The sequence below is a fragment of the Ruegeria sp. YTSC003 genome, assembly GCF_059609785.1.
On sequence record NZ_JBXWMK010000002.1, the window covers coordinates 113,006 to 568,187 of the forward strand.

Annotated in this window: 443 protein-coding genes, 7 tRNA genes, 1 other RNA gene and 3 pseudogenes (2 of these 454 cut by a window edge); 225 read left to right on the forward strand and 229 right to left on the reverse strand. The window is 56.8% G+C overall.

The window, feature by feature from the left end; genetic code table 11:
- Together AC2FFH_RS04270 and AC2FFH_RS04275 are read left to right on the forward strand one after the other, a co-directional pair.
- Positions 1-239: the 3' end of a cysteine desulfurase gene (locus tag AC2FFH_RS04270; protein ID WP_496764836.1), read on the forward strand. 982 nt of this gene lie to the left of the window's left edge; the window shows 239 of its 1,221 coding nt (coding positions 983-1,221); the start codon falls outside the window, past its left edge; it ends in the stop codon at positions 237-239.
- A 66-nt stretch (positions 240-305) separates the two neighbouring features.
- Positions 306-382 (forward strand) — tRNA-Arg (locus AC2FFH_RS04275).
- A 111-nt stretch (positions 383-493) separates the two neighbouring features.
- Here AC2FFH_RS04275 and AC2FFH_RS04280 read toward each other — a convergent pair.
- On the reverse strand, positions 494-1,588 hold the full coding sequence (locus AC2FFH_RS04280) for an NAD(P)/FAD-dependent oxidoreductase (RefSeq protein WP_496764838.1): 1,095 nt from the start codon (positions 1,586-1,588) through the stop codon (positions 494-496).
- 74 nt (positions 1,589-1,662) lie between these two features.
- On the opposite strand from AC2FFH_RS04280, the gene AC2FFH_RS04285 reads away from it, so the two are divergent.
- Positions 1,663-1,998 (forward strand): winged helix-turn-helix transcriptional regulator, encoded by a 336-nt coding sequence (locus AC2FFH_RS04285; protein WP_058271907.1) that lies wholly within the window; start codon positions 1,663-1,665, stop codon positions 1,996-1,998.
- A 159-nt stretch (positions 1,999-2,157) separates the two neighbouring features.
- Here the strand turns inward: AC2FFH_RS04285 and AC2FFH_RS04290 are convergent, their stop codons facing one another.
- Together AC2FFH_RS04290 and mepK are read right to left on the reverse strand one after the other, a co-directional pair.
- On the reverse strand, positions 2,158-2,304 hold the full coding sequence (locus AC2FFH_RS04290; protein ID WP_496764840.1) for a hypothetical protein: 147 nt from the start codon (positions 2,302-2,304) through the stop codon (positions 2,158-2,160).
- A gap of 315 nt (positions 2,305-2,619) precedes the next feature.
- On the reverse strand, positions 2,620-3,189 hold the full coding sequence (mepK, locus tag AC2FFH_RS04295; RefSeq protein WP_058271601.1) for a peptidoglycan L,D-endopeptidase MepK: 570 nt from the start codon (positions 3,187-3,189) through the stop codon (positions 2,620-2,622).
- A gap of 354 nt (positions 3,190-3,543) precedes the next feature.
- Between mepK and AC2FFH_RS04300 the strand changes: the two genes are divergently transcribed.
- Genes AC2FFH_RS04300 through AC2FFH_RS04315 form a run of 4 tightly spaced genes read left to right on the forward strand, consistent with a single transcriptional unit; the run spans position 3,544 to position 7,784 of the window.
- Positions 3,544-5,148 (forward strand): L,D-transpeptidase family protein, encoded by a 1,605-nt coding sequence (locus tag AC2FFH_RS04300; RefSeq protein WP_496764842.1) that lies wholly within the window; start codon positions 3,544-3,546, stop codon positions 5,146-5,148.
- A 36-nt stretch (positions 5,149-5,184) separates the two neighbouring features.
- On the forward strand, positions 5,185-6,276 hold the full coding sequence (gene lpxD, locus AC2FFH_RS04305) for a UDP-3-O-(3-hydroxymyristoyl)glucosamine N-acyltransferase (protein WP_496843818.1): 1,092 nt from the start codon (positions 5,185-5,187) through the stop codon (positions 6,274-6,276).
- Between the two features lie 32 nt (positions 6,277-6,308).
- Entirely contained in the window at positions 6,309-6,566 is a 258-nt protein-coding gene (locus AC2FFH_RS04310; RefSeq protein WP_058271604.1) for an acyl carrier protein, read from the forward strand.
- Between the two features lie 9 nt (positions 6,567-6,575).
- Positions 6,576-7,784 (forward strand): beta-ketoacyl-[acyl-carrier-protein] synthase family protein, encoded by a 1,209-nt coding sequence (locus tag AC2FFH_RS04315; protein ID WP_496738575.1) that lies wholly within the window; start codon positions 6,576-6,578, stop codon positions 7,782-7,784.
- A gap of 63 nt (positions 7,785-7,847) precedes the next feature.
- On the opposite strand, the gene AC2FFH_RS04320 is transcribed toward AC2FFH_RS04315, so the two are convergent.
- Positions 7,848-8,456 (reverse strand): invasion associated locus B family protein, encoded by a 609-nt coding sequence (locus AC2FFH_RS04320; protein ID WP_496843820.1) that lies wholly within the window; start codon positions 8,454-8,456, stop codon positions 7,848-7,850.
- 430 nt (positions 8,457-8,886) lie between these two features.
- On the opposite strand from AC2FFH_RS04320, the gene AC2FFH_RS04325 reads away from it, so the two are divergent.
- On the forward strand, positions 8,887-10,428 hold the full coding sequence (locus tag AC2FFH_RS04325; protein WP_496738577.1) for a helicase HerA-like domain-containing protein: 1,542 nt from the start codon (positions 8,887-8,889) through the stop codon (positions 10,426-10,428).
- Between the two features lie 41 nt (positions 10,429-10,469).
- Here the strand turns inward: AC2FFH_RS04325 and AC2FFH_RS04330 are convergent, their stop codons facing one another.
- The 4 genes from AC2FFH_RS04330 to AC2FFH_RS04345 form a co-directional block, all read right to left on the reverse strand.
- Positions 10,470-10,721: a hypothetical protein gene (locus AC2FFH_RS04330; protein WP_496722924.1), complete on the reverse strand. Its 252-nt coding sequence runs from the start codon at positions 10,719-10,721 to the stop codon at positions 10,470-10,472.
- Positions 10,722-10,908: 187 nt separating this feature from the next.
- Positions 10,909-12,222, reverse strand: a complete 1,314-nt coding sequence (locus AC2FFH_RS04335) for a branched-chain amino acid ABC transporter permease (RefSeq protein ID WP_496843823.1) — start codon at positions 12,220-12,222, stop codon at positions 10,909-10,911.
- Positions 12,219-13,229, reverse strand: a complete 1,011-nt coding sequence (locus AC2FFH_RS04340) for a branched-chain amino acid ABC transporter permease (protein WP_496722920.1) — start codon at positions 13,227-13,229, stop codon at positions 12,219-12,221. The genes AC2FFH_RS04335 and AC2FFH_RS04340 overlap by 4 nt, the downstream gene beginning before the upstream one ends.
- Positions 13,230-13,465: 236 nt before the next feature.
- Complete coding sequence (locus tag AC2FFH_RS04345; protein WP_496843825.1) at positions 13,466-13,837, reverse strand: hypothetical protein; 372 nt, start codon at positions 13,835-13,837, stop codon at positions 13,466-13,468.
- A gap of 537 nt (positions 13,838-14,374) precedes the next feature.
- Between AC2FFH_RS04345 and AC2FFH_RS04350 the strand changes: the two genes are divergently transcribed.
- Positions 14,375-14,725, forward strand: coding sequence for a hypothetical protein (locus AC2FFH_RS04350; protein ID WP_496776882.1), 351 nt, complete (start codon positions 14,375-14,377; stop codon positions 14,723-14,725).
- 185 nt (positions 14,726-14,910) lie between these two features.
- Here AC2FFH_RS04350 and AC2FFH_RS04355 read toward each other — a convergent pair whose 3' ends face one another.
- The 4 genes from AC2FFH_RS04355 to AC2FFH_RS04370 all read right to left on the reverse strand — a co-directional run bounded on the left by AC2FFH_RS04355 (position 14,911) and on the right by AC2FFH_RS04370 (position 18,282).
- A complete protein-coding gene (locus AC2FFH_RS04355) occupies positions 14,911-15,153 on the reverse strand; it encodes a hypothetical protein (RefSeq protein ID WP_496764850.1) in 243 nt (80 codons plus the stop codon).
- A gap of 215 nt (positions 15,154-15,368) precedes the next feature.
- Positions 15,369-16,082: an ABC transporter ATP-binding protein gene (locus tag AC2FFH_RS04360; protein WP_496722912.1), complete on the reverse strand. Its 714-nt coding sequence runs from the start codon at positions 16,080-16,082 to the stop codon at positions 15,369-15,371.
- A gap of 99 nt (positions 16,083-16,181) precedes the next feature.
- Positions 16,182-16,970 (reverse strand): ABC transporter ATP-binding protein, encoded by a 789-nt coding sequence (locus tag AC2FFH_RS04365; protein WP_496764853.1) that lies wholly within the window; start codon positions 16,968-16,970, stop codon positions 16,182-16,184.
- 130 nt (positions 16,971-17,100) lie between these two features.
- Positions 17,101-18,282 (reverse strand): ABC transporter substrate-binding protein, encoded by a 1,182-nt coding sequence (locus AC2FFH_RS04370; RefSeq protein WP_108858629.1) that lies wholly within the window; start codon positions 18,280-18,282, stop codon positions 17,101-17,103.
- A 153-nt stretch (positions 18,283-18,435) separates the two neighbouring features.
- Here AC2FFH_RS04370 and AC2FFH_RS04375 point away from each other — a divergent pair, with 153 nt between their 5' ends.
- Entirely contained in the window at positions 18,436-19,530 is a 1,095-nt protein-coding gene (locus AC2FFH_RS04375) for a PQQ-dependent sugar dehydrogenase (RefSeq protein WP_496738583.1), read from the forward strand.
- A 7-nt stretch (positions 19,531-19,537) separates the two neighbouring features.
- Here the strand turns inward: AC2FFH_RS04375 and AC2FFH_RS04380 are convergent, their stop codons facing one another.
- Positions 19,538-20,542, reverse strand: a complete 1,005-nt coding sequence (locus tag AC2FFH_RS04380) for a GlxA family transcriptional regulator (RefSeq protein ID WP_496738584.1) — start codon at positions 20,540-20,542, stop codon at positions 19,538-19,540.
- A gap of 169 nt (positions 20,543-20,711) precedes the next feature.
- Between AC2FFH_RS04380 and AC2FFH_RS04385 the strand changes: the two genes are divergently transcribed.
- Positions 20,712-22,082 (forward strand): class II 3-deoxy-7-phosphoheptulonate synthase, encoded by a 1,371-nt coding sequence (locus AC2FFH_RS04385; RefSeq protein WP_496738585.1) that lies wholly within the window; start codon positions 20,712-20,714, stop codon positions 22,080-22,082.
- Positions 22,083-22,142: 60 nt separating this feature from the next.
- On the opposite strand, the gene AC2FFH_RS04390 is transcribed toward AC2FFH_RS04385, so the two are convergent.
- Positions 22,143-22,763 (reverse strand): PAS domain-containing protein, encoded by a 621-nt coding sequence (locus AC2FFH_RS04390; RefSeq protein WP_496764856.1) that lies wholly within the window; start codon positions 22,761-22,763, stop codon positions 22,143-22,145.
- Between the two features lie 299 nt (positions 22,764-23,062).
- On the opposite strand from AC2FFH_RS04390, the gene AC2FFH_RS04395 reads away from it, so the two are divergent.
- The 12 genes from AC2FFH_RS04395 (at position 23,063) to AC2FFH_RS04450 (ending at position 34,827) form a co-directional block, all read left to right on the forward strand.
- Positions 23,063-23,953, forward strand: a complete 891-nt coding sequence (locus tag AC2FFH_RS04395; RefSeq protein WP_496843830.1) for a YicC/YloC family endoribonuclease — start codon at positions 23,063-23,065, stop codon at positions 23,951-23,953.
- A 16-nt stretch (positions 23,954-23,969) separates the two neighbouring features.
- Complete coding sequence (gene gmk / locus AC2FFH_RS04400) at positions 23,970-24,611, forward strand: guanylate kinase (protein ID WP_058271617.1); 642 nt, start codon at positions 23,970-23,972, stop codon at positions 24,609-24,611.
- A complete protein-coding gene (locus AC2FFH_RS04405) occupies positions 24,608-25,132 on the forward strand; it encodes a gamma carbonic anhydrase family protein (RefSeq protein WP_496722896.1) in 525 nt (174 codons plus the stop codon). The genes gmk and AC2FFH_RS04405 overlap by 4 nt, the downstream gene beginning before the upstream one ends.
- A 31-nt stretch (positions 25,133-25,163) precedes the next feature.
- Positions 25,164-26,210 carry an ATP-binding protein gene (locus AC2FFH_RS04410; protein WP_496764860.1) on the forward strand — a complete coding sequence of 349 codons (1,047 nt, stop codon included), beginning with the start codon at positions 25,164-25,166 and terminating at the stop codon, positions 26,208-26,210.
- 192 nt (positions 26,211-26,402) lie between these two features.
- Entirely contained in the window at positions 26,403-27,443 is a 1,041-nt protein-coding gene (locus tag AC2FFH_RS04415; protein WP_496722892.1) for a substrate-binding domain-containing protein, read from the forward strand.
- 82 nt (positions 27,444-27,525) lie between these two features.
- A complete protein-coding gene (gene pstC / locus AC2FFH_RS04420) occupies positions 27,526-28,998 on the forward strand; it encodes a phosphate ABC transporter permease subunit PstC (RefSeq protein WP_496764863.1) in 1,473 nt (490 codons plus the stop codon).
- Positions 28,995-30,356, forward strand: coding sequence for a phosphate ABC transporter permease PstA (gene pstA / locus AC2FFH_RS04425; protein ID WP_496843833.1), 1,362 nt, complete (start codon positions 28,995-28,997; stop codon positions 30,354-30,356). The genes pstC and pstA overlap by 4 nt, the downstream gene beginning before the upstream one ends.
- 11 nt (positions 30,357-30,367) lie before the next feature.
- The gene (gene pstB, locus AC2FFH_RS04430) at positions 30,368-31,165 is read left to right on the forward strand and encodes a phosphate ABC transporter ATP-binding protein PstB (protein ID WP_058271912.1); all 798 of its coding nucleotides are present in this window, start codon (positions 30,368-30,370) and stop codon (positions 31,163-31,165) included.
- A 16-nt stretch (positions 31,166-31,181) separates the two neighbouring features.
- Complete coding sequence (gene phoU / locus AC2FFH_RS04435; RefSeq protein WP_496764868.1) at positions 31,182-31,883, forward strand: phosphate signaling complex protein PhoU; 702 nt, start codon at positions 31,182-31,184, stop codon at positions 31,881-31,883.
- Positions 31,884-31,895: 12 nt separating this feature from the next.
- On the forward strand, positions 31,896-32,585 hold the full coding sequence (phoB, locus tag AC2FFH_RS04440) for a phosphate regulon transcriptional regulator PhoB (RefSeq protein ID WP_058277939.1): 690 nt from the start codon (positions 31,896-31,898) through the stop codon (positions 32,583-32,585).
- A 125-nt stretch (positions 32,586-32,710) separates the two neighbouring features.
- Complete coding sequence (locus AC2FFH_RS04445; protein WP_496843835.1) at positions 32,711-33,940, forward strand: acyl-CoA dehydrogenase; 1,230 nt, start codon at positions 32,711-32,713, stop codon at positions 33,938-33,940.
- Between the two features lie 119 nt (positions 33,941-34,059).
- On the forward strand, positions 34,060-34,827 hold the full coding sequence (locus AC2FFH_RS04450) for an SDR family oxidoreductase (RefSeq protein ID WP_496843837.1): 768 nt from the start codon (positions 34,060-34,062) through the stop codon (positions 34,825-34,827).
- On the opposite strand, the gene AC2FFH_RS04455 is transcribed toward AC2FFH_RS04450, so the two are convergent.
- Positions 34,824-35,693, reverse strand: coding sequence for an acyl-CoA thioesterase (locus AC2FFH_RS04455; RefSeq protein ID WP_496733232.1), 870 nt, complete (start codon positions 35,691-35,693; stop codon positions 34,824-34,826). The two genes, AC2FFH_RS04450 and AC2FFH_RS04455, sit on opposite strands and share 4 nt — an antisense overlap.
- A gap of 49 nt (positions 35,694-35,742) precedes the next feature.
- Positions 35,743-36,972: a serine hydrolase domain-containing protein gene (locus AC2FFH_RS04460; protein ID WP_496764880.1), complete on the reverse strand. Its 1,230-nt coding sequence runs from the start codon at positions 36,970-36,972 to the stop codon at positions 35,743-35,745.
- Between the two features lie 196 nt (positions 36,973-37,168).
- On the opposite strand from AC2FFH_RS04460, the gene AC2FFH_RS04465 reads away from it, so the two are divergent.
- Positions 37,169-37,777, forward strand: coding sequence for a 2-hydroxychromene-2-carboxylate isomerase (locus AC2FFH_RS04465; RefSeq protein WP_496764883.1), 609 nt, complete (start codon positions 37,169-37,171; stop codon positions 37,775-37,777).
- Positions 37,778-37,785: 8 nt separating this feature from the next.
- Here the strand turns inward: AC2FFH_RS04465 and AC2FFH_RS04470 are convergent, their stop codons facing one another.
- Both AC2FFH_RS04470 and AC2FFH_RS04475 read right to left on the reverse strand, forming a co-directional pair.
- Positions 37,786-38,811: a phosphotransferase family protein gene (locus AC2FFH_RS04470; protein ID WP_496764885.1), complete on the reverse strand. Its 1,026-nt coding sequence runs from the start codon at positions 38,809-38,811 to the stop codon at positions 37,786-37,788.
- Between the two features lie 23 nt (positions 38,812-38,834).
- Positions 38,835-39,653: an SDR family oxidoreductase gene (locus AC2FFH_RS04475; protein WP_496843840.1), complete on the reverse strand. Its 819-nt coding sequence runs from the start codon at positions 39,651-39,653 to the stop codon at positions 38,835-38,837.
- A 134-nt stretch (positions 39,654-39,787) separates the two neighbouring features.
- On the opposite strand from AC2FFH_RS04475, the gene AC2FFH_RS04480 reads away from it, so the two are divergent.
- From AC2FFH_RS04480 to AC2FFH_RS04490, 3 genes are all read left to right on the forward strand, one after another.
- Positions 39,788-40,789, forward strand: a complete 1,002-nt coding sequence (locus AC2FFH_RS04480; protein WP_496764890.1) for an NADPH:quinone oxidoreductase family protein — start codon at positions 39,788-39,790, stop codon at positions 40,787-40,789.
- Between the two features lie 126 nt (positions 40,790-40,915).
- Positions 40,916-41,365, forward strand: coding sequence for a type II 3-dehydroquinate dehydratase (gene aroQ, locus AC2FFH_RS04485; RefSeq protein ID WP_282168319.1), 450 nt, complete (start codon positions 40,916-40,918; stop codon positions 41,363-41,365).
- On the forward strand, positions 41,362-42,117 hold the full coding sequence (locus AC2FFH_RS04490) for a helix-turn-helix transcriptional regulator (RefSeq protein ID WP_058271634.1): 756 nt from the start codon (positions 41,362-41,364) through the stop codon (positions 42,115-42,117). The genes aroQ (AC2FFH_RS04485) and AC2FFH_RS04490 overlap by 4 nt, the downstream gene beginning before the upstream one ends.
- A gap of 372 nt (positions 42,118-42,489) precedes the next feature.
- On the opposite strand, the gene tsf is transcribed toward AC2FFH_RS04490, so the two are convergent.
- The 5 genes from tsf to AC2FFH_RS04515 all read right to left on the reverse strand — a co-directional run bounded on the left by tsf (position 42,490) and on the right by AC2FFH_RS04515 (position 46,289).
- Positions 42,490-43,365 carry a translation elongation factor Ts gene (tsf, locus tag AC2FFH_RS04495; RefSeq protein WP_109311494.1) on the reverse strand — a complete coding sequence of 292 codons (876 nt, stop codon included), beginning with the start codon at positions 43,363-43,365 and terminating at the stop codon, positions 42,490-42,492.
- A gap of 76 nt (positions 43,366-43,441) precedes the next feature.
- Positions 43,442-44,245 (reverse strand): 30S ribosomal protein S2, encoded by an 804-nt coding sequence (gene rpsB, locus AC2FFH_RS04500; RefSeq protein WP_058271914.1) that lies wholly within the window; start codon positions 44,243-44,245, stop codon positions 43,442-43,444.
- A 166-nt stretch (positions 44,246-44,411) separates the two neighbouring features.
- Positions 44,412-45,248: a lyso-ornithine lipid O-acyltransferase gene (olsA, locus tag AC2FFH_RS04505; protein WP_496843843.1), complete on the reverse strand. Its 837-nt coding sequence runs from the start codon at positions 45,246-45,248 to the stop codon at positions 44,412-44,414.
- A gap of 4 nt (positions 45,249-45,252) precedes the next feature.
- Complete coding sequence (olsB, locus tag AC2FFH_RS04510; RefSeq protein ID WP_496843845.1) at positions 45,253-46,008, reverse strand: L-ornithine N(alpha)-acyltransferase; 756 nt, start codon at positions 46,006-46,008, stop codon at positions 45,253-45,255.
- A 98-nt stretch (positions 46,009-46,106) separates the two neighbouring features.
- Entirely contained in the window at positions 46,107-46,289 is a 183-nt protein-coding gene (locus AC2FFH_RS04515) for a DUF3553 domain-containing protein (protein WP_496843847.1), read from the reverse strand.
- A gap of 44 nt (positions 46,290-46,333) precedes the next feature.
- On the opposite strand from AC2FFH_RS04515, the gene AC2FFH_RS04520 reads away from it, so the two are divergent.
- Positions 46,334-46,930 (forward strand): histidine phosphotransferase family protein, encoded by a 597-nt coding sequence (locus AC2FFH_RS04520; RefSeq protein ID WP_496722860.1) that lies wholly within the window; start codon positions 46,334-46,336, stop codon positions 46,928-46,930.
- On the opposite strand, the gene AC2FFH_RS04525 is transcribed toward AC2FFH_RS04520, so the two are convergent.
- The 10 genes from AC2FFH_RS04525 to AC2FFH_RS04570 all read right to left on the reverse strand — a co-directional run bounded on the left by AC2FFH_RS04525 (position 46,927) and on the right by AC2FFH_RS04570 (position 54,869).
- Positions 46,927-48,189: a glutamate-5-semialdehyde dehydrogenase gene (locus AC2FFH_RS04525; RefSeq protein ID WP_496764900.1), complete on the reverse strand. Its 1,263-nt coding sequence runs from the start codon at positions 48,187-48,189 to the stop codon at positions 46,927-46,929. The genes AC2FFH_RS04520 and AC2FFH_RS04525 overlap by 4 nt on opposite strands.
- A gap of 44 nt (positions 48,190-48,233) precedes the next feature.
- Positions 48,234-49,340, reverse strand: a complete 1,107-nt coding sequence (gene proB / locus AC2FFH_RS04530; protein WP_496764902.1) for a glutamate 5-kinase — start codon at positions 49,338-49,340, stop codon at positions 48,234-48,236.
- A complete protein-coding gene (obgE, locus tag AC2FFH_RS04535) occupies positions 49,328-50,362 on the reverse strand; it encodes a GTPase ObgE (protein WP_108858609.1) in 1,035 nt (344 codons plus the stop codon). The genes proB and obgE overlap by 13 nt, the downstream gene beginning before the upstream one ends.
- Positions 50,363-50,399: 37 nt before the next feature.
- Positions 50,400-50,936: a GNAT family N-acetyltransferase gene (locus AC2FFH_RS04540; RefSeq protein WP_058277925.1), complete on the reverse strand. Its 537-nt coding sequence runs from the start codon at positions 50,934-50,936 to the stop codon at positions 50,400-50,402.
- On the reverse strand, positions 50,933-51,541 hold the full coding sequence (locus AC2FFH_RS04545; RefSeq protein ID WP_496722849.1) for a LysE family translocator: 609 nt from the start codon (positions 51,539-51,541) through the stop codon (positions 50,933-50,935). The genes AC2FFH_RS04540 and AC2FFH_RS04545 overlap by 4 nt, the downstream gene beginning before the upstream one ends.
- Positions 51,538-52,038, reverse strand: a complete 501-nt coding sequence (locus AC2FFH_RS04550; protein ID WP_496764904.1) for a GNAT family N-acetyltransferase — start codon at positions 52,036-52,038, stop codon at positions 51,538-51,540. The genes AC2FFH_RS04545 and AC2FFH_RS04550 overlap by 4 nt, the downstream gene beginning before the upstream one ends.
- A gap of 84 nt (positions 52,039-52,122) precedes the next feature.
- Positions 52,123-52,392, reverse strand: a complete 270-nt coding sequence (gene rpmA / locus AC2FFH_RS04555; RefSeq protein WP_496843851.1) for a 50S ribosomal protein L27 — start codon at positions 52,390-52,392, stop codon at positions 52,123-52,125.
- 11 nt (positions 52,393-52,403) lie between these two features.
- Entirely contained in the window at positions 52,404-53,018 is a 615-nt protein-coding gene (locus AC2FFH_RS04560) for a 50S ribosomal protein L21 (RefSeq protein WP_496843853.1), read from the reverse strand.
- Positions 53,019-53,226: 208 nt separating this feature from the next.
- A complete protein-coding gene (locus AC2FFH_RS04565; RefSeq protein ID WP_496764907.1) occupies positions 53,227-54,027 on the reverse strand; it encodes a DUF2059 domain-containing protein in 801 nt (266 codons plus the stop codon).
- Positions 54,027-54,869 (reverse strand): DUF2059 domain-containing protein, encoded by an 843-nt coding sequence (locus AC2FFH_RS04570; RefSeq protein WP_496764909.1) that lies wholly within the window; start codon positions 54,867-54,869, stop codon positions 54,027-54,029. The genes AC2FFH_RS04565 and AC2FFH_RS04570 overlap by 1 nt, the downstream gene beginning before the upstream one ends.
- A gap of 123 nt (positions 54,870-54,992) precedes the next feature.
- Between AC2FFH_RS04570 and AC2FFH_RS04575 the strand changes: the two genes are divergently transcribed.
- Positions 54,993-55,082 (forward strand) — tRNA-Ser (locus AC2FFH_RS04575).
- Between the two features lie 727 nt (positions 55,083-55,809).
- On the opposite strand, the gene AC2FFH_RS04580 is transcribed toward AC2FFH_RS04575, so the two are convergent.
- Positions 55,810-56,376 carry a TetR/AcrR family transcriptional regulator gene (locus AC2FFH_RS04580; RefSeq protein ID WP_496764914.1) on the reverse strand — a complete coding sequence of 189 codons (567 nt, stop codon included), beginning with the start codon at positions 56,374-56,376 and terminating at the stop codon, positions 55,810-55,812.
- A gap of 174 nt (positions 56,377-56,550) precedes the next feature.
- Between AC2FFH_RS04580 and AC2FFH_RS04585 the strand changes: the two genes are divergently transcribed.
- The 3 genes from AC2FFH_RS04585 to AC2FFH_RS04595 all read left to right on the forward strand — a co-directional run bounded on the left by AC2FFH_RS04585 (position 56,551) and on the right by AC2FFH_RS04595 (position 60,457).
- Positions 56,551-57,852, forward strand: coding sequence for a purine-cytosine permease family protein (locus AC2FFH_RS04585; RefSeq protein ID WP_496843856.1), 1,302 nt, complete (start codon positions 56,551-56,553; stop codon positions 57,850-57,852).
- Positions 57,853-57,916: 64 nt separating this feature from the next.
- Positions 57,917-59,377: a beta-Ala-His dipeptidase gene (gene pepD, locus AC2FFH_RS04590; protein ID WP_496764922.1), complete on the forward strand. Its 1,461-nt coding sequence runs from the start codon at positions 57,917-57,919 to the stop codon at positions 59,375-59,377.
- Positions 59,378-59,389: 12 nt separating this feature from the next.
- Complete coding sequence (locus AC2FFH_RS04595) at positions 59,390-60,457, forward strand: 2,5-dihydroxypyridine 5,6-dioxygenase NicX family protein (RefSeq protein ID WP_496764927.1); 1,068 nt, start codon at positions 59,390-59,392, stop codon at positions 60,455-60,457.
- Between the two features lie 192 nt (positions 60,458-60,649).
- Here the strand turns inward: AC2FFH_RS04595 and AC2FFH_RS04600 are convergent, their stop codons facing one another.
- Positions 60,650-61,036, reverse strand: a complete 387-nt coding sequence (locus AC2FFH_RS04600; protein WP_496764930.1) for a hypothetical protein — start codon at positions 61,034-61,036, stop codon at positions 60,650-60,652.
- 236 nt (positions 61,037-61,272) lie between these two features.
- Here AC2FFH_RS04600 and AC2FFH_RS04605 point away from each other — a divergent pair, with 236 nt between their 5' ends.
- The 15 genes from AC2FFH_RS04605 (at position 61,273) to AC2FFH_RS04675 (ending at position 79,267) form a co-directional block, all read left to right on the forward strand.
- Positions 61,273-62,511, forward strand: coding sequence for a hydroxymethylglutaryl-CoA reductase (locus tag AC2FFH_RS04605; protein ID WP_496843859.1), 1,239 nt, complete (start codon positions 61,273-61,275; stop codon positions 62,509-62,511).
- Positions 62,508-63,419 carry a UbiA family prenyltransferase gene (locus AC2FFH_RS04610; protein WP_496843861.1) on the forward strand — a complete coding sequence of 304 codons (912 nt, stop codon included), beginning with the start codon at positions 62,508-62,510 and terminating at the stop codon, positions 63,417-63,419. Before AC2FFH_RS04605 ends, AC2FFH_RS04610 begins: the two co-directional genes overlap by 4 nt.
- Positions 63,416-65,872: a PEP/pyruvate-binding domain-containing protein gene (locus AC2FFH_RS04615; protein ID WP_496843863.1), complete on the forward strand. Its 2,457-nt coding sequence runs from the start codon at positions 63,416-63,418 to the stop codon at positions 65,870-65,872. The genes AC2FFH_RS04610 and AC2FFH_RS04615 overlap by 4 nt, the downstream gene beginning before the upstream one ends.
- Complete coding sequence (locus AC2FFH_RS04620; RefSeq protein ID WP_496764943.1) at positions 65,865-66,965, forward strand: BtaA family protein; 1,101 nt, start codon at positions 65,865-65,867, stop codon at positions 66,963-66,965. Before AC2FFH_RS04615 ends, AC2FFH_RS04620 begins: the two co-directional genes overlap by 8 nt.
- Entirely contained in the window at positions 66,962-68,293 is a 1,332-nt protein-coding gene (locus AC2FFH_RS04625) for a hypothetical protein (protein ID WP_496764946.1), read from the forward strand. The genes AC2FFH_RS04620 and AC2FFH_RS04625 overlap by 4 nt, the downstream gene beginning before the upstream one ends.
- Positions 68,290-69,135: a hypothetical protein gene (locus tag AC2FFH_RS04630; protein WP_496764952.1), complete on the forward strand. Its 846-nt coding sequence runs from the start codon at positions 68,290-68,292 to the stop codon at positions 69,133-69,135. Before AC2FFH_RS04625 ends, AC2FFH_RS04630 begins: the two co-directional genes overlap by 4 nt.
- Entirely contained in the window at positions 69,128-70,549 is a 1,422-nt protein-coding gene (locus AC2FFH_RS04635) for an AMP-binding protein (protein ID WP_496764956.1), read from the forward strand. Before AC2FFH_RS04630 ends, AC2FFH_RS04635 begins: the two co-directional genes overlap by 8 nt.
- A 345-nt stretch (positions 70,550-70,894) precedes the next feature.
- Positions 70,895-71,389: a hypothetical protein gene (locus AC2FFH_RS04640; protein ID WP_496722821.1), complete on the forward strand. Its 495-nt coding sequence runs from the start codon at positions 70,895-70,897 to the stop codon at positions 71,387-71,389.
- Between the two features lie 183 nt (positions 71,390-71,572).
- On the forward strand, positions 71,573-72,601 hold the full coding sequence (locus AC2FFH_RS04645) for an alcohol dehydrogenase catalytic domain-containing protein (RefSeq protein ID WP_496843867.1): 1,029 nt from the start codon (positions 71,573-71,575) through the stop codon (positions 72,599-72,601).
- Positions 72,602-72,676: 75 nt separating this feature from the next.
- The gene (locus tag AC2FFH_RS04650) at positions 72,677-73,552 is read left to right on the forward strand and encodes a branched-chain amino acid ABC transporter permease (RefSeq protein ID WP_170557355.1); all 876 of its coding nucleotides are present in this window, start codon (positions 72,677-72,679) and stop codon (positions 73,550-73,552) included.
- A gap of 3 nt (positions 73,553-73,555) precedes the next feature.
- Entirely contained in the window at positions 73,556-74,653 is a 1,098-nt protein-coding gene (locus AC2FFH_RS04655) for a branched-chain amino acid ABC transporter permease (protein ID WP_496764964.1), read from the forward strand.
- Complete coding sequence (locus tag AC2FFH_RS04660; protein ID WP_496843869.1) at positions 74,650-75,414, forward strand: ABC transporter ATP-binding protein; 765 nt, start codon at positions 74,650-74,652, stop codon at positions 75,412-75,414. Before AC2FFH_RS04655 ends, AC2FFH_RS04660 begins: the two co-directional genes overlap by 4 nt.
- Entirely contained in the window at positions 75,411-76,184 is a 774-nt protein-coding gene (locus tag AC2FFH_RS04665) for an ABC transporter ATP-binding protein (protein WP_496739971.1), read from the forward strand. Before AC2FFH_RS04660 ends, AC2FFH_RS04665 begins: the two co-directional genes overlap by 4 nt.
- A 5-nt stretch (positions 76,185-76,189) precedes the next feature.
- Positions 76,190-78,076: an AMP-dependent synthetase/ligase gene (locus AC2FFH_RS04670; RefSeq protein ID WP_496843871.1), complete on the forward strand. Its 1,887-nt coding sequence runs from the start codon at positions 76,190-76,192 to the stop codon at positions 78,074-78,076.
- Between the two features lie 30 nt (positions 78,077-78,106).
- A complete protein-coding gene (locus AC2FFH_RS04675; RefSeq protein ID WP_496722807.1) occupies positions 78,107-79,267 on the forward strand; it encodes an ABC transporter substrate-binding protein in 1,161 nt (386 codons plus the stop codon).
- 71 nt (positions 79,268-79,338) lie between these two features.
- On the opposite strand, the gene rpsI is transcribed toward AC2FFH_RS04675, so the two are convergent.
- Both rpsI and rplM read right to left on the reverse strand, forming a co-directional pair.
- On the reverse strand, positions 79,339-79,824 hold the full coding sequence (gene rpsI / locus AC2FFH_RS04680; RefSeq protein WP_058271904.1) for a 30S ribosomal protein S9: 486 nt from the start codon (positions 79,822-79,824) through the stop codon (positions 79,339-79,341).
- Positions 79,825-79,829: 5 nt separating this feature from the next.
- Positions 79,830-80,288, reverse strand: coding sequence for a 50S ribosomal protein L13 (gene rplM / locus AC2FFH_RS04685; RefSeq protein WP_496722805.1), 459 nt, complete (start codon positions 80,286-80,288; stop codon positions 79,830-79,832).
- A 237-nt stretch (positions 80,289-80,525) separates the two neighbouring features.
- On the opposite strand from rplM, the gene AC2FFH_RS04690 reads away from it, so the two are divergent.
- A complete protein-coding gene (locus AC2FFH_RS04690) occupies positions 80,526-80,888 on the forward strand; it encodes a nuclear transport factor 2 family protein (RefSeq protein WP_496843873.1) in 363 nt (120 codons plus the stop codon).
- A 4-nt stretch (positions 80,889-80,892) separates the two neighbouring features.
- Here AC2FFH_RS04690 and AC2FFH_RS04695 read toward each other — a convergent pair whose 3' ends face one another.
- Entirely contained in the window at positions 80,893-82,296 is a 1,404-nt protein-coding gene (locus AC2FFH_RS04695; protein ID WP_496843874.1) for an aminotransferase-like domain-containing protein, read from the reverse strand.
- Between the two features lie 99 nt (positions 82,297-82,395).
- Here AC2FFH_RS04695 and AC2FFH_RS04700 point away from each other — a divergent pair, with 99 nt between their 5' ends.
- Entirely contained in the window at positions 82,396-82,623 is a 228-nt protein-coding gene (locus AC2FFH_RS04700) for a DUF1127 domain-containing protein (protein ID WP_108858650.1), read from the forward strand.
- A gap of 58 nt (positions 82,624-82,681) precedes the next feature.
- Here the strand turns inward: AC2FFH_RS04700 and AC2FFH_RS04705 are convergent, their stop codons facing one another.
- Complete coding sequence (locus AC2FFH_RS04705) at positions 82,682-83,125, reverse strand: PaaI family thioesterase (RefSeq protein ID WP_282118460.1); 444 nt, start codon at positions 83,123-83,125, stop codon at positions 82,682-82,684.
- A 58-nt stretch (positions 83,126-83,183) separates the two neighbouring features.
- Here AC2FFH_RS04705 and AC2FFH_RS04710 point away from each other — a divergent pair, with 58 nt between their 5' ends.
- The 4 genes from AC2FFH_RS04710 (at position 83,184) to gluQRS (ending at position 87,119) form a co-directional block, all read left to right on the forward strand.
- On the forward strand, positions 83,184-83,969 hold the full coding sequence (locus AC2FFH_RS04710) for an enoyl-CoA hydratase (RefSeq protein ID WP_282168336.1): 786 nt from the start codon (positions 83,184-83,186) through the stop codon (positions 83,967-83,969).
- Between the two features lie 264 nt (positions 83,970-84,233).
- On the forward strand, positions 84,234-85,574 hold the full coding sequence (gene trmFO, locus AC2FFH_RS04715; protein WP_496843875.1) for a methylenetetrahydrofolate--tRNA-(uracil(54)-C(5))-methyltransferase (FADH(2)-oxidizing) TrmFO: 1,341 nt from the start codon (positions 84,234-84,236) through the stop codon (positions 85,572-85,574).
- A gap of 37 nt (positions 85,575-85,611) precedes the next feature.
- Entirely contained in the window at positions 85,612-86,226 is a 615-nt protein-coding gene (locus tag AC2FFH_RS04720; protein ID WP_496764974.1) for a class I SAM-dependent DNA methyltransferase, read from the forward strand.
- Positions 86,223-87,119 carry a tRNA glutamyl-Q(34) synthetase GluQRS gene (gene gluQRS, locus AC2FFH_RS04725; protein ID WP_496764977.1) on the forward strand — a complete coding sequence of 299 codons (897 nt, stop codon included), beginning with the start codon at positions 86,223-86,225 and terminating at the stop codon, positions 87,117-87,119. The genes AC2FFH_RS04720 and gluQRS overlap by 4 nt, the downstream gene beginning before the upstream one ends.
- 5 nt (positions 87,120-87,124) lie before the next feature.
- Here gluQRS and hisI read toward each other — a convergent pair whose 3' ends face one another.
- Positions 87,125-87,514 (reverse strand): phosphoribosyl-AMP cyclohydrolase, encoded by a 390-nt coding sequence (gene hisI, locus AC2FFH_RS04730; RefSeq protein WP_496695431.1) that lies wholly within the window; start codon positions 87,512-87,514, stop codon positions 87,125-87,127.
- Between the two features lie 48 nt (positions 87,515-87,562).
- On the opposite strand from hisI, the gene AC2FFH_RS04735 reads away from it, so the two are divergent.
- Entirely contained in the window at positions 87,563-88,015 is a 453-nt protein-coding gene (locus tag AC2FFH_RS04735; RefSeq protein WP_496843876.1) for an iron-sulfur cluster assembly scaffold protein, read from the forward strand.
- Between the two features lie 59 nt (positions 88,016-88,074).
- Positions 88,075-88,713 carry a MarC family protein gene (locus AC2FFH_RS04740; RefSeq protein WP_058271582.1) on the forward strand — a complete coding sequence of 213 codons (639 nt, stop codon included), beginning with the start codon at positions 88,075-88,077 and terminating at the stop codon, positions 88,711-88,713.
- A 185-nt stretch (positions 88,714-88,898) separates the two neighbouring features.
- Here AC2FFH_RS04740 and AC2FFH_RS04745 read toward each other — a convergent pair whose 3' ends face one another.
- From AC2FFH_RS04745 to sciP, 5 genes are all read right to left on the reverse strand, one after another.
- On the reverse strand, positions 88,899-89,021 hold the full coding sequence (locus tag AC2FFH_RS04745) for a hypothetical protein (RefSeq protein WP_496720389.1): 123 nt from the start codon (positions 89,019-89,021) through the stop codon (positions 88,899-88,901).
- A 111-nt stretch (positions 89,022-89,132) separates the two neighbouring features.
- On the reverse strand, positions 89,133-91,223 hold the full coding sequence (recG, locus tag AC2FFH_RS04750) for an ATP-dependent DNA helicase RecG (protein WP_496844041.1): 2,091 nt from the start codon (positions 91,221-91,223) through the stop codon (positions 89,133-89,135).
- The gene (ligA, locus tag AC2FFH_RS04755) at positions 91,220-93,346 is read right to left on the reverse strand and encodes an NAD-dependent DNA ligase LigA (protein WP_496764982.1); all 2,127 of its coding nucleotides are present in this window, start codon (positions 93,344-93,346) and stop codon (positions 91,220-91,222) included. Before ligA ends, recG begins: the two co-directional genes overlap by 4 nt.
- A gap of 124 nt (positions 93,347-93,470) precedes the next feature.
- Positions 93,471-94,187, reverse strand: a complete 717-nt coding sequence (gene ctrA / locus AC2FFH_RS04760) for a response regulator transcription factor CtrA (protein ID WP_496733195.1) — start codon at positions 94,185-94,187, stop codon at positions 93,471-93,473.
- A gap of 97 nt (positions 94,188-94,284) precedes the next feature.
- Positions 94,285-94,563 carry a CtrA inhibitor SciP gene (gene sciP / locus AC2FFH_RS04765; protein ID WP_496722773.1) on the reverse strand — a complete coding sequence of 93 codons (279 nt, stop codon included), beginning with the start codon at positions 94,561-94,563 and terminating at the stop codon, positions 94,285-94,287.
- A gap of 129 nt (positions 94,564-94,692) precedes the next feature.
- Here sciP and mnmA point away from each other — a divergent pair, with 129 nt between their 5' ends.
- The gene (gene mnmA / locus AC2FFH_RS04770; protein WP_496764986.1) at positions 94,693-95,838 is read left to right on the forward strand and encodes a tRNA 2-thiouridine(34) synthase MnmA; all 1,146 of its coding nucleotides are present in this window, start codon (positions 94,693-94,695) and stop codon (positions 95,836-95,838) included.
- A 10-nt stretch (positions 95,839-95,848) separates the two neighbouring features.
- On the opposite strand, the gene AC2FFH_RS04775 is transcribed toward mnmA, so the two are convergent.
- From AC2FFH_RS04775 to AC2FFH_RS04860, 18 genes are all read right to left on the reverse strand, one after another.
- Positions 95,849-96,424, reverse strand: a complete 576-nt coding sequence (locus tag AC2FFH_RS04775; RefSeq protein ID WP_496704259.1) for a hypothetical protein — start codon at positions 96,422-96,424, stop codon at positions 95,849-95,851.
- Positions 96,417-97,583, reverse strand: coding sequence for a lipid-A-disaccharide synthase (gene lpxB, locus AC2FFH_RS04780; protein WP_496843878.1), 1,167 nt, complete (start codon positions 97,581-97,583; stop codon positions 96,417-96,419). The genes AC2FFH_RS04775 and lpxB overlap by 8 nt, the downstream gene beginning before the upstream one ends.
- Positions 97,583-98,377 (reverse strand): LpxI family protein, encoded by a 795-nt coding sequence (locus tag AC2FFH_RS04785; RefSeq protein ID WP_496843879.1) that lies wholly within the window; start codon positions 98,375-98,377, stop codon positions 97,583-97,585. Before AC2FFH_RS04785 ends, lpxB begins: the two co-directional genes overlap by 1 nt.
- 3 nt (positions 98,378-98,380) lie before the next feature.
- Positions 98,381-99,166: an acyl-ACP--UDP-N-acetylglucosamine O-acyltransferase gene (gene lpxA / locus AC2FFH_RS04790; RefSeq protein WP_496776783.1), complete on the reverse strand. Its 786-nt coding sequence runs from the start codon at positions 99,164-99,166 to the stop codon at positions 98,381-98,383.
- Complete coding sequence (fabZ, locus tag AC2FFH_RS04795; protein ID WP_496843880.1) at positions 99,163-99,636, reverse strand: 3-hydroxyacyl-ACP dehydratase FabZ; 474 nt, start codon at positions 99,634-99,636, stop codon at positions 99,163-99,165. Before fabZ ends, lpxA begins: the two co-directional genes overlap by 4 nt.
- A gap of 72 nt (positions 99,637-99,708) precedes the next feature.
- Positions 99,709-100,293: an OmpH/Skp family outer membrane protein gene (locus AC2FFH_RS04800; RefSeq protein WP_496843881.1), complete on the reverse strand. Its 585-nt coding sequence runs from the start codon at positions 100,291-100,293 to the stop codon at positions 99,709-99,711.
- Positions 100,294-100,300: 7 nt separating this feature from the next.
- Positions 100,301-102,661, reverse strand: coding sequence for an outer membrane protein assembly factor BamA (gene bamA, locus AC2FFH_RS04805; RefSeq protein ID WP_496765001.1), 2,361 nt, complete (start codon positions 102,659-102,661; stop codon positions 100,301-100,303).
- Positions 102,662-102,784: 123 nt separating this feature from the next.
- Positions 102,785-102,913, reverse strand: a complete 129-nt coding sequence (locus AC2FFH_RS04810; protein ID WP_282151161.1) for a hypothetical protein — start codon at positions 102,911-102,913, stop codon at positions 102,785-102,787.
- 90 nt (positions 102,914-103,003) lie between these two features.
- Positions 103,004-104,356, reverse strand: coding sequence for an RIP metalloprotease RseP (gene rseP, locus AC2FFH_RS04815; RefSeq protein ID WP_496843882.1), 1,353 nt, complete (start codon positions 104,354-104,356; stop codon positions 103,004-103,006).
- Positions 104,357-104,360: 4 nt separating this feature from the next.
- Entirely contained in the window at positions 104,361-105,533 is a 1,173-nt protein-coding gene (gene dxr, locus AC2FFH_RS04820; RefSeq protein ID WP_496765008.1) for a 1-deoxy-D-xylulose-5-phosphate reductoisomerase, read from the reverse strand.
- Positions 105,533-106,315 (reverse strand): phosphatidate cytidylyltransferase, encoded by a 783-nt coding sequence (locus AC2FFH_RS04825; protein WP_496765012.1) that lies wholly within the window; start codon positions 106,313-106,315, stop codon positions 105,533-105,535. The genes dxr and AC2FFH_RS04825 overlap by 1 nt, the downstream gene beginning before the upstream one ends.
- Entirely contained in the window at positions 106,312-107,043 is a 732-nt protein-coding gene (gene uppS / locus AC2FFH_RS04830; protein ID WP_496722744.1) for a polyprenyl diphosphate synthase, read from the reverse strand. The genes AC2FFH_RS04825 and uppS overlap by 4 nt, the downstream gene beginning before the upstream one ends.
- Positions 107,044-107,051: 8 nt before the next feature.
- Positions 107,052-107,615 carry a ribosome recycling factor gene (gene frr, locus AC2FFH_RS04835; protein ID WP_496722742.1) on the reverse strand — a complete coding sequence of 188 codons (564 nt, stop codon included), beginning with the start codon at positions 107,613-107,615 and terminating at the stop codon, positions 107,052-107,054.
- 185 nt (positions 107,616-107,800) lie between these two features.
- Entirely contained in the window at positions 107,801-108,796 is a 996-nt protein-coding gene (gene acuI / locus AC2FFH_RS04840) for an acryloyl-CoA reductase (RefSeq protein WP_496765015.1), read from the reverse strand.
- A 59-nt stretch (positions 108,797-108,855) separates the two neighbouring features.
- Positions 108,856-109,959, reverse strand: coding sequence for a dimethylsulfoniopropionate demethylase (locus AC2FFH_RS04845; RefSeq protein ID WP_496843883.1), 1,104 nt, complete (start codon positions 109,957-109,959; stop codon positions 108,856-108,858).
- Entirely contained in the window at positions 109,960-110,466 is a 507-nt protein-coding gene (locus tag AC2FFH_RS04850) for a DinB family protein (protein ID WP_496843884.1), read from the reverse strand.
- Positions 110,466-111,170, reverse strand: a complete 705-nt coding sequence (locus AC2FFH_RS04855; protein ID WP_058271563.1) for a DUF1326 domain-containing protein — start codon at positions 111,168-111,170, stop codon at positions 110,466-110,468. The genes AC2FFH_RS04850 and AC2FFH_RS04855 overlap by 1 nt, the downstream gene beginning before the upstream one ends.
- 4 nt (positions 111,171-111,174) lie before the next feature.
- Complete coding sequence (locus AC2FFH_RS04860) at positions 111,175-111,966, reverse strand: DUF2182 domain-containing protein (RefSeq protein ID WP_496733180.1); 792 nt, start codon at positions 111,964-111,966, stop codon at positions 111,175-111,177.
- Positions 111,967-112,052: 86 nt separating this feature from the next.
- Here AC2FFH_RS04860 and AC2FFH_RS04865 point away from each other — a divergent pair, with 86 nt between their 5' ends.
- From AC2FFH_RS04865 to AC2FFH_RS04895, 7 genes are all read left to right on the forward strand, one after another.
- Positions 112,053-112,784, forward strand: a complete 732-nt coding sequence (locus AC2FFH_RS04865) for a FadR/GntR family transcriptional regulator (protein ID WP_496843885.1) — start codon at positions 112,053-112,055, stop codon at positions 112,782-112,784.
- 10 nt (positions 112,785-112,794) lie between these two features.
- Positions 112,795-113,157, forward strand: a complete 363-nt coding sequence (locus AC2FFH_RS04870) for a DUF4345 family protein (protein WP_496843886.1) — start codon at positions 112,795-112,797, stop codon at positions 113,155-113,157.
- Positions 113,158-113,193: 36 nt separating this feature from the next.
- Positions 113,194-113,539, forward strand: a transfer-messenger RNA (tmRNA) gene (gene ssrA, locus AC2FFH_RS04875).
- Positions 113,540-113,638: 99 nt separating this feature from the next.
- Positions 113,639-114,070: an ester cyclase gene (locus tag AC2FFH_RS04880; protein ID WP_496760508.1), complete on the forward strand. Its 432-nt coding sequence runs from the start codon at positions 113,639-113,641 to the stop codon at positions 114,068-114,070.
- A gap of 126 nt (positions 114,071-114,196) precedes the next feature.
- Positions 114,197-115,012: a chromate resistance protein ChrB domain-containing protein gene (locus AC2FFH_RS04885; RefSeq protein WP_496722726.1), complete on the forward strand. Its 816-nt coding sequence runs from the start codon at positions 114,197-114,199 to the stop codon at positions 115,010-115,012.
- A complete protein-coding gene (gene chrA / locus AC2FFH_RS04890; protein ID WP_496843887.1) occupies positions 115,009-116,262 on the forward strand; it encodes a chromate efflux transporter in 1,254 nt (417 codons plus the stop codon). The genes AC2FFH_RS04885 and chrA overlap by 4 nt, the downstream gene beginning before the upstream one ends.
- A 76-nt stretch (positions 116,263-116,338) precedes the next feature.
- The gene (locus AC2FFH_RS04895; protein WP_496765043.1) at positions 116,339-116,800 is read left to right on the forward strand and encodes an SspB family protein; all 462 of its coding nucleotides are present in this window, start codon (positions 116,339-116,341) and stop codon (positions 116,798-116,800) included.
- Positions 116,801-116,833: 33 nt separating this feature from the next.
- On the opposite strand, the gene AC2FFH_RS04900 is transcribed toward AC2FFH_RS04895, so the two are convergent.
- Positions 116,834-117,397: a hypothetical protein gene (locus AC2FFH_RS04900; RefSeq protein WP_496765046.1), complete on the reverse strand. Its 564-nt coding sequence runs from the start codon at positions 117,395-117,397 to the stop codon at positions 116,834-116,836.
- Between the two features lie 207 nt (positions 117,398-117,604).
- Here AC2FFH_RS04900 and fumC point away from each other — a divergent pair, with 207 nt between their 5' ends.
- The 5 genes from fumC to AC2FFH_RS04925 all read left to right on the forward strand — a co-directional run bounded on the left by fumC (position 117,605) and on the right by AC2FFH_RS04925 (position 120,572).
- On the forward strand, positions 117,605-118,996 hold the full coding sequence (gene fumC, locus AC2FFH_RS04905) for a class II fumarate hydratase (protein ID WP_109311562.1): 1,392 nt from the start codon (positions 117,605-117,607) through the stop codon (positions 118,994-118,996).
- The gene (gene aroQ, locus AC2FFH_RS04910; RefSeq protein ID WP_496765048.1) at positions 118,993-119,517 is read left to right on the forward strand and encodes a gamma subclass chorismate mutase AroQ; all 525 of its coding nucleotides are present in this window, start codon (positions 118,993-118,995) and stop codon (positions 119,515-119,517) included. The genes fumC and aroQ (AC2FFH_RS04910) overlap by 4 nt, the downstream gene beginning before the upstream one ends.
- The gene (locus tag AC2FFH_RS04915; protein ID WP_496765050.1) at positions 119,514-119,690 is read left to right on the forward strand and encodes a DUF4169 family protein; all 177 of its coding nucleotides are present in this window, start codon (positions 119,514-119,516) and stop codon (positions 119,688-119,690) included. The genes aroQ (AC2FFH_RS04910) and AC2FFH_RS04915 overlap by 4 nt, the downstream gene beginning before the upstream one ends.
- Positions 119,687-119,905, forward strand: coding sequence for a ribbon-helix-helix domain-containing protein (locus tag AC2FFH_RS04920; protein WP_496739939.1), 219 nt, complete (start codon positions 119,687-119,689; stop codon positions 119,903-119,905). Before AC2FFH_RS04915 ends, AC2FFH_RS04920 begins: the two co-directional genes overlap by 4 nt.
- Positions 119,906-119,969: 64 nt before the next feature.
- Positions 119,970-120,572 carry a DNA-3-methyladenine glycosylase I gene (locus tag AC2FFH_RS04925; protein ID WP_496765052.1) on the forward strand — a complete coding sequence of 201 codons (603 nt, stop codon included), beginning with the start codon at positions 119,970-119,972 and terminating at the stop codon, positions 120,570-120,572.
- Positions 120,573-120,575: 3 nt separating this feature from the next.
- On the opposite strand, the gene AC2FFH_RS04930 is transcribed toward AC2FFH_RS04925, so the two are convergent.
- The 4 genes from AC2FFH_RS04930 to AC2FFH_RS04945 all read right to left on the reverse strand — a co-directional run bounded on the left by AC2FFH_RS04930 (position 120,576) and on the right by AC2FFH_RS04945 (position 124,906).
- Complete coding sequence (locus AC2FFH_RS04930) at positions 120,576-121,457, reverse strand: fructose bisphosphate aldolase (protein WP_496843889.1); 882 nt, start codon at positions 121,455-121,457, stop codon at positions 120,576-120,578.
- Positions 121,458-121,529: 72 nt separating this feature from the next.
- Positions 121,530-122,879, reverse strand: coding sequence for a cytochrome P450 (locus AC2FFH_RS04935; RefSeq protein ID WP_496843890.1), 1,350 nt, complete (start codon positions 122,877-122,879; stop codon positions 121,530-121,532).
- Complete coding sequence (locus AC2FFH_RS04940; RefSeq protein WP_496765065.1) at positions 122,876-124,090, reverse strand: hypothetical protein; 1,215 nt, start codon at positions 124,088-124,090, stop codon at positions 122,876-122,878. Before AC2FFH_RS04940 ends, AC2FFH_RS04935 begins: the two co-directional genes overlap by 4 nt.
- 63 nt (positions 124,091-124,153) lie before the next feature.
- Positions 124,154-124,906: a cytochrome c biogenesis CcdA family protein gene (locus AC2FFH_RS04945; RefSeq protein WP_058271899.1), complete on the reverse strand. Its 753-nt coding sequence runs from the start codon at positions 124,904-124,906 to the stop codon at positions 124,154-124,156.
- Between the two features lie 105 nt (positions 124,907-125,011).
- On the opposite strand from AC2FFH_RS04945, the gene AC2FFH_RS04950 reads away from it, so the two are divergent.
- Positions 125,012-125,245: a sulfurtransferase TusA family protein gene (locus AC2FFH_RS04950; RefSeq protein WP_058271547.1), complete on the forward strand. Its 234-nt coding sequence runs from the start codon at positions 125,012-125,014 to the stop codon at positions 125,243-125,245.
- A 46-nt stretch (positions 125,246-125,291) separates the two neighbouring features.
- Here the strand turns inward: AC2FFH_RS04950 and AC2FFH_RS04955 are convergent, their stop codons facing one another.
- From AC2FFH_RS04955 to purC, 7 genes are all read right to left on the reverse strand, one after another.
- Positions 125,292-128,180: an Rne/Rng family ribonuclease gene (locus tag AC2FFH_RS04955; RefSeq protein WP_496843891.1), complete on the reverse strand. Its 2,889-nt coding sequence runs from the start codon at positions 128,178-128,180 to the stop codon at positions 125,292-125,294.
- 509 nt (positions 128,181-128,689) lie between these two features.
- The gene (locus tag AC2FFH_RS04960) at positions 128,690-130,024 is read right to left on the reverse strand and encodes a sigma-54-dependent transcriptional regulator (protein WP_496722971.1); all 1,335 of its coding nucleotides are present in this window, start codon (positions 130,022-130,024) and stop codon (positions 128,690-128,692) included.
- 12 nt (positions 130,025-130,036) lie between these two features.
- Positions 130,037-131,815 carry a sensor histidine kinase gene (locus AC2FFH_RS04965; protein WP_496739934.1) on the reverse strand — a complete coding sequence of 593 codons (1,779 nt, stop codon included), beginning with the start codon at positions 131,813-131,815 and terminating at the stop codon, positions 130,037-130,039.
- Positions 131,816-131,851: 36 nt separating this feature from the next.
- Positions 131,852-132,520 carry a phosphoribosylformylglycinamidine synthase subunit PurQ gene (gene purQ / locus AC2FFH_RS04970; RefSeq protein ID WP_496722696.1) on the reverse strand — a complete coding sequence of 223 codons (669 nt, stop codon included), beginning with the start codon at positions 132,518-132,520 and terminating at the stop codon, positions 131,852-131,854.
- Between the two features lie 23 nt (positions 132,521-132,543).
- On the reverse strand, positions 132,544-132,774 hold the full coding sequence (gene purS / locus AC2FFH_RS04975) for a phosphoribosylformylglycinamidine synthase subunit PurS (RefSeq protein ID WP_109311572.1): 231 nt from the start codon (positions 132,772-132,774) through the stop codon (positions 132,544-132,546).
- A gap of 118 nt (positions 132,775-132,892) precedes the next feature.
- Positions 132,893-133,561 (reverse strand): MarC family protein, encoded by a 669-nt coding sequence (locus tag AC2FFH_RS04980; protein ID WP_496722693.1) that lies wholly within the window; start codon positions 133,559-133,561, stop codon positions 132,893-132,895.
- A gap of 138 nt (positions 133,562-133,699) precedes the next feature.
- Positions 133,700-134,455: a phosphoribosylaminoimidazolesuccinocarboxamide synthase gene (purC, locus tag AC2FFH_RS04985; protein WP_058271542.1), complete on the reverse strand. Its 756-nt coding sequence runs from the start codon at positions 134,453-134,455 to the stop codon at positions 133,700-133,702.
- A 187-nt stretch (positions 134,456-134,642) separates the two neighbouring features.
- Here purC and AC2FFH_RS04990 point away from each other — a divergent pair, with 187 nt between their 5' ends.
- Positions 134,643-134,960, forward strand: a complete 318-nt coding sequence (locus tag AC2FFH_RS04990; protein ID WP_496765068.1) for a DUF1476 domain-containing protein — start codon at positions 134,643-134,645, stop codon at positions 134,958-134,960.
- Positions 134,961-135,077: 117 nt separating this feature from the next.
- Positions 135,078-136,094 carry a betaine--homocysteine S-methyltransferase gene (gene bmt / locus AC2FFH_RS04995; protein WP_496843894.1) on the forward strand — a complete coding sequence of 339 codons (1,017 nt, stop codon included), beginning with the start codon at positions 135,078-135,080 and terminating at the stop codon, positions 136,092-136,094.
- Between the two features lie 5 nt (positions 136,095-136,099).
- On the opposite strand, the gene AC2FFH_RS05000 is transcribed toward bmt, so the two are convergent.
- The 10 genes from AC2FFH_RS05000 to AC2FFH_RS05045 form a co-directional block, all read right to left on the reverse strand.
- Positions 136,100-136,876 carry an enoyl-CoA hydratase-related protein gene (locus AC2FFH_RS05000; protein ID WP_496776743.1) on the reverse strand — a complete coding sequence of 259 codons (777 nt, stop codon included), beginning with the start codon at positions 136,874-136,876 and terminating at the stop codon, positions 136,100-136,102.
- Positions 136,877-136,951: 75 nt separating this feature from the next.
- On the reverse strand, positions 136,952-137,407 hold the full coding sequence (locus tag AC2FFH_RS05005) for a cytochrome c-type biogenesis protein (RefSeq protein WP_058271538.1): 456 nt from the start codon (positions 137,405-137,407) through the stop codon (positions 136,952-136,954).
- Complete coding sequence (locus tag AC2FFH_RS05010) at positions 137,404-139,368, reverse strand: heme lyase CcmF/NrfE family subunit (protein WP_496844042.1); 1,965 nt, start codon at positions 139,366-139,368, stop codon at positions 137,404-137,406. The genes AC2FFH_RS05005 and AC2FFH_RS05010 overlap by 4 nt, the downstream gene beginning before the upstream one ends.
- Before the next feature lie 74 nt (positions 139,369-139,442).
- Entirely contained in the window at positions 139,443-140,021 is a 579-nt protein-coding gene (locus AC2FFH_RS05015) for a holin family protein (protein ID WP_496765075.1), read from the reverse strand.
- Positions 140,012-140,623, reverse strand: a complete 612-nt coding sequence (locus AC2FFH_RS05020; RefSeq protein ID WP_496843896.1) for a holin-associated N-acetylmuramidase — start codon at positions 140,621-140,623, stop codon at positions 140,012-140,014. The genes AC2FFH_RS05015 and AC2FFH_RS05020 overlap by 10 nt, the downstream gene beginning before the upstream one ends.
- A 123-nt stretch (positions 140,624-140,746) precedes the next feature.
- Positions 140,747-141,193, reverse strand: a complete 447-nt coding sequence (ccmE, locus tag AC2FFH_RS05025) for a cytochrome c maturation protein CcmE (protein ID WP_108858699.1) — start codon at positions 141,191-141,193, stop codon at positions 140,747-140,749.
- Between the two features lie 7 nt (positions 141,194-141,200).
- Entirely contained in the window at positions 141,201-142,229 is a 1,029-nt protein-coding gene (argC, locus tag AC2FFH_RS05030; protein WP_496843898.1) for an N-acetyl-gamma-glutamyl-phosphate reductase, read from the reverse strand.
- 94 nt (positions 142,230-142,323) lie between these two features.
- Positions 142,324-143,133: a glutamate racemase gene (gene murI / locus AC2FFH_RS05035; RefSeq protein WP_496843899.1), complete on the reverse strand. Its 810-nt coding sequence runs from the start codon at positions 143,131-143,133 to the stop codon at positions 142,324-142,326.
- Positions 143,134-143,141: 8 nt separating this feature from the next.
- On the reverse strand, positions 143,142-144,020 hold the full coding sequence (locus tag AC2FFH_RS05040; protein WP_496765084.1) for a lysophospholipid acyltransferase family protein: 879 nt from the start codon (positions 144,018-144,020) through the stop codon (positions 143,142-143,144).
- A gap of 80 nt (positions 144,021-144,100) precedes the next feature.
- Positions 144,101-147,520 (reverse strand): indolepyruvate ferredoxin oxidoreductase family protein, encoded by a 3,420-nt coding sequence (locus AC2FFH_RS05045; protein WP_496843900.1) that lies wholly within the window; start codon positions 147,518-147,520, stop codon positions 144,101-144,103.
- A gap of 171 nt (positions 147,521-147,691) precedes the next feature.
- Here AC2FFH_RS05045 and AC2FFH_RS05050 point away from each other — a divergent pair, with 171 nt between their 5' ends.
- The 6 genes from AC2FFH_RS05050 to grxD all read left to right on the forward strand — a co-directional run bounded on the left by AC2FFH_RS05050 (position 147,692) and on the right by grxD (position 154,715).
- On the forward strand, positions 147,692-148,597 hold the full coding sequence (locus AC2FFH_RS05050) for a LysR family transcriptional regulator (protein ID WP_058271530.1): 906 nt from the start codon (positions 147,692-147,694) through the stop codon (positions 148,595-148,597).
- 277 nt (positions 148,598-148,874) lie between these two features.
- Positions 148,875-151,121: a mechanosensitive ion channel family protein gene (locus AC2FFH_RS05055; protein ID WP_496843901.1), complete on the forward strand. Its 2,247-nt coding sequence runs from the start codon at positions 148,875-148,877 to the stop codon at positions 151,119-151,121.
- 189 nt (positions 151,122-151,310) lie between these two features.
- The gene (gene purL, locus AC2FFH_RS05060) at positions 151,311-153,470 is read left to right on the forward strand and encodes a phosphoribosylformylglycinamidine synthase subunit PurL (protein WP_496781338.1); all 2,160 of its coding nucleotides are present in this window, start codon (positions 151,311-151,313) and stop codon (positions 153,468-153,470) included.
- 136 nt (positions 153,471-153,606) lie between these two features.
- A complete protein-coding gene (locus AC2FFH_RS05065) occupies positions 153,607-153,843 on the forward strand; it encodes a BolA/IbaG family iron-sulfur metabolism protein (RefSeq protein ID WP_170412908.1) in 237 nt (78 codons plus the stop codon).
- Positions 153,844-154,075: 232 nt separating this feature from the next.
- A complete protein-coding gene (locus AC2FFH_RS05070; RefSeq protein ID WP_496776729.1) occupies positions 154,076-154,366 on the forward strand; it encodes a hypothetical protein in 291 nt (96 codons plus the stop codon).
- A complete protein-coding gene (gene grxD / locus AC2FFH_RS05075; RefSeq protein WP_496765098.1) occupies positions 154,353-154,715 on the forward strand; it encodes a Grx4 family monothiol glutaredoxin in 363 nt (120 codons plus the stop codon). The genes AC2FFH_RS05070 and grxD overlap by 14 nt, the downstream gene beginning before the upstream one ends.
- On the opposite strand, the gene AC2FFH_RS05080 is transcribed toward grxD, so the two are convergent.
- Genes AC2FFH_RS05080 through AC2FFH_RS05090 form a run of 3 tightly spaced genes read right to left on the reverse strand, consistent with a single transcriptional unit; the run spans position 154,716 to position 156,255 of the window.
- Positions 154,716-155,066: an MliC family protein gene (locus AC2FFH_RS05080; RefSeq protein ID WP_496843902.1), complete on the reverse strand. Its 351-nt coding sequence runs from the start codon at positions 155,064-155,066 to the stop codon at positions 154,716-154,718. It lies immediately after the preceding gene.
- Entirely contained in the window at positions 155,063-155,458 is a 396-nt protein-coding gene (locus tag AC2FFH_RS05085) for a cell division protein ZapA (RefSeq protein ID WP_496739919.1), read from the reverse strand. The genes AC2FFH_RS05080 and AC2FFH_RS05085 overlap by 4 nt, the downstream gene beginning before the upstream one ends.
- On the reverse strand, positions 155,458-156,255 hold the full coding sequence (locus AC2FFH_RS05090; protein WP_496765102.1) for a hypothetical protein: 798 nt from the start codon (positions 156,253-156,255) through the stop codon (positions 155,458-155,460). The genes AC2FFH_RS05085 and AC2FFH_RS05090 overlap by 1 nt, the downstream gene beginning before the upstream one ends.
- 234 nt (positions 156,256-156,489) lie before the next feature.
- On the opposite strand from AC2FFH_RS05090, the gene tkt reads away from it, so the two are divergent.
- Entirely contained in the window at positions 156,490-158,514 is a 2,025-nt protein-coding gene (tkt, locus tag AC2FFH_RS05095; RefSeq protein WP_496765105.1) for a transketolase, read from the forward strand.
- Between the two features lie 51 nt (positions 158,515-158,565).
- On the opposite strand, the gene AC2FFH_RS05100 is transcribed toward tkt, so the two are convergent.
- Positions 158,566-158,919, reverse strand: coding sequence for a hypothetical protein (locus AC2FFH_RS05100; protein ID WP_496843903.1), 354 nt, complete (start codon positions 158,917-158,919; stop codon positions 158,566-158,568).
- Positions 158,920-158,994: 75 nt separating this feature from the next.
- Positions 158,995-159,966, reverse strand: coding sequence for a DUF808 domain-containing protein (locus AC2FFH_RS05105; RefSeq protein WP_496739915.1), 972 nt, complete (start codon positions 159,964-159,966; stop codon positions 158,995-158,997).
- Between the two features lie 181 nt (positions 159,967-160,147).
- Here AC2FFH_RS05105 and gap (AC2FFH_RS05110) point away from each other — a divergent pair, with 181 nt between their 5' ends.
- The 3 genes from gap (AC2FFH_RS05110) (at position 160,148) to gap (AC2FFH_RS05120) (ending at position 162,451) form a co-directional block, all read left to right on the forward strand.
- Positions 160,148-161,149, forward strand: coding sequence for a type I glyceraldehyde-3-phosphate dehydrogenase (gene gap, locus AC2FFH_RS05110; protein WP_496722660.1), 1,002 nt, complete (start codon positions 160,148-160,150; stop codon positions 161,147-161,149).
- 71 nt (positions 161,150-161,220) lie between these two features.
- Positions 161,221-161,364 carry a hypothetical protein gene (locus AC2FFH_RS05115; RefSeq protein ID WP_282151119.1) on the forward strand — a complete coding sequence of 48 codons (144 nt, stop codon included), beginning with the start codon at positions 161,221-161,223 and terminating at the stop codon, positions 161,362-161,364.
- 82 nt (positions 161,365-161,446) lie between these two features.
- A complete protein-coding gene (gene gap, locus AC2FFH_RS05120) occupies positions 161,447-162,451 on the forward strand; it encodes a type I glyceraldehyde-3-phosphate dehydrogenase (protein WP_496843904.1) in 1,005 nt (334 codons plus the stop codon).
- On the opposite strand, the gene coaD is transcribed toward gap (AC2FFH_RS05120), so the two are convergent.
- From coaD to AC2FFH_RS05135, 3 genes are all read right to left on the reverse strand, one after another.
- Positions 162,443-162,934: a pantetheine-phosphate adenylyltransferase gene (coaD, locus tag AC2FFH_RS05125; RefSeq protein ID WP_170412872.1), complete on the reverse strand. Its 492-nt coding sequence runs from the start codon at positions 162,932-162,934 to the stop codon at positions 162,443-162,445. The two genes, gap (AC2FFH_RS05120) and coaD, sit on opposite strands and share 9 nt — an antisense overlap.
- Before the next feature lie 85 nt (positions 162,935-163,019).
- Complete coding sequence (locus tag AC2FFH_RS05130; RefSeq protein WP_058271514.1) at positions 163,020-163,457, reverse strand: CBS domain-containing protein; 438 nt, start codon at positions 163,455-163,457, stop codon at positions 163,020-163,022.
- A 60-nt stretch (positions 163,458-163,517) separates the two neighbouring features.
- Positions 163,518-164,420 (reverse strand): LysR family transcriptional regulator, encoded by a 903-nt coding sequence (locus AC2FFH_RS05135; RefSeq protein WP_496765141.1) that lies wholly within the window; start codon positions 164,418-164,420, stop codon positions 163,518-163,520.
- 104 nt (positions 164,421-164,524) lie between these two features.
- Here AC2FFH_RS05135 and AC2FFH_RS05140 point away from each other — a divergent pair, with 104 nt between their 5' ends.
- Entirely contained in the window at positions 164,525-166,024 is a 1,500-nt protein-coding gene (locus AC2FFH_RS05140; protein ID WP_108858716.1) for a CoA-acylating methylmalonate-semialdehyde dehydrogenase, read from the forward strand.
- A 405-nt stretch (positions 166,025-166,429) separates the two neighbouring features.
- Positions 166,430-167,029 carry a L,D-transpeptidase gene (locus tag AC2FFH_RS05145; RefSeq protein WP_496765147.1) on the forward strand — a complete coding sequence of 200 codons (600 nt, stop codon included), beginning with the start codon at positions 166,430-166,432 and terminating at the stop codon, positions 167,027-167,029.
- A 53-nt stretch (positions 167,030-167,082) separates the two neighbouring features.
- On the opposite strand, the gene AC2FFH_RS05150 is transcribed toward AC2FFH_RS05145, so the two are convergent.
- Positions 167,083-167,559 carry a fasciclin domain-containing protein gene (locus AC2FFH_RS05150; RefSeq protein WP_496722649.1) on the reverse strand — a complete coding sequence of 159 codons (477 nt, stop codon included), beginning with the start codon at positions 167,557-167,559 and terminating at the stop codon, positions 167,083-167,085.
- 72 nt (positions 167,560-167,631) lie between these two features.
- Complete coding sequence (locus AC2FFH_RS05155) at positions 167,632-168,483, reverse strand: class I SAM-dependent methyltransferase (protein ID WP_496843905.1); 852 nt, start codon at positions 168,481-168,483, stop codon at positions 167,632-167,634.
- Positions 168,484-168,624: 141 nt separating this feature from the next.
- On the opposite strand from AC2FFH_RS05155, the gene AC2FFH_RS05160 reads away from it, so the two are divergent.
- From AC2FFH_RS05160 to AC2FFH_RS05180, 5 genes are all read left to right on the forward strand, one after another.
- Positions 168,625-169,740, forward strand: coding sequence for a carboxylate-amine ligase (locus AC2FFH_RS05160; protein ID WP_496843906.1), 1,116 nt, complete (start codon positions 168,625-168,627; stop codon positions 169,738-169,740).
- 117 nt (positions 169,741-169,857) lie between these two features.
- Positions 169,858-171,000 carry an acyl-CoA dehydrogenase family protein gene (locus AC2FFH_RS05165; protein WP_496765158.1) on the forward strand — a complete coding sequence of 381 codons (1,143 nt, stop codon included), beginning with the start codon at positions 169,858-169,860 and terminating at the stop codon, positions 170,998-171,000.
- A 7-nt stretch (positions 171,001-171,007) separates the two neighbouring features.
- The gene (locus AC2FFH_RS05170; RefSeq protein ID WP_496843907.1) at positions 171,008-172,048 is read left to right on the forward strand and encodes an enoyl-CoA hydratase/isomerase family protein; all 1,041 of its coding nucleotides are present in this window, start codon (positions 171,008-171,010) and stop codon (positions 172,046-172,048) included.
- Between the two features lie 3 nt (positions 172,049-172,051).
- Positions 172,052-172,924: a 3-hydroxyisobutyrate dehydrogenase gene (gene mmsB / locus AC2FFH_RS05175; protein ID WP_496765163.1), complete on the forward strand. Its 873-nt coding sequence runs from the start codon at positions 172,052-172,054 to the stop codon at positions 172,922-172,924.
- A gap of 97 nt (positions 172,925-173,021) precedes the next feature.
- Positions 173,022-173,354 carry a hypothetical protein gene (locus AC2FFH_RS05180; RefSeq protein ID WP_058271892.1) on the forward strand — a complete coding sequence of 111 codons (333 nt, stop codon included), beginning with the start codon at positions 173,022-173,024 and terminating at the stop codon, positions 173,352-173,354.
- 9 nt (positions 173,355-173,363) lie between these two features.
- On the opposite strand, the gene uvrA is transcribed toward AC2FFH_RS05180, so the two are convergent.
- The 3 genes from uvrA to AC2FFH_RS05195 form a co-directional block, all read right to left on the reverse strand.
- The gene (gene uvrA / locus AC2FFH_RS05185; protein WP_496843908.1) at positions 173,364-176,222 is read right to left on the reverse strand and encodes an excinuclease ABC subunit UvrA; all 2,859 of its coding nucleotides are present in this window, start codon (positions 176,220-176,222) and stop codon (positions 173,364-173,366) included.
- A gap of 176 nt (positions 176,223-176,398) precedes the next feature.
- Positions 176,399-176,475: transfer RNA gene (locus tag AC2FFH_RS05190), tRNA-Asp, on the reverse strand.
- A gap of 46 nt (positions 176,476-176,521) precedes the next feature.
- A tRNA-Asp gene (locus AC2FFH_RS05195) sits at positions 176,522-176,598 on the reverse strand.
- Positions 176,599-176,809: 211 nt separating this feature from the next.
- Between AC2FFH_RS05195 and AC2FFH_RS05200 the strand changes: the two genes are divergently transcribed.
- Both AC2FFH_RS05200 and AC2FFH_RS05205 read left to right on the forward strand, forming a co-directional pair.
- Positions 176,810-176,884: transfer RNA gene (locus AC2FFH_RS05200), tRNA-Val, on the forward strand.
- A 127-nt stretch (positions 176,885-177,011) separates the two neighbouring features.
- The gene (locus AC2FFH_RS05205; RefSeq protein WP_496843909.1) at positions 177,012-178,598 is read left to right on the forward strand and encodes an APC family permease; all 1,587 of its coding nucleotides are present in this window, start codon (positions 177,012-177,014) and stop codon (positions 178,596-178,598) included.
- 52 nt (positions 178,599-178,650) lie between these two features.
- On the opposite strand, the gene lon is transcribed toward AC2FFH_RS05205, so the two are convergent.
- Positions 178,651-181,059 carry an endopeptidase La gene (lon, locus tag AC2FFH_RS05210; protein ID WP_496776706.1) on the reverse strand — a complete coding sequence of 803 codons (2,409 nt, stop codon included), beginning with the start codon at positions 181,057-181,059 and terminating at the stop codon, positions 178,651-178,653.
- Positions 181,060-181,397: 338 nt separating this feature from the next.
- Between lon and AC2FFH_RS05215 the strand changes: the two genes are divergently transcribed.
- Positions 181,398-182,570: a sugar-transfer associated ATP-grasp domain-containing protein gene (locus tag AC2FFH_RS05215; RefSeq protein ID WP_496765170.1), complete on the forward strand. Its 1,173-nt coding sequence runs from the start codon at positions 181,398-181,400 to the stop codon at positions 182,568-182,570.
- 46 nt (positions 182,571-182,616) lie between these two features.
- On the opposite strand, the gene tgt is transcribed toward AC2FFH_RS05215, so the two are convergent.
- Together tgt and AC2FFH_RS05225 are read right to left on the reverse strand one after the other, a co-directional pair.
- Positions 182,617-183,747, reverse strand: coding sequence for a tRNA guanosine(34) transglycosylase Tgt (gene tgt / locus AC2FFH_RS05220; RefSeq protein WP_496843910.1), 1,131 nt, complete (start codon positions 183,745-183,747; stop codon positions 182,617-182,619).
- Positions 183,748-183,811: 64 nt separating this feature from the next.
- Positions 183,812-184,723: a nucleoside hydrolase gene (locus AC2FFH_RS05225; protein ID WP_496765174.1), complete on the reverse strand. Its 912-nt coding sequence runs from the start codon at positions 184,721-184,723 to the stop codon at positions 183,812-183,814.
- Between the two features lie 177 nt (positions 184,724-184,900).
- Here AC2FFH_RS05225 and AC2FFH_RS05230 point away from each other — a divergent pair, with 177 nt between their 5' ends.
- The 3 genes from AC2FFH_RS05230 (at position 184,901) to AC2FFH_RS05240 (ending at position 186,530) form a co-directional block, all read left to right on the forward strand.
- Entirely contained in the window at positions 184,901-185,791 is an 891-nt protein-coding gene (locus AC2FFH_RS05230; protein ID WP_282151106.1) for an SPFH domain-containing protein, read from the forward strand.
- Positions 185,791-186,069, forward strand: coding sequence for an NfeD family protein (locus AC2FFH_RS05235; protein ID WP_108858729.1), 279 nt, complete (start codon positions 185,791-185,793; stop codon positions 186,067-186,069). The genes AC2FFH_RS05230 and AC2FFH_RS05235 overlap by 1 nt, the downstream gene beginning before the upstream one ends.
- Positions 186,070-186,167: 98 nt before the next feature.
- Complete coding sequence (locus tag AC2FFH_RS05240) at positions 186,168-186,530, forward strand: SUF system Fe-S cluster assembly protein (RefSeq protein WP_058271500.1); 363 nt, start codon at positions 186,168-186,170, stop codon at positions 186,528-186,530.
- 98 nt (positions 186,531-186,628) lie between these two features.
- On the opposite strand, the gene AC2FFH_RS05245 is transcribed toward AC2FFH_RS05240, so the two are convergent.
- Positions 186,629-186,970, reverse strand: coding sequence for a hypothetical protein (locus tag AC2FFH_RS05245; protein ID WP_496776699.1), 342 nt, complete (start codon positions 186,968-186,970; stop codon positions 186,629-186,631).
- A gap of 193 nt (positions 186,971-187,163) precedes the next feature.
- On the opposite strand from AC2FFH_RS05245, the gene AC2FFH_RS05250 reads away from it, so the two are divergent.
- The gene (locus AC2FFH_RS05250; RefSeq protein WP_496843911.1) at positions 187,164-187,529 is read left to right on the forward strand and encodes a HesB/IscA family protein; all 366 of its coding nucleotides are present in this window, start codon (positions 187,164-187,166) and stop codon (positions 187,527-187,529) included.
- On the opposite strand, the gene AC2FFH_RS05255 is transcribed toward AC2FFH_RS05250, so the two are convergent.
- Positions 187,526-188,437 carry an isopenicillin N synthase family dioxygenase gene (locus AC2FFH_RS05255; RefSeq protein WP_496776697.1) on the reverse strand — a complete coding sequence of 304 codons (912 nt, stop codon included), beginning with the start codon at positions 188,435-188,437 and terminating at the stop codon, positions 187,526-187,528. The two genes, AC2FFH_RS05250 and AC2FFH_RS05255, sit on opposite strands and share 4 nt — an antisense overlap.
- 121 nt (positions 188,438-188,558) lie before the next feature.
- Between AC2FFH_RS05255 and tpiA the strand changes: the two genes are divergently transcribed.
- Entirely contained in the window at positions 188,559-189,308 is a 750-nt protein-coding gene (gene tpiA / locus AC2FFH_RS05260; protein WP_496776694.1) for a triose-phosphate isomerase, read from the forward strand.
- Between the two features lie 2 nt (positions 189,309-189,310).
- On the opposite strand, the gene AC2FFH_RS05265 is transcribed toward tpiA, so the two are convergent.
- From AC2FFH_RS05265 to AC2FFH_RS05290, 6 genes are all read right to left on the reverse strand, one after another.
- Positions 189,311-189,622 carry a DMT family transporter gene (locus tag AC2FFH_RS05265; protein WP_496843912.1) on the reverse strand — a complete coding sequence of 104 codons (312 nt, stop codon included), beginning with the start codon at positions 189,620-189,622 and terminating at the stop codon, positions 189,311-189,313.
- Positions 189,623-189,952: 330 nt separating this feature from the next.
- Positions 189,953-191,329: a TRAP transporter large permease gene (locus AC2FFH_RS05270; protein WP_496843913.1), complete on the reverse strand. Its 1,377-nt coding sequence runs from the start codon at positions 191,327-191,329 to the stop codon at positions 189,953-189,955.
- Positions 191,329-192,006, reverse strand: a complete 678-nt coding sequence (locus AC2FFH_RS05275) for a TRAP transporter small permease (protein WP_058271493.1) — start codon at positions 192,004-192,006, stop codon at positions 191,329-191,331. Before AC2FFH_RS05275 ends, AC2FFH_RS05270 begins: the two co-directional genes overlap by 1 nt.
- A 115-nt stretch (positions 192,007-192,121) precedes the next feature.
- The gene (locus tag AC2FFH_RS05280; RefSeq protein ID WP_496843914.1) at positions 192,122-193,123 is read right to left on the reverse strand and encodes a DctP family TRAP transporter solute-binding subunit; all 1,002 of its coding nucleotides are present in this window, start codon (positions 193,121-193,123) and stop codon (positions 192,122-192,124) included.
- Positions 193,124-193,494: 371 nt separating this feature from the next.
- Positions 193,495-194,724 carry a sigma-54-dependent transcriptional regulator gene (locus tag AC2FFH_RS05285; protein ID WP_496776690.1) on the reverse strand — a complete coding sequence of 410 codons (1,230 nt, stop codon included), beginning with the start codon at positions 194,722-194,724 and terminating at the stop codon, positions 193,495-193,497.
- Positions 194,721-196,454 (reverse strand): sensor histidine kinase, encoded by a 1,734-nt coding sequence (locus AC2FFH_RS05290; RefSeq protein ID WP_496843915.1) that lies wholly within the window; start codon positions 196,452-196,454, stop codon positions 194,721-194,723. The genes AC2FFH_RS05285 and AC2FFH_RS05290 overlap by 4 nt, the downstream gene beginning before the upstream one ends.
- Before the next feature lie 47 nt (positions 196,455-196,501).
- Between AC2FFH_RS05290 and AC2FFH_RS05295 the strand changes: the two genes are divergently transcribed.
- Positions 196,502-197,683: a cytochrome P450 gene (locus tag AC2FFH_RS05295; protein WP_496844043.1), complete on the forward strand. Its 1,182-nt coding sequence runs from the start codon at positions 196,502-196,504 to the stop codon at positions 197,681-197,683.
- Here the strand turns inward: AC2FFH_RS05295 and AC2FFH_RS05300 are convergent.
- Positions 197,680-198,159, reverse strand: a complete 480-nt coding sequence (locus AC2FFH_RS05300) for an Lrp/AsnC family transcriptional regulator (RefSeq protein WP_058271489.1) — start codon at positions 198,157-198,159, stop codon at positions 197,680-197,682. The genes AC2FFH_RS05295 and AC2FFH_RS05300 overlap by 4 nt on opposite strands.
- A gap of 143 nt (positions 198,160-198,302) precedes the next feature.
- On the opposite strand from AC2FFH_RS05300, the gene cobA reads away from it, so the two are divergent.
- The 7 genes from cobA to infC all read left to right on the forward strand — a co-directional run bounded on the left by cobA (position 198,303) and on the right by infC (position 203,932).
- Complete coding sequence (cobA, locus tag AC2FFH_RS05305) at positions 198,303-199,079, forward strand: uroporphyrinogen-III C-methyltransferase (protein WP_496843916.1); 777 nt, start codon at positions 198,303-198,305, stop codon at positions 199,077-199,079.
- Positions 199,079-199,393 carry a DUF2849 domain-containing protein gene (locus AC2FFH_RS05310; RefSeq protein ID WP_170557547.1) on the forward strand — a complete coding sequence of 105 codons (315 nt, stop codon included), beginning with the start codon at positions 199,079-199,081 and terminating at the stop codon, positions 199,391-199,393. Before cobA ends, AC2FFH_RS05310 begins: the two co-directional genes overlap by 1 nt.
- 68 nt (positions 199,394-199,461) lie before the next feature.
- The gene (locus AC2FFH_RS05315) at positions 199,462-201,126 is read left to right on the forward strand and encodes a nitrite/sulfite reductase (RefSeq protein WP_496843917.1); all 1,665 of its coding nucleotides are present in this window, start codon (positions 199,462-199,464) and stop codon (positions 201,124-201,126) included.
- The gene (locus tag AC2FFH_RS05320; RefSeq protein ID WP_496843918.1) at positions 201,116-201,877 is read left to right on the forward strand and encodes a phosphoadenylyl-sulfate reductase; all 762 of its coding nucleotides are present in this window, start codon (positions 201,116-201,118) and stop codon (positions 201,875-201,877) included. Before AC2FFH_RS05315 ends, AC2FFH_RS05320 begins: the two co-directional genes overlap by 11 nt.
- Positions 201,874-202,281, forward strand: a complete 408-nt coding sequence (locus AC2FFH_RS05325; RefSeq protein WP_496739885.1) for a DUF934 domain-containing protein — start codon at positions 201,874-201,876, stop codon at positions 202,279-202,281. Before AC2FFH_RS05320 ends, AC2FFH_RS05325 begins: the two co-directional genes overlap by 4 nt.
- Positions 202,282-202,388: 107 nt before the next feature.
- Entirely contained in the window at positions 202,389-203,222 is an 834-nt protein-coding gene (locus AC2FFH_RS05330) for a ferredoxin--NADP reductase (RefSeq protein ID WP_113789088.1), read from the forward strand.
- 128 nt (positions 203,223-203,350) lie between these two features.
- A complete protein-coding gene (gene infC / locus AC2FFH_RS05335) occupies positions 203,351-203,932 on the forward strand; it encodes a translation initiation factor IF-3 (RefSeq protein ID WP_186437359.1) in 582 nt (193 codons plus the stop codon).
- An 88-nt stretch (positions 203,933-204,020) separates the two neighbouring features.
- On the opposite strand, the gene AC2FFH_RS05340 is transcribed toward infC, so the two are convergent.
- Both AC2FFH_RS05340 and AC2FFH_RS05345 read right to left on the reverse strand, forming a co-directional pair.
- Positions 204,021-205,343: an aspartate aminotransferase family protein gene (locus AC2FFH_RS05340; protein ID WP_496843919.1), complete on the reverse strand. Its 1,323-nt coding sequence runs from the start codon at positions 205,341-205,343 to the stop codon at positions 204,021-204,023.
- Entirely contained in the window at positions 205,340-206,110 is a 771-nt protein-coding gene (locus tag AC2FFH_RS05345; protein ID WP_496843920.1) for a beta-keto acid cleavage family enzyme, read from the reverse strand. The genes AC2FFH_RS05340 and AC2FFH_RS05345 overlap by 4 nt, the downstream gene beginning before the upstream one ends.
- 89 nt (positions 206,111-206,199) lie before the next feature.
- Here AC2FFH_RS05345 and AC2FFH_RS05350 point away from each other — a divergent pair, with 89 nt between their 5' ends.
- Positions 206,200-207,099, forward strand: coding sequence for a MurR/RpiR family transcriptional regulator (locus AC2FFH_RS05350; protein WP_496722597.1), 900 nt, complete (start codon positions 206,200-206,202; stop codon positions 207,097-207,099).
- A gap of 47 nt (positions 207,100-207,146) precedes the next feature.
- Here the strand turns inward: AC2FFH_RS05350 and AC2FFH_RS05355 are convergent, their stop codons facing one another.
- From AC2FFH_RS05355 to AC2FFH_RS05375, 5 genes are all read right to left on the reverse strand, one after another.
- Complete coding sequence (locus AC2FFH_RS05355; protein WP_496740001.1) at positions 207,147-207,938, reverse strand: FAD binding domain-containing protein; 792 nt, start codon at positions 207,936-207,938, stop codon at positions 207,147-207,149.
- 94 nt (positions 207,939-208,032) lie between these two features.
- Positions 208,033-210,393 carry a xanthine dehydrogenase family protein molybdopterin-binding subunit gene (locus AC2FFH_RS05360; RefSeq protein ID WP_496738600.1) on the reverse strand — a complete coding sequence of 787 codons (2,361 nt, stop codon included), beginning with the start codon at positions 210,391-210,393 and terminating at the stop codon, positions 208,033-208,035.
- A 79-nt stretch (positions 210,394-210,472) separates the two neighbouring features.
- Positions 210,473-210,958, reverse strand: a complete 486-nt coding sequence (locus tag AC2FFH_RS05365; protein ID WP_109311614.1) for a (2Fe-2S)-binding protein — start codon at positions 210,956-210,958, stop codon at positions 210,473-210,475.
- Between the two features lie 151 nt (positions 210,959-211,109).
- The gene (locus AC2FFH_RS05370) at positions 211,110-212,111 is read right to left on the reverse strand and encodes a molybdopterin-binding protein (protein ID WP_496765207.1); all 1,002 of its coding nucleotides are present in this window, start codon (positions 212,109-212,111) and stop codon (positions 211,110-211,112) included.
- Complete coding sequence (locus AC2FFH_RS05375; RefSeq protein ID WP_496765211.1) at positions 212,108-213,076, reverse strand: XdhC family protein; 969 nt, start codon at positions 213,074-213,076, stop codon at positions 212,108-212,110. Before AC2FFH_RS05375 ends, AC2FFH_RS05370 begins: the two co-directional genes overlap by 4 nt.
- Before the next feature lie 241 nt (positions 213,077-213,317).
- On the opposite strand from AC2FFH_RS05375, the gene AC2FFH_RS05380 reads away from it, so the two are divergent.
- On the forward strand, positions 213,318-213,818 hold the full coding sequence (locus AC2FFH_RS05380; protein WP_254452874.1) for a hypothetical protein: 501 nt from the start codon (positions 213,318-213,320) through the stop codon (positions 213,816-213,818).
- A gap of 3 nt (positions 213,819-213,821) precedes the next feature.
- Here AC2FFH_RS05380 and AC2FFH_RS05385 read toward each other — a convergent pair whose 3' ends face one another.
- Positions 213,822-215,078: a vWA domain-containing protein gene (locus AC2FFH_RS05385; RefSeq protein WP_496704294.1), complete on the reverse strand. Its 1,257-nt coding sequence runs from the start codon at positions 215,076-215,078 to the stop codon at positions 213,822-213,824.
- The gene (locus AC2FFH_RS05390; protein WP_496722580.1) at positions 215,078-215,986 is read right to left on the reverse strand and encodes an AAA family ATPase; all 909 of its coding nucleotides are present in this window, start codon (positions 215,984-215,986) and stop codon (positions 215,078-215,080) included. Before AC2FFH_RS05390 ends, AC2FFH_RS05385 begins: the two co-directional genes overlap by 1 nt.
- Before the next feature lie 154 nt (positions 215,987-216,140).
- Here AC2FFH_RS05390 and pyrC point away from each other — a divergent pair, with 154 nt between their 5' ends.
- Positions 216,141-217,178 carry a dihydroorotase gene (gene pyrC / locus AC2FFH_RS05395; protein ID WP_496776663.1) on the forward strand — a complete coding sequence of 346 codons (1,038 nt, stop codon included), beginning with the start codon at positions 216,141-216,143 and terminating at the stop codon, positions 217,176-217,178.
- On the opposite strand, the gene AC2FFH_RS05400 is transcribed toward pyrC, so the two are convergent.
- On the reverse strand, positions 217,175-218,470 hold the full coding sequence (locus AC2FFH_RS05400; protein ID WP_496843921.1) for an MmgE/PrpD family protein: 1,296 nt from the start codon (positions 218,468-218,470) through the stop codon (positions 217,175-217,177). The genes pyrC and AC2FFH_RS05400 overlap by 4 nt on opposite strands.
- Positions 218,471-218,507: 37 nt before the next feature.
- Positions 218,508-218,954: a type II toxin-antitoxin system RatA family toxin gene (locus tag AC2FFH_RS05405; protein ID WP_496765222.1), complete on the reverse strand. Its 447-nt coding sequence runs from the start codon at positions 218,952-218,954 to the stop codon at positions 218,508-218,510.
- Between the two features lie 71 nt (positions 218,955-219,025).
- Between AC2FFH_RS05405 and hpt the strand changes: the two genes are divergently transcribed.
- Both hpt and AC2FFH_RS05415 read left to right on the forward strand, forming a co-directional pair.
- On the forward strand, positions 219,026-219,568 hold the full coding sequence (gene hpt / locus AC2FFH_RS05410; RefSeq protein WP_058271886.1) for a hypoxanthine phosphoribosyltransferase: 543 nt from the start codon (positions 219,026-219,028) through the stop codon (positions 219,566-219,568).
- A gap of 131 nt (positions 219,569-219,699) precedes the next feature.
- Positions 219,700-220,059 carry a hypothetical protein gene (locus AC2FFH_RS05415; RefSeq protein WP_496765225.1) on the forward strand — a complete coding sequence of 120 codons (360 nt, stop codon included), beginning with the start codon at positions 219,700-219,702 and terminating at the stop codon, positions 220,057-220,059.
- A 4-nt stretch (positions 220,060-220,063) separates the two neighbouring features.
- Here the strand turns inward: AC2FFH_RS05415 and AC2FFH_RS05420 are convergent, their stop codons facing one another.
- Both AC2FFH_RS05420 and lipA read right to left on the reverse strand, forming a co-directional pair.
- Positions 220,064-221,206 (reverse strand): amidohydrolase, encoded by a 1,143-nt coding sequence (locus AC2FFH_RS05420; protein WP_496765230.1) that lies wholly within the window; start codon positions 221,204-221,206, stop codon positions 220,064-220,066.
- A complete protein-coding gene (gene lipA, locus AC2FFH_RS05425) occupies positions 221,203-222,153 on the reverse strand; it encodes a lipoyl synthase (RefSeq protein ID WP_496722568.1) in 951 nt (316 codons plus the stop codon). The genes AC2FFH_RS05420 and lipA overlap by 4 nt, the downstream gene beginning before the upstream one ends.
- A gap of 263 nt (positions 222,154-222,416) precedes the next feature.
- Between lipA and AC2FFH_RS05430 the strand changes: the two genes are divergently transcribed.
- Positions 222,417-222,965: a peroxiredoxin gene (locus tag AC2FFH_RS05430; RefSeq protein WP_496843922.1), complete on the forward strand. Its 549-nt coding sequence runs from the start codon at positions 222,417-222,419 to the stop codon at positions 222,963-222,965.
- Positions 222,966-223,012: 47 nt separating this feature from the next.
- Here AC2FFH_RS05430 and AC2FFH_RS05435 read toward each other — a convergent pair whose 3' ends face one another.
- Both AC2FFH_RS05435 and AC2FFH_RS05440 read right to left on the reverse strand, forming a co-directional pair.
- Positions 223,013-223,936, reverse strand: a complete 924-nt coding sequence (locus AC2FFH_RS05435; protein ID WP_496843923.1) for a hydrogen peroxide-inducible genes activator — start codon at positions 223,934-223,936, stop codon at positions 223,013-223,015.
- 52 nt (positions 223,937-223,988) lie between these two features.
- A complete protein-coding gene (locus AC2FFH_RS05440; RefSeq protein ID WP_496844044.1) occupies positions 223,989-225,098 on the reverse strand; it encodes a DUF6456 domain-containing protein in 1,110 nt (369 codons plus the stop codon).
- Positions 225,099-225,350: 252 nt separating this feature from the next.
- Between AC2FFH_RS05440 and AC2FFH_RS05445 the strand changes: the two genes are divergently transcribed.
- The gene (locus AC2FFH_RS05445) at positions 225,351-225,638 is read left to right on the forward strand and encodes a DUF6477 family protein (RefSeq protein WP_255415448.1); all 288 of its coding nucleotides are present in this window, start codon (positions 225,351-225,353) and stop codon (positions 225,636-225,638) included.
- On the opposite strand, the gene AC2FFH_RS05450 is transcribed toward AC2FFH_RS05445, so the two are convergent.
- The gene (locus tag AC2FFH_RS05450; RefSeq protein WP_496722559.1) at positions 225,639-227,183 is read right to left on the reverse strand and encodes a trimethylamine methyltransferase family protein; all 1,545 of its coding nucleotides are present in this window, start codon (positions 227,181-227,183) and stop codon (positions 225,639-225,641) included. It abuts the gene before it with no gap.
- 133 nt (positions 227,184-227,316) lie between these two features.
- A complete protein-coding gene (locus AC2FFH_RS05455; protein ID WP_496843924.1) occupies positions 227,317-227,790 on the reverse strand; it encodes a GNAT family N-acetyltransferase in 474 nt (157 codons plus the stop codon).
- 58 nt (positions 227,791-227,848) lie between these two features.
- Here AC2FFH_RS05455 and guaA point away from each other — a divergent pair, with 58 nt between their 5' ends.
- From guaA to AC2FFH_RS05500, 9 genes are all read left to right on the forward strand, one after another.
- Positions 227,849-229,408, forward strand: a complete 1,560-nt coding sequence (gene guaA / locus AC2FFH_RS05460; RefSeq protein WP_496843925.1) for a glutamine-hydrolyzing GMP synthase — start codon at positions 227,849-227,851, stop codon at positions 229,406-229,408.
- Positions 229,409-229,505: 97 nt separating this feature from the next.
- Positions 229,506-230,411 carry a DMT family transporter gene (locus AC2FFH_RS05465; protein WP_496765248.1) on the forward strand — a complete coding sequence of 302 codons (906 nt, stop codon included), beginning with the start codon at positions 229,506-229,508 and terminating at the stop codon, positions 230,409-230,411.
- 121 nt (positions 230,412-230,532) lie between these two features.
- On the forward strand, positions 230,533-231,660 hold the full coding sequence (locus AC2FFH_RS05470; RefSeq protein WP_282151079.1) for an OmpP1/FadL family transporter: 1,128 nt from the start codon (positions 230,533-230,535) through the stop codon (positions 231,658-231,660).
- A gap of 101 nt (positions 231,661-231,761) precedes the next feature.
- Positions 231,762-232,658 carry a DMT family transporter gene (locus AC2FFH_RS05475; protein ID WP_496844046.1) on the forward strand — a complete coding sequence of 299 codons (897 nt, stop codon included), beginning with the start codon at positions 231,762-231,764 and terminating at the stop codon, positions 232,656-232,658.
- 49 nt (positions 232,659-232,707) lie between these two features.
- Positions 232,708-233,580 (forward strand): ATPase, encoded by an 873-nt coding sequence (locus tag AC2FFH_RS05480; protein WP_496843926.1) that lies wholly within the window; start codon positions 232,708-232,710, stop codon positions 233,578-233,580.
- Between the two features lie 39 nt (positions 233,581-233,619).
- Positions 233,620-234,537, forward strand: coding sequence for a homoserine O-acetyltransferase MetA (gene metA, locus AC2FFH_RS05485; RefSeq protein ID WP_496843927.1), 918 nt, complete (start codon positions 233,620-233,622; stop codon positions 234,535-234,537).
- The gene (locus AC2FFH_RS05490) at positions 234,527-235,480 is read left to right on the forward strand and encodes an alpha/beta fold hydrolase (protein WP_496843928.1); all 954 of its coding nucleotides are present in this window, start codon (positions 234,527-234,529) and stop codon (positions 235,478-235,480) included. The genes metA and AC2FFH_RS05490 overlap by 11 nt, the downstream gene beginning before the upstream one ends.
- A 109-nt stretch (positions 235,481-235,589) precedes the next feature.
- Positions 235,590-236,399, forward strand: a complete 810-nt coding sequence (ppk2, locus tag AC2FFH_RS05495; RefSeq protein WP_496765257.1) for a polyphosphate kinase 2 — start codon at positions 235,590-235,592, stop codon at positions 236,397-236,399.
- A 103-nt stretch (positions 236,400-236,502) separates the two neighbouring features.
- Positions 236,503-237,117: a TetR/AcrR family transcriptional regulator gene (locus AC2FFH_RS05500; protein ID WP_058271885.1), complete on the forward strand. Its 615-nt coding sequence runs from the start codon at positions 236,503-236,505 to the stop codon at positions 237,115-237,117.
- An 8-nt stretch (positions 237,118-237,125) separates the two neighbouring features.
- Here AC2FFH_RS05500 and AC2FFH_RS05505 read toward each other — a convergent pair whose 3' ends face one another.
- The 3 genes from AC2FFH_RS05505 to AC2FFH_RS05515 form a co-directional block, all read right to left on the reverse strand.
- Complete coding sequence (locus AC2FFH_RS05505; protein WP_496765259.1) at positions 237,126-238,184, reverse strand: adenylate/guanylate cyclase domain-containing protein; 1,059 nt, start codon at positions 238,182-238,184, stop codon at positions 237,126-237,128.
- Positions 238,181-238,549, reverse strand: coding sequence for a group I truncated hemoglobin (locus AC2FFH_RS05510; RefSeq protein WP_496720189.1), 369 nt, complete (start codon positions 238,547-238,549; stop codon positions 238,181-238,183). The genes AC2FFH_RS05505 and AC2FFH_RS05510 overlap by 4 nt, the downstream gene beginning before the upstream one ends.
- A gap of 127 nt (positions 238,550-238,676) precedes the next feature.
- On the reverse strand, positions 238,677-239,519 hold the full coding sequence (locus tag AC2FFH_RS05515) for a glycosyltransferase family 25 protein (RefSeq protein ID WP_496765262.1): 843 nt from the start codon (positions 239,517-239,519) through the stop codon (positions 238,677-238,679).
- A gap of 150 nt (positions 239,520-239,669) precedes the next feature.
- On the opposite strand from AC2FFH_RS05515, the gene speB reads away from it, so the two are divergent.
- Positions 239,670-240,644: an agmatinase gene (gene speB, locus AC2FFH_RS05520; RefSeq protein ID WP_496765264.1), complete on the forward strand. Its 975-nt coding sequence runs from the start codon at positions 239,670-239,672 to the stop codon at positions 240,642-240,644.
- A 21-nt stretch (positions 240,645-240,665) separates the two neighbouring features.
- On the opposite strand, the gene AC2FFH_RS05525 is transcribed toward speB, so the two are convergent.
- The 7 genes from AC2FFH_RS05525 to AC2FFH_RS05555 all read right to left on the reverse strand — a co-directional run bounded on the left by AC2FFH_RS05525 (position 240,666) and on the right by AC2FFH_RS05555 (position 248,899).
- Complete coding sequence (locus tag AC2FFH_RS05525) at positions 240,666-241,886, reverse strand: aminopeptidase P family protein (RefSeq protein WP_496765266.1); 1,221 nt, start codon at positions 241,884-241,886, stop codon at positions 240,666-240,668.
- Positions 241,887-242,047: 161 nt separating this feature from the next.
- A complete protein-coding gene (locus AC2FFH_RS05530) occupies positions 242,048-243,259 on the reverse strand; it encodes an ABC transporter permease (protein WP_108858770.1) in 1,212 nt (403 codons plus the stop codon).
- A 5-nt stretch (positions 243,260-243,264) separates the two neighbouring features.
- Positions 243,265-244,536 (reverse strand): ABC transporter permease, encoded by a 1,272-nt coding sequence (locus tag AC2FFH_RS05535; RefSeq protein ID WP_282118587.1) that lies wholly within the window; start codon positions 244,534-244,536, stop codon positions 243,265-243,267.
- 69 nt (positions 244,537-244,605) lie between these two features.
- Positions 244,606-245,697 carry an extracellular solute-binding protein gene (locus AC2FFH_RS05540; protein WP_496843929.1) on the reverse strand — a complete coding sequence of 364 codons (1,092 nt, stop codon included), beginning with the start codon at positions 245,695-245,697 and terminating at the stop codon, positions 244,606-244,608.
- A gap of 111 nt (positions 245,698-245,808) precedes the next feature.
- A complete protein-coding gene (locus AC2FFH_RS05545) occupies positions 245,809-246,900 on the reverse strand; it encodes an ABC transporter ATP-binding protein (RefSeq protein ID WP_496738623.1) in 1,092 nt (363 codons plus the stop codon).
- A 149-nt stretch (positions 246,901-247,049) separates the two neighbouring features.
- A complete protein-coding gene (locus AC2FFH_RS05550) occupies positions 247,050-247,757 on the reverse strand; it encodes a maleate cis-trans isomerase family protein (protein ID WP_496843930.1) in 708 nt (235 codons plus the stop codon).
- A complete protein-coding gene (locus AC2FFH_RS05555) occupies positions 247,754-248,899 on the reverse strand; it encodes a M24 family metallopeptidase (protein WP_496843931.1) in 1,146 nt (381 codons plus the stop codon). Before AC2FFH_RS05555 ends, AC2FFH_RS05550 begins: the two co-directional genes overlap by 4 nt.
- A gap of 195 nt (positions 248,900-249,094) precedes the next feature.
- Here AC2FFH_RS05555 and AC2FFH_RS05560 point away from each other — a divergent pair, with 195 nt between their 5' ends.
- Together AC2FFH_RS05560 and argE are read left to right on the forward strand one after the other, a co-directional pair.
- Complete coding sequence (locus AC2FFH_RS05560; protein WP_496843932.1) at positions 249,095-250,279, forward strand: M24 family metallopeptidase; 1,185 nt, start codon at positions 249,095-249,097, stop codon at positions 250,277-250,279.
- A 14-nt stretch (positions 250,280-250,293) separates the two neighbouring features.
- Positions 250,294-251,433 (forward strand): acetylornithine deacetylase, encoded by a 1,140-nt coding sequence (gene argE, locus AC2FFH_RS05565; RefSeq protein ID WP_496765276.1) that lies wholly within the window; start codon positions 250,294-250,296, stop codon positions 251,431-251,433.
- On the opposite strand, the gene AC2FFH_RS05570 is transcribed toward argE, so the two are convergent.
- Genes AC2FFH_RS05570 through AC2FFH_RS05595 form a run of 6 tightly spaced genes read right to left on the reverse strand, consistent with a single transcriptional unit; the run spans position 251,430 to position 257,128 of the window.
- Positions 251,430-252,296: an urea carboxylase-associated family protein gene (locus tag AC2FFH_RS05570; RefSeq protein WP_496843933.1), complete on the reverse strand. Its 867-nt coding sequence runs from the start codon at positions 252,294-252,296 to the stop codon at positions 251,430-251,432. The genes argE and AC2FFH_RS05570 overlap by 4 nt on opposite strands.
- 43 nt (positions 252,297-252,339) lie before the next feature.
- Entirely contained in the window at positions 252,340-253,818 is a 1,479-nt protein-coding gene (locus AC2FFH_RS05575) for an aldehyde dehydrogenase (RefSeq protein ID WP_496843935.1), read from the reverse strand.
- A gap of 8 nt (positions 253,819-253,826) precedes the next feature.
- Positions 253,827-254,861: an LLM class flavin-dependent oxidoreductase gene (locus AC2FFH_RS05580; RefSeq protein WP_496776600.1), complete on the reverse strand. Its 1,035-nt coding sequence runs from the start codon at positions 254,859-254,861 to the stop codon at positions 253,827-253,829.
- Positions 254,861-255,781, reverse strand: a complete 921-nt coding sequence (locus AC2FFH_RS05585; protein WP_496843936.1) for a flavin reductase family protein — start codon at positions 255,779-255,781, stop codon at positions 254,861-254,863. The genes AC2FFH_RS05580 and AC2FFH_RS05585 overlap by 1 nt, the downstream gene beginning before the upstream one ends.
- Complete coding sequence (locus AC2FFH_RS05590) at positions 255,778-256,557, reverse strand: alpha/beta fold hydrolase (RefSeq protein WP_496722514.1); 780 nt, start codon at positions 256,555-256,557, stop codon at positions 255,778-255,780. Before AC2FFH_RS05590 ends, AC2FFH_RS05585 begins: the two co-directional genes overlap by 4 nt.
- Entirely contained in the window at positions 256,529-257,128 is a 600-nt protein-coding gene (locus AC2FFH_RS05595) for an amino acid synthesis family protein (protein ID WP_109311679.1), read from the reverse strand. Before AC2FFH_RS05595 ends, AC2FFH_RS05590 begins: the two co-directional genes overlap by 29 nt.
- 107 nt (positions 257,129-257,235) lie before the next feature.
- Between AC2FFH_RS05595 and AC2FFH_RS05600 the strand changes: the two genes are divergently transcribed.
- From AC2FFH_RS05600 to AC2FFH_RS05620, 5 genes are all read left to right on the forward strand, one after another.
- Positions 257,236-258,099, forward strand: a complete 864-nt coding sequence (locus AC2FFH_RS05600; protein WP_496843937.1) for a LysR family transcriptional regulator — start codon at positions 257,236-257,238, stop codon at positions 258,097-258,099.
- Between the two features lie 77 nt (positions 258,100-258,176).
- Positions 258,177-259,427: a sarcosine oxidase subunit beta family protein gene (locus AC2FFH_RS05605; protein WP_496722509.1), complete on the forward strand. Its 1,251-nt coding sequence runs from the start codon at positions 258,177-258,179 to the stop codon at positions 259,425-259,427.
- A 13-nt stretch (positions 259,428-259,440) separates the two neighbouring features.
- Complete coding sequence (locus tag AC2FFH_RS05610) at positions 259,441-259,728, forward strand: sarcosine oxidase subunit delta (RefSeq protein ID WP_496776588.1); 288 nt, start codon at positions 259,441-259,443, stop codon at positions 259,726-259,728.
- Positions 259,725-262,670: a sarcosine oxidase subunit alpha family protein gene (locus AC2FFH_RS05615; protein WP_496843939.1), complete on the forward strand. Its 2,946-nt coding sequence runs from the start codon at positions 259,725-259,727 to the stop codon at positions 262,668-262,670. Before AC2FFH_RS05610 ends, AC2FFH_RS05615 begins: the two co-directional genes overlap by 4 nt.
- On the forward strand, positions 262,663-263,223 hold the full coding sequence (locus AC2FFH_RS05620) for a sarcosine oxidase subunit gamma (protein ID WP_496738636.1): 561 nt from the start codon (positions 262,663-262,665) through the stop codon (positions 263,221-263,223). The genes AC2FFH_RS05615 and AC2FFH_RS05620 overlap by 8 nt, the downstream gene beginning before the upstream one ends.
- A gap of 7 nt (positions 263,224-263,230) precedes the next feature.
- On the opposite strand, the gene AC2FFH_RS05625 is transcribed toward AC2FFH_RS05620, so the two are convergent.
- Genes AC2FFH_RS05625 through AC2FFH_RS05635 form a run of 3 tightly spaced genes read right to left on the reverse strand, consistent with a single transcriptional unit; the run spans position 263,231 to position 264,878 of the window.
- On the reverse strand, positions 263,231-264,235 hold the full coding sequence (locus tag AC2FFH_RS05625) for a GlxA family transcriptional regulator (RefSeq protein WP_496843940.1): 1,005 nt from the start codon (positions 264,233-264,235) through the stop codon (positions 263,231-263,233).
- Positions 264,236-264,278: 43 nt separating this feature from the next.
- Positions 264,279-264,533: a hypothetical protein gene (locus AC2FFH_RS05630; RefSeq protein ID WP_496843941.1), complete on the reverse strand. Its 255-nt coding sequence runs from the start codon at positions 264,531-264,533 to the stop codon at positions 264,279-264,281.
- A gap of 3 nt (positions 264,534-264,536) precedes the next feature.
- On the reverse strand, positions 264,537-264,878 hold the full coding sequence (locus tag AC2FFH_RS05635) for a hypothetical protein (RefSeq protein ID WP_496843943.1): 342 nt from the start codon (positions 264,876-264,878) through the stop codon (positions 264,537-264,539).
- A 94-nt stretch (positions 264,879-264,972) separates the two neighbouring features.
- Here AC2FFH_RS05635 and AC2FFH_RS05640 point away from each other — a divergent pair, with 94 nt between their 5' ends.
- Positions 264,973-265,863 (forward strand): LysR family transcriptional regulator, encoded by an 891-nt coding sequence (locus AC2FFH_RS05640; protein WP_496843944.1) that lies wholly within the window; start codon positions 264,973-264,975, stop codon positions 265,861-265,863.
- 129 nt (positions 265,864-265,992) lie between these two features.
- On the opposite strand, the gene AC2FFH_RS05645 is transcribed toward AC2FFH_RS05640, so the two are convergent.
- The gene (locus AC2FFH_RS05645; RefSeq protein WP_496844047.1) at positions 265,993-266,703 is read right to left on the reverse strand and encodes a GntR family transcriptional regulator; all 711 of its coding nucleotides are present in this window, start codon (positions 266,701-266,703) and stop codon (positions 265,993-265,995) included.
- Between the two features lie 106 nt (positions 266,704-266,809).
- Between AC2FFH_RS05645 and AC2FFH_RS05650 the strand changes: the two are divergent.
- Positions 266,810-267,812, forward strand: a pseudogene (locus AC2FFH_RS05650) (AbrB family transcriptional regulator).
- A gap of 46 nt (positions 267,813-267,858) precedes the next feature.
- On the opposite strand, the gene AC2FFH_RS05655 reads toward AC2FFH_RS05650, so the two are convergent.
- From AC2FFH_RS05655 to pyrH, 9 genes are all read right to left on the reverse strand, one after another.
- A tRNA-Ser gene (locus tag AC2FFH_RS05655) sits at positions 267,859-267,948 on the reverse strand.
- A gap of 90 nt (positions 267,949-268,038) precedes the next feature.
- Entirely contained in the window at positions 268,039-270,468 is a 2,430-nt protein-coding gene (locus AC2FFH_RS05660) for a DUF3772 domain-containing protein (protein WP_496766552.1), read from the reverse strand.
- Positions 270,468-271,502, reverse strand: coding sequence for a cysteine synthase A (locus tag AC2FFH_RS05665; RefSeq protein ID WP_496766554.1), 1,035 nt, complete (start codon positions 271,500-271,502; stop codon positions 270,468-270,470). The genes AC2FFH_RS05660 and AC2FFH_RS05665 overlap by 1 nt, the downstream gene beginning before the upstream one ends.
- Before the next feature lie 69 nt (positions 271,503-271,571).
- A complete protein-coding gene (locus AC2FFH_RS05670) occupies positions 271,572-272,687 on the reverse strand; it encodes an NUDIX domain-containing protein (protein WP_496843945.1) in 1,116 nt (371 codons plus the stop codon).
- A gap of 32 nt (positions 272,688-272,719) precedes the next feature.
- Positions 272,720-273,160, reverse strand: coding sequence for a TrgA family protein (locus AC2FFH_RS05675; RefSeq protein ID WP_496722483.1), 441 nt, complete (start codon positions 273,158-273,160; stop codon positions 272,720-272,722).
- Positions 273,161-273,176: 16 nt separating this feature from the next.
- Positions 273,177-274,385 carry a class I SAM-dependent methyltransferase gene (locus AC2FFH_RS05680; RefSeq protein WP_496781381.1) on the reverse strand — a complete coding sequence of 403 codons (1,209 nt, stop codon included), beginning with the start codon at positions 274,383-274,385 and terminating at the stop codon, positions 273,177-273,179.
- 69 nt (positions 274,386-274,454) lie between these two features.
- Entirely contained in the window at positions 274,455-275,879 is a 1,425-nt protein-coding gene (locus tag AC2FFH_RS05685) for a cryptochrome/photolyase family protein (protein ID WP_496843946.1), read from the reverse strand.
- A 54-nt stretch (positions 275,880-275,933) separates the two neighbouring features.
- The gene (locus AC2FFH_RS05690) at positions 275,934-277,160 is read right to left on the reverse strand and encodes an aminotransferase class V-fold PLP-dependent enzyme (RefSeq protein ID WP_496843947.1); all 1,227 of its coding nucleotides are present in this window, start codon (positions 277,158-277,160) and stop codon (positions 275,934-275,936) included.
- 251 nt (positions 277,161-277,411) lie between these two features.
- On the reverse strand, positions 277,412-278,164 hold the full coding sequence (gene pyrH, locus AC2FFH_RS05695) for a UMP kinase (protein ID WP_058273777.1): 753 nt from the start codon (positions 278,162-278,164) through the stop codon (positions 277,412-277,414).
- Between the two features lie 97 nt (positions 278,165-278,261).
- Between pyrH and miaA the strand changes: the two genes are divergently transcribed.
- The 5 genes from miaA (at position 278,262) to AC2FFH_RS05720 (ending at position 285,988) form a co-directional block, all read left to right on the forward strand.
- Positions 278,262-279,155 (forward strand): tRNA (adenosine(37)-N6)-dimethylallyltransferase MiaA, encoded by an 894-nt coding sequence (gene miaA / locus AC2FFH_RS05700; RefSeq protein ID WP_496843948.1) that lies wholly within the window; start codon positions 278,262-278,264, stop codon positions 279,153-279,155.
- Positions 279,156-279,481: 326 nt separating this feature from the next.
- Positions 279,482-281,152: an ABC transporter substrate-binding protein gene (locus tag AC2FFH_RS05705; RefSeq protein ID WP_496843949.1), complete on the forward strand. Its 1,671-nt coding sequence runs from the start codon at positions 279,482-279,484 to the stop codon at positions 281,150-281,152.
- A 135-nt stretch (positions 281,153-281,287) separates the two neighbouring features.
- The gene (locus tag AC2FFH_RS05710; RefSeq protein ID WP_496704324.1) at positions 281,288-282,334 is read left to right on the forward strand and encodes an ABC transporter permease; all 1,047 of its coding nucleotides are present in this window, start codon (positions 281,288-281,290) and stop codon (positions 282,332-282,334) included.
- Between the two features lie 12 nt (positions 282,335-282,346).
- A complete protein-coding gene (locus AC2FFH_RS05715; protein WP_496722469.1) occupies positions 282,347-283,810 on the forward strand; it encodes an ABC transporter permease in 1,464 nt (487 codons plus the stop codon).
- Positions 283,811-283,900: 90 nt separating this feature from the next.
- The gene (locus tag AC2FFH_RS05720; protein ID WP_496766567.1) at positions 283,901-285,988 is read left to right on the forward strand and encodes a dipeptide ABC transporter ATP-binding protein; all 2,088 of its coding nucleotides are present in this window, start codon (positions 283,901-283,903) and stop codon (positions 285,986-285,988) included.
- Between the two features lie 62 nt (positions 285,989-286,050).
- On the opposite strand, the gene AC2FFH_RS05725 is transcribed toward AC2FFH_RS05720, so the two are convergent.
- Entirely contained in the window at positions 286,051-286,632 is a 582-nt protein-coding gene (locus AC2FFH_RS05725; RefSeq protein WP_496766570.1) for a lytic transglycosylase domain-containing protein, read from the reverse strand.
- A 207-nt stretch (positions 286,633-286,839) separates the two neighbouring features.
- On the opposite strand from AC2FFH_RS05725, the gene ssb reads away from it, so the two are divergent.
- Positions 286,840-287,340 carry a single-stranded DNA-binding protein gene (gene ssb / locus AC2FFH_RS05730; protein WP_496766572.1) on the forward strand — a complete coding sequence of 167 codons (501 nt, stop codon included), beginning with the start codon at positions 286,840-286,842 and terminating at the stop codon, positions 287,338-287,340.
- A gap of 18 nt (positions 287,341-287,358) precedes the next feature.
- On the forward strand, positions 287,359-288,429 hold the full coding sequence (locus AC2FFH_RS05735) for a site-2 protease family protein (protein WP_496766574.1): 1,071 nt from the start codon (positions 287,359-287,361) through the stop codon (positions 288,427-288,429).
- On the opposite strand, the gene aroB is transcribed toward AC2FFH_RS05735, so the two are convergent.
- Positions 288,430-289,542, reverse strand: a complete 1,113-nt coding sequence (gene aroB, locus AC2FFH_RS05740) for a 3-dehydroquinate synthase (protein WP_496766579.1) — start codon at positions 289,540-289,542, stop codon at positions 288,430-288,432.
- Positions 289,543-290,130: a shikimate kinase gene (locus AC2FFH_RS05745; RefSeq protein WP_058277741.1), complete on the reverse strand. Its 588-nt coding sequence runs from the start codon at positions 290,128-290,130 to the stop codon at positions 289,543-289,545.
- 79 nt (positions 290,131-290,209) lie between these two features.
- On the opposite strand from AC2FFH_RS05745, the gene AC2FFH_RS05750 reads away from it, so the two are divergent.
- The 9 genes from AC2FFH_RS05750 (at position 290,210) to AC2FFH_RS05790 (ending at position 301,877) form a co-directional block, all read left to right on the forward strand.
- Positions 290,210-290,359, forward strand: a complete 150-nt coding sequence (locus tag AC2FFH_RS05750; protein WP_496766581.1) for a hypothetical protein — start codon at positions 290,210-290,212, stop codon at positions 290,357-290,359.
- The gene (locus AC2FFH_RS05755; RefSeq protein WP_496843950.1) at positions 290,349-291,872 is read left to right on the forward strand and encodes a hypothetical protein; all 1,524 of its coding nucleotides are present in this window, start codon (positions 290,349-290,351) and stop codon (positions 291,870-291,872) included. Before AC2FFH_RS05750 ends, AC2FFH_RS05755 begins: the two co-directional genes overlap by 11 nt.
- A gap of 2 nt (positions 291,873-291,874) precedes the next feature.
- Positions 291,875-292,828: a site-specific tyrosine recombinase XerD gene (locus AC2FFH_RS05760; RefSeq protein WP_496766586.1), complete on the forward strand. Its 954-nt coding sequence runs from the start codon at positions 291,875-291,877 to the stop codon at positions 292,826-292,828.
- Positions 292,829-292,891: 63 nt separating this feature from the next.
- Positions 292,892-294,202: an HlyC/CorC family transporter gene (locus AC2FFH_RS05765; RefSeq protein WP_496843951.1), complete on the forward strand. Its 1,311-nt coding sequence runs from the start codon at positions 292,892-292,894 to the stop codon at positions 294,200-294,202.
- A 203-nt stretch (positions 294,203-294,405) separates the two neighbouring features.
- Positions 294,406-296,823: a GcvT family protein gene (locus AC2FFH_RS05770; protein ID WP_496766589.1), complete on the forward strand. Its 2,418-nt coding sequence runs from the start codon at positions 294,406-294,408 to the stop codon at positions 296,821-296,823.
- Positions 296,824-296,854: 31 nt separating this feature from the next.
- On the forward strand, positions 296,855-297,454 hold the full coding sequence (locus AC2FFH_RS05775; RefSeq protein ID WP_496766593.1) for a nucleotidyltransferase family protein: 600 nt from the start codon (positions 296,855-296,857) through the stop codon (positions 297,452-297,454).
- Between the two features lie 755 nt (positions 297,455-298,209).
- Positions 298,210-299,652 carry a Do family serine endopeptidase gene (locus AC2FFH_RS05780; protein WP_496843952.1) on the forward strand — a complete coding sequence of 481 codons (1,443 nt, stop codon included), beginning with the start codon at positions 298,210-298,212 and terminating at the stop codon, positions 299,650-299,652.
- 181 nt (positions 299,653-299,833) lie between these two features.
- Positions 299,834-300,514 (forward strand): response regulator transcription factor, encoded by a 681-nt coding sequence (locus tag AC2FFH_RS05785; RefSeq protein ID WP_058273791.1) that lies wholly within the window; start codon positions 299,834-299,836, stop codon positions 300,512-300,514.
- 49 nt (positions 300,515-300,563) lie between these two features.
- A complete protein-coding gene (locus tag AC2FFH_RS05790) occupies positions 300,564-301,877 on the forward strand; it encodes a sensor histidine kinase (protein ID WP_496766597.1) in 1,314 nt (437 codons plus the stop codon).
- Here the strand turns inward: AC2FFH_RS05790 and AC2FFH_RS05795 are convergent.
- Genes AC2FFH_RS05795 through AC2FFH_RS05805 form a run of 3 tightly spaced genes read right to left on the reverse strand, consistent with a single transcriptional unit; the run spans position 301,874 to position 304,365 of the window.
- Positions 301,874-302,341: a CYTH domain-containing protein gene (locus AC2FFH_RS05795; protein ID WP_496843953.1), complete on the reverse strand. Its 468-nt coding sequence runs from the start codon at positions 302,339-302,341 to the stop codon at positions 301,874-301,876. The two genes, AC2FFH_RS05790 and AC2FFH_RS05795, sit on opposite strands and share 4 nt — an antisense overlap.
- Positions 302,338-303,093, reverse strand: coding sequence for a ParA family protein (locus tag AC2FFH_RS05800; protein ID WP_496843954.1), 756 nt, complete (start codon positions 303,091-303,093; stop codon positions 302,338-302,340). Before AC2FFH_RS05800 ends, AC2FFH_RS05795 begins: the two co-directional genes overlap by 4 nt.
- A 3-nt stretch (positions 303,094-303,096) precedes the next feature.
- On the reverse strand, positions 303,097-304,365 hold the full coding sequence (locus AC2FFH_RS05805; protein WP_496843955.1) for a CHAD domain-containing protein: 1,269 nt from the start codon (positions 304,363-304,365) through the stop codon (positions 303,097-303,099).
- 408 nt (positions 304,366-304,773) lie between these two features.
- On the opposite strand from AC2FFH_RS05805, the gene AC2FFH_RS05810 reads away from it, so the two are divergent.
- Positions 304,774-305,121: a TfoX/Sxy family protein gene (locus AC2FFH_RS05810; protein ID WP_496843956.1), complete on the forward strand. Its 348-nt coding sequence runs from the start codon at positions 304,774-304,776 to the stop codon at positions 305,119-305,121.
- A gap of 57 nt (positions 305,122-305,178) precedes the next feature.
- On the opposite strand, the gene ndk is transcribed toward AC2FFH_RS05810, so the two are convergent.
- Both ndk and AC2FFH_RS05820 read right to left on the reverse strand, forming a co-directional pair.
- Positions 305,179-305,601, reverse strand: coding sequence for a nucleoside-diphosphate kinase (gene ndk, locus AC2FFH_RS05815; RefSeq protein ID WP_496722426.1), 423 nt, complete (start codon positions 305,599-305,601; stop codon positions 305,179-305,181).
- A 114-nt stretch (positions 305,602-305,715) separates the two neighbouring features.
- On the reverse strand, positions 305,716-306,918 hold the full coding sequence (locus tag AC2FFH_RS05820; protein ID WP_496766611.1) for a multidrug effflux MFS transporter: 1,203 nt from the start codon (positions 306,916-306,918) through the stop codon (positions 305,716-305,718).
- Positions 306,919-307,026: 108 nt separating this feature from the next.
- Between AC2FFH_RS05820 and AC2FFH_RS05825 the strand changes: the two genes are divergently transcribed.
- From AC2FFH_RS05825 to AC2FFH_RS05860, 8 genes are all read left to right on the forward strand, one after another.
- The gene (locus tag AC2FFH_RS05825) at positions 307,027-308,877 is read left to right on the forward strand and encodes an ABC-F family ATP-binding cassette domain-containing protein (protein WP_496766615.1); all 1,851 of its coding nucleotides are present in this window, start codon (positions 307,027-307,029) and stop codon (positions 308,875-308,877) included.
- Entirely contained in the window at positions 308,874-309,266 is a 393-nt protein-coding gene (locus tag AC2FFH_RS05830; protein WP_496766617.1) for an ACT domain-containing protein, read from the forward strand. Before AC2FFH_RS05825 ends, AC2FFH_RS05830 begins: the two co-directional genes overlap by 4 nt.
- Entirely contained in the window at positions 309,263-309,886 is a 624-nt protein-coding gene (locus AC2FFH_RS05835) for a MarC family protein (RefSeq protein ID WP_058273801.1), read from the forward strand. Before AC2FFH_RS05830 ends, AC2FFH_RS05835 begins: the two co-directional genes overlap by 4 nt.
- 39 nt (positions 309,887-309,925) lie before the next feature.
- Complete coding sequence (locus tag AC2FFH_RS05840) at positions 309,926-310,507, forward strand: retropepsin-like aspartic protease family protein (RefSeq protein WP_058273802.1); 582 nt, start codon at positions 309,926-309,928, stop codon at positions 310,505-310,507.
- A 60-nt stretch (positions 310,508-310,567) separates the two neighbouring features.
- Entirely contained in the window at positions 310,568-311,188 is a 621-nt protein-coding gene (locus tag AC2FFH_RS05845; protein ID WP_496720082.1) for an ImuA family protein, read from the forward strand.
- A gap of 62 nt (positions 311,189-311,250) precedes the next feature.
- Positions 311,251-312,465 (forward strand): MFS transporter, encoded by a 1,215-nt coding sequence (locus AC2FFH_RS05850; protein WP_496843958.1) that lies wholly within the window; start codon positions 311,251-311,253, stop codon positions 312,463-312,465.
- Complete coding sequence (locus AC2FFH_RS05855) at positions 312,462-313,058, forward strand: YceI family protein (RefSeq protein ID WP_496843959.1); 597 nt, start codon at positions 312,462-312,464, stop codon at positions 313,056-313,058. Before AC2FFH_RS05850 ends, AC2FFH_RS05855 begins: the two co-directional genes overlap by 4 nt.
- 80 nt (positions 313,059-313,138) lie before the next feature.
- Positions 313,139-314,362, forward strand: coding sequence for an MFS transporter (locus tag AC2FFH_RS05860; protein ID WP_496722411.1), 1,224 nt, complete (start codon positions 313,139-313,141; stop codon positions 314,360-314,362).
- A gap of 32 nt (positions 314,363-314,394) precedes the next feature.
- Here AC2FFH_RS05860 and AC2FFH_RS05865 read toward each other — a convergent pair whose 3' ends face one another.
- Together AC2FFH_RS05865 and AC2FFH_RS05870 are read right to left on the reverse strand one after the other, a co-directional pair.
- The gene (locus tag AC2FFH_RS05865) at positions 314,395-316,065 is read right to left on the reverse strand and encodes a flotillin family protein (protein WP_496843960.1); all 1,671 of its coding nucleotides are present in this window, start codon (positions 316,063-316,065) and stop codon (positions 314,395-314,397) included.
- A 34-nt stretch (positions 316,066-316,099) separates the two neighbouring features.
- Entirely contained in the window at positions 316,100-316,855 is a 756-nt protein-coding gene (locus tag AC2FFH_RS05870) for an OB-fold-containig protein (RefSeq protein WP_496766629.1), read from the reverse strand.
- A 216-nt stretch (positions 316,856-317,071) separates the two neighbouring features.
- Here AC2FFH_RS05870 and metG point away from each other — a divergent pair, with 216 nt between their 5' ends.
- The 3 genes from metG to AC2FFH_RS05885 all read left to right on the forward strand — a co-directional run bounded on the left by metG (position 317,072) and on the right by AC2FFH_RS05885 (position 323,401).
- Complete coding sequence (gene metG, locus AC2FFH_RS05875) at positions 317,072-318,817, forward strand: methionine--tRNA ligase (protein WP_496776532.1); 1,746 nt, start codon at positions 317,072-317,074, stop codon at positions 318,815-318,817.
- A gap of 276 nt (positions 318,818-319,093) precedes the next feature.
- Complete coding sequence (locus tag AC2FFH_RS05880; protein ID WP_496722403.1) at positions 319,094-320,260, forward strand: efflux RND transporter periplasmic adaptor subunit; 1,167 nt, start codon at positions 319,094-319,096, stop codon at positions 320,258-320,260.
- A gap of 3 nt (positions 320,261-320,263) precedes the next feature.
- A complete protein-coding gene (locus tag AC2FFH_RS05885; protein ID WP_496843961.1) occupies positions 320,264-323,401 on the forward strand; it encodes an efflux RND transporter permease subunit in 3,138 nt (1,045 codons plus the stop codon).
- Between the two features lie 47 nt (positions 323,402-323,448).
- Here AC2FFH_RS05885 and glpD read toward each other — a convergent pair whose 3' ends face one another.
- Positions 323,449-325,041, reverse strand: coding sequence for a glycerol-3-phosphate dehydrogenase (gene glpD, locus AC2FFH_RS05890; RefSeq protein ID WP_496776530.1), 1,593 nt, complete (start codon positions 325,039-325,041; stop codon positions 323,449-323,451).
- A 193-nt stretch (positions 325,042-325,234) separates the two neighbouring features.
- On the opposite strand from glpD, the gene AC2FFH_RS05895 reads away from it, so the two are divergent.
- The 6 genes from AC2FFH_RS05895 to AC2FFH_RS05920 all read left to right on the forward strand — a co-directional run bounded on the left by AC2FFH_RS05895 (position 325,235) and on the right by AC2FFH_RS05920 (position 329,984).
- Positions 325,235-325,996, forward strand: a complete 762-nt coding sequence (locus AC2FFH_RS05895; protein ID WP_496776528.1) for a DeoR/GlpR family DNA-binding transcription regulator — start codon at positions 325,235-325,237, stop codon at positions 325,994-325,996.
- 115 nt (positions 325,997-326,111) lie between these two features.
- Complete coding sequence (locus AC2FFH_RS05900) at positions 326,112-326,267, forward strand: DUF5993 family protein (protein WP_496766643.1); 156 nt, start codon at positions 326,112-326,114, stop codon at positions 326,265-326,267.
- Positions 326,268-326,276: 9 nt separating this feature from the next.
- Complete coding sequence (locus AC2FFH_RS05905) at positions 326,277-326,846, forward strand: disulfide bond formation protein B (RefSeq protein ID WP_496766646.1); 570 nt, start codon at positions 326,277-326,279, stop codon at positions 326,844-326,846.
- Between the two features lie 34 nt (positions 326,847-326,880).
- Complete coding sequence (locus AC2FFH_RS05910) at positions 326,881-327,243, forward strand: DUF3302 domain-containing protein (RefSeq protein ID WP_113788976.1); 363 nt, start codon at positions 326,881-326,883, stop codon at positions 327,241-327,243.
- A gap of 21 nt (positions 327,244-327,264) precedes the next feature.
- On the forward strand, positions 327,265-328,410 hold the full coding sequence (locus AC2FFH_RS05915; RefSeq protein ID WP_058273814.1) for an HlyD family secretion protein: 1,146 nt from the start codon (positions 327,265-327,267) through the stop codon (positions 328,408-328,410).
- A gap of 11 nt (positions 328,411-328,421) precedes the next feature.
- Positions 328,422-329,984: an efflux transporter outer membrane subunit gene (locus AC2FFH_RS05920; RefSeq protein WP_496843962.1), complete on the forward strand. Its 1,563-nt coding sequence runs from the start codon at positions 328,422-328,424 to the stop codon at positions 329,982-329,984.
- Positions 329,985-329,987: 3 nt separating this feature from the next.
- Here AC2FFH_RS05920 and mprF read toward each other — a convergent pair whose 3' ends face one another.
- Together mprF and AC2FFH_RS05930 are read right to left on the reverse strand one after the other, a co-directional pair.
- Entirely contained in the window at positions 329,988-332,597 is a 2,610-nt protein-coding gene (gene mprF, locus AC2FFH_RS05925) for a bifunctional lysylphosphatidylglycerol flippase/synthetase MprF (protein WP_496843963.1), read from the reverse strand.
- A gap of 98 nt (positions 332,598-332,695) precedes the next feature.
- The gene (locus tag AC2FFH_RS05930; protein ID WP_496722388.1) at positions 332,696-333,124 is read right to left on the reverse strand and encodes an Lrp/AsnC family transcriptional regulator; all 429 of its coding nucleotides are present in this window, start codon (positions 333,122-333,124) and stop codon (positions 332,696-332,698) included.
- 86 nt (positions 333,125-333,210) lie between these two features.
- Here AC2FFH_RS05930 and rocF point away from each other — a divergent pair, with 86 nt between their 5' ends.
- From rocF to ocd, 3 genes are read left to right on the forward strand one after another with little or no spacing between them, the layout of a single operon-like run.
- Complete coding sequence (gene rocF, locus AC2FFH_RS05935; protein ID WP_496766650.1) at positions 333,211-334,131, forward strand: arginase; 921 nt, start codon at positions 333,211-333,213, stop codon at positions 334,129-334,131.
- Positions 334,131-335,051 carry a citrulline utilization hydrolase CtlX gene (gene ctlX, locus AC2FFH_RS05940; protein WP_170557771.1) on the forward strand — a complete coding sequence of 307 codons (921 nt, stop codon included), beginning with the start codon at positions 334,131-334,133 and terminating at the stop codon, positions 335,049-335,051. The genes rocF and ctlX overlap by 1 nt, the downstream gene beginning before the upstream one ends.
- A 6-nt stretch (positions 335,052-335,057) precedes the next feature.
- A complete protein-coding gene (gene ocd / locus AC2FFH_RS05945; protein ID WP_496766652.1) occupies positions 335,058-336,101 on the forward strand; it encodes an ornithine cyclodeaminase in 1,044 nt (347 codons plus the stop codon).
- A 52-nt stretch (positions 336,102-336,153) separates the two neighbouring features.
- Here ocd and AC2FFH_RS05950 read toward each other — a convergent pair whose 3' ends face one another.
- The 3 genes from AC2FFH_RS05950 to dctP all read right to left on the reverse strand — a co-directional run bounded on the left by AC2FFH_RS05950 (position 336,154) and on the right by dctP (position 339,268).
- Entirely contained in the window at positions 336,154-337,557 is a 1,404-nt protein-coding gene (locus AC2FFH_RS05950; RefSeq protein ID WP_058273820.1) for a TRAP transporter large permease, read from the reverse strand.
- Positions 337,558-337,560: 3 nt separating this feature from the next.
- Positions 337,561-338,190, reverse strand: a complete 630-nt coding sequence (locus AC2FFH_RS05955; protein ID WP_170557777.1) for a TRAP transporter small permease — start codon at positions 338,188-338,190, stop codon at positions 337,561-337,563.
- Positions 338,191-338,251: 61 nt separating this feature from the next.
- Entirely contained in the window at positions 338,252-339,268 is a 1,017-nt protein-coding gene (gene dctP / locus AC2FFH_RS05960; protein ID WP_496766656.1) for a TRAP transporter substrate-binding protein DctP, read from the reverse strand.
- A gap of 427 nt (positions 339,269-339,695) precedes the next feature.
- Between dctP and acs the strand changes: the two genes are divergently transcribed.
- The 8 genes from acs (at position 339,696) to AC2FFH_RS06000 (ending at position 349,091) form a co-directional block, all read left to right on the forward strand.
- Positions 339,696-341,660 (forward strand): acetate--CoA ligase, encoded by a 1,965-nt coding sequence (gene acs, locus AC2FFH_RS05965; RefSeq protein ID WP_496843964.1) that lies wholly within the window; start codon positions 339,696-339,698, stop codon positions 341,658-341,660.
- A 7-nt stretch (positions 341,661-341,667) separates the two neighbouring features.
- Positions 341,668-342,351 (forward strand): adenylate kinase, encoded by a 684-nt coding sequence (locus tag AC2FFH_RS05970; RefSeq protein WP_496844048.1) that lies wholly within the window; start codon positions 341,668-341,670, stop codon positions 342,349-342,351.
- A gap of 185 nt (positions 342,352-342,536) precedes the next feature.
- The gene (locus AC2FFH_RS05975) at positions 342,537-342,821 is read left to right on the forward strand and encodes a DUF4212 domain-containing protein (RefSeq protein WP_496722375.1); all 285 of its coding nucleotides are present in this window, start codon (positions 342,537-342,539) and stop codon (positions 342,819-342,821) included.
- Positions 342,822-342,826: 5 nt separating this feature from the next.
- Positions 342,827-344,611: a sodium:solute symporter family protein gene (locus AC2FFH_RS05980; protein WP_058273825.1), complete on the forward strand. Its 1,785-nt coding sequence runs from the start codon at positions 342,827-342,829 to the stop codon at positions 344,609-344,611.
- Between the two features lie 109 nt (positions 344,612-344,720).
- Entirely contained in the window at positions 344,721-346,544 is a 1,824-nt protein-coding gene (locus AC2FFH_RS05985; RefSeq protein ID WP_496766662.1) for a DUF294 nucleotidyltransferase-like domain-containing protein, read from the forward strand.
- Positions 346,545-346,568: 24 nt separating this feature from the next.
- On the forward strand, positions 346,569-347,087 hold the full coding sequence (locus AC2FFH_RS05990) for a hypothetical protein (protein WP_496766664.1): 519 nt from the start codon (positions 346,569-346,571) through the stop codon (positions 347,085-347,087).
- 1 nt (position 347,088) lies between these two features.
- Complete coding sequence (locus AC2FFH_RS05995; RefSeq protein ID WP_496843966.1) at positions 347,089-348,501, forward strand: 3'-5' exonuclease; 1,413 nt, start codon at positions 347,089-347,091, stop codon at positions 348,499-348,501.
- Positions 348,502-348,590: 89 nt separating this feature from the next.
- Entirely contained in the window at positions 348,591-349,091 is a 501-nt protein-coding gene (locus tag AC2FFH_RS06000) for a flavin reductase family protein (protein ID WP_496766669.1), read from the forward strand.
- Between the two features lie 3 nt (positions 349,092-349,094).
- Here the strand turns inward: AC2FFH_RS06000 and AC2FFH_RS06005 are convergent, their stop codons facing one another.
- From AC2FFH_RS06005 to AC2FFH_RS06015, 3 genes are read right to left on the reverse strand one after another with little or no spacing between them, the layout of a single operon-like run.
- The gene (locus AC2FFH_RS06005; protein ID WP_496766671.1) at positions 349,095-349,574 is read right to left on the reverse strand and encodes a DUF6505 family protein; all 480 of its coding nucleotides are present in this window, start codon (positions 349,572-349,574) and stop codon (positions 349,095-349,097) included.
- The gene (locus tag AC2FFH_RS06010; protein ID WP_496766673.1) at positions 349,574-350,269 is read right to left on the reverse strand and encodes a biotin/lipoate--protein ligase family protein; all 696 of its coding nucleotides are present in this window, start codon (positions 350,267-350,269) and stop codon (positions 349,574-349,576) included. Before AC2FFH_RS06010 ends, AC2FFH_RS06005 begins: the two co-directional genes overlap by 1 nt.
- A complete protein-coding gene (locus tag AC2FFH_RS06015; protein WP_496766675.1) occupies positions 350,266-351,327 on the reverse strand; it encodes an Mrp/NBP35 family ATP-binding protein in 1,062 nt (353 codons plus the stop codon). The genes AC2FFH_RS06010 and AC2FFH_RS06015 overlap by 4 nt, the downstream gene beginning before the upstream one ends.
- Positions 351,328-351,459: 132 nt before the next feature.
- Here AC2FFH_RS06015 and AC2FFH_RS06020 point away from each other — a divergent pair, with 132 nt between their 5' ends.
- A complete protein-coding gene (locus AC2FFH_RS06020) occupies positions 351,460-352,188 on the forward strand; it encodes a c-type cytochrome (protein ID WP_496766677.1) in 729 nt (242 codons plus the stop codon).
- Here the strand turns inward: AC2FFH_RS06020 and AC2FFH_RS06025 are convergent.
- Positions 352,182-354,134, reverse strand: coding sequence for a 4Fe-4S binding protein (locus tag AC2FFH_RS06025; RefSeq protein WP_496843968.1), 1,953 nt, complete (start codon positions 354,132-354,134; stop codon positions 352,182-352,184). The two genes, AC2FFH_RS06020 and AC2FFH_RS06025, sit on opposite strands and share 7 nt — an antisense overlap.
- 263 nt (positions 354,135-354,397) lie before the next feature.
- Here AC2FFH_RS06025 and AC2FFH_RS06030 point away from each other — a divergent pair, with 263 nt between their 5' ends.
- From AC2FFH_RS06030 to AC2FFH_RS06080, 11 genes are all read left to right on the forward strand, one after another.
- On the forward strand, positions 354,398-354,952 hold the full coding sequence (locus AC2FFH_RS06030; RefSeq protein WP_496843969.1) for a DUF3305 domain-containing protein: 555 nt from the start codon (positions 354,398-354,400) through the stop codon (positions 354,950-354,952).
- Complete coding sequence (locus tag AC2FFH_RS06035; RefSeq protein WP_496843971.1) at positions 354,949-355,533, forward strand: DUF3306 domain-containing protein; 585 nt, start codon at positions 354,949-354,951, stop codon at positions 355,531-355,533. The genes AC2FFH_RS06030 and AC2FFH_RS06035 overlap by 4 nt, the downstream gene beginning before the upstream one ends.
- Before the next feature lie 4 nt (positions 355,534-355,537).
- The gene (locus AC2FFH_RS06040) at positions 355,538-356,149 is read left to right on the forward strand and encodes a TorD/DmsD family molecular chaperone (protein WP_496766684.1); all 612 of its coding nucleotides are present in this window, start codon (positions 355,538-355,540) and stop codon (positions 356,147-356,149) included.
- Positions 356,150-356,210: 61 nt separating this feature from the next.
- The gene (locus tag AC2FFH_RS06045) at positions 356,211-356,399 is read left to right on the forward strand and encodes a ubiquinol-cytochrome c reductase iron-sulfur subunit N-terminal domain-containing protein (protein ID WP_058273834.1); all 189 of its coding nucleotides are present in this window, start codon (positions 356,211-356,213) and stop codon (positions 356,397-356,399) included.
- Between the two features lie 128 nt (positions 356,400-356,527).
- Entirely contained in the window at positions 356,528-359,422 is a 2,895-nt protein-coding gene (locus AC2FFH_RS06050; protein WP_496843972.1) for a formate dehydrogenase subunit alpha, read from the forward strand.
- 11 nt (positions 359,423-359,433) lie between these two features.
- A complete protein-coding gene (gene fdh3B / locus AC2FFH_RS06055; protein ID WP_058273836.1) occupies positions 359,434-360,027 on the forward strand; it encodes a formate dehydrogenase FDH3 subunit beta in 594 nt (197 codons plus the stop codon).
- A 111-nt stretch (positions 360,028-360,138) separates the two neighbouring features.
- Positions 360,139-360,489, forward strand: coding sequence for a putative quinol monooxygenase (locus AC2FFH_RS06060; RefSeq protein ID WP_496733019.1), 351 nt, complete (start codon positions 360,139-360,141; stop codon positions 360,487-360,489).
- Between the two features lie 27 nt (positions 360,490-360,516).
- Positions 360,517-361,716: a formate dehydrogenase subunit gamma gene (locus AC2FFH_RS06065; RefSeq protein ID WP_496766688.1), complete on the forward strand. Its 1,200-nt coding sequence runs from the start codon at positions 360,517-360,519 to the stop codon at positions 361,714-361,716.
- Positions 361,717-362,979 (forward strand): c-type cytochrome, encoded by a 1,263-nt coding sequence (locus AC2FFH_RS06070; RefSeq protein ID WP_496843973.1) that lies wholly within the window; start codon positions 361,717-361,719, stop codon positions 362,977-362,979. It begins immediately after the preceding gene.
- A gap of 14 nt (positions 362,980-362,993) precedes the next feature.
- Positions 362,994-363,119: a hypothetical protein gene (locus tag AC2FFH_RS06075; RefSeq protein WP_496722340.1), complete on the forward strand. Its 126-nt coding sequence runs from the start codon at positions 362,994-362,996 to the stop codon at positions 363,117-363,119.
- Positions 363,120-363,992: a substrate-binding domain-containing protein gene (locus AC2FFH_RS06080; protein WP_496766693.1), complete on the forward strand. Its 873-nt coding sequence runs from the start codon at positions 363,120-363,122 to the stop codon at positions 363,990-363,992.
- Between the two features lie 4 nt (positions 363,993-363,996).
- On the opposite strand, the gene AC2FFH_RS06085 is transcribed toward AC2FFH_RS06080, so the two are convergent.
- The 9 genes from AC2FFH_RS06085 to AC2FFH_RS06125 form a co-directional block, all read right to left on the reverse strand.
- A complete protein-coding gene (locus AC2FFH_RS06085) occupies positions 363,997-364,812 on the reverse strand; it encodes an ABC transporter substrate-binding protein (RefSeq protein WP_496766695.1) in 816 nt (271 codons plus the stop codon).
- Positions 364,813-364,832: 20 nt separating this feature from the next.
- A complete protein-coding gene (locus AC2FFH_RS06090) occupies positions 364,833-365,567 on the reverse strand; it encodes an ATP-binding cassette domain-containing protein (protein WP_496766697.1) in 735 nt (244 codons plus the stop codon).
- The gene (locus AC2FFH_RS06095) at positions 365,560-366,273 is read right to left on the reverse strand and encodes an ABC transporter permease (protein ID WP_496766699.1); all 714 of its coding nucleotides are present in this window, start codon (positions 366,271-366,273) and stop codon (positions 365,560-365,562) included. Before AC2FFH_RS06095 ends, AC2FFH_RS06090 begins: the two co-directional genes overlap by 8 nt.
- Positions 366,274-366,426: 153 nt before the next feature.
- A complete protein-coding gene (locus AC2FFH_RS06100; RefSeq protein WP_058274243.1) occupies positions 366,427-367,416 on the reverse strand; it encodes an ABC transporter substrate-binding protein in 990 nt (329 codons plus the stop codon).
- Positions 367,417-367,472: 56 nt separating this feature from the next.
- On the reverse strand, positions 367,473-368,318 hold the full coding sequence (locus AC2FFH_RS06105; protein WP_496766702.1) for an ABC transporter permease: 846 nt from the start codon (positions 368,316-368,318) through the stop codon (positions 367,473-367,475).
- Positions 368,315-369,247 carry an ABC transporter permease gene (locus tag AC2FFH_RS06110; RefSeq protein WP_496766705.1) on the reverse strand — a complete coding sequence of 311 codons (933 nt, stop codon included), beginning with the start codon at positions 369,245-369,247 and terminating at the stop codon, positions 368,315-368,317. Before AC2FFH_RS06110 ends, AC2FFH_RS06105 begins: the two co-directional genes overlap by 4 nt.
- On the reverse strand, positions 369,240-370,034 hold the full coding sequence (locus AC2FFH_RS06115; RefSeq protein ID WP_496843974.1) for an ABC transporter ATP-binding protein: 795 nt from the start codon (positions 370,032-370,034) through the stop codon (positions 369,240-369,242). The genes AC2FFH_RS06110 and AC2FFH_RS06115 overlap by 8 nt, the downstream gene beginning before the upstream one ends.
- Before the next feature lie 55 nt (positions 370,035-370,089).
- Entirely contained in the window at positions 370,090-371,544 is a 1,455-nt protein-coding gene (gene hydA, locus AC2FFH_RS06120) for a dihydropyrimidinase (protein ID WP_496722325.1), read from the reverse strand.
- 75 nt (positions 371,545-371,619) lie between these two features.
- Positions 371,620-372,870 carry a Zn-dependent hydrolase gene (locus AC2FFH_RS06125; RefSeq protein ID WP_496843975.1) on the reverse strand — a complete coding sequence of 417 codons (1,251 nt, stop codon included), beginning with the start codon at positions 372,868-372,870 and terminating at the stop codon, positions 371,620-371,622.
- 171 nt (positions 372,871-373,041) lie between these two features.
- Here AC2FFH_RS06125 and AC2FFH_RS06130 point away from each other — a divergent pair, with 171 nt between their 5' ends.
- Positions 373,042-373,650, forward strand: a complete 609-nt coding sequence (locus tag AC2FFH_RS06130) for a TetR family transcriptional regulator C-terminal domain-containing protein (RefSeq protein WP_496738714.1) — start codon at positions 373,042-373,044, stop codon at positions 373,648-373,650.
- Between the two features lie 30 nt (positions 373,651-373,680).
- On the opposite strand, the gene AC2FFH_RS06135 is transcribed toward AC2FFH_RS06130, so the two are convergent.
- The 3 genes from AC2FFH_RS06135 to AC2FFH_RS06145 all read right to left on the reverse strand — a co-directional run bounded on the left by AC2FFH_RS06135 (position 373,681) and on the right by AC2FFH_RS06145 (position 376,935).
- Entirely contained in the window at positions 373,681-375,138 is a 1,458-nt protein-coding gene (locus AC2FFH_RS06135) for an NAD-dependent succinate-semialdehyde dehydrogenase (protein ID WP_496843976.1), read from the reverse strand.
- Positions 375,139-375,214: 76 nt separating this feature from the next.
- Positions 375,215-376,159: a LysR substrate-binding domain-containing protein gene (locus AC2FFH_RS06140; RefSeq protein WP_496843977.1), complete on the reverse strand. Its 945-nt coding sequence runs from the start codon at positions 376,157-376,159 to the stop codon at positions 375,215-375,217.
- 2 nt (positions 376,160-376,161) lie between these two features.
- Entirely contained in the window at positions 376,162-376,935 is a 774-nt protein-coding gene (locus AC2FFH_RS06145) for an aspartate dehydrogenase (protein WP_496766719.1), read from the reverse strand.
- Positions 376,936-377,080: 145 nt separating this feature from the next.
- On the opposite strand from AC2FFH_RS06145, the gene AC2FFH_RS06150 reads away from it, so the two are divergent.
- From AC2FFH_RS06150 to AC2FFH_RS06170, 5 genes are all read left to right on the forward strand, one after another.
- Positions 377,081-378,034, forward strand: a complete 954-nt coding sequence (locus tag AC2FFH_RS06150; RefSeq protein WP_496843978.1) for a dihydrodipicolinate synthase family protein — start codon at positions 377,081-377,083, stop codon at positions 378,032-378,034.
- 95 nt (positions 378,035-378,129) lie between these two features.
- Entirely contained in the window at positions 378,130-378,672 is a 543-nt protein-coding gene (locus tag AC2FFH_RS06155; protein ID WP_058273852.1) for a 3-hydroxyanthranilate 3,4-dioxygenase, read from the forward strand.
- A gap of 24 nt (positions 378,673-378,696) precedes the next feature.
- A complete protein-coding gene (locus tag AC2FFH_RS06160; RefSeq protein WP_496738719.1) occupies positions 378,697-379,671 on the forward strand; it encodes a TRAP transporter substrate-binding protein in 975 nt (324 codons plus the stop codon).
- A gap of 63 nt (positions 379,672-379,734) precedes the next feature.
- Positions 379,735-380,268: a TRAP transporter small permease gene (locus AC2FFH_RS06165; RefSeq protein ID WP_496738720.1), complete on the forward strand. Its 534-nt coding sequence runs from the start codon at positions 379,735-379,737 to the stop codon at positions 380,266-380,268.
- Positions 380,265-381,524 (forward strand): TRAP transporter large permease, encoded by a 1,260-nt coding sequence (locus AC2FFH_RS06170; protein ID WP_496843979.1) that lies wholly within the window; start codon positions 380,265-380,267, stop codon positions 381,522-381,524. Before AC2FFH_RS06165 ends, AC2FFH_RS06170 begins: the two co-directional genes overlap by 4 nt.
- Before the next feature lie 131 nt (positions 381,525-381,655).
- Here the strand turns inward: AC2FFH_RS06170 and preA are convergent, their stop codons facing one another.
- The 4 genes from preA to AC2FFH_RS06190 form a co-directional block, all read right to left on the reverse strand.
- Positions 381,656-382,960, reverse strand: a complete 1,305-nt coding sequence (gene preA, locus AC2FFH_RS06175; RefSeq protein ID WP_496766730.1) for an NAD-dependent dihydropyrimidine dehydrogenase subunit PreA — start codon at positions 382,958-382,960, stop codon at positions 381,656-381,658.
- 18 nt (positions 382,961-382,978) lie between these two features.
- Complete coding sequence (locus tag AC2FFH_RS06180; RefSeq protein ID WP_496766732.1) at positions 382,979-383,815, reverse strand: methyltransferase domain-containing protein; 837 nt, start codon at positions 383,813-383,815, stop codon at positions 382,979-382,981.
- Positions 383,816-383,861: 46 nt separating this feature from the next.
- Complete coding sequence (locus tag AC2FFH_RS06185) at positions 383,862-385,196, reverse strand: NAD(P)-dependent oxidoreductase (RefSeq protein ID WP_496766734.1); 1,335 nt, start codon at positions 385,194-385,196, stop codon at positions 383,862-383,864.
- Positions 385,197-385,355: 159 nt separating this feature from the next.
- Positions 385,356-385,988 (reverse strand): cupin domain-containing protein, encoded by a 633-nt coding sequence (locus AC2FFH_RS06190; protein WP_496719995.1) that lies wholly within the window; start codon positions 385,986-385,988, stop codon positions 385,356-385,358.
- Positions 385,989-386,155: 167 nt separating this feature from the next.
- Here AC2FFH_RS06190 and AC2FFH_RS06195 point away from each other — a divergent pair, with 167 nt between their 5' ends.
- The 3 genes from AC2FFH_RS06195 (at position 386,156) to AC2FFH_RS06205 (ending at position 389,230) form a co-directional block, all read left to right on the forward strand.
- A complete protein-coding gene (locus AC2FFH_RS06195) occupies positions 386,156-387,151 on the forward strand; it encodes a GT-B fold glycosyltransferase domain-containing protein (protein WP_496766736.1) in 996 nt (331 codons plus the stop codon).
- A gap of 72 nt (positions 387,152-387,223) precedes the next feature.
- Positions 387,224-388,516, forward strand: coding sequence for an O-acetylhomoserine aminocarboxypropyltransferase/cysteine synthase family protein (locus tag AC2FFH_RS06200; RefSeq protein ID WP_496776453.1), 1,293 nt, complete (start codon positions 387,224-387,226; stop codon positions 388,514-388,516).
- 3 nt (positions 388,517-388,519) lie between these two features.
- Complete coding sequence (locus AC2FFH_RS06205; protein ID WP_496843980.1) at positions 388,520-389,230, forward strand: GNAT family N-acetyltransferase; 711 nt, start codon at positions 388,520-388,522, stop codon at positions 389,228-389,230.
- Between the two features lie 2 nt (positions 389,231-389,232).
- Here AC2FFH_RS06205 and AC2FFH_RS06210 read toward each other — a convergent pair whose 3' ends face one another.
- Complete coding sequence (locus AC2FFH_RS06210) at positions 389,233-389,928, reverse strand: SIMPL domain-containing protein (RefSeq protein ID WP_496766740.1); 696 nt, start codon at positions 389,926-389,928, stop codon at positions 389,233-389,235.
- A gap of 164 nt (positions 389,929-390,092) precedes the next feature.
- On the opposite strand from AC2FFH_RS06210, the gene AC2FFH_RS06215 reads away from it, so the two are divergent.
- The gene (locus tag AC2FFH_RS06215) at positions 390,093-392,249 is read left to right on the forward strand and encodes a hypothetical protein (RefSeq protein ID WP_496843981.1); all 2,157 of its coding nucleotides are present in this window, start codon (positions 390,093-390,095) and stop codon (positions 392,247-392,249) included.
- 66 nt (positions 392,250-392,315) lie between these two features.
- On the opposite strand, the gene hppD is transcribed toward AC2FFH_RS06215, so the two are convergent.
- Positions 392,316-393,413 (reverse strand): 4-hydroxyphenylpyruvate dioxygenase, encoded by a 1,098-nt coding sequence (gene hppD / locus AC2FFH_RS06220; protein WP_496766746.1) that lies wholly within the window; start codon positions 393,411-393,413, stop codon positions 392,316-392,318.
- 146 nt (positions 393,414-393,559) lie between these two features.
- On the opposite strand from hppD, the gene AC2FFH_RS06225 reads away from it, so the two are divergent.
- Both AC2FFH_RS06225 and AC2FFH_RS06230 read left to right on the forward strand, forming a co-directional pair.
- Positions 393,560-394,015, forward strand: a complete 456-nt coding sequence (locus AC2FFH_RS06225) for an Lrp/AsnC family transcriptional regulator (RefSeq protein ID WP_496844049.1) — start codon at positions 393,560-393,562, stop codon at positions 394,013-394,015.
- A gap of 19 nt (positions 394,016-394,034) precedes the next feature.
- Entirely contained in the window at positions 394,035-395,915 is a 1,881-nt protein-coding gene (locus AC2FFH_RS06230; RefSeq protein ID WP_496722288.1) for a monovalent cation:proton antiporter-2 (CPA2) family protein, read from the forward strand.
- A gap of 28 nt (positions 395,916-395,943) precedes the next feature.
- Here AC2FFH_RS06230 and cobT read toward each other — a convergent pair whose 3' ends face one another.
- Positions 395,944-396,957 (reverse strand): nicotinate-nucleotide--dimethylbenzimidazole phosphoribosyltransferase, encoded by a 1,014-nt coding sequence (gene cobT / locus AC2FFH_RS06235; RefSeq protein ID WP_496843982.1) that lies wholly within the window; start codon positions 396,955-396,957, stop codon positions 395,944-395,946.
- Between the two features lie 79 nt (positions 396,958-397,036).
- On the opposite strand from cobT, the gene cobS reads away from it, so the two are divergent.
- Positions 397,037-397,801 (forward strand): adenosylcobinamide-GDP ribazoletransferase, encoded by a 765-nt coding sequence (gene cobS, locus AC2FFH_RS06240; RefSeq protein WP_496766752.1) that lies wholly within the window; start codon positions 397,037-397,039, stop codon positions 397,799-397,801.
- On the opposite strand, the gene AC2FFH_RS06245 is transcribed toward cobS, so the two are convergent.
- The 6 genes from AC2FFH_RS06245 to AC2FFH_RS06270 form a co-directional block, all read right to left on the reverse strand.
- Positions 397,798-398,565: a potassium channel family protein gene (locus AC2FFH_RS06245; RefSeq protein ID WP_058277667.1), complete on the reverse strand. Its 768-nt coding sequence runs from the start codon at positions 398,563-398,565 to the stop codon at positions 397,798-397,800. The genes cobS and AC2FFH_RS06245 overlap by 4 nt on opposite strands.
- A 116-nt stretch (positions 398,566-398,681) precedes the next feature.
- Positions 398,682-399,200 (reverse strand): CarD family transcriptional regulator, encoded by a 519-nt coding sequence (locus tag AC2FFH_RS06250; RefSeq protein WP_496766754.1) that lies wholly within the window; start codon positions 399,198-399,200, stop codon positions 398,682-398,684.
- Positions 399,201-399,485: 285 nt separating this feature from the next.
- On the reverse strand, positions 399,486-399,824 hold the full coding sequence (fdxA, locus tag AC2FFH_RS06255) for a ferredoxin FdxA (protein WP_058273871.1): 339 nt from the start codon (positions 399,822-399,824) through the stop codon (positions 399,486-399,488).
- Between the two features lie 66 nt (positions 399,825-399,890).
- Positions 399,891-400,256: an RNA-binding S4 domain-containing protein gene (locus AC2FFH_RS06260; RefSeq protein ID WP_496738733.1), complete on the reverse strand. Its 366-nt coding sequence runs from the start codon at positions 400,254-400,256 to the stop codon at positions 399,891-399,893.
- Positions 400,257-400,262: 6 nt separating this feature from the next.
- Positions 400,263-403,094, reverse strand: coding sequence for a helicase-related protein (locus AC2FFH_RS06265; RefSeq protein ID WP_496766756.1), 2,832 nt, complete (start codon positions 403,092-403,094; stop codon positions 400,263-400,265).
- Positions 403,095-403,116: 22 nt separating this feature from the next.
- Positions 403,117-403,686, reverse strand: coding sequence for a tetratricopeptide repeat protein (locus AC2FFH_RS06270; protein ID WP_496766758.1), 570 nt, complete (start codon positions 403,684-403,686; stop codon positions 403,117-403,119).
- 69 nt (positions 403,687-403,755) lie between these two features.
- Here AC2FFH_RS06270 and AC2FFH_RS06275 point away from each other — a divergent pair, with 69 nt between their 5' ends.
- From AC2FFH_RS06275 to AC2FFH_RS06285, 3 genes are all read left to right on the forward strand, one after another.
- Positions 403,756-404,046: an SCP2 sterol-binding domain-containing protein gene (locus AC2FFH_RS06275; protein WP_496738736.1), complete on the forward strand. Its 291-nt coding sequence runs from the start codon at positions 403,756-403,758 to the stop codon at positions 404,044-404,046.
- Positions 404,046-405,029: an alpha/beta fold hydrolase gene (locus AC2FFH_RS06280; protein ID WP_496843983.1), complete on the forward strand. Its 984-nt coding sequence runs from the start codon at positions 404,046-404,048 to the stop codon at positions 405,027-405,029. Before AC2FFH_RS06275 ends, AC2FFH_RS06280 begins: the two co-directional genes overlap by 1 nt.
- 68 nt (positions 405,030-405,097) lie before the next feature.
- A complete protein-coding gene (locus tag AC2FFH_RS06285; RefSeq protein ID WP_496843984.1) occupies positions 405,098-406,918 on the forward strand; it encodes a M3 family oligoendopeptidase in 1,821 nt (606 codons plus the stop codon).
- On the opposite strand, the gene AC2FFH_RS06290 is transcribed toward AC2FFH_RS06285, so the two are convergent.
- Genes AC2FFH_RS06290 through AC2FFH_RS06300 form a run of 3 tightly spaced genes read right to left on the reverse strand, consistent with a single transcriptional unit; the run spans position 406,919 to position 409,122 of the window.
- The gene (locus AC2FFH_RS06290) at positions 406,919-407,806 is read right to left on the reverse strand and encodes a DMT family transporter (RefSeq protein WP_496843985.1); all 888 of its coding nucleotides are present in this window, start codon (positions 407,804-407,806) and stop codon (positions 406,919-406,921) included.
- A 13-nt stretch (positions 407,807-407,819) separates the two neighbouring features.
- Positions 407,820-408,089 (reverse strand): DksA/TraR family C4-type zinc finger protein, encoded by a 270-nt coding sequence (locus AC2FFH_RS06295; protein ID WP_472723549.1) that lies wholly within the window; start codon positions 408,087-408,089, stop codon positions 407,820-407,822.
- Positions 408,090-408,147: 58 nt separating this feature from the next.
- Complete coding sequence (locus AC2FFH_RS06300) at positions 408,148-409,122, reverse strand: Gfo/Idh/MocA family protein (protein ID WP_496843986.1); 975 nt, start codon at positions 409,120-409,122, stop codon at positions 408,148-408,150.
- 263 nt (positions 409,123-409,385) lie between these two features.
- Between AC2FFH_RS06300 and AC2FFH_RS06305 the strand changes: the two are divergent.
- From AC2FFH_RS06305 to AC2FFH_RS06315, 3 genes and pseudogenes are all read left to right on the forward strand, one after another.
- Positions 409,386-409,865, forward strand: a pseudogene (locus AC2FFH_RS06305) (fasciclin domain-containing protein); the annotation flags it as partial.
- A gap of 53 nt (positions 409,866-409,918) precedes the next feature.
- A pseudogene (locus tag AC2FFH_RS06310) lies at positions 409,919-410,032 on the forward strand (calcium-binding protein); the annotation flags it as partial.
- Between the two features lie 18 nt (positions 410,033-410,050).
- Positions 410,051-410,416, forward strand: a complete 366-nt coding sequence (locus AC2FFH_RS06315; protein WP_496843987.1) for a M10 family metallopeptidase C-terminal domain-containing protein — start codon at positions 410,051-410,053, stop codon at positions 410,414-410,416.
- A gap of 41 nt (positions 410,417-410,457) precedes the next feature.
- On the opposite strand, the gene rpoH is transcribed toward AC2FFH_RS06315, so the two are convergent.
- Both rpoH and AC2FFH_RS06325 read right to left on the reverse strand, forming a co-directional pair.
- Positions 410,458-411,354: an RNA polymerase sigma factor RpoH gene (rpoH, locus tag AC2FFH_RS06320; RefSeq protein ID WP_058273882.1), complete on the reverse strand. Its 897-nt coding sequence runs from the start codon at positions 411,352-411,354 to the stop codon at positions 410,458-410,460.
- A 146-nt stretch (positions 411,355-411,500) separates the two neighbouring features.
- Positions 411,501-412,535: an RluA family pseudouridine synthase gene (locus AC2FFH_RS06325; protein WP_496766777.1), complete on the reverse strand. Its 1,035-nt coding sequence runs from the start codon at positions 412,533-412,535 to the stop codon at positions 411,501-411,503.
- On the opposite strand from AC2FFH_RS06325, the gene AC2FFH_RS06330 reads away from it, so the two are divergent.
- Entirely contained in the window at positions 412,534-412,839 is a 306-nt protein-coding gene (locus tag AC2FFH_RS06330) for a DUF6476 family protein (RefSeq protein WP_496738744.1), read from the forward strand. The genes AC2FFH_RS06325 and AC2FFH_RS06330 overlap by 2 nt on opposite strands.
- 3 nt (positions 412,840-412,842) lie before the next feature.
- Here AC2FFH_RS06330 and AC2FFH_RS06335 read toward each other — a convergent pair whose 3' ends face one another.
- From AC2FFH_RS06335 to AC2FFH_RS06365, 7 genes are all read right to left on the reverse strand, one after another.
- Positions 412,843-413,826: a hypothetical protein gene (locus AC2FFH_RS06335; protein ID WP_496766780.1), complete on the reverse strand. Its 984-nt coding sequence runs from the start codon at positions 413,824-413,826 to the stop codon at positions 412,843-412,845.
- 31 nt (positions 413,827-413,857) lie between these two features.
- On the reverse strand, positions 413,858-414,856 hold the full coding sequence (locus AC2FFH_RS06340; RefSeq protein WP_496843989.1) for a glycosyltransferase family 2 protein: 999 nt from the start codon (positions 414,854-414,856) through the stop codon (positions 413,858-413,860).
- A gap of 108 nt (positions 414,857-414,964) precedes the next feature.
- Positions 414,965-416,980, reverse strand: coding sequence for a hypothetical protein (locus tag AC2FFH_RS06345; RefSeq protein WP_496843990.1), 2,016 nt, complete (start codon positions 416,978-416,980; stop codon positions 414,965-414,967).
- Positions 416,977-417,921: a hypothetical protein gene (locus AC2FFH_RS06350; protein ID WP_496695087.1), complete on the reverse strand. Its 945-nt coding sequence runs from the start codon at positions 417,919-417,921 to the stop codon at positions 416,977-416,979. Before AC2FFH_RS06350 ends, AC2FFH_RS06345 begins: the two co-directional genes overlap by 4 nt.
- Positions 417,922-417,926: 5 nt before the next feature.
- Positions 417,927-418,910 carry a glycosyltransferase family 2 protein gene (locus AC2FFH_RS06355; RefSeq protein WP_496766785.1) on the reverse strand — a complete coding sequence of 328 codons (984 nt, stop codon included), beginning with the start codon at positions 418,908-418,910 and terminating at the stop codon, positions 417,927-417,929.
- A 392-nt stretch (positions 418,911-419,302) separates the two neighbouring features.
- Entirely contained in the window at positions 419,303-419,725 is a 423-nt protein-coding gene (locus tag AC2FFH_RS06360) for a hypothetical protein (RefSeq protein ID WP_496776414.1), read from the reverse strand.
- A 503-nt stretch (positions 419,726-420,228) separates the two neighbouring features.
- Positions 420,229-421,170: a response regulator gene (locus tag AC2FFH_RS06365; protein WP_496722243.1), complete on the reverse strand. Its 942-nt coding sequence runs from the start codon at positions 421,168-421,170 to the stop codon at positions 420,229-420,231.
- 557 nt (positions 421,171-421,727) lie between these two features.
- Between AC2FFH_RS06365 and AC2FFH_RS06370 the strand changes: the two genes are divergently transcribed.
- The gene (locus AC2FFH_RS06370) at positions 421,728-422,468 is read left to right on the forward strand and encodes an acyl-homoserine-lactone synthase (protein ID WP_496738750.1); all 741 of its coding nucleotides are present in this window, start codon (positions 421,728-421,730) and stop codon (positions 422,466-422,468) included.
- A gap of 444 nt (positions 422,469-422,912) precedes the next feature.
- Positions 422,913-424,004: a response regulator gene (locus tag AC2FFH_RS06375; RefSeq protein WP_496766788.1), complete on the forward strand. Its 1,092-nt coding sequence runs from the start codon at positions 422,913-422,915 to the stop codon at positions 424,002-424,004.
- Positions 424,005-424,070: 66 nt separating this feature from the next.
- Here the strand turns inward: AC2FFH_RS06375 and AC2FFH_RS06380 are convergent, their stop codons facing one another.
- Positions 424,071-425,321, reverse strand: a complete 1,251-nt coding sequence (locus AC2FFH_RS06380; RefSeq protein ID WP_496843991.1) for a cytochrome P450 — start codon at positions 425,319-425,321, stop codon at positions 424,071-424,073.
- Positions 425,322-425,704: 383 nt separating this feature from the next.
- On the opposite strand from AC2FFH_RS06380, the gene AC2FFH_RS06385 reads away from it, so the two are divergent.
- A complete protein-coding gene (locus AC2FFH_RS06385) occupies positions 425,705-427,138 on the forward strand; it encodes a sensor histidine kinase (protein WP_496843992.1) in 1,434 nt (477 codons plus the stop codon).
- Between the two features lie 485 nt (positions 427,139-427,623).
- On the opposite strand, the gene AC2FFH_RS06390 is transcribed toward AC2FFH_RS06385, so the two are convergent.
- Positions 427,624-427,785, reverse strand: a complete 162-nt coding sequence (locus tag AC2FFH_RS06390) for a hypothetical protein (RefSeq protein ID WP_496843993.1) — start codon at positions 427,783-427,785, stop codon at positions 427,624-427,626.
- Positions 427,786-428,007: 222 nt separating this feature from the next.
- Positions 428,008-428,094: transfer RNA gene (locus AC2FFH_RS06395), tRNA-Leu, on the reverse strand.
- Between the two features lie 144 nt (positions 428,095-428,238).
- Here AC2FFH_RS06395 and AC2FFH_RS06400 point away from each other — a divergent pair.
- On the forward strand, positions 428,239-428,898 hold the full coding sequence (locus AC2FFH_RS06400; protein ID WP_496843994.1) for a DsbA family oxidoreductase: 660 nt from the start codon (positions 428,239-428,241) through the stop codon (positions 428,896-428,898).
- Positions 428,899-428,937: 39 nt separating this feature from the next.
- Positions 428,938-429,594, forward strand: a complete 657-nt coding sequence (gene lipB, locus AC2FFH_RS06405) for a lipoyl(octanoyl) transferase LipB (RefSeq protein ID WP_496843995.1) — start codon at positions 428,938-428,940, stop codon at positions 429,592-429,594.
- 298 nt (positions 429,595-429,892) lie between these two features.
- Here lipB and AC2FFH_RS06410 read toward each other — a convergent pair whose 3' ends face one another.
- Positions 429,893-430,840, reverse strand: coding sequence for a cation diffusion facilitator family transporter (locus AC2FFH_RS06410; RefSeq protein WP_496766792.1), 948 nt, complete (start codon positions 430,838-430,840; stop codon positions 429,893-429,895).
- 84 nt (positions 430,841-430,924) lie between these two features.
- On the opposite strand from AC2FFH_RS06410, the gene AC2FFH_RS06415 reads away from it, so the two are divergent.
- A complete protein-coding gene (locus AC2FFH_RS06415; protein ID WP_496738757.1) occupies positions 430,925-431,350 on the forward strand; it encodes a MerR family transcriptional regulator in 426 nt (141 codons plus the stop codon).
- Positions 431,351-431,361: 11 nt separating this feature from the next.
- Here the strand turns inward: AC2FFH_RS06415 and AC2FFH_RS06420 are convergent, their stop codons facing one another.
- Complete coding sequence (locus AC2FFH_RS06420) at positions 431,362-431,781, reverse strand: HIT family protein (RefSeq protein ID WP_496843997.1); 420 nt, start codon at positions 431,779-431,781, stop codon at positions 431,362-431,364.
- 289 nt (positions 431,782-432,070) lie between these two features.
- Here AC2FFH_RS06420 and ctaD point away from each other — a divergent pair, with 289 nt between their 5' ends.
- The 4 genes from ctaD to AC2FFH_RS06440 all read left to right on the forward strand — a co-directional run bounded on the left by ctaD (position 432,071) and on the right by AC2FFH_RS06440 (position 436,165).
- The gene (gene ctaD, locus AC2FFH_RS06425; RefSeq protein WP_496722223.1) at positions 432,071-433,744 is read left to right on the forward strand and encodes a cytochrome c oxidase subunit I; all 1,674 of its coding nucleotides are present in this window, start codon (positions 432,071-432,073) and stop codon (positions 433,742-433,744) included.
- A gap of 148 nt (positions 433,745-433,892) precedes the next feature.
- On the forward strand, positions 433,893-434,921 hold the full coding sequence (locus AC2FFH_RS06430; RefSeq protein ID WP_496766793.1) for a bestrophin family protein: 1,029 nt from the start codon (positions 433,893-433,895) through the stop codon (positions 434,919-434,921).
- 105 nt (positions 434,922-435,026) lie between these two features.
- On the forward strand, positions 435,027-435,626 hold the full coding sequence (locus tag AC2FFH_RS06435) for a 2-hydroxychromene-2-carboxylate isomerase (RefSeq protein ID WP_282118722.1): 600 nt from the start codon (positions 435,027-435,029) through the stop codon (positions 435,624-435,626).
- A gap of 44 nt (positions 435,627-435,670) precedes the next feature.
- Complete coding sequence (locus tag AC2FFH_RS06440; protein WP_496776895.1) at positions 435,671-436,165, forward strand: DUF2244 domain-containing protein; 495 nt, start codon at positions 435,671-435,673, stop codon at positions 436,163-436,165.
- A 21-nt stretch (positions 436,166-436,186) separates the two neighbouring features.
- On the opposite strand, the gene AC2FFH_RS06445 is transcribed toward AC2FFH_RS06440, so the two are convergent.
- A complete protein-coding gene (locus tag AC2FFH_RS06445; RefSeq protein ID WP_496776400.1) occupies positions 436,187-436,672 on the reverse strand; it encodes a GatB/YqeY domain-containing protein in 486 nt (161 codons plus the stop codon).
- A gap of 183 nt (positions 436,673-436,855) precedes the next feature.
- On the opposite strand from AC2FFH_RS06445, the gene carA reads away from it, so the two are divergent.
- Positions 436,856-438,022 carry a glutamine-hydrolyzing carbamoyl-phosphate synthase small subunit gene (gene carA, locus AC2FFH_RS06450; RefSeq protein ID WP_496776398.1) on the forward strand — a complete coding sequence of 389 codons (1,167 nt, stop codon included), beginning with the start codon at positions 436,856-436,858 and terminating at the stop codon, positions 438,020-438,022.
- An 80-nt stretch (positions 438,023-438,102) separates the two neighbouring features.
- Positions 438,103-439,971 carry a glycosyltransferase gene (locus tag AC2FFH_RS06455; RefSeq protein ID WP_496843998.1) on the forward strand — a complete coding sequence of 623 codons (1,869 nt, stop codon included), beginning with the start codon at positions 438,103-438,105 and terminating at the stop codon, positions 439,969-439,971.
- A 3-nt stretch (positions 439,972-439,974) separates the two neighbouring features.
- On the opposite strand, the gene AC2FFH_RS06460 is transcribed toward AC2FFH_RS06455, so the two are convergent.
- Positions 439,975-440,622, reverse strand: a complete 648-nt coding sequence (locus AC2FFH_RS06460) for a GntR family transcriptional regulator (RefSeq protein ID WP_058273905.1) — start codon at positions 440,620-440,622, stop codon at positions 439,975-439,977.
- 100 nt (positions 440,623-440,722) lie between these two features.
- Between AC2FFH_RS06460 and AC2FFH_RS06465 the strand changes: the two genes are divergently transcribed.
- The 3 genes from AC2FFH_RS06465 to AC2FFH_RS06475 all read left to right on the forward strand — a co-directional run bounded on the left by AC2FFH_RS06465 (position 440,723) and on the right by AC2FFH_RS06475 (position 442,975).
- Complete coding sequence (locus AC2FFH_RS06465) at positions 440,723-441,367, forward strand: pyrimidine 5'-nucleotidase (protein ID WP_496843999.1); 645 nt, start codon at positions 440,723-440,725, stop codon at positions 441,365-441,367.
- Positions 441,368-441,453: 86 nt separating this feature from the next.
- Positions 441,454-441,702 carry a hypothetical protein gene (locus AC2FFH_RS06470; RefSeq protein WP_282168549.1) on the forward strand — a complete coding sequence of 83 codons (249 nt, stop codon included), beginning with the start codon at positions 441,454-441,456 and terminating at the stop codon, positions 441,700-441,702.
- Between the two features lie 76 nt (positions 441,703-441,778).
- Positions 441,779-442,975, forward strand: coding sequence for a UbiH/UbiF family hydroxylase (locus tag AC2FFH_RS06475; RefSeq protein ID WP_496776390.1), 1,197 nt, complete (start codon positions 441,779-441,781; stop codon positions 442,973-442,975).
- A gap of 13 nt (positions 442,976-442,988) precedes the next feature.
- Here AC2FFH_RS06475 and AC2FFH_RS06480 read toward each other — a convergent pair whose 3' ends face one another.
- Positions 442,989-444,116 (reverse strand): aminotransferase class V-fold PLP-dependent enzyme, encoded by a 1,128-nt coding sequence (locus AC2FFH_RS06480; protein ID WP_496776386.1) that lies wholly within the window; start codon positions 444,114-444,116, stop codon positions 442,989-442,991.
- Between the two features lie 230 nt (positions 444,117-444,346).
- Here AC2FFH_RS06480 and hutC point away from each other — a divergent pair, with 230 nt between their 5' ends.
- Entirely contained in the window at positions 444,347-445,048 is a 702-nt protein-coding gene (gene hutC / locus AC2FFH_RS06485) for a histidine utilization transcriptional repressor HutC (RefSeq protein WP_496722205.1), read from the forward strand.
- A gap of 6 nt (positions 445,049-445,054) precedes the next feature.
- Here hutC and AC2FFH_RS06490 read toward each other — a convergent pair whose 3' ends face one another.
- Together AC2FFH_RS06490 and AC2FFH_RS06495 are read right to left on the reverse strand one after the other, a co-directional pair.
- Complete coding sequence (locus tag AC2FFH_RS06490) at positions 445,055-445,513, reverse strand: Lrp/AsnC family transcriptional regulator (RefSeq protein ID WP_496844000.1); 459 nt, start codon at positions 445,511-445,513, stop codon at positions 445,055-445,057.
- The gene (locus AC2FFH_RS06495) at positions 445,510-445,965 is read right to left on the reverse strand and encodes an Lrp/AsnC family transcriptional regulator (protein WP_496766801.1); all 456 of its coding nucleotides are present in this window, start codon (positions 445,963-445,965) and stop codon (positions 445,510-445,512) included. Before AC2FFH_RS06495 ends, AC2FFH_RS06490 begins: the two co-directional genes overlap by 4 nt.
- A 132-nt stretch (positions 445,966-446,097) precedes the next feature.
- Here AC2FFH_RS06495 and ilvC point away from each other — a divergent pair, with 132 nt between their 5' ends.
- On the forward strand, positions 446,098-447,120 hold the full coding sequence (gene ilvC, locus AC2FFH_RS06500; RefSeq protein WP_058273912.1) for a ketol-acid reductoisomerase: 1,023 nt from the start codon (positions 446,098-446,100) through the stop codon (positions 447,118-447,120).
- A gap of 73 nt (positions 447,121-447,193) precedes the next feature.
- Positions 447,194-448,096, forward strand: a complete 903-nt coding sequence (locus AC2FFH_RS06505; RefSeq protein WP_496766802.1) for a DMT family transporter — start codon at positions 447,194-447,196, stop codon at positions 448,094-448,096.
- On the opposite strand, the gene glmM is transcribed toward AC2FFH_RS06505, so the two are convergent.
- The 6 genes from glmM to AC2FFH_RS06535 form a co-directional block, all read right to left on the reverse strand.
- On the reverse strand, positions 448,093-449,436 hold the full coding sequence (glmM, locus tag AC2FFH_RS06510; protein WP_496766803.1) for a phosphoglucosamine mutase: 1,344 nt from the start codon (positions 449,434-449,436) through the stop codon (positions 448,093-448,095). The two genes, AC2FFH_RS06505 and glmM, sit on opposite strands and share 4 nt — an antisense overlap.
- 34 nt (positions 449,437-449,470) lie before the next feature.
- Entirely contained in the window at positions 449,471-450,469 is a 999-nt protein-coding gene (gene folP, locus AC2FFH_RS06515) for a dihydropteroate synthase (RefSeq protein WP_496844001.1), read from the reverse strand.
- Positions 450,466-451,386, reverse strand: a complete 921-nt coding sequence (locus AC2FFH_RS06520) for a dihydroneopterin aldolase (protein ID WP_496844002.1) — start codon at positions 451,384-451,386, stop codon at positions 450,466-450,468. Before AC2FFH_RS06520 ends, folP begins: the two co-directional genes overlap by 4 nt.
- Positions 451,387-451,489: 103 nt before the next feature.
- A complete protein-coding gene (locus AC2FFH_RS06525; protein ID WP_496844004.1) occupies positions 451,490-452,860 on the reverse strand; it encodes a multicopper oxidase family protein in 1,371 nt (456 codons plus the stop codon).
- Positions 452,861-452,933: 73 nt separating this feature from the next.
- Positions 452,934-453,575: a cell wall hydrolase gene (locus tag AC2FFH_RS06530; RefSeq protein ID WP_496844005.1), complete on the reverse strand. Its 642-nt coding sequence runs from the start codon at positions 453,573-453,575 to the stop codon at positions 452,934-452,936.
- A 186-nt stretch (positions 453,576-453,761) separates the two neighbouring features.
- Positions 453,762-455,182 carry the 3' portion of a putative PEP-binding protein gene (locus tag AC2FFH_RS06535; protein ID WP_496844006.1) on the reverse strand. It continues 1,141 nt past the right edge of the window, so the window shows 1,421 of its 2,562 coding nt (coding positions 1,142-2,562); its start codon lies beyond the right edge, outside the window — the gene reads right to left on this strand; the stop codon is at positions 453,762-453,764.

Below are 455,182 nucleotides of genomic sequence, written 5' to 3' on the forward strand. Positions count from 1 at the left end.
CGGACAAGGCCGCGATCTTCAGCTTTACGATGGACGGGGCCGGGCACGCACATGATGTCTCGACCATTCTGGACAAGAAAGGCGTGGCTGTTCGTGCCGGGCACCACTGCGCTGGTCCGCTCATGGATTTCTACGGTGTCACGGCGACTTGCCGCGCAAGCTTTGGTCTGTACAACACCACGGACGAGGTCGACATACTGATCGACGCGCTGGAATTGGCACATGATTTGTTTGCGTGAAACCTGGCCGATCCGGAAAGATTTGCAGTTGCACCCGGATCGGAACAAGGTTAGCTAACGGCCAAGGCACCTGTAGCTCAGCTGGATAGAGCGCTGCCCTCCGAAGGCAGAGGCCAGAGGTTCGAATCCTCTCAGGTGCGCCATTACTATTAATGGCTTACGGCTAGCTGGGTGATGATTTTGCCCTCTTAAGCCCGCTTTCGCTTCGGCATTCAATTGATCGGGCCGTGAAATGCACCAGCTCAGAACTGCCGCTATCGTGAAAGACCGAATGCCTTGCGATACTTTGGGATAAAAAGCTCTTTTCCCTTCATCTTGCGGGTGATCCAATCGCCAACCGTCGCAAAGAGCCAACTATTGCCGACATGAGGTCCCAGCGGAACGAGGATTGGTGCCTTCTTCCAAGGCGCATAGGGCTTTTGATCTTCGACCGCCTGTCCCTTCAACACCTGTTTCAATGTCTTGATCAACCATGGGTTTTGTCTGGTGATCGCGACAATCGTCATACCGTCACCAATGTCGGCGATGTCGCCCGCGATGAAGACATTCGGAAAACCCGACGGGCGCATCCATTTGTCGGTCTTGACCCGACCGGATGGTAGAGCATTCACGCCAGGCAAAGTCTGAATCAAGGTCGAATTTGGTTTTGATCCGACGACCGGAAACACCAGATCAGCCGAGACAACCCGGCCATCGGTCAGTTTCACTGATCCCGCGTAAGGCATATCCATACGCTGTAGATCCTCGGCCCTTTGACCAAGCACGACAGATACACCGGCGCGTTCAAGTTTGCGTTTGATCTGGTTGCCAAACTTAGCGGGATACATCGGGAAAAGGGTGTCGTCCGACGAAATCAAAGTGATGTCCTTGTCCGGTCGTGCCGCAGCAATTTCCCCCGCCAGTTCTGTGCCAACAGCACCAGCCCCGACGATTGCCACCGATTTCGCGGCTGCCAATTGCGCGCTGACATCCGCGCTGGCCCGACGAAAATCATCGATGCTGTCGCCCGATGGTTTGAACGGTGCCGCATAGGACGAACCTGTGGCCACGACGATGAAATCAGCGGGATGGACATTGCCATCTTCCAGGGTCACTTCGGTTTGAGACACCGATACAGCGCGGCCACGCACGACCCGCCCGGTCTTTAGCAGGCGATCATACGGCAGAACGATCTGATCCAGCAAAGCAGGATCCAAGAGCGCCCGGATTGTTGCCGGCGGCTGCACAAAAGCTTCGCGTTGCTCAATCAGTGTGACATCGGCATGCGCATCCAATTCTTTGGCAACTTCAAAGCCGACATATCCGCCACCAACAATCACTACCTTCTTCTTGCTCATCCCAATCCTCATTGCATTTGGGTGTTCCGGGCAGTAGTTAGAAATACGTTATCAAAACGACAAGTACGGTCATTTAGGATACTGTCATGACAACTCTCGAATCGAAAGAGAATTGCCTTATCGAGCCGTTGATCGAAGCGATTTCGGGTAAGTGGAAACTTTTGATTGTCTATTGGCTGGCGCAGGAAACCTCGCGGTTCAATCAGCTTCAGCGAAACCTTGGCAGCATAACGCACCGGACACTGACCCGCCAGCTAAGTGAGTTGCAAGAAGCGGGCTTTGTTTCACGCAAAGACTTCAAAACCATCCCGCCCCATGTGGAATACAGCCTGACGCCTTTAGGGCAAAGTTTGATACCGCTGCTGCAGGCGATGCATGACTGGGCGGCGAGCAACGCGGACCTGCTGCGCGATCCGAAATGATGGCACTGCAGTAAGCTGAGCCGCAATAGCGGGCGTACTGCCATTCGTCACAAATAGGTCGAGAAAGTGCGCTGAGGCAGCGGCATCCAGAAACCCACAAGCGCTGGCGCCCTTCCGCGGAACGAAGCCGCGCGTGCACCCCAATACCAGACGGGGCAGTTATACCAGAACCAAAAGCAGATAGGCGGCAAGGGCCACTACAATGGAAAACAAAACCACCGGCGGCGGTTTATCAGTATCCTTGAGTTCTTGCTGAAACGAACCAGCGTAGTACGCAAGATAAAGCGCGGCAACCAGCAGGAACAAAGCTATGACTTTGGTGACAATCGAAATCTTTAATCTTTCCTCTAACGCCGCAATATGACTCCTTTCTCGAAAAAAATCTCTTCATAAAGTCGCGATATTTTTCATCATGTTATGAACTTGTCGGTGAGACACGAATGGTGGCTCACCAAAGAAGGATGTTTCCAAGTTCGTGAAAATACTTTTTTGGCCGCCAATTCCGGACTTGTAAGCGCGGCAATTGGCAATCCCGTATCCGGGCAAAACATGTGCGCAGGTCGTCCAAAAAACAAAGAGCGCCCAAGGGCGCTCGTCGTTGAGAAACAGTTTGGGTGTCTTTTAGCCGCCCCAGCTGCGAACCTCGCCGCAATCCATATGGACGAAGTTCGAGCGGTGGTACTTGCCAACACCACCAGCGCGGCAAGACATGGCTGCTTTGGCCATCTGGGACACAGAACGAGACGAAAGGCGCAAGTCAGCAGCCTGACCTTTCATGTGCAGCGAGTTCTTGGCCACACGGCGCGAACGAGACCGCAGCATTGCATTGGTTTGGGGGGAGCGGTAGCCGGACAAAAGAGTGTAGGGCTCATTCACGTCCAGAAGATTGTGAGAGGCTGCCATGATATCGATGGTGCGCAGATCCATAGACTTGGCCTGGTCAGTGCGCCAGTCGCGCATGAAGTGGTTCACTTCTTTGACGGCGTCCTTGATGTATTTGCCGTCGACCCAATAGATCATATCGATCCGTTCGCCCGTGCGGCCCGAATACATTCGGATACGACGGATATCGCCGCCACCGCGCAAAAAACCTGCTGCATTGGAATAAGTCGGTGCTGCTACAACTGCTGTTGCAGCGAATGCGCCCAATAGGGCACGCCGGGTCAAACCCGATGTACTGCTCGTGGTCATTTCGTTTCGTCCCGTACTGTTCCTGCCTGCACACGATGTTACGCGCGCGATCTTAATTTTTTCCCATCCCAGATGCGGGATTTATGACACAGTCCGAAAAGCCAGCCAAGAAATCTTTCACATTCATCTTTTCAAGGGGGAATTTTCGGCGAATTTTTGCGCAGGTGATGCAAATCGGTATACTATTGAGGCAATTAGGCGTTCGCGCAACATAGCCGATGCAAACGCGCATCAGGCTCGGATGGATGCTTTGGATTGATGTATTTGTGAATGGACAAAACGTCCAGCTGAAAACCATATTCGTTCGGAACGCGCCTCAGAACGCGCAAAGTATTGAATAATCAAGGTCATCCCATGCGAGCACTTTTTCAGTTGCCTAAAAATCTTATCTTCGCCGCTTGCATTACGGCGTCAGCCTCTGTGGCAAGTGCCCAGTCGGCACCCGGAACGGCATTTCAAATGGCTGTTGCCGAGTTTGCGCCTGCAGGTTCGGGCCTGGCAGAGTTCTATCGTACCAACGCGTTTGCGCCAATCTGGGTCGGAGACACGCCCGAGCACGAGGCGCGTAGGGCGCGGTTGATCAAGGCTTTGTCGACTACGAACTTGCATGGTTTGCCAGAAGGGGCTTATGACGTTCAGTCGATTGTTTCAAAGATGCAGGACGCCAGATCGCTGCGGGACTTGGGTGCGGTTGAAATTGAACTGAGCAAGGCGTTTGTCAGCTACGCAAGTGATCTGTTTTCGGGCACATTGCGTCCTGCGCAGATCGACGATGGGCTGGTCCGCAAGGTGTCGCGTCGGTCAGTCAATGACCATTTGCAGGGCCTGCTGACTGCGGAAGGTGACGGGTATTTCGATCAACTCGCGCCGCAGTCCACCCAGTACCGCGCATTGATGAAACAGAAAATCGCGCTGGAAGCTTTGGTCAACCAAGGCGGTTGGGGTGCCGGTGTGCCCGTGGGTAAGTTGGAGTATGGCGATACCGGACCTAATGTAGTTAAGCTGCGTAACCGTCTGATCACAATGGGGTATCTAAGTCCGACCGCAAGCCCCGAATTCGATGAGGCAATGCTGGGTGCTGTCAAAGACTTCCAGCAGGCGCACGGTCTGGCCACCGATGGTGTCGCCGGAGAGGGCACGATCACCGAACTTAACCGCACGGCGTCGGAGCGTTTGAAGGCCGTGTATGTTGCACTGGAACGAGAACGCTGGTTGCCGCGGGAACGGGGTGAGCGGCACATTCTGGTCAACCAAGCCGACTTTTCGGCCAAGATCGTGGACGATGGCCGGGTTACCTTTGAAACCCGCGCCGTGATCGGCAAGAACGTGCATGACCGTCGTAGCCCGGAGTTTTCGGACGAGATGGAGCATATGGTCATCAACCCCAGTTGGTATGTACCGCGCTCGATCATCACCAAGGAATATCTGCCAAAATTGCAGTCAAATCCAAACGCCGTAGGTCACATCCAGATCACAGATCGCAGCGGTCGTCTGGTTAATCGGGGCGCGGTTGATTTCTCCCAGTTCAACACCAGAAACTTCCCGTTTGCTATGCGTCAACCCCCGAGCAAAAGCAACGCGCTTGGGTTGGTGAAGTTCATGTTCCCCAATAAGTACAACATCTATCTGCATGATACGCCTCAGAAATCTCTGTTTGCACGTGAGACGCGGGCGTTCTCGCACGGGTGTATCCGTTTGGCGCAACCTTTTGAGTTTGCCTATGCGCTTTTGGCCAAGCAGGAAGAGGACCCAAAGTCGTTTTTCCACCGTATATTGGCGTCCGGCAAGGAAACGACTGTCCCGCTGGAACAGCATGTTCCGGTTCACCTGATCTATCGCACCGCCTATGTCGGTCCGAAAGGTGAGGTTCAGTACCGCCGCGATGTCTATGACCGGGACCGAAAAATCTGGGACGCTCTGCAGAAAGCAGGGGTAGCCCTGCCGGACGTTCAGGGGTAATCACCGGGGGCAGGTCCTTAATTCGGGAAGCCCGTCATGCAGTACACTATTCAGCAAATCGCCGAAGCCTTGGGCGCGGACTGTCAGGGTGATCTTGGCCTTGTTATAGCGCGCGCCGCAGAACCGATCGATGCCGGGCCGTCTGACCTGGCAATGGCGATGTCGCCGAAATACGCGGACGCGCTTAGCACGGGTGCCGCCCGCGCCGCGGTTTTGTGGGAAGGTGCGGATTGGCAGGCTCTGGGGCTGGAGGCCGCGATTTTTGTGCCGCGTCCACGCATGGCGATGGCGGGTATCACGGCAATGCTGGATCGCGGGCAAGGAGTTCAGCCGGGCATTCACCCCTCTGCCGTAATCGACCCAACGGCGGAGATAGGCGAGGGTGCCTCGATTGGTCCTTTGGCGGTTGTTGGTGCCGGTGCGCGTATCGGTAAGAATGCGGTCATCGGTCCGCATTGCGTGATCGGTCTGGATGCCGTTTTGGGCGACGACGCATTTCTGCGCGAGATGGTGAGTATCGGAGCAAGGGCTCAGATCGGTGATCGTTTCATTGCGCAACCCGGCGCTAGGATCGGCAGTGACGGTTTCAGCTTTGTGACGCCCGAGGTGTCAGGCGTGGAAAACGCCCGCAAATCCATGGGCGATCAGGGTGAAGCCCGGGCGCAAAGCTGGCTCCGTATTCATTCTTTGGGTGCCGTTGAGATCGGCGATGATGTCGAAGTCGGTGCGAATTGCACCATTGACAATGGAACCATCAGGAACACCCGCATCGGCGATGGCTCAAAGCTCGATAACCAGGTTCATATTGGTCACAACACACGTGTTGGGCAGGATTGCCTGTTATGCGGACAATCCGGTGTGTCCGGATCGGTTGAAATTGGAAACAACGTTGTTTTGGGCGGACAGACCGGAGTGTCGGACAATATCTTTATCGGCGATGGTGTGATTGCAGGCGGGGGCACAAAAATCCTGTCCAACGTTCCCAAAGGGCGTGTGGTTATGGGCTATCCGGCCGTCAAAATGGAAACGCATACAGACATTTACAAAGCACAGCGCCGGCTGCCGCGATTGGCGCGTGACGTTGAGGCGCTGAAAAAGGCTGTTTCCAAACAGCCTCCGAGCGATTAAATCAACCACAACATGATAATTAGAGGATCGACATGAGCATCAGCGACCGCGTCATCGCAATCATTGCAGAGCAGGCCGTGCTGGAGCCGTCGGATGTGACACCCGAAAGCACGCTCGAAGATCTGGGTATCGACAGCCTTGGGCTGGTCGAGAGCATATTCGCCATCGAGGAAGAGTTCGATATCTCAATTCCGTTCAATGCCAACGAACCGAGCGCCAGCGACTTTGACATCTCGAACGTCGCGGCCATCATCACCGGCATCCAAAAGCTGGTGTCGGAAAAGGTCTGACATAATCCTATGAAACGCGTCGTTATCACCGGGGCCGGTACAATCAATTCACTGGGCCATTCGGTGCCTGATACGTTGGAGGCTATGCGCGAAGGGCGCTGCGGTATCTCTGCGCTTGAATTTAGGGATGTTGAAAGGCTTGCCATTCAGATTGGCGGTCAGGTCCGCGGGTTCGAGGCCGAGGGGCGGTTTAACCGCCAGCAAATGACCCTTTATGACCGGTTCACACAATTTACTCTGACAGCGGCCAAAGAAGCGATTGATCAATCCGGGATCGAATTCCACGGCGACCTCGCGGCCCGCTCCGGCGTTGTGTTGGGAACCGCTGGCGGCGGCGTTTCGACCTGGGATGACAACTACCGTTCCGTTTACGAGGATGGCAAAAACCGGGTGCACCCGTTTGTCGTTCCCAAGCTGATGAACAATGCGGCGGCCAGCCACGTCTCGATGGAGCATAATCTCAAAGGGCCAAGTTTTACGGTGTCGACGGCCTGTGCCTCGTCCAACCACGCAATGGCGCTGGCATTCCAGATGGTACGCAGCGGTGCCGCTCCAGCGATGCTGACCGGTGGGTCAGAGTCGATGTTGTGTTTTGGTGGTGTCAAAGCCTGGGAAGGGCTGCGCGTCATGTCCAAAGACGCCTGCCGCCCGTTCAGCGCGAATCGCAATGGCATGGTGCAGGGCGAAGGCGCAGGTGTCTTCGTGTTCGAAGAATTCGAGCACGCCCGCGCCCGTGGGGCTAATATCCTGTGTGAGGTCGTGGGTTTTGCGATGTCGTCAGATGCGTCGGACATTGTCATGCCCAGCAAGCAGGGCGCCGCACGCGCCATGTCGGGCGCGCTTGCGGATGCAGGGTTAAGCGCGGACAGCGTCGGATATATCAACGCACATGGGACCGGAACCGCGGCCAATGACAAGACAGAATGCGCGGCCGTGGCCGGTGTCTTTGGCCCTCATGCGGACGAGCTGATGATTTCTTCGACCAAGTCGATGCACGGCCACCTTATCGGTGGCACCGGCGCGGTCGAACTGCTGGCCTGTATCATGGCGCTGCGGGATGGCGTGATCGCTCCGACCATCGGCTATGAAGAGCCGGACCCCGAATGCGCGCTGGATGTTGTGCCAAACGAAGCCCGCGAGGCGAAAGTAGACGTGGCACTTAGCAACGCCTTTGCTTTTGGCGGGCTGAATGCCGTTATTGCCCTGAAACGCATTTAACTTCTGATTTCAAACAAAGATGCCGCCGGTAAATCCCGACGGCGTCTTTAGTTTAGTGAAACCTCAGTTCTGTAGAACTTTCAATCCTTCAAAACCTGCGGTGAATCCTGACAGCGATAATTCCAGTTGCAGTAGTTGGTTTGGTGCGAGAACCGACACAAGCGACAAGGTCGCTTTGGATCCGACCTTCATTGCGTTCACGTCGCCCTCAGTAAAGCCCATCTGCGCGACGCAACCAACTGGGTTACAGTGGTGGTAGTCGTAGCGCTTGCCCGGAGCACCATCGATTGAAAGCGCTAGCTGCGCCTGTAGCATCGTTTCCAGCGGGACAACCACAGTTGCTCCGGCAACCGCAGCCACGCCTTCGGGCAGTTTTTCCAGAGTGATTTCCGCGATCGGCTGGCCTTGCTCGCCTGTCAGGATCTGACGCATCACGCAGGGGTCTTCATCGCTATCGGTATTGATGCACAGGATCGCCCAGTCGCCCTTTTCTTCCTTAACGTATTGTTCGCCGACGCGCGGGCCGGTTTCACCCAGGTCCAGATCACTGCCGACCTCTGTTTGCGAGGTCTGGGGCTGTTGTTCGGTTTCCTGCGTCGTTTCCTGTGCGTACGCGGCTCCGCACCACAAAGCAGTGGTCACCAGGCTGATGGATAGGGTGTTCTTAATCATGATTGCCTCGGTCTTATGTTGGATTTTTTATTCGTCTATCACCCTTGCCAGACCCTGTCAGGGGCTAAGGTGGGTCAAATCAACATGTGAACGGTTTTTCGCCGGGTTATCGGAAATCCAGCGCGACGACAAAAAGAACAAAGGGAGCCGGTGGAGCGGCTCCCTTTATATAATTTTCTCCCCGTCGGACTGGCCGACTTATTTATGCGCAGACGTTACGAAAGGTGGGGGCATCGGTCAACTGAAAACCTGAAATTTTAATGTAACGGCCATGATTTGTGAAAAAAACCGCGCCCGAAGGCGCGGTCAGTCGACAGGGAGGAAATATGCCGCCCCGTAACCTTAGCCACAAGGCAGCAATTAGACTTTCGCAGTTAAAGGTTAACTTTGTATGCTGGCCGTAGATCGGTGGAAATAAGGCCTTACATTCATGGACCAAAACATATTCTTGGGCGGCGGTGGCAACGACTACGGCCAACCGCAGTCGCTGACGCTGAAATATGCCAACCGCCACGGCATGATCGCGGGGGCGACGGGAACAGGTAAAACGGTGACACTGCAAATTCTGGCCGAGGGGTTTTCCCAGGCCGGTGTTCCGGTTTTCCTGTCTGACGTCAAAGGGGACCTGTCCGGTCTGGCCAAGGCGGGCAGCGAAGGTCACAAGCTTCACAAAGCGTTTCAGGATCGCGCCCAGCGGATAGGCTTTACCGATTACGCGTATGGCGCGTGTCCGGTCACGTTCTGGGATCTGTTCGGGCAACAGGGACATCCCGTTCGTACAACAGTAACCGAGATGGGACCTCTTCTGCTGTCGCGCCTGATGGATCTGAGCGAAGCACAAGAGGGCATTCTGAACATCGCGTTCCGGGTGGCAGACGAAGAGGGCTTACCGCTATTAGACCTCAAAGACCTTCAGTCCTTGCTGGTCTGGATTGGGGAAAATAGGGCTCAGTTGTCTTTGCGCTATGGCAATGTCTCAACCGCTTCGATCGGGGCTATTCAACGCCGCCTGCTGGTGCTGGAAAACCAAGGCGGCACCAAACTGTTTGGTGAACCCGCATTGGAACTGGCCGATCTGATGCGCGTGGATGAGAACGGGCAGGGCGTCGTGAACATCCTTGCTGCCGACAAGCTGATGGGGTCACCGCGTCTGTACGCAACATTCCTGCTGTGGTTGCTAAGCGAGCTGTTCGAAGAACTGCCGGAAGTTGGCGACCCGGACAAACCCAAACTGGTGTTCTTCTTCGACGAAGCGCATCTGCTGTTCGATGATGCGCCCAAGGTTCTGGTGGACAAGGTCGAACAGGTCGCCCGCCTCATTCGCTCCAAGGGGGTGGGTGTCTATTTCATCTCGCAGAATCCGGCGGACGTTCCAGAAGACATTCTTGGCCAGCTGGGCAACCGGGTGCAGCATGCCTTGCGCGCATTCACGGCGCGGGATCGCAAGAACCTGCGACTTGCAGCAGAAACCTATCGTGAAAACCCAGCCTTCGACACCGAAGAGGCGATCCGTGAGGTTGGTGTCGGTGAGGCCGTGACCTCGATGTTGCAGAAAAAAGGCGTGCCAGGGATCGTAGAACGCACTCTGATCCGCCCGCCGGGAACGCAACTGGGGCCAATCACCAAGGCCGAGCGGAAGGCGCTGATGGATGCGTCAGCGATGAAAGTGAAATACGGGCAGTTGAAGGACCGGAAATCTGCCTTTGAAATCCTTCAGTCCCGCGCAGATGCAGCAGCGCAAGCAGCGGCCGAGGCCGAGGAACAGTTGGAAACGCAATCCACGGCCGAGCGTGAATTTGCGACAGCAAGACGCTATTCCGGCAGCCGGGTTGGGCGGTCATCCTCTCGCGTGATGCGTAAGAAAGACACATTCGCAACCGCTATGAGTGAGGCTGTGATCAAGGAACTGAAAGGAACAACCGGACGTCGCATTGTACGCGGCATTCTTGGCGGTTTGTTCAAGGCCAGATAAGGGTAGTGCCGGGCAGGAACCTTCTACCCGGCGCACGTATTTTACTTCAGACGGCGCTGGCCTTCTTGCTTGCAATAGGCGTCCGCTTCGGAGACCGACATTTTGGTGGCCGGGAAGTTGGTCGCTCGATCCCAGATCACACGGTCTGGACGATATAGTTGGCACGTAACTTCACCCTTAGGCGTCTGCACTTTTACCGGGGCCGTTTCCAACTCTTCCGGCGACGGGATACATCCAGCCAGCATGGCGAGCAGCGGGACGGTAAGGGCTATTTTAGTGAAGGAAGTATTCATGTGCACTCTTTTTAAACTCGTAGGTTTCCCGAATGATCGCGGGCCAAGCATCAATTTAGCGTAAATACTGGCCAAAAAGAGGGCTGGATCAAGGCGGTACTGGGATTCGTCTAATCCGTATACCGTATAAAATCAAGAAACCGCACCAGTCAGTTGGCGCGGTCTCAAGAATTGATGGAATGTGATCTTACTTTTCCGGAATCAATCCCCTTGGACTGAACCTGAGAACAATCAGCAGGACAAGGCCCATGGTGAACAGACGCATATGCGCGGCACTGTCGATCAAATGAGACTTAAGCGCGCTGCCATCCGGCATGCTCGAAGTGATCAGGTTCATGAACCACAATCCCATCGGCTCGACCTGAACCCAAAGGAACCAGATCAGGAATGCGCCTAATACAGCACCGAAATTGTTGCCCGAACCGCCCACAATGACCATCACCCAGACAAGGAACGTAAACCGTAGCGGATTGTATGTGCCCGGCGTAAGTTGCCCGTCCAGAGTTGTCATCATCGCACCGGCGATGCCACAGATGGCCGAGCCGAGCACGAAGATCTGTAGGTGGCGGCGGGTAACATCCTTGCCCATTGCCTCTGCCGCGACCTCATTGTCGCGGATGGCGCGCATCATGCGGCCCCACGGGCTTTTCAACGCCATTTGCGCCATCCACAGCAGGACAAGCAGAACGATCATGAACAGCAGCGAATAGCCCAGTTTGACCGACAGGGTCGACGCGATGACCGGATCCAACCCGAGCCAGTCAGCGCGGGCGACAAAGCTGGGATCGTTCTGCAATTCGACCTCGTAACCAACCACAGGGGCAGGGCGCGGGATGCCGTAGACGTTCTTTACACCTCGGGCCAGCCAATCCTCGTTCTTCATGATGGCAATGATGATCTCGGCAATGCCCAGTGTCGCGATCGCCAGATAGTCAGAGCGAAGGCCCAGCGCCGTCTTTCCGATCAGCCACGCCGCACCAGCGGCCAGCAAACCGCCCGCAGGCCAGGCCACAAGGACCGGCAGGTTCAAACCGCCAAGGTTGCCGGCAACTGCGGGTTCGATTGCCTCGACCCCCACAACGCTTGGATCAAATATTGCGCGGTAGACAAAGAACCCAACAAGGAGAATGGCAATAATCGTCAAGGTTTGGGCACGCCCCTTGGGCATCCGGGTCGCCACCAGCACAGCCGCCACAACGGTTGCTGCGCCTAAAAGCAACGCCAGAAGAATGCCATAACCACCCGAGGACCATGCGCCGGGGGTCGGCGGGGTCGATATCAAAACAACAGCCAGTCCACCCAGTGCGACAAAACCCATGACGCCGACGTTAAAGAGGCCGGCAAACCCCCATTGCAGGTTTACCCCAATCGCCATGATGGCCGAGATCAACCCCATGTTCAGGATCAGGATTGCGGCGTTCCAGCTTTGTGTGAAACCGGTCAGCAGGATCAGACCGCCAACGACAATGAAAAGCAGCGTGTTTTTGACGGACTCGGTCATACCGCTTTCCCCTTAAACAGGCCGGTAGGCTTGAACAGAAGCACGATCAGCAAGATGGCAAAGCTGACGGCGAATTTGTAATCAGTGGACAGGAATTGCACCAATCCCGAAGGCGCCAGACTTTCTGGCGCAACGTAAGTCAGTACCTTTTTCCATGCATAGGTAACAGTGACCTCTGAGAACGCGATGATGAACCCGCCCGCGATGGCGCCCAGCGGGTTGCCAAGGCCGCCGACAATGGCCGAAGCGAAGATCGGCAGCAGAAGTTGGAAATAGACAAAAGGCTTAAAGCTCTTGTCCAAACCATAAAGAACACCAGCGGTGGTCGCCAATGCTGCCACGATGATCCAGGTGATCATCACAACACGCTCGGGGTTAATACCTGAAAGCAGCGCCAGATCCTCGTTATCGGAATAGGCCCGCATCGATTTTCCCGTGCGGGTCTTGTTGAGGAACCAGAACAGCAGCGCCACCGCGATAACGGCAACTACCAGAGTGATGCCCTGAGAGGTCTTGATCGCAAGCCCCTCACGCAGTCCGGTCATCGCCTTGAAATCACGGGCGGATATGATGAACCGCGCGCCGTCCGAAAACCTTTGGTCATCCGGACCGATGATAAAGCGAACAAGCCCGTTCATGATGAACATGACACCCATCGAGACGATCACAAGGATCACCGGCTTGGCCTTTTGTTCCCGGTAGAACCGATAGACCAACCGATCGGTTATCAAAACAAGTACGATACAGCCCAGGATCGCAAAGGGCAGGGCCAGCAGCGCGGTGGGTAGCGGGCCAAAACTCACGCCGGCGGCTTGCAGGCCCCAGGTAACCAGCACGGCAATCATCGCACCAAAGGCCATCGTGTCGCCATGGGCAAAATTCGAAAACCGCAGGATGCCGTAGATAAGCGTGACCCCTAGCGCGCCAAGCGCCAATTGGCTGCCGTAAGCAACCGCAGGCACGATGACAAAGTTTGCCAGCGCGACTAACGCATTCAATAAGTCCATTTGATCGTCTCGTTCTTTCGGGTGCGGCTTTATGGCATGCGTTTTGCCATTTGCACAATCATTCCCACGTCTTTTCCGGCGTTAATTTGGGAAATTTTCAACCCGAAAGCGACAAAATCGGCATTGCTCCGATTGCTGATGACAGCGGCGTTCTCTTTGTGCGTGTTCAGGCGGGGCTGACCCGCCAGAACGGTTGTGGTTTGGGACCCCAACGGGGCGTATTGGACCTGGTGTCGTCAGCTGACCGTGCAGGTTCCACGCCCGTTTCGGCTGTTGGCTCCCGTTGCCCGGATCGCGAGCGTACCGCTTTCGTCGATAGTGTAACCGACGCTGCCGCCATTGGTGATTTGCAGAAATTCATAAGAACCAAGCCCTTTGAAAACATGCAGCTCGGCAATATCGCCATCGACGCTCAAGGTTCCTTTGGATGCGCCCTCAACACGTTTCAGCATGATTTTCTTGGGCGCTGTGGCAGGGGAACATTTGCCGGACTTGCAAATCTCTTCAATCTGACACTCGTAAACAAACTCAGCTCCCGGTGTATTCTGCGTTGTGGCCTGCGCGACAGCGGGCAGCAACAAGGCAGCAAGAGCGGCCAGATATTTCATATAAGCTCTCCTAAAAGGTGTTGGCCGACAAATCGGTCCATGTGTTGGTAAACCGGCCATCGAAGGGCGCGATTTCTGGGCCTCACTAGGTGGGAAAAATGGCGAGAATTAATCCTTCTGGGGACAGATTTCTGAATGCTGAAATTTCCAGAAGTCTGAGGCCACAGAAATTATACATTGAAAACTCAGGATATAATTCGATGAAGATTGGTTTCCTGACCGTTCCAGCGTAAAATCCGCCTTATTTTGGACAGATTTACCGACCGTCGCTGTAACGTTGTGCAAATCCTTGCGTACCGACATTGAAACAACCAGATTCGGGGATGCTGTCAGTAACCAGCAAATTATGGCGTCCGACGTTACGAACAGTATCACGCAACCTCAAGATGAAGTGATCCGCTTGGGACAACGCTTTGATCTCGGTGGGATATCCCTAGCTTTCCAGAACGGCTCGCCGGGAAATGCGAAGCCCAACTTACGGAATACGGATCACGTCATGGCGCAGACCCAGCGGCTCCGGGAACAGAAAGGCAAGACATGAAAAACGCGGCGATTTTGTTTTTAAGTTTGGTAGCGCCCGGTGTTGCGGCGGCTCAGAACGATCCTCTGAACGGTGAGGATTTTGTGGTGAACTGCGTCTCGGACAGCACGGGCAACGCGGTGACGCTGGCGCGGTCAGGGGCCACGGACAAAGGGTTCATTGTAACCGATGACGTCAAAGGTGAAGCCGTCATCATCGGCGGGCTGAACTCGCTGACGTTTTTGCACATTAAGGATAAAGATGTGATTACCTTTGTCGTCGACTTCGAGAATCTTGACTACGACATGTCGATCAGGGGCCCGCATGCCGCGCAGGACTTTGGGTCCTGTGGTGATCCGATAGGGTAAATGAGGTTTGATATCTGGCCAGTGAAAACGGGGTCGGGAATAGAAAACCCTGTTTTCCCGGCACAGCAATTTCAATGAAAGTTGGCGATGCTAATCCAACACGTCGAAACTTGGATAGTCGGCCTAGGCGGTTGCGGGAACAAAGACGAAGCTGAAGAGCGCCACATGGGCGTTGAGGTAGGCCACTAGTATTCTTCTCCGCAATGGCCATGGGTTACCAAAACGTCGACCATCCAACCTCTGGTTTGCGTGGTGATTGTAATGTCGGTGGGTTGGCCTTTGTGCAATTTGACTTGCATGTGCGCGATTTCGCTATCCTCAACACTGCTTGCGAAAACAGTGTTTTCTGTGGAAAGCTCTGGATCGATACTAAATTCTCCCATAGGGAACTTGCTGTCTTTTTCTGGAGAAACGGCAAAGGTATTCACCAGGCTCCCGATGGACGAGATTTCCAAGTTAAATCCGTCTCCAAGACATTCGACGGCCTCACAATCGTTGGAAATACAGTGTGCCCGAACTTCACACATCTTCATTCTACAATGCGACAGAGGAACACTTTCGGCGTAAGTCGCTTGCGGTAAAGCGAACCCAACAATGACCGAGGCAAGCAAGTAACACAGTCTTTGTTCAATAAACACCGTCGTTACCCCCCCAAGAAACTCTTCCGCACCTCCGGATCAGCCAACAGTTCCTTGCCCGTTCCAGTATAGGCATTCCGCCCCTGAACAAGCACATACCCCTTGTCCGCGATCTCCAGAGCCTGACGAGCATTCTGCTCCACCATCAGGATCGGCAGACCGGTCCGCGAAACTTCGATGATCCGGTCGAACAGCTCATCCATCACGATCGGCGAAACACCAGCGGTCGGCTCGTCCAACATCAGAACTTTGGGCTGAGTCATAAGCGCTCGGCCTACAGCGACCTGCTGACGTTGACCGCCCGACAGCTCTCCGGCCGCTTGATTTCGCTTGTCGCGCAGGATGGGGAAGAGGTCGTAGACCTGTTCCATGGTTTGGCTGATGTCGTCGCGACGGATGAAAGCGCCCATCTCAAGGTTTTCTTCAACCGTCATCGAGGTGAAGATGTTTGAGGTTTGCGGCACAAACCCCATCCCGCGGATAACGCGGTCCTGCGGAGTGAGGTTGGTGATGTCTTCACCGTCCAGCCGGACAGATCCCGACCGGACATCCAGCATTCCAAAAACGGCCTTCATCGCAGTAGACTTACCTGCGCCATTGGGGCCAACGATCACCGCGATCTGACCTTTGTCCACAGCGATGGTGCACTCATGCAAGATGTCCGGCCCCTTGCCATAACCACCGGTCATGGTGTCACCGATCAGAAACGGCTCAGACATTCACAGGATCCTTCTTCATCTGGCCTTCAAATATCCCGGGGGTTTCGGGGCAGCGACCCCATTTGCGCAAACTGTGTGCACTCACTCTCATCACATCGCTCATGCCCCGGCCTCTAGTTTGTCTTTGTTCTTCAGGCCAGTGCCCAGATAGGCCTCGATCACGTGCTCATTGGCTTTGATCTCGTCCAGTGTACCCTCGGCCAGGACTTTCCCCTCGGCCATACAGATGACCGGGTCGCAAATCTTGCCGATAAAATCCATGTCGTGTTCGATAACGACAAAAGTATAACCGCGTTCTTTGTTCAAACGCAGGATGGTGTCGGCGATGGTCATCAGCAGGGTGCGGTTCACGCCCGCGCCGACCTCGTCCAGAAACACGATCTTGGCGTCGACCATCATGGTGCGGCCGAGTTCCAGCAGCTTCTTTTGCCCGCCAGAGACCTGACCTGCCTTGTGGTCGGCCAGGTGCTCAATGGTCAGAAACTCCAGAACCTCATCCGCTTTAGCCATTAGGGCACGTTCTTCGTCGGCGATGCGCTTGCGACTGAACCAGGTGTTCCACAGCGATTCACCCGATTGGGCGCCGGGCACCATCATCAGATTCTCGCGGCAGGACATCGAAGAGAATTCATGCGCGATCTGAAAGGTGCGCAGCAAACCCTTGTGAAACAGGTCATGCGGGGGAAGGCCGGTAATTTCTTCGCCGTCCATGTACACCCTGCCGCTGGTCGGTGGCAGAACGCCCGCGATCACGTTGAAAAGGGTGGTCTTTCCCGCCCCGTTTGGCCCGATCAGGCCTGTGATCGAACCTTTTTGGATTTCCAGCGACGCCCCATCCACCGCGTGAAACCCGCCGAAATGCTTGTGCACGTCCTCGACGACGATCATCTATTCCCCTAGCCACCCTTGTCGGTGTTTCTGCTTCCTCGACCTCAAAAGGTGAGGTTCGGCCTTTTTTCATTGAAACAGCCCGGACACAAGGCCCGGGCTGCTTGATTTTATGACGTTTAAGACCGGTTCAACGGAAGTTGACGGTCTTGTTTTCGCCGTCGGTTACTTCGATCTCGCGATAAGAACCCGCGCTTTCACCGGGGCCGATCAGCTCAACACCCGACGCGCCGACATAGTCGATGTCCTGACCAGCGGCGAGAAGCTCCAGACCTTTGGCCAGTTCACCCGGATAGATCTTCTCACCCGGGGCGTTGGCGACATCCAAGATCTTGGCACCGTATTCAGCCGGGTTAGTGGAACCTGCCGCCTGCATGGCCAGCATGAACAGCGCGGCAGCGTCATAGGATTCAGGCGAATAGGGCGACGAACCGTCAAAGCCTGCGGCTTCGGCCATGGCAAAGTACTTTTCAGCACCTTCACCGCCCGAACCGGCGATCTGACCGAACGAGCCGTTCAGGTCGGGACCGACGTTGGAAGGCAGCGAGTCACCGATCATGCCGCCCGGCAGACCGAATGTGTCAAAGGCACCGCTGTCCAGCGAGGACTGGATGATGCCCAGACCGCCCTGGTCCAGATAGCCTGCGACAACCAGAATGTCGCCACCAGCCGACGCCAGCGCACCAACTTCAGCCGAGTAGTCAGCCTTGCCGTCTTCGTGCGCGGCAACGATGGTCACTTCACCGCCGGCTGCTTCGAACGAGGATTGGATCGCGTCTGCCAGACCCTTGCCGTAGTCGTTGTTGGTATAGGTCAGGGCGATCGAGTTGATGCCGCGATCCTTCAGGATGTCAGCCATCACTTCGCCTTCACGTGCATCCGACGGGGCGGTGCGGAAGAATAGACCATTGTCTTCCATGGTCGACAGACCCGGTGATGTCGCCGACGGCGAGATCATGACCATGCCGTTCGGGATCGCAACGTTTTGCAGGATCGCACCGGTCACCCCCGAGCAGTCGCCGCCGACAATACCAGCAACGCCGTCCGCGATCATACGTTCGCCGTTCGAGGTCGCCAGACCGTTGTCGATACAACCGGTGTCAGCGCGCGACGCGGTGACCTTTGAGCCGTCCAGCAGTTTGCCGGATTCGGTGACTTCGGCCATCGCCATTTCAGCGCCGGAACCCATTGCAGGTGCAAGCGATTCAATCGGGCCGGTAAAGCCGAAGAGGACGCCCAAAGTGACGTCTTCGGCCAGTGCCGGACCAGCCAGCAGAGCGGATGCTGCGGTTGCAGTAAGCAGCTTTTTCATATGGTTACTCCCTTATTGGAACGTATTCGTTCTGGGCAAGACCCTAGGCAAGCTGTCTGGAAAAGAAAAGTCCTAACGCAAATGTGTTTTTGCCAAGAATAAACCTATTTGTTTTGATGAGTTTGTCACGTTTTACCAAAGTTGGAGATTCTCATGCTTAGGGCTGCCGCGATTCTGGTCCTGTCGGTTTTTGCCGGCCCCATCAGCGCCGATACCCTTCAAACCTCAGCCGGGACGGTTCAGGTCACGGCGATGGTCACCGGGCTGGATGCACCTTGGGCGATCGGCTTATTGCCCGGAGGCGGAACATTGGTGACCGAACGGGACGGCGATCTTTTGTTTGTCTCGGAAGGCGAGGTCAAACGCATTGCCGGGGTGCCCAAGGTGGCTGCGAACGGGCAGGGCGGGCTGCTCGATATCACCGTGGCACGGGATTTTCCGCAGACCCGCGAGGTGTTTCTCACCTTCTCCAAACCCCAAAGTGGCGGGGCGGGAACCGCGGTGGCCGTGGCGCGCCTGTCGGAAAACGGGAGCCGCTTGAACAACGTACGGATCATTTTCGAAGCAGTTCCGGGCGGTTCGACTGGCCGACATTTCGGTTCGCGCGTGGTCGAGGCGCAGGACGGAACGCTGTTTGTTACGATTGGGGATCGCGGCGACCGTCCGTCAGCGCAAGACAGGTCAAACCACATGGGCACCGTTATTCGCATCAATCGCGATGGCACGGTACCTGCCGACAACCCTTTTGTCGGACAGGCTGGAATTCGCCCTGAGATTTGGTCATTTGGTCATCGCAACCCGCAGGGCGCTGGGTTGGACAGGCAAGGTCGCTTGTGGATTTCAGAGCATGGTGCGAAGGGCGGGGATGAAGTGAACCTGATCCAACCGGGGCGGAATTTCGGCTGGCCGGTGATCTCCTACGGCGTTCACTATTCGGGCCAAAAAATCGGAGAGGGGACCTCGAAACCCGGGATGGAACAGCCGGAACACTATTGGGATCCGTCCATCGCACCGTCCGGTTTGCTGGTCTATTCCGGCAAGCTTTGGCCAGAGTGGCGGGGCGATATCTTTGTCGGGTCGCTCAAGTTTGACTACATCTCGCGCCTTGAAGGAACACCGCTGCGCGAGGTCGAACAGATCAAAGGGCCGGAAACCGAGCGCGTTCGCGATATCGTCGAAGCCCCGGATGGGGCAATCTGGTTTATTTCGGTGGGACAGGGAGCCATCTATCGCATGACCCCCGGATAGGCGTAGATCAGACGGACAACCGCCCGCTTTGCGCACCACGTTCACGATAAGGCGTGGTGTTGTAATGGGCCCGGTAGCATTTTGAGAAATGGCTGGGCGAGGCAAAGCCGCAAGCCAAAGCCACGTTGATCACACTCATGTCCGTCTGCATCAGCAGGTTGCGTGCTTTGTGCAGGCGCAATTCCATGTAGTAGCGTTTGGGTGAGCGGCTGAGATAGCGGCGGAAAAGGCGTTCCAGTTGTCGGGTGGACATGCCCACGTCTTTTGCCAGAATCGATGGCGAGATCGGCTCTTCGATATTCTTTTCCATCATCAGGATAACCTGGCTTAGCTTGGGGTGTCGTACACCAATCCGGGTCGGGGTCGACAGGCGCTGTGTATCCTGATCGGTACGGATCGAGGAATAGATCATCTGGTCCGCCACGGCGTTCGCCAGATCCTCACCATAATCATCGGCAATGATCTTGAGCATCAGGTCGATTGAGGACGTGCCGCCCGCAGTCGTCATCCGGTTTCCGTCGATCTGAAACACTGATTTGGTCAGTTCAACTTCGTCGAACTCTTCGATAAAGCTGTCCGAGTTTTCCCAGTGGATCGTTGCGCGTTTACCGTCCAGCAATCCGGCCTTGGCCAACGTAAAGGCTGCTGTGCACAGACCGCCGATGCGCAAACCGCGCCGCGCTTCGCGGCGGACCCAGTTCAGCACTTTCTTTGTTGTCGCCAGTTGCACGTCGACGCCGCCGCAGATCAAGACCACGTCATCGCGTTGCAGTTCGACCAAGTCGGTTTCAACGTTAAAGGTAGTCCCGGCAGAACAGCTGACCGTATCACCACCTTCACCGGCCAGGGCCCACGTGTAGAGTTCTTTGTCTGCCATACGGTTGGCAATCCGCAGGCTGTCCAACGCCGAGGCAAAAGACAGCAGGGAAAACTTGTCCAAAAGGACAAACACGAAATGCCGAGGATTGGCCTCAGCGCCTTCCACTGTGACAACTTGGCGTTGCTCTTGCATGGCTTGGTGTCCTTGATTCGGCGCGTTGTTACGTCGCGTCCGGCGTCGTTGTTGCCAGCCACCATGATCAAAGCTTGTTTCCGACGTCAAGAGGCGCAAAAGGGATATGGTCAGTCTTCAATGCATTTTGTATAGAGACGACCTGACTACTTCAGCGGAGATCAAAGCTATGACCGAATGGCAAAAAACGAACTGGCGCAACAAGCCCCGGGTTCAGATGCCAGACTATATCGATGCGGCCGCGCTGGCCAAAGTCGAGGCTCAGCTTTCTCAGTATCCCCCGCTGGTCTTTGCTGGCGAAGCACGGCGTCTCAAACAACATCTGGGTGCCGCCGGTCGCGGCGAGGCTTTCCTGTTACAGGGCGGGGATTGTGCTGAAAGCTTTGAACAATTCAGCGCGGATGCAATTCGTGACACCTTTAAGGTGATGCTGCAGATGGCGATGGTACTGACCTATGGTGCCAAGGTGCCCGTGGTCAAAGTGGGCCGTATGGCGGGCCAGTTTGCCAAGCCGCGCAGTGCGCCGACCGAGGTTCTGGACGGTGTTGAGTTGCCCAGCTACCGCGGTGACATCATCAACGAGCTGGCTTTCACGCCCGAAGCCCGCATCCCGAATCCCAGCAAGATGCTGCAGGCCTACACGCAGGCTGCCGCTACCTTGAACCTGTTGCGTGCATTCTCGACCGGCGGATTCGCCGATATGAGCATGGTGCATTCGTGGACATTGGGCTTCACGGATGAACAGGATGTACAGAAATACTCGGAAATTGCTGACCGTATCCAAGACACGATCGACTTCATGGATGCCGCCGGGATCACAGCGGACACTACGCATGAGTTCTCAACCGTGGAGTTTTACACCAGCCACGAAAGCTTGCTGCTGGAATACGAAGAGGCTCTGACCCGTCTCGATTCTACTTCCGGCAACTGGTTGGCAGGGTCCGGTCACATGATCTGGATCGGCGACCGTACGCGTCAGCCAGACGGTGCGCATGTGGAATTCTGCAGCGGGGTACTGAACCCGATTGGTCTAAAATGCGGCCCGACCACGACAGCCGAGGACCTCAAGGTTCTTATGGCCAAGCTGAACCCGGAAAACGAAGAGGGTCGCCTGACCCTGATCGCACGGTTTGGCGCAGGCAAGGCAGGCGAGCACCTGCCGCGCCTGGTCAAGGCGGTTAAGGAAGAGGGCGCCAAGGTCACCTGGGTTTGCGACCCGATGCATGGCAACACGATCAAGTCGGCAACCGGGTACAAAACCCGTCCGTTCGACTCGGTCCTGCGTGAGGTACGCGACTTCTTTGGCGTCCATCAGGCCGAAGGCACGGTTCCTGGTGGTGTGCATTTTGAGATGACCGGTCTGGACGTCACAGAATGCACCGGCGGCGTGCGCGCGGTGACCGAAGAGGACCTGTCAGATCGTTACCACACAGCGTGCGACCCACGCCTGAACGCATCGCAGTCCTTGGAACTGGCATTCCTGGTCGCAGAAGAGCTGACCAACCTGCGCCGCGACCGCAAGAACCGCGCAGCCAGTTAAGGTTATAGACAATAATCGGAAAAGGCGGGCTGGATGGGCCCGCCTTTTTTTGTTTGTGACTTAGTCATCGCGCGACACAACCAGCCTCAGATGTGAACCGGGACGGTCAAATTTTTGCTGATCTTCTGCGAATCCGGTCTGGACCGTTTGCGACGGTTGTTTGGGAACCTGCACATCCGACACCGGGCGCAAATTGGTTTCTGAGATTGTGAATCGTCGGGGTGTTGCACCTATAGCGCCGTCGCTGACCATTACGCCCAGAATGCGGCTGACATCACCTAAATCGCTTTTCAGCGGTAACAGAAGCATGCGGGCCTGTAACTGCACACGCCCCAACCGACCTGATGATTCCAGGGTCAGATTGGCGATAGCTGGTTGTGCGAATACCTGTTCCGACACGGTCTTGATCTGGTCCCGCGCGCCGGGCTCAAAGAAGGAAGTCAGCGGCATACCACGCACTTCCATCCCGGCCAGCTGGTTCAAATGCCTCCCGGCCAGACGGAATCGGGTAAGTCCGGGGGCGATGCGTTCCAGAACGAAAGTGTATTCCAAAATGTTCTCAAGCCCGCGCGGGTCGATTTGCGACCGCATGGGAACCCCATCACCTGTCAGAAGCGCCGTCCAATACGCCTCGGCCTGGCGGATAGGCGAAAGGCTGCGCCCGCTGTCAAAACGATCCATAGAGACGATCTTTCCAAAACTTGACCCGAAACCGTTCCCGAAAAAGGTTTTCATCATTATCACCCTGGCGCCTATCGACCGTCATTTTCCTAAAATGCGAAGTACCGGGGACCTCTATCCGAGGCCAGTGTCCGCAGCTGTAAGACTGACGCAGGTTGATTCAATTTTGGAGCAAATCTTTAACGAATGGTTAACGACTGACGGGCAAAGGCAGAGTCAGCAAACTCTTGCCCTGTGCGCGCAGTTCGCATTAGGTGCGCCCAGCAAACTGAAAACAGGCAGCTATGGAAAGGGCAGGCATGATTGAATCCATGACGGGTTTCGCCTCGGGCAAAGGGGCGTTTGGCCCGCATAGCTGGACGTGGGAGTTACGCAGCGTGAACGGCAAGGGGCTGGACATGCGTCTGCGCGTGCCGGACTGGTTGACCGGGCTTGAGGCTGCGTTGCGCGCCGCGATGTCGAAAAAACTAAGCCGGGGCAATGTGACATTGTCTTTGCGCCTCAGCCGAGATGAGACGCAGGCGGACCTGGTCCTGAACGAGACTGCCATGAGTGCCGTTCTTGAGGCTGTGGCGCGAACGCAGGAAATGGCCATTGCGCGGGACGTGACCCTTAGGCCCTCGACGGCCGCTGATCTGATCTCGCTCAAGGGTATGTTGGATGCGGGCAGTGATGGGGATGACCCGGGCCCATTGGTTGGCCAACTGACGGCAGAATTCAGTGGCCTATTGGGCGAATTCATAGAAATGCGCCAGTCCGAGGGTCGGGCGCTGGCAACAGTTCTGGAAGATCAACTTGGGCAGGTGGCTTCATTGACGGTCCAAGCGGCTGAGCTGGCAGAGCAACGCAAGGACAAGATGGCCGAGGCGCTGCGGGATAATCTGGCGCGGGTAATGGACAACGCGCAGGGGGCTGATCCGGACCGCGTCGCTCAGGAATTGGCGTTGATCGCCGTCAAGGCGGACATCACCGAAGAGATTGATCGCTTGAAGGCGCATGTCGTGGCGGCGCGGGATCTGCTGGCGCAGGACGCGGCGGTCGGGCGCAAGCTGGATTTCCTAATGCAGGAATTCAACCGTGAGGCAAATACTCTGTGCTCAAAGGCGCAAAGCGCGGAATTGACAGCGGTCGGCCTTGAGTTGAAGGCCGTAATAGATCAGATGCGTGAGCAAGTGCAGAACGTAGAATAACCACAGGAGCGCCCAAATGGCGGATCGACGCGGCCTATTAATCATTCTGTCCTCGCCTTCGGGGGCCGGTAAATCGACCCTGGCGAAACGGCTGATGCAGTGGGATTCCGAGCTTGAGTTCTCGGTCTCGGCCACCACCCGCGCACCACGCCCGGGTGAGGAAGACGGGCGCGAGTATTACTTCCTGAGTGAAGATGCGTTCCGGCAGCAGGTGTCCGAGGGACAAATGCTGGAACACGCGCACGTGTTCGGTAATTTCTACGGCTCACCGGCGGGTCCGGTACGCGAGTCCATTAACAGCGGCAAAGACGTTCTGTTTGACGTGGACTGGCAAGGCGAGGTGCAAATCCGCAATTCGGATCTGGGCAAGCACGCTTTGTCGATCTTTATCCTGCCGCCGTCTATCCCCGAGCTGCGCCGCAGGCTGGAAAGCCGCGGTCAGGACAGTGAAGACGTGATCGCCAAGCGGATGTTGAAAAGCTGGGATGAGATTAGCCACTGGGGCTATTATGACTATGTTCTGATCAATGACGATCTGGATGCCACCGAAGAGAAGCTGAAAACCATCGTCAGCGCCGAACGCATGCGCCGCATCCAGCAGCCCAGCCTGCAGAACCATGTCCGCACGTTGCAAAACGAATTTGAGGGCTTGGCATGACCATTTACGCTTTGGGTGACCACGCGCCGCAAATCCACGAAGACACCTGGGTTGCGCCGGACGCCAACCTGATTGGGAAAGTCGTTCTGGAGCAGGGTGCCTCGGTCTGGTTCGGCTGCACCATCCGCGCCGACCACGAAGAGATCCGCGTGGGCGAGGGCAGCAACGTCCAGGAAAACTGCGTCATGCATATCGACGCCGGGTATCCGCTGACCATTGGTAAGAACTGCACCATCGGACACAAGGTCATGCTGCATGGCTGCACGATCGGGGAAAACACACTGATCGGAATGGGCGCGATTGTCTTGAACGGCGCAAAGATCGGGAAAAACTGTCTTATCGGTGCCGGCGCACTGATTACCGAAGGCAAGGAAATACCCGATAACTCTCTGGTTATGGGGTCACCGGGCAAAGTTGTGCGGGAACTGGATGCGGCGGCAGCGCAAAAAATCACCTTCAGCGCGCTTCACTATCAGCAGAATATGCGCGCGTTTCGCAAAACTTTGAAACCTGTGTCTTAGGTTGATTCCAAACGCATCAAGAGTGACGGAAATGCCAAACGACCTGCTTGCTGAAATTGTGTCGGCCATTCCGATGCCCACGCTTATGGTTGATCAGACCGAGCGCATCATAGCGGCAAACACCGAAGCCAGAACTATGCTGGGTCAGAACATCGAAGGCCGCCATTTCGCAACGATCCTTCGGCAGCCACAAGTCATCGACGCGATGGAGCAGAGCCTGCGCAGTAAAGGCCCAGCCAAAACGCGCCATTTGTCCAATGATGGTGCCCAGGACACCACTTTCGAAGTGCAATGCCGTTACATGAAGGGTGTGGGCGCGGTGGAGGGTGGTGCCGTGATGGTCGTTTTCCAGGACGTCACGCATCTGGAACAGGCCGGACAAATGAGGCGCGATTTTGTGGCGAATGTCAGCCACGAACTGCGCACGCCTCTGACTGCTCTGATGGGCTTCATAGAAACATTGCGTGGTCCAGCGCGAGATGATGCAGCCGCCCGTGAGCGGTTTCTGCAGATCATGACCGACGAAGCCAATCGAATGAACCGGCTGGTCGGCGATCTGCTATCCCTGAACCGGGTCGAGAGCGAAGAGCGGGTTCGCCCCAGGGAGCAGCTTGATCTGACAGGTCTGTTGCAATCAACGCTTACAACGCTGCGTCCCCTTGCTGAGGCCGCAAAAGTGGACCTGACACTGGATGCGTCATCAGGGCCAATCTCGGTGACCGGAGACAGCGACCAATTGCGTCAGGTGTTCACGAACCTGATCGAGAATGCCATCAAATATGGCGGTAGCGGCGGTAGTGTTGATGTGCGCATTCAGTCATCTGAGCGCGACACCGCCATGCGCGGCCCTGCGGTTCGGGTACAGATCGCAGACAAAGGCCCAGGGATTGATGCCGTGCATCTGCCGCGCCTGACCGAGCGATTCTATCGCGCCGACAGTCACAGATCCCGCGAGCTGGGCGGTACGGGGCTGGGCCTTGCGATTGTAAAACATATTGTAAACCGCCACAGGGGGCGGCTACGGGTCGAAAGCGATCTGGGAAAAGGCTCTGTATTTACAGTGATTTTGCCGCGCTGATTTTCGGCCAATGACGCAGGTTCATTTCAGACGCGCGCTGTGTTCCGTACTGTCCTGTTAAGAAAACTTAAGAAAATCGTTACGTGTCATAAAACCGTTACGTACTTGTCACAAAAGGCTTACGCACGGCTTTTAGGAGTTCGCGCAGATCATCATGGGGTGATCACAATTTATCTTTTCAGGGAGACTGAAATGTCCTTTGTAAAACTGTCGGCTTCGGCGCTTACCATTGCTGCTGTATCGGCCACCGCGGCCGCCGCTCGTGATCAGGTTCAGGTTGCGGGTTCTTCAACCGTGCTGCCATACGCCTCGATCGTAGCAGAAGCCTTCGGTGAGAATTTTGACTTCCCGACACCGGTTGTTGAATCGGGTGGTTCCTCGGCAGGTCTGAAGCGTTTCTGTGAAGGTGTTGGCGAAAACACCATCGACGTTGCGAACGCATCGCGCCAGATCCGTGAAAAAGAAATCAAAGCCTGTGCTGAAAACGGCGTTACTGACATCATCGAAGTTCAGATCGGTTATGACGGCATCGTTTTCGCATCCGACATCAACGGCAACTCTTTCGAGTTCACGCCGGAAGACTGGTACAAAGCTTTGTCCGCTCAGATCGTCGTTGACGGTGAACTGGTCGACAACCCCAACAAAACCTGGGCCGACGTAAACCCTGCATTCCCGGCACAGCCGATCGCAGCCTTCATCCCGGGCACCAAGCACGGCACTCGTGAAGTGTTCGAAGACAAAGTGATCCTGGCTGGTTGTGAGCATCTGGGCGACTTTGACGTCTACAAAGCGGCCAATGGCGACGACAAGAAAGCCGCCGAGAAAGCCTGTATCGCTCTGCGTACCGATGGCGTTTCGGTCGACATCGACGGTGACTACACCGAAACTCTGGCCCGTATCGACAGCAACAAAGACGGCATCGGCGTCTTTGGTCTGGCGTTCTACGAGAACAACACCGACAAGCTGCAAGTCGCAACCATGTCTGACGTTGTTCCTTCGACCGAGTCGATCGCAACCGGCGAATACCCGGTTTCGCGCCCGCTGTTCTTCTACGTGAAGAAAGCGCATATCGGCGTGATCCCCGGCCTGAAAGAATATGCTGAGTTCTTTGTCGCTGACGAGATCGCAGGTCCCGACGGTCCGCTGGCAGAATACGGCCTGGTATCCGACCCTGAGCTGGTCAAGGTACAGGAAGCTGTTGCCAACGAAACCGTCCTGGGCGGCGGTTCCTAATCACTCTTACGAACGGAACCGGGGCGGTTTTTCTCGCCCCGGTTCTTTTTGACTCCATCTCTGCCATCCCCACGGAGTTCTCATGGCGTTATCCTGGCTGTTGCTTATCCTGCTTGCGCTGGCAGTGATCGGATTTTTTGCGGGTCGGTCCCGCGCTCTGGCAAGTGCGGGTGGTAACGTCCGCGATTTGCATTCTTTACCGTCTTACTACGGTTACAACGTTGCGCTGACGGCTCTGGTTCCTGCAGTTGGGGTGCTGATCGTCTGGCTCCTTGCCCAACCGATGATCGTGAACAGCACGGTATCCGAGCTTATTCCCGATCATGCAGTGCCCGAAGGGTCGGATCGCGGCCTGATCATGAGCGAAGTGCGCCGTGTCGCCTACGGCTTGGACGGCGCTGTTGCCAGCGGTGCGATGACCGAAACTCAAGCCCGGAACGGCAATGCGGATATCGAAGCGCTGACGAAAACGCTGAAAGACGCAGGCCAGGTTCTTACTCAGGACATCACACAGCCGATTTTGGTTGCAGCACAAAAGTTCCGCAGCATGACGTCCACAGGGACAGTTGCCATGCAAGTCGTAGTGCTGGCGATGGCACTACTTGGGGCCGCCTTTGCCTATGTGCGTACGCACAAGGAGTTTCGGGCGCGCAACGTGGTAGAGCAGGGGGTTCTGGCCCTTCTATTGCTGGCCGCGTCAATCGCGATCCTGACAACCATCGGCATTGTTCTGTCGATGCTGTTTGAGACGATGAACTTCTTCCAGCTGCATTCGTGGAAGGACTTCTTCTTCGGCAGCACGTGGGCACCGAACTTCCGCGGAGGCAGTGAGCTGTCGATCCTACCGCTGTTGTGGGGCACGCTGTACATCTCCGTGATCGCGCTGCTTGTGGCGGTTCCGATTGGCCTGTTTGCCGCGATCTATCTGTCTGAATATGCTTCGGGCGTGACGCGGTCCATCGCGAAACCGCTGCTGGAAATCCTCGCAGGTATTCCGACCATTGTTTACGGCCTGTTTGCCTTGCTAACTGTGGGTCCTGCGCTGGTGTCGATGTTTGGTGACGGTGGCGCGTTGGGAGTGGGCTGGATGGCCAGTTCGAACGCGGTTCTGACCGCTGGGCTGGTTATGGGGATCATGCTGATCCCGTTTGTCTCATCTCTGTCGGATGACATCATCAACGCGGTGCCGCAATCCATGCGTGACGGCTCGCTGGGTTTGGGAGCGACGCATTCGGAAACCGTGCGCAATGTGATTCTACCGGCAGCGCTGCCGGGCATTGTCGGCGCGATCCTTCTGGCCGCAAGCCGCGCCATTGGCGAAACGATGATTGTTGTGATGGCCGCCGGAGCGATCGCCAAATTCTCGGGCAACCCGTTCGAAGCGATGACAACCATCACCACGCGGATTGTCAGCCAGCTGACAGGCGATACCGATTTTGCCAGCCCCGAAACGCTGGTGGCCTTTGCGCTGGGTCTGACCCTGTTCATCATCACACTGGGGCTGAACATCTTTGCCCTCTACATCGTACGCAAATACCGGGAGCAGTACGAATGACCGATATTTCCCAAATGCCTGACGCTGCTCCGACCACGAAGCCCAAGGGCGGCTCGCTGTTCGAAAAGGACGCGCGCACCAAGCGGCGCAACGCAGCCGAAAGCCGGTTCAAAATGTATGGCATCGCCGCCATTGGGATCGGATTGCTGATGCTGATTGTGCTGGTGACCAATATTGTCACCGCTGGCACCGGTGCCTTTCGGCAAAGCTTTCTTGAACTGAATGTCGAATTGAAGGCCGACAAGCTGGACAAGAAGGGTAACCGGAACATCGAGGATATCAAGAAGGTTTCGACCTTTGGCTATGCCCCTCTGATCGCGTCTGCGCTGGAAAGCGAAGTCGAAAAGCTGAGCATCCAGACAGACCTGAAACCCAAGGAGATGGGCAAGATCCTGTCCAAGGCCGCGCAAGCCGAGTTGCGGAACTATGTGATCGCCAACCCCGATGAGATCGGCAAAACGGTCAGCTTCCGCTTTTTGGTCAACAGCCGTGTCGATGGCTACATGAAAGGTCGCGTGACCCGCGATTCGATTGCCAACGACAAGAGTATCTCGGTCGAACAGTTGGATTTCGTGGATCAACTGCGCGATGCAGGTGTGCTGTACAAAGCCTTCAACCCGGATTTCATTTTGGGTGCAGATGCGTCAGACCAGCGGCCCGAAGCGGCCGGGATCGGTGTCTCTATGCTGGGTTCATTGTTCATGATGTTGGTCGTCCTGGCGCTGGCCTTGCCCATCGGTGTAGCGGCTTCGATTTATCTTGAGGAATTTGCGCCACAGAACCGGTTGACCGATATCATCGAGGTCAACATCTCGAACCTGGCCGCTGTTCCGTCGATCGTGTTCGGTATTCTGGGTCTGGCTGTGTTCATCAACTACATGCACCTGCCGACGTCAGCCCCGTTGGTGGGTGGTCTGGTGCTGACACTGATGACGCTGCCGACGATCATCATCTCGACCCGCGCGTCGCTGAAAGCTGTACCGCCGTCGATCCGTGATGCGGCGCTTGGGGTAGGGGCCTCGAAAATGCAGGCGGTGTTCCACCATGTCCTGCCGCTGGCTGCACCCGGCATTCTGACCGGTACCATCATTGGTCTGGCGCAGGCACTGGGGGAAACCGCACCGTTGTTGCTGATCGGGATGGTAGGCTTTATCGCCTCAAATCCGCCCGATGGCATTGTCGCGGGCTTCCTGTCACCAAACTCGGCCATGCCGGCGCAGATCTATGAATGGTCCAAGCGCGCCGACCCGGCCTTTTATGAACGTGCATGGGGGGGCATCATCATCCTGTTGATCTTCCTCGTTACAATGAACACCATTGCGGTACTTCTGCGCCGCCGCTTTGAACGCCGCTGGTAAATGGGGCTATTATGAATGATATGACACGAGTGGAGAGAACCGTGGACTCCAAAGCCATCAAGATCGCCGCCAACAACGTTCAGGTCTACTACGGCGACACGCACGCCATCAAAGACGTGGACGTCCAGATCGAGGACAAGACCGTAACGGCCTTTATCGGCCCATCGGGCTGCGGCAAGTCCACTTTTCTGCGCTGCCTCAACCGGATGAACGACACCATCGACATTTGCCGGGTCGAGGGCGATATCCTGCTGGACGGCGAAGATATCTATGACAAGCGTGTCGACCCGGTGCAGTTGCGTGCCAAGGTCGGAATGGTGTTTCAGAAACCCAACCCGTTCCCCAAGTCGATCTATGACAACGTGGCCTATGGCCCGCGCATCCATGGTCTTGCAAAGAACAAATCGGAACTGGATGATATCGTTGAGAAATCTCTGCGTCGTGCTGCGATATGGGATGAGGTCAAGGACCGCTTGGACGCCCCCGGTACAGGCCTGTCCGGTGGTCAGCAACAGCGCCTGTGCATTGCCCGTGCCGTGGCAACGGAACCTGAGGTTTTGCTGATGGACGAGCCATGCTCGGCGTTGGACCCGATTGCCACTGCGCAAGTCGAGGAACTGATTGACGAACTGCGGTCGCGCTATTCGGTGGTGATCGTGACCCACTCAATGCAACAGGCTGCGCGGGTGAGCCAGAAAACGGCGTTCTTCCATTTGGGCAACCTCGTGGAATTCGGCGAAACCGGCCAGATCTTTACCAACCCCGAAGACCCCCGCACGGAAAGCTACATCACCGGCCGTATCGGCTGAGGACAGGTATTTGAACATGACCGAACAACATATTGCATCCGCATTCGACCGCGACCTTGAAGCGGTTCAGGCCCATATCATGAAGATGGGCGGTCTGGTCGAGGCCGCGATCATGAACGCCGCGCGCTCGCTTGAAACCCGGGATGTCGAATTGGCCCAACAGGTGCGTCAGGGCGACAAAGCCATTGATGCGCTTGAGGATCTGATCAACGAAGAAACCGCGCGGGTGATCGCGCTGCGGGCACCCACAGCGAGCGACCTGCGTCTGGTTCTGTCTGTTCTGAAGGTCTCGGCCAACCTGGAACGCATTGGCGACTATTCCAAAAACATCGCCAAACGCACCACGGTTCTGGTCGACGCCGGTGAGATCAACGGCAGTGCCGCCGCCCTGCGCCGTATGGCGCGCGAGGTTGAGCGGATGCTGCGCGACGCGTTGGACGCCTATATTCAACGTGACGCCGAATTGGCCGCTGACGTGATCCAGCGGGATGAAGAAGTAGACCAGATGTACAATGGCCTGTTCCGCGAGTTCCTGACCTTCATGGCCGAAGATGCACGCAATATCTCATCGTGCATGCACCTGCATTTCATTGCCAAGAACATCGAACGGATGGGTGATCACGTAACAGCCATCGCAGAACAGGTGGTCTATCTGGTGACTGGGGAACGGCCATCGGAAGCACGTCCCAAAGCTGATACCACCTCGCAAACCGCCTAGGAGGCAACGATTATGTCCGCTGATCAGCCTACGGTACTGGTTGTTGAGGATGAACTGGCCCAGCGTGAAGTGCTGGCTTACAACCTCGAAGCAGAAGGGTTTCGTGTATCCAAGGCGGCCAATGGTGACGAGGCGTTGCTACTGGTTGATGAAGACAATCCGGACATCATCGTTTTGGACTGGATGATGCCCAACCTCAGCGGGATCGAAGTGTGCCGCCGCCTTAAAACGCGCCCGGATACACGATCGATCCCCATCATCATGCTTTCCGCCCGGTCGGAAGAGGTCGACAAGGTGCGTGGTCTGGAAACCGGGGCGGATGACTATGTGGTCAAGCCGTATTCGGTTGTCGAGCTTATGGCGCGCGTGCGCACACAGTTGCGCCGTGTTCGCCCGGCGACGGTCGGTATCAAGCTTGAATTTGCGGATATCATTCTGGATTCCGAGACACACAAGGTCAGCCGAAACAGCAAGCCGCTGAAACTGGGCCCGACCGAGTTTCGTCTGCTGAGCACGTTCATGGAAAAACCGGGTCGTGTCTGGAGCCGCGAACAGTTGCTGGACCGGGTCTGGGGGCGCGATATCTACGTCGATACCAGAACGGTCGATGTTCACATCGGCCGCTTGCGCAAGGCGCTGACGCAGCATGGCGGTGAAGATCCTGTGCGTACGGTCCGCGGCGCAGGGTATGCGCTGGGGTAAAAACACGGGGCAGGGCGCACTGCCCTGTTCTATGCGGTTTACTCATGGTTCGTTGCGAATCTGTAGCTGTTATTTGCGGTTACGGCAGGGTATTTTGCGACAAAGCCGACTAGCGGAGAACCAAAATGAACGCCCCGAACACCAAACCGACTTTGCGCGCCAAAGATGCACCTGACATGGGGGCGTTCTCGTGGGACGATCCATTTCGTCTGGCGGATCAGCTAACAGAAGATGAGCGCATGATCGCCGCGAGTGCGCAGGCATATTGTCAGGAAAAGCTGCAACCACGGGTTCTGGAAGCCTTCCAGAACGAGGAAACGGACCCGGAAATCTTCCGCGAAATGGGTGAAATGGGCCTTTTGGGCACCACGATCCCCGAAGAATACGGCGGTCTTGGTAGCGGCTATGTGTCTTACGGTCTGGTCGCGCGCGAGGTTGAGCGTGTGGATTCTGGCTATCGCTCGATGATGTCGGTACAAAGCTCATTGGTGATGTACCCGATCTATGCCTATGGCAGCGAAGAACAGCGCCGGAAGTACCTTCCGAAACTGGCCAGCGGCGAATGGATCGGTTGCTTTGGTCTGACAGAACCTGATGCCGGCTCGGACCCGGCGGGCATGAAAACCCGCGCGGAAAAGATCGACGGTGGTTATCGGCTGACCGGCAGCAAAATGTGGATCTCGAATTCACCCATCGCAGACGTCTTTGTGGTGTGGGCTAAGTCCGATGCTCATGACGGCAAGATCCGTGGCTTTGTTTTGGACAAGGGTCTCAAAGGTTTGAGCGCGCCCAAAATTCAGAACAAGATGAGCCTGCGGGCATCGATTACGGGTGAGATCGTTCTAGACGGCGTCGAAGTGGACGAGGGCGCCTTGCTGCCGTATGTTCAGGGCCTGAAGGGTCCGTTTGGCTGTCTGAACCGTGCGCGCTACGGGATCAGCTGGGGCGTCATGGGCGCCGCTGAAAGCTGTTGGCACGGTGCGCGTCAGTATGGTCTGGACCGCAAACAGTTCAACAAGCCGCTTGCGCAGACGCAGCTGTTCCAACGCAAACTGGCGGACATGCAAACCGAGATCGCTTTGGGCCTGCAAGCCAGCCTGCGCGTTGGCCGCTTGATGGATCAGGCCGAAGCAGCGCCCGAGATGATTTCGATCGTTAAGCGCAACAACTGCGGCAAGGCGTTGGAGATCGCGCGGAATGCCCGCGACATGCACGGTGGCAATGGCATCTCACTGGAATTCCAGGTTATCCGCCACATGGTCAATCTGGAAACTGTGAACACCTATGAGGGCACGCACGACGTTCATGCGTTGATTTTGGGGCGGGCACAGACCGGACTTCAGGCCTTCTACTAGGATATTCTAAATACCGCATAATCGGTATTATGGTAAAAAATAGCATTGGCAATTTCCGGTTTTCCCAAAATTGCCAATGCCTTACGATGCCTTTCAAAACGTCCAATTCGGAGCCCCTGATGAACTTGAATGGCAAGACTGTGGTGGTCACCGGTGCAGCCAACGGTATCGGTAAAGGTCTGGCAACCCGGTTCGCGCGCGAAGGTGCAACGGTCGTATGCGCAGACATAGACACCGAAGCTGCGCGTTCTGTGGCCACGGAAATCAATGGACACGCGGTAACATGCGATGTTTCAGACGAAGCCAGTATCAAAGCGTTGATTGATCACGTCGAAGATAAGATTGGCCCGATTGATCTGTTCTGTGCAAATGCTGGTATCCTGACCCTTGGTGGTCTGGACGTTCCGGATGAAGACTGGGAGCGGATCTGGAAAATCAACGTCATGTCTCATGTCTGGACCGCGCGTCACCTCGTTCCGCATATGATCGCGCGCGGCGGTGGCTACATCATGACAACGGCCTCGGCTGCAGGACTTTTGAACCAGCCTGGCGCTGCACCGTACGGCGTTTCTAAACACGCCGCCGTGGGCTTTGCCGAATGGCTGTCGCTGACATACAGCCATAAAGGCCTGCGCGTTTCGGTTCTATGTCCGCAAGCAGTTCAGTCCGAAATGACACGCGGCTTTGAGGATTCGGTAGCGTCTATCGACGGTATGCTAGAGCCTGAAGACGTGGCCCAGGCCTGTGTCGAAGCCATTGAGTCGGAACAGTTTCTGGTGCTACCGCATTCGAAAGTGTTGGACTACATTCGGCACAAATCCAGTGATTACGACAGCTGGCTTAGGGGCATGAACAAGTTAAATCAACAGTTTACGGACGATGATTAAAGTTTCTTCTGGGCTTTTCGCATCAGGCCTTCCTGCGTGACCGACGCAACCAAAGTGCCGTCTTGTGCATAAATCGACCCTCGGTTGAAGTTGCGCCCTCGCCCACTCCATGGCGAATCCATCGAATACAGATGCCAGTTTTCAAAATGGATCGGCGCGTGGAACCACATGGCGTGATCCAGGCTGGCCCCATTGACCTGCCCCGTAAACCAGCTGAGGCCATGCGGTCGCATACCTGATCCCATCAGATACATGTCAGACGCGTAAGTCAGCAGCAATTGCTGAGTGGCAGAATCCGCCCCCACTGCACCGGGCATGCGGAACCAGACCTGATTTCGATCGTCCGATATTTCAGGGTGGAACGGATCAAGATGGCTGGCCTCACGGACCTCGATTGGCCGTTCGCGTGTCAGCTCACCACGCATGTGTTTGGGTACCAAATCCACGTATTTCTTGCGCAGTTCAGTGCGCGACGGATAACTTTCCGGGTCCTCCATCTGGGGCATCTCATGGTGATGATCCCAGCCTTCATCCTCAATGTGGAACGAGGCCGATACGTTCAAAATCTGTTTGCCATGCTGGATCGCGACCACGCGCCGTGTGGTAAATGAACCTCCATCCCGGGCTCTATCAACTTGATAAATAACAGGAATAGATGGATCGCCCGGGCGAATAAAATACGCATGCAGCGAATGGCACAGCCGATCATCCACAGTACGATACGCCGCCGCCAGAGCCTGCGACACCACCTGCCCGCCAAAGATACGCGTCGGAGTCTCGCCGCCTGACCCGGTGCCTCGGAACAGGTCAACTTCGAGCCTCTCGAGGTTCAAAAGGTCAAGAAGGACACGTTCTGCTTCGGTCATTGGCGACTCTCCGGTTGGCTATGAAAAAGGCGTATCAGCGCCATCCGGGTCAATCAACCAACGCGCCCATTACCAGCGCCTTTAGCTCGGATCGGGACGGGTAAGAACTGGACGGCGACAATTGGGTGAAGAATACGGCCGACAGATCGTTGCTGCGGTCAATCCAGAAGAATGTCGAAGCCATACCGCCCCAACTAAAATCACCTAATGACCCAGGTGTTCGGGTTCTGCCAGGGTTGATGATGACAGACCCGGCCAGACCAAATCCCATGCCTTCCATCGGTTGCTCGGCAAAGCTTTGCGGGCCCATCGAGGCGATATCGCCTGGCAAGTGGTTTTGCAGCATGAAGTCGACTGTCTTTGGACCCAGCAAGCGGTGGCCGTTGCCCTGCCCCCGGTTTCGCATCATCTCGGTGAATTTGACGTAGTCGTCGATCGTGCTGACCAGACCGCCACCGCCCGAAAAGGTCGTCGCCTTTTCAAATGGGGATGCGCCTGCCTCGTCTGTCAATCGCAGGGTGTCGTCGCCGGTCTCAGCTGAATTCAGCGCCATCGCGTCCCCGGCCAGCGGCGTATAGAGAGACGCGAACCGATCCCCTGCCCCTTTGGGCACAGAAAATCCGGTCTCGGCCATCTCAAGGGGCTCAAAGATCTCTTGCGCGAAGAACTGATCCAAGGTTTTGCCGGACACAACCTCGACCAAGCGGCCCAACACATCAGTGGAAACTGAATATTCCCAACGGGTTCCGGGCTGGAACGCCAATGGCAGCTGTGCCAGTGCGCCGATCCTGTCCTTCAAAAGCCCTTGATTGGGGCTAAAAATCAGCTTCTGTGCATCCATCGCTGCCGGGAGAACACCGGGATTGAACGGATAACTGAATCCGCTTGTGTGGGTCAGTAGCTGATGCAGTGTCGGGGATGGTGCATCTTCGGTTTGATCCAGCCTCTCCGCCCCAGGAACAAGAGCCTGAACGGAAGCAAATTCAGGCAGAAATTCAGAAAGTTGCGCGTCGAGGTGGAACAACCCACGCTCGGCCAGCATCATCACCGCGACCGAGGTGATGGGTTTCGTCATAGAATAGATCCGCACAAGCGTATCGCGCTGAAACGGTAGGTCCTTTTCAACATTTCTAAGGCCACAGGCGTGAAAAAACCCCTCGGACCCGTGGTGGGTCAATAGTAATGAACTGCCCGCGTATTTGCGCTCATCGACATATCGCTGCATCCAGTCCCGTATGCGGTTCAGGCGGGCGGGATCAAGGGTGGTCTGGCTGCGCATGGGTTTCTCGAACCTCCTCGGCGGTTTGATTGATCTTGACCGGTGACGCACTGAATTAATAGAGGAATTCCTGATTTCCCACATCGTGACCAACGGCCAGTGCGCGCCAGCCTTCCCGCCTGTACACTAGACGCGTTATAGATTCGTCTGGTGGTTCAGAGTTCATTTCACAGATCGTCGTATCGGAGTTTAGACAATGACGCAGACCATAGATTTCATTTTCGATTTTTGCAGCCCAAACGCATTTCTGGCCCATAAGGTTTTGCCCGAACTGGCGAAACGAAATGGCATGCAGGTAAGCTATGTGCCCGTGTTACTGCCGACGATATTCAAGGCGACACATAATCAGAACCCGTTCGAGGCATTTTCGGAAAACCGCCAGAAAACAGCCTATCTGACCCATGATCTTCATCGCTTTGCCCGCAGACGCGGATTAAGTTTTCATATGAGCCCGCATTTCCCGGTGAACACCAAGTTTGCCATGCGTGGTGCTGTATTTGCCTCCGGTAAATCTTGGGAATCCAAATATATAGACGCGATATATGATGCGATCTGGGTACATGGCCAGAAAGTCGATGAACTGGGTGTGCTGATGGATATCATGCACGAAAACAAACTTCCCGCGCGCAAAATCCGCGAGGCCATGACGGGTGCCGAAATAAAACAGCGGCTCAAAGAACAATCCAAGGCCGCCGTAAAACGAGGCGTATTTGGAGTGCCCACAATGTTTGTGGGTACCGAGATGTTTTTTGGCAAGAACAGCCTTGGCAATCTGAGGCTAGAGCTTTCCAAGTCGCCGGACTGACGGCCGAACTACGAATTCAGGGCTTCAAGCCCGTGTTTTGCAAACACCGGAACATAAGCCCCAAATACCTGCGCGCGTTTGGGATCAGACGCGTTGCCGTCCAATGCGCGCTTGTACACACCCTGCAGAATTCCGGCCATTCGGAAGAAATTGAACGCTAGGTAGAACCCGAAATTTTCAATCCCAGGTAAGCCGCGACGTTGGCAATATCGCCCGATAAACTCTTGATCTGACAGTATTCCCAGGGCTTGACGGTCGACGCCTGCCAACCCGCGACCCTCGTTTCCGGGGGGCAGTTGCCACTGCATGATAACCGCTGCCAGATCTGCGTAAGGGTGCCCGATCGTCGACAGCTCCCAATCCAGAACGCCAATGCAGCGGCAACCGTTTTGTTCGAACATCAGATTGTCGATGCGGTAATCACCATGCACCAACGTTCGCTGCCCGTCATCCTCCGGAATGGCCCCCTCAAGCGCGGAGATAAGCGCGTCCATTTCGGGGATGGTCGTTGTCTCGGATGCGCGATACTGCTTGGTCCAACGGGCAATTTGGCGCTCAAAGTAGTTGCCCGGCGGGCCATAATCGGACAGGCCTACCGCGTCCACATCGACGTCATGCAGATCGGCCAGCACGCGGTTCATTTCGTCGAATACACCACTGCGAGTTGCGTTGTCGTCCTCATCCACCGTCGGCTCAAGGAATACACGTCCCTGCAAGCGTTCCATTACATAAAACGCCGAACCGATGACGTCGTCATCCTCGCAAAGCAGCATCATCTGAGGGACCGGAACCGCGCTGTCGGCCAGTGCGCTTTGAACGCGAAACTCGCGTTCCACAGCATGGGCTGATTTCAGCAAGACGCCTGGCGGTTTACGGCGCAGCACGTAAGTCTTGGACGGTGTGCGCAATTCGAAAGTTGGGTTGGATTGTCCAATGGCGAACTTCGTCGCTTTCAGCGGCCCCATGTAACCGTCCAAATTTGCGCTGAGATAGGTGTCTAGCGCCGTCAGGTCGAGTTGTGATTTATCCCGCATTTCCAATAACTATTCCCCCGGCCCTATAGTGCTTCGGCGAAGAGATTACCGGCGGTCACCACGTTTAGGCCCCCAGAAACTGGGATGACGGCTCCGGTCACATAGCTGCCGCCGCGCCCGCATAGGAACAACATACACCCGGCGATATCTTCGTCGCGACCCACACGGCCCAGCGGTACTGTCTTGCCAACCTTTTCGCGCGTACCCTCGTCTGCCGTCGCAAAGGCTGTCATCCGTGATACAAATGGTCCCGGTGCAAGCGCGTTAACAGTGACGTGATAGGGCGACAATTCCTTGGCTAAAATCTTGGTCAGGTGCAGCACCGCGGCTTTGGATGCAGAATAGCTGTAAGCACCGTCGCCCATCGGTACCTCACCCATTACTGATCCAACGTTGACGACGCGCGCCGGATCGTCGGGTGTTCCGGACTTCATCAGCATCGGCAACAGGCGCTGCGTCAGTTCGAACAGACCAGCGACGTTGACGGAATTGACCTTTTCCCACGCGTGATGGGGAAACTGTCCCAGCGGTGAACCCCAAGAGATGCCCGCATTATTCATCAGGATATCAAGGGTATCCGTGCGATTCTTGACCTCATCGACCATGGCCACAACGCCGTCTTCCGTTCCAACTTCTCCGCTGAAACCTTCGGCGCTTCCGGGCGCGTCCAGAGCATTCAGCTCGGCCGCGACGGTTTCACAGGCTTCCCCTTTGCGCGACGCGATCAGTACGCGTGCCCCTGCCCTTACAAGCGATTCCGCAGCCATCCGGCCAATGCCGGTGGCACCACCTGTCACCAGTGCGGTTTTTCCCTGCAGCGAAAATAGGGTTTCAGGGGTCATGGTCTGCTCCTCGGTTTTGAATTGGGGCACAGGTGGCGATTTTCGGCGAGATTTGCACCCTGCGGAATTCTTGACAACATTCACCGCTGCGCCAAAGGTCCTCTCAACCGAATAACAAGGACAAGATAGTCATTATGCAAGCGTTACTCAGCGTCGCGCCGGGCGGACCGGATACTTTGGAACTTACGACCCTGCCCGACCCGGTGCCAGGAAAGGGAGATTTGCTGGTCGGGGTCAAGGCTGCTGGCGTCAATTTCCCCGATACGTTGATGATCCAAGACCTGTATCAGATTAAGCCACCAAGACCATTTGCCCCCGGGGGGGAAATCGCAGGTGAGGTATTGGGCGTTGGAGAAGGCGTGAACGGGTTCGAAGTTGGGGACAGGGTTCTGGCGCTGACCGGATATGGCGGTTTTGCAACGCAATTGACGGTCAAGGCGGCTACAGCCGTGAAATTCCCCACATCGATGCCATTCGATGACGCGGCTTGTTTCATTTTCACCTACGGCACGTCCTACCACGCGCTGAAAGACCGTGCCGCATTGCAGCCTGGTGAAACCCTTTTGGTGCTGGGTGCCGCAGGTGGTGTCGGTAGCGCGGCCGTTGAACTGGGCAAGGCGATGGGCGCGCGTGTCATAGCGGCCGTATCTTCTCAGGAAAAGGCGGATTTTTGCCGTCAAATCGGCGCGGACGACACAATCGTATATTCCCGCCAGATGGATCGTAATGCGCAAAAGGCATTCTCCGGTGAAATCAAGGCTATAGCGGGCGCAAATGGCGTGGATGTCGTCTATGATGCCGTTGGTGGGGATTATGCCGAACCAGCGCTGCGCAGCATGGCGTGGAATGGCCGGTTCCTTGTTGTCGGGTTTCCGGCCGGTATTCCCAAAGTCCCACTCAATCTACCATTGTTGAAGGGCTGCCAGGTCGTTGGCGTGTTCTGGGGGGCTTCGGTCTATCGTGATCCCAAGAGCCATGCCGAAAATGTCAGCGAGTTGTTCGACTTATACGCCAATTCACAGATAAAGCCGCAAATCAGTCGGCGGTTTCCTTTAGCGGATGCAAGCGAGGCACTGAAATTATTGAACGACCGCACCGTTCTTGGAAAAGTTGTGGTAACGATGCCAGAATCCTGACTGGTTTTCGACGCTTGGTTCAAGATCAGATGGTGTTAGATGCGCGACACTCGCCTGATGAGTGCGCAGGCTGGTGGACATCCATACCTAATCACGTTTATCAACCAGTAATGGGACGGAGAATGAATGCATAAAGTTCTGATTTTGAACGGTCCGAACCTGAACTTGCTGGGCACACGACAACCCGAGGTTTATGGCCGTACAACGCTGAAAATGGTCGAAGAAACCTGTGTAAGCCACGGCGCGTCTATCGGGTTGGACGTATCACACCTGCAATCCAATCACGAAGGTGTGCTGATCGACGCGATCCACGCGGCCAAAGGCAATCAGGACGGGATCGTTCTGAACGCCGGCGCGTATACACACACCTCGGTCGCTTTGATGGATGCGATCGCTTCGGTAGACCTGCCGGTTGTTGAGGTTCACCTGTCGAACATACACGCACGTGAACCCTTCCGGCACAAATCCTATGTGGCGCCGGTTGCGCTGGGACAGATCTGCGGCTTTGGGCTGCAGAGCTATGTGATGGCGTTGGATGCGCTGTCGGCGCATTTGCAAAACGAGGGGTCCGTATGAAGCTGGGCGAGTATCTGAATTTCCTCAGCTACGTCAAAACGCTGGAAGAGCTTTGGGACGCTCATTGCCGCCAGATGGCAATTTTCGGTTTCGACCGTCTGCTATACGGCTATACGCGCTACAGGACCGAAACGTCTTTGGGAGACCCCGAAGACTTCACCATCCTTACAAACCACGGCAAAGAGTACATTGATGGTTTCGTTCGCGATGGGCTGTACTTTCATGCACCCATGCTGAAATGGGCGCTGCACAATGAAGGCGCGGCCAGTTGGAGAATGATTCAGGATATGAATTCCGACGGCACGATGACCGCCCAGGAACGCCAAGTATACGAGTTCAATCGGTCAAAAGGCGTTGTGGCGGGATACACTATCAGTTTCACCTCGGTTTCGATGCGGTCGAAGGGTGCGATCTCTCTTTCGGCTGGTGGGGCCACTAGTCAGGATGAGGTCGATGCAATCTGGGCGGAACATGGCGATGACATTTTGTTGATGAACAATGTCGCGCATCTGAAGATACTTACCCTGCCCTACAACACCCCCAATCGCGCTCTGACGAAGCGTCAGCGCGAGGCGCTGGAATGGGTTGGCGATGGGAAGACGACACAGGACATTGCGCTTTTGATGGGGCTGACGTCGGCGACCGTTGAGAAGCATTTGAGGCTTGCCCGTGAGTCGTTGTCAGTCGAAACAACGGCGCAAGCCGTGCTCAAAGCATCCCTGCAAAATCAGATGTTCATCATGGAAGCATGATGTGTTTTTTTTGACGCTAAATTGCGTCAATTTACGTAGGGTAAGGAAAACATGACTTCCCGAATCTGAGCCCCAGTTGCAAAGTGATATTGTTCCGTGAGTGGTGGCTTTAGCCTGGGAACGTTTTGATCGGATCTTTGCAATACCAAAGCTCTCCGGTCGCTCTGACATAAAGGCGTCTATTTGTCCGCGTCTCTTAGTCGGAATTTTGGGGGGCCTCGACCATCCCCATCTGCGGGGCCCCTCAATCCTTCCAATAGTAGTGTTTGATCTGTTGTTCCTAACGCCGGAAGGCGCAAAAAACCGACTACTGGAAAGTAGCCGGTTTTAATTCTGTTCAGGTTGAGGCCCCTTTCAGGGCCTCTGCCAGAATTAGCCCTGTACGGCTTTGGCAACTTCAGCTGCGAAGTCTTCTTTTTCGACCACGATGCCTTCGCCAACTTCCAGACGGACGAAACCAGTGATGGTTGCGCCTGCTTCTTTGGCAGCGGCTTCGACGGTCAGGTCAGGGTTCACAACGAACGACTGGTTCAGCAAAGTTGATTCCGCTACGAATTTCTTCATACGGCCAACGATCATTTTTTCGATCACCTGCTCCGGTTTGCCGGATTCGCGGGCGATGTCCATCTGAACCTGCTTTTCTTTTTCGACAACAGCCGGGTCCATGTCCGCTTCAGACAGGGCCGCCGGGTTCACAGCTGCGATGTGCATCGCAATCTGTTTGCCGATCACTTCGTCACCACCGGACAGAGCAACCAGTACACCGATTTTGCCCATGCCGTTGGTGGCTGCGTTGTGAACGTAGGACACAACAGAGTCGCCTGACAGTTTCGCCATGCGGCGAACTGACATGTTCTCACCAATGGTGGCAATCTTGTCGGTCAAGGTGTCAGCAACGTTCTTGCCGCCCAGATCAGCGGCCAACAGAGCTTCGACATTGTCGACGCCTTCTGCCGCGTAAGCAATCTTGCCAACCATTTCCTGAAACTCGGCGTTCTTTGCGACGAAGTCGGTTTCCGAGTTCACTTCGACAGCAACACCGTTGCCACCGTTGACGTGAACTGCAACCAGACCTTCTGCTGCGGTACGGCCGGATTTCTTGGCCGCTTTGGCAAGACCCTTGGTGCGCAGCCAATCAACGGCTTCGTCCATGTTGCCGCCGGTTTCGGTCAGCGCTTTTTTTGCGTCCATCATGCCTGCGCCGGTCGAGTCGCGCAGTTCTTTTACCATTGCTGCTGTGATTGCCATCTTTTGGCTCTCCTCAATTCAAACGGAATTGGGGCAGGTCTACCCTGCCCCATATGTCATTTACGTGACGGGCAGCTTACGCTTCGGCTTTGGCTTCCGGCGTGGCTTCTTCTGCAACGGGTGCTTCTTCCGCAACGACTTCTTCAACCGGTGCTTCTTCGAATGCGCCCAGGTCAACGCCTGCAGCACCCATCTGAGCGGTCATACCGTCCAGAGCGGCACGAGCAACCAGATCGCAATACAGAGAGATTGCGCGCGCTGCGTCGTCGTTGCCGGGGATGATGTAATCCACGCCATCGGGCGAGCAGTTGGTATCGACAATTGCCACAACCGGGATACCCAGCTTGTTGGCTTCGGCGATGGCCAGGGCTTCTTTTTTGACGTCGATGACGAACAGCAGATCGGGAACGCCGCCCATTTCGCGGATACCGCCCAGCGATGCCTGCAGTTTGCCCTGGTCACGTTCCATGCCCAGACGCTCTTTCTTGGTCAGGCCTTCGGCGCCCGATTCCATGGCTTCGTCAATCTGGTTCAGACGATTGATCGACTGAGAAACGGTTTTCCAGTTGGTCAGCGTGCCGCCTAGCCAGCGGTGGTTCATGTAGTACTGAGCCGACTTTTCAGCGGCTTCTGCGATCGGCTGAGCTGCCTGACGCTTGGTACCAACGAACAGAACGCGGCCACCTTTTGCAACGGTGTCACGAACGGCCTGCAGAGCCTGGTCCAACATTGGAACGGTCTGGGTCAGGTCCATGATGTGGATGCCATTGCGCGAGCCGTAGATAAACGGGCCCATGCGGGGATTCCAACGCTGTGTCTGGTGACCAAAGTGAACGCCAGCTTCCAGCAGCTGACGCATGGTGAACTCGGGAAGAGCCATGCTATTTTCCTTTTCCGGTTTACGCCTGGGCGGGGGTGAAAGAAGCGGATGCTCCAACCGGCGGGCCAGATAAGGATGTCTCCCTCAAATAGCCCAAACCCCGCCTGCGGGTTTTAATGGCGCGCGTATACGGTAGGAATTCGTCGTGTGCAAGTGCCAAATGGCCTTATTTTTCAAGCCGCGCAATTGCATGCGCGTGGCGCACGGCCTCTTCGCAATGTGCGGCCAACGCCTTGCGGTCGGCAAAATCGCTGACTTTGGCTGGAACGTGGTAAATCAATTCCACCGTCCCCTGCCGACGCGCGCCCAAGGTCTTGAGAAGATGCGGGGCAAAATCCATATCGCCCCACCAGCCATAGAACCTGTCAGGCTGCCCTTTTGGCGCGTGAAAGACCACGGAAACAGGCTGAACATACATGAAGTCCCGCAATTCATCCGAGAAGAACGCGGCGAAAAGCGTTGTTTTAAAGGGTAAAACACGAAGACCATCGGTTGAGGTGCCCTCGGGGAAAAACAACAACTTATGCCCGACTTTCAAGCGCTCTTCAAAGATCAGAGTCTGTTCGCGGGCCTTTTTGCGATCTCGTTCGACAAACACCGTTCCCGTGGCGCGGGCTAGCCAGCCGATACCCGGCCATTTGGCCACTTCGGCCTTAGACACGAAGCACACCCGTTTGCGTGCGTTCAACGCAAAAATATCGAGCCATGATGTGTGGTTCGCGACCACAGCGCCGCGTTCGCGCATCAATTCGCCGGAACTGCGAAAGCCGATGCCAAGAAGCCGGAGCGCATTGCGACAGACAAACTGCGCGATAAACGGGGTGATCGGACGCCGTAACCCAAACAGCGGGCGCTCGATCAGGCGAACGGTCAACAAAACGAGCAGCCCGCCAAAGACCAGCAGTGCCAGCGGAAGGCCGCGCAGGATCACCAAAACCCAGCCCAGAATTCCCAATTCAATCGGGTCTGGCGCGTCGTCACTGTCCCAAAGCGGATCGTTCACTGGATCAGGCTCCGCCGTAGATACGCCGCTGGCGCTCGTTCATGCGCGCCGTGTCGAGGATCAGGCAAACATCTGTTGTGTTGAACGCGTGGTCGATAAACGCCCCCTCGCCTACAAAGCCACCCAACCGTAGGTACGCCTTGATCAGCGCGGGAACCTGTACCATCGCCCCACGGCGATCCAGCGCATCCGGCGCGACAAGGTCCATGCTCTGAAACACATCGGGTTGCGCCCTGACCCGCAGGTCCGGCGGGGCCAGATGATTGTGGTGCAACATCGACAAAGGCTGGGCCAGCTCCTGTACTTTGATGCCGTGGAAGCTGGCGACCCCGAACAGCACCTCAATCTCGCGCTCGGCCACATAGCCCGCCAGACCATTCCATAGGTGGTACATCGCCGTTCCGCCCCGATAGTCCGGGTGAAGGCAGGAACGTCCAAGCTCCAACAATTTGCGGCCGCTTTGTTTCAGCACGGTCAGGTCGTATTCATCCTCGGAATAAAACTGCCCTAATTCGATGGCTCGTTCACCCGGTAACAGCCTGTAAACGCCCACAACTTCGCCAGTGGTGTCATCATAGGCCAGCATGTGATCAAAATAAGGATCGAACTGGTCCTGCTCTAACCCTGCCTCGTGGTCCACCATCTTGCCGCCGCCGCCCAATTCGCGGACGAACACGTCATATCTCAGCCTCTGGGCTGCGCGCAGTTCGGCCTCGGATTCGGCAAGTTTAACGGTGAAAGAAGGGCCTGCATCCGACATCGGGTATTCCGCTTTTGTTTGCGCGCTGATACCGCAGTTTTTGGTCAAATGGCAACCGGCGCGGTGGTGGCCCATCGTTAACCATTCTTAAACCAGTTTCACGGATCAAAGACGGGCGTCAGGGCGATGCGGGTTCCGTCAATCACCACTTTTCCCTGTTCTTGGAAATTCACGGTGATCTTGCCCCCAATGTTGGACTGCACCTGTCCGCCACCCCAGTCGGGGAAATCGGGGTGGCGGACATACATGCCCGGTGCAAGTATGGCATTGAGGTCTGTCATGGTCGGGCTCCGGTCCGGCGGCAGATACAACAGGAGAGGTACGCATGGGCGACACCAACGTCAATCTGGCCGAACTGATCGGGTCGCGAATTTGTCACGATCTGATCAGCCCCATTGGCGCAATAAACAACGGGCTGGAACTGCTTGAGATGGTCGGAACCATGCAGGGGCCCGAGATGGAGCTGATCTCCGGCAGCGTCGGAAGTGCCGGAGCAAAGATTAGGTTCTTTCGCGTCGCCTTTGGGTCGGCCAGCGATCAACCGTTGGGTCGGGCCGAGGTCACAGAGCTTTTGAAAGACGTCGAAAGCGTTGGTCGTGTGCGTGTCAACTGGCACGTGACCGATGCCATGCCCCGCAATCAGGTCAAGCTCGCCTTTCTGGCCCTGATGTGTTGCGAAAGCGCGATGCCGATGGGGGGCGATGTCACTGTGGCAAACAACGGTGGCAGTTGGACAGTGGTCGGTGTCGCGGACAAGCTGAATATTGACGCCGATCTTTGGAAGAACCTGCCCAAAGGCCAATTTGCCAACAAGGTGACGCCAGCGCAGGTGCAATTCGCGCTACTTCCGCAAACGGCCGCGTCCATGGGGCGGCGGGTCGCGGCGGAAACCACCTCAACCCGCGTCGCTATCCGGTTTTAAGACCTGACGGTCCCGTTTCCGCGGACAAGGTATTTGAAGCTCGTCAGCTGAGCGGCCCCGACCGGGCCGCGCGCATGCATTTTGCCAGTTGCGATTCCGATCTCGGCCCCCATTCCAAACTCGCCACCATCGGCAAACTGGGTTGAGGCATTGTGCATCAGGATCGCACTGTCGAGCCGCTCAAAGAACCGGGCAGCGGCATCAGCATCCTCGGTCATGATGCAATCGGTGTGGTTCGAACCGAACTGGCGGATATGCGCGATTGCCTGATCAATATCAGCCACCGGCTTGGCTGCGATGATGCTGTCGAGGAATTCCTTGCCCCAGTCGTCGCCCGTGGCCGCTTTGGTGCCGTCGAGGGCCAACGCGCCTTCGGCATGGATTTCGACGCCCGCCGCAAGCAAGGCGGAAATGATATCCCGGCCGAGTGTTTCAGCCACATCCTGATGGATCAGCAAGCACTCGGCAGCACCACAAATCCCAGTGCGCCGGGTTTTGGCGTTCAGCACGACGTCCAGCGTTTTTTGGGGGTCTGCAGCCTTGTCGACATAGATGTGCACGATACCTTCCAAGTGCGCAAAGACGGGCACGCGTGCTTCGCGCTGAACTAACCCAACCAGACCTTTTCCGCCGCGCGGAACGATGACGTCCACACAATCGGTCATGGTCAGCAGCTCTTGCACTGCGGCGCGGTCTCGCGTGGGCACAAGTTGAATGGCGTCTTCTGGCAGGTTTGCAGCCTTTAGCCCTTGGACCAGACAGGCGTGAATGGCGGTTGAGGAATGGAAACTTTCCGAGCCGCCGCGCAGGATCACTGCATTGCCGGACTTCAGGCACAGTGCGCCTGCATCCGCCGTCACATTCGGACGGCTTTCGTAAATCACTCCGATAACGCCCAGAGGCGTGCGAACACGCTGGATGTTCAGGCCCGAGGCCATGTCCCATTCGGTCAGAACCTCGCCTACGGGGTCTGCCTGATCCGCGACCGTGCGCAGGCCATCAACCATGCCCTGAATGCGCGCATCATCCAGCATCAGCCGGTCCATCATCGCCGGGCTCAGGCCCTTTTCACGCCCAAACTCCAGGTCTTTCTTGTTGGCCTCAATGATATTTGCGCGGTTGGCCCAAACAGCGTCAGCTGCAGCAATTAGGGCAGCATGTTTACGCTCGGCGCTAGCAAAGGCCAAATCGGCCGAGGCCGCTTTGGCGCGTTTTCCAAGATCGGCCATCAGGGCGGGAATGTTGTCGAAATCCTTCATCTCAGGTGCCTTTCGGTCGGTCTTTGCGTTTTAACATCGCGCCGTTACAGCGCCAAATCATCTCGGTGGATCAGGACGGCGCGGCCCGGATAGCCCAACGTCTCTTCGATTTCCGAGGACTTTCGTCCCTTGATCGCATCTGCCTCTTGCGCAGTGTATCGGCTGAGCCCCTGTGCCAGCCGTCGTGCCTGCGGGTCCATAATCGCAACTGGGTCACCGCGCCCAAAGTCGCCTGTGACTTCAACAATTCCAGCGGGCAACAGGCTTTTACCATTGCCCAACGCCCTTGCCGCGCCTGCATCGACCACGATTTCACCACGCGGTTTCATGGCCGAGATCCAGCGCTTGCGCGCGGCATGCGGGTCCAGCGTCGCTGTAAACCAAGTGCAATTGGCGCCATCTTCAAGCGATTTCAGCGGGTTCAAAGTCGAACCTTCGGTGATCGCCATATCACAACCGGCAGCAGTTGCCATCTTGCCGGCCAGCAGCTTGGTCTTCATTCCGCCTTTGGACAGGCCGGAACCAGCATCGCCTGCCATTTCCTCGATCTCGGGCGTGATGGCCTCAATCACATCGAAACGCTTGGCGTTTCCGTCTTCACTCGGGTTCCCGGTGTAGAATCCGTCAACATCCGACAACAGGATCAATTGATCGGCCCCAACCGTCACGGCGATCTGCGCCGCCAACCGGTCATTGTCGCCGTAGCGGATCTCATCCGTAGCCACCGTATCGTTTTCGTTGACGATCGGAACCACGCCTAAACTCAGCAGCGTTTCCAGCGTCGCGCGAGAGTTCAGATACCGCCGCCGGTCCTCGCTGTCTTCCAGCGTCACCAAAACCTGCGCAGTTGTGATTGTGTGCGGCGTCAAAGCCTCTTCATAGGCCCGCGCCAGTCGAATTTGGCCAACAGCAGCGGCGGCTTGGGATTGTTCCAACGGCAAATCCGCCATGGGCAGGCCCAAAACTCCGCGCCCCAACGCAATCGATCCGGATGAGACCAAAATGACGTCAGTTCCCTGCCCTTTGAGCCAGGCCACGTCTTGGGCCAGCGAGTGCAACCAACCCGACCTCAGCAATCCGGTATCACGGTCCACCAGCAAGGCAGAGCCGATTTTGACCACCAATCGGCGTGCTGCGGTCAGGGTTGCCAAGACTTGGTCTCCTCAACGGGTTTTTGCCGCAGGCGGTTTTCGTCGATCTGGGCACGCAAGGCGCGCAACACTTCGGTCACGCCCAGATGCGCGACACCAGACATGGTCATCACAGGGCCACCAACAGCCTCTTCCAGCTCAGCCCTTTGCAGCGCCTGTTCCTCTTCGTCCAGCGCATCGACCTTGTTCAGAACTGTGATCCTGGGCTTTTCAGCCAGTTCACCGCCGTAAGCTTCGAGTTCATGAATGATGGTGCGGTAATCCTCGGCGACGGTTTCCGAGGTGCCATCGACCAGATGCAGCAGAACGGCACAACGTTCCACGTGACCAAGGAACCGGTCACCGATCCCGCGCCCCTCATGGGCGCCTTCGATCAGGCCGGGAATATCCGCGACGACAAATTCCACATTGTCGACACCGACAACACCAAGATTGGGATGCAGGGTCGTGAACGGATAGTCAGCAATCTTGGGCCGCGCGTTCGATGTGGCCGCCAGAAAGGTCGATTTACCGGCATTGGGCATGCCCAACAAACCGACATCCGCGATAAGTTTCAGCCGCAGCCAGATCGTGCGGTCGATCCCCGCCTGCCCCGGGTTAGCCCGGCGCGGAGCCTGATTGGTTGCCGATTTGAAATGCAGGTTACCAAAGCCGCCATTGCCGCCCTTGGCCAGCAGAACACGCTGCCCAACCTCTGTCAGGTCGCAGATGACGGTCTCTTCGTCCTCGTCAAGTATCTCGGTTCCAACCGGCACGCGCAGGATGATTTCGTCACCATCCTTGCCCGTGCGCTGCTGACCACGACCGGGTTGACCGTTCTTGGCAAAGAAATGCTGCTGATAGCGGAAGTCGATCAGGGTGTTCAGCCCATCCACAACTTCGGCCCAGACCGAACCGCCTTTACCGCCGTCACCGCCATCGGGACCGCCGTATTCAATGTACTTTTCACGCCGAAAACTGACGCACCCGCCACCGCCGGCCCCTGACCGGATGTAGACCTTTGCAAGATCGAGAAATTTCATGTGTGTCCCCTACTGCAAAGGCCCCATCGGCCACAAGTCAGAGTTTTTTACTATATGTCCAGGTGGGCACATTCGCATCGCGCGCCACCGAGTAACTTTCGGCGTCACCCAGATACTGGAACCCACAATGGGTCAGAACCCGGGCCGAGGCAGGATTGTCCTGAAACACGCTGGCAAACAAATTCGAATTTTCAAGCGGGTTAGCTTTCACCAACATCTCGACGGCCAGTGAGGCTACGCCTGTATTCCAGTAAACAGGTGCCACCCAATAGCCAACTTCGGACTGATTGCGATCCAGCCGTGTAAGCGAAATCAGACCAATCAGTTCCGGCCCACCATCTTTGGTGGCGTCCATCGCCCAGACGTCCTCATCCCGGTCTTCAGCCATCGAACGCGTCACAAACGCCTCGACCGACCCCGGTGGCAGCGGATGCGGGATCGACGTAGTCATACGTGCCACGCGCTCATCGCCTGCATAATGCTCGATGAGACCCATATCCGACCGGCGCAATGGGCGCAGATCGAACCGCTCGGTTTCGAGGACCGGCTGGTTTATTATTGTCTCGAGTTTCATGAGTGCGTTCCTCCTCCGAACAACACAAAAAATACGGACGCAACAGTGAGACTCGCTAACGTCCACATCAGATATTTTTCCACGGGCCGACCTTCAACCACGTGGGCAATTCTATCTCCGGCAAATGTCCAGATCGGGTGTAAAACCATCTGGCAAAGCAATAAACAGAGAGCGATCGTGAACGTCGCGTTAAAGCTGGGCGTGCCAACCGCAACGAACCCGGTAAATCCGGCTATGATCATGGCCCAAGCCTTCGGGTTAAGGGGATGAACGATCAGCCCCGCCCAAAAACCGGGCACGTCTCCCACAGTTTCACTGCGCGAAAGACGCAGATTGGCGATCTTCCAGGCCAACCAGCAGATATACGCCGCCGAGGCGTATTTCAGGACCGTAAAGACAATCGGTGCCTGATCTGCGAGTTGCAACAGACCAAAACCAACGGGCCAGATGATCAGCTGTTTGCCCAGGATCACACCGGCCACAAACGGCAGAGCCGCCCGAAACCCATAGCGTGCACCTGTACCCAGCAGGACCATATTGGCGGGACCGGGCGTTCCGACCTGAGAGGCTGCGAAGATTAGGAAACTGGTGGTTGCAACGGTCATTGCATCGCCTCCCAGCCCGCACGACGCAGCAGAACGTCCTGAATTATCACATCTTCGTTGGTCGACTGCACCGTCGCACGATGCTGGCCATTTGGTTTGAACCCAAGTTTGGAGAGAACCGCCTTGGACCGTTCGTTGCCGACATGATAACCCGAGGTCAGTTTCTGCTGATCAGCCGCAAAGAACCTCGAAATCATCGCGCGGGAGGCTTCGGTCACATAACCTTGCCCCCAGAACGCTTTGGCAACCCAATACCCCAGTTGTGATCCGGTCGAGATGCAGCCGATAAGGTTCTCTTCCCGAGTAATGGCAAAGGCATCATGCTCGGCAGCCATCTCGTCCACAAATTCGGTCGAATGCGCGTTCTCATAGGGGTGCGGTACAACCGTCAACCAGAGCACCACGTCCAGATCGTTCAGAAGAGTGACAAGACGCGACGAATCCTCACGCCGAAACCGACGTAATACAAGACGCTCTGTTTTTATCACTTCGGTCATGGGACCGCTCCTGAAAACGAGAAAGGGGACCGGCACTTTCTGCCGGTCCCCCATGAAATTTTCTTAAACCTTCTGGGTTTCGGCTTACTCTGCGGCCTCCGCCACTGGCAGGACCGAAATAAAGGTGCGGTTTTTCAGTCCCTTGTGGAACTTCACGGCGCCATCCACAGTTGCAAAGATGGTGTGATCTTTGCCCATGCCTACGCCTTCGCCCGGCCAGAACTTTGTGCCGCGCTGACGCACGATGATGTTGCCTGAAATGGCGGCCTGGCCACCAAACAGTTTTACGCCAAGGCGGCGACCAGCTGAGTCGCGACCGTTACGGGAGGAACCGCCAGCTTTTTTATGTGCCATTCTGTCTCTCCTTAGCCTTTAGCCAGATCTTTGGCCTGCTCAACCCATTCGGGTTTCACTTTGACCGTTTCGATAGCAGCAATCTGCTCGTCCGACAAGGCGGCCAGAGCGGCAAAGCTCTCGATACCGGCCTCATTCAGCTTCTTGGCAGCGGCAGGGCCGACACCGTTCAGCTTGGTCAGATCGTCAGCAGCAGCAGCGGCAGGTGCCTCTGCTTTGGCTTCAGCTTTCTTGGCAGGCTTTTTCGCCGCCGGAGCAGCTTCGCCTGCCGGAGCCGAACCGGTTGCAACTTTGATGCCCGACTTGTCAGCGCCCGACGACAGGATGTCGGTGATTTTGACCAGAGTCAGCTTCTGACGGTGGCCAACGGTACGCTTCGAGCTGTGCTTACGACGGCGCTTAACGAACTTGATGACCTTGTCACCTTTGATTTGTTCGATCACTTCGGCCTGAACGCCGGCACCATCGACGAACGGTGCACCAACAACCGGAGCGTCGCCGCCCAGCATCAGAACATCGTTGAATTGAACTGTTTCACCTGCGTCGGCAGCCAATTTTTCAACGCGGAGGATATCGCCCGCCTGAACTTTGTACTGCTTGCCGCCAGTCTTGAGGACCGCAAACATGCGTCTTTCCTTTGTCTAATCGCGTTCTATGGTCCCCGAACGGGCGTTTTTGGCTTTCGCCACCTCGAACAGCGCGCCCTTTTCGGGCTGTGTGACGACCCGTGGGACAAAGCCCTGGGGTCAATAATAACGACACCCGGCGCGGAAAACCGGCCGGGATGCGCGCTTATCCATAGATTGGTCGGCAAAGTCAACATCAAATGCGCGGTCAGAGATCTGATGCGGTAAGCGCCCGTGAGACGGCCTGACCCAGTTGAAAATAGATCTGGTCATACATCTTATCGAAACCGCCGAAAAAGGCTTCGTTTACGGCGCGTCCGGTCTCAGTTCTGGAAAAAGCAATATTCTCGCGCATCTGAGCCTCATCAAGCGGTTGATAGGCCACCAGAAGGAAGGAATACAACCAGATGCGGTTTTCTTCGGCAAGACTGTCCTTGTCCGACAAGAGCTGCGCCAGAATATCTTCCGAGCTGGTTCCGTTATCCGCGCTGAGACCGCGAAAAAAGTTGTAATCCGAACTAAGCGAGCTTTGTACGTTTTTTTCGATCAGGTCGTTGACTTCAATGTACTCGCCGATCAGGTCATAGAGCTGAGTGCCGCCTGCCCCGTTCAGATAGTTTTCGCGCGCCATGTCCTTGATGGTTTCATCTGCGAAAGCCTTTCTGGCCGAGTTTTCCAGTGTGATAACGGTTTGCCCGACATCACTTTCAAAGAACAGGATCGCGCGATCTATCTGGCTGGCTGTCAGGCTGGTCTCGAAGGTACCAGAGATCTGCTCCTGCATCCACTCCGGATCATAAATCTGGTCCACCTGATCATCGAAGAGCGGCCCGCCTTCACCACCCAGAAAAGTGTCGTTCAGGCCTTTCGCCTGAGCCAACCCTTCGTCACGCAGGATATCGACGACCTGTTCCATTTGAAGCGCCTGCATGAGGCGTTCAACCCGCTCGGACGCCGCCAGCGGCATGGCTGACAGCAACACAGCGAAACAAGCAGCGATCAGGCGCATCAGATATCCTGTGCCGGGTGAAGTTCCGCCATCCGCGCGGCCAGATCTTCAAACTTCATGGCCATGATTTCGTATTGGATGGCATTCAGCAGCTCATAGACTTCTTGCATCAAAGGCTGCTCCAAAGCCTCAGCATAGGCGACAACCTCAGAATCCGAGAAGTCCTGATAGGTATAGGCTGCCCCGGCAAGTGCGGACAGCTGCAAAGCCTGACGCATGCCGGTCTCATTGCGCTTCATCATCTGACGCAGCTCATCCGCGCCCAGTTGCAAGTCGATCACCCCCGAGGCGCTGGCAGCAAGCAAAAAGCGCACCTGAATTTCCTGCAGCGCACGCAATGCCGTCCCGCTGGAATCAATTGCATTGTTCATGCGTTTCAGATTTTCGACCCGTTTCGATCCATCCTTGATCAGGTCCGAGACGATTTTCTGCCCTTCAAGTTGCTTGGCATCGTCATCTTCAACCATGTGCGATGCATTCTCGGACTCGACCAGCCGTTGCCCAAGGTCGGATGCATAGAACTCGACCGCATGGGTTAGCGCCTCATCGCTCAGCGTTTGTTCCAGAATAGACACGGCTGTTTCGCGCATGTCCTCGGTATCAAAGACCTCTTCGGTCAGGCGTGTCCAGTCGGACCCAAACCCATCAGGATCGATCCCCAACATTTGCGGGGCTGAGGCCGAGGCCAGAGCGATGCTTTCAAGTGCAACGTCGAACCCGGTTGTTGTCAAAAAGGCTTCGATCCGATCCCGTCCGACAGCAAATGCTTGCTGCGACCCGGAAATCACGAACAGAACGGCGGCGAATAGCGGTAGGATAGTTTGGCGTAAAGGATATGTCATACCTATGAGCCTAGGGGAAATACCGCGTCAAGCAACGGAAAATCCCGCCTTTGTCATTTTCAGGAATTTTCTGCTTGCACCCCCGCGCGTTCCTCACTAAATCCCCCCCTCACAGACCCCCGCGGAGAGGTGCCGGAGTGGTCGAACGGGGCGGTCTCGAAAACCGTTGTGGGTGCAAGCCCACCCAGGGTTCGAATCCCTGTCTCTCCGCCACTACCTATCAAAAATAAAAGATATTCCCAGGCTTTCTGCTCCCACGAGGGACGCCGTTAAACCACTTTGCGCTGCCGCAACATGTCATACTATGACAACATTTCGGGTTTCGTTTGCACCAACTATGCCATTTCTTGGGTTCAAATCTTGGCGCGAGAGCATCGGTAGTCGCCATGGGGCACCGCAGACCTCGATGGCCGCAAAGGCAGCGCAGATTCCAAACATCCGCACATGCCGAATGGGTTCTTTCCTTATTATTTGATGGGATAGCCAACTCCGCGCGCCCACTCTTGAACCCTAACGCGCAAATCGACCGTGCCAGTAATGATGTCGTCGAACCCACTACGGAAGATCTTTGTTGTTATTTGTTCGAGCGAAAGCCCTGTGTCCGTCTCAAATGTATCCGCCCATACGAACCTTCCGTCTACAATGTTGCGGTTGAGAACTCCGTCGAAGTCCCAGGCGACACTGGTGTTTGGATCACTTGCAATACTCGATCTAATCATACTGTCAGGTTAAGTAAGGACTTTTGGGAACACCAGCCGTAGTGAGCGACTGTACTCTTGTAAACCCGTACCAAGGGCTAAGTACCCTCCGCGCATTTTGTTGTTATCATTTTACACTGCTGGATGCTGCGATGGGGCCCTCCATCCGGACCGGCTCGTCTGCATTCAAATCACCTTGGCGTTGCAACCTGCTTAAGTTCCGCCGAACTCGACTTAACGCGTTACTGCTGTGCGAGGCTGTGTTTCAGCATTTCAATTCGTTCAGGGTCCAAAGCACCGAGACGAAGCCATTCATATGACAATGACACATAGAGCGCTCCCATGCGCTGGCTGAACCACAGAAAGAAATCTGCGTCGGGGAGGTCTCCGTCTGCCACAGCCCGTTGAAACAGCTCTAGTTCGATTTCTGTAATGCGTACAATTTCGGGTGTCTGCCAGCCAATCGCCTCAGTGCCGCCAGGCTGACTGAGGTCCAGTAATACAAGCCGCGCTATGCCAGGGCGTTGAACCAACAAATCGACCTGACGACCTTGAATGAAGTTCAGCGCTTGCATTGCGCCAAGTGATTCGTCCACGTTGTCGTAACACAGAAGAATTTGGCCTAAGCCTCGGCGCGTCACTGCTTCGAGTATCGCCTGCATACTCGAAAAATGGGCGTAAAGAGAAGGTGGTTTGATCCCCAACTCTTTGGCGATCAAGGCATGCTGCAGTCGCTGGGGGCCCACCTCGGCACACAGGCGTTCAACAACATCAAGTATATGATCTTTGGAGTTTTTCTTCTGAATCATAATCAACTTTTCGTCTGCTTCTTTTGAATATCCGATTTAAACGGGTCGCGCCTGTGGGCAGAGCGCTTCGCCACGGTACCTAATTTCGTTAGGATACGTAACCTAATTATGTTAGGCTAATGGAATTAGGGGATAGAGCCACGCGTAAGAAGCCGGGCCAACAGGGAGGGACAGATGTCAAATTCGGATATTCAGCTTGAGGTGTCGCGCCTCGAAAAACTCACCGAAGATTACACCCGCGAACCGGTTCCGGCGGACGTGAATACACGCGGCATCCAGATCGCAGTTATCCAATGTGCAATCGGGATCACGCTTCCGGTGCTGGCCTACAGCTCTTGGCTGGCTCAAGATAATGGACTGGGCAGCGCCAACTTTGCCTTCTGGGTTGGCAGCTGGATTGTCGCGATCATTTCGATCTTTTCGGGAATCGTCGGTGCACGTTCGCGCCTGTCGACCTACATGATCCTGCAATTCTCGTTTGGTCAGACCGGCGCAAAGCTGGTGAACCTGTTGATGGCTCTGATCCTGTTGGGCTGGTACGCGGTGACCTGCGAAGAGTTCGGCGTGGCGATTTCGCAAGCCCTCAAGACAATGCTCAACATCGACTTCAACGTAAAAATCGCGACCTTTATTGGTTCGGTTTTGATGACGATCACAACGATCTTCGGCTTTCAGATGATCGAGAAATTCTCGCGTTTCTCGGTACCGTTGCTTGCGGCGTTCATGATCTACGTCGCGTTCCAAGCCACCGGCGATGCCGACAGCGCGCTGGACTGGACCCGCACGGCAACAACCGAGAGTGAGATTTCGTTGATCTCGACCGTGATCGGCCTGTTTGTGATTGCAGCTGTGCTGATGCCAGATTTCACGCGCTACTGCCCTAACGACAGGGAAAGTCTGATTGCATCAGCTGTGGGACTTGGTTTCACTTTCCCGATGGTTGCCCTGATGGCAGCTATCCCTGCAGTTCGCACTGGTGAATCAGACCTGATCCTGATTATGGCTGGAATGGGTGTGGTCTTTGCTGCCCTGTTCGTTCTGGTTTTCGCCACTTGGTCGACAAACATCACCAACCTCTATTCCTCGACCCTCACCCTTTCGACATTCGCAACCAAGACCCCAAGCTGGAAGATCACTGTCTTCGGCGCGATCATCGCAACCTTTGCCGCCGTGGGCGGGTTCGCCAGTTATTTCTCGGACTTCCTGCTGTTTATCGGGGTTTGCGTGACACCGCTGGTCGGCGTCTATGCCGTCGACTTCTTCCTGGTGAATGACCGGGACTATGACCTGAACAAACTGGAAAGCACTCCGGCTATCGGTTGGCCAGCATTGATCGCGTGGGCCGCAGGCTCGGTACTCGGCTACGTCACGCAAAATGGTTATCTGACGCTGACCGGCCTGTCCGCCATCGATGCGTTGGTCGCCACAGCAGTGCTGTACTTCGTATTGGCGAAGGCTCTGCGCAAAACAGGTTAACCCTCCCCGACTGCCCGTGCGCGGCTGCTGCGCCTCGCGCGGGCCTTTTCAAGGAGCAATGACAATGCCCACGTCCCTTTCAGGGCTGATGCCCTACGCCGTCTGGCGGCACTTCGAAGGCCTCAGCCAGATCCCGCGCGGATCAGGTAAGGAAGAGCGGGCAGTCGCTTTTGTCCGCGGATTTGGTCTGGCGTTGGATCTGGATACCCGTGTCGATGCCACTGGCAACGTCATCATCCGCAAACCCGCGACGCGTGGGATGGAAGATCGCCCAGCGGTCGCCCTCCAATGCCATCTGGACATGGTGCAGGAGCAGGAAGAAGGGCGTGGTTTCGACTTTGACCGCGATCCCATTGAACTGGTGGTGGACGGCGACTGGCTGACCGCTCGGGGTACGACATTAGGGGCGGACAACGGTATCGGCGTCGCCCTGACAATGGCCGTTCTGACCTCGTCCCAGATGGCGCATCCGGCGATTGAGGCTTTGTTCACCGTCGACGAAGAGGTCGGCATGAGCGGAGCCGAGGCGGTGACGGCCGACCAGTTGACTGCGCCCTATCTGATCAATCTGGATATGGAGAGCGATCACGAGTTGACCATTGGGTGCGCCGGTGCCGTCGATATCCTGGCCGAGGGCCGATATGATCAGCAGCCGCTGAATGGTGACGCGCATCTCTATGAGATTCAGGTGCGGGGTGGCCTCGGCGGACATTCCGGCCTCGACATCCATCTGGGTCGCATGAACGCCATCAAGGTTCTGGCAGAGGCACTGGTTCGACTTAACGCAGCCGTGCCCTTGACGGTCACGTGGTTCGGCGGCGAAGGCGTGGCCAACGTCATCCCGCGCCGTGCCAAGGCCCATTTTGCGGTTACCCCAGGCAGTGAGACTGCGTTGCAGGAGGCTATTCACGGCTTGCCGGATCTTGTGGCACCGTTCGTGCCTCGCGAACCCGATGCCCGCATTCGGTGCAACCGGGTACATGAGACTGCCGAGCGCGGCTTTACCCCTGCGTTCCAGGCCGAGTTTCTGGCTGCAATTGGCCGGGTGAACAGCGGCGTCCATTCGATGAGCGACGACGTGCCCGATCTGGTCGAGACCTCCAACAACCTGTCTATCGCCGTCGCGGAAAAAGGCCGGTTTCAGGTCACCTGCCTCGCCCGTAGCTGCGTCGAAGCCCACAAACCAAAGGTCATTGAACAGGTGAAAGACAGCGTCGGTGGAACCGGGGCGCAAATCTGGACGGCCAATGACGCGCCGGGATGGGAACCCCAGGCCGATAGCGCGCTGTTGCATTTCATGTCGGACGCCTACCACTCCCAGCAAGGCGAGAAGCCCGGAGTGATCGCAATTCATGCCGGGTTGGAAACCGGCATTCTGTCTCAGACCTTCCCGGCCACCGAAATGATCTCGTACGGGCCAAACATTCAGGGCGCTCATTCCACCGATGAACGAGTGCAGATCAACTCGGTCCAGAAAGTCTGGGCAGTTCTGCAAAAAACGCTCGCCACACTCCCTTCAGCATAAGGAACTCTAACCATGACTCCGAACCTGCCCAAGCAATATCTGGTCGTTGCGCGCCGTATCATTCAGGAGATGTTTGCTGCCAAGCCCGGAGAGACCGTGGCCCTGACCGAGGACGACGGCACCGACCCGCTGATCACGCAAGCCTTTTATCAGGCGGCGGCCGAGGTGGATGCCAAGCCGCTGATCATGAAGTTCCGGCGGGCGAACAACAACGGCGAGGCAGGAATGCCGGACTGGCCCGCCGGAGCCATGGAAGCCGCCCTTAGTCACGCCGACATCTGGATCGAAAACAACGAGGCGTTCACGCTCTACTCCTCAATGTGGGAACGCGTGATGGAGGCCAACGACAACCTGCGTTACAATGTGCTGGCGGGCAGTTCCATCGACAGTCTTGAGCGGGTGTTCTGCCACTATGACATCACCCGCATGGGCCAAGTGATCGACAAGATCGTAGCGCTTGCGGCCAAGGCCAAGACCGTGTGCGTCACCAGCGAAAGCGGCACGGACGTGTCCTTTGAAATGGACCCCAACAACGTGATCGATGCTGATAGCGGAGATTTCTCGCAGAAGAAATTCGGCACTGCACCTGGGTATGTGAACCTCGTTCCCAAAACCGGCACGATGGAAGGCCGTATCGTGTTTGACATGATTATGCATGCTGACCTGTCGAAAGGCGGCAAAGTTGAGTTCACCATGCAAGACGGCAACATCCTCGATTACGGCGGCCAACACGGGAACCTGTTGCGCGATTATGTCGAAGGCTTCGACGAAGAAAACATGCGCAGGATCAGCCATATGATGATCGGGCTCTGCACTGGCGTGCGCGAGCTGAGTTGGGAAATCGTCGAGGACGAACGCATCTGGGGTGGTGTCGACTTCGGCTTCGGCCACACCTCTCCGATGGACATGCCCCCGCATGGCCAACCCGCCAGTTCTCATTTTGACGGTATTTCAACCAAGGCAACCGTTTGGCTGGACGATCTGAAAATTATGGAAAATGGGGTGATCGTGCACCCGGACATCAAGGAAGATGCCGAACAATTGCTGCATGACTACGACCGAAAAACCGCGAGCGCGTAACGGTCGTCGCCCCCATCCTCGTCAGCAAGACTGGCGAGGATGGCATACTTACTGTTTTAGCGGATTTGCTTTAGGGTCAAAAATATCTTCCTTCGGTGCCACCCCAAAACGCGGGTTTGGACACCGAGCGCGGTATTATCGCCGGGAGCGTCGAACAGACAGCCCGCTTGGACAACCCGAACGCTTCCGCACTCAGATTGCATTGGCTTCTCTGACCGTAAGTTGCCGTTCTGCTCCCAGAAACCAAGATTCTCCGGAAACGATCATACGGTTACCAGGCTCAAGATGATCAAAATCGAAATTGGAATCTGGACCAAGATTGGGGATTGAAATAACCGCCTGATACATGTTCCCGGCATTGTCGCGAACGGTAACTGTACTCCCATCCTTTTCAGGCTTAACCGAAACGATTTCTACTTCAACCTCGTTGAGTTCCACCTCGTCGTTGGCGGATGCTCGCGTCCCCGGCTGACAGGCTGTAACACTTAGAAGAACGAAAAATGTAACAATGGCTTTCATCAGTTTTTGCATGATGTTTTGTGATCTTCTGATTAGAGGCTTGAAGGCGATGCGTTTCATCTGACCCGTTGGCGTTTTGGCTGATCTATTGCGTAGACACGCTTATCGAGCAGAAAGTAGTATCAACCGCAACATATACGAGACCCTTTCGGATCAAATACTTGATAAAGGAAAATTTGGCTGGTTTTTAGTCGATCTATTAGTAACTTGCATACCGATCAGATTGTGGTTGTAATCGCTTTTTGCTGAAAATCTATTGGAGTGCACTCTTGATAATTCCGTTTCATGTTCGGGAAATGCTTCAACGCATCAGGGCACGATTTGACGCTGATCAGATACCGAAACAGATGGCTCCAAATGATGCCGAGTTTTCAACACTGCGCCCGTCCCGCAAGCCTACCAAAGAGATGGTCGTGCGCTTTTGGGAGCAGTTGAAACCCACAGCCAGCGACGAGGATCAAGCGCAAATCGCTGATCCGGAAACGGTAGAAGATGCCGAAACCTATGGCACCAATATTGAGAACTTCATCGGGACGGTTAAGCTTCCTGTCGGGGTCATTGGACCTTTACGTTTGAACGGAATGAACGCAAACGGCGATTTTCATATCCCCCTTGCAACAACCGAGGCGGCGCTGGTCGCGTCTTATGCCCGGGGCGCTTATGCCGCCACCCGATCGGGCGGCGTCAGTACAGCTGTTTTGTACGAAGGTGTTCTGCGGACACCAGCGTTTGTATTCGAGAGCCTTCTCAAGGCCGGGCAATTTGTGGATTGGGTTGTGACAAATGTCGACATGCTCAAATCTGCGGCCGAAGCGACGACCCGTCATGGCAAGCTTGTATCGCTGGAGCCGTTCATTGATACAAACGTCGTTTTTTTGATTTGCCGCTACACCACAGGTGATGCAGCGGGTCAGAATATGGTGACCATCGCCACCGACGCCTTGTGCCACGCAATCGCGGATAGCTGCCCTGTCGCGATTGAGAACTGGTATGTCGAAGGCAATTTTTCGGGCGATAAAAAGGCTTCGGCGCTGGGGCTGGTAACGGGGCGCGGGCGTAAGGTCAGCGCCTCGGTCACGCTTCCGGCTGAGGTTGTCAAAAAGACGCTTGGAACGACGGTCGAAGCGATGCTTGACTATGGCCGTGTCGCCAATCTGGGGGCGCTTTTGTCCGGCCAATTTGGGGCGCAGGCGCACTATGCCAACGGGCTGGCGGCATTCTACATTGCAACCGGACAGGACGCGGCCTGCGTTGCCGAAAGCGCGATGGGAATCACGCGAATGGAACCAAGGGGCGACGATCTTTTCTGTTCGGTTACACTTCCGAACATCTTGGTTGGCTCGGTCGGCGGGGGCACTGGATTGCCCAGCCAGGCAGCAGCGCTGAACATACTCGGCCTACGGGGCAGCGGGTGTGGCACAGCTTTGGCTGAAGTGGCCGCGGCCACGTGCCTATGTGGTGAAATCTCCATCGTCGCCGCGATTGCTGCGGGCCATTTCACCCGCGCCCATGAAAGTCTGGCCCGCCACAGATGAGCATTCAGAACCGATTCTGGATTTATCAATCCGAGCGTTTTCCACTGAAGAAAACCGTCCCTCTGTTGCTGGTGTTTTCCTCGGCCAGTATCTGCGTGTCCGCCCGTCTCGCAGACCGCCCCCTGCCCGAATGGCCCGCCTTTGCCGCCGGCTTTGTGTTGGCCATGGCGTTGTTCTTCCAGATGCGGGTCTGTGACGAGTTTAAGGACGCTGAAGACGACCGGCGCTACCGGCCCGAAAGGCCGATCCCACGCGGATTAGTCTCAACCGGTGAAGTTCTAAGCCTGGGTTTACTGACCATTCCACTGGCATTTGCGGCTGCCTGGTTCTGGTACCCGTCGGTTTTGTGGCTGTTGGGCGCGGTTTGGATCTGGCTCGCGGCGATGACGGTCGAATTCGGTGTCCCGGCCTGGCTGAAGGCGCGGCCGGTTTTGTACCTGCTAAGCCATATGGCGATCATGCCCTTGATTGATCTGTTGCTGACCGGCCTCGAATGGCTGCCGGCAGGCGGGGCGGCGCCCTCTCTGTGGCTGTTCCTGGCGTTGTCTTTTGTGAATGGCTGCGTCCTTGAGATCGGGCGCAAACTGTGGGCTCCTGAAAACGAGATTACCGGTGTCGACACCTATTCCGCCCTATGGGGTCCGCGTCGGGCGGGGCGTATCTGGATCGGCTGCGTTCTGCTGTCCTTCGCGCTTCTTGTCGGCACGGGCAGCGTCACGGGCGTTGGCTGGCCAAGCGCCCTTATCGGCGCGCTGGCGCTGGTTCCCTGCGGGGCTGCCGCATTCCGCTATAGTCAGTCACCAACTGAGAAAGCACAGAACAGGATGGACACTGTTTCCGGCCTGTGGGTTTTCTTCTGCTATGCCACGGCTGGTTTCCTGCCCTTCTTGTTCGGAGCCCCTGTATGACTTCCATCGTCGCCCAAACGGATGCCAACGATGTCTCGGTTGTCGGAGGCAAAGCGGCGGCACTGTCACATCTGACGCAGCACGGTTTTTCCCCGCCCGAGTTCTTTGTCATCACCAAAGACGCATTTCGCATGGGGCAATCCGGGCCCATCGCGAAAAAGGGCCTGCGATCGGCAGTGACTGCCGCGCTTAAAACGCTCGGGCCCGGGCCTTACGCGGTGCGCAGCTCTGGCCGGTCCGAAGATGGCGTGGATCACAGTCACGCGGGACAGTTCGAGTCTGTCCTGAACGTTCCTGGCAAGAGTGTGATCGCAGCGGCCAAGCAGGTGTGGCAATCCGGTTTCTCGGCAACGGTCGAAACCTACCGGGCGGTCAAATCCGGCGGCCAAGCCGAGGCTCCTGCGATCATCGTACAATGCATGGTCGATGCAAAGACGGCCGGTGTCGCCTTTTCCGCCGATCCGGTCAGTGGTCGGCGCAATGTGGTCGTGATCTCGGCCATTGAAGGCCTTGCAGACCAGCTTGTGTCAGGTGAAGCGGACGGTGAGGGCTGGATCATCGGTGCGGATGGCACACCGGAAAGCGCACCAAACACCCCAACACATTTGAACGTGAACGAGGCGCAATCCATCGCGGCCCTTGCCCAAAAGGCCGAAGCTCTGTTCGGATCACCTCAGGACATCGAATGGGCCATTGATGCGCAAGGGCTACATATTTTGCAGGCACGACCGATTACCACGGCCTTACGTCCTGAGCCGCTCGAAGACCAGACACTTACTATTTTCGACAACTCCAATATCGTAGAAAGCTATCCGGGCATCGTCAGCCCGCTGACCTATTCTTTTGCTCTGCATGTTTATTCTCAGGTGTATCGCGCTTTCGTCAGGTTGCTGGGCGTTTCCCGGCACACGGTTGCCCGGAACCCAACTGTTTTTGACAATTTGCTGGGGCGCGTGGATGGGCGTGCCTATTACAATCTGATCAACTGGTATCGCGCGCTGGCGCTGTTGCCAGGGTTTTCGATGAACCGCGACTATATGGAAACGATGATGGGCGTTTCTGAACCGATGCCGCGTGAGGTCACGGATGCTCTTGCTCCGCCCCCCACCACTGGTTGGACCAGGGTCGTGGAATACGCGAAACTCGCCAAGGTTGCGGGCGGTCTGATCTGGCAGGCTGTCCGGCTGCCGCAGACCCGGCGCAATTTTTATCATAGGCTGAACGACATATTGCTGGCGGGGCTCGATGTGAACACGTCCAACGCGACCGAACTGGCGGCCGAGTACAGGCGCATCGAAAGCACCTTGCTGGATCGTTGGGACGCCCCGCTGATCAACGATTTTCTATGCATGATTGCCTTTGGCGGCTCGCGCAACCTGCTACAAAAGTGGCTGGGCGAGGACGGGTTGACCCTGCACAATGACCTCATGATCGGGCAAGGCGATATCGTTTCAGCGGAACCCGCTCAGCGCATTGCCCAAATGGGAAAGTTGGTTAGGCAGGCAGGTCTTGCCGCAACTTTGAAAGCCAATGCAGAGCTGTCAGTTTTGTCCGGGCACCGGCAAATCGAAGCCGAGGTTGATGCGTATCTTGAGAAATTCGGCGACCGGTGCACCGAAGAGCTCAAGCTGGAAAGCGTTCCGCTGCGCGACGACCCAACCAGCCTTTTGCTGGCGATTGCAGCCAGCGCCGAGCGTCCGCCGTCTGGGCGTCAGGAAGGCGCTGAACCGGACTGGCAAGCTCTGTTTCCAGCAACCCCCCTCAAACGGCAGTCGGCCAAATGGATTCTTGGCTGGACCAAGGCGCGTGTGCGCGACCGCGAAAACCTGCGTTTTGAACGCACGCGAATCTTTGGTTATGCACGACGTGTGTTTTTGGGCATCGGCCGGGAATTCGCCGCCCACGATCTGCTTTCATCACCAAAGGATGTTTTTTTCCTGACAACACATGAGGTTCTCGGAGCAGTCGAAGGCTATAGCCTGTCACCTGATCTGAAAGGCATCGTTGCGCGGCGCAAACAAGAGGATGAAGCCTCATCCCGACGCCCCGACCCGCCGGAACGCATCGAAATCCGTGGTCCCGCCATCGCGCCTATCTGGTCCGACAACGCGGAACTCGAGGTGGACACGGCACGGGCGAAGCACGGCACGGGCTGTTCCGCAGGACAGATCAAAGCGCGTGCGCGTGTGATCCGTGATCCACGCACCGAGGCCCTGGACCCCGGAGATATACTGGTGGCGCGCCACACCGACCCGGGCTGGATCGCCGTATTCTCAAACGCATCGGCAATCGTCGTCGAGCGGGGATCTCTGTTGTCACATTCGGCCATTGTGGCGCGTGAACTTGGTATCCCCTGCGTGGTTGGCCTGAAAGGCGCCACGCACTGGATCGAAGATGGCGAGATGATCTCGGTCGACGGGGCAAGCGGCGCGGTGGAGCGGTGCGATGGGTAGCAGTGAGATTGAGGATAAAGCGGATTTCGACTATGTCCGCTATGCCCAACTGTGGGAGGACGCAGATGTCCTGACTTCTGCACTAGGCGATTGTGCGGGCAAAACATTGGTGTCCATCTGCTCGGCCGGAGACAATGCGCTGGCTATGCTGACACTCGATCCCGTGCGCGTCGTGGTTCTGGACCTGTCACCGGCACAGATCGCCTGCCTCAAGCTCAGAATCGCGGCCTATCAGCGGCTGACTCATTCCGAATTCATCGAACTTACTGGCTCGCGCCCAAGTACCCGACGGGGTACATTGCTGGGCCGGGTTTTGGACGCCACAGATACCGACACACGCGCCTTCTGGGAGGCTCTGACTCCGGAGGTCAAAAAACACGGCATTGGGGGCGTCGGCAAATTTGAACGCTATTTTCGCATTTTTCGGACCCGGCTTTTACCGCTGGTGCATTCACGCCGAACCATCGACGAAGTGTTCACTCCACGCAGTCCAGAAGCACGACAAACTTTTTTCGACGCGCGGTTCAACACATTCCGTTGGCGTCTTTTGCTGAACATCTTCTTTTCTCGCTTCGTCATGGGGCGCATGGGCCGGGACAGCGCATTTTTCGATCATGTCGAAGGCAGCCCGGCGCAACATGTCGCCCGCCGCATCCGTCATGCGGGGGTCGCCACCGATCCTTCGCAAAATCCCTATCTGCATTGGATTCTCAAGGGCGACCACGGTGACGCGCTGCCGATGGCGTGGCGCCCCGAGCATTACGAGACAATCCGATCCCGATTGGATCGTCTCGACATCCGCCTCGGGTCGCTCGAGGCATTTGTATCGACCGGTGAAAAAGCCAGCGGGTTCAACCTGTCGGATATCTTCGAATACATGTCGCCTGAAAGCTTCCCGCAAGTCTACGGCTCTATCCTGACCGCCGCAGAGCCACACGCCCGACTGGTCTATTGGAACATGATGGCACCCCGGCGGGTTCCGCCGGAATACAGAAGCCAGATAGGCACACTGACCGACATCGAAACCCAGCAGAAAGCCCGTGACATGGCATTCTTCTATTCGGATTTCGTCGTTGAAGAGGTGCAGCCGTGACGGTTCCTGGGCAGGTTCTGCTGGCGGCGGGGTCCGTATTGGCTCTAGTCGGAGTAATGATGGTCATCCGAAGTCTGGCCAACACGGCGGGTTTGAGCGCCGAAGTGCAGCGCAAGCTGATGCATGTCAGCACGGGCCTCTTTGCGTTGCTGTTGCCCTGGCTCTTTCCTGATCGCTGGCCGGTTTACATGCTGATCGCAGCCACAATGCTGGTGATGCTTGTGCTGCGCCTGCCGCGTTTTTCATCGGGTCTTGGCGCGACCCTACATGGGGTTGAACGCACATCCTACGGTGACTTTCTACTCGCCTTGTCCGTTGGACTTTGCTTTTTGCTGGCGGGCGAAAACATACTGTTCTACTTGCTGCCAATTGCAGTTCTGACACTCGCGGATGCTGCCGCAGCGCTTGCCGGGACCGCGTATGGAACCAAACGCTACGTGGTGGAAGATGGCGACAAGAGCCTAGAAGGGTCAGTGGTGTTTTTTGTCGTAACGCTATTGGTTGCGATCATCTGCTTCTTATTCTTGTCGAAACTCCCGCCATCTAACGTCATGATGTTGTGTCTTATGGTTGCGGCCTTTGGCACATTGGTCGAGGCGCAAAGTTGGCGGGGTTTTGATAACTTGTTCCTGCCGCTTGGCTTGCTAATTTTTCTGAACGGCCACTATCACAGCTCTTTGGCAGAGCTCGCCCTGTTGGCCGCCATGTTCTTTGCCGCCCTTGCCAGTTTCGGCGTGGTGGGAACCAAGCTGGGCCTGACCAAGCATACGACCCGAGTGTATGTTGTCGCGGTTTTTTTGCTGCTTGCGGCCGCTAAACTGCAGAACACAGTACTGCCGATTATGGTTCTTGCCGCACATGGCTGGGCGCGCACCGCTTCTCCTTGTGACAGTAAGTACCCCGATCTGGATATCGTAGCCGCATTAGGGTTTTTGGGATTCGGGTGGCTTGCGGCAGGAAATGCAACGGGATGGGATGCGATTTCTTTTTTTGGGCTCAGTGCGATGGGGTTGGCTATGGGGCTCACTGCTGTGGCGCTGTGTGCCAATCCTATTGCGATACCGTTTGCTGCGGCTTTCCTGTTCATAATTAGGACTTGGGCTGTTTCCCAGAATTCTGAACAGTCGAACTGGGCTGAGCCGCTGACGGCTCTGACCCTGCTCTCACTGCTGTGCACAGTCGCGGTTCCATTGGCCCGGCCACACTGGTTCGAAAAAGACCGGGTTCTTAGGTTGACGCTGTTGGCCCTCGCCCTGCCCTTGCTCTACTATGTTTGGGTCGTTGCTGGATCGCTTGGAGCGGGGTTCTTTGCCGGAGTTGTTTCATGACCAAAGAGACGATCAAAACCGCTGATGCAAAGCTGACCGTGTATCTGAACGGCCCAAACTGGGACGGCGTTCCCACCGCAACCTTCGGTGATTTTTCCTGCAAAACCCCCGAGGCCGGAGCCGAGATCCTGCACAAGGGGATACGGCGAGTCAGAGACGCGGGCCTCGACCGGATCATCGGGCCGATGTCCGGCGATACCTGGCACAGCTACCGGTTTGTCTCGGGCAGCGACGGGTCTGCTTCGTTCCTGATGGAACCCACCAACAAACCTCATGAGCCCAAGGTGTTCCGGTCGGCCGGATTTAAAGAGATCAGCCGGTACTTCTCGGCCCGAGTGCCGCTGCAGGCCGCCGCCCGGTCGGCACCGCCGGAAACCGAAGGGTTCGTGGTGGAAGAGTGGGATGGAACAGATCCCGAGGCCCTGTTCCGCCAGGTATTCGAACTTTCAACCCGGGCATTCTCAAACAACGCATTCTATAAGCCGATATCTGAGGCGGACTTCCTGGCCATGTATATGCCGGTTGTGCCAATGATGAAGCGCGAGCTGATCCTGTTTGCGCGCCGCCGCGACGGGTCATTGGCCGGGTTTCTGTTCGGCATTCCCAACTATGCCGAAGGCCCCGATCCGACATCCGCAATCCTTAAGACCTATGCAAGTCTCGAACCCGGCGCCGGGCGGCATCTGGCACACAGGTTCCACAAGACGGCATTCAGCATGGGGTACGACACAGCCATTCATGCGCTGATCCATGATGACAATAACTCGGCCGACCGCAGTGCCGCGGAAGGTGCAACGATTTTCCGGCGATATTCCCTGCTTGGGCGGAAGCTGAATGGCTGACCTGCTCGCCCATTTCTCGGCTGCGGTTGAACGGTTTCCGGACAGGACCGCAATAGTGGACGGCAAGGGCCGCCAGATAAGTTTTCAAACACTGCACATGCGGGTTCAGCACTTGGCAGGTAGGTGGCAGGACAAGGGTATCCAACCAGGTGATCGCGTGCTTTTGGCCATGCCTGTCGATGCGGACCTGTATGCAAGTCTGGCCGCCCTATGGTCCCTTGGCGCCACCGTAGTCTTGCCGGAACCGGCCATGGGGTTGGCCGGTCTGCGCCACGCCGCCCGGACCACGAATCCAAAAGCGTTCTGTGCAGCGGGCGCGTATTCTTTGCTGAAGTTTCTGTTTCCAAACCTTTGGTCCCTACCTCTGCTGAAGCCGGGGGAAAGTCGCTGCGATCCGGTGGTCCACAAAGTTCAACCGGAGGATATCGCCCTTATTTCTTTTACCTCCGGGACGACGGGCCAGCCGAAAGCCATTCCCCGCTCGCATGCGTTTTTGATGGCGCAACACGATGCCATCGCACCCCTCCTTAACAGCGATCAAGTCGAGCGCGATCTGGTGGCCTTTCCGGTGTTCACACTGATCAATCTGGCGGCTGGGCGCACAAGTGTTCTCCCGAACTGGAAGTTGAGCAAGCTGGACCGCTTGTCGCCGGAACAGTTGGACAGCTGGATCCATGTGCAGCAAATCACCCGAACCCTCATCCCGCCGTCACTTTGTGAAAAACTTGCTCAATCCGGCGACACCGGTGCGTTGCGCACGGTGTTCACGGGCGGTGGCCCGGTGTTCCCGGACCTGGTGGAGACGTTGAGAACCCGGCACAAGCTTTCGGTTATTTGCGTCTACGGATCGACCGAGGCTGAACCGATTGCCCATCTCGACGCCAGGGACATCTCGGAGGAGGATTACCGTCGGATGTCCGGTGGCGATGGGCTTCTCGTCGGATATCCAGTGCCTGAGATCAAGCTCCGTATTTGCGACAATGAAATTCAGGTCGCAGGGGCACATGTGAACAACGGTTATCTTGATCCGGCCCAATCAGTGGAAAACAAAATTAAAGAAGGCGGCGTCGTTTGGCACCGAACCGGTGACGCTGGCACGTTGGACGAGCACGGTCGATTGTGGTTATGGGGACGGATGGGGTCCGAAATTGAAGTGCACTCGGGTTCATTATTTCCCTTCGCAATCGAAGTCGCGGCAAGGCAATGGCCAGGTGTAGAACACTGCGCACTTGTGAATACGAAAGCAGGCCCGGCGCTTTGCATTCAAGGGTTCCCTGCTCAAGTTGAGGCTTGGAGTAGTTGTGCGCTTAGTTTTGGTGTTCCCAAGGTGATTTCAATTGACAAAATCCCCATGGACAAGCGTCACGCCTCCAAGGTCGATCGCGCGAAACTTGAACGCTTCTTGGGTTCTTAACGAAAAATGGGCCGAAACCGCACCGTTTTCAGTTGGCTTGAATTTCAGACCTGAGTGTCCGCGCCTGTACAGCGAGAAATTGGGCTTCGCTAGCGCGGTGAACGGCAGCTTCGCGGCCTTTGTGCAGAATGTGTCTGCTTCCGGCCCAATTCCGCCTCGGATTTTAGCGAATAATCAAGCTCACCTGCTGTGCTGTCCGCATGACGGCGTGTTATTGCCACCTGGTTCCATCAGATCGGCGCAGGCTGGCTCAAACCCCCGAATTGAAATGAATTTCTGGGAATTCCCCTTTGATCACCGATAATTTACCCTCATCTAAGCGGCACATATTTCAAGGAGAACCCCATGTCGCGTACTCTCATATTAGCTGTTATCGTCGCCGGACTTGGCGCCGGAGCTTACTATTATCTCAATCAACCCGAACCCACACCTGCCGAACAACTGCAATCGGCGGCCCAAGAAGCCGGTGAGGCTGTGAACGATGCCGTAGAAGCCGCGACCGAGCAGGCGAGCGAAGCCGCATCTTCCATTGCAGACCAAGCCAACGAAGCGGCCGAGCAAGCCGGACAAGCAGCTACTGATCTGGCCAACCAGGCCGGAGATCAGGTCGCCGCTTTGGCCAATCAGGGGCAAGATCTGCTGAATTCCTGGATCGAAGAAGGTACGCTTTCCGTCCAGAATTTTGACTATGACGCCATGGTGACTTCGGTTCAGGACAGCCAGTTGTCGCAGGACCTCAAAACAAAGGCTCTGGGTATCCTGGATGAAATCAAAGCATCCCCTCAGTTGATTGCCCAGAAGATCGAAGAGCTCCGTGTGCTTTTGACCGGACAACAATAATTTCCAAGGGCCGTTCGGAATTGAGCGGCCCTTATTCCATACGGCGCGCACGCTCCCGCAACGTCAGACGCAACTCTGATTGACGTCCCAACACCCGTTTGATTGGCTGCCCCTAAATCCAACGCAACACCATTGGCAACAGACCCGTTCTGTGCGGTGTCCGCACAGGAGATAGGAAACAAAATGACCACCCTGCCCCCAAACATGTTCGCTGTCATTCAAACCCATGACGGTTATTCCGGATCGGCCACCGGTCCGTTTATCGAAGATGCCGCCGATTGGCTGGCCGAGGCCGAGCTTCCTGTGCCCCAACCCGGCCCCGGTCAGGTCCTGATTAAATTGCGGGCATCGTCGGTGAACCCGTCCGACATCCACTTTATCAAAGGCGAATACGGGCAGCCGCGTGTAAAAGGCACGCCCGCCGGGTTCGAAGGCTGTGGCGACGTGGTGGCCACCGGCGCCGGTGCCGAAGCATTGCAGGATCAACGGGTTGCCTTTGTGGCGGCTGGTTCCGGGGCGTGGGCGGAGTATGTCGTGACGCAGGCGTTGATGTGCATCCCACTGCGACCCGATATCTCGGACGAAGATGGTTCCGCCCAGGTCATCAATCCCATGACTGCGATGGCCATGGTGGACATCGCGCGGGGTGCGGGCGATGCTTTTGTCGTTTCGGCGGCCACCAGCCAGTTGGGCAAACTCATGTGCTCATTGGGGCGCGATTTGGAACTGAAACCCATCGCAATCGTGCGTCGGGCCGAGGCAGTTGAATCCTTGAAGGAACTTGGCGCTCATGAGGTCTTGGTCACGTCCGACCCGGACATGATACAGAAATTCGCAGCGCTCAGCATGGAACTAAAACCACGTGTCTTTTTGGATGCCGTGACGGATCAGGTTTCCGAGCAGATTTTTTGTTCGATGCCCAACGGTGCACGGTGGGTCATCTACGGCAAGCTCAGCCCCGAATTGCCAAAACTGACACAGACCGGTCAGTTGATCTTTATGGGCAAGCGGATCGAGGGGTTCTGGTTGACCAAGTGGATGACGTCAACGCCTCCGGCGGACCAGATGAGAGTTGTTGGAGAAGTACAGGCCCGGTTTGCTGACGGACGCTGGAAAACGGATGTTTCTGAACGGCTTGGCTTGCGCGATGTGGTGGCAAATCTGGCCAATGCTCTGAAAAAGAGTGACGGGAAGGTGATTATCACGCCATAGTAGAACAAAGCCCCGGACGAAGGAGGATGTCCGGGGCGTAAGGAACGCCGGACATACCGGCATGGGAGGACAGACTTGGATAACGCGCAGCTGCTGATCAGCGGGCTGGCGAATGGCTGTGTCTACGGCCTTATCGCTCTTGGCTTTGTTCTGATTTACAAGGCCACTGAGGCGGTGAATTTCGCGCAAGGCGATTTCATGATGCTGGGCGCCTTTGTGACAATCGGGCTTACGAATACCGAATATATGGGCCTGCCTTTCTGGTTGGCTCTTCCGATTTCGCTGGGGATCATGGGCGCGTTAGGTTACTTGGTAGATCGCCTGATCATTCGCCGTTTGTTTGGGGAAAGCCAAACAGCTGTCGTCATTCTGACCATCGCTTTAGGGTTCGTAATCCGGTTTGTGGCCGGGCTGATCTGGGGGCACGAGCCGCAGACACTTCAAAACCCATTGGCAGGCAAAGAAGTTCGGTTTGGAGGGCTGGTGCTGGGGATGGAGGACGTCGCCGTTATTGTCGTTACCATCCTTTTGACCTGGGGTCTGTATGTTTTCTTCAGCCGGACCAAATTGGGCCTGGCGATGCAAGGCGCGTCACAAAACCAGTTGGCAGCATATTACATGGGCATCCCGGTAAAGCGCGTTCAGGGTTTCATCTGGGCTTTGGCTGGGGTTGTCGCGGGGATTGCAGGGATCTTGTTCGCGGCCAAAGGCTCGGTTGATCCAACCACAGGTTTGCTTGGCATCAAGGCCTTTGCCGCAGCCGTTATTGGTGGTTTCGGCAGCCTGCCCGGTGCCCTCGCAGGCGGGCTGATCGTTGGGGTAATTGAACCCTTTGCCAGCCGTTACATCGCAGCAGGATACAGTCAGATCGCGCCTTATGCGCTGCTCTTGGCAGTGTTGATTTTCCGCCCCAACGGGCTGTTCAGTCAGGTTCGGGTCAAGAAGGTTTAAGTCATGCGGATTGTGTTCAAAACCAACTATATGCAGGATATCCGACCTTGGAAGGACACCTATCAGCTGTGCCTGTATATGATCTTACTGACAGCCGTCGCAGCCGCGCCGTGGTGGCTGGATGATTTCTATCTAGGCGAGCTGACAAACGTGCTGATATGGGCCATAGCGGGACTCGGTCTGATGATCTTAACAGGTCACACCGGTCAGGTCAGTCTGGGTCACGCAGCTTTTCTGGCCTTTGGGTGCTACGCCAATGTCATCCTTTTGGAAGCGGGCGTACCATTTCTGATCGCCTTTCCGTTGGCTGGCATCCTAACCGGATTGGTTGGCGTGACCGTAGCAATCCCGGCCCTGCGGCTGCATGGCATTTACCTTGCGATCTTCACCATGGCCCTGTCCATCCTGATGGATGACGTCATTGTTCTGGCCGAGCCGATCACAGGCGGGGTCGCGGGTAAATATCTGGGCGGTGTCGAAATATTCGGGTTTCTGGTCGACCGCTGGGGCACTCCGGTTCAGTTCTTCTGGCTGGTCCTCAGTGTGGCGGTGTTGGTCACACTTGGCTACATCAACCTGTTGCGGGCTCCTTTAGGACGCAGCTTTATCGCTGTGCGCGACTCAGAGGTATCGGCGCAGGCAATGGGCGTGGATATTGCCAGGACCAAGATGATCTCATTCGCGTTGTCCTGCGCTGTCAGCGGATGGGCAGGCGCGTTGATGGGCATGTTCTCGGGCGCATTCAACAATGAGACATTCAGCGTCCTGATTTCAATCCAGTTGCTGATGATGATCGTGATCGGCGGTCTGGGGTCCATCCACGGCGCGTTTCTTGGCGCCATTGTGATAGGGTTCCTGCCTCAGTTCTTATCTATCTCCAAGGAATACGTGGGTGCCCTTTTCGGTGGCAATACCGTCGCCATTCCGGGGCTGGAATTCGGCATCTTCGGAATGATCCTGATCGCCTTCATCCTTTTTGAACCGATGGGTCTGTACGGGCGCTGGCTGAAAATCCGGACGTGGTTCGAACTGTTCCCGTTTTATCGGAAAGACATGTTCAAACGTCAAAAATCCTATCTCAAGACGGAGCGCCTGAGATGAGCTTGCTTGAGTTCGAAAACGTCACTCTGAAATTCGGTGGACTGACGGCTGTCAACGATCTGTCTTTCGAGGTCGAAGAAGGTGAGGTTTTTGCCATCGTCGGACCAAATGGCGCAGGAAAATCCACCGTCTTCAATCTGATCTCGCGTTTCTACGACCCTTTTGCCGGGTCGATCCGGTATAACGGTCACGACTTGCTTAAGGCCAAACCGTCCGGCGTGGCCGCATATGGTGTGGCGCGGACATTTCAAAACATCGAACTCTTCGAGCATGCGACGGTCCTGCAGAACCTCCTTGTCGGACGACACCGTCACCGCAAAACCAACATGCTGTCCGAGGTGTTGTTTCTGCCCTCCGCGCGGCGGCAGGAATTGGAGAACCGCGAAAAAGTAGAGGAGATCATCGACTTCCTCGACCTGCAGGCATTCCGCGACAAGATGATCTCTGGCCTGCCCTATGGCGTGCGAAAGGTTGTCGAGGTGGCACGTGCTCTGGCCACCGATCCAAAGCTGCTTTTGCTGGACGAACCAGCCTCGGGTCTCTCGGTCGAAGAAACAACCGACATGCGCTGGTGGATCGATGATATCCGGCGGCAGATGGGGATCACGGTTTTGATGGTCGAGCATGACATGGGACTGGTATCTGGCGTCTCAGACCGCGTTCTTGCAATGGCAGACGGCGCGAAACTGGCGCTGGGAACACCTGCCGAGGTTCAATCGCATCCCGCCGTGGTCGAGGCTTACCTGGGGAAAGCCTCATGAACACTCCGATACTGACAATCCGCAACGTCGAGAGCTTCTATGGCCCGATCATGGCGATCCGAGGGGTTTCTCTGGATGTGCACCCCGGCCAAATCGTTTCGATCCTTGGTGCAAATGGCGCGGGAAAGACCACGTTGATGAAAACCGTTTCGGGCGTGATGGACCCGGAAAAGGGTAAAATCACATTCGACGGTGACGAAATTCAGGGGTCCGAGCCGCACAAGGTCGTCCAAAAAGGTATCGTTCACGTGCCCGAAGGTCGCGAGGTTTTTCCGCTGCTGACGGTCGATGAAAACCTAAGCCTTGGAGCCTATACCCTCAAGGACAAGGGCCAGATCGACCACGATCGCGATTTGGTGTTTTCGTATTTCCCGATCCTCAAGGAACGTCGCAACCAAGAGGCGGGAACGTTATCTGGCGGGCAGCAACAGATGCTGGCAATCGGCCGTGGCTTGATGGCCAACCCTAAAATCATGCTGTTGGATGAACCGTCGCTGGGTCTGTCACCGTTGTTGGTACAGGAAATCTTTGGAATCCTGGGGCGTCTGAACGATGAACAGAACATGACCATGATGCTGGTCGAACAGAATGCTAACGCCGCCTTGGAGCTGGCCCATCATGGCTATGTGATGGAGGTCGGGCGCATCGTCATGGATGGCGCCGCAGACGTTTTGATGCAATCCGAGGACATCCAGAACTTCTATCTGGGCGTGCAGGAGGAAGGCGCACGCGAAAACCGCCGCTGGAAACGAAAAAAGACGTGGAGGTGAAACAGATGAACATCAGCACCCTGCCCCCTCAGATCACGGTCAACGGCGTTCGCCTGAACGCAACCCCCGGCCAACGCCCGGTTTGTGTCGACGGAAGCACCACGATTTGCGAACTGTTTCGGAACCGCTGCGCCGAGCTTGGCGATCGCACAGCGCACCGTGAAAAGGACCTTGGCATCTGGAAGTCGTATTCCTGGGCGGACTATTGGCAGCATGCCAAGTGGATTGGGCTTGCACTGCGCAAATTGGGACTGCAACGGGGCGAGGTTGTATCGATCCTGTCAGAGGACCGCAAGGAATGGGCCTGGTTCGACATGGGCATTCAGGCCGTTGGTGGCATCGCGTCTGGTGTCTACACCACCGACTCGGCCAACCAGCTAAAATACCTGATTAATGACAGCGACAGCCGCTTTCTGATCGTCGAGAATGAAGAGCAACTGGACAAATTTCTGCAGGTCGAAGACGAGGTTCCCGGCCTTCTGAATGTCATCATTCTGGACGATGAGGGGCTGCACGATCTGGACCATGCGCGCTGCATGATGATCGACGCGTTATATACTTTGGGTCAGCAGGCCGAGGCTGAAGAACCCGATCGCTTTGAGGCCGAGATAGCTCTGGCATCACCGCAGGACACTGCACTTCTGATTTACACCTCGGGCACCACAGGAATGCCGAAAGGCGCGATGCTGAGCCACGAGAACATCTTGGCCGCGATTGAATGCGGGGCCCATGCGCTGCCCGCGCTCGAGTCTGACGAACAGCTTTGCTTTCTGCCGCTGTGCCATATTCTTGAGCGGGACGTATCAATCTATTTCCCACTGGCTGCAAAATGCGTCGTTAACTTTGCCGAAAGCCCCGAGACGGTGTTTGCCAACCTGCAAGAAATCTCACCGTCGACGTTCACGGCCGTTCCACGGGTTTGGGAAAAGATCTATTCGTATGTTCAGATCATGACGCAGGACGCAACGCCCACTGGCCGCGCAGCCTTTGGCATGGCGCTGAAGGCTGGGTTCAAGCGCGCGGAATACATATTGGCTGGAAAACCCGTCCCTGCTGGCGTTGCTGCACAGTTCTGGGTGTGGGACAGGCTGGTTCTGCGTAATTTGCGCCGTATGTTGGGGATGGACAAGATGCGGCGTGGCGGTTCGGGCGCGGCCCCGATTTCGACGGATCTGTTAAAGTGGTACTGGGCCATTGGCGTACCGTTGGTCGAAGGGTTCGGGATGACCGAAACCTCGGGCTTGGCGACGCTAAACACAATCGAAAACAACAAGGTCGGAACCATCGGACGCGCGGTTCCCGGAAATGACATCCGGATATCCGACGACGGTGAGATTCAGCTAAAGGGCCTCAACATTTTTCAGGGTTATTGGCGCAATAACGCAAAAACGGCCGAAACTTTCACTGCCGACGGATGGCTGCGAACTGGCGACCTCGGGCATATTGATGAGGATGGCTACGTCACCATCTCAGGCCGAATGAAAGACATCATCATCACTGCTGGCGGCAAGAATATCACCCCGGCCGAGATCGAAAGCCGGTTGAAGTTCAGCCACTACATCTCGGACGCGGTGATAATCGGTGACAAGCGAAAGTTCCTGACCGCGCTGATCATGATTGATCAGGAAAACGTCGAAAAATTTGCGCAGGATCGGAAAATCCCCTTTTCAAATTTTGCATCCCTCTGTGCGGCCCCTGATATCAAAGATCAGATTCAGGGGGAAATCGACGCGGTGAATAAGGATTTTGCACGGGTCGAGCAGATCAAGGATTTTCGCCTGATTGATGTACTTCTGACCGCAGATGACGATGAACTGACCGCAACAATGAAGCTGAAACGCAGTTTTGTCGAAAAGAAACACGGCCATCTTATTGAAGACATGTACAGTTAATCAAAGAGATAACCTAAAGGGAGGAGAAAGATGAAGAATGTGATCATGCGGCTGGCGGCGGCCACCGCCTTGACGGCTTCGGCGACCCTTGCCAATGCACAGACCCAGGGTGTCACGGATGATGAGATTATCATCGGGTCGGTCAATGACCTGAGCGGTATCTTCGCAGCCGTCGGTGTTCCGGCGACCAAGGGTGCAAATGTGGTGTTTGACCGCGTGAACGCTAATGGTGGCATACACGGGCGGACGATCCGCTATGTTGTTGAGGACAATGGGTATCAGATGCCGCGTGCGATGCAGGGCTATAACAAGCTGCTGAACCGCGACAAGGTGTTCGCAATGCTGCAGTCGCTGGGAACGCCGATGAATGTCGCGGGGTTCAAGCTGTTGGATCCAAAAGGTATTCCCAATGTTGCCCCTTTGTCTGCTGCACGGCAGATGTTGCAGGAGCCGATGGACAACAAGTTCACGGCCTTTTCCACATATTTTGACCAAAGCCGTGTCGGTGTGAAATATCTCGCTGAGCAGTTTGGTGGTCAGTCTGTGTGTTCGATGTATCTGCCAACCGATTTTGGTGAGGAGATCGTCGAAGGCACCAAGGCCGGTGCCGAAGAAGCCGGGATCGCTTTCGTCGCTGAGACCACGCACAAACCCGATGAAACGGATTTCGTGGGCTCACTCAGCAAGTTAAAAGAAGAAGGCTGCGATATCGTAACGATCGCTCTGGGCGTACGACAGGCTATCACAGTTGTCGGCACGGCCAAAAAGATGGGCCTTGCAGATATGAAGTTCCTTGGCACCTCGGCCAGCTTCCTGACCGTCGTCGCGCAAGTGCCGGGCGGTGTGACCGACGGTTTTTATGCCGCCGCATCCTGGCAGGATCTGTGGTCCCGCGCGGAAGATCCCGCCCCTGCCGCCTTTATCGAGGAATATAAAGCGGCAACCGGTGAAGATCCCGTCGGGTTCGCAATGCTGGGATATTCTGCTGCTGAAACGATGGTCAAAGCGCTTGAGGCTGCTGGCCCCGATCTGACTCATGAAAGCTTTATCGCGGCCATGGAAACGCTGGACTATCAGGATGAACTGGTTGGAAACCACATGACATTTGGACCTGATGACCATCAGGGGGCCGACTCAGTGTACGTGAGCGTTGTCGAGGATGGCGCCTGGAAGATGGTGTACGAAGAATAACCGTACACGCATCCCAAACGAAAAAGGGCTCGCAACTGCGAGCCCTTTGAATTTGTGCACTCGGCAGCGAATTAACGCTTCGAGAACTGGAACGAACGACGCGCTTTGCGCTTACCGTATTTCTTACGTTCCACAACGCGGCTGTCGCGGGTCAGGAAGCCAGCAGCTTTCAGAGCACCACGCAGCGACGGATCGTACAGTTGCAGCGCTTTCGAGATGCCGTGCTTGACCGCACCGGCCTGACCGGTCAGGCCACCGCCTTTGACGGTTGCGACAACGTCGAATTCACCTTCAACACCGGCAACCTGGAACGGCTGGCGCAGGATCAGCTGCAGAACGGGACGCGCAAAATACTTGTCCTGGTCCTTGCCGTTCACGGTGACCTTGCCGGAACCCGGCTTGATCCAAACGCGGGCAACAGCGTCTTTACGCTTGCCGGTGGCATAAGAACGACCCAGCTCGTCACGTACGGGTTCACGCACGATGACTTCTTCGGCCACAACCTCAACGCCTGCAACGGCGCTCAGCTCTTCGAGAGTATTGATCTGATCAGCCATGGTCATTAGCTCCGGGTGTTTTTCTTGTTCATGGATGCAACATCCAGAACTTCGGGCGCTTGCGCCTCATGGGGATGCTCGGCACCGGCATAAACGCGCAGATTGGTCATCTGCTGACGTGCCAGACGGTTGCCCGGCAGCATGCGCTTGACCGCTTGGGTCACGACGCGCTCGGGGTGCTTGCCTTCAAGGATCTGCTGCTTGGTGCGCGACTTGATGCCGCCTGGGTGGCCAGTGTGCCAGTAGAAGTTTTCTTCGCGCTTCTTGCCGGTCATCTGGATTTTGTCAGCGTTGATCACGATGACATTGTCGCCCATGTCCATGTTCGGGGTGAACGACGCTTTGTGCTTGCCACGCAGGCGCATGGCGACGATCGAGGCAAGACGGCCCAGAACAACGCCCTCGGCGTCGATCAGGATCCATTTCTTGTCGATGTCTGCAGGTGTTGCAGAAAAGGTTTTCATGGCAGGATAGTCCTGTTTGATGTGAAAGACCGCCCACATACGGAGCGGCCCGAATTCGATGTTGGGTATTTAGATGCAGGCGTAATGCGCGTCAAGAACGCTGAAACTTATTTTAATAAGCAATTACAGTATGTTATAAAATAGGTATTATTTTACCCCACAACTCAACATATAAACCGCAATACATGATTGAACGTTAATTAACCCGACAAGATCCAGAAAGGGAGATATTGCGCAATGAACTGGCAGCAGACCGCAAACGACTATGGGGCAGCATGGAAAGAACCTAACCGGGCGAAACGGCTTGAGATATTGGCTGGGTGCTTTGCTGAAGATGGCATCTATGTCGATCCCATGGCCGAGGTCAAAGGCCGCTCAAACCTATGCGATCATATCGGAGAGGTGGCGCAAAGCACGGGCGGAATGCTTGAGTTGACCAGCAAGGCCAATGGCCACAACGATGTCATTCACTTCACATGGCGTCTGGTTGGCCCGGACGGCAGTGTAGTTGTCGCCGGCCACGATTTTGCGCATTTGGATGATGAGGGAAAGATCTCACATCTGGCCGGGTTTTTCGGCGACCCCGAACCAACGAGCTGAGTCTTTAAACGCTGATCTGTTCCGGCGGATTATCTAAAAGTGCACGCAGGCGCTGCATTGCGGCCTCGAACCGCTCCAATGACACGTGCCCATTCATCGCAATGCGAACGGCGTTGGGGGCACGCCCGTCCCGCAGCGCGAACTCGTCTGCGGATCTAAGTTGAATACCTTCCCGCTCGGCTGCTCGGCTGAATGCGGCGGCACGCCAACCCGACGGCAAGTTCAGCCAGACAAATGGCACGTCCGGCGCCCAGTTCAGATCAAAGCCGCCAAGCGCATTGACCGTCACCCGGACATAATCGCCCATCCGGGCGCGGACGTCCCTCGCGATCTGCCGTGTCCGTGGATCAGACAACAACAGCCGGGTCAGCTCTGCAAGCGGTTGTGCCAAACCGAAATAGCCGTATTCGGCTGAACGCCGAAGATCGACGCTGCGTTCGCGCGGAGCGATGGCGAACCCAACGCGCAGGGCTGGCGTCAGGATCTTTGAGATCGACGAGACATGCCAACCTCGTTCAGGCGCCAATGCACGATAGCTGGGCTCGCGGGCATCCCCCATCCGATAACAATCGTCTTCAATGATCTGCAAATCATGGCGGCGGGCGACTTCCACAACCTCTTTTCGACGCTCCAGCGGCGTATGTGTACCGGTTGGGTTTTGCACCTCGGGCGAGACGCAAACCGCTTGCGCCTGGGTCTGACGCAAAATGTGATCCATAGCCTGAGGGTCAACGCCCCACTTGTCCATCTTCACGCCGACAACCTCGGCTCGCATCAACTCACCTGCCCGACGGAAACCGGCATATGACAGATCTTCAACCAGAACGACCGGCTTGGGGCCGCGCAGGATCGTCTGAAACACAAGGCAAAGACCATTTTGCCCACCATGCGTCAGAACCACATCATCATGGGTCACTGCGCCAAGCGGCAGATCTGAGAGCCATTCAACGACCGCCTGCCGCATGGGTTGGTACGCATCGCGCGTCGGGTAATTCATCAGCAAACGCGGATCGGCTTGGGACACTTTCTTAAGACATTCCCTGATCAATGCCACCTGCCCCACGTCCGGTAATCTGGGGCTGAACAGGCTGACATCGGCGTTGTACTTGTCGTCGCGCAGGTGAAGTTGTCTTGCCCACACATCGTCCAGCAAAGGTGATTTTGGAGGGGCGACAAATGTACCACGTCCAACCTCGGCTTGTAGCAAGCCTTCTTCCGTCAGAATCGTATATGCCCGGGCAACCGTGCCGGGCGTTATTTGTAACCGATACGCAAGCTCCCGGACTGGAGGCAGTTTAGATCCTACCTCCAGCGCTTTGTTCTCAATCGCTTTTCGTATTGTGTCGGCGACCAGTGTGTACTTGGGACCTTTGGATTTTGGTAACGCCTCTGGCCAAATTGTATCCATTACAATTCTTCCTTTGCTTTTGACACAATCCTGAATGTATCACACACATGTACCGAACATTAGTACTTTGTGTCAATACAATTTGAAAGGATACCCAAGATGACACGCCATATGCACAACCCCGCCCTCATGCTGCTGAACGATAGCCCTCGGCTGCCGATGATCGCCGCGCTGGCCGTGCGGTTTGCGGCGACTGTCACACAGTGGGAACGACAGCGCCGCAGCAGGGTCAACCTGTCAAAGCTGGATGATCGCATGCTTAAAGATGTCGGCCTGACCCGCCCCGCGGCCGACCGCGAGATCAAACGCTATTTCTGGCAGTATTAATTATCCCCAGTCCCTATAGGGACCTCTTCCTAGGCCGGGTTTCATACCCGGCCCTTTTTTATCCAAACGCCGATGCTGCAGACCCCGCAGGTGGCAATGAGTAGGTCATCGTAGCCCGCGCAACGGGTTTGTCTGAGCCTTCCGAGAACATCAGAACATCGCCTACCGCAAGCGTTTTGCCCAGTTTTAGCAAGCTGCAGCGCGCGATCATATCGTTGGCCCCATCGGGTTTGCGCATGAAATCCATCGAACACCCCGTCGTCACCGCCAGCGACTGACGTCCTTTCAATGCAAGGATCATTGCATAGACGCTGACATCGGCCAGACCGAACATCGACGGGCCTGAAACTGTCCCCCCTGGCCGCAGATGCCTGTCCCCGACCTTCAGCCGCATGGTGATTGAGTTTTCATCCAGGCTGTCGATGACAAAGTCCTTCTCGACCTGTGGAAAAACCTCGACCAGATAATCTGACAGTTGTTCGCGGTTCAAAACCAACGACATACTTCCCCTCCTCGAATTGCCACCCTAGAGTTGGCCCGACATCAGATCGGAGAGCAAGATGGGAATTCTGGAACGTAACGACATGAATGGCGTTGCCCGGTTGAAAATGAACGCGCCAGAGCGCTTGAATGCCCTGAGCGAAGAGATGCTGGCAGCACTTCAGGCTGAATTCGACGCCTTAAGCAACGACTCGAGTATTCGCGCTGTGATCCTGTCCGGCGAAGGCAAGGCGTTTTGCGCAGGTCACGATCTGAAACAGATGACTGCGGGACGTCAGAGCGAGGATGGGGGAAAAGCCTACTTCCAGGACTTGTTCGCGCAGTGCGCCAAAATGATGCTGTCGATTCAATCTCTGCCCCAACCCGTGATCGCGCAAGTCCACGGCATCGCCACGGCCGCCGGCTGCCAACTGGTGGCCACTTGTGATCTTGCGATTGCAGCCGAAGGCACGCGCTTTGGTGTAAACGGGGTCAATATCGGGTTGTTTTGCTCGACCCCTATGGTGGCCCTCAGCCGGAATATCCCCCGGAAACAGGCATTTGAGATGTTGACGACAGGCGCGTTCATCTCCGCAGAACGCGCGACAGAGCTGGGCCTGGTCAATCGCGCAGTACCCGAAATGTTGTTGGAACATGAAACGATGGCGCTGGCCGAACAACTGGCGGACAAGCTTGGATCAGCGGTCAAAGTGGGCAAACAGGCCTATTACAAGCAATTGGATATGCCGATCGAACAGGCCTACGCCTATACCGGCGAGGTGATGGCACAGAATATGATGCATCGGGATACCGAAGAAGGAATATCTGCATTTATCGAAAAAAGACCGCCAAATTGGGAACAATAACGAGATTATTTAAGGAAATTTTCGCGACTGTTCGCAATTTAGTCCTTTTCAAAAGGGCCACACTGTGGCAAAGCTGAGACATGGCTTAGGCCCAAATACGCTTTTGGGTCGCTGTAGGCGGAAGGTCCCTCCAAGCTGGTTTCTCTCACCGGCGCTGACATTCCCGCTGCGGCGACCCCAAGTACCCTCCTTAAATTACTAGCTAATCAACGCGAAACTTGGCGTGTGTTGCGTTGCGCGATGCTGTGCCCTATGTGGCACCTCATGACACAGAAATTGCATATAGTTGGCGGCGGCATGGCGGGGTCCGAGGCGGCCTGGCAAGCAGCGGAAATGGGCGTGGATGTTGTAATCCACGAAATGCGGCCCAAAGTGGGCACTTTTGCGCACCAGACCGGTAATCTGGCCGAGATGGTGTGCTCGAACTCCTTCCGCTCGGATGACGACGAACAAAATGCCGTCGGTCTGCTGCATTGGGAAATGCGCGAAGCCAACGGCATCATCATGGGCACCGCCGATACGCATCGCCTGCCCGCCGGTGGCGCATTGGCCGTGGATCGTGATCCGTTTGCTGAAGCAGTGACCGCCAAGCTGCAGGCCCATCCGCGGGTGGAAGTGACAGGCGAAGAAGTCACCGCCCTGCCCGACGACGGCCACTGGATCATTGCGACGGGTCCGTTGACGTCCTCGTCGCTGGGCGAGTCGATCAGGGCCCAGACAGGTGCCGAGGCTCTGGCGTTCTTCGACGCGATCGCGCCCATTGTCTATGCCGACAGCATCGACATGAGCCAGGCGTGGATGCAGTCCCGTTATGACAAGGGCGAAACCGAAGAGGAGCGGACGGCCTATCTGAACTGTCCCATGGACCGCGATCAGTATGAGGCGTTCATCGACGCCCTGTTGGCGGCGGACAAAACAGAATTCCACGAAGGTGAAACTGCCGGGTATTTTGACGGCTGCCTGCCCATCGAGGTTATGGCGGAACGGGGCCGCGAAACGCTGCGCCACGGTCCCATGAAGCCAGTCGGCCTGACCAACCCGCATCAGCCTGACGTCAAACCTCATGCCGTTGTGCAACTGCGCCGAGACAACGCGCTGGGCACTTTGTTCAACATCGTCGGTTTTCAGACCAAGATGAAATACGGCGCTCAGACCGAAGTGTTTCGCATGATCCCGGGGCTTGAGAACGCCAGTTTCGCGCGCCTGGGCGGGATTCATCGCAACACGTTCATCAACTCTCCGACATTGCTGGACGCGCAGATGCGGCTGAAATCAAAACCGAATATTCGGTTTGCCGGCCAGATCACCGGCGTCGAGGGTTATGTGGAAAGCGCTGCAGTGGGCTTGTTGGCTGGGCGGCTGGCTGCTGCCGAGATCCTGGGGCGTTCCCTGCCCGAGATCCCGCAGGACAGTGCCATGGGCGCGTTGATACACCACATTACCGGCGGGGCCGAAGCCAAGACCTTTCAACCCATGAACGTCAACTTTGGTCTGTTTCGCCCGGTTGATGGCCTCAAAGGCGGTCGCCGGGGCCGTAAGGACCGGTACAAGGCCTACACCGACCGGGCCAAGACGGAATGGACCGACTGGTTGGCGCATTGCTGACTGGACGCATTGCACCCTACCGGCCTAACATACGGGTATGAGCGACAAATACCTCAAAGACGCCTACGGGCTTGATACGCCCGAGGCGACCCGTACGCATTATCAGAAATGGGCCTCGTCATACGACGCCGAAGTTGGAGCACATGGCTACGCCACGCCTGGTCGCGTGGCCGAGGCGCTTTGGTCCCAGATGCCCGAACCGCAGACGCCTGTTCTGGATTACGGTTGTGGCACGGGTCTGTCCGGCAAGGCCCTGCATGATACGGGATTTCAGGTAATCGATGGTGTGGATCCCACGCCCAAGATGCTTGAAGGGGCGGCCGCTAAGGAGGTTTACAGAAACCTCACGACGTTTGAGATCACCGATCCGGAACCGCTGGAGCAAGATGCCTATAAGGCAATCACCGCGATTGGCGTGATCGGAACCGGTGCCGCCCCGCCAGAGACATTCGACCTGTTGATGAAGGCGCTACCCAAAGGTGGCTTGCTGGCCTTTTCCTTCAACGATCACACGCTTGACGATCCGTCCTTCACCACCCGTTTGAACGATTGGCTGGACATGGGCGCTGCGCGGTTGTTGTTTCGGGAATACGGGCCGCACCTTCCCGGTATGGACCTTAAATCTGACGTATATGTTGTTGAGAAGACGTGACATTCATTACCAGATTTGCCCCATCTCCTACTGGGCCGCTTCATCTTGGCCATGCCTATTCTGCACTTCTTGCCAGTGATATGGCCGCCGCTGCAGGCGGTCAATTTTTATTGCGGATCGAAGACATCGACCGCTCCCGCTGCCGGGCAAATTGGGAAGAGCAGATTTATGACGATCTGACTTGGCTAGGATTGACCTGGCCAGAACCCGTGATGCAGCAATCGTCTCGTGTGTCGACCTACGAAGACGCTCTGAGGGCATTGTGGTCGCGGGGCTTGCTGTACCCGTGCACGTGCAATCGTCGGGACATTGCCGCAGCCGCCGGGGCACCACAGGAAGGTATACCTCTTCATGGGCCGGATGGGATCATTTATCCGGGCACGTGCAGGGATGTGTCAGATCGAACGGGGCCGATCCCGCACGAAACGCCCCTTCGATTGGACATTAAAATGGCTGCGCGTGTGGTTCCAGATCTGTTTAGGATCGCCACTCAACCATCTGCCCAAAAGCCGTTCTTCGAAGAAAATGGCGTGGGACCAAACGGGGAATCGGGCACAGTCGCTTTCACGGCCGATGAGTTACGAGACACAATCGGAGACGTGGTATTGTCCCGGCGCGATATGAGAACATCCTACCATCTATCCGTCGTTCTGGATGATGCGGAACAAGGCGTGTCCCACGTCGTACGCGGTCAGGACCTATTCGAGGCGACGCGTATCCATGTTCTGTTGCAGGCCCTGCTAGGCTTGCCGACACCTGTCTATCACCATCATAAGCTGATCCGAGATGACTTGGGCAAACGTTTGGCCAAACGTGACGATGCTCGCGCCATTTCCAAATACCGCGCCGAAGGCGTTTCCGCGAAACAGATACGGGCAATGGTCGGGCTTTAATTGACCTATTCCATTGGGCCCATAAGTTCGACTTCTGCATCATCCCGAACAGCAGTGTAGAAACAAGTGCGCCGGTTGGTGTGGCAGGCCGCGCCTGTCTGTCGCACCAAAACAAGCAGGCAGTCGCGGTCACAATCAACGCGAAAATCGACCAACTCTTGCATGTGGCCTGAGGTTTCTCCCTTGATCCAGAACGATTGACGCGACCGCGACCAATACGTTACGCGGCGCGTTTCCAGTGTTTTTTCAATCGCTTCGGCGTTCATCCACGCCATCATTAATACCTCGCCCGAGGCCTCATCTTGTGCGATGGCTGGAATCAGACCAGCGTCGTTGTACGTCAGGCTGGACGGATCGAAGGTGACGGTCTCAGACATTGTAAAAACCTTTTGCATCCCGTTGGATGCTCACTATGTATGGGGAACACGCAACGAGGGAAAGCCATGTCTGGCGAGAACGACCTGATAAAGCTCTATTCCGGGCGCATTCTGGCCCTGGCTGCGGATATTCCGCATCTGGAACGGCTGGAAAACCCAGATGCAACCGTAAAGAAACGTTCGCCTTTGTGTGGGTCTACCGTAACCGTGGACGTCAAGGTTGAGGACGGCCGCGTTTCCGGATTCGGTCAGGACGTTAAGGCCTGCGCCTTGGGTCAGGCCTCGGCCTCGGTCGTTGGATCCGCTGTAATTGGCACCACGCGCGCGCAAATCGAAACCGCGCGGGATCAGCTGTCGGCTATGTTGAAGAAAGACGGCCCTGCTCCGGACGCACCGTTTGACGGGCTGGAAGTTCTCATGCCTGCGCGTGATTATAAGAACCGTCACGCTTCGATCCTGCTGGCGTTGGATGCCACTGCTGAAGCTATGGAACAAGCCGAACAGGCCAACTGCGCCTGAAGATGGTAATTCAATTCAAACCCATCTAACCTCCGCCATAGTTTTGGGGAGAATTTGGTTTGAATAGTTTGCTGGAGCATTTTGTTACCCTGTGGGTCGTTATTGATCCGATTGGAACAATTCCCGTTTTTATCGCCGTTACAGCCGGGCTTGGGGCTGCGGCGCGCCGCAAAACTGCCCTGTTGGCCGCGCTCATCAGTGCCGGAGTTTTGCTGTTCTTCCTTGTATTTGGGCAATTGCTGATCGAGGCGCTGGATATCGGGTTGAACTCGTTCCAAGTGGCCGGAGGGATCATCCTGTTTCTGTTTGCCCTGACGATGATCTTTGGCGAAAGCAAGCAAGAGGTTGAACAACGCGCAGCGGAAGACGATCAGGAAGACAAATTCCACAAGCCCAACCCTGCGATCTTTCCGTTGGCGGTACCTTCATTGGCGTCACCGGGTGCAATGCTGGCCGTTGTTATCCTGACCGACAACAACCGGTTCAGCGTGGCGGATCAAGGTATCACGGCAATGGTTATGTTATCCGTTGTGGCCATCGCCTTCGTTTTGATGCTGCTGGCCGAGCCGATCATTCGACTGATTGGCCATTCAGGTGCCGCCATTATCAGCCGCATCATGGGAATGATCCTGGCGTCGGTTGCCGTGAATTCGGTACTGTCTGCGATGCTGGAAATCTTCAAAACCGGACAGCTATAAAAAAACCGCCGCACCTTCCGGGCGGAAAGGGCGGCGGTAGGCAATGCGTGTCTCATGTGGGATCCGTATTTCCGCGCAGGGCCGAGGCATGGCCCTTTCAAGGGAATTGGGACAGGCAGGTCACCCTTGACTGAAATGGGGACGACAGCACGGTGTTTTCGGCACGAGATCGCAGGCAGAAAGGGTCAGAACGTTCCGGGAAGGTGAAGGGCAACCACCAGCATCACCACCAATGACACCGCACCTGCCGCATCCTGCAATAGCGTGGAATGCGAACGGCTTATGGCGGTCTTGATCTGGGTCAGCATGGTCTCACCTCCGGTCTTGTTTTAATCCTTTGTTGACCTTTTGTTCTCATATTTTACCGAGTCGGTAAAGAACTTTTTGAGAACATTTGTGAACTTTACGGAACGATATTGCTAACCCACTGAAATTAAACGGATTGCCTGATCCTGTTTCATGAGCCACAGCAGAACACGGACAGCTTGCCCGCGTTCGGTGGTCAAGTTCGGGTCTTTGGACAACAGGTTTCGTGCATCCGTCTGCGCAACAGCCATCAATCCGGCCTGACGCTCCAGATCAGCGATCCGGAACTTTGGTAGCCCGGATTGAGCCGTGCCAATCAGATCCCCTGCGCCGCGCATCTGCAAATCGGTCTCGGATATCCGGAATCCGTCTTCCGTCTCTCGCAAAACCTCCAGCCGCTTCCGCCCGCCCTCGCTTAGCGGTGGTTGATACATGAGCAAGCAGGTCGAATCCGCCTCGCCCCGTCCAACGCGGCCACGCAGCTGGTGTAACTGCGCCAAACCGAATATTTCGGCCCGTTCGATTACCATGATCGAGGCGTTGGGTACATTCACTCCGACCTCGATCACAGTCGTTGCGACCAGAACCTTTGTGTGCCCTTTCTGAAACGCAGCCATCGCGGCGTCCTTTTCGGCAGCGGGCATTTGGCCATGGACCAGCCCGACTGTGCCTTCGCCCAGCACCGCCCGCAGCCGTTTGAACCGCTCTTCGGCAGCTGTCAGGTCCGAGACCTCGGATTCGTCGACCAGCGGACAGACCCAATAGCACTGACGTCCTTCATCGATGGCCCGACGTAAATGCGCTACGACGTCATCCATACGCTCGGTACTAATAATCGCCGTTTTGATCGGTTTCCGTCCTGGTGGCTTTTCATCCAGAACAGAGACGTCCATGTCCCCGTATTGCGCAAGCGCCAAACTGCGGGGGATCGGGGTGGCGGTCATCACCAGAACATCCGCGCCCTGCCCTTTTTCCGACAACTCCATCCGTTGCCGCACCCCGAACCGGTGCTGTTCATCCACAATGGCCAGTCGCAGGGCATGAAATTCAACATCGCTCTGAAACACTGCATGGGTGCCGACAAGGATGTGAATGTTACCCTGTTTCAGAGCGGCCAGCTTTGCACGCCGTTCAGCGCCCTTGTCCCGCCCAGTCAGGATTTCCAGAACCACCCCGGCTTCTTCGGCAAGCGGGCGCAGGCCTTCCAGATGCTGCCTAGCGAGGATCTCGGTCGGGGCCATCATAACACCCTGCCCACCAGCCTCGACCGCGACCAGAAGTGCCATGAAGGCGACCAGAGTTTTCCCTGCACCCACATCGCCTTGCAGCAATCGGTTCATCCGCGAGTCTGAGCCCATGTCGGCAGTTATTTCCTTGATCGCACGTGTCTGGGCCCCGGTTGGTTTGTAAGGCAGATTAGCAAGAACTTTGGCCTGCAGAGCACCAGTGCCGACGCTCACGATGCCCCGAGCCTTACGCTCGCGCTGTCGCGCCAGAGCCAGCGTCACCTGATGGGCAAACAGTTCGTCATAGGCAAGGCGTTCCCGGGCTGGCGCGTGCGCGGCCACGTCATCCGCCCCCTGTGGGTTATGCGCCGCGGATACAGCCGTCGCCCAATCAGCCCAGCCCTGTTTTGACACTTGCGCAGGGTCAATCCACTCAGCCAGCTGTGGCGCGCGGGCCAATGCGCTACGTGCCGCCTTGTACGCCGTTTTTTGGGTGATGCCCTGTGTCAGGTGATAGACCGGTTCAAATTCTGCTATGTCATCCGCGCTTTCCACGGGCAGCATGTGATCTGGATGGACCATCTGCGCCATGCCGTCGAACAGTTCGAGCTTGCCAGAGATCACACGACGACTGCCTTGCGGCAAAACTTTATTCAAATAATCTCCACGTGCGTGGAAAAAGACCAACTGAAACTCGATCTGCGTGTCTTCGACGTGAACGCGGTAAGCCCCGCCCTTGTTTCGCGACGGCCTGTGGGTGCCGACCGTGACTTCAACCGTCAATGTCGTTGGCAGATCAGCCCCCTGGATTGTATCGCGCCGCCTGCGATCAACGACAGCATACGGTAAGCCGAACAGCACATCGCACGGCGACTCGATCCCCGCCTGCACCATTGTCTGCGCAGTCTTGGGGCCAACGCCCTCCAGCGTCTCCAGCCCGGCGAACAGGGGAAACAGGATCTCAGGACGGCCACTCATGCGGTACCGATCAGGTGCAGCCATTCATCTTCGTCCAGCGTCTCGATCCCAAGCTCTGCTGCTTTCTTGGCTTTTGAACCAGCACCAGGGCCGGCCACCAGCAAATCGGTCTTCTTGCTGACCGAACCAGAGACCTTGGCCCCCAGTGCCTCGGCCCGGGCCTTGGCTTCGGCGCGGGTCATCTTTTCAAGTGACCCTGTAAAGACAACCGTCTTGCCAGCCACCGGACTGCCCGATGTGTCGGGTCGTTTGGCGTCCTGCACGTCCAATTGCTCGACCAAAGCGTCGATGCTGGCGCGTTCTGCGTCCTGAGCAAATGCAGAAACCAACGCGCGCGCCATGACGTCACCTACGCCATCAATACCCAAAAGCTCGTCCCACTCAAGACCTTCGAAATCAGCGGCTGCGGTGACGGCGCGTTCAAATTCTGGCCAGGAGCCATAGTGGTTCGCGATCAGGTTCGATGCGGCCTCTCCGACATGTCGAATGCCCAATGCAAAAAGAAGGCGTCCGAATGGGATTTGGCGTTTTTCATCAATTGCAGCCCAAAGGTTCCCGGCACTTTGGGCACCCCAACCCTTACGGTTGGCGAGCTTGTTGAGATTGGCCGCATCTCTGGTCTGCAGTGTAAAGATGTCCACCGGAGTTTTAATTGGCAAGTCCGGGTCATCGTAGAACATTTCAATCTGCTTGGCGCCCAGCCCTTCGATATCGAACGCTTTCCGAGATACGAAATGTTTCAATTTTTCAACAGCCTGCGCCGGGCAAATAATCCCACCGGTGCAACGTCTAACGGCATCGCCTTCTTCCCGAACCGCATCACTGCCGCATTCCGGACAGGTTGTGGGAAAATCATAAGGTTGCGCGCCATCTGGACGTTTCGAAATATCGACATCCGCCACTTTTGGGATCACGTCGCCCGCGCGATAAACCTGCACCCAGTCGCCGACCCTAATATCTTTCCCATCACGGATCGTACCGCCCTTTGCATCGCGACCGGCGACATAATCCTCGTTATGCAGCGTGGCATTGGACACTACGACGCCACCAACAGTTACCGGGTGCAGCCGGGCAACCGGGCTGAGCGCACCCGTGCGACCCACTTGAATGTCGATGGCCTCTAGCCTTGTCCATGCAAGTTCAGCGGGAAACTTATGCGCAATGGCCCATCTTGGGGTCGTGGACCTGAACCCCAACCGGGCCTGCAGCGCCAAGTCGTTCACCTTGTAGACAACGCCGTCGATGTCATAGCCAAGAGTGGCGCGTTGGGCTTCGATTCTGCGGTAATGTCCGATCAACTGATCTGTTGTTTCGCACAATGCTGTCAGTGGGTTGGTTGAGAAACCGAATTCCGCCAACCGTTCGATGGCACCCATTTGTGTATCGGCCAAAGGGGCCGACAACTCACCCCAGGCATAAGCGAAAAACCGCAGCGGACGGGATCGTGTGATTTTCGCGTCAAGCTGCCTCAACGACCCTGCGGCAGCGTTTCGTGGATTTGAAAATACCTTTTCGCCCAACTCCGTCTGTCGCGAGTTCAGCTTATCGAAGTCTTCATGCGACATGTAAACTTCACCGCGTACTTCCAGAACATCCGGAGCGTTTTGGACGCTGTGCGGAATGTCCGAGATCGTCCGCGCGTTCGAAGTCACGTTTTCACCAATCTCGCCGTCGCCTCGGGTTGCCGCCTGCACGAGCTTCCCCTGTTCATATCTTAGCGATAGGGACAGACCGTCAATCTTGGGTTCAGCAGTAAAACCCAGCTCGGCCGTGTCGCTCAATCCCAGATATTTGCGGATTGACCTGTCAAAATCAGCAACGTCCTCATCGTTGAACGCATTGCCCAACGACATCATTCTGACGGCATGTACGAGTTTTGAAAATCCCTCCGCCGGTCTTGCGCCCACTTGATCTGTGGGGCTGTCGGACCGCTTCAACTCCGGAAAACGCGCCTCGATGTCCGCGTTTCGCCGCTTTAGCGCATCGTAGTCCGCATCCGAGATCTCGGGGGCGTCCTCGGCGTGATACAGCGTGTTGGCCCGCGCAATCAATTCCGCGAGCCGCGCCAGCTCGGCACGTGCTTGATCTTCAGTCAGCTCTGTTACCGCAATTGAGTCGCTCATGGCCTCGCCCTGTCACATAGTCTTTGAACCCAGTGATAGGGCGAGGCCATGGCTAGGTCCAGATGTGCTGTACCATGAGTGAGGGGGTCGCCCTGGACCAACGGCGACCGGATTTCATTTTAGGTCAGGCTCCAACAGCGATCCGACGTTCGTCTAAACTGTTGCTTTGCGGATCGCGCAGCACATAGCCCCTGCCCCAAACAGTTTCGATATAGTTTTCGCCGCCGGTCGCATTGCTGAGTTTCTTGCGAAGTTTGCAGATAAAAACGTCGATAATTTTCAATTCGGGCTCGTCCATACCTCCATAGAGATGGTTCAGGAACATCTCTTTGGTCAGCGTTGTACCCTTCCGCAGGCTCAGCAATTCCAGCATCTGGTATTCCTTGCCGGTCAGATGAACGGCTTTGCCTTCGACCTCAACCGTTTTGGCGTCCAGATTTACCGCGACGCGGCCCGTATGAATGACAGATTGCGAGTGCCCTTTGGACCGCCGAATGATCGCGTGAATACGAGCGACCAGTTCCTCGCGGTGGAACGGTTTGGTCATATAGTCGTCGGCGCCAAAGCCGAAACCTTTGATCTTGCTTTCGGTATCGTCAGCGCCCGACAGGATCAAGATGGGGGTTTCAACACGCGCGATGCGCAGCTGTCTCAGCACTTCGTGCCCGTTCATGTCAGGCAGATTCAGATCCAGAAGGATCAGGTCATAGTCGTACAACTTGGCAAGATCGATGCCTTCCTCGCCCAGGTCCGTCGCATAAACGTTTAGATTGGCATGCGTCAGCATCAATTCGATGCTTTTCGATGTGGTCGGATCATCCTCGACAAGAAGTATACGCATTTACTGCTCCAATTTAGTCAACTTACCAATTTCATAATGAGCCTGATCAAAAATGGTTAATCTGACGTTACCGTTGAATCATTTATTCACATTCATCTTAAAGTTGTCGATATTTTTTTAAGGCCGTGACTTTCAAAGCGTCTGTTCCGTGCTCAGCGACTGCAGAAACCCAGGAATTGAACTCTTCATCGCTAAGCCCATACCGCTTCTTGGCGTCTGACAACGAAATCAGCCCGTAAAGAACGCCGCGCACCACAACCACCTTGCGCGATGCGACCCATCTGGTCGTCTCTGCAGGTGGTAGATCGCTACGCGATAAAACCGTTCCATCCGGCAGGGTTACGGACCTTGGCCCTTCGACTTTGTGCAAATACATCTCTTGACCCTTTTTCAGCTGCGACAAAGCTGCCAACAGCCTACTTAATGTCGCGTGAAACCGCCCCTTGAGAGTGTGTAGAATTTTCCTATATTCTGCCGGTCTTTCTTAACCCGTACTGGAATCGTCATGGCCCTCGATACCGAGACACCGCTGAACTCGCTTGGCTTTGCCAAACCCCCGTCGGAAACGCGGGTGGTTGTTGCCATGTCCGGTGGTGTGGACAGCTCTGTCGTCGCTGCTTATCTGGCCGATCAGGGCTACGACGTCGTTGGCGTAACGCTACAGCTGTACGACCACGGCGCGGCCCTGGCCAAAAAAGGTGCCTGTTGCGCGGGGATTGATATCCATGACGCTCGGCGTGTGGCGGAAGAACGCGGCTTTCCCCATTATGTTCTGGATTACGAGAACATCTTCAAAGATGCCGTGATCGACGAATTCGCCGACAGTTATCTGGCTGGTGCAACCCCTGTACCATGCATCCGTTGCAACGAACGCGTGAAGTTCAAGGACCTCCTGGAAACCGCCAAGGACCTTGAAGCCGACTGCATGGCGACTGGTCACTATATCCAGCGCAAGATGGGCGCGAACGGGCCAGAGCTGCACAGCGCCGAGGATGCGAACCGGGATCAATCTTATTTCCTGTTTTCCACCACGCCTGAGCAGTTGGACTTTCTGCGATTTCCTCTGGGCCACTTGCCCTCGAAGGACGCGACCCGAGAGATGGCCGCGCAATACGGGCTGTCGGTGGCGGACAAGCCCGACAGTCAGGACATCTGCTTTGTGCCCAATGGCAACTATGCCAGTGTGATCGAAAAGCTGCGCCCCGGTGCGGCGGAACCAGGTGAGATCGTACATTCCGACGGTCGGGTGCTGGCGCAGCATAATGGCGTCATCCACTACACCATCGGTCAGCGCCGCGGTCTGGGTATCGGCGGGCTGAGCGAGCCTTTGTATGTGGTGAAGCTGGACGTAGACAAAAAGCAGGTTGTGGTTGGCCCGAAAGAGTTGCTGGCGACCCGGACAGTTCCGGTGCGCGAGATCAACTGGCTGGGGGATGAACCTTTTACTTCGCGTGACGAATGGCATCTGTCGGTTAAGGTGCGGTCGACCCGCCCGCCGCGTGAAGCGATTGTCCGACCTCTGTCGGAAACGACTGCCGAAGTCGAATTGCTGACACCTGAGGAAGGCATTTCGCCTGGTCAGGCCTGTGTGTTCTATTCCAATGAAAGCAGCCGCATATACGGCGGCGGCTGGATCTGGCGCGGTTACTGAGGAACCCCGATCACAAGACGTCGGTCGGGCTGTTCACCAGAATATACAGTCCGACTGCCACCATGATGTAAGGTGCAATCCTGTCAAGGCGGGCAAAACGCGGACCTAAAACCTGAGCGCGTGGTGCGCCCCAACTTGCAATCCCGATTAACGTCGCCAGTGCGCACCCGGCCCCGATCAAGGCCGTCAACCGAAACGCTGGCGTCGAATCCGCGAACAGCGGAGTCATAGCCGCAAGCGTATCAATCGATAGCGTCAAAAACAGCGCGACGACCGAGGTGATGGCCCCAGTATCGGGCAGTTGACGCCCGCCCGACCCTTTCCGTTGTTGCCAAATGCCATAAAGGCCCAGAGACAACGGGATAATCCCAAGATAACCGACCCAATTCAGAAACCGGCTGTGATCCAGCCCGCTGGCAATCACAAGCGACAGGCTCAGAATTATCATTTGCGCCGCGGCAAAGCCAAAGACGGCTCGGCGTGTCTCCATCACCATGATCAGGCCAAACAGGATGACCAGATTGTCCAGGTTAGTTGATATGGTCACGATCGCAGCGGAAAATGCGAACAGGATGTGTTCAATCATGGCGATTGGGCAGCCTGTTCAAAACCGCTCGGGCGGCGCGCAGACCCGGTGCCTCACCACCGCGCCCCAGACGGTCCATGGTCACATCCATCGCGCTGCGCTGCGCATCCGGACTGGTGGCCACGTCCGACAATGCCGTGGCAATCTTATCCGGCTCGCAATCATCCAACAGGCATTCGGGAACCGCGCGCGTGTCAGACACCAGATTGACAAGGGTCGCCGTGTCCAAATTCACCATGCGCTTTGCGATCAGTGTCGTCAGCCAGTTCAGATTGTAGGCAATCACCATTGGCGTGGCCTGTGCCGCCAGTTCCAATGAAACTGTCCCAGACGCCGCCAGCGAAAGATCGGCCGCAGCAAAAGCCGCCCTTTTCTGCGCCTGAGCCTGATCAGAGGGCATGTCTCGGGGGGCAACCACGACGTGCGACCCTGGCCAGTCCTGAACATGTTCGGTGACCGCATCAACCATATGGGCCACGGCTGGCACGACAATGCGCGTGTCAGGGTGCTGTTTCAAAAACAGGCTTAACGCCTGACCAAAGACCGGAGCCAGACGATCCACCTCACCCCGCCGCGAACCGGGCAAGGCCAGAACGATGGGCGATTGGCCTAGGCCGTACGCAGCGCGAAAGGCCTGAATGTCTTGTTCGGTCGCCACTGGTTCGCTGACAACAGGGTGTCCGACAAAGTCACATTCCATCCCCGCGCGTTGCATGTAGGGCGGCTCAAACGGCAACAGCGCCAGTACATGATCGATGACCTTGGCCATCTTGTCCGCACGCCCGGGACGCCAGGCCCAGACGCTGGGTGCAACATAGTGAACTGTGCGAACAGTACTTTGCGCTTTGACCAGCTTGGCAACCCGCAATGAGAAATCGGGACTGTCGATGGTGATCAGAACGTCTGGATTGCTTTCCAGAACAGCCTGCGCTGTCTCGGAAATCCGACGTTTGAGGTGAAAAAACTTGGGGAGAACCTCAACCAGTCCCATAACCGACAATTCGGACATGGGAAAAAGGCTGTCCAACCCTTGTGCCTGCATCAGCGGGCCGCCAACACCCTGAAATTCAACTCCGGGTACCAGCGCGCGCAGGCCTTCCATCAAAGCCCCGCCAAGCCGGTCCCCCGAAGGTTCACCGGCGACAACGAAAACCCGCATCAGTTCGTCCGCTCGCGGACATACAAAAACAGGCCCAGCCGATCACATTCCGCAATCACGCGGTCTTTCTCAAGTACAAGGACACCGCCCTTTTCGATCACAATTCCCGACAGCCCCGCCGCAACTGCGCCAGACACGGTATCGGGCCCAATCGCCGGCAGATCTGCACGAACGTCCTGATCCGGTTTCGGGGCTTTGAACAATACGCCGCCGCCCGCATCGGGGCGCTGAGTCAGAGACTGCAACATCCATGCAGTGCCAAAAATACCCTCAATCGCCAGCGCCTGCCGTTTTGAAACCACGCAGGCCTGCCCCACATCCGCAGCACCCATCGCCCGCACGATGCCCGCGGCGCGGTCGACATCAGCCAGATCAGCCTCGGACGGTTGCGCCTGCGTCAGACACCCAAGTTTCGGAAGAAGATTAGGTGCGATTTCATGGGCAGCCTTAACCTCCAGACCTGCATCCTCAAAAATGCCGATAACGGCGCGCAGCGCCGCGTCATCGCCAGACATGATGGCTTGTTGCAGGATTGGGACCAAAGGCATTGTTGCAGCGTCAATCCTTGCAGGATCAATGGGCGGGCGACCCACCGCACCTGCCATACAGATTTGGGTCACACCCCGCGCCTTGATGTCGGCGATAAAGCTTCCAACCTGCTCCAATGGAAACTCGACGTCCGGGGTCAGAGTATCCGGGCCGAAGCCCTCCATCGCACAGACCACCGGGCGGTCGGGCAACTGCGCGACCACTTCACCCGGCAAAACGCCTGTTCCCGCAATCAACGCCAGCATGGTTTATTTCCCCGGTGTCAGGAAAGACCGATCCGAATGTCCGGTCACGAAATCGACGATCCGCTGAACGTATTCGCTTTCGTTATCCGCGCCGACCCGATGCGCGCGCTCCATGAACGTGCCATCGCCAGTAGACAGTTCGCGGAAGGCCGCCCGCAAAGCGGCAATATCGTCGCGTGAGACACCGCGGCGTTTGAGGCCGACGAGGTTCAGGCCGTCAAGTTCGCCACGCGGCGCCTGAACCAGGCCATATGGGATCACGTCATTCGGAACCATGGTCAACGCGCCGATAATCGCGCCGCGCCCAACGCGGACCCATTGGTGCAATCCAGAGATACCACCGACAATCACGTCGTCCTCAATGATGCAATGACCCGCTGCGCCGGCGTGGTTGACCATGATGACACGATTTCCGATTTGAACATCGTGGGCAACGTGTACGCCTGCCATCAGCAGACAATCATCGCCGATCCGCGTTACACCGCCGCCGCCATCGGTCCCGGTGTTTACGGTGACGTGTTCGCGGATACGGTTACGTTTACCGATCTCAAGGCTCGTGTTTTCACCGCCGAACTTCAGATCCTGCGGGATCTCTCCGATGACCGAAAAGTTGAAGATCACGGTCTCTTCACCAACCGAAGTATCGCCGGTCACGACAACATGCGACTTCAGCTCAACCCGATCGGCCAACTTGACTTGGGGACCCACATAGCAAAACGGACCTACGACGCAGCCTTCACCAATCTGCGCGCCGTCTTCGATGATTGCGCTTGGATGGATGCCGCTCATGTGGTCTTTTCCATATCCCAGTCGACATAGGCCGAAAACTCGGCCTCGGCCGCGACCTCGCCATCGACTGTGGCGCGACCGGCAAATTTGAAGATCTTGCCGCCCTTTTTGCCGCGGACCGTTTCGACATGCATTTCAAGCACGTCACCCGGGATCACTTTGCGACGGAATTTGCATTTGTCGATGTTCATGAAATAGATCAACAGCTCACTGTCGATCACATCCATGCCCACGCCCAGCATGACGCCTGCGGTTTGTGCCATCGCCTCGACAATGGTCACGCCCGGCATGATCGGGGTTCCCGGAAAATGCCCTTGGAAATGGGGCTCGTTCATGGTGACGTTTTTGATGCCAACCGCCGATTGAAAGCCCGAGATATCGACGACCTTGTCGACCAGCAGAAACGGATAGCGGTGGGGCAATATCCGCTGGATCAGCTGAATGTCTGCGCTTTTGGTTTCCGTGGTCATAGTGCAGTCGTCCCGTTGTGGATTTCTCTTTGACGCGTGGTTAGCAACACCGCGCCTCAAGGGCAAGCAAACCTATTCTTTGCTTTCGTCTTCAAGTTGGCTGCCATCGCCAATCTGTTCATTGATCCGCGCAATCACCGTGTCCGTCACATCGGTTCGGTCCGAGCTGAGAAAGACATTGGAACGTTCGATAACGACCGACGCCCCGGATTCGCGCAACAGCTCGATCAGGATCGGTTGCACAAGAACCAGAAAGGTCTGCCGCGCTTCTTCGCTTCGGCGCGCTAGGGCGTCCAGTTTGGCGCGCTGACTTTCGCGATGTGTCTGAACCTTGTTGTCGAACGCCTCGGCCAGCGGGCGAAACTCTTCAGTTGGCAGTTCTGCGCGCTTTTCGGTCAGGTCTTTTTCTTCCCTACTCAGTTCAGCGACAATTCGTTCATTCTCGTCGGCCAGCAATGCGCCTTCACTTTCGATCTCGCGCATGACGCGTCGACCGAATTGCGACTCGGAAAACAACCGGTCGCTGGACAGGGTCAGAACATTCGCCTGAGGAACGCCCAATTGCTGCGCTTGAGCGGTCGACACGCAGGCCAGCGCCAGAAAAACGCACAGGGCCCGAATTGGGCCCTGTGCAGTTAATTTTATCAAGTTCAGCATCTGGCGATCAGAACCGCGCCTGAACGGTCAGGTCAAAGTTCTGTTCCTTGTCGAAGTCCTCTTTCTTCAAAGCTTTCGAGAAGTTGAACCGCAGGGGGCCAAAAGGCGTTTCCCACAGAACCGACACACCGATCACGTGCCGGACGGACCCGTCCGCGCCCACGATGTCGGCACCAGCAGTGTTCACGTTGTTGATGTTGTAGACGTTACCAACATCGTAGAACACACCGCCGCGCAGACCCAGTTCTTCGGGCAGGCCAAGCGGGAAGTCTGATTCAAAGCGGGCAACCCAGTAATAGTTACCACCGATCGCATCGTCCTGACCATTCGATAAGTCACGCGGACCCAGACCCGCAGGTTCAAAGCCACGGAACGTGTTCGGACCAATCAAGAAGCGGTCGATCACGCGGCTGAAGTCGTCGCCCTGCCAATGCAGGGCACCTACTTCCATCGATGCCCGCAGAACAACTTCCTCATTCAGGACACGTGTCTGCGCGATGCCGCGCGCTGTTGTTTTGTAGAACTCGTTGTCGCCGCCAAGACCGGCCGCATCAACGCCTACCTCAAACAAAACGCCCGCATTCGGATTCAAACCACCGCGACGGCTATCATAGAGGTAGGATACGCCCAGCGTGCTGGATGTCCGCTTGCCCTGCTCGATTTCCGAAGCGATAACAGCACCGTTCACTTCATCGTCCTGCTGCGTCATCTCGCTGCGGTTCCATCCATAGCGGAGACGGAGCGAAGACAATTCGCTGATTGCGTAGCTCAGCTGCGGCTCGAAGAAGACGCGCTTGGTATCGTAGCTTGCAAAACTCGAATTCGTCGATGCCAAGCCAAGACCGAGATCGAACTGCAATCGGCGACCGAGCAAATATGGTTCGGTGAAGTTAATGATGTATTGCTCGGAATCCTGCGCCGTCGAAAGGGTCAACCCAAGATTTTGACCGCGACCCAGGAAGTTGGATTCGTTCAGGCCAATTGCAATCCCGAAACCGTCTGAAATCGAGTAGCTACCACCAAGGCTCAACGAGCCGGTGGGCTGTTCTTCGACGTCCACATCCACAATCACCTGACTGGGCGTGGACCCTTCGCGCGGCTCAACATCTGCCACGGCAAAGAATCCAAGGGCACGGATACGTTCGGCACTCTGGCGGATTTCACGCGGGTTGAACGGATCACCTTCGACCGTATCGAACTGGCGGCGGATCACGCGGTCCAGTGTCGTTGTGTTGCCTTCGATGTCGATGCGTTCAACAAAGATCCGCGGACCTCTGGTCAGAACAAACTGAACGTCCAGCGTCAGATCACGTGGATTGCGCGTGACCCGCGGCTCGACCCGCAGGAAATCAACACCCTGCTTCAAACCCAACCGTTCCTGGCGGGCGATCGAGCTTTCGATCAGCGACGGGGAATAGGTCACACCTGGACGGATTTTTAATGCTGCTTGATATGCGGCAGGGTCCACCCCGGGAATTTCACTGACGGTCGAAATCTTACCGAATGAAAATTTTTGCCCTTCGGTGATGTTCATCACCAGAAAGAAGGCGTCACGTTCGCGGGTAAATTCGACGTTTGCGCTGTTCACACGGAAATCGACGTATCCACGCGACAGATAAAAGTCGCGGATGACCTGTTTATCGAATTCGATTCGGTCAGCGATAAACGTGTCGCCGCGCAGGAACGTGCGCAGAATGTTGGCTTGCTTAGTCTCAAGAACTCGGCGCAAGCGGCGATCCGAATATGCCCGGTTGCCGACAAAGCTAACACGCTCGACCTCGATCGTGGTGCCCTCGGCAATTTCAAAGACAAGATCGACGCGGTTGTCGCTGCGGCGAATGATGCGCGGGATGACGGTCGCGGAAACGCGGCCCTGCGCGGAATAGATTTCGGCGATCTGATCTGCATCGGCTTCAGCAAGCTGAGGCGTAAAAACCCGGCGGGGCTGAGAATTTATCGCCTCAAGCAGAACATCGTCCTTTACGCGACGATTGCCTTCGATGCTGATCTGGTTGATCGTCGGATATTCCTCGACCTCGATCACCAGAGTGCTTCCACGCGGCGTCAGTTCAACTGTCTCAAAAACACCACTGTCAAGCAAACGCTGAAACGCATCGTTTAACTGTCCGGCGGTCACTGTCTGGCCGGGTTGGATTCCAGTCCGGGCAATGATTGTCGAACTTTCGATCCGCCTGTTACCCTCAACATCGAACGAATTGATAGTGTAGCTTTGCGCGCGCGCAACCTCCGGCAGGAAGGTAAAGCTTGCTACAAAAACAAAAGAAAAAATACGTAGCGTCTGCCACAAAATATTGTTTGCTGGCTTCTGCCCCCCGCAGGATGTGCCTGCGCCTCGCCTATCAGTCATTTTTTTCTACCCGAATTTTAGGACTTTATTGTTGAGTAGCGAGATTAGGTTTCCTTGTCAAAAGACGAAAACACAAAGCGGCCCAGTGGGCCGCTGCTAATCATGTTCAATTTTTGGTAAGAATCACATGTTGGCCAAGAAAGTCCAGCCGCCGATGGCGAGCGCAGTCGCACCGAAAAACAGCAAAAAGTCCCAGTTCAACATGAACAGGAAGCTAAAGCTTTGATACGATTTTCGAAGTGCCTTGGTCATTTGAGTATCTGCCACATAAAATTGAGACGCGATAAAATTATCTGCGGATTGAGGCGAAATTGCGGCTTTTGTTGGCGCGTAAGGCCATAATCAGCAAAACAGATCGTTGGTCAGTGCGAAGATCATCAAGCCGAGGATCAAGGAGACCCCTACCCCCATCAAAATCTTCAGCGCGCCATCGCTTGGCGGTTTGCCAGTTACAGCTTCATAGGCATAAAACACCAGATGACCGCCGTCCAAGGCCGGGATCGGAAACAGATTCAGCAAACCGACTGCTGTAGACAGCACAGCAATAAAGAAGATGAAGCTTTGCGCACCCTGGCTGGCCATCGCCCCCGAAGTTTCGGCAATACCAATCGGGCCGGTCATGTTGCAGGTGCTGATGGCACCGGTAATCATGTGCCAGATACCTGACAGTGAGCCGTCTATGACACGCAGAGTTTGACGTGCGCCGCCCGAAATGGATTCGAGAACACCAGCCGATTCAGTCGCAGGTTCCAGCATCATGCCGCCAACGATACCAATGCGCCAATGCGTGACAAAGCCGCCTTCTGCCTGTGGTTCATCGGTGCGGCGCGGGGCAAGGGCGAATTCAAGATCGGCCCCGTCGCGCCAGACATTCAAGAGCAGAACTTTCCCGTCGGACCCTTCGACATGCTCTTTCAACTGATCGAAAGCATAAATTGGGTCTCCGTTGACCGAAGTGATGACATCACCGCGCTGAAGGTCGATATCCATGGCCGCACTGCGCGGGCTAACCTGCTGGATCAGTGGCGGAAACAGCCAGGGGCCCGTCACATCCATGGTCTGATCATCGCGGATGACCGTATAATCCAGAACAGGTTCCACCGGCAGCGCGTCAACAAAGTCTGTCCATGCGCCCTCCTCGTCGAAATCGGGCACCGCAACGCCGCCAATGGCGACGATTTCGTCACCGTCCTGCAATTGCTGAACAGTGCCGGGCAAAGGGTGCAAGGTCCCAACTGTCAGTGGATCTTTGGTCACGCCCTGGGTCAGGAAAATCAAACCAAACACCAGGATCGACATGATGAAATTGAAAACCGGACCTGCGGCAACCGTGGCCGACCGGGCCCAAAGAGGTGCCCCATGCATGGTGCGACGCAGATCCTCCGGGCTTTGCTCGGAAATTTCCTCCATCGCCGTTTCGTCTTTGCCCGACGCCGCGTTCGCGTCGCCCAGAAATTTGACATACCCACCAAAAGGCAGCGCGGCGATCTGCCACCGCGTGCCGCGCTTGTCGATGCGGCTCCAAAGAACCGGGCCAAACCCGACCGAGAACACCTCGGCATGAATACCGGACCAGCGTCCAACAATGTAGTGGCCGTACTCGTGCACCGCCACGATCACCGAAAGTGCGATGACAAAGGCAATGATCGTATACAGCAAATTGCCGAACTGAGGGATCAGAGAAAGTACGTCCAAAATTCTATCCTGCTCGTTGGATGACGATGTCATCGACCCATGTACGTGCCAAATGGTCCGTTTGCAGCACGTTATCAAGGGTTAAAGGGGCATCAATAAGGTCGCCTGCGGCCTCAAACCTGTCCAGAACGGTCTCGACTATGTCGGCCATCTGAAGGAAACCGATTTCACGCGCAATGAACCGATCCAACGCCCGTTCTTTGGCGGCGTTGAATACAGCACCTGACAGGCCACCGCGTTCCATCACGGCGCGTGCCAAGCGCAGCGCGGGATACCGCGCCTCATCAGGTTCATTGAACCTAAGCTGCTTCAGTTTTCCAAGATCCAGTCGTTCGACCGGCAAGTCCTTCCGATCGGGCCAGTGCAAAGCGTACCCGATGGCATGGCGCATATCTGGGGCGCCCATATGGGCCATGACAGCGCCGTCCTGGAACCCGACCAGAGCGTGAACGATGGATTCCGGGTGCACCAGCACTTCGATCTGATCCGGAGACACGCCGAAGAATTCTTTGGTTTCAATCAGCTCCAGCGCTTTGTTGAACATAGACGCGCTGTCGATTGTGATCCGCTGCCCCATATCCCAGTTCGGATGGCTCGAGGCTTGCTCAACCGTCGCATGTGCCAGTTTGCTCAGTGGCCAGTCACGGAACGCGCCGCCACTTGCTGTGATGATGATACGCTCGACCGCGGCCATATCCTCGCCGACAAGCGCCTGAAAAACGGCCGAGTGTTCGCTGTCGACCGGCAAAAGCCGCGCATTGTTCGCCTTGGCAGTCTCAAGAACCAACGCACCGGCGCAGACAAGCGTTTCCTTATTGGCCAACGCCAGCGTGCCGCCCTGCCTGAGCACTTCAAGACCAGGCTCTAAACCGGCTGCACCGACAATGGCCGACATAACCCAATCGGCAGGCCGCGCTGCAGCTTCTGTCAGCGCATTTTGACCGGCAGCCACTTCGACGCCCGAACCCGCAAGGGCCGCGCGCAGATCATCCAGCCGATTTTCATAGGCCGTAACCGCCACATCTGCGTTCAAACGCCGGGCATCTTCCGCCATTTTTTCGATATTCGCCCCACCCGTCAGAGCGACGACGTCATAGGACGCGGGGTCGCGATCAATCAGATCAATCGTGTTCTGTCCAATTGATCCGGTCGCGCCGAAGATTGAGATTTTGCGCATCACATCGCTCCGGGGGAATAGAGAATCCCGGCTATCAAAACGAACAAGGCCGCACCCATCATGCCGTCAAAGCGATCCAGAAACCCGCCATGCCCTGGGATCAAGTTCGAGCTGTCTTTGACCCCAAACTTGCGCTTTGTCGCGCTTTCGACAATGTCCCCAGCCTGACTGGCCATCGACGCAAGTACCGAAATCACCACAAACATGACGCCAAAACCGGCATTCACGGCAAAGATCATGCCAACCACAGCTGCTGCAGCCCACCCGCCTGCAGTGCCCGACCATGTTTTCTTTGGGCTGACCTTTGGCCAGAATTTAGGGCCGCCAAAGGTTTTGCCAACAAAGTATCCCGCAACATCCGTTGCCACGACCACCGAGATCAGCCAGACCATCCAGCCGAACCCCATGTTCTCGCGGATTGAGATGAAGCCCAGACCCGACGCAGCGATCCAGAGAGCAAAGAGTGCGTAGATACCCTTGGATCGACTGATTTGCCCTGCCCCGACCAATGCCGGTGCAAGCAGGAATGGCAACGTATAAAGCGGCGGAAGATGATAGCTGAGCACGACCGCAACACCGGTGAGAATGCCCAACTGGATCGCGATACCATTGCGGTCCGGATCGATCATCCGCACCAGTTCCCAGGTCATCAAGCCGCAGGCGATTGCAATAAAGGCTTCGAACCACAGCCCGCCCAGCCACACTTCGACTGAACCGATGCACACAAGCACCGCGGCAGACAGAACACGGGCGGTTAGGTCAGACCATCGGCCCTCACTCATGCCGGAACCGCTCCGAACCGCCGGTCACGGCTTCCAAAGTTTCGGCACAGCCGTTCCAATTCGGCCGAGGTGAAGTCGGGCCATAGCGTGTCGATGAATTCGTATTCCGAATAGGCGGATTGCCACAAAAGAAAGTTGGATATACGGGCTTCGCCACTGGTTCGGATCACCAAATCCGGGTCGGGAAGAACATGCGTATCCAAATACTTGGGCAGAGTTTCCTCATCCACGTCATCGGGTCGCAGGCGGCCTTCGGCCACGTCACGCGCCAGCCGTTTGGTCGCCCGGGCAACCTCATCCCGCCCGCCGTAATTCAACGCAATGGTCAAGTGCACCAGATCGTTGTGCTGGGTTGCTACCTCCAAAGTGTCCATCAGTTCGGTCAGCTTGGAATCCAGACGAACCCGATCGCCGATAAAGCGCACGCGCACACCGGCTTTGGTCAGGTTGCGAGCTTCCTTGATGATGTACCGTCGAAACAGGCTCATCAATCCGGCGACTTCAACCTGGGTCCGTTTCCAGTTTTCAGTCGAAAAAGCAAATACTGTCAGATACTTGATACCCAACCCCGGACAGGCCTCGACTACTTCCCTTACCCGCCGGGCACCGGCCTGATGCCCAAACAGCCTGGGCCGGTTGCGCGCCTGAGCCCAACGACCGTTGCCATCCATGATGATGGCGACGTGGCGTGGTCCGGTAGCGGGTGAGGGTTGCGACGTGTCAGGCATTTCGTGGATCAGACCTGCATGATCTCTGCCTGCTTGGTTTCAAGCGCGGCATCTACGTTCTTGATCATCTGGTCGGTCAGGTCCTGGACTTCGCTTTCCCAGAACTTCTGATCGTCTTCTGACATGCCGTCAGCTTTGGCTTTCTTGATCTGATCCATGCCATCGCGACGGACGTTACGGATCGAAACACGGGCGTGCTCGGCATATTGCCCGGCAACCTTACCCAGCTCGCGGCGGCGTTCTTCGTTCAATTCGGGGATTGGCAGCATGATGATTGTGCCGTTCAGCTGGGGGTTGATACCCAGACCGCTTTCGCGGATGGCTTTCTCGACCTTGCCGACAAGGCCTTTGTCCCAAACATTCACCGTCACCATGCGTGGCTCGGGGACGTTTACGGTGCCGACCTGATTGATCGGGGTCATCGACCCATAAGCGTCAACCATGACCGGTTCCAACATCGAGGCCGACGCGCGGCCCGTTCGCAACGAGGCGAACTCGGTTCTCAGGTTGCCCATCGCGCCTTCCATGCGGCGCTTCAGATCGTCGGTGTCCAGTTCAAAATCGTCAGACATGCTGCTCACTCCCCGTCTTCAGGTGCTGTTTGCATGGCTCATAGTCCATCGCAATTGGGATGTATAGCAATGATGATCTGGAATTGAGCCAATGACCAGAGGTGTTTCTGGCATTTTCAGGTTCTTTCAATGGCAACTGAACCGGCCAACATTGATGTCAGCCGGTTCGACCATGTGCATAGGAATCAGGCGTTTACATCGACAACAACACGGCCTTTGACCTGCCCTTTTAGGATATCCGTACCCAATTGAGGCAGATCGCCCAGGGTTGCGGGATGAACCATTGCCTCAAGCTTGTCCATCGGCAGGTCGGTTGCGACGCGTTGCCATGCGCGAACCCGGTTGTCATAGGGCTGCATCACACTATCGATGCCCAGCAGGCTGACACCGCGCAACAGGAACGGAATGACGCTGGCAGGCAGCCCTGCCCCTCCGGCCAGACCAACGGCTGCGACTGAGGCACCGTATTTCATCTGACCCAGCACACGGGCCAACATCTCGCCACCCACCGCGTCAATGCACCCGGCCCAGGACTCGCTTTCCAACGGGCGTTTCACGGTTTCATTGAGATCTTCTCGTGGGACAATCGTGGTGGCGCCCAATGATTTCAGGTAGTCACCCGCCTCTGGCCGGCCGGTCACGGCAGCCACCTCATAGCCCAAATTGGCCAGAATGGCAGTCGCAACCGAACCAACACCGCCAGCGGCCCCGGTAACTAGCACCGGACCATGTCCCGGCTGCATGCCTTGATCCTCAAGCGCCATAACCGCCAACATCGCTGTGAAACCGGCAGTGCCCACTGCCATGGCCTGACGTGTGTCCAGACCTTCCGGCAAGGGAACCAGCCAATCCGCCAGGGCGTTGGCTTTCTGGGAATACCCACCCCAATGCGCTTCACCTACGCGCCAGCCAGTCAGAACGACCTTGTCGCCCGGCTTATAGCGATCGTCCGAGGACGCCTCGACCGTGCCGCTGTAGTCAACGCCGGGCACGTGCGGATAGCTGCGTACCAGCCCGCCGCCCTTCGGCGACATGCAAAGGCCGTCTTTGTAGTTTACGGTTGAATACTCAACAGCGATTGTCACTTCGCCATGGGGCAGATCCCCATCGGAAAGCTTTTTGACCGAAGCGCTTGCCAGTCCGCTGTCTTCGTCCTTATCCATTACCAAAGCATTGAACATTTCAACTTTCCTTTCGTTTTCAATCAGTCATCAGCCTTTGCTGATCTGAGATATGCCGTTCAAATCCAGAATTTGTCTCGTACGACTGCGCCGCGCATCCCGTCCGGAGTTTCTACTTCGATCCGTGTGCCGGGCTCCCAATGGCTCAGTTTGACCATTCCTATGGAGACGTTTGTGTTGAAATCAGGGGACCATGCGGCCGACGTGATCTGACCAATCCTCTTGCCGCCCGCAACAATCGGCCAAGGGCGATCGCATGGTGGCACGGCGTCACCGTCGATTGCGATTGGACGGATTTGCTGAACCGGACCCTCCTTAGCCACGCGCAGCAGCGCGTCTCGGCCAATACACCCGATCGCCGTATGCGTGTTGCAGAACTTGCCCAGTCCGCATTCATGCGGCGTGTTGTCGTCGGTCATATCGTTGCCGTATGACAATAACCCACCCTCAATCCGTTCGATCAGATTTGGACAGCCCGCACGGACTTGCAGGTCTTCGCCCGCCGCAAACAGCGCATTCCACAAGGGCATACCGATGTCCGAACCCTCGACATAGATTTCGAAACCACCTTGTTTGGAATAACCAGACCGTGCGATTGCGAGTTCACACCCCTCGAACTCGAACTTGTCGAACTTAAAAAAGCGAATGTCACGCACCCGGTCGCCAAAAACACGGGCCAGCAGGTCATTCGCCTTCGGCCCCTGTATTGCCAGCGGAGACACATCGGGTTCGTCGACCAGCACATCCAGGCGGTATCCGTTGGCAATGCCCTTGACCCAAAGCAGCAAGTCACTGTCGGCAATCGAAATCCACCACCGATCTTCCGAGAGCTTCACCGCCACAGGATCATTCAGCATTCCGCCTGTTTCATCGACAATGGGAACGTAAAAGCACTGGCCGGGCAACATCCTCCGCAGGTCCCGTGGCGTCAGCATTTGCATCAGCCGCGCGGCATCCGGCCCACGCAGTTCGACCTGCCGTTCGCAGGAAACATCCCAAACCTGCACATGGGTTTTCAGATGCCGGTAGTCCGCTTCGACGGATTCAAAAACAGTGGGCAATAACATACGATTATAAACCGTATATCCCTTAACTCCGGCAGCTTCGACACCATCAGAAAAAGGTGTTCGGCGCAGGCGACGCGAGAGTGAGATCTGAGCCACTTAAGCCTCCTCAGGCAGAAAAACCAGATCGCTCACCGGTGCAGCAGAACCTGTTTCGGTCAGCATTTGATGCAGTTGGCCCCGGTGATGTGTTTGGTGGTTGAAGAAATGAATGACGCATTGCGCATACGGTTTCGTGACATCGGCTTCTTTGGCGGCCGAGAACCATTTGAACGGGCCGCGCAGGTCCTCGTCATTCAAGGACGCGGCCCATTGGGTAGTCCGCTGGTCAATCTGATCGCGCAGAGGCAACCATTCTGCCAGATCGATGCACAGTGACGGGCTTTCCGGGATGCCGCCGCCGGGACCCTGCCCTTTGTCAAACCGCGACATCCATATCCAGTCACCCCAAAGCAAATGATTTGCCGTTCCCAGGACCGAACCAAAAAACGCTCCGCGCTCGCGGGTCAGTTCCTCATTCGAAAGTGCGGTAAGAAACCCCTTCAACTGGCTGTTTTGCCAGTGATTATATCGGGCCATCTCTTGCGCATAGGCGGCGGTGATCATCACTTTGGCCCGTGCCAGTCGATTGGGCAGATTTCGGCGGATTTGCCGCCAAAGTCCCAAACACGACCGTAATCGCGGACCTTGGACTTGGTGCCACGAGCCACAATGATGTCCGGACCCATCCAGTATTTCGAGTTTGACACCATGACCGGGTGTTCCGGATCTTTGCCGCCCAGCATCTCAATTTCACCCTGTATCTTGCGGCCGATCGCGATGCGGCGCTTGGTGCCGTCGCGCTCAATCTGAACCGGCGCGCGCTCGGCCCCGATAATCTCGCTGACCAGCATGGTAAACAAACCGGTGGTCCCGCCTGCCTGACCGCTGAAGATTTGCAACAGGCCGTTGTAGGCCTTGCCGCTTGCCCGTTCGTCAACATAGGCTGCCACTTTCCACTGGCCCTCGCCCATGCGGCCCGGAATATCGACCAACAACCCGACGTTCAGACCGGACAGGTCTTCGCCTTCATAGTGGCCCTCATCGACGATAATACCCATCCACGCGTGGCAATGCCCTTCGGTCGGAGGGTGCGCGCCCAATGAAACCACGCAGGGGCAGAACACATCGCACGAGCAGTTCAGGATCAATTCGCCTTTGATTGCCCAATCTGTCGGGCTCATCTCGCGCCGCTTGGGATTGGGCATACGGCTATCAATGCGCTGACTGATCGGCAGCTTGTCGGCCTCGGGTTTTCTGTTCTTAGCCATAGGCTTATCCTCCGTAGCTTATTGGATAGACGAGCAGAACAAGACCGCCCGCAATCAATGCAAATCCCATCGGTCGGGTCACTGCGTGCCCGATCTGGGGTAGTTTCTCCAAAACCATGAACAGGGTCGCGAGACCCATCCACAACAGGCTCATGACACCGCCAACAAAACCAAGCGCCATGAAGCCCCAGCAGCAGCCCACACAGAATGCGCCCAGTCCCAGCCCCATGCGCAAACCGCCAGTGAACCCGGTTTTCCAGTGCCCCAGAAAATAGGTCATGGGGGCATGGCAGACTCCGTGGCAGACCTCTTTCGCGCGGGTGAACTGAAATGCGCCGACGGCGATCATCAAGCCGCCTGCGAAATACCCGGATTTACCAATGCCGAGCATGTCAACGACCCCACCAAACAATAGCGCCAACTGAACACCGGTGATCAAAGCTGCAAAGCCAACCCAGACGACCAGATACCCGGACAGAACACCCAACCAACCTGCGCGCGAGCCATTGGCGCTGCGGATCAGATCGTCATAGCTGCGCAACGTCGGCACGAGCGTCGGCAGCATCATCGCCGCCATCATGATAGCCCACATCCAGAACAGCGGGCCAAATTCGGCCATGGGCATATACATGTCCATGCGCGGGTCCATGGCCGCCATGGCCTGACCCATTGGGCCGGGGCGACCAATCCAATCCAGATCCATGTCGCGGCCCATGGTGAACATGACCCACCACGCGGACAGGATCAGGGCATAAAACCCCAGCCAAAATGCAGTGCGCAGAACTGTGCGACTCACGCGCTCCTCCCGACTCAGTCCTTGCTTTTCAAATGTCAGACTTTTAAATGTCAGACAAATAAAAATTCACCAACGGTCCCCAGAATATGAAAATTGACCCCAAGAAGCCTGCTGATCTGTCTGCGCAGATCGCTCAGGCCATTCGTGACGCAATCATCTCGGGCGAATTGATCGTGGATGAACGTTTGCCCTCCGAGGCGGAATTGTCCGAGCAATTCCAGGTATCTCGCCCAACCGTGCGGGAGGCATTGAAGCGTCTTGCAGCGCAATCCCTGATCCGCACGCAACGTGGTGCAAGCGGTGGTGCATTTGTGAACCGGTTGAGTTTTGAGGGCGCGTATTCCCAACAGATCACGACCTCGACCCTGCTACTGTCGATGAATGCGGTCAGCTTCGACACCGCCTGCGAAGCGCGCTTCGCACTTGAACGCGCCTGCGCTGCCTTGTCCGCGCAACGCCGTACCGCGGATCAGTTGGCCACCATGCGGGCCGAAGTTCACCGCCAATCCCAACCGGGCCTGACAGATGAGGCGTTCTGCGCCTCGGACGTGGCGTTTCACCGGGCGCTGGTGGATGGTGCAGGCAATCCTGTGCTGTCCTATCAACTGGCTGGCGCGGTCGAAGCGATGCAGCCGCTGATGAACATGATCACTTTCACAGCGCGGTCCCGGGAAGCAATTATTACCTTCCACAATCAAATCGCCGACGCGCTGGAAGATCGCGGCTCGGCCAAAGTGGACGCGACGCTAGTTGAGCTTGAGAGCTACACAAGACAATTGGCGCAAGACGTGGCGCAGCAAAGACGTAATCCGGCGTAAGGAAATTGAAATGACCACCGCTTTGAACGTGATTGCCGCCCTTATGACCATTGGGTTTGGCCTGTTCGGTTTTCTCGCGCCCAGCTTTACCTTGGGCGCGCTGGATCTGAGCACTACAAACAGCAATATGGGGCTAAGCGAGATGCGTGCTTCGGTCGGTGGGCTTTTCGTCGTCACTGGCGTGGCTGTTTTGTTCCTCAACAACCCGATGGCCTACGCCATGTTGGGGGTTGTCTATGCGGGCGCGGCATTGGGCCGGTTCGTTTCGGTTTTTCTGGACAACCCGCCTTTGGTCAAGGCGGCTACTTTTGGTGGAATCGAACTAGTCCTTGCGCTTTGGTTGATACTGGCCAACATCAACAGGGCCATTTAACCCGCTGTAATTGCTTAGCACACCCGATTCAATTCCCAGTTTGCATCTGCTCGCACGCTCACCTATATAGGATATGTCCTTCGGGACTATGGACATAAACGCGCTCGTAATAAGCGGATCGGACCCGGGGGCGGTACCCGGCGGCTCCACCAACATCCTTCATTTGGGGATCATGGGGCCGAAATAGGATCGACGAACGTCTAAAGGGGTTAGCTTTGTCTCGGCGGGGTGCCACCGTATCGGCCCGAAAAGTACAATTGCAAATGACAATCGTGCTCCGGTTGCAGTTGCTGCGTAAGCAGTAGCAAGACCGAAACTTAAGCCCTTGCGCCTAGCCGCGTAAGGCGGGGTTCGCAGGTACCTGGCAACAGAAACCTGCACCTTCCACTTAAAGTCTGAGTTTTTCGCTGAGCATGTTCATGTTCAGAGTTTTTTCACTATTTGGTCTCATGCTTACCCCAGCAGAATAAGGAGAGCTGGGATGTCGCACGCAGATCTACTCAGAGAGTGGTATTCCGAGGTTTGGGAAAACGGCAATACCGACGCGATTGACCAATATTTCGCCCCCGAAGCCTTGGCTGAAGGGCTTATTCCGGAAATGCAGGTCGGTGCGGATGATTTCCGGGATCTGGTCATGGCCTTTCGCCATATCCTTGGGGACATTCAGGTCGATATGCCCAAAATCATCGAAAACGGCGATTGGGTATCCGCCATCATTCACCTGCGCACAACGCGCGCCGATAACGGTGCCCCGCTTCAAGCCACGGGCAGCGTCATGGGGCGGATTAAAAACGGGCGCATGGTTGAAGCGTATAACCAGTTCGATTTCATCTCACTCTTTGAACAGCTCGGCCAATTTCCGCAGGACACATTGCCTGTGTGTATGACCGGTCAAAGGCTGGATTGGGCCTGACCATATATGCAATCTTGACCCCCTCGGCGCTTACACGGTAGCAAGTGCCATGGGGTAAGATTGCGAACACCCCGTGAGGCGTCAGCCCAAGTTTCGCATGTATCCGACGAAACCAGGAGACATGCTGTGCCCGCACCAAACTCGATCACCCCAAAGCAATTGTTAAGACTGATCGGCAAGCCGCAATCCCCCATACTGATCGACATCTGTATGGATGCGGATTTTGAGGCTGACCCCTATCTTATCCCCGGCTCAATACGCCATCCTGCGAAGGATATCGAAGGGCTGGTCAACCTGATCGGTGACCGACCTGCAGTCGTGATTTGCCAGAAAGGCAAGAAGCTCAGCCAGGCCGTCGTCTCGTGGTTGCGAGGCGAAGGTGTAAAAGCCGAGTATCTTGAAGGCGGCATGTTTGCGTGGCGAGACATGCCAGACGCTCCGCGTGTGCCTGCGAAGGCGTTTTCGATGCTGCAGCCCGAAGGATCCCTTTGGGTGACCCGACACCGCCCAAAGATCGATCGCATCGCCTGCCCCTGGCTGATCCGGCGGTTTGTGGACCCAAATGCCCGGTTCCTGTTTGTTGCCCCGTCGGAAGTCGAAGCCACCGCTGCAATATTTGACGCGACCCCTTTTGACATCGAAGGCGCTCATTGGAGCCACCGGCAAGACAAATGCACCTTTGACACTATGCTGGACGAATTCGCATTGCACACGCCCGCGCTGGATCGGCTTGCAACTGTCATTCGGGGCGCAGACACCAATCGCCATGACCTTGCACCAGAAGCTGCCGGGTTGCTTGCTGTCTCTGTCGGGTTGTCCCGGCAATACCGTGACGATCACGAAAACCTTGCTGCAGGAATGCATCTGTACGATGCGTTGTATCGCTGGGCGCGCGACGGGTTTGAAGAACAACACGACTGGCCAATGGACCGCAAATCATGACCCCGACACTATCGGAGCTGGTCCGTATCTTTGGGCGCATCGGGCTTTTGTCCTTTGGGGGGCCTGCGGCGCAAATCTCACTGATGCATCAGGAATTGGTGGAAAAACGCCCGTGGCTGGACGAACAATCGTATCTACGGGCGCTGTCTCTTTGCATGCTGTTGCCCGGCCCCGAGGCCATGCAACTTGCCACATATGCCGGCTGGCGGCTGCGCGGCGTGACCGGAGGGTTGATCGCCGGCGGCCTGTTCGTCATCCCTGGCGCGCTGATTATCGCCGTTTTGGTCGGGCTTTATGCAGCTTTCGGGGACCTGCCACTGGTTCAGGCCGCTTTCGTCGGGGTGAAGGCAACTGTAATCATCATTGTCCTTCAAGCGCTTAGAAACCTGTCGCGCAAAGCCCTGACCGATGTGGAGCACCGGGCAATCGCCGGATTGGGCTTTGTTGCAATCTTTGCCTTTAACCTGCCTTTTCCCTTGATCATTCTGGCTGCAGCGCTTTGGGGGTATCTGAGTTTCAAAGGTGAGGCCAACACCGCCCAAACACCCCCTGCCCCAAATGCGACGCGCCCGCTGCGCACCTGTGCCATCTGGCTGACCCTATGGCTTGGCCCATTGGTGTTGCTGAGCGTTACTGGTCAGAAATTGCTGAGCGATCTCGGGTGGTTCTTTGCCCGCCTGGCCGTTGTTACGTTCGGCGGCGCCTATGCGGTTCTGGCATATATGACCCAAACCGTCGTGGACAAATATCAGTGGATCAGCACGGATCAGATGATTGATGCGCTGGGGCTGGCGGAGACGACACCCGGTCCTCTGATCCTGGTCACACAGTTTGTGGCCATGCTGACAGGGCAGATCTCAGGCGGGATCCCTTTAGCACTTGCCGCTGGTGCGGTGGCCCTTTGGGCCACGTTTGTTCCGTGTTTCCTGTGGATCTTCCTTGCCGCACCCTATCTAGACCAACTGGCCGCCCGTCCACGGCTGTCCGCAGCCCTACACGGGATAACAGCAGCGGTTGTCGGCGTGATTCTCAACCTTTCCGTGTGGTTTGCTCTTAAGGTTCTTTTCGGAACAATCCCGGAATTGGCATGGGGACCCCTAACCATCCCATGGCCCGAACTTGCGACACTGAACACAAAAGCGCTGGTTTTGACGTTCATGGCCGGGGTGTTGATATTCAAGCTAAAATTCGGCATGGGAATGACCTTGGCCCTGATGGTCGTGGCCGGAGTCGGTTTTCATTTTCTTTGAACAATCCACCCCCTCCCGGTCTTTCGTTTCCGAACGAATCCCCTATGCTTGGGGTAACCACTTTTGAGGATGACACATGTCGCAGGACATTGACTATGGAACCCTGATGCACACCGCCATGCGCGGCCTCATTCAGAAAGTTCTGACCAACGTTTCTGAAAACGGTCTGCCTGGGGCGCATCATTTCTTTATCACGTTCGATACACGGCAGGACGGAGTTGAAATAGCTGACTGGTTGCGCGAACGCTATCCCGAAGAAATGACTGTCGTAATGCAGCACTGGTTCGAAAACCTCGAGGTCGGCGACAACGGCTTTGCGATTACACTGAATTTCGGTGACGCGCCCGAACCGCTTTATATTCCGTATGATGCGATCAAAACCTTCGTGGACCCGTCGGTTGAATTCGGGTTGCGTTTCGAGAGCCCCGAAGACGAAGAAGAGGTTGCGACCCATATCGTCGAAGAATCGATTGAGGTTGAGGAAACTCCGGTCCAGCAAGACGCGGATGTCGTTTCACTGGACAGTTTCAGAAAGTAAGCTCAGACTTACAAACCCCGCCTCTCGCGGGGTTTACTGTTTTTCGAGGAACGTATCGACCGAGCGGGATTTAATCCCATTACGGAACCGCGAAAAGGACAGGTTAAGCCCACCGTCGGCCAGCGTGCGATCGAACTGCTGCAATTCATAGCCACCGTTTTCATCAATGAACAACGAGAACACCGTCAGAGTCTCGCCCTCGATCCGGCCCCAGACGAACGGTTCACCCTGCATTGGGTCCAGGGGCACCTCGTGACCAAACACATTGCGCTTCATCGCCGCTGAATACACGTCTGACCTGTCAGATTGCTTGAAATCGATCGAGAAGGACTGATCTTTGACCCGGCCATCCGGCTTATAGGTCGTGGTCTTCCAACTGACGTTGAACCCTTCTTTGGTTTCATGGATCGAAACGCTCATATCGCGTGGGGTTTCGGTACCATCATCGTCAACTAAATTGGCTGAACCGACGTAATCCCCGATAAAGGGCGTGATGTCCCCGGCCTGGGCCTGAAGATTGGCAAAGACAAGCCAGAATACGGCACCCACCGCGAATGCGATAAGCCGCAGCGGATTAACCCCGTTAAATTGCAGCACCTGACCCTCCAGCGTTTTGATCTTGCTATTCTACCCCAGTCACAGGCGCACACAATGGTCCTAGTACCTGTGTATCAAAGAAAAATGCGCCGCTTCAACGCCTATACCTTTGGTCGGCTTACGCTTATGGTGCGCGCAACTGGCCGATTGCGCGATGACGCCGTCACGGGTAAACGGCATACGACTGCATACTAGACGGAGTGACCGATGTCCCAGACCCGCACCGAATCCGACAGCTTTGGCCCGTTGGAAGTTCCCGCCGACAAGTATTGGGGTGCACAAACTCAACGCTCGATCATGAACTTTCCGATCGGCTGGGAAAAGCAACCCGTCGCCATCGTGCGTGCGCTGGGCGTCATCAAAAAGGCCTGTGCGATGGAGAACAAAGCCATCGGCAAGCTGGATGCCAAGATCGCCGACGCTGTTATTCAGGCCGCGGGCGAAGTGATTGAGGGTAAGTTTGACGACAACTTCCCGCTGGTCGTGTGGCAAACCGGTTCGGGTACTCAGTCGAACATGAACTCGAACGAAGTAATCGCCAATCGCGCGATTGAGATCATGGGCGGTGTGATCGGCTCGAAAGAGCCTGTGCACCCGAACGATCACTGCAATATGGGGCAATCGTCGAACGACACTTTCCCGACCGCAATGCATATCGCTACCGCGATGAGCGTGCGCGACGTATTGCTGCCCGGGCTCGAGAAATTTGCATCGGCACTGGAAGCGAAAGCCAAGGAATTCGCCGGGATCATCAAGATCGGTCGTACACATACGCAAGACGCGACCCCACTGACGCTGGAGCAGGAATTCGGCGGCTATGCGCACCAGATCCGCCAAGGAATCGCCCGGGTCGAAGCCGCGATGCCTGGCATCTATGAACTGGCGCAAGGCGGCACCGCTGTCGGCACCGGTCTGAACACGCATGATGGCTGGGATGAGGCCGTCGCCAAGAACATGGCCGACATCACCGGCCTGCCCTTCGTTACCGCGCCCAACAAGTTCGAAGCGCTCGCTGCCCATGATGCCATGGTCTTCCTATCAGGTGCGCTGGCGACCATTGCTGGCTCTTGCTACAAAATCGCCAACGACATCCGGTTCCTGGGCTCTGGCCCGCGGTCTGGCTTGGGTGAGTTGATCCTGCCAGAGAATGAGCCGGGTTCGTCGATCATGCCCGGCAAGGTGAACCCGACACAGGCCGAAGCGCTGACACAGGTGGCCGCACATGTAATAGGCAACGATGCAGCGATGAAGTTTGCGGGTTCGCAGGGGCATTTCCAGCTGAACGTCTACAACCCGATGATGTCGTACAACTTGCTGCAATCCATTCAGCTGCTGGGCGATGCCACCGACAGCTTTACCGAGCGTATGCTGCTGGGCATCAAGGCCAATGAACCACGCATCGATAAGCTGATGAAGGAATCCCTGATGCTGGTCACGGCGCTGGCTCCGACCATCGGTTACGACAACGCCACCACTGTCGCCAAAACGGCGCATAAGAACGGCACGACCCTCAAGGAAGAGGCCATTGCGCTGGGCTTTGTCGATGAGGAGACATTCGATGCGGTCGTACGCCCCGAACACATGATCGGCCCCAAATGATCGCGAGGCGTAAGTCTGCCTGCCTGTGCCTGCTAATCGCAGGCACAGCGACCTCAGCTCAGGCTGACCTGTTCAACCTGATCGACTCTCGGCTGGAATGGATGCAGGACGTTGCTGCGTTCAAACACGCCAATGACCGCCCGGTCGAAGACCTCGAGCGTGAAAAAGTCGTAGTTGACAAGACCTTGGAACAAGCAGCGCTTTCGGGCATTGACCCGGACAGCGCGCAGCTGTTTTTCGAAGTGCAGATCGAAGCCGCGAAAGAGATTCAATCCTGTTGGATTGAACGGTGGACCAAAGACCAAACCTCTGTTCCCGAAAGCTATGCGGACCTGACAACCGAGGTACGCCCTGCACTGTTAGATCTGGGCGGGCAAATCCTTGAGACATTGTCGGATCAACCACCGGTCTCAACAGCGTCGCAGGCCGATTTTCTGGACACCGTGAATGTCGAATGCCTTTCAGATGACAGCCGTGCGGAATTGTTCGATAGTCTGACCAAAGTGAGACATGCGCAATGACGGAACCGGTCAATCTGAACAAGTTTCGAAAAGAAAAAGCGCGGACCGAAAGCAAGGCCCGTGCTGACCAAAATGCCGTCGCTTTTGGCCGCACCAAGGCCGAAAAGGATCTAGCAAAAAAGCAGAAACACAAGCTGCGCCAGGACCATGAAGGCTATAAGTTGGACAAATGAGCGGACGCCCGGTCAAACGATCCCTGACGCTGAAAGGCCATCGGACATCCGTATCGCTGGAAGATGAATTCTGGCAGGCGTTCCGGACCATTGCCAAGGAAAAAAACCTACCGATCAACGCTCTGGCGGCCGAAATTGATGTCGAGCGTGACCCGGACATCGGACTTGCATCGGCCATACGGGTTTTCATTCTGAACTGGTATCAATCCAAGTAAATCAGTCTTGCTCTGACATCCAGAAACCGCTTACAGTAAGGGGGAACAAAAGGAGTACGAAGCGGTGGTTGATACAGTTCTAGGTCCAGACGGAAAACCACGCTGCGCCTGGTGTCAGGCCGCGCCCGAATTCTTTGACTACCACGATCAGGAATGGGGGTATCCGGTTGGTGACGACCAACGCCTGTTTGAAAAGCTCTGCCTAGAAAGCTTTCAGTCCGGCCTAAGCTGGCGCACAATCCTGTCCAAACGCGAGAATTTTCGGAAGGCTTTCAAAGCTTTTGATGTCAACGCAGTAGCCGCGTTTGATGATGCAGATACACAGCGCTTGTTACAAGATGCAGGGATTGTGCGACATCGTGGAAAGATCGAGGCCGTGATTAACAACGCACGTCGCGCGCAAGAGTTAATCGCTGCCGAAGGGTCTCTGGCGGCATATGTATGGCGATACGAGGCGGACTCACCGCCTGCCCCGCAAACCGCTTCAACGTCGCCAGAATCTGTGGCGATGTCGAAAGACCTGAAAAAACGGGGCTGGAAGTTTGTCGGGCCGACGACCGTATTTGCCTTTATGCAGGCAATGGGGCTGTTGAATGATCACGCCGAAGGTTGCGTCATGCGTGAAAAAGCGGCGCAGTTGCGCCGCGAATTCACCAAACCCCAATAGTGTTTAGATTGACGCACGGAAAATCTTGTCGATGTTTCCGCCCAAGGCCGCGTTGAACTCGGCATCTGATTGCTTTTTTGACAATCCTTCGGTCAACGCGCGCGAGAAGGACGCGATCATCTTACCATTCTGGCCCAGCAGATCGCAGGCCTGTTCCGTCGAATAACCGCCCGACAGTGCAACCACGCGCAGAACACGCGGATGATCGGCCAATTCGTCATAGAGGTTAGCTCGGTTAGGGATCGTCAGCTTGAGCATGATGTCCTGTCCGTCAGCCAATTGATCAAGGTTTTTCAGGATTTCAGCCTTCAGGATGTCTTCGGCTTCGGCTTTGGTGGCGGAGTTGATGTTCACCTCGGGCTCAACAATCGGAACCATTCCGGAAGCCACGACTTCACGCGCAACGTCGAAATGCTGTGCAACAACCGCCGCGATGCCTTCGGCGTTTGCCTCATGAATGACCGAGCGCTCCTTGGTTCCGAAAACACCATCGGCTTTGGCCAATGTTGCGGCCAGACCCGGGATGGGTTTCATCATCTGAACGCCATTCGCTTCGTCTTCCAAACCTTTGTCAATCTTGAGGAAAGGTACAATGCCTTTCACTGACCACAAGTAGTCGGCGACCTTCTGACCATCAATTTGCTCGCCCAGAGTGCGTTCGAACAGGATCGCGCCGATCACTTTGTCCTTGGTGAAATCATCCGCCAGAATGATCCGCGCGCGCATTTTCTGGATTTCACCGAACATCTCTTCGTCCGAGCCGTATTCAGATGCGTCAACGCCATAAAGCGCCAGCGCCTTGGGGGTCGAGCCACCGCTTTGATCCAATGCTGCGATGAATCCTGCGCCGTCGGACATTTGTGTGCGCTGTTCTGCTGATGACATAAGACTTTCCCGTTCAATATGATTCCGCGATTTCAAACCGCATACAGCAAGGCGTGATAGGATGGTAGTTTGTTAGCGCTCAACCAAGCGCAACCAAATTCCGTCTTTCGATCGGACGGTCAAATGCGCGACCGGAATGGGCGTTTGTCCCGCGACCAACTCGAACCGGAAGTGTCGCAGCAGCATGGATAACAGAAGCGGCCCCTCGATCATGGCGAACCCAGTACCGGGACATACGCGGGACCCTGTCGAGAATGGAATGTACGCGTTGCGCTGACAGGTCTTTCCATTCTCAGTTCCCCACCGGGTCGGATCGAACTCGTCGGGACGGTCCCAGAGCCTTTCCTGCCGATGCAGATGCCACGGACTGATCACGATTTGCGACCCTTCGGGGACATCCCTGTCCCGGAAATGTTCGGGGCATGTCGCCTCGCGCACCATCATCGGCACGGGCGGGTAAAGCCGCAGCGCTTCGCGAAACACATCCCTGCTGAGCTTTAGCCGCGACAATACAGAAAAATCAGGCGAGTCGAGCGCCACAGCTTCCTCAGCCAGCCTGTCCTGCCATTCGGGATACATTGCAATCAGGTACAGCGTCCAGGCCAGTGCGGACGCGCTGGTTTCGTGCCCGGCAAGAAAGAAGATCGCCACCTGATCAACCATTTCCTGCGTGTCAAACCTACGCCCGGTTTCGGGATCACGCGTGGTCATGATCTTGGTTGCCAGATCATTCGGCGCGCTACCACGAGCGATCAGTTCAGCCCGGTCCGCCGTAAGTCGCTGGATTAGCGCCCTGATATCCTTTGCATTCTTCTTGGTGCGCCACGAATGCAGTCGTGGCAACCACTTTGGCAGGGGGACAAAGGCCGCAATGTTCAGAATGGGTTGTTCACGCTGATAGCTGCGAAACTTGTCAAACACCTGAGCGGCGATTTCGTGTTCGATGGGCACCGAAAACAAAGTGCGAAAGATGACATCCGCCGCGATATGGCTGGTGACCTCTTCAAATTCAACAACACCACCTGCCTGCGTGCGCAACCGATCCACGCCCGCTTGACCAGCCGCATGCATTGCTGGAAACGTATCTTTCAAACGGCCGCCTTCAAACGCCGGATCAATGATCCTGCGCTGCCTCTTCCAGGTGTCCCCGTTGGTCAGGAAGACAGAGTCCCCCAGCAACGGACGCAGCCCCTCACTTATGCGGTTAGATTTGGGGAAATCATCAGGGCGTTTTTTCAGAACTGTGTCGATCAATTCTGGCTGATTCACCAAGTATGATCGAAAGAACGGCGTGCGAAATTCGGCCATCCAGGCGCGGTACAGCCTATGGGGTTGGGCTGACAGAACGTCCTTGCGAAACAACCTCAGATACCGCCAAAGCGATACTTTATCAGGGCGTGAAGGTGGCTTGGGCGGCGTCATGCCGTCACCGAACTGTATTTTGAAACCGGCTTTTCCACCCGCGACTTAGAAGGCGCCCGGCCCTTGAACCTCTGCCCAAGCGTCAGTGGGCCGGCGGTGATGCGGAAATAATCATAACGATCCGGCTTGTCGAAGGAGCAGAGATACTGGAAATGCAGGCGGAAGAATTTCCAACGCAATGCTTGCCATCGCTCGGGGGACAGGGTCTGCGTGAAGGCCGCAGACAGAACCAGCGGCCATTTCTTTTCGGCGGTGGCGACACCGCTGACGGAAACCGGATCGCACAGCGCAAAAGAACAGCCATCGCCGGGGGCCGAGACGTCGACCCAGGTCAGGCCTTCCTGCGTGGACAAGAATTGCAAATCTGCCCTCAATTCACGGGCTTGGGGCAGAAAAGATACCATCGGCACGACCTGTCCCAACGTTAGGAACGAAAATACAGGGCCGTCATCACGTTGACTGTTGTCGCGGATAACATCGGCCAGAACGCTGACACCCAGATGGGCCCCTGAGCTATGCCCGACGACCAGCACCTCGTCTGCGTCTGAATTCAGCGCCTCTTGGATCAACGCACCGAATGCACGCAGGCGATTGCGCAATTCAACTGGCGTCGCCCCTTTGAGTTTTGCGGAATAGGCATAATCATGCATCAGGTAATAGGCAAAAAGCTGACCGTCTTGCCGGCGAAACCAGCGCAACAGACCGTAAGCGGCCACAACCGCAAGGATTACGCCCATCCATCCGATAAACGGCATTAAAACCCATGTCATGGCCCCGGCTAGCAAGATCGCCAACAGCAGTTGAGCCAGCAACATTCCAACCGGATATAGTGCGGCAACCACCGGCCCCTTGCGCAACCGCATCAGGCGCCACAGTGTTCCTGTCGACATATAGATCCACGCGGTCCGCACCAGTTGCAGATAGGTCGCTGGGATCGAGTTGGACATGCTGTCACGAACCAGGTCCGACCAGACAAGAACATCCACATCAACGTGAACTTCGGTCCCGTCCTGACGTGAAGTGACATGCCACCCATAAGGGCCATCGCCAGACTTGGCGGACGTCGAAATTTCATAACCGGAAATCTCGGCCTGCAGCTTGCCTTCGGTTCGATACAGCTCCCGATATCGCCGCGGCGGAATCGGGTCGTAGCCGGGTATATAGAATACCCGGCGTTTACACACCCGAGGTTGATTTTTCTGACTGCTCATGGCCTTACCTTCTGCGGCGCAGGTTAACCCAGCAATGGGGCCAAGGTAAGTCAGATCAGCAGATCATCCAAAATTCGCCAGCGCCGGGAATGTCTCTAACAGCCACCAGCTGAATTCAGTGAACAGACCGGTGATCAGCATGATGCCCACGAACAGTAACAAGCCACCCATCACCTTTTCGATCGTGCCCATGTATGGCTTGATCCGATTCATCACCGACATCGACCGGTTCAGGAACATCGCAGCCAGCAGAAATGGAATACCCAGGCCCGCCGCATAGACGCCCAACAACAGGGTTCCCCGCGCGACCGAGGCCTCGGACGCGGCCAGTGACAAGATCGCCCCCAGCTGCGGCCCAATGCACGGTGTCCATCCAAACGCAAAGGCCAGACCAAGGATATAAGCGCCAAACACTGATCCACCAGAATCACCGGTCTCAATCCGCGCTTCGCGGTCCAGAAACGGGATACGGAAGACGTTCAGAAAATGCAGGCCAAAGACGATGACCACTGCGCCAGAGATCTTTGCGAACAACACCTGGTTCTGCAGGACAAACACCCCGAAGGCAGAAGCGGTGAAACCCAGCAACAAAAACACCGTAGACAGGCCCAGAACAAAGAACAGGGCGGCCAAGGTTGCCTTGCGGCGTGCTTTCGCCTCATCCTGCATCTCGTTGATCGTCACGCCGCTCATATAAGCCAGATACGGCGGAACAATGGGCAGAACGCAGGGCGACAGAAAGCTGATCAATCCGCCCAACATCGCGATGAACATGGCAGGCAGCAGGCCCGCGTCTATGATATCTATTCCGAACATGTCTCAGCACATATGGTATGAGACGGCCAACGTCACGGGGCCATTCGGTCACATCCTCGTGGTTGCATGCTGGACACCCTGCCCAGTTGGAAATATCTGAACCTTATGTCAAATCCGCCTGAAACACTCGATGCGTTGGGTCTGTTGTGCCCTCTGCCCGTCCTGAAAGCGCGCAAGCGTTTGAAATCCATGCCTGCCGGGGCCGTTTTGCGCGTGCTGGCAGATGATCCTGCCGCCATAATTGATGTCCCGCATTTCTGTTCTGAGAGCGGGCACCAATTGCTGTCGCAGGAAGACGCAGACGGCCATCAGATCTATTTGATCCAGAAATCCCACTGAGATCGGCCAAAAAGAAAAAGGCGGGCACCTGGCCCGCCTTTTCTTGTTACTGACCCAGTGACCACCAGCCACGCCGTTTGGGTTTGGCGGGCTGCTCCGGCTCTTCGGCTACGACCTCCAGAACTGGCTCAGGGGCTTCTTCAACCATGATGTCCGCTGGTTCCTGCAGGTCTTCTGAGACCACATCGGCCAAAGGTTCGGGTTGTTCAGCCTCTGCAGGTTCAACCTGTTCTTCAACGACGCTTTCCGCCTCGGGCGCGGGCTGCTCTGCCGCTGTTTCAGTCTGCTCAACTTTTTCGGCAGTTTCGACAGGGGCTTCAACAGGTGCATCTGTCACACCACCTTCCTCGGCCGGTGCTTCAGGGTTTGCGGCCTGGGCATCCTTGCTCACAACCGCTTCAGCGGCGACTTCTTCTGCAGCTTCAACAGGTTCCGCGTCCTTCTTCTTGCGACGCGGTGCGCGGCGACGCTTGGGCTTGGCCGCTTTTTCTTCTTCGGCAGGCTCAGGTGCTTCACCCTCAGGCTTTACGTCATCCGCCGCTTCGGTTTTGGCTTCATCCGATTCCTCGGACGCCGCCGCGTTACCCTCTTCAGCGTTCACCTCAGGGGTTTCGTCAGAACCATTGCTCTTCTTCCGACGGCGGCGACGACGCTTGCGCTTGGGCTTAGCCTCCTCTTCGGCTTGAACGGTGGTTTCCTCTTCGACCGGCTCTTCCTCACTGGCGTCGATAAGATCCATCAGGGACGCATCCACGGAAACAACGGGCGCGCTGGCTTCGGGAACGATCCGGCTTGCCGTCTTGAATTTCTCCATCGAGAAATCCGGGCTGACCAGATGTACGTCGCCTTCAACACGTACAGACAGGCCATAACGGGCCTCAATCTGTGCGATATGCTCGCGTTTCTGGTTCATCAGAAAGTTGGCGATGCTGACTGGGCAACGAACAAGCACCTCGCGTGAGCGGCGGCGGGTACCCTCTTCTTCGATCTGACGCAAGATGGTCAGCGCCATGTTGTCGTCCGAGCGGATCAGGCCAGTGCCATGACAGGCCGGGCATGGCTGTGTCGTCGCCTCCAACATCCCCGGACGCAGACGCTGGCGGCTCATCTCCATCAGGCCAAAGCCCGAGATGCGGCCGACCTGAATGCGCGCACGGTCTGTTTTTAGCCGTTCCTTCATACGCTTTTCGACGGCCAGATTATTCTTGCGCTCGTCCATATCGATGAAGTCGATGACGATCAGGCCTGCCAAATCACGCAGGCGCAGCTGGCGCGCAACCTCTTCTGCGGCCTCAAGGTTGGTCTTGAGCGCGGTTTCCTCGATTGAACCCTCTTTGGTCGCCCGACCCGAGTTCACATCAATCGCGACCAGCGCTTCGGTCACGCCGATCACGATATATCCGCCCGATTTCAGCTGAACGGTCGGGTTGAACATTCCGGCCAGATAGCTTTCGACCTGATAGCGCGCGAACAAAGGCAGCGCGTCTTCATACCGTTTCACATTCTTCGCGTGTGAAGGCATGATCATCTTCATGAAGTCTTTGGCGATGCGATAACCGCCTTCACCTTCGACCAGAACCTCATCAATTTCGCGATTATAGAGATCGCGGATCGACCGTTTGATCAGATCGCCTTCTTCATAGATTTTCGCCGGCGCAATCGATTTCAGCGTCAGTTCGCGGATCTGCTCCCACATGCGCTGCAGGTATTCATAATCACGCTTGATCTCGGATTTAGTACGCTTGGCGCCGGCGGTCCGGATGATGAGTCCGGCTCCGGTAGGCACGTCGATTTCCGCCGCGATTTCCTTAAGTTTCTTACGGTCCGGCGCATTGGTGATTTTGCGGCTGATCCCGCCCCCACGCGCCGTGTTAGGCATCAGAACGCAATACCGACCTGCCAGAGACAAGTAGGTGGTCAGAGCAGCACCCTTGTTGCCACGTTCTTCCTTTACGACCTGCACCAGTAAGACCTGGCGGACCTTGATAACCTCTTGAATCTTATAGCGACGTGGCCGCGGCTTACGCACGGGGCGAATGTCTTCGCTGTCATCTTCGTCGGCGACGGATTCGATTGAATCGTCCTTCGAGGTCGCATCAGCCCGCGCTTCGACATCGGACTTTTCTTCATCTTCAGACGTGGTGTCCTCAGAGGCTTCAACCTTTTCCACGGCTTCCTCCGGTTCGTCACCGCCAACCTCGGAATCTTCAACGGACTCCTCTGCGGCAGCTTCGACAGAGTCATGCTGAGTACCATCGGCGGCTGCTTCCTCAGCTTCTGCAGGGGCTTCGGCCACTTCCTCGACCTCAGCAGCACCTTCTGCTTCTGCCACAACCTCGGCATCAACTGGCTCTTCCGAAGATTCAGCTTCAATAGGTTGCTCTTTGGTTACTTCGGCATCGACCGGCTCTTCCACCGGAGTTTCAGCCACACGATCAGCCGGAGAGGTGCCTTCCGGAACCGACATGTCGGCCCCTTCTTCACCTTCGTCCAGATCGATGGTTTCCATGCCGGTGGGTTCGGATGAAACCTCAATCGACTCTACGGCATCATCGGATTTTACATCCGCAGCCTTCGTACGCGAACGCGAGCGACGCTTTTTAGGCTTCGCCTCTTCGGCTTCATCCCGCGCCTTCATTGCCTCGGCATAGGCGCGCTCTTCTTCCATCAGCGCTTCGCGATCTGCGACCGGAATCTGATAGTAATCCGGATGGATCTCCGAAAACGCCAGGAAACCGTGCCGGTTCCCGCCGTAATCCACAAAAGCCGCCTGTAGGGACGGTTCGACCCGGGTTACTTTTGCAAGATAGATGTTGCCAGCAAGCTGGCGTTTGTTTTCGGATTCAAAGTCGAACTCCTCAACCTTGTTTCCGTCAACCACCACGACGCGGGTTTCCTCCGCGTGGGTGGCATCGATAAGCATTTTCTTAGCCATGTTTCCTTGGTGCACCGCGCCAAACACGTTATCCTTACCCGTCCGGGGGGACGGGCGCTTTTGGGGTGGTGTCTTGTCAGGGCGATTTCGGACGGCGCGCGGCAGGGTCTGGCGCTGTGGCCCCCTGCCCGTATACTCAATCGTTGCGCGCGCGTCATCGCGGTTCTTCTCCGACAGGCGCAGATCTAACCGCTGCCTGCCCATTTATTCCTTTCGCTCGCTTTTGCGAGCTCAGGCGTTCAACTGCCCCCTTGGGGGCATAATCGGTCTGCTTTGCCTTGCGGGATTGATCACCATCAACGACAGAGCAGCGAAACTCAAAGATTCGGGACTTTTGGGCGCAAATTAGCCCTGCCCGTCCAGATACAATAAAAGCAGTCCTGTGGAAAACACAATGGGCAAACTGCGAGAAGAACAACACAAAGCCCCGGGATCGCTTCATCTGGCCAAAAATATCCCGGGGGTGACTTGAGCCGTAGGCTCAAAAGGGGGCTGGCCCCCTCTCTTTCTTACAAATAGTCCGAGCGCTGCAGCCCGTATTTCGCCATCTTCTCGTTCAAGGTTCGACGTGGCAAACAAAGTTCGTCCATCACAGATGCAATCGAGCCCTTGTGGCGCCGCATCGTGTTGTCGATCAGCATCCGCTCGAACGCCTCGACATATTCCTTGAGCGGCTTGCCTTCAGTCGTCATCACGGGCTGCATTTCTTCATGATCGGACATCAACAGCGACGCAATCGTTCCGGAACCGCGCCGTGATTGCAAAACGGCCCGTTCCGCAATGTTGATCAATTGCCGCACATTGCCCGGCCACGGCGCTTGCAAAAGCTGAGCCGCTTCCTGTGCACTTACCTGTGGCGCGTCACAGCCATATTCTTCCGAGAACTGCTCACTCAGCCGGGTGAACAGCGTCAGGATATCCTCGCCACGCTGACGCAAAGGCGGCATGGTGATCCGCAATGCAGCAAGACGATAGAACAGGTCCGGGCGCAGAACGTCTTCGCTGGTCTTGCCTGCTTCTTGCAGGTTCGAAATTGCGATGATCCGGGTTTCGGCCGGCGTTCCTTGATCGTTCATCACGCTCAGTAACCGGGCCTGCAGCGTATCGCTCAACGCCTCTACGTCTTCTAGCACAAGTGTACCGCCTCGAGCCTCTTCGATCGCTGGCAATTGCGCGTCTTCCGGCATCATTGGGCCAAACAGGCGTTTCGACAGCGCCTCCTCCTCAAGCGCGGCACAGGATACCAGAACGAACTTCTTGCCAGCACGGCTGCCAACCGCGTGCAAAGCGTGGGCCACAAGTGTCTTACCAGTGCCGGTCTCACCGTCGATCAGCACATGGCCATCGGCCTGCCCCAGATCTAGGATATCCTCACGAAGGCGCTCCATGACCGGGCTGGCGCCGATCAACTTGTTCATGATTTGGGTTCCGCCCGACAGCTCGCGCCGCAAGGCACGGTTGTCCAAGGTCAGTCGGCGCGCGTTGCTGGCGCGTTTGGCCAGTTCCGACATGCGATCAGGGTTAAAGGGCTTTTCTAGGAAATCAAACGCCCCAACGCGCATCGCTTCTACCGCCATCGGCACATCGCCATGACCGGTGATCATGATGACCGGCAACGTACTGTCGGCGCCCATAAGCTTTTTCAGGAGCTGAATGCCGTCCATGCCGGGCATTTTGATATCCGAGATCACGATACCCGGATATTCCGGTCCCAACACTTTCAGCGCGTCCTCGGCGCTGGCGAAGGTTTCCGTGTCATATCCCGACAGTGCCAGCCATTGGCTGATCGACTGGCGCATGTCCTGTTCGTCATCCACAATGGCGATCTTCATGGCCTGTGCCATAGTCATTCCTCGTTATTCCGCGGCCTCTAGGCCGTCGCTTCCCAGTATCGGCAACTGCATCTCGAACACGGCCCCGCCTTGTGGGCTGTTTCGTGCAGTCAGCCTTCCGCCATGGTCGTTCACGATCCCGGAAGAGATGGCAAGCCCCAGACCGACCCCGTCGCCGGGCTGTTTCGTAGTATAGAACGGTTCGAACAGATTTTCGATGTTCTCGATTCCATAGCCGTTATCGCGCACTGTCAGCACCGCCGTATCGCCCGCTGCCAGTATGATTTCGATATCCGGTTCGGATACAGATTTGGTGGCGTCCAACGCATTGCGCAAGAGGTTCACCATCACCTGCTCGATCCGCATCCGATCGCCCATAACTGACACCGGTTCGTCGGGCAGTATCTGGGTGATCTTGACGTGACGCTGGCGCAGTTGCGGCTCCATCATGGACAGCGACGATGCCAGCGCTTCACTAAGATTTACTGGGGAAAACGTATCCGCACCCTTACGCGCGTAGGATTTGAGCTGGCGGGTAATCGCCCCCATCCTTTCGATCAGACCATCGATCCGACCAAAGCTTGCCAACGCCTCCTCAGGCCGGTTCCGACGCAGCAAAAGACGTGCGCCAGCCAGGTAGGTCTTCATTGCAGCCAGGGGTTGATTTAGCTCGTGACTCACGGCCGCCGACATCTCACCCAAAGCGGCCAGTTTCGAGCTTTGCGCCAGCGTCTGTTCGGCAACTTCCAGTGTTTTTTCAACCCTTTCCCGCTCAGCAATTTCCCGCTTTAGCCTTGAGTTCAATGCGCGAAGCTCTGCCGACTCGCGCTGGAACAACGCCATGCGGAACGTGGCTCGACGGCTAAGCGCATAGAAGGCCAGTGCCAGAAGAATCGCAAAACCCATGATCTCGAGCGCGATAACGCTGTTAACCTTTTCCCGAATCGACTCGTAAGTGGTGAACGACGTCATTTTCCATCCCCGGAACGGGATGCGCGTTTCCATCCGCATCACCGCCTCACCCTGCAGATAGGCGTCTGGCGGCAACGCGGTCCAGTCTGTTGTGGCGCGTATTGCCCGCTGAATGGCACCTTGCGCCGGCTGGCGAAGCAACGCGGCGTTCTCTTCAAGCCCCCGCCATTGCGGTTCAGTCGACAGAATGATCGTTCCGGTACTGTCAGTCACCATTACAGCGTCGGAAATACCTGCCCAGGCGCGCTCGAATTTCTGCAGATCGACCTCGACCACGATGACGCCCAGAACGTCGGCATTGGCTTCCATTCGTCTTGAATAGACAAAGCTGTAGCCGCCCGATTCCTTTTCAATCACGGTGAAGATCGTCGAATTCGCCCGCACTGCATCAATGAAATACGGCGAACTCCGGTGTGGTTCTCCCAAGCGAGCACGATCAGTGGCCGCAACAGTTCGCCCGTCCCCGTCAAGCAACATCAGCGAGGCCGCGCCAATCTCTTCGACAAACGAAATCAAACGCTGGGTGGAAAGGGAATAGTCACTGGACTGCAGCGCGGAAATCAACGTCGGGTCGCGTGCTAAAAGCTGCGGAACAATTGCGTTTCGGCGCAGTTCGCTCAGCAAGTTGCCGGAATACAACGCCAGCCGCACTTCGGCCCGGTTTCGTGTTGATTCAGTAAACCGGTCCGTCAGAAGACGGTTGGTTACATAAACCGTGGTGACCGTTGCGATCAAAAGAATGATAATCGCCAAGCGCAGCCGCCAACCCAATGGCGCACCACGAAACGGTTTTGTCAGAAAGGACCAGCCAGAGCGAACTTCGGAACTCATCCCAGAAAGTTACGCGGGCTGGATCATAACCTCAAGTCACGCTGGGGCAAGAACACCAGACAATGCGCGGAACAATGCCGTTCCGTCCGTTCCACCATGGCCGTCATCCGCCGCACGTTCAGGGTGTGGCATCATTCCCAGCACCCGGCGATTTTCAGACAGAATACCGGCGATATCCCCGACCGAGCCGTTCGGATTCTCGGTATAGGTGAACGCGACCCGATCCTGATCCTGCAGTTTGGCCAGTGTGGCGTCATCCGCAAAATAGTTACCGTCATGGTGCGCGATTGGAATACCGATCACATCGCCCGCATTGTAACCTTCGGTGAACGCGCTGTCGCTGGTTTCCACCTTCAGACCGACCGTGCGGCAAATGTATTTCAAACCGGCATTGCGCAGCAAAGCGCCCGGCAGGATGCCGGTTTCAGTCAATATCTGAAACCCGTTGCAGACACCAATGGCATAACCGCCACGTTTGGTATGTTCGACCACGGCTTTGCAGATCGGTGACTGCGCAGCAATGGCGCCGCAGCGCAGGTAATCGCCGTAGGAAAAGCCACCCGGAACGCCGACAATATCCACACCTTCAGGCAGCGCGGCGTCCTTGTGCCAGACCATATCGACCTCAAAACCTGCCTGTTCGAAAGCGACGGCAAGATCCCGGTCACAGTTTGAGCCTGGGAATACGATGACAGCTGCGCGCATGGCGGGGCCTCCGGGGATAAGGTTCAGACCAGTTCGATTTCGTAGCGTTCGATGACCGTGTTGGCCAACAGCTTTTCGCACATCTCGGTGATGTCCGCCTCGGTCGCGCCTTCGGCCAGCTCAAGATCGATCACCTTGCCCTGCCGCACGCCTTCGACCTGATCAAAGCCCATGGCACCCAATGCGTGACGCACCGCCTCACCCTGCGGGTCGAGGACCCCGTTTTTGAGCATCACATGCACACGTGCTTTCATTCTCGCAACTCCAGCTGAGGGCCGATATTGTCGGCCCGTTCCGTTGCGCGGGGGATAACGTGCTGAAAGGCGTTCGACAACCCTTCTTGAAGTGGGCAGATGACCGCACTTATGCCCGCTACCCGCCACCCCCGGAAATCAGACCAGGATAGTGCGCGTCAATTGCATTGAACGTGCCTGTCAAAACCATCTCGATTGCGACCGCCACAAGTATGAGAGCCATGACACGCGTGATGACATTAATCATCGTCATCCCCAATAAGCGCGAGATCGGATCGGCGAACAACAAGCCTAAGCCAACGATCAAACAAGCGATTACGATTGCCGTGCCAAGCGTCACCACTTCGGCACCATCGCTAAGCGTATGAGAGTAGACGATTGTTATCGCAATAGTGCCGGGCCCAATAGTCAACGGAATTGCAAGCGGTACAACGGCGATGTTTTCTTTTTTCTTATGCCCCTCCTCCACAGCTTGCTGATCCCCTTGTGGCCTGTCCGACGCGTTCAGCATCGACATACCAATACCGAAGATGATCAGACCCCCGGCAATACGGAACGAGGGTATGTCGATCCCGAACACAGCCAGGATCTCTTCTCCGATCACAACCGCTATCAGACCGATAATAATCACCGTACCCGTCACGATAAACGCTACCCGCCGGCGTTCGGGGGCCGAATACCCTTTCGTCATGCTAAGAAAAATCGGGATGCCGTAGAGCGGGTTGAAAATCGCCAGAAGGGCTGCAAGGAACTTTAGAAAAACTGCCTGATCAAACAATTCGGCCATGTATAGCGCTACTCTCGTTTTCCTATTTGCCCGACAATGCCGGACAACCGGCAATCCTGTCAAACCGCCAGATACAAAGAAAAAAGCACCGCTTTGAGTATAGCAGTGCTTTTGATAAAATCCGGTTCGCCCGTGTGATCAGTTGATCAGCGTGGGCTTAGCGACGTTGCTTTTCGGCAATACGCCCAGCCGGCGTGCAACTTCGGAATATGCGTCCGTCAGGCTACCCAGATCGCGGCGGAATACGTCTTTGTCCAGCTTTTGACCGGTTTCGATATCCCACAGGCGGCAACTGTCGGGGCTGATTTCATCAGCCACGATCAAACGCTGGAAATCCCCGTCGTAAACGCGACCGATCTCGATCTTGAAATCGACCAGACGAATGCCGACAGCCAGCATCATGCCGCTCATAAAGTCATTGACGCGCAGCGCGAGGCTCAGGATATCGTCCATGTCCTGTTGGCTGGCCCAGCCAAAAGCGGCGATATGTTCCTCGGTGACCAGCGGATCACCCAACGCGTCGTCTTTGTAGCAATACTCGACAATCGGGCGCGGCAGTTGCGTCCCTTCGGCAATGCCCAAACGTTTTGACATTGTTCCCGCCGCATAGTTGCGAACGATGATTTCAAGCGGAACAATCTCGCAATTGCGCACCAATTGCTCACGCATGTTCAGGCGACGGATGAAGTGGGTCGGAACACCAATCTGGTTGAGGCCAGTCATGAAGAACTCGCTCAGACGGTTGTTCAACACGCCCTTTCCGTCGATGACATCTTTCTTTTCCGCATTGAACGCGGTGGCATCATCCTTGAAATACTGGACAATGGTGCCGGGTTCCGGGCCTTCATACAGAATTTTGGCCTTACCTTCGTAGATCTTTTTGCGACGCGCCATGAGCGACCTTTCCAGTCCGGGGCGAGGGAATGAGTCCCTTCGCGTTGGCGCCCTCATAGTCCAAGCCCCCCTTTCCCGCAAGTTCAGCGGACCGAGAGGCTTTGACGCAGCGCAATTCCCTTGCACAGGCGCTCAGCTATAGTCATATCATCAATAAAGAAGATGTAATCTATGAGGTCCGCAACCAATGACCACTTTTGACGAACGCGAAAACGCTTTTGAGGCTAAATTCGCCCATGACGAGGAAATGCAGTTCAAAGCACAGGCGCGCTGCAACAGATTGCTAGGTCTCTGGGCCGCAGAAAAGATGGGCAAGTCCGGCGAGGACGCCGAAGCCTATGCCAAAACCGTAGTAATCGCCGATTTCGAAGAGGCCGGGCACGAAGATGTCGTGCGCAAGGTCGCCGGAGATTTGGGCGCGTTGTCGTCCGATGAGGAAATCCGCGCAAAAATGGCCGAGCTATTGCCTGAAGCCAAAGCGCAGGTCCTGAGCGAAACCGAATAAAAAAACACTCGGCTCATGATCTTCATGAGTTTTATGAATTTGATTTGATGCCCCGGTCATGAGACACGGGGCGTCTGAATTTTTAACGGCCCTATTCGGCTATTTGGGAATACCCCCATGACAAATGCGCTCTATAAACTTCTGGAAACAAATGATGCTTTGCTGGCCGATGGTGCCACAGGCACGAACTTGTTCAATATGGGCCTGCAATCAGGTGACGCGCCCGAGCTGTGGAATGTCGAAGCACCGGATAAAATCCGCGCTTTGTACCAGGGTTCGGTTGACGCAGGCAGCGACCTGTTTCTGACCAACACCTTTGGCGGCACATCCGCGCGCCTGAAACTGCACGACGCCCATAACCGGGTTGGTGAGTTGAACCGGATCGGTGCCGAACTGGGCCGTGAAGTGGCGGACAAATCCGGGCGCACCATTGTTGTTGCAGGCTCTGTTGGTCCGACCGGTGAGATCATGGAACCTATTGGCAGCCTGTCCCATGCCGGCGCTGTTGAGATGTTTCACGAGCAAGCCGAAGCGCTGAAAGAAGGTGGTGCGGACGTTCTATGGGTCGAAACCATCAGCGCACCAGAGGAATTCAAAGCAGCGGCGGAAGCTTTTGCGCTGGCCGACATGCCCTGGTGTGGCACCATGAGCTTTGACACTGCCGGACGTACCATGATGGGTGTAACGTCGGCCGATCTGGCCCAACTGGTCGAAACCCTGCCTAATCCGCCAATCGCATTTGGGGCCAACTGCGGCACCGGTGCGTCAGACATCCTGCGTACTGTGCTTGGATTTGCGGCTCAGGGAACGGAACGTCCGGTGATTTCCAAAGGCAACGCGGGTATCCCGAAATATGTCGATGGCCATATCCACTATGACGGCACGCCTGAATTGATGGGGCAGTACGCCGCGATGGCACGGGATGCGGGTGCCACGATCATCGGCGGGTGCTGTGGCACCATGCCAGATCACCTGCGCAAAATGCGTGAGGCACTGGATACAACCAGCCGCGGGACACGTCCGACGCTGGATCAGATCACGGATGCTTTGGGCCCGTTCTCTTCAGCTTCGGACGGTACCGGAGACGATGCGGCAGTGCCCGAACGGCGCAATCGCCGCCGGCGTCGCGCTTAAACTGTTCAACGCCCCTCGAATTTCGGGGGGCGTTTTTCCATGAAGGCTACTACCCCTTCGGCAAAGTCGCGCGAACGGCCACAGTAGCCCTGCAAATGCGCCTCCATCTCCAGTTGCTGCGGCAGAGTGTTGTCGTAAGTTCCGCGGATTGCCTGTTTGATCGCGCCAAACGCGGTGGTCGGTCCGTTTGCCAGATAGGCAGCTCGCTTGCGCCAATGCGCGTCGAAATCGTCGTCAGCCACCGCTTCCCAGATCATGCCCCATTCGTCCGCTTGTCTGGCACTGACTTTGTCGGCAAACAGTGCCGCCCCCATGGCTTTGGCGAACCCCATCTGTCGTGGCAGGAACCATGTGCCGCCCGCATCTGGCATCAAGCCGATACGGGAAAACGCCTGCAGGAAATACGCGCTTTCAGTCGCAATCACCACATCTGCGCTGAGCGCAATGTTCGCCCCGGCCCCGGCTGCTGGTCCATTGACGGCTGCGATGGTTGGGACCGGACAGTTGTAGATGGATTCCAGCATGGGATCATATTCGTCGCGCAGTGTGCGTTCCAGATCAATCCGGCCAGTGCTGGAAGAATCGCCCAGATCCTGACCTGAGCAGAAGGCGCCCCCTGCCCCTGTCAGCACGATTGCCCGCGCATGCCGGGCCGCATGTGTCATCGCATGGGTGACCTCGGCCCGCATCTGTGCGGTCAGCGCGTTCATCTTGTCGGGCCGGTTCAGGGTTACCACTGCCAGATTGTCAGTGATATCCAGCAGTATAGCCTCATAGTCCATGTAGTGCTCTCCCCATGCTCACGGCATTAGGGAACCCTGACTCAATTCAAGACGAAGGGAAAGAAATACGGTGGGTCAGTCGTCAAGAATCTGGCGCAGGCGTTCTTTCTCAGCTTCGCTGAGGCCGTCCTTGACTTCCGTGCCCACCGCCTGAGATCGGTTGCGTAAAAAACTCCAGCCTATCACGGCGGCGATCAACAACATGATCGGACCGGCCAGCCATAGCATCAGGTTCGCCCCCGTAACCGTAGGCTTTAACAGAACGTATTCACCGTAACGATCCACGATAAAATCGACCGCTTCCTCATCGGTATCGCCCGCGACCAGCCGTTCGCGCAGCAGCAGGCGCAGGTCGCGAGCAAGTTCGGCATTGCTTTCGTCGATGCTTTCATTGCGGCAGACAAGGCAGCGCAGGCCGGTGCTCAGGTCACGCGCGCGTTGCTCCAGGACCGGATCCTCCAGTACCTCGTCTGGCTGCACCGCAAACAAGGGCGATGCGATCAGGGCGAAAATCAGGATCAGACGCTTCATTCCGCCGGTACTCCACCCGAGGGTGCTTTGCGCGCACCCGCTGCCACCCGGAACCTGCGGTCAGTCAAGCTCAGAAGCCCGCCTAATGCCATCAGGATACATCCGCCCCAGATCCAGTTGGCCAGAGGTTTGATGTAAGTCCGCATGACCCAACCACCATCGGCTTGCTGGTCCCCTATCACGACATAGAGGTCGCCCCAAAAGCGATAGTCGATCGCCGCCTCGGTAGTAGGCATCCGGGCAACGGGGTAATTGCGTTTCTCGGGATGCAGCGTGCCCATAGATCGACCGCTCTTTTCAACCTGAACATCCGCAGTGGTTGAAAAATAGTTCGGCCCTTGCACGTTGCGGACATTTTCAAGCGTCAGTGTGAACTGCCCAACTTCAAACGGCTGACCGGGCTGCGCAACGCGGATATCTTCAACCTCCCACGCGGTCAGACCGGCAATGGCAAAGATGGTTACTCCAAGCCCGGTATGAGCCACCGCTTTACCCCAGTCCGCGCCCGGCAAGCGGAACAGACGTTGGATGCTGCCCTTGCGACCGGTGCGGCTCCATAAATCAACGGCCGCACCTAAAGTGATCCAGGCCCCAAGAAACAGTCCGATCGGCCCAAGGGCGCTGCGTCCGGTCTGCATAACCCAGACCAACAGGGCCAACGCGACCGACAAGATGAACACATAGCGCAGGGAATAGGCCGTCTTGCCCAATTTGCCTCGCTTCCATGGCAACATGGACCCTATCGGCAACGCGATACCTAGGGCGACCATAAAGGGCGTGAAGGCCGCATTGAAGAATGGCGCGCCGACCGAGAGCTTACGGTCGAACGCCATCTCTGCCACCATCGGCCACATCGTTCCGAAGAATACCACGAAACAGCTGACCGCCAGCAGGATGTTATTTAGAATCAACGCGCTTTCGCGGCTAACCACGCTGAACACACCCTTTGCCTCCATCGCTTGCGCGCGGGCCGCGAACAGGGTCAGTGCGCCACCGATGAAGAGCACCAGAATGATCAGGATAAAGACGCCGCGTTCCGGGTCATTTGCAAAGGCATGCACAGAAGTCAGCAAGCCCGACCGCACGATGAATGTCCCGATCAGCGAGAAGCCGAATGCGATGATCGCCAAAAGGATGGTCCAGCTTTTCAACGCTTCGCGTTTTTCCACGACGATGGCGGAATGCAACAGCGCGGCGGCCAAAAGCCATGGCATGAACGAGGCGTTTTCCACCGGGTCCCAGAACCAGAAACCGCCCCAACCCAGCTCGTAATAGGCCCACCATGATCCCAGAGCGATGCCAATGGTCAGGAATATCCACGCGGCAAGGGTCCACGGACGCACCCAGCGGCCCCATGCGGCATCAACGCGCCCTTCGATCAGGGCGGCGACGGCAAAGCTGAAGGCCATGCTAAGCCCCACATAACCCAGATACAGGAACGGCGGATGGAAGGCCAAGCCGGGATCCTGCAACAACGGGTTCAGATCACGACCATCGAACGGGGCGACAATCAGCCGTTCAAACGGGTTCGATGTGAACAGGATGAACGCGAAAAAGGCGACCGCAATCATCGATTGAACCGATAGAACGCGCGCTTTCAATGTCGGTGGCAAGCCACCCCCAAAAAAAGCAGCCATCGCTCCGAACAATGACACGATAAGAACCCACAACAGCATCGAGCCCTCGTGGTTTCCCCATGTCCCGCTGATCTTGTACAGCATCGGCTTGGCCGAATGGCTGTTCTCGACGACCACACGCAGGGAAAAGTCCGAAGTCACGAACGCCCAGACCAAGGCTCCGAACGAGAAAGAAACCAGCAAGAACTGGACGATTGCGGCGGGTTCCGCGACCCCCATCCAGCCGACCCAACGTTTGGCTGCGCCGATCAAGGGAACGATCGACTGCACGATTGCGACGAGGAAGGCGAGGATCAGGGCGAAATGGCCAAGTTCTGTAATCATGCCCCAGATATAATCCTGTTGCGTGACCAGCACCAATCACTTTCGCCCCCTTGCCGCGAACATAGTGTCGCGGGTCAGCCGGTCCTTTTGCGCCGCCATGTCTCTAACGCAAGGTTTTCGTCAGGTTTTATTACGGCTGCTGTTAGTGCCGCGTCGGGGCCGGATTTGGCCACGCCCACGCCGTCGCTACGCATCTCAGCCAGCGCCTTTAGGCTTTCAAGCACCTGCGGAGTGCGCATCATGGTGGCCGAAATTTCGCGTTGCAATTCTTGCACCTTGGCCTGATGCCGCGCGCCGAAATAGAAGGACACGATCACCCCCAGCAACCACCACAACGGCTCGGGTACCAGGGCGATCCCCTGCATACGCGCCGAAAACCAGATCGGATCGACCATCGCCGCCACAAAAAGACCAAGCGTTCCCAGTGCCATCGCGGGCCTGGGCAGGCGGTTAAGACCGTCGATAAACCGATCAAACGGAGCTTTTCCAGAGCCCTGAAATTCTGCCCCGAACTGACTGACAGCCTGCCGTCGAATCTGCAAACCCCTCTCGGCGCCGCTTTCTGCATTTTCCCGAAAGACCTCGGCGGTTTCTCGTATGATGTTGCGCTCGTTTCCAAACAGAAAAGCCAAAATACCCGAGATCAATCCCATCGTGAAACCCTCTTTTGAAACTCTGTGTCCGTCAGGTGATAGGAAGGTGAAACAAACTCTTCCGCCCGCCGGATCCAGCCTCCTTTACCGCCCGCCCTACTGCGCGCGAATTTCCGGGACGCGGGCCTTCGATCCGCAAGACGGAAGTAATAGTTGCGGCGTGCAACCCCATAGGCATCTGCAAAGGTAACCGGGTCAGACTTGGCCGCGCTTCGGCATGCCCGAGCTGTCTGTGGCCCAACAACCCCGTCCACCACCACGTCGAAACCCATTTCGCGCAACAATCGCTGCAGAATGCGGACTGCCTGCGCACCTGCATTGACGTACATGTCAAACACCGAGGGCTGGACCATCTCGGGCAACAGTCTCAAGCGCGGAAGCTCAAAATAATGTCGGACGAAAAAATCAATGGCCTGCGCTTTGCTGAGCCTTCGCACATCCGTTTGGTCCACCACCCCATCACCAGACAAATCCAGACCCAGACGCCGCATGGTATGAACGGTCACACCATAGTTTGTCGCGCCGCCCGGATCATCCGGGTCATCTACGAACCCACCCTCTCGCCCCACGATCTCAGTCGCAATTTTCCGAACCGTCTGCATCGCACCCTCCGCCTGTGATTGCGCAAAGGCTCGGGCAAATTGGTTAACCCGTGGCAATGAAAAAGGGCGCTGTGTGCCATGTGCACGCAACGCCCCTGTTTGAAGTTAGGTATCGGTCCCGGATCAGCCTCCGTCGACTTCCTTATAGACACCCTGTTCTTTCAGGGCATCAACGACCTCTTTGGGCATATAGGTTTCATCGTGTTTGGCTAGAATTTCAGTGGCTTCAAAGACACCGTTCACATAAGATCCGGTGCCGATCATTCCCTGATTTTCCGTGAACAGGTCCGGCAGAACGCCGGTAAAGGCCACGGGAACACTATCGCCACCATCGGTTACAACGAAACGTACCGTCTTACCCTGCCCCCGCACGATCGAGCCTTCTTCGACCAGCCCGCCAATCCGAAACACTTCGGTCGGTTTGGGGGGCTCGGCGATCACCTGGCTGGGCGAACGGAAGAAATTGATGCCGTCCCGCATGGCATACCCAATCAACGCCGTCGACAGCGCCAAAGCGACGGCTGCCAGCACAATGACCTGAATTCGACGACGTTTCTTGAGCGTTTTCATACCGTCCTCACGGGAACAAGGGGGCCATCATCAGGCCCCAGGTTTCATCCTCACCTAACATCAGGTTAGCGTTCTGCAAAGCTTGCCCGCTGCTACCTTTTGTCAGGTTATCCAACGCGCCGATCACAATGGCCCGGCGTTCGATTCGGTCGGCGACCACGCCGATATGGCAAAAGTTCGATCCCCGCACATGGTGGGTCGAGGGTGCCTCGCCAAAGGGCAGCATCTGGATAAAGGGTTCGTCTACATAAGCCTTTGCCAGCGCCTCATATACGCTGCTCGGATCACCCTTGACATAAGTCGTTGCCAGAATACCCCGGTTGGCCGGGATCAGGTGTGGTGTGAATTGCACATGAACGGTCCGCCCGGCCAGAGCCGAGAATTCCTGATCAAACTCACCCAGATGTCGATGCGTGCCACCAACCGCATAGGCGTTATAACCTTCGCTAAGCTCTGCATGCAGCAGGTTTTCCTTCAGCGACCGCCCTGCCCCGGACACAGCGCATTTCAGATCCAACACGATATCGTCCAGATCAATGACGCCGGCCGAAATCAGCGGGCGCAGCACGTACTGACCAGTCGCCGCATTGCAGCCGGTTCCGGCCACAAGGCGCGCATTGCGGATCTCATCCCGATAGAACTCGGTCAGGCCATAGACCGCCTCTTCCTGCCGCTCCATTGCCACATGCGGGTTTCCGTACCACTTTTCGTACTCTTCGGGGTCACGCAGCCTGAAATCCGCAGACAGATCGACGATCTTCAGGTTCTTGGGCAGGTCTCGAATGACCTCTTGGCTGGTTTTATGCGGCAGCGCGCAAAAACACAGGTCGACTTGCGAGAAATCGATCTCGGAAATTTTACACAGATCTGGCAAGTCCATGTGCCGCAGATGCGGAAAGACCTGCGCCATCGACTGACCAGCCTTTCGCTCGGCGGCCAGCGCGACGATGTCCATATTCGGGTGCTCGGCGATCAGCCGCACCAGTTCAGCGCCGGTATAACCAGATGCGCCCAAAATTGCGATTCTATGGGTCATGTCAGACCTCTTGTTTCAGTGTGTCACAGGATACGATCGCCGGTGTGACGGTCGTTGAACTACGGGATCAAACAGGCTGCGTCCTTGACCTAAGTCAGGCGGCCTCAAAGGTGATTTGTCGTCGGAGGAATTGCGTCGCCCTGTCACTGACGAACTCGGGCTTGCCGGTGGTCAGAAAGCCACCATCGCCGTCACCCTGCATTCTCGGATGCCTTTGCAAGTAATCCGCCAGGCTTTCGGCGACCAAATCACCCTGACTGTACACCTGAACATCCGGCCCAAGAGCCCGCTGGAAGGTTTCGGCCATCAGCGGGTAATGGGTGCAACCCAGAATCGCCGCCTGCGGCTCGGGCATCTTGCGTTTTAGCGCATCCACATGCGACCGCACCAACGCTTCGGCCAGGATCATGTCACCGTCCTCAATGGCGTCGACGACACCTCCACAGGCCTGCGCCTCGACATCGACACCGATGGCCCGAAACGCCAATTCCCGCTGAAAGGCCCGACTGGACACTGTGGCAGGCGTCGCAAACAGGGCCACATGTTTGACCGCAACTTCACGAGGTGGACTGTTATCGCCCCACTGCCGTTCCGTCAGCGCCTCAATAAGCGGAACAAACACGCCAAGCACGCGCTTGCCTTCGGGCACACCCTCTTCCTGCATCCGGCGCAATGCGGCCGCGCTGGCGGTATTGCAAGCCAGAATCACAAGATCACAACCACGGTTCCACAGATCGTTCACGGCGCTGCGTGTCAGGTCATAGATATTTTCAGCGTCCCGCACGCCATAGGGCGCGTGTGCGCTGTCCGCGAAATATAGAAAATCTACGTCGGGCAGACGTTTCTGCGCGGCGTTCAGGACGGTCAGACCGCCCAATCCGGAATCAAAGATGCCTACTGCCATTTGCCCCTTTAGGCGCGATGCCGTTCCTCAAATTCATAGCCGTAGTCATAAGACTTCAGCGGCTTTGGGGACAGCTCATACGTGGCTTTGCGCAAGAAATCCATCATCTTGCGTTTGTCGGTGGCTAACGGGTCCAAAACGTCGCGGGAAATCGGCTCACCGATGACCACTTTTACCGGCGTATCGACGCGCTTTTTGAACTCTTTGATCAGCAACCCCATGCGCAAAGTGTTGTGCAGATGGCTGGCAATCTGGAACAGGCGCGAGGTGTGACCGTCAAAGAAAACGGGCACTACGGTAGCCTCGGATTTGGCCACCATCCTTGCAGTAAACCCACGCCACCCCGGATCCATCGGATGTGAGAACGGCTTTACGCCCGTGCTCACCGTGCCACCCGGAAATATCCCAATGGCACCGCCATCACCCAGATAGTTCAGCGCGGTTTTCCGGGTTTCAATATTCTGCTTCATCGCCTCTTTCGTTTCTTCAAACGATATAGGCAAGACAATGTTGTCCAAGTCTTCGGCCTTGCGAAACACGTGGTTCGCCAGAATGCGAAAATCTCCGCGCGTTTCGGACAAGATATGCCCCATCATCATCCCGTCCAGAATACCATATGGATGGTTGGCAATCAGGATCAGTGGCCCGGTTTTGGGAATGTTGGACAAAGACCCGCTGACCACGTCCAGCGTAAGCCCGTACCTCTCAACCATGACCGACCAGAAATCACGCCCGTCGGCCACTTCTTTTTCATACCCGTCTGCACGCTTAATCAGGCGCATGCGACCCGTTGTGTTCTCCATCAACTTAATAACCATACGCCCGCCTTTGGTTTCGGCGGAATAGGCATAAGAGATGTCACGAGCAACGTGGCGGCGCGAGGGCATTTCGAACTCCGATACTTGGCACCTGCTAGATAGTACCAAGTAACATTTTTGCCTAGCTATCGTGACAGGCTTGTGACGGATTATTCGGCCGCCGCTTGCATTTCTGGACCGCCATTTCGAATGGTCGCCAACAGTTCTTCGCGCCTTTTTGCGGCCTTAGCCTCGTTTTCAAGTAGAACCGGGCCAAAACCCTTGATCTCTAGTGGCAACTTGGCCAAAGCAACAACCGCATCCTTGGTTTGTGGTGTAACCAAGGGCGTTATCTCTTTGAGATCATGTTCATATTGCCGGATCAAGGCGCGCTCCATCCGTCTCTCGGTGCTGTAGCCAAAGATATCCCATGGAGTACCACGCAGGCCTTTCAACCTGGAAAGCAACTTCAACGGACCCAACATCCACTCTCCGAATGCCCGCTTGCGTGGCCGGCCTTCTGCATCCTTCCCACCCAATATCGGTGGCGCAAGGTGCAGGGTCATCTTGAAGTCGCCGTCAAACTCGGCCTCTGCCTGTTCGCGACTGCGAAGCAACAGACGCGCAACTTCGTATTCATCCTTGTAAGACAATAGCTTATGATACCCTCTTGCGACGGCCTCTTTGACGGTATCATCCTCGAAGCTATCGACAAGCTTACGATAACGCTTTGCCAGACGGGCGCCTTGGTAGTCGGTCAGGTGCTGCGCACGGAATTCAATCAGCTGTTCCAGAGTTTTTGGCAGCTCGGTCACCTGAGGGTTCAAAATCGCGGTGACATCTTCCGGATGCAGAACGGCCCAACGGCCAATATCAAAGGCGCGTTTGTTGCGCTCAACCGCGGTCCCGTTCAACTCGATCGCCTGTAACATCGCTTCATGGCTGATCGGTAACAAACCACGCTGCCAGGCCGCTCCCAAGACCATCATGTTGGAGTAAATCGAGTCGCCCATCACCGCGCGTGCCAGATCGGTGGCGTCGAACAGCGACAGACCCTCTTTCAACCGCGCCTGCAGCGCAAGCTCTAGTCGATCGCCGGGGATTTGGAAGTTGGTGTCGCGGGTAAAGTCGCCCGTGACGGTTTCATGGCTGTTTACCACGGCACCAGTTTGTCCGGTGCGAGTCAGTCCAAGCGTTTTGGCCCCAGCGGACACAACAAGGTCGCCCCCAATCAGCGCATGTGCCTCGCCCGTGGCCACACGAATGGCACTGATGTCCTCGGGCCGGTTGGCCAGACGGCAATGTATGTGCACCGCGCCGCCTTTTTGGGCCAGACCCGCCATCTCCATCATCCCGGCGCCCTTGCCGTCGATCTGAGCTGCTTGCGCCATCACAGCGCCCAGAGTGACCACGCCAGTCCCGCCAATGCCAGTAATGACAACGTTATGTGTACCGTTGATCGTCGGCAGAACGGGCATCGGCAAGTCCGGCAAATCGATCTCGGTCGTGGCCTCTTTGCGGATCTTGGCCCCTTCCAATGTCACGAAAGACGGGCAAAACCCTTTCAGGCAAGAGAAATCCTTGTTGCAGCTGGACTGGTCGATAGCGCGCTTGCGCCCCAACTCGGTCTCTTTCGGAACGATCGAGACGCAGTTCGACTGAACCCCGCAATCGCCGCACCCCTCACAGATGTCCGAGTTGATGAACACGCGCTTGTCTGGATCCGGGAACGTACCCCGCTTGCGACGGCGACGCTTTTCTGCCGCGCAGGTCTGAACGTAGACGATGACCGAAACGCCTTCGATCTCGCGGAATTTCTTCTGCACGTTCATCAGCTCGGCGCGTTCAAAGGTTTCCACGCCAGACGGCATTGCCTTGAAGTTCACGTCTTCTTTTTCATCGTAAACCACGGCCACATGCTGAACGCCCATGGCCTTGACCTCGGCCACGATCCGCTCTGCGCTCAGATCACCTTCGTTATCCTGCCCGCCCGTCATGGCGACGGCATCATTGAACAGGATTTTGAAGGTGATGTTGGTTCCTGCCGACAGCGCCGCTCGGATCGATTGAACGCCCGAGTGGTTGTATGTCCCGTCACCTAGGTTCTGAAACACGTGATCGGTCGTCGAGAACGGCGCTTCGCCGATCCAGTTCGCACCCTCTCCGCCCATCTGGGTGAACCCGGTGGTTTCCCGATCCATCCACTGCACCATGTAGTGACAGCCGATCCCCGCATAGGCCCGGCTGCCGTCGGGCAGTTTGGTCGAACTGTTATGTGGGCAGCCCGAGCAGAAATACGGCAAACGCGTTGCAATCTCTTCTGCATTATCCGCCCGGCGCGCCTCGGATAGCTTGGCCATTCCAGCGCGCACCCCGTCAGTATCGCGCCCTTCCTCAATCAGGATATCGCCCAGTTTTTCGGCGATCATGATCGGATCCAGCGCGCCGCGTGTCGGGAACAGTTCTTCACGATGCAAGGTACCGGCCCCGCCCTTGTACCAGCCGTAGACGCGACGCCCGCGGCGGTCGTCAAAGATGGCCTCTTTGACCTGAACCTCGATCAGCTTTCGTTTTTCTTCAACGATTACAATCAGGTCCAATCCTTCGGCCCAGTCATGGAAACCCGCCATATCCAGCGGGAATGTCTGACCAATCTTGTAAGTCGTAATGCCCAGGCGCTCGGCCTCGGCCTCATCAATATTCAGCAATGACATGGCGTGCGTCAGGTCCAGCCAATTCTTGCCGGCCGCTACAAACCCGATTTTCGCGCCCGGTTTGCCCCAGACGCGCTTGTCCATCTTGTTGGCATGCGAGAACGTCTCGGCCGCGAAACGCTTATAGTCAATGACCCGCCCTTCCTGTAGGTGCGGTGTATCACCCAACCGAATGTTCAAACCGCCTTCGGGAATGTCGAATTCGGGAACCACCACGTTCATGCGATCCGGGCTGCCATCCACGACCGAGGTAACCTCGATCGTGTCTTTCATTGTCTTCAGCCCTACCCAGACGCCTGCAAACCGGCTGAGTGCGAACCCGTAGATGCCATAGTCCAAAATTTCCTGCACACCAGCAGGGCTAACCACAGGCATGTACGTGTCGACCAAAGACCATTCAGACTGATGCAACACGGTCGAGCTTTCGCCGGTATGGTCGTCACCCATGGCCATCAGAACGCCGCCATGTTTGGCGGTTCCGGCCATGTTCGCGTGACGCATCACGTCGCCGGAACGGTCCACTCCCGGACCCTTGCCGTACCAAAGTCCAAAGACGCCGTCGAACTTGCCGTCACCGCGCAACCCGGCCTGTTGGCTACCCCATAATGCTGTGGCGGCCAAATCTTCGTTCAGCCCGAACTGAAAGGTCACATCGCTTTCAGCCAGATGTTTCTGGGCTCGCATCATCTGTTGATCTACAGCCCCAAGGGGCGAGCCGCGGTATCCGGTCACAAGACCTGCGGTATTCAGACCCGCCTCATTGTCCCGTGCCTTCTGCATCAACATAAGACGCACCAGCGCCTGTGTGCCGTTCAAAAGAACGGGGTTTTTCTCAAGATCGAACCGGTCGTTTAGCGATATTTGTGGCTGACTCATCGGACGCCTCCCCTCGTCAGATCAGTGTGCTTCATTCATACGCATTTTAGGTCAAAAAAGCTGACCTGTATAGGACCTACCAGTCTGTTATTGTAACGTTTCAACAGTTTGAATGTAGAACTTGTTACCTATTTCATATAGGGCTTCGGAAGGATAACGAAAGTTGCGGCGATGGATTGGGACAAGTTAAGGATATTTCACGCGGTTGCGGATGCGGGCAGCCTGACTCATGCGGGGGACAAGCTGAATCTGTCCCAATCCGCGGTCAGTCGGCAGATCCGTGCGCTTGAAGAGTCGCTTGATTCGACGCTTTTTCACCGCCACGCCCGCGGCCTGATTCTAACCGAACAGGGAGAGCTGCTGTTCGACGCGACATCGGCCATGTCAAAACGTCTGGATGCGGCCGCCGCCCGCATTCGCGACAGCGAAGAAGAAGTGTTCGGAGTTCTGCGCGTTACCACCACGTTTGGCTTTGGCACACTCTGGCTAGCACCACGCCTTCCGAAACTATACGAGCAATACCCCGATCTAAATATCGACCTGATGCTGGAAGAGCGTGTTCTCGACCTGCCGATGCGCGAGGCCGATGTCGCCATCCGCATGAAAGAACCCAGCCAAGCCGATCTGGTTCGAAAACGCCTGATGACCGTGCAAATGCAGCTTTATGCTACGCCGGAATACCTGGAAGAACGCGGCAGCCCAGAAAGTCCCGAAGACATCTCGAAACACAGGTTGATCTGCCAGACACCCTCGGCCCCGCAGGTCGGCGCAAGCGCAATGATGGTCCGGCACCTGATGACCTATAATCCGACCTCGCTGTTGACGGTGAACAACTATTTTGGTGTTTTGCAGGGTGTTTTGCACAACCTCGGCATCGGTGTGTTGCCGGATTACGTGACCCATGACTTTCCGCATCTGCAGTCGATCCTGTCGGATATCGAAACCGCCGATGTCCCGGTTTATCTCGCCTACCCCGAGGAACTGCGCCATTCCAAACGCGTCGCGGCATTCCGCGACTTTGTTCAGGATGAGATCATTGCGCAGCGCAAGCAGTTGAAGCAGATGGGAAAACTGTAGCTATGCACCAGTGGCATAGCGGCAATGATCTGCGATCAGTCTATAAAACCTTGATAGTACACAAACCGCCCCCTAAATGAGCAATCGAAGGCGGTGATGCTGTAACGCTCATCATCTTCACCTCCCTGTTGGACTACGGCCGAGCTTAGTGCTCGGCCTTTTTTTTGCCCGCAACACTAAATTCATATCTGAAATGGGTGAAACATCTGGGAAGATCCTGCACTTAAGCCTATGATCACGAAAAAATCATCAAGACTTATGGTCGAGGACAGATTCGATGTTTCACCTCACTCGCCTGTTAATGGCGTTCTTCTCCATTGCGCTATTATCTGGGCCAGCACTTGCCCAGGTCACTAGTACCTCTAGTGCACCGACTACCGTCACAATTCCCGAGGATCTGACGCCCGAACAAGTCGATGACATGGTCGCACGTATGTCCGACGACCAGGTCCGCGCGATCTTGTTAGAGCGTCTGGACGCGGTTGCGGAAAAAAATGCCGCCGAAGCGGAAGAGCGCGAAGACCCAATCACGGAAATCAATGAGATCTGGGCCGAAATGGTGGCGTCGTGGACTCAGGTTATCGTCACGGTTCCGAACATTTTCAGTGCGCAAGCCGACGCTTTCAAAAACTTTTCGGCAACCTTTGGTACAACCGGCGCGTTTACCCTGTTGGGCCTAATCCTCAGCGTACTTGTCGTCGGCTTCCTCGCAGAAAAGCTGTTCGAATTCCTTACTCGGCGGTGGCACGAACATGCTGAAGTCGGAGATGAAAATGATCTTTGGGGCGCCGTCAGGTACCTGTTTCGCCGTTTTTGCCGCGAGATCGCAGGATTGGTCGTGTTCTATGTCGTCATCCGCGCGGTCGGGCGTGGGCTTCTGACTCCGGAACAAATCACCTACGCGGCACCCTTCGTTTTTTACCTGATCTGGATTCCGCGCTTGGGCGCAGCAGCCTCGCGGTTCGTACTTGCACCCAGCAAACCTCACTACCGGCTGGTGAATATCGATGATCACTGGGCGAAATACCTACACCGCAACCTGATCGGTCTGCTTATTTTGGTCGGTTTCACGCTGTTCCTGCTTCATTTCAACAGGCTGAACGGCATTACCAGCGGCGAAACACGCATTGGTTTCTGGCTGAACGCAGCGATCCATATCTATATCGGCGTCATCGCCTGGACCGCGCGCGAAGGCCTGTCTCAGATGATGTTGGGTACCGACCCTGATCATTCCAAATTTGATGAGGAAGTCGCCCACTACTACCCCTACTTCGCAATCGGCGTGTCGGCGGTAATCTGGCTGCTGGTCGAGTTTATCGTAGCGCAACGCAATCCCTCGTCTTTGGCGCTGCTGGTCAAGGGGGCGCATTTCACCACCATGGCTTGGCTGCTGATCGCACCTGCCTTGGATACGCTGATACGTGGGTTGGTTCGCCATCTGCAACCGCCTATGCTTGGCGAAGGCCCGGTGGCCGAGCGCGCATACAAGTCTACTAAACGCAGTTATATCCGGATTGGTCGGGTTTTGGCCGGCATTCTTGTCATCCTGATGATCGCCAGGGCATGGGATCTCGACCTCAGTGAAATCGCGGGTGGTGGGGATGAATCCGGTAGCAAGGTCATCCAGTTCTTCATCATCATTGCTGTTGGCTACATCCTGAACGAGGTCGTTTCGCTTTGGATCAACCGTCGCCTTGCGAAAGAGCAAACTGCGGTTGAACAAAGTGCCGATCAAGAAGCGGGCGAAGGCGGCGGTTCTGGTGGATCACGTCTGGCGACGGTTCTGCCCCTGCTGCGCGTGACAGCTCAGGTCGCGATTGCGGTGATATTTGTCCTGCTGGCGCTTGGCGCGCTGGGTCTGGATATCACACCGCTGCTGGCTGGTGCTGGTATTCTAGGCCTGGCTATCGGCTTTGGTGCGCAGAAACTGGTCTCTGACATTGTCGGCGGGATCTTTTTCCTGATCGACGATGCGTTCCGGGTAGGTGAATATGTCGATATCGGCGGCACCATGGGAACGGTCGAAAAGATCTCGATCCGCTCCATGCAATTGCGCCACCACCGCGGTCTGGTTCATACCATCCCATATGGTGAGATTCAGAAGATCACCAACTTCAGCCGCGACTGGGTCATCATGAAGCTGAAGTTCACCGTGCCCTTCGATACCGATCCGAACAAGGTGAAGAAAATCTTCAAGAAGATCGGCGCCGAGATGATGGAGGATGAGGTTCACAAGGACGGCTTCCTGCAGCCCTTCAAATCTCAGGGTGTGTTCGACTTTGACGATGTAGGCATGATCATCCGCGGTAAGTTCATGGCAAAACCGGGCAAGCAGTTCACCTTGCGCAAAGAGATCTTCAATCGGGTCAAAGCCGCCTTCAAGGAAAACGGCATCGACTTTGCCCGTCGCGAAGTTCGCGTCGCTATTCCGGGGCTGGATGATGCCGAAAATCTGACCGAGGAGCAAAAGGCAGCCGTTGGCGCTGCGGCTGCAGATGCGTCCAAGGCGCAAAACCCGGCCTAGCGGCATCGGTTCAGTCGCTGATTGGACACTGACTGACACCCTCATTTTCAAAACAACAGACGGAACCGGCCCAATCGCCGGTTCCGTTTTTTACTTTCACAATTGGCCTGCGCTGACTTGACCCTTTCCACAGACGGCACCTTGCCCTAAAAGGCCGGCAATCCCGGCCAACCTGGACAAGGACAAACGATGCAAGAGCCCGCCATCACCCCGGATCTGATTGCCGCACACGGGCTGAAGCCCGACGAATACGATATGATCCTCGAAATCATCGGGCGCGAGCCGACATTTACCGAACTCGGCATCTTTTCGGCCATGTGGAACGAACATTGTTCCTACAAATCGTCCAAGAAATGGCTGCGCACCTTGCCCACCTCCGGGCCTCAGGTGATCTGCGGACCGGGCGAAAACGCAGGTGTGGTCGATATTGGCGACGGGCAGGCAGTGGTGTTCAAGATGGAAAGCCACAACCACCCTTCATACATCGAACCCTATCAGGGCGCGGCCACAGGCGTTGGCGGCATCTTGCGTGACGTCTTTACCATGGGCGCGCGGCCTATCGCATCCATGAACGCGCTATCCTTTGGTGAGCCCGGCCACCACAAAACCCGCCAACTGGTCAATGGTGTGGTCGAAGGCATCGGCGGCTACGGCAACTGTTTCGGAGTACCATGTGTTGGCGGTGAAGTTCGTTTCCACCCAGCGTATAACGGCAACTGTCTTGTAAACGCCTTTGCCGCCGGATTGGCCGACAGCGACAAGATTTTCTACTCGGCAGCCTCCGGCGTTGGTATGCCCGTCGTCTATCTGGGTGCAAAAACTGGCCGCGATGGCGTTGGCGGTGCAACCATGGCCTCGGCCGAGTTCGATGACACCATCGAAGAAAAGCGCCCCACTGTTCAAGTTGGCGACCCGTTCACTGAAAAGCGCCTGATGGAGGCGACGCTGGAGCTGATGCAGACGGGTGCCGTGATCTCGATCCAGGATATGGGGGCGGCTGGTCTGACCTGTTCTGCCGTTGAGATGGGCGACAAGGGCGGTCTGGGTGTGCGTCTGGATCTGGAAAACGTTCCCCAGCGCGAAGAGGATATGACAGCCTATGAGATGATGCTGTCTGAATCTCAGGAACGCATGCTGATGGTCCTCAAGCCCGAGCTTGAAGCCGAAGCCCGCGCCGTGTTCGAAAAATGGGACCTGGACTTCGCCATCGTCGGCGAAACCATCGCCGAAGACCGCTTCCTGATCCTTCACAACGGCGAAGTCAAAGCCGATCTGGTCCTGTCCAAGCTGTCCTCGACGGCGCCGGAATACGACCGCCCGTGGGAGGCTACGCCGGAAGCCGAAGAACTGGCTGAAGTCCCGCAAATCGACCCGATCGACGGTCTGCGCGCCTTGCTCGCTTCTCCAAACTATGCAGGCAAGCAGTGGGTTTATGAGCAGTACGACACCATGGTCATGGCCGACACCGCCCGAACCCCAGGTCTGGGCGCAGGCATGGTCCGCGTGCACGGCACTGACAAGGCACTTGCCTTCACCAGCGACGTAACCCCACGCTATGTCCGCGCCAACCCTGTTGAGGGCGGCAAGCAGGCTGTGGCCGAGGCCTACCGCAACCTGACCGCCGTTGGAGCCAACCCATTGGCGACCACCGATAACCTGAACTTCGGCAACCCCGAAAAGCCCGAGATCATGGGCCAGTTCGTCGGCGCGATCCAGGGCATCGGCGAAGCCGTAGCCGCGCTGGATATGCCGATCGTGTCGGGCAACGTCTCACTGTACAACGAAACCGATGGCCAGGCGATCCTGCCGACCCCGACCATTGGCGCAGTAGGTTTGCTGAACCACACGGACGAGATCATCGGCAACGAGGTTCGCGAGGGCCATGTCGCGCTAGTCATCGGCGAGACAAACGGCCATCTTGGCCAATCCGCCCTGCTGGCCGAAGTGTTCAACCGCGAAGACGGCGACGCGCCGCATGTTGATCTGGATGCCGAAAAACGCAACGGCGAGTTCATCCGGGCCAACCGCGAGATGATCAAGGCCTGCACCGATCTGGGTGACGGTGGCCTGGCGCTAGCAGCCTTTGAGCTGGCGGAATCCGCAGGCGTCGGCGTTCACCTCGATGAAGCCTCGACCGAGTTCCTGTTCGGCGAGGATCAGGCCCGTTATCTGGTCGCGTGCAACTTTGATCAGGCCGAGGCGCTGATGATCGCTGCTGGTCAGGCAGGCGTTCCTCTGGTGTCCGTAGGTCGGTTCACTGGCGATAGCATTCGGGTTGGCAACTCTGAGGCCGCGTTAGAGGATCTGGCTACCACGTTCCGCACCAGCTTTGCTGAGGCCGTCGCATAACACCGAAGCAATCTTTGCAAAATGAAACCTGCGCCTGCCCCGGCGCAGGTTTTGTCGTTTCAGGTTCCCTATCCTCCTCTTGCACGCCCCGTCCGGGCGCTCTACATCTTGAGAAAGACCTTCAGGAGAAACCTACATGCCGATGAGCGCCCACGAAATCGAAGCCCTACTGCGTGAAACCTTTCCGGATGCGGAAATTCAGGTTGGCGGCAGCGATGGCGTGCATATGTCCGCAATGGTCGTGGACGAAAGCTTTCGCGGGAAAAACCGGGTGCAACAACAGCGCGCAGTCTATGCCGCCCTGAAGGGCAAGATGGACGGCTCGGACGGAGAGCTGCACGCTCTGGCGCTCACGACGAAAGTGCCTGAATGACGTTTACTGCTTGGGTATATACTGTTTCCGGGGTGTTTACGTTCATCGGAATTGTACTCATCATCAAATCGACGTTTGGCAAAACGCGCTATTCAACCAAACGTGGAACAACACCCAATCAGAACGCTACACTGGTTGCGTCAAGCTTTAACGGACTAAATGGGGATCAAGGACAAGCTGGGCTAATACCTAGAGACCCTCATGAATACGCCAAAGCCATGGCTCCAAAAAAATGACCGGCTGGCTCTTCTGGATAGGCGCACTCGCGACATTGATAGTTGCCGCGGCGCTTATCGAAGCCTATGTGAAGCGCAACAGAAAGCGTAAGCTGGCCGACATGCGCCCCGATCCGGACAAGATCAGCAAAGTCGGCGGCATTGAAAGATACGGGCTGGATCCGCTGGCTCTGGCACAGGCCGAGCATCGGCGACTTGAGGAAGAAGGATGGGGTCCCGACCCGTCACAAGATGAAACGACCGCCCCCGACGCGGGTGAAAAGGACAAGCAAGATGACCGACGTTAAGACTCAGATCGACGAAACCGTCAAAGCCAACGATGTGGTGCTCTACATGAAAGGCACCAAAGAGATGCCCCAATGTGGGTTCTCGTCCCGCGTGGCCGGCGTGCTGAATTACATGGGCGTTGAATATGCCGATGTTAATGTTCTGGCCGACGAAGACGTTCGTCAGGGCATCAAGGATTATTCTGACTGGCCAACAGTTCCACAGCTGTATGTCAAAGGTGAATTCGTCGGTGGCTGCGACATCATCACCGAGATGACCCTGTCGGGCGAATTGGACACTTTGTTTGACGAAAACGGTGTCGAATTCAACAAGGAAGCTGCTGACAAAATTCGCGAAGCAAACGCCTGATCAGCGACTGTTGCAATTCTCCAAAACAACCTGCTCACTGGCGGCCCCTCCGGTCGCCAGAAAGCTGACTGTCGCATCCCACCCTTTTGATCGCAGGATATACGACCCGGTCTCTCCTGCGGTTTCATAGCGAATACCCGATCCGCTGGGCACTTGCTGCAGGGCAACCAATTGGTTGTCCACCATCATCGCCGCCGCACCAGACCCATCAGCCGCATTGAAATACGCAACCTGCAATTCAACGCCATTCTGGCAGGTGAAGGTAACCGGTAGGATATCTATTTCCGCCCAGGCCAAGCCCCCCGGTAGACCAATCAGACCGGTCAACGCTACCGTTTTCAACACATTCATTTTGCCGTTTTCTCCTCAACCACCGAGGCCAGGGCTTCGGCGCGTGCGGCCAGTTCGGCCAGTGTGTCCGTGACCGAAGGCGGGACGACGGCCACTTCAATTCTTTCAGGCTCGGGCTCAGGTCGGTTGCGCAGGCTTTGCAATTCGGCTTCAACTTCGGCCAACTTGGACTCTGCCCGTTTGAGCTTGTCATCTGTAGCGGCGGTCTTGTCGGCCAGCATCAGCCCGGCCATCAACAGCATGCGTGCTTCGGGCATCCGACCGATCTGATCAGACAAAACCTGCGCTTCGTCATCCAGCATTTTCGCCGCAGATTGCAGAAATGGCTCTTCACCGTCCTGGCAGGAAACGTCAAAACCACGGCCACCGATATGAATGGTCAATTCGGGCATTACTCTACCTCCCCCTCAGCCAGCTTTGCCTGCGACAGCAACGGTTCCAGCCGGGCCAGTACCGCCTGAGCTTCGGCAGCGTCCGTCGCCTGCGCAGCCTTCGTCGCCTCAAGCTCGGCCACAGTCGCGCGGTTCAACAGCTCGGCATCGGCCAGACCGTCCTTGCTGGCCGCCCGCAACTCATCAACCGAGTTGCGCAGTTGTTCGTTCGCCTTGCGCATACGTTGAAGATCATCATCCAAACGCGACATGGCCGCGCCGTGGCTGGCACGTTCCGCACGCAGCATCTCAAGCTCTGCGCTTAACTCCGCAACACGCTCGCTGTCGGCCAATTCGGACCGCAACTTTCTATTCTCATCTTCAAGCGACTGCGTTTTGCTCACAACCGATTTAAGTTCATCGTTTTCTGTCTTGAGAACAACCAGTTCGTCCTGGTTTTCCAATGCAGCCTTAGCCTCTGCCAACTCGGCCCTGGCCGCTTCGACCGCCGCCAATTTGGCGGTGGCCTCTGACAGCTGCTGACGCAACGCGCCGTTTTCAGGATCTTCGGCTGGCGTTGCTTTCAGCGCATCCATGTCGGCGCGCATCGCGTCGACTTCTTTCTCGTGCCGTTCCTTGAGGGATTTCAGCCGCTCTTCCAGCTGCGCATTGGCGACGCGCTCGTCTTCCAATGCCGTGTGTAGAGCGGTGTCGTCACCGCCACTTGCAGGCACCGCGTCACGCAGGGCGTCGACCCCGGTTCCGATCCTCTCCATCGCGGCAACGATACGGCGCTGTAATTCTTCGATCTGGCTCATGCCCCTGCCACCTCTTTACCAAGGTTCACTTTTTCGCGGCCCATCCGAATCAATACAGGCCGGGTATTGGCCTAGTCTAACCGAATGAAACGGAAAATACCCACTGTTTGCTTTCAATCACTTGGACAGCATTCTTGAACCACGAATGCGACGCCACCCTCGGTTCCACTTGCACTTTGGGGGGTGGATGGTATTGAGCGCCCCATCTGCCTGTAATCCAAAGGAACAACGCCCGTGGACCTGACTGCGCTGCGCAATGCCAATCCTGAACACTGGAACAAGGCTGCGGCTATCCGCACCCTGACCCTTGACGCCGTCGCTGCCGCCAATTCCGGCCATTCCGGTATGCCGATGGGCATGGCCGACGTTGCGACCGTGCTGTTTGAAAAGCATCTGAAATTCGACGCCTCGGCCCCGAACTGGCCCGATCGTGATCGGTTCATCCTGTCTGCAGGTCACGGTTCGATGCTGGTCTATTCTCTGCTGTATCTCACCGGTCATGCGGACGTGACGCTGGACGAGATCAAGAACTTCCGCCAGCTGGGTGCGAAAACTGCAGGCCACCCGGAAAACTTCCTGGTGGACGGGATTGAAACCACGACCGGACCACTGGGTCAGGGCATTTCCAACGCAGTTGGTTTCGCCATGGCCGAAGAAATTCAGCGCGCCCATTACGGTAAAAAGGTTGTCGACCACTATACTTACGTCATCGCGGGTGACGGCTGCCTGATGGAAGGCGTCAGCCAGGAAGCCATCACTCTGGCTGGCCGTCATGAGCTCAGCAAACTGATTGTTTTCTGGGACAACAACAACATCACCATCGACGGCACCGTGGATATTGCCGATCGCACCGATCAAGTGCGCCGTTTCAAGGCTTCGGGCTGGAACGTGATTGAAATCGATGGTCATGATCCGATCGCGATTGATGCGGCCATTGTGCAAGCCAAATCATCGAACAAACCATCCATGATCGCCTGCGAAAGCCATATTGCGCTTGGTCACGCCGCACAAGATACTTCCAAAGGTCACGGCGCACTGACCGATCAGGATCAGCTGAAAGCCGCCAAAAACGGCTATGGTTGGCCCCATGATGCCTTTGTGGTCCCTACTGACGTCAAATCGGCTTGGGAGGCCATCGGTGCCCGTGGCGCGGCTGAACGCGCCGAATGGGAAGAGCGTTTCGCGCAGATTTCCGAACGCAAACAGGCCGAATTCAACCGCGCCTATGCGTTTGATGCACCTAAGAAACTGGCCGGTGCCATCCGTGCGTTCAAAAAGCAGATGTCGGAAGATCAGCCGAAACTCGCCACCCGCGCGTCTTCGGAAAAGGTTCTGAACGTCGTGAACCCGATCATGCCCGAGACCGTTGGCGGTTCGGCCGACTTGACCGGGTCGAACAACACCAAATCTGCGGATATGGGCGTATTCCTGCCGGAAAACCGCAAGGGTCGCTATATTCACTATGGTATCCGTGAGCACGGAATGGCCGCAGCGATGAACGGTATGGCGCTGCACGGTGGTATCCGCCCATATGGCGGCACGTTCATGGCGTTCACCGACTATGCCCGCCCCTCTATGCGTTTGGCCGCTTTGATGAAGGTGCCGACGGTCTTCGTGATGACCCATGACTCGATTGGTCTGGGCGAAGACGGCCCGACCCACCAGCCGGTCGAGCATTTGGCAATCTCGCGCGCAACGCCGAACACTTATGTGTTCCGTCCTGCTGATGTGGTCGAGACGGCTGAGGCCTGGGAGTTGGCTCTGACCTTCAAGAATAGCCCGTCCGTTCTGTCGCTGACCCGTCAGGGCGTGCCGACGGTTCGCAAAGAACACAAGACCAAGAACCTGACCGCACAGGGCGCGTATGTTCTGGCCGACGCGGACAGCAAACGTCAGGCCATCCTGATCGCCACCGGGTCCGAAGTATCGCTGGCGATGGAAGCCAAAGCGATGCTTGAGGCTGAAGGCATTGGCACCCGCGTCGTCTCAATGCCCTCGATGGAGCTGTTCGCCGAGCAGGATGAAGCCTATCGAAAGCGCGTCCTGCCAGGTGGACCCGTCCGCGTTGGTATTGAGGCCGCCGTTCGCGCCGGTGGCTGGGATCGCTGGTTGCTGGGTGAACGTGGTCGCGAAGCCAAAGCCGGTTTCATCGGCATGTCCAGCTTCGGTGCGTCGGCCCCAGCCGGTGAACTGTACAAGCATTTCGGCATCACCGCCGAGGCGACAGTGGCCAAGGTCAAGGAACTGCTGGGTCAATAAACGCTCGGCTCATCAGCCAGATACAAAAAGGGCGGCTTTGGCCGCCCTTTCCTATTTTGGCTGCTTTAACTCGGCCTTCAACGCCGTATAGGCCCGTTTCGCATAACCCAACCGCAACTCATACCGTTCTGCTGGCACAATCCTATCGGGCACGTTCAGCCCTGCAGCAGACAAAACCTGCCTAACATGCGTTCCATATAGCGGAATGAATTGCGCCGACTGGCCGCTGAGCAGGTTAAACAATCGCCCCCCTGCCCACTTGGCGCGTCGGGCCGCAGTCTCCGCCGTGTCGATCCGGAAATACAGTACCTGGTAAAGCCTGAGCGGTTCAAACGGTATTTGTTCCGCACCAAGGTTCATGGCCGACAAGGCCGCCGCTTTGCGTTTGGCTGCCCGTCCCTTCAATTGTATGCGAACCCAACTCTGGACCGGTCTAAAAGTCGGTAAATGGCTCAGGTCTCTCATTTCAGGATTATGAATTTAATGCGCATCAGTCTTCTTTGAAAACATCCCGATCATCGGCCCGACCACCTTTGTCGCCACCGGGATCAGAACAAATCCCCATGCCAGACCGAACACACCGTCCATCGTTGCCTTGGATACCCATTCAACAACGCCGGTCCACTGCTCAGACACGGAATGACCAATGGCATAGGCCCAGTCGTGGATGTGGTGTCCCAGCCACCCAAAGCCCAGAACCTCCATCCCGTGAATGATGATGGAACCGCCGACCCACAACATCGCGGCGGTGCCGACTATGGACAGGATTTTCATGACAACCGGCATGGCTTTGACCAACCCGCGCCCAAGCCCTCGCCCAATCGGTGTCGGTGCGTTTTGCGCGAGGTACAGCCCGACATCGTCCATCTTCACGATCAGGGCAACTGACCCGTAGACCGCCACGGTGACACCGATCCCCACAACCGCCAAGGTCGCGGCCTGCATCCACAGGTTTGGGGCCTCAATCGCGGCCAGCGCAATCGTCATGATTTCAGCCGAAAGGATAAAATCTGTCTTGATCGCGCCTTTGACCTTTTGCTCTTCCAGATGGCCGGGGTCGCGAATGGCCATATCTTCGTCGATAACGTGACTGCCATGAGGGAATAGGACATGAAATATCTTCTCGGCCCCTTCGAAACACAAATAAGAGCCGCCGATCATCAACAAAGGCGTAATCAACCACGGTGCAAAGTTCGCCAGCAGTAAGGCAACCGGCAGCAGCAGGATGATCTTGTTAAAGATAGATCCGCGCGCGATACGCCAGATGATCGGCAATTCCCGCGCCGGGGCGAATCCCTGAACGTATTTCGGGGTCACGGCGGCATCGTCAATGATAACGCCTGCGGTCTTCGCCCCTGCCTTCCCGGCAGCCGCGACCACATCATCCACAGACGATGCCGCTACCTTTGCAATACCCGCTACATCATCCAACAGGGCCAACAGACCGCTCATGGTGTTTCCTTTCAATTCACCTGCCGCACCCGGAGCCTACCCGATCCGACGGCTAGCGCAAGCGTTAGCGCAACCGGCATAGGTTTGCGCTAACACGTTAAAAATATGTCACTTTTGGTCTTTTGAGAAAGCGCTTTGACCGCTATATGGCGTCCAACGCAAGCGCATTTGGAGACAGCACATGACCATCAAGGTCGGTATCAATGGTTTTGGCCGCATTGGCCGCTGCACGTTGTCGCATATCGCGGCATCCGCCCGCAACGACATCGAAGTGATCAAGGTCAACGCAACCGGCCCGCTGGAAACCACAGCGCACCTGCTAAAGTATGACAGTGTCCACGGACGTTTCCCCCGCGATGTCGCAATCGACGGAAAAACCATGGATCTGGGCCGCGGCCCGATGGAGATGTTCTCGACCTATGACATGAATGAACTGGACTGGGATGGCTGCGATGTCGTTCTGGAATGCACCGGTAAATTCAATGACGGTCTGAAAGCCAAAACGCACCTAGATCGTGGTGCGCAAAAGGTCCTGCTGTCAGCCCCCGGCAAGAACGTCGATAAGACCATCGTGTATGGTGTAAACCACAACAGCCTTGTGACCGATGATAAAATGGTCTCGAACGGTTCGTGCACCACGAACTGCCTTGCTCCGCTTGCCAAGGTACTGGACGAGGGCATCGGCATCGAGAACGGCATCATGACCACGATCCATGCTTATACCGGCGACCAGCCGACCCTGGACCGCCGTCACAGCGATTTGTACCGCGCCCGTGCTGCCGCGATGTCGATGATCCCGACCTCAACAGGTGCCGCGAAAGCACTGGGCGAGGTTCTGCCCAACCTGAAAGGTCGCCTGGATGGTTCGGCCATTCGTGTTCCGACCCCGAATGTTTCTGCGGTTGATCTGACATTCCGCGCCGCACGTGATGTAACGGTAGAAGAAGTGAACGCCATCGTACGCGAGGCCTCGCAGGGTTCGATGCAGCGCGTTCTGGGCTATGAGCCCGCTCCGCTGGTTTCGACCGATTTCAACAACACCGAAGAAAGCTCGATCTTCGCACCCGATCAGACCCGCGTGGTCGGCGACCGCATGGTCCGCGTTCTGGCATGGTACGACAACGAATGGGCGTTCTCGGTCCGCATGGCAGACGTTGCAGTTGCCATGGGTCGCCTTAACTAAGGTTGCTTTGAAATCTTGAACCTTTTCGCCCGCTCAGGTTAACTGGGCGGGCGTTTTCGTCCGGGGCTAGCATGACAAATCAAATCGCCATTTGGCTTGCCCTGCTCATTCTGGGCTTGTTCGTTATCAGCTATGCCCTCTTTGGAACCGAACAATTCGTGTTCCTTGGCAAGAAACTCTACTTCTTTCTGGACTGGCTCGCCTTCTGGCGTTGACTGAGGTTTTGCTTGACTTTTTCTCTGATCTGGCTTTGTTAGCGCTAACTTCATATTGGCCGCAATTCGCACGGAGCAGGACATGACACTCAAGCTGGCAATCAACGGATTTGGACGGATCGGACGCGGCGTGCTGCGGGCCGTCATAGAATCCGGGCGGACGGACGTTGAAATCGTTGCGATAAACGACTTGGCGAAGCCGGAATTGAACGCGCATTTGTTCGAATTCGACAGCGTCCATGGCCGGTACGGCAAACCGGTCACTTTAACCGAGGCAGGCCTGGACGTTGGAAACGGTCCGATCCGCCTGAGCAGCGAACGCGAGCCGGAAAAACTGGATTGGTCCGATGTGGACGTCGTTCTGGAATGCACTGGCGTATTCCGCACACGCGAAGCTGCATCCCGCCATTTCACGAACGGATCGAAGAAGGTTTTGATCTCGGCCCCAGCCCGCGGCGATGGCGCGGTAAAAACGATTGTGTTCGGCGTCAACGATCACGAGCTGACGGCTGAAGATAACGTGGTGTCCAACGCGTCTTGCACGACCAATTGCTTGTCACCGGTTGCCGCAGCACTGGATGCAGGGCTTGGCATTGTGCATGGCAACATGACCACGGTTCACGCCTACACAGCCAGCCAACCCGTCCACGACACTGCCGGGAAAGACCCATACCTGTCCCGCGCGGCAGCATTGTCGATGATTCCGACCACAACAGGCGCGGCCTCTGCCGTTGGCCTCGTCTTGCCGCAATTGGCCGGAAAACTGACAGGTCAGGCTATTCGTGTCCCAACCCCGAACGTGTCCGTGGTTGATCTGGTCGCCGAAGTCTCGCGCCCGACAACGGAAGAAGAAGTCAACGCGCTGTTTACCGAAGCCGCAGCCAGAATCCCCGGAGTTCTGGCGGCAGAGAACCGCCCGTTGGTCTCGGTGGATTTTAACCACGACCTACACAGTTCGACCGTTTCATTGCCGGAAACCAAGGTGACCGACGGCACACTGGTGCGTGTGCTGGCGTGGTATGACAACGAATGGGGTTTTTCGAACCGGATGCTAGACACCGCCGCGGCGATGGGAGCCCTATCCTAAACGGTCACGCAGCGCAGCATTGACGCGGGGCGTGACGAATTTCGACACGTCCCCGTCCAACCGGGCGATTTCCTTAACCAACTTGGAGGCAATGGCCTGATGCCGCGCCTCGGCCATCAGGAAGACCGTCTCGATCGAGTCGTCCAATGCCCGGTTCATTCCGACCATCTGGAATTCATACTCAAAATCCGCAACCGCCCGCAGCCCGCGGACAATGATCTGCGCCCCAACATCGCGGGCGCAGTCGATCAGCAGGTTTTCAAAGGGATGCGCAACGATTTCAGTTCCCGTTTGCTCAGTCAGATGGGCGCATTCCGCCTCGATCATCGCAACGCGTTCCTCAAGTGAGAACAATGGGCCCTTGTCGCGGTTGATCGCGACGCCAATGACGAGCTTGTCCACCAAAGCAGCCGCACGGCGAATGATATCGATATGACCCAGGGTGATTGGATCGAATGTTCCGGGATATAATCCAACCCTCATCGTGGCCTCCTGCGCAATAAACTTTCTGCGCTAGCAAACATAACTTCGCCGCAGGTGCAAGAGGCAGCTATGGGGATCAAGGGCGTCAATGCCCCATGATCATGCCTTGCAGCGCGTCTTTTTCCATAGCCAGTTCCGCCAGCTGCGCCTTAACCACGTCGCCCAGCGTCACGATCCCCACCAGCTTGCCGTCTTCAACAACGGGCATGTGGCGAAAGCGCCCTTCGGTCATGCGCGTCATGATATCCTGAACCGTGTCCTGCTGAGTGGCTGTCACAAGGTTACGGGTCATATAGGCGCTGACTGGCTGCGCCAGGCAACCACTGCCGCTTGCGGCCAACTCCCTTACGATGTCCCGCTCGGAAAGGATGCCAGATGCCGTTTCGCCGCCATCTTCTGATACAACAACCGTCCCGATCCGTTTTTCGGCTAGGATTTTCGAGGCGTCAGCCACAGTGATTGTCGGGCTGACTGTCTCGACCCCTCCGGTGGCCTTGGATTTCAGAATGGCCTGAACGAGCATAAGCGTAACCTCCGAAATAATGTCCTGTTTTCCAAAGCGTTGCCGGAATGCTTAAACCTGTCAAGGTGACACTTGAGCCTCAAGCCGCTCAACCTCTTCCCGAATACCCTGAGACAAGGCCTGCGCAAACCGGTTCAACCTTTCATTCCGCTGATCGCCCTGATGTCGCACCAGGTGAAAACTCCGGGTCAAACTCACCTGATCCGTCAGGATTTTCTGCAGGTTGGGATGAAACGGCAAGGTGAAGTCATGCGCAACACAAACCCCCGTTCCAAGCGTGGCCTGCCGCAGCTGAACCGACACCGAATTCGATGCAAGCGCGACACGGTCAACACCGATATCCACTAGATAATCCAGCTCGCGGTCAAAGATCATATCCGGAATGTAGCCAATCATGCGATGGCCACTCAGGTCTTGGACCGTGCGGATTGCCGGGTAAGAGGCCAGATAGTCGCGCGTCGCAACAAGGTGCAGTTTGTAATCGGTGATTTTCTGGACCAGAAGGCTCCCAGCTGTTGGTGCACTGACGGTCACCGCCATATCAGCCTCGCGCCGGGACAGGTTGATCACGCGCGGCAGGGCCAGAATCTGAATATCCAGATCGGGGTTTGCATCGCTGATTTTCGCGCAGACCTGCGGCAAAAGATAGTTGGCCGACCCGTCTGGCGCGCCAATCCGTATTTGTCCGCTGAGCGTTTTTGACGTTCCCGCCATTGCACCCGCCGCCGCGCGCATCGCCTCTTCTGCTTTTTGCCCGTGTTCCATTAGGCGCTCACCCGCAGCGGTCAAAAGGTAGCCTTGCTGCGACTTGGTAAACAGGGGGGCTTCCAATGAGGCTTCTAACCGAGCAATCCGCCGCCCGACGGTGGCAGGGTCGATCTTCAGCTGACGCCCGGCAGCCGAAAGGCTTTCTTCTCGCGCGACGGCCAGAAAGACCCGCATATCATCCCAGTTCGGTGTCACGCCCTGCCCTTTGCATTTTTGCAAAACCTCTTTGGGACATTGCCTCTGTTCAAGCAATTTATGCAAGCCTATTGTGCGCACAAATGCATCGGAGGAGATCTGCAATGACCGAGCTGTCCCATTTCATCAACGGCGAGAATGTCGCCGGAACCTCAGGACGATTTGACGACGTCTTTAACCCTGCCACTGGAGAGGTTCAGTACAAGTGCCCGATGGCAAGTGCTGCTGAAACCACAGCCGCAATCGAAAGCGCAGCCGCCGCGCAGCTGACCTGGGGGGCAACCAACCCGCAGAAACGCGCACGTGTCATGATGGCAATGGTTCACCTGATGAATCGCGACATGGACAAGCTGGCCGAAGCGCTGAGCCGCGAGCATGGCAAAACTATCCCTGACGCAAAAGGCGATCTGCAGCGCGGTCTGGAAGTGATCGAATACTGCATCGCCGCGCCTCAGATGCTGAAAGGTGAATTCACCGACAGCGCAGGTCCGGGCATTGACATGTATTCGATGCGTCAGCCGCTGGGTGTTGTTGCTTCGATCATGCCGTTCAATTTCCCGGCCATGATGCCGCTGTGGCACGTGGGTCCTGCACTGGCCTGCGGCAACGCCGTGGTTCTGAAACCGTCTGAGCGTGACCCCTCGGTACCGCTGATGCTGGCTGAACTGTTCGTCGAAGCCGGCCTGCCCAAGGGCGTCTTCCAGGTCGTCAACGGCGACAAAGAGGCCGTGGACACTCTGCTGGACAGCGATACCATTCAGGGCGTGTCCTTTGTTGGCTCGACCCCGATCGCGCAATACATCTATTCCCGCGCAACCGCGAACGGTAAGCGCGCGCAGTGTTTCGGCGGCGCCAAGAACCACATGATCGTCATGCCTGACGCGGATTTGGATCAGGCTGCCGACGCTCTGGTCGGTGCCGGGTTTGGCGCGGCGGGCGAACGCTGCATGGCCATCTCGGTTGCTGTGCCAGTTGGCGAAGAAACCGCTGACGCTCTGATCGAAAAACTGATCCCGCGCGTCGAAAAGCTGAAGGTCGGACCTTACACCGCCGGTGATGACGTCGACATGGGCCCAGTTGTAACCGGCGCTGCCAAAGAGCGTATTCTTGGTCTGATCAATTCGGGTGTGGAACAAGGCGCGAAGCTGGTTGTTGATAACCGCGACTTCAGCTTGCAGGGCTATGAGGACGGATTCTTTGTCGGCCCACACCTGTTCGATAATGTGACGCCTGAGATGGACATCTACAAGCAAGAGATTTTTGGCCCGGTTCTGTCGACCGTGCGCGCAGGCTCTTATGAAGAAGCTCTGAAACTGGCGATGGACCATGAGTATGGCAATGGCACCGCGATCTTTACGCGCGATGGCGACACTGCGCGCGACTTTGCCAGCCGTGTGAATATCGGCATGGTCGGTATCAACGTTCCGATCCCGGTTCCGCTGGCCTACCACACCTTTGGCGGCTGGAAGAAATCCATGTTTGGTGACCTGAACCAGCACGGTCCGGACAGCTTCAAGTTCTACACCCGCACGAAAACCGTTACGGCCCGTTGGCCGTCGGGCATCAAAGAAGGTGGCGAGTTCAACTTCAAAGCGATGGACTGATTTTTAGCGTCAAATTGACCAAAGGCCGCCTCAATGGGCGGCCTTTTTCGTTCCTCGTCAAGGTATCAGTTGTTTAGGAGCTCGCTCAGATCTGCCAATTTGGTTTTCAGCTCATAAGATACGGGACTTTCCAGGGTTTCTGATTTCTTGGTCATATCGTGCGGTCTCCGAACATCTGTGGGCCTGTCCCTTGGAAATGGAGAGGCCAAGTTAGAAAAATACCCCAAGCCTTATCCGGCAAACAGCAAAACCCTGTCCGGACACCGGTCAATTCCCCGTCCGAGCAGGCAAAAAACCGCGTGAAACATGTAAATCTCACGGAAAATTTAAGCCAAGCATCTGGCCCTGAAGCAACGCAGTCACTAAATTGCTGGAAACTCTCGAGCAGTCCTTCAGGAGGCATCCGTGTCCAGTTCCCGTATTAATCGTCGTACCGCCTTGCTGGGTGCTGCGTCCGTCCTTGCGACACCGACGCTGTTGCGCGCCGAAAGTTCAGATGCTTTCCCAACAACAGAAGAGGCGATCAGCACGCAACTGCCGGTGCGCCGCAATGTCTCGTCCTTCTCGCAACAGAACTGGCAGGACCATTTTGACCAGCTGGGCGCTGGCGCTTTGCTGGCCGATATCACAAGCCGCGCGGTGCACTATTGGGGACCCGATGGCACCTACAAGCTGTACCCCAGTTCGGTACCGATGAGCGAAGAGCTGACCAAGCGCGGCTATACCAAAGTTGTGCGCAAAGCGGAAAACCCAAGCTGGACGCCGACCGCCTCGATGCGCGAACGCGACCCGCTTTTGCCGGTTCGTATGGAAGGCGGGGAGCCCGGCAACCCGCTGGGTACACGCGCCATGTATCTAGGTTGGCCAGCTTATCTTGTGCACGGAACTCATGATACGCGAAAGATCGGACGCCAAAGCTCGTCAGGGTGCATTGGCCTGTATAACCAACATGTCGAGGAGCTTTATCCTCTGGTAAAAGTCGGAACCCAAGTCAGACTAGTCTAACGAAAAAGCCCCGGTCATCAGAACCGGGGCTTTCTTCTACTCAGATGGGGGTCTTATTCCGGCAGGATCACCGCATCGACGACGTGGATCACACCATTGCTGGTTTCGATGTCGGCCTGAACGACTTTAGCGTCGTTCACTTTTACGCCGTTCTTGGCGTTCACGCTCAGACGGTCGCCTTGTACGGTAAGCACCTTCGCACGTTTGCCAGCGATATCACCCGACATCACCTTGGCCGGGACCACGTGATAGGTAAGGATTTCGACCAACTGATCTTTGTTTTCAGGCAACAGCAGCGTTTCCACCGTACCTTCGGGCAGTGCCGCAAAAGCTTCATCAGTCGGTGCGAACACTGTGAACGGTCCGTCACTTTTCAACGTGTCGACAAGACCCGCGGCCTGAACGGCGGCGACCAATGTGTTGAAGGAACCGGCTGATACTGCGGTATCCACGATATCTGCAGCCTGTGCTTTTACAGGCAGTGTCAGTGCAATTGCGGCGGCGGCGCCCATAAACGTACGACGAAACATGGCTGTCATCTCCTCTCCAGCTTGGTTATGGAAAGGGGTACGGGCGCTTAGTCGCGCCGGATCACTAACTGATCAATTTTCTTTGACCTGCACCCATAAACTTTGAGCACGACCGTCCTTCAAAAATGGCAAGGATTCTACCGCATCGGGGCAATCCTGCTGTAGGTAGTAGCCGGGCCAAAGCATTGAATATGCACCAGATTGCAGGAGTGCATGCAGCATGTACTGCTCACCCCAGCCCGGGCAATCATAGAAGAACCGTTTGGGATATTCGTAGGGCAGAAAAACATCGTGCACATGAATGACCACACCGGGTTTGAGCGCCGGAATGATGCGGCAGAACAGGTGCGCGACGTCATTGCTCATGCGGACAACGTGGCTGGAATCGATGAACAACACGTCGCCAGCTTCGAGCTGTTCAAAGAGCGTCGGGTCGATCTCCTCCAAACGTTTTTGTTCGAACTGATCCACCACATGCGCGATGTCTGCCCGGGGATACGGATCGATTGCGGTGACCTTGGTCTCCAATCCGCCGTCGATAATCGCCTGCCGCGTTACACGGGTCGAGTTTCCGCAACCCACCTCGATCACCCGCTTGGGTTTGAACCGGCGGATCATCAGATACAGCGCGTCCGCATCCGGGCTGTCGTAGTAGCCGTTGTTAATACGATATCCGGTCTTGTTGCGCGCAGGGTCTTTCAGAGCTTCCAGCGAAGCGGAATGTTCTTGGTATTCCGACACCAGCTGGGCAATGTCGAACCCCTCCATCCCCGGTGACAGGGCATAGGCAGGCCGGGTCAAACCCCCTGCCCGTTCGAACGCCTCAAGACGCGCACGCTCATCCCGTTCGGTCACTTTGTCGATCAGTTTTACACCCAACCGGTCAAGCACGGCGTTCAGCCGGGGGAATTTCCTTGGTTTCACGGGGGTGGCTCCGGGTTTGGTGATAATCTGAACGCCTCCTTACCTGTGCGTATGGGGGCTTCGCAAGAACCCAGCTGGCAAACACTTGGCAAAAAGACAATTTCCGTATTCACTGGTCAGAACACAGTTGCGAGGGCCGGAATGCAGCAGGAATTTACGCTGGGCATCGAAGAAGAGTATCTGCTGGTTGCTCGAGACAGTCTGGAACTCGCCGAAGCGCCTGCCGCGTTAATGGAAGCCTGCCAGGCCGATTTTGAAGGACAGGTCAGCCCCGAATTCCTGCAATGCCAGATCGAGGTCGGTACGCGCCCGCATGTGACCATCAGCTCTGCGCGCGAGGATCTGAAACGCTTGCGGTCCTGTGTTTCGAAACGCGCCGCCGAGCACAACCTTGCTCCAATCGCTGTTTCCTGCCACCCCTTTGCTGACTGGAAAAAACAGCAACACACGCGCAAAGACCGATATGACGCGCTACAACACGCGTTGGGCGGAGTGGCGCGGCGTATGCTTATCTGTGGCATGCATGTCCATATCGGGGTGACCGATTCAGCCTTGCGCGCCGACCTGATTCCGCAGCTGTCCTACTTTCTGCCGCATCTCTTGGCCTTGTCGACGTCATCGCCCTATTGGAACGGTGAGGACACAGGACTGTCTTCGTACAGGTTAACGGTGTTCGACAACTTGCCACGGACAGGACTCCCGCCGATCTTTTCCGGCTGGTCCGAATATGAACGTACTACGGGCGTTCTGGTCGAACTGGGCGTGATCGAAGATACCACGAAAATCTGGTGGGATTTGCGACCGTCGCACCAATATCCAACGCTGGAGACCCGGATCATGGACGTGCAGCCCCGCATGGAGCATGCACTTTCACTGGCCGCAATGGTGCAGGCGTTAACGCGCATGCTATGTCGCTTGAAAGACCGAAATCTCAGGTGGCGACAATACGATCGCTTTCTCATTGGCGAAAACCGCTGGCGTGCGCAGCGCTATGGCGTTGGCGAAGGGATGATTGACTTCGGAGATCGCTCAATCAAACCCATGCCGGAACTCATGGGCGAATTGATGGGTCTGCTGGCCGAAGACGCCGAAGCTCTGGGCACCATGACTGAGTTGGCAAAGCTGCAGCAGATTGCCCAGAACGGCACCTCGGCCACCCGCCAGCGCCGGGTACATGCCGAGGCAGCGGCAAAAGGTGATGACCCCGGCAAGGCTGTGGTTCAACACTTGATTGACGAATTCCATCAAGACCTCTGAACGTTGGCACGTTCTCCCGCACAAGAATGTGCCCGTGATTGATGGCCGTGCAAAATTTCTGTAAGGATTGGGAAATAAACACTCGTTCAATTCAACGGGCAGCGTGGGAGGCAATCCATGGATTTCGCAACAACCGAAGAGCAGAACGCAATCTTCGACATGGCCCATGATTTCGGGCAGGAAAACATCGCCCCATTTGCCCGCCAGTGGGAAGCCGAAGGCACCATCCCCAAAGACCTTTGGCCGCGCATTGGTGAGCTGGGTTTCGGCGGCCTTTATGTCTCGGAAGACAGCGGCGGTTCTGGCCTGTCTCGTCTGGACGCCACGCTTGTGTTCGAAGCTTTGTCGATGGCCTGCCCCTCTGTCGCGGCCTTTCTGTCGATCCACAACATGTGCGCCAAGATGCTGGACAGCTTCGCCAGTGACGAGCTGAAATGCCGCATCATGCCCGATGTTCTTAGCTTGAACACCGTGCTCAGCTATTGCCTGACCGAGCCCGGCTCAGGTTCGGACGCGGCCGCTTTGAAAACCCGCGCGGAACGAACGAACGAAGGCTATACTTTGAACGGCACCAAGGCTTTCATCTCGGGGGGCGGGTATTCGGATGCCTATGTCTGCATGGTGCGCACCGGCCAGGATGGGCCCAAGGGCATTTCGACGGTCTATGTCGAGGATGGCACCCCAGGCCTGAGCTTTGGCGCGCTGGAACAGAAGATGGGGTGGAAAAGCCAGCCTACTGCTCAGGTACAGTTCGACGATTGCAAGATCCCCTCCGACAACCTTGTCGGTGTCGAGGGTGACGGTTTTAAATACGCGATGAAGGGACTGGATGGCGGACGTCTGAACATCGCGTCCTGTTCTCTAGGTGCCGCACAAACCGGGTTGAACATGACACTGCAATACATGTCCGAGCGGAAGGCTTTCGGGCAGTCCATCGACCAGTTTCAGGCCCTTCAGTTCCGTCTGGCAGATATGGAGATCGAGCTGCAGGCCGCCCGGACATTCCTGCGTCAGGCGGCGTGGAAGTTGGATCAGGGCGCGCCCGATTCAACAAAGTTCTGCGCTATGGCCAAGAAATTCGTGACCGAGACGGGATCGAAAGTGGTGGATCAGTGCCTGCAATTGCACGGCGGCTATGGTTATCTGGCCGACTATGGCATCGAAAAACTTGTGCGCGATCTGCGCGTGCATCAAATTTTGGAAGGCACGAACGAGATCATGCGGGTCATCGTTGCCCGCCAGATGCTCTCTCAGCGCTGAGGACTTTATGCCAGACATCTATATTCGCACCGCAGGCCGTGCCGGTCGTATCACCCTGACCCGAACCAAGGCCCTGAATGCACTCAGCTATGACATGTGCCTGGCGATCGACACCGCGCTGCGCAACTGGCGCGAGGACGACGCGGTCGAACTGGTTATTCTGGATGCCGAGGGCGACAAGGCCTTTTGCGCGGGCGGTGACATTGCCGAGCTTTATGAGACCGGCACCAAGGGCGATTTTGAATACGGCCGAAAGTTCTGGCGCGATGAGTACCGCTTGAATGCTCTGATCTTCGAATACCCAAAGCCAGTAGTCAGCTTTCTTCAGGGGTTCACGATGGGTGGTGGCGTCGGCATCGGTTGCCATGGTAGCCATCGCATCGTGGGTGAAACGTCGCAAATCGCCCTGCCTGAATGCTCGATTGGTTTGGTTCCGGATGTCGGCAGCACACTGATGCTGGCACTCGCACCCGGACGGTTAGGTGAATATCTCGGCACTACCGGTCATCGTATGGGTCCAGCAGATGCCATTCTGGCCGGTTTCGCAGATCATTACATTCCGATCCAGCAATGGCCGGATCTGATCGACATGCTTGAAGCATCCGGCGACGCCAGCATTCTTGAAAGCCATTCCGAAACGCCGCCCCAAGGCTCGTTGGGCGCAATGCAAGATGCGATTGAGTCAGATTTCGGTGGCGAAACTCTTGCAGATATACAGAACAGCCTGCGCAACTCGAACAATGAAGCCGCCGCTGACGCACTGAAGTTGATCGGGCGCAATTCGCCACTCTCCATGGCGTGCACGGTCGAAATGCTGCACCGTCTCCGCACTCCAAACCTGACCATACGCAAGGCGTTGGAACTGGAGTACCGATTTACCTATCGCGCGATGGAACACGGGGACTTTCTGGAGGGTATCCGGGCGCAGATCATCGACAAGGATCGCAACCCGAGCTGGCGCCATCAGAACCAAGACGTACCGGCTGTCGCTGTTTCAAAGATGCTACAACCTTTGGGCGCGGACACGCTGACTTTTGAGGAGGATTAAGGAATGAAAATCGGGTTTATCGGTCTGGGCAACATGGGCAATCCGATGGCGGCCAACCTTGCCAAAGCAGGGCATGATGTCAGCGGCTTTGACATGGCGGATGTCTCTGTCCCGGGTGTCACTATCGCCAGCTCCGGTCCTGAGGCCGCGACTGGTGCCGACATCGTCGTGACCATGCTGCCGAACGGACAGATCCTGCGGGCGGTGGCAAAAGAGATCATTCCCGCCATGGTGCCCGGAGCGGTCTGGATCGACTGTTCAACGGTCGATGTCGACAGCGCCCGTGCCGTCGCTGAGCAGGCCAAGGAAGCGGACGTTCTCGCAGTAGACGCCCCTGTGTCAGGTGGCATCGGCGGTGCGGCGGCGGGTACGCTAACCTTCATGGCAGGCGGTAGCGACGCGGCGTTTGAAAAGGCATCGCCGCTGTTCGACATCATGGGTCAGAAAGCTGTGCATTGCGGCGAATCCGGTGCTGGTCAAGCGGCCAAGATTTGCAACAACATGATCCTGGGCGTAACCATGATCGCCACCTGCGAGGCCTTTGCGCTGGCCGACAAGCTTGGGCTGGACCGGCAGAAGATGTTTGACGTGGTCAGCACGTCCTCGGGCTATAGCTGGACGATGAACGCCTACTGCCCCGCCCCCGGCGTTGGACCTGCCAGCCCGGCGGATAACGACTATCAACCCGGATTTGCGGCCGAGCTGATGCTAAAAGACCTGCGGCTCAGCCAGCAAGCTGCTGAAAGCTCGGACGCAGACACGCCCATGGGACAGGTTGCAACAGCGCTTTATGAGAAATTCGTCGAATCCGAAGACGGACTGGGCAAGGATTTTTCCGCCATGCTGCCACGTTTTGAAAACCGTACCAGGGGCTAGCTGCCGCAGGGTGGCAACTTCCTGCCCATCGGGTTGACCGGCGGACAAACAGCGGCCATCTGTTTCCTAACCGCGCTTTAACGCGAAAGGAAACATGATGTCGCGAATTCTGTCTGTTACTTTGACCATTGTCGCGCTTTCATTGAGTCCGGCTACAGCAATGGCTGGGAACGGAAAGAGTAAGGCGGGTCATTGCCCGCCAGGCTTGGCAAAAAAAGCAGTACCCTGTGTTCCGCCGGGTCAGGTAAAAAACCTGTACAAAAAGGGCGACTATATCACGCGCGACTACCGCTGGATCAACGATCCCTACCGTTATGGTCTGAATCGCGGCGGATCCTACATTCGCGCGGGCGATTACGTTTATCGTGTCGACCCCGAAACGCAAAAGGTGCTGAACCTGATCGGCGCAGTGGCTGATATTCTTTACTAAAGAACGGCACTATTCCGCAGCAACGCGCGCACCGTCCAACATCGGCTTGAGATACCTGCCGGTATGGCTGCGATCAACCTCGGCCACATTCTCGGGTGTCCCGGTTGCCACGATCTCACCACCGCCATCGCCGCCTTCCGGGCCGATATCAATGATATGGTCGGCGGTTTTGACGACATCCAGATTGTGTTCGATCACAACGACCGTATTGCCCTGATCGACCAGTTCATGCAGCACTTCCAACAGCTTACGGACATCTTCGAAGTGAAGACCCGTTGTCGGTTCATCCAGAATGTACAACGTGCGACCGGTCGATCGTTTGGACAATTCCTTTGAAAGCTTCACGCGCTGCGCTTCACCTCCCGAAAGCGTTGTCGCCTGCTGCCCAACCTTGATATAGCCAAGCCCGACACGCGCCAGTGCATCCATTTTATCGCGGATTGAGGGTACAGCCTTAAAGAACTCCTGCGCGTCTTCGACGGTCATATCCAGTACATCGGCGATGGACTTGCCTTTGAACTTGATCTCCAGCGTTTCACGGTTGTACCGCGCGCCCTTGCAGGTTTCGCAGGTGACATAAACATCTGGCAGGAAGTGCATCTCAATCTTGATGACGCCGTCACCCTGACATGCCTCGCACCGGCCGCCCTTGACGTTAAAGCTGAAACGCCCCGGTTTGTAGCCGCGCGCCTTTGCCTCGGGCAGACCGGCAAACCAATCGCGGATCGGCGTGAAGGCCCCGGTGTAAGTCGCTGGATTTGAACGCGGAGTTCGCCCAATAGGGCGCTGGTCAATGTCGATGACCTTATCCAGATGCTCCAACCCTTTGATGGTTTCGCAGGGCGCCGGCGTTTGCCGCGCGCCGTTCAAACGCATGGAGGCAGTTTTAAATAGCGTCTCAATCGTAAGCGTCGATTTTCCGCCGCCCGACACCCCGGTAACGCAGACGAACTTGCCCAACGGGAAATCCGCGGTCACGTTTTTCAGGTTGTTCCCGGTCGCTTTGACAACCGTCACCTTCTTTTTGTTCCCTTTGCGTCGCTCAGCCGGGACCGAGATCTCGCGGGTTCCCGACAAATACTGCCCGGTCATCGAGGCCGCATCAGCCGCGATTTGATCAGGTGTGCCTTTGCTCACAACCTGACCACCATGCACTCCAGCCCCCGGCCCGATGTCAAAAACATAATCCGCCTCGCGGATTGCTTCCTCGTCATGCTCGACGACAATCACTGTGTTACCCTGGTCACGCAGGTTCTTGAGCGTCCCAAGCAAGCGATCGTTGTCCCGCTGGTGCAGACCAATGGACGGTTCATCCAGAACGTACAAAACTCCTGTCAAACCAGATCCGATCTGGCTGGCAAGACGAATGCGCTGGCTTTCACCACCAGACAAGGTACCACTTGAGCGGGACAGCGTAAGGTATTCCAAACCAACGTTATTCAGAAATCCTAGCCGCTCACGGATCTCCTTGAGAATGGCGCGTGCGATTTCGTTCTTCTGGACACTTAGATGGTTCGGTGCATCTTCGACCCAGGCCAGGGCCTCGCGGATCGACATCTGAACAACCTGCCCAACATGCACGCCTGCGATCTTAACCGCCAGCGCCTCGGGACGTAGGCGATAGCCTTCACAGGCACCACAGGGTCGGTTGTTCTGATACCGCTCAAACTCTTCACGGATCCATGCGCTGTCGGTCTCGCGATAGCGGCGTTGCATATTCGGGATCACGCCCTCAAAGCTGCGGGTGACCTGATAGACCCGCCCGCCTTCATCATAGCGGAATTGGATTTCTTCGTCGCCGGAACCGCGCAGAAACACTTGCTGCACCTTTGGCGGCAGGTCCTTCCACGGCGTGTTCTTGTCGAACTCATAGTGTCGGGCAATCGCTTCGATGGTCTGCAGAAAGTACGGCGACTTTCCCTTGCGCCAGGGCGCCAACGCCCCGTCGTACAGTTTCAGGGTCTGGTCCGGCACCACAAGGCGTTCGTCAAAGAACAGCTCGACACCCAGACCATCACAATCCGGGCACGCCCCGAACGGAGCATTGAACGAAAACAAACGGGGTTCGATTTCAGGAATGGTGAAGCCGCTGACCGGGCAAGCAAAATTCTCGCTGAAGGTGATCCGTTCCGGATCGCCTTCACGCGGCGCGGTTTCCAGAACGGCGATACCGTCGGCCAAGTCCAACGCGGTACGCAAACTGTCGGCCAGCCGGGTCTCCATCCCTTCGCGCACGACCAACCGGTCGACGACGACATCAATGTCATGGCGATATTTCTTGTCCAGCGTGGGCGGTTCATCCAGTTCGTAGAATTCTCCGTCGACCTTCACGCGTTGGAAGCCCTGCTTGCGCAGTTCGAGGAATTCCTTTTTGTATTCGCCTTTGCGGTCGCGCACGATGGGGGCGAGCAAGAATCCGCGCGTCCCCTCCTCCATCGTCATGATGCGGTCGACCATGTCCTGAACCTGTTGGGCCTCAATCGGCTGCCCCGTTGCCGGGCTGTACGGCGTACCGGAGCGAGCGAACAACAGGCGCATATAGTCATAGATCTCGGTGACCGTTCCTACCGTAGAACGCGGGTTTTTGGACGTGGTTTTCTGTTCAATCGAAATGGCAGGCGACAGGCCGCTGATGTGATCCACATCCGGCTTTTCCATCATGTCCAGAAACTGGCGCGCATAGGCTGACAGGCTTTCCACGTAGCGCCGCTGGCCCTCGGCATAGATCGTGTCAAAAGCCAAAGACGACTTACCAGACCCCGACAGCCCGGTGATCACCACAAGCTGATCACGTGGGATGTCCACGTCTATACCCTTGAGGTTATGTTCGCGCGCTCCACGCACTTCGATATTCTTCAGCTCAGCCATTTTTGGCCCCCAACACACAAGTGTCTTAGAAATAGGTGAACGACGCTGGAACTCCAACAGAAAAATCAGAACAAAGCAAGAACTGTCATTTATTCGCCTATCCAACAAAGCAGCATCGCAACTGACACGCCGAAGCGTGCAACAAGTTACGATTTCAACGCTGACTTTTGGGAAAATGGCGCGGTTGACGGGGCTCGAACCCGCGACCCCCGGCGTGACAGGCCGGTACTCTAACCAACTGAGCTACAACCGCGCATCTTTTTTCGTGATCCCTTAACCCGGATCCAGGCTGACAGCAGTGGCGCGGTTGACGGGGCTCGAACCCGCGACCCCCGGCGTGACAGGCCGGTACTCTAACCATCTGAGCTACAACCGCCCGCTGTCTGTTCATCGCTGAACGTTTGGGTGTATTATGGCTACGCCCCGACATCGTCAAGCGGCGTTTTGAAGTTTTTTCGAAGAACCTGATTTTTTCCGAATGAGCCATCCGCCACCGAGGCCGCAAAACCAGCTTTTCATGAGCTGCATCGAATTCAATACCGGCCATCTTGCCAACCAATCCGAGTCGCTGTAACAGCAGCGCCTATGGGTGATTAGCTCAGTGGTAGAGCGCTTCGTTCACATCGAAGATGTCAGGAGTTCAAATCTCTTATCACCCACCATTCCACTTCCTCAGAATCAACGCCCTCTAAGGCCTTGAAATTACGATGCTTGCCAGCTTGTATTTCAGCTGCGTATCGTTCCTACATCTGCCGTGTGATCAACCGGCGCTGAGGCATGGGGTTTCGCATGGCCAAATTGAAACGGGATATTGGCCTTGTCGGCCTGACCTTCATTTCGGTCGGTGGAATTATCGGTTCCGGCTGGTTGTTCGGCCCCCTCCTCGCAGTTCAACACGCAGGTCCTGCCGCTATCCTTTCGTGGATCATTGGCGCGGTGGCCATGTTCGTTCTTGCGATAACCTTCGCCGAGATTTCGGCCATGCTGCCCATTCCCGGAGGGATCGCCCGCGTCCCCCAGTTTTCGCACGGGAACATCGTTTCGATGGCAATGGGGTGGACCGCCTGGATTGGCTACAACACTACCGCCCCGATTGAGGTCGAGGCGATGCTGAAATACCTCGGACCTTATGCTCCCTGGCTGCACACAGCCGATACGGGCGATTTGACCGGCGCGGGTATCGCCGTGGCGTTGTTTTTCATGTTGTTGTTCGTTGTCATTAATGCGTTGGGGGTAAAATTCTTTACGCAAGTCAACGCGACGCTGACATGGGCCAAGATTGCCATTCCTATCGTTCTGTCGATTTTGCTGATCGCAAGTCGATTTGACACTGGGAACTTCACCCAACCGGGTGGTTTTGCGCCGTACGGCTTGCAGGGCATCATGGCGGCTGTTTCAACCGGAGGCGTCATCTTTTCCTTCATCGGTTTCCGTCATGTGGTCGATATGGCTGGTGAGGTTCGAAACCCCAAAGTGGCCATTCCTGCGGCGCTGGTGCTGTCTATTATTCTGTGTGCGGCCATCTATGTCGGATTGCAGATCGCGTTTATCGGCGCACTTGACCCGGAGATGCTGAAGAACGGCTGGGCAAGCCTGAATTTTAGCGGTCAGGGGCCATTGGACGGGGTCATCCTATCGGTTGGGATCGTCTGGTTCCTGAGCGTTTTGAACATAGGCTCGGTCATTGGCCCCTTCGGCAACGGTTTGGTATCGACAGGCTCGAACGCGCGCATTGCACTGGCCTTGTCACAGAACGGGTTCCTGCCAAAGCGTTTGCAAATACTGTCTTCATTTGGGGTGCCCTTGTGGGCCTTGGCTCTGAACTTTCTGATCGGAATCCTGTTCCTTCTTACGGTCCCGTTCACCACCGTTATTGCTCTGAATGGTGCGGCCATCGTTGTGTCTTTCGCCGTTGGGCCAATCGCCGTTGTGTGCCTGCGCCGCCTGATGCCGGACCGCCCGCGTTCCATTCGCATCCCCTTCGTCAAAGTGGTGGCCATCACGGCCTTCGCTATCGCCACACTCATCGTCTATTGGAGCGGTTGGGACACCGTTTGGCGGCTTGGCATAGCGTTAATCGTCGGGTTTGTTCTTCTTCTCGCACGGTTCCACAATCGGCTGGACGAAATGGACGTGACCGAAGCCCTGTGGCTGGTTCCCTATTTCGGAGGGATCGGCTTGATCTCGTTCCTGGGACAGTTCGGCGAAGGTGCGCTTAAGCAAATCCCCTTTGGCTGGGATATTTTGCTGTGCGTAATGTTCTCAATCGTCATTTTTGGCCTAGCGGTCCGATCCTCCCTGTCCGCCAAAAAGTTTCAGACTTACATCGCTGAGGAAGAGGTTCTGGACCCAAAGAAACCCGTTATAGGCTTTTGAAAAGGAAAAAGGCGGGGAAAACCCCGCCTTTTCTTTGTCTTTTGCCTATCGCTTAGTGCGTCGTGGCAGACGGGCTTGCGCTTTCAGTGGCCTTCGCAGCGGCTGCAGCAGCCTCTTCAGCGGCCTCATCCCACTCAATCGCTTCCGGCTCACGTACCAGTGCCAGCTTGAGAACTTCGGACACGTGCTCTACCGGAATGATCTTCAGACCTTCTTTCACGTTGTCCGGGATCTCGGCCAGGTCCTTTTCGTTCTCTTCCGGGATCAGAACAGTCTTGATGCCACCGCGAAGGGCCGCCAGCAGTTTCTCTTTCAAACCACCAATCGGCATAGCGTTGCCACGCAACGAAACCTCACCCGTCATAGCGATGTCCTTGCGAACCGGAATACCGGTCAGCACGGATACGATCGAGGTCACCATGGCCAGACCAGCCGAAGGCCCGTCTTTCGGAGTCGCACCATCCGGCACGTGCACGTGGATGTCTATCTTGTCGAACTTGGGTGGCTTCACCCCAATCTGAGGCGAAATTGACCGCACATAAGACGACGCCGCATCGATGGATTCCTTCATCACATCGCCCAGCTTGCCGGTGGTCTTCATCCGGCCCTTGCCCGGCAGTTTCAGCGCCTCGATATGCAACAGATCACCACCGACAGATGTCCACGCCAGACCGGTGACAACACCTACCTGATCGTCCTGTTCGGCCAGGCCATAGCGAAACTTGGGGACGCCCAGGAACTCATCCAGATTGTCTGGCGTCACCGTGACCGATTCAGCCTCTTTCTTGATGATCTTGGTCAGCGACTTCCGCGCCACCTTGGCGATTTCACGTTCGAGGTTCCGGACGCCAGCTTCCCGCGTGTACGTGCGGATGATCGAATGCAGCGCGTCATCGGTCAGTTCGAACTCTTTGGCCTTCAGGCCGTGGTTCTTCACCTGCTTGCTGATCAGATGCTGCTTGGCGATCTCACTTTTTTCGTCCTCGGTGTAACCAGCCAGCGGAATGATCTCCATCCGGTCCAGCAAAGGCCCTGGCATATTGTAGCTATTGGACGTGGTCAGGAACATCACGTTCGACAGGTCATATTCCACTTCCAGGTAGTGGTCCATGAACGTGCTGTTCTGTTCCGGGTCCAACACCTCGAGCATCGCCGAAGCCGGGTCACCACGGAAGTCCTGTCCCATCTTGTCGATCTCGTCGAGCAGGATGAGCGGGTTCGTGGTCTTCGCCTTTTTCAGCGCCTGGATGATCTTACCAGGCATCGAACCGATATAGGTCCGACGGTGGCCTCGAATCTCGGATTCGTCGCGTACGCCACCCAGCGAGATGCGGATGAACTCACGCCCAGTCGCACGTGCAACCGACTTACCAAGTGAGGTTTTACCCACACCCGGAGGGCCAACAAGGCACATGATCGGGCCCTTCAGCTTCTTCGAACGCTGCTGAACAGCCAGATATTCGACGATCCGCTCCTTGACCTTCTCAAGGCCATAGTGATCGGCATCCAGAATGTCCTGCGCGCGGCCCAGATCCTTTTTCACGCGGGATTTCGTGCCCCACGGCAAGGCCAGAATCCAGTCCAGATAGTTGCGTACGACGGTGGCCTCAGCTGACATCGGGCTCATGTTGCGCAGCTTTTTCAGCTCGCCTTCGGCCTTTTCGCGCGCCTCTTTCGACAGCTTGGTTTCTTCGATCTTGGCTTCCAGTTCGGCCACTTCATTGCTGCCATCCTCGCCATCGCCAAGTTCCTTCTGAATGGCTTTCATCTGCTCATTCAGATAGTATTCGCGCTGCGTCTTCTCCATCTGGGTTTTGACGCGGGTCTTGATCTTTTTCTCAACCTGCAGAACCGACATCTCGCCCTGCATCAGGCCATAGACCTTCTCAAGCCGCTCACTGACGCTGAGGGTTTCCAGCAGGTCTTGCTTTTGTTCGACTTCAATCCCCAAATGACCCGACACAAGGTCAGCCAGCTTTGCCGGTTCGGTGGATTCCCCAACTGCGGTCAACGCTTCTTCGGGGATGTTCTTGCGCACTTTCGCGTAACGCTCGAATTCATCCGTAACCGTTCGCAGCAACGCTTCGGTCGTGGTTACGTCCCCCGGAATCTCGGTCAGATACTCGGCGCGAGCCTCAAAGAACTCTTCGTTTTCAAGGAATTCCGTGATCATCACGCGGGCTTGGCCCTCGACCAACACCTTCACTGTGCCGTCCGGCAATTTCAGCAATTGCAGTACATTGGCCAGCACACCAGACCGGTAGATGCCGTCTTCGGTTGGGTCATCGTCGCTCGGGTCGATCTGGCTGGACAACAGAATCTGCTTGTCGTCCTGCATCACTTCTTCCAGCGCCCGGACGGATTTTTCCCGACCAACGAACAGCGGCACGATCATATGCGGGAAAACCACGATATCGCGCAGCGGCAGCACTGGGTATGATGAGTTCAGGGGCTCTTGCATGCTCTATCCTTATCATTGGCAAGACGGCTCTGGTCCCTCATCGAGGCAACGCCTGTCCGTCTCCTGTACTTTAGAGTGAAGAAATGGTGCACATGGGCACACAATTCAACCTTCCCTTTTGACCATCACAATGACGCGAACCAGAAAGATCGGCAAGCCGATAACAGGACCACAGAAGCTAATTTCTGGGGCCGAGCTGGATAGAAGAGAAAACCTTGTCCGGCAATCTCTGTAGGAACCCAACTAAATATTCCGGCAACAAGTCATAAAACTGCCATTTTTCCGCTCAAAACAGTTTCCAAAATGGAACCAATAAATCGAACGTGGAGATCTCTGCCATGACAACGTCAAACCCCACAAGCGCCGCGGATATTGACTATGAAAAGTATTTGTCTGCCCGAGACTCTGATCATACCGCGTTGCTAACACACGCGGCAAAATCGTCCGGCCGGTCCCCAGTTCAAATTCAGCGCGAGTTTAACAAAATAGCCAAGTCGCACAGCAGATTGAACATGGCCGAATATGTGCGTAACGGGCTGCATCATTCTGATCGGTTCTCGGACGCTCAAAGATCCGAGTACATTTCAAACGATCTTCACTGGCCAATCACACATATATGCAACCACACTGGCTGGCAAAGCGCAGCTGAAGACAAAGTAGTAGCGACAACTCTGCTCAATGCGGTGGATGTGCCGGTCCCGGACATTGTGGGCGTAATCGACCAAACCTCACGTGTATTTCCAGGCATAAAAAAGATTTGCACTGCGGATGATCTACGCGAAACGGCACTGGATAATCTACATACGGGCCTGTTTGGGAAAATTACTGAAGGGATGGTCAGCTTTGGCGCATTCCGAATCCAGAACGCTGATAATGATACTTTAACATGCGCGGGGATGAACCCTGTACCATACGAAGAATTCTTGTCAGAAACCGTTGGGCAGAACTCGTATGTCTTGCAACCTTTGCTTCACAATCATTCAGCCCTCAGGCCGTATGCTTCTGCTCTGGCCACGATTAGAATGGTGAACCTGCTTCGCGAGGACGACGTTTTTTGTCCGATCGCAGTGATCAAGCTGCCCCAAAACGACAATATCGCTGATGCCTTTTGGCGCCCCGGTAATCTAGCTTGTGCGATTGACCCCGAGACTGGAAAAATCACTACCGTCACTCGGCGTGATGGCATGGAGGTTACCTTTCTGGAAGATCACCCCGAAACAGCCGGTTTGATGGGAATGCAATTGCCCTACTGGCAAGAATTGCGCGAGATAAACAGCCGTGCTGCCCGAACCTTTGCGCCGATACGTTATCAATCCACCGACATCGCAATTACTGAGTTAGGCCCCGTTGTTGTTGAATTGAATTACGGCGGCGGTTTCGACTTACCTCAATACGCGACTGGTCGCGGAATGCTTACAAAAGAAGTCCGGGATTTTTTTGAGAGCTTTGGTTATGACTTCGGTCAAGCGCCGAACAAAAAACGGCGTTCACTGCTTGGTTTTAGGCGTTAACAGTCTGTTTTGGGAAGGTGAGGAACCTTCCCGAACCTCGCCATGCCTAGACTGGTTCAATATCCCCCTGCGCACGCTGTGCGTGGAACTCGACCTGCCACGCATCGAATGTTCCGGCGGCGATGGCGTCGCGCATGCCCTGCATGATCTCTTGGAAATAGTGCAGATTATGCCAGGTCAGCAGCATACCGGAGATCATCTCGTTCGAGCGGAACACGTGGTGCAGATAGGCGCGGGAGTAGTTTGAACAGGCAGGACACTTACAGAGTTCATCCAACGGGCGCGGATCGTCGGAATGCCGGGCATTCTTGATGTTCACCACGCCGTAGCGCGTGAATACCTGCCCTGTGCGCCCCGAGCGGGACGGCAGCACACAATCCATCATGTCAATGCCACGCGCAACGGCGCCGACGATATCATCCGGTTTTCCAACGCCCATCAGATAACGTGGTTTGTCGACCGGCAGCATGTCCGGCGCAAAGTCCAGCACGTCGAACATCGCCTCTTGGCCTTCACCCACGGCAAGTCCACCGACGGCGTAGCCCTCAAAACCGATCTCTTTCAGCGCTTCGGCCGATTCCTCGCGGAACTCCTGCTCTAGTCCGCCCTGCTGAATGCCGAACAAGGCGTGACCCGGGCGGTCCCCGAAAGCATCACGCGACCGCTCAGCCCACCGCATCGACAGGCGCATCGACTCGGCAATGCGATCCCGGTCAGCGGGCAACGCTGGGCATTCGTCGAAACACATAACGATGTCGGACCCCAACAGGCGCTGAATCTCCATCGACCGTTCAGGCGTCAATTCGTGGCGCGAACCGTCGATATGAGATTTGAAGGTCACGCCTTTTTCGGTCAGCTTGCGCAACCCGGCCAGCGACATGACCTGGAACCCACCGGAATCCGTTAGGATCGGCCGTTCCCAATTCATGAACTTGTGCAACCCGCCCAGACGGTCGATCCGTTCGGCGGTCGGGCGCAGCATCAGGTGATATGTGTTGCCCAGCAGGATGTCTGCCCCAGTGGCACGTACGCTTTCCGGCATCATCGCTTTGACCGTTGCCGCCGTGCCAACCGGCATAAAGGCCGGCGTTCGAACTTCCCCGCGCGGAGTGTTGATGACTCCGGTACGGGCCTTGCCATCCGTGGCTTTCAGGTCAAATGAGAAACGGTCTGTCATGTGAATGCCTCAGGGTCGCTGAACCGGGCAGCAATTGCCCGATCTTCGCTGGTATTGCAAGTCGTCAGGGCAATGACGCAACGCGGTCAGTGAACAGGCTGACAACCCCTGCCCCATCCACATCCCGGCATACGCGCACCATTGGTCTATTGGCATCCGGTCGGGTTGCCCCGATTTGCGGACCATCTACCTCAACCTGAAGCCCGGTTTCGACTATCTCGAACATGGGTTCGTGGGTACAGGCAATCACAGCCGTCGAGTCGTGCAGGCCGCACCCTTCCAATCCGCCGATATCCTTGTAGAACTTCAGATAAAATTTCGAGATGTCGCGCAGGAAACCGCCCATGTCAGCGGAACGCGCCGCCAATGCATCAAAATCCGCGGTCTCGTACAGAGTTTTCAGAGTGACATCCAAGCCGACCAGAACAGTATCTGGCGGAGACGCGAACACTGCATCCGCGGCCTGTGCATCGTGATAGATGTTGGCCTCGGCATGCTCCGTGATGTTCCCGGGGCAAAACACGGCACCGCCCATGATCACCAGTCGCTTGATGTTGCCTGCAAACTCTGGGTCCAACCGCATTGCATCGGCGACATTGGTCAACGGTCCAATGGCGCAGACGACCAGCTCACCCTTGTGTTCCCGCGCCTGCTCGACAAGGAATTCGGCCGCCGTCAGGGGGTGATTTTCCCCAATCTGCGGGATGTCAGTCAAATCACCGAATCCTTCGGGGCCGTGCACATGCTCGGACGGGTCGTAGGTGGTCGCACCGACTGGAAGCCGCGCTCCTTCGGCTACTGGCGCGTCCAATCTCAGTTTATGCAGCAAGAACCGCGCGTTGCGGCTGGATTGGTGCACATGTGTGTTGCCGAAAACCGTGGTCAGGCCGATCAGGTCAATTTCAGGTGCAGCGGCGGCATAGGCAATGGCCATCGCATCGTCGATGCCCGGATCTGTATCAATTATCAGTTTCATCCCCGCCCGATAGCGCAATCACAACCGGATGCAAAGCAGCCACATTCAAAAAATTCCGCGCCACATTGTGGTTTTCAGAGATTTGCTTCTATCCCCATTCCCGCCATACCAAAGTTGAAAATGGGCGAGTCAATCCCCAAGTGTATACCATAGTACACAAAAATACAGAGGACAGATATGACTGAAGAACAGATCATTGGATTGCTAACATCGAACATCATTTACCTGCTCGCGGCAGTTCTGATTGTCGTCGTTATTTTCAAGGGCATCAAAATTGTGCCTCAGTCCGAAAAATACGTGGTTGAACGCTTTGGCCGCCTGCATTCGGTGCTTGGCCCCGGCATTAACTTTATCGTTCCTTTTCTAGATGTTGCGCGTCACAAGATATCTATTCTTGAACGCCAGCTGCCGAATGCGACGCAGGACGCGATCACCAAGGACAACGTTCTGGTTCAGATCGATACTTCGGTGTTCTACCGCATTCTTGAACCGGAAAAGACCGTGTACCGTATCCGTGACGTCGACGGTGCGATTGCAACAACCGTTGCAGGTATCGTCCGTGCCGAAATCGGTAAAATGGATCTGGATGAGGTGCAGTCCAATCGCGCGCAATTGATTGAACGCATTCAGGAAAGCGTCGAAACTGCCGTTGACGACTGGGGGATCGAAGTCACCCGCGCCGAGATTCTGGACGTAAACCTGGATCAGGCCACACGCGATGCTATGTTGCAGCAGCTGAACGCGGAACGTGCCCGTCGTGCGCAGGTGACCGAGGCTGAAGGTCAAAAACGTTCGGTCGAATTGAATGCGGACGCGGAACTTTATGCGGCCGAGCAGACCGCAAAAGCCCGCCGTATTCAGGCCGAGGCCGAAGCTTATGCAACCGGCGTGGTCGCCAAGGCCATTCAGGACAATGGTATCGAGGCCGCCCAGTATCAGGTCGCATTGAAGCAAGTCGAAGCACTGAACGCACTGGGTAACGGCACCGGGTCGCAGACCATCGTGGTTCCCGCCAATGCGCTTGAGGCCTTTGGCGATGCCTTCAAGATGTTGAAAGGAGGAAAGTAATGGCTGATCCCTTCTGGCTGACATGGTGGCTCTGGCTGGCCGGAGCGCTGGCTCTGGGCATACTTGAGATCGTCTTGCCGGGGTTCATCTTTCTTGGCTTTGCGATTGGCGCGGCGGTCACAGGGCTTCTACTTGTGATCCCCGGTTTTGCCCCGAGCCTGGCAGTCTTGCTTTTGATCTTTGCGGGTCTTTCGCTTGTGGCCTGGCTGATCCTGCGGCGCATGTTCGCCCTGCCCCATGGCCAGGTGAAAACCTTCCGCCACGATATCAACGATTGATCCAAATCGACGCAGCGTCCGACGGGCCACACGGCACCACTGGACGCTGCCCCAGCCTTTCCCTATATAATTTCTCAGGTAACAGCCCCGAGGCACGAATGACCCATCCAAGTGAACAGTTCGAAGGTACGCCGTTGATCGCACCTTCGACCATCGATCATCCACTCTACGATTCCGTGGTCGAGGCTTGCAGATCCGTCTTCGATCCCGAGATTCCGGTGAATATCTACGATCTGGGTCTGATCTATACGATCGACATCACCAAGGAAAACGCGGTGAAGGTCATCATGACACTGACCGCGCCCGGATGCCCGGTCGCCGGTGAAATGCCAGGCTGGATTGTCGAAGCCATCGAACCGGTCGCTGGCGTCAAAGAGGTTGACGTCGAGCTGACATGGGAGCCCCCCTGGGGCATGGAGATGATGTCAGACGAAGCACGTCTTGAACTGGGATTCATGTAGAATTTCGCTCAGCTTTACCAAGTAAAGCATTGAAGTATAACAAAAAGAGCTGTCTATGAACCGGAGCAGCCCTTTTTACATCAAAGGGCCCGGGCGGCCTATTTCACGCCGCAGGTCGATTTTATCTCGGCCGCACGATGATCCAGCTCTTTGACGTAATCGCCATTCAACATACTGAGCCTTTTTTGCTCGGTTCCCGTGACCAGTCCCAGCAATGCACCGGCAGGAGTGATCGCAATGATACTTTCTGCCTGCTGGTCTTCTGCGTGCTTTTTTTCTGCGGCGATGGCCCGAAGATCCCCCTCGGCTGTTGCGCAATTCACCGGATGTCGTGCGCCATCCGTTGTTGCATGCGCCAAGCCCGCGGTCAGAATGACTGCGACTACAGCTTGCATCGTAATGATTTTTCTGCGGAAATGCCCGATCTTCACCATCTTCATTCGCCCTTCGCTCAAATGTCCGGTCACAATCGTCAAGCTAAGGCGAAGACCGGGAGTGACGCAAGTTTGCTGTGGCAATTGGTCGTTTGGCCGCGTCACTGCCGGTAAAACTTAGGTCAGCAGGTCTGCTATGTCTTGAGCCTGACGCCTCTCGGCCCTAGATTGGGGATAACGTAGCGCAACGGAGACCACCATGTTTGGCATTCCCGGCAAACAGGCCGTGACAATGACGACCAAAGCGGCCGAGCAGATCACGCGCCTGATGGCGACCGGCGGTCATGCCGGGTTGCGCATTGGCGTCAAAAAAGGCGGCTGCGCCGGCATGGAATACACCATGGACTACGTGGATGAGGCTGACACCAACGACGAAGTGGTCGAACAGGACGGTGCTCGCATCATGATCGCGCCAATGGCGCAGATGTTCTTGTTCGGAACTGAAATCGACTATGAGGTCTCGCTTCTGGAAGCCGGGTTCAAGTTCCGCAACCCGAATGTTGTGGACGCTTGCGGTTGCGGCGAATCCATCAAATTTGACGAGACGCTTTCCACACAAAACTAAGTCGCCTGCAGGTGCAGATAGGTTTCGTTGTAGCGCCGTGTAAGATGGTCACCTGCGCTGATCGTTTTGCCTGAGCCTGGCGGAGCAACGTTGGTGTCGTAGGACGGGTTAAAGAACAGTGGGACCGAAATGCGTTCCTGCGTCCCGCCTATGACGCGGTGCTCGGTGGCTTTGACTTTTCCGGCGGTCCAGAATTCCAGCATCTCTCCAAAGTTGATGATGAATGTACCAGGCGCCGCAGAGACAGGTTGCCAGCTGCTATCCGGCATGCGGACCTCAAGCCCTGAGACCCCGTCCGTGGCCAGCAATGTCAGACACCCATAGTCAGTGTGCGCCCCGATGCCAAAATCCCGATCACCTGCCCATGCCGGACGTTCTGGATAGTAGTTCCCGCGCAACAGGGCCATTGGCGTGTCAAAGGCACGATCAAAACTGAGTTCATCCCGGCCCAAAGCGCCCGCAATGGCCCGAAGAACGCGCATCGCCACATTGCAGGCGTCGCTGTAGTAAGCTCTGATAATATTTTGGAAATCCACGGGATTATTCGGCCACAAGTTCGGTGCATAAACACTGAGCCCTTTTCCGGCATAAGAATTTCCCGCAGGCAATTCGAAACCACAGTCGAACACTTCCTTGAAATCCGGATTGGCCTTGGGGTCGACCTGTTCTGATCGCGGCGCGCCCCACCCTCGGTTTGAACCCGTCATCGCCATATCAACGGTTTTTTTCTGGACGTCCGGTAAATGGAAGAAGTCGCGATACACCTCGATCACGTTTCGGACTTGATCGGCGTTCAACCCGGTGTTCGACACCGTTAGAAACCCAACTTCACCAATGGCATGCAGCAGCTTTGCCATCACTGAAGCCTCGCGTTCATCCAGTTTTCTCAGATCAAGATCATCGATCATGCTGCCCTCCACAATAACGCGGAACCTGCCGTTGTGGTCGGACCTTTGCAACCGGAATTGTCAGGCTCGGCTGGTGGTGCTATCCGATGAGCAAACAACGACTTATTTGGGGGTACGCGTTATGCGGCGCAAGCTGGCAGCTGGAAACTGGAAAATGAACGGAACCGCGGCTGCATTGCCCGAGCTTCTGTCGCTGGCTACATCGTATCCTGATGCATCAGTAGACGTCCTGATTTGCCCACCGGCAACGCTATTGCATCGCGCGGCAGAGGCGGTGAAAGGTACCGGAATTACCGTCGGCGGTCAGGATTGCCATGCAGCCGAATCCGGCGCACATACCGGCGATGTCAGTGCTCAGATGCTGGTTGATGCAGGGGCAAGCGCCGTCATTCTTGGGCATTCAGAACGGCGCGAAGATCACGGCGAACAGAACGAGGATGTCCGCGCCAAAGCACGTTCCGCGATGGACGCGGGCCTGAAAGCCATCATTTGCGTCGGCGAAAGCCTGGAGCAGCGTGAGGCCGCGAACACGCTGGACATAATCGGCGGACAGTTGTCCGGCTCGATCCCAGATCAGTCGACCGGTGAGAACCTGGTTGTTGCCTATGAACCGATCTGGGCCATTGGCACCGGCAAAGTCCCCACACTGGACGAGATCGGAGAAGTGCACGACTTCATCCGCGCTCGGCTTGAACGTCGATTTGGCGAAGGTGTCGGCCGCTCGGTCCGGTTACTTTATGGCGGTTCGGTCAAACCGGGCAACGCAGCCGAAATCTTTGCAGTCTCCAACGTGGACGGGGCGCTGGTGGGCGGCGCAAGCCTGAAAGCCGAAGACTTTTCTGGCATTATCGACGCCCTGCAAAAGGCCTGAGGTCAAGCCAATTTCATCGTCACCAGCCCGGCCACAATTAGGGCCGCCGCGATCAGGCGGGGCGCGGTCAGCGCCTCGCCCAGAAACATCACGCCGACCATGAAGGCACCAACGGCGCCGATGCCGGTCCAGATCGTATAGGCCGTGCCTAAGGGCAAATCCCGCATCGCAAGGGCAAGCAACCCGAACGACCCGATCATTGACGCACCCATCAAAGCCGTAGGCCATAGGCGCGTGAAACCGGCGGCTTGCTTCATGGCGACGGCCCAGACAATTTCCAGAAGGCCAGCGAATAACAAAAACATCCAGGGCATAGAGACACCTCACATCTCTTCGGGTCGTCCCGAATGATCAGCCAACAAGGCGAGGTCGTCCTCTTTCCCGTACATAAATTCTCTTGCCCTGTATTCAAGAGGGCGCGGCGTGCAGATCAAAACCTCCAACGCGGCGCGACCCGAAAAACCCAGTATCTGTTGCGCCCATCGGTGATTCCTGCCCTCAGATGACGGCATCCGTTACTGGAGGACACGCCGTCACCTTGCCTATCGCGGGATCGCTCTGGGTGCGGAATACTCAAAAATGGCGGCATATTAAAAAGGCCGGGTCTGGCATAGACCCGGCCTTTCTTGTCGCAGGTATACCCGCTAGTTCGTCACGATTTCCGGACCCATAAAGGTATTAGGCAAGAAGGTCGAAATCCACGGTATGTACGTCACCATGATCAGGAAGACGAACAATACGGCCAGGAACGGCAGCGCCGCCTTCACAACGCTCATCATCGGCATACCGGCCACGCCCGAGGTCACGAACAGGTTCAAACCAACCGGGGGCGTAATCATCCCAATCTCCATGTTCACCACCATGATGATGCCCAAATGGATCGGGTCGATGCCCAACTCGATGGCGATCGGGAACACCAAAGGTGCCACGATGACCAACAGTCCCGAGGGTTCCATGAACTGACCACCAATCAGCAGGATCACGTTGACCACAATCAGGAAGGTAACCGGCCCCAGACCCGCCGATAGCATTGCACTAGCGATGTGCTGAGGCACCTGTTCATCGGTCAGCACGTGCTTGAGGATCAGCGCGTTGGCGATGACGAACAGCAACGTCACCGTCAACTTACCGGCCTCAAACAGCGTGTGCTTGGTGTCGGGGTGAAAGAACGCCGTGACCAGAGCATAGGGTTTCTTCAGAAGCGAAATGTTCTGCCCATCCCCATTGGTGCTGAGGGGCCCCATGTCTTTGTAGACAAAGCTTGCGATGAAAAAGGCATAGACGGCAGCAACGGCAGCAGCCTCGGTCGGTGTGAAGATACCGCCATAGATGCCACCCAGAATGATGACGATCAGGAACAGACCCCAACCGGCTTCGCGGGCCGAGGTAAAAATCTCGCCCCAACCTTTCCAATCACCCTTGGGCAGGTTCTTGACTTTGGCCATAACGTAGATCGTGACCATCAGCATCAGACCCGCCATCAGGCCCGGAATGACGCCCGCAAGGAACATCCGCCCGACCGAGACCTCAACGGCGGCGGCATACACCACCATGACAATGGACGGCGGGATCAGAATGCCCAGCGTACCCGCGTTACAGATCACTCCCGCAGCGAATTCCTTAGAATAGCCAACCTGCCGCATACCGGCGATGACGATAGAACCGATGGCTACAACAGTCGCCGGAGACGACCCCGACAGCGCGGCAAACAGCATACAGGCAAAGACACCCGCAATTGCCAGACCGCCCGGCAAGTGCCCGACACAGGCGATGGAAAAGCGGATGATCCGCCGCGCCACTCCACCGGTCGTCATGAAGGACGATGCAAGAATGAAGAACGGGATCGCCAACAGTGTAAAGTGGCCTTCAAAGGCTTCGAACAGGGTTCCCGCGACCGAAGCCAACGAACTGTCGGAATAAATCAGCAGAAACAGGGTCGAGCTGAGACCCAGGGCCACCGCAATCGGCACACCGATCAGCAACAGGCCGATGACCATAGAGAATAGAAGTACGACGTCCATCAGTCATGCTCTCCTTGCTGAGCGCGGACTTCTTCGATCTCGTCCTCGACTTCGTGGCTGGCAACAAGACGGTCGGTCTCACCACGCCAGATTTGTACTGCGACCTGAGCAAAGCGGATCACTAGAAGCAGCATCGACACCGGCAACACCAGATACGGCACCACCTTGGGCAATTTTTCATACCCCTCGCCATAGTTGATCAGATCCTCGAGGAAGCGCAGCGGCGCGACCATCGGAATATCGTCCACTTCGTAAAAACTCTGGCTGCGTGCGTCGAAATTAAACCCGGTCGGGAACCAGCGGCCCGATGTTGGCGGCAGGTCCGCAAACACGGCCCAGTAGTCATACGACCCTTTCAGAAGCAGAAGCGAGAACACCAGACAGCACGCCACCGATATCAGCGCCAGAATGCGGCGTGGCGCCGGGGCCAGCATGTTCAGGATTGCATCAACACCCAGATGCGCGTGTTTCTTGACCGCATAAGAGGCCCCCAGCAACACCAGCCAGCCAAAGGTGAAAACCGTCAGCTCAAGCGCCCATAAGATATTGGAGTTAAACACAAAACGCGCGATCACGTTGGCGAAGGTTACGACCGTCATCACGCCCAACAGAGCGGCAATCATGGTCTCCTCGATATGGTCGACCAGCCCGCCTTGGCCGGGTTTCGAACCAGACATTTTTCTGTCCCCACATTATTGGTGATGAGAGTTAGGTGTGGCGGGCCAAATTACGGCCCGCCCAGCCTGCGTGTCCGCCACTCCCCAGTCTTTGGACACGCGGCCTCAACCAGGATCAGAACCCGGCGTTGATGGCCTGAGCGGCGTCGATCTTATCCTGACCTACGTCGTCGGAAAACTGGTCCCAAACGGGCTTCATCGCATCGACCCAGGTCTGGCGCTGTTCGGGGTTCAGTTCGCGGATGATTCCGCCGGCATCAGTGATCGAAGCCTTGGCTGCTTCGTTCACCGAGAAGGCTTCCTTGTTCCGTGTCTCGGTCACTTCGCCCAGAATCGTCAGGAACTGATCGCGCACCTCGGGATCAAGGCTGTCCAACCAGTCAACCGATGTCACGACCAGATAGTCGATGATGCCATGGTTGGTCTCGGTGATACCGTCCTGCACTTCGAAGAACTTTTTGCCATAGATGTTCGACCAGGTGTTTTCTTGGCCATCCACAACGCCCTGCTGCAGCGCGCCGTAAACTTCCGAGAACGCCATTTTCTGCGGGCTGCCGCCAATGGCTTCCATTTGGGCTACCAGAACGTCCGAGGATTGAACACGGAATTTCAGGCCTTCGGCATCCGACGGAGCCTCAAGCGGTTTGTTGGCCGACATCTGTTTCATGCCATTGTGCCAGAACGCCAGCCCTTGCAGGCCGCGGCGCTGCATGCTGTCCTTCATGGCCTGACCATCCGCCGAGGCCTGGAATGCATCAACTGCATCGATGTTCTTGAACATGAACGGCAGGTCGAACAGACGGAACTGTTTGGTAAACTTCTCGAACTTCGACAGCGACGGCGCGGCCAGCTGGACGTCGCCTTGAAGCATTGCTTCAAGCACCTTGTCGTCATTATAGAGCGTCGAGTTCGGATAGACCTCAACGCACATTACGCCATTCATCTCGTCATTGACGCGCTGCTCCAGCAGCGATGCCGCGATGCCCTTGGGGTGTTTGTCCGTGTTCGTCACATGCGCGAACTTGACGACAATCTCGCCGTCATCACACGCGGCCATACCGGCGGTTGCTGTAACACTCAACGCCAGCGCGGTCGCGGCAGTTGTCAGGAATTTCATCTGTCTTTTCCTCCCAGATTTCCATGGAACCTTCAGTCAACGCCAGATCGGCGTCTCATGTGGCGCAGTGAAGCGAATCAAAGGGCACCGCTCAACTTTTTGTTCGAAATTCAGAGCTCTCAATTATTTTCGTTTTATTTCTGCTTGTTAGAAGGGCATTCCTCGTCATCAAAAGTCAGTGGCGCTGCCTGTTGTGCGAAAATCCGCACATTAATTTCCACGGCTGTGCGGATTTCCGCACGCACTTCGAATCAGATCGAGCGACTCACCCCCTGATTCTCTGGTGACCACACGCAGCCTGCGAATGCAGGCTGCCCGGCCCAACGCCTTTAAATGCATGATAATGCAGTCAAAGGCGGCGAGAGCCTCCGTTAGCGCCGATAGTCTTCTGGGCGAATCTGATAGCGGGCCAGTTTGTCATAAAAAGTCTTGCGCGGCAGTTTCAACGCTTTTGCCGCATCCGAGGCTTTGCCATTGTGCCGACCCAGCGCCGCGATCAGCAGCGACCGCTCTACGCGCGCCATTTGCTCATTCAGCCCCAGATCAGCGGCACGTGCCACCTCTTCCGGCATCCCCAACACGAACCGCATCGCCGCCGACATCAGCGATCTGGCATTGCCCGGCCAATCGCTGGCCATCAAGGAAGCAAGGTGCTCCGAGGTAATCTCGGGCTCGGCAATGCCCGCCTGTTCTGCCGCTTGCGCGACATAATGGCGAAAAATCACTGGAATATCTTCGGGTCGTTCCGCCAGCGACGGGATGCGCACACGCATGACATCCAGGCGATAGAACAGGTCGGCATTGAATTGACCCTGCTCTGACAGCGCCGCCAGATCTGCGGTCGTTCCCGCGACGATCCGTGAACCTGTGCCCTGCTCTATCATTTCAAGCGCGGCGTATTGTGTGGCGTCTGGCATGGCCGAAACCTCATCCAGGAACAACGACCCACCGGCCGCATCTTCGCACACGCGCACCAACCCCTCGGGCGTCAGCCCTGAGGCCGGGCGCTTGACGAACGGCCCCTGCCCAACCGGCGACATCAGATGTACGACTTCGGCCACTTTCGATATCCCGCTGCCCGGTGGCCCGGTTACCAGAACTTCTGCCCCGGTGGGGGCAACGGATCGAACCCGTTCACGCAAAGCCTCGGCCTGTGCGGACAGACCGAACAAAAGCCGCGCTGCCGGATCGCCGCGCTCAAGCTCTGATTTGAGGGCACGCTGTTCGATCACCTGCGCGCGCGCGTCAAAGGCGCGCTCCAGCACGGACAGCAGGTCCGCCGCCGCGCATGGCTTTTCCAGAAAATCAAAGGCCCCCTGTCCCATGGCCTGCACCGCCATTGGGATATCACCCTCTCCGGTCAACAGGACAACGGGCAAGTCTGGATCAACCTCACGCGCGTAGTTCAGCAGATGAAAACCATCCCGGCCCGGCATACGGATGTCCGAAACGATCACACCCGGAAAGTCGGCGCGAATATGGTCTTTTGCCGCCACAAAGGATCCCGCAGTAACCGGATCATAATCTGCCAGTTCAAGCGTTTGCGCCAAAGCTTCGCGGACGGCAGCGTCGTCATCAACCAGTAGAATTTTCCGCGTCATGCGACCTCGTGCTCCGTGAAAGGTTCAAGCTCGACGGTAAACAGCGCCCCGGTGTCCAGATTTGCACCCCGGATGTTACCCCCAAAGCTTTGCACCAGACCATACGAGATCGAAAGCCCAAGCCCCATCCCCTCAGAGGTTCCGACAGCCTTGGTCGTATAGAACGGTTCGAACAGTTTTTCCGAGTTTTCGATGCCCGGGCCGATATCGCGGACAGTCACGGCCAGCTTGTCGCCGCGGTCGATCGCAATGCGGATGAGGCGGTCGTCTTGCCCACTCATCGCGTCGGCGGCATTGTTAATCAGGTTGACGAACACCTGAACCAACCGCACCTCGCCGCCCCATGCGTAAACCGGGTTATTGGGCGGGGCCCAATCCATACGGACATCCTCGGTCCGCAACCGCGCCTCGGTCAACTCGACCGCCGTATCGATCACCTGAACCAGGTTAACCTTGCCCATCGGTTCACTTTCGTTGCGCGAAAAGGCGCGCAGGTTCTTGATGATACGCGCCATGCGCGCCGCCATAGCAGAGATACGCGTCAGGTTCTCCGAGGCTTTCTCGTCCCGGCCGCGGGAAAGAAAAGCCGCGCCGTTATCTGCGAATTGCTGGATCGCCATCAGCGGTTGGTTCAGTTCGTGACTAATACCCGCCGACATTTGGCCCAACGCGCTGAGTTTACCCGCCTGAATCAACTCTTCCTGAGCGTGTTTCAGCGCGGTTTCTGCGTCCTCGCGTTCACGGACCTCGCGGCGCAAAGCGGTGTTCGCAGCAGTCAACGCATGTGTCCGTTGCGCGACCCGGCTTTCCAATACAGCGTTGGCCTCGGCCAATGTGCGCCTGCGTTCGGTCGCCAGATACAACAGCGCGCCGAAGGCCAGACAGATTGCAGCAACGGTTGCCGCTTGCAACCTCGCCAAACGCTGCGCGGGGGCCACATCGACCAGAACTTCAGCCGTCATGTCGATCACCGGCAAGTCCAGCATCAGGTGTAAAGCGCGGCTAGGCAGATACCGCCCCCAATTCAGTTCCCAGACCTCGTGCGGACCGACCAGAACCGAGGCAAAATCGACCACCCCGCCGTCTGGCGGTGTCAGGCCCAATTGACCCTCATCCCGGTACCAAAACAACAAATCCGATCGGTTTGAGATAAACACGACACCGTCTCCGTCGGTGAAGAACACCGCCTCGGTACTGCCGCGCCAGGTCTGTTCCACATCCTGCACATCGGCCACAACGATTAATACACCCTCGACCTGACCAGCATCACCAAAGGCCGGGGCGGCGTAGGAATAGGTGCGATCACCGCTGCTTTCCACAACCCCATGCGCGCTGCCCATTGCGCCCTGCAATGCGCGCCGAAACGCAGGGTGGTCCGCCATGTTTGGCCACACAACCGGCTGCGCCGAGGCCAACACCTGCCCGCTTCGGTCAAGATACATCATGTTGACGGCCGAGGTTTTGTCGGCGACGTCCAGCAATATCGCGCGCGCTGCCCGTTGTTGCCCCGGAGACTCTAGGGCGCGCAGGACCGGATGCGTGGCCATCAGCACGGCCAGTTCCTGATAGACCTGCATCTGAGTGCTGAGTCGGTCGGCAGCCAGTTCAAGGTCAGCCTCGGCCTTTTCGCTGAGCTGCGACAGCGCTTGACGATAGCCATAGGACCAGACCCCTGCGGTCAACAGGCCGACAGCAAACAAAAATCCCAGAATGACCCAAACGCGTTGCATGATATAGGGTCTTGCATTCGGCGCGCCGCATGGCAAGTCTGCGCCGCATGAAGACGGTATTTCAAACTCCGGTCGATCCGGAATTCGTGCAGAACCCCTACCCGTTCTATGATCAGGCACGCGCGAGCGGTGATCTGATCTATTGGCAGGAATATGGGAAGGTCGCCGCAGTATCCCAGCGGGCGGTCTCGGCCCTGCTGAAAGATCGCCGCTTTGGTCGGGAAGTACCCGAAGAAATGCAAACCCCAGGTCCGGCGCATCTTGCCCCTTGGTTGGCGGTCGAGGCGCATTCGTTAATGGAAGCCGAACCGCCAAGACACACGCGCCTGCGTGCGTTGGTGATGCGGGCATTCACGTCGCGTGCTATTGCGGCGCTGGAACCTTCGATCCACGACCTAACCCATTCTTTGATAGACGCATTTCCCGACCAGCCGTTCGATTTGCTCTCTACCTTTTGCACCCAAGTTCCGGTCATCACGATCTGCCGCCTCTTGGGCGTGCCCGAGGATATGTCACCCAGCCTATTACGCTGGTCACATGATATGGTGGCAATGTATCAAGCCAGCCGTACGCCCGAGACTGAGACCGCTGCCGCCGCCTCATCCCAGGAATTCTCCGACTTTCTGATCGACTACATCGAGCAGCGCCGCAGCGATCCGCAGGACGATCTGATCACACGGTTGATCGTGGCCGAAGAGGATGGCGAAAAGCTGTCACGCGAAGAACTGGTCGCCACCTGCATTCTGCTTTTGAATGCCGGGCACGAAGCGACCGTGCATTCACTTGGAAACGGTGTGAAAACCGTTTTGCAAAATGGCATAGGACCGCAATACTTTACGCCGGACAGCATCGACCGCACGGTAGAAGAGATTTTACGCTTTGACCCGCCGCTGCACATGTTCACTCGCTATGCCTATGAAGACATCGACGCATTTGGGTACAGTTTCAAACGTGGTGATGAGGTCGCGCTACTACTGGGCGCTGCGAACCGGGATTCTGCGGTCTGGAGCGACCCGGACAGGTTCGATCCCACCCGCGCCATCGTCACGAACACCAGTTTCGGTGGCGGCCTGCACTTTTGCGTTGGCGCCCCTCTGGCACGGATGGAAATGCGCATCGCACTGTCCACGCTGTTCGACAGATATCCGAACCTGCGCCTGAGCGCCGAGCCCGAGTACTCGAATACCTACCATTTTCACGGGCTGACCAAACTGATGGTGCAGACCTAGCTTTCGATCAGCGCTTTCAAAGGCAACATGGTGGTGGACTTGATTTCTTCCATCGACAGCAAGGCAGTCACGTTGTGAACGCGCACTTCTGAAATCAGCGCCTGATAGAATTCGTCATAGGCACGCGCGTTCTTGACCCGCACCTTCAGGATATAGTCGATGTCGCCGGCCAGCCGATGCGCCTCTTGCACTTCGGGCCTGTCCCGCAGAGCTTTCAGGAATTTATGCTGCCAGTCAGCCTCATGTTCCGACGTTCGGATCAGAACAAAAAACGTAGCTTCAAATCCCAGCGCTTCGGCGTCCAGCAAAACGGTCTGTTGACCGATCACTCCGGCCCCTTTCAGTTTGCGTATCCGATTCCAGACCGGGGTCTTGGAACTGCCAACACGAGCGGCTATTTCGTCCAGCGATTGACTGGCGTCCCGCTGCAGCTCGACCAGAATTTTCCGATCCGTATCATCAATCCGCACCGACATTCCAAATTTCCCTTCGTTTCGAAACCAATGTCCCGCTTTGCCGTTGGCGCGGAACATTTGTCCTTATTTGTTCGCCTATATGGCGCATTGGCGGGAATATTTCCTATATTGCAAGGCAAGTCAAACCACACTCGGGACAAGAAATGCAGCTTACGCAATCATATGATGGCACAGGACATGTCGACTTTGTCGGCGCGGGTCCGGGCGATCCGGAATTGCTGACGCTCAAGGCGCTGAAAGCCTTCGAGCGCGCGGATGTTGTTCTGCATGATCGCCTCATCAGTGATGAGGTCCTGGCCTTGGCCGGAAAGACCGCCCAACTGGTCGATGTCGGCAAGGCCGGTTTCGGCCCATCGTGGAAACAGGAAGACATTGACGCCCTGCTGGTCGATCACGCCCTGAAAGGTCGGCGCGTCGTGCGCCTGAAGTCCGGCGACCCGACCGTGTTTGGACGTCTGGATGAAGAGATCGAGGCGGTTGAGGCTGCTGGTATCTCGTGGCGGATCGTTCCGGGCATCACGGCTGCGTCGGCAGCGGTTGCCGGAATCGGTCAAAGCCTGACACGGCGTGGACGCAATTCTTCGGTCCGTTTTCTGACCGGCCACGACATGAAAGGGTTTGCGGATCACGACTGGACCGCGTTGGCGCGCACCGGTTCGGTGGCTGCGATTTACATGGGCAAAAAGTCCGCTCGTTTTATTCAGGGCCGCCTGATCATGCACGGTGCTGATCGCCAAACGCCGGTGACGTTGATTGAAAACGCTACGCGCCCCGATCAGCGCATTCTGGAAACGACTCTGGACCAGTTGCCCACCGATTTGAACGCCGCCGAAATGGACGGCCCTACCCTGACATTTTATGGCCTCGCCCCGCGCCAGGCGGCCGTGGCCCTGACCGATTTCAAGAAGGAGCACGCCTGATGGCCCGCGCTTTTACCCCCAAAGTGGTGACCGCCAACGACCTGTTGGAAGGTGACGTCATCTATTTGACCGAAGACGATCGCTGGTCGCGCGAATTGTCCGAGGCCGAACTGATAACCGACGAAGCCCACGCGCAGGTCCGCCTGCTGGATGCAACACGTCAGGCCAGCAAGATCGTTGGTGCTTATCTTGCCGATGCCGTCGCCGGCGACAACGGCCCCGAGCCCACCCATTTCCGGGAAGACTTCCGCCGCACTGGTCCGTCCAACTATGCCCACGGCAAACAGGAAACTTCCCCGCAGCCCCGGGCCTGACCTCTGGCCCGTCTCTCTCCCCTACTCAAGGCCCCAAGGTTCGGGGCTGCAACTAAGGACAGCTAATCATGTATCGCTACTCCGAGTTCGACACAGCATTTTTGGCAGAACGTAACGCGCAGTTCCGCGCGCAGGTCGAGCGCCGCATTGACGGCTCGCTCACCGAGGATGAATTCAAACCCCTGCGCCTGATGAACGGCCTGTACCTGCAATTGCATGCCTATATGCTGCGGGTTGCCATTCCATATGGCACGCTCTCCAGCGCGCAGATGCGTCAACTGGCCCTGCTGGCCGAGAAGTGGGACAAGGGCTACGGCCATTTCACCACCCGTCAGAACATCCAGTACAACTGGCCGAAACTGAACGACGTGCCAGACATGCTGGACGCGCTGGCTGAGGTTGGCATGCACGCCATTCAGACCTCGGGCAATACAATCCGCAACGTGACCGCCGACCATTTCGCCGGTGCCGCCGCGGATGAGGTCGCCGACCCGCGCCCCTATGCCGAACTGCTGCGCCAGTGGTCGACCGACCACCCGGAATTCCAGTTCATGCCGCGTAAGTTCAAGATCGCCATCACCGGCTCGGAAAACGACCGTGCCGTGATCAAGGCGCATGACATCGGCCTGCAACTGGTCGAGCGTGATGGCGTACTGGGTGCCCGCGTTATCGTGGGTGGTGGCCTGGGCCGTACGCCGATGATCGGTAAAGAACTGTCCGAATTCGTCGCCTTTGACGACCTGTTGGCTTATCTGGAAGCCACTGTTTCCGTGTGGAACCAGATCGGCCGCCGCGACAACAAGTACAAAGCTCGCATCAAGATCACCGTGCATGAGCATGGCATCGACGCGATCCGCGCCAAGGTTAACGAACGCTTCCTGAAAGTTCGCCCGCAGTTCAAAGGCGCGGACATGAATCTGCTGGAAGAGATCAAGGGCCACTTTGCCCCGCCAACCTTCCGTGAAGCCTCGGTTGCGTCGTTTGAAAGCGCCTATACCAATGATCCGGTCTTCCGGTCGTGGGTCGACACCAACATCGCACCGCACAAGAACGCGGACCACGCGATCGTCACGATCTCGATCAAGAAGCACGGTCAGACGCCGGGTGACGCGACCGCCGAGCAGATGCGCGTGATGGCCGATCTGGCCGAAGAGTTCGCCTATGACGAACTGCGTATCAGCCACGAGCAGAACGTGATCCTGCCGCATGTCCACAAGTCGGACCTGCCTGCGATCCACGATCGTCTGAAAGAGCATGAGTTGGCAACCGCCAATATCGGCCTGATCAGCGACATCATCGCCTGCCCCGGCATGGATTACTGCGCGCTGGCAACGGCCCGTTCAATCCCGGTTGCACAGGAAATCGCGACCCGTTTCGATGATCTGAAGCTTGAGCATGATATCGGTCACCTGAAGATCAAGATCTCGGGCTGCATCAACGCATGTGGTCACCACCACGTGGGGCACATCGGTATCCTGGGTCTGGATCGCGCAGGCGTCGAGAACTACCAGATCACTCTGGGTGGTGACGCGACTGAAACTGCGGCCGTTGGTGACCGCACCGGCCCGGGCTTTGCCTATGATGAGATCGTGCCTGCCGTCGAACGCATCGTCGAAACCTATCTGGAACAGCGTGACAGCGCCGAAGAGACATTCCTTGAAACCTATCGCCGCGTAGGCATGGCACCGTTCAAGGCAGCCCTCTACCCCGAGGCGCGAGCGAATGCCGCTTGACCTGATCCAGACGGAACTGGGGGCTGACCGCGCTGAGCTGACCGAAAAGGTCGAAGCGTTGAACACCCAGTTCCGCCACCACAGTGCCCATGACGTCATGCATGGCGCGTTGGAGGCAATCGAAGAGCTTGCTTTGGTCTCCAGCTTTGGGGCGGAATCGGTGGTGTTGTTGCACATGGCAGCCGTGGTCGACAAAGCCACGCCGGTCCTGTTTGTGGACACGCAGATGTTGTTCACCGAAACGCTGGAATATCAGCAGGACGTATCAGATCGGCTTGGCCTGAAGAACGTCCACATCATCCGCGCAGATGATGAGGATGTTCAGCGCGAAGACCCATACCGCGCCTTGCGCCTGAGCGACACGGATGCCTGCTGCAACCTGCGCAAAACCTTCCCGCTGCAGCGTGCTTTGGCGGGCTATGACGGCTGGATCTCGGGTCGGAAGCGGTTCCAGTCTGGCACACGCGCCGCGCTTGACTTCTTTGAGGTCGAAGACGGCACCGGTCGGATCAAGGTAAACCCGCTGGCCCATTGGGCGCCGGAAGACGTGCGCGCCTATATGGATGAAAACAACCTGCCCCGGCATCCGCTGGTGGCCAAAGGTTACCCTTCGATCGGTTGTGCGCCCTGCACCTCGCCGGTCAAAGAAGGCGAAGACCCCCGCGCCGGACGCTGGCGCGATCAGAACAAAGAAGAATGCGGCATCCATTTTGTCGACGGCAAGATGGTGCGCGCTGGAGAGAAAACATGAATGTAATCGTAACGGATGAGGGGTTCGCCCCCGACGACTGGACAGATGGCTTTGTCACGCTGGAAGACGCGGCCAATGATGTCGTTGCGCTGGACGTGGCCTCGGACGCTGATCCTGATGAACTGGTTGACCGCCTGGGCAGCGCCCGCATGGTCCGCGTGGACTTCCCCTCTTCGGCGGATGGCCGCGGCTTTACCATCGCGCGCGTGCTGCGCCTGAAGGGTTTCACAGGTCGCCTGCGGGCCAGGGGCCACGTTCTGGCCGACCAATACGCCATGGCGCGCCGCAGCGGGTTCGATGAGGTCGAAATCGACGACGCACTGGCCAATCGCCAGCCCGAAGATCAATGGCTAGCCCGCGCCAATTGGAAAGATCATAGCTATCAGGCCCGCCTGCGCGGCTAACCCCGCCAATCGCCAGCTTGTGACTTCAAAGGGGCATTTAGCCCCTTTTCCTGACTTGAATCAAAGATTAAACGGAGATGTCGGTTTACCCAGCCGATAGTGAAACGATGACAGAGATGAAACCCGTGACCGAAGCAACCGCCGTCAAGGCACCCGTCCTTCCGGACGCCCAGACCGTAACAGATGTCAAACATTGGACCGACAGCCTGTTTTCTTTCAAGGTCTCGCGTCCCGCCTCGCTGCGCTTCCGCTCGGGCGAGTTCGTGATGATCGGCCTGCTGGGCGACAACGGCAAGCCTTTGCTGCGCGCGTATTCCATCGCCTCGCCTTCGTGGGATGAAGAGCTGGAGTTCTACTCGATCAAGGTGCAGGACGGTCCGCTGACATCGAAACTGCAGCACATCAAACCGGGTGATCAGATCATCCTGCGGCCCAAGCCCGTTGGCACGCTGGTCCACGACGCCCTGCTGCCTGGAAAACGCCTGTGGTTCTTTGCCACCGGAACAGGTTTTGCGCCCTTCGCCTCGTTGCTGCGCGAGCCGCAGACCTATGAGGATTACGACGAAGTCATCATCACCCATACCTGCCGCGAAGTGGGTGAATTGGAATATGGCCGTCAGTTGATCGAAAGCATTCGTCAGGACGAAATGCTGGCCGAACTGATGGGCGAAGGCTTTGCCGACAAGATTCGCTACTACCCGACCACGACACGGGAAGAGAGCCCCAAGATGGGTCGCATCACTGAGTTGCTGAAAGACGGCACGGTTTTTGCTGATCTGGGCATCGAGGGCGGCATCAAGCCGGAAACCGACCGGGCTATGGTCTGTGGGTCGTTGGCCTTCAACCTGGACATCAAAAAGATTCTGGAAGAGTTCGACCTGCGCGAAGGTGCCAATTCCGAACCCAAGGAGTTTGTCATCGAAAAAGCCTTTGTTGGTTAACTCGATGCACCGGTTCCGGGGCATTTGGCCCCGGACTGGCGAAAAACCTATAACAAAACCCGGTTTTTTCGGCCTGGCCTGCACTTATGCCGCTTGAATCGGCGTGCAGGCCAGTCTAAATTCCGGCCTTGAAATTCTGCAATCATCAAAGGAATGAACCCATAGCCCGCAGACCTCACAACGCGCCGCCGCAAAGAGACACCGGCCCCCGCGTCAATGATAAGATCCGTGCCCCCGAAATCCGTCTGATTGGCGCTGAAGGTGAAAATGTCGGGGTGGTTCATCCCGCCAAAGCCATGCAGATGGCAGTTGATGCCGGTCTTGATCTGGTCGAAATTTCGCCCAACGCAAACCCGCCGGTCTGCAAGATCATGGACTTTGGTAAGTTCAAATACGAGACGCAGAAACGCGAAGCCGAAGCCCGCAAAAAACAGAAGATCATTGAGATCAAAGAGGTCAAATTCCGACCCAACACTGACACTCATGATTACGACGTAAAAATGCGGAACGTATTCAAGTTTCTTGAAAACGGGGACAAGGTCAAAGTGACCCTGCGTTTCCGCGGCCGTGAAATGGCGCACCAAAATCTGGGTCGTGAACTTTTGGAACGTGTTGCGGCCGACACCAAAGACATCGGCAAGGTCGAAAACATGCCGAAGATGGAAGGCCGTCAGATGATCATGCTGATCGGTCCGCTGCCACAGAAATAAGCCCCTGTGCATATCGAATTCGAAACCCTGTCAGATCCGCTCTGACAGGGTTTTTTTGTTGGTTTTTAGGTACAGGCCACGCGGCGCTTCAGCCGGGGATCGAGGTCGAGATCGCCCGACCAAGTTTGCCCACAAGCTCGTCTATTTGCGCGTCTTCAATGATGAATGGCGGGGCCAGCAGGACATGATCCCCAAGACGCCCATCCCGTGTACCGGACATGGGATAGCAGATCAGCCCCTCAGCCAGCGCGGCTTTCTTGATTTTGCCTGCTACGCCATGAGCCGGATCAAACGGTGTTTTTGTTTCGCGATCAGCCACCAGCTCCAGCCCTCGAAACAGCCCCCTGCCACGGATATCACCGACATTCGGATGCTGTCCGAATTCGGCCTGCAACGCCGCTTGCAGCTTCTCGCCCATGACACCGGCGCGCGCGGGCAACGCGCGCGTGGTAAGTTCGGTGACAACAGCCAGGGCCGCTGCCGTCGCAACCGGGTGACCGATATAGGTGTGACCATGTTGAAAGAACCCGGACCCGTCGCGAATTGCATCATAGATTTTCCCGGTGCACATCATCGCGCCAATCGGTTGGTAACCAGCGCCCAACCCTTTGGCGATGCACAGAATGTCCGGCGCAATCCCATCATGATCGCAGGCAAACAAATGTCCGGTCCGCCCCATGCCACACATGACTTCATCAAGAATCAACAGAACGCCATATTGGTCACAGATCTGGCGAATACGCTGGAAATACCCCTCAACAGCAGGAACCGCGCCCAGCGTTGCGCCCACAACGGGTTCCGCCATGAACGCCATAACCGTTTTAGGACCCAAGCGAAGGATCTCGGCCTCCAACTCATTCGCGACGCGCTGGCCGTAGTCAAAGCTGCTCTCGGCATCCGCCTTTTCAGCGTATTCGAAACAGGGCGCGATATGTGTCATCTCGATCAGCATCGGAGCAAACTGCGCGCGTCGCCATTCGTTACCTCCAGCCGACAACGCGCCCAAAGTGTTCCCGTGATAGCTCTGCCGCCGAGCGATCACCCGGCGACGCTCGGGCTGGCCAATTTCAAGAAAGTACTGCCGCGCGAGTTTCATCGCCGCCTCGGTCGCCTCGGACCCGCCTGAGACGAAATACACACGGTCCAGACCATCAGGCGCGTGTTCCACCAACAGATCGGCCAACGCCTCAGCAGGTTCGGATGTCATGAATCCGGTATGTGCAAAAGCGATCTGTTCGACCTGCCGCTGCACGGCCTCAATAACCGCCGGGTTCGAATGCCCAAGGCATGACACCGCAGCGTCACCACAATCCAGATAGCGCTGCCCCTGATCGTCGATCAGGTAACACCCGTCGCCACTAACGGCGACCGGCAGGTTCGATTTGGTATGACGAGGAAAAACGTGGCTCATTGCTGAGGTCCTTTCAAAGCCGCGACCAGTGCCGAAACCGACGCTGCGTTGTTCGCCCAGGTACTTCCATCCTGGTCGGTCAAGCTATTTTCAAATCCAACCCGCACATCCCCGCCACGGTCCGCAGCCGTTTTTAGGCAAGCATGTTCCTGCTTTCCGAATGCACAGACCATCCAACTGGAGTGGGTTTGCGAAAAGTGATCAAGGTCTTCTGGTGCGGATTCCTGCCCCGCATTATACCGCCCCAGAACCAGCAGACGATCAGTCTGCCCATCACGGACAATACCGCGAGCCTGCCAATCTGCCAAAAGCGCAGCATCTGCATCGTCATAGAGAATATGCTGAACGCGCGTTCCCTGCTCGGCACAGAGACCATAAACACTATTTGCGAGGTCTGGCGTGCGCGCGATTTCCCGGACCGAGATCGAAGCCCATTTCGGCTTTACATTTTGCAAACAGTGCAATTGGGCCGGGACATCAAAGATACCCGCTGCCTCGGTCGTGATCTGGACATCCATCTCTGGCACGGCACGACGCAACTCTGCCATCGTCTCAAGATAACGCCCGGCATCCAGAGAATGCTGCCCCTGATCATCGCGCACATGCAGGTGAATTCCATCTGCACCGGCCCGAAAGCAGCTTTGCGAAGTCGATACGATCTCCTGCACAGACACCGGAAGCTGAGCGTGATCCGCATGCCGCCTGCGGGCACCGTTCGGCGCCACCAGAACATAGGGCGTATGCGATTGCGGCAGTGTTTTGGACATAAGAGTACCCTTTTAGACTATTAACCCAGTTAAGGACCTTAGGCGCGTTTTCAATTTACATCTTTCATAACATTTGTTTTCTTTCACGGATGACCAAGTCTTTGAGCCAGCTTACCGAAGCTCTGCGACAGCAGATTGACCAGTTGCCTCCCGGATTGCAGATGGCGGCAAAATACATCCTCGACCATCCCGGAGATTTCGGGCTGGACTCAATTCGGGAAACCGCAGCAAAGATCGGCGTCAGCTCGAACGTTCTGGTCCGACTGGCGGACCGGATGGGATATGACCGCTTCGACAGCCTGCGCGCTCCGTTCCGCGATGCGTTGGTCACAGATGGTGAGGATCATTTGAGTCAAAGTTGGCTTGCCGACATGCAAGACGGTGATTCATTCAGCGCTGCCCAGGCAAAATTCGCCCAGAATGCACAGAACGTCGTTATGCGATCCCTGAGGTTAATGAACCCTGAACGCGTCAAGCGCGCCGTTGAAATTATGACGTCTGCTGACAGGTGCTTTGTCACCGCCACCCGGGCCAGCTACGCCTTGTCTTACTATTTTTCATATGCGGGACGCATGGCACACCCCGGTCTGCAACTTATTCCGCGCCACATGGGGTCCGCGGCAGATGATCTGTTGGACGCAAGCCCCAACGATTGCCTGATTGCAATCACCGTTCACCCTTATTCCGCCGACACCATCCAATCAATGCGATTGGCGCGACGCATGAATGTGCCGCTCATCCTGATTGCCGACAGCGAAGTGATCGCACCCGGGATCGAGCCGGACGTGGTTTTCCCCGTCAGCACGCGATCTCTGCACCACTTCTCGAACTATGCTGGGGCCATGGCGGTTCTGGAATGCCTACTGGGTCACCTATTTCAAGCAGGCGGAGACGTCGCGCGCAATCGCGTGGACAATTACCAAAAGTCCCGAGAAGACACAGGCGCATACTGGCAACCATCCCAGCCGCCCAGAATAAGACGGAAATAAAAAAAGCCCCGGCCATAAGGTCCGGGGCTTTTTTGACAGTTTTGAGCTTACATGCAGGCTTCAATGGCCCTCTTGGTCATCACGCTGACCAGATGCGCGCGATACGCCTTACTGCCGTGCAAATCGGCAATCATATTCGCGGGATTGATGCTCAGCCCGGTCAAGGCATCCTGCCGAAACTCCTTGTTCAGTGCTTCCTCGGCCTCGGACCAGCGGAACACACCATCCTCACTGGCACCTGTTACCGCAACGCGAACACCGTCCGCGAAACGCGCCAGATACACTCCGACTAGTGCAAATCGCGATGCGGGTTGCAGGAATTTCTGGTAGCTGGCCGCTTGTGGCACCGGAAAATTGACCGTGGTGATGATCTCACCTTCCTCCAGGGCTGTACTGAACATGCCCTCGAAGAAATCATCCGCCGCGATTTGGCGCGTATTGGTGATGATCGTCGCACCTGATCCTAAAGCGCCCGCCGGATAGCAAGCGGCCGGATCATTGTTGGCCAGCGAGCCACCGATTGTACCTCGATTACGCACCGCTGGATCGCCGATCTGTCCAGCCAGCGCGGCCAGAGCCGGATAGCTGCCGGCGGCCTCTGACGCCACCGTTGCGTGGGTTGTTGCGCCACCAATGGCCACAGACCCGTCATCCTCGATGCAAACGCCCTGTATGTCGGGTATCCCACCCAGCGACACCAGTGTAGACGGTGCTGCCAATCGTTGTTTCAGCGTTGGGATCAACGTTTGGCCACCCCCCAACGCCTGTGCATCCTCGCCTCCCAATGCCGAAACAGCATCCGCAATTGTCGAGGGCTTTTCAAACTCGAAATTGTACATTTCGCTTTCCTTTCCGAAAGGCGCGGATCCGCCCTTCATCTGGCTATAAATATTCCGGGGGTCTGGGGGCAGAGCCCCCAGCCCACCCAACCAATCAGCTGTTCATCGCCGCCCAGACGCGGGACGGGCTCACCGGCATATCGATGTGATCGACCGCCTTGCCGCCCGAGTTCAGCGCATCCAACACCGCATTGACCACCGCCGGCGGCGAGCCAATTGCACCGGCTTCGCCGCAGCCCTTCACACCTAACGGGTTATGCGTACAGGGCGTCTGGCTGGAATGATCGACACCATAGAAAGGTACGTCATCCGCGCGCGGCATCGCATAATCCATGAAAGACGCGCTCAGCAACTGACCGTTTTCGTCATAGGCACAGTTTTCCAGCAGCGCCTGACCAATACCCTGACCGATACCGCCATGAACCTGACCGTCGACGATCATCGGGTTGACTATGTTGCCAAAGTCGTCAGCGGCAGTGAAGGCCTCGATGGTCACCTGACCGGTCTCGGGGTCAACCTCGACCTCGCACGCATATGCACCGGCGGGGTAAGTAAAGTTGGCCGGGTCGTAAAACGCGGTCTCCTCCAACCCTGGCTCAACTTCCAGCGGATAGTTGTGCGGAACATAAGCCGTCAGGGTCACATCACCCCAGGCCACCGATTTGTCCGTGCCCGCGACGCTGAACTGACCGTCCTTAAGCTCGATATCGGCCTCGGACGCTTCCAAAAGGTGGGCCGCGATCTTCTTCGCTTTCTCGATCACCTTTTCCGTCGCCTTGACCATGGCCGAACCACAAACGGCCAGCGAACGCGAACCGTATGTGCCCATACCAAACGGGATCTTGGAGGTGTCACCATGAACGATCTCGACCATCGACTCGTCGATACCGATCATGTCGGCTACGACTTGCGGAAAGGCCGTCTCGTGCCCCTGCCCGTGGCTGTGTGCGCCCACCATGACGCTGATCGAACCGGTGGCGTTCACCCGAACAGTTGCGGCATCATACAGACCCGCGCGGGCCCCCAGCATCCCGACGATGTTCGAAGGCGCGATACCGCAGGCCTCAATATAGCAGTTGATGCCCAGACCACGCAGCTTGCCATTGGCTTCGCTTTCGGCCCGACGCGCGGCGAAACCCGCCAGATCGGCAGCGACCTCAAGCTTGTCCATCGTCCCGTTGTAATCCCCGGTGTCATAAGTCAGTGCGACCGGAGTGTCATAGGGGAACTGAGTGATAAAGTTCTGACGGCGCAGGGCAATCGGATCAACACCCAACTCGCGTGCAGCTTTGTCAACGACACGCTCCAGCTGGTAGGTCGCCTCTGGGCGTCCAGCGCCGCGATAGGCGTCCACCGGCACCGTGTTGGTGAACATCGCCTTCACATTCACCTGAATGACCGGCGTCTTGTAGTTGCCTGCCATCAGCGTGCCGTGCAGCCAGGTCGGAACTGAGCTAGAGAAGGTCGACAGATACGCACCAAGGTTCGCATAGGTGTTGGTGCGCAGGCCGATGAAGTTGTTGTCTGCATCCAGCGCCAACTCGATCTTGCTGACATGGTCGCGGCCATGGGCATCGGACATGAACGCCTCGGACCTGCTTGAGGTCCACTTGACCGGGCGATTGCAGGCCTTGGCGGCAAAGGTGCAGAACGCTTCTTCCGCATAGTGGAATATCTTGGTGCCAAAACCGCCGCCCACGTCCGGGGCCACCACGCGCACTTTATGTTCGGGCAGGCCCAGAACAAAAGCACACATCAGCAGGCGGATCACATGCGGGTTTTGCGACGTGGTAAATAGCGTGTATTCGTCCGTACCACGCTTGTACTCACCCACCGCCACACGCGGTTCCATCGGGTTTGCGACCAGGCGGTTGTTGACCAGATCCAGCGTCGTTACGTGAGCTGCATTGGCAAAGACCTCATCGACCTTGGCGTCGTCCGTCTCACCCAATTGCCAGTCATAGCAGATGTTGTTTTTCAGATCGTCGTGAACCAGCGTCGACCCATCCTGAGCAGCAGCTTTCATGTTCATGACAGCCGGCAGTTCTTCGATATCCAGATCGATCGCCTCGGCCGCATCACGGGCCTGTTCGAGACTGTCGGCCACAACGGCCGCAATCGGGTCGCCCACATGGCGCACCTTGCCTTGTGCCAAAATAGGGTGCGGCGGTTCCTGCATAGGTGCGCCGTGCTTGTCGGTCACTTCCCAACCGCAGGGCATCCCGCCCACGCCTTCGAAATCCTTGCCGGTGAAAACCTTCACCACGCCCGGCATGCCTTCAGCTGCAGAGGTGTCGATACTTTGGATCCGTCCATGCGCGATGTCGGACCGTAGGAAATGTACATAGGCCTGGCCATGTACGTTGATGTCGTCGGTATAATTGCCCGCTCCGGTCAGAAAGCGTACGTCTTCGCGCCGCTTGGAACTGGCTCCGATGCCACTGTCTTTGGGCATTGCTTGTTCTCCTCCCATAAACGGATGCTGTGCATCCTATGTCTTCCCACGGGCGCTTCATCGGACGCCCGTAGCGGCATCATTCGGCAGCGATGCTGCTGACGTCCTGACCAGATGCGGCCATGATCGCCTTGACAATGTTGTGGTAGCCGGTGCAACGGCACAGGTTGCCTTCCAGATACTTGCGCACCTCGGCTTCGGTCGGGCGCGGGTTTTCCTTCAGCAGTGCTGCAGCACTCATGACCATTCCCGGTGTGCAGAAACCGCATTGCAAGCCGTGATGGTCCTGAAATGCCTGCTGAATCACGTTCAGCGAGCCATCCTGGTTAGCCTGGCCTTCGATCGTGCCCACATCAGCCCCGTCTGCCTCAAGTGCCAGCATATTGCAGGACTTCACCGCCTCGCCGTTCACATGGACAACACACGCGCCACATTGCGCTGTATCGCAACCCACATGAGTGCCAGTGAGATTGAGATTCTCGCGTAAAAAACCGGACAACAGCGTCCGACCTTCCACCTCACCGCTCACGGTCTTACCGTTCACGGTCATTGAGACCTTGGTCATAAGATCCTCCCCTATTGGCTTTTATCGCTATCGCCGAGTTAAACACGGGAAAATTTGTTTGAGAACAAAAATATTTAGCGCCAATATCCGACGTTCGTAGGGGTCGTCTTTTCCATCTCAGCCGCCTAAGAAGAAAAGCTAAATTGCTACATCACCTTTTGCGCGACGCACGTGGTTGCGGCCGCGTCGGGATTTCTTTCAACAACCCGCCAACCCCCATCCCAGCAATGTCCGCGCCGGTTGTTTCTATCCCGCAAGCAACCCGCGACAGGACCCAATCCGCACCGTTCAATGCAGGCGAACGGGCGCACCCGGGCAATCCGATTACCGGCCTTGGGCCGAGTGTTCCAAGAAACAGCAGATTGCCGGGGTCGACTGGCATGCCGAACCTGTCCACCTGACCGCCAGCCGCCCGCACGGCCTGAGGTGCAACATCAAAAACATCAGATGTGGCAGAGCCGGTCAGGATCATCACAATGTCACCGGCAGCCTCTGAAATAGCCTGCGAAAGCGGTTCGGCTTTGTGTGGAACGATCCGTACATCGCTGAGGTCCATGCCAAGGGTTTCCACCCGGCCACGAATGGCTGCAATACCCTTTTCGTTGGGGGGACCTCCGGGAATATCCGTGACGATCAGCCCTGCCGTTTTATGGACCGGTGCCATCAGACGAATCGAAGCCCTGGCCAGACCAGCGGCCTGCACGACGTCATCCTTTGGAACGGCATAGGATATCACCTTGATCGTGGCGACCATCCCGCCCGGGCCCATCTGTTGATATTGCGGCACCGTCGCTACGGTGATCATCGGGTTGACGCAGTTGAACTCCTGCAGGGCCGCGACGTCCAATTCGACAACACCTGGCCCGTCGGCCAGCAAGTTCACGCGCCCGGTAAACGGCTGCGTTACCCGTAAACCGGCAGCGTCTGGATCAGGCGCAAGCGCTGCGGCCAACATTTCAGCAGCCTCGTCTTCGTGGCAATCGCCGGGCTCAAGCTGCGCAACCGTGACCTCATCATATCCAGCTGCACCCAGCTGAGCGCCATGTTCGGACGTCAGTAGCAATCCTTTGCGCAACTTGGCATCCTGCACCTGGACGGAGTGTGCAAGGATCGCGCCGGTGGCCTCAGCGACAGGAACGGGACCGAATTTCACGCCTTGCCCCGCAGCACGGCCGTCATCTGGGCGAGGATGGCCACCGCGATCTCGGACGGATCCGCCGCGCCGATATCCAATCCAATAGGTCCGTGGATCTGGGCAATCTGTTCGTCCGAAAAACCCGCCTCTTTCATGCGAGCAACTCGTTTGGCATGCGTACGCGTGGACCCCAGAGCCCCGATAAAAAACACGCCCGCCTTCAAGGCGGATTCCAAAGCCGGGTCGTCCAATTTGGGGTCATGCGTCAGCAAGACAACAGCGGTTCGCGTGTCCATACCCAGCTTGGCCACCGCCTCGTCCGGCCAATCAGTCAGGATGGTTTCGCCCGGGAAACGGGCACCAGAGGCAAAGGCATCGCGCGGGTCGATGATGGCCGGATCATATCCTGCGATCCGGGCCATCGGAACCAGCGCCTGCGCAATGTGCACTGCTCCCACAATTATCAATCGCAGCGGAGGGTTGTGGACCGCAACAAATGTCTGTCCGTCCTCCTCAAAACCTGATCGGTCCTTGCGCATTCGGTCTGAATAGGCTTTCCGCCGCAAAGCCCGATGACCGGTTTCGGTATTAACTTCATAGGCCACCGGTTCCCGCTGAGCGCGGGCTTTGACCAGATCTCGCAACATGGATTCTGGCAGGACCGAACCGATAGGTTCCACTAAAACACGGATCGTTCCGCCACAGGCCAGACCCACAGCAAAGGCATCTTCGTCGCTGACGCCAAATTCCAACAGACGTGCCTCACCCTCGTCCATCGCTTCAAGCGCTTCGACGATGACCGCCCCTTCGACACAGCCACCGGACACCGAGCCTTCGATGCGACCATCTGCAGCAATCACCAACTGAGCCCCGACACGGCGCGGCGCGCTGCCCCAGGTTTCAACCACCGTGGCCAGCGCGGTTGGATGACCTTCGTCATGCCATTTAAGAGCCGTCTCTGGGCTGTTGTCGAATCTGTCCATTGCACCCTCCCGGCCTGTTCTGATCCAACATAGGCAGGTTTGGCGCAATGAAAAGTGAGCCTTAAGACCAATATCGAATGTTCCCCACTCACTTACGCAACGACCTGAATCGGCGTATACAAGCCCAGATCAGCACGCCAACGACTAATCATTGATTGCACCTGAACCAGATTCTAGCCTACATGCATAGCTGCTGCATTCCAGTATGCGCATATTAATTTTTCACAACGGAGACAGAGAGTTGAAACGCATTATTACACTCGGAATGGCATTTGGCCTGTTCACCGCAAGCGTTGCATCCGCGGACACTTTCCTGCGTTACGGCGAAGTTGAAGGTTGGAAAGTCTTTATCGACGAAGACAAGAAATCCTGCCTGATCGAAGCTGTAGACGACGCCGAAAATGTCGTTCAGATGGGTCTGACCGAAGACCGTAGCGTCGGATATGTCGGCGTCTTCACCAAGGCCAAGACCGACATCAAGCGCGGTGAAAAAGAAGCTGTCGCGGTCCTGCTGGGCGACAATATCTATGTTGGTGAAGCAACCGGTATGAAGGGCAACATCACCAAGGGTTACTCTGGTGGGTACGTCCTGTCTGACGATCCCCAATTCGCCGATGACCTCGCCAAGCAAAAGGTTATGGTTGTGTTCCCGGAAAAGGAATTTGCCTTCACCGTTGATCTGACCGGTACTTACAAAGCCATGGAAATGGCCCGCAAGTGTAACGAAGAACAGCTGAGCTGATACTCAGTCGGAAAGCGCGGACAACAACCGCGCTTTCTCACCCACGTCATCGGGTTTTGAGATGACATTGGCCAGATCTTCCAACGACGCGATCGAGTGACCAGCACGGAAGCTGTCCACATGCGGCAGCATTGCTGCGACGCCTTGCGCTTTGGGCGCGAACCCATCCCACCGCAGCAATGGATTCAACCAGATCAGACGGCGCGCGGACAGGTGCAGACGCTCCACCTCTTTACCCAACGCCTCGGGGTCTCCGCGATCCAGCCCGTCCGAGATCAATAGGACCACAGCACCCTGCCCCATGACCCGCCGCGACCAATCGCGGTTGAACGCATGCAGACACTCGCCAATCCGCGTCCCCCCTTCCCAATCCTGCGCCTCGGCCCCGGCGGCGGCCAGCGCGGCATCTACGTCGCGCTGCTGAAGATGGCGAGTGATGTTGGTCAGGCGCGTCCCGAACGTAAACGCATGAACCTTGGCCCAGCCCGCCCCTTTGGCATTCGAAACGGCATGAAGGAAATGCAGAACGACCCGACTGTATTGGCTCATTGACCCCGAAATATCGCAGAGTACAACAAGGTTGGGCCATCGCGGCTTGGGCTTGAGCTTGGCAATGTCGCGCAACTCTCCCCCCTGCCGCATCGCCGCGCGCAGCGTTCGCGCCCGATCGATACGATGGCCCAAATGGCTGGACTGACCACGTCTGGATTCTATCGGCTTTACCGGCAGAGCAAGCCGCGACAGCATGCGCTTGGCTTGCGCGATCTCGGCGGTGCTCATCTGCTCAAAGTCCAGACTGCGCAGGCGTTCCTCGGAGGACGCCGTTTGCGAGGCGTCGATCTCTAACTCAGTCTCCTCTTCCTGCTCAGCCACCTCGGGCAGATCACGTTCGACCCCGTCCAACAACGCCTCGGCCGCGCGCTTTTCGGCCGCGTCAGCCTTGCGTTCTTCCTGTACGCCACGGATGGCCGGCAGCATCATCGACATCATGTGTTCAAGATATCGGGGGTCACGCCAATAGAGGCGAAAGACCTGCGCAAATACAGTGCGGTGTTCCGGGCGGTTCACAAAACAGGCGTGCAGTGTCCAATAGAAATCCTGTTTTTCCGTGAACCCCGCCGCTTGTACCGCGCGAATGGCGTCAACAACGCGCCCAGTTCCGATCGGCAACCCGGCTTTACGCAACGCCCGCGCAAAATGAGTGATGTTCTGCGCCAGCTTGGGGTTGTCAGGAATGTCGATCGGAAGCTGTTCAGCCATCAGGCTGGTTCCAGCGACGCTTTGGCTTGATCCAGTATTCGTTTGGCCTCGGACCCCTGCAATTTCTGGATGTCGTCCTGATATTTCAAGATCGCACCCAAGGTATCACCGATTACTTCGGGGCTAAGGTTGATGACGTCCAGCGCAAGCAGGCATTTGGCCCAATCAATCGTCTCCGCCACACCCGGTTTCTTGAACAAGTCTTCGGTGCGTAGATGCTGAACAAAGGCCACGACCTCACGACTAAGCGCTTCGGCAGCTTCCGGCGCGCGCGCGTGCAGGATTTCGATCTCTCGGTCGAAATCGGGGTAGTCGACCCAATGATAGAGGCAGCGTCGTTTTAGTGCATCATGCACTTCGCGTGTGCGGTTCGAGGTGACGATCACGATGGGCGGCTCCGGTGCTTTGACCGTGCCCAGTTCAGGAATCGTGACCTGAAAATCGCTGAGCGCCTCAAGCAAGAAGGCCTCGAACGGTTCGTCCGTGCGATCAAGTTCGTCGATCAGCAGGACCGGCGCACCATGTTCGTCCGGGCGCATTGCCTGCAGCAGCGGGCGTTCAATCAGGTACTCGTCCGAGAATAGCTCGGTCTGCAATGTGCCCCGATCCGCCCCGCCCGAGGCTTCGGCCGTGCGGATCGCCACCATCTGCGCCGGAAAATTCCATTCGTAAACAGCGGAAGAGGCATCCAGACCTTCGTAGCATTGCAACCTGATCAGGCGACGATTCAGTCCGGCGGCAAGGGCCTTGGCGATCTCAGTCTTGCCCACCCCGGCCTCACCTTCCAGAAACAGTGGTCGGCCCAGTTTCAGGGACAGAAACACCACCGTCGCCAGCGCGCGCCCGCAGACATAACCTTGCGCGCCCAGCGTGGATTGAACGGCGTCGATGGAATCTGGCTGTGTCATGTTTCGATCTCTCCCTTGGCACAACAGGTCATGGGCGCTCGCGCGCGTCAAGGCTGTGTTCTTTCCGGGACTTACGACGATCGCACAAGTTGACAAGGTCTGGGACCGAATTGAAGGTCTTTCACCGCCGGGTCCGCTGTGCTAGCGGAAGGCCATGACCGATACCCTCACGATCCGCCGCCCCGACGACTGGCATCTGCACCTGCGCGATGGCGCGATGTTGCAGGCCGTCCTGCCCGAAACCGCGCGTCATTTTGCCCGCGCGATCATTATGCCGAACCTTGTACCGCCCGTCGTACGCGGCGATCAGGCCGCCGCCTATCGCGACCGCATATTGGCTGCGCTACCCGAAGGCATGACGTTCGACCCGTTGATGACGCTGTACCTGACCGAGGATACGGACCCCGATGATATGGCAGCAGCCCATGCCAGCGGTTTGGTCAAAGCGGTCAAACTGTACCCGGCGGGCGCAACAACCAACTCTGCCTCGGGCGTGCAGGACTTCGACAAAGTGCGTCCGGTGCTGGAAAAGATGGCCGAGATCGGCCTGCCCTTGTGCGTACATGGTGAGGTCACCGACGCCGAGATCGACATCTTCGACCGCGAAGCTGTGTTCATCGTCCGTGTTCTGGATCCGATCCGCAAGGCCACACCCGGCCTGCGCGTGGTGATGGAGCACATCACGACCGCGAACGGCGTTGACTACGTCAAATCCAATGACATGGATCTGGGTGCAACGATCACAGCGCACCACCTGATCATCAACCGCAACCATATCCTCGTGGGTGGAATCAAGCCGCATTACTATTGCTTGCCCGTTGCCAAGCGCGAAGAACATCGATTGGCTCTGCTGGCAGCTGCAACCTCTGGCGATGCGCGTTATTTCCTGGGTACTGACAGCGCACCCCACACCGACGCCAACAAGGAAATGGCCTGCGGGTGTGCGGGATGTTTCACGGCGACCAATACAATGTCACTGGTGGCCGAGATGTTTGACCGCGAGGGCGCTTTGGACAAGCTGGAAGGCTTTGTGTCTTTGAACGGCCCGGCCTTCTATCGCCTTCCGGTGAATGAGGAAACCATCACCCTGACCAAAGGCGAACCGGTCGAATACCCGGACAAGATCGACTGCGAAGATGGTCCGGTCACAGTGTTTGAACCGGGTTTCCCGCTACACTGGCGCGTGACTTAACCCTCCAGCAACGCAGACAAATCGCGGGCGCGGCCTCCGGTGCGCAGCATCGACCAGATCGCGTCCGCGTCATCTGTTCCGATCAGCTTGTTGGCTTTGCCTCGCACCCGGTCCTCACGGTCCGACAGCGTCATCGGGGCCAACAGGTCATGCGTGGCCTCGCGCCTTGCCCCATCCCGGCGCAACAAGGTCAGCTGCGCCTGCGTTTCCGACAAACTTTCATCCGCTTCGACAGAGACTCGGTCCCGCAAGGATACTAGCCGCGGGTCGGCGCATATCTTGTCCGAATAGCTGCCCGGCAGGGCCGTATCATAGCCAAGCGCCTGCATCGCAATCACCGTCCGATAAGAGAACTTGGCACCGAGGCCAGTTGTCGGGGATGTCTGGTTGCAGACGCTCATCCACCTTGGATGCGTCTTGATCTTGATCTCGGCGACTTCCGGTTCGGCGATATCCAGGTCGCGCGCGGCCTCAAGTGCTGCGTGCAAACCGTGACAACACGCATGAAACTTGTGACTGACGCCTTCAAAAAGCCATTCCGCGCCCAGCCCATCCAATGAGGCCGCAATGTGAGACTGTCCTTTATGTGTCGCGCCAAATCCATAGGACCCTTCCAACGCGTCTGAATTGGGATCGAATCCCGATGCCACCAACAAAGCTGCCTCAACCCCGGCAGAGGCAGCAAGACCCGCGTTATAAGGTTTTCCCATCGTTCCGAATTGCGCCTTTAGACCGGCAGCCCGAGTCGCTGTCAGGCCCAGAACTTTGCGCATCTGTTCGACGTCGAACCCCAGTATGCGCCCTGCAGCGACAGCCGCACCAAATGCGCCAGACGTTGCTGTCTGGTGAAAGCCCGCCTGATAGTGTTCGCGCCCCAGCCAGACGCCGATCCGAATGGACGTCTCCATCCCAACCAAGGCTGCCTCAAGGAAATCGACCAGAATACGGTCGTCCCACTCGCTTATGGCCAGCGCCGCCGGAAGGACGGCAACGGATGGATGCCCGATATGGGCAAAATGCGTGTCGTCATAATCCAGGGCATGCGACACGGTTCCGTTTACCAATGCAGCACCGCGCAGGGGTGCCCCACCTCCACCAAAAAGGCGCGCTTGTTCCGCACCCCCTTCGCCAAGCACAAGGTCGCGCACTGTCCGCGAAACAGGTTCATCAACTCCGGCACGCCCGACAGCAATCCAGTCCAAAACAGAAAGAGACGTAACGACCCGCGTCTGCAAAGTCGTCGTGATTGGCCCCGCCGCGAAGGCTGCCAGTGATGTGGTAAAATCGGTCATGGGCGCAGTCTAGCGACCGCCAACCCGGGGTAAAGACCTAGCTGTACAAGTCCTTCGCGCGGGTCTCAAAGGCCTGAACGATCCGATGCATAGCCTCGTTGAAGACCACGCCGATGATCCCCTGAAGGATCGCGTTCTTGAATTCGAAATCCACGTGGAACGTGATGTTGCATCCGCCATCGTCGGCGTCAGCGAATTGCCAGTCGGATTTCATGTATTTGAAAGGACCGTCCAGATATTCAGTGTCGATTCTTTTCTGATCGGCAAACAGTGTTACCCGGCTGCCGAACCGTTCGCGGAACACTTTGAACGAGATCACCAGATCTGCTTCCATGACTTGCGCCTCACCCGCCGCATAGGTCCGACGAATGCGGGCAGCTGCGCACCACGGCAGAAACTCGGGGTACTTGGCCACATCGGCGACCAGCTCGTACATCTGCTGCGCAGTGTAAAGAAGGTGGCGTGTTTCCGAATGAGTAGGCATGGCGTCCGGTTTTTCAGGTGACAATGGCGCGTCATGTCGTATGTTGCGCGCCAAAGATCAAGGGGGCAGCGATGAGCGACCGCGCATATGTGATAGATACGATGATCTCGGCCAAGGCGATTGCAGCCCGAATCGAGGAATTATGCCGCGAAATCACGGCAGAATTCGGAGATACCGACAAGCTGATCGTGGTCGGCCTGCTGCGCGGCAGTTTCGTCTTCATCGCGGATCTGGTGCGCGAGCTGGACCTGCCGATCGAAGTCGATTTCCTCGAAGTATCCTCGTATGGAGACGCGATGGAAAGCAGCCGGGAAGTACGTATTCTCAAAGACTTACGCGGCGCGATTGAAGGGCGCGATGTTTTGGCTGTTGAGGATATTGTCGACACCGGCCACACGCTGAACCACGTCACAAAACTGTTGCGCAGCCGCAAGCCAAGCCGACTTAAGTCCATTGCCTTGCTGGACAAACCCAGCCGGCGCGAGGTCGATTTCCGTTCCGATTGGATCGGCTTTGAAATTCCGGACGAATTCGTTGTGGGTTACGGGATCGACTACGCGCAGCGCAATCGCAACCTGCCGTTTATTGGTAAGGTTCGATTTGTCGAAGACTGAGAGGGGCAAAAACAAACCCAGATTCCAATAGTCAAAGTAGCTGCGCACCCTTTCATTCACTTAATTGAATACCATTGGACAACGCCCTCAACAACAGATTACCCTCCGACCATCTTGGGAGGATTCTGCTTATGAAAGTAATGTCTATTGGGCTTCTGGCGACTTGCGCCGTCGCCGCAACGGTTGGTCTTGCGGACGCAAAAGACAACAAGGGCAAAGGGAAAGGCCCAGACAAGTCGAAAATCGAAAAGTCGATAAAGACCAATAATGGCGTTGGTGTACCGCCCGGACAGATCAAGCGTTATACGCGAGGTCAGAAACTCCCTAACGATCTGAATTTTGATTATCTTGATGACCTGGACAGCTGGAAGTTGAAGCCCCTACCCGCCGGTCAGCGATATATTCGCGTGGATGACGAAATCCTGTCGATATCAGATGACACTAAGACAGTCATTGATGCCGTTGGAATAGTGAGCGATCTCGTAAACTGAAGTTTCAGCCATTAAGTGATCGAATTGCGGCAACAAATACGTCTACTCCTACCGGGATAAGTGCGTCTGGGAAATCATAGTCAGGGTTATGCAATTGCGGATGATCCTGCCCCGACCCCAGCCAGAACATGGCCGTTTTCGCGGCTTTGCCGAATTGCCCGAAGTCTTCTGAGAACTTTTGCGGCGTCTTTGTTGAATGGCACGGCACTCCACGCTCGGCGCAGGCTGTTGCGATGATGCTCACCGCGTCACTGTGATTGACGCAGGCCTCGAAGACATCGTCATAGGTGATCTCAAAACCCAGACTGTCGGTGGATGCAGCGCGGCGCGCCAGCGCCTCGGCCTCGGTGATCAGCGTTTGCATCCGGGCGTCTGAAACAGTGCGCAAGGTTACCCAGATCTCGGCCTGCCCCGGAGCGACGCCGAAAGTCGGCTCTCCCAAACGGGCATGCGTCACCGTTGTCAGCGCAAAATCAGCGTCCAACGCGCCGCCTGCGCCCAAACCTGCCAGTTGCAACATCAATTCAGACATTGCCCGAGCCGGGGAATTCCCATCCTGAGGCGCAGCCGCATGGGATGTCTTGCCGGTCAGGATTATCTTCATCCCGCGCGAGGCGCAGTTAGCCGAACCCTGACATAACTCAACGGCGCCAAGTTCCAATCCCGGCAGATTGTGCAGAGAGAACACGTAGTCCGGCGCGATCTGCGCGAATTGGGGGTCCGTGCGAAAGGCGATGGCGCCCTGCCCGGTTTCCTCAGCCGGTTGAAAGATCAGAACCACCCGACCCTTATTAGGTCGCTGTCGCCCCAGGTCTTCGGCAACGCCAAGCACCATCGTCATGTGCCCATCATGGCCGCACAAATGCCCTTTGCCCGGAACCTTCGACACATAGGGGTGCGTGCCAAGTTCTTGAATCGGCAGTCCGTCCAACTCGCACCGGATACCCACGGTCGGTCCAGCTTGCCCACTGTCAAAAACCGCGGCAACACCGTGCCCCCCCAGTCCGGTAAGCACATGGTCCGCACCGAATCCCTGCAACAGCTCTGTCATGCGGGCAGCGGTATCGTGCTCCTGCCCGGAAAGTTCGGGATATTGGTGCAGGTTGTGGCGCAGGCGTGTCAGCCGCGCGTGCGCTTCGGGTGTCACCCCTGTTCCAGCTTTTTCTGGCGAGCCTCACGCAACCGGGCAAAGTCATCGCCCGCGTGATAGGACGACCGGGTCAGTGGTGTCGCAGACACCATCAGGAACCCTTTGCCATAAGCTGCCTTTTCATAGGATGCGAACTCTTCCGGCGTCACGAACCGATCCACACCATGGTGTTTGGGCGTGGGCTGCAGATACTGACCGATGGTTAGAAAGTCGATATCGGCAGCGCGCATGTCATCCATGACTTGCCGGACTTCTTGCTCGTTCTCACCCAAGCCGACCATGATTCCTGATTTAGTAAAGATCGACGGGTCCAGCTCTTTGACGCGCTGCAACAGCCGCAACGAGTGGAAATAACGCGCACCGGGACGCACTTCGAGGTACAGGCCGGGTACGGTTTCTAGATTGTGGTTGAACACATCCGGCTTGGCCTCGACGACGGTCTCAAGAACGGAAGAATCACATTTCAGGAAATCTGGCGTCAAGATTTCAATCGTCGTCTTAGGCGACCGATGCCGCACCGCGCGTATCGTCTGCGCGAAATGGTCGGCACCTCCGTCCTTCAGGTCATCGCGGTCAACCGACGTGATCACGACGTGGTTCAGGCCCAATTTTTCGACTGCGTGGGCCACACGACCCGGTTCAAAAACATCCAGATCATCAGGGCGGCCTGTCGCGATGTTGCAGAACGTGCAACCGCGGGTACAAATCTCGCCCATGATCATCATGGTGGCGTGGCCCTGGCTCCAGCATTCGCCGACATTTGGGCATCCGGCCTCTTCACAGACAGTGACCAGATTGTTTTCGCGCATGATCTTGTGCGTCTCAGCATAACCCTTACCGCCGGGTGCCTTGACGCGTATCCACTTGGGCTTTTTGGGCTGCGCATTGTCTGGACGATGCGCTTTTTCGGGATGACGTTGTTCTGGGATCTTCAGATCACGCACGGCTGGCTTTCCTGACTTTGGGTCAATTTGCTTTGCCCTAACATAATACGCACGCGCAGACTATGCCACCCGGGTATACCCGCCATGCACGGTACGTTTGCACTCGCAGAAAATAGCCCGGCACTTCAAACACTCTAGGCAGATTAACCCTCGTTTACAGCTACCTAAAGTTATATCGCAATTGCAGCATTTCTGGCGTTGAAGGCGGTTTAGAACTGTTTTAAGTCACCACTAATTCTAATGTGAATCACAGGAGCCCGTAGATGAAAACCGGCGCAAAACTGCCTTCCGTTACCTTCCATACCCGCGTTCGGGATGAAGCAATCGGAGGACCCAACCCGTTCCGTTGGGAAGACAAAACAACCGCTGATTACTTCGCAGGCAAGCGCGTCATCCTGTTTTCCCTGCCCGGTGCGTTTACGCCCACATGCTCGACCTACCAACTGCCCGGTTTCGAAAACGGCTATGCCGATTTCACTGCCAAGGGCATCGATGAAATCTACTGCATGTCTGTGAATGACAGCTTTGTCATGAACAAATGGGCGCAGGATCAGGGCCTTAAAAACGTCAAAGTTATCCCTGACGGTTCAGGCGAATTTACCCGCAAAATGGGCATGCTGGTCGACAAGGAAAACCTGGGATTTGGCATGCGTTCGTGGCGCTACGCTGCCATCGTAATCGATGGTGTGGTCGAAGCCTGGTTCGAAGAGCCCGGCCTGATGGACAACTGCCCAGAAGATCCCTATGGCGTTTCGTCCCCGGAAACCCTGATGAAGCACCTGGAAGAAGCCAAAGAACCGGCACTGGCATAACAATTGTCAGGCTGACGTATCAAGGGCTCGCCTCTGGCGGGCCTTTTTTAATGGCGGGTCGCGGTTACGATATCTTCACCAACACGCCGAATAACGTCGGCCAGACTGTCGAACCAATCTTCATGCCCTGTAGAAAGGCGTCGGACCAACCCCACCGTTCGTGCAGGCTGCGGCGCCCCGAACCGCATGAGCTTGAGCCCCGGAACAGCTTCGGTTTCCGAGCGGGCCGCGAGTTCAGGCATGAGTGTCAGACCGAACCCTTCGGCAACCAGTCGCGACAGGGTCGCCAGTGAGGACGCCCCCATATTGATCAAACCGCTGCTTCTGTCCTGACCACAGACCTCAAGCGCCTGATCCGTCAGGCAATGCCCGTCATCCAGCAACATCAACTGCGCGGTCTGCAAATCGACCGGGCGCAAGGCATCAGGGTCGGTGCGCACCGTCCCAAGACGCCCCACGCTGCCGGCAAGCAGAAAGCGATCCTCGAAAAGCGGCAATTCAAACAATTCGTTGCCGCCAGCTGGCAAGGCCATCACACCGGCATCGATTTCCCCGGCCCGCAGCATGGCCAGCAAGCGCTCGGTCCGTGCCTCGCGGATCTGCACCCGCAAGGAGACATCTGCCGTGCGCAACCCGGCAAGCACACCAGGCAAAAGATAAGGCGCAATTGTCGGAATGATCCCAATCGCCAAGGACCGATGCCCAACGGAATGATCCTTGGCGAACTGGTCCAGCCTGTCTGCCGCGCCAAGCACCTGACGGGCGTAGTCCAGCACATCGCGTCCCAATGGCGTCAGCAGGATGTCACGCGCCTGACGTTCGAACAGCGGGCCGCCCAACGTTTCTTCCAACGCTTTGATTTGAACCGACAGCGCTGGCTGCGAAACATGGCAGACCTGCGCCGCACGGCCAAAATTGCGCTGATCCGCCACCGCATTGAAATACTGAAGCTGTCTGAGGGTAAAATTCATAGGCAATTCCTATCACTACCCCCTGAAACCTCAACTGCGAATTATGGAATTTCTACCCAATTAGGCGAGTTTTCTCTGCTTGATCTTCGTAATGGCGCTTTAGACGTTGCAAGGCGATGCGCAACACGATCTTCCCGGAACGCGCCGACCACCCCATGCGTTTTTCGGCTAATTCGAGCCCCTCAAGGTAACAGCAGCACCGCAGTGCCACGTCGCTTAACCCCGGTCCCAGATCCGACAGGGCACGTTCAACCCGAGCGCGCGCGTCTGACGATCCCTGGCCTGCATACGTTCCATTTGCGAAACTTCCCCGCCCCCCGGCCGTTAGAAAGTGATCCCAGTTTTGGGCAACCTGCGGACCGATCTGCGACAGTTCAAAGTCTTCGCGCAGCCGTTCGCCAGCGCCGACCAGAGTTTCGTCGAGAAAGGGCTTTCCGTCCTTGTCCCGCCTGCGCGCCAACGCGATCAGCGGACTTTCGGCAGCACTGTACCGAATACGTCTGGCGCCGTGCGACGACCTGCCCTGTCTTTGTTCGCCATGCGCCTGAAACGGCGATTGCGCCTCGGCCATGCCGAACTCGTTTCTGGCGCGGGCTTTGTTCTCGGCCTCGGCGATCAGTTGGCTTAAGGCCGACCGCCCAGAGGAAGAGATGCGATACCGGGAAATACGGCCGGGATTGTCGCAGGATATCCAATCATTCAGAGCCAGCGCTTGCGCAATCGTGCAATCGACGATTGCGGTTCTTGCGGTCCCGCTGTCGCCGGTATCCCGAACGACCACAGCCTTGTCCATCTCTTCCGCCACAGCCAGAACCGCGCCGGTTTCACAAAGGCGACGCAAAATTCGAAGAGCTTCGCGGTTAAACTCATCGTCCTTGCTTGTTGCATCGTTGGCCTGAATCCCCAAAGGCTCGTTCAGGGACCCAGCGCGCCCTTGTTGATCCGTGAAATGGACCTCTGCCAGCGCTTGCAGCGCAGCATCCACCAACGGATCGTCCCGGCGCATTTCAATACGTCGGATTTGCCTGAGTATGGTTGACGCATGGCACCCCACGGATCGCGCGATGTCGCGGATCGATTGACCGGTTTCGGTATGCGCCAGGTATCTCTGCGCCCCTTCAGGCACCCACGCCGGAATGGTGAAAGCCATGTTTTCTTGCATAGTCACTTGCCCTCGTCGACAAAACAATCGGTTCTCAATCGCCCCCGGTGAATGTGTTAACCAATCCTAACTAGAGCCGCTTTCGTTACTCGTTCGTTAACCCGGAGAGACAACAACCAGATTTGATTCAAAATCATAAACACTCATGAAGTCAGAGTTCGGAGGGAACCCGCACAAGGCAACACTCGTTTAGGTTGTGTGACAAATGGCTTTCTTCTGTTCAACCAAGGGATCACCGAAATGCAGGACCTGATGACCATGATTACAACGCTCCGCCGCCCACGCCTGTTGGCTCGGGCCGCAAAAATTGGGGCGCAGGAGTATGATCGGGATCGGCATCTTCAGCGTGTTCTGGGATACGGATCACTGCCCGGCACAGGGTCTGCGCTGGTTCGTTTGTTGGAATTGGAACGAGAGGTTAACGCCCAAAGACTGGCCGAAGACGCCGCCTATTCGTTGGTCCGCCACCTGGACCTGCTGATCGCGCTGTTGGGCGAGGCGCAACTGTTCAAAGCCAGTCGCGCCGCGCAATATCAATGATCAGGTGAAGGCATCCGGCATGGAAGCTTTCTTTTCCGCCACGTATGCGTTCAATGCTTCGTTGACGGCGGGATCGAGTTGCGGTTGCTGGTAGTTGGCCAGCAGATGCTCGACCCGCGACGTGGCCAATTGGCGTGTGTCGCGCCCGCCTTCGTCTTCCCAGGTCTCGAAGGGTTTGTAATCCAGAACATCGGACTTCCAGAACGCTTCTTTGAAATTCGCCTGCGTATGGGCGCAGCCCAGATAGTGGCCGCCGGGGCCAACCTCGCGGATCGCATCCATCGCCTGCGCATTCTCATCATATGCCACGCCTTTGGCCAGGCTATGCAGAACACCCAACTGGTCGGCATCCATGACAAACTTTTCAAAATCGGCCACCAGACCGCCTTCAAGCCAGCCGCAGGAATGCAGCATGAAGTTCACACCAGACATCAGCCCCATGTTCAGCGAGTTCGCGGTCTCATAGGCCGCCTGTGCGTCAGGCAGTTTCGAGCCGCAGAACGACCCGGCCGAGCGGAACGGCAGATTCAGACGTCGCGCCAACTGGCCCGCTCCGTAGGTGACCAACGAAGCCTCAGGTGTACCAAAGGTCGGTGCACCAGAGTTCATGTCGATCGACGACACAAAGGCACCAAAGATTGCAGGTGCACCCGGGCGGATGATCTGACTATAGGCCACGCCGGCCAGAACTTCGGCCAGAACCTGCGTCAGTGTCCCCGCAATCGAAACCGGTGCCATCGCACCGCCCACGATAAAGGGCGAGATGATGCAGGCCTGATTGTTCTTCGCATAAACCTCAAGCGCGCCCATCATCACATCGTCGAAGGTCATCGGCGAGTTGATGTTGGTCAGCGAGGTCATCACCGTGTTTTCCTGAACGAACTCTTTGCCGAACAGAATCTCGCACATCTCAACCGAATCCTGCGCGCGGCTGGGATCGGTGACCGAGCCCATGAACGGCTTGTCCGACAAGGTCATGTGCGCCATCAGCATGTCCAGGTGACGCTTGTTCACCGGAACGTCGGTGGGTTCGCAAACAGTCCCGCCCGAATGGTGCAACCACTTGGACATATAGGCCAGTTTCACGAACTTGTTGAAATCTTCCATAGTCGCATAGCGACGGCCACCTTGCGCGTCCCGCACAAAAGGCGGGCCGTACACCGGGGCCAGAACCAGATTACGGCCACCGATGACAACCGATTTTTCGGGGTTACGGGCGTGCTGCGTGAATTCGCTGGGCGCGGTTTTGATCAGCTGACGTGCCAGACCACGCGGAATGCGGACGCGTTCACCATCGACATCGGCGCCAACATCTTTCCAGCGCTGCAACGCGGCTGGGTTGTCGACAAAGTTCACGCCGACTTCGGCTAGAATGGTTTCCGCATTGGTTTCGATGATTTCCAACGCTTCTTCGTTGAGAACCTCGAAGTTCGGAATATTCCGTTCGATGTATTTCGCCGTTTCGATGCGAACCGCGGTACGTTCGGCCCGGCGGGCGGCGCCACCGCCACCTCTTGCCCGACGCCGGGTGTTTGCCTCTGCCATGAGAAGATCCCGTCTAATGATTGAGTTGATCAGTTTGTTACAGCAAGCATTTGGGGCAATGCATCTAATTTACGGCGCTATAGGGGGAAAAGCGACATCTGCATAAACCAAAACCGTCAGGCACTTGCTCTGATCAGTAAAGTTCCTTCTCCATCAGGATGGTCTTTCCGCTCACCTCTTTCTCGTGCCAGCCCAAGTAGTGGTACATGGAGACTGTCGCTCGCATCAATTTGTGCGTTCGCAACCTGAGCTTAGTGGCGCCCGTTCCGTTGGCTTCTTGTTCAGCTAATTCGATCAACCGCCTCGCCAACCCTGCCCCTTGTGCCTTTGGCGATACGGCAAGGTTAAAGATCATCACCGCAGAATCGACCTGGTCAAAAACAATAAACCCGACGATGTCTTCATCCTTCGCGGCAACCCAGGCCTGATGCGCGGCGATGTCGTCGCCAACGCCGTCCGTGACATCGGGCAGATCAGGAATATCGCGCAATGCCTCCGCATAGGCCGCCGCAATGCAGGTTGTGACCGCTTCGGTATCAGCAGCACTTGCGCGGCGTAGTACGATCTCGGGCATCTCGCGCTCTTTCTGTATTATCCTGAGGCTCAATTGCACAAATGACGTCATAGCGCTTGCACATGCAAGGCTTGCGACCTAATAGCCAACCATGACCCAAGACACCCATGACCGCCTTCTGATCATCGACTTCGGCAGCCAGGTTACGCAGCTTATTGCGCGCCGCCTGCGCGAGCTGAATGTCTATTGCGAAATCCACCCCTATCAAAAAGTCACAATGGACTTTGTGCAGGAAATGGCCCCGAAGGCCGTGATATTCTCGGGCGGTCCTGACAGCGTGACACGTGAGGGTTCGCCCCGTGTACCGCAAGAGATCTTTGATTACGGCGTTCCAATCCTTGGTATCTGTTACGGCCAACAGGTGATGATGCACCAGCTGGGCGGCAAAGTTGAAAGCGGACACGGCACGGCCGAGTTCGGGCGTGCGTTTGTTACCCCGCAGGCAAAGCTGGATATTTTGGAAGGCTGGTTTTCGGACGGTGACGAGCAGGTCTGGATGAGCCACGGCGACCATGTCAGCGAAATCGCGCCCGGCTTCACCGTTTACGGCACCTCACCCAACGCACCTTTCGCGATTACAGCGGACAGCGACCGTCACTTCTATGCGGTTCAGTTCCACCCTGAAGTTCACCACACACCCAAGGGCGCAAAACTGTATGAGAATTTCGTCAAGCTGGCCGGGTTCAAGGGCGATTGGACCATGGGTGCCTATCGCGAACAAATGATCGAAAAGATCCGCGAGCAGGTCGGCGACAAAAAGGTCATCTGCGGTCTGTCCGGTGGTGTCGACAGCTCGGTTGCGGCGATCCTGATCCACGAGGCAATCGGTGATCAGTTGACCTGCGTTTTCGTGGACCATGGCTTGCTGCGCAAGAACGAGGCCGAAGAAGTCGTCGGCATGTTCCGCGATAATTACAACATCCAGCTGATCCACGCGAACGAAAGCGATCTGTTCCTTGGTGAGCTTGAAGGCCAAAGCGACCCCGAGACCAAGCGCAAAATCATCGGCAAGCTATTCATCGACGTATTCCAGAAACACGCCGACACCATCGATGGTGCAGAGTTCCTTGCGCAAGGCACGCTGTATCCAGACGTGATTGAATCGGTGTCCTTCTCGGGCGGCCCATCCGTCACGATCAAGTCGCACCACAATGTTGGCGGCCTGCCCGAAAAGATGGGACTGAAACTGGTCGAGCCGCTGCGCGAGCTGTTCAAGGACGAAGTCCGCGCGCTGGGTCGCGAGTTAGGCCTGCCCCAGAGCTTTATTGGCCGCCACCCCTTCCCCGGTCCCGGTCTGGCGATTCGCTGCCCCGGTGAGATCACCCGTGAAAAGCTGGACATCCTGCGCGAAGCAGATGCGGTCTATATCGACCAGATACGCAAACACGGCCTTTACGATGACATCTGGCAAGCCTTTGTGGCCATCCTGCCCGTGCGTACTGTAGGCGTCATGGGCGACGGCCGCACCTATGACTACGCTTGTGCCCTGCGCGCGGTGACATCGGTGGATGGCATGACTGCCGATTACTATCCGTTCAGCCACGAGTTCCTTGGCGAGACGGCCACTCGGATCATCAACGAGGTCAAAGGCATCAACCGATGCACCTATGACATCACATCAAAGCCACCCGGAACCATCGAGTGGGAATAATGCGAAAGCCGGGCTCTGTCCCGGCTTTTTTGTTTTTCACGCCGTGAAGAAATCGATAGCAATCAAATTGGTATAACCAAAAGCTACAGGCGCCCGGATGGAAACGGCCAGACCACAGATCGGCAAGGCAGCGCTCTGGATGACCGGGGCGATTGCCTCATTCTCGTCCATGGCAATCGCGGGCCGTGAACTGAGCGTGACCCACGACACGTTCGAAATCATGTTCTACCGCAGCCTCGTCGGCATCTGCGTGGTCGCCCTGATCCTGACTCTGACTCGAAAGTGGCACCAGGTTTCGACCGAACGGATCGGCTTGCACGGCATCCGGAACGTATTGCATTTCACCGGGCAAAACCTCTGGTTCTATGCGGTCAGCGTCATTCCGTTGGCACAGGTGTTTGCGCTGGAGTTTACGCAGCCGATATGGGTCATACTGCTGTCTCCACTTCTATTGAAAGAGCGCCTGACGACCGTGCGCATGTTATCGGCGCTGATCGGATTTGCCGGAATTCTACTGGTCGCCCGGCCGGGCACCGTGCCTCTCAGTGCAGGTGTGATGACCGCTGCTATGTCCGCTGTTTTCTTCGCCTTAACAACGATATCGACAAAGTCCCTCACTCGTTTTGCCAGCATCGGATGCATCATGTTCTGGCTGACAGTAATGCAAGCCGTGCTGGGGCTGGTCGCATCGGGTATCGACGGACAAATCACCCTGCCCTCGGCAAGCACAGCTCCGTTTTTGTTACTGGTGGGACTGGCCGGGCTGCTGGCGCATTACTGCATCACAAATGCGCTGGCGATTGCCCCGGCAACCGTTGTGGTGCCGTTTGACTTTGCACGCCTGCCCACAATCGCGGTCATAGGTATGGTTCTGTATCACGAACCGCTGGATCACTGGACCCTATTAGGCGCTGCGGTAATTTTCGTAGGTATTTTCCTGAACGTTCACGCCGAGAATCGTAACAGTTTGGCAACACCTCTACGCGACACTCAACACAAGTAACGCACGGTCACCAGTTGACGATAAGGTAAAGCTCAAGAAAATATCGAGCACCACAATGCAGGTCAGTCCGCACCACATTTCAACAGGCGCTGACCTCCAGGAGACCTAGAGGGAGGAACTAATGAAAAAAGCGCTTCTACAGGCGTGTGCGGTATGCGTTGGCGCAACCGGTGCTTACGCAGGCGGTCTTGATCGCAGCGGCCAGGGCGTCAACATTCTGTTTGAGGAAGGTTCTGTTGTTCAGTTCCGTTTGGGTTACGCAAACCCCGACGTGAGCGGTGAGCAGAACGGTGTTGATTCCGGAAACATCGCCAAAAGCTTCTGGACACCACACCTAGCATACAAGCATTCGTTTACCGATCAGTTGGACTTTGCTCTCATTTATGATGAACCGTACGGTGCCGATGTCGAGTACCCGTCGAACTATCCTTTGTCGCAGAACCCCTTGGCCGCTTTTGGTGGTCGCACCGACGTTTTGCGCGCTAAAGCGGATGTTGATGCGATTACTGCCCTGGTGCGTTACAAGTTCGATGGCGGCTTCAGCGCAATCGGCGGTATTCGCGCACAGCGGGCCAAGGCAACCGTTGCTGTCCCGGTTGTAGCCGGTTACGAATTTGAATCCGGCTCTGAGGTTGACTTCGGATACGTCGTAGGCGTCGCATGGGAACGTCCCGAGATCGCGGCACGTGTCGCACTGACCTACAACTCTAAAATCACGCACGATTTCGACTCGACAGAGTCCATCAACCGGAGACCACCGCCCGTCCCCGCACCGCTTGTGACCGCACAGACCGAAACCGAGGTTGTGACGCCTCAATCGGTGAACCTGGACTTCCAGACCGGTGTGGCACCAAAAACGCTGCTGTTCGGCTCGATCCGCTGGGTTGACTGGCCGCAGACAGTTCTGGCACCGCCCGTTTATACTGCCGCTGCACAACAGAACCTGGTTGACTATGCGGACGATACCTTCACCTACACACTGGGTCTTGGCTACAAGTTCACCGAAGAGTTTTCTGGCGCGATCTCTGCGGGCTATGAAACGTCCTCAGGTTCCACTGTTTCGAACCTCGGCCCCACCGACGGTTTCTGGAGCCTTGGCGTAGGTGGTACATACACCTTTGAACAGGCGCAGATTTCTGGCGGCATCCGCTATACCGATATCGGCGATGCGACCACCACCACAGGTGGCGAATTCTCGGGCAACTCAGCATGGAGCGTCGGTCTGCAGCTCACTTACACGCTGAATTGATCCCGCTACCAATCCACTAACAAACCCCGCCACTTTTGGCGGGGTTTTTCTTTGCGCATGTTTCGGGTCGAACATCGCCGCGGGGAATGCGAGAACAGGCTATGGAACCTCAAAAACACCTGTCTCTAAGGGCTTGGGCCGAACTGTTACTTCTGGGCGTGATTTGGGGCGCATCCTTTATCTCGATCCGCGTCGCATTGGACACGATCCCGGTCATGACCTCGGTTCTGCACCGCGTTTTCTGGGCGATGCTGGCGCTCTGGATCGTTGTCTGGGTTAAAAAGCTGAGTGTTCCTACCAGTCCGCGCATCTGGGGCGCATTCCTGATGATGGGGTTGTTGAACAATGCCATCCCATTCTCGCTTATGGCTTGGGGGCAGCTTTACATCGAAACTGGCCTAACCTCGATCCTGAACGCAGCAACCGCCGTCTTCGGCGTCCTGATCGCCGCTATGTTTTTCAAGGACGAGAGGTTGACCCTTGCTCGTGGTGTGGGCGTCGGTCTGGGGTTTCTGGGTGTAGCAACTGCAATTGGCCTCAAGAATTTCGCGACTTTCAACCTTCAAAGCGTTGCCCAACTGGCAATCATCGCAGGAACAGTTTCTTACGCGTTGGCCAGCGCCTGGGCCAGAATCAAGTTGTCTGGCTTGTCTCCCATAGTTGCCGCAGCTGGCATGCTGACCGGCTCAACCATTCTGATTTTGCCTGTTTCCCTCGTGGTCGACGGGCTTCCCGTTTTGAACTTGCCGGCGATCACGTGGGCGGCCATTGCCTATTACGCCCTGATCGCAACAGCCGGAGCGTACTTGCTGTACTACCGCGTTCTTGCCATGGCCGGGGCCGGAAACCTGATGTTAGTAACGCTTGTCATACCGCCAGTCGCCATCGTTTTAGGCACACTGGTGCGCGACGAAACCTTACCGCCGCAGGCCTTTTTGGGCTTTGCCGTGCTGGCGATCGGGTTGTTGATTCTGAACTGGTCCCGCTCACGTGATTGACGCCGCCCCCTGCCCGTTTTAGCTAGGTCAGAAAAAGGGACAGCGGACAATGATCTACAGCTCGGCAAAGGACTGGCGCGAAGCGGCCCGGAAAAAAGTGCTGTTCTTCGGCATGTCTGGGCTGGGTAAGACCTATGTGTCGAACGTGCTGCGCGATTCCGGGGACTGGTTCCACTACTCGATCGACTACCGCATCGGCACCCGGTACATGGGCGAATACATCATCGACAACGCCAAGGCCGAGGCGATGAAAATTCCATTCCTGCGCGACCTGTTGCTGTCGGATTCGATCTATATCGGCTCAAATATCTCGTTCGAAAACCTGACACCGGTTGCGACCTATCTGGGCAAACCGGGCAACCCGGCGCACGGCGGGCTTGAGCTTACTGAATATCGTCGTAGGCAGGAACAGTTCCGCCTTGCTGAGATCCACGCCCTGTTGGACACCGAGTATTTCATCGACCGCGCCAAGCGTTTGTATCAATACCCGAACTTCATCTGTGATACCGGCGGGTCAATTTGCGAATGGGTCGATCCTGAGGACCCGGCTGATCATGTCTTGTCCGAGCTGTCCCGCCAAACCCTGATGATCTGGATTAAGGGCGATGAGGACCACACCGCTGAACTGATCCGCCGTTTCGATAAGGCCCCCAAGCCGATGTCCTATCAGGCAGAGTTTCTGACCCGGGTCTGGGACGAATACCTCACCGAACATGGTTACGCACCCGAGGACGTCGACCCGGACGCCTTTATCCGCTGGACCTATGCCCGTGCCTTGGCGCACCGCCAACCGCGCTATCAGGCCATGGCGGACAATTGGGGTGTCACAGTCACCGCTGATGACATGCACAAGGTTCGCGATGCGGGTGATTTCGATGAGTTGATCGAACGCACCCTTGAGACCCGGGCAAAGCGGGCTTAATTACCGCCTCTACACAGTAACTCCAAAGGCTTGCACCTAATGCCGATCAAGATCCCTTCCGACCTGCCCGCTTACGACGTTCTCACCAAAGAGGGCGTCATGGTCATGGCTGCGGATCAGGCGATGCGTCAGGACATCCGCCCCTTGCGGATTGGTATGCTGAATCTGATGCCCAAAAAGATTCAGACCGAAAACCAGTTCGCGCGCCTGATTGGTGCCACGCCTCTGCAGATTGACCTGTCGTTGATCCGCATGACCGAACATCGCACCAGAAACACCGCCGCTGATCACATGGCCGAATTCTATCAACCGTTCCAAGAGGTTAAGGATCAGAAATTCGACGGCCTGATCATCACGGGCGCGCCAATCGAGCATCTGGAGTTCGATGACGTCACATATTGGGACGAAATGACCGAAGTATTCGAATGGACGCAGACGAACGTCCATTCCACCTTTGGCGTCTGCTGGGGTGGGATGGCGATGATCAACCATTTCCACGGCATCGACAAACAGGCGCTCGATGCCAAGGCGTTTGGTTGCTATCGGCACCAGAATCTGGCCCCTTCTTCCCCGTTTTTGCGTGGGTTTTCCGATGATTGCGTGATCCCGGTCAGCCGCTGGACCACAATGAACCAATCTGAGATCAACAGCGCGCCCGGCCTGACGACATTGTTGGGAAGCGATGAGGTCGGCCCCTGTCTGGTCGAGGACCCTTCGCATCGTGCGATCTATATCTTCAACCATTTCGAATATGACAGTGATACGTTGAAGCAGGAATATGATCGCGATGTCTCGAACGGGACACCCATCAACGTGCCGATGAACTACTATCCAGACGACGATCCATCACAACCGCCGCAAAACAGATGGCGCAGCCATGCGCATCTACTTTATGGCAATTGGATCAACGAGATTTACCAGTCCACACCGTTCAACATGGAAGACGTTGGTCATTAAAGTTCTGATATTCCTTGGCCTCGTCCTATCGGGTCTGATTCTGCTCACAGTCTGGCGCGCAGCACAGAATGAGGCTGAGGCTGAGGCTCGGTTTCCCCCCGAGGGTGAAATGGTGATGGTCGACGGTATCGCCGTCCATGCGGTGGTCATGGGCGACGGCCCCGATGTGGTTCTGATCCACGGATCCAGCGGTAACACCCGTGACATGACCTTTGCTCTTGCACCGATCCTGGCCGAGAACTTCCGTGTAATCGTGTTCGACCGACCCGGTCTGGGCTATAGCGATAGCTTCAATCCGGACGGCGAAACCATTGAAGAACAAGCGTTAATCCTGCAAAAAGTCGCTGCCCAATTGGGGGCGGAAAAACCTATTGTTGCAGGGCAAAGCTATGGCGGATCGGTATCGCTGGCTTGGGCGGTCACCCGGCCCGACAACATTTCTGCCCTTGTTTTGATCGCACCGGCTGCAATCCCGTGGGAGACGCCGCTGGACGGTTTCAACAAGCTGGCGTCGACTGAGGCCGGCAATACGCTGGCCCTGCCGCTGATCACCGCGTTCGTTCCCGAATGGTACGTGGAAAAAGCGTTGGACAAGGTCTTTGCCCCGCAGACGGCACCCGAGGGATATTCACAGCACTTCGGCCCCGGCCTGACAATGCGACGCGCCTCGATGCATGCGAATGCCAAGCAGCGGGCCAATCTGTTGGATGAAGTTCGCGCCCTGCAACCCCGCTATGGCAAAATTACCGTACCGACCGAAGTTGTTCACGGAACGGCTGACACCACTGTCAAATTTGCCTGGCATGCAGAACAACTGGTCGACCAAATCCCTGACGCGGAACTGATCGAGCTTCCGGGTATTGGTCACATGCCGCAGGTTGTGGCCGCCCCCGAGGTTGCCTTAGCAATCGACCGCGCCGCCGAGCGAGCGGGTTTGCGTTAAACCGCCAGCTAATCCATAGTAGGATATGGATTTTATGGCGAGGTAGCATATGGCCCGTTCGGACAAAGGTTCCATTGAAAAATACTTCCGTAGGGAAGCCCCGAAAGACATGCGGTCAGCCATTGAAAACGCGAAGAAAGACGACATCCTGAACCCGACCTATCCTTACGAAGAACGCATGAAGCGTAAGGATTACGAGAAAGAGATGGATTTGCTGCAGATCGAGCTGGTCAAAATGCAATCCTGGATCAGGGAAACGGGCGACCGCGTTGCGATCATTTTCGAAGGCCGCGATGCCGCCGGAAAAGGTGGTACGATCAAACGTTTTCGCGAGAACCTAAATCCACGCGGCGCCCGCAACGTGGCGCTCAGCAAACCCTCTGATACCGAACGCAGCCAATGGTACTTCCAACGTTACGTTCAACACCTGCCTGCGGCAGGCGAAATCGTGTTCTTTGACCGCAGCTGGTACAATCGCGGTGTGGTCGAAAACGTCTTTGGTTTTTGCGAACCCGAAGAACGCGAACGTTTTTTCAGGCAAGTTCTGCCGCTTGAAACCGGACTGGTGAATGACGGGATCAAACTGTTCAAATTCTGGCTTAACGTCGGGCGCGCGGAGCAACTGAACCGCTTTCTGGCACGTGAGACAGATCCGCTAAAGCAATGGAAACTCAGCCCAATCGACATTGCGGGGCTTGGTAAGTGGGACGAGTACACGCAATCGATCTCGGAGACTCTGACCCGCAGTCACTCAGACCTTTGCCCTTGGACCATCATTCGCTCAGACGACAAAAAACGCGCCCGCATCGCGGCAATACGAACTGTTTTGCACGCGCTGGACTATGATGAAAAAGACAAGAAGGCTATTGGCAAGATCGATCCACTGATTTGCGGCGGACCCGAGGTGTTGGACGCGTGATGACATTTTCGCGCTACAATGCTGCCAAGGGTTGGACGAACCGGCAGGCGTGGATTATGTCTTGGTTCCCCAGAACTTAAACAAAAAGGCTCGTGACACAGGCATGGCGAAACGCGGGTATCACCACGGCAATCTCAAGCAAGCCCTGATCGAGGCCGCCCTTTCGCTGATTGAAGAAAAGGGACCGACCGGCTTTACCCTGTCCGAGGCCGCAAAGACCGCAGGCGTGACACCTGCAGCGGTATACAGGCACTTTCAGGGGCGCGAAGATCTGATCGCCGAGGCCGCCCGTCAGGGCTTTGAAATGTTCGCCGACCTGATGCAGTACGCATATGACACGGGCCAACCCTCGGCCTTGGCAGCGTTTGAGGCTACTGGTCGGGCCTATCTGGCGTTTGCCCGCAAGCACCCAGGGCACTACATCGCCATGTTCGAAAGTGGGATATCCGTAAACCGAACGCCTGAATTGGCGTTGGCCGCGAACCGGGCCAAGAGCGTGCTGGAAAAAGCAGCCGCAGATCTTTCGCAACACATCCCGCCAGAGAAACGGCCACCTGCGTCGATGTTCAGTGCCCATATCTGGGCGATGAGCCATGGTGTTGTTGAGCTTTATGCGCGCAACACAGGCGCCAGCTCTCCCTTTCCACCAGAGGATCTGCTGGAAAGCGGTATCGGTATCTATCTGCGGGGTTTGGGCCTGGTGCCGCAGGACGATTGAGGTTCGAGCTAGAACCTGGGCCTTGGTGCCGGAACACTAAGGCCCGAGGTGACGTTAATCAGATCCATCTGCCCCATGCCCTTGATATCCACCGGCCCAATATCCGAGACTTGAAACTCGTCAATCAGCGCGTATTTCATTTCTTCTGGGGCGACGATATTCATTGGGTTTGCAAAGACTTGCAGGCGTGAAGCAATGTTCACGGCCGGACCAAACACATCGTAGACGTATTTCTGAATACCCACGACCGAGCCGACTGCAGGCCCCATTCCCAGACCGATCCGGGCCTGCCACTTATGCGGATGGCTTTCGTTGCGCCGTTCGAGGTAACGCAGGAACCGGACTGCGCAATGGGCCACGGCCGTCGCATGATCTGGAGTTGCGTCCGGCATACCCGAGACCGCCAGATAAGCGTCTCCGATGGTTTTGATCCGTTCGCAGCCATATTGTTCGACGATCCTGTCAAAGGCCGTGAAGACATCGTTCAACTCGCTGAGTGTCACAGTCGGGTCGGTTTTTGCCGCAAAATCCGTAAAGCCCACAAAATCCAGCATCACGACCGAGACCTGATCGTAGAGTTGCGGCGTAACGACACCAAAGGTCTTGAACTCTTCGTACACAGCGCGGGGCATGAGGTTCAACAGCAGCCGTTCGACCCGCTCTTTCTCGCGTTCCAATTCGCGCGTATTACGTTCGACCATGGTCGAATAACTGTCGATCATACTCTCAAGCTCGCGAATGCGGGTGATGTTCTGAAATTCAACCACCAACACCTGTTCGGAAAGGCCGTTGGCCAGGGAAACCGCGACTGCGAATATCAGCGTCCGGCGCTTGGGTTTGACCTGTAGCTCGGCCGAATAGCGCAGGCCGGATTGTTTAACGTCTTCAAGCTCTTTTGGATCAAGGTCGGGAAAATAATCCAACAGGGTCTGACCTTCGGCCGGTGCCCCAAACCACTCGGTAAATGGACCGTTGTGAAACACGAAACCCAAATCCGTAGCCCGCACAACAGCGACGCCGACACCGATCGCGCGGAGCAGCTGTTCGTTTATGGCCAGAATACTCATGCGGCGTCGCGTGCCACGATGATGGCTCGTTTTGACTCGATGGCATCAAGGGCAATTTTTATATGCGCGTCTTCCATTCCATGCATCGACAAGGCTTCGCTGAAAAGCGCAGCCATCTCATCAAAATCGGCGTGAGAGATGTTCAGGTGACGATGAACCGCCTCGATCCTGTCATCGCTAAAGGATGCAGGTCCACCAACCAGGGACGAAACGAACTTGGTCTGATGATCAATCAAACGGGGCATGTCTATGTCTTCGAAATGATCGCCGATCTGATCGGACTCCAACGCCATTTCGTAAAAGGTCATCACGATCCGCGAGATCGTTTTGAAACCACCGTATCTTTCGTAAATTGTCTGCCCCACGACACATAACCCAAACGTTATTCACCACTAACGTCACGAGATTATATCATATTGACAGTTTTGTTAACGCTTATGACGCGGATGCAACGCGGGATGTCCGTTTAGGTGGCGTTGGTGAGGCTTGAATTTACACGCTCAGATCGTCGGCGCAGGGGATGAACCCGACATATCCCCCCTGTTCCAGCAATCGCGTCTGCCCCCCCATGCGCCAATACAGCTTGCGCCGCGCCGCGACCAATTCCCGCCGAAGGCGGAACCAAAGCGGCCCCTTATCCAGCCCGCTGTTGGTTTTCTGGTCTTGGGATCGTTCGCTGACCTTCACCTCTTCGACCGTGTGATCTTGCTGTTTCGACCAGATCATCTGCACCCCAACAGCCGGAAAGCACTGATACATCCGCCAATCCGACCGTGGGATGGAGACGAAATCGTCCAGGTGATCCGAATACTTTTCGGACCAATTCAGCAGTTTCTGGCAGGCCCGCTGAGAAAGCACATAGGCGGCCGCACTCGGGGCCGTTTCCAGCATGGGCCGGACGGTGACGCCTGCGATATGCATCTCTGGCCCAAAACGAAGAGATTTGGGGGAATAGTCCAGCTTCAACATGTCAAAGGCATCTGGGTCCGCCATCAGTGCGGAAATCACAGATCCTGCCTGGATGGACATTTCGACGTCATCTTCGAAAATGGCCGCCGCTTGCAGGTTTTGATCCACGACCGCCTGCCATACTGCGCGATGGCTTTCGAAACAGGCGATTTCGCTTTGCGTCAATCCCCAGCGACTGCCCGATCCGGCAACATAGCCGCTGGCGTCCACAACTCCGGGTTTCTGGGCATCCGTCGCGCCAAACCGGGTGGCACCCACCAAGCCTGCATGATTGAACTGCGCTTCCATGAAGTCACGGCGCACTGGGACCCGATCCAGATTGATAAAAAAGGCACCCGTCTCTGGTGGCAGTTCGTGACGTCCCACGGTGTTTCCTTTCAAGCAGTTACGCCAGATACACACTGGCAAGGCGGACAATCAAGTCCGCGCTTGAGCAATATGTATCCGGTTTCGCCTATCCTGATTTAGAAGTCCCGATTAAGCTGCTCTGGGAAAACAATAAACAGGATTCTTGCAATGACGTCTCATGGATATTCCGGCGGTCGCCTGAACCTGCCGTTTGTGGGCATATCGACCTTTGGCAAAGCTCCGTACGTCGAGGATTGGGATCAAATCGATGCTGACGTCGCCGTCATGGGCGCGCCTTTTGATTTCGGAACTCAGTGGCGATCCGGCGCTCGGTTTGGACCGCGTGCGGTGCGCGAAGCTTCAACTCTGTTCAGCTTCGGCCATGCCGGCGCATATGACCATGAGGATGATGCCACTTACTTGGATGGCTCGGTCCGGATGGTCGATATCGGCGACGCGGATATCATCCACACCAAAACCGAAGAAAGCCACGCCAACATCCAGTTCGGTGTGGAAAAGATGCTGAACGCGGGCGCCCTGCCGGTTACCATCGGCGGAGATCACTCGGTCAATATTCCCTGCATCAACGCTTTCGAAAAGGATTGCGAGAAAAATGGACCCATCCACGTTGTTCAGATCGATGCACATCTGGACTTCGTAGACGAACGCCACGGCGTGACCGCGGGACACGGCAACCCCATGCGACGCGCGATTGAAAAGCCTTACGTTTCGGGCATGACGCAATTGGGCATCCGGAACGTGTCGTCAACCGCCAAAGAAGGATATGAGGACGCCCGCGCCCGCGGGTCGGACATTTTGTCTGTTCGGCAGGTGCGCAAGCTCGGTACGGATGGCGTGTTGGCGCGCATCCCGGAAGGCGCCCGGTATTATGTCACGATTGATATCGACGCATTCTGCCCGTCCATCGCCTCTGGCACCGGCACGCCCAGCCACGGCGGGTTCCAGTACTATGATGTCTTGGAGATAATTCAGGGGCTTGCGAAACGCGGAGACGTAGTCGGGATCGACCTTGTCGAAGTGGCTCCGAATTACGACCCGACCGAAAGCACGCAGATTCTGGCGGCTCAGGTTCTGCTGAACTTCATCGGGTTCATCTTTCACGAACGTGGCAAGAAGGGCTGATCGCCCTTCCTGCCAGATCAATTATGCACTGATCGTGTTGTGTTCAGGGCCATAGGGGAAGCCGGTAATGTTTTCGGCACCGGTTTCCTCGACCACCAGAATGTCGTGTTCCCGGTATCCGCCTGCACCCTTCTGACCTTCTGGAATCCACAGCATCGGCTCAATTGAAACGACCATGCCGGGTTCCAGAACCGTGTCGATGTCTTCACGCAATTCCAGGCCTGCCTCGCGCCCATAGTAATGGCTAAGGATACCGAAAGAGTGGCCGTACCCGAAGGACCGGTACTGCAGCAGACCCTCGTCGGCGAAGAAGCGGTTGATTTCCTCGCAGATCCCCGAGCAGGTCGCGCCGGGTTTAATCAGGCTCAGACCCAGCTCATGCGCGGCAACGTTGGCTTTCCAGATGCGCAGGCTATCGGCGTCGGGTTCGCCCAGAAACAGAGTGCGCTCCAGCGCTGTGTAATAACCTGAAATCATCGGGAAAGTGTTCAGGGATAGTATATCGCCCTTTTCTAACGCGCGCTTGGTGACCGGGTTATGTGCGCCATCCGTGTTCAAGCCTGACTGAAACCAAACCCATGTGTCGCGGTATTCGGCATCCGGATAGGCGCGGGCAATCTCAGCCTCCATCGCGTCACGTCCGGCCATGGCGATCTCGATCTCGGTCGCGCCTTCACGGATCGCGGCGTGGATAGCCGCGCCACCAACATCCGCAGTACGCGCGCCGCCTTTGATCAATTCGATCTCTTCGGCTGATTTCACCATCCGTGCAGCCATCGTATCAGCCGCGATATCGATCAGTTCCGGTGCACCCAACATGTCCAGCGCAGTGTCGCGCATTGCCAGGGTCATGTGGTCACCCTCGATACCGACCCGGCGGGCGGAGCCAATCAGGCTGGCTACAGCGCGCCAGTAATTGTTCCGCTTCCAATCGGTGTAGATCACGTTCTCTTCGACCGACCGGCGCCAGGGCTGCCCGGCGTCGATATTGGCCGAAACCGTGGTACAGGCATCCTGCGTTACAACACAGCCATAGGGGCGACCAAACGAGCAGTACAGGAAGCCCGAGTAGTAAGCGATGTTCTGCATCGACGTCAGCAGAACTGCGGGAATGTCCCGTGCCGCCATGGTCGCGCGTAGATTGGCAAGGCGACGGTCGTATTCCGCCCGGCTGAATGGCAACGGCGCTTTGTCACCGTTGTGGCAGGTGAAAAACTCGGGGCGGTTGTTCAGATCTTTCATCTTTGACTCTCCTCAACGCCGGACTGGCATCGCCCGGCCACAAGTCCCGGCGTTCAGGACGAGCGGCCTCGGGATCCGAGAGCCATGCACCCCGCGTTGCGTCACGACGCCATCGTGACCGGGGTACATGGTGAAATCGCTAAATCAGCTTTTGAGTCGCGTCAAGCCGGGGTGAGACCCCGCAGGCGTTCAGACCGCCGCCGCAGCAGTTCGACCGTGGTCAGCAGCGCGATCGAGATCACGACAAGGATGGTCGCAACGGCCAGAATGGTCGGGCTGATCTGTTCACGCAGGCCGGTGAACATCTGCCAAGGCAATGTCTTTTGGCTGGCTGATCCGACAAAGAGAACCACCACAACTTCGTCAAACGAAGTGATGAAGGCAAACAATCCGCCCGAGATTACACCCGGCAAAATCAGCGGCATCTGGATCTTGAAGAACGTCCGCACCGGACCCGCACCCATATTCGCAGCAGCCCGCGTCAGTGACTGGTCAAATCCGACCAGCGTTGCAGTCACCGTGATGATGACGAAGGGAATCCCCAGAACCGCGTGGGCCAGCACGACTTTCACATAGCCGACGAAGTTCTTGTTCATACCCAGCGTACCTTCCAAAAAGCGGCCGATGTCGCTGTAGAAAAAGAACATACCCGTGGCCGAGATGATCAGCGGAACGATCATTGGCGAGATCAGAATGCCCATGATGGCCCGACGCCCCGGAACATGCGACTGGCTGAGACCTATCGCCGCCAGAGTGCCCAGCGATACCGAAATGATGGTCGCAATTGGTGCGATGATCAGCGAGTTCTTGAAGCTACGCTGCCATTCATTGTTGGTGAAGAAGTCGCGGTAATGCTTCAGCGAATACCCTTCAGGGTCCAGACGCAGCATTTCGGGCGTAAAGGTGAAAAAGTCCTGCGCATTGAAAGACAGCGGCAGAACCACAAGGATCGGAGTGATCAGGAACACGAAGATTGCCCCGCAGATCACCCGGAAAGTAAAATGCCACAACACCTGACCAGCCGTCATGTAAGGCAGCAATTTTTGCCGATAGCGCCCCTCGTAGAGCCAGAAGATGAAGAAGGCAAAGAACCACCCCGCCAGCAGCCCGACGATCAAGCCCGTAATGCCTGCAAAGAAAAATCCAATTGCAGCAAGACCCAGTATCGTAATCCAGCGCGCAACGCGTTCGTTGTCCAGCACGTTGATATACAACCATGCCAGCCCTGCCATCAAAGCAGCGCCGATCAGAATGCCCAGCAGAACGTTGTCCTGCCCGGCTCCGACGAACATGCCCAGAAATCCTCCGGCGATTGCGACAGCCGGCAGAACCACCGACAACGGTTTGCGGGATATTGGTGTAAGTGCAGCCATATTCTTTATCCCAGCTTGACGTTATCAATGCCGACGATCTTGTCGTAGCACCAGTAGAGTAGAAGAACGACCGCCAGCAGGATCGTCCCCAGCGCCGCAGCCAGTCCCCAGTTCAGAGAGGATGAGATGTGGTACGCAATCCGGTTCGAAATGAAGACACCTTTGGTGCCGCCAACGATCTCGGGCGTGATGTAGTACCCGATGGCAAGAATGAATACGAGGATCGAACCCGCGCCGATACCCGGTATCGATTGCGGGAAGTAAATCCGCCAGAAAGTCGTCCAGTTTGTCGCGCCCATGGATTTGGCCGCACGGGTATAGTACGGCGGAATCGTCTGCATGACCGAATACATCGGCAGGATCATGAACGGCAGCAGGATATGCGTCATCGCAATGATCGTGCCGAATTGATTGTTGATGATCACCAGCCTCGCATCATCGGCAACAAAGCCCAGCCAGACCAGCGTTTCGTTGATCACACCCTGCTGCTGCAACATCACTTTCCAGGCGGAGGTGCGCACAAGCAGCGAGGTCCAGAATGGCAACAGCACCAAAATCATCAGCATGTTTGAAGCCCGCATCGGCAGATTGGCGAGCAGGTAAGAAACTGGATAGGCCAGCAGAATACAGGCCCCGGTAATGATCAGCGACATGAACAATGTCCGGCCGAACAGCTTGATGAGGATGCGCTTATCTTCGGGTTGCGCTTGCGCCCCTTCGGGTGTGCGCTGCATATCAATAGCGTTCAGAAAGTATCCATTGGTGATCGGCACCGCGTGCGTCTTGATCACGCGCCACGTGTCCACGTCCCCCCAGCCATCGTGAATTTCGATCAATTTTTCCTTGAACGGGGCGTCAGCTTCCGGATCCAACCGCTTGATTTGGCGTCCAGATTTTCGGAACATCGACGACATTCCCGTCTGTTCGTAATTCAAGCGGGTACCTAGTCTTGTGTGTTGCTTGGCGTCAACGGCAACAACCATGTCGCGAATAAATGCTTCATACAAAGCTTCGTCCGGCAATTCCCCGCTCTCGGCGTCCCATTGCTGTAACTCAACGACTGTCAAAGGAAGTGTCTCTGAGACAATCCCGTTTTCGACCGATCGGAATAGCATGGAAATGATAGGTATGACGAATGATAGCAGTACAAATAGCAAAAGTGGCGCAACCAGAGCCAACGCCCGCAATTTACGCCGACGCAATGAACGCGCCAGTGATTTCTTCAGCGGCGTACCATCTGCCGCCAACATCGGACCTGATTGAGTTGCGTCGCTCATCTGCGTTCCCTGATTTTTTGACGCCGGGGCCTAACTTGGCCCCGGCTGGTTTTTTGGTTCAATCAGCGATTACTTCGCCAGCCAAGCCTGGAACTTTGCTTCGATATCATCACGATAGTCAGCCCAGAACTCGTAGTTGTACAGGAACGTGTTCTTGGCGTTCTCGGGATCGGTCGGCATGTGAGGTGCCATGTCGATGCCCAGGTCCGCGTGCTGACCCACCAGCGGCGCCGAAGATGCACGTGCCGGACCGTACGAGATGTACTTGGCCTGATCCGCCAGGCGCTGCGTATCGGTTGCGAACATGATGTAGTCCAGCGCGCGCTTCTGACGCTCTTCGCTCAGACCAGCAGGAATAATCCAGCCGTCCAGATCAAATATCTGAGCATCCCACAGCATTGCAACGGGTTGCTTCTGCTCTTCGATCACGCTGAACAGGCGACCGTTATAGGTCGAACCCATGATGATCTCGCCGTCCGCCAGCAACTGCGGCGTGTCCGCGCCTGCAGACCACCAGACAACGTTGTCTTTGATGGTGCCTAGCTTGGCCAGGGCCTGATCCTGCCCTTCCGGAGTCGCCAGCACGTCATAGACGTCGTCTTTTACCACGCCGTCACAAATCAGAGCCCATTCCATGTTGTTGATGGCACGCTTTTCAAGTGAACGCTTGCCTGGATAGGCTTCCAGATCGAAGACTGCGCAAACATCCGACGGCGGTGTGTCACCCACCAGATCCGTACGATACCCGAATGTAGTCGAGTAAACGATTTGCGGAATGAAACACTCGCTGACAAGCAAGTCACCGAAATCATCAGCAGCCGAGGTTCCGTCGGGTGCCGGTGCCAACATGGTGTCCGGATCGATTTCCAGCGCCAGGCCTTCGTCACACAGACGAATTGCATCTGCCGCCACAACGTCGACCACGTCCCAGGTGATGTTGCCTGCTTCGTTCATCGCACGCAGTTTAGCAACCGCCTCAGCCGAGCTGTCGTCGTTCAGGATCGTGACGCCGCTCTTCTCGGAATAGGGCTCATGATATGCTTTCAGCTGCGACTTGGAGTAAGCTCCGCCCCAAGAGACAATAGTCATTTCCTCTGCGGATGCAGCGCCGGCAACTGCCGCGATAGCACCTGCCATAATAGTGGTTTTTGTTACTTTCATCGTTAACTCCCTGTTATTCCCGTTAATTTTGATCTTTTTGGTTGGGCCACGGGGTAACCCACCCATGCCTTTCCCCGCGCACTTTCGTGTCGTGAACGGGCTGTTCCCTGATCAGGCGTCCAATGCCCGGCAGTCGCGCGCAAGCCAGCCGATTTCGACTTCCTGGCCCGGTGACAGCTTGATAGCGTCCGGGGCGTTTCGCGTCTTGATTATAAAGTCGTCATTCCCGGCAACCGACAGACGGAAGCGGAAGACATCGCCCATGTAAATGAACTCTTTCACCGTTGCCTTCAGTGTATGCGCATCGGCGTGCAGGCGATCCTTGTTGAATTCCACCCGCTCAGGCCGGATTGACACTTTGGTCCGATCACCTGCCGCGTGGACATTGACCGGCTTGGCGTCAATTTCAGATCCGTCATCCAGCGCCACAACACATTCGTCGCCGTTGATTGATTTAACAACGCCTTCCAATGTATTGTTTTCACCAATGAACTGGGCAACGAAACTGTTTTCAGGCTCTTCATACAGCAGATCCGGCGGCGCAAGCTGTTGAATGCGCCCATCGTCGAATACCGCAACGCGATCTGACATTGTCAGCGCCTCGGTCTGGTCGTGGGTCACGTAGACCGTCGTAATCCCAAGTTCATGGGCCAGACGCGTGATTTCAAACTGCATATGCTCACGCAGCTGTTTGTCGAGCGCGCCCAAAGGTTCATCCATCAGCACCAGCTCGGGCTCGAACACCAGCGCACGTGCAAGGGCAATCCGCTGCTGCTGACCCCCAGACAATTGCGCCGGTCGACGGCTGCCAAAGGCCCCCATCTGCACCATATCAAGCGCCCGGCGGACCTTTTCTTCTCTTGCGTCCTTGCCAATTTTCCGCACTTCCAGAGGGAACGACAGATTTTCTGCCACCGTCATATGCGGAAAAAGAGCGTAATTTTGGAATACCATGCCGATACCGCGCTTGTGCGGTGGGATATTATTGATCGGTCGCCCGTCCAACATAATCTCGCCATGGGTGGCTGTTTCAAACCCTGCCAGCATCATCAGACAAGTTGTCTTGCCGGAACCCGAGGGCCCAAGCATTGTAAGAAACTCACCTTTCGGCATGGAAAGGTTAAGGTCTTTTACAACAAGGATCTCGCCATCATAAGATTTTTGGACATGCTGAAACTCGACGAACGCTGCGTCATTAGACATTTACCGATTAGTCTCCCCTGTGCAGTCCTTGCCTGCCCGGTTCATCCGGATCTCAAAGACCTGTCGAGGCCATTTAAGGACATGCGGGGTGCGACACGCAACCAAAATATGACACGTGGGTAACGATTAAAAAGGAGGCAGCAGAGTTTTCAGGCAGAATTCAACTTACGCATGTGCCACGCAAGGCTTTGGTTGCTGGAAAGCACCGGTTTTTTAAGGCGTTCCTGCACAATCGGAATAACATCAAAAGTTCTAAGATTCGTGCAGCTTAGAAAAACAGCTTCAACTGAATCATCCTGCCCAAGACTCACTGCAGCCTCAATCAGAGACTTCCGTGAAATCCGCGCTACTTTGGCCTCTTCGGCTTCGCCGAATGTGCCAAAAACATCCATCGAAATGCCATTTTGCGCAAATGCACTGCGTAAGGGATCGTTCACTTCTTCGATATATGGCGACAAAAGTGCAAACTTTGCTACGCCAAGTTCGTGGGCGCAGGCCGAGGCCGCGCGCAAAGGGTTTGTAACAATCGCCGCCTCGCAAGTTTTTTGAACCATTTGTTCAACCTGATCCGAGCCGATAACCGAGCTGGCAGAGGTGCAGCCATAACCAACAACACGATATGGTCGGGTCTTGGGCAACAAATCGGCAGCGGCAGGCAAGGCGGTTTCCATTTCCGCCAGAGTATCAGTCGTCACCTCTTTGCCGCTGGGAATTCTGGAGACGTAAATCGGACAGCTTCGATCAGAAAAATACGCGTTGAACTCCGGCTCAAGGGTCTCGTCTGTCTGCAAGACGATCAGGCCCATTGGGGGCGCTGCGGGATCATCTGCATCAACTGTATAAGGTAAACGCGTCATATCTCGGGCAACTCCATACCAGCGCGAGGGCTAAGAAAGCGGGGCTCTTCTTCGGTTATGACGATGTTTTCTTCGTGGACAAGGATCTTTCCACCCACGGCAATGCCCGGTTCAAGCGTCAGGACCATACCTGGTTCCAAAACTGTGTGGTCGGTTGGAATGAGGGATGGCCATTCTGTCAAAGACATCCCCAATCCATGCCCCAAGCGCCCTGCCCCAGTGTCAGCATCGTGGCGCGACAGCACAGAGTTCATCGCCTGAAACAAGTCGGCCGCCGTAGCGCCCGGGCGCGCAATCTCGAACGCCGCATCCGATGCTTCAATCAATGCACTATAGGCTGACTTAACCTGCGCGTTTGCGGGCCCTATCGACCAGTTGCGGTCGTAATCACTGAAATACCCATCCCAAACCAGGCCGGTGTCCAGCATCAGGACATCGCCTTGTTGCAGTTGCGTATCAGATGCCGGGGATATTACGTCAGTGTAACCGCCCTGTTCCGCACCGCCCGCGAGGTATGGAACCCAATCGGCCCCCTCGTCCAGACACAGCATTTGAAACCGGCGAAACACAGCATCCAACGCCACGCCTTCTTTGGCGATTTCGGGCACCCGCTGAAAGGCGCGTCCGGCGATGGCGCAAGCCGTTTCGATCTTTGCAATCTCCGCTGATGATTTCACCATCCGAAGCGCGCGCATGATCCCTTCGTCGCCGCAAAGGTCTCGCCGACCGACTGCCTGTTGCAAACGTCGAAGGTCTGCCAACGGCATCCTGACATGCGTTTCATGCCCATCTGGTAGACCGATCCTTGCGTCGTCGGGCGTCACCTCACGAAGTGTCTCAGCCAAAAGGCTAATGCCATCGTCGGCGAGATCCGGCGCGGCCCAGGTTCGGATATCGTCGAGCCATGTCTCGGCCATTAGCGCGGCCCCGATCGAAGGGATCACAGAAATCGGCTTACCACTCGCAGGTACAATCAGAAACCAGGGCCGTGTCGGGCTTTCCCAAAACCGCGTCAGGTAGCCGGTAAAATATCGAACCTCAGGTTCCGTCGTTAGCAACAGCGCCGACAGACCAGAGGCTTGCATCTTGTTTTGCGCACGTTCCGTTCGTGCTGCGAACTCAGATGTTTCAAACCCCCTCATTCCGTGACCTCAGAAAAAAAGCAGCTAACCTGCGCGTCCGCGTCAATTCTCAAACAAGCGCCATTGATCAGCATTTGGCCGCCGCGATGGGGGGTAGGTGAGATTCTCAATTTGGTGTCTTTCCCGTGATGCCCATTGACGTGATCGCATTCGTCAAGTTCTGTCAACAAAACTCGCCTAAGGCAGGAGCCTAAAATGCCCCATTCAGATCCGGCCTTCAGCCGCGCCGAGTATGACCGCAGATTGGCAAAAACCCGCGCTGCCATGGCAGCGGCGGGTTTAGATGCCTTGTTTGTCGAAGATCCTTCAAACATGGCATGGTTGACCGGGTATGAAGGCTGGTCGTTCTATGTGCATCAGGGGGTATTTGTGCTTCAGGATGCCGACCCGATCTGGTGGGGCCGAAATCAGGATGCCAATGGCGCGCGCAGAACCGTTTGGATGTCCAATGACCGGATCCATGGATATGCCGACGAATACGTACAATCCACCGTGCGTCACCCCATGCAGGATCTGGCCACGCTGATTGCGGACACTGGTATCGCGAAGGGGCGGATCGGTGTCGAGTTGGACAATTATTATTATTCGGCCAAAGCGCACCTGACTTTGCTGGCAGAGTTGCCAGACGCAGAGCTGATCGACGCAAACACATTGGTCAACTGGCAGCGCGCTGTGAAATCCGATGAAGAAATTGCGCTAATGCGAAAAGCTGCGCGGATATCCGAGCATGTGACCGACGGCGTATTGGAACGCATTGAACCGGGTATGCGAAAGAACGACCTTGTCGCGCAAATCTACCATGACGCAATCACCGGAGTTGGCGAGCATTGGGGCGATTACGCGGCCATTGTGCCCTTGCTCCCGTCTGGTCCGGATGCCGCTGCACCGCACCTGACTTGGGATGGTGAACCATTCAAATCCGGAGAGTGTACATTTTTCGAACTGTCAGGCTGCTATCGCCGTTACCACGCGCCCTTCTGCCGCTCGGTCTTTTTGGGTAAGCCACCCGACTTTTTGCTTCGTGCTGAAGCCGCGCTGGTAGAAGGGCTTGAAGCGGGACTAGAGGCCGCGCGTGCCGGAAATCAGGCGCGTGACATTGCTTTGGCACTGGCCACCCCGCTGGAACGGGCCGGTATCGAACGCGGCGCGCGATGCGGTTATCCAATTGGTCTCAGCTACCCACCGGATTGGGGCGAACGCACGATTTCCCTGCGACCCGAGGACGAGACCGTACTGGAACCCGGCATGACCTTTCACTTCATGCCAGGCCTCTGGATGGATGATTGGGGGTTGGAGATCACAGAGCCGATCCTCATCACAGATTCCGGACCTGCCGAATGTTTCTGCGACCGCCCCAGAAAGCTGTTTGTGAAGCCATGACTTTACCCAGAACCATGGAAATACTAGCCGACCTGATCGCTTTTGAGACGGTGTCAGCGGACTCGAATCTGGAAATGATCAGCTATCTGACCGAACGGCTCGAGGCATTGGGTGCACGGTGTATCGAGACGCGGGACAAGACCGGTGCAAAGGCGAACGTGTTTGCCACCCTCGGCCCCGATCAACCCGGCGGCATCCTTTTGTCAGGCCATACGGACGTGGTGCCAGTGGCCGATCAGGATTGGACAACCGATCCGTTCCAGATGGCTGAAAATGACGGCAAGCTCTACGGTCGCGGCACATGCGACATGAAGGGCTTCATCGCAGCGGCGGTGGCTTTCGGCGAAACGCTGGATGTCGGGAAGCTGACCCAGCCGCTGCACTTTGCCTTTACTTACGATGAGGAAGTCGGCTGCCTTGGTGCGCAAGCGCTGGTCGATGACTTGTCCGAACGCGGCATCGTTCCGGACATCGCGATTATCGGCGAACCGACTGAGATGCGCGTGATTGAGGGGCACAAGGGCTGCTTTGAATATACAACTCGCTTTACCGGGTTAGAGGGACACAGCTCTGCCCCCGATGACGGGGTGAATGCTGCGGAGTATGCCGCGCGATACATCGCCAAACTGCTGGAGCTGCGCCATATCCTCAAGTCCCGCGCACCCGCCGACAGCCGGTTCGAGCCGCCTTGGACGACGGTCAATATCGGCCAAATTTCAGGCGGCGTAGCCCATAACGTCATAGCCAGCAAGGCCGAGGTCTTGTGGGAGATGCGGCCCGTGCAAGCAGGCGACGCCGACCTCGTCAAAAAAACCCTTTCGGACTACGTACAGCATTCACTGTTGCCGGAAATGCAAGCGGTCCACAGCGACTCGAGCATCACGCAAGAGGCTATCGCCGAAGTCGAAGGCCTTGAGCCCATGGAAGAAAACGCAGCCCGTGATCTGGTCGCCGAACTGACCGGGGCCAACGGTACAGGTGTTGTTGCCTTTGCGACCGAGGCCGGGTTGTTTCAGAAGCTTGGCGTTCACGCGATCGTTTGCGGACCGGGTTCGATCGCTCAAGCCCACAAGGCGGACGAGTTTCTTGAAATCGAACAGTTGGACCTGTGCTGCAGAATGTTAACCCGTTTGGGTCAGCGCCTGACTCGTTAACCGGTTCCGTGCGTGCGGTCATATTTTGATCGATCCGGTTGCACATGCGCCGCACGCGCTTTCTCGCCGGGGTCATAGACCTCCATCACCAACGGATGGCAGGCAGCGGCATCCGAAGAATGTTCCGACGAACAATCCCCGCCGGGGCACGCAGACAGGCCGACGATCAGGTCAATCTCGGCATAAAACTCAAGATAGTCGCCCGGGCGAACCGGGCTGGCTTTCATAAAATACTGGCCCGTGTCGCGGGAAAATCCGGTGCACATGAACACGTTCAGCACGTCATGCACCAGCATTTCGGCCTCATGCAGCGGCAGGTCGCAATGGCTGGCCAGCGAGCGGGTCAGGTTCGAGTGGCAGCAATAGTGATAGTCGTCCCCCGATAGCAAACGCCCGGAATACGGATCACACCGTGTGCCAATCACGTCATGGACCGATCCGCCATAGGTATCGAACCCATACCAGTCCAGAGTATCGGCAACGATCGTCGCCATCGGTCGCATGTTGGGAAAGCTCGACCACATCCGGTCTCCGGTCGACAGGTGCGTGCCGTGCAGCGCGCGGGTTTTGCCGGAATAGAACCGCTCGGTCAGGTCATGCTTGTTCCACATGTTCAGGTCGCCAACCTGAGGACCGTCGACCGAAACCACCCTCAAGAAAGCGCCAGCCGGAACATCAATGCATGCCGCGTCACGCGGGGCAGCAGTGGCCTCGGCCACCTTTACGGCACCTTCGCGCAGTTGGCCCAAACCAATCAGATCAGGCTGCTGCAACGAGTCCGGTGGGTAGCAGATTACTGGGGCAATGGCCTTGCGGTCGGCGGCATCGGCCGGTGGTGGGAAGTTCGGTTTTGTCAGTTTCATGCGCCCCTCACTTCCCTCCGGAAATCCCTGCCTTTCCGAATCCTTAGCGCATTATGAAAGGGTTCGCCATCGGCTCTTGCGCGGTGCTGATCCAGGTGGTCTTGGTTCTGGTGTAATCCAGGATCGCCTCAACGCCGGCCTCGCGGCCATATCCCGACTGATTGAACCCGCCAAACGGCGCGATAGGAGAGATCGCGCGATAGGTGTTCACCCAGCAGATACCGGCCCTGATCCGTTTCGAAACACGGTGTGCACGCGCAAGGTTCTGCGTGAACACGCCCGAGCCCAACCCGTAAGGGGTGCTGTTTGCCAGCGCGATAGCCTCTTCTTCGGTATCGAACGGCAGCAAGGACATGACAGGTCCGAACATTTCGATCTTCAAGGTTTCGGTCTCGGGTGACACGCATTCGACCAAAGTGGGATTCATGTAATTCCCGGGACGCTCCGCTGCTTCTCCACCGAAATGGATCGTCGCGCCCCGCCCCTGCGCTTTGTCCAAGGTCTCTTCGATTTTGCGCACCTGCGCTGCCGTGCAAAGCGGTCCAACATGCGTTTCGGGCTGCAAAGGATCACCCAACCGGATGGCGCTGGCCTTTTCGGCGATCCGTTCGACCAGAGGTTCCAGGATTGACCGATGCACCAGCCCACGCGTTCCTGCCACACAGCTTTGGCCTGATGCGCCGAAATTTCCCGCAATCAGGCCATTTGCTGCACCGTCCAAATCGGCGTCCTCAAACACGAGGATCGGCGACTTTCCACCCAGCTCCAATGACGTGACCGCAAAGTTCTCAGCCGAGTTTCGCACCACATGGCGGGCGGTTTCAGGCCCACCCGTAAAGGCAATTCGGTCGACATCCGGGTGCCGGGTCAGTGGGATCGCGCAGTTTTCGGCGTCACCGGTGATAACCGACACAACTCCGGACGGGAACCCAGCCTGTTCAATCAGCTTGGCGAACTCCAGCATAGGTGCAGGCGCGATTTCCGATGCTTTCAGCACGACGGAACACCCGGCAGCCAACGCCGGACCCAGCTTGGTCGCGGTCAGGAACATTTGCGCGTTCCACGGCACGATCGCGGCCACGACGCCGATCGCTTCGCGTGTGGTAAAGACGTGCATGTCGGGCTTGTCGATGGGCAGGACCGTGCCTTCGATCTTGTCTGCCAGCCCCGCAAAGTAACGGTAGTAATCCGCGACATATCCGGTTTGTGCCGAGGTTTCCGCCAACAGCTTTCCGCTGTCGGTCGTCTCCAACTCACCCAGACGCGCGGCATTCTCAGCCACCAGATCGGCCAGGCGATACAGCAGCTTACCCCGCTGGGTCTGTGTCATATCCCGCCATTCCGGGTCATCCAGAACCCGTTTGGCGGCGGCAATGGCGCGATCAACATCGGAGGAAGAAGCGCACGCGAATGTGGCCCACCCCTGACCTGTCGCCGGATTTTCCGATGTCATCACCTGCGAGGCTGATCCTTCGGTCCAAGTGCCGTCAATGAACAGCTGAAAATGCGGTAGGTTTCCCATGGTCGTCCTCACTGAAATGCCGGCATGACGTCGTCGATGAACCGCGCCAAAGAGGCGCGCTTGCGTTCATTGGTCATGCCGCTGTCGACCCAGAACGAAAACTCGTCATAACCCAGATCCTCATAGCGCTTGATCCTGTCGATCACCTGTTGGGCAGTCCCAACTGTCAGATCACGGCCCAATTTTTCTTTGGTATACATCGGGTTCGCGTCCATCTCGGCTTCGGTAATCGGCTTAATCAAGCCCTGTTCAACCGACCGTTTATTCAGGAACCAAGCACCAAAGTAATTGTAGTACCGGCGCAGATTTTGCACGCCCTGCGCAACATCGTCGTCATCTTTACCGACATAGGTGTGGTGCAACAGCATGATCTTGGGGCGCGGCCCCTCGTAGCTGTCACAGGCATCGTTGAACCGCCCCATCAGGGTCTCGATCTCTTCCATACCCTGCCACAGCGGGGTGACCTGAATATTGAATCCGTTGTGAACGCCGAATTCGTGGCTGTTAGGATCCCGCGCGGCGATCCAGATTGGCGGGCCGTCCTCCTGATATGGCTTCGGTGCCGAAGTTGCGGCCGGAAACGCATAGAACTCGCCTTCATGGGCACAATCGCCCTTCCAGATCTGAGGCAACAGCGGGGTGGACTCGCGCATGCGCTGCCCCGCCTCCCAAGCGTCCATTCCCGGCATCAGACGTTCGTATTCATAGGAATACGCACCGCGCGCGATCCCCAACTCGATACGCCCTTTCGTCATCTGATCCGCTGCGGCGGCCTCACCTGCCAGTTTGATCGGATGCCAGAACGGCGCAATTACCGTTCCGGTGCCCAACCGCACATTGCGCGTGTGATGCGCCAGATCGACCAGCGACAGAAACGGGTTGGGGGCAATGGTGAACTCCATCCCATGATGTTCACCTGTCCAAACTGCCCGCATGCCCCCGTCATCAGCCATCTTCACCAGGCTCACGAATTCATCATACAGAACATCGTGAGGCTGATCCGGGGTCAGACGTTCCACGTGGGCAAACAGTGAAAACTCCATCAAATGGCTCCTTTACCGAAACTGTGAATTTCGCCGCGCTCGGCGTCGCCGAGATACAGCCCGAAAACGCCTTCGCGGGCTTCAAGGGCGTAGCGGGTCATCATGTGGTGCAAACTATTGCTGGCGTAAGTCAGATCAGTCAGATCGCCGATATCTACCCATTCGGCATTTTCCACCGGGATGTTCTGAACGCAAGACGCCAGAAAGAACGTGTAGTGCAGGTTCGTTTCGGCATCGTTGAACGAAGAATAGACCTGTTCGATCTGCGCCTGAATGCCCCGATCAGAGAGGCCCTGTGCCAGCCTGTTGCGTTGCCCCCCGGGTTCTGCACCGGCGATTTGAACCGGGCGAAATGCGCCTTGGTGGCATTCCAGAAGAACTTTGCCATTCGCCGCGACAATCGCGCCGCAGATTGTTGGAACCTGCGCGTCCATTTCACGCTCAAGTCCAAGACTGAAGTACGACCCGTTAACGTAGCCCAGACCGTTTCCGCCGATATGGGTGAACTCTGTGACACGGCCAATCAGAACCGTGTGGTCGCCTGCGGGCAGCGCCTGATGCGTTTCACAACTAAACTGTGCCAGCGCCCCGTCGATCAGCGGCAAGCCATTGGCTCCGTCGCGATGCGCCACGCGACCAAATCGGTCGCCCTTGAAACTAGCGAAGGTGTTCGAGACGCCCTGCTGCCCATCTGCCAGAACATTCACCGCAAAGTGCGCGCATCCGGCAAAGGTATCGTGGGTGGACAGAAACTTGCCGGGACAGACCAACAGCAAGGGCGGATCAAGCGACACAGACGTGAAGGAATTCGCCGTGAACCCGACCGGGTTGCCGGACGTATCCCGGGTCGTCACAACCGTCACGCCGGTCATGAAGTTGCCGAAAGCATCACGCAGGGCGCGGGTATCAACCTCGGTCATGGCAGGCACCTCCGAACGAACTCAAGCAAATTGGCGTTAACGTTAGCCGGGTGCGTCATGGGCATCATGTGGGCGGCGTTCGGAACAATTTCGACACGCCCATTTGTCACCTTCTGCGCCATGCCCTGTGACATGCCCGGTGTGGAATTCGGCTCATCCCCGCCCGTCATAAACAGTGCCGGGCATTTGATTTGCCCCAGTTGTGCGTTAGTCGGTCCATCGCTTTCGGCGAAGACGGTATAGGCCGCTTTGTAGGCGCTCGGATCGACATCTTTTAGCCAACGCGAACAGGCTTCGCATTCTTCGGAAACCTGATCGCCAAACCAACGCTGCAAAGTCACGGTGGGATCGTTCATGGCCTCAGCATCCAGCGCCGCCGCGCGTGTCGTAACAGCCACGCGCGCTTCGGGGGTTCGGCGGTAAATTGCGTTCAACGCGGCAATGCCTCTCACCTGATCATGACCCGATGCCGCAATGTCCAAAGCGATCAAAGCGCCCATGGAATGCCCAATCAGAACAGCAGGCTCGGTCAATCGGGCCGCGATCGGGTTGGCGTATCCATCCAGCCCAATAGCACTTTGGAACGGGGTTTCCCCGTGCCCGGGCATATCCGGACACAGAACACGATACCCGGCGGCAGACAGCGCATCGATCTGTGCGCCCCAGGCTTCGGCCCGCAAGCCAACGCCATGGAGCAGAACCACAAGCGGGCCTTCGCCTTCGTCTATCGCGGCGAGCCCGCCGATGTCAGACCGAGGCCGGGTTGTCCACGTCATGGCCCAGATCCTTCAAGTCCTGATAACGGTCGCCAATACGATGATGCGGACGGCCCGAGGTTGCTCCGCCCAAAACCACGACAATCTCATCCGCACGGGGCGCATCGGGGATGGCGAATTGCAGCGTCAGGTAATGCGACCGGCGGCCTGCATCGTTCTTGTCCATCAATGGCACCATGATCGGTGTGTTCGCAGGCCCCCGGGTGTTGGTGAATGAAAGATAGGACTTGGCGCCAACTGCCTGCCGGAAGATATTTCCGAAATGCAGCGTGTGGATCAGGCCCGAGGCATGCTCGACCTCTCCGTCCAACCCCACAACCGCGGCCTTGCCATAAGCCTCAATCGCCTCGCCGCTTCCGGCCAGCGCGATCATCCTGTCGGTCAATTCTTGGCCCAGAATTGGGCCATAGGCCAAAATTTCAGGCCGCAGATCTTCGACGAAACGTCCGGCCCAAGGGTTCGTGACAACCGCTGCCACGGCGAACATGCGCCACGGCCGTTCGGCTTTGCGATATCCTTCGATCAGAACTTCTTCGTCGAAGGTCACTATTTTACGAATTTCCGGCTGCACGATATCCCCCAATCTTGAGTACGAGAAATATCTTTGATTTGCCGGCACTTTGACAAACGAAAGAAGTTGGGTCTTAGGTATTAACAAAGCTACTAGGTCGGTTGCACATGCCCAAAACACTGCCCCCCCTTACATGGTTCAGGTCTTTCGAGGCTGCGGCCCGACGGCTGAGCTCAACAGCTGCGGCGGATGAAATCGGATTGACTCAATCCGCCGTAAGCCAACAAATCAGGTCGCTGGAATCCCGGCTTGGTGTCGTTCTGTTTCATCGGCACCCGCGCGGCCTGTCCTTGACGGATGAGGGGCGAAAGCTGCTGCCGCAAGTCGAAGCCGCACTGCAATTGCTGCAATCCGCCGCCTCTCCGTATTTGGCAGAGGAACGGGCCAAGCACGTCACTGTTGCGGCGTCGATCAGTATCATCGAATGGTTGATTTCCCCAGCGTTACCTCGGTTCCGAGAGCAAAACCCAGATACGTCCATTCGCTTTGTCAGCACGATCTGGCCGGATGAATACTCGGCCCTGCGCGCCGATGTCGAAATCCGGTTCGGGTCGGAAAAACAGGTTGGACGGGATGCAATGCCTTTACGACCGAATGACCTGATCGCGGTAAAAGCACCTGGCTTGGTTGGCGCTTTTCAGGACTTGCCCCTGATCGAGGCCGTGGGAACGTCAGACAACTGGTCCACCTGGGCGGAGGTCACCGGTCATAAAATCCATACCCCGGCCTATTATGTCGATTCTTACGGGCTCGCCTTGCAATTGGCGGCTTCCGGGAACGGCGTGGCCTTGGTGAATGCACTTATCGCCGATCACGCTCTGCAGACCGGACAGGTCGCGCGTGCTTTCGATGAGACTGCTCCAGCGGCCGAAGGGTACTTTCTGGCCGTGCAGCGCGCATCACCCGAGGTTGACGCCTTTGTATCATGGTTTTCACAATTGGTTCCCGGCTCGTCACGCCAAAGGGTCTGATTCAGACACACCAATGTCGCATCTGAGGATATCGCTGAGCAGGAAAATAGTGAATTCTGGCAAAAAAGGTCCGATTCATGCGATATTCAGGCTTTCGAGTCATCAAAGAGGCGCTTACCGGCCACAAAGGGTGGAAACCGGTCTGGCGTGACCCCGAACCCAAAGCTCATTACGACATTATCGTCATAGGCGGTGGTGGTCATGGGCTGGCAACTGCCCATTATCTGTCCAAGGTCTACGGTCATCGCAATGTCGCGGTTGTCGAAAAGGGCTGGATCGGCGGAGGCAATGTCGGGCGGAACACGACGATCGTTCGCTCGAACTACATGCTGGACGGGAATGAGCCGTTTTATGAATTCTCGATGAAACTGTGGGAAGGGCTTGAACAAGACCTGAACTACAACGCCATGATGAGCCAGCGCGGAATACTCAACCTGTTCCACACGGATGGTCAGCGCGACGCTTATACGCGGCGCGGCAATGCGATGATCCTGCACGGTGCAGATGCCGAATTGCTGGATGCTGATCAGGTACGCAAAGAACACCCCTATCTGAATTTCGACGATGCGCGTTTCCCGATCAAAGGCGGTCTGGCCCAGCGGCGGGGCGGCACCGCGCGCCATGATGCGGTGGCCTGGGGCTTTGCCCGGTCCGCGGACAGCCACGGTGTCGACATCATCCAGAATTGCGAAGTCACTGGTCTGCGTATCGAGAACGGCAAATGCCTCGGTGTTGAGACCTCAAAGGGCTTTATCGGGGCTAACAAAGTCGGCTGCGCTGTTGCCGGAAACTCGGGCCGGGTGATGGGCATGGCGGGCATGCGCCTGCCGATCGAAAGCCACGTGCTGCAGGCCTTTGTGTCCGAAGGTCTGAAGCCCGTTCTGCCCAGCGTCATCACCTATGGGGCCGGACATTTCTATGTCAGCCAGTCCGACAAAGGCGGGTTGGTCTTTGGCGGCGACATCGATGGTTACAACACCTATGCGCAACGCGGGAACCTGCCGGTGGTCGAAGATGTCTGCGAAGGCGGCGTCTCATTGATGCCGATGATCGGGCGTGCCCGCCTGCTGCGCATGTGGGGTGGTGTTATGGACATGTCGATGGATGGCTCACCCATAATCGACCGCACGCCGGTCGAGGGTCTCTATTTCAACGGCGGATGGTGTTACGGCGGGTTCAAGGCGACCCCGGCGTCCGGTTACTGTTTTGCGCATCTGTTGGCGAAGGACGAACCGCACTCTACCGCCACAGCCTATCGTCTCGACCGGTTCCGCACGGGCCGGATGATCGACGAAAAAGGCGTGGGCAATCAGCCCAACCTGCATTGAGGGGAGCACGAGAATGATTATCAACCATCCCCTTCTGGGCCCGCGCGACGCATCTGAATTCACCTATCTGGGTGACGCGTCACTGATCAACCGTCCTGATTGGCAGGCCGATAACGCGGCGGACGCGTTCTATGAATACGGCTACTTGCGCGACAACCCCGCAGGCGAGCATCAAGAACTGTGGTATCACGAGGCTGGCGACCGGTCGTGGCTGGTCGTTACCCGCGACACCACCACACATGAGATTTCCAAGGTAGAACTGGCCCGCGACGTGGCCCGTGCGCGGGGGCGATCCAAATGACCCAGAACAACAGGCTGAGCGGCGGTCAGATCGACCGCAATACCACTGTGAATTTCCGGTTCGACAACCACAACTATACCGCCCATCCCGGCGATACGCTGGCTTCGGCTTTGCTGGCCAATGACGTACGGCTGATCGGACGCTCGTTCAAGTATCACCGCCCGCGCGGCCTGCTGACCGCCGGGTCCGAGGAACCCAACGGCATTGTCGAGCTGCGCTCTGGCAACCGGCAGGAACCCAATACGCGCGCCACCACGATCGAGATGTTTGACGGTCTTGAGGCGCAATCGCAGAACCGTTGGCCCAGCCTGAAATTCGACGCTTTGGGCGTGAACGATCTGTTTTCGAACTTCTTGTCCGCCGGTTTCTACTACAAGACATTCATGTGGCCGGCAGCTTTTTGGGAAAAAGTCTATGAGCCGATCATTCGCCGCGCCGCTGGCCTTGGATCACTCTCAATGGAGGCCGACCCCGACGAATACGACAAGGGGTTCCGCCATTGCGATCTGCTGATCATTGGCGCGGGCCCATCGGGCTTGATGGCAGCCCTGACCGCAGGACGCGCGGGTGCGGACGTTATTCTGGCTGATGAGGATTTTCGGTTCGGCGGACGTCTGAACAGCGAGACATTCTCAGTTGGCGATCAAAGCGCTAGCGATTGGGCAGCGCAGGCCGTCGCGGAACTGGCATCCTTGCCCAACGTCCGGCTGATGGCCAGAACCACTGTCATCGGCGCCTTCGACCACGGCATCTATGGCGCTGTAGAACGCACAGGGGATCACGTGACCACCCTGCCCGCCGGTAAGCCGCGCCAAATCCTCTGGCGCATTTACACCAAGAAGGCCTTGCTGTGTGCGGGGTCGACTGAACGGCCCATCGCGTTCGAAAACAACGACCGCCCCGGCATCATGATGGCCAGCGCGTTGCGGACCTACGCCAACCGGTTTGCGGTGACGGCCTCTCAGCGTGTGGCGATCTTTACCAACAACGACGACGGTCATCGCACGGCCGCCGACTTGCATGCCAAGGGCGTTCACATTTGCGCCGTTATCGATGTCCGTGAAGATGCTCCGGTCAACTACGATTACGAAGTCTTGAGTGGCGCTCAGGTTGTGAATTCCAAGGGGCGTCTTGGTTTGACCTTTGTCGAAGTTGCCCTGCCCGACGGCTCGACCCGCACGCTGGAATGCGGCGCGCTGGGCGTCTCGGGTGGATGGAACCCGAATGTGCACCTGACCTGCCATCAGCGCGGGCGTCCGGTCTGGAACGACGATCTGGCCGCTTTTGTGCCCGGTTCAAATCTGCCGGTGGGGCTATCGGTGGCGGGTGCGGCGAACGGGGCGATGTCCACCCACGGCGCATTGCAATCCGGTGCCGAGGCTGCTGCGGCAGCGTTGGAGTTGGGCTTTGCTCAGCCTGACTTGCCCGAGGCCGAGGATACACCACTCGCGCAGAAACCGTTCTGGTATGTCGAAGGCTGCAAACGCGCATGGCTGGACCAGCAAAACGACGTGACCGTCAAGGACGTCAAACTCAGCTATCAGGAAGGGTTTCGGTCAGTTGAACACTTGAAACGCTATACCACGCTGGGCATGGCGACTGATCAGGGCAAGACCTCGAACATCAGCGCATTGGCGATCATGGCCGAGGTGGCCGGAAAATCGATCCCCGAAACAGGGACAACCATTTTCCGCCCGCCCTACACGCCCGTTCCGATCAGTACCTTCGCCGGTCGGATGAAGGGACAAGAATTCCACCCCTCGCGCCTGACGCCCTCGCATTACTGGGCCAAGGAGAAGGGCGCTGTGTTTGTCGAGGTCGGCAACTGGCTGCGCGCGCAGTGGTTCCCCCTTCCGGGTGAGACTCATTGGCGTGAATCAGTGGATCGTGAAGTGCGCCAGACCCGCGCGTCCGTCGGGGTGTGCGACTGTACGACACTGGGAAAAATCGACGTGCAGGGCGCGGACGCGGCTGATTTCCTGAACCGCGTCTACGCGAACGGTTTCGCCAAGCTTCCCGTGGGAAAAACCCGCTATGGCCTGATGCTTCGCGAAGACGGCATGGTGATGGACGATGGCACCGCCGCGCGTCTGGCCGAGGATCATTTTGTCGTCACAACGACCACGGCCAACGCGGTAAATGTCTATCGTCACATGGAATTTGTGCGCCAATGCCTGTTCCCGGATATGGATGTGCAGCTGATCTCGACCACGGATTCCTGGGCGCAATATGCTGTCGCTGGTCCCAATTCGCGCAAGCTGCTGCAAAAGATCGTCGACCCTGAATTCGACATCTCGAACGACGCATTCCCGTTCATGGGCTGTGGCAACATTACGGTCTGCGGCGGGTTGCGCGCGCGGCTGTTCCGGATCTCCTTCTCGGGAGAGTTGGCGTTCGAAATCGCGGTGCCCTCACGCTATGGCGACGCCCTGATGCGACGCTTGATGGCCGACGGCGAAGAATTTGACGTGGTCCCCTACGGCACCGAAGCGCTGGGCGTAATGCGGATCGAAAAGGGCCACGCCGCCGGCAACGAGTTGAATGGCACCACAACCGCATTGAATCTTGGATTGGGTAAGATGGTGTCGAAAAAGAAAGACAGCATCGGATCGACCCTGTCCGAACGAGAGGCCTTGGTAGAACCGGATGTCCTGCGGCTGGTCGGGATCAAACCGGTATCGCCCGAAGAAAAAGTCACCGCTGGTGGCCATTTGATGAACACGACCGGCCCGGTGGATGCCGCGCACGATCAGGGCTATGTCACTTCGGCTGCATATTCGCCTATTCTGAACAGCAATATCGGGCTGGGTCTTTTGAAGGATGGTGCAAACCGGATGGGCGAGAAAATGCGCCTCGTGTCCCCATTGACCGATCTGACCGTCGAGGTCGAAATCGTATCGGCCCATTTCGTTGACCCCGAAGGAGAGCGTCTGCGTGCATGATCTAGTTGCAATAACCGCATTGGGCGGGTCCGAACCGCAGGTCGACACTGTTGGCGGGGTTACGTGCCGGGAAGTTCCGGGCGTCGCACTGGCATCCGTCGCCGCGCGGATGGGACAGGAAACCAAAGCCAGCAAAGCCCTGGCGAAACTGATCGGTGCCCCTGCACCTGGTATCGGCCAACATGCCGGTGACACTGTCACTGCCTTTTGGGCCGGTCCGGATCAGTGGATGATCGAGGCGCCTTTTGACACGCACGAAGAGCTTGCTGATCAGGTGAAGTCCGCTTTGGGTGATACCGCGTCGGTGACAGAACAGACCGACGGTTGGACACGTTTCGACCTGAACGGTGATCAGATTCCGGCTGTGTTGGAACTGTTATCTATGCTGGACCTGCGCAATATCGATGCGGGCAGCGTCGCCCGTTGCTCAATTCACCACATTGGCTGCTTTGTTCTCTGTCGGTCAGATGAAGCGTTCAGCATTTATGGCCCCCGTTCATCCGCCGGATCGTTGCATCATGCCATCGTCACTGCAATGCGTTCGGCGCTGTAAAGCAATGTCAGACTGACGGCAGCGGCGCATTACCTTCAACGCGGAAGCGGTTGATCCTACGGCGATCTTCGCTGGGGCTTAGCCCAAACGCCGACCGGTAATGCGTCACAAGCGGCGCCACTGAACCATAGCCAATCGCAGCGGCGATATCTGCAATCGGGTCCTTGGTATAGACAACCATCTGCCGCGCCGCCTTCATGCGCATGGCGCGATAATAGTGGCTGGGGCTTTGGCCTGTCGCCTGCTTAAATGCGCGTTCCACCTGGCGCGGCGTAACCCCGATCTGCTGTGCGGCCTCTGCGATGGAAATCGGTTCGCTCATGTGGCCCGCGAACAGGTCGACACAGCGCGACACCAGCGGCGGCAGGCTGTCGCCAGTTTCCGGCGCGGTCGTGGTCGGAACCTGCTGCCGCACACCTGCCCCACGCATCATCGGATGTTGAAACCAACAGGCAACCTCGTGCGCGACTTCGCCACCCAGTCGATCTTCAATCAGATGCAGGGCCAGATCGAACCCGGCAGCGGCACCGGCTGCGGTGTAGCGTGTCGCCGTTTTCACGATCACCTCGCTACGCGAGTCGACTTCGGGAAACTCAGCCAGAAATGCGGCCTCATAGCACCAATGGACGGAAACAGGTTGCCCCCCCATCACCCCGGACCGGACCAATGGGAAAACCCCACCGCTAATCCCGCCCAATACGGTGCCATGCCTTCCAAGACTGCGCAGAGCACCGTTGCCAACGGTTGTGTTGTCAAAGCCGGACGTTGGGCTGCTGAGAAGGAACAAAATGTCGATATCCTTGCAGTCGGCCAGAGACTTCTCGGCCTCGAACCGGACACCTGCGCTGGATTGTATTTTCTGTTGGCGCTCGGACAGCAGCGACCAGCAGAACGCCTCTTGCCCGGCGATTTCATTGGCCGCCCGCAACGGCTCGATCACCGAGGTCAGGCAAGCCATGGGAAAGCCGTCAAACAGCAAAAAGCCGATTTTGATTCTGTCTTCATTGCGCATAAGGCTGTTCTAGCAAGATTCCCGCAACTGCCCTATGCGAAGTTCATGCCCACCGGATCAACCCAATGATCGCTGAGGCCGCATAGAACCCTTGCAATAGCAGGAACGTCCAGCGGCGATCAATCACGGCCCAAGCCGCGAACAGGCCCGAGGACACTAACAACAAGGTGAAACCCAATAACTCGGCCCCCGTATTCGACGCGATCAACAAGGCATAGGCCATGGCCAGAACCGATCCGCTGATTTCGAATACGGTCGTCAGACCGCGCTGGTCACGGGTTATGGTTTGATCTGTCATGGCTCAGACTTTTCTCGGTAAGAGATTGATAAGCGGCGTGGGTGTCTGTTCGGGGTGATCTCCAATCGGGAAATGACCGCAGTTTTCCAGCAGCTTGTGAACGACGGGAACCTGATCGGTGACCGAACCTTTAAGCGCCGGAATCCAAGGTCGTTCAAACTGACCAAGACACGCCAGATCGAACAAGTGTACCCTGTTGCCCGCCGCTGCCCGTACAGGCGGCACGCCGCGATGGATGTAAGATAATGTGCTGTGGATCAAATCCACCGGATCGCCTTCCCCATGGGTTCCGGGGACCATCCGCGGGGTTTTGATCACTGTGTGGTCCGGGACGAGATGCGGCATGCGAATGCTCCTGAGCTTTGGATTTCCTGACCAGTAGTTCAACACTGGTATGTGACGCAAATGAATGATATTCATACTTCAATCCAAATTTGTCATGGATATGCAATTGACCGACCGATTGGAAATTGACGCCCTGCGTGCCCTTCTGGCCATCGCATCCCACGGCGGCGTGACGCGCGCGGCCGAGCATCTGGCGCTGTCGCAATCGGCAGTCAGCCACAAAATCAGACGGTTAGAGCAAGCACTGGACTGCGATCTGCTGGCGCGCCGACCCGGTGGCCCTCTGTTCACGGATACTGGTCTGCGCCTGTGCGATTATGCCCGCCGAATTTGTTCCCTGCACGATGAGGCGCTTGCCAGCTTGGGCAAGAAACCTTTGGCCGGCGCACTCCGGCTGGGTATGACCGAGGACACGGCCACCAGCGACATCGCTCGCATATTGGGTCGTTTCACACGGCTTTATCCGGACGTTCAGGTCCGAACACGCACCAGTCAAAGTATGAACGTGCAAGAGTGGTTGAAGGCCGGAGAGTTGGATGTCGCCGTCATGCAAATCTTTCGGCACGATGCGCGGCCAGATGACCTGATCCTGTTCGAGGACACTCTGCACTGGGTAAAATCACCGGATTTCCAACTGGATACGACAGCACCTGTTCCCTTTCTGTCCTTCGACAGCCAGTGCTTCTATCGAAAATGGGGCTTCGGAGATGGGCAGCTGCAAGGGCACCGCTTCAACAACGTATTAGAGTGCCCAAGCGCCACTGGCATTCAGTCGGCCGTGCGGTCCGGTTTGGGCGTCGCCCTGTTGAATGGAATGCATGTCACACCGGACATAGAGGTGATCAAAGGCGTGTTCCCCGATCCCCCGGCGATCATTTTTGTCGCGCGGATGCATGTTAAGCGCCGAAACCCTGCCGCGATGGCGCTGGTTCAAGAGATCAGCCGCGAGGTTGAAGGCCCCAACCCTTTGAAAGTGGTCAGCTGAGTGTTTGTACCGGAAAAGCCTAAACAACGACCTCCACGATGGCCGGATTTTCCGTCGACTTCTGCGGATGGGAGGAGTGGTTTGGCGAAAGAGCCTAGGACCAAGAGGTAGGACGATCAACTCCTCAGATCAGGTCTGATCAATTGCGCGGTCCCGTTTCTGCAAAGCGCGGATACGCATCCGCTGGGCCGCATGAACATGGGCGCGCATCGCCAGCTCGGCTGCGTCGCCGTCACGAGCCTGCAAGGCTTCCATCACACGGCGATGCTCATCCGCGGCATCGTCTGCGCGCTGACCGTCCAGCATTTGGGACGGGCCCAATATCAACAGCGCCTTTTGCAGCGATAGCATCGACTTTGTGAGAAAGCGGTTTTTGGCGGCATCCAATAGTGTAGCATGGAAAATACGGTTCAACTGGGCGGCCACCGGACCGGTGCCAGCCTCGGCAAGGCGATTGTTCAGGACATTCAGTTCGTCCGGCTCCACATCCGAAGCCGAGCGTGCCGCCAAACGTGCCGCCGTGCCCTCAAGTACGGCGCGCATTTCGTACAGCTCCATGACTTCCGAATAGCTCAGGCTGCGAACCGTTGCGCCCAGCCTAGGGACATGCGTAACCAACCCATCCGCTTCGAGTTGCCGTATCGCTTCGCGCACAGGTGTTCGGCTGACACCCAGTCTTTCGGACAGCTCGATCTCTCTGAGCCTGTCACCTGGCAACAAAACGCCCTCGCGAATTTCATCCAGCAAACGCTGATAAGCGGAACTCCCCTGCGGGCCGGTCTGATAAGGATCTTCTTGAGTTTCATCAATCTCAATCTTGCATATTGGATATCTTTGTATACATTTGGATACACATCTTATTCAACGAAATCGGACACTATCCTTGACCGCTTCAAGCCTTCATTTGTCCCCGCTGTTGCAACGGTAAGTCACGCTGACTTTGGCTATGTTGGGAACTGCAGTTTTTTGGGCGTTGAACCTGCCGCTGCCCTTTCTGTTCGGGCCGATGTCAGCGTGTTTGATTGCCGCTTTGGCACACGCACCCATGCGAGATTTCGGGCAAATCTCGGTCACGTCCAGAACCATTCTTGGCGTCGCGGTCGGGGCGTCGATCACACCCAGCCTGTTCGCGGAACTTCCAAAGATGGCGGCGTCCCTTTTGCTGATACCGGTATTTATCCTGCTGATTGCAATGGTTGGTGTGCCGTTCTTTCGTAAATTCTGGGGCTTTGACGACAAAACTGCGTTTTTTGCGGCCATGCCGGGCGGCTTTCAGGACATGGTTATCTTTGGAGCCGAGGCCGGTGCCAATCCGCGAACCCTGTCTCTGATCCACGGGACGCGCGTATTGATTATCGTCACCCTTGCCCCTTTGTTCCTGACTTTGTTTTAAGGTGCCGAACTGACCAACCCGTTGGGCGAACCTGCCTCGGCCCTACCCTTGCATGAACTGATACTCATGGCGGTCGCAGTTTTTGTCGGCTGGAAAGGTGGAGAGAAGATCGGGCTTTTCGGTGCCTCGATTCTTGGACCATTAATCCTGACAGCGGCCTTATCGCTTGGGGATTTCATCCATACCCGCCCCCCCGCGCGAGGCGATCCTGTTCGCCCAATTCTTCATCGGCTGTGGGATCGGCGTCAAGTTCGTCGGCATCACGTGGTCGGAACTCACACGCGTCGTGGCGGCTGGGTTCACCTATGTGATCTTGCTGGCCGTTCTGGCCGCTGCTTTCACGGCAGTGGTCACCACGCTGGGGCTGGGCCATCCGGTCGAAGCCTTTCTAGCTTTTGCACCGGGCGGTCAGGCAGAGATGACAGTGCTGGCCATCGTATCAGGGGCGGATCTGGGCTATGTGGTCACACACCACCTGGCGCGCATTGTCGTCGTGATCATCGGCGCGCCAATCGCGGCCAACCTACTTCTGCGCTGGTCGAAATCCAGGGATTGACGGATTCACGTAAAAACGCGGCTGGATAAATGTTGATAGGGGATTGTGGCGGAGAGACAGGGATTCGAACCCTGGAGACGGTCTCCCGCCTACACACTTTCCAGGCGTGCGCCTTCGACCACTCGGCCACCTCTCCGTGCCGGCGTTATTTGAACTATCGCCGAGGGATTTGCAAGGCCCCATTGAGGTGAAATTTCACCTGAAATCGAAAGCCTTGCAAAGGCGTTTAAATCTCGTCGCCGTCACCATCAGCCAAATCGCCCTCGGTCATCTCGACGGGATTTGTGGATGGCTCTGCGGACGGTATTTCGTCGGTGTTCTTGCTGGGTTGGGCTTCGCTGCCCTGCAACACCTCGGGGTTACGCAACCAGAGATCGCGCTGTGCAAACGGGATTTCGATCCCCTCTTCGACAAAGCGCTGGTTGATCTCGTGGTTCATGTCGGATTTGACTGAAAGCACCCAGTTCACATCGCGCAGGATGGCCCGGATTTCAAAGTCCAGCGAATCTGCGCCAAACCCCTGGAACACCACACTGGGCGCTGGATTCGCCAGAACCATCGGGTGTGAATTCGCGATTTCGCCCAGAATCTTCTCCACCATTCGGGTATCAGTACCATAGGCGACGCCGACCGGTACAATCACCCGCCCGATCGTATTGCCGCGTGTATAGTTCGTGACAACGCCGCTGATCAGGTCCGAGTTCGGAACGATCACATCCGTGCGGTCAAACGTCTCGATCCGCGTGGACCGGACGGAAATATCACGGACGTACCCCATCATCCCATTCACGTCGATCCAATCCCCTTTCGAGATTGGGCGTTCGACCAAAAGGATAATGCCCGACACAAAATTCGACACGATGGTCTGCAGACCAAAGCCGATCCCGACTGACAACGCACCGGCAACAATAGCCAGCGATGACAGGTTGAAACCGGCAATCGTTATCGCAACCAGCGCGGCCAGGAAAATACCGACATACCCGGTGCCCGAAACAATCGCGTTTTGTCCGCCGGGATCAATACTGGTCTTTGGCAGCAGCGAATTGCGCAGCCCGCTTTGCAGCATCCGGGTAAGGCCATAACCGACGGCAAAAATGACAAGGAAGGTAAAGAAGTTGCTGGGCGCGATCGTTACGCCGCCGATATCGAACCCCTGCAGCAGGCGCGACCAGACCTCTAGCAGGTCGGTTTTACGCGCGCCCCAATAAAGCGCGAGGACTGGCATGGCCAGAATGGCCATTGCAAAGCCGATGAGAACCGAAAACAGCGAATCCTTGGCCTTTTCGCCATGCCCGCCGAGCCATCCGTAAACAGACGTCAGGAAGCGCTGAACTATGACCAGCGCGGCAATCAGAACCAACGAACGCACAGCGGGGAAAACGATTGCCTCAGCCGCATTCGTATACCCCAGCATTGCCAATATCGGGCTGGCGATCCCCAGGAAGAACAAAGCGCGTCGAATGAACTCGACCAGTTGGCTGAACCCAGCAGCGCGGGCCGTTGCAGACGGCTCATCTGCATCGACCGGGACATCAACACTGCGGACGCGACGGACGCGCAGTAGAATCAAAGCTGTTGCGACGATGACCGGAAAGACGACGACAGCGCGCGTCGCATCCGAAATATTTTCGATCTGATCGAACAGGTTCACCAGTTCATGCAGGATCATGAGCCCCGCAAGAAGGTCGAGGTAGACGCGTAACTCAGTGACTTTCTGGCGGGACAGTTTTCTGAACCCCTGCGCCGCTTGCAGCACATAAACCTGTCGACCAATCCAGTCATAAAACAGGATGATCGCCGCCCAATACGGCACGTTCTCCATCAACAACGTTCCGCGCAGCCCCAGAACGCCTGTCATCACGACCGCCTGAACCAGAAGCCAGACACCGAACCAAGGGAGGATAATGCGCAGCAACGAGGTCAGGAACGTCCATACGCCACTTCCCTGCCCCCCCAGGGCTCGCAAACGCGCACCAGCGGCTTCCGACCACCGCTTGCCGTAAAACAACAGCACGCCGGCGACGAAAACCAACGCCAGAATACCCAGGCCACGGGAACGCAAACGTTCATGAACGACGTCAGTTCTCAGGTTCCGCAGCGCTTCGTTGAACAACGCTTGCGCAGCTTCGTTCACATCAACCCAAGCAGGCCGCCAATGGGTGGGGTTCAGGGGCGACGGTCCGCGCTCTAAAAGTTCTTTCGCCTGACGGTCCCGCAATAGTTTGTCTATCTCGGATATAAGGCCATTGGCCCGGCTGAATGCCTCTTCCGAGATGATCTGCGGGACGCGCAAACTGTTCAGCTGCTCGTCTAGGTGCTTTCGTAGTGTGGCAATGTCTTCCGGTTCGATCGCGTCGCCTTCGGGCGCTGCACCAAGAGCCTTGATCTGATTTTCAAGCGTCTGGATACGTTCGGTGTTTGCACCGCGTGCCCGGTTGAAATCGTCCCGGTATTCGTTGATCTCGGCGCGCAGGTTTTCGAGCGACGCGTTCGACGCGCGATCGGCCTCGATCACCGTCTCGGCACGGTCCGCCGTTTTGACCCAGCCCTGATAATATTCGCTTTGACGATCTGTAAGCTGCGCGGCAGCGGGGCCGCACAGCATCGCAATACATACTGCGACAAGGGTCAGAAACAGGCGAACCTGCCGCAGCATCACACGTCCTCAAAAACGCCGGGGATGCTGCGCGGAGCTTCGGTCATCCAGTCCGGGACAGGCAATTCCTTTTCACGCAGGAAGTCCGGGTTGAACAGCTTGGACTGATAGCGGGTGCCATAGTCACACAGGATGGTCACGACGGTGTGGCCCGGACCCAGATCTTTGGCCAGACGTACCGCACCAGCCATGTTAATGGCGGTTGAACCGCCCATGACCAGGCCTTCATCGCGCAGCAGATCAAAGATGTAAGGCAGCGCCTCGTTGTCCGTCATCTGATAAGCAAAGTCAGGTTTGAACCCCTCAAGGTTCTTGGTGATACGCACCTGACCGATGCCTTCGGCGATCGAGCCGCCCTCCATCGCGATTTCGCCGGTGGTGTAATACGAATACAGCCCAGCCCCCATCGGATCGACCAGACCGATCTTGACGCCTTTGGGCTGCAACGCATCGGCCACGCCCGCCAATGTACCGCCCGACCCCACGGCACAGACGAACCCGTCAACTTTGCCATCGGTCTGTTCCCAGATTTCGGGACCGGTCGTTTCCACATGCGCCTGACGGTTCGCCACATTGTCGAACTGGTTGGCCCAGATCGCGCCATTGGGCTCGGTCTGCGCCAGTTCTTCGGCCAGACGGCGCGAGTAATGCACAAAATTGTTGGGGTTGCGATACGGTGCGGCCGGAACCTGAACCAACTGAGCACCTGCCAGTCGCAGCATGTCCTTTTTCTCTTCGGACTGCGTTTCGGGGATCACGATGACCGTCTTGAACCCCATGGACGCCCCGACAAGTGCAAGGCCGATGCCGGTATTCCCCGCCGTACCTTCGACAATGGTGCCACCCGGTTTCAGGTCACCGCGCGCGATTGCATCGCGGATGATGTAAAGCGCCGCACGATCCTTGACCGACTGGCCGGGGTTCATGAATTCGGCCTTGCCGAGAATCTCGCACCCGGTCTCTTCGCTGATACGACGCAGGCGGATCAGCGGGGTTTTTCCGACTGCGTCGGCAAGGTCTCGTGCAATGCGCATGGCGCCCTCATTTCATTTCGGATCAACGCAGATTTACCTGTGGTGCGCGATGACCACAAGCGGCGAAAATCATCCGCGCAGGCGCTCACGGTGACGTGCAAGCCAATGGGCTACCGCCAAAAGCGGCAAATCCTTGAACCCATGGCTGTCGACCCTGTCCATGAAATCGCTGAAAGGCAGAATCTGGGTTCGGATATCTTCACCTTCCGTGGCCAACCCACCATCTTCGATGGTCTTGGTCAGATCAGCCAGCCCTACATAAAGGTATAGATATTCGGTCGATGACCCGCTGGAGGAATACGCGCCGCCTGCATATTCCAACCGGTTCAGCGCAATCTGGGCTTCTTCTTCGGCCTCGCGCAGGGCCGCCTGTTCCGGCGTTTCGCCTGGGTCGATCATTCCAGCAACTGGCTCCCACATCCAGGGTTCAGGATCCTCAGCCAGAAAGATCGGTGCCCTGAATTGTTCGACCAACAGCACCGTGTCCCGCGCGGGGTCATATGGCAGGACGATCACGGCGTTGCCCTGCAACAGGCTACTGCGGTTCAGCACTTTGCCCATTGAGCCATCGTACTGGCGATGCTGTAACGCGACTTCTTCCATCCCGAAATAATTGACATATGCCGGATTACGGTCGTGCACGATGACGTCATTGGCGGTGTCTCGTGCATCGCCTGTCGTACGTTGACGCGCAGCCAGCTTCGCCCATGCACGCGTCCGGATCGACGGAAAGCTGCGCGCAATCTGTCCCGCATCGACCTTGCCGTAATACGCCATAACCTCTTGCGCGGCGAGCATTGTCATCGCGCCCCACTCTTCCAACCAACCCTGCAGGGACCAAAGGCTGCCGCGATTCCAAAGCCCCGGCTCCGGATAGAAAACAAGGGCTTGCGCATTTGATCCGTCGGCCAAATCGACTGTCTGCGCGCGCAGGTCGTAATCAAAGCCACCTTCGTAGAAGACCAAACGGTTCTGATCTTCCTCACTCAATCCGCGGAGCAATAACCCTTTGGCCAAACTGCCTTCCTCGTGAACAATCATGGGAAAGGCCTGATCCTGCACGCTATGGACTGCATGATCTTTCAGCGTGGCTTGGGCAAATTCAAGTTTGGACGCTGGACGTCCCAAGACAAGCTCCAGCAATGGCAAGTGCCGCAGCGTGCCATAAAAGAACAGATCTGACACTGTTGGGTTCTTTCGTACTTTAAGTTGTTAGCTCACCGCCACCGGCGGGCTGCTTCCTCGGTGACCAGCCCAGTGACCAAAGCCCCAATGACCAAAGTCCACAAGATTTCGGGCACCACAAGTTGCTGACCATATTCAACGCCGATTTTAAAGATAGAGATCAGCGCCTCAAACGGGCCGTCATACCGATGGCGCATTGCCAGGCGGAGCATTTCGTTGACACCCTGAACAAAAAGGCCCCAGAACACCAGCGCCGCCATTCCGGTCAAGCCGTTGTTGATTGCGGCAGTCCAGCCCCGGCCGGCACGCTTGCCCATGATCCACCATCCGCAGATCACGCCCAAAGCCATGTTTACGTAGGTAAACATACCGTAGTTTTTACCTTCATCACCGTTTTCGATGACCATACTCGAAACCAAGAACGCCACGATCAAAAGGCATAAACCGGCAACAAGCTTTGAGGCAGTGGGCATTTCTGAAGTCCGTTCCTTAACTCGGTTTCGCTATAGTGATCTGTGTCACATCGCAATTGCCGGTGTCAAAGGCTGCTCCGCAGGCGGTCAAATAATAATTCCACATGCGTCGAAAACGCTCATCAAAGCCCATTTCCGAGATTTCGTCCCACTTGTCGTTGAACGTGTCATACCAGCGGCGCAGGGTCAGATCATAGCTTTTGCCAAATTCTTTCGAATTGACGACCTTCAAACCCGCCTGAGCAACTTGTTCCTTCAATACGGACGGCGCCGGAAGCATACCGCCCGGGAAAATATATTTCTGAATGAAATCAATACCGTTACGATATACATCCCATCTATGATCCGCGACGGTGATAATTTGCAACGTCGCTTGCGCCCCGGGTTTTAACCGCTCACGCACAGTGTCGAAATACACAGGCCAGTACTTTTGACCTACTGCTTCGAACATCTCGATCGATGCGATTCCGTCATACTGGCCACGTTCATCCCGGTAATCCTGCAATTTGAATTCCACCAAATCTGAAAGGCCAGCATTTTCAATACGCTGCCTCGCAAACCTCAACTGCTCTTGACTGATCGTCAGACCTGTGACCCGCAGGCCACGCTCTTTCGCAGCATATTCAGCAAAGCCACCCCAGCCGCAGCCAATCTCAAGAATATGATCTCCGGGTTTTGCGCCCATTTCATCAACCAGACTGGCATATTTTGCGGTCTGCGCCTTTTCCAGACTTTCCTGCCCTGTTTCGAACAGAGCGCTGGAATAGGTCATCGTGTCGTCAAGCCACAAACCATAGAAATCATTGCCCAGATCATAATGGTACGAGATGTTCTTTTTGGCCTGTGTCCGGTTATTGCGGTGCAACCAGAATCGTAGCCGCTCATACATCTGCACGAGGACTTTGCCGGTGAAATCATCATAGACCGTTTCATTGCCCACATGCACCAGGTCCATAAAGGATCGCAGGTCCGGCGTACTCCAGTCACCTTCCAGATATGCGTCAGAAAAACCAAGTTCACCTTCGCGGACCAGGCGGGCGAAAACGTCTGGATTGTGGATATCCACACGGGCAACCGGCCCGGGTTTGGTGCCCTCGGTTCGGAAGACACGACCATCCGGTAGTCCGATGTCCAATCGGCCGGACTGCATCCGGCTAACCATTTTGAATACTTGCGCAAAGTATCTGGGCAGGTCTTTCTGCCCCTCGGTGGTCATCAAAGTCATCCGCTCTCCCCTGTGCGGCCGCGCAAACAGGCTAGGCCGAGTTTGTGTTTGTGGCAAGTTTTCAATTCGTTACTGGTTTTTTCGTCCCTCATAGGCCGCCAATGCACGCGCCCGACCGGCTGCCAAAGTGACAACGGGTTGCGGGTATGGGTCCTGTGGACTGAGGTTCCATGACTTCGGAACCGCATCAAAATACGCCAGTGCTGTTGCCGGTGGATTGCTCTGCCCCTCGGCAATCCATTGCCGAACGAAGTCCGATTGCGGATCGAACTTTTCCTGCTGTGTTTGCGGATTGAAGATGCGAAAGAATGGCGAGGCATCGGGCCCCGACCCTGCAACCCATTGCCAGCCCATCGCGTTTGCCGCCGGGTCCCAGTCGACCAGACAATCCGCGAACCAATCCATGCCAATTCTCCAATGGGTCATCAGATGCTTGGTCAGGTAACTCGCTACGATCATCCGTGCCCGATTGTGCATTCGCCCGGTCACATACATCTGCCGTAACCCGGCATCGACTGCCGGGACGCCGGTTTTCGCCTGCTTCCAAGCGAGAACTTCGGGCTGGTCCGCATCAGTGTTCCAGGGAAATCTATCCCACTCTGGCTTCCAATTTCCGCTGACCAAGGATGGAGTATGATACATCAGGTGATAAGCAAATTCGCGCCAGACCAATTGGCGCAAATAGGGTTCGCCCCCCTGAACTCCCGTCATCCCGGCCCGCTGAATTGCGTGCCAGACACTGCGTGGGCCTATTTCACCTAAAGACAGATACTCGGACAGGTTCGATGTTCCGTCCAAGTCCATACGATCCCGGTGGTCTGAATAGGCGGCGATGCGGTCCAGAAATTGATGCAACGCCTCAAAAGCTGCGGTTTCACCCGGTCGGACATGAGGTGTGACCACGGATGCTCCGCGGCGCATCTGCGTGCCCAGATGCCAATCTTGGAGATTTTCGGAAACAGGCCACGTCGCAGGCGATCTGAGATGGGCCACAGCATCGCTGGGCATCGGAACGTCGCGGCTGCGCACTGAACGCCACATCGGCGTGAACACGCGGAACGGCTGCCCTGTTTTCGTCGCCACGGTCCAAGGCTCGAACAAAAGATGGCCGGCGAAGGATTTAACGGTGACATTCTGGTCGGTCAGCGCTGTCTTGATCTTCGTATCTCTGGCAATAGCGTCAGGGTCATATGCGCGGGTCCAGTAAACGCTGCTTGCACCGGTTTCGACGACAAGCTGCCGCAGAACGGTCAGCGCATCCCCTTGACGCAAGATCAGGCGGCTGCCAGACAGCTCTAGCGTCCGTGCAAAAGCCTTAAGGCCCAATTCAAGCCGCCATTTCGGTGCTGCGCCCAAAGCCTGGACCGAGTGATCCAAAATAAAAACTGGTATGATTGTTCGCCCGCTCTCAACCGCGGCGCTCAGTGCAGGATGGTCCGACAGGCGCAAATCCCGTCGGAACCACATGATAATCGGTGACCGCTGCTGTTCCATGTCCGCCCTGCTCTTTTCTTCTTTGTTCCGTTACGAAGCAGAAGCGGAATTGGATCACAAAACGTCGTCTAGTGCATTCAAAAGCTGATCAATTTCCTGTTGAGACGTATAGTGCGTGAAACTGACCCGCAGCACGCCTTGATCCAGATCGACCCCCATCGCGGTTAACGGACGCACGGCATAGAAATCTCCGCCACCAGCCATGACGCCATATCCAGCCAGATCGGCGGCAACGGCTTCTGCATTGCGGTTCAACGCCAGGGCCACAGTCGGCGCGCGGCGGCTGGCATCGGATGTTCCGATCAGGCGAACGGCATTGCGGTCTTTGACCGCATCCAGAACCGGTTGCAGCAATGCGACCTCGTGCGAGCGCATCAGATCATGGGCGAATGAACCACGCTCAGCCGCTTCGCTGGTTGGCCCACCATGATGGTCGCACAGCAGATCAATATAGTCCGACATCCCCGCGCTGGCCGCGATCTGGGCATGGTCCGGTCCCGCCGGAGTAAACCGTTGGTACAGCACGTCGCCGTTGAAGTAGTGCCCTTGGTTCGGCAACATTTCCCCTAGCGTACGCCGGATGACCATACATCCCTGATGCGGTCCGTATGTTTTGTAGGCCGAAAACAGATAGATGTCCGGCCCCAGATCACCCACATTCGGAAACCCGTGTGGCGCGTAGGACACCCCGTCCACGCACACAAACGCCCCCGCGGCATGAGCAATCGCAGTGATCTCAGTCACCGGGTTGATCTCTCCGATCACGTTCGAGCAATGGGGAAAGCACACCAGACGCACGTTTTCGTCCAGCAGGTTTTCCAGATCCATCGGATTCAACGACCCGGTTTCGGGATCAATCTGCCATTCGCGGATTTCGATCCCCTCGTCCGCTAGCCGCCGCCACGGACCTGAATTTGCCTCATGATCCTGATTGGTGACAACAATGGCCTCGCCCGGTTGCATCCATTGGCGAAATGCCTGCGCCAGGACATAGGTGTTCTGCGTGGTCGAAGGGCCAAAGCTCAGCTCATCCGTCTCAACACCCAAAATGGCCGCCATGCGTGCGCGGGCTTCGTCCATTTCCTCACCCGCCAGACGGCTGGCCTCATAGGGGGCATAGGGTTGAACTTTGCGCTGTGTGTAGTACCGCATCAGGCGATCGAGCACTGGCTTGCAAGTGTATGACCCACCAGCGTTTTCGAAGAATGCCTGCCCTTGCAGGCTGGGCTCGGAAAAGGCCGGAAACTGTGACCGGACAAAATTGATATCCAGAGTGCTCATGGCACGTCTCTCCTTAATCATGCGCGTTCATTCAAGAGGTGTCCGAGCATGATTTCGAAACCCTCAGAAATCATGGCAGGTCTTCCAGCCCAGTCCGCGCGATAGGCGCAGACAGCCCCCGCTACCGGTCCGGCGCGGGAACGCGGTCAAATTGCAAGGACTGACATGGTTCGTCAAGCGTTCAGGTTTGCTAAACGCGCACAAAAAAGCCGGGCATCCAAACCCGGCTTTTTAGCAAAATGTAAAGCGGTTTAGCCCTGAACTTTGGTGTAGGTCCCCTCACCGGCCAAAATGCCCCGGAACCCGCCCGGTTCGTCCAGCCCGAAGACAATCAACGGCAGATTGTTGTCGCGCGCCAGTGCAATGGCCGACGCGTCCATGACCCGCAGGCGTTTGGCCAGAACATCATCATAGCTGACGGTGTCGTACCGCACGGCATCCGCGTGTTCCTTGGGGTCCTTATCATAAACACCATCGACGCCGTTCTTACCCATGAAGATCGCCTGACATGCCATTTCATTGGCGCGCAGGGTCGCGGCAGTGTCGGTGGTAAAATACGGGTTTCCGGTTCCGGCGGCAAAGATGCAGACCCGCTTTTTCTCAAGGTGGCGCACGGCACGGCGGCGAATGTAGGGCTCGCACACCTCGTCCATGCGGATGGCTGAGATTACCCGGGTGAAAACGCCGATTTCTTCCAGCGCGGACTGCATCCCCAGCGCGTTCATGACCGTTGCCAGCATGCCCATGTAATCAGCCGTAGTCCGTTCCATCCCCTGTGCCGATCCGCTGAGACCGCGGAAGATATTCCCGCCGCCAATCACCATGCAGATCTCGACGCCCAGATCGTGCACCGATTTGATCTCTTGCGCGATGCGCTGAACTGTGGGCGGATGCAGGCCGAACCCCTGATCGCCCATAAGCGCCTCGCCCGAGATTTTCAGCATTACGCGATCATACCTTGCCTTTGTGGTTTCGGCGGTGTCGGTGGTCGGGGAAATGGTCATGTTGCGCTCCGGGCTGGCACGGGTTTATTTTCAGGCGCAAAATGAAGCAAAACGGTCGCAGGTTCAATGCGATTAGTAAGGAATGAGGCAGTCCGAGATGACCGAACCCGCGAGATCGCAGATATTGGACCACCTGCCCCCCATTCCTGATGGGAAACCTGTGTTGATTGCAGGCCCCACTGCATCTGGAAAGTCCGCCCTTGCCTTGTTGATCGCCGAGCAGTTCGGCGGCGTTATCGTGAATGCCGATGCCAGCCAGGTCTACGATTGCTGGCGCGTGATTTCCGCCCGCCCGTCTGCTGAAGAGGAAGCCCGCGCGCCGCATCTTCTGTATGGACATATCTCATATGACCAAGACTACTCCACCGGCCATTGGCTGCGCGAAGTGAAACCACTGCTGACCGGCGGCGCACGCCCCATCATTGTTGGGGGCACCGGCCTGTATTTTTCTGCGCTGACCGAAGGTATGGCCGATATTCCACCTACACCGTCCGAAATCCGGGCCGAGGCGGACAGCCTGACCTTGCAGACTCTTATCGCGGGTGTGGATACGCAGACTCTGGCCCGGATCGACACCCAAAACCGCGCCCGTGTTCAGCGGGCATGGGAAGTGTACAATGCCACCGGTCGAAACCTCAGTGACTGGCAAGACGCAACACCGCCCCCAGTTTTGGACCTGAAGAACACAGTGCCCATCGTTTTTGACGTAGATAAACAATGGCTTTTGGATCGCATCACGCGCCGCTTTGACCTGATGTTGGACACTGGTGCATTGACCGAGGTTGAAAGGATGCGGGACCGCTATAATCCGTCGCTTCCGGCATTCAAGGCCATCGGAGTATCCGAGTTGATGGCCTATATCGACGGCACCATGACGTTGGATGAAGCCCGCGAACGGGCCACGATTTCGACCCGCCAATTCGCCAAACGACAGCGCACCTGGTTTCGCGCCCGCATGAAAAGTTGGAATCGGGTTGACTTATCAAAGTGATACCTGATGCGGTTGAAGTCGCACTGATCGCGAACTCATGTTCAAGGAATTCACGGCGAATCCACCGCCGCGAAACTGAACCTGCCAAGAGATTCCCTTGGGGCTGAAAAAGCTGATAGCGTTAAACTCAGCCCGTCAATGTCGTTTTTGTACCTCGAATGACGATTTCGAACATTGACCTCACCCAAATTCTGGTGCCGAATGTCGGTCATGGGGATGTCCGAAATCCGAGATCAGAAGACCAATGAACCTGCCGGCTGGAGCATTCCGACCTGAGCGGTTCAACACTTCATCCAAAAAATACTGTCTCACAGGGAGTAACGTTAATGAATAATCAAACAATGACCGGAGCACCGATGCACTGGGCGGCAGAAATGCACGCACAGGAATATCGGGACGGCAAACTGAACCGGCGCGAGTTTTTGACCCGTACCACCGGTCTTGGGGTCACCGCGGCCGCAGCCTATGGCATGATCGGACTGGCCGCCCCGGCACGTGCGGCCGGTGAAGACGCAAAGAAAGAAGGCGGCACCCTGCGCGTTCAGCAGGAAGTGCGCGCCCTGAAGGACCCACGCACCTATGACTGGTCGCAGATCGCAAACGTCACCCGCGGCACGCTCGAGTATCTGGTCGAGTACAACTCGGACGGTACGTTCCGCGGCATGTTGCTGGAGGGCTGGGAAGTCAACGACGACGCAACAGTTTACACACTGAAAGTCCGCCCGGGCGTCAAATGGAATAACGGCGACGACTTCACCTCTGAAGATGTGGCCCGCAACATCGGGCGCTGGTGTGACAAGAGTTCGGAAACCAATTCGATGGCAGGTCGTTTCGCGACGCTGATCGATCCGGAATCCGGTCAAGCGATTGACGGCGCAATCGAGGTTGTCGATGCCAACACCGTCAAACTGAACCTGCCAGCCTCTGACATCTCGCTGATTGCGGGCATGGCGGACTATCCGGCAGCTATCGTACACAGCTCGTTCAGTGAAACCGATCTGCTCAACAATGTGGGCACCGGCGCCTATCTGGTGCAGGAATTGGAAGTCGGCGTGAAAGCCACCCTCGTTCGCAACGAGAACCACACCTGGTGGGGCGAAGAGATCTTTGGTCGCCCGGCGCTGGACAGCATCGTCTACATTGACTACGGCACCGACCCGTCCGCATGGCTGGCCGCTCTGGAATCCGACGAAGTCGACATGTTGTATGAATCGGTTGGTGAATTCATCGACGTGATGGACAGCCTCGGCTATGTGAAGTCCGAAGTTGTGACCATGAACACAATCGTCATCCGCCCGAACCAACTGGCCGAGATCGACGGCAAGAAACCTTACGAAGACAAGCGTGTGCGCCAGGCTCTGCAAATGGCGGTTGATAACTCGATCTGTCTGGAACTGGGCTATGGCGGCCGCGGTTCGCCTGCGGAAAACCACCATGTTGGTCCGATCCACCCGGACTACTACGAACTGCCACCGCAGAAAGTGGACCCGGAAGGCGCACGTGCGCTGATGGAAGAAGCCGGAATGATCGATTTCGAGCACGAGCTGATCTCGATCGATGACGACTGGCGCCGGAACACCACCGACGCGGTTGCAGCGCAGCTGCGTGACGCGGGTATCAAGGTCAAGCGGACCGTTCTGCCGGGTAACACCTTCTGGAACGACTGGGCGAAATACCCCTACAGCTCGACCAACTGGAACCACCGTCCACTGGGCGTGCAAATCTGGGCTCTGGCCTATCGCACCGGTGAAGCCTGGAACGAATTCGGCTGGGCAAATGCCGAGTTTGACGCGCTTCTGACCGAAGCGCTGGCCATCGCGGATGCCGACAAGCGCCGTGAAGTGGTCGCCAAGGGCGAGGCGATGATCCAGGAAGAAGGCGTGACCATTCAGCCATACTGGCGTTCGCTGTATCGCCACATGAAGGACGGGCTTGTTGGCACCGACATGCACGTGTCCTTCGAGCACCACCACTATAAGTGGGGCTGGGCGGCCTAAAACCTGCCAGACGTTATTGGGGGCGCCTGAACAGGGCGCCCCTTTCCAGCCGCAGACAGGCCGACACGGGGTCGGATGTCCGAGGCCAGACAATGGTCCAATGATCTGCGGAACACCCGAACAACAGGGGCCATCATGGGACTATTCATCCTCCGACGGTTTGGCGTCATGCTTCTTACTGCATTGTGCCTGACTTTCGTGGTCTTTTTTCTGACCAACCTCTACCCGAACCTGGAAAAGCTTGCGAAAACGCAGGGCAACCAGCGGATGTCCGACGAACAGGTTGAGACCTGGCTGGACAATCGCGGCTATCTGCAACCGACTCTCGTCAAGTACGGTCAATGGCTGGGCGTTCTCCCTGGCTTTTCCAAGACACTTGACGACGGTACGTTCCTTGGGACTTGTACCCGCCCGGGATCGACCGAGGAAACGACTCCCAGATATTGCGGCGTATTGCAGGGTGACTGGGGTTACTCAACCGTTTTCAAGGATGATGTCGGCAAAATCGTCGGCATACGTCTCGGCAATACCGGCTATCTTATGTTCTGGGTTCTGGTTTTGATGGTGCCATCTGCGCTGCTGGTGGGTGTGTTGGCCGGGATGCGCGAAGGATCAGCATTGGACCGGTCCCTGTCCACATTCTCGATCATTACCACGGCGACGCCGGAATATGTGTCGGGCGTGATCTTCATCGCGATCTTCACGTCGTCGACCGTCGGCCTGAAATGGTTCAAGGGCACGGCGACGTCAGCGATGGACAACCCAACCTTCGAGAACTTCTTCCTGCCGGTACTGACCATCTCACTGTATGGGATGGGCTATATCGCCCGGATGACCCGCGCGTCGATGACCGAGGTCATGACGGCGCAGTACATCCGAACCGCGCGGCTTAAAGGTGTTTCCTTTGGCAACATCGTTATGAAGCACGCGCTGCGAAACGCGCTGATCGCGCCCTTTACCGTCATCATGCTGCAGTTCCCATGGCTGCTGAATGGCGTGGTGATTGTTGAAACCCTGTTCAACTACAAAGGTTTCGGTTGGGCACTGGTACAGGCTGCAGGCAACAACGACATTCAGCTCTTGCTGGCGATTTCGGTCGTGTCGGTCTTTGTCGTGCTGGTGACGCAGCTGATCTCCGATATCGGCTATGTCTACCTCAACCCGCGCATCCGTATTTCTTAAGGGAGATAGATCATGGAACCTCTAAGCTGGACCGGCTCTATCGCCATTCTGAACCCTATCCTGATGATCGCGCTTGCCGCGTTGATCGTATCAATTGTCGTTTGGATTATCGGCAGCATTGTACTGCCCGAATCCCCGATGAGCGTGAATATCGATGGCACCATAAGCGGCGGCAACGGGCTACGTGGGCTAACACAAAAGGCCTTGAGATACAGCTTTTCTGCCTGTGTCGCGCTTGCCTTGGCCTACATCGTCCTTGGCATCCTGATGGGGACCAGTGCCGGGATAATCGGAGCGATCTCGCAGCAGTTTCTTCCTGTGTGGTTGTCGCTGATCATCCTGTTTGCAATGTCGATTGCCTTCAAACGTCGCCTCGGCCTTTACGGCAAACTGTTCGACAGCCCCATCGGCATGATCGGTTTTGGCCTTGTGATGTTCTGGGTCTTCACCGGCATCTTCGGCGCGCTTGATCTTATCATCACACATGACCCTTTGGTTCAAGTATCGGGCATGAAGAACAAAGTACCGGGAACACCGCTGCCAAGCCCCGAAGAAGGTGAGTATGCCTGGTACCTTCTGGGCGGCGACAACCTTGCCCGCGACGTCTTTAGCCGAATGGTCAAAGGTGCGTGGATCGTAGTTCAGATCGCTCCGCTTGCGACCATGTTTGCTTTCATGGTCGGGATCACTCTGGGCCTGCCGGCCGGGTACTATGGCGGACGTCTGGATACTTTCCTGTCGTTCCTGGCCAATCTGATCCTGGCTTTCCCGGTCATCCTGCTGTTCTACTTGCTGGTCACGCCGGAAATCGTGGCGACAGGTGTGCCGAACTATATGGCGGCCGTTTTGTTCGTGTTCCCGATACTGTTTATCGGCGTTCTGCTAAACTCGCGGTATTATACCCGCCCGAATTTCCGCACTCCGCTATTGATCGGGGTTCTCGGTATCGCGCTGTGGTTGTATCTGTCGCTGATTTCGACCGGTGGTTACGTCATCAACACGGATGACTACAGCATTTGGGGTCTGCCGACCTATCTGGACCTGTTCGATATCCCAGGCGGGATTCTTGTGGTGTTCGTCTCGGTTGTCTTCGTGAACTCGCCTACGGTGTTCCGCATCGTGCGCGGCCTCGCGCTGGACATCAAAACGCGGGATTACGTGGCGGCGGCACAGACCCGTGGCGAAGGCCCGTGGTACATCATGCTGTGGGAAATCCTGCCCAATGCACGAGGTCCGCTGATCGTCGATTTCTGTCTGCGTATCGGCTATACCACGATCCTGTTGGGAACCTTGGGTTTCTTCGGATTGGGATTGCCTCCGGAAAGCCCGGACTGGGGTTCCACGATCAACGAAGGGCGCAAGCTGTTGTCGATCTACCTGCACCCTGCCCTTCCACCTGCCTTTGCCTTGCTGTCGCTGGTTCTTGGTCTGAACCTGCTGGCAGATGGCCTGCGCGAAGAAAGCCTGAAGGACTGATGTGAGAGCGACCGGGGGCTTTGCCCCCGGACCCCAGGATATTTTTAGCCAGATGAAGGGGATCCCCGGATCCTCGCGAGGAGATACAAGATGAACAAATTGGCGGAATATGACGGCCCAATTCTTGAGATCGACAAACTTTCGATTTCTTTCTTCACCCGCCTTCGGGAAATTCCCGCCGTGATGGATTTTTCGGTCAGCGTGCAGCCCGGCGAGGCTGTTGGACTGGTCGGAGAATCCGGTTGCGGAAAGTCCACTGTGGCACTTGGGGTCATGCAGGACCTCGGCAAGAACGGGCGGGTTGTCGGCGGTTCGATCAAGTTCAAAGGGCGCGATCTGGCCGAGATGAGCGCGGATGAATTGCGCGATATCCGCGGCAATGAGATCGCGATGATCTATCAGGAACCGATGGCCTCGCTGAACCCGGCGATGAAGATCGGCAAGCAATTGATGGAAGTCCCGATGATCCACGAAGGAGTCGGCAAGGAAGAGGCCTATGCCCGTGCATTGGAAGTGGTAACGGACGTACGCCTGCCCGACCCCGAGCGGATGCTGAACTCGTTCCCCCATCAGCTTTCAGGTGGGCAGCAGCAGCGTATCGTGATCGCGATGGCGCTGATGTCGAAACCGGCGCTGCTGATTCTGGATGAGCCGACCACCGCACTGGATGTGACGGTTGAGGCCGCCGTAGTCGAACTGGTCAGGGATTTGGGCAAGAAATACGGCACCTCGATGCTGTTCATCTCGCACAACCTTGGTCTGGTTCTGGAAACCTGTGACCGGCTTTGCGTGATGTATTCGGGTGAGGCAGTCGAGCGCGGCTCGATTCACGATGTGTTCGACGAGATGCAGCACCCCTATACGCAGGCGCTGTTCCGCTCGATCCCGCTGCCGGGGGCAGACAAGAACGCCCGCCCACTGGTGGCCATTCCCGGGAACTTTCCCCTGCCCCACGAACGCCCGTCAGGCTGTAACTTTGGCCCACGCTGCGACTATTTCGAAGAAGGCCGTTGCGACGCGCAGAACATTCTGATGGAGCCTGTACCCGGCAATGACCGCCACCACACGCGCTGTTTGAAGTACAAAGAGATTGACTGGAATGCCCCAATCACTTTGGCGGACAAGAAGGAAAAAGGTGAAATCGGCCGTGTTGTCCTGAAAATGGACAACCTCAAAAAGTACTATGAAGTAGCCGCCAATGCGTTGTTCGGGGGCGGTGAGAAAAAGGTGGTCAAAGCCAACGAAACACTGAGCTTTGAGGCTCATGAATCCGAGACGCTAGCGATTGTGGGCGAATCTGGGTGTGGTAAATCCACCTTCGCAAAGGTTTTGATGGGGCTTGAAACGGCCACAGATGGGCAAATCCTGCTGGACAACCGCAACATCGAAGATGTGCCGATCGAAGAGCGGGATGCCAAGACCGTGGGCGAAGTTCAAATGGTGTTCCAGAACCCGTTTGACACTCTGAACCCCTCGATGACCGTTGGGCGGCAGATCATCCGCGCGTTGGAAATCTTTGGCGTCGGCAATTCCGAGGCCGAGCGAAAACAGCGCATGCTGGAATTGTTGGACTTGGTGAAGCTACCACGCGCCTTTGCCGAGCGGATGCCGCGTCAGTTGTCCGGTGGACAGAAACAGCGCGTCGGTATCGCGCGCGCCTTTGCCGGCGATGCGCGGATCGTCGTCGCGGACGAACCTGTGTCTGCTTTGGATGTGTCTGTTCAGGCGGCGGTGACCGACCTGCTCATGGAGATTCAGCGCGAACACAAGACCACCTTGCTGTTCATCAGCCATGATCTGTCGATTGTGCGCTATCTCAGCGACCGGGTGATGGTGATGTATCTGGGCCATGTGGTCGAGTTGGGGACCACCGATCAGGTGTTCTCGCCGCCCTATCACCCCTATACCGAGGCTCTGCTGAGTGCTGTTCCCATCGCGGATACGTCGGTTGAAAAAGCGCATATCGTTCTGGATGGTGATATCCCCTCGGCCATGAACCCGCCCCCGGGGTGCCCTTTCCAGACGCGCTGTCGCTGGAAATCCGAAGTGCCTGGAGGGCTGTGCGAGAAAGATGTGCCGCCGGTGAAAACCCTGGCGGACGGACATCAGGTCAAATGCCATCTGTCCGAAGACGTTCTGGCCCGCATGGAGCCGGTCATCAAAATCGCGGCCGAGTAACAACCCAAACGAAAAGAACCGGCCACAGCGCCGGTTCTTTTCTGACATGGGTGGGCTGGTGATCAGCCGCCCCAGATCACTTTCACATAGTTCTGGGTTTCTTTGTAGGGCGGCACGCCACCGTGTTTTTCCACGGCTTTCGGACCGGCGTTATAAGCCGCCAGCGCCAGACGCCAGGATTTGAACTTGCGGTACTGCCACGATAAATAACGGGCGCCGCCTTCCAGGTTTTGCTTCGGATCATGCGGGTTCACACCCAAAAGACGCGCGGTTCCAGGCATCAGCTGCGCCAAACCCAGTGCCCCTTTGTGAGACACCGCGTGCGGGTTCCATCCGCTTTCCTGTTGCACCAGTCGCAAGAACAACTCTTCCGGGACACTGTGTTTCCGGGCTGCTTGCCGCGCCAGCGTCAGGTATTGGCCTCGATATTTACCATTATATCGCTTGATGACTTGAGTCGGCTGCGCGGTCTTTGGCTTCAGCCGTTCAGAATCGCGATATTGAGTGGCTGCGCGCGAGTCCAGAATCTTGGATTGTTTGAGGAAAATATCTTTACGGTTTTTGGTGGACAGGGTGTCAGCTGCAGCCGGACCCGAAACCAGCGCAAGGCACAGAACAGAAAAACAACCAACTTGAAAACGCATTTATGCCAATCCCGCTCGCTCTCGAACCCGAATGATTATAGGTATTTCATGCAAGAATAAAAGCTTGGTAAACAGAACCTGGGTAGTTTCTTGCCAACCGTTGCACACATCAACTGTGTTTTAACCATGACGCAGGCCGTATAGGGTCGCGTAGAAACTTCGCGTCAGATTCGGGCGCGCTCGACACAGACAAGAACGGGGAAATATATGGCAGGTTCAGTCAACAAGGTCATTCTGGTCGGAAATCTTGGCCGCGATCCTGAAGTTAGGAATTTCCAAAACGGGGGCAAAGTATGCAACCTGCGCATCGCAACATCCGAAACCTGGAAAGACCGCAATACCGGCGAGCGTCGTGAGCGCACCGAGTGGCACTCGGTCGCGATCTTCAACGAAGGGCTTGTCCGCGTGGCGGAGCAATATCTGCGCAAAGGCTCGAAGGTCTATCTCGAAGGGCAATTGCAGACCCGCAAATGGCAGGACCAATCTGGGCAGGACCGTTACTCGACTGAGGTTGTTCTTCAGGGGTTCGGCTCGACCCTTGTTATGCTTGATGCACGCGGTGAAGGCGGAGGCGGTTACGGCGGCGGACAGTCAGGCAGCTATGGCGGCGGTCAGGCGGGCGGCGGCTATGGCGATCCTTATGGCGGACAGTCCAGCGCTCCTGCCCCTGCATCCGGCGGAATCGACGACGACGAGATTCCGTTCTAAGGCAAACGGAGACGAAACATGACATGGTCCTTCTCACTCGGCCGGGTACTGGGGTCGGAACTGAGGGTCCATGTCACCTTTTTCCTACTACTGGGCTGGGTCGCCTTTGCCGCCTATTCCAAAGGCGGCGTGCCCGCCGCGATCGACAACCTGATCTTTGTTCTGGCCCTGTTTGCCTGCGTTGTCGCGCATGAGTTTGGCCACGCGCTGATGGCGCGGCGCTATGGCATCAAAACCCCTGACATCACATTGCTGCCCATCGGCGGGCTCGCCCGGCTCGAACGGATGCCCGAGAAGCCTATGGAAGAAGTCTGGGTCGCTCTGGCCGGGCCGGCAGTGAATATTGTGATCTGGATCGTTTTGATGGCCATGGGGGCCGGAATGACACTGGACTCCCTGACCCGGATCGATTCGACCAGTGCCGGACTGTTGAACCGGCTGGCCTATGTGAATTTGTTGCTGGCCGTATTCAACATGATCCCGGCCTTCCCTATGGATGGCGGCCGGGTATTCCGCGCATTTTTGTGTCTGAAGATGGACCGGGTAAAAGCCACACGTATCGCCGCCCTTGCGGGTCAGGTCGTGGCGGTGGCGTTTGGTTTTCTCGGGCTGAGTACAGGTAACCCTCTGCTGGTTTTGATCGCCGTTTTCGTGTTCGTCGCAGCCAATGCCGAAAGTCACGATGTGGCCATGCGCTCGGTCGCGCGGCGGGTGCTGGCCCGCGACGCTATGATTACCGAGTTTCACTCCCTATCGCCCAACGACACGCTTGCAACCGCCGCACAGGCCGTCATTCACACCACGCAACACGAGTTCCCCGTGTTGGGTCCGAATGGAGACTTGCTTGGTTTTATTGCGCGCGGCACGCTGTTTACTGCCATGGCGCAAGAGGCACCTCGGTCCGATCTGGCAACTTCGATCATGGAAACCGAGATTCCGCGTGTTGAATTGACCACCGGCTTGGAAACCGTGCTGGAGAAACTTCACAAGGGTGCTCCCGCCGTCGCAGTTTGCACGCAGGCCGACGCAATGGTTGGCTACATCACCCGCGAAAACATCGGTGAATTGATGGTGATCCGCGGACGCTGATCAGACCGTTGCCAAGGCGTCTTCCAGCACGGACAATACAGCGTCCCTTGGGACGTCCGAAGTGACGAACGCCTGCCCGATCCCGCGCGCCAGAATAAACCGCAGCTGGCCGTCGATGACCTTTTTATCCTGCGCCATCAGGTCAACCAGCGCTTCGGCATCCGGCAGATCTCCGGGAATGTCCGCCAGATCGGTTTTCATTCCCATCGCGCGCAAATGTGCCCGCACACGACTTGGATCCTCTTGCGAGCACAGCCCAAGACGAGAGGACAGCTCAAACGCCAGTGCACAGCCGATGGCAACGCCTTCACCGTGCAGCAATCGATCAGAATACCCGGTGGCCGCTTCAAGCGCGTGACAGAAAGTGTGTCCAAGGTTCAGCAACGCACGGTCGCCCTGCTCAGTCTCGTCGCGGGCTACGATATCGGCCTTCATCTGAACCGAGCGTGTAACCGCACGCACGCGCGCGGCCATATCGCCACCCGAAACGTCGGGACCGTTTCTTTCGAGCCATTCAAAGAACTCTGCATCGCCCAGCAGGCCGTACTTGACCACCTCGCCATAGCCCGACAGGAAATCCCGTTGGGTCATGGTGCCCAGAACCGAGGTGTCCGCCAGAACCAGAGACGGCTGATGGAATGCCCCGATCAGGTTTTTGCCCTGTGGAGCGTTGATGCCGGTTTTTCCGCCAACAGAACTGTCCACCTGCGCCAGCAACGAGGTCGGTATCTGGACGAAACGGACACCGCGACGCAAAACGGCCGCAGCAAATCCCGCAAGATCACCAATGACCCCGCCACCCAAGGCGACAACCACGTCGCGACGTTCTACCTTTTCCGACAACAGCCACTCAACCGCGCGCTCGAAATGCGGCCAGCTTTTGGTGGCTTCTCCTGCGGGCAAGGCCAGCGAGGTCATCTCGATACCAGCTGTTGCCAGGCCATCCCGCAACGCATTCAGATGTAACTCGGCCACGTTCTCGTCCGTCAGAACGGCGACCTTAGGCCGGTGCAACAAGGGTGCAATCATCGTGCCGGATTGTTCCAGCAGGTCAGGCCCGATTTCCACGTCATACGAGCGTTTGCCCAACTCTACATGTACGGTTTGGTGCATTTACTTCCGTTCCAATACGTCAGGGCGCGTCAACATCGACTCCACCACCCGGTCCACCATATTTTCAATCGAGGTTTCGCCATCGGACTCAACTGTCAGCCCTGCCTGCGCATAAACCGGGACGCGGGCCTCATACAAGGCGCGCAAGGTCGCATAAGGGTCAGCCGTGCGCAGCAAAGGCCGTGTGTCCTTATGTTTGACCCTGTTCCACAACACCTTCAAGTCAGCCCGCAGCCAGACCGAAACCCCGCGTTCAGTGATCATCTGGCGGTTCTGATCGGAAAGAAAAGCGCCGCCGCCAGTTGACAGGATGCCTTTTTCCTCGTCCAGCAGACGTCCGATGACCTGACTTTCCTTGGCGCGAAAGAACGGTTCACCATCACGCTCAAATATCTCGGGGATGGTCATATTGGCAGCCGATTCGATCTCGGCGTCGCTGTCGAGGAAGGGAACACCCAGCCTTGCGGCCAAAGCACGGCCCACAGCCGTCTTTCCGGCCCCCATCATGCCAACAAGAACGACGGTTTTGTGCAGTTCAAAGACCGCATCAGTACCTTCTGTGTGGGCGTTATGCTTAATTTCGCTCATTTCAACGTGAATGACGTGATCTTACGAAAAATGCCAGCTATAACTATGGCAAAAGACAAAATTGGGGCAGCGTTGAGCAATGGGCCGTCTGATCAAGTTCTTGATATATATTGTTTGCCTGAGTTTTGTCGGGCTGGTGGGATATGCTTATCTGGGTCCGATATTTGGGGTGGATTTCTCGGCCCCGCAGGACGAAATTCGAGAGCCGGTAATCCTGAATGTTGAATAAAGCCGCACTGGCTGCCTTATTGCTGGCTGGATCAGCGCAGGCGCAACAGGCTCCTCTTTCCGTCATCGATTGGCTGACGGACCCTCCGGAAAACCTGCCAGGGACTGTCCTGTTGGAACCACCGGTCACGGAGACGGGCATTCAGCCGGATATCCAAGTCTCTCCGCTTGAGGCACTGTCACAGCCGTTGGGGCTTGTGTCGTCGTCGGTGACTGGCCTGCCGGTGCACCTTTGGCAGAATAGTGATGCCGACCGGCTGGCCGAGCTGATCACCGATGTGCCGGTTCGCTATAACCCCGCCATGCAGCGGTTGTTGTTTACGCTGATCCTGTCCGAGGCCCGCGCACCTGCCAGTTCCGGCGCCGAGGAAACGCTACTATTGGCCCGCATCGACCGATTGATGCAACTTGGCGCAGCCGACCCGGCGCAATCGCTGGTCCAATTGGCCGGTCCGACCGACACACGCGACAGGTTCCAGCGCTGGTTTGACGCCACTTTACTTACTGGAGACGAGGATCGCAGCTGTACGTCCCTGATCGCGAAGCCACACCTGTCTCAGGACTACGCCGCGCAAATATTCTGCAAGGCGCGGCGTGGAGACTGGCCATCAGCCGCCCTCACACTGGAAGCGGCGCACGCATTGCAGATATTGCCACCAGATGAGCTGGATGTGCTGGATCGCTTTCTCAGCCCCGAGTTGTTTGAAGAAGCCGAATACCTTCCGCAACCAGATGATCCCAGCCCACTGACCTTTCGCCTGTTTGAGGCGATCGGAGAACGCCTGCCATCGGCCCCTCTGCCCCGTGCCTTTGCAAATGCCGATCTGCGGGACGTAGCCGGGTGGAAAGCGCAGATCGAAGCGGCTGAGCGGCTGACCCGCATCGGCGCGCTGACCCCCAACCAATTGCTGGGGCTGTATACCGAGCGCTCTCCAGCCGCGTCCGGCGCAGTTTGGGACAGGGTCGCGGCCGTGCAACGGTTCGAGTCTGCACTGGATTCGCGCAATCCCGACAAAATCGCCCGGGCTTTAAATACTGTGTGGACGCAAATGCGCCTGATCGGATTAGAGGTACCCTTTGCAGAATTGTTCGCAGAACGCCTGTCGCAGATAGAGCTGACGGATCCGTCGGCGGAACAGCTGCGCTGGCGTATCCTGCTGTTGTCCGAACTGTATGAAACAGCGGCCCTTTCTGTGCCCGGTCAATCCGACGAAAATCACTTTCTGGCGGCGTTAGCGCAAGGCGATCCGGGGCGCGCGCGCTCTCCTTCACCTCTGGCGGATGCGGTTGCGCAAGGGTTTGCATGGGCTGCTCCGGTCCCGCCGAATATCGAAACGATGCTAAACAATGATCAATTGGGTGAGGCGGTTTTGGAGGCCATGGGCCAGTTCGCGCATGGGTCGCGCGGCAACCTAGTCGATTTGACAGCAGCCATTGCGACGCTCCGCCGTGTGGGTCTTGAGGACACCGCCCGCCGCGCCGCGCTGAACTTGCTGATCCTGCAGGGCAGTTGATCGTGGTAGCCCCAGCGACGCAGGACTTGTGGATTTCCACCTTTTTACAAGCTCAGGCCGCTGAATTGGGCGCAGCGACCAATACGCTGCTAGCCTATGGCCGCGATCTGAAAGAATTCTCGGCCTGGTTGGAACGTCGAAAAACGGGTTTTCCTGACACACAGAGAGAACAGATTGAGCAATACCTGATTGATTGCGACGCACAGGGCCTGTCCCGTTCCACGCGCGCACGTCGGTTGTCCGCGATCAAGCAACTGTTCCGGTTCGCCTTCGAAGAAGGTTGGCTTGAAGCTAACCCCGCCATTCAGATCAAAGGCCCCGGTCGACAAAAACGCCTGCCCAAAACGCTGGATGTCGCTGAAGTCGATCGTTTGCTTGAGGCCGCGCGCCGCACCGGTCGCAACGATGCAGACCGGGTGCGCAACACCTGCCTGATGGAGGTTCTTTACGCCACGGGAATGCGGGTGACCGAATTGGTTTCGCTGCCAGTCTCCTCGGCCCGAGGTGACCCCCGGATGCTGCTTGTGCTGGGCAAAGGTGGCAAGGAACGGATGGTGCCACTGTCGCCTCCGGCGCGCGATGCGTTGGCGGCGTGGTTGCTTATCAGGGACGAGGCCGAGGACAAGCAGGTTGCAGAAGGTGCTCAGCGTTCCAAGTTCCTGTTTCCGTCTCGCGGTAAATCCGGCTATCTGACCCGGCACAGGTTTTTCCTGCTGGTCAAGGAACTGGCCGTAGAAGGCGGCGTTTCGCCGGAAAAAGTGACGCCACACACCCTGCGCCATGCCTTTGCCACGCATCTTCTGGCGAATGGCGCCGATTTGAGGTCGATCCAGACCCTGCTGGGCCATGCCGACGTGGCGACCACGGAAATCTATACCCATGTCCTGGACGAACGCCTGTCAGAGCTTGTGTTGCAACATCACCCGCTGGCGAAAGACGGCGATGACGACGGCTAACCCCTTGATCCACAGCATGCGCACCCCCATAACGGATGCAGTATCACGAACAACTAAGGACCGATGGAACCCTCTTCTGCTTCTCTGATCGACGGCGCATTCTGGTTTACCACAGGCGCCATTCTACTTTTGCTTGTCCTATCGGGCTTTTTCTCGGGTTCTGAAACGGCATTGACCGCCTCGTCGCGCGGAAAACTGCGTGCGCAGGCCGACAAAGGGTCGCGCGGTGCGCAGAAGGCCCTGGACATCACTGACGATAACGAACGACTGATCGGATCGGTCCTGTTGGGCAACAACCTTGTCAACATCCTTGCCGCATCGCTTGCGACTGCGCTTTTCACACGGCTGTTCGGTGAAAGCGGCGTTGCGCTGGCAACGCTGGTGATGACCCTTCTAGTCCTGATCTTTGCCGAGGTTCTGCCCAAGACCTACGCGATTACCAATCCGGAAAAGGCCGCCGCTGCCGTGGCACCGATCATCGGCGTCGTCGTGACGGTGTTTTCACCCATCGTTGCAGCCGTGCGCCTGCTGGTACGTGGTGTTCTGCGCCTGTTTGGCGTCCAGATCGACCCGGACAGCAATATTCTGGCCGTGCGCGAGGAAATCGCCGGGGCATTGCAGCTTGGTCATTCCGAAGGCGTGGTCGAAAAGGAAGACCGCGACCGTATCCTTGGCGCGCTGGATTTGGGCGATCGTACAGTTGAAGAGATCATGCTGCACCGCTCGAATATTGAGATGATCGATGCAGACGCTTCGCCCGAGGCCATCCTTCAGCAATGTCTGAAAAGCAGCCACACCCGCCTGCCGGTGTTTCGGGATGAACAGGAAAACATCGTGGGAGTCGTACACGCCAAGGACCTGTTCCGCGCAATGTACGCCCATGCCGGCGGCAGTGAGAACGCCGATAACCGCCTGAAAGAGTTCGACATCCTCAAGGTCGCGAACGACCCCTATTTTGTTCCGGAAACCACCACTCTGGACGATCAGATGCGCGAATTCCTGCGGATGCACAGCCACTTTGCGCTGGTGGTGGATGAATACGGTTCGCTGCGCGGGCTTATCACGCTTGAGGATATCCTCGAGGAAATCGTGGGCGAGATCGCGGATGAGTTCGACATAGACGAAGACGTTTCTGTAACCCGAACCGAAGATGGGCAGTTTCTGGTCGAAGGAGCCACCACGATCCGCGACGCCAACCGCGCGATGGATTGGTCCCTGCCCGACGATGAGGCAAATACCATTGCCGGTCTGGTCATTCACGAAGCGCAGATGATCCCAACCGTCGGTCAGGTCTTTTCTTTTCACGGCTTTCGCTTTGAGGTGACAAAACGTCAAGGCAACCGGATCACCGAACTGAAAGTTCGCCCTCTCTGAGGACAACCCAAAAAACTGCAAGATTCCACCGGCGTTCTAATCCGAGCGCCGGTTTTCTTTTAGACAACCACCGTATCCTTCCTGTTTGGGTTAGCCAGCAGGCGCCGAACCCGGATCGCCTTCCGCGACACTTTCTGTCGCTGAAGCTATTGCAAAGGCAGCTTTCCTATTGAGACTGACGGCATAGCCATCAGGAGACGTGCATGAAACTCACAACCCAAGTTGCAGTCATCGGCGGCGGAGTCGTTGGATGTTCCGTACTCTATCACCTGACCAAGCTGGGGTGGACTGACGTGATGCTGTTGGAACGCTCCGAGCTGACCAGCGGGTCGACCTGGCACGCGGCGGGCGGGTTTCACACCCTGAACGGCGACACCAACATGGCGGCGCTCCAGGGATATACGATCCGGCTGTATAAAGAGCTGGAAGAGATTACCGGCATGTCCTGCGGTCTGCATCATGTGGGCGGAGTGACGCTGGCAGATAATCAGGATCGGTTCGACATGTTGCTGGCGGAACGCGCCAAGCATCGGTTCATGGGGTTGGAGACGGAAATCGTTGGTCCGGAGGAGATCAAAAAGATGGCTCCTATCACCAACACCGACGGGATCATCGGCGCGCTTTATGATCCGCTGGACGGTCATCTTGATCCGTCGGGGACCACCCATGCCTACGCCAAAGCGGCCCGGATGCGAGGCGCTACGATCGAAACGCACTGCATGGTGCGCGAAACCATCCAGCGCACCGATGGAACATGGGATGTGGTCACCGACAAGGGTACGATCCATGCCGAACACATCGTCAATGCCGGTGGCCTTTGGGCGCGCGAGGTTGGCGCGATGGCGGGCGTCTATTTCCCCCTACACCCGATGGAACACCAGTATCTGGTGACAGACTCGATCCCTCAGATCGAGGCGATCATCGACGCTGGCGGCGAGCATCCGCATGTAATGGACCCTGCTGGCGAAAGCTATCTGCGGCAGGAAGGGCGCGGGTTGTGTATTGGGTTCTATGAACAGCCCTGCAAACCCTGGGCTGTCGATGGCACACCGTGGCAGTTCGGCCACGAACTGCTGCCCGACGATTATGACAAGATCACCGACAGTATCGAATTTGCCTACAAACGCTTCCCCGTTCTGGCCGAGGCTGGCGTCAAATCGGTGATCCATGGACCGTTTACCTTTGCGCCTGATGGCAACCCACTCGTCGGGCCGGTGCCGGGCATGCGCAACTATTGGTCCGCCTGTGGCGTGATGGCCGGGTTCAGTCAGGGCGGCGGTGTTGGCCTGACGTTGGCGCAATGGATGATCGAAGGAGAGCCTGAGCGCGATGTGTTCGCCATGGATGTCGCCCGCTTCGGCGACTGGGTCGGGCCTGGCTATACGCGCCCGAAGGTGATCGAGAACTATCAGAAACGCTTTAGCGTCGCCTACCCCAACGAAGAACTGCCGGCCGCGCGTCCGAACCGGACCACCCCGATGTACGATATCTTCAGCGATCTGGGCGCGGTTTGGGGTCAGCAATACGGGCTGGAGGTTGCGAACTATTTTGCGCAGGGTGACGAACCGGGCTACGAAACGCCCTCATTCCGCCGCTCGGATGCATTCGAGGCGACCGGGCGCGAGGTGCGCGCTGTGCGCAATGGTGTCGGCATCAACGAAGTCCATAATTTCGGCAAGTATCGCATCACCGGCCCGGGTGCGCGCGACTGGCTGGACAGGGTCATGGCGGGGCGCATCCCAAAGCCGGGGCGGCTTTCGCTGACACCGATGCTGTCGCACAAGAGCAAGCTGATCGGGGATTTCACCGTTTCCTGTTTGGCCGAAACCGAATTCCAACTAACGGCGTCATATGGCAGCCAGGCCTTCCATATGCGGTGGTTCCTGCAGCATCAGGATGACGGCGTTACAATTGAAAACATCAGCGATTGTCTGAACGGCTTTCAGATCGCTGGACCAACGGCGGCAACGGTTTTGGCTGCCTGTACCCGTACGGACATCTCGGACCTCAGGTTCCTTGATGTTCGCCGCATGACCATCGGTATGACCGATTGCACCGTTCAAAGGGTCAGCTACACGGGCGATCTGGGGTACGAAATCTACTGTGATCCGATGGCCCAACGGCAATTGTGGTGGACCCTTTGGCAGGCTGGCCAGCCCCACGGCATGGTGCCCTTTGGCATGCGCGCGATGATGAGCCTGCGGTTGGACAAGTTCTTTGGGTCTTGGATGAGCGAGTTCTCACCCGACTACTCTGCCGCGGAAACCGGGCTGGATCGCTTTATTGCCTTCACGAAGAACACCGACTTTATCGGTCGCGCCAAAGCCGAGCTTGAACGCTCCGAGGGGACCGCGCGCAAGCTGGTCTCGTTCGAAGTGGATGCAGACGACGCTGACGTGAATGCGTATGAGCCGATCTGGCTGGATGGTGCGGTCGTCGGATTCTGCACCTCGGGCGGGTATTCCCATTATGCCGGCAAATCCATCGCAATAGGTTTCCTGCCCTCGGATCGCATACGTGACGGCTTGGAGGTCGAGATTGAGATACTGGGCCAGATGCGCAAGGCGCGTGTGATCTCAACCCCACTGTTCGACGCGGACGGTGAACGTATGCGGGGATGACAAAAGACGGCTACGGCGGCTATGTGAAGGTATGACAGACATTCCCATTATCCTTCTGGCCGCCGGACAATCCCGCCGCATGGCTGGCACGGACAAGCTGATGCAAAGCGTCGATGGCATGCCCCTGCTACGGCGATCTGCACAAACAGCGTTGCAGGTAGGCCCGGTGATCGTTGCGCTTCCGCCTGCTCCGAATCCTCGCCAGGACGCCTTGAAAGGTATGGATGTTGTTGCAGTTGAAATACCCGACGCTGATGAGGGCATGAACGCCAGTTTGCGCGGTGCTCTTGCGCATGTGCCCGCCGATGCCGGGGCTGTCATGGTTTTACTGGCAGATTTGCCGGAAATCACAGTTGGTGACCTGAAGCAAGTCGCAGAGTCTGTCCAAGGATATCCAAATTGCTTGATCTGGCGTGGGGCGACAGCCACAGGAAAGCCCGGCCATCCGGTTGTGTTTGCCCGTCCGCTGTTCAGAGAGCTCAGGCAACTTACAGGCGATGAGGGTGCTCAGTCCGTTGTGCAGGCGCATAAGAATGCAGTGCATCTTCAACCACTACCCGGTCAAAACGCCCTGTTGGATCTGGACACTCCCGAGGATTGGGCACGCTGGCGGGCCGGGAAGGCCACATAACCGGCCTGCCAAAATAGAAACGGCCCGGTCGATACCGACCAGGCCGCTTGCCCAAAACAGGACTACCACTTTTCACCAATCCTGAAAACGCTGCCAAAAATGCCTATGGCACCCTGGCTATTCCGCCGCTGAACCTAAACAAGACCCCCTCGTTAACATGCCGCTTAGCGTTTCCAGTGACTGTGACAAGCCGTTGGCACCCCCTAGTGCCGTCGGCTCCCCCTTCGCTTGGGCAAGATCATCGTCACCCAAACGGTGCTTCCAAACAATGTAAAATTGGAAAGAACGGTTAATTTTTGGCGTCTCGGAATGGTTTTTGCGCAACATCCCGCCGAGGCGAAATCTACCTATAGAAGATCAATGAACTGCCCATTTTAGTCCAAACCTGACGTTATGCATATTCTTTATTAGTTATATATAAAAGTTATAGGGCGCATATGCACTTGATTTGACCAGGCTGCAGAAACACACCACAACCAAGAGATGAGCGAATTTTCGCCAAGGCCTTCCAGCGATCCTTTGTTACCAAAACTGAATCAATTCAGGTTAAATCAGGGTTTGACTTTCAAATTGGCAACAATGGCCGATTCGTGACAAGCGATTCGCTATTATCTCGGCGGAACGTCGGCATACGACGACCTGTTTGTGGCGAAATTAAGATTTCTTAATCCTCAGCACAGGAAACTCACAGGTTGATGCCTCATCTCCTCGGTTAACGCGCGGCTGCAATCGCGTGAAATAAACAGGAGACAAAAATGAGCATCCGTAAATCCTCGCTGCTTTTGCCACGTGCAACAGGCCTCGTTGGCGCATCCGCGCTTGGCGCCGCGCTGCTGGCCACGACCGCCCTGCCCTCGCTGGCAGACGAAGCCCTGGCTGATCTGGTTGAAAGCGTGTCCCCCTCGGTGGTGACCATCATCGCCGAACAGGACATTGTGCCCGTGCAAGCACCGGGACAGGGACAGAATTTTGATTTAGAAGACCACCCCTTTGGTGAATTCTTCAAACGCTTCGGAGCGCCTGAGGGCTTTCAGGCACCGCAGCGTGGACCATCGCAAGGCTTGGGATCGGGGTTTGTACTCGACGAAGCCGGGTACATCATCACCAACCACCATGTTGTCGACAATGCCTCGACCGTGACCGTCCGTCTGAGCGACGACCGTAGTTTCAAAGCCGAAATCGTGGGCACCGACCCGCTGACCGATATCGCCGTCCTGAAGATCGACGCCGGCGAAGCGCTGCAAGCCGTTGAGATCGGGGACAGTGACGTTATCCGCGTGGGTGAGGACGTCGTGGCCATCGGCAACCCGTTTGGCCTGCATTCGACCGTGACCACGGGCATCGTTTCAGCCAAAGGCCGCAATATCTCGGCCGGGCCCTACGCTGAATTCATTCAGACCGATGCGGCCATCAACAAGGGCAACTCGGGCGGTCCACTGTTCAACATGGAAGGCGAAGTGATTGGCGTGAACTCGGCCATCTACTCGCCCACCGGCGGGTCGGTTGGTCTGGGCTTTGCCGTGACCTCGAACATCGTTGAACATATCGCCGCGGATCTGCGCGATGATGGTCAGGTCAGCCGTGGCTGGCTGGGTGTTTCAATCCAGAATGTCAGCCCAGAGATCGCGGCGGCTATGGGGATCGATGCCTCGACCGGCGCACTTGTGTCAGATGTCGTCGCGGGCAGCCCCGCAGAGGGCGTGTTGGAGCAAGGTGACGTTATCCTGACCTTCAACGATGAAGCCGTCGATTCCAGCAGCGACCTGCCGATCCTTGTCGGCACGACCAAAGTCGGTACCGACAGTGTCATGACCGTTCTGCGTGATGGAAAAGAGCAACAGATCGAGTTGACAATCGGACAGCATCAAAGCGCCTCGGCCGAGATCGACAAATCGGTGGACGAAGGTATCTCGGGCACCGCGTTGGGCGTGACCGTCGCACCGCTGACCGACAGCAACCGCGCACAAATGGGCGTAGCTGAGAATGTCGATGGTGTCGTTGTGACTGATCTGAAGCCCGACAGCCCTGCTGCCAAGGCTGGTCTGCAACGCGGCGACGTGATCGTAAAACTGGGCGGTCAGGAAACCGCCTCACCCGACGCGCTGAAGGCTGCGCTGGACAGCGAAAAGACTGACCCCGCGCTGGTGCTGATCAACCGGGGCGGAAACCAGATCTTCGTGGCGGTGGAAATCGCCTGACCCGAAGTCCGCGTGCGCCATTTGATGGGGATTTCTGGCGTGCGCCTCCTCGGCGGATTGAATTGTCCGCATTCCGCCGGGACTGCCGGGTGCGCTGCAACGCACCCGGCACGTAATTTACGCAAATCATGTGCTTTTCAGGAAATTTGTGTTTAAATCCCGATAGAAAGGAACCCGAAACATGAGCCGCCGCCTGCTGATCGTCGAAGATGACGAGGACACTCGTGAGTTCATCGCCAAGGGCTTTGGCGAAGAAGGCTATGTGGTCGAGCAGGCCGCAGATGGCCGCGAGGGTCTGTACCACGCCACCGACGGTGGGTTTGATGCCATCGTGCTGGACCGGATGCTTCCCGGTCTTGATGGCCTTTCGCTGATCCGATCCTTAAGGGCGGCTGGGGTCAAGACCCCTACCCTGATGCTGACCGCAATGAGCGCGGTTGACGAAAGGGTTAAGGGGTTGCGGTCGGGTGCAGATGACTACCTGGTCAAACCGTTTTCGTTTCAGGAACTCCACGCGCGGATCGAAGCCCTATTGCGGCGCCCGCAGGAATCTGAGGAAACCGCGACGCTGACCTGCCGCGACCTGGAAATGGACTTACTGACACGCAAAGTCACCCGCGATGGACAAGAGATTTCCCTGACCCCGCGTGAGTTCCAGATCCTTGAATTCTTCCTGCGTCGCAAGAACCGCGTCGTATCGCGCACCATGCTGCTGGAAGGTGTCTGGGATTACCATTTTGACCCAAATACCAACGTGGTCGACGTCCATATCTCAAAACTGCGCCGCCAGTTGGATGAAGGCGACAGGCCGCCGTTGATTGAAACGGTTCGAGGTGCGGGTTACATGATATCCGATGGATAACCTGCGACTTTCGTTCAATAATTCTCGCACCCGCCTCGTTCTAGCCAGCATGGTTCTCAGCACATTGCTGACGGCCATCGTGCTGGGGCTTGTATACTTCACCGCCAATCGCAGTATCGAGGGCGAGACCCGTTCAGTGGTATCCGCCGAATTAACCGGTCTGGCCGATGAATATGAACGGCGCGGCCTATTCGGGCTGTTGCAAGCCATTGAACGCAGGATTCCAACTGCGTCCGAACGGGATGCTTTGTATCTTTTGACTGACCGGTTCGGTGTAAAGCTGGCCGGAAACCTCAAGCACTGGCCTGCGGACGTCACAGCAGGCAGTGGCTGGGTTGATTTGGAACTTCGCCGCGCCGATAACGACCAGTTGGTCCCGATCTCGGCCGCCTCGGTCCGCTTGCCGGGCGGCGAACGCCTGCTAGTAGGTCGTGATGCCCTTGCACGGCAGCAATTTGACAGGGCGCTGTTGCGCGCGGTTGGCTTGGCGCTTGCAATTGCACTGGCGTTAAGCCTTTTGACCGGCTGGCTTTTCACGCGGCTGGTGTTCACTCGCCTGTCCGAGTTTGCGGGAACAGCGGAAAACATCGTGTCAGGTGATCTGTCCCGCCGCATGCCTTTGCGCGGAACCGGGGACGAGCTGGATCAAGTGGCCGGAACCCTGAACAGCATGTTGGACCGGATTGAGGAACTGATCAGCAATCTGCGCACAACCTCGAATTCAATCGCCCATGACCTGCGATCCCCGCTGTCCCGCCTGCGTCAAAGGGTCGAGTCACTGTCTGACCCATCCAAAAGCGATCTGGACCGCGACGTCGACGTGGCACGCGCGACAGCGGAAATCGACCACGTGCTGCGCGTTCTTGGGCAGTTGACCGAAATTTCTCGCGCCGAGGCCGGTGTCGGGCGGGAACAGTTCGAACCCGTGGACTTGCAGCAACTGATCGGTGACGTCGTCGAGTTGTACGAACCAGTTGCCGCCGATCAGGGCATCTCGCTTGAGGTCGTCGGCACCGCCCACACTGTTCAGGGGCACCGCCCGCTTCTGTCTCAAGCGCTGTCAAATCTTCTGGAAAATGCCATGCGTTATGCCCCGGAAAAGACGGCAATCACGATCACCCTGTCAGAAAGCGGTCCCTACACCTGCCTGAGCGTGCGTGACCGGGGCCCTGGTGTCCCTGAAGAGGATTTGCCACGTTTGCAGGTGCCGTTTGTGACGCTCGATCCCGCAAGGACCGAGCGCAACTCAGGCCTGGGCCTGGCGCTGGTCGCGGCGATTTCTCACATGCATCAAGGCGCTTTCGAGGCGCGCAACTGCGACCCTGGACTTGAGGCCACGATCAAACTGGCGCGCAAGCCCTAGATTGGCGCACCTTTGATCGCCATCATCTTGTTTTTATAACGTTTGTCTGCCGTCACATCTGTTCCGAACCAGTCGGGCGGCGTGTATGCCTGCGCCTCGGCCTCTGTGTCGAATTCCACTTCGACCAGCCGCAGCGGCGCGAGGTTTCCCAGAAAGATGTCCAGCTCAAACACGCGCCCATCCGGCATTTTTCCGGTATAACGCTCTTTCTCAACCCGACGTGCTTCGGTTTCCGGCCAGAAGGTTTCGAATTGCTCGACTGTGATCTCGACCTCGCGTTCCACCCGCACCAAGGAGCCCGCTCCTTTGAGCGTCAAAAAGTACCTGTCATTCTTTTGCCGCAGGCGCAATTCCGTGGAATCGTCCGGTGCAGTCAGATAGCCTTGACGGATGACGGCCTTGTCCGCGCCGCTCAGGTCGGGCAGTTCCGCCACCAGAAACTTGCGTTCAATTTCGGTGCTCATCGCTTTGAAACCACTCCGTTTTCCATCTCGTCGTACAGCTTTTGATATGCCAAGCTGGCGGCGCTGCGCGGGGCGAATTCACTGACTGGCGCACGGTTCTGCCCCATCCGTTCGATATCCGCCGCAAACGGGATTGAGCTGTGCAGGAACCGTTTGCGATAGAGCTTTCGCATCGCATCCATAGTCTCAAGGTGCAGGGTCTTGCGCTGTTGCACCATGGAGAAGAATGCCGTCAGCTTTTTCTTCGACAACTTGTTGGCATCAAAAAACCCGACCAACTGATCGAAAGACCGTTCAGACAGGGTCGTCGGGATAACCGGAACCACGATCTGATCGGCCGCTTTGAAGATGTTTTCCGACAGGGTCGAAAAGTTGGGCGGGCAATCCAGAATGATCACCTCATAATCGCTGCCCGCCGAGATCAGCGCTTTTTTCAGCCGCGACCGCGTGTTCCGCATCCGTGACAGGAAGACGTCAAAATCCCGAAAGGTCATGTTTGCTGGCAGCACGTCCAGCCCCTCGAAGTCACTGGCGCGAATGGATTTAGTAAAGCGCGCGACATCCTCAAAGAACCTTGCATCCGTCAGCTTTTTGGATGGTTTGACGCGCAGATAAAACCCAGACGCTCCTTGCGGATCCAGGTCGCATAGCAAAACACTGTGCCCCGCTGCCGCGTAAGCATGGGCCAGATTGACCGAGGTGGCGGTTTTACCCACACCGCCCTTGTTGCTGTAACAGGCAATGATCTTCACTCCTCAGCCCTCCTTTTGATGAAACAAACTGCGGAAAAGGTGCCGGATGTCCGGGCTGTCGAAATGCTTGAAACTTGCGATGACACGGTCACGTTCCGCCAATTGGCGCTGATCCAGAACAGAAATCAGCCCGCCCACGGACAAGGCCAACTGCGCATCAGCGCGGCCTTGCATATTGGTGTGCAGTTTCACAAAATTCAGAAGCGCCTCTTGTTGGACTGAGAAATCATTGAACAGGCCCAGATTATCCTGCAGCTTTTTCAATGGCTTGATGATCGTTTTGAATGCCTTTGCGTCGAACAAAGGCGCAAAGAACTCCATAAGATAACGCAGTTTTTTGCAGTCGATCCGCAGATTATGCACAGCTTCGTCAGGCGTGTTTGGCGTAATGCCGCGCGCCAGTTTGCAGGTTTTGCGATATCGCTTCCAGATCAGGGCACGCGCGTATTCATAGGCAGGCCGATCTGCATTTGGGCCAGGCTGCAGGTTTGTCGGATCAGCGAAAAGCTCGGTCAACTTTTTCATCTGATTGTCATAGCTCTGCGTCCGAAAGCGCCGGGACAGACGTCCAAGTGCCTGACTGCGTTCCTTTTCGAATTGCGCAAACATGGCCACGGCACCTTCATGAAGGTTCGGCGGTATCAAATTGAAGTAACTGTCTTTTTCCAACAGATAGACATCCAAATCCCGTACGCGACCAGTGGGTTCCATCAAACCGGAAAACTCGCGCTTTAATGCAGCGGTTTGTTCGGGCGAAAACACACCCTTGAACAGGCCGATCACAGATCGCACGCGGCGCAGAGAAACGCGGTAGTCATGCAGAAATTCAGTATCGATATCATCAATCACGCCCGCCTCATTCTGGCGCGCGACCGCCAGATAGGTGCGAATGATGTCGGTGGCGACCTCAATTGATGGCTCTTGTTTACTAACGCGGATTTCGGGCTTGGCCTTGTATTTGGTCGCGTCGGGAAACAACCGGTCGAACAATGGCTTCGCCTTGCTTTTGCCAGCCTCCAACTTAGCCAGCTTTTCACAAACAGTCTTATACGCCCGGTCATATCCGCGCATGTGTTGAACGGTTACAACTGTTACCTGCCCCTGATCCGAGGACATCAACATCATCGTGCCGCGCACTTGTGTCTTTTGCAGGTCACCCAGAATGGCAAACGAGCGGAATTCGACCCTGCCCGCGCCGACGCTCATCAACGCGCGCAACTTGGGAAAGCCAGCGAGGCCCGCTTTGACGGGTCCGTCAGGCAAATCCTGCACGAACTTGCCGTGACCCTGACACCGCTGGGTTTCAATTCTACCGCAGCGCAACAAAAACAATGACCCATCAGTTTGGATCAAAACCTTAGCAGATGCCCTGAGGGGTTGGTCATGGCAATCAAGAATATCAAAATTTCCAGCAGGTTGAGCGGCCTCGAACCGCAATGCCAGTTCTTTCAAAGATTTAGTAAAACCCGCCTCATCGAATGTGCCCGGGATAACAAAACAGTTTTTGACCCGAGCCATTAAGAGCGTCCCTTTCACCGAGGATCCAGTACGTGATCATGAATTCATATTCCTGCGATCCGATCAACGACTAACTCCGTTGATCAACAGCAATGACCAAAACATCTGATTTTGCTCGAACAACCGAATGACTCTGTCCGGGCATTTGGCTAAGACGGGGGTATGTCTGATCCTGTTTCATCGATCCGCAATCTCGGCCCGGCTTTTGAGCAATCCTGCGCACGCGCAGGCATTCAGTCTGCGCAGGAATTGCGCGATTTGGGGGCGGATGAGGCCTATGCGCGGCTATTGCAGGCGGGCACCCGACCGCATTTCATCGGATACTACGTGCTGGTGATGGGATTGCAGGGGCGCCCCTGGAACGACTGCAAGGGTGAGGAAAAGAAGGCGCTACGCGTAAAGTTCGACGCAATAAAATCCAGCGTTAGTACCGCCCCGGAAACCCAGATGATTTCTGATCTGGATGCAATTGGCATACGCGTTGCACCGAAAGATCTCAAACAGGTCTGAAACGAAAAAGGCCGCACCCCCAATGGGATACGGCCCTGAACTTCGTCTGACGGCGGATTAGCCGACCAGTTCGATGCCCGAGAAGAAGTACGCGATTTCAACGGCAGCAGTTTCAGGCGCGTCCGAACCGTGGACCGAGTTTTCGCCAACCGATTCAGCAAACTCGGCGCGGATGGTGCCGGGTGCTGCGTCTGCGGGGTTGGTTGCGCCCATGACTTCGCGGTTCTTTGCAATGGCGCCTTCGCCTTCCAGAACCTGCACAACGACTGGCTCCGACGACATGAATTCGCACAGTTCGTCATAGAACGGACGCTCGGCATGCACGTCGTAGAACTTGCCAGCCTGAGCTTTGGTCATGTGGATGCGCTTTTGCGCAACGATGCGCAGGCCAGCGTCTTCGAACTTGGCGTTGATCTTGCCAGTCAGGTTGCGACGGGTTGCATCAGGTTTGATGATCGAGAATGTGCGTTCCAGTGCCATATCGGCCTCTCCTTACTATATGGCGCGAGGTACGCGCCGAAATCCATCGCGCGCCGCCTAACACGGTATGTGCCTCATGAAAAGTGGAATGATTGCGCCAGTGGGTCTTGGCGATCAGATTGTGTCCGGCAAGGGCTCTGACGCGTCGATCCGGCGAACGTAAAGCACAGCAAGCAATCCGACAAAGCTGCTGGCGAACATCATGCCCAATACCAAATAGGGCCCATTTTCGGGGCTAACAAACGCGCCGGTCATCAAGGTCAGAACTGCGCCCAACGCCACGATTAGTGCCCCGGAAAGCCCCGCGGCGCTGCCTGCCAGATTGGGTCTCACGGACATTACGCCGGCCGAGGCGTTGGCATTCGTCAGCCCGTTACCGAAGCCCACGCAAATGGCCGAGCCGAAGAATACCCAGACTGAACCCAGACCTGCTGTGAACAACAGCAACCCGCAGAAAGGCCCAATAGAGGCAACGACCCGACCGATCAGGATCATCGTCGTCAGCTTCGTGTGTGCTGCGATACGCCCGGTGATGAAATTGCCCACCATGAAGCCGCCGGTAATAATTCCGATCCCCAGACCCAGCATGGCAGGGCTCAGGTCGAACCAGACCGCGGCGACCAGTGGCGCACCGGTGATAAAGCTGAAGAACCCGCCGATCGAGAATGCCGCGCACAGCGCGTAACCCCAGAACCGACGCGCGCGAAACAGGTGTGGGTATTCCTTTAACTGAGCCGAGAATGTTGCGGATCGGTTCGCATTTGTCTCACCCATGTCCGCCCACAAGAGCACCAGCATCCCCGCCCCCAGGACCGAGTACAAAATGAACCCGGCTCGCCAACCGAACAGCATATCCAGTGCGCCGCCCAGCATTGGGCCAAGCATCGGTGCCAAAGCCATTGCCATCGCAACATAGCCCAGTTTGCTGGCGGCCTCGTTCGGGGCATAGAGATCCCGGATTGAGGCGCTGGACAGCACGGGTCCGGCCACCACCGCTGCTTGAAGCAGACGGAAACCGAGGAATATCCAGATCGACTCGGCCAATACGCAGCCAACGGAGGCCACTGTGAAAAATACCATACAAATCAACAGGATCGGTCTGCGACCATATCGGTCGGACAACGGCCCCATGATCAATTGCAACACGGCGGACACCGCCAGATACCCGGCGACTGACAAGTTAATCAGTCCGTAGTCGACCTGAAAGCCCTCGGCCATCCTCGCAAGCGACGGCAGGAACATGTTCAACGACAGCACCGACAACGCCGTAGCGAAGATCAAAGTGACCAAAGAAGGAGGCGTCTGAGCCGCGCGCATAATGAAAACCGTCGAGTAATGCCAACCGGATCAGCGCTAACACATTGCCTGGATATTGAACATATCAAGCTGCTGGCGGCGGCAACAAGGCTCTGCTAAGAGCGCGTCATGCTACGGATTCAAGACATAACCTACGCGGTTGAAGGCCGCCCCCTATTCGATGGGGCCAATGCGACTATTCCCGACGGGCACAAGGTTGGTCTTGTGGGACGGAACGGTACGGGGAAGACAACCCTGTTCCGACTGATCCGGGGCGAATTGGCGCTGGAGTCAGGCAATATCAATGTCCCGAAGCGCGCCCGGATTGGCGGAGTGGCGCAAGAGGTGCCCTCCTCGGATGTGTCGCTGATCAACACGGTTCTGGCCGCCGATACCGAGCGCAGCGCGCTGATGGACGAGGCCGACACCGCGACCGATCCCACACGTATCGCTGAAATCCAGACCCGTCTGGTAGATATCGACGCCTGGTCTGCCGAGGCGCGCGCGGCCTCGATCCTCAAAGGTCTTGGGTTTGATGATGACGACCAGTTGCGCCCCTGCTCCGACTTCTCGGGCGGCTGGCGGATGCGCGTGGCGTTGGCGGCGGTACTGTTTTCACAGCCCGATCTGCTGCTGCTGGACGAGCCTACGAACTATCTGGACCTCGAAGGTGCGTTGTGGCTGGAGAGCTATTTGGCCAAATATCCGCATACCGTCATTATCATCAGCCACGACCGCGGGCTGCTGAACCGCGCGGTGGGGTCGATCCTGCATTTGGAAGACCGCAAGCTGACCTATTACGCGGTTCCTTATGACAAATTCGCCGAACGCCGCGCGGAACGACTGGCACAGGCGGAATCCGAGAACGTGAAAGCCAAGGCCCGGATCGCCCATCTGCAAAGCTTCGTGGACCGCTTTCGCGCCAAAGCTTCGAAAGCCGTGCAGGCCCAGTCGCGCCTGAAGATGATTGAGCGCATTCAACTGGTCGCGACCCCGCAAGAGGCCGCTTTGCGTGCCTTTAGTTTTCCGGAACCCGAAGAGCTGTCTCCGCCGATTGTCAATCTGGAGGGCGGCGTGACGGGCTATGGCGAAACCGAGGTGCTGCGCCGCCTGAACCTGCGTATTGATCAGGATGACCGGATCGCATTGCTGGGCAAGAACGGTCAGGGCAAGTCGACTCTGTCCAAGCTTCTGTCCGACCGCCTGCCCCTGATGGCGGGCAAGATGACCCGCAGCAACAAGCTGCGGATTGGTTATTTTGCGCAGCATCAGGTGGATGAGCTTTACGTGGATGAAACGCCGCTGGACCATCTGCGACGCCTCCGCCCGAACGAGGCTCCGGGCAAGTGGCGGTCGCGTCTGGCGGGATTCGGGTTGAACGCGGATCAGGCTGAAACCAAGGTTGGTCGTCTATCGGGCGGCCAAAAGGCACGCCTGTCGCTGCTGATCGCCACCATCGACGCGCCGCATATGTTGATCCTGGACGAGCCGACCAACCACCTGGATATCGAAAGCCGTGAAGCGCTGGTCGAAGCGTTGACCGCCTATTCCGGTGCGGTGGTTCTGGTCAGCCACGATATGCACCTTTTGTCGTTGGTCGCGGACCATCTGTGGCTGGTCTCGGACGGAACGGTCAAACCTTTCGAGGGAGATCTCGAGACCTATCGCACCATGCTGCTGGGACGCGACAAACCGGCCAAAGAGAAACCGCCGGTGATCAAGCCCAAGCGCCCTTCGCGCGAGGCAGTGCTGAACCTGCGGGCGGACCTTCGCAAATGCGAGGACCGGATCGAGAAGCTAACGGATATGCACGATAAATTGTCGACCAAACTGGCAGATCCTGCGCTTTACGAGGACGACAGGAAAAACGATCTTGCAACGTGGAACCGGAAATTTGCCGAAGTAGTCGAAGCCATGCAAAAGGCCGAGGCGCTTTGGGTCGTCGCAGCCGAACGCCTGGAAAAGGCCGAAGCGACATGACGAAACCCGTAATCGAAACGACTGCCATGATCGCAGGCATGCGCCCTGAACTTCAGGACGGGGAATTTGCCTTTGTCGTTTGGCCGCATGACAAAGCCTGGCCCGAAGGAACGCGGGCCAGTTGCATGGAGGCCGAAGGCCTGTCCCTCGTCGTGCCGATCGACGCGGCACCCGCTGGCGCCATCAGTATGAAGTGCATCACCCTGCGGGTTCATTCCTCACTGGAAGGCGTTGGCTTGACTGCCGCTGTGTCCGATGCTCTTGCCCAAAGTGACATTCCGGCAAACATGGTCGCGGGGTATCACCACGACCACGTCTATGTTCCAAGCAATCTGGCGGAAAAAGCTGTGGCCGTTCTGTTAGACCTCCAACAAGGTGCCGGCAAATGATCGACCTCGCCTTTTTCATCACTGCCTTCACCACTCTGTTCGTGGTGATTGACCCCTTTGGCACCGCGCCGATTTTTGTGGCTTTAACTCAGGACATGGACGCCCGCGCCCGTCGCCGGACCGCCTATCGCACCTGTGCCGTGGCCTCTGGCATACTCATTGCCTTTGCCGCCTTTGGCGAAGCGGTGCTGGGTTTTGTCGGTATCTCGATGGAGGCCTTCAAGGTCGCCGGGGGCGCGTTGTTGTTCCTTACAGCATTGGACATGCTGTTCGAACGACGCACCAAACGCCGTGAAGACCGAGTCGAGGAAGAAGAGGAACACCACGACCCGTCCGTGTTCCCGCTGGCCATTCCGCTGGTCGCCGGTCCCGGATCAATTGCGACGATTATCCTGCTGGCCGGACAGCACCCGGGTATTCTTGGCATTGTCGAGGCCTGTATCGTCATGCTGGCCGTCATGGCCGTGGTTTTGACCTTCTTCCTGTCCGGCGGCCTGATTGCGCGCTTGCTGGGCAAAACCGGCCTGAACGTATTGACGCGGCTGTTGGGGATGCTGCTGGCGGCGTTGTCGGTTCAATTCATCCTGGACGGCCTCAAGGCCTTTGGATTTGCGTCGTAAAACCCCATATATCTTTCAGTGAATATGGTGAGGAGCGCTATGGACGGCGACAACATTGGACGTTTGGTATATCTGGCCGTGCTTGGTACGGCCGTTGTGGCGTGGTTTGTCGCGCAAAACCGCCAGTCTTTGAACAAAACGCTGCAACAGGCTTTGGCGTGGGTCTTTATCTTTATCGGTGTCATTGCCGTTGTCGGCCTGTGGGAAGACATCCGCACCACTGTTGGCCCTGCCCCGCAAATGACTGTCACCGGCCAGACCATAGAGGTTCCGCGCGCCTCCGACGGACACTATTATCTGCCCATTGATGTGAACGGAGAACCGATCACCTTTCTGGTGGACACTGGCGCAAGCCAGATTGTTCTAAGCTCGCGGGATGCCGAACGTGTTGGGATTGATCCCGATCAGTTGAATTATTTCGGCCGGGCAAATACGGCCAATGGCGTTGTGCGTACCGCGCCGGTGCGCCTGGACACGCTGGCATTGGGGCCGATCACGGACCAGAATATCTCGGCCTGGGTAAACGAAGGGGAATTGGACAAATCCTTGCTGGGTATGGATTACCTGCATCGGTTCTCGAATATCCAGTTCGCCAATGGCCGCCTGCTTTTGTCGCGTTAAGACGTCCGTTGTCGCAATTCCACAATTGAGAACAAAACAAGAACATGCTAACCTGACAGCATGTCTACACATCTTCTTGGCCGCAAACCCGCACGTGAGGTGCCGGGGATAGATCTTCATCCGCAGATCAGACTGCAACTGGCCCGCGTGCACGAGGCTTGCGGCCCCGCCCGGCGCAGCTTTGCCATGTGGCTGGCGGGGCAGATGCAGGGGCCGGTGCTGTGGATCGCGCCCGCATGGGAGCCCGGCCAGCTTAATCCCGATGGCATGATGGCCTTTGCCGACCCCGCCCGGTTCATCTTTGTGCGCCCGACCCGGTCCGAAGACCTGCTGTGGTGCGTAGAAGAGGCGCTGCGCAGCGCGGCCATGCCTCTGGTTGTCGGTGATCTGCCGGGCGCGCCGGGGCTGACGCCAGTGCGGCGCATGCATCTGGCCGCAGAACAGGGTGGTGCGATGGGGCGGGCTCCGCTTGGGATGCTGCTGACCCCTGGTGACGGTGGTGCACAGGGGGTAGAGACGCGCTGGCACATGGCCGCAAACCATCAGGCAGAGGCCCGGCGCTGGACCCTAACCCGCCGCCGCGCCCGCGCCCTGCCCCCGGTCAGCTGGCATGCCACGCAGACCAAACCGCGAGCCGGTTTGCACCTGCAACAGATCGCCACAGAAGACACACCCGTGTGATCACGCCCCCCTCACGGGGTTTGTGACTGGCCAAAGCAAGGGCCGAGCCCTAGCGTTTCAGGATGAGCCACGCGATCCACGATAGCCGATACTCCTGGCTGCGACTTGCGATCACTTTGATCATCGCAACCGTGGCCAATGTGGGAATGTGGGCCGTCATCGTTGTGATGCCCGCCATCGAAACCCAATTCAACGCCGGACGTGCCGAGGCCGCGATGCCTTACACATTGGCCATGATCGGATTCGCCCTTGGCAATTTTTGGATGGGGCAGTTGGTGGATCGGCTGGGCGTGACCAAGGCCCTGATCGGGGCCGCAATCCTCAGCGCCACCAGCTATCTGCTGGCGACACTGGCGCCCAATATTGTGATGTTGTCCGTCGCACATCTTCTATTGGGCCTCGGGGCATCCATCGGCTTTGGACCATTGATCGCTGACATCTCGCACTGGTTCATGAAACGCCGCGGGATCGCCGTGGGTCTGGTGGCAAGCGGAAACTATCTGTCCGGGGCCATCTGGCCGACCTTGCTGTCCGGCATACTCACACGCGATGGCTGGCAACAGGTCTACCTGACGCTGGCTGTCATAACGTTGCTGGTCGTTATCCCCCTGTCCCTACTGTTGCGTCGACAGGTCCCGGCCGAGGCGCACAGCACCGCAGCATCTGCCGCACAAATCAAGGCGCGCAGCGTTGGTATTTCCCCCCGGGCACTTCAATACATCCTCGGTCTGGCCGGTATTTCGTGCTGTGTCGCGATGTCGATGCCTCAGGTGCATATCGTGTCCTATTGCGTCGGGCTGGGTTACGGACCCACAGTCGGCGCCGAGATGTTGTCCCTGATGCTGTTCGGAGGTGTGATCAGCCGAGTAATATCAGGCATGGCCGCCGATCAACTTGGCGGCGTTCTGACGGTTCTGATCGGCTCGGTCCTGCAATGCCTCGCGTTGTTTCTGTTCCTTCCCTATGACGGAATGGTCTCACTCTACCTGATCAGCCTGCTTTTTGGCCTGTCACAAGGCGGCATCGTTCCCGGCTATGCCCTTGTCGTGCGCGAATACATGCCCCCTAAGGAGGCCGGCGCGCGTGTGGGCTTCGTCATGATGATGACGATCATGGGCATGGCGCTGGGGGGATGGATGTCCGGCTGGATTTACGACGTGACCGGCAATTACCAACTGGCCTTCGTGAACGGCATTCTATGGAACGGCCTGAACATCGGAATTCTGCTGTTTCTACTCAGCCGCTCGCGCCCCCGCAGACAAGAGGTTATGGCATGAGATCATTGACGCGGCGGTTTCTGATTGCGGGTCTGGCGAGCATTCCGTTGGCACGGCCAACTCATGCTGCGTTGGTCCAATATGAATTGTCTCGAGCCGGGACGTCCGTCGGTTTTTCCTTCATGCTTTCGGGGGTTGCGCAGTCAGGCACGATGCCGATCCAATCGGCAGATATTCGGGTCGACACGGATCAGTTGCAAAACAGCCGTGTCACCGTCGTGCTGAACGTCGCTGCGGCGCGCACCCGCCTGCCCTTTGCCCGCGGCCCGATGCTCAGCAAAAGCGTTCTGAACGCGCAGGAGTTTCCGACCATAACGTTCAAATCCACTCGGATACAGCTTGGCCCCACAGGCCGCATTTCCGAAGGCGCAACCATCACCGGAGACCTGACGGTGCGGGGGGTCACACGCCCGGTGACCCTGCAAGCCAATCTGTACCGTCAACCCGGATCCGAGGCTGATGACCTGAACGCTTTGTCCATTCGACTGTCGGGCGCGTTGAACCGCCATGAATTCGGCGCCTCTGGCTATCCCGATCTGGTCGCCAATACCGTGTCTTTGAACATCCGGGCCGAGTTGACCCGCAAGGCCTGACACCTAAAGAGCAAAAAACGACGCGCAGAGGTCGAATTATCACGCGCAACGCTGGCTGATGCGGTAATGCTGGGCGCACTATGCGCACGATCATTTCTTTTGCCGCCCTGTTTCTTTCTGTCATTCTTCTGCAGCTCTCGACGGGCGGCGTTGGTCCTTTGGATGCGATCTCGGGCATCACGCTTGGGTTCACGACCGGACAAATCGGTATGTTGGGTTCGGCTCATTTTGTTGGCTTCTTCATAGGCTGCTGGTGGTCCCCCCGCCTGATGGGCAGTGTCGGACATTCGCGCGCTTTTGCGGTCTGCACGGCCTTGGGTGCGATGGGTCTTATTGGGCATACGTTGACCGAAAACCCGTACATCTGGGCAGCCCTTCGGGTCGCGTCCGGAACCTGTGTCGCCGGGGCCTATACGGTGATCGAGGCATGGCTGAACGCCAAAGTCACAAACGAAACTCGCGGCCGCGCCATGGGGACTTATCGCATTGCGGATATGGGCGCGTCTTTGTGCGCGCAGTTGATCATCGCGGTTCTGCCGCCTGCGTCTTATGTGTCGTACAACTTGCTGGCTATTTTGTGTTGTGCGTCCCTGTTGCCGCTGACGTTGACACGGGCCAGCCAGCCAAAAACACCCGACGCCCCTCGGCTAAAGCCCAAACTGGCTTGGCGCAGCTCGCCCTTGGCTGTTGCAGGTGTGATCGTTGCGGCGCTCAGCTCTGCGTCGTTTCGGATGGTTGGTCCGGTATACGGTCAGGAAGTTGGGTTGGACGTGGACCAGATCGCATTCTTCCTGGCGTCATTCGTTTTGGGTGGTGCACTGGCGCAATACCCAGTGGGTTGGCTGGCCGACAAATATGACAGGCGCTGGGTGTTGATCTGGCTGTCCGTTGCTGCGGTCGTCAGCAGCGGTGTCACAATGGCGGCAAGCGGAACAGGAACGGTAGGCGTCATGCTGGCTGCCGTATTCTTTGGCCTGACGACCTTCCCGATCTTCTCGGTCTCTTCCGCTCATGCGAACGACTTTGCAACGGCAGAAGAACGGGTCGAGCTTTCCGCGGCACTCATGTTCTGGTTCGCTTTGGGTGCGATAGCCTCACCCTATATCTCATCGACACTGATTCAGCAGTTCGGACCCGGAGCCCTATTTGCATTTGTGGCGATCGGCCATGTTTTCCTGATCATCTTTGGTCTGGCCAGAATGCGCTCACGCCCGACACCGGAAGAGCGGACCAACTATGTCTACGCGCCACGCACATCTTTCACGATTGGTCGTCTGCTGAAACGGTCGCGTGAAAGGCAATAAAAAAGGGCCGGGAAAACCCCGGCCCCTTTCGATTAGTGTTCTGTCCGCGATCCTTCTTCGATCACGCCGCCTTCTTCGGCAGGTTCAACCGTCGATTCAAGCGCACCGTTGACGACACCGCCGACACCGTTTTCCATCGACAAGCCAAGCTCTTCACCCAGCTTCTTGAGCGCCGGCATCTGCACCGCCATTCCCATGATCGAGTCCAGCGCCTGGTTGACGACCGGCTTGTCACCGTTCGATGCGCCGCCGCCATTGGTGCCACCGATACCGCCAACCTGATGGATCTTGATCGAGTCGATCTTCTCAGCCGGTTTGACCATCTCCGCGATGATCGACGGCATGGTTTCGATCCGCGCCAGATCAACCTTCATGCGGATCTGATCCACTGACAGCACGTTGTCTGCCTCGACGATCGCACGCTTACCTTCAGCTTCGGCCAGCATGTCGTTCTTCTTGGCCTCAGCCCGAATGTTCAGAGCGTCCGCTTCGGCCTGTGCCTCTTCACGACGCGCTTCGGCGCGGTCAGCAGCGGCTTCTTTGTCAGCTTGCGCAGCCAGTCGGATCGCCGTCGCCTGACGTTCAGCTTCACGCGTGGCTTCAATCAGAGCGATCTGCTTGATACGCTCGGCCTCGGCCACCTTCTGAGCGGTCGCCACTGCCTCGGTCGCCTTGGTCGCTTCGGCGCGGGCCAGATCGGCAGATGCACGCGCGCGGCTTTCCTCTTCGGATTTCTGCGCGATGATGATCTGGCGTTCTTGCTCAGCCACTTCCAGTTCACGCTCTTTCGAGATCTCGGCTTCGCGGATTTTACGCTCACGCTCGATGTCTGCGGCGCGAATGGCTTCTTCACGGCCGATCCGTGCGCGTTCCGTTTCGCGTACCGAGTCTTCGGTCCGGGCTGCAACCTCGGCCTCTTGCGCCACGCGCAGTGTTTCGATCTGCTGCGTTTGCTCGATGCGCGCCTGCTCTTCGTCCTTCTCGATCAACAGCTTCTGACGCTGAGCTTCCATCGCAGCACGACGCACCTCGACCTCGGCATCGGCATCAATCTGCGCGCGCTCTTTCTTTGAGGTCGCAATCACCTCGGCCAATTTGCGCATACCCACAGCATTAAAGGCGTTGTTTTCGTCCAGAGCCTCAAACGGCGTCTGGTCCAGCGCCGTCAGCGAGACGGATTCCAGTGACAGACCGTTTTTCAAAAGGTCCTCGGACACCGCATTCTGCACTTCTTGCACAAAGTCAGCGCGGTTTTCGTGCAGACCGTCCATCGTCATCTGAGCCGCAACAGCGCGCAGACCGTCGATCAGTTTGCCTTCGATCATCTCGCGCAGTTGCTCGACGTCGAAAGTGCGATCACCCAGTGTTTGGGCTGCGCGTGCGATGCCCTCTTCTGTCGCCATGACCGAGACGTAGAACTCGACGCCCACGTCGACACGCATCCGGTCCTTGGTGATCAGAGCGGCCTCGCCGCTGCGCTGAACCTCAAGGCGCAGAGTTTTCATGTTGACCGGGCTGACTTCGTGCAGCAACGGCACGACGATGACGCCACCATCCATGATGACTTTCTTACCGCCAGCACCGGTTTTCACCAGGCTGATCTCTCGGGTCGCGCGTTTATAGAGACGGCCAAGCACAAGGCCGATAAACAAAACTACTGCCAGAATGGTCACAACTATGACGGCTAGGAATTCAAGTTCCATGCAAAATCCTCCGTGATGGGGTTAGAAATTTTGGTTATTCAGACATGCCGACCAGAACGAACCGGTCGCGCCGTCGGTCGCGCAGCACCAGCACATCGGTGCCTTGCTTCAGCGCGTCTTTGTCCTGCAGCGGCTCAGCGCGCAGGTAGTGGGCGTTGCCAAAGCGGTCCATGACACGCACCTCAGCCGGGCGTCCGCGCGAAGCGGTGCCTTGGGTGATTACGCCCCGGCGGCGAGCAAGCATCCGTTCGGACATTGCCTCGGTCTCGGTTTTGGGCAGCAAGCGGGCAAAGACCCCGCCAAAGCCACGTGCAAACCAAAGACCAAAGGCACCGGCAGGGATCGCGGCCATCCAGGCAGGCAGGTCGAAGCCAAGCAGATCGCGCAGCGCCAACTGCAGGCCCATACCGGACAGGCCAAAACCCGCCAGCAGAACAACCAGCCAGATCATGAACGGCACTTTGCCGATCCCAAGCCACGCCAAGGGTCCCGAAGGGGCCGCGCCAGGCGCGTCCGCTTCGACCTCGGCCAGCTCAAAGTCACCTAGGTCGACATCGGCATCGATATCCAGATCGAAATCACCAACATCGAGATCCGGGGCGTCAACAACGTCCAGATCAACCTCGCCCTCGCCCGCCATAAGGCTTCCACCCAGGACCAATGCGATCAGTTCCAGCACAAGCAGGCCGAACAGAAGCGCAAGCGCCAAAGTGAAGGGCGCAAATGCACCCTCGAGCAGAAAGTCGAACATCAGTTGTTTGCCCTCGTTATTGTATACTGTGGTATACATGATAGATGGGAACTCATTGTGAAAATTCAAGAGTTTGTGATTCCAATTTACAACTCTGGGGTATTGCATGCGATGAAGGCGACGCAATCCAAGGCTGCAACTCAGTCCGATTTTTCCGGCGACCCGTGCCTAAAATGACGTCCGAACCAAAGCCGGGGTTTTGCTGGCCGGTAACATAATGTAGACGGGCGCGCAGACAGTACGCGGAAACGGAACATGGCTCGAATTCTCATCACCTCAGCGATCCCTTACATCAACGGGATCAAGCACCTCGGTAACCTGATCGGCTCGCAATTGCCGGCTGATCTGTACGCGCGCTACCTGCGTGGCCGGGGGAACGAGGTCATGTTCCTGTGCGCCACCGACGAACACGGCACACCCGCCGAGCTGGCCGCAGCGAAAGCGGGCAAGCCAGTGGCTGAATACTGCGCGGACATGTACGAAGTTCAGGCCGATATCGCCAAGCGTTTTGGCATGAGCTTCGATCATTTTGGCCGCTCGTCCAGCGAGCAGAACAAGACGCTGACCCAGCATTTTGCCGGGAAGCTGGACGATGCTGGGCTGATCCGCGAAGTCGGCGAAAAACAGGTCTATTCCAACGCCGATGGCCGCTTTCTTCCTGACCGCTATATCGAAGGCACCTGCCCCAATTGCGGATATGAGCGCGCGCGGGGCGACCAGTGTGAAAACTGTACCAAACAGTTGGACCCGACCGATCTGATCGAGCCGCGCTCGGCCATTTCCGGTTCAACTGATCTGGAGGTGCGCGAGACCAAACACCTGTACCTGCGTCAATCAGCGATGAAAGATCAGCTGGATGCATGGATCGACAGCAAAAGCGACTGGCCAATCCTGACAACCTCGATTGCCAAGAAATGGCTGCATGACGGCGACGGTCTTCAGGATCGCGGCATCACCCGCGATCTGGACTGGGGTGTACCGGTCAAGAAGGGCGATCAGGACTGGCCCGGCATGGAGGGCAAAGTCTTCTACGTCTGGTTCGACGCGCCGATCGAATACATCGCCTGCGCGAAGGAATGGGCGAATGCCAACGGCAGGACCGAGGCCGACTGGGAGCGCTGGTGGCGCACCGACAAAGGGGCGGATGATGTCCGTTATGTCCAGTTCATGGGCAAGGACAATGTGCCTTTCCACACCCTTTCCTTCCCGGCGACAATTTTGGGCACCAATACGTACAACGAAGAATCTGGGTCATCTGAACGTTGGAAGCTTGTCGACTACATCAAGTCGTTCAATTACCTGAACTACGATGGTGGTCAGTTCTCGACCAGCCAAGGCCGTGGTGTGTTCATGGATCAGGCGCTGGAAATCCTGCCAGCCGATTATTGGCGCTGGTGGCTGCTGAGCCATGCACCAGAAAGCAGCGACAGCGAATTCACATGGGAGAACTTCCAACAGTCGGTGAACAAGGACCTGGCGGATGTTCTGGGTAACTTTGTCAGCCGCATTACAAAGTTCTGCCGCTCTAAGTTTGGTGAGGCAGTTCCTGAAGGTGGCGCTTTTGGCGATCGCGAACACGCGTTGATTGATGAACTGACCAAACGCGTCCACGCCTATGAAACGCATATGGAGGCGATGGAGGTTCGCAAATCCGCGCAGGAACTGCGTGCGATCTGGGTTGCGGGCAACGAATACCTGCAAGCTGCTGCCCCGTGGTCGACCTTCAAGGAAGACCCTGAACAGGCCGCCGCTCAGGTACGTCTGGGCCTGAACCTGATCCGCCTCTACGCCGTACTCAGCGCACCGTTCATCCCTGAAGCCTCGGCCAAGATGCTGAGCGCAATGAACACATTGGACACCAGTTGGCCTGACGATGTCGCAGCCGCGCTGGACGCCCTGCCCGCCGGTCACGAATTCACGGTACCAGACGTTCTGTTCGCCAAGATCACCGACGAACAGCGCGAAGAATGGCAATCCAGGTTCGCTGGACAGCGCGACTGATGTTTTGGATCACAACACCATTGTTACGGAGGCCATTTGGCCTCCGTTTTCATTTGAAATGGGGCAAAAACCGGGATTAGGCGCCAAAACTCCATAGGATCTTGGCGTAAGTCCGCCTGAAACCGGAATAATTTCCGGGCACACCACCCAGCTGACGCATTCAAGAAGCTTGAGATAAAGTTCCAAAACGGCCATCCTGCCAAGAAATCAGCACGACTCGTCGAGGCAACAGAGCTGCCCCGGCGCAATATCCTTAGGTCTAATGAGGCGCCCGCCATGTCCCTTGCATTAAAGAATTCATTTTTTCGACACAGAGGTCCGGTCTTGGCCATCGCGGCACTGACCAGTTTGGGCGCCTCGTTCACGGCGCTGGCCCAGGATCAAAGCGACGCGCCGCCGCCGAAAGTGTCTATTGCAGCGGCCTATACTGAAGAAATTACCGATGAGGCCGTGTTCATCGGGCGCGCCGAGGCCATTAACAAGGTGGATATTGTCGCCCGCGTGAACGGCTTTCTTGAAACTCAGGATGTGGAAGACGGCGCGCTTGTCAAAAAAGACGACCTGTTGTTCACCATCGAACCCGATCTTTATGAGGCGACCCTGGAGGCCCGGAAAGCCGATCTGGACCGGGCCGAGGCCAATCTGGAGCTTGCCAAGGTCGATCTGGCCCGAAAGGAAGAGCTGTACAAACGCGATGCCACCCCGGAGTCCGAGCGTGACATCGCCCGCGCCAATGAACTGGTCGCCGAGGCCGAGGTCAAGGCCGCTCACGCTGCCATCCAACAAGCAGAGTTGGACCTGAGCTATACCGAAATCCACGCTCCGTTTGACGGGCGGATTGGGCGCGTAGAAACCAGCGTAGGTGACGTTGTCGGACCAACAAACCCCCCGCTCGTCAACCTGGTAAGCGAAGCCCCTATCTATGTAAATTTCTCGCTGAACGAAAAACAATTCACCTCGGTCCTCGAACAGGTTGGAGAGAGCGCAGCTTCACTGGCTGAAAGCAACAAAAGCCCGAATGTGCACCTCACCTTGCCCAACGGAACCAAGCTGGACGAAACAGGCGAGATCGTTTTTGTAGATAACCGCATCGACCCGTTGACAGGCGCAATTACTATGCGTGCCGAGTTCCCCAACGCGGACCGGTTCATCATCGACGGACAATTTCTGAGCGTTCAGATCGAAGCACTGGAGCCCACCCTTCAGGTGCTGGTCCCTCAGGCCGCATTGCAACGCGATCAGCGCGGTGAGTTCGTGCTGGTGGTGAATGACAAGCAGATGGTCGAACAGCGCTATATCACAACTGGCGACGTGGTTGGGACCGCGATTATTGTGACAGATGGTCTGCGCGAAGGTGAAAGCGTGATCGTTGAGGGCCTGCAGCGGGTTCGCCCGGGCGTTGCGGTGGATGCCGTCGTCGCCTCTGAACAGCCGGGAGAATAACGGATGTTCTCAGCCCTGTTCATTAGCCGGCCCAAGCTGGCGCTTGTTATTTCGCTTGTCCTGACGATCATGGGCGGCATCGGCTATTTGGTTCTGCCGGTCGCTCAGTTCCCGGACATTACGCCACCGGTGGTCAGCGTGACGACCACCTATACCGGCGCCAACGCCGAAACCGTGGAAAACACCGTCGCCGCTCCGATCGAGGCGCAGGTCAACGGTGTGGACGACATGATCTACATGACGTCGACCTCGGCAGATAACGGATCCTATTCGCTCAACGTCACATTCGAAGTGGGCACCGACCCGGACATCGCCTCAGTAAACGTGCAGAACCGCGTGGCTCAGGCCATGTCGTCCCTGCCTGCCGAAGTGACCTCCTCTGGTGTGGTCACTCAAAAAGCATCCACCAACATGCTGTTGCTGGTGACGCTGACCTCGCCGAATGAGACGTATGACAGTGTCTTTCTGTCCAACTATGCTTCGATCAACCTGAAAGACGCGTTGGCGCGTGTTCAGGGTGTGGGTAAAGCCGACGTTCTGACCAATCTGGAATACGCCATGCGGATCTGGATGGACCCGGATCAGATGGCTGCTTTGTCCATCACACCCGGTGACGTGATCAATGCAATTCGGGAACAAAACGTCGAAGTTTCGGCCGGTTCCATCGGCGCTCCTCCAGTCCCGGAAGGGCAGACCTTTCAATACACGATCAAAACCAAGGGCCGCCTGACCTCGGCCGCAGAGTTCGGCGACATTGTCATCCGGACCGGAGATGCGGGTTCAATCGTGCGGGTCAAGGACATCGCGCGGGTCGAGCTGGGCGCAGAATATTATGCGGCTTCGGGCTATTTCGATAGTGTGCCAGCCACGGTGATCGGCATCTACCAGGCACCCGGCGCGAACGCGCTGGCCGTGTCGGACCGTGTCGAGGCCGAGCTTGAGCGGTTGTCACGTACCTTCCCGACGGATGTGGAATACGCCGTACCCTTCAACACCACGGACTTTGTCAATCAGTCGCTGAATGACGTGGTCACGACCCTGATCCTGACCTTCATTCTGGTGATCTCGGTCGTGTTTGTCTTCCTTGGAAGCTGGCGCGCGACGATCATTCCGGCGGTTGCAATCCCCGTGTCGTTGATCGGGACCTTTGCGTTCCTGCTGCTGTTTGGCATGTCGCTGAACACGATCTCATTGTTCGCTTTGGTGCTGGCCATCGGCATCGTGGTTGATGACGCGATTGTTGTGGTTGAAAACGTCGAACGGATTATCGCAGACGAAGGCCTTCCCCCTGCCGAGGCGACGCGCAAAGCCATGGGGCAGATCACCGGTCCGGTGATTGCGACAACGCTGGTTCTGTTGGCGGTGTTCGTACCCGTCACCTTTATGCCCGGCATCTCGGGGCGGCTTTATTCGCAGTTCGCTGTGACGATCTCGACCGCTGTTGTGATCTCGTCGATCAACGCGTTGACGCTGTCGCCTGCGTTGTGCGGGTTGGTGTTGAAGGCGCGATCCGGCCCACCCAAAGGGCTGTTGGCAGTGTTCGAGAACTTCATCGGTGGTGTTCGCAGTGGCTATGTCGCCATAGTCCGGAAACTACTGATCCTGCCTATCGTTGGTCTGGGCATCATCGTGGCGCTGGCCATGGGTACGGGCACAATCATGTCCAACACCTCAAGCGGCTTCCTTCCGCTTGAAGACAACGGATATCTGTTCGTGGATGTGCAACTGCCAGATGCTGCGACGTTGGAACGGACCGAAGCGGTCACTGCACGTGTCGACGCACAGATCCAACAGATCCCCGGCGTCGCAAGCACAGTTCTGATCAACGGCTTCTCGATCCTGAACGGCACAACGACAAACGGCGCCGCGATCTTTGTGAACCTCGACAACTGGGATGAACGGAAAGAGGATGACCTGAGCGCTGACGCGATCCTGCAGAAAGTACTGGCGATAGCCTATGGTGAATCCGCTGCATCGATCATCGCGTTCAACCCACCACCCATTCAAGGCTTGGGCAACTCGGCTGGCGTCGAGATGGAGGTGCAGCAGACCGGAGGCGGTACGCCTCAGGATCTGGCCTCGGCCGTTGGGTCGTTCGTCTATTCAGCCAACCAAAGACCGGAAATCGGTCAGGCCTACACCACATTCCGGGCCAACGTTCCTCAGTTGTTCGTGGATCTGGACCGCGAAAAGGCCAAGACGCTACAAGTGTCCGTGGCCGAGGTGTTCCAGACGATGCAGGCGCAGTTGGGGTCATACTATGTGAACGACTTCAACCTGTTCGGACGTGTGTATCGCGTGATGATCCAGGCCGACGGTTCATATCGTGATAATGTCGACGATATCGCGAACCTGTATGTGCGATCGACCAAGGGTGAGATGGTGCCGTTGGGTACGCTCATCGATGTCGAAAACGTACTGGGTCCGGTCTTGCTGAAACGTCACAACCTGTTCCGTTCGGCGACCGTAACGGCGGTTCCGGCCCCTGGGTTATCCACCGGTGACGCGATTAATGTCATGACCGAGGAATCCACGACTGCCCTGCCCCCGGGCTATGCCTTTGAATGGACCGGTACTGCACAACAGCAATTGGCGACCGGTGGTCTGGTGGTCGTCATCCTCGGGCTGGCGATCCTGTTCGGCTACCTCTTCCTTGTGGGGCAATACGAGAGTTGGACCTTGCCCGTGTCGATCCTGCTATCGGTGATCGTCGCCTTGTTCGGGGCGGTGGCGGCCGTGGCCATCGTGGGCAGCGACATCAACCTCTATACGCAGATCGGGATGATCATGCTTGTGGGGCTGGCCTCAAAGAACGGCATTCTGATCGTTGAATTCGCGATGGAACAACGCGCCAAGGGGTTGTCGGTCAAAGACGCCGCAGCCGAGGCCGCTTATCAGCGTTTCCGTGCGGTAATGATGACGGCCCTGTCCTTCCTGTTGGGTGTTGTGCCGCTTCTGGCGGCCAGCGGCGCGGGTGCCGCCAGTCAGAAGGCCATCGGTGTCGCCGTGTTCGGCGGGATGCTGGCAGCCACTTTGGTCGGCGTGATCCTAGTGCCGGTCCTATACGCCTTGCTGCAAGGGATGCGGGAATGGATCAAGGGAACCAAGGATGATCCGGGCTCATCAGAAGAGGCCGCGTGATCCAAAACAAAAGCCCCGCCAAACTGGCGGGGCTTTTACTTTTTTGGTCAGGCGTTCACTACGACGGGTTCGGTTTTGCGATCCATCCAGCCTTGAATGCCGGCGATTTGCTCGGCACTTAACCGCAGGCCCATCTTGTTTCGGCGCCAAACAACATCTTCAGCCGTGCGCGCATATTCTTTGTCCATCAGCCACGCCAATTCCCGTGCGGTTAGCGTCGCGCCGAAGTCCTCGCCCAGATCCGATGCGGACTTGGCATCGCTCAAAATTGTCTTGGCCTCAGTGCCATAGGCGCGAACCAGTCGTTGCGCCCAGACACGATCCAGAAACGGGTAGTCGGCCGACAGTGCCTCGACCAAATCCGGTACGCCACCAACTGGAAAATCGCCGCCCGGAAGCGAAACGCCTGCAGTCCAGGGGCCGGGAAGATCGGGGAAATGCTCTGACACTTTGTCCATCGCACTCTCGGCAAGACGCCGATAGGTGGTGATCTTGCCGCCAAAGACATTCAGCACTGGCGCCCCACCCTGCGCGTCAACTTTTAGTGTATAATCCCGCGTTGCCGCAGTGGCGCTGCTGGCCCCGTCGTCATACAGCGGACGCACACCGGAATAGGTCCACGCGATGTCATCGCGCGTAACCGGTTTTTGGAAATACTTCGAGGCAAACGCGCACAGATAGTCCTGCTCTGTCTCCGTACAGGTCGGGGGCTCTGCTGGGTCTGGGTGATCCTGATCCGTTGTGCCGATCAGCGTAAAATCGCGCTCATACGGAATGGAGAAAATGATGCGCCCGTCTTCACCTTGGAAGAAATAGCACTTGTCGTGATCATAAAGCTTAGGCGTCACGATATGGCTGCCGCGCACCAATCGCACACCTTCACGAGAGTTGATGTGGATCTTGGTCTGGATGATGTCCCCAACCCAAGGTCCACCTGCGTTGATTAGCATTTTAGCCTGCACCGTCTGCGTGTCGCCGCTGTGCTTATCGCGGATGGTAATTTCCCACAGATCATCGACGCGTTTGGCCGCCAGAACTTCGGTCCGCACCAGAATATTCGCCCCACGTGCCTCGGCATCGCGGGCATTCAGCACAACCAGCCGTGAATCCTCAATCCAACAATCGGAATACTCGTAGCCTGTGTGAAACTTGTCCTGCAGCGGCCTGCCTTCCGGCGCGCTTTGCAAATCCAGTGAGCTTGTCCCCGGCAGGATTTTGCGCCCCCCAAGATGGTCATACATAAACAGGCCCAGACGGATCAACCACGCCGGGCGCCGTCCCTTCATCCAAGGCATTACTGTGCTGAGAAGTCGCGATGTCGGCGTTTCAGAATCGAACCGCATATCCTTGTGATACGGCAACACGAACCGCATCGGCCAGCTGATATGCGGCATTGCCCGCAGCAGGGTTTCACGCTCGATCAACGCCTCGCGCACCAGACGGAATTCAAAGTACTCCAGATACCGCAGGCCGCCATGAAACAGCTTGGTCGAGGCCGAAGACGTCGCCGAGGCAAGATCGTTCATCTCGGCCAATGTCACGGACAATCCGCGCCCGGCCGCATCGCGCGCTATTCCGCACCCGTTAATCCCACCACCAATGATGAAAAGGTCCGTGACCTTGTCCGTGTGCCGTTCCATGTCCGGATGATTCTCTTTGTTTGAAAAACCGGGCTCATTAACCCGATGAACGCGCGTTTCGTCAACGTTTACTTTCGTTTATTTTCGTTTTATCACCACAAATCGAAGTGTTTCAAGTGTGTGGTCGATCAGATCTCTTGGAAACCCTTCGAAATTAGAACAAAAACGAACACACACCGTTTCGGAGCCGACCATGTCCCTTTCCTTTCGTCAGTCAGACATTCTGAACATCGCCAGACAGGATGGCCGTGTGATGGTGGATGACCTGGCCGCTCAGTTCGGGGTCACGGTTCAGACCATTCGCCGCGACCTGTCTGAGCTGGCGGATCTGGGGAAGCTGGACCGGGTTCATGGCGGGGCCGTCATTCGCTCAGGCGTTTCCAATATTGGCTATGAGGATCGCCGGGCCCTGAACGATGAGGCCAAGGCGCACATTGCGTCGGCCTGCGCCCTAGACATCCCGGACGGCGCGTCGGTTTTCATGAATATCGGGACCTCGACCGAGGCGGTTGCGCGCCAATTGGTGAACCACAAGAACCTGATGGTCGTCACAAACAACATGAATGTCGCCAATATTCTGGCCGAGAACACCGATTGCGAAATCGTCGTCGCGGGTGGTGTCCTGCGCAGATCGGATGGCGGGCTGGTCGGCAATCTGACGGTCGCAACCATCCGGCACTTCAAATTCGACTATGCGGTCATCGGCTGCTCGGCACTTGATGCCGATGGCGACCTACTGGATTTCGATTTTCAAGAGGTCCAGGTCAGCCAAACGATCCTGGCCCAGACACGGCGCACCTTTCTTGTGGCCGATCATTCAAAGTTTCAGCGTGCAGCCCCCGCGCGTATCACTTCATTGGCTGAGATCGACACGTTCTACACGGACCGGCCTCTGACGGACCGCCTAAGCAAGAGGTGTCAGGCGTGGAAGACCGACCTTCGCGTGTGCCAATAGCCCCCTAAGCAGTTCTCCTAAAAGGTGAACTGGGTAAGAGTTTTCTTGCCAGACCTCCCAGTGCCTGACAGTATCGCGATATTGCGGTCGTTGCACGGAAGGGGAGAACCGGGCCATGATAGCGCTTTTATTTGCGTTACTTACAGCCACCATGGGGCTGAATTATTTTCAACAAACAACGGCAGCCAATGCGCTGTTTTTCTTCACGCTGGCGTTGAGTGTGTACTGGCTGAAATTCCACGCCACCAGCCAATTGACCATCCAGTTGTAGGGGGCGGTGATGACACCAGAACTGTCCCGAACCCTGAACGCCATGGGCATGCTGGCCGTCAGTCTGGTGCTGCTTTTGGCCTTTGTTTACCAACTGACGCTTTACGAACTGCCCTGCCCGCTTTGCCTGCTGCAGCGCGTCGGCTTTGTCGCCGTGGGCGTTGGGCTGGGGTTGAACCTGCTATACGGCGCGCGGCCGCAGCACTATGCTTTGATGTTAATCGCAGCGCTTTATGGCGGCAGCGTTTCTGTCCGCCAGATCCTTCTGCATATCGTTCCCGGCACGGGTCATTACGGCTCGCCCGTGTTAGGGCTGCACTACTATACGTGGGCGGCCATTTGCTTTTTCCTGATCCTGTTGGGCACCGCGGTTATGCTGCTGTTTGATCGCCAATACGCTGACGACACTTCGGAGCAGCCGCGGTTTGGCGGAAGCACACTGGCCAAAACAGCCTTTTTTGTCATGTTTGGTTTGGCTGTTCTGAACGCCGGCTCGACACTGCTTGAATGTGGTCCTGGCATTTGCGCTGACCCGCCAACCACCTACAAAGTGATTGACGAACTGGGCTCCAACAATTGAGGATGGGAAAACCTTCCCGAACGGAGGCACGAAGATGGGGTTACTTGGGCAGCCGCTTGGCTACTATGACTACCTGACATTTGTTGCGTTGATCTTGCTGCTGGCCGCCGTCATGGCGCTGTTTCTATTCGTGATGGGATTGCCCGGCCGCATCGCAATTAAACGCAACCACCCTCATGCCGAGGCGATAAAGATCATGGGATGGATGGGGTTTCTCGCCATCGTACCCTGGGTCCATGCCTTCATCTGGGCGTTCCACGATGGAACGGTGGTCGATATCCGCCGTATGCCCGATGATGAGCGTGAGGCGGTTCGCAAAGAAATCAAGCGCTTGGGTGGTGAGTTGACGGAAGAATACCGTGACCCGCTGGATCCGGAAGAGACGCAAAAGAGCTAAGGCCAAAGGAAACTACAAAATATGTTTGTCGCCCTCGGCATTACGCTTTTCTACATCATTTTCGTCTGGCTTATTTTCTTCAAGTTCCAGTGGCTGAAGTTCAACATCATGTGGGGCATCGTATCCTTCTGGGTCGGTGCGCACCTGCTGTTGATCTTCCTTGTCGCCCTTCGGTTCTTTCAGCCGTTCTCTATCGACAGCCACGTGGTCCGCTCGACCATCCAGATCGTCCCACGGCTGACCGAACCGACGATATTGACTGAGGTACTGGTCGAGCCAAATACCGAAGTCACAAAGGGCGATCCACTGTATCGGTTCGACGATACTGTGTTCGCGCTTGAAGTTGAGGAAGCCACAGCGCAACTGGTCGCGGCCGAGCAGAACGCCAAGATCCTTGAACAGGACGTCATTGCCGCAGGGGAAGCCATTGAGCGTGCCAACGCTCAACTTGCCTACGCACAGACGCAGCAAGCCCGATACGAAAATCTTGTACCCGCAGGTGGTGCGCGTCAGGACGAGCTGGATCGCTGGAACGAACAGGTGACCGAGGATCAGGCTCAGGTCAAAGAGGCCACGGCCAATCTGGAAAAGGCGCAACTGGCGCTGGATTCCCAGATTGACGGCGTGAACACCGGCATCCTTCAGGCGCAGGCGCAATTAGACAAGGCCCAGTACTTCCTGGACAACACAACAATCTACGCCCCCGAAGACGGCATGATCGTGTCCCAACAAGCCCGTCCCGGTCTGGTCGTCGGCGATATTCGCCTGGGCGCCATTGCCAGCTTTGTCACCAAGGATAACCCTTACATTCTTGCAACCTACCGTCAGCAGAACCTGAAATTTGTCGAGGTCGGCCAACCCGTTGAGGTAGCCCTTGATCTGTATCCGGGTGAAATCCTGACCGGCAAGGTCGAGGCAATCTGGTGGGCAACCCGACAAGGTCAGTACTTGCCGTCTGGCCGCCTGCCGGGGTTTGAGCTGCCAAAACTGCCCGGACGCATTGCCGTGCAAATCTCGGTCGATATCCCGGACGGGCACACCTTCCCTGCCGGTGGTCACGCGGCCGTGGCGATTTATACCGGTCAGGGCAAAAGCTTTGAGTTCCTAAGGCGGATCAACATTCGTCTCTATTCCTTCGCCAACTTCATTCGACCACTGGATATTTAAGGACGCAAATGATGACCCGGGCCAGACTTTACCGCCGACTGATGGGTACAGCCCTATGCGCCGCCCTTCTGGTCGGTTGTGCGCCAGTTGGCCCAGACTTCGTGCGCCCAAGCTCTCCGGTCGTGAAGCAGTGGATTGAGGTCAACACCCCAAGCACTGGTCAAAGCGGTCTGACCTCGCGCAGCGCTCCGGTGGTGAAATGGTGGCAGACCTTCAACGACCCCACCCTCAATAAATTGATCGCCGAGGCCTACGCCCAGAACCTTGACCTGCAGGTCGCCGGTGCCCGCGTCTTGCAAGCGCGCGCGCAGTTGGGCATCGCGTTCGGCGAGCTCTATCCCCAATCGCAGGCCATCGGTGCATCCATTGAACGCCGTCAGGTCAGCGACAACCTCGGACCGATTTCCGATATCCGCCGGATCATTCCGTTGGACACCGAGTTTTCGACCTCGCAGGTCGGCTTTGATGCCCAATGGGAACTGGACGTGTGGGGCCAGCAACGTCGTGGCGTTCAGGCCGCGCGATCCAATCTGGCGCTGCAAGTGGCCAACTATGACGACGCGCTTGTCACCCTGACCGGCGATGTTGCGGCGCTTTATGTCAACATTCGCGCCTTGCAGGAGTCGCTAGCCGTGGCGCGCGACAACATCAAGCTGCAACAGGAATCAGCGGACCTGACCCAATTGCGATTTGAAAATGGCGTGACAACCGAGCTGGACGTACAGGAATCCACGGCCCTGTTGAATAATACCAAGGCCTTGGTGCCAGAGATTGAAAGTGATCTACAACAGGCCAAAAATGCTTTGGCCGTGCTGTTGGGAACCACGCCGTCCCGCATGACCAGCCTACTAGGCAATTCCGGGCGGATCCCCTCTGCGCGTACGAATGTGTCCGTCGGTGTCCCCGCCGAGCTTCTGCGCCGCCGCCCAGACGTTCGCGCAGCCGAGTTGGCAGCGGCCACGCAATCAGCGCAGGTCGGGATCGCTTTGGCCGACCTTTATCCGCAATTTATCCTGTCAGGTGCTATTGGCCTGCAAGCCTCGGGCGGGCAAGATCTGTTTTCAGCAGGCAGCAACACCGGGCTCGCGAATGCCGGTGTGGTCTGGAACGTGCTGAACTATGGCCGGATCAAAAACAACGTCCGCGCGCAGGATGCGGCCTATCAGGCGTTGATCGCCAATTACCAGAACACTGTCCTGACCGCCTATTCCGAGGTTGAAAGCGCCATGGTGGCCTATGCCCAATCTCGCAAGCAAGTTGGCTTCTATGAAAAAAGCGTCGCGGCTTCGCGCAAAGCGGCTGATATCGCCATCGACCAGTATCGGGACGGTATCGCAAGCTATTCGCGTATCCTGAACACCCAAACAGCCCTGTTGCGATCACAAGCCAATCTGATTCAGGCCCGCCAGCAGGTGTCCAGCAATCTGGTTGCGGTTTACAAGGGATTGGGTGGCGGCTGGCAGATCCGGCAGAACCAAGAATTCCTACCAGAAACCGTTCTAGCCGAAATGGCATATCGCACAGATTGGGGCGATCTTCTGGAGAAAACCCCAACCCGTGCCAGTCTGAACTGAGTGTTACTTCGTCAGCCCGCGCAAACCGCCTGAAATCAGGATGTTCACCTCGTACAGAATACGTGGTGCTGCCAGACCACCGGGGCTGGCGAGGTAATTCGGGCTCCACTCCGGATCGAACTTCTGCTTGAAAGATCGCAGCCCTTCGAAGTGATAGAACTGCTCGCCGTGCTCATATAGGAACCCGCCGACGCGGTTCCAGAAAGACGCCAGTTGCCGGTTCTCTATTCCCGAAAACGGCGCCGCCCCCAGCGAGAACCAATGGAACCCCTGCTCTGCCCCCCAGGTCATCATCTCGGCAAACAAGGCGTCCATGATAAAGTTTGACCCGTCCGGCTCATACCGCATCAGGTCCAACGACAATTCGGACTTGTTCCCGCCTTGGAAGAGGTTGGCGAAGGCGACGATCTTTCCCGTATCTGCCTTCTTCAGCACCGCGAAATCGAAATAGGACAGGTATTCATCGTCAAACCCGCCCAAGGCGAACCCCTTCTCCTCGCCCGCCTTATGCTCCAGCCAATCGTCTGAAATCTTGCGCAGTTCGGGCAACACAGGGCCCACGTTTTCCTTCGGTATAATCTCGAACACATACCCTTCGCGTTCGGCCCGGTTCTTGGCCTGACGGAACCGCTTGCGAGATTTGCCGTCCAGCGAGAAATCCTTCAACGGCACGCGCGCGACCTCTCCGATCTTCAGAATAGACAGGCCCAGATCCAGAAACGTCGGCAAGTACTTAGTCGATACGCTGTAGAAGGCGCACAATTTGCCCTCGCGGTCCGCCATTTCGCGCAGTTGCCAGATCAGTTGCTTTCCGGCGGTTTCATCCCCAACCGGTTCCCCCTTGGTGATCAGCGCATTGCCTGTGTCGGCATAAGCCAGAAATGCGTCATCGTCCGGTGAAATCAAGAATTGCTTGTCGCCGGTCAGTGAAATCTGCGACTCGGTGTCTTCGCTTGCCATGACCAGACGTTCAACAACCTCGGGGATCTCCGTCCGGACCGGTTCCGGAACCTCGCGCCCGAACAAAGAATTCACGGCCACCACACCAAGAATAACCGCCACCACAAGGCTGGATCGCAAAAAGCGCGAGGCGTCACCGTTCCATGCGAACTCCCACCACAAGGCGTTCTGGTACTCGACATGCGAATAGGAAAACAGCCCGACCCAAAAGACGACCAGAAGCAAGGCGACCACGCTGACCAGCCACGGGATGTTCAGACGGAATATCGAGGCCCCGCTGACCCGGTAAAACGCTCCGCGAAACGTGGCCAGCAAGGCGATAGTGCCCAACATGCTGATCGCTTCGTGCGTATCCAGACCCTTGGCCAGCGATGCGACGAACCCGGCAACCATCAGCAGCATGGCCACTATCCATGCGCGATACAGCTTGCGGAACAGGCCGCGTGACACAAGGATCAGCAACACTCCAACAGCGCTGCCGGCAAGATGCGAAGCTTCAACGAAGGACAAAGGCAGAAAGTCCCGCAATGCGCTAAGGTTCTCGCTGCCTGCAGGCAACGCCCCGGACACCAGCAGAATGACGCCCGCCACAGCTGCGACACCGGCCGCGACCATCGGCACAATCGGACGGATCACGCGGTAAACCCACGTGGCGGCTCCGCTGATGTGATGTCGGTGCGTCAGGGCCGAAGCCACCGCGATGGACAGCGTCGCAATGGCGAACGGCAGGAAGGTATAAATCAACCGGTAAAGCAACAGGGCCGCGATCACATCAGACCGCCCCGAGGCCCCTAGCCCGGCGATCAAAGTCGCCTCAAATGCGCCAATCCCACCCGGAGCGTGGCTGAGAATTCCGACTGCAATGGCGCCAATGTAAATGGTGAAGAAGAACGGAAACCCGACCCCAAGGTCATCCGGCATTAAAACATACAGCGTCATGGACGCCCCAAACAGGTCGCCCACAGCCGCCAGCGTCAGCAATCCCGGCAACTTGCCGCCCGGCAGATTGAAACCCAAACCACCGGTGGCCAGTCTGCGTCCGCCCTTGGACAGCCAAGTGAACAGCGTTGCGAAACCCACAAGCAGGCACAGTCCCATCACGGTTTCGACGGTGTCACTTATGGGCAGAACTTTGGACACTCCATCCGGATGAAAGGTTAGCAACCCACCCAGAAGCAGAATGAAACCTGACCAGAATGCTATCCAGGATGTGGCAATCACCCCCGCAACCCGACCTAGATCAAGACCCAGGGACGCATAGATCCGATACCGGATCGCCGTGCCAGTAATGTAGGAAAACCCAAGGCAATTGGACACGGCGTAGCCACAGGCGCCAGCCATGCCTGCGACAGGCAAAGGGACCTCGCCATCTGCCACACTTTGCACGGCAAACACATCGTAAAGTGACAGTGACAAAAAGCTGACTGCCGTCCAGCACAGGGCGAAAAACATCAGTTTCCACGATGTGTTCGCGACGTCCGTTTTTACATCGGCCCATTTGACGTGCGAAGACAGTTCATGAAGGACAGTCAGGGCAATAAGGGTAACCAGAATCGGTATCGCGATTCGGACTACGGGCTTTTCAAGAAATCCCGATACCCGCTCGGCCAGGCGCACAGCCCAGAGTTCTTCGGCATTTTCATGAGTTGCCATGCTTTGTCCCTGCTCTCAGGCGCGATCACACTCTGAACAATCGAAACGCGCAGGCCGACTTTCGCACAATTTCGTTCTAGCTCAAAGCGCTACGGGCGTCAGACCCGACCTTTGCGCGTGGACAGCAACAGGTTAGTCTCGGATTTGGTTATCCCTTCCATGCGCCGGATCTGGAACAAAACCTCGTCCAGTTCGGCCAGGGTTTCGGTCCAGATTTCGGCGATCAGATCCCAGCTGCCGTTCGTGGAGTGAACCGCGCGCACCTGTCGCATAGCAGCAATACGAGCCATCGTACGTTCAGTCCCACGGCCCTCGATTTCCAACATCATCAGCCCGCGCACCGGGCTCTGCGCGACGTCCTGTCGGGTGAGGACGGTGAACCCAACAATTTCACCAGACTGTTTGAGCCGTTGCAGGCGGCTGCGGACAGTGGTGCGGGTTACCCCCAGCGTTTCGGCGAGTTCGGATAGCGATGCTCGTGCGTCGCGGTGCAATGCACTCAGCAGTCTACTATCCAAATCGTCCATAACCACTTCCCATTTCGCTTATCCGAATGTCATTTTGAACATTTTGCTGCCTTTTCGCAAGCCATCATGAGGGCCTAGATAGTCATATGGATACGCAAAATGTAATATTGGTTGGCGCACCGATGGACGCAGGCAAGCGTCGTCAGGGCTGCCGCATGGGCCCGGACGCCTATCGGGTGGCCGGTCTGGAACAAGCTCTAACTGACCTCGGACACCAAGTGTCTGATATTGGAAATGTCAGCGCCGATCCGTCAGATGTACCGGAGCATCCCCACCTTGTGGCCCTGCCCGAGTGCGTCGGTTGGACCAGCGCTCTGAGCCGCTCCGCACAGGAAACCGCGCCGAACGGACTGCCGATTTTTATGGGCGGCGATCACGCCTTGTCCATGGGCACAGTTGCCGGGATGGCAGCACATGCCGACGGGATCGGGCGACCTCTGTTCGTACTTTGGCTGGACGCTCATAGCGATTTTCATACACCCGACAGCACGGGCAGTGGCAACCTGCACGGCACACCGGTTGCTTATTTCACGGGGCAACCCGGATTTGACGCCTTCCCTACGCTGGCTGCCCCGGTCCCAACGGATCGAGTAGGCATGATCGGCCTGCGATCAGTGGACCCGGCTGAACGTGCACGACTGGAACAGGATCAGGCCATGCTGGCAGACATGCGCAGCATTGACGAGCACGGCATCAAAGCGCCGCTGATCGCGTTCCTCGACCGTGTCCGCGCGGCAAATGGCATTCTTCACGTATCTCTGGATGTTGATTTCCTCGACCCCTCGATCGCCCCCGCTGTCGGTACAACCGTTCCCGGTGGCGCAACCGAACGCGAAGCTCATCTGGCGATGGAGCTGCTGCATGAAAGCGGGCTCGTCTGTTCGCTGGATCTGGTCGAGTTGAACCCATTCCTTGATGAGCGTGGGCGTACCGCAAAGCTGATGGTCGACTTGGCCGCGTCCCTGCTTGGCCGTCGCATCTTCGACCGCCCGACCCGGAGTTTCTGATGAATTCCCTGCAATCTCCTTCCGCTGTCGTCATGGTTCGACCGCACGAGTTTGTGTCGAACCCAGAGACTCGCCATGACAATGCGTTTCAGACACTGGCACACCGATCCGCCGAAGCGACTTCAGCAGCCGCGCGCGATGAACATGATCGCGCAGTCGAGCAACTGCGCGATGCAGGCGTCACAGTTCATGTATTTGATGATCACGGTCAACAGAACACGCCGGACAGTGTCTTTCCCAACAACTGGTTCTCGACACATCCCGGCGGGCACGTTGCGATCTATCCGATGTTTGTTCCGTCGCGTCGACGCGAACGCCGCACAGATGTTATCGAGTTGCTGAAACAGGAATACCGCGTTCAGGACGTGATCGATTATTCGGGGCTGGAACAGGACGATCTCGCACTGGAAGGTACCGGAGCAATGGTTCTCGATCACGTCGGCCGCATCGCTTACACGGTCAAGTCAAACCGCGCTGATCCCGTTTTGTTGGAGCGGTTCTGCACGAACTTCAACTACGAACCCATCGCGTTCGAAGCTAGGGACGACGCAGGCCGAGACGTTTATCACACCAATGTCCTGATGGGGATCGGCACACATTATGCACTGATCTGCCTCGACATGATCATCGATGCCGAACGCCGCGCGACCGTACAGGCGCGATTGGAAGAATCCGGTCGCACCGTAATCGATCTGTCCCATGACCAGATCGCAGATTTTGCCGGAAACACCATCGAGCTTAGTGGTCGTGATGGGCTCGTGCTGGCTCTTTCCAGTCGCGCCAAAGATGCGCTGACACCCCAACAGACCGACATTATCGAAGACAGCGCCACTCTGCTGCCATTGTCAGTTCCAACCATAGAAACAGCCGGAGGATCAGTGCGTTGCATGATCGCCGGTATCCACCTTTCCCGCCGATAGGAGACCATGATGCAACCTTCCGACAAGGCGCTTGTGCCCTTTGTATCCGTCGACAACATGATGCGGCTGGTGCACCACATCGGGCTTGAAAAGATGATCACTCAGATCGCAGCTCAGATTGAATCCGACTTCAAACGCTGGGAGAGCTTTGACAAAACCCCCCGCATCCCGGCCCACTCACCCCATGGCGTGATTGAGCTGATGCCGACTTCGGATGGCGAGGCCTACGGGTTCAAGTACGTCAACGGCCACCCGAAGAACACGTCCGAGGGCCTGCAGACCGTCACCGCCTTCGGCCTGCTGGCTGACGTTTACACCGGCTACCCGACCCTGTTGACCGAGATGACGATGCTGACCGCGCTACGCACCGCCGCGACGTCAGCATTGGTGGGCAGTTACCTGGCCCCGAAAAACTCGCGCGTCATGGCGATGATCGGCAACGGCGCGCAGTCTGAATTCCAATGTTTGGCGTTCAAGGCCATGTGTGGAATTGACACCGTACGTATGTATGACACCGATCACGCAGCGACCGAGAAATGTGCAGCGAACCTCAAGAACACCGGACTGACAGTTGTGTTATGCAAAACACCTGAAGATGCCATCGAGGGCGCGCAGATCATCACCACCTGCACAGCGGATAAGAAATATGCCACTATCCTTACCGACAACATGGTTGGACCGGGCGTGCATATCAACGCCATTGGCGGAGACTGTCCCGGCAAGACCGAGTTGCACCGAGACATCCTTCTGCGGTCTGAGATCTTTGTCGAATACCCCGAGCAAACTCGTATCGAAGGCGAGATTCAGGCGTTGGATGACGATCATCCGGTGACCGAGATGTGGCAGGTGATGACAGGTCAGGCCAAGGGGCGCCAAGATGACCACCAGATCACGCTGTTTGACAGCGTCGGCTTCGCGATCGAGGATTTCTCTGCGCTGCGCTACATCCAGTCCGCCATCGAAGGCACTGATTTCTTTGAACCTTTGGACATGCTGGCCGATCCGGATGATCCACGGGATCTGTATGGGATGCTGATGCGGGCGAGCTGAAGAACCCGCACTTCACGTCGACTGGCCCCCGGTTCACCACCGGGGGCTTTTTCTACCCGGCCAATGACGGCAGGTAGAGTACGATACCGGGAAACGCCACGAGCAGCGCGATCGTTACGCCGTCGGCGATGAAGAACGGCGTAACGCCTTTGAACACGTCCTGAACGCTCAGATCCGGACGCACGCCTGCCACCACGAAACAATTCAGACCAATAGGCGGCGTGATCAGGCAAAACTCGGCCATTTTCACGACCAGAATACCGAACCATATCGCACACATCGGACCTGACATGCCAAAGGCGCTTTCTGCGGCGCTGACCGTCTCGCCCCCGTTCAGGGCCATGACCGCCGGGTAGACCACTGGCAGCGTTAGCAACAGCATGCCGATAGCGTCCATGAACATGCCCAAGACGGCGTAGGCCAGCAGGATACAGATCAGGATCAGCATCGGCGACATTTCCAACGAAGTGATCCAGTCCGAAAACGCGCCTGGAAGATCCGCAAACCCCAGAAACCGTACGTAGATCAGCACCCCCCAGATGATCGTGAAGATCATGGCCGTCAGTTTGGCGGTTTCCAGCAGCGCCGATTTCAGCTCGGGCCACCGCATCCCGTGGAAAAGGGCGAAACAGAAGACGATGAAGGCACCGATAGCCCCGCCTTCGGTTGGAGTGCCCCAAGCCTTTTCTCCAAACGGGTTATAGACAAAGCAAATGATGATCAGGATTACGGCGACAATCGGAAACGCGCCCGGCAGCGACGCAAAACGCTGCTTCCAGGTGAAGCCTGTTACCGGTGGACCAACGTTTTTGAACACAACCGCGATGCCGACGATCAGCAGACCGTACACAACGGCCGAAAATGCACCGGGGATAAACCCGGCAAGCAGCAGTTTGCCCACATCCTGTTCCACGATGATCGCATAGATCACAAGGATCGCGGATGGCGGGATAAGGGATGCAAGTGTACCGCCCGCTGCGACCACTCCGGCTGCGAATTGCTTGTTGTAACCGACTTTCAGCATCTCGGGGATAGCGATCCGGGCGAACACAGCCGAGGTCGCCACCGACGCGCCAGAAACGGCCGCGAACCCGGCTGTGGCGAACACAGTCGAAACCGCGAGCCCTCCGGGCACCCACGCAACCCAACGTTTAGCGGCCTCGAACAACGCGCGAGTCAGCCCTGCGTAATAGGCCAGATAACCGATCAAGATAAAGGTGGGGATCAGGCTGAGTGTATGGGCCGCAACCTTGGAATGGGGCACCTGCCCCGCCGTCTTGACCGCGACGGTTAATGCTTTGCCGAAGCGATCAGGATCGTATCCAAACTTGGCCCAGAAAATCCAAACCAACCCGACCAGCCCCGCAAGAGCCGCCGCGAAGGCCACGCGCATTCCGGTCACAACCAGAACCAGTAGGCCACCCGTGACCCACAGGCCAATTTCAATCGAGTCCATGCGCTAGTCCTGCCCTTCGAATTGCTCGGCCTCGGCAGCGGCCTGAGCGGCCGCATCCTGTATCAGTGGAACGGCTACGGGGCTTTCCGCCCCTACGATCAGCGCGCGACCATATCCCCAAACCTGAAGTAACAGCCGTAGGCAAAGCACCGAGAACGCCACAGGTGCCAGCAATTTGGCCGGCCAAAGCGGGATGCCGATGTCGATCGAACTGTCGCGGCTCCACATAGGAGCGCCAAAGTCGAACGAGCGGTCAAAATGGGACCAGCTGCCCCACACTAAAGCCAACATCAGCAGAAGGATCAGAAGGACCGAGATTAGCTCGAACAACCAAAGTGCCCGCCCGTGCAGACGTGAGATGACAATGTCCATCCGGATATGACCGCCATCGCGCTGTACATATGAAATGCCCAAAAACGCAATCAGCGGCATCGCCTGTTCGATCCAGTCGACATAACCGGGCAAAGGCGCGTTGATCGCATTGCGTCCGCTGACCGAGACAACCGCCAGAACCATAAGACTGAACACGGCGATACCGCTGATCAGAGCCAGAAACCGTTCCAGCCTCAACAACTTACGATCCAAAGAACTCAGGAGGCTGCTGTCCTCAAGCACCGTGGCCTGTCCTGCCATTGCGGTGTTCCCCTGTATTTATTGGTGTCCGGGCGCCCCGATGGGCACCCGGATTTTTGGCTTAGTTGCCGCTACGTTGCTGTTCCAGCGTGGACTGGACCAAGTCGTACAGGTCCTGCGCAGGCAGACCCTGAGCGGACATATCTGCGATCCACTGCTCGCGGATCGGGTCAGCGGCCTTTGTGCGGAACTCGGCGATCACGGCGTCGTCGATCTGTACTTTTGCGACGCCCTTTTCATCCAGAACGCTGTCCCACTGTTCCAGCAGCGATCCATAATTGGCCAGATAGTGATCAATCGCTTCGTCGATCGAACTGTCCAGCGCCTCGCGATGCTCAGCCGGCAGTGCCTCATAGGCATCGATATTGACCACAACCGGGCAATTCACAGTGCCGGGGTTCAGGTTGGCCGTCCACCAATCTGCTTCGTTGATCGTGCCAAAAGACAGGTGCGCGTGCTGAGCAAAGGCAACCGTGTCAACGACACCGGACTCCATCGCGTTAAAGGCTTCGGTTGCAGGAACCGAAGTCGGCACACCACCTACCGCCTCGAATGCCTTGCCCAGACCACCTGTGGCACGGACACGCATGCCTTCGAACTCGGCAAGTTCGTCACGCGGGTCGCCGGTTCCGACAATATTGTACTGCGGCATGGGTGAGGTCATGATGATACGCGCATTCCACTGCGCCATCTCATCCTTAACGGCAGGGTGATCGTAAACCGCGTGGCTGACGGCAACTTCCTCATCCAAGTTGTTCACGCCCAGGAACGGCAGTTCCAGAACGGTGATCGCGCGGTTTTTGTCGCGATGATACCCGGCACAGAACTGCGCCATCTCAAACGCACCAATTTCGATTCCATCCAGATTTTCGCGCGGCTTGGACAGGCCACCATAGCTGACATTGATGGTGAAATCGCCGTTTGTCTTTTCGCTGACCAACTCAGACAGTTTCTCAACATGCTCGGTGAACGCACGACGTTTGCCCCAGACCGAAGCATTCCATTCAGTTGCGGCTGCCTCGGACACGAACGCAACACACAAGGCGGCCACAGCAGAGCCGCTCAAGATCTTTTTCATACTGATTTCTCCCTTTGCTGCACCCCCTTACCGAGGCGCTTGGCGTCAAAGCTAGCGCCAACATCGGAATGTGCCAACCCCCGGTCAACATTCCTGACCAGCTGGGAATGGCACCGTTGAGCGCTAACAACCGAAAGGTGAGTCACAGATGCAATTTAGTTGTAACCGGTCAGCCTATTTCCACAGAAATTTTCATTACAGTCAAAGCTATGTAAAAAAACTACTTTTCCCAATAATGGTCTCTTTCTTTACAAAATCACTCTGGGTCAAAAAAATAATTTACAAACTAATCGTGAGAAATCGGTAATTTATTTCCTTGTTTTCAGCTCTCCGTATTATTGCGCATAAGGAGGAAACAGATCGACATCGCCAGTTCAGCAGGCAAAATCGGTCTGATTCAATATGATCCAGAGGGAGGAGCCTCAGAATGACAACCGCTGCCCAGGCAGAAGCCAATACCTTTCCGCCGTCCGCCGAAACCGTAGCCCGCACGCATGTGAATGCTGAAAAATACACTGAGATGTATGCGGCTTCGATCAACGATCCCGTCGCGTTCTGGGACAAACAAGGCAAGCGGATCGACTGGATCAAGCCCTACACACAGGTCAAAGATGTAAACTATGATTTCGGCTCGGTCGGAATCAACTGGTACGCAGACGGCACGCTGAACGTTTCGGCCAATTGCCTGGACCGCCACCTGAAAACCCGCGGCGATCAAACCGCGATCATCTGGGAACCGGATGATCCAAAAGACGAAGCGCAGCACATCACTTATGCTGAGTTGCACCGCCGGACATGCCGGATGGCCAACATTCTGGAATCGCTGGGCGTGCGTAAGGGCGATCGCGTCGTGATTTACATGCCGATGATCCCGGAGGCCGCCTATGCCATGTTGGCCTGCGCACGAATTGGCGCGATCCATTCGATCGTCTTTGCGGGCTTCTCACCCGACGCTCTGGCAGCGCGGATCAATGGTTGCGACGCAAAGGTTGTAATCACTGCCGACGAGGCCCCGCGAGGCGGCCGCAAAACCGCGCTGAAATCCAACGCGGACGCCGCACTTCTGCACTGCAAGGACACCGTTAAATGCCTGGTGGTCAAGCGCACCGGCGGTCAGACCACATGGATCGACGGTCGCGACTATGACTACAACGAAATGGCGCTTGAGGCCGATGACTACTGCGCCCCTGCTGAGATGAGCGCCGAAGACCCGCTGTTCATCCTCTACACCTCGGGCTCGACCGGACAACCCAAGGGTGTGGTGCATACCACTGGCGGCTATCTGGTTTTTGCATCACTGACCCATGAGATCACTTTTGATTACCACGAGGGCGACACCTACTGGTGCACGGCCGACGTGGGCTGGGTCACTGGGCACAGCTATATTGTCTATGGCCCGCTGGCCAACGGTGCGACGACGCTGATGTTCGAAGGCGTTCCCACCTACCCCGACGCGGGTCGTTTCTGGGAGGTCTGCGCCAAGCACAAGGTCAACCAGTTCTACACCGCACCAACCGCGATCCGCGCGTTGATGGGGCAAGGCAATGAGTGGGTCGAGAAGCATGATCTGAGCGACCTGAAACTACTGGGCACCGTGGGTGAACCGATCAACCCTGAAGCCTGGAACTGGTACAATGAGGTCGTCGGTAAGGGAAATTGCCCCATTGTTGACACGTGGTGGCAGACCGAGACCGGTGGTCATCTGATGACTCCCCTGCCCGGAGCACACGCGATGAAGCCTGGTGCCGCGATGAAGCCTTTCTTTGGCATTCAACCGGTCGTGTTGGACCCGCAGTCTGGTGTCGAGATCACCGGAAACGGTGTCGAAGGTGTTCTGTGTATCAAAGACAGCTGGCCCGGCCAGATGCGCACCGTCTGGGGTGATCATGAACGATTCGAGAAGACCTATTTCTCGGATTACAAAGGCTACTACTTTACCGGGGACGGCTGCCGTCGTGACGAGGATGGTGATTACTGGATCACTGGCCGGGTTGACGACGTGATCAACGTCTCGGGCCACCGCATGGGCACAGCCGAGGTCGAAAGCGCTCTGGTCGCGCACGGCGCGGTCGCTGAAGCTGCTGTAGTTGGCTATCCCCATGAAATCAAAGGACAAGGCATCTATTGCTATGTCACTCTGATGAATGACCGTGAGCCGTCGGATGAGTTACTGAAAGAGCTGCGCACATGGGTCCGGACCGAGATCGGCCCGATTGCATCGCCTGACGTGATCCAGTGGGCTCCTGGTCTGCCCAAGACCCGCTCGGGAAAGATCATGCGCCGTATCCTGCGCAAGATTGCCGAGAACGACTTTGGCGCATTGGGTGACACGTCTACGCTTGCCGATCCGTCGGTGGTCGAAGACCTGATCGAAAACCGTGCGAACAAGTGAGGATGTGATGGACGCTGCCACGATCACCACACCCGCTGTTCTGATCCTTCTCGGCCCTCCGGGTGCCGGGAAGGGAACACAGGCCCGTATGCTTGAAGACAAGTTCGGGCTGGTTCAACTCAGCACCGGCGACCTGTTGCGTGCGGCTGTCGCCTCAGGAACTGAGGCCGGCAAGGCCGCTAAGGCGGTGATGGAAGCCGGCGATCTGGTCAGCGACGAGATCGTCATTGCCATTTTGCGCGACCGTCTTGCTGAACCGGATTGCGCCAAGGGCGTCATTCTTGACGGCTTTCCACGCACAACGGTTCAGGCCGAGGCGCTGGACGGATTGCTGTCGGAAACCGGGCAGAAGATCAACGCCGCCATCAGTCTTGAGGTTGAGGACGGCGAAATGGTTATCCGTATCTCGGGCCGCTACACCTGCGCCGGATGTGGCGAAGGGTTCCATGACACGTTCAAGGTCCCTGTTGTTAAAGGCAAGTGTGACAAGTGCGGCAGCACCGAGTTCAAGCGCCGTGCTGATGACAACGCCGAAACCGTCGCCTCGCGGCTGGCTGCGTATCACGCGCAAACCGCGCCTTTGATTACTTATTACCAAGACCACGGCGTTCTAAAAGGCCTGAACGCCATGGGCAATATCGAAGACATCGCTGGCAATCTGGAAAGGATTGTCAGCGACGCCATGAACTAAGGGAAGACGGCCCGCCCTGAATAAGGGCCCAATTCCTAAAGGAAAACTTCAAAGTACCCGCCTTGGCGGATCGGAGAAGTCGTGCCTGATGCCACCCTGGCATTCGGCATTTCGAAAAGCGACCCCGCGCGTTGGAGGTTTAAGACAACGGGTCGCCCATGGAAGAAGCGAAGGAGGAACCCGCAATGGCGGATCAATCAACACACTCCGCGCAGACTGCCGAGGCCGACAAGGGCTATTGGCAGGCGAACCTGCGTCTCATCTACATCAGCCTCGTGATCTGGGCGCTGGTGTCTTTTGGATTCGGCATTCTGCTGCGTCCATTGCTGTCCGGCATCGCCGTTGGCGGCACCGATCTGGGCTTTTGGTTCGCTCAGCAAGGATCGATCTTGGTCTTTTTGGTGCTGATCTTCAACTACGCCTGGCGCATGAACAAGCTGGACGCCGAATACGGCGTGGATGAGGAGTAAGCGGAATGGACCAGTTTACCATCAACCTGCTCTTTGTCGGCGCGTCCTTTGCGCTGTACATCGGCATCGCGATCTGGGCCCGTGCGGGTTCCACATCGGAATTTTACGCCGCCGGTCGCGGCATTCACCCAGTCACCAACGGCATGGCAACAGCGGCAGACTGGATGTCTGCGGCCTCGTTCATTTCGATGGCGGGCCTGATTGCCTTTACCGGCTATGACAATTCGACCTTCCTGATGGGTTGGACTGGCGGTTACGTGCTGCTGGCACTGCTGCTTGCGCCCTATCTGCGTAAGTTTGGCAAATACACTGTCTCGGAATTCATCGGCGACCGTTTCTACAGCCAGACCGCGCGTATCGTTGCAGTGATCTGTCTGATCGTTGCATCGGTGACTTACGTGATTGGTCAGATGACCGGTGTGGGCGTGGCCTTTGGCCGCTTCCTCGAAGTATCGAACACCTCTGGTCTGCTGATCGGTGCTTGTGTCGTGTTTGCTTACGCAGTGTTCGGTGGGATGAAAGGCGTGACCTACACTCAGGTCGCACAGTACTGCGTACTGATCACTGCCTACACAATCCCGGCGATCTTCATCTCGCTGCAGCTGACCGGCACGCCGGTTCCGGCGCTGGGTCTGTTCAGCGATACTGCCAGTGGTGAGCCTTTGCTGACCAAGCTTGACGCGATCGTGACCGAGCTGGGCTTTAACGAATACACTGCCCACCACTCGAACACACTGAACATGGTTCTGTTCACACTGTCGCTGATGATCGGCACCGCCGGTCTGCCGCACGTGATCATGCGCTTCTTCACCGTACCGAAAGTGTCGGATGCCCGCTGGTCCGCTGGCTGGACGCTGGTCTTCATCGCTCTGCTGTATCTGACCGCCCCTGCGGTTGGCGCAATGGCGCGTCTGAACATCACCGACATGATGTGGCCCAATGGTGGCATCGAAGGTGGCGCTGTCTCGGTCGAGGATATCGACAATGATCCGCGCTATGACTGGATGCAGACGTGGCAGAAAACCGGTCTGTTGGACTGGGAAGACAAGAACGGCGACGGCAAGATCCAGTACTACAACGACAAGAACGCCGACATGCAGGCACTTGCCGAAGAAAAAGGCTGGGTCGGAAACGAGCTGACCAAGTTCAACCGCGACATTCTGGTTCTGGCCAACCCCGAGATTGCCAACCTGCCGGGTTGGGTGATCGGTCTGGTCGCTGCCGGTGGTCTTGCGGCTGCTCTGTCGACCGCTGCGGGTCTGTTGCTGGCGATCTCGTCGGCGGTATCCCACGACCTTGTCAAAGGTGCGATCAACCCGCAAATCTCTGAAAAAGGAGAACTGCTGGCTGCTCGTATCGCCATGGCCGTGGCCATCGTTGTCGCAACCTATCTGGGTCTGAACCCACCGGGCTTTGCGGCGCAAACCGTGGCCCTGGCGTTTGGTCTGGCGGCTGCCTCGATCTTCCCGGCGCTGATGATGGGGATCTTCTCGACCCGTATCAACAACACCGGTGCTGTCGCAGGTATGCTGGCTGGTCTGACCGTAACCCTGGTCTACATCTTCCTGCACAAGGGCTGGCTGTTCATTCCGGGCACCAACTCGTTCACTGATGCTGATCCGCTCCTGGGTCCGATCAAGTCGACCTCGTTCGGCGCCATCGGTGCAATGATCAACTTCGGCGTCGCTTACGTCGTCGCCGGAATGACCAAAGAGACTCCGCCGGAGATCGTTGAATTGGTCGAAAGCGTCCGCATTCCCCGTGGCGCTGGCGCAGCTCAGAACAAGTGAGCATGATGCGGCATAAGGTTAACTTTCCTGTGCCGCGTCTTTCGATCAACTTTTCCCGTCCGGCACTCCACCGGGCGGGATTTTTAAACCAGAAACCAAGGAGTGATTGATGCCCCTGTCCCATGACCAGATCACCCGGTTTCTAAAGTCCGTACATCCCTATGATGCCCTGCCCCCGGAAACGTTGGATCAGGTCGCAAAGCAGATCGAGGTATGGGAGGTCGACGAGGACTTTCCCGTATACGAATTGGGGCACACCCTGCCCGGCGTCTTTGTGATCTACGAGGGGCAAGTTGAGATTACCGATGAGAACGACGCTGTCGTGTCCCATCTTGGTCTGCGAAACTCGTTCGGAGAGCGCGGCCTGCTAAAGGACGGCAAGGCCGCGACTAAAGCGCGGGCGCATACGCCATCCGTGTTGCTGGTTTTGCCCCCCGACCTGGTGCGTCAACTTATAGATGGCCACGACGTCGTTTCGAAATTCTTCAATCGGACCCGATCGAACCGGTCCGGTCCGCAAAGCCTGGCCACCAGCGCCATCGACGTTCTGATGGCACATAACCCTACGACGTGTCCGCCAGGCACACCGGTTCAGGAAGCCGCCCGGATGATGCGCGACAAGCACATTTCTTCGCTTTGTGTCACCGAGGCGGATGACCTTCTGGGCATCGCCACACTGCGCGACATCTCAGGTAAATTCGTGGCCAATGGCATGCCTGCCGACACGGCGATCTCAGCGATTATGACGGCAAACCCGATCACCCTATCACCTTCGGATATTGGCTCGGACGTTCTGCATGTGATGATGGAACGCGGGATCGGCCACATTCCGGTCAGCGAGGGGGGTCGTCTGGTCGGTATCGTGACGCAGACGGATCTGACCCACTATCAGGCGGTTAACTCGGCAGAGTTGGTCCGCAGGATTGTACAAGCGGACACGGCAGATAAAATGGCGGCGGTGACCGCTGAAATCCCGCAACTGCTGGTGCAATTGGTTGCAGCCGGAAACAGGCATGAAATCGTAACCCGCCTGATCACCGATATCGCAGATACGGCGACCCGTCGCCTGCTTAAACTGGCCGAAGACAAACTGGGACCCCCACCCGTTCCCTACCTGTGGCTGGCTTGCGGATCACAGGGGCGGCAGGAGCAGACCGGCGTATCCGATCAGGACAATTGCCTGATGCTGGATGACAGCGTTTCGGACGCGGATATGGGCTACTTCGCAAAGCTGGCAAAATTCGTCTCGGATGGGCTGGATGTTTGTGGTTATTTCTATTGCCCTGGCGACATGATGGCCACTAACCCGCGCTGGTGTCAGCCCGTCCGTGTCTGGCGCGAGTACTTCAACGGCTGGATCGCCAAACCGAACCCCGAGGCACAGATGCTGGCTTCGGTCATGTTCGACCTGCGTCCGATTGGCGGGGCCTTTCACCTGTTCGACGATCTGCAGGCCGAGACTTTGGCAGCCGCCAACGCAAATTCGATCTTTGTCGCGCATATGATCTCGAACTCGCTAAAACACACGCCTCCGCTGGGTCTGTTGCGCGGGATTGCAACCATTCGGTCGGGTGAGCATCGCAACACGCTGGATCTCAAACATAATGGCGTGGTCCCCGTCGTTGACCTTGCACGGATCTACAGCCTTCAAGGGCAACTTACCGAAGCCAATACCAGAGCACGCCTGAACGCCGCCGCATCAAGCGGTATCCTCAGTACCTCCGGGGCGCGGGATTTGCTGGATGCCTATGATCTGATTGCAGAAACCCGGCTTGAACATCAGGTCAGGCTTGTGAAGAGTGATCGGAAACCCGACAATTTCCTTCCGCCCTCGGACCTGTCGGATTTTGAGCGAAGTCATCTTCGGGATGCGTTCGTTGTGGTAAAAACCATGCAATCGGCAGTTGGTCACGGCAAGGGAATGCTGGGCTAAAGCGGCAGACACACGGAGAGATACATGTTTCTGGAACTGATCGGCACTATTTTTGCAGGCTTTGCTTTTGCCGGCATCGTAATGGTTCTAAACAAATTGACGGGTGGCCGCCTGCCCCGCTGGATGACACCCGTTGCCGCAGGTCTCGGTATGATCGGTATGACGATCACCAGCGAGTATTCCTGGTACGACCGCACCCGCGATACCCTTCCCGAAGGTATGACCGTCATTCAAGAGGTCGAAAGCCGCGCCTTCTATCGCCCCTGGACCTATGCCGTGCCTTTCGTGGACCGCTTTGCCGCCATTGATGCCGGTTCCGTGCGCACCAATGAACAGGTTCCCGAACAACGGTTGGTGGAACTGTATCTCTTTGGTCGCTGGGCCCCGGTCTCAAAACTACCTGTAGCGGTCAATTGCAAAGAGTTCAGCCGCGCCAATCTTGCGGATGGGGCAGAATTCGCGGATGACGGGCGGCTGCTGAACGCCGACTGGATCGACGTCACCTCCAGTGACCCAATTGTCGAGGCAACCTGCGGAGTGTGACATGCTGAACCGGTTAAGCCTGCGTCTGCGCATTTTCCTGTTCTTCTGCCTGCTGGCCATTGGCGCTCTGACCGTCAGCTCTCTGGCACTGTGGATCAGCTATCGGCGCGTTGCTGATCCTGACTTGGTCGACGCGTTCATCTTTGCCGAAATCCTGATGGGTTTTGGCTTTCTGGCTTTGACTGCGGCGGTTTGGTTATTGTTCGACGACAATGTTGCAAAGCCAATCGAACGGATATCCGCCCAACTCAGGGCGCGCGCGCATGCCGGGGTCAGCACGGAATTGGACGCGCAGGCTGCGCGGTATCTGGGTGATCTGGCACCAGCCGCGGCCGGGCTAGCGGACCAGCTGTCCGGCAAAACACTGGACGTGGCGCAGGCCGTGGCCGAGGAAACCGCGCACCTGGCGGCAGAGAAACAACGTCTGACGGCCCTTCTGACCGAAATCCCAGTTGCGATGCTGTTGGCCGGCCCTACCCACAAGATCGTTTTGTATGATGGTCAGGCTGCAGAGGTGCTTGCACAGATTGCGCATCCCCGGCTGAATGCTTCGTTGCTGGAATATCTGAAGTCTGATCCGTTGGAAGAAGCTCATGCCAAGTTGGTGAAGACCGGGCTAGAGGTCGCCTGTACACTGACCAGTGTTGATGGTGCCCAGAGTTACAGGGCGCGCATGAAACCCTTGGGCAACGCACCCGGGTATATGCTGGTTTTTGAGGACAGTGCTGCAAACATCGAGCCCGAGGCTGCGCGACCCTTGGTCTATGACTTCGACTTGCTGAACACGTCCACGGACGAGGCCATCGACAACCTTGCCCTGCGGGACTTGTGCTTTGTCGTGTTTGACACCGAAACCACTGGACTACTGCCCCACAAGGACGAAATTGTTCAGATCGGGGCCGTGCGGGTTGTCAACGGGCGGATCGTGGAAGGAGAACAACTGGACATGCTGGTTGATCCCGGCATCCCGATCCCGCCGGCCTCGACCAAGGTGCACAAGATCAGTGATCATATGGTTCAGGGTGCGGCGGGCATTGCCGAGGCCGGGCGGGTGCTGCATCAGTTTGCCCGCGATGCAGTGATCGTGGCCCATAACGCGCCATTCGACATGGCGTTTCTACGGCGGCATGCCAAACGCATGGATGTCGATTGGGATCACCCCATTCTGGATACAGTTCTGTTGTCCGCCGTGCTGTTCGGGGCAAGTGATAAACACACGCTGGACGCCCTGTGCGAACGGTTGGACATCACCATCCCCGAACAACTGCGCCATACCGCTTTGGGTGATGCGGTTGCTACCGCCCAAGCGCTGGTCAAAATGCTACCGATGCTGCAGGCGCGCGGCATGACAACCTTTGGCCTGGTCGTTGAGGCAACGCGCCAACATGGTCGTCTGTTGGAAGACCTGAACTAGTTCGGAAAACACGCATACCGGACGCAGCTTTTCATGGACAAACCCCGCGCGTCGTGGCACCTGAGGCACGGCCACGGGATGAGCGCGCAATGACGGAAAAACAATTCACTCCAACTCCGGATCGAAGCACCGCTTTCCGTGAAGCGTTGGGGTGTTTCGGAACCGGTGTGACGGTGATCACCACGAACACCGATCAGGGCCCTCGGGCCATCACGGTCAACTCATTCGCGTCGGTATCGCTAGACCCGCCCCTCGTCTTGTGGTGCTTGGCCAAAGACTCCAACCGGTTCGACGATTTCAACGCCAGCCGACACTATTCAATCCACGTGATGGGGCAGGATCAGCAAGAACAGGCCCTGCGCTTTGCCCGCGACGGCAAGGATTTTTCGCACGCGGAATGGGCCCACGACACTGCGCGCCGACCGCAATTATCCGGTTGTCTGGCCCGGTTCGATTGTCAGGTGCACGCACAACACGATGCGGGGGATCACCTGATCATTGTTGGCGAGGTTCAAAAGGTCATGTACCGCACCGGCAAAGGTTTGATCTTTAAGCGCGGTCAATTTGGCGGCTTTGCGGATCTAATCTGACGGTTATTCGTCCAACGACCCATGTACGGCCAGAGCCTCTAGCTGAGTCTCTTGCGGCGTGATCACACGGAAAGCCTCACGCACTCCGGCGTCTGAAAGCTCACGCGAGACGGTCAGCAGCGTGTTTGGGTTATGCTCATCACACAGCTCGGACATGTGGGCGATCTCGACCCGGGCGACGTCCATGGCGGCCTCGACCGACGGTGCCCCGTAAAGCTGTACAAAGTGTTCAGCAAGGCTCTGCGCGATCTGATCCAGCTCGGCCTGTTCCACCTGCGTGACCGCGACGAATGTCACCCGCCCAAAGGTTTCCACACCCAACCAACCATTCGCAAAAGCCTGACGCGCCTTGCCTTCAAGATCGCCTTCGCCCCAATTTGAGAACTCGAATCCGCCCGAAATGCACCATTCCCCGGTTCGCGCCGGGGAGTGGAACACATTCATGTCGCTTTCGTCGAAATGGATTGCGCGCGCTAGTTTCATCATCCGTTCTCCAACAATTCCGTCAGCGGGCGAAGCTGTGTATCTGAACCTTGCCGGATCAGCATGCCGAACCGTTCATCCGTTCCAAGAAACACACCCGTTTCACCAATGGGCTCTCCGACACCGCGCAGCAGGCCTATCCATTCTCCGTGCACAGGCGCGTTGCCGTCCTCTTGCCAGCGGTTCAGCCATGTCATCATGTGCCGCGACCAGCTTTCGACAAGCTGCGTCGCTGCGACATCCGCGCATCCTTCGTCGTAAAGGGCGGTGATATCAGGGTTTTCGCCCGGTGCCTGACTGGTTTGCAGCAGCGTCAAATCCCATCCGACGATCAGCCAATCCGGTTCCGCTTCTGGATCTGTATCCGAAGCTGCCACGCGGAACATCCCGCATTTCGCCCCGTTTACACAGATCAACCCGTCCCAGCCCAGATGAACCGCGACCTCAGGCGGGGCCAGCGCGCCCAGCGCGTTCTGAAACCCTACGGCACAGAGGGGCAGCATTGCCATCGCTTCGCTCAAGACAACCTCGGGGGCAAAAACGATGGCCACACGCAGACGATCGGCCTGAATGTTATAGACCACGGTACCGGCATCACAGCCCAGCGCGGCCATGGCCTGCGCGCGCTCGAACGGGTCTTCCCCACCCTGCACCGGGTGGCCCGTCAGCAATGGGGGAAAGACCGGCTCGCTCATGCGTTGCCCTTGGCAATCATGCCGCGCGCAATTTGGCGGAACGCTTCGGCTTGCGGACTGTCGGGCTTGCTGACCACGATCGGTGCACCGCCATCAGCGGCAACGCGGATATCCAGATGCAGCGGGATTTCACCCAGCAAGGGAACGCTCAGCGCCTCTGCCTCGGACTTTACGCCGCCATGGCCGAACACGTGCTCTTCATGGCCGCAGTTCGAGCAGATATGCGTCGACATATTCTCAATCATCCCAAGGATGGGCGTCTTGAGCTGGTTGAACATGTCGATCCCCTTGCGGGCATCGATCAGGGCCACGTCCTGTGGGGTCGAAACAACAATGGCGCCGTCCACGTTGAACTTCTGGCTCAACGTCAACTGCACGTCACCGGTGCCGGGCGGCAAGTCGACGATCAGCACATCCAGAGCGCCCCATTGCACCTGACCCATCATCTGTTGCAGCGCGCCCATCAGCATCGGGCCACGCCAGACAACGGCCTGACCTTCATTGGTCATCAGACCCATCGACATCATGGTGACGCCGTGGTTGCGCAATGGCAGGATCGTTTTGCCGTCAGGGCTGGCCGGGCGGCCAGAAACACCCAGCATCCGGGGCTGCGACGGGCCATAAACATCCGCATCCAGCAGACCCACGCGTCGCCCTTCGGCTGCCAATGCACAAGCGAGGTTGGCGGAAACGGTGGACTTGCCAACGCCACCCTTACCCGAAGCCACAGCAATAATTCTGTCCACACCCGGCACGGCCTGCGGTCCGGTCTGCGAAGGTTTCGGCTTGGGCTTCAGATCCGGCGGTGCTTTTTCGGAATGTGCGGTCAGCATCGCGGAAACTGTCGAAACACCATCGACCAGTTTCGCGGCCTGTTCGGCAGCGGCGCGGACGGGCTCCATACGCTCAGCCTGCTTGGGGTCGATCTCCAGCACAAAGCGCACTGTATCCCCTTCAACGTTCAGCGCGCGGACGACACCGGCGCTGACGATGTCCTGTCCAGAAACCGGATCGGTGATCTTTCTCAGGTTTGCAAGAACTGCGTCACGAACACTCATGCGTCATTCTCCTTTTGGAACCCGGTGGTCAGGGCTCTGCGTATCGACAAGCTGTGGTTGCCGTTCATTGCACGTGTCTCCGTCTCATTCAGTTCATTTGACGCATTTGGTGCCGTGCCGTTAGGCTGAGGCATGCGCTTTGTCCTCTTGTGCCTGAGCCTGACGCTCTCTGCCACCCCCTCTTGGTCGCAAGAGGCGATTGGTCTTGCCGCGCCGGACGAGGTTGCTGACTCAGGTCTGCTGCAACATATCCTTCCTCGCTTTTCTCTCAAGACCGGGATCCGGGTTATTGCAGATGATGCCGGCGTTTTGGTGCTGGAAACCGCGCCTCCGGGTGATCCTGTGTTTGCGCGCGACGGTGTGATCTATCACCTTCGGATCGAAGAGGACGTCAAACATGAGCGATTCCGCGACTGGCTGCTGTCCGATATCGGAAAACGGACGGTTGAAAGCTATGCGCCAGAGCAAGGCGCGCCCTTCTCGGCCAGCTTCGACATTGCAGCCGTGGAAACCGAAACAGTGATCGACGGCGATACGCTGCGCGGCGAGGAACTGTCGATGACCCATTGCGGCCGGTGCCATGTGATCGGGCCCAAGAACCGGATGAATGGTCTGGGTTCGACCCCCTCTTTCGCGGTGCTGCGCGCCATGCCGGACTGGTCAGAACGGTTCGAGGCGTTCTTCGCCCTCAACCCGCACCCCTCGTTCACACAGATTGACGGGCTGACACCTCCGTTTGATCCACAGCGTCCATCGCCCATATATCCTGTCGAAATGACGTTGGACGATCTGGAAGCCATCCTTGCCTTTGTCTCGGTTATTACCGCAGCGGACTTGGGTGCACCGTTAAAGCTTCAGTGATCCTTTCGTTTTAAGAAATAATCCTCGGTCGTGACGACACGAGGTTTCGGGTTAGACTGGAACGGGTTGTCCTGTTGCTGGAACTGAGCGTTCACGCGGCAATTGTCACACATCTGGATCATCCGCGCCTTGTCCGAGGTGGCAAACATCGGATGTGTACCCGCAAGCTTTTCCATGATCCGTTCCACGGTGGACTTAACTCCGAACAATGCCCCGCATTCTACACAAGCAAACGGCTCCTCTTCATTCAGCACCTGCTGGGACAGGGCTGCATCGCTCAGGTCAAGCTGCGGGACAAGAGCAATCGCATCCTCCGGGCAGATGCCTTTGCACAACCCACATTGCAAACAGGCGTCTTGCTGGAAGTTCAATTGCGGCTTGTCCAGGTTATCGATCAAAGCACCCGACGGGCACAGCGACACACAGCTGAGGCACAAAGTACAGGCATCCGTGTTGACAGCGATCGCCCCATAGGGCGCGTTTTCCGGCAAGGCCAGCGGCTTTTCAGCTTTGGGGTTCAGTGCCTGCGCAGCCAAACGGGCGATCTGGCGGCGGTTACCCAATGGCAATACCGGGTCGGCCAAAGGCTGAGGGACATCTTGCGCATAAAGGACATCAGACAGCGCATCCGGGTCGGCCTCATCCAACAACCCCAGGGCATTCGCCCCCGCTATTGCCTGTGCCAAGGCCAGTTCACTGTCCAACGCATCGCGCTCGGTCGTTGGGGATAGCAAGACGTCCACTCGCGCGAAACCATGCGCCAAAGCAGCCAGCATCTCGGCATGGCCAAAGCCTGAAATCACACTCAGTTCCAGTGGGACCACATCGGCAGGCAAGCCACGTCCAAAACGGGCGGCCAATCGGATCATTTCGGCCCCGTGGGCATTATGCACCAACAAGCGTGACGCGGCTCCACCAGCACGGCGGTAGGTGCGCGCCAGGATGTGCATCCGCGACAGCAACGCCGAAACCGGCGGATCTTCGTAGGTGATCGCAGTTGACGGACAAACCGCCGCGCATTCACCGCACCCGGCGCAGATCATGGGGTCGATTTCCACATGCTCACCGGCAGGTTTGATCGCACCGGTCGGGCAGATGTCCAGACAGTTCGTGCAAGCGACCTGTTCGGCCCGTGAATGGGCACACAGCGTTTCTTCCATCCGCACGTAAAGCGGCTTTTCGAACGTGCCGACCAATTGAACCGCCTCAAACGCCAACCGTTCGACGGACAATGGATCTTTGGGATCAGCCCGCAGATAGCCTTCGCGCTTGCCCGGTGCCTGAACCAAGGGTGTGTCGCCGGTCAGGTCCAGAACGATGTCACAGCCCGATTGTGCCCTGTCACGTGCCTCTGTCCACATAAAAGCTCCGCGACCGCCGGGCTCAAGCTGCTGAAACGCGTCAAGCTGCAGGGTAAACCCACCCAATGCACCGTTCAGCGATTTGATGCGCCCACGCACCACGTCGAACGCGCGCGAAAAGGGCGCAGCCTCATCTGTAACAAGCACCGTAACCGCCAGTGTAACGGCCAGTTTTTCAGCAAGAGCAAATGCAACGTCGCCGGGACCGATGATCAGGCATGTGCCTTCGCTATAGACGTCTACGCTGGGCGTCACCGGCTGCGGCAACAAGGCTTCGGCGGCCAGGGCAGCCATCTTGGGGGCCGCATCCGCGCCCTCATCAGACCACCCGGCCCTGTCACGAAGATCAACAAAGCCCGGGGCGTCCACATTCAGTTCTTCGGCCAGGGCCTGAAACACTTCCTGCTCTTGTCCGCAGGCAATGATGGTGTCCCCCTGTTGTATCTCCGCGGCCGCCGCTTCCAACTCTCGCGTGCAAAGCGCTGTGAAAACCTTGGAACATTCCATCTCGCAGGCCGAACCGATCTTGTCGGAATTCAGAGGTTGAGACCCGGCGCAATCGCATAACAGTAATTTGGTGCCCATGATCCTCCCCCGGATACTTCTCCACCTCTTTGCATCGCAGGCTGTATCCCCGTTGCTGGAATGTAAACCCTTTGGGACAGCAGGCCATTTGGCCGCGGAAACCCCATTCTTTACAATAAACAAAGGTGTCCGCTTGCGAGGATCACTATTTTGCTACCAGCCATTACGACTAAGGTCGTACGACGCGGGCTTGGCACCTGAGCGCTTTGTGTACCATAGTGGACCCCAGGGAAGGCATGGGAGAGCCTTCCGGGGAGGAGCCAGTGGCCAAGGCCGCAAGCCAGGTTGAAATGCCAATCGGCGTCGTCGTGCGCAAAACACCCGGTGTAACCCGCTGGGCGAAATGGAACTGGCGCGCTATCGCCGTGCTGCCCGGTGCCGGGCCTGCGGACTGGCACGAAATGCGGCGCGAAGGCGAGGCCATCGAGTACCACGCAGCGACCCTGCCTCTAACGCTTTGGGCGGACGAGACCGAAGCCTATATGGTGAACCTGTCGGACGGCCAGCCGTCGATCTACCTTGTCCTTCGTGATGCGCTGGATGGCGAAAGGCCGATGGATGCGGTGCTGGTAACGGCGTCGCCCTTCGAAGGTCAGGACTATGCCGATACCGGTGAAGAGATCGTTGAGAAAATTCCGATGACCGATGGGTTGATCGCCTGGGTGCGCGACTTCGCTTTGGAGCATCATAGCGACGAAGTCTTCGTGAAACGCCGCCGGGACAAAAAGCGGATCGATTTGGTCGAGGACGGCAAGGGCGATGCACGCATCCGGCAAGAGTCAGACGTGTACCGCGCCCCGCGGAGGATCGTGCAGTGACCCAAGCTCGCGATTTCTGGTCCCGCCGCAAAGCGGCAGTACAGGCGGAAGCCGAGGCCGAGGTCATCGCGGTTGAAGAACAGGCCATTGCCGCCCAACACGCCGAACTGCAACACAAATCCGATGCCGAGATACTGGCCGAGTTTAATCTGCCCGACCCTGACGAATTGCAGGCGGGCGATGATGTCTCGGGCTTTATGGCCAAGGCGGTGCCTGACCGTCTGCGCCGTCGTGCCTTGCGACGGCTGTGGCGACTAAACCCGGTTCTGGCCAATGTCGATGGCCTTGTGGACTACGGCGAGGATTATACCGACGCCGCCTGCGTGATCGAAAACATTCAGACCGCATATCAGGTTGGCAAAGGTATGCTTGCACATGTCGAGGCGCTGGCGGCTGAGGCCGAAGACATCGAAGCGGACGAGGCATTTGAATTGGATGAACCGCAGGAAGAACCCGTGGCACCCTCAGAACCCGCGCCAGAGCCCGTTGTGATAGTTAAGGCTGAAATAACATCGGACGCGTCGGAGGATGCAGAAATCACCCCTGCCCCACGCCGCATGAAATTTGAATTCGAAGGATAACCTGATGACCGCAAGTGAAGCGCAACAGATGAATGTCACGACAGAGGATCGTATGCGCGCGGATTTCTACAACTTTCTGGGGCTGCTTCTGTCTGCGCCGCCTGATCAGATGCTGCTGGATCAAGTTTCCGGTCTGACTGGCGATGAAACCGATCTTGGACAGGCCATTCAGGCCATGGCCCGCGTCGCCAAAGTGACCAAGCCCGCCGCTGCGGAACGCGAATTCAACGCGCTGTTCATCGGGTTGGGACGCGGCGAGCTGCTACCTTACGCCAGTTTCTACCTCACTGGATTCCTGAATGAGAAACCTCTGGCGCAACTGCGCAACGACATGGCGATGCGCGGCATTACCCGAGCCCGGAATGTTTTTGAACCGGAAGACAACATCGCTTCATTGATGGAGATGATGGCGGGCATGATCGTTGGTCGCTTCGGCGCAGCTGCATCTTTGGAGGACCAGAGGGCATTCTGGAACAAACATGTCGGCCCTTGGGCCATGCATTTCTATTCGGATTTGGAAGGCGCCGAAAACTCGGTTCTCTATGCCTCGATCGGCACAGCCGGTCGGGTCTTCATGGAGATCGAGCGCGAAGCCTTCCGAATGACGGCAGCGTGAACCGCTGTCACTCGCCGGCGCCCCAAGGGGTGCTAACTCGCAAATGGGAGAGGAGAAACCCATGAGCAAGACCAAGGAAGAAGGCGCAACGCGCCGCGACTTCCTCAAATTGGCTGGAACCGCAGCACCCGCTGCCGTTGCTGCCGCCAGCCTGAGCGGAAAAGCCGAGGCAGCCGAGCTGCCTACGGACGAGAACCGCATTCAGGACACCGCGCACACGCGCGCATACTTGAAAAGCGCACGCTTCTAGCGCGACGACAGCGCCCGGTTCTAACCCGGACGAGGTCACACCCGACTGACGGTTGCGATTGGCCCTGACGTCGGCACCAGCAGTACCAAGCCAGCCGTGGCTCACACGGCGCGCAAGGGAGGAAAGAAATGCTTAGGAAAAAGACCAACGGGGTTGCGAGACGCTCCCAGCGGACAAGTATCCTGTCCCAGGTCGGCGAGAAAACCGTCGATCGCCGCGCATTCCTGCGTGGCTCGGGCCTGACGATCGGCGGCCTTGCCGCGATCAGCGCCACGGGTGGAACCGTGACGCCAGCCAGTGCCCAGACAGCGGCCAATCAGGCCGTCGAAAACATCAAGTCCATATGCACCCACTGCTCGGTCGGCTGTACCGTCGTCGCCGAAGTGCAGAACGGCGTCTGGATCGGGCAAGAGCCCGGTTGGGATAGCCCGTTCAATCTGGGTGGACATTGCGCCAAGGGGGCCGCAGTTCGCGAGCACGCCCATGGCGAGCGTCGCCTCAAGTATCCGATGAAGAAGGAAGGCGGCGAGTGGAAGCGCATCAGCTGGGAAGAGGCGATCAACGAGATCGGCGACGGCATGATGAGCATCCGCGAGGAATCCGGTCCAGACAGCGTCTATTGGCTGGGTTCTGCGAAGCATAACAACGAACAGGCCTATCTGTTCCGCAAATTCGCCGCCTATTGGGGCACGAACAACGTGGACCATCAGGCCCGTATTTGCCACTCAACCACGGTTGCAGGTGTCGCGAACACATGGGGCTATGGCGCCATGACCAATTCGTACAATGACATCCATAACTCTCGGGCCATCTTCATCATCGGCGGCAACCCGGCCGAGGCGCACCCTGTCTCGCTGCTGCACGTTCTGCGCGCGAAAGAGCAGAACAACGCGCCGCTGATCGTCTGCGACCCGCGCTTTACGCGCACCGCGGCGCATGCGGATGAATATGTCCGCTTCCGCCCCGGTACAGACGTTGCTTTGGTCTGGGGTATTCTGTGGCACATCTTCGACAATGGATGGGAGGACAAAGAATTCATCCGCACCCGTGTCTGGGGCATGGATCAGATCCGTGAAGAGGTTGCCAAGTGGAACCCGGAAGAGGTCGAGCGCGTCACCGGCACCCCCGGTTCGCAGCTGAAGCGTGTTGCGCGCACCATGGCCAACAACCGTCCTGGTACGGTGATCTGGTGTATGGGTGGTACGCAGCACACCAATGGTAATAACAACACCCGCGCCTACTGCGTGTTGCAGCTTGCGCTTGGCAACATGGGCACCTCGGGTGGTGGCACCAACATCTTCCGCGGCCATGACAATGTTCAGGGCGCAACGGACCTTGGTGTTCTGTCCCACACCCTGCCCGGCTATTATGGCCTGTCAAAAGGTGCATGGGGTCACTGGGCACGTGTCTGGGGTGAAGAGCCCGAATGGCTGGCGGGCCAGTTCGCCACGATCAAGGACAAGGAAGGCAAGGACAAACCGCTTCAGAACGAACGCGGCATCCCTGTTTCCCGCTGGATCGACGGTGTTCTGGAAGACCCGGCAAACATGGATCAGGACAACAATGTCCGCGCCATGGTGCTGTGGGGCCACGCGCCCAACTCGCAGACCCGGATGACGGAAATGAAGACGGCGATGGAGAAGCTGGACATGCTGGTCGTGATCGACCCGTATCCTACAGTTTCCGCCGTTTTGCATGACCGTACCGATGGTGTCTACCTGTTGCCCGCCTGTACGCAATTCGAAACCCGCGGCTCGGTCACGGCATCGAACCGCTCGCTGCAGTGGCGTGACAAGGTGGTGGAACCGCTGTTCGAAAGTCTGCCAGACGAGGTCATCATGGCCAAGTTCGCCAACAAGTTCGGCTGGGCGGACCGTCTGTTCCGAAACATCGAAATGGACGACCCGGAAACACCGAATGTTGAAAGCATCACACGTGAGTTCAACTCGGGCCTCTGGACCATCGGTTACACCGGTCAGTCACCGGAACGTCTGAAAAGTCACATGGCCAACCAGCACACGTTCGACAGAACCACGCTGCAGGCCATTGGTGGACCCAACGACGGCGAGTATTACGGTCTACCCTGGCCTTGCTGGGGAACGGCTGAGATGGGTCATACGGGGACACCAAACCTCTATGACATGTCCAAACCGGTGGCCGAAGGCGGCCTGACCTTCCGCGCCCGTTTCGGCGTGGAACGCGATGGTGACAACCTGCTGGCCGAAGGGGTTTATAGTGTCGGGTCGGAAATTCAGGACGGATACCCTGAATTTACGATGCAGATGCTGATGGACCTTGGCTGGGATGGCGATCTAACCGCCGAAGAACGCGCGGCCATAGACGCCGTTGCGGGACCAGAAACCAACTGGAAGACCGACCTGTCCGGCGGCATCCAGCGGGTTGCGATCGAGCATGGCTGTGCGCCCTTCGGGAACGCCAAAGCCCGCGCGGTTGTCTGGACCTTCCCGGATCCGATCCCAATCCATCGTGAGCCGCTTTATACGCCACGTCGCGATCTGGTAGAGGACTATCCGACCTACGAGGACCGTCAGGCCTATCGCCTACCCACGCTTTATGCATCGATCCAAAAGAACGACTTTTCAAAGGATTATCCGATAATCCTGACGTCTGGTCGTCTGGTCGAGTATGAGGGCGGCGGTGATGAGTCACGGTCAAACCCGTGGCTGGCCGAGCTGCAACAGGACATGTTCGTCGAGATCAATCCGCGCGATGCCAACAATCTGGGCATTCGTGACGGGGCACAGGTCTGGGTCGAAGGTCCCGAGGGCGGCAAGGTCAAGGTGATGGCGATGCTGACCAACAGGGTCGGTGCCGGCGTGGCCTTCATGCCGTTCCACTTTGGTGGCCATTTTCAGGGTGAAGACCAGCGGAATAAATACCCTGCTGGTGCCGACCCCTATGTCTTGGGTGAAAGTTCCAACACCGCCCAGACTTATGGCTATGATTCAGTGACCCAGATGCAAGAGACCAAGTGTACTCTCTGCAAGATCTCGGCAGCGTAAGGAGAACGATAATGGCTAGAGCAAAGTTTCTCTGCGACGCTGAACGCTGCATCGAGTGCAACGCCTGCGTAACCGCGTGTAAGAACGAGCACGAGGTGCCGTGGGGCATCAACCGCCGCAGGGTGGTGACGATCAATGATGGCAACCCGGGCGAACGCTCGATCTCGGTGGCCTGTATGCATTGTTCGGATGCGCCTTGCATGGCGGTGTGCCCGGTCGACTGCTTCTATCAGAACGAGGAAGGCGTCGTCCTGCACTCCAAGGACCTGTGCATTGGCTGTGGCTATTGCTTCTATGCGTGCCCCTTCGGTGCGCCGCAATACCCGCAGGCGGGCAACTTCGGATCACGTGGCAAGATGGACAAATGTACCTTCTGCGCCGGTGGTCCCGAAGAAAACAACTCGACCGCAGAGTTCGCAAAATATGGTCGCAACCGGATCGCCGAGGGCAAACTGCCCATCTGCGCCGAGATGTGTTCCACAAAGGCCCTGCTCGCCGGCGACGGTGATGTTGTGTCCGCCATCTACCGTGAGCGCGTCGTGGCGCGCGGGTTTGGCTCGGGCGCATGGGGTTGGGGCACAGCCTACGATCAGAAAGACGGATAAATCCGTCTGACAAGAAAAGACGGTCCCGTGTTCATCCACGGGACCGTCACAGCGCGACCAAAGGGATTTGGTCGAGCTTAGGTTGCATGTCCAATCTGCGCGGAGCATTTCATGACCGAAGATATTTACTGGCTGCTGAAACTTGAGTTGCAGGCCGATCAGGATGCTGCATTTGATGCGCTGATGGCGGAAATGGTGGATGCGACACTGAACGAAAGTGGTGCGAAATCTTATGAGTGGCATCGTACAGGGTCGACTGTTCACATCTATGAACGCTACGCCAGTTCAGATGACGCAATGATCCATATGCAGAACTTCGGAGCGAATTTTGCCGACCGTTTTCTGGCAATTCTCACCCCCACCACGTTAGAGGTTTACGGACCAGCAAAAGATGACCTGCGCGATACCCTGACACCCGTAGGAGCAGTTTTTCACGAACAAGTCGGCGGCTTTGACCGATAACCCCGTACGACACAGGAGATTCGATAGATGCGCCTGATCCAAATGCTGCTGATACCACTTTTCCTTGCCAGTTTTGCCTGGGCACAGGAAAACACTGAAGTTCCTGCAGAATCTGACCGCAGCGCCACAGGCGGTGCAACCACTCTGCAAGATATCATGGCCCGTCAGCGTGGTGAAAAGGTCGACAACAGCTATCGGTCCGAAAACACCGGCCAAGGCAATGCCGAAGGCTTGCTTGGACAGCTTGGAACGCGCGGTGTGACCTCGGACAGCGATGTCTATCGCGCACTTCGCTACGGTTTGGCGGATGTGACCGTGTCATCTCATGGACCGGCCGCGACTGTACTGATCCAGGACGGCGGCATGTGGTGGCTGAACTTCCGCACCGGCCCTTTGCGTGAATACGGATCTTACATCATCGGCGGTATGCTTGTACTGTTGCTGCTGTTTTTCCTGATCCGCGGAAAGATCAGGATTGATGGTGAAAAGACCGGGCGGAAGATTCTGCGTTTCAACGGGATTGAGCGGTTTGGGCATTGGCTGTTTGCCGGGTCCTTCCTGATCCTGGGCATTACCGGCCTGCTGACCTTGTATGGCCGTGATTTCCTGATCCCCGTTTTCGGCAAAGAGGGGTTTGCGACGATCGCTCAAGGCTGCAAATGGCTGCACAACAACCTGGCTTGGGCCTTTATGCTGGGGCTGATTATCGTGACCGTGAACTGGATTTCTCACAACATCCCGAACCGCACCGACCTGAAATGGCTCGCTGCCGGTGGGGGGTTATTCACCAAAGGCAGCCACCCACCCGCCAAAAAATTTAACGCCGGGCAAAAGATCATATTCTGGCTTTGCATTCTGCTGGGCGTCTCGATCAGCCTGTCCGGTCTGTCGTTGCTGTTCCCATTTGAAATGCCACTGTTTGCCAAGACTTTCTCGATCGCGAATTCGACCGGTATTCCGCAGATGCTTGGGCTGAACCTGCCCGTGCAGATGTCCCCGCAGGAAGAGATGCAATACGCCCAGATCTGGCATGTCATGGTCGCCTATGCGTTCATCGCGATCATACTGGCCCACATCTATTTGGGATCAGTCGGTATGGAGGGCGCGTTTGACGCTATGGGAACCGGAGAGGTGGAAGAGCAATGGGCGCGCGAGCATCACTCGTTGTGGCTGGAAGAGGTGCAGGCAAAAGAGGCCAGCGAAGGGGCGGCCTCGCCCGCAGAATAAATGCGCAAGTTGGTTCTGGCTCTGGCGTTGATGCCCCTGCCCGCAATGGCCGAGTTCTTTACGCTCAAGGGTCACGGCGGACCCATCATGGGGATCGCCACAGCACCAGACGGCCGGATTGCTACCGCCAGTTTTGACAATTCGGTCGGTGTGTGGACGGATCAGTCCCCAAAATGGCTGGAAGGCCACGAAGCGGCTGTCAATTCCGTCGTTTTCAACGGCACCGCGATCTATTCGGCAGGAGATGACTTCACTCTTCGCCGGTGGCCCGGAGGTCAGGTTGTAGGTCAGCACAAAGGCAAGATCGTGGGCGTGGCCGCATCCAAAACTCACGTTGCAACGGCCAGTTGGGACGGAACAATCGGCCTATGGCCGGTTGACGGTTCGGCATCGTCGATCCTGGGTCCCACTGGCAGTGGCATAAACGCCGTCGAATTCTCGACCGATGGTTCCCAGCTCTATTCCGCAGGCATCGACGGGTCATTGCGCATATGGGACGTCGCCAGCGGGCAGGAAACCAATCGGTTCGTGGAACATGGCTTTGGTATCAACGAACTGGTGCTGAACGAGCAGGACAACTGGATTGCTTATGGCGCAGTCGACGGTGTTACCCGCATCCTTGACCTGACAACCGGTGATGAGCGTGATTTCACCTTGGAACGCCGACCGATCCTTGCCCTAGCGCTCAGCCCGGATCGCAGCATGCTGGCTGTCGGAGATGGCGAAGGCTATATCATGGTAATCGACACGGTCGAATGGCGCATCGCGCAGGACTTCAGGGCCACCCTACGCGGTCCGGTCTGGGCGCTGGCCTTTTCGCCTGATGGACAGAACCTGCATGCCGGCGGCATTGACGAGGCCATGTATAGCTGGCCGGTAGCCGCGCTTAGCGATCAGGAACAGATGGCCGCGACAGAACCCAGCTTTCTCAAAAACCCTGAGGAAATGGAAAACGGAGAACGCCAGTTTGCCCGCAAATGTTCGATCTGCCATAGCCTGACCCCGGATGGTCAGCGCCGCGCAGGTCCAACGCTACATGGTGTGTTCGGGCGCAAGGCCGGCACGCTTACGGGATATTTTTATTCGGACACGCTGCAAGACTCTGATATCATTTGGAATGAAGAAACGATAAACGCTCTGTTTGACGAAGGGCCGGACCATTACATTCCGGGGTCGAAGATGCCGATGCAACGGATCACCGAACCTAGGGACAGGGACGATCTTATCGCCTTTCTACGCCGCGCCACGGCGCCAGAAAACTGAGCCGGAGGAGACCTATGAAAGCCTTTCTAGCTGCTGTCGCCGTAATGGCGGTGATTACTGTCGCCGCGCCTTATACGCTGCAACAGATCGGTTTCAGTGCTGCGGATGCCGGCACCAGCTCGGCTGTGCGTCTCGACTGAATGTCCGAATATCTGACCACCAAGGAACTGGCCGATCTGCTGCGCATTGGCGAACGGAAGGCCTATGACCTGGCCTCATCGGGTGAGGTGCCTTGCGTGCGTGCCATGGGCAAACTGCTGTTCCCGCGGGCCGAGGTGATTGCATGGCTGAACGCCTCGCGATCCGGCCCGGAAGTGGCCGAACCGCCCCTTCCCCCGATTGTCGCTGGCAGTCACGATCCGCTGCTGGACTGGGCGCTGCGCGAAAGTGGTTCGGGGCTGGCGACCTATTATGATGGCTCGTTCGACGGGCTGACCCGTCTGAAAGACCGCAACGCGCAGGCGGCAGCGCTGCACATTCATGAGGATGGCGGGTTCAACACCCAGACCCTGAAAGACGCTTTGGGTGAGGCCCCGGTCGTTCTGTTCGAAATCGCGCAGCGGCAGCGTGGGTTGCTGCTGGCACCGGGCACGTCGGATATTCAGGGTTTTGCGCAGCTAAAAGGCCGACGTGTCATCCTGCGTCAGGACAGCGCGGCCAGCCAACGGTTGTTCGACGCACAGCTTGAGGCCCACGAAATAACCCGCAACGATCTGGAAACCCTGCCCACCTGCGCCCGCACAGAAGAAGAGTTGGCCATTGCCCTGCATGACAACAAGGCCGAGGTCGGGTTCGGACTAGGCGCATTGGCTGGGCTGTACGATCTGGGATTTGTTCCCACGCATACCGAACGCCTGGACCTGGCGATTTGGCGTCGGGCCTATTTTGATGACCCGATGCTGAAGTTGCTCAGCTTTGTGCAGTCCGAGCGGTTCCTGACCCGCGCCAATGAGTTTGGTGGTTACGACCTGTCCGGTCTGGGAACGATCCACCATAATGGCGCCAGCGGGTGATCTCTTATTTCGCGTTCGGAAAAAACAGCTGCTGACCATTCAACTCAAAGGCCTCGATGGCTGCCTGCCCGTCCGGCCCGATCAACCAGTCGATGAACCGTTGGCCAGCCGCCGCCCGTACCCCCGCATGTTTTTCAGGGTTCACCAGAATGACGCCGTATTGGTTGAACAAGCGCGGATCACCTTCGACCAGCAGCTCAAGGTTTCCACGGTTGCCGAAGGATTCCCACGTCGCACGATCCGTCAGGGTATAAGCATCCATGCCACTGGCCACGTTCAACGTCGCGCCCATGCCTGAACCGGTTTCCCTGTACCACGTACCCGATTCCGCAGCTGGATCTACTTCGGCGTCGTTCCAGTGGCGCATTTCGGCCTTATGCGTTCCGCTGTCGTCCCCGCGTGACGCAAAGGGAACTTCGGCCTCAGATACCGCGGTCAAAGCGGCCACGATATCCGATCCGCCCTTCACCTTGGCCGGGTCTGATTTCGGACCGACAAGAACGAAGTCATTATACATCACGTCAAATCGTTCAACGCCCCAGCCGTCTTCGACAAACTGCTCTTCGTCCGCCTTTGCATGGACCAACAGAACGTCACCATCCCCATTGATTGCGTTACGGATCGCCTGCCCGGTGCCCACAGCAACAACGCGCACGTCGATCCCGGTTTCCGCCTCGAACCATGGAAGGACGTAATCCAACAGTCCCGAATTTTGGGTCGAGGTCGTTGATTGCACCACGATAAATGGTTCTTCGGCCATGGCCGGACCTGAAAACAAGCCAAGTGAAACCAATGCTGCCCGAATGAAATTCCGGATCATTCTAAACTCCAGATTTTTTGTTATGTCACCAATCCGCCTGCAAGATACCTGCGCGAGGCATCACTTTTGGGATCGTCCAATACCTGACGCGCATCGCCATGTTCAACCACATGACCGCCCTGCATCATGACGACATCCGATGCCAGCCGGCGCGCCTGACCGATGTCATGGGTCACCATGACAATGCGCACCCCCCCTTCTGATGCCCGCAGGATCATGCGTTCAATCACCTGAGTGGCGCTGGGGTCCAGCGCGCTGGTCGGTTCGTCTAGAAACAAGGTATCCGGGTCCAGCGCCAGCGCGCGCAGGATGGCCAGCCGCTGCGCCTCACCTCCCGACAGCGATCTGGCCGATTGCCGGGCTTTGCCTTCCAGCCCGCCTTGGGCCAGCAAATCAGCAATACGCGTCTTGCGAGCAACGCGCTGCAGGCCCTGCCGTTTCAGGACAAAATCCAGATTGGCTGCAACGGACCGGCGCAGCAAGACGGGTTGCTGAAACACCATCGCCTGCCGGGCCTTGTGATCAGCATTCAAAGGAACTCCATCTTGCTCCACGTACCCTTTGTCCGGCGCAATCAGCCCATGCAGGCACCGCAGCAACAGGCTTTTGCCCGCGCCGTTCGGTCCAAGGATTAAGGTCGGCCCCGGCCCGCTCAATGTCAGGTGCGGAACGTCCAGCAATGCGGTGCCATTACGCGCAATCTGCAATCCATTAACGGTGATGCGCCGCGCCATTTCCGAGACCAGATCACGCATGGCGCAACCCCTCTCTCTCAGCCCGCAGGCTGAGCGTGCTGACCATGGCGTTCACCGCTATGGCAATACCGATCAGGATCGCGCCGAGCGCCAGGGCCAGCGCAAGATTTCCCTTGGACGTTTCCAACGCGATGGTCGTCGTCATCACCCGTGTCACGTGGTTGATGTTGCCGCCAACGATTATGACCGCCCCAACTTCGGCAATGGCGCGACCAAATCCGGCCAGCAACGCCGTGACCAGCGCCAACCGCGCATCCCACAGAAGTACTGGCACAGACGCCAGCCGCGACACGCCCAAGGATCGGAGCTGTTCCGAGTATTCCTCGGCCAGCATCTCGACCACCTGCCGCGTCAACGCAGCGACGATGGGCGTCACCAAAACAACCTGCGCGATGATCATCGCGGTCGGTGTGTAGAGCAGTTCAAGGACGCCCAAAGGCCCGGATCGCGACAACATCAGATAAACCAGCAGGCCTACGACAACCGGCGGGAACCCCATCAGCGCGTTCATAAGAATGATCAAAACCCGCCGCCCCGGAAAGCGTACAACAGCCAGCGCAGCGCCAACAGGCATGCCAATAAGTGCAGAAATCAGGACGGCAAAAATGGAAACTTTCAGGGAAAGCAGCACAATCGCCCAAAGCTCTGGATCCCCATTCAGGATCAGAGTGAACGCCGTATTGAATTCCGCTGCAAATCCCTGCATTTTATTCGGACTATCGCCAGTTTCGTATGAAATGCGCTGTTATTCATAGAATTCTACGCCATTTCGATCTCAAGTACAGACACATTTCCGACATAAGAAACAGGAAACGCGGCCCCGATTGGGACCGCGCCTTTTCAGTCAGTGCGAAGCGGATCAGTTCAGAGCCGCATCCGTGATCTGGTGCGTCCAAGCGCCGTCTGGCTGCTTGGTGATCACAGGATCGGAACCGCCCGCCAGCAGCGTGGCAACGGTGCGCTCAAAATCGGCAGGGTCCAGCGAACCGTTCGAACCTGAGGTCAGCTTCGCGATCTCGCCCATCATGCGTTTCTGGTGCTCTTCGGTCTGGGCGCCGGTCTCATCGTTTTCCAGCACGATATCGGCTGCCTCATCCGGGTGTTCTTCGGCGTATTTCCAACCCTTCATCGAGGCGCGAACGAAGCGTTCCATCTTGTCGACAAACGCCGCATCCCCAAGGTTCTCTTCCAGAACATACAGGCCGTCCTCCAATGTCGCGACGCCCTGATCTTCGTATTTGAAGGTCACCAGCTCATCCGGGTTGACGCCGGAATCGATGACTTGCCAGTATTCGTTGTAGGTCATGGTGCTGATGCAATCGGCCTGACGCTGCAGCAACGGATCGACGTTGAAGCCTTGCTTCAGAACCTCGACACCGCTTTCGCTTTTGCCACCCGTGTCGATGCCCAGTTGGCTCATCCAGCTCATGAACGGGAATTCGTTGCCAAAGAACCAAACGCCCAGCGTGCGGTTCTTAAGGTCTTCGGGTGCCGCGATCCCGGCATCTTTCCAGCAAGTCAGCATCATACCCGAGCTTTTGAATGGCTGCGCGATATTGACCAGAGGCAAACCCTTTTCGCGTGCAGCCAGCGCGGCGGGCATCCATTCGACGGTCACGTCAGCGCCGCCACCTGCGATCACCTGCGTCGGTGCAATGTCTGGTCCACCAGGCAAAATAGTGACGTCCAGCCCCTCTTCCTCGTAGAACCCCTTGTCCTTGGCAACATAGTAGCCCGCGAACTGAGCCTGCGTGACCCACTTCAGTTGCAATGTCACCTCATCCGCAGCGAAAGCCGAACTGGCGGCCAGACTAAAGGCGGCTATCGCCCCGCTGAGTAGCTTATTCATCTTCATATCTCCTAGTTGCTGTTGGTGCCCCTTTTGGGGTCTGTTGAATTATCGTTTTATCCACGTTGCGACGGGTGCCAGAAGGTCACCGCCTTTTCGATCATTGCGACAAGACCATAAAATGCGGTCCCGGCCAAAGCGGCCACCACAATCTCGGCCCAGACCATATCCAGCGACAATTGCCCCACGCTGGTGGATATCCGAAAGCCCATGCCTAGCGTGGGCGAGCCAAAGAACTCTGCCACGATAGCGCCGATCAATGCCAGGGTGGTAGAAATCTTTAAGCCGTTGAAGATAAAGGGCATCGCGGCAGGTAACCTTAGCTTGAGGAAGCTCTGCCAATACGTCGCCGCATAGGTCTCCATCAGGTCACGCTGCATGGCCGTGGCCTCGCGCAACCCGGCCACTGTGTTGACCAACATGGGAAAGAACACCATCACCACAACGACGGCGGCCTTGGAATGCCAGTCGAATCCGAACCACATCACAAGAATGGGCGCGGTCCCGACAATTGGCAGCGCTGCGACAAAGTTCCCAACGGGCAGCAACCCAAGTCGCAGGAATTCCCAGCGATCCACAGCGATTGCCATCAGGAATGCAGCGCCACAGCCTATCAGATAGCCGCTGAGCGCCCCCTTGATGATGGTCTGCACAAAGTCGGCCCAAAGGATCGAAAGGCTGTCGGCAAATCGCACCGCAATGACGGACGGCGCTGGCAGAATGACCAAGGGAACGTCGAGCCCCCGGACCACCAGCTCCCACATAGCGATGATGGTCAGACCGAAAATCATCGGGGCCAAAAACCGAACTGCGCGGCTGTCAGCCTGAGGTCCGCTGGCGAGACGGCTGTTCAACCACCACCCAAAAAGCCACAGGAAGATTGCAAAGAAAACCAGGATCATTGCGACATCCCCATCCGCTTTAGCACCGAGCGTTCAAGAACCCCAAGCAACCCGACCAGACAGGCCGCCAGAATGGCCGCTGCAAACAAGGCTGACCAGATTTGAACCGTCTGGCCGTAGTAGCTGCCTGCCAGCAACCGCGCGCCTAGTCCGGCGACGGCACCCGTCGGCAACTCACCCACAATGGCCCCGACCAGCGACGCTGCGATACCGATCTTCAATGAGGTAAACAGATACGGCATCGAGGCCGGCAAACGCAGTTTCCAAAACCCCTGAGACCGGCTGGCATTATAGGTGCGCAGCAGGTCAAGTTGCATTGCATCGGGACTGCGCAGCCCCTTCACCATACCGACAACGACAGGAAAAAAGCTCAGATAGGCCGAGATAATTGCTTTGGGGATGATCCCCTGAATGCCGATCGAATACAGCACCACGATGATCATCGGTGCCAGAGCGATGATGGGAATGGTTTGGCTGACGATGGCCCAGGGCATGACAGACAGGTCCATCACGCGGCTATGCACAATCCCCACGGCCAGCAGAATACCCAACCCCGTGCCAATCGCAAAGCCCAGCATAGTGGCACTGAGTGTCACCCAGGCATGATAGATCAATGATCTTTTCGAGGTGATTTTCTTCTCGACTGTCGTTTCCCACAACTCTTCAGCCACCTGATGCGGAGCGGGCAAGCGTGGTCGGTCTTGGTCCCAAGTCTCATCGATGGCGTAAGGATTGTCGAATACCAGCTCAAACTCGCTCATGTCGCGCCGATCAACCGCCTTGGGCGGATCAACCGCCTCCCCTGCGCGTTCAAATTCCGTCAGAACACCCTTGATATTCATTGGCACGCTGGCGGCATACCAGAACAGGATAATAACGCCCACGACAGTAAGGACAGCCCATACAGCTCTGATCCCTGCACTAGTCATCTGTATGCCCCGCCCGCAGGCCCTCGCGCACGCGATGAGCAACTTCTATGAACTCAGGTGTGTCGCGAATATCCAACGGCCGCTCTTTCGGCAGAGGGCTGTCGATCACATCCGTAATCCGCCCCGGTCGCGGACTCATCACCACGATCTTGGTGCTTAGATACACCGCTTCTGGGATCGAGTGTGTGACGAAACCGATGGTCTTTTCCGTCCGCGCCCACAGCGCCAGAAGCTGTTCATTCAGATGATCACGCACGATCTCATCCAGCGCCCCAAAGGGTTCGTCCATTAGCAGGATATCGGCGTCAAACGCCAAGGCGCGCGCGATACTGGCCCGCTGCTGCATTCCCCCGGACAACTGCCAGGGAAACTTACCTCCAAATCCTTCAAGATCAACTAGTTCCAGAACGTTTTTCACACGTTCATCTTGCTCAGCGGCCGAATACCCCATAATCTCAAGTGGTAGCTTGATGTTCTTAGCGATTGTGCGCCAAGGATACAGACCCGCCGCCTGAAACACGTACCCATAAGCCCGGTCCCGCCGCGCTTCGTCCGGGGTCATGCCATTGACAGTCAGGGTTCCACCCGTTGGGGTTTCCAATGCCGCGATACAGCGCAAAAAGGTAGTTTTGCCGCAGCCCGAGGGGCCAATAAAACTGACGAATTCGCCCTTGCCGACAGTCAGGTTGACGTCTTTCAACGCGTGAATCGGTCCGTCATTGGTTTGGAAGGTCAGATCCAGCTGCCTTGCCTCGATCACGGGCTGGGTAGTGCTTTCAGTATTCATTCCATAGCCTTGAAAAGATTTGATTTTGGGCCGCCACAAAGGCGACCCACACGCGTCATACGCCCGTCGCCGGGATGCCCGTCCGTTCAACCGGCCGCGGCGCGGTCAGCTCTTTCCAGGTGCTCAACGCCTTATTCACAGTGGTATTGGCCTCACGTGCAACGAAATCGCCGTGGCCTTCCTGCGTTCGGATTTCACCGTCATGCACGGCCACGTGCCCACGAGTAAGGGTAAAGCGCGGCAGGCCTTTGACCTCTTTGCCCTCAAACACGTTGTAATCGATCGAGGATTGCTGCGAGTCCGCACTGATCGTCTTGGACTTTTCAGGATCCCAAACCACCAGATCCGCATCAGCGCCAACCAAAACAGCGCCTTTTTTCGGATAACAATTCAGTATCTTAGCGATATTGGTTGAAGTCACCGCCACAAACTCGTTCGGCGTCAACCGTCCGGTGTTCACCCCATGGGTCCACAGCATAGGCATCCGATCTTCAAGTCCGCCGGTGCCGTTCGGGATCTTGGTAAAGTCGCCCACACCATAGCGCTTCTGCTCGGTGGTAAAGGCACAATGGTCTGTTGCCACAACGCTCAACGAGCCCGATTGCAGACCGTTCCACAAGCTGTCCTGATGCTGCTTGTTCCGGAACGGAGGGCTCATAACCCGACGTGCCGCATGATCCCAATCCTGGTTGAAATACTCGCTCTCATCCAGTGTCAGGTGTTGGATCAGAGGTTCGCCCCAAACCCGCTTGCCCTGCAATTTGGCCCGCCGGATCGCCTCATGCGCATCCTCGCAGGACGTATGCACCACATAAAGCGGCACCCCTGCCATATCGGCGATCATGATGGCGCGATTGGTTGCCTCGCCCTCAACCTGCGGCGGGCGGGAATAGGCATGCGCCTCGGGGCCGTTGTTCCCCTCGGCCAGCAGCTTAGCACTGAGTTCAGCCACCACATCGCCATTCTCGGCATGCACCATCGCAATACCGCCCAGTTCGGACAGGCGCTTGAACGAGGCGAACAACTCATCGTCATTCACCATCAGCGCGCCTTTGTAGGCCATGAAGTGCTTGAACGTGTTGATCCCCCGCGTCTCGATCACCGTCTTGATGTCATCGAACACCTGCTCCCCCCACCATGTCACGGCCATGTGGAAGGAATAGTCACAGTTTGCACGGGTGGATTTGTTGTCCCATCGCTTCAGCGCGTCCAACAGGCTTTCGCCCGGGTTGGGCAGCGCGAAATCGACGACCATCGTGGTGCCGCCCGCCAAAGCGGCCCGCGTTCCACTTTCGAAATCGTCACTGGAATAAGTGCCCATGAAGGGCATCTCAAGATGTGTATGCGGGTCGATCCCGCCGGGCATGACGTAGCAGCCGGTGGCGTCCAGTTCCTTGTCGCCCTTCAAACCCAGACCGATTTCAGTGATAACACCGTCCTCGACTTTGACATCTGCTTTGTAGGACAGATCGGCGGTAACGACGGTCCCGTTTTTGATCACAGTAGACATGTTTTTCTCCCTGCGGGCGCTTTGCGCCTCATGTTGTTTTTGATGTGAGAACCCGGCGGTCAGGCCGATTCCCTTTTATTCAAAGATTTCTGCAGTTTCGACGACGGCGTGAAGCAAGACATCCGCACCTGCCGCGGCCCATTCCTTGCTGATCTCTTCGGCTTCGTTGTGGCTCAATCCGTCAACGCACGGGCACATGACCATCGCGGTCGGTGCCACGCGGTTGATCCAGCAGGCATCATGCCCTGCTCCCGAGATGATATCGGTATGCGAGTATCCCAGCCGCTCTGCCGCATCGCGAACCGCTGCAACGCAGCCATCGTCAAACTTCACCGGATCAAACCCGCCAACCTTTTCAAATTCGATCTGCAGGCCCATCTCATCGACAATGTCCTCAGCTGCCACGCGCAGACGGTTTTCCATATCAGTAATCACGTCCAGGTCGGGCGAACGGAAATCGACCGTGAACACAGCCTTGCCGGGGATCACGTTACGAGAGTTTGGATAAACATCGATGTGCCCAGCTGCGCCAACAGCGTGAGGTGCGTGGGACCACGCTATCTCGTCTACCTTCTCTAGAATGCGCGCCATCGCCAGCCCAGCGTTCTTGCGCATTGGCATCGGAGTCGAGCCGGTATGAGCGTCCTTGCCGGTCACGGTGACTTGGGTCCAGCTCAGGCCCTGCCCGTGTGTCACAACACCGATATCCTTGTCCTCGGCTTCAAGGATTGGGCCTTGTTCGATATGCAACTCAAAGAAGGCATGCATCTTCCGAGCACCGACTTCCTCGTCGCCCCGCCAACCAATACGCTGCAATTCATCCCCGAACTTCTTGCCCTCGGCATCTTCACGGTCATAGGCCCAGTCCTGCGTGTGCATTCCTGCAAACACGCCCGAAGACAGCATTGCCGGTGCGTACCGAGTGCCCTCTTCATTGGTCCAATTGGTCGCGATGATTGGATGCTTCGTCTTGATCCCCAGATCGTTGAGCGTACGAATGATCTCCAGCCCACCAAGCACCCCGAGAACACCATCATACTTGCCACCGGTTGGCTGCGTATCCAGGTGCGAGCCGACATAGACGGGCAGCGCCTCGGGGTCGCTTCCTTCACGGCGAGCAAACATGTTGCCCATCTGGTCCAACCCCATGATGCAGCCAGCATCCTCGCACCAACTCTGGAACAAAGCGCGCCCTTCTGCGTCTTCATCCGTCAGGGTCTGGCGGTTGTTGCCGCCCGCAACACCGGGGCCGATCTTGGCCATTTCCATCAGGCTGTCCCAAAGTCTGTCGCCATTGATCCTGAGGTTTTGCGCCGGAGCTGCCATCTTGTTCTTCCCTGTTGCTTGCGATTTGGCTCGCTTTTGGTGTCTTGATTTGACCATCTGGTCAAACTCACGCTATCACGGGTTCGACATCAGTCAAGAAATTGCATGGTGCCGCCGGAAAATTCGGCATATTTGGTGCCCGCTTGGCGGAAAAAGAGACAGTCAGGAAACATGCCCAAAGACCGCGCCCCGACCCGAATTCAGAAAAAGAACCGCGCCGCGATTCTCGAGGCCGCGCTGAACGTGTTTTCGGCGCATGGTTTCCGTGGGGCGACCGTCGATCAAATCGCCACCGAGGCCGGGCTGAGCAAGCCGAACCTGTTGTATTATTTCCCGTCGAAAGAGGCGATCCACACAGCCCTGCTGTCAGGCCTGCTGGAGGTCTGGCTTGCCCCACTGCATGATCTGGACGCGGATGGCGATCCGATGGAAGAAATCCTCGCCTATATCCGCCGCAAGCTGGAAATGAGCCGAGATCTGCCGCGCGAAAGCCGCTTATTTGCAAACGAGCTGGTTCAAGGCGCTCCGCGCATCCACGAATCTCTGTCGCACGACCTAAAATCTCTGGTGGATGAGAAGACGGCAATACTCACACAGTGGATGGATCAGGGCAAAATCGCGCGCCTGCACCCCCATCACCTGATTTTTTCAATCTGGGCGCTGACACAGCATTACGCCGACTTCGACGTTCAGGTCCGTGCCATTCTGGGTGACGAAGATCCCTTTGAGGGGGCCGAACCGTTTATCGACACGCTGTATCGGAAACTTCTTACGCCATAGAAGAACCGCTTTTTTCGGCGGTCCCTATTCTCAGGTAATATTGGCGGAATGCCACACATTCTTGACAACCATGTAGTTGTCCAGCCCCTCGGTGCCGCCTTCGCGACCATAACCGCTGGATTTCACCCCACCAAAGGGGGTTTCGGGCATGGAAGCCTCCAGCGTGTTGATCGACAGGTTACCAACCTCAACCTCATCAATCAATCGATCAATATAGTCTGCGCGATTTGTAAATGCATAACCGGCCAGCCCATAGGGCACTGAGTTTGCCTTGCCGATTGCGTCATCCAGTGAGGACACTGGATTGATCACAGCCACCGGACCAAAAGGTTCCTCCTGCATGATCCGGGCGTTGTCGGGCACGTTCAGCAGGACGGTGGGCTGAAAAAAATATCCTTTGTCGCGATGTTTGGCGCCACCCGTGGCAACCGTCGCACCCTTTTCACGGGCGTCTTCCACCAATTCGGTCAGTGCAGGCGCCCGCCGGTCATTTGCCAGAGGCCCCATTTCCACATTTTGGTCCATTCCGTTTCCGACAACAGTTGCTGCAGCGCGTTCAACAAAAGCTTTGGCGTAATCTTCAAAGATGCTTTCATGCACAAAGAACCTTGTGGGCGATGTGCACACCTGCCCGGCATTGCGCATTTTTCGAACTGCGCTTGAGGTCCCGGCCACTTTCACATCTGTGTCTTCGCAGACAATTACTGGCGCGTGGCCACCAAGTTCCATCAGCACCGAAGTCATATGTTCTGAGGCCAAGGTAGTCAGATGCCGCCCTACAGCGGTTGAGCCGGTGAAAGCCACAAGCCTTACAGGATCCTGCGGGATGAGGTGGTCTGAGATTTCTTCCGGCTCTCCGAACACCAGGTTCAGGACGCCCGCAGGAAGACCGGCATCTTCAAAGGCTTTTGCAATATGTATTGCCCCGGCGGGTGTTTCTTCTGCCGCCTTCAGTATGATCGAGCAGCCCGAAGCCAGTGCTCCGGCAATTTTTCGTGCTGGTTGGCTCATCGGGAAGTTCCAGGGTGAAAAGGCCGCGACGACACCGATAGGCTGGTGATGAACGGAAAACTTGTGTCCCGGAGCCGCAGGGATGACCCGCCCATAGGTCCGCATCGCCTCGCCCGCGTCCCATTCAAAGAACTCGGCCCCTCGGATCACTTCGAGACGGGCCTGTTTCAGTGGTTTGCCATGTTCCAGAGTGATGGCCTGGGCAATTTCTTCCTGACGCTCACGCATCAGCGCGGCGGCTCGCAAGATCGTGTCAGAACGGTCGCGCGGCGAGGTGCGGCTCCATAGTCGGAAACCTTTGACGGCCGCATCCAGGGCGTCATCCAGATCCTGCTTTGACGCGCAGGGAAGACGCCCGATTTCGCCCTCGGTCGCTGGATTCACGACCGGTATGTCCCGTTTGGCTGTGCGCCATTTGCCTGCAATAAACAGCTTAAGCTCAGGATACATGAAACCGGTGCCTCCGACTTTGACCATTTCAAATCACGCAATGACTGGCATTACTTCAAGTGAATTGGGTGAATACTGATATCAATTTGACGAATACCTGACCTCACTTTTGTTTCACCGCCTGATGCAGCGCTGCCTTAAATGCACGACCAGCGGGGGAAAGATCATCATCCGCCCGGAATGAGACACCAATCGGCCCCTGCCCAAATGTGACATCCCAGTCCAGCGGCGACAGGTAGCCGTGGGCGATGTCCTGCGACACGACCTCGGCCGGCATAAGCCCGATCAGATCGCGCGACTGCAGCAAAGCGCGATTGGTCAGGTAGGACACGGATTCGATCGTCACGGGCGGAACGTATTGCTGCTGGCCAACAAAGAAATGATCCAGCTGACGCCGCAATGTGGTTTCCAGCGGCGGGACGATCCAGCCAAAGGGTTTGGTCTGAGCGAAGGAAACATCCGGGCGACCCGCAAGAGGATGCTGATTGCCGACAATCGCCAAAATGCGGTCTTCAAACAGCTTTTCCTGCCTGATCTTGTCACGGTGCCTATGAGAGGGAAGCCGCCCGACTACCATGTCGATTTCGCCCGAAAGCAACCTCGGCATTAGGACTTCGTTCGTGCCCTCGTTGATCTTGATCGCCACATTCGGGCGGTCAGCCAAAAGGATTTCAATGGCGGCCGGCAGCAGGCTGGTTGAGGCCGCCAACAAAGTGCCCACCACCACGCGGCCTGCATTGCCTTCGTTCAGGTCATCCAGTTCCTGCGCAGCGTTCGAGACCTGGGCAAAGATTAGCTTGCCGTGACGTATCAAAGTTTCTCCGAACACGGTCGGAATCACACCCCGATTGGTCCGGCTAAACAGCTTGACCTCAAAATCCAGTTCCAGATCCTGAATCATCTTGGTTGCTGCGGGTTGAGAAATACCCAGCTCGCGTGCTGCGTTCTGGATGTTGCCATGCGCACCCACAGCAACCAGCAGGCGCAGTTGGCGCAGTTTCAGCCGGGTCAGGGCGCGATCGACGATGCGTGAGTGACGTCCCACCATGGTCAGATCACAATTGGGTCCAGAAGCTGCTCGAGCTTTGCCACCACACTCATCGCGGCCAAGGCCGAGCTGCGTGGATTGTCCGGCAGGGACTTGCCGCTGATCTGGAAATGAAACCGCCCGAATTCGCCTTGGGCCTCGATCTCGTGAGTGTTGCCGTTGGCTGAAGGGTCCGCAATCAGTTGAACCTGCGTGTCGTCGAACCCTAGCCCAGCCAAAGCGACTGCCGCCGCCACGTTTGCATTTTTGGGATAATTCAACGCGGCCTCACGAGCGGTGCCATTGAAATGCGTTTCCGGCTTGGTGAGATTTGCGAGGTCTAACTTGTCCTCAGCGATTGAACCTTTCCAGCCCTGCGGTGGCTTGCGCCCGACATAGATAACCTTGTCCAACTTGCCGGTCGCAGCCGCACCAAGACAATCCAGCGCACCGATGGCGCCACTGGCCAGGTGCAGCTTGGCCCCCCCGCCGCGAGCAGAGGACTCCAGTGCATCCGCGACCTGCCGGTCTGCCAATGCGCCGATGGATACGGTGACCATATCAATTCCACGGGACAAAACCTGAGGACCGTACTCCGCCAACGCGTGATGGCCCGCGCAGTCGATCACCAGATCTGCTCTGGAAGTGAGATCTTTTACAGAGCTCACAAATAAATCCGGATCCTGCGAAACGCTGCTTGCGCGAACCAGAACCGCATGAACCTGATGCCCTCGCGCCTGAATCGCATCCAAGACATGCTGCGCGATCGCGCCTTTTCCAATCAATCCAATCTTCATGCGGCAAACTTAACCCAGAGCCAAAGATTCCTAAATTGATATTCTATGGATATTCTAATTTCTGATATCCAATTCCCAGCTTTCGCATTGGATCAGAAGAGATGATCGGGCTTTCATAGCAGCATAACCAGAAGGTCCGCCTGATATGAATTACTCTAAACACGATGCAAAAGCCTATGCGCGCGCGCACATGACCGGTATCTGGGCGGCGGCCCTGAACCCGTTCAACGATGATTTGTCACTGAATGAGGCAGGCCTGAGGTCAAACATTCGTCACTGGATCGACGATCTGGATATTCAGGGCCTGTTCGTTGCGGGGAAACAGGGCGAGTTTTTTTCGATGAGCCTTGATGAGCGCAAGCGCAACTTTGAAATTGCGGTCGATGAATGCGCGGGCAAGGCCGGTGTGATCGTCTCGGTCTCGGACCAGAACATGGACACCGCGCTGGAACTGGCCCGTCATGCGCAGGATTGCGGAGCTGATTACATAGTTCTGCACGCGCCTGTCCTGAGCTTCGTTCAGGATCGTGGCGAAGTTCTCTACCAGTACTACAAACGGTTCTGCGATGAACTGGACATCGGGATCGCGATGTGGAGCCACCCTGACAGCGGCTACCTGATGCAGCCCGAGGAGTGCGCGCGAATTGCAGAGCTGCCCAATATCGTGGCGATCAAATACTCAGTCCCACGTGAGATGTATGTGAAACTGACCCATATGGTTGGAGACAAAATCCATGTCTCAACCTCGGCCGAACATGAATGGTTGGACAATATTCTGGAGCTTGATTGGAAATTGTACCTATGCTCGTCCCCGCCCTATCAGATCCAGTCCAAGAACGATCAGCGCATGAACGAATACACGCGGCTGGCGTTTGCCGGCAAAGCAGATGAGGCGCGCAAGGTGTTTGACAGCCTGAACCCGGTTCGGGACGCGATGAAGCGAACCAAACCTGCAGGCAAACCCACCGCTTTTGGAAAATACTGGCAAGAGCTGCTGGGACAGGTCGGAGGGCGTGTGCGACCCCCAATGCTGGAACTGACCGAGGCGGAAAAAGAGATCATCCGCAAAGGGTTCGCGGAATGCGGCCTGAAGCCATAGCCACATCGATATAAGCAAATCGGATATCTAGATGCGGATAATTTCTTTGCGGTTATGAAAAAACCGGCCAAACTTCTACTAACAGGGAGTGGGACATGTCGAAGTTAAGTGCATTCAACTTTCAGAAATGGATCGACGAACACCGTCACCTGCTGAAACCACCTGTCGGCAATCAACAGGTGTGGGAGGATGCCGACCTGATGGTCACCGTCGTCGGCGGGCCGAACAAGCGAACCGACTATCACGACGATCCAGTTGAAGAGTTCTTCTATCAGCTAGAAGGCGACATGGTGCTGAAGCTGTATGACGGAGAGGAATTCTATGACGTTCCGATCCGCGAAGGTGAGATCTTCTTGCTGCCGCCGCATGTGCGCCATTCACCACAAAGACCGCAGGAAGGCTCAATCGGATTGGTGATCGAACCCAAACGGCAAACAGGCGAGCTGGACGCGATCGAATGGTATTGCTTTGAATGCGGCACCCGCGTTCATCGGGCCGAGATGCAATTGCAGTCTATCGTCAAGGACTTGCCGCCGGTCTACGAAAAATTCTATTCATCAGAAGAAGACAGAACATGCCCGAACTGCCAGACCGTGCATCCGGGAAAAGAGCCGCCAGAGGGCTGGGTCACACTCTGAGATGAACAAACAACAGGGAAGAACATGAAACATTTTGCTAAGATCGCCGCTTCGGCTGCAGCGCTTGCTGTGACATCGCTAGCTGCCCATGCAGATGAATTCCGTCTGGGCCTGATCACGCCACCTCCGCATATCTGGACCAAGGCGGCCGAGTCCTTTGGGGCCGAGCTGAACGAAGCCAGCGGTGGTGCCCATACCGTATCTGTATTCCCTGCCCGTCAGTTGGGCAACGAGGCAGAGATGCTGCAACAATTGCAAACCGGCGCGCTGGACATGGCATTCATGACCGTGGCCGAAGTGTCGAACCGCGCACCTGAGCTGGGTGCGTTTTATGCGCCGTATCTCGCGGATGATATCGGCCACGCGGGGCGCATCCTGCGTTCGGATGCCGCAAAATCGATGCTGGAACCCCTGCCTGGTCAGGTTGGCGTTGTAGGCCTAGGTTACGGTATGGCCGGGCTGCGCCAGATCGTCAGCCGGGGCGATGTGTCTTCGGCAGAGGATCTGTCGGGCCTGAAACTGCGGATCACGCCGTTCACGCCTATCCTCGATTTCTACAACGCGGTCGGAGCTGCCCCGACGCCGATGCCGCTGCCTGCGGTCTATGACGCGCTGGCCAATGGGCAGGTCGATGCCATTGATATGGATGCTGAACTGATCTGGGTGCTAAAATACTACGATCACGCCGACACGATCGTTCAATCCGACCACATGATGTTCCCGATGGTCGGGCTGGTCTCGGCCAAAGTCTGGGCGGGACTGTCCGAAGAAGACCGCGCAATGATCGGTGAATTGATGGCAAAACACGTCGACAGCACCATCGACGCCTACGTTGCCAACGAAGCGAAGTGGCTGGAACAGATCGAGGGAACCGGCAAGGCCTACAAGAAAGTCGATGCCTCATTCTTTGGCGACGCTATTGAGGAGTGGAACGGCATCTGGTCTGAAAAAACCTCGTCCCTTGACGCGCTGCGGGAGACTGCGGCAGAAACCAAATAAAGTTGAACGTTTCAAGGAAAGGGCGCAGGTCAATCCTGCGCCCTTTTCCATAGGGGATCGGCGATGTTATACCGGCTGTCTGCAGCGTGGGCGTGGGTTGAGTTATGGTGTGCTGCAGCACTGGCCGTTTGCGTCACCCTATTGATCTTGTTGAATGTCGTGACGCGCACTGCGGGTAACGCCTTGTTCTGGGTGGATGAACTGGCAATCTATGCCATGGTGTGGATGACATTCCTTGGCGCATCCGCGGCGTTACATCACCGCAATTCGGTCTCGATCACGATCCTTGTGGATCTGGTTCCGCCTCAAGCCCGGGCAATCATCCAAAAAGCGGTCGATGTCGTTGTCTTCATTTTTGCAATCGCGATGCTGTGGGTCTGCTGGCGCTGGTTTCTGCCTTTGGACATCGCCCGCACTGGGTTCGACGCAATGGCTTTTCAGGGCAACACGTTCAACTTCATTTATGCTGAGCCGACCTCGACACTCGGGCTGCCAAAATTCCTGTTTTGGTTCGTGATGTGGCTATTTGCCTTGGGGGCCACGCTGCATTCAACAATGCATCTTGTAGCGCGACCTGAACGAGGGTTGCGGGCATGAGTCCTATTGTCTTTCTGGCGACCCTGCTTTTGTCGGTCCCCGTCGCCATCGTACTGGCGATCACCGCGATCTGGTACATCTGGGAAAGTGGGAACACGGTTCTTTATGACAGTTTCGCCCAGAAGATGTTTGGCGGGCTGGAAAACTACGGCCTGCTGGCTATCCCGCTCTTCATGCTGACCGGAGAATTGATGAATGAAGGCGGCATGACACGCCGCCTGGTCGCCTTGGCGCGCGTTTTCGTGGGCGGGTTTCGGGGTGGGCTGGCCTATATCAACCTGCTGGCGAATATGTTCATGGCCGCCATCATCGGCTCGGCCACTGCGCAGATCGCCGTTATGTCGCGCGCCATGGTCCCCGCGATGGAAGAAGAAGGATACAGCAAGGGCTTCGCCGCTGCCACAACAGCCGCCGGTGGCCTGTTGGCGCCGGTCATCCCGCCGTCGATGATGTTTGTTATTTTCGGCGTTCTGGCACAGATACCAATCGGCGACATGTTCATAGCCGGGATCATTCCCGGATTGCTTTTGGCCGGAGCTTTTGCACTGGTAATCACGTTAATTGGATGTGTTCAGCAATTCCCCAAGGGAGTCTGGATGTCCCGCAAAGATGCCGTACAAGCCCTGATCGCCGCCCTGCCCGCCATGCTGATCCCGGTTTCGATCATCGGCGGCATTTTGTTTGGCATTGCAACGCCAACGGAATCCGCCGCCATCGCTTCGCTAATCGCATTTCTGGTCGGGTGGCTGATTTACGGAGATCTGAAGCCGCAGAATCTGGGCGAGATGTTCAAACGAACAGCCGCAAATGCGTCGATGATCCTGTTCATGATCGCCGCGGCCAGCGTATTTGGCTGGGTCATCATCTACGAGGAAATACCGCAGCAGCTCGCCGGGTTGATCACATCCATCACATCCAACCCGTTCATGTTTCTGCTGATCGTAAATGCCGCCCTGCTGTTGGTAGGGATGGTGATCGACGGGATCGCCGCCATCATCCTGATCACCCCTATTTTGTTACCGATTGCCACTGGATCCTACGACATCAGCCCCTACCAGTTCGGAGTTGTTGTATGCCTGAACCTTGTTCTTGGCCTGCTTACGCCACCCGTCGGGATCGGCCTCTATATCACCTCATCCATGAGCGGCACGACCCCCGGAGCAATTCTGAAATCGCTTTGGCCGTTCCTGATTGCAGTGGCCGCTGTGTTAATACTGCTCAGCTATGCGCCGATCTTGTCGACCTACCTGATCTAGCGAAACGAGATGAAGCTGCGGGTCTTTGGAGACACTGTTCAGTTGGGGCAATAACCGCCATCCACGTGGTCAACAGCACAATTAGTAAGGGGCCCACGCTTTGGGGCCCCTTCTTGTTTTTAGCAACCAAATTACTCGGCAGCTTTGGCCATCGGGTTGTTTGGATGGGTCGTCCAATTCGCATATTCCGGCTGAACTTCCTGCCCTGTACGCGGATCAACCTCGCCCGCGGCCATTGGCACCATTGAGATACATCCATCCACTGGGCACACGTCTACGCACAAGTTACAGGCGACGCATTCGTCATCCATGACCTCGAATACCCGATCATCGGACATGGAAATCGCCTGGTGGCTGGTGTCTTCGCACGCGGCATAGCAGCGACCGCATTTGATGCACTGGTCCTGATCGATCTTGGCCTTGGCCACGTAGTTTAGGTTCAGATACTGCCAGTCAGTCACGTTCGGAACGGCACGACCGACAAACTCGGACACGTTTGTGTACCCTTTTTCGTCCATCCACTTGGACAGACCTGCAGTCAGTTCGTCGATGATCTTAAAGCCGTAAGTCATAGCTGCAGTACACACCTGGACGTTTCCACAGCCCAGAGACATGAACTCTGCCGCATCGCGCCATGTGGTCACGCCGCCAATGCCGGAAATCGGCAAGCCATGGGTGGCTTCGGCGCGGGCGATCTCGGATACCATCGACAGGGCAATTGGCTTGACCGCCGGGCCACAATACCCACCGTGGCTGCCCTTGCCATCAATCGATGGTTCCGGGCTGAACGTGTCCAAATCAACGCTGGTGATCGAATTGATCGTGTTGATCAGTGACACCGCATCCGCGCCACCGTTTTTCGCCGCCTCGGCAGGCTTGCGAACATCAGTGATGTTTGGCGTCAGCTTCACGATCACGGGCCGGTCATAGTATTTCTTGCACCAGCGGGTGACCATCTCGATATATTCCGGCACCTGCCCTACGGCTGCGCCCATGCCACGCTCGCTCATCCCGTGCGGGCAGCCAAAGTTCAGCTCGATCCCGTCCGCGCCGGTTTCTTCGACACGCGGCAGGATTGCTTTCCAGGCCTCTTCCTCGCAGGGCACCATGATCGACGCGATCAGCGCGCGATCTGGATAGTCCGCCTTAACCCGGGCCATTTCTTCAAGGTTCACCTCAAGCGGGCGGTCGGTGATCAGTTCGATGTTGTTGAGACCCAACAGGCGGCGATCCGCGCCATAGATCGCGCCGTAGCGCGGCCCGTTCACGTTTACGACCGGCGGCCCCTCGGACCCGAGCGTTTTCCAGACGACACCGCCCCACCCGGCCTCGAATGCGCGGCGCACATTGTATTCCTTGTCTGTCGGCGGCGCCGAGGCGAGCCAGTAAGGATTGGGGCTGGAAATGCCCAGAAAGTTTGTTGTCAGATCGGCCATGGCTTCTCCCTTCCCGGCTCAGCCGGTTTTCTTGAATATCATTTCGGTCGGACGAATGCGCCCGGCCTTGAGGTTCGTGACGTAGTTTTGAAACTTTTCAGGCGCCGTCTCGCCCATCATCAGGTGGATGCCCAAGGGCGGCGGGCCGCTTTCGGCGATGCGCGCAAACACCTCTTCGAAAAAGGTCAGCGCGAAGTCGGTCCGGTCCGTCTCGGTGACCAATTCGAAGCCCGCCGCTGCGGCGGCGTCTTTGTAAACCTCTGGCGCATCAACAAAAGATGTCTCGGCGACAATCGACCATGGCAAAGGATAGGCCAGTGGCTCGGCAACTTCCCCACCCATCACATCAAACAGGGCAAAGGTCCCATCCCAGGCCAGCGCGCGCGACACTTCCGTGAAAAGGCCAGCCTTGTTTTCGATGTTCATCCCGACATGCATCATGACAGCAAGATCGAAGCCTGCATCCGGCACAGGCATGTCCAGTGCGCTGCCCACCAGAAAACTCGTCTTTTCGGAATGACCGACAATCTGACTCAAAGCCGTGGCCGTTTCGACAAACTCCGGTGTCAGGTCGACCCCGGTCACCGTTGAGTCATAACGATCCACGATGTACCGCGACGTCCCACCGATGCCGCAGCCAACATCCAGCACACGGGTCGCGTGGGTCGGTGACAATTGCGCAAACAGGTTGTCTGTCGCCAGAACGCCGCCGGTGTGGAACTCATCCCCCGCCTTCAGATCGGCCACAGTGGCCGCGTCCGGGTCAATCCCACTGGCCTCAAGCGCCGCGCGAACGCGGTCAGTCAAGGCTCCGGTGGTATAGTGTAGGGCAACGGCTTGTTCGATCTGGGACATGGGAATACCTCAGCAGCGAAAGGAATGGGGTGAATACCCCACCCTATCACGAAACCAGAGTTGCGTGGATGTCCATCGCGGCATCACGGCCCTCGGCCACTGCGGTCACGGTCAGGTCTTCGCCTCCCGCCGCACAGTCGCCCCCAGCCCAGACACCCGCCATCGAGGTACGCCCGGCACCAGACACAGCAATCTTGTTGCCGTCGAGCTTCAGCCCTTCCGGCGCGCCGTCCAGCTTTTGGCCAATGGCCTTGAGGACCTGATCTGCAGGCAAGCGGATCATTTCCCCGGTGCCCGAAAGCTGACCGTCGTGGCTGGCAGTATACTCCAACTCGATCTCGACCGCGGCCCCGTTTCCATGGATGGCCACAGGTTGCACATTGGTCATGATCTTGACGCCGTGCGAGGCTGCGAGGTCCTGTTCGTACCGGCTGGCCCCCATTGCGTCGCGTCCACGGCGATAGGCAATGGTGACATGTTCGGCACCCAACAGTTTCGACTTCACCGCAGCGTCCACTGCAGTCATGCCGCCGCCGATGACGACCACGTTGCGACCCACGGGCAAATCAACCAGATCAGAGGCCTGACGCACGTCCGAAATGAAATCCACTGCAAAGCGAACACCATCTTTTTCCACCCCGTCGGCGCGCAAGGCATTCACCCCGGCAAGACCAATAGACAGAAACACTGCATCATAGTTCTCGGCTAGCCCTTTCAGCGAGATCCCCTCGCCCAGAACTGAACCGGTCTCAATCGAGATTCCGCCGATTTTCAGCAGCCAGTCGACTTCGGCCTGAGCAAAATCGTTGGTCGATTTATACGCTGCGATCCCGTATTCGTTCAGCCCACCCGGTTTGGGGCGGCTTTCGTGGATCACCACGTCATGCCCAAACATGGCCAGCCGGTGCGCACAGGCCAAACCCGCAGGCCCTGCCCCGATTACGGCAACCGTTTTGCCGGTTGGTGCGGCCCGTTGGAACGGATGACTCCCGCCAACCATCACACTGTCCGTCGCGTAACGCTGCAGCCTTCCGATTTCGACCGGTGAACCTTCGGCGGTTTCACGCACGCAGACTTCTTCGCACAGCGTTTCAGTCGGGCAAACCCGGGCGCACATGCCGCCCAGAATGTTCTGCGCCAAAATGGTCTCACCCGCCGCTTCGGGCTGACCAGCCTGAATCTGGCGCATGAACAGCGGAATGTCGATGTCTGTCGGACAGGCTGTGACGCATGGTGCGTCGTAACAAAAATAGCACCGATCCGCTGCCACGGCGGCCTCATGGGGGGCCAGTGGCGGATGCAAATCCGTGAAATTCGAGGTCAGCTCATCGCTGGACAGCCGCCCGGAGACAATGCCGGGGGCAATCTGGCCCTGTGCCATCACTCTACTCCCTGTAGATATGTTTGTTGTGGCCTCAGCTTGCCACAAAGTAATTTTTTATCAAATGGTAAAATTTGCCAAATGGTCAAAAAATGAAAAAACCGGACCAATCGACCCGGTTTTCCTTTGTTTCTGCCTGTTTTTCTTGCAGCGAACGTATCAGACCATCTGAGCCAAATGCCCTGTTTTCGTCCAAACACGCGCTCCCGAAGCACCCGCCACGGCGGTAGATCGCGCGCCCGGAGGCAACCTCAGCCAGTCCCAGGTCGTGAAATCCTCGTCAGATTCCCTCAGCGAGCCTTCGATCACAAACAGCTCCATTCCGTGCGACGCGTCCAGATCCAACGCCTCGCCCGCCGCAAGATTGAACACGCGGACATCCTCATGCGCGTCTTTGAACAGTTGAGTATTCCCCTGACCATTGATCGAGCGGCGTACCTCTGTCCGATCATCCGGGTCAAACTGATGCAGCTTCACCAAGATCGTCGCCCCCTCTTTAGCCGAAGGTGTGTGCGACGAGGTCGGAGGGTTTCTCACATAACTGCCGACCGGGAAATCTCCGGTTTCGTCCTGAAAAACGCCGTCCAGAACCAAGTATTCTTCTCCCCCGTCATGGGTGTGGGCCGAAAATGCGCTGCCCGGAGCGAAACGGACGATTGTCGTTGCGCGGGCAACCTCCTCGCCGATGCGATCCAGCATCTTGCGTTCGACACCGGCGGCGGGTGACGCGATCCATTCATTCTGGTCGAAATGAACTGCAACACGTTTGGTGAAATCTGCGTTGATCCTCATGGGGGCACTCCTGAACGGGGACGTGTCCCTAACATGGGATTGCGCCGACATTTTTCAAATTGCACGCATCGCATCTGGTTTTGACGGGCGCGCCTGCATACTGTACGTCCGACAAGAAACCCGAGCAGCGCCGGACCACGGCACCCACAAGTACTGAAAGTCACCGGATGCAGGCCAGCGCCCCGAAATTCAACATCGTTATCATCGGGCAAAACAACCGTCTGCAATACGAAGCCCTTTTGTTTGCCGCCTCGCTGCGGCACAGCAGCCCTGATTTTTCCGGTCGACTGTTCGTGGCTGTTCCACAACCCGGTCCACGCTGGCCGCAGGACCCTACCATCCAGAACGAGGATCTGCTGAAAGCACTCCGTCAGCTGGATGCCGAGATCTTGCCGTTCGAAAACAAAGTATTTGGCGCCAGTTACCCTTATGGCAACAAGATCGAAGCTTTGCTGGCCATGCCCGAGGGTGAGCCCTTTGTGTTTTTCGACAGTGACACACTGATCACCGGCGATCTGACCAGCGTCCCCTTCGACTTTGACCGCCCCGGCGCATCGCTAAGGGTCGAAGGAACCTGGCCCAAACCAACCTTGTATGGTCCTGGACTGGATGGGATCTGGAAGGCGCTTTATCAAAGGTTCGGACTGGATTTCGACAGCTCGCTGGATACCAGCCAACCGGTGGATTACTGGCGGCGCTATCTGTACTTCAATGCCGGGTATTTCTTTCATTCCTGCCCTCACACCTTCGGAAAGCGCTTTCTGGACTATGCCTGCACGATCCGCGACGGCGAAATCCCCGAGATGGCAGGACAGAATTTTGACCCCTGGCTGGATCAGGCTGCACTGCCGCTGGTTATCCACTCGTTCGGCGGCGGTCGCGATGCCCTGCCCGCAGGTCTTCTGGACGGATCGGTCAGCTGTCATTACCGCCTGTTCCCCCTGCTCTACGCCCGTGAAAGCGATCACGCTGTCGCGGTGCTGGAAACCGTGGTTGCGCCAAACCGGGTCAAGAAGGTCCTCAAGGGATATGACCCGATCAAGAAGCTGGTTCTGCAGCGCAAAGGTCACAAGATCAGGGACATGTTCGACCGCGAGAACCTTCCCAAACGCGAGCAGGTTATTCGCAACACGATACGCAAGAATGGTCTTTGGATGCGCTGACAGGAATGTTGTCTGCGCGCGCCCAATCGCCTAGAGATTCAGCAACGCACTTTCCAACAGGAGATTTCCAAGATGTCTGACGGCCCCACCTACGGTTTTGATACGCTTCAAATTCACGCGGGCGCCCGACCCGATCCTGCAACTGGCGCGCGTCAGACACCGATTTATCAGACGACAGCCTATGTGTTCCGCGACGCGGATCACGCGGCCGCCCTGTTCAACCTGCAAGAAGTTGGTTTCATCTATTCCCGCCTGACCAACCCCACCGTGGCCGTTCTGCAGGAACGTGTCGCCACGCTGGAAGGCGGCGTCGGCGCGGTTTGCTGCTCGTCAGGTCACGCAGCACAGATAATGGCGCTGTTCCCGCTGATGGGTCCGGGCTGCAATGTGGTCGCCTCGACGCGCCTCTATGGCGGCACGGTCACGCAGTTCAGCCAGACCATCAAACGCTTTGGCTGGTCTGCCAAGTTTGTCGACACCGATGATCTGGACGCCGTGAAAGACGCAATCGACGAAAACACCCGTGCGGTGTTCTGCGAATCCATTGCCAACCCCGGCGGCTATGTCACTGACATCCGCGCGCTGGCGGATGTGTCTGACGCTGCGGGCATTCCGCTGATCGTCGACAACACCTCGGCCACGCCATACCTGTGCCGCCCGATCGAACACGGCGCGACTCTGGTCGTGCACTCGACCACCAAATACCTGACCGGCAACGGCACCGTCACCGGCGGCTGCATCGTGGATTCGGGCAAATTCGACTGGTCAGCAAATGATAAGTTCCCCTCTCTCAGTGAGCCGGAGCAGGCGTATCACGGCCTTAAATTCCATGAGACCTTCGGCCCGCTGGCCTTCACTTTCCACGGAATTGCCATTGGCCTGCGCGATCTGGGCATGACCATGAACCCGCAGGCGGCACACTATACGCTGATGGGAATCGAGACCCTGTCTTTGCGGATGGAGCGTCACGTCGAAAACGCACAAAAGATCGCCGCATGGCTCGAGGCGGATGACCGCGTGGAATATGTCACCTATGCCGGACTGCCATCGTCGCCGTACCACGATCGGGTGAAGACGCATTACAAGAAGGGCGCGGGAGCCCTGTTCACCTTCGCGGTCAAGGGCGGCTATGACGCGTGCATCAAACTGGTCAACGCGCTTGAGATTTTCAGCCACGTGGCCAACTTGGGTGATGCAAGGTCGCTGATCATTCACTCTGCCTCGACCACGCATCGGCAGCTGACCCCGGAACAGCAAGAGGCCGCAGGCGCTGGCCCCGGCGTTGTGCGGGTGTCCATTGGTATCGAAGACGCCGATGACCTGATCGCCGATCTTGATCAGGCGCTGGCCAAAGCGTCGGCCTGATCCATGAGCGGGCACAACACCAATGATCTGGGCCAACCCATCGGATTGCCGGTAACGGGCGATTTCCCTCGCCCTACACCACCTTACACGCCGATGGAGGGCCGATATTGTTCCGTTGTCCCGCTTGATGTTAACAGGCATGCGCCCGGGTTGTTCCGGGCGTTTGCCAACGACACAGATGGCAACAACTGGACCTACCTTGCCTATGGACCGTTCGACGGCGAACGCGAGTTTGAGGATTGGACCCGTGAGACCTGCATGGATTCCGATCCGATGTTCCACACGGTACTGGATAGCAACGAAACGCCGGTGGGTATGGCTTCATTTCTGCGGATTGACCCGGCGGCGGGTGCGATCGAGGTGGGACACATCCACTTCTCACCCTTATTGCAGCGTAGCCCGCAATCGACCGAGACTATGTTCCTGATGATGCGGCGCGTGTTCGATGAGTTGGGCTATCGCCGTTACGAATGGAAGTGCGACGCGCTGAACGCGCCGTCCTGTCGCGCGGCCGAGCGTTTGGGCTTTACCTTTGAAGGTATTTTCCGACAGGCCACCCATTACAAAGGTCGCAACCGGGATACGGCGTGGTATTCCATCCTCGACAGCGAATGGCCCCGCATCCGCAGCGCCTTTGAGGATTGGCTCTCGCCGGACAACTTTGACCAGACGGGCCAACAAAGGCAACCTTTGAAGGCCCGCGCAAGCGTCTGAGGTTACTCAGAGATTTCGAATTCCATTGTGACGGTGACCGAAACGGACACCTCGCCACCTGCGACCGCTACACCACCTGCATCCGCAGCGCTGAATTCCCGCATCATGGCCACGGCGCGCGCGCCACCGACCTGTTCGCTGATCTCTTGAACTGGTCCGAGTGTCACGTTAGCCGCCTGTGCCAACTGCTCGGCCTTGGCGGTCGCTTCGGCCACAGCGTTGGCCCGCGCCTGCGCTTGCAACGGTTTCGGATCCTGCACGCCAAAGCTCAACCCGCCAAAATCATTGGCTCCATCCTGGATAACCGAGTCCATGATCGTACCAAGCTGCGACAGGTCACGCACACGTACTACGACTCGGTTCGAGGCGACAAAACCGGAAATCTCGGGTCGATCTCCGCTGGCGCTGTTCCGGTTGTTCCAAACCGGCGACAAAGACACATCGCGGGTCTGCACATCACGCGTTTCGATCCCAAGTTCCTGCAACCGGCTCAGGACCTGAGACACCGATTCCGAAGTGGCCTTCATCGCGTTTGAGGCCTGCCCGTCTTCATTGGTCACGCCCAGAGTAATAGTCGCCATATCAGGCGCGGCCTGCACGGTTCCCGCCGCGTCAACGGTGATGCGACGTTCTTCCGCATGGGTCATGCCCGCAACTGACATCGTCAGAACTGCAGCTAGAAAAGCGATTTTATTCAAGGTCTTCCCTCCAATTTTCTTTCTTCCAACATGGGGTGGCGGGGGTCTGCCGAACAAGGGGAAAGACCGGCTTTTTCTTTCCCTCGGCGGGATCCTGCTTTAATGTCGCTCTGCGGGCGAATGATCGTTTGCACAGATGCTGACAACTATGGTTTTTCCGGATTATGAAACCCGCCTTTGCGCTGTCTTTTTCTTCGACCGGAATATCCTTGCACCACCATTCGGATGGTGACTGGTACTGCATTGGCGAGGTTGCTCTGGATGCGCCCGACCTGAATACGCAGATCATCGCATTGCGGGATCAGGGCTTTGCCCTTGAAAACGACCTGAACTGCAAGCTGGTGATACCAGCGGATCAGGTACGATTTTTGTCCGTATCAACAGAGGGCCTAAGCCCCGAGGAAAGCGCTGAAAAAGTGCGGGCGGAACTGACCGAGGCAACTCCCTATGCGCTGGATGAGCTCGCCTTCGACACCGCAACCGTCGGTCCGACAACCCATATTGCCGCTGTCGCCAGGCAAACCTTGGATGAGGCCCGGACATTTGCCGCCGAGCACGGGTTTGTTCCGGTACAGTATTCAACCCCGACCGAGGGTCAGGAATACCCGGCTGAACCTCGGTTCGAAATCGATGCCCCAGACACGGTCATTGCTGCGGAACCGTTCGAGGTTGAGGATTCTGCCAAAACTGATGAAGGACCTATCGCAGACACGATTGCAGATTCCGAGACCCCGACAGAGTTTCCTTCAGTCCCCGTCACGGCCGGTGCTGTGGAAACGGTTGAGGTAGAAGAGTCCGCAAAAGAAAATGAAGCTGCCGCCGATCGGGCAATCGTTTTTACCGAGCCCCAAACGGAGCTTCCTTCCGCGCCCAATGCGACCGCGGCGGTGGACCCCGGTGAGGGCGAAGAACCCGCCAAAGAACATGATGGCCCTGCCATTCACGCGATCGCTGATACCGAGATCCCACCAGAGTTTCGTTCAGCGCCCAACGCGAACATTGCTGCCGAAACGAAAGCCACACACCCAATCAACCGCTACGCCGTTCCAGCTGCGGCAGCCGCTCTCGTTGCCGGTATTGCCCTGACCGTGTGGTCGTTGACCGGATCTGACGACACCGAACCCTCAGTATCCGAGGCGGTTTCGATTGAAGAAACTGTGCGAAACCCCACACCTGACGAGCAGATCGCCGAAACACAGGAGGTTGACGGCGATCCGGAGCTTGAATTCGAGCCTGAGGCGGCCGCAACCGCGCCAGAGGAAGAGCAGCAAACCGAACCTGTTGAAGAAACCGCCGCTGATCTCAGCGCGACCGATGCTGCAATCCTCGAAGCGCTGAATGTGGCACCGACGCAGGTTGAACCGGTGGGACAAGAGGCTGAGCCCATAGAAATCCCGTCACAGGTGGGCATCGAGATATTTGCCCCTGATCCTTTGCCCGATCCGATCCTGGAATCGGCAGAGGACCTGTATCTGGCATCCCTGGACAGCACTGAGTTGTCGCGGGACGCGGTGGCGCTGCCCCCCGTCAGCAGCTTCGAAACTGACCTGCCGTTTGAGCAAAACGCCCTGCCCGCGCAGGCCGGAGTCCAGTACGAACTGGACGAACGCGGCCTCGTCACGCCTTCAGCCGAAGGAACCCGGAACCCCGACGGAGTGGTCGTTTACCTTGGCCGACCAGCCAAGGTTCCCCCGGCAGTTCCGGTTCGGTTCGAACAAGAGCCGATTGAGGAAGATCCTACAGCCCGCTTAGCGCAGAAAAGGCCAAATCCACGTCCCGCCAATTTGCTGGAAAGCTTTGAACGGCAACAACTTGGCGGACGCACACGCGAAGAACTGGCGGTTCTGCGTCCGAAACTGCGCCCCAAGTCCCTGCAAAGCAGCCCTCAAATCGACGAAACGCCGACGGCTTTGGCTGTTGTCCGCGTTCCGCGCCCCAAAACACGACCAGCCGGACTTGCCCGCCCGGCCAGTACAAACACAAGCACCGCCAATCTTGGATCGACTGCAGCGGTCGATCAAAGCTCGGACGAAGCTGGTTCTTTCCAACCAAAGGCCGTGGCACCGAAAATCCCGTCGACCGCCTCGGTGGCGCGGCAGGCGACCATCGACAATGCGCTCAATCTGCGCAAGCTGAACTTGATTGGGGTTTACGGGACCCCGGCCAACCGGCGCGCGCTGGTCCGGTTGCCCAGTGGTCGGTACAAAAAACTGAAAGTCGGAGACAGGCTGGACGGCGGCAATGTTATCGCCATTGGCGACAGCGAATTGCGATACCAAAAGCGCGGAAGAAACCTGACGTTGAAAATGCCGCGAAGCTGACGGTTCAAAAAGCAAAGGCGGTCGAGGGATATCCCCGACCGCCCTTTGGTGAATTACTTTACGCCGTTAAGCAGCTGAAATTTCACCGCTTTCGATCTGCTCGCGTTCGATGGATTCGAACAGGGCCTTAAAGTTCCCTTCACCAAACCCATCATCGCCTTTGCGCTGAATGAACTCGAAAAAGATCGGACCGATCACGGTTTTTGAGAAGATTTGCAGCAAGATCCGGGTCTCGCCACCGTCCAGCACGCCCTCGCCATCGATCAGGATGCCGTGCTTGATCATCCGGTCCAGAGGTTCATCATGATCCACGACACGTTCCTTAGACATGTCGTAATAGGCCTGGTTCGGACCCGGCATAAACTTCAGGCCCTTTTCCGCAATCGCATCGGTCGAGGCGTAAATATCTTCACTACCCACTGCGATATGCTGAATACCTTCACCCTTGTACTTCTTGAGGTATGATACGATCTGCCCGGTTTCGCCCCGGTCTTCGTTGATCGGAATACGAATACGACCACAAGGCGATGTCAGCGCGCGGCTAAACAGGCCAGTGAATTTACCCTGAATGTCAAAAAAGCGGATTTCGCGGAAGTTAAACAGGCTCTCGTAGAATTTGAACCACTTATCCATGTTGCCCTTGTAGACGTTGTGCGTCAGGTGATCGAGGTAATAGAACCCATCGCCGCGCGGTTTGGACTGTTTGTTCCAGGTGAATTCCTGATTGTAAGGCGATGTTTCATAATACTGATCGATGAAATAGATCAGCGAACCGCCAATACCCTTGATCGCTGGGGCCTCCATGGTCTTGTCCGCCGCGTCATAAGGTTCAGCGCCTTTTGACACCGCGTGTTCATAGGCTTTCTGCGCGTCCACGACACGCCATCCCATCGCAGGGGCACAGGGGCCGTGTTCTGCCACGAACTTAGCGGCAAAGCTCTCCGGGTCGGCATTCAGGATGTAGGTCACGTCCCCCTGCTGCCACAGCTCAACCAGTGGCTTGTCCGTGTGGTGTCCGACCAACTCGAACCCCATTTTGGCGAAAAGGTCGCGCAGTTCTTGCGGCTCAGGGTGGGCGAATTCGACAAATTCAAACCCATCGGTTCCGGCTGGATTTTCAGGGCTGATGACAGATTTCGGGGCGTTGTGCGGGAAAGGACCCATGGCGCGTCTCCGTAAAAACAGGAATTTCTTTGCTGATTCCAAAATACGCCTTACCAAGCGCTGTTTCTGCGCATAGTTTTCGTGTAAACTATGATCATATGCGTAAATCACGCATGAACTTGGGAAATTTTGGAGAAATTCCGCATATGCTGGATTCCACCGATACGCGTCTGCTGTCTGCCTTGCAAAAGGACGCACATCTGACCGCGCATCAATTGGGTGAAATGCTGAACCTGTCACCAAGCCAGGCCGGGCGACGCCGTCAGCGGCTTGAGGCCGAAGGCTATATCACCGGATATGCGGCACGGCTGGATCCCCTAAAACTTGGTCTGCAGGTCCAAGGGTTCATTCAGGTGCATTTGGGCACACATGGCCCGGAACAATCCGCAAGTTTTGCCCGCATGGTCGACACCTGCGCCGAAATCACCAGCGCCTGGACGATGACCGGAGAGGCAGATTACCTGCTGCACGTGTATTGCGACGATCTTTCCGCGCTCAACCGCTTGCTTCACCAGGTGATACTGCCGCATCCTGCAGTGGCACGGGTGCACAGCCAGATCGTGATGGACCAACTTAAACGCGACGCGCCATTGCCCACCTGACCGGACCGAGAGGACAAACATGGACGATTTCCTTTACCAGGCTTCGATCTATCTGGCTGCCGCCGTGATTGCAGTGCCCTTGTCGGCACGTCTGGGGTTGGGTTCTGTTCTGGGTTATCTGGCCGCTGGCATCGTCATCGGGCCTGTCTTCGGGCTTGTGGGGGCCGAAACCGAAAGCCTGCAGCATGTAGCGGAATTCGGTGTGGTCATGATGCTGTTCTTGATCGGGCTAGAGCTTGAGCCGCGCGCTTTGTGGGACATGCGAGACCGGCTTCTTGGGCTAGGCGGCCTGCAAGTCTTGTTGTCGACCGCAGTAATCGCTGCAGTGGCCATGTATGCAAATCACCCCTGGTCGGTCGCCCTGGCCGTCGGGTTGACCTTATCACTGTCCTCAACCGCTATTGTTTTACAGACCCTCTCGGAAAAGGGTCTGATGCAGACAAATGGCGGGCGAGCGACGTTTTCGGTCCTGTTGACACAGGACATAGCCGTCATTCCCATTCTGGCAATGCTGCCGCTTTTGGCGCTGCCTGCAATGCCTCATATCGAAAGCGACGGCTCAATCGACCGCGGCGCGGACGCACTCCATGACGCGGGCCATCACAGCTTGTCACTGGTCGAAGGTTTGCCTGGCTGGGCTGTTACGCTGGTCACCATCGGCGCGGTTGCCTTTGTCATTCTGGCCGGTATCTACCTGACGCGCCCACTGTTCCGCTTCATCCACGCAACCCGGTTGCGCGAAATGTATACGGCGCTGGCGTTGATGATCGTCGTGGGAATTTCCTTCCTGATGACGCTTGTCGGGCTCTCCCCTGCTCTGGGTGCGTTTCTGGCGGGTGTTGTTTTGGCCAGTTCGGAATTCCGCCACGAAATGGAAAGCGACCTTGAGCCGTTCAAGGGCCTGTTCCTAGGCCTGTTCTTCATCACGGTCGGCGCCGGGATTGATGTCGGTTACTTTTTCAACGACCCGCTTGATCTGATCGGTCTTGCGTTGCTGGTCATTTTGGCAAAAGGCATCATCCTGTTTCTGGTTGGTCGCGCGTTCCGGTTGCGTGGTCGGGATCACTGGTTGTTCACATTGGGTCTGGCCCAAGCGGGCGAGTTCGGCTTTGTGCTGTTGGCTTTCTCAACGCAGCAAAACGTCATCCCGCCGGATTTGTCACAAAAACTGCTGATGATCATCGCCTTGACAATGCTGATCACGCCGCTGTTGTTCATCATCTATGATCTGATGTCGCGCCGTATGGGCGATGGCGCCGCGGAAGTCGAACCCGATGAAATCGACGAGAAAGGCCCTGTCATCATCGCCGGGATTGGTCGTTTTGGTCAGATCGTAAACCGGCTTGTTCGCGCCAGCGGCTTCAAAACCGTCGTTCTGGACCACGATATCGAGACAATCCAATTGATGCGCCGGTTCGGCGTCAAAGGGTTTTTGGGTGACCCTACGCGGCCAGAACTGTTGCGTGCCGCCGGGTTAGAAAAGGCTTCAGTCCTGGTCGCTGCGATGGATGATCCCAAGCAAGTCACGCGGTTGGTTGGCTTCGCCCGGCGTCAACGCCCGGATTTGCATATTGTGGCCCGCGCACGGGATCGTACCCATGTCTACCAGTTGTATCAGGCCGGAGCGAATGACATTGTCCGCGAGATGTTCGACGGGTCACTGCGAGCGGGCCGCTATGTTCTAGAAAACGTAGGTCTGAGCGAATACGAAGCGGCGCAGGCCGAGCAGACATTTTATCACCACGACCGTGCTTCTGTGCGTGATCTGGCAGAGCTGTGGATTCCCGGAATGCCAACCGCTGATAACAAAAAGTACATCGAGCGGGCGCGGCAGCTTGAAAAAGACCTGGAAACCGAGCTGTTGGAGCTGGCCGAGAAACACGCAAAGAAATCAGCCTGACCCGGTCTTGCCGGATCAGGCTGCTCGATCAACCGTCCGAAACACCTGCTTCGGCAAATGTCGCCATTCCGGAATGGCACGCGACGGCGCTTTTGAGAATGTTGATCGCCAGCGCCCCGCCCGAGCCTTCGCCCAAACGCAATCCAAGGCTCAACAGCGGCTCTTTGCCCAGCTTGGCCAATACCGCTGCGTGCGCGCCTTCGGCACTTTGGTGGCCAGCAACCGTGTGATCCAATGCGCCCTCGGACATGTTTGCCAGACAGGCCGCAGCCGCCGAGCAGATAAAGCCGTCAAGAATGACCGGGATATGCAAGGAGCGCGCAGCTGCGATGGCCCCGGCCATGGCCGCGATTTCACGCCCGCCCAGACGGCGCAAAATTTCCAGTCCGTCGCCGGAACCGGCGTGCAGGGCCACGCCTTCAGCCACGACGCGTGTTTTGTTAGCCAAACCGGCATCGTCTACCCCAGTGCCACGCCCGGTCCAGTCTGCGGCGTCGCCACCGAACAAAGCGCATGCGATGGCAGCCGCCGGTGTCGTGTTGCCGATACCCATCTCTCCAACCACAAGCAAATCGGCATTGTGGTCCACGGCGGTCCAGCCCACGCGCAGGGCCTCAAGCAATTCTTCTTCGGACATCGCGGGGCCCGCGGTGAAATCCGCCGTGGGCCGATCCAGATCCAGCGCGTGCACATTCATGGTCGCACCCGCTGCTTTGGCCAGCTGATTGATCGCCGCACCGCCATGTTCAAAGTTCATGACCATCTGCACGGTCACTTCCGGCGGAAAGGCGGATACACCTTGCGCTGTGACGCCATGATTGCCCGCAAATACGATTACCTGAGGGGCAGAGATCTGCGGCCGGGCATCCCCACGCCAGCCCGCATACCAAATTGCCAAATCCTCAAGCCGGCCCAATGCGCCGGGGGGTTTAGTCAGTTGTCCGTTGCGCTCGGCAGCACCTTGCAGTGCATTTCCATCCGGTCCCGGAGCGTTACTCAGGGCCTCGCGAAGGGTATTCAGGTCTTTTAATTCCGGCAGCATCCAAAGCCTCGTTGCATCAGAGTGGTCCTGTGTGTTTAACCGAAGCGTCCGATCCAACAAGACCCCGAAAGGCGCGGGAGTGAACAAAAACGACACCAAACTGTTTTCCGCGTGGGATTTTCCGCTGTCGCTGGTCCTGTTGACGCGTCTGCCGATGCCACGCCTACCGGAATATCTGTTTGCGCGGCAGGCCAATGCGGCCTGGGCCTTTCCCCTGGTGGGGCTGGTCGTTGGGGCGTTGGCCTGTACCGTCGGTTGGGCGGCCGGTGCATTCGGCCTGCCCGCGTTCGCCAGCGCCGTGATACTTGTGGCGGTGCTGGTGATCGCAACTGGCGCGATGCATGAAGACGGGCTTGCGGACACGGTTGACGGGTTTTGGGGCGGGTTCACCACCGAACGCCGCCTGGAAATCATGAAGGACAGCCATATCGGTGCTTACGGCGTTCTAACCCTGATCTTTACCCAACTGCTGCGCGTCGCGCTGATCGCCGCGCTTCTGTCGGCCAACGCATATGCGGGTATTCTGGCGGCCTGCATCATCTCACGCGCAGTCATGCCCATCCTCATGGCAGCTTTACCCAATGCCAGAAAAAGCGGGTTGAGCCATTCCGTCGGCGGCACAAAGACCGAGACAGCGGCGATCGGCTATGGCCTTGCGGTCATCTTATCTCTGCTGCTGATTGGACCAAGCGCGCTGATGGCAACGGTATTTTCCGCGCTGATCGTTGTAATCTTGGCACTCGTCGCCAAGACCAAAATCAAAGGGCAAACGGGCGATGTTCTGGGTGCCTCGCAACAACTGGCAGAACTCGCGTTCCTTATGGCATTGGTTGCAACGCTCTAAGTCGTCCCGCCTGTTTCGATCCTCAGGGTTTCGCCGCAGTGTTTGCAGTGAACTGCGTCAGGGTCATGACGGTAGAGGCCACAGTTGGAGCATTTGTGACGCACTTTCTGCGGCATGAAAATTGCCTGTGCCAACCGGACAAACAACGCCACGCCGACGATCATGATGAAGACCGAAAACAGTTTGCCCCCCGGGGTCGCCAGCGTAATGTCTCCGAACCCGGTGGTCGTCAGGGTTGCCATGGTGAAGTAAAGCGCATCGATATAGGCGTGCGGGCTGTTTTCTGGGATGAAGAACACCAAAACAGCGGTGGACGTGGCGAACACAAACACCAACAGGTTGATCGCCGCGATCACTGCGTCCTCATGCGTCCGGAAAAAATCGCTGTCCCGTCGCAGATCCCTTAGCAGGTGATAGGAATGGATCAGACGTAGCGCTCGTAAGATACGCAGGAACGCCAGATTCCACGGTAGAAACAGATCAAGAAACAGCGAAACGATCACTACAATGTCGGCCATCGTGTAGACTTGGCGCAGCAGCTTCCAGCGATCTTTCGAAATCCACATCCGCGCCGAAAAATCCAGCACGATGAAGAACCCAATGATCAGGCTGGCAACGGTGAATCCCGTGCCGTGTTCGCCATTTGCTGTGGCGACAAAGAAAACGATGGTGATCGCATCAAACAGGATCAAGCCATAGCGAAACCAGACGGAAATGGGGTCGTGGCCGATATATAGATATTTAACTGTCTGTTTTAGGTTCACTGTCTACGCGCCTCTTCTTGCTGGAAAATTAGCCGTAAACTGAGCTTTCACCAAGCCATCAACACGAAAAAGCCGCCCCCTTTCGGGAGCGGCCAGAAAATTGACTGGAGAAGCGATCAGGCAGCCGCGGCCGCGCGCGAGGTCAGAACCTCATCAATCTGCTTAGCCGCCGATACTTCCACTGCGCCGGACACAGCCGCGACTTCGCGGGTCAGGCGTTCCAGCGCGGCTTCGTACAGCTGACGTTCAGAATAGCTCTGCTCGCGCTGGTCATCAGTGCGGTGCAGATCGCGCACAACCTCGGCGATCGAGATCAGATCACCGGAATTGATCTTTTGTTCATATTCTTGCGCCCGGCGCGACCACATCGCACGTTTCACCTTGGCCTTACCCTTCAGGGTTCTCATCGCCTGGCTGATAACGTCAGGTGAGCTGAGGGACCGCAAGCCGGATTCGGTAACCTTGTTGGTCGGCACCCGCAGGGTCATCTTGTCTTTTTCAAAAGAAATGACGAACAGCTCGAGCGAGTATCCCGCGACTTCCTGCTCTTCGATCGAGATGATCTGGCCCACACCATGGGCGGGGTAGACAACATAATCGTTCGGGCGGAACTCAAGCTTTTTCGACTTAGACATACAGGTTCATCCTTGGTTACAAGAGAGAGGCAGAGACAACAAAAGACCCCAAACCGTGCCAACATCTGGTCCGGTCAGGCGGTAAGTTTGTCAAAAAATCAGAACTCCAAAGCGTACATACTTACGGAGTCATCCCCATCTCATTCATCATTCAGTTTCTGAGTATATCACAAAATTGCGACACCCGAAAGTCCGCCCCCCACAATGGTGAAGAAACCCCAGACTTTTCAAAGCGATACAGCAGAAGACCGCTATTCAAACCACCCGGTTCAGTTACCGAATCGCTTAACCGCCTTCACCGGGTGCTTCGGAGAAATACTTCTCCATTTTGCCCTCTTCGCCGTCACGCTCTTCCGCTTCAGGCAAGGGGTCTTTCTTGGTCACGATAACCGGCCACTGTTCCGAGAATTTTCGGTTGAACTCGACCCACTGCTCCATTCCAGGCTCAGTGTCGGGACGAATGGCGTCCGCAGGGCATTCGGGTTCACACACACCACAGTCGATGCATTCGTCCGGGTGAATGACCAATGTGTTCTCACCTTCGTAAAAACAATCCACCGGACACACTTCGACGCAGTCGGTGTATTTGCAGCCAATGCAGTTTTCGGTGACGACATAGGTCATTGTGGGATTCCCATTCTCGGTTTGGGCGTCTAGCTAATTCAGTCTGGCCTTCTCTTCAAGGTAGGATCAACCATCCCGGGGGCGAGAAAGATCAAGCGCGCGCCTATCTTTCTTTGTTGGACGACCCTTTCCCTCAAATCCCGGATTCTTAGGAGGCACGTCCTTCTTTTCCGTCATATCGAAGTATAACGTTTGTGCCTCGGACGCCGGGCCACGCCTTTCCCCCAGTGCTTCGACGCGTACTACGCGCACGATACGGCCTTGGGGGAAGGTCAGAACGTCACCGGGCCCAATGGCCTGTGCCGGCTTCAGAACCCGGTTTCCGTTCAATCGGACATGACCGCCGCTGACCTGTTTGGCAGCCAGGCTGCGGGTCTTGAAGAACCGCGCCTGCCACAACCATTTGTCGATCCGCAGCTTGGCCTCGGCCATCGCGGATCAGTTGCCGTCCTTCAAACCCATAAGCGCTGCTGCAAACGGGTTATCGGGATCGATCGCCTTTTCCTTCCGGGGTGGACGGGACGAGAAGGTCTTGCCACCTTGCGGTTTGCCACCCTTCTTGCCCTGCGGTTTGCCGCGACCATCCTGCGGTTTGCCGCGCGGTTTGCCTTTGCCCGGCCCCTGCCCTTGCCGCTGTTCACGACGCGGAGCGCGATTGGCTGGACGCTGACGACCCCAGGTGAAAGTGTAGAACACCTCAACTTCGGTCTCATCTGAGGCGGGTTCGGTTGCCGGAGCCTCGGCTACCGCCTCGGTGCTTTCGGTGGCCTCGGCTGGCGCCTCGGCGGTCGCAACGACCTCTTCGCCTTCTGCCTCGGGCGCCGGGGTTTCTTCGGCGGCAGGCTGTTCCGTAACGTCAGTCGCGGGCTTTTCGACCTCGACCGGTGCGGCTTTGACCTTCTCTCGCTCACCGCGCTCGGCCTTGTAGCCCAGCCCTTGCATCAGATCCGCGAACTGCTCAAGCGTCATGCCGGTGATCGACAGCATATCGGGCTTGGCCTCGAAACCACCCCGGCTGTCTTCGGCACGCAGCATGTCTGCCAGACGTTCCAGCATGTCGATGCGGATCGAACGCTCACCGGCATCGCGGTAACCGCACATGGTATCGTAGCCCTCGGGCGCACCTTTGGCGACCGGAACAGTGACCAGACCCGGAGGCGGCGCGTCAGGGAATTCCTGCAATCCACCGGCCAGCGCCCAAAGAACCAGACGCAAACGCGTAGGCGCGGGTTTCAGCAGAAGCGGCATGAAGATTGTGAACTGACCAAACCGGATACCGTGCTTGCGCAGGGCTCCACGGGCGTCCTGATCCAGATCTTTGACCTCTTGCGCAACACCTGCGCGGGGCAGAACGCCCAGCCCTTCAACCATGCGGAAGGCGAACCCTTTGGCCAGACCTGACAACTCTTCATCGCGCGACAGGTTCAGCAGCGGCTCGAACAACGCCGCAACCTTGCGGTCGATGAAGTGCTGCAAACGGCGCTGCACTTTCTGTTCGACATCCGGGCCTGCGGCCTCATCCACAAAAACCTCGACCATCGGCTTGAGAGGCTCTGCCCCGGCAACCAACTTGCCAACAGCATACTCGCCCCACATCAGGCCACCCTGATCGGTAAAATCAATTTCGGTATCGGGCGCGTTGTAGAAGCGGTCTGCACGCAGATGGAATTGCGGTGCGAGTGCTTGCAGAGAGGCCGATTTCAAAGCTTTCGCCTCGGTTCCCTGTGCGCTTTTGTCCGGGGTAAACCGGAACCCTTCCAGACGACCGACGAATTCTCCTTCGACGGTCACTTCACCCTTGTCATTTACTTCGGCCAAAAGGGCCTCCTTCTGTTTGAGCCGGCGCAACAACACTGACGTGCGCCGGTCCACAAATCTCTGAGTCAAACGATCATGCAGAGCGTCCGACAGCCTGTCTTCTACAATGCGCGTTTCCGCGCGCCAATGTGATTCGTCACGCACCCATCCGTTTCGTTGCGCAACATATGTCCAGGTGCGAATATATGCCAACCTTTTGGACAGTGCATCAATATCCCCATCTGTTTTGTCGATGCGGCGGATTTGCCGCGCCATGAACTCGTCAGGGATAGCGCCGCGTTCATGCAGATGACCATAGATCACCTCAAGCAGGCTGGCGTGCTCCGCGTGGCTGATACCGCGAAAATCGGGGATTCGGCACACATCCCACAGCAATCGGACGGAAGAGCCATCGCTGGCACGGGCGATAACCTCGGCATCCTGAGACAGCGATTTCAGTGCGTTCAGGTCGTCTGCGGGTCGGGCCTTGATCAGATGTTCGCTGTCAGGGCTAACCTCAAGCGAGTCGATAAGGGCCTCAACCGAGCCAAATCGCAAAGCGGCATTTCGCCAATTCAGCTTTTTCATCGGCGTGAACCGGCTGTCCATGATCGCCTGCGCCACCCCGTCGTCCAGCGGTGGGGCTTCACCGGTCACGCCAAAGGTGCCATCCGACATCCCGCGCCCTGCCCGGCCTGCGATCTGGGCCAGTTCATTGGGCGCCAGAAGCCGCATACGCCGGCCGTCAAACTTGGTCAGAGACGAAAACGCCACGTGGTTCACATCAAGGTTCAAACCCATACCGATGGCGTCGGTTGCAACGAGGTAGTCCACCTCACCATTCTGGTACAGCTCGACCTGCGCATTCCGGGTGCGCGGGCTAAGAGCACCCATGACCACCGCTGCCCCACCCTTTTGGCGGCGCAGAAGCTCGGCAATGGCATAGACGTTATCGACCGAAAATCCGACGATGGCACTGCGCGCGGGCATGCGGCTGATCTTTTTCGAGCCGGAATAAACCAGTTGCGACATGCGATCGCGGCGCACAAACTGCGCTTCTGGCACCAGCGCTGCAATAGGCCCACGCATGGTGTCAGCGCCCAGAAACAACGTCTCACTCGTGCCTCGCGACCGCAGCAGGCGATCAGTAAATACATGACCGCGCTCGGGGTCAGCGCACAGCTGGATTTCGTCGATGGCCACAAAATCTGCGCCCATACCTTCGGGCATCGCCTCAACGGTACAGACCCAGTATTTAGCACGCGGCGGAACGATCCGTTCTTCACCCGTGACAAGGGCAACGACCGACGGCCCGCGGATCGCGACGATCTTGTCATAGACCTCGCGCGCCAGCAGACGCAGCGGCAGGCCGATTACACCTGTCCGGTGCCCCAGCATCCGCTCGATCGCGTAATGGGTTTTACCTGTGTTGGTCGGGCCCAGTACGGCCACGATTCGGGATGACCCGCTCACCTTTGCCCCCTGCCCCAGCTTATTAGAGGGCCGAGCCCTCGACCCGGGGCTTCAGTCGATTCACGGCATTGGTTACTTCTTCGTGATGGGGATGTATAGCTAAAGCACGCTCGTAAGCGTCCAGCGCTTTGTCGGGTCGATCGATGATCTCAAAAATCAGTCCCAATCCGTAGATAGCCTCGTAGTTGTTGGGGTTCAGCGTCAGGGCGTATTCCAGATCAGCCGCAGCCATACCGAAACGTTCGATCCCAAAAAAGGCCGATGCCCGCACGTGCCAGGCTTCGGCGAATTGCGGCGCGTGATCTGTTAGCGCAGTCAGATGCTGGATCGCGGTCAGGGAGTCGCCATCCTCTAATGCCTCGCGCCCGCGCTCAAGCAACAGATCCGCCGAGGCCGAGCCAGACTGTGCCCACAGCGCCTTGAGCTGACGATCTATGTTCATCGCCTGTTCGGGGGTTGCCTGCGACAGTTGCAACAATAGCTGTTCTTCATCCTTGGAATCCGCCGTTTGGGCGAAAGAAGGAATGGAAAACGTGACTAGAAGCGCTGTTGCCGCGACGATACCTTTGAGATTGGTGCTTGCAATGCTCATAACAACGTTCAGTGTAGCGCTGCGCCCGCGGATGTCCATTCCCGGCGCACAAACATAGTGAGGAGAATCATGAGCGACACTCTGGAAAAAGCGGCAGCCGCGTTGAACGAAAAACTGTCGGGCGGCGATTTTACCGCATCGGCAAAATTTGCCATCGCCGATCTGGGCTCGATCGTTCTGGACGCAAGCGGCGCGCGCGTCAGTGATGAAGAAACGGACGTCACCATGAGCGCGGACGCAGACACGTTCGAACAGATCCTCAGCGGCGAGTTGAACCCTACCGGCGCGTTCATGTCGGGTAAGCTGACCGTAGATGGTGACATGGGCGTTGCCATGCAACTGGCATCGGCACTGGCCTGATGGATCTGTCGCCGGCCCCTTTCTTTGCAGACATGGCCGGCGTCCCCGCCGGTGGTCAGGCTCATTGGCTGAACACAGCGGACAACACACGCATTCGGGTGGGCCACTGGCCGCCCGAAGGCGATGCCTGCGGCACGGTGATGATGTTCCCCGGCCGCACCGAATACATCGAGAAGTACGGCAATTGCGCGGCCGAATTCACTGGCCGCGGCTTTGCCTTCCTGGCTGTCGACTGGCGCGGTCAGGGTCTGGCCGACAGGCTACTGGATGACCCGCGCGTCGGGCATGTCGAGCAGTTCACGGATTATCAACAAGATGTTCAAGCCACACTGGAACTGGCAACCGAACTGAACCTGCCGAAGCCTTGGTTCGTGATCGGACATTCCATGGGCGGGGCAATCGGTATGCGCGCGGCTTTGGAAAAGAACTGCTTTGCCGCCTGTGCCTTTACCGGGCCGATGTGGGGCATTTTCTTTACCCCGATCATGAAACCGCTCAGCCGTCTGACAGCCTACTGGGGGCCGCGGATTGGGTTGGGGGAAAAGACCCCTCCGACCACATCATTGGACAGTTATGTGGCCTCCCAACCGTTCGAGGGGAATGTACTGACCCGCGATCCGGACATGTTCCAGATGATGAAAGATCAACTGGTTGCACAGCCCGAACTGGCGCTTGGCGCGCCTTCGACCATCTGGCTGCGCGAAGCATTGGATGAATGTGTCTGGTTGATGGACCAAACCGCTCCGGATACGCCATGTCTGACCTTTCTGGGCAGCCATGAGCAGATTGTCGACCGTAAGGCTATCCGCGCCCGCATGGCGAACTGGCCTAGCGGCACATTGGTGGAAATCCCGGATGGCGAACACGAAGTTCTGATGGAAGCGCCCGACGTACGCGGGCCGGTCTTTGACCAGCTGGCCGCTCATTTCAAAGCCGCGCAAACTGACGCGGTGCCGGAACCGGTTCTGTCTTCCGAAGTCTGATCACGCACCGCTTGTGATCCCCGCTTTGCGCGCCTAGATGTTGGCGAAAGCTATTATCGAGGTGATCCATGAGCGACCTTCCCTTTCCCGTCCGAGACGCAAATGCTGCCGGAGGTGCCGGCAATCTGGGCAACCTGCCGGAATGGGATCTGACCGATCTCTACACCTCAGAGGATGCGCCCGAACTGTCCCGCGATCTGGACTGGTTGGAAAAGGAATGCGCCTCGTTTGCCGAAGACTACGAGGGTAAGCTGGCTGATCTGGATGCTGCGGGTCTGCTGACCTGCGTCGAGCGCAATGAGAAAATCAATGCCATCGCCGGACGCATCATGTCGTTTGCCGGCCTGCGCTACTATCAGCTGACCACAGATGCCGAGCGTGCCAAGTTCCTGTCCGACATGCAGGAAAAGATCACCATCTTCACCACCCCGCTGGTGTTCTTCACGCTTGAGATCAACCGCATCGACGATGATGTCCTGAAGGCGCATTTCGATGTGAATGCAGATCTGGCGCGGTACGAGCCGGTCTTCCGCCGCATCCGCGCGATGAAACCCTACCAACTATCTGACGAGCTTGAGAAATTCCTGCACGACCTCGGCGTTGTTGGCGACGCGTGGGAGCGTCTTTTTGACGAAACCATTGCCGGGTTAACCTTCACCGTCGATGGCGAAGAGCTGAACATTGAAGGCACCCTGAACTTTCTTACAGAGCAGGACCGTGCCAAACGCGAAGCGGCCGCGCGCGAGTTGGCCAGCGTGTTTCAAGACAACGTCAAAACCTTCGCCCGTGTCCACAACACACAGGCCAAGGAAAAGGAAATCGTAGATCGCTGGCGCAACATGCCAACGGCGCAAACCGGTCGCCACTTGTCCAATGACGTGGAACCCGAAGTCGTCGAAGCTCTGCGCGAGGCGGTCGTAGCCGCCTACCCCAAGCTCAGCCATCGCTACTACGAGCTGAAACGCAAATGGCTGGGCCTGGACGTAATGCAGGTTTGGGACCGCAACGCGCCGCTGCCGATGGAAGACACGCGCATTGTTGACTGGGATGAAGCCGAGAAGACGGTCATGGACGCCTATACTGCCTTCGATCCCCGAATGGGTGAAATCGCGGCTCCGTTTTTCTCGAAGGGTTGGATCGACGCGGCCGTGAAGCCCGGTAAAGCTCCGGGCGCATTTGCGCACCCAACCGTCACCGAGGTTCACCCCTATGTGATGCTCAACTATCTAGGCAAACCGCGCGACGTGATGACACTGGCGCATGAGTTGGGGCACGGCGTCCATCAGGTACTGGCGGCCGATCAGGGCGAGATGCTGTCTTCTACCCCACTGACGCTGGCTGAAACGGCGTCGGTCTTTGGAGAAATGCTGACTTTCCGCAAGATGTTGGACAAGGCCGAAACCCCGGAACAGCGCAAGGTGCTGCTGGCCGGCAAGGTCGAGGATATGATTAACACGGTCGTACGTCAGATCGCCTTTTACGACTTTGAATGCAAGCTGCATGCGGCCCGCCGCGAGGGTGAGCTGACCCCGGATGACATCAACGCTTTGTGGATGAGCGTACAGGCCGAAAGCCTTGGGCCCGCATTTGAATTCATGGATGGGTACGAGACCTTCTGGGCTTATATCCCGCACTTCGTCCATTCACCATTCTACGTCTACGCCTATGCGTTCGGTGACGGTTTGGTAAACGCGCTATATTCGGTCTACGAAAGCGGCGCGGAGGGGTTCGAAGACAAGTATTTCGAAATGCTGCGTGCAGGCGGGTCCAAACACCACAAGGAACTGTTGGCCCCGTTCGGATTGGATGCAAGCGATCCCAAATTCTGGGACAAGGGTCTGTCGATGATTTCCGGCTTTATCGACGAGCTGGAAGCGATGGAAAACTAGTCACTTCTGGCTTTTGGTCGTCAGGAAAATGGCGACCACAATCAACACAGCCCCTAGGGCCGCGACCGGCGTGATTGCGGCCCCCAGAAACAGGGCTGAGTTGATGAACGTAAACACCACGGATGCGGCGAACATCAAGGTCGCAGTCAACGTCGAGACCCGCGCGGCGGCCTCGTACCAGAGGTAGTAGGCCAAAGCGGTCGGCAGCACCCCCAACAAAATCAGGAACACGACATCGTTGGCTGTTGGTATTTGCAGTGAAAATGCGGCCAGCGGGACCAATAGCACACCCGAGCACAAGAATATCCCAAATAGGAAGTTCAGACGTTCTCCGGTCGTTTCAGAATTTCGCATCGCCCGGCTGCTCGAGATTAGGAAAACCGCCCAGCTTAGCCCTGCGCCAATTTCAAGCAAGTCCCCGAACAGGGGCTCTCCACCGCCTTGGAAATCCTGATAAACCGTTAGGAAGACGCCGAAAATCGCCAACCCCGTGGCAAGCATGTCTGTGCGCGTAACGGGCGTGTCCGCAAAGAAATACAAGAAGATCAGCACAAAGAATGGCGCCGTGTTCTCAAGAACCATGGCATTGGCTGCACCGGTATGTTCAAGCCCGATATGGAACAGGATGTAGTTGACCACGGTGGACAGAACGGCCAGCCGAAAATTCCAGTCATTCAACCCGATCGAAACAGCGACCCGCATCACGCGCAGCATGCAATAAATAGCGATGGCTGCGATGAACAGGCGCGTTACCGCGATTTGCAGCCCTCCCAGATCGCTGGTCAGGTAGCGGACTATGACGCTGTGCGTGCCCCACAGGAAAGCCGCAAGAAACCCAAGAACCAGCCCGTTTTGCAAGAGTGGCTGCTTCTCTTTGGTGTCGGGCATCCTTGTGCCCCGCTTACTTCAACTGACTGTCTTTAGAACCGCGCCGATTGATTCCGCCACGCGCCTGGAATGAGCTGTCCCGATCCTGTTGGCAATCCAGGCAAAGTTTAACACCGGGAATGGCGATCCGTCGCTTTTCTGGAATCGGCTCTTCACATTCGGCGCAATGGGTCAGGCTTTCCCCGACAGGCCGCTTTTGCGCCTGCATCCGGGCCAGTTCGTCCGTAATGGACGCTTCAATCTGTTCGCTCACCGCGCCATCACGCGCCCAACCGCCTGCCATGGTCTCCCTCCTGAACAGGTGACAGCCAGATTAGTCCAGCCGAGCGCTGCGTGGCAAGTCAGAGGGCGACTGCGCCCTCGAACACCCTGTCAATCATTGCCTGCGTACCCTTCGAGAATTCCAGCGGGCATGGGTAATCAGCCCCGTCGCGGACTGACTGGCAAAACGCCTCGACCTGAAGCTTGTAGTGATCGTCGCCCGGGAATCGCGTGACCTGAACCTCAAGACCCGGACGGTGCAGTTCCACCCGCGCCTCACCAAAAACACGCGCGTTGAAGGGCGCGGTCAGGCGGATCACGCCACCCTCGCCATGGAACACCATTTCCTGATGCGGGTGCATCCGGATCGAGACGTAGCTGGAATAGGTGAATTCAGGGAATTGCGCGCGTATTTCGGTGAAGGCATCAATGCCGTCTTCCCAGCGGATTGCAGATTGTACCGAGACCGGTTCTTGCCCGGTGGCGAACCGGGCGCTGCCGATTACATAAACGCCAATGTCGCGCAACCCACCGCCCCCGGTTTCGGCCCGGTTACGGATGTTTCCGGTGTCTGCGCGGTTGTCAAAACTGAACGCGCCCGTCACATGCACGAGCCTTCCAATGGCCCCATCCGCAATCAGTTGTCGAACGAAATGCCACTGCGGGTGGTGCACAATCATGTAGGCTTCGGCCGCCAGCAAACCGGTCTGATCCCTCCTTTCGATCAGCGCATCAAACTCGGGCGCGGACATGGCCATGGGCTTTTCACACAGAACATGCTTACCCGCGTCCAGCGCCTTGAGGCTCCATTCGACATGCAGATGGTTGGGCAGCGGGATATAGACCGCGTCGATCTTGGGATCGGCCAAAAGGGCGTCATAGCTGCCATAAACCGTCAGATCAGGGCAGTACTGCTGGAACGGCTCAGCCTTGGCTGCGTCCGACGTGGCGAGACCTGCCAACCGGGCCCCGTCCGCCGCGTGAATTGCCGGCGCCATGAACTGTCGTGCGAATTTCGCGGCGCCAAGAACGCCCCATTGAACAGGTTGCTGCATACCGCCGCCTCATCCTTTGTTAGCTTGTGCCGTCTCTATCAGGGAATCGCTTTAAAGTCAGGGGTTTCGTGGTGTTTTCCGCCCAATAACGCACGCAAACCTGAGAATTTCTTGATCCGTTTCATTGTCCGCGCCGTAGCAGCTATGTCACCGGGTAATCGGCATTGTCCGCTCAAAGCACCCGGGATTGATGTTGTGACCAACTGGGTGGGAGATTGCCAGACATGCCAACACCGACAGAGACAATTACCGGAATCGTGTTGATGAGCGGAGCCGTCGGCTCGTTCGATGACAACAACGGAGATTTTGACATCCTGCGCGAGGCCGTTGTTGCCGCTGGCCTTGCTGGTGCACTGGATGACCCCGAGGCCAGCCTTACGGTATTCGCCCCAACCGACGCCGCCTTTATCGGACTTGCCCAGGCTCTGGGCTATGCGGGTTCGGACGAAGCAGGCGCGTTGCGGCACATCGTCAAGGCGCTGACCCTGTTGGGCGGAGGGGATCCCATCCCCCTGCTGACAGAGGTGCTGAAATACCACGTGGTCAACGGGGAATTCGACCTGGCTGCGGTCGCCGGCTTGGGCGACTGCGCACAGATCGAAACGTTGCAGGGTTCGTCGGTTGAATTGAACCTTCAAAGCGCCCCACCAAGTCTGGGCGATGCGGATGACGGCATCGCCGATCCGGGTATCATCCAAACCGATATTGAAGCCACAAACGGGATCATTCACGCCCTAAACGGAGTCCTTCTGCCTGTATCGGTACGGACATTCTGGGTCAGAAGAACACCGATTTCATCCTCGGCGACGACTCGGACGAGTTCTACTTTACCGGGCGCGGTCAGGACTTCGTTCATGGTGGTGGCGGAAATGATGTCATCAATACTGGCCGAGGCAATGATGTCGCGCTTGGAGGCGCTGGACACGACGTGATCTTTGGCGGTCGTGGCAAAGACATTCTGCGCGGTGATGAAGGCGAAGATACGATATTCGGCGGCAGAGGGGCCGATGTGATCGACGGTGGAGCCGATGATGACATCCTGTTCGGCGGTCGTGGCAAAGACATGTTTGTCATTGAAAACGGGGATGGCGATGATTGGATCGTCGACTTCCGGGTCGGAAAGGACAAGATTGACTTGTCCGGCTACGAAGGCATCGCCGGATTTGAAGATATCAAGGATGATATATCGGGTGGCTTCTTCCAGACCACCATCGAACTAGGGGACGGGGACAGTATTGTCCTTACGGGCGTTGGAGCCGGACATCTGACCGAAGACAGCTTTATTTTCGCCTAAAGAAAATCAGCCCGCCGTTGTGGCGGGCTGAACCAATGGGGTCAGACAGTACCCAGCATGCCCTTTTCACGGGCCAACTCGCGCATCTTTTTCTGCAGCTTCTCGAAGGCACGAACCTCGATCTGACGAATACGCTCGCGGCTGACATTATACTGCGTGCTGAGCTCTTCCAGCGTGACGGGCTGATCCATCAGACGGCGCTGAGTCAGGATGTCCTTTTCCCGGTCATTCAGGACATCCAGCGCAGCCGCCAGAAGCTCGCGGCGGGCGTCAAGCTCGTCGCGAGCTTCGTAATCGCCGGCCTGATCTGCATCTTCGTCCTCAAGCCAGTCCTGCCATTGCATGGTGCCTTCGCCTTCGGACCCGACGGTCGCGTTCAGCGAGGCATCACCACCAGACATCCGGCGGTTCATGCTGATGACTTCAGCTTCGGTCACGCCTAGATCAGTAGCAATCCGCTTGACGTTTTCCGGACGCAGGTCGCCTTCTTCCAGCGCACCAATACGAGCCTTGGCCTTGCGAAGGTTAAAGAACAGCTTTTTCTGCGCCGATGTCGTGCCCAGCTTGACCATCGACCACGACCGCAGAACGTATTCCTGGATCGAGGCACGAATCCACCACATTGCATAGGTCGCCAGCCGGAAACCTTTTTCCGGATCAAACTTTTTCACGGCCTGCATCAGACCCACATTGGCCTCGGAAATCACCTCGGCCTGTGGCAGGCCATAGCCGCGATAGCCCATAGCGATCTTGGCCGCCAATCGCAGGTGCGACGTGACCATCTTATGTGCAGCTTCAGTGTCTTGCTCTTCGACCCAACGCTTGGCGAGCATGTACTCTTCTTCCGGCTCAAGCAGCGGAAATTTGCGAATTTCCTGCATGTAGCGGTTCAGGCCGCCCTCGGGCGTCGGCGCGGGGAGATTTGCGTAATTTGCCATGATTCATGTCCCTCCGACAAATGTTTACTTCGTTAACATGGGATATGGGAATAAGTCCCGATCCATTCAAGAGGTACCGTTAACAGTTTGAAATTAACGATTGATAAAGGAAAGCTAAGAACGCGTTACTCACGTATGTTTGCGTATTATGTCAGCGGCGCGCGCAGTTGTTCAATCAGAAATTCCATATCATTTGGCAAATCGGCCTCAAACCGAAGGTTTTCGCCTGTCACAGGGTGCTCAAAACCTAAAACTGCGGCATGCAGCGCCTGTCGCGAAAAACCGCGCACGGCCTCGGCAGCGGCCGGGTTGAAGGCTTTCGCCGCAAGCTTGCGTTTACCCCCATACACCGGATCGCCAACCAGCCCATGCCCGGCATGGGCCATATGGACACGGATCTGGTGCGTTCGGCCGGTTTCCAGCCAACATTCAATCAGCGCGATGCCTGCCGGGTTGCCAAATGTCTCGACCAACCGCGCCCGAGTTACCGCATGCCGACCACCGTGGAACAGAACCGCTTGTTTCTGCCGGTCGTTTTTGTGGCGCGCCAATTGCGTGGTCAGGCGCATGATATTGCCCGGTTCAAAGCTGACACCCTTGATGCCGCGCAAACGTGGGTCATTCGCATCCGGTACGCCGTAGCAAATCGCGCGGTAATAGCGTTCGACGCTATGCGCCTCGAACTGCGCCGCCAGACCGTGATGGGCCGCGTCAGACTTGGCGACCACCAGCAAGCCGCTGGTCTCTTTGTCGATGCGGTGCACGATGCCAGGGCGTTTGACGCCCCCCACACCTGACAGGTCCTCGCCACAATGATGCAGCAACGCATTGACCAGCGTTCCGTTGGGCGAGCCCGGCGCAGGGTGAACGACCATGCCTGCGGATTTGTTGATGACGATCAGGTCCGCGTCCTCATAGACGACGTTCAGCGGGATATCTTCTGGACCGATATGGCTTTCTTCTGCTTCGGCGACGGAGATCGACACCGAGGCGCCTTCGGCCACCTTGGCCTTGGGGTCCCGGACTTCGACACCGTCGATTGTCACCTCACCGTTCTCGATAAGACGGGTCAGACGGGTGCGCGACAGGTTTTCATCCGCTGGTACATCCCGCGAAAGCGCCTTATCAAGGCGTGGCGGCGGATCGGCCGCGATCTGAAATTCAATCTGGCGGGTGCCCATGACTGTCCCTTCCGAACCCCAAGAACCGCAGGAAACACCTCAGCTTCGCTTGCTGCGGCGCATGGTCATGCTGCTGACCGCGGTGATGATTGGCGGGGTTCTAGTGACATTCGCACTGATTGTCATCCGACTATCGGACAGAACCCCTACCCTGCCCGATCAAATCGAACTGCCGGATGGTGCCAAAGCTCAGGCCGTAACGATCGGCAGCAACTGGTACGCCGTCGTGACCGATGGCAACCGAATCCTGATTTTTGACAAGACGACCGGAAAACAGCGCCAGGAAATCGTCGTGCAGGAATAGCGATCAGCTGTCCAAAGCCATACGGAACACGATCTCAGAGGCTTTACGCAACGCCTCATACTCTTCGGGCGTATCCCGGCGGAACATCTTGTCCTCATCGCTTAGTTTTGTCGGGGTGAACAGTTCAGGCCTGTCGGGAAAGAACTCTTGCTGAAAGGCGGTATCCTGCTTGGCCAGGAATTCGTCCAGCCAAGCGCGCTCATCGGGTTCCAGAACATCATTCCGGCGCACCATGACGGGATCATCGACAAAAATTCGGCGTAACTGGCGACTTTTCTTACGCCCCAGTGCACGGGAGATGACACCAAAAGCTTCGCTCGCCGCGCGGGATTGCGACGGGTTGGACACGGTTTCTGCTGAAACCTCCTCCGCCAATGGCGTACCGATCCGCGACAGGAAATCATCAACGACGTTGCCCCGCACCATGCCCGAGCGTTCATACAAAAGCGGAGCAACGGTGACGCCGGGAAAGGCGGTCCGGATTTCGGCGATTTTGGCAGAAAAGCTCAACCGTTCCGGGTGGTTGCGGATAAGATCAAGTTGCTGGCGGATGTATTCAGTGCCGCCGTTGGACAGCCGCCCTGCCTTGGCCCGCTGTTTGTAATCCGCCTCGAAGAAATCGGAATACCGGCGGCAATAGTAGGTGATCGTCAATGCACGCGAGGGGATATCAGCAAAAACCTCGGCCAGCCGGTTCAGATTGCAGGAATAGAACATCTCGGACGAAACAACACAGGTCTGATCTGCATGCGCATCGTATTCAGTGGTCATGGCAGACCGAAACGGATCCATCGGATCAGCGCTCTGGTTGATGTGAAAGGCGACGATGTTGTGACTTATCGCCAGACGTGTGCCGCCATCCAGCCGACGCCGGCCGGTTTCCATATAATGCAGGCCGATCTCGTTCATGACCGAATGTTTCCGGCGCAGAAATCCCTGCAAGGCGGTCGTGCCAGTTTTGGGCATTCCCATGTGCAGCCAAAGCATTACCTAGCTCCTGTCCCCGAACTGTGCTGCGTCATGCCTGCTGGCTGGCCGTGAAACCTGCGGTCATCTGCTGCATGAGGTCCTGCATCTCGGGCAGGTCACGCAATTGCGCGATCTGTTGGCGGTGAAGATCGCAAGACGCATGATGAAGGCGCGCAACCTCGGGGTCAGAGAGCATTTCGTAATAGAAACCACGTTTGCGATCCAAAACCACATCGATCGAGGTATTCATCTCAACGTTCTGGTTCATCATGTTCCAGTATTCCAGGCCAAGGCTTTCCCCCAAATGGTGAGCGCGACCGCGCATCTTTTTGACCAGATAACTTTCGCAGGATTTCAGAGCATAGTGGTTGACCTGCACGAACTCATAGCCGACCGAGTCACGGGCGGATCGCCAGCTTCTGTCATAATATCGTTCAGGCATCAGCTGACCCGACCCGTTGTACCAATGGCACTCTTCAATGGTTTCGACTGTCGGCTTTTTGGGACGATGAACGCCCAAGCCATCCCAGATCTCACGCTGGAACATGGTCTTAAAGCCCCAAGCCTGCGGCGGTCGGTAGATCTTTTCCGGAGCGGCCTGTCGGAACTGATCCGACAAAAACCGGTCTTCGTACCGCACGACACCTGCGTTTCCGAACAACCGCCATGTCATTGAAATCGTCTTGGCGTTAGGGATGGCATCGGTCAATGCCCGCAGCGTATGATCCCCGGTCTTGATGTTGATATGTTCATCGGCGTCGATCACCACGACCCAATCCTGCGGGCGTGCGACTTCCATCTTCAGGAAAGTATTATAAGCACGCTTTTGCGGGCTGGTTTTGCGGCGTGAATTGTTGTCGATATGCGTCAGCACGCCCTTTTCATCCAACCGTTGCAGCAAGGCATCGGTGCCATCGGTGCAGTCATTGGTCATCACAACCATCTGGTCGATACCAATCGCACGGTTATGGGCCACCCACTCTAGCACGAACGGGCCTTCGTTCTTCATCGGAGTGACACTGATATATCGAGGGTCCTGATCGGTCATGATTGACTGCCCTGTTCGTTGTTTTTGCCCGGAACTAATCGGGATCATTCTGAATTTGCCGGTAAATTAAGTTGAATTAATGGAACTACCAAGGGGAAATCCGGTCAATTACCCACCTGCCCGTTTAAGTTGGTTCGAGAACCGCTTGAGTTTGGGGCAAAGGTCACGCGCCCGGGACAGGTATTTTCGGGCTTTGGCCTTTTCTCCCTTTCGAAGCAATAATTGCCCTGCAGCACCCTGTATTGCCGCTGTATTGTCATCGATGTCGGCTGCTTCCATAATTTGTTGATGTGCCTGCTCTTCTGCGCCAATCCGGTCCAGAAAACACCCCATCGCGAAAATCAGAAACGGATTACCGGGATCACAGGCCAATGCATCCGCCATCGCCAAACGCGCCCGCGAATTGTCGCCTTCCGCTTCATATAGTTCTGACAGACGTTTCTGATAAAGAGGATTGTCCGGACGTTGTGTACAAACCCATTGCGCAACATCAATGGCCTTTTCATTTGGCATCCGGCCCAGACGAACCTGCAGCACGGATGTCAAACTTTTGTGCTCGGGGCTATCCTCGGAAAACTGGGCATCTGGTGACAAGTTCTTCATGGTCTTAAGACCATCTTGCAGCGCCAAAAGACGTTCTCTGTTGCCTTTCAAACGCCGCGCGCGCTCATCCAGAGACAGAACGGACCAATCCAGAAGAATGAGATCAAAGTTACACGGACGGCGGGCAATAACCTTCCGTTGCGCAACATGTGCATTGAAATTGAACCAAGATCTACGAATTGATTTCTGAACAGCCCAGTCGATTGGTGGCAGTGCCCTGAAAGCAAGTTGATCACGGAACAACAGGCGCGACCCAAAAATTGTAACATCCGGCCGCAGAGGTTTGGCCCAAAACGCCAAGCTGAATTCTCGTGCCGCCATCCACCTTTTTTTTTGAGAGCCCAGAACCGCAGCCCTCAACGCGCGCGCTACCGCGTGGTCCTCGGGCCAGAGGTTAATATCTCCCAACGCCCGATCGGCCATCTGCAATGCTTCGTCGCCTCGCCGCAAATAGAAAAGGTTAATTGCCTGTAACACTGGCAGGAACGCATTGTCCGCTCCGGCCTCAAGGATCTGGCTTCCAATCTCCGTTGCCAATGCAGTGCGATCCTCAGCGCGAAAATCAAACAGATGAAACGTCGCTTTTGCGTAAATGTGTGCAGCTTCGGACGGATTTAGAAACCCCGTATCTCCTTTGGACAGTCTCTGAACGACTTTCTCGTTAGCGGCATTGAGTTCGTCTTCTGAGAGAACGTCCCGAAACACCTTGCTTTGATGTCCTGCAATCCGTGAGGCCGCCATCGAAAATGCCGAAACTGCAGGCGCAATTACCAGATCCGCCCGCGACATTGTGTAGAGTTCAAGAAAATCCCGCTTTGCTCGCGTCATGCCTGAGACATCAGCAATGTCTGACATCTGCAATAGATGCGGAAACTGTTTCTGAAACCGGGCAATCAGTTCCGGCTGGTCCGAGAACATAATGGCCCCTTTATCGGTGTTCTTCGCCAGATGTGCCTCATACAGTTCTTCGGGTTCGATCTTTGCGGGCCAGGTCGTGTGCTTCCACGGCAACCCATTCAAAATATCACCGCGGCGGATGTGATAGGCAGATACGCCCTGCCCTGACAGCCTGGCATCCGCGTAATCCATAATTTCGCGTATTTCTTCCGTGAACCCGACCCGGTGAATGAAGTCGCGATACCTTGGCCGGATGGTCTCGACGTCCTCCCACGGGAAGGCCAGCACCTCGAAACCTTCCTCGACCAACACCGACCGTCCGGCGTTGAGATGCGCAATCAGGCGGTCGGGCGACGTGTCGCTTTGGAAGGACCAGATCGGCAAGGCATTCTGCGAAAGGGCTCCGAACTCCTTGGGAGTAAGGAAATGTTCATCCATCCAGTCCTGCGCGAACAACTCTTGTGGGTGGTCCAGCTCGGGCGCGTCCGCGCCTTGCGGGAACCAATTCACCCGGTAGGTCGTGTTGAAATCTTCGGCCAGCCGGATGCAGGTCAGCATCATCAGCAACCGCGCGCCCATGCGGTCCTTGCGCTGGCCGACAAACACACCTTTGGCGGCGCTCACGAGGCGTCCCTTTCCTTCTCGGCCATGGCCTGCCGGCGCAGTCGGCGGAACCGCTGCCGGGCTTTTGCCGCCAAGTCAGGGTGCCGCTCGGCGCCGATGGCCTCAATCCCCCGAATATACATAGGCAGGCGACGTCGGGCGCGCATCATCTTGTAATAACCGACCGTATCCAGTGAGCCGTCCATCGCCCCCAGCATCACGGGCTTGAGGATATCCAGCTTGCGCAGCATAGGCGCCGCGAAATGGTTTGAAAACCAGGTCTTGAGCAACATCACGTTGTCGCCCTGCAGACGCTGAACCTGCTGCCGGTCCAGATCAAAGAATGGGTCGTAAAAGACGTAAGCCTTACCAGCTGTCTGAACAGTTTGAGCCGCATCGCTCATTGGCAGATCCCAATCCTGTACGCGGCCGAACCTATAGCGGGTTTCCCAAGGCACCAGCCGTTCATCCAGTGTTGTCTGAGGGTTGAACGCGATCACATGCGCGCCGGGTACATGCGCCGAAAAGGTCAGTGCCCCAAAGCCGCCCATCGATGCGCCTGCAAAAACCACCTGATCGAACCGGTCAAAGAACCCCTCGGCGACCTTGTTTTCGAAATAGGAAATGATCTCGGGGTCGCGATACCATGCCTTGGTGCGCGCGAAGACACCCATGTGGGACCACCCTTCGTCGCGAAAGAATTTCCAGCCCCACGGCTCGCGCGCGAAGGACAGGTCATTGGCGTTGGCGATATTGTCGAAGCTGACTACCAGACGCTTCGGGTAGCGCTGATGGAACAGGATCGAGTGGCGTTCCAGCTTTTGAAAGTACCCAGTGCCGTCGCCGCCGGGGTACAGCTCGACAAACCAAGGCGGAGCGGGATCCGTCAGAATACGCTCATACCCTGTCTTGCGATCAGGGTGTTCAGGTTTCAGCTGCTCTTTCGAAAGGTCTTCGGCCATGATGATCAGATCAGGTTATCGGCGAGCCAGACGCGAAACTCTACCCATTCCGGGCGCATCTTGATTTCCGACACTTTGGCCCGATGCCAGTCACAGGCCTGCGCATGCAATTCGTTCAACTCTTCGTCTGCCTTCAGTTCGGCCAGCAGAGGTGCGGCGCGGAGCGCGGCGGGCAAGATGGATTGGTCAGACTCTTTGTTGGCATTCATGTCCTGCCAATAGGCTTGCCCCTGATCTACCTTGATGTGGTTTGTTCGACCCCGGTCGCGCTTGACCAGAAACCCATCCATGGACCGGACTGAATAGTGGTGGATGCGTCCCAAGGAATGGTCAAACCCACGCCACGCTCGCCAACCGACCTTGTCTGCTGGAAACAGCTTTCCGCCAGCATCTGACCAAGCGATGTCTGGCGCTACTTCCTCGTCAAAGCCCTTTGGGCGATGCGGACCAAACCGAGTGAACTTGCCATTGTTTCGGAACAGCGTTTTCAGCCCAAAAGCGCGGCTTGAATGATAGGGGAACTCTTGATCCCCCATCGAGAATACCTCTGTCACCGGTCTGTCTTCGAAACTGATGTTTCCAGAACTTCCAAACAACTTCCACGCAAGAGATATCGCATCGACCGGTTGACCTGCCTTTTGTTCGACCTCGGAAATCAGGTCATGAAATCCGTTGTCGCCGCAGCGGATATTCCAGAATTCATCTACATCCAGACATAACAGCCAATCGGCCTCCTTGACCTTGGGCTGACGGCGCGCGCGGCGCAGCATCTGGTGCTGGGGATTGCCCCCTTCTTTCACTTCATTGCTGACATGAGTGGCCAAGCCAAGCTCTTGCAATCTTGCAGCAATCTTGTCCGTTCCGTCATCACAGTCGTTGGTGAAAATCACAAAATGATCAATGCCGAGTGTTTTGTGGAACGCGACCCATTCCAGCATATACGGGCCTTCGTTCTTCATCGTTGTGAACACGGTGATGGACTGAGACATATTACCCTTCCCAAATAGTCTTGCCCCACTCATACACATCCCGATCCACGTGGGCGAGATAGGAAATTGCGGTGCGGGCATTCCGACGCGAACTGGTGCATCTCTAAACGGCAGATGCACTGATAAATCGCTAATTTCAGCTGGATAATGGTGCGGTCGAGAAGCATCTGGCGATTTCGAACTAGCTTCTCAGACCCAATATTTTTATGAGCAAAACGCCCTTCTTTAGCCATCAGGTTTCCCCAAATGTGTGCTGTGTAAGGAGGTATTGTGTGTTGTGGAGGCTGTCAATCGGCTCCGGTTTTTTCGTCCAGATAGTTATGGCACACGCTTTGCACATGCAGAGGGTTTTCTGCTTCACACCGTGCCGCTGCCTCCGCATGGCGAAGTTCCTACTCTTTATCAATTCGAACTAATTCGGCAGTATACCGTTCCGGGCCGATATCCGCCATTTCGGAAATCCAGAGTTCTTGGTCCTTGTCTTTTAGCGAGGGAAGGTATGCCTCTGGGTTGTCTTGTTTAAGTAACGCTGGTTCAACTTCATCTTGTTTGTTTACCATGCTAAGTGACCTGAACGTGGCTGGCATCCCCACGAAGGACAATACAGCGAAGCTAAAACCTCTATGGCCCAGCTTGAGCTTAGGCAGCGGCTTGATCAGCGCAAACCCCGGCACAAGCAACAGCAATAAGCCCGTGACGAAACCTAACTCAGGCGATACGACAGCCAAAAATACTGACCCGATTAACAGGGCAATTACTATACCAATGCCGTTTACTAATTCCATATTTTTCAATATCTTAACTGCTGCACTCAAAACTGAACCCTCATACAAAACTGTGCCAAGAAGTTGGAGAGTTCGAAAATTCCGCAGAACTCTTGGGATTATTTGAGAACCTGAGGGGGCCCCAAATATTGGTAATGGTCACGCGGCAAACCGAAGGACCAAATTGGAGGAATTGCCGTCAGCGGCCCAACCCACTTCGCTTGGGTTTACAGAGCAAGGCGCAGAAACAAATGAGCGCATCTTGGGTGTGAAGCCATAGAAAGATAAGAGTTTACTATTCAGGGAATGAAAGAAAGGCGGGGATACCAGATCTCGCATCAAGTCGGACCCCGAGAAAAGGCTGACGGGTTCTTTCTCCGAATTGTTGCCGCCGGATGGGCGCTAGGATCGAACAAAGTAGGGCAAATGCACACAGTTTGACCGCCCTATGAATGAGCGCGTAGCTTTACTTCCCCCCCAAAAAAACTTTGGGCGTTTTAACGTGCTCTTTCCACCAGTATCTGGTCATAATCACCATCCATGTGTGCAGTTTTTCAACCGATATTCGCCGCTCGACCTTCCGACATTTCAGCCATTTCGACGGCCTTGTCTATCAAGAACAACGCCTCCATCTTGGTTTTGGCTTTTAGCATAACTTCTTCGCTAACCTGGAAGCCAATTGGCCGGCCTGAAGTGGCATCACCGGAAATATCTTTCAATGCTTCCGGAAGCGGAGCACCCAACTGGTCCACTCTCAAGTCAATTTGATTGTCGTAGATCACCAAGAACACGCCATTCCCCCAATAGGTCGCCACTTTACGCCCTTCCTGATTAGCTGACAGAACTGCTGTGCCAGCTAAAGTCATGGCACTACGGAATTCACTGACCGTGCTCGTCTTATAGATTTGTTCAGCGCCTGTGCATTTAACCGCCACAAGTTTTGCAGCCATGGAGTGCATAGTTGAAAGCTGAATTACGTAGTTCTCAAATTCAGCTAACCCAATGAATCCGGGCAATTCTCCGAAACATTGCGGATCACTTAAGCGAACGTCCGGACTATTGTCAAAACACAACTCAAAATCCGCTTCAGCTTCGAGCACCTCGATTGCGGCTCTGCGTTCCGCTGCCATCCTATACGCGTCGGACAACCTCTGCTTCAGATCAGAGAACTCAAAAGGCTTTGTAACGTAGTCTGTGGCCCCAACTCCGAATGCCTCGTCGATGTACTCTTTTTGCACCATGGCGGTCACCATGATAATGGGCGTGTACGTGTGTTCTGGTAGTTTTCGCACTTCTTCGCAAAGAGTAATGCCGTTCATTTGCGGCATCTGCACATCCAGTAGCAAGCAGTCAAACGCTTCGTTAGGTCTCGACAGTATTTCAATGGCCTCCCGCCCACTTCTGGCGGTGACGACATCTTTATAACCGAACGCGTCCAGAACTCTATCTAGCAACTCCAGGATACTCGGATCGTCATCTACAGCAAGTATACGCATAACTTTTCACCAACCTTTTGCACCTCACCAAACGTTAGGCATTGCAGACTTAAGGCAACGTTTGGCCGGCGCATAAAACACTCAGGGTTTCTTCATCCTCTCTTACGAAGGCGGCAAAACGGTGACATAAGGCGGGCTTCCTTATGTCTGTGCATTTTTTTTAATTTGCACAATATTTTCCGCGCAAGTGCGCATATTGAAAAGTAAATCCCTCAAATTCTTGATGCCATTTTGATTTTACTCCTATCAGCCGTCACGGCTGCCTCGAAACATTATCGGAGAGCGAGACGGCGCCTGATCCATCGTGGATTCGAAAAGAATACGCAAAAGAAGCTGTCTTTTTTCAAAATGTTGCCAGACGCCAGGAAATAAATGAAGCCTGCGGGAGAAAATAACAGCCAAGAACTATCTAAAGTTTTTGGTCAGTCAGTAAACTCAACCAAAGGGAGGGAGGAGATTTAGACACACCTATCCATCTATTCGGACAACTACCGCATAGGGTTGTGGACTTGCTGAACTGAATCTTGCCATAAGTGTGTCAAAAATATGAGTAAAATATGGACAGACCACTCAGGTATAAGCAGACATACCCGCTCTCGGAGGGGTTTCCGAAACTAACACCTGCTAACGGGACTTCAGGCGCACCAAGTGCTTTGGCGCGATTAGAAATTTTTGCTGTCAAAAGCAGTCCGCCAACGTCACGTGGTGACATTGGCAATATTCGCGCGACTACACTTAATTTTCGCAATATTTACGAGTATGGCACCCTGCTGGCAAAATACCTTGAAACCAGAAAGTCAATTTTCATTGACCAGTTAAAGTGGCAAGTTGGTGAAGCTGACGGGATGGAATTCGACCAATACGACACGCCAGCCTGTCGATGGATTGTGTTGCATGAATTCGGTGAAGTTTTAGGCGGTGTGCGACTTCTACCCACGACCGCAGAATGCGGCGTATATAGTTATATGCTGCGCGACGCGCAAAGAGGTATCCTTAAAGGAATACCATCTGACGTTTTATTTATGGACGCCCCGGTAAAGCACTCTGTTTGGGAAGCATCCCGTTTCTTCGTGGCAAAGGATGTTGCATCGTCACGCAGGCTGCTGGTTCAACAGGAGTTGTTTCACCAGATGACTACTGTCGCGATGGAAGGTGGTGCGACCAGCATACTGGGCATCGTCCCCTCAGTCTGGGCACGGTGGTCACGGCGACTGGGCATCAATGCCTCGCCTGTCGGCGCAAAGTTTTCCATCGATGGCACCGTCAGTCAGTCAGTTTTGTTCAACATCCATAAGTAAATGGAACCACTCAGCCACTAGAGCGTCTTTTGTACTCTTGGACGCTCGGCGCAGATTTCTTAGCAACTATGATTGATTTTCAGACTATTGGGAAACCGCGGCTGTTTTGCATGTTAGTGGGGTTTCCAGAATTGATGTTTGGACTTCCAACCGTTGTTCAATTCCGTAGTTTTGCGATCTTAGACTGCTCTTAGGCACGAACACATTGCCAAAAAAAAATGTTAAGAGAATGCGACGGTAGTTCACAACAATAACTGGCAACTCGTCGTTGAAGCCGCTGGCGCCAAATAAAGGTCAAGAAAAAACCCCTTTCTACGACGATTTTCTCCATTTTTGCCGCTGTTTCGACCCACTCGCCTCATAAGTTTAACCCGTTATGAGGATATCGGTGGTTCACCAGTTATGAGACATTCCACATTCGTAAGTGATCGGTTCCAAAAAAAGTTGGAGCTTCGAGCACAAAGAAAGACCGCGCTTGCTGTTCTGGCGGTTGATGATGATCCTGACATTCTGAAATTGCTCCAATCAGCACTTCCTGAACTCGAAAACTGCAAAGTGGTTGCCGCCAGTTCAGCTGATGAAGCGCTTCGGCAGATAGAAGCAGCGGAATCCCCATTCGACTGTCTGCTTGTTGACATTCAGATGCCCGGAACCTCTGGGATAGAGTTGCTTTCGCAAATCCGAAACTTGCCGGACAATCTGGAAACACCTGTTATAATGTTAACTGCTCTAGATGACAGGCAGAACATCGAGAGGGCATTTTTAGAAGGCGCATTTGATTACATAACTAAGCCCTTCGACTTCTTCGAATTGCGCAGCCGTATGAACGCCGCCCATCTTCTAATGATGGAGAGAAAGAAAACACAATCCTCTTCAGCGTCGATAGAAAGTCTTCGTAGTGAACTGGATTTTAATCAGAAATTCAGTTTTGAAGACCCCCTGTCTATCGACGAGCAGGAACAATGCTTGGGGTATGTCGAGTTCGACAACTATGTGGAGCAGCTTTCACGGGGGCGCCGATTTGACTCCTGGGTTACAGCAATCAAATTTCGCGATGCGGGGTACCACTTTGATCTGAGGGAATTTGGAGATTTTCGGCGCGCTGTTTCCGACATTGGATTTTGCATTCAAAAGACAACACAGGTCGCCGGAGGAGTCTATTCCTATCGAGGGAGTGGCGTTTTTCTCGTTATTACACATGGACGGGAACGCACCCTGAATATTCCAACCGAAGCTTTTCTAAACCAGGAACTAAGGACCGTTCTCAGTAACCGATGCGCCTCTGTCCATCTTAAGGTGGTGAAGAGTACACCGGTGTCGCTTCGTTCAATTACAAAGGTTGGAGCATTCGCATCTTTGGACACCGCTGTTAAAATGGTGAATCTTCGTGAGACCAATCTCAGAAAGGGCCTTGTTGCGACCTGCCCCTCGATTTCAAAGCACACGCCGCATCGCAAAGAAATGGCCAACAATAGATTGTTTGATACCGTCCTGCGTGAAATGTACGGCGATGACACTTACCTCACTCGCCGGTAGCAAGCTTTGTCTTTGGCAAAGGCCGACCTCGAACAGAAGTCGAACACTAGGGTTTAGATATTAACTTTAGTCGCGAACCCGTTCGGCATTGAGGATGAGTGGGCCACTGGTACGCATGGTGAACGTCAAAACTGGTTCCGGTATTTCTGACTCAGTAGTCGAAAAATTTATTCTACGGAGCACTGAAGCCATAAGCACCATGATCTCAGTTTCAGCGTACTGAGCGCCAATGCAGATTCTGGGACCATCTCCGAACGGAATGTACTGACCTCGAGGCAGTGTAGATCCCAGGAACCGTTCCGGCCGATAGTCGTTGGGAGCATCCCATAATTTTTCATTTCTGTGCAAAGAGTAAACTGGGAAAAACAAAGCATCGCCATTTTCAATCTTTACCCCTTTAATTTCAAGGTCCGCAGCTGCGTCTCTGGCAAAAAACGCGGCGGAGGGATAAAGCCGCAGCGTCTCTTTAACATGCGCGCGCAAGAGTGGCATTGCCTCCAGGTCCGAGAATTCCAATAGGCCTTCTGGGCGAACAGATCGAATTTCTTGTCTAACCCTTGCTTGCATATCTTGGTGCAAGGCCAGCAGATAGTATCCCCAGGCCAATGCGTTAGCGGAAGTTTCATGACCAGCGACGACAAAGGTCAAAAGGTTGTCAACAGTTGTCGCTTCATCTTCGAAATCGGTTTTCAAGGCCTCAATCATGAAATCGAGGAAGTCCAATGGCTCGCTACGGCCTTCGGCCCGACGCTGATCTATGACCCGTCTGGCGAGGTCTCGCATATTAGTAACCGGGGCCAAGCTGCGTAGCCAATTTTTCCGCGGCAACCACTTTGGCAAACCCATTAAATCGAAAAGGGACAGATCAGAAATGTACTCGAAATACTTGATCAGCCCCACTCGTACCTGCTCTGAACTGACTTCCTTATTACCTGAAAAAATCACTCTAGAAATATTCGTCAATGTTGATGCAGGCGCAATTTGTGCAATATCCACTGGGCCTTCGTGATCCGCCAATGAGTCTGCAATCTCGACACCAGTCTCTGCAAAATGCCGAGCCAGAACCGGGAGGTTTCTGGCGGCGAACAATGGAGAATACCTTCGCCTCTGCTGACGCCATTTTTCCCCTTCTGAGAGTATTAAACCGTTGCCTACAGCCGATCCAATAATGTCTTTGGTGAACTTGGCTTTGGGAAACGAACGGCCCTGGCCGACGAGTAATTCGGTTACCATTTCAGGATCGCAGATATAGTGTATGTTCAAAGGTCCACGAACATAAGTTTCACGCAGAGTTTCTGCCGGGATGACTTCAAACATGTTGCGGCCAGCTGACCTTGCAAACTGAAGCAGTGTCACCGGCTTTGTCGCAAGCCTAGCGGTAACAGGAGCGACAGTACCCTGCCTCAACTTCGTATTTTCAACTGCAGTCAAGCCCCAACCCTTTTAGAATTATTCTTTCTTTCGGACACATTAAGGTGAAAAAATTCCCACTTAGCAACGAGATCCTCGATTTTGGGTACCCTGCTCTGCAATTGTGCAAAAAATTTGCGGCCTCCTATACCAAAAACTTGCGTGAATCGCCCAACAATCGCGGTAGGCTTCAAAGGATTGGCGCCAAACTGTGAACCCAATTTGGACCAACTAAGTCCTCATTATGCCGGTATTGGTACTTTCCAAGCGCGAAAAACGAAGACATTTGGATGACAGCCACCGACGCCAATCTGCCGGACCGGGATTCCGGTGAAACGGAAAACCGGCTTCTGCAAAACATCATAGATTATACTGCCATGAGCTTTGCGCTTCTGTGGCAGCGGCAGGCTATTTATCTGGCCACGACCATTTTGACTGCGTTCTTCTTCGATCCCTTTAACGCCATGTTGTTCTATGGGACGATCCTCATTTGTGAAGTGCAAGATTTATTGCTGGCCAAACGCGTACCGCGCTTAAAGCCAGACCAGCACAAAGCAATAGGTATGATGGTTGTTTGGATTCTGTTGAACACGGTCCTGAGCTCAGCCGCAATCTGCCTGTACGCAGTTTCAGTTGCTTTCGCACAGCCCGCCGGTGGTCACTTTACGCCAATGTTCTTCTTGTTTGCTGCGGCGTTGTTTGCAGCAATGAACAACCATCAGTTTCTGTGGGCGATGATTGTCCGTTTGGCCATGTACGGCGTTTCGTTCATGTTGATTGTCGTCAAGGATATCTGGATCGAACGCCCCGAGCTTTCATCTGAACTCTGGTTGCACTTCTTCACCGTTATCTTTGTAATGTATTTTCTGATCGACTGTTCGATGGTGTTTCTGAAGCTCTACCGCAGGAATTTGGAGCAACTCGAAAAGCTCAAAGCAGAGCACGAAAGAACAAAAGCGGCCTACATTGCAAAGACTCAGTTCATATCGACAGTCAGCCATGAGCTGCGTACGCCTCTTACATCGATCAAGGGGTCGCTTGACCTAATCAACACAGGCGCATTGGGTGAAGTTCCAGATTCAATGCAAAGCCTCATACACTTAGCGTGCAAAAACAGCGAACGGCTAGCATCACTTATCAATGATGTGCTGGACATCCAAAAAATGGAGGCCGGTGAAATGAACTACCGTGAAGGAACTATTGATGTACATACGCTGGTTCAGGAAGCGATTTCCGTTAACACCGGGTACACCAGTGCTCACAACGTAGGAATTGTGGAGGACATAAGGGGAAACAAAGATCTGTTCGTTAAAGGTGATGCGTCCCGCCTTCTTCAAGTGTTGGCCAACATGATCTCCAACGCAGCCAAATTTTCCCTTGATGGAGGCGAGATAACCGTCGGATGCGAAAAAGTCCGTGGGAAGATTCGCCTCTTCGTCAAAGACCACGGCATAGGGATACCCGAGGGGTGCCAGGACAAAGTCTTCGATCGCTTTTCACAGATTGACTCTTCCGATGAACGTCACGCAGGCGGTACAGGGCTCGGGATGCACATTTCAAAGGAAATTGTGGAGCATTTTGGAGGAGAAATAGACTACAGAAGCAAACTTGGTGAAGGCACAGAGTTTTTTATTATGCTTCCCGCCATATGCGGGCATGAAGTAGGTACCGCCGGAGACGAGCAGACCTCACTACCCTGCGCCATGCAATCCAAGCAACATTAGCGGAATCCTACTGAGCAATTTCGATGGTACATCACCGTACTACTTCGAAGCAATCCCATGGTTCCAGAGCGGATTTTCCGTGGTATAGTTAACCCTAAAATCACAAGACCTCGTGGCACACTCGAAACCGCCTGTGGTGAAAAGAGGGAGTCTGCGTAATGCCAATGCAACCCCAAAAAGAAAATGCTGTTCCGATCATGCGATCGGAACAGCAAACTCGTTACTAAGTACATTTCCTAAGATGCGGTAGATTCACAACTTTCGGCAAAAAGGCCTTCTACTTGCAGGCCGCGATATCACAAGAATTATATTAAGGTATGAAGTATCCAAGCACTGAGAATTTCTCGTGTTTTGTTCGTTTCCGCTGTTCCAAATGATAGAAACTGGAAACAAAGAAGCCAATGGCCACCAAACTGTTAACGTTTTTCAGCTTACCCATCGATTCGGCACTCTCTATTTGAACTAATTCACTCGTTGTCCTGCGCTTAAATATCCAGCATGTCGAACAACATCGGCTTCGGGGGTTCCCGATTAAGGTTCAGGATAGCGGCTACAACTTCGCGGGCCTCTCCACGGGCTTCTAGGCTTTCCCCCACTAGCCGACGGGCCCAGCTATCGTCGGGGTCCAACCCTTGAACACCCGCCATTTAATGCTTTGCAAGTTGCTGGGCGTCGATGAACTTCTGAGTGGCAGATCTTGTGGCAACCTCAGGTTGCCGCCTGTACGTAAGCAAACGATGCCGTTCAATTTATGCGTAATCGATGCGAAAATATTGCGTAAAGGTCTACGAAACAGTTGAAATTACAGTGATTTTTTTTGAGCTTCACTCCGAAAGGTATTGTTTTTATTTTCAATAACTTACAAGATATGGTGCGGTCGAGAAGACTCGAACTTCCACGGGTGTTACCCCACAGCGACCTCAACGCTGCGCGTCTACCAATTCCGCCACGACCGCACTGCCAATGACTTGGTAGAGGGGCATATAGACGGTGGCGAACAGGATGTGAAGAGGCAAAAAACACGTCGATTTGAATTCCGCAGTGCCATCCTTATCTGTACTGCAGACAGCGAATATTTCCCCCTTCCCCGGAGCCCGCCCATGACCGCGCAAGATCCCCGCCCAATTGTCCAGATTGATATCGTCTCAGACGTTGTGTGCCCCTGGTGCATCGTGGGGTTTCGCCAGCTGGACCTGGCTTTGAAAGAAAAAAACGTGCTGGCTAATCTCAGATGGCATCCTTTTGAGCTGAACCCCAATATGCCGCCAGAGGGCCAGAACCTGCGCGAACATATCATGGAGAAGTATGGCTCGACGGTCGAGCAGAGCCAGCAGGCCCGCGATCGGCTAACCCAGATCGGCGCCGAGCTTGGCTTCACGTTCAACTTCAATGACGACAGCCAGATGGTGAATACTTTTGCAGCACATCAACTGTTGGACTGGGCCGAAACGCAAGGCCGCCAGCATCCGTTGAAAATGGCCCTGTTCGAGGCTTACTTTACCAATCAACAGGACGTATCCCAATCCGAGGTCCTGCTTGATGCGGCCCAAGTCGCGGGTCTGGACCGGGACGCTGCCCATGCGGCTCTGACTTCGGGCGATCACATTGCGCCGGTTCGCCAAAAGCAGCAGGTCTGGACCAGCCGTGGTGTTTCAGGTGTCCCGTCAATGGTGTTTGAGGGCAAGTACCTGGTGACCGGTGCGCAAGGGGCCGAAACCTATTCTGACCTGCTGCAACGGTGCCTGACCGAGGCTGCGTGACCTCTTTTCTTCGCCCTGCCCCGGCGGTAAGGAGCATTTATGGAATGGAAGATCACTGACGGGCTGACCGATTACAAAGATGCCGTCGCCTTCATGGAGGCGCGCGTGGCCGCAATTGCGGCCGGAGAAGCGGATGAGTGTGTGTGGCTGCTGGAGCATCCGCCGCTTTACACGGCCGGCACCTCAGCCCGGATCGAAGACCTGACCGACCCGGATCGCTTTCCGGTCTTTGAGGCCAAGCGCGGCGGTGAATACACCTATCACGGCCCCGGCCAGCGCGTGGCCTATGTGATGCTGGATCTGAACAAACGCGGCAAGGATGTGCGTCGTTTCGTCAAGCAACTGGAAGAATGGGTGATCGCAGCGCTGGCCGAGTTCAACGTGCATGGTGAAATCCGTGACGGTCGCGTCGGTGTTTGGGTGCGGCGCAACGACAAACCACTGACCGCTTCGGGCCAACCTGCCGAGGATAAGGTAGCGGCGATCGGATTGCGCCTGCGCAAATGGGTCAGCTTCCACGGCATCTCGATCAATGTCGAACCTGACCTCGAGCATTTTTCAGGTATTGTCCCCTGCGGCATCACCGAACATGGGGTTACGTCGCTTGTCGATCTGGGGTTGCCGGTCACCCTGGTGGACGTGGACACGGCCCTGCGGAATACTTTTTCAGAGGTTTTTGACCTCGATAGGGCCTGAATTGATACCCGCGAATCGTTCAGAGTCCATGTGCTGTTAACAATATCGCGATTTTTGGCAGCTCTGTTTCCACATTGGACCGAAATTCCCCAATATTTGCAGTGCAAAATGAGCAAATTAGCCAAAAGCTCACTCAAATAGATACATCCCGCGTATTTGGGAGTAGTATAGACTTACCGTTCTTAGAGTGAGTGGTGTGTTAACCGGTGATCTTGGGTCATCCCGAGTAATCGGAAAGGTATTAGTTAACGAGTCTGCCGTTCCGACCCCAAATCGGAGCGGCAATTCACATTCAACTCTATGGATTCTCTTCTGTATGCCCGAAACGTGACGACCCGACACACGCGCGGTCGATCTGCTCAAGCTCAAGCGTGGTGTGACCAATGGCAAATCGGTCGCGGAGCGAATGTCTGACGCTGGCTCTCACCCCTTCCGCATCAGCCCAGGCCGCCGCGTCCACGACCAGATGGGCCGTCAACGCAGGCTCTCTCTCCTGCATGCTCCACAAGTGGATATGGTGAACCTCGGACACTCCGGGTATGTCCTCGATGGCCGAGGCAACTTCTTCCGGGTCCAGATCGGGGGGCGCTGCCATCATCAGAACGCGGATCGTTTCGCCAATTTCACTTTTGACATGCCACAGTATGTAGACCGAAATCAGGACCGTGACGGCGGGGTCTACCCAAGTCCAGTTGAACAGGATCACCGCGGTGCCGGCAATAATCACAGCCACCGATCCCAAGGCGTCCGCAACATTGTGCAGAAACGCCGCCCGGATGTTCATGCTGTCCTTGGCCATCGAGTAAGTTAGCGCAGCCGTGACAAGGTCCACAATCAAAGCCAGCGCCGCAATCCAGACGACCATCCAGCCGTTAACCGGCTCAGGCTCAAAAAACCGCATCACGCCTTCGTAGAACAAGTACACCGACAGCACGACCAGAGTGGTGTAGTTGACCAGCGCTGCGACGACCTCGGCCCGGCCATAGCCGAAGCTCATGCGTGGGTCGGCAGGTCGGCGGGCGATTTTGCGGGCAAAAAACGCGATGACCAGCGCAATAGCGTCAGAGAAGTTATGCAGGGCGTCGGCGATCAACGCCAGCGACCCTGAAAAAATGCCCCCAATGACCTGCGCCAGCGTCAGGAACATGTTGACGGCAATGGCCCAGGCAACGCGCGTGTCCCCTGCTTCCGGGTCTATGTGATGGTGCGCGTGGCTGTGCCCCTTATGAGAGTGATTATGTGCCATCTGAAATGTTTGTCCCTTGTTACGGCTGCACATTGCATGTAATTCCTCTAGTAACTAGAGGTTCAAGAGCCCTGAGGAAAAAAGATGTATTCAATTGGGTTTCTGTCGCGTCATACGGGGGTCAAGGTTCCGACCATCCGGTTTTATGAAGACAAAGGGCTGTTGCCGCGTCCGGACCGAACAGCGGGTAATCAGCGCCGGTACGACGACACTGCATTGAAACGGCTGCTTTTTATTCGCCATTGCCGCGATCTGGGTTTACCGCTGACCGATGTCGTAGGTTTGCTGTCTCTGGAAGGCGCGTCTGGCCGCGACCTTAACCAAGCGCATGAAATTGCCGAAAGACAGCTGGCCGACCTGCGGGACCGTATTTCCCGCCTGCGCAGCCTTGAGGCCGAACTGACCCGAATTTCCAAAGCCTGCGATGGCAAGCACGACCATGTCTGCGCCGTGCTTCACGCATTTGGCGATCACAGTGAGTGCGCGGGGCCACACGCGCACTCGAAGTAACTGCTTGCCGGTCAGCTCAGCGCGGCTTTGATCTTTTCGGCATGCTGCGCGATCAGGTCGAAATCGCCCATCGTTCCGGGTGCCCGCACGGCAACACCATCATGGCGTGGCAGGATATGGAAATGCAGATGGAACACCTCCTGCCCTCCGGCGGCCTCGTTGAATTGCTGGACCGTGACCCCATCCGCATCGAACGCTGCAACGACGGCCATGGCCATTTTCTGGACCGTTGCGGTCACAGCAGCCAGTTGTGCAGGCGTTGCATCCAGAATGTTGCGGCAGGGGGTTTTAGGGATCACCAGCAGATGCCCGTCCGCGCGCGGCATGATATCCATGAAAGCCACCGTATCGTCATCTTCGTATACTCGGCTCGAAGGGATTTCTGCGCGCAAAATCTTGGCAAAAATATTCTCGGGATCATAAGCGGTCATTTCAATTCTCCGATTAACGCGTTGCCGACAGTTCTGCGGCGCACCCTGGCCCGGGTCAAGCGGGGAACGCAATTCCCAGCCGCCCCCTTGAATTCGAGGCGCTGATACCCAGATGAATGAGGAATTTGGTGAAAATTTCGCGGGTCGCCCTCCTGCCCGCGACAATTAATCTTGATCCAGATCAAACTCGACCATTGAAGGTCGTCCCCCCGCAATCTAAAACCAGCAGGAATCCCGCGCCTTGGAGAGGTCCAACTGCGCGGTGCAGTTGCAACAGGAGGCACCTATAATGGCAGACGCAGCCATTCATGGTCACGACCATGAAGACCAGCGCACATTTTTCCAGCGCTGGTTCATGTCGACCAACCACAAGGACATCGGGATTCTATACCTGGTCGTCTCGGCACTTGCCGGTCTGATTTCAGTTCTGATGACTGTTGTCATGCGGATCGAATTGATGGAACCCGGGGTGCAGCATATGTGCCTGGAAGGCTTCCGACTGTTCGGCAGCGGAGCCGAGCTCTGCACCCCTAACGGACACCTGTGGAACGTTATGATCACCTATCACGGTGTTCTGATGATGTTCTTCGTGGTCATCCCCGCGCTTTTCGGCGGATTTGGCAACTATTTCATGCCGTTGCAGATCGGTGCACCGGACATGGCCTTCCCGCGGATGAACAACCTGTCCTTCTGGCTTTATGTCGCTGGTACGTCGCTGGGTGTGGCCTCGTTGCTGAGCCCCGGTGGTAACGATCAGCTCGGTTCGGGCGTTGGCTGGGTTCTGTACCCGCCGCTGTCGACGACCGAAGGCGGCATGTCCATGGACCTTGCGATCTTTGCCGTGCACGTATCGGGCGCCTCCTCGATCCTCGGCGCGATCAACATGATCACCACCTTCCTGAACATGCGTGCCCCGGGCATGACTCTGTTTAAGGTGCCGCTGTTCAGCTGGTCGATCTTTGTCACCTCGTGGCTGATTCTGTTGTCCCTGCCGGTTCTGGCGGGTGCGATCACCATGTTGCTGATGGATCGCAACTTTGGCTTCACCTTCTTTGATCCCGCCGGTGGCGGCGATCCGATCCTGTATCAGCACATCCTGTGGTTTTTTGGCCACCCGGAAGTGTACATCGTGATCTTGCCTGGGTTCGGAATTATCAGTCACGTCATCGCCACCTTCTCGCGCAAGCCGGTCTTCGGTTACCTGCCGATGGTTTGGGCGATCATCGCGATTGGTGTGCTGGGCTTTGTCGTATGGGCGCACCACATGTACACCGTTGGCCTGTCACTGCGTCAGCAGGCGTACTTCATGCTGGCCACGATGGTCATTGCGGTGCCGACCGGGGTTAAGGTCTTCTCGTGGATCGCGACCATGTGGGGCGGTTCGATCGAGTTCAAGACACCGATGCTGTTCGCCTTCGGCTTCCTGTTCCTGTTCACCGTAGGCGGTGTGACCGGTGTGGTTCTGTCGCAGGCCGGTGTGGACCGTGCGTATCACGACACCTATTACGTGGTTGCGCACTTCCACTACGTGATGAGCTTGGGTGCCGTGTTTGCGATCTTCGCGGGCGTGTACTTCTACTTCTCGAAAATGACAGGTCGTCAGTACTCGGAATTCTGGGGCAAAGTTCACTTCTGGCTGTTCTTCATCGGCGCCAACCTGACCTTCTTCCCGCAGCACTTCCTGGGCCGTCAGGGCATGCCGCGTCGTTACATCGACTACCCCGAGGCATTCGCTCAGTGGAACTTTGTATCGTCGATTGGTGCGTTCATCTCGTTCGCTTCGTTCCTGCTGTTCTTCGGCATCGTGATCTACGCCCTGCTGCGCGGCGCGAAAGAAACACGTCCGAACCCGTGGAACGAATACGCGGACACGCTGGAATGGACCCTGCCTACCCCGCCGCCCGAACACACGTTCGAACAGCTGCCAAAGCAGGAAGACTGGGATAAAGGCCACGCCCACTAATCCCGGCAATATAGACTGACAAAGCCCCGCAGATGCGGGGCTTTTCATTTTTCACGCCTCAAGAATTAAACAACGCTGGCATAGACTTGCCCGAGAATAAGCCGCTAGACTGATCTGCAATCGCCAATTGCGCAGGACCCGGTCGGTCATGATCCTTCACGACGGAATTACTGTACGACAGATGGTCAAGGGCTCCTTTGGCTTTATCTGCATCGTGCTGACATGGACGCTGCTGGTTGTTCTGGCGGACGAGATCACGACAATCGAGTTGATCTCGAACCCCAGCCCGCCCGTCACCATGCTCGGGCTGGCAGTGGCATTCTTTCTGGGCTTCAAAAACACATCGGCCTTTGCGCGCTGGTCCGAAGCGCGCAGCATCTGGGGCGAGATCGTCAATGCCAGCCGGGACTGGGGCAACACTATTAGCAATCTGGTGCTGCCCGACGGCACACCGATTGATCCCGCGCTGCGCGACGAACTGATCGAACGTCACATCGCGTGGCTCAATATGCTTGCCTTTCAGCTGCGCCAGCCCTCGCCGACAGGACGCAGCCGACGCCCATGGATGTTTGGGCACAAACCTATTTCTGACCGAACCGAGTTGCATCAAATGCCCGAATGCTGGCGCGAACGCCAGTTGCCAATCGACTTGGCAAGGCTTGAGGGCAAGAGCAATCGCGCCGCCTATCTGTTGTTTCTTCAGGGCGAAAAGCTAGCAGAATTGGCACGCAGCCGCGGCATTGACCCCTATTGGCACGTCGCCCTGATGGACCGCCTCGCGCGGTTTACGACGACACAGGGGCAATGTGAGCGCATCAAGAACACACCCTTCCCAAGACAGGTTGCCGAGGTCGGTCGCGTCTTCAGTTGGATCTTCATCTTCATGCTGCCGCTGGCGTTCAACGACGAGCGATCAATCATCCCCGGGGCAGATATCTCTGTATGGCAGCTTGTTATTTTCGACTGGCTGACATTCGCGCCGGTTGGGGCGCTGGTTTGTTGGATCTTCTTTGTCACCGAACGCGTCAGCGCCTCGATGGAGGATCCGTTCGAAGGGGATGTGACCGATGTTCCGATCTCGGCCCTTTGTCGCAGCATCGAGATTGACTTACGGCAGATGACAGACTGCGGGGTTGCGCCTCAACCCGCGCAACCCATCGAAAAAGTTCTGTTTTAGAGCGACCCGATTTGGCGTGTCCGCAACGCCATTTCAGGGTGCGTTCGATAATCTGCCCAAATTAGGGTATCATGTATCCAGAAACCCTGGGATCGGAGCCATCAGATGCCCGAAATTGACTTTTGGTTTTCCATCGGCAGCACATACAGCTTCCTGACAATCATGCGCCTGGATGATTGGTGTGATGAGCATGACGCGACCGTCAATTGGCGACCGTTTAACGTGCGCACCGTGATGTCCGAACAACAGAACATTCCATTTGCAGGCAAACCGGCCAAATCCGCATATATGTGGCGTGATATCGAGCGGCGAGCCGCAAAATACCACCTGCACGCAACGCTTCCTGCACCCTACCCGATCTCGGATCTTGCGCTGGCCAATCAGGTTGCCGTGCTGGGTATGGCGGATGGCTGGGGTAAATCCTTTACTCAAAACCTGTACCGCATCTGGTTCGAAGAAGGGATCGAGGCGGGCAGCGAAACCGCGTTATCAGAAGCGCTGCATCGGTGTCAGCAGGACCCGCGCCTGACCCTTGCCCGCGCACGCAGCCCGGACACGATCTCGGCGCTTGAAACCGAAACCGAACAGGCCACAAAGCTGGGCGTTTTTGGCGCCCCCAGCCTGGTCGTTCGCGGCGAGGTTTTCTGGGGCGATGACCGGCTGGACGACGCGTTATCCTGGGCCAGAGTTGGGCACGTCATCTGATCTTTCCTGTTAGACACCGGCAGGTGTTGCGCTATTTTTGCACCATGCCGTATCGATGGAATCAAACCTCAAGTTCCGAGCAAGAGTTGCGCCTGTGGCCGCATAACTCTCTGCCCCCACGCTGGGCGATGCGTGTGGTGTTGGCGGTCTTTTTGTTTGGCTTGATTCCCCTGATGGCTGTACTTGGTTCGGTTTTGCTGTGGGGTTTGCTGCCATTCATGCTGTTGACCGTTCTGGGACTGTGGTTCGCGATCCAGTCCAATTACCGTGCACGCAGCGTTTTCGAGGTGTTGACCTTGACCAGATCGCAGGCCCGTCTGGTGCAGCATCACCCCCAACGGGGGCAGCAGGCGTGGTCGTGCAACCGCTATTGGGCGCGCCCCGAAATGCACGAGCGCGGAGGCCCGGTCCCGAATTATGTCACACTGACCGGTGACGGTCGCGAAGTTGAAATCGGCGCGTTTCTGTCTGAGGAAGAGCGGATTTCGCTGTTTGATGAGCTCACAAAAAAACTGCGCGAACCCGTCGCGCAGTCTTAGCATCTGGCAAAAGAAAAGGGCTTAGCAGCCGCCGCTTGCCCCAGCGCAAAGCTGGTCTTTGACCATCGGGCCAACCTTGCCGAAATCCATCTGGCCGGTGTAGCGAGTTTTCAGCTCACCCATCACTTTGCCCATGTCGCGGATCGACCCGGCGCCGGTGGCCGTGATTGCGGACTGAATGGCCTTGCTCACCTCGTCATCGTCCAATTGCTTGGGCAGAAATTCCTCGATGACCTCGACCTCGCGCAGTTCCCGTTCGGCCAGATCCAAACGGCTGCCCTCTTCATAGGCACGGGCGCTTTCTTTGCGCTGCTTGGTCATTTTACCAAGAATTTCAAGCACCTCTGCGTCGCCGCAGCCTTTGGCTTCTTCGTTGTCAGACGCGCGCGAAGCGATGTCACGGTCCTTGATCGCAGCATTAATCAGGCGCAGCGTCGACAGACGCTCGGCATCCTTGTCTTTCATTGCTTGCTTCAGGGCAGTGTTCACCCTTGATCGCATATCCATATGTTCTGTCCATCCCCATGGCAAAGGAACCCCGACCATATCGAAACAAAAAGCGCGATACAACAGGGGGCGCATGCAGCTAACTTATTGATTTTAAACAATAGCCTAAAAATTGAACAGACTTGACCCGAGCGGACAACCCCCTTAGGTATGCGCCGGTTTACCTTGCAGGAGAGTCGCGCCATGGCCCAGAACGCCCCGTCCAAGCCCACCGCATGTCTGGCATTGGCCGACGGTACATTGTTCTACGGTATGGGCTTCGGTGCCACCGGCCAAACCGTGGCTGAACTGTGCTTTAACACCGCCATGACCGGATACCAGGAAATCATGACCGACCCCTCTTATGCGGGACAGATCGTGACCTTCACCTTCCCTCATATCGGCAATGTCGGCGTGAACCCCGAGGATGACGAGACTGGCGATCCGGTTGCCGCCGGAATGGTGGTCAAATGGGACCCGACCGAGCCATCGAACTGGCGCTCGGCCGAAGAACTGAAGGCCTGGCTGGCCCGCCGCGGCCGCATCGCCATCGGTGGCGTGGACACCCGCCGCCTGACCCGCGCCATCCGTCAGCAAGGCGCACCTCATGTCGCGTTGGCGCATGATCCCGACGGTAACTTTGATATCGAGGCATTGGTCGCCGCCGCGCGTGGCTTTGCCGGTCTGGAAGGCATGGATCTGGCCAAAGAGGTCACCTGCGCCCAAAGCTATCGCTGGGACGAAATGCGGTGGGCCTGGCCGGACGGGTATAAACGTCAGGAAGCTCCGGTGCATAAAGTAGTCGCCGTCGACTTTGGCGCAAAGCGCAATATCCTGCGCTGCCTCGCCTCGGCTGGTTGCGACGTCACGGTTTTGCCTGCAACGGCGACAGCTGCCGAGGTGCTGGCCCATAATCCCGATGGCGTGTTCCTGTCGAACGGCCCCGGAGACCCGGCAGCCACTGGTGAATACGCCGTGCCGATGATCAAAGAGGTTCTAGACGCCACCGATCTGCCCGTCTTTGGCATTTGTCTGGGCCACCAGATGCTGGCGCTGGCTTTGGGCGGCCATACCGTCAAGATGAACCACGGCCACCACGGGGCCAACCATCCGGTCAAAGACCTGGATACCGGCAAGGTCGAGATCACCTCGATGAACCATGGCTTCGCTGTGGATGGCCAGTCCCTGCCCGACGGAGTTGTGGAAACCCACCGCTCGTTGTTTGACGGGTCCAACTGCGGCATCCGCATGACCGATCGCCCTGTCTATTCAGTGCAGCACCACCCCGAAGCCTCACCCGGCCCACAGGACAGCTACTATCTGTTCGAACGCTTTGCCGAAGCTATGGCAGACAAGAAAGCACAGGCTTAACCACTCCATCGTTTAGTGTTAACGCGCTGTTAACCTTGATTGAGCCACCCTGACGCGGGTCACCGTGTCAGGGTTTTTTTATGGTTGAACATAGCCTGCAGCAATTCGCGCGCGCCGCGCCGATTTCTTTTGGGGCGCGGAAACCCCTTGGCGCCTGTTTACTCGAACGTGGATGCATCACCCCCGCGCAGCTCGAAAAGGCGCTGCACTTGCAATCCAGACAACAGGCCCCGCTGGGCGAGATCCTTGTCGGAGAGGGCTGGATCAGCCGTCAGGAAGTCATGGATGCTTTGTCCGAGCAGACCAATCTGCAAATTGCCGATCTGAAAAACACGCCCCCCTCCCCGACCTTATGTGACATCAAACCGGTCGAGTTCTGGCTGAAGCATAATGTGATCCCGTGGCAACGCATCGGCCCGATCCTGCTGATCGCGACCGCTGATCCGAACCGCTTTGCCGCGGTACGCGCCGCCCTGTCCCACACCGAACACACGATTGCCCCGGTACTTGCATCGGCCAGTCAGATTGATCACGCGATTGCCAGCTCATTTTCCGAAACTTTGGCAAAAGGCGCGGAAACCCGGGTCGGCAAGGATCAGAGCTGTCGATCGTGGACGCCGACAAAGCGCGCGGGTCCCATCGCTGTCCTTGCGGGACTTCTTTTCTTTTTTACAGCCTTTCCTCTGGTTGGTCTGACTGTTCTTTTGACCACAGCCACGGTTTCGCTGCTTATGTTCATGATTTTGCGCATGGCAGGCTTGGTCTCATATCTTATGAGATACCGCCTAGTGTGCCCAACGCCCGAACCTGTCCCGCTGCGATTACCACGCGTGTCGATGATGGTACCCCTTTACAAAGAACGAGAAATAGCAAGCGCCTTAATTAAGCGGCTACAACGCCTGACCTACCCAAAGGCGTTGTTGGATGTCATTCTGGTGCTGGAGGCCTCAGATGAGGTCACGCGCACCACATTGGGACGAGTGGATCTACCCAGCTGGATCAGAACTGTTGAAGTCCCAGAACTGAACGGACTGACGACAAAGCCCCGCGCGATGAACTACGCGCTGGATTTTTGCCGTGGCGACATTCTGGGTGTGTGGGATGCCGAGGACGCCCCGCAATCGGATCAGATCGAACGGGTGGTCCGGCATTTTGCGCGGGCTGACGAGGACGTCGTCTGCCTACAAGGTGTTCTGGATTATTACAACCCGCGCACAAATTGGCGGTCACGCTGTTTTACAATCGAATACAACAGCTGGTTTCGGATCATCCTGCAAGGCATTGCGAATCTGGGTCTGGTCGTCCCGCTTGGGGGCACAACATTCTTTTTCCGCAGGGACAAGCTGCTGGAGCTTGGCGGCTGGGATGCCCACAATGTAACGGAAGATGCCGATCTGGGCGTGCGCCTCAGCCGCGCGGGCTATCGAACCGAGATGGTTGATACCACCACCTATGAAGAGGCAAACTTTCGCGCCTGGCCGTGGGTCAAGCAGCGCTCGCGCTGGCTAAAGGGGTTCATGGTTACATATCTGGTGCACATGCGTGCGCCGCGGCGTCTGCTGGGCGACATCGGGCTCAAGCGATTTCTTGGCATTCAGGCGTTCTTTCTGGGGACTATCGGTCAGTTTCTACTGGCACCGGTCCTATGGTTGTTCTGGTTGGCGACACTGGGCTTGCCTGGCCCGTTCGATCCGCTTTTGTCTGATTGGGCCTTCTACGCACTCATCAGCCTGTTTCTGGTGGCCGAGATCACCAATCTGATCGTTGGAATGCTGGCCGTAGCAGCGCCTGAAAGACGATTCCTTATGCCGTGGGTTCCAACAATGCCGCTTTATTTTCCGCTAGGCGTGTTAGCCGCCTACAAAGCCCTGTGGGAACTGGCCAGCAACCCGTTCTTCTGGGACAAAACTCAGCATGGGCAGGCCCGCGAAGAAGTACAGCCGCACTGACGGTCACTTTTCGCGCAACACGGCATCCTGTTTCAGCCGGGTCATGAACGCCACCGAGATATGTTCTTTCAGCGCGCGCTCAGCCGCCTCTTCATCCCGTGCGGTGATCGCCTCGACAATGCCCTTATGCTCACTTTGCGCAATCTCGCCACGGCCCTGAACGGCAAGCGAGGTCGTAGCCATCAGAGCCATTGTGCGGTGCACAAGATTCAGCTGCTGCACCAGATACCGGTTGTGCGAAGCCAGATGGATCTGTTCATGAAACCGTCGGTTGGCCCGCGACAGTGCCGTTGGATCATTCACCAACGCATCGTCAGCGGCGACCATGTCCTGCAGCACTTTGATCTCTTCTTCGGTGGCGTGTTTCGCGGCCAGCTTTGCGGCCAATCCTTCCAACTCGCGCCGGACCACATAAAGTTCGGCCATTTGGTTGTGATCCAGCGAGGCCACGATCAGTGATCGTCCGTCACGCTCTAGCAGGGACTGCGTCTCGAGGCGCTGCAACGCTTCGCGGATCGGCGTGCGGGACACGCCAAACCGTTCCGCCAGCTCACTTTCGACCAATCGGTCGCCGGGCTTGTAAACGCCCACATCAATCGCTTCGAGAATAAGGCTATAGGCGTCTTTGTTGGGCTGACGGGATTGCGGCATGGGGTGTTTTTTCTCCTCGTTCGGACATGTCTATCCGTCTCAGGCCCGTGCAATCAAGTGTAGCATTGAAAACCTGTGCATGGCGGCCTAAACCCAACCCATGGTCAAACCTTCTTTTTCGCACGTCACCCAATGGGTGTTCGACCTCGACAACACGCTGTACCCGCCTCATATGCAACTATTCGACCAGATCGAGGTTCTGATGACGGATTACGTGGTGCAGGCCATTGGCGTCGACCGGGCCGAGGCGGATCGTCTGCGCTCGCACTATTGGCGGGAATACGGCACCACGCTGGCCGGCTTGATGGCCGAGCATGACCTGGACCCCGACCCATATCTATACGCCGTGCATCAGGTGGACATGAGCCACATGGACCCCGACGCTGAGTTGGCCGACCACATCAGGTCCCTTCCCGGCCGTCGTATCGTTTACACCAACGGCAGCGCGCCTTATGCCGAACGGGTGCTAAAAGCACGCGGCCTCAGCGGTTTGTTCGATGCGGTTTATGGCGTAGAACACGCGGGCTATCGTCCAAAACCTCAACAGGCCGCGTTCGAGGCGATCTTTGCACAGGATGGCATCGACGCCGCCAAGGCGGCTATGTTTGAAGATGATCCGCGCAATCTGACTGCTCCGCACGCGATGGGAATGCGCACTGTTCACGTCGCGCCCGAGCCGCATAAGGCTGAGCATATCCACCATCATACCGACGATTTGACCGCGTTTCTGGCCCGCCTGCGATAGGCTGTCACACTGCGACGATCTGCACATTCTGCAGGTGCATCATCGACCCTATATGCGCCTCAGCGACGAACAGAATCGGAGACCCCATGAGCGCGATCGAGATGCCCGGACGCCTGCCCATCTGGCAGCGCCTGTTGTTTGCAATCCCCCTGTTTGGCTGGCTAGCCAAGGATGCCGCTCATGCAAAGGGCGAAGAATGGGGTTATACAGCGGCCGCGATTTTCAGCATGTGGGGATGTTCTGCCCTGTTGTTTGGCTTGCCGGGCCTGTACATCCCGGCGGTGATGATGGTGCCGGTGATGTTCCTGATCCTCATCCTGATCTCGCGCGGCTGACACGCGAGACAGGATGTCACTTGGCACCGGCGGAGGAACCGAACTAGGGTCTGCCCAACACTCGGAGGCCAAGGTCATGAAAGACAGCTGTGACATCCTGATTTCCGGCGGAGGAATCGCCGGTCTGACCGCCGCGGCGGCCTTTGGAACCGCCGGGTTCGACGTTATTTGCGTGGACCCGACGCCCCCGATAACCGAGCGCGACGTGGACGGCTCTGATTTGCGAACCACCGCATTTCTTCAGCCCGCACACGGGCTGTTAGAGCAATGTGGGTTGTGGCAACGGCTGGACGCACACGCGGCCCCTTTGCAGATCATGCGGATTGTGGACGCAGGCGGAGATGTTCCTGAACCCCGCGTTGTGCGCGATTTCAACGCCGCTGATATCTCGGATCAACCGTTCGGCTGGAACCTGCCCAACTGGCTGCTGCGGCGCGAGATGGTGGCACGACTGGCCGTACTGCCCAATGTCGATTTCCGTGCCGGTACAGGCACCGTCAGCCTGTTCACCCGCACTGCCGAAGCGCGTGTCGGCCTGAGTGACGGCAGCCGCATTCGTTGCAAGCTGGTGGTCGCTGCTGACGGGCGCAACTCTCCCATGCGCGAGGCGGCTGGGATCAAGGTCCATACAACGCGCTATGGCCAGAAGGCATTGGCCTTTGCGGTCACACATCCGATTCCCCATGACAATGTCTCGACCGAGATCCATCGCTCGGGTGGGCCCTTCACCCTGGTCCCCCTGCCCGATTGGCAGGGGCAACCGTCTTCGGCGATTGTGTGGATGGAGCGCGGACCCCGCGCGGTTGAGTTGCTCAACACCGAGCCCGAAGCGTTTGAGGCGCTGATGACCGAACGGTCCTGTGGGTTGTTCGGACCGTTAAAACTGGCTTCGCGCCGGACCATCTGGCCGATCATCAGCCAGTCCGCAGAACGTCTGGCTGGCGAGCGAGTCGCACTAATGGCCGAAGCTGCCCATGTGGTGCCGCCAATTGGAGCCCAGGGATTGAACATGTCGCTGGGCGATCTGAGCAGTCTGCTGGAACTGGCGCAGGCCCGCCCCGAAGGTTTGGGCGACGCGCAGATGCTCGAGGCCTATCACAAAGCCCGCCATACCGAGATCGAGATGCGGGTCAAAGGAATTGATCTGTTAAACCGCGCCTCGATGATCGAGGCGCGACCGTTAAGGGACGTGAGGGCAATGGGGTTGAATGCGCTCTATTCCCTGCCGGCTGTTCGCAAGACCTTGATGGAAATGGGCCTCGGCGTACGCTAAGGCCCGAACGGTTTCACAGAACCTGATCCAGCACGCGCTTGAGCCGCCCGATGGTGCCGTCAACGTCATACAATTTGTCCAAACCAAACAGACCGAGGCGGAAGGTGCTGAATCCTTCGGGCTCATCACATTGCAGCGGCACACCTGCTGCGATCTGCATGCCCAAAGCCGCAAATTTCTTACCATTCTGAACATCTGGATCTGAGGTATAACTGACCACAACGCCCGGCGCGCCAAATCCGTCCGCCGCAACAGAGATAATACCGTATCCCTTCAAGAGCTCCCGCACTCCATTTCCCAGATTCCATTGAGCATTTCGAAGAGTTTCCCAACCGCTTCGCTCGGTCTCGACCATCGTATCGCGGAACGCCTTCAACGCATCCGTGGGCATGGTCGCGTGATACGCGTGCCCGCCATTTTCATAGGCTTGCATTATCTGCCGCCATTTCTTCAGATCAACGGCAAAGCTGTCAGACGTCGTCTCCTCCAACCGCGCTTCGGCACGCTCAGAAAACATGACAAGGCCCGCGCAGGGCGATGCGCTCCAGCCTTTCTGGGGGGCCGAGATCAGAACGTCCACACCGGTGGCCTTCATGTCGACCCAAGCACAACCCGAGGCGATGCAGTCCAGCACCATTAACGCCCCAACCTCATGCGCCGCCGCGGCCATGGCAGTCACGTAATCGTCGGGCAGAATTACACCGGCCGAGGTCTCTACATGTGGGGCAAAAACAACGTCCGGACGCTGTTCACGGATTGTTGAAACAACCTCGTCAATCGGTGCGGGGGCAAAGGGCGACGGGCTGGAATTGCCGGTTTCACGAGCCTTAAGAACCGTCGCCGACGCCGTCAGATCACCGGATTCGATGATCTGGCTCCAGCGGTAGGAAAACCACCCGTTCCGAACGACAAGTACATTGGCATTGCGTGCAAATTGCCGGGCGACGGCCTCCATCCCATAGGTGCCACCACCAGGGATAATCGCCACACCATCCGCATTATACACATCCTTCAGCAACCCCGAGATGTCCCGCATCACCTGTTGAAACTGCACTGACATGTGGTTCAGAGACCGATCCGTAAACACGACCGAGAACTCTTCGAGCCCAGAGGGATCGACGGTGTCCAATAGCGCTGGCATGGTTTGTCCTTTCAAATTGTCGTCAGCGGCCTCGCGACCCGGGTTAGTTTGCCGAGACCCGTACTGAACCCGAATATCTGGCCTAAGGGAACCAAAAACAAAACACTCAAATGATATTTTGTTGGTCGAATCTGGCAAGAAATGACGCCAATTAGTGTCAGTCGCCCTTTACACTCTGACGTGTTTCTGACCAGATGCACTCACTTTGCAGAAGAAAGGTATTTCGACAGGTGAATGCGCATAAGCGGATCAGTTTTCAAGTTGTACGGGACGAAGTCAAACGGCGGATCGAAAGCCGCATTTGGCCGCAGGGATCGCTTCTGCCAACCGAAACACAGCTTGCCGAGGAATTCAATTGCGCACGCGCGACAGTGAACCGTGCCCTGCGCGAGCTTTCTGATCAGGGCTTTGTCGAGCGCAAACGCAAAAGCGGGACCCGGGTCAAAAAGGAACCCAGCAAGCACGCCAAGCTAGAATTTTCGTTGGCTCGTCAAACGGTTGAAAGCCAAAATGCAACCTATCGGTACTCGCTGGTTGAACGCAACGTGGTCGCAAGCCCCGGTTGGCTGGCTTCACAGATCGGTGTTTCCGCGGACATTCGCGTCCTGCAAGTCATCTGCATGCATTATGCCGACAACCGTCCCTTCCAGTTGGAAGAACGCTGGATCAACATAGATGCGGTACCCGAAATCGAACATGCTGATCTGAGCACCCAGGGCCCCCATGAATGGCTATTGAACGCCTCTCCGTTTACCGAGGCTGAAGTCTCCTTTTGCGCGATCTCCGCGGACGGACGATTGGCGGAATTCATGGGAACTACCCCCGGAACGTCGATGATCCAGCTAGAGCGCACGACCTGGAAGAACGGAAATCCGATGGCATTTGCCCGGATGACACACCATCCCGGATATTGCATCCGCACGCGGTACTGAACGGGCTTATCCGATCGGTCCCGGCAAACGTTCCTCACTTAGCAGGACGTTGGCTTCGACATCTCCTGCGCCGGGCAAGGTCATTATCCGACGGCGCAGGACACGCTCAAAATCCGACAGGTCGCGGGCAACAACCCGCAGGCGATAATCGTACAGACCCAGCACATGCTCAACTGTCTGAACTTCGGGAATTGCACTAACCGCGCGCTCAAAATCCTCCAAACTGATCTGTCCCTTGCGTGCCAGTTTTACGCCTAGGAACACGGTCACGCCGAATCCCAACGCCTCGGCATTCAAGCGCAGCCGGCGACCTTTGATAATGCCCGAGGTTTCCAGCCGTCGAATTCGCCGCCATGTCGCGGGTTGTGACAATCCCAGCTTACGTCCCAACGCCCCCGCGCTTAGCGAAGCATCCTGCGCCAGCGCGCGCAGTATCTTTCGGTCAAGTTCATCCAGATCGATCATACCGGCAGCACCTCTTCGCTTTTGACCCGCGCGATGTGCATCAAGGCCTCAATATCCGCGATATGCGGCAGGGTCAGAATGCGGTCGCGGTAGAGTTGTTGGTAATGTGCCATGTCCCTGGCAATCACCGACAGACGCACATCTACCCGGCCCAGAAAGGTCTGCAATTCGATCACCTCAGGCACCTGCCGGGCGGCCGAAGTGAATTCGTCAAACGCGCGCGATTGGGTCTTGTCCAGCGTGACCCGCAGCGAAACCTCGACCGCGTACCCAAGTGCCGCCCAGTCGATCACGGCCTCTTGCCCTTGGATGATGCCTGCGGCCTGCATCTTTTCGACCCGGCGCCAGCAGACCCCTTGGCTGATACGGCAACGCTCGGCGAGTTCCGCGGCTGACAGACTGGGGTCGGCCTGAAAATGGCGCAGAATTCGACGGTCTATGTCATCAAGCATGATTTTTTCGTATTTTTGGTATCACACGAATTATTCTTCATCTTTTTCGCAAATACTCAAGTGCAACCCTATCGCCAATACAACATCCGGCAGGTAAAACCCTCGGCAATCTAACCAGAAAGGACCGGCGACATGCGCGTCTATTACGATCGCGATTGCGACATCAACCTGATCAAAGACAAAAAAGTAGCAATCCTGGGCTACGGCAGCCAAGGCCACGCCCACGCACTTAACCTGCGCGACTCGGGTGCGAAGAACCTTGTCGTCGCTCTGCGCGAAGGCTCGGCATCCGCCAAAAAAGCTGAAGCCGAAGGCCTGGAAGTCATGGGCATCGCCGAAGCGGCGGCCTGGTGCGACGTCATCATGTTCACCATGCCCGACGAACTGCAGGCCGAGACCTACAAGAAATACGTGCATGACAACATCAAGCCCGGCTCCGCCATTGCCTTTGCCCATGGCCTGAACGTCCACTTTGGCCTGATTGAGCCGAAAGAAGGCATCGACGTCATCATGATGGCCCCCAAAGGCCCCGGCCACACCGTACGCGGCGAATACGTCAAAGGCGGCGGCGTGCCTTGCCTGGTAGCTGTTGACAGCGACGCGACCGGAAAGGCTCTGGAAATCGGCCTGTCCTATTGCTCGGCCATCGGTGGCGGCCGCTCGGGCATCATCGAAACCAACTTCCGCGAAGAGTGCGAAACCGACCTGTTCGGTGAGCAGGCCGTTCTGTGCGGCGGTATCGTCGAACTGATCCGTTGTGGTTTCGAAACTCTGGTTGAGGCAGGTTATGCGCCCGAAATGGCCTATTTCGAATGTCTGCACGAGACCAAGCTGATCGTTGACCTGATCTATGAAGGCGGTATCGCGAACATGGATTATTCGATCTCGAACACTGCCGAGTACGGCCAGTACGTCACCGGCCCGCGCATTCTGCCTTATGAGCAGACCAAGAAAGCGATGAAAGAGACGTTGTCCGACATCCAAACCGGAAAGTTCGTCCGTGACTTCATGCTGGAAAACGCCGTCGGTCAGCCGACCATCAAAGCGGCCCGTCGCCACAATGATGAGCATCAGATCGAACAAGTTGGTAAGAAACTGCGCGACATGATGCCGTGGATCTCTGCTGGCAAGCTGGTCGATCAGGAAAAGAACTGATCCTGCCAAGCGAATGCGAAGGGGCGGCCCATAAGGCCGCCCTTTTTTGTCCTTACCCCAAGCCGAGACGCAGATGGTTCAGCACCCCACATCCCGCGATTGGAGCGGCGTTATCACCCTTGGCCTGATCTGGGGCGGTACGTTCATGGTCGTCACCATGGCGCTGGAAGGGTATGGACCTATCACAGTCGCCACCGCGCGGACGACGCTTGGCGCAGTAATGTTGCTGGGGCTGATGGCCGCTACAAACCGCAAGCTACCCTCGGGGTCGACCGCCTTGTGGGCTTCGGTCATCGTGATCGGTATCTTGTCCTCGGCCCTGCCCTTTGTTCTGCTAAGCTGGGGGCAGCAATACGTACCGTCCGCCTTCGCGGGTCTGTCCATGGCCGCAATCCCTCTGATGGTACTGCCGCTGGCGCATTTCTTTTCGGACGAGCCCCTGAACCTGAGAAAATTGGTGGGCGTGATCCTTGGATTCTGCGGTGCGTTGGTGCTGATCGGCCCCGGCTTGGCGCAACTCGGCCACGGGTCGGAACCTTTGGCGCAACTGGCCTGCATCGGGGCCGCCTTGTGTTATTCTCTGGCGTCGATCTTCACCCGTCAATGTCCGCCCATTGATCCGGTGGTTCTGGCCGCCCTGACCCTGCTGGTCGGCGCAGTAATCCTTTTGCCGATCATGTTCGTGACCGAAGGCGTCCCCACGTGGGAAGGTACCCGCCCAAGCATTGCCATCATCGTTTTGGGGTTGGTCCCTACGGCATTTGCAACACTGCTGCGCGTATCCGTCATTCGCAGCGCAGGATCGGTCTTTATGACGCTGGTGAATTACCAGGTCCCGATTTGGTCCATGGTGTTCGGCGCATGGGTTCTGTCCGAAGCGTTGCCGCTGCGCTTTTTCGTGGCGCTGGCCATGATCCTGACCGGGCTGGCCATCAGCCAGTGGTTCAGCCTGCGAAAGATGTTGACTGGGCGCTAGCCTGTGACGGCCTCGACTTCGGCAACGATGCCGTCGACAACCTGGGTCAGCAGCGCATCATCTTCACATTCCGCCATGACGCGGATCAGAGGTTCCGTACCTGATTTGCGGATCAGCAACCGTCCCTGCCCGTTCAGCCGCGCCTCGGCGTCAGAAATTGCAGCCTGCACACTGGCGGCCTCAAGCGGGGCTTGTCCTTCGCCATAGCGCACGTTCTTCAGCATTTGCGGTACGGTTTCGAACTGCACCGCCAATTCCGATGCTTTTTGACCCGTATGAACCATCTCCGCCAGGAAATGGAGGCCTGCCATAAGGCCGTCGCCTGTGGTCGCATAGTCGCTCATGACGATGTGGCCCGATTGTTCGCCACCCAGGTTGAACCCGCCTTCGCGCATACGTTCAACGACATAGCGATCCCCGACGCCGGTGCGTTCCAGACGCAAGCCATGGCTTTCTAGATGACGTTCCAGGCCAAGGTTCGACATAACCGTTGCAACCAGCGCGCCGCCTTTCAGACGGTCTGCTTCGGCCCAGCTGGTCGCCAAAAGCGCCATCAACTGATCCCCATCCGCGACTTGGCCATTCTCGTCGATCATAACGACGCGATCGGCATCACCGTCCAGACAAATCCCGATATCTGCGCCATGGGCCACCACGGTTTCGGCAGCCAGCTGCGGTTTGGTCGAACCACAGTTGAGGTTGATATTCTTACCATTCGGCGTGATGCCGACCGGGATCACCTCGGCACCCAATTCCCACAAAACCTCGGGCGCCGTGCGGTGAGCGGCCCCATTGGCGCAATCGACTACAACTTTTAGCCCGTCCAAACGCAAGTCACGCGACAGCGAAGATTTGACGCGTTCACCATATCGGAACCGCGCATCATCCACCCGTCTGGCACGGCCGATATTCCGTGCCTGCGCAGGTTTGACACCTTCTTCGATCAGCTTTTCAATCTCGAGCTCCGCCTGATCAGACAGCTTGTATCCGTCAGGACCAAAGAACTTGATTCCGTTGTCCTCGGCCGGGTTATGGCTGGCCGAGATCATCACCCCAAGATCCGCGCGCATCGACCGTGTCATCAGACCAACAGCGGGCGTCGGCACCGGTCCAAGCAGCAACACGTTCATCCCGGTCGAAGTCAATCCGGCCGTCAGGGCGTTTTCCACCATATAGCCGGACAGGCGCGTATCCTTACCGATCACAACACGGTGGACGTCGGATTGATCGCGGCGGAAGTAACGGCCAGCGGCGGCCCCGATGCGCAATGCCATTTCAGCCGTGATTGGATGGGTATTGGCTGTACCCCGCACCCCATCGGTTCCGAACAGCTTGCGCATAATGTCACTCCGTCATTTCTTGCCTGCCTCCGCCTTACCGGACGGCGGCCCAAAGGCGCAAGGCCTGAGCGGTTTCTGCAACATCGTGCACGCGCAGAATTTGAACGCCTTGTGACAATCCAGCCAGCCCGACGGCGATTGATCCCGGCGCGCGGGCGCCCTTGCGCGGCTCTTTGCCAATCTGCCCAATAATACCTTTTCGGGACACACCCAGCAGGATCGGGCAACCTAGACCATGAAACAGGCTGATCCCTTGCAGTAAGGCCAGGTTATGTGCCTCGGTCTTGCCAAACCCTATGCCTGGATCAACGATAATCTGATCCCGGTCCAACCCGAGTTTTTCGAGACGATCCACCTGCCCTTCAAGGAAATCGTAGACATCCAGCAGAACGTCGTCATAGGTCGGATTGTCTTGCATTGTGCCCGGATCGCCCTGCATGTGCATCACACAGACCGGAGCGCCAACTTGTGCGCAAAACGGCGCAAGCTGTGGGTCAAAGGTAAATCCTGTTACATCGTTGATCAGCCCTGCTCCGGCCTTCCACGCTGCTTTGGCGACGGCGGATTTGCGCGTATCGATGGATATCAGCGCATCAGTGCGGGATTTGATCGCTTCGATCAGGGGGCGGGTTCGCGCGATCTCTTCATCTTCGGGCACGAAAGTTGCTCCGGGTCGGGTCGATTCGCCGCCGATATCCAGAATGGTTGCGTCTTGTGACACCATTTGCTCAGCCGCAGATTGGGCCGCGCTGACCGAATTGTGCACGCCGCCATCTGAGAAGCTATCTGGGGTCGCATTCAGAATGCCCATAATGTGCGGACGATCCATGGCAAGGCCGGCGACATCGACACGCGGACGCGTCAGACGGTCCAGCACGTCGCCCGGCACATCCTCCACAGCAATGACCCTTGGGGACTCTTGACGGCTTAACCGTTCGACATTGGTAAACCACAGCGGCTGGCCCGCAATTGAGACAGCCCCCGAAGGACGGTTCAGACCATTCTGAACCAGAGGTCGAAAATAAGCGGTCACAGTTGTGCCTGATCCACCGAGATCGCACGCAACGGGGTTTCAGGAGCGTCGGGCAGCGCGCCGCCGATCACCATCATCTCACTCGCCTCAAAAGTGGCAGCAAACCATGCCGCCAGCGCCACCGCATCCGAAGGTGCCGCCGATTGGCCGTCAACAGCATCCAGCACGATTTTTGAGGGTGCCCAGACGCAAATCTGACCATTTTTCATGGCCCAATCCAGCTCAGTCCGCGTTGAAACGACAACACAGCGGTGATCGCGGGCAGCCAAAACCCAGGCGTTCTGTTCAATCGCCAACAGATCAATTCGGCGTTGGGTCATCGCGTGGCCAGTCTGTGAAACAGGCATATCCGCCGCGCCGACACATAGGATCAACGGGCGTTCACGATTTTCCAGCTGATCGATCCATCCGGTCAGATTGGGCGATGCGATAGCCTCGTTCGACAGAAAGGCCAGTCGGGGATGCGGGCGCTCTTCCTCGACGACGTCGTGATGAGCCTTGTCTTTTCCGCGCACAATCTCGACACCCAAAGCCCCAGGACCGCGATCAAGTTTTTCTATTCTGACGAAGGCTCTTACGGCCTGTGGCTCAAGTAGAATTCGTTCTGCAACTCGGTCCGCCAGAGTTTCCAGTAAGTTGAGCCGTTCCGCCGCAAGCTCATACGCGATCGCCTCAGTCACCCGGTCGTAGGACAGGATGCGATCCACGTCATCGTCGATGGGATCACTCAAGGGGCGAACTTCCACTACTATGTTAAAACAAATACGCTGGGTCGTTCCACGCTCGGCCTGAAACGCGCCGATTTCAACCTCGACGATATGGTCGCGCAGAGAAATTCGATCCAACGGCCCCCGGGCAGCGGTCGCTTCGGACCGCTCGGACGGGTGCGCAAAGGCAAGACGGATTTCAGAGCTCATACAGGCGGACCTTTTCGGGCTTTGTGGACGTGTTTGCCCAAAATAGACGATGCGCGCGCGTATAGCACCGCAACATGCGTCTTTCCAGCCATCGAATGCGGCGTCAGCTGACGCGGAACCAGCTCATCATGCCCGAGGCGGCGTGTCCCAGCATATGACAATGCAGCAGCCAGTCGCCTGGGTTATCTGTGACCAGAGCGATTTGACGGGTCTGGCCCCGGTCCACCAGTACAGTGTCGCGCCAAGGCCCCAAACTGCCATCCGGCAGGATGAGCCGGAAGTGGTGTCCATGCAGGTGCATGGCATGAGGGAAAGCGGTTTCGTTCACAAATTCGATCCGGTGCACCTGACCCAGACGCGCATCCAGAAACGGATCCTTGGGTCGTTCCGCGTATCCGTTCAAAGCCCAGAACCTGCCCAGTTGAGCCAGCTCACGGCCTGTCAGGTCCTGATCGCCAAGCTTGGCCCCTTCCAGCCATCGCATCGCGCCGCCCTGCAGGGACATGCGATGCAGCGGTGCCTGATCATACTGAAATTCAGGCATATTGTTCGCAGGCAATGGTTCAATACCCTGCCTTTGCGATATGGTGGCCTCGGAAACTTGAAAGCGTACCAAGCCATAGCCGCCGTCCCGCTCGATACTGGCGAGACCCGCGACTTCCCCGGACGCGGACGTTACATCCACGACAAGGTCCGCCCGTTGTGCGGGCGCAAGTGGGAAGCTGTTCTCTACAGGCAATGGAACTGCTAGCGGCATCCCATCCAAAGCCACAATCCAACCTGCAAGCCCGTCCAACGCCAAATCAAATATCCGAGCGTTCGATGCGTTGATCAGGCGTAATCGCAATCGTTCCCCCGATCCAACAGGGTATGCCGGATCGAAACCGCCATTGACGGACACCAGATTACCCAGCCGCCCCGCATGGCTAAGATCGTGCCCATTGTCAAAATCGTCCACGATATGCGCTGTTTCCGGGTCCAGCCGCCAATCGTCTAGCATCAGCGTCAGATCCTGATCAATATCCGGCGGGCTAGATTCTTCAACGATCAGGGGTCCATAGAGACCTCGGGCAACCTGTTCGGTAGACCGGTTATGCGAGTGATACCAATAGGTTCCTGCATCTGGCGCAACAAAGTCATAGTCGAAGGATTGGCCCATCTCGACCGCGTCCTGCGTCAACCCGGGCACGCCATCCATTGCGTTGTCGATCCGAATTCCGTGCCAATGCACTGCCGTCGGTTGAGACAGGTTGTTTATCAGCTTGCGACTGACGCGCCCGCCCTGAGGCAATCGGATGTCGACTCCGGGAACGCGGCCGCCATAGGTCCAAACCGGCGTAGCTGGATATCCGTCAGGCGCAATCTGTTGCACCGCTTCTTGCGCGACCAGATCAGAGCTGACCGCATGTGCTACCTTTGGCAGCAGAGCAAGCGCGGTCGAAGTTTGCAGAAACCGTCTGCGGGATAACATCATGGCGGACCTCCTGGCCCGCTACATAAGGCAGAAAACGCCCCGCGCAATCAAGGTTCCAGCGCGGGTGCGTCAATCAGTTGCTCGCGGTCCGATAGTTGTGGCGGTAGAAAATGTGAACGCCGATCCGGGCCGTTTCTTTGTAGACGCGCGACCATGACGGGCGAACCGCTTTGGTGTGGTAGTGGGTCGCCCCTTCGGTCAGCCCGACGCCAACGCCGTCGATTGCCGCGCGGGCAACCTTGGACACACGCTCATAGGCTCTTTTCTCGCGGATAACTTCTTTCTGACCATCGCAGGTGTAGGTGAACTGGCATTGGTACTTCTTACCGGTTCCCTGCTTGATCACCCCGCACAGCGAACTTGGAAAGCGGCTACTTTTGACCCGATTCAGGATCACCTCGGCCACGGCGAACTGACCGCGCACGCTTTCGCCGCGCGCTTCAAAGTAAAGCGCCTCAGCCAGACATTTGAAGTTCTCGTCACCAGTGGCAGTCGGCAGTTGATCCAGCCAATCCTTGGAATAGGACACTTGTTGCAGCACGGGTTCTTTACGTGGCTTAAACAGGCCCAAGTAATCACGGAACTTTTGCCCGGGCAATTCGCTTCGGGTTACAAGTTCGCGTTTGGCAGATTCGGTGGCTTCCCTCTCGGCGACGGAAACACTCGGCAGCACGGTTGCTGCCAATGTGGCAACAGCCAATATGTATCGTAGCATCAGATAACCTCGCACAGGCACAATTAGCGCCGTACCCTCCCCCGGCGGGCGCGATGAGGCTCATACCGAATTCAAACGGCGACGTCCAGTTCTGACGAAAAAGCAAGTGGAAAATCGCCGTTTCGTCAACAATATTTGACGACGGCGCTTTCTGTTACCTACTAATTCTAGAGTGCCGCCCTTCTGTCAACCCCCAAGTCTGGACGAAATCGCCAGTTGAGCGGCAGCCAGCCGAGCGACGGGCACCCGGAAGGGCGAACAGGACACATAGTCAAAGCCCAATTCCCGGCAAATGGCGATTGATTCGGGGTTACCGCCATGTTCGCCACAAACTGACAATGTGACTTCCGGTTGTGCTTGCCTGCCGCGTTCAGCCCCCAGTTTAAGCAATTCGCCAACTCCGTCTGCGTCCAACACATGAAACGGGTCTTCGACAAAGACACCCTGCTGGACATAAGCCGACATGAACCGGCCAGCATCATCACGGGACAGGCCATAGGTCATCTGCGTCAGGTCGTTTGTTCCGAAACTTAAAAACGCGGTTTGCGGCGCGATCTCGGCTGCCCGCAAACAGGCCCGAGGGGTTTCGACCATCACGCCCAGCCGGTATTCAAATTCCTGCCCTCGTTCAGCGGCGACGGCTGCTGCCACAGAATCGATGCGCGCCTTGACCAGCTCGACCTCGCGCTTGGCGGATACCAGCGGGATCATAACCTCGGGCACCACCGGTGCCCCGTCTTTGCTGGCTTCAAGCGTCGCCTCGAAAATCGCACGCGCCTGCATGTCGTATATTTCGGGAACCGTCACGCCCAGACGAACTCCGCGCAGGCCCAGCATCGGATTGTATTCGGTCATGGCGTCGACCCTGCGTTCGACATCTGAGACCGGCAGGTCCAGCGCTTCGGCAAGTTCGCGTTGGCCGGTGCGCGTGGTCGGAAGAAACTCGTGCAACGGTGGATCGAATAGACGGATACAGACAGGCTGGCCTTCCATGATCCGGAATAGCTGCGCGAAATCATCGCGTTGCATCGGCAGCAAGCGTTCCAAGACCGCTTCGCGACCGGATGAGGTCTGCGCAAAGATCATTTCGCGCATCACGATCAGGCGGCCGGGGTCAAAGAACATGTGCTCGGTCCGGCACAACCCGATCCCTTGTGCCATGAAGTTCCGCGCGGTTTGCGCGTCTGCAGGTGTGTCCGCATTGGCGCGGATGGCAATATCCCGCTCTGCGTCCGCCCAGCCCATCAGGGTCTGGAAACAGTCATCCAGCGCAGCCTCCAGCATGGTCGGTTGCCCAGCCAACACCTGACCCGAGCTACCGTCGATGGTCAATGTGTCGCCTGTATTGAATACCCGCCCGTCGGGAGCCATCAGCTGTTTTTTCTTTGTCTGAAACCGCATCTCGGACGCGCCGACGATGCACGGCAGGCCCAAACCCCGGCCAATCACGGCCGCGTGGCTGGTCATGCCGCCCTTTTCCGTCAGGACCGCCACGGCGGCATGCATGCCCCGTACATCTTCCGGAGAGGTCTCGCGCCGAACCAGAATGCACGGTTCCCCACGCGCAGCGCTTGCCTGCGCCTCGGCCGAGGTGAACACGATCTTGC

Excerpts from the sequence above, each read along its gene's own strand:
- AC2FFH_RS06050 (WP_496843972.1), top strand. The coding sequence starts at position 356,528 with ATGCTTAGGAAAAAGACCAACGGGGTTGCGAGACGCTCCCAGCGGACA.
- phoU (WP_496764868.1), top strand. The coding sequence starts at position 31,182 with ATGACCGAACAACATATTGCATCCGCATTCGACCGCGACCTTGAAGCG.
- AC2FFH_RS06170 (WP_496843979.1), top strand. The coding sequence starts at position 380,265 with ATGAGTCCTATTGTCTTTCTGGCGACCCTGCTTTTGTCGGTCCCCGTC.
- pepD (WP_496764922.1), top strand. The coding sequence starts at position 57,917 with ATGCCCACGTCCCTTTCAGGGCTGATGCCCTACGCCGTCTGGCGGCAC.
- AC2FFH_RS04745 (WP_496720389.1), bottom strand. The coding sequence starts at position 89,021 with ATGCTGACCCAGATCAAGACCGCCATAAGCCGTTCGCATTCCACGCTA.
- AC2FFH_RS04385 (WP_496738585.1), top strand. The coding sequence starts at position 20,712 with ATGACCGAATGGCAAAAAACGAACTGGCGCAACAAGCCCCGGGTTCAG.
- rpmA (WP_496843851.1), bottom strand. The coding sequence starts at position 52,392 with ATGGCACATAAAAAAGCTGGCGGTTCCTCCCGTAACGGTCGCGACTCA.
- AC2FFH_RS05375 (WP_496765211.1), bottom strand. The coding sequence starts at position 213,076 with ATGGACAGATTCGACAACAGCCCAGAGACGGCTCTTAAATGGCATGAC.
- AC2FFH_RS05840 (WP_058273802.1), top strand. The coding sequence starts at position 309,926 with ATGGACGGCGACAACATTGGACGTTTGGTATATCTGGCCGTGCTTGGT.
- AC2FFH_RS05440 (WP_496844044.1), bottom strand. The coding sequence starts at position 225,098 with ATGCAAGAAAACATGGCTTTCACCATTCCGGCGTGGGTGCCTGAAGGG.
- AC2FFH_RS06085 (WP_496766695.1), bottom strand. The coding sequence starts at position 364,812 with ATGATCCGGAATTTCATTCGGGCAGCATTGGTTTCACTTGGCTTGTTT.
- AC2FFH_RS05010 (WP_496844042.1), bottom strand. The coding sequence starts at position 139,368 with ATGATTACAGAACTTGGCCATTTCGCCCTGATCCTCGCCTTCCTCGTC.
- AC2FFH_RS05480 (WP_496843926.1), top strand. The coding sequence starts at position 232,708 with ATGATCTACAGCTCGGCAAAGGACTGGCGCGAAGCGGCCCGGAAAAAA.
- AC2FFH_RS05435 (WP_496843923.1), bottom strand. The coding sequence starts at position 223,936 with ATGAATTTTACCCTCAGACAGCTTCAGTATTTCAATGCGGTGGCGGAT.
- AC2FFH_RS04710 (WP_282168336.1), top strand. The coding sequence starts at position 83,184 with ATGGGAATTCTGGAACGTAACGACATGAATGGCGTTGCCCGGTTGAAA.
- AC2FFH_RS06110 (WP_496766705.1), bottom strand. The coding sequence starts at position 369,247 with ATGACTAGTGCAGGGATCAGAGCTGTATGGGCTGTCCTTACTGTCGTG.
- AC2FFH_RS05900 (WP_496766643.1), top strand. The coding sequence starts at position 326,112 with ATGATAGCGCTTTTATTTGCGTTACTTACAGCCACCATGGGGCTGAAT.
- AC2FFH_RS05820 (WP_496766611.1), bottom strand. The coding sequence starts at position 306,918 with ATGCGCGCGGCTCAGACGCCTCCTTCTTTGGTCACTTTGATCTTCGCT.
- AC2FFH_RS06100 (WP_058274243.1), bottom strand. The coding sequence starts at position 367,416 with ATGAATAAGCTACTCAGCGGGGCGATAGCCGCCTTTAGTCTGGCCGCC.
- AC2FFH_RS04950 (WP_058271547.1), top strand. The coding sequence starts at position 125,012 with ATGTCAAATCCGCCTGAAACACTCGATGCGTTGGGTCTGTTGTGCCCT.
- AC2FFH_RS05475 (WP_496844046.1), top strand. The coding sequence starts at position 231,762 with ATGGAACCTCAAAAACACCTGTCTCTAAGGGCTTGGGCCGAACTGTTA.
- AC2FFH_RS06145 (WP_496766719.1), bottom strand. The coding sequence starts at position 376,935 with ATGAAGATTGGATTGATTGGAAAAGGCGCGATCGCGCAGCATGTCTTG.
- AC2FFH_RS04335 (WP_496843823.1), bottom strand. The coding sequence starts at position 12,222 with ATGACCGAGTCCGTCAAAAACACGCTGCTTTTCATTGTCGTTGGCGGT.
- metG (WP_496776532.1), top strand. The coding sequence starts at position 317,072 with ATGGCTCGAATTCTCATCACCTCAGCGATCCCTTACATCAACGGGATC.
- AC2FFH_RS04455 (WP_496733232.1), bottom strand. The coding sequence starts at position 35,693 with ATGACCGAAGCAGAACGTGTCCTTCTTGACCTTTTGAACCTCGAGAGG.
- AC2FFH_RS05360 (WP_496738600.1), bottom strand. The coding sequence starts at position 210,393 with ATGCCCAAAGACAGTGGCATCGGAGCCAGTTCCAAGCGGCGCGAAGAC.
- AC2FFH_RS05390 (WP_496722580.1), bottom strand. The coding sequence starts at position 215,986 with ATGACACAGCCAGATTCCATCGACGCCGTTCAATCCACGCTGGGCGCG.
- AC2FFH_RS05845 (WP_496720082.1), top strand. The coding sequence starts at position 310,568 with ATGTCTACACATCTTCTTGGCCGCAAACCCGCACGTGAGGTGCCGGGG.
- AC2FFH_RS06295 (WP_472723549.1), bottom strand. The coding sequence starts at position 408,089 with ATGGCAGGCGGTTGGGCGCGTGATGGCGCGGTGAGCGAACAGATTGAA.
- purQ (WP_496722696.1), bottom strand. The coding sequence starts at position 132,520 with ATGCGCGCAGCTGTCATCGTATTCCCAGGCTCAAACTGTGACCGGGAT.
- argE (WP_496765276.1), top strand. The coding sequence starts at position 250,294 with ATGGAAATACTAGCCGACCTGATCGCTTTTGAGACGGTGTCAGCGGAC.
- AC2FFH_RS05660 (WP_496766552.1), bottom strand. The coding sequence starts at position 270,468 with ATGCTGCGGCAGGTTCGCCTGTTTCTGACCCTTGTCGCAGTATGTATT.
- AC2FFH_RS04470 (WP_496764885.1), bottom strand. The coding sequence starts at position 38,811 with ATGCGGGATAAATCACAACTCGACCTGACGGCGCTAGACACCTATCTC.
- ppk2 (WP_496765257.1), top strand. The coding sequence starts at position 235,590 with ATGCGGTCAGCCATTGAAAACGCGAAGAAAGACGACATCCTGAACCCG.
- AC2FFH_RS06340 (WP_496843989.1), bottom strand. The coding sequence starts at position 414,856 with ATGACCGATCAGGACCCTCGATATATCAGTGTCACTCCGATGAAGAAC.
- AC2FFH_RS06010 (WP_496766673.1), bottom strand. The coding sequence starts at position 350,269 with ATGAGCGAGCCGGTCTTTCCCCCATTGCTGACGGGCCACCCGGTGCAG.
- mprF (WP_496843963.1), bottom strand. The coding sequence starts at position 332,597 with ATGGCAACTCATGAAAATGCCGAAGAACTCTGGGCTGTGCGCCTGGCC.
- murI (WP_496843899.1), bottom strand. The coding sequence starts at position 143,133 with ATGGCAGTAGGCATCTTTGATTCCGGATTGGGCGGTCTGACCGTCCTG.
- AC2FFH_RS05710 (WP_496704324.1), top strand. The coding sequence starts at position 281,288 with ATGGGACTATTCATCCTCCGACGGTTTGGCGTCATGCTTCTTACTGCA.
- mnmA (WP_496764986.1), top strand. The coding sequence starts at position 94,693 with ATGGCCCTCGATACCGAGACACCGCTGAACTCGCTTGGCTTTGCCAAA.
- AC2FFH_RS06490 (WP_496844000.1), bottom strand. The coding sequence starts at position 445,513 with ATGATCGATCTGGATGAACTTGACCGAAAGATACTGCGCGCGCTGGCG.
- AC2FFH_RS05725 (WP_496766570.1), bottom strand. The coding sequence starts at position 286,632 with ATGCGTTTTCAAGTTGGTTGTTTTTCTGTTCTGTGCCTTGCGCTGGTT.
- lipB (WP_496843995.1), top strand. The coding sequence starts at position 428,938 with ATGGAATGGAAGATCACTGACGGGCTGACCGATTACAAAGATGCCGTC.
- AC2FFH_RS04585 (WP_496843856.1), top strand. The coding sequence starts at position 56,551 with ATGTCAAATTCGGATATTCAGCTTGAGGTGTCGCGCCTCGAAAAACTC.
- AC2FFH_RS04545 (WP_496722849.1), bottom strand. The coding sequence starts at position 51,541 with ATGACCGTTGCAACCACCAGTTTCCTAATCTTCGCAGCCTCTCAGGTC.
- rocF (WP_496766650.1), top strand. The coding sequence starts at position 333,211 with ATGGATACGCAAAATGTAATATTGGTTGGCGCACCGATGGACGCAGGC.
- AC2FFH_RS06285 (WP_496843984.1), top strand. The coding sequence starts at position 405,098 with ATGAGCGACCTTCCCTTTCCCGTCCGAGACGCAAATGCTGCCGGAGGT.
- AC2FFH_RS04870 (WP_496843886.1), top strand. The coding sequence starts at position 112,795 with ATGACCACCGCTTTGAACGTGATTGCCGCCCTTATGACCATTGGGTTT.
- rpsB (WP_058271914.1), bottom strand. The coding sequence starts at position 44,245 with ATGGCTCTTCCCGAGTTCACCATGCGTCAGCTGCTGGAAGCTGGCGTT.
- AC2FFH_RS05215 (WP_496765170.1), top strand. The coding sequence starts at position 181,398 with ATGACAACGTCAAACCCCACAAGCGCCGCGGATATTGACTATGAAAAG.
- AC2FFH_RS05685 (WP_496843946.1), bottom strand. The coding sequence starts at position 275,879 with ATGGAACAGCAGCGGTCACCGATTATCATGTGGTTCCGACGGGATTTG.
- AC2FFH_RS05910 (WP_113788976.1), top strand. The coding sequence starts at position 326,881 with ATGGGGTTACTTGGGCAGCCGCTTGGCTACTATGACTACCTGACATTT.
- AC2FFH_RS05920 (WP_496843962.1), top strand. The coding sequence starts at position 328,422 with ATGACCCGGGCCAGACTTTACCGCCGACTGATGGGTACAGCCCTATGC.
- AC2FFH_RS04800 (WP_496843881.1), bottom strand. The coding sequence starts at position 100,293 with ATGCTGAACTTGATAAAATTAACTGCACAGGGCCCAATTCGGGCCCTG.
- AC2FFH_RS05975 (WP_496722375.1), top strand. The coding sequence starts at position 342,537 with ATGGCGGATCAATCAACACACTCCGCGCAGACTGCCGAGGCCGACAAG.
- AC2FFH_RS04600 (WP_496764930.1), bottom strand. The coding sequence starts at position 61,036 with ATGAAACGCATCGCCTTCAAGCCTCTAATCAGAAGATCACAAAACATC.
- AC2FFH_RS06475 (WP_496776390.1), top strand. The coding sequence starts at position 441,779 with ATGAAAGACAGCTGTGACATCCTGATTTCCGGCGGAGGAATCGCCGGT.
- AC2FFH_RS05295 (WP_496844043.1), top strand. The coding sequence starts at position 196,502 with ATGAAGACGGTATTTCAAACTCCGGTCGATCCGGAATTCGTGCAGAAC.
- purS (WP_109311572.1), bottom strand. The coding sequence starts at position 132,774 with ATGAAAGCACGTGTGCATGTGATGCTCAAAAACGGGGTCCTCGACCCG.
- pyrC (WP_496776663.1), top strand. The coding sequence starts at position 216,141 with ATGACCGATACCCTCACGATCCGCCGCCCCGACGACTGGCATCTGCAC.
- AC2FFH_RS06040 (WP_496766684.1), top strand. The coding sequence starts at position 355,538 with ATGACCGCAAGTGAAGCGCAACAGATGAATGTCACGACAGAGGATCGT.
- AC2FFH_RS04865 (WP_496843885.1), top strand. The coding sequence starts at position 112,053 with ATGAAAATTGACCCCAAGAAGCCTGCTGATCTGTCTGCGCAGATCGCT.
- AC2FFH_RS04660 (WP_496843869.1), top strand. The coding sequence starts at position 74,650 with ATGAGCTTGCTTGAGTTCGAAAACGTCACTCTGAAATTCGGTGGACTG.
- AC2FFH_RS04570 (WP_496764909.1), bottom strand. The coding sequence starts at position 54,869 with ATGACATATCCTTTACGCCAAACTATCCTACCGCTATTCGCCGCCGTT.
- AC2FFH_RS05720 (WP_496766567.1), top strand. The coding sequence starts at position 283,901 with ATGAACAAATTGGCGGAATATGACGGCCCAATTCTTGAGATCGACAAA.
- ocd (WP_496766652.1), top strand. The coding sequence starts at position 335,058 with ATGATGCAACCTTCCGACAAGGCGCTTGTGCCCTTTGTATCCGTCGAC.
- AC2FFH_RS06195 (WP_496766736.1), top strand. The coding sequence starts at position 386,156 with ATGCAGGCCAGCGCCCCGAAATTCAACATCGTTATCATCGGGCAAAAC.
- ctlX (WP_170557771.1), top strand. The coding sequence starts at position 334,131 with ATGAATTCCCTGCAATCTCCTTCCGCTGTCGTCATGGTTCGACCGCAC.
- AC2FFH_RS06420 (WP_496843997.1), bottom strand. The coding sequence starts at position 431,781 with ATGACCGCTTATGATCCCGAGAATATTTTTGCCAAGATTTTGCGCGCA.
- AC2FFH_RS05255 (WP_496776697.1), bottom strand. The coding sequence starts at position 188,437 with ATGATCGATGATCTTGATCTGAGAAAACTGGATGAACGCGAGGCTTCA.
- AC2FFH_RS05860 (WP_496722411.1), top strand. The coding sequence starts at position 313,139 with ATGCGCACGATCATTTCTTTTGCCGCCCTGTTTCTTTCTGTCATTCTT.
- AC2FFH_RS06530 (WP_496844005.1), bottom strand. The coding sequence starts at position 453,575 with ATGCTACGATACATATTGGCTGTTGCCACATTGGCAGCAACCGTGCTG.
- AC2FFH_RS05430 (WP_496843922.1), top strand. The coding sequence starts at position 222,417 with ATGAAAACCGGCGCAAAACTGCCTTCCGTTACCTTCCATACCCGCGTT.
- AC2FFH_RS06495 (WP_496766801.1), bottom strand. The coding sequence starts at position 445,965 with ATGCTTGATGACATAGACCGTCGAATTCTGCGCCATTTTCAGGCCGAC.
- AC2FFH_RS04345 (WP_496843825.1), bottom strand. The coding sequence starts at position 13,837 with ATGAAATATCTGGCCGCTCTTGCTGCCTTGTTGCTGCCCGCTGTCGCG.
- dctP (WP_496766656.1), bottom strand. The coding sequence starts at position 339,268 with ATGAAAAAGATCTTGAGCGGCTCTGCTGTGGCCGCCTTGTGTGTTGCG.
- AC2FFH_RS04640 (WP_496722821.1), top strand. The coding sequence starts at position 70,895 with ATGTCGCGTACTCTCATATTAGCTGTTATCGTCGCCGGACTTGGCGCC.
- AC2FFH_RS05885 (WP_496843961.1), top strand. The coding sequence starts at position 320,264 with ATGTTCTCAGCCCTGTTCATTAGCCGGCCCAAGCTGGCGCTTGTTATT.
- AC2FFH_RS06525 (WP_496844004.1), bottom strand. The coding sequence starts at position 452,860 with ATGATGTTATCCCGCAGACGGTTTCTGCAAACTTCGACCGCGCTTGCT.
- AC2FFH_RS05540 (WP_496843929.1), bottom strand. The coding sequence starts at position 245,697 with ATGAAAGTAACAAAAACCACTATTATGGCAGGTGCTATCGCGGCAGTT.
- obgE (WP_108858609.1), bottom strand. The coding sequence starts at position 50,362 with ATGAAATTTCTCGATCTTGCAAAGGTCTACATCCGGTCAGGGGCCGGC.
- AC2FFH_RS04365 (WP_496764853.1), bottom strand. The coding sequence starts at position 16,970 with ATGATCGTCGTCGAGGACGTGCACAAGCATTTCGGCGGGTTTCACGCG.
- AC2FFH_RS06155 (WP_058273852.1), top strand. The coding sequence starts at position 378,130 with ATGTCGAAGTTAAGTGCATTCAACTTTCAGAAATGGATCGACGAACAC.
- AC2FFH_RS05465 (WP_496765248.1), top strand. The coding sequence starts at position 229,506 with ATGGAAACGGCCAGACCACAGATCGGCAAGGCAGCGCTCTGGATGACC.
- AC2FFH_RS05600 (WP_496843937.1), top strand. The coding sequence starts at position 257,236 with ATGCCCAAAACACTGCCCCCCCTTACATGGTTCAGGTCTTTCGAGGCT.
- AC2FFH_RS04645 (WP_496843867.1), top strand. The coding sequence starts at position 71,573 with ATGACCACCCTGCCCCCAAACATGTTCGCTGTCATTCAAACCCATGAC.
- AC2FFH_RS05750 (WP_496766581.1), top strand. The coding sequence starts at position 290,210 with ATGGGCCGTCTGATCAAGTTCTTGATATATATTGTTTGCCTGAGTTTT.
- AC2FFH_RS04700 (WP_108858650.1), top strand. The coding sequence starts at position 82,396 with ATGACACGCCATATGCACAACCCCGCCCTCATGCTGCTGAACGATAGC.
- hisI (WP_496695431.1), bottom strand. The coding sequence starts at position 87,514 with ATGCAAAAGGTTTTTACAATGTCTGAGACCGTCACCTTCGATCCGTCC.
- AC2FFH_RS06045 (WP_058273834.1), top strand. The coding sequence starts at position 356,211 with ATGAGCAAGACCAAGGAAGAAGGCGCAACGCGCCGCGACTTCCTCAAA.
- AC2FFH_RS05265 (WP_496843912.1), bottom strand. The coding sequence starts at position 189,622 with ATGCCCTGGATGTTTTTGTTATTCGCTGGCCTTCTGGAAATTGTCTGG.
- AC2FFH_RS06430 (WP_496766793.1), top strand. The coding sequence starts at position 433,893 with ATGATCCTTCACGACGGAATTACTGTACGACAGATGGTCAAGGGCTCC.
- AC2FFH_RS05715 (WP_496722469.1), top strand. The coding sequence starts at position 282,347 with ATGGAACCTCTAAGCTGGACCGGCTCTATCGCCATTCTGAACCCTATC.
- AC2FFH_RS05050 (WP_058271530.1), top strand. The coding sequence starts at position 147,692 with ATGGATTGGGACAAGTTAAGGATATTTCACGCGGTTGCGGATGCGGGC.
- AC2FFH_RS05570 (WP_496843933.1), bottom strand. The coding sequence starts at position 252,296 with ATGAAACTGACAAAACCGAACTTCCCACCACCGGCCGATGCCGCCGAC.
- AC2FFH_RS04395 (WP_496843830.1), top strand. The coding sequence starts at position 23,063 with ATGATTGAATCCATGACGGGTTTCGCCTCGGGCAAAGGGGCGTTTGGC.
- AC2FFH_RS05300 (WP_058271489.1), bottom strand. The coding sequence starts at position 198,159 with ATGTCGGTGCGGATTGATGATACGGATCGGAAAATTCTGGTCGAGCTG.
- gap (WP_496843904.1), top strand. The coding sequence starts at position 161,447 with ATGACACTCAAGCTGGCAATCAACGGATTTGGACGGATCGGACGCGGC.
- AC2FFH_RS05170 (WP_496843907.1), top strand. The coding sequence starts at position 171,008 with ATGCCAGACATCTATATTCGCACCGCAGGCCGTGCCGGTCGTATCACC.
- AC2FFH_RS05705 (WP_496843949.1), top strand. The coding sequence starts at position 279,482 with ATGAATAATCAAACAATGACCGGAGCACCGATGCACTGGGCGGCAGAA.
- AC2FFH_RS06075 (WP_496722340.1), top strand. The coding sequence starts at position 362,994 with ATGAAAGCCTTTCTAGCTGCTGTCGCCGTAATGGCGGTGATTACTGTC.
- hydA (WP_496722325.1), bottom strand. The coding sequence starts at position 371,544 with ATGTCTACTGTGATCAAAAACGGGACCGTCGTTACCGCCGATCTGTCC.
- AC2FFH_RS05895 (WP_496776528.1), top strand. The coding sequence starts at position 325,235 with ATGTCCCTTTCCTTTCGTCAGTCAGACATTCTGAACATCGCCAGACAG.
- AC2FFH_RS06335 (WP_496766780.1), bottom strand. The coding sequence starts at position 413,826 with ATGCTTTGGCTGCACATGGGAATGCCCAAAACTGGCACGACCGCCTTG.
- AC2FFH_RS06200 (WP_496776453.1), top strand. The coding sequence starts at position 387,224 with ATGTCTGACGGCCCCACCTACGGTTTTGATACGCTTCAAATTCACGCG.
- AC2FFH_RS05990 (WP_496766664.1), top strand. The coding sequence starts at position 346,569 with ATGTTTCTGGAACTGATCGGCACTATTTTTGCAGGCTTTGCTTTTGCC.
- AC2FFH_RS05790 (WP_496766597.1), top strand. The coding sequence starts at position 300,564 with ATGGTTCTCAGCACATTGCTGACGGCCATCGTGCTGGGGCTTGTATAC.
- AC2FFH_RS06225 (WP_496844049.1), top strand. The coding sequence starts at position 393,560 with ATGCTGGATTCCACCGATACGCGTCTGCTGTCTGCCTTGCAAAAGGAC.
- AC2FFH_RS04380 (WP_496738584.1), bottom strand. The coding sequence starts at position 20,542 with ATGCAAGAGCAACGCCAAGTTGTCACAGTGGAAGGCGCTGAGGCCAAT.
- AC2FFH_RS05385 (WP_496704294.1), bottom strand. The coding sequence starts at position 215,078 with ATGGCTGAACAGCTTCCGATCGACATTCCTGACAACCCCAAGCTGGCG.
- AC2FFH_RS06180 (WP_496766732.1), bottom strand. The coding sequence starts at position 383,815 with ATGTCCCAGATCGAACAAGCCGTTGCCCTACACTATACCACCGGAGCC.
- AC2FFH_RS06290 (WP_496843985.1), bottom strand. The coding sequence starts at position 407,806 with ATGCCCGACACCAAAGAGAAGCAGCCACTCTTGCAAAACGGGCTGGTT.
- AC2FFH_RS04490 (WP_058271634.1), top strand. The coding sequence starts at position 41,362 with ATGAAGCTGGGCGAGTATCTGAATTTCCTCAGCTACGTCAAAACGCTG.
- AC2FFH_RS06385 (WP_496843992.1), top strand. The coding sequence starts at position 425,705 with ATGACAGCCACCGACGCCAATCTGCCGGACCGGGATTCCGGTGAAACG.
- AC2FFH_RS06230 (WP_496722288.1), top strand. The coding sequence starts at position 394,035 with ATGGACGATTTCCTTTACCAGGCTTCGATCTATCTGGCTGCCGCCGTG.
- AC2FFH_RS04540 (WP_058277925.1), bottom strand. The coding sequence starts at position 50,936 with ATGAAACTCGAGACAATAATAAACCAGCCGGTCCTCGAAACCGAGCGG.
- pstC (WP_496764863.1), top strand. The coding sequence starts at position 27,526 with ATGGCGTTATCCTGGCTGTTGCTTATCCTGCTTGCGCTGGCAGTGATC.
- AC2FFH_RS05160 (WP_496843906.1), top strand. The coding sequence starts at position 168,625 with ATGCAGCAGGAATTTACGCTGGGCATCGAAGAAGAGTATCTGCTGGTT.
- AC2FFH_RS06280 (WP_496843983.1), top strand. The coding sequence starts at position 404,046 with ATGGATCTGTCGCCGGCCCCTTTCTTTGCAGACATGGCCGGCGTCCCC.
- AC2FFH_RS05405 (WP_496765222.1), bottom strand. The coding sequence starts at position 218,954 with ATGCCTACTCATTCGGAAACACGCCACCTTCTTTACACTGCGCAGCAG.
- AC2FFH_RS06150 (WP_496843978.1), top strand. The coding sequence starts at position 377,081 with ATGAATTACTCTAAACACGATGCAAAAGCCTATGCGCGCGCGCACATG.
- AC2FFH_RS05355 (WP_496740001.1), bottom strand. The coding sequence starts at position 207,938 with ATGTACAATTTCGAGTTTGAAAAGCCCTCGACAATTGCGGATGCTGTT.
- AC2FFH_RS06270 (WP_496766758.1), bottom strand. The coding sequence starts at position 403,686 with ATGAGCATTGCAAGCACCAATCTCAAAGGTATCGTCGCGGCAACAGCG.
- AC2FFH_RS04465 (WP_496764883.1), top strand. The coding sequence starts at position 37,169 with ATGACGCAGACCATAGATTTCATTTTCGATTTTTGCAGCCCAAACGCA.
- AC2FFH_RS05690 (WP_496843947.1), bottom strand. The coding sequence starts at position 277,160 with ATGAGCACTCTGGATATCAATTTTGTCCGGTCACAGTTTCCGGCCTTT.
- aroQ (WP_496765048.1), top strand. The coding sequence starts at position 118,993 with ATGATCGCGAGGCGTAAGTCTGCCTGCCTGTGCCTGCTAATCGCAGGC.
- AC2FFH_RS06455 (WP_496843998.1), top strand. The coding sequence starts at position 438,103 with ATGGTTGAACATAGCCTGCAGCAATTCGCGCGCGCCGCGCCGATTTCT.
- frr (WP_496722742.1), bottom strand. The coding sequence starts at position 107,615 with ATGTCTGACGATTTTGAACTGGACACCGACGATCTGAAGCGCCGCATG.
- lpxD (WP_496843818.1), top strand. The coding sequence starts at position 5,185 with ATGCAGTACACTATTCAGCAAATCGCCGAAGCCTTGGGCGCGGACTGT.
- AC2FFH_RS05055 (WP_496843901.1), top strand. The coding sequence starts at position 148,875 with ATGTTTCACCTCACTCGCCTGTTAATGGCGTTCTTCTCCATTGCGCTA.
- AC2FFH_RS04955 (WP_496843891.1), bottom strand. The coding sequence starts at position 128,180 with ATGGCTAAGAAAATGCTTATCGATGCCACCCACGCGGAGGAAACCCGC.
- AC2FFH_RS04940 (WP_496765065.1), bottom strand. The coding sequence starts at position 124,090 with ATGAGCAGTCAGAAAAATCAACCTCGGGTGTGTAAACGCCGGGTATTC.
- AC2FFH_RS05280 (WP_496843914.1), bottom strand. The coding sequence starts at position 193,123 with ATGAAATTCCTGACAACTGCCGCGACCGCGCTGGCGTTGAGTGTTACA.
- AC2FFH_RS05770 (WP_496766589.1), top strand. The coding sequence starts at position 294,406 with ATGAAACTCACAACCCAAGTTGCAGTCATCGGCGGCGGAGTCGTTGGA.
- AC2FFH_RS05610 (WP_496776588.1), top strand. The coding sequence starts at position 259,441 with ATGATTATCAACCATCCCCTTCTGGGCCCGCGCGACGCATCTGAATTC.
- rpoH (WP_058273882.1), bottom strand. The coding sequence starts at position 411,354 with ATGGCAAATTACGCAAATCTCCCCGCGCCGACGCCCGAGGGCGGCCTG.
- AC2FFH_RS05830 (WP_496766617.1), top strand. The coding sequence starts at position 308,874 with ATGACGAAACCCGTAATCGAAACGACTGCCATGATCGCAGGCATGCGC.
- AC2FFH_RS04990 (WP_496765068.1), top strand. The coding sequence starts at position 134,643 with ATGACCACTTTTGACGAACGCGAAAACGCTTTTGAGGCTAAATTCGCC.
- AC2FFH_RS04405 (WP_496722896.1), top strand. The coding sequence starts at position 24,608 with ATGACCATTTACGCTTTGGGTGACCACGCGCCGCAAATCCACGAAGAC.
- chrA (WP_496843887.1), top strand. The coding sequence starts at position 115,009 with ATGACCCCGACACTATCGGAGCTGGTCCGTATCTTTGGGCGCATCGGG.
- fdh3B (WP_058273836.1), top strand. The coding sequence starts at position 359,434 with ATGGCTAGAGCAAAGTTTCTCTGCGACGCTGAACGCTGCATCGAGTGC.
- fumC (WP_109311562.1), top strand. The coding sequence starts at position 117,605 with ATGTCCCAGACCCGCACCGAATCCGACAGCTTTGGCCCGTTGGAAGTT.
- AC2FFH_RS05980 (WP_058273825.1), top strand. The coding sequence starts at position 342,827 with ATGGACCAGTTTACCATCAACCTGCTCTTTGTCGGCGCGTCCTTTGCG.
- AC2FFH_RS04915 (WP_496765050.1), top strand. The coding sequence starts at position 119,514 with ATGACGGAACCGGTCAATCTGAACAAGTTTCGAAAAGAAAAAGCGCGG.
- AC2FFH_RS05870 (WP_496766629.1), bottom strand. The coding sequence starts at position 316,855 with ATGTATACCACAGTATACAATAACGAGGGCAAACAACTGATGTTCGAC.
- guaA (WP_496843925.1), top strand. The coding sequence starts at position 227,849 with ATGACCCAAGACACCCATGACCGCCTTCTGATCATCGACTTCGGCAGC.
- AC2FFH_RS04935 (WP_496843890.1), bottom strand. The coding sequence starts at position 122,879 with ATGACGCCGCCCAAGCCACCTTCACGCCCTGATAAAGTATCGCTTTGG.
- AC2FFH_RS06465 (WP_496843999.1), top strand. The coding sequence starts at position 440,723 with ATGGTCAAACCTTCTTTTTCGCACGTCACCCAATGGGTGTTCGACCTC.
- AC2FFH_RS04695 (WP_496843874.1), bottom strand. The coding sequence starts at position 82,296 with ATGGATACAATTTGGCCAGAGGCGTTACCAAAATCCAAAGGTCCCAAG.
- AC2FFH_RS04665 (WP_496739971.1), top strand. The coding sequence starts at position 75,411 with ATGAACACTCCGATACTGACAATCCGCAACGTCGAGAGCTTCTATGGC.
- AC2FFH_RS05315 (WP_496843917.1), top strand. The coding sequence starts at position 199,462 with ATGTATCGCTACTCCGAGTTCGACACAGCATTTTTGGCAGAACGTAAC.
- AC2FFH_RS06330 (WP_496738744.1), top strand. The coding sequence starts at position 412,534 with ATGACTGTCCCTTCCGAACCCCAAGAACCGCAGGAAACACCTCAGCTT.
- AC2FFH_RS04475 (WP_496843840.1), bottom strand. The coding sequence starts at position 39,653 with ATGACCCCTGAAACCCTATTTTCGCTGCAGGGAAAAACCGCACTGGTG.
- purC (WP_058271542.1), bottom strand. The coding sequence starts at position 134,455 with ATGGCGCGTCGCAAAAAGATCTACGAAGGTAAGGCCAAAATTCTGTAT.
- AC2FFH_RS04325 (WP_496738577.1), top strand. The coding sequence starts at position 8,887 with ATGGACCAAAACATATTCTTGGGCGGCGGTGGCAACGACTACGGCCAA.
- AC2FFH_RS04610 (WP_496843861.1), top strand. The coding sequence starts at position 62,508 with ATGAGCATTCAGAACCGATTCTGGATTTATCAATCCGAGCGTTTTCCA.
- AC2FFH_RS05330 (WP_113789088.1), top strand. The coding sequence starts at position 202,389 with ATGACAGAGATGAAACCCGTGACCGAAGCAACCGCCGTCAAGGCACCC.
- dxr (WP_496765008.1), bottom strand. The coding sequence starts at position 105,533 with ATGCGCAAAATCTCAATCTTCGGCGCGACCGGATCAATTGGACAGAAC.
- AC2FFH_RS06275 (WP_496738736.1), top strand. The coding sequence starts at position 403,756 with ATGAGCGACACTCTGGAAAAAGCGGCAGCCGCGTTGAACGAAAAACTG.
- uppS (WP_496722744.1), bottom strand. The coding sequence starts at position 107,043 with ATGCCTGACACGTCGCAACCCTCACCCGCTACCGGACCACGCCACGTC.
- AC2FFH_RS05045 (WP_496843900.1), bottom strand. The coding sequence starts at position 147,520 with ATGAGTCAGCCACAAATATCGCTAAACGACCGGTTCGATCTTGAGAAA.
- AC2FFH_RS06165 (WP_496738720.1), top strand. The coding sequence starts at position 379,735 with ATGTTATACCGGCTGTCTGCAGCGTGGGCGTGGGTTGAGTTATGGTGT.
- AC2FFH_RS05765 (WP_496843951.1), top strand. The coding sequence starts at position 292,892 with ATGGAACCCTCTTCTGCTTCTCTGATCGACGGCGCATTCTGGTTTACC.
- AC2FFH_RS04525 (WP_496764900.1), bottom strand. The coding sequence starts at position 48,189 with ATGAAGGATTTCGACAACATTCCCGCCCTGATGGCCGATCTTGGAAAA.
- AC2FFH_RS05445 (WP_255415448.1), top strand. The coding sequence starts at position 225,351 with ATGACCATGATTACAACGCTCCGCCGCCCACGCCTGTTGGCTCGGGCC.
- AC2FFH_RS05985 (WP_496766662.1), top strand. The coding sequence starts at position 344,721 with ATGCCCCTGTCCCATGACCAGATCACCCGGTTTCTAAAGTCCGTACAT.
- ssb (WP_496766572.1), top strand. The coding sequence starts at position 286,840 with ATGGCAGGTTCAGTCAACAAGGTCATTCTGGTCGGAAATCTTGGCCGC.
- purL (WP_496781338.1), top strand. The coding sequence starts at position 151,311 with ATGCAAGAGCCCGCCATCACCCCGGATCTGATTGCCGCACACGGGCTG.
- AC2FFH_RS04605 (WP_496843859.1), top strand. The coding sequence starts at position 61,273 with ATGCTTCAACGCATCAGGGCACGATTTGACGCTGATCAGATACCGAAA.
- coaD (WP_170412872.1), bottom strand. The coding sequence starts at position 162,934 with ATGAGGGTTGGATTATATCCCGGAACATTCGATCCAATCACCCTGGGT.
- AC2FFH_RS04515 (WP_496843847.1), bottom strand. The coding sequence starts at position 46,289 with ATGACAGACCTCAATGCCATACTTGCACCGGGCATGTATGTCCGCCAC.
- AC2FFH_RS04620 (WP_496764943.1), top strand. The coding sequence starts at position 65,865 with ATGGGTAGCAGTGAGATTGAGGATAAAGCGGATTTCGACTATGTCCGC.
- bmt (WP_496843894.1), top strand. The coding sequence starts at position 135,078 with ATGACAAATGCGCTCTATAAACTTCTGGAAACAAATGATGCTTTGCTG.
- AC2FFH_RS06365 (WP_496722243.1), bottom strand. The coding sequence starts at position 421,170 with ATGCGTATACTTGCTGTAGATGACGATCCGAGTATCCTGGAGTTGCTA.
- AC2FFH_RS05545 (WP_496738623.1), bottom strand. The coding sequence starts at position 246,900 with ATGTCTAATGACGCAGCGTTCGTCGAGTTTCAGCATGTCCAAAAATCT.
- AC2FFH_RS05850 (WP_496843958.1), top strand. The coding sequence starts at position 311,251 with ATGAGCCACGCGATCCACGATAGCCGATACTCCTGGCTGCGACTTGCG.
- AC2FFH_RS04670 (WP_496843871.1), top strand. The coding sequence starts at position 76,190 with ATGAACATCAGCACCCTGCCCCCTCAGATCACGGTCAACGGCGTTCGC.
- AC2FFH_RS05240 (WP_058271500.1), top strand. The coding sequence starts at position 186,168 with ATGACCCATCCAAGTGAACAGTTCGAAGGTACGCCGTTGATCGCACCT.
- AC2FFH_RS04690 (WP_496843873.1), top strand. The coding sequence starts at position 80,526 with ATGAACTGGCAGCAGACCGCAAACGACTATGGGGCAGCATGGAAAGAA.
- AC2FFH_RS06460 (WP_058273905.1), bottom strand. The coding sequence starts at position 440,622 with ATGCCGCAATCCCGTCAGCCCAACAAAGACGCCTATAGCCTTATTCTC.
- AC2FFH_RS05230 (WP_282151106.1), top strand. The coding sequence starts at position 184,901 with ATGACTGAAGAACAGATCATTGGATTGCTAACATCGAACATCATTTAC.
- AC2FFH_RS05205 (WP_496843909.1), top strand. The coding sequence starts at position 177,012 with ATGGCCAAATTGAAACGGGATATTGGCCTTGTCGGCCTGACCTTCATT.
- AC2FFH_RS06380 (WP_496843991.1), bottom strand. The coding sequence starts at position 425,321 with ATGTTTGAAGTCATCCCGGCAGAAACTCTGCGTGAAACTTATGTTCGT.
- AC2FFH_RS04300 (WP_496764842.1), top strand. The coding sequence starts at position 3,544 with ATGCGAGCACTTTTTCAGTTGCCTAAAAATCTTATCTTCGCCGCTTGC.
- AC2FFH_RS05795 (WP_496843953.1), bottom strand. The coding sequence starts at position 302,341 with ATGAGCACCGAAATTGAACGCAAGTTTCTGGTGGCGGAACTGCCCGAC.
- AC2FFH_RS05450 (WP_496722559.1), bottom strand. The coding sequence starts at position 227,183 with ATGGCAGAGGCAAACACCCGGCGTCGGGCAAGAGGTGGCGGTGGCGCC.
- carA (WP_496776398.1), top strand. The coding sequence starts at position 436,856 with ATGGCCCAGAACGCCCCGTCCAAGCCCACCGCATGTCTGGCATTGGCC.
- AC2FFH_RS05590 (WP_496722514.1), bottom strand. The coding sequence starts at position 256,557 with ATGACGTGGACAACCCGGCCTCGGTCTGACATCGGCGGGCTCGCCGCG.
- AC2FFH_RS06370 (WP_496738750.1), top strand. The coding sequence starts at position 421,728 with ATGGACAGACCACTCAGGTATAAGCAGACATACCCGCTCTCGGAGGGG.
- acs (WP_496843964.1), top strand. The coding sequence starts at position 339,696 with ATGACAACCGCTGCCCAGGCAGAAGCCAATACCTTTCCGCCGTCCGCC.
- AC2FFH_RS06020 (WP_496766677.1), top strand. The coding sequence starts at position 351,460 with ATGCGCTTTGTCCTCTTGTGCCTGAGCCTGACGCTCTCTGCCACCCCC.
- AC2FFH_RS04880 (WP_496760508.1), top strand. The coding sequence starts at position 113,639 with ATGTCGCACGCAGATCTACTCAGAGAGTGGTATTCCGAGGTTTGGGAA.
- AC2FFH_RS04460 (WP_496764880.1), bottom strand. The coding sequence starts at position 36,972 with ATGCGCAGCCAGACCACCCTTGATCCCGCCCGCCTGAACCGCATACGG.
- AC2FFH_RS04370 (WP_108858629.1), bottom strand. The coding sequence starts at position 18,282 with ATGAAAAAGCTGCTTACTGCAACCGCAGCATCCGCTCTGCTGGCTGGT.
- pyrH (WP_058273777.1), bottom strand. The coding sequence starts at position 278,164 with ATGACCATTTCCCCGACCACCGACACCGCCGAAACCACAAAGGCAAGG.
- AC2FFH_RS04340 (WP_496722920.1), bottom strand. The coding sequence starts at position 13,229 with ATGGACTTATTGAATGCGTTAGTCGCGCTGGCAAACTTTGTCATCGTG.
- argC (WP_496843898.1), bottom strand. The coding sequence starts at position 142,229 with ATGACCCATAGAATCGCAATTTTGGGCGCATCTGGTTATACCGGCGCT.
- AC2FFH_RS04595 (WP_496764927.1), top strand. The coding sequence starts at position 59,390 with ATGACTCCGAACCTGCCCAAGCAATATCTGGTCGTTGCGCGCCGTATC.
- tpiA (WP_496776694.1), top strand. The coding sequence starts at position 188,559 with ATGCGGCGCAAGCTGGCAGCTGGAAACTGGAAAATGAACGGAACCGCG.
- glpD (WP_496776530.1), bottom strand. The coding sequence starts at position 325,041 with ATGGAACGGCACACGGACAAGGTCACGGACCTTTTCATCATTGGTGGT.
- AC2FFH_RS05310 (WP_170557547.1), top strand. The coding sequence starts at position 199,079 with ATGGCCCGCGCTTTTACCCCCAAAGTGGTGACCGCCAACGACCTGTTG.
- AC2FFH_RS05905 (WP_496766646.1), top strand. The coding sequence starts at position 326,277 with ATGACACCAGAACTGTCCCGAACCCTGAACGCCATGGGCATGCTGGCC.
- AC2FFH_RS05640 (WP_496843944.1), top strand. The coding sequence starts at position 264,973 with ATGGATATGCAATTGACCGACCGATTGGAAATTGACGCCCTGCGTGCC.
- AC2FFH_RS04320 (WP_496843820.1), bottom strand. The coding sequence starts at position 8,456 with ATGATTAAGAACACCCTATCCATCAGCCTGGTGACCACTGCTTTGTGG.
- AC2FFH_RS05015 (WP_496765075.1), bottom strand. The coding sequence starts at position 140,021 with ATGGGATTGATCTCGGGTATTTTGGCTTTTCTGTTTGGAAACGAGCGC.
- AC2FFH_RS04850 (WP_496843884.1), bottom strand. The coding sequence starts at position 110,466 with ATGATCACCGCCGCCTATGCGCAAGAGATGGCCCGATATAATCACTGG.
- AC2FFH_RS06520 (WP_496844002.1), bottom strand. The coding sequence starts at position 451,386 with ATGAGCTCTGAAATCCGTCTTGCCTTTGCGCACCCGTCCGAGCGGTCC.
- AC2FFH_RS05615 (WP_496843939.1), top strand. The coding sequence starts at position 259,725 with ATGACCCAGAACAACAGGCTGAGCGGCGGTCAGATCGACCGCAATACC.
- AC2FFH_RS05415 (WP_496765225.1), top strand. The coding sequence starts at position 219,700 with ATGAAAGTAATGTCTATTGGGCTTCTGGCGACTTGCGCCGTCGCCGCA.
- AC2FFH_RS06185 (WP_496766734.1), bottom strand. The coding sequence starts at position 385,196 with ATGGCACAGGGCCAGATTGCCCCCGGCATTGTCTCCGGGCGGCTGTCC.
- AC2FFH_RS06115 (WP_496843974.1), bottom strand. The coding sequence starts at position 370,034 with ATGAATACTGAAAGCACTACCCAGCCCGTGATCGAGGCAAGGCAGCTG.
- ilvC (WP_058273912.1), top strand. The coding sequence starts at position 446,098 with ATGCGCGTCTATTACGATCGCGATTGCGACATCAACCTGATCAAAGAC.
- AC2FFH_RS04390 (WP_496764856.1), bottom strand. The coding sequence starts at position 22,763 with ATGGATCGTTTTGACAGCGGGCGCAGCCTTTCGCCTATCCGCCAGGCC.
- AC2FFH_RS04635 (WP_496764956.1), top strand. The coding sequence starts at position 69,128 with ATGGCTGACCTGCTCGCCCATTTCTCGGCTGCGGTTGAACGGTTTCCG.
- AC2FFH_RS05995 (WP_496843966.1), top strand. The coding sequence starts at position 347,089 with ATGCTGAACCGGTTAAGCCTGCGTCTGCGCATTTTCCTGTTCTTCTGC.
- AC2FFH_RS05090 (WP_496765102.1), bottom strand. The coding sequence starts at position 156,255 with ATGAGCCAGATCGAAGAATTACAGCGCCGTATCGTTGCCGCGATGGAG.
- AC2FFH_RS06350 (WP_496695087.1), bottom strand. The coding sequence starts at position 417,921 with ATGGCCGAAGACCTTTCGAAAGAGCAGCTGAAACCTGAACACCCTGAT.
- AC2FFH_RS06325 (WP_496766777.1), bottom strand. The coding sequence starts at position 412,535 with ATGGGCACCCGCCAGATTGAATTTCAGATCGCGGCCGATCCGCCGCCA.
- lpxA (WP_496776783.1), bottom strand. The coding sequence starts at position 99,166 with ATGAGCGGCATCCATCCAAGCGCAATCATCGAAGACGGCGCGCAGATT.
- AC2FFH_RS06000 (WP_496766669.1), top strand. The coding sequence starts at position 348,591 with ATGACGGAAAAACAATTCACTCCAACTCCGGATCGAAGCACCGCTTTC.
- AC2FFH_RS06390 (WP_496843993.1), bottom strand. The coding sequence starts at position 427,785 with ATGGCGGGTGTTCAAGGGTTGGACCCCGACGATAGCTGGGCCCGTCGG.
- AC2FFH_RS05745 (WP_058277741.1), bottom strand. The coding sequence starts at position 290,130 with ATGAGCGAAATTAAGCATAACGCCCACACAGAAGGTACTGATGCGGTC.
- AC2FFH_RS05575 (WP_496843935.1), bottom strand. The coding sequence starts at position 253,818 with ATGGGAAACCTACCGCATTTTCAGCTGTTCATTGACGGCACTTGGACC.
- fdxA (WP_058273871.1), bottom strand. The coding sequence starts at position 399,824 with ATGACCTATGTCGTCACCGAAAACTGCATTGGCTGCAAATACACCGAC.
- AC2FFH_RS05950 (WP_058273820.1), bottom strand. The coding sequence starts at position 337,557 with ATGGACTCGATTGAAATTGGCCTGTGGGTCACGGGTGGCCTACTGGTT.
- AC2FFH_RS05350 (WP_496722597.1), top strand. The coding sequence starts at position 206,200 with ATGACCAAGTCTTTGAGCCAGCTTACCGAAGCTCTGCGACAGCAGATT.
- AC2FFH_RS05275 (WP_058271493.1), bottom strand. The coding sequence starts at position 192,006 with ATGTCTGGTTCGAAACCCGGCCAAGGCGGGCTGGTCGACCATATCGAG.
- AC2FFH_RS05150 (WP_496722649.1), bottom strand. The coding sequence starts at position 167,559 with ATGTTTCGTCGTACGTTTATGGGCGCCGCCGCCGCAATTGCACTGACA.
- AC2FFH_RS05000 (WP_496776743.1), bottom strand. The coding sequence starts at position 136,876 with ATGGACTATGAGGCTATACTGCTGGATATCACTGACAATCTGGCAGTG.
- AC2FFH_RS06160 (WP_496738719.1), top strand. The coding sequence starts at position 378,697 with ATGAAACATTTTGCTAAGATCGCCGCTTCGGCTGCAGCGCTTGCTGTG.
- AC2FFH_RS06300 (WP_496843986.1), bottom strand. The coding sequence starts at position 409,122 with ATGCAGCAACCTGTTCAATGGGGCGTTCTTGGCGCCGCGAAATTCGCA.
- AC2FFH_RS05780 (WP_496843952.1), top strand. The coding sequence starts at position 298,210 with ATGAGCATCCGTAAATCCTCGCTGCTTTTGCCACGTGCAACAGGCCTC.
- AC2FFH_RS04895 (WP_496765043.1), top strand. The coding sequence starts at position 116,339 with ATGTCGCAGGACATTGACTATGGAACCCTGATGCACACCGCCATGCGC.
- AC2FFH_RS05505 (WP_496765259.1), bottom strand. The coding sequence starts at position 238,184 with ATGAGTATTCTGGCCATAAACGAACAGCTGCTCCGCGCGATCGGTGTC.
- AC2FFH_RS05755 (WP_496843950.1), top strand. The coding sequence starts at position 290,349 with ATGTTGAATAAAGCCGCACTGGCTGCCTTATTGCTGGCTGGATCAGCG.
- AC2FFH_RS04945 (WP_058271899.1), bottom strand. The coding sequence starts at position 124,906 with ATGTTCGGAATAGATATCATAGACGCGGGCCTGCTGCCTGCCATGTTC.
- AC2FFH_RS05665 (WP_496766554.1), bottom strand. The coding sequence starts at position 271,502 with ATGCGCATTGCACGAGACCTTGCCGACGCAGTCGGAAAAACCCCGCTG.
- AC2FFH_RS05285 (WP_496776690.1), bottom strand. The coding sequence starts at position 194,724 with ATGACGCGGAAAATTCTACTGGTTGATGACGACGCTGCCGTCCGCGAA.
- AC2FFH_RS04735 (WP_496843876.1), top strand. The coding sequence starts at position 87,563 with ATGTCTGGCGAGAACGACCTGATAAAGCTCTATTCCGGGCGCATTCTG.
- AC2FFH_RS06190 (WP_496719995.1), bottom strand. The coding sequence starts at position 385,988 with ATGAGGATCAACGCAGATTTCACCAAACGTGTTGCAGTTCATTTCGAC.
- AC2FFH_RS05735 (WP_496766574.1), top strand. The coding sequence starts at position 287,359 with ATGACATGGTCCTTCTCACTCGGCCGGGTACTGGGGTCGGAACTGAGG.
- AC2FFH_RS05675 (WP_496722483.1), bottom strand. The coding sequence starts at position 273,160 with ATGCCCACTGCCTCAAAGCTTGTTGCCGGTTTATGCCTTTTGATCGTG.
- AC2FFH_RS04560 (WP_496843853.1), bottom strand. The coding sequence starts at position 53,018 with ATGTTTGCGGTCCTCAAGACTGGCGGCAAGCAGTACAAAGTTCAGGCG.
- AC2FFH_RS05605 (WP_496722509.1), top strand. The coding sequence starts at position 258,177 with ATGCGATATTCAGGCTTTCGAGTCATCAAAGAGGCGCTTACCGGCCAC.
- bamA (WP_496765001.1), bottom strand. The coding sequence starts at position 102,661 with ATGACTGATAGGCGAGGCGCAGGCACATCCTGCGGGGGGCAGAAGCCA.
- gap (WP_496722660.1), top strand. The coding sequence starts at position 160,148 with ATGACCATCAAGGTCGGTATCAATGGTTTTGGCCGCATTGGCCGCTGC.
- AC2FFH_RS06355 (WP_496766785.1), bottom strand. The coding sequence starts at position 418,910 with ATGTCTCAGTCCATCACCGTGTTCACAACGATGAAGAACGAAGGCCCG.
- AC2FFH_RS04930 (WP_496843889.1), bottom strand. The coding sequence starts at position 121,457 with ATGTCATCAGCAGAACAGCGCACACAAATGTCCGACGGCGCAGGATTC.
- AC2FFH_RS04315 (WP_496738575.1), top strand. The coding sequence starts at position 6,576 with ATGAAACGCGTCGTTATCACCGGGGCCGGTACAATCAATTCACTGGGC.
- AC2FFH_RS05810 (WP_496843956.1), top strand. The coding sequence starts at position 304,774 with ATGTCTGATCCTGTTTCATCGATCCGCAATCTCGGCCCGGCTTTTGAG.
- AC2FFH_RS04285 (WP_058271907.1), top strand. The coding sequence starts at position 1,663 with ATGACAACTCTCGAATCGAAAGAGAATTGCCTTATCGAGCCGTTGATC.
- AC2FFH_RS05835 (WP_058273801.1), top strand. The coding sequence starts at position 309,263 with ATGATCGACCTCGCCTTTTTCATCACTGCCTTCACCACTCTGTTCGTG.
- lpxB (WP_496843878.1), bottom strand. The coding sequence starts at position 97,583 with ATGCGGGTTTTCGTTGTCGCCGGTGAACCTTCGGGGGACCGGCTTGGC.
- AC2FFH_RS04280 (WP_496764838.1), bottom strand. The coding sequence starts at position 1,588 with ATGAGGATTGGGATGAGCAAGAAGAAGGTAGTGATTGTTGGTGGCGGA.
- AC2FFH_RS04825 (WP_496765012.1), bottom strand. The coding sequence starts at position 106,315 with ATGAGTGAGGGCCGATGGTCTGACCTAACCGCCCGTGTTCTGTCTGCC.
- AC2FFH_RS06090 (WP_496766697.1), bottom strand. The coding sequence starts at position 365,567 with ATGCGTGATCTGGTCTCGGAAATGGCGCGGCGCATCACCGTTAATGGA.
- AC2FFH_RS06005 (WP_496766671.1), bottom strand. The coding sequence starts at position 349,574 with ATGAAACTAGCGCGCGCAATCCATTTCGACGAAAGCGACATGAATGTG.
- AC2FFH_RS04550 (WP_496764904.1), bottom strand. The coding sequence starts at position 52,038 with ATGACCGAAGTGATAAAAACAGAGCGTCTTGTATTACGTCGGTTTCGG.
- AC2FFH_RS06205 (WP_496843980.1), top strand. The coding sequence starts at position 388,520 with ATGAGCGGGCACAACACCAATGATCTGGGCCAACCCATCGGATTGCCG.
- AC2FFH_RS04450 (WP_496843837.1), top strand. The coding sequence starts at position 34,060 with ATGAACTTGAATGGCAAGACTGTGGTGGTCACCGGTGCAGCCAACGGT.
- AC2FFH_RS05500 (WP_058271885.1), top strand. The coding sequence starts at position 236,503 with ATGGCGAAACGCGGGTATCACCACGGCAATCTCAAGCAAGCCCTGATC.
- AC2FFH_RS05040 (WP_496765084.1), bottom strand. The coding sequence starts at position 144,020 with ATGCCCTCGCGCCGCCACGTTGCTCGTGACATCTCTTATGCCTATTCC.
- AC2FFH_RS04775 (WP_496704259.1), bottom strand. The coding sequence starts at position 96,424 with ATGATTGAACACATCCTGTTCGCATTTTCCGCTGCGATCGTGACCATA.
- AC2FFH_RS05235 (WP_108858729.1), top strand. The coding sequence starts at position 185,791 with ATGGCTGATCCCTTCTGGCTGACATGGTGGCTCTGGCTGGCCGGAGCG.
- AC2FFH_RS04655 (WP_496764964.1), top strand. The coding sequence starts at position 73,556 with ATGCGGATTGTGTTCAAAACCAACTATATGCAGGATATCCGACCTTGG.
- AC2FFH_RS05020 (WP_496843896.1), bottom strand. The coding sequence starts at position 140,623 with ATGCAGACGGTTCGGAAAATTGCGACTGAGATCGTGGGGCGAGAGGGT.
- recG (WP_496844041.1), bottom strand. The coding sequence starts at position 91,223 with ATGAGTGGCCGTCCTGAGATCCTGTTTCCCCTGTTCGCCGGGCTGGAG.
- AC2FFH_RS05855 (WP_496843959.1), top strand. The coding sequence starts at position 312,462 with ATGAGATCATTGACGCGGCGGTTTCTGATTGCGGGTCTGGCGAGCATT.
- speB (WP_496765264.1), top strand. The coding sequence starts at position 239,670 with ATGACGTCTCATGGATATTCCGGCGGTCGCCTGAACCTGCCGTTTGTG.
- AC2FFH_RS06060 (WP_496733019.1), top strand. The coding sequence starts at position 360,139 with ATGACCGAAGATATTTACTGGCTGCTGAAACTTGAGTTGCAGGCCGAT.
- AC2FFH_RS05880 (WP_496722403.1), top strand. The coding sequence starts at position 319,094 with ATGTCCCTTGCATTAAAGAATTCATTTTTTCGACACAGAGGTCCGGTC.
- AC2FFH_RS05140 (WP_108858716.1), top strand. The coding sequence starts at position 164,525 with ATGACCGAGCTGTCCCATTTCATCAACGGCGAGAATGTCGCCGGAACC.
- ctaD (WP_496722223.1), top strand. The coding sequence starts at position 432,071 with ATGGCAGACGCAGCCATTCATGGTCACGACCATGAAGACCAGCGCACA.
- gmk (WP_058271617.1), top strand. The coding sequence starts at position 23,970 with ATGGCGGATCGACGCGGCCTATTAATCATTCTGTCCTCGCCTTCGGGG.
- AC2FFH_RS05930 (WP_496722388.1), bottom strand. The coding sequence starts at position 333,124 with ATGGACGATTTGGATAGTAGACTGCTGAGTGCATTGCACCGCGACGCA.
- AC2FFH_RS06095 (WP_496766699.1), bottom strand. The coding sequence starts at position 366,273 with ATGCAGGGATTTGCAGCGGAATTCAATACGGCGTTCACTCTGATCCTG.
- cobA (WP_496843916.1), top strand. The coding sequence starts at position 198,303 with ATGCAGCTTACGCAATCATATGATGGCACAGGACATGTCGACTTTGTC.
- AC2FFH_RS05070 (WP_496776729.1), top strand. The coding sequence starts at position 154,076 with ATGACCGGCTGGCTCTTCTGGATAGGCGCACTCGCGACATTGATAGTT.
- AC2FFH_RS04480 (WP_496764890.1), top strand. The coding sequence starts at position 39,788 with ATGCAAGCGTTACTCAGCGTCGCGCCGGGCGGACCGGATACTTTGGAA.
- tgt (WP_496843910.1), bottom strand. The coding sequence starts at position 183,747 with ATGACAGACCGTTTCTCATTTGACCTGAAAGCCACGGATGGCAAGGCC.
- AC2FFH_RS05915 (WP_058273814.1), top strand. The coding sequence starts at position 327,265 with ATGTTTGTCGCCCTCGGCATTACGCTTTTCTACATCATTTTCGTCTGG.
- AC2FFH_RS05560 (WP_496843932.1), top strand. The coding sequence starts at position 249,095 with ATGCCCCATTCAGATCCGGCCTTCAGCCGCGCCGAGTATGACCGCAGA.
- AC2FFH_RS06260 (WP_496738733.1), bottom strand. The coding sequence starts at position 400,256 with ATGGCCGAGGCCAAGCTGCGGATCGACAAATGGTTGTGGCAGGCGCGG.
- AC2FFH_RS04855 (WP_058271563.1), bottom strand. The coding sequence starts at position 111,170 with ATGGCTAAGAACAGAAAACCCGAGGCCGACAAGCTGCCGATCAGTCAG.
- AC2FFH_RS06070 (WP_496843973.1), top strand. The coding sequence starts at position 361,717 with ATGCGCAAGTTGGTTCTGGCTCTGGCGTTGATGCCCCTGCCCGCAATG.
- hppD (WP_496766746.1), bottom strand. The coding sequence starts at position 393,413 with ATGGGTCCTTTCCCGCACAACGCCCCGAAATCTGTCATCAGCCCTGAA.
- AC2FFH_RS04580 (WP_496764914.1), bottom strand. The coding sequence starts at position 56,376 with ATGATTCAGAAGAAAAACTCCAAAGATCATATACTTGATGTTGTTGAA.
- AC2FFH_RS04330 (WP_496722924.1), bottom strand. The coding sequence starts at position 10,721 with ATGAATACTTCCTTCACTAAAATAGCCCTTACCGTCCCGCTGCTCGCC.
- AC2FFH_RS06125 (WP_496843975.1), bottom strand. The coding sequence starts at position 372,870 with ATGGCAGCTCCGGCGCAAAACCTCAGGATCAATGGCGACAGACTTTGG.
- AC2FFH_RS05955 (WP_170557777.1), bottom strand. The coding sequence starts at position 338,190 with ATGGCAGGACAGGCCACGGTGCTTGAGGACAGCAGCCTCCTGAGTTCT.
- AC2FFH_RS05320 (WP_496843918.1), top strand. The coding sequence starts at position 201,116 with ATGCCGCTTGACCTGATCCAGACGGAACTGGGGGCTGACCGCGCTGAG.
- AC2FFH_RS05555 (WP_496843931.1), bottom strand. The coding sequence starts at position 248,899 with ATGAGGGGGTTTGAAACATCTGAGTTCGCAGCACGAACGGAACGTGCG.
- AC2FFH_RS06130 (WP_496738714.1), top strand. The coding sequence starts at position 373,042 with ATGCCCAAAGACCGCGCCCCGACCCGAATTCAGAAAAAGAACCGCGCC.
- AC2FFH_RS04350 (WP_496776882.1), top strand. The coding sequence starts at position 14,375 with ATGAAAAACGCGGCGATTTTGTTTTTAAGTTTGGTAGCGCCCGGTGTT.
- AC2FFH_RS06410 (WP_496766792.1), bottom strand. The coding sequence starts at position 430,840 with ATGGCACATAATCACTCTCATAAGGGGCACAGCCACGCGCACCATCAC.
- rpsI (WP_058271904.1), bottom strand. The coding sequence starts at position 79,824 with ATGGCTGATCAGATCAATACTCTCGAAGAGCTGAGCGCCGTTGCAGGC.
- AC2FFH_RS05470 (WP_282151079.1), top strand. The coding sequence starts at position 230,533 with ATGAAAAAAGCGCTTCTACAGGCGTGTGCGGTATGCGTTGGCGCAACC.
- AC2FFH_RS05245 (WP_496776699.1), bottom strand. The coding sequence starts at position 186,970 with ATGAAGATGGTGAAGATCGGGCATTTCCGCAGAAAAATCATTACGATG.
- ndk (WP_496722426.1), bottom strand. The coding sequence starts at position 305,601 with ATGGCACTGGAACGCACATTCTCGATCATCAAACCTGATGCAACCCGT.
- tsf (WP_109311494.1), bottom strand. The coding sequence starts at position 43,365 with ATGGCAATCACAGCAGCAATGGTAAAAGAACTGCGCGACTCGACCGGC.
- rplM (WP_496722805.1), bottom strand. The coding sequence starts at position 80,288 with ATGAAAACCTTTTCTGCAACACCTGCAGACATCGACAAGAAATGGATC.
- hpt (WP_058271886.1), top strand. The coding sequence starts at position 219,026 with ATGAGCGACCGCGCATATGTGATAGATACGATGATCTCGGCCAAGGCG.
- AC2FFH_RS06250 (WP_496766754.1), bottom strand. The coding sequence starts at position 399,200 with ATGTCTAAGTCGAAAAAGCTTGAGTTCCGCCCGAACGATTATGTTGTC.
- AC2FFH_RS05530 (WP_108858770.1), bottom strand. The coding sequence starts at position 243,259 with ATGGCTGCACTTACACCAATATCCCGCAAACCGTTGTCGGTGGTTCTG.
- AC2FFH_RS04965 (WP_496739934.1), bottom strand. The coding sequence starts at position 131,815 with ATGAGTTCCGAAGTTCGCTCTGGCTGGTCCTTTCTGACAAAACCGTTT.
- AC2FFH_RS04410 (WP_496764860.1), top strand. The coding sequence starts at position 25,164 with ATGCCAAACGACCTGCTTGCTGAAATTGTGTCGGCCATTCCGATGCCC.
- phoB (WP_058277939.1), top strand. The coding sequence starts at position 31,896 with ATGTCCGCTGATCAGCCTACGGTACTGGTTGTTGAGGATGAACTGGCC.
- AC2FFH_RS05290 (WP_496843915.1), bottom strand. The coding sequence starts at position 196,454 with ATGCAACGCGTTTGGGTCATTCTGGGATTTTTGTTTGCTGTCGGCCTG.
- AC2FFH_RS05825 (WP_496766615.1), top strand. The coding sequence starts at position 307,027 with ATGCTACGGATTCAAGACATAACCTACGCGGTTGAAGGCCGCCCCCTA.
- AC2FFH_RS04615 (WP_496843863.1), top strand. The coding sequence starts at position 63,416 with ATGACTTCCATCGTCGCCCAAACGGATGCCAACGATGTCTCGGTTGTC.
- aroQ (WP_282168319.1), top strand. The coding sequence starts at position 40,916 with ATGCATAAAGTTCTGATTTTGAACGGTCCGAACCTGAACTTGCTGGGC.
- fabZ (WP_496843880.1), bottom strand. The coding sequence starts at position 99,636 with ATGACCACGGAAACCAAAAGCGCAGACATTCAGCTGATCCAGCGGATA.
- AC2FFH_RS04810 (WP_282151161.1), bottom strand. The coding sequence starts at position 102,913 with ATGACCAAGGCACTTCGAAAATCGTATCAAAGCTTTAGCTTCCTGTTC.
- AC2FFH_RS04310 (WP_058271604.1), top strand. The coding sequence starts at position 6,309 with ATGAGCATCAGCGACCGCGTCATCGCAATCATTGCAGAGCAGGCCGTG.
- AC2FFH_RS06400 (WP_496843994.1), top strand. The coding sequence starts at position 428,239 with ATGACCGCGCAAGATCCCCGCCCAATTGTCCAGATTGATATCGTCTCA.
- AC2FFH_RS05340 (WP_496843919.1), bottom strand. The coding sequence starts at position 205,343 with ATGAGCCACGTTTTTCCTCGTCATACCAAATCGAACCTGCCGGTCGCC.
- uvrA (WP_496843908.1), bottom strand. The coding sequence starts at position 176,222 with ATGGCTGAGCTGAAGAATATCGAAGTGCGTGGAGCGCGCGAACATAAC.
- AC2FFH_RS06105 (WP_496766702.1), bottom strand. The coding sequence starts at position 368,318 with ATGATCCTGGTTTTCTTTGCAATCTTCCTGTGGCTTTTTGGGTGGTGG.
- AC2FFH_RS05400 (WP_496843921.1), bottom strand. The coding sequence starts at position 218,470 with ATGACCGATTTTACCACATCACTGGCAGCCTTCGCGGCGGGGCCAATC.
- AC2FFH_RS05085 (WP_496739919.1), bottom strand. The coding sequence starts at position 155,458 with ATGCCCGAATTGACCATTCATATCGGTGGCCGTGGTTTTGACGTTTCC.
- AC2FFH_RS05970 (WP_496844048.1), top strand. The coding sequence starts at position 341,668 with ATGGACGCTGCCACGATCACCACACCCGCTGTTCTGATCCTTCTCGGC.
- cobT (WP_496843982.1), bottom strand. The coding sequence starts at position 396,957 with ATGCTGCCGGAATTAAAAGACCTGAATACCCTTCGCGAGGCCCTGAGT.
- olsB (WP_496843845.1), bottom strand. The coding sequence starts at position 46,008 with ATGTCGGATGCAGGCCCTTCTTTCACCGTTAAACTTGCCGAATCCGAG.
- AC2FFH_RS04415 (WP_496722892.1), top strand. The coding sequence starts at position 26,403 with ATGTCCTTTGTAAAACTGTCGGCTTCGGCGCTTACCATTGCTGCTGTA.
- ctrA (WP_496733195.1), bottom strand. The coding sequence starts at position 94,187 with ATGCGTATACTTCTTGTCGAGGATGATCCGACCACATCGAAAAGCATC.
- aroB (WP_496766579.1), bottom strand. The coding sequence starts at position 289,542 with ATGCACCAAACCGTACATGTAGAGTTGGGCAAACGCTCGTATGACGTG.
- AC2FFH_RS05065 (WP_170412908.1), top strand. The coding sequence starts at position 153,607 with ATGCCGATGAGCGCCCACGAAATCGAAGCCCTACTGCGTGAAACCTTT.
- AC2FFH_RS04445 (WP_496843835.1), top strand. The coding sequence starts at position 32,711 with ATGAACGCCCCGAACACCAAACCGACTTTGCGCGCCAAAGATGCACCT.
- ligA (WP_496764982.1), bottom strand. The coding sequence starts at position 93,346 with ATGAGCGACTCAATTGCGGTAACAGAGCTGACTGAAGATCAAGCACGT.
- grxD (WP_496765098.1), top strand. The coding sequence starts at position 154,353 with ATGACCGACGTTAAGACTCAGATCGACGAAACCGTCAAAGCCAACGAT.
- lon (WP_496776706.1), bottom strand. The coding sequence starts at position 181,059 with ATGCAAGAGCCCCTGAACTCATCATACCCAGTGCTGCCGCTGCGCGAT.
- AC2FFH_RS04630 (WP_496764952.1), top strand. The coding sequence starts at position 68,290 with ATGACCAAAGAGACGATCAAAACCGCTGATGCAAAGCTGACCGTGTAT.
- AC2FFH_RS04520 (WP_496722860.1), top strand. The coding sequence starts at position 46,334 with ATGGGCGACACCAACGTCAATCTGGCCGAACTGATCGGGTCGCGAATT.
- trmFO (WP_496843875.1), top strand. The coding sequence starts at position 84,234 with ATGACACAGAAATTGCATATAGTTGGCGGCGGCATGGCGGGGTCCGAG.
- AC2FFH_RS05005 (WP_058271538.1), bottom strand. The coding sequence starts at position 137,407 with ATGAAGCGTCTGATCCTGATTTTCGCCCTGATCGCATCGCCCTTGTTT.
- AC2FFH_RS05535 (WP_282118587.1), bottom strand. The coding sequence starts at position 244,536 with ATGAGCGACGCAACTCAATCAGGTCCGATGTTGGCGGCAGATGGTACG.
- AC2FFH_RS05105 (WP_496739915.1), bottom strand. The coding sequence starts at position 159,966 with ATGAGCGGTCTGTTGGCCCTGTTGGATGATGTAGCGGGTATTGCAAAG.
- AC2FFH_RS05225 (WP_496765174.1), bottom strand. The coding sequence starts at position 184,723 with ATGAAACTGATAATTGATACAGATCCGGGCATCGACGATGCGATGGCC.
- AC2FFH_RS05365 (WP_109311614.1), bottom strand. The coding sequence starts at position 210,958 with ATGACCAAGGTCTCAATGACCGTGAACGGTAAGACCGTGAGCGGTGAG.
- sciP (WP_496722773.1), bottom strand. The coding sequence starts at position 94,563 with ATGTATTTGCACAAAGTCGAAGGGCCAAGGTCCGTAACCCTGCCGGAT.
- AC2FFH_RS06480 (WP_496776386.1), bottom strand. The coding sequence starts at position 444,116 with ATGCCAGCGCTATTGGACACCGTCGATCCCTCTGGGCTCGAAGAGTTC.
- AC2FFH_RS05625 (WP_496843940.1), bottom strand. The coding sequence starts at position 264,235 with ATGCGCAATGAAGACAGAATCAAAATCGGCTTTTTGCTGTTTGACGGC.
- AC2FFH_RS05345 (WP_496843920.1), bottom strand. The coding sequence starts at position 206,110 with ATGTCCAAAACACTGCCGCAATCGCATACGCCCTATGTTCTGGTGGCG.
- AC2FFH_RS05250 (WP_496843911.1), top strand. The coding sequence starts at position 187,164 with ATGTTTGGCATTCCCGGCAAACAGGCCGTGACAATGACGACCAAAGCG.
- AC2FFH_RS04360 (WP_496722912.1), bottom strand. The coding sequence starts at position 16,082 with ATGTCTGAGCCGTTTCTGATCGGTGACACCATGACCGGTGGTTATGGC.
- AC2FFH_RS04675 (WP_496722807.1), top strand. The coding sequence starts at position 78,107 with ATGAAGAATGTGATCATGCGGCTGGCGGCGGCCACCGCCTTGACGGCT.
- pstB (WP_058271912.1), top strand. The coding sequence starts at position 30,368 with ATGAATGATATGACACGAGTGGAGAGAACCGTGGACTCCAAAGCCATC.
- AC2FFH_RS05580 (WP_496776600.1), bottom strand. The coding sequence starts at position 254,861 with ATGGAGTTTTCACTGTTTGCCCACGTGGAACGTCTGACCCCGGATCAG.
- AC2FFH_RS05785 (WP_058273791.1), top strand. The coding sequence starts at position 299,834 with ATGAGCCGCCGCCTGCTGATCGTCGAAGATGACGAGGACACTCGTGAG.
- AC2FFH_RS05130 (WP_058271514.1), bottom strand. The coding sequence starts at position 163,457 with ATGCTCGTTCAGGCCATTCTGAAATCCAAGGCCACCGGAGGGGTCGAG.
- AC2FFH_RS04920 (WP_496739939.1), top strand. The coding sequence starts at position 119,687 with ATGAGCGGACGCCCGGTCAAACGATCCCTGACGCTGAAAGGCCATCGG.
- metA (WP_496843927.1), top strand. The coding sequence starts at position 233,620 with ATGCCGATCAAGATCCCTTCCGACCTGCCCGCTTACGACGTTCTCACC.
- AC2FFH_RS04565 (WP_496764907.1), bottom strand. The coding sequence starts at position 54,027 with ATGCGCCTGATCGCTGCTTGTTTCGCTGTGTTGCTGTCAGCCATGCCG.
- AC2FFH_RS06215 (WP_496843981.1), top strand. The coding sequence starts at position 390,093 with ATGAAACCCGCCTTTGCGCTGTCTTTTTCTTCGACCGGAATATCCTTG.
- AC2FFH_RS04960 (WP_496722971.1), bottom strand. The coding sequence starts at position 130,024 with ATGGCACAGGCCATGAAGATCGCCATTGTGGATGACGAACAGGACATG.
- AC2FFH_RS05525 (WP_496765266.1), bottom strand. The coding sequence starts at position 241,886 with ATGAAAGATCTGAACAACCGCCCCGAGTTTTTCACCTGCCACAACGGT.
- miaA (WP_496843948.1), top strand. The coding sequence starts at position 278,262 with ATGACCGAACCCGCGAGATCGCAGATATTGGACCACCTGCCCCCCATT.
- mmsB (WP_496765163.1), top strand. The coding sequence starts at position 172,052 with ATGAAAATCGGGTTTATCGGTCTGGGCAACATGGGCAATCCGATGGCG.
- ccmE (WP_108858699.1), bottom strand. The coding sequence starts at position 141,193 with ATGAAAACGCTCAAGAAACGTCGTCGAATTCAGGTCATTGTGCTGGCA.
- AC2FFH_RS05180 (WP_058271892.1), top strand. The coding sequence starts at position 173,022 with ATGTCGCGAATTCTGTCTGTTACTTTGACCATTGTCGCGCTTTCATTG.
- AC2FFH_RS05630 (WP_496843941.1), bottom strand. The coding sequence starts at position 264,533 with ATGACAGATCAAACCATAACCCGTGACCAGCGCGGTCTGACGACCGTA.
- AC2FFH_RS05635 (WP_496843943.1), bottom strand. The coding sequence starts at position 264,878 with ATGCCGCATCTCGTCCCGGACCACACAGTGATCAAAACCCCGCGGATG.
- AC2FFH_RS06080 (WP_496766693.1), top strand. The coding sequence starts at position 363,120 with ATGTCCGAATATCTGACCACCAAGGAACTGGCCGATCTGCTGCGCATT.
- AC2FFH_RS05585 (WP_496843936.1), bottom strand. The coding sequence starts at position 255,781 with ATGACCGAGGTTGATACCCGCGCCCTGCGTGATGCTTTCGGCAACTTC.
- AC2FFH_RS04980 (WP_496722693.1), bottom strand. The coding sequence starts at position 133,561 with ATGGCCGAATTGTTTGATCAGGCAGTTTTTCTAAAGTTCCTTGCAGCC.
- AC2FFH_RS05270 (WP_496843913.1), bottom strand. The coding sequence starts at position 191,329 with ATGGACGTCGTACTTCTATTCTCTATGGTCATCGGCCTGTTGCTGATC.
- AC2FFH_RS06505 (WP_496766802.1), top strand. The coding sequence starts at position 447,194 with ATGGTTCAGCACCCCACATCCCGCGATTGGAGCGGCGTTATCACCCTT.
- AC2FFH_RS05325 (WP_496739885.1), top strand. The coding sequence starts at position 201,874 with ATGAATGTAATCGTAACGGATGAGGGGTTCGCCCCCGACGACTGGACA.
- AC2FFH_RS05165 (WP_496765158.1), top strand. The coding sequence starts at position 169,858 with ATGGATTTCGCAACAACCGAAGAGCAGAACGCAATCTTCGACATGGCC.
- AC2FFH_RS04375 (WP_496738583.1), top strand. The coding sequence starts at position 18,436 with ATGCTTAGGGCTGCCGCGATTCTGGTCCTGTCGGTTTTTGCCGGCCCC.
- AC2FFH_RS05080 (WP_496843902.1), bottom strand. The coding sequence starts at position 155,066 with ATGAATGTGTTGAAAACGGTAGCGTTGACCGGTCTGATTGGTCTACCG.
- AC2FFH_RS06135 (WP_496843976.1), bottom strand. The coding sequence starts at position 375,138 with ATGGTCAAAGTCGGAGGCACCGGTTTCATGTATCCTGAGCTTAAGCTG.
- AC2FFH_RS06445 (WP_496776400.1), bottom strand. The coding sequence starts at position 436,672 with ATGGATATGCGATCAAGGGTGAACACTGCCCTGAAGCAAGCAATGAAA.
- mepK (WP_058271601.1), bottom strand. The coding sequence starts at position 3,189 with ATGACCACGAGCAGTACATCGGGTTTGACCCGGCGTGCCCTATTGGGC.
- AC2FFH_RS04705 (WP_282118460.1), bottom strand. The coding sequence starts at position 83,125 with ATGTCGTTGGTTTTGAACCGCGAACAACTGTCAGATTATCTGGTCGAG.
- AC2FFH_RS06440 (WP_496776895.1), top strand. The coding sequence starts at position 435,671 with ATGCCGTATCGATGGAATCAAACCTCAAGTTCCGAGCAAGAGTTGCGC.
- AC2FFH_RS04785 (WP_496843879.1), bottom strand. The coding sequence starts at position 98,377 with ATGCTGGCGTTGATTGCGGGAACAGGCGTTTTGCCGGGTGAAGTGGTC.
- AC2FFH_RS06470 (WP_282168549.1), top strand. The coding sequence starts at position 441,454 with ATGAGCGCGATCGAGATGCCCGGACGCCTGCCCATCTGGCAGCGCCTG.
- pstA (WP_496843833.1), top strand. The coding sequence starts at position 28,995 with ATGACCGATATTTCCCAAATGCCTGACGCTGCTCCGACCACGAAGCCC.
- AC2FFH_RS05775 (WP_496766593.1), top strand. The coding sequence starts at position 296,855 with ATGACAGACATTCCCATTATCCTTCTGGCCGCCGGACAATCCCGCCGC.
- preA (WP_496766730.1), bottom strand. The coding sequence starts at position 382,960 with ATGGCCGATCTGACAACAAACTTTCTGGGCATTTCCAGCCCCAATCCT.
- AC2FFH_RS06015 (WP_496766675.1), bottom strand. The coding sequence starts at position 351,327 with ATGAGTGTTCGTGACGCAGTTCTTGCAAACCTGAGAAAGATCACCGAT.
- AC2FFH_RS05865 (WP_496843960.1), bottom strand. The coding sequence starts at position 316,065 with ATGGAACTTGAATTCCTAGCCGTCATAGTTGTGACCATTCTGGCAGTA.
- AC2FFH_RS06435 (WP_282118722.1), top strand. The coding sequence starts at position 435,027 with ATGCCCGAAATTGACTTTTGGTTTTCCATCGGCAGCACATACAGCTTC.
- AC2FFH_RS06140 (WP_496843977.1), bottom strand. The coding sequence starts at position 376,159 with ATGGTGGGACGTCACTCACGCATCGTCGATCGCGCCCTGACCCGGCTG.
- acuI (WP_496765015.1), bottom strand. The coding sequence starts at position 108,796 with ATGTTCAATGCTTTGGTAATGGATAAGGACGAAGACAGCGGACTGGCA.
- AC2FFH_RS05550 (WP_496843930.1), bottom strand. The coding sequence starts at position 247,757 with ATGACGCGTTTACCTTATACAGTTGATGCAGATGATCCCGCAGCGCCC.
- AC2FFH_RS06025 (WP_496843968.1), bottom strand. The coding sequence starts at position 354,134 with ATGGGCACCAAATTACTGTTATGCGATTGCGCCGGGTCTCAACCTCTG.
- AC2FFH_RS04720 (WP_496764974.1), top strand. The coding sequence starts at position 85,612 with ATGAGCGACAAATACCTCAAAGACGCCTACGGGCTTGATACGCCCGAG.
- glmM (WP_496766803.1), bottom strand. The coding sequence starts at position 449,436 with ATGCGCAAGCTGTTCGGAACCGATGGGGTGCGGGGTACAGCCAATACC.
- AC2FFH_RS06065 (WP_496766688.1), top strand. The coding sequence starts at position 360,517 with ATGCGCCTGATCCAAATGCTGCTGATACCACTTTTCCTTGCCAGTTTT.
- AC2FFH_RS05115 (WP_282151119.1), top strand. The coding sequence starts at position 161,221 with ATGACAAATCAAATCGCCATTTGGCTTGCCCTGCTCATTCTGGGCTTG.
- AC2FFH_RS06415 (WP_496738757.1), top strand. The coding sequence starts at position 430,925 with ATGTATTCAATTGGGTTTCTGTCGCGTCATACGGGGGTCAAGGTTCCG.
- AC2FFH_RS05680 (WP_496781381.1), bottom strand. The coding sequence starts at position 274,385 with ATGACTTTGATGACCACCGAGGGGCAGAAAGACCTGCCCAGATACTTT.